Below are 461,373 nucleotides of genomic sequence, written 5' to 3'. Positions count from 1 at the left end.
ATAAAGAAGACTCTATTATTATTAAAATTTTCAATTTGTTTTATATGATCAAGCTTGTTATTTTTAATTAACACTTCAAATTTTCCTATATTTTCTAATGTTATTTCGATTTTAGATTCAACAAAATCGAATGAATCATTTAGGCATATTTCATTTATTTTTATATTGTATTCTTTTTCGTCTACTATAACACTAATATTGCTTTTATGATCATAATAATGTAATTTATAATCGTTATTTCAAGAAATTAATAGTTTTCAACTAGATTTTTTTACATTTAAAAATAAATTTAATGGTATGTTATTTTCTTCTTCGTTTTCTTTAATCTCATAAGTGGTCAAATCGATTTCTATATTTTTTCTATCATCAAAAAATATATCAATGTTTTTGTTTAAAATTTTATTTATATTGCTTGATAGCATTTTGTCAAGTTCTAAAATATTTACTTTGAAATTAGAAATATATGTAACGAAAGTTATAGATTCCCGAGAATATACTTTTCTAATAAATAAGCTTATTGCAAAATTTATTTGTTTACTTTTTGAATCATAGTTTAAAAAGTTTCGAAATATGGCGTAATCACTATATTTATTCTCTAATTCATAAATTTTGTTAATATTTTCACTTAAAAAATTTGATATCAATATAAAACTTTTTAATTCTTTTGGGATCACTAAATTATCTTTGTTCACAAAAATTGGTTTTATATTAAAAAGAAGTGATGATTTATCTGCTGAAAAACTCACAAAATCATTTATATCCTTAAATATTGTAAATTTTACGTTATCATTTTTCTTTAAGAAAATTCACACATTTTTTAAAAATCGCTCTTTATTTTTTATTAGTGAAATATCAGAAATAAATAAATAACATCTTTTTTGTTTTTTTATTGGTTTAATAATCGCATTTTTAAAGAACTGAATATCTAATAAATCCCACATAAAATAGGAAAAATATAATTTAGTGTATTCCTTCCACTTTCTATCTTTAAATAGCAAGGTGGCATTTATATAATTTTGGCCAAAATCAGAATCTGTAGACTGAACTGGTATATTTATTTTGTTCAAGTTATTTTCTAAAAGTGAAACAATTGTATCGAAAGTAAGCTCATTTTTATGTTTCTTTTTTCATTTTTTAATTTTTCTTTCAATTTTTTTACTTTCAATTTTCTTGAATATTTCATTTATATTGGTTATTCCTAAACTAATTACTCAAATTTTAAAAAATGCAGAAACATTATCACTAAATTGATCATAAGAATTTTCGCTTTGGGATAAAAAAAATTCAACAAAATTTTCATTAATTATCTGATTTTTAACAGATAAAAATATATAAAAAAGTTCATATAAATTAAAGTTCTCAGTTTTTTCATTTTTTAATATCTTCATAATTAAATTATCTGTTTTTTTTAATTTTTTCAAAATAGAAATAGTTTAAATATGAAAAAATGTGGAATAAAACTGAAATTCCCACTTTTATACAAGAATTTATGCATCATATTGTAAAATCTCAAAAGCACTTTTTGCATCAAAGAATTAATCCCATAATTAGATTTTTAGAAATCATTATTGTTTAAAATTTTATAATTGCAGCATAAGTTTAATTTATTAAAATCCAGTGATGACAAGTTATGGAATAACTTCTTATTTTAAAATAAAATACTAATTTCAGATTTCATTCACAAGTTTTTAGTACACATTATTATATTTGTGAATACAATTTTTGATTTATAATATTACCTATTGAAAGGGAGTGATGAATTTAGAACAAAAGTATTGATACCTTAAACACTCATTTTTATCTTGGACTGGAACAGATAATAACTTTGCAAATAACCTATCGATTACTTTAATTTTAATGAAAATAGGTCTCATTGCAACTGTTCTTTTTGTGATCTTTTGATGAATATTTAAAAGACAAATCCAAGCTTCATGACAAAAAAATAAACCTTCAGCAAAAGTGCAAGAAATCTTAATAAGAGCAACAGGAATTCTACTATTAATTGGAATGTTTTTACGTTCATTAAATATGGGACTAAGCCACTATCCAAGAATTTGAGAATCGATTCCATTGCATTTCTGTCGTTTGGTTGGATTATGTATCGGAATTATTCTTGCACTAAATAAACCAAAAGCTTTACGCTTTTTTGCGACAGCAGCATATTTAGGTGCTTTTATTGCTTTAGCAATTCCTGATTTAAAAATTGTTTATACACCAAGAGAAACCTTTACAGTTTTTGGACAAAGTTTTCAAACTGGGGTTGATGTAACTTATTATGTAGCGTGAAATAATGTTTACTTCTATGATCTTATGGGGTTACACGTTTTCATTATTATTTCAGTTACAGTTTTTGGAGTTTTATATCCATACAAATTAACGGTAAGTGATGTTGCTACTCAATGTAAAATTTTCTTAGCATTCTTATTAACTGTATTTACAATAAACGCTTTCACTGATGCTTTAGCACCAATTGAATGAAAAAGCAATTACTTTTATACTGGAATGAATCAATATAATGGTTTTGCAAACTTACTTGGACCATTACTTCATTGACCAACTAACTTGATTACTTTATCAATTCTTGGATCACTTTACTTTTTTGCTAGTGCATACTTATTTGAACTGCAAGATAAAGTTGTTTTCTCATTTAACAAAGAAAAGAAATTTATTTCACTGGCAGCTAGTGAAAAAGGTTTTATCGAATCATTGAAAAATGTTAACAAAAAAATCCGTGCTTAACGGATTTTTTATTTATTTTTACGTCTCTTTCTTAGTATTATAAAGAGTGGTATTCCAATTAAAGGAATAATTAATAGAGCTAATCAAGCTAATTGTGAATGAGAAGATGAAGGCTGATTAGTAACTTCTGGAGAAGAATGTAACGGTGTATCAGGTTCAGGATTAGGAACTGGTACAGGTTCAACTGGTGTAGGAACTACAGGTGTAGGTTCTGGTTCTGGATTTACAGGTTCAGGTTCAACTGGTGTAGGTTTCGGTTCAGCTGGACTTGGTTCAGGTTCAGGAGTTACTGGACTTGGTTCAGGATTAGGCTCAGGATCGGGAACTACAGGTGTAGGTTCAGGTTCAGGGTTTACTGGATTTGGATTAGGCTCAGGCTCTACTGGTTCTGGATGAGGTTCAGGCTCAGGGCTTACTGGATTAGGATTGGGTTCAGGTTCTACTGGTTCAGGGTTATCAATATTTAATGATTTTTTAACTTCATTATAATAAGTTTCTATTTTTGAATAAATATTTTGTAAATCATTAAAAGTTAAATCATCTGAGCTTGCTTTAGCAATTTCCTGATCAAGGAAACTGGTAATTTCTTCATTACGTTGGGCTAATTTTGCTTCATTATCTTTTAATAATTGTTTAAAGGTATTAGCTAGCTCATTGATTTGAGTTTGATTAGTTTGATATTTTTCAACTAGTGAGTTTGCTTGCACTTTTGCTGTTTGATAAGCATCTTGGGCTTTAGTTAGAATTATATTTAATTCACTATTATCAAAATTATATTCAAGATCATTATCAAACTTATTGATTTGAGTTTGGTAATTATTTTTTACTTCTGATTCAATAGGAAGTGAAAAGTCATTTGCTTTAGTTAATAAGTCTTCTAAATCAGTTTTAGCTGTTTTATAAGCTTTGTCATAGACTAATTGACTTGCGATCTTTTCTTTTAATGCTTGAATTTCGTTTTGAATATTTGTAGCTGCTTGGAGATTATCTAAAGCATTTATATCATTTTGAATTTTGCTAAAGTCAGCTTTATTATGTTCAATTATAGTTGTAATGCTATTTTGCATTGGCTCTAAAGCTTTTAATTCTTTAGATAAGTTAGTTTGTTTATTTTTTAAAGCTTTCTTTTGCTCTAGTGCTAAGCTATAGGCTTGTTTAATTTTGTTAATAGCATCTGAAATGTTTGAACTTGTTATTTGACTTAGCTCTTTAGGACTAAAGATTGGTAATGAATTAATACCTTGTAACTTGCTTAGATATGCAGCAGCAATAAGTTTTAAGTTTTCTGGGGCGTTAAACTCAGCAACTTTAGCTTGATACTGTTGCATAGTGCTTAATAAAGTTTTATATTCAGGTTGAATATTAATAACTTGTTGAATTGTTGCTTGTAATTGTTGAATTTGATTTTGTAATTGTTCTTTTTGCTCTAAAGTAAAGCTTAATGAATTTAAACTTGCACTAATTGTGCTTGCTTGTTGAGTTAAATGTTCCTTAACCATTTCAAATTGGGATAATTCAATTTGATTAATTTGGCCTTTAACATTAGATAAGTTGTCTTTTAAAGTATCTAAAACTTGTTTCACAATTTCTTTTTCTTGATTTTGGAACACGATAAGTTCATTTTGGATTTGTTGAGTTAATTCTTTAATTTCAAAAGTGTTTAATGTATCACTTAATTGATGTTGATTTATAAAACTATTAATATTTGCAACTAAATTATTAAATAAAGGATTTGTTAATTTTGCAGCAAAATTATTTAATACTTTTAATGCTTGCTCGTAGTTTGATTTAGCTAAATTATATTGTTCTAATGCAACTTGTCTTTCTTTTGCTGCATTAGCTTGATAAGCAGTAAATTGATTACTGATTTGAGTTAGTTGATCAAGATTAAAATCAAAACTTAATTGATTTAGAAACTTATCAATACCTGATTGATAAGAGTCTAACATATTATCATAAGCTGGTAAATTATATTGATCAGCTGCATTATTTTTAGCTGCTTGGAGTTGATTTTGTAAAGCTTGATATGACTGTGCGTATGAATTATCAAGACTAATATTATTTGCTAATGTGTTAATTGCTTGCTTAATTGTGTTAGCATTTTGAGGATTCTTAAGTTGTTCAATATCTTGCTTAATTTTATTTATTTCACTTGCTAAGTGGGCTAAAATTTGCTCTTTAGCACTAGAAGTTGCACTTTGAAGTGTTTTTTCTAATTCATTTGATAGCTCTTGTTTTTTATTGTCTAAATCAATTTGATCACGTTTTTTAATGCCAACTTGATAAGCTTGTGAAATTTGGTTAAGTAATGGTTGTAATGAATTTGACTTAATGCTTTCTAAATTTTGAGCTTGATAAATGCTTGAATCTTTTACTTGTGAAACTACTTTATTAAATTCTGCTAAAACTGAAGCATATTGGGCTGCTTGGAATTGTTTTTGCCCTTGAGCTATTAAATTATTAATTTGATCGTAATCACGTTTTCAACTAGGCCCTACTTGTAATAAGTGATTAATTTTATCAATTAGTTCAATAACATTGGCTTTGTCGTTAAATGGTTTAGAACTATCTTGTAATAATTCTAAATATTTACCTGCTTGTTGTAAGTAATTTGTTTTATATGAAGCGAATTCTTGAATATTGAATTCTTCTAATTGTTTAATTGTACTTTTTAATTGATTAATTAATTCATTAATGTCTGTTTGAGCAGCTAAATATTCTTGTTTTAAGTGATTTAGGGCAGTTGTTAATTCATCATATTTTGCTTGAATTTGATCACTTTGTAAACTTGTTTGCAATAGTGAGTTAAATTCATTTGCTAATGAATTAACTGTTTCTTTTTGTTGTTCACTAGCATGAAGATAGTAATCTTCTTGTTGGTAATTTAAAGCTTGATATGAAGCTTTAATTTTATTAATAAAGCTATTTAATTCAGTTGCTTGTTGCATTTGAAGATTAAAGCTATCAAGTGTGGCTTGTTCATTTAAAATAACTAATTCTTGTTGTTTTTGGCCAGCTGAAAGTGAATCTAATGTAGCTAACTTTTGCTCTGGTAAATTATCTTTTTCAAGTTGACTAAATTCTTTAGTTGCTTCCAGATAGGTATTAACATTAGAAATTGATAATTCAGAATTATTAATTTTTGAATTTAATGTGTTCTTTTGATAAGTGAACAATTTATTTGAAGCTGTAACTTGAGCTATAAAGTTTTTTACAGTTTCCTTATAGTTAGCTGCAATTGCTTCATTAACTTGATTAATTTGTTCAACTCCTTGAGTAAAGCTTTCTAAACTAGCTGAATTATTAATAGTTTCATTAGCCTTTTGTAATGCCTCATTTAGTTTTTGTGAGTTTTCTGCTGAAAGAATATTACCATTAGCAAGTGCTAGAGATAAATCATTAAGAGAATTTGTAGCTTGTTTTAAATTTATTGTAGCTTGTCTTAAGTTGATAATTGAATTAAATTTAGTAATAAATTTCTCAGGAACTAAATCTGCAGTTGTACCAAAATTCAATAATTTACGTTCTTCAGCATTTAATGGAGCTAAAAAGTCTTCTTGAGTAGTTTGTAATGGATTTAATTCATTGATTTGCTCAATTTGCTTTAAAAGAGCTTGTAATTTTGTAGCTAGATCAGAACCATTTAAAGCAGCTATCATTTTAATGTAACCTTGTTTTTGCCAGTCAAATAAATTAGGTAAATCATAAACATGTTTTTCACTTTGGAAAAGGGCTATAATGTTTTGCTTAATTAATTCAATTTGTCCAATTTGGCTTTTTAAAGTTTCAAGAGGAGTGGGATTCAATCCTTGTTCATTTATTTCTGTTTTTAATTGATTAATAGCTGCTAAATAAGATTCTCTTAAAGCAGTTGTAAATTCATTAAATTTGTACTCTGTTTTAAATGTTTCATTTTTAGCTAGTAAAGCTTTTGCTTCATTTAATGTATCGCTATAGTTTTTAAAGCTAGTTGTAATTGCATCAATATTAGTCAAGCTTTCTACAGCTGGTTTAATTTGATTGCTAAAGAGTAAAACCTCTGCCTTAGATAATTTATATTGAGCAATAAGTTGATTTAAATTAGAAATAAAGTCTGAAAGTTGATTAAGTTGAGCTGAAAAAGCTGACAATTGATTTTTTAGATCACTATAAACCTCAAGACCAGTAGCGATATTGTAATTTTGGTTAAATTGAGTATTTAATTGTGCTATTTTAGCTTTATAATCTGCTAATTTCTTTTCTCATACTTCAATACCTAAGTTTTTATAAGGATAATGAATTATGATTTGACTTAATTGACTAGCGCTAGTTGCATATATTTGAGCATCTAATACTAAATAATTATTCATATTTAAATAATTTTCAATATATTGCTTAACCTTATTAAAATTAATTTCATTATTAGAAATATTTGTATTAAGTTGTGTTTTAAAAGTTGTCTCTAAGTTTCTTTTTAAAGTTTGAATAGTACTTGGCTCAAGGATTAAAGCTAAATTACTGCTATTTTTATCTAATAAAGAACTATTTGTATTAAAGGCATTTTCTAATTCTTTAATTAAATTATCCATATTACTTTTATCTTGAGCAAATTTACTTTTTAATTCAGTTAATTTTGTCTCATTAGTTTGAGTAGGTCTTAAAATAGTTTTAAGTACCTCAAAATAAGTATTATTTAGGTAACTATCTAAATTTGGTAAGCCATGAGCTTGTTTAATTTTATTTTTTCATTGGTTTAAATCAGCCTTAAATGCTTCAATGTTTTGATTATGTACAGTATTAATAACATTGACATTGTAACTAAATTGATTATAAGCTCTAGCTGGGTAAAAAGCATTAGCAGGAGTCATTCTGTATGCATTAATGGTGTAACTTGCATTTAATGGGAAATAAATGTTTGAATTTAGTTCAGCTGTATATTGATTTTTAACACCTTCTGGAACTGTAAAACTAGCAATAATTTGATTTCCTTGTTTAACTTCAACATTATAACCTGCTAAATTTTCTCCTTGAATTGTAAGATGATTGTCATTTACAAGTGGATTTGAAGCAGAAAATTTAGTATTTCAAGTGCTAATGTAGTTATGTTTTAATTGTTCATCAGTTAAATAATAGTTTCTTTTGAAGACGTTTTCAATAATTGCTGGACCAGGATAATCCATATAAACAAGACCTAATTTAGTGTATTGCTCATTGTCTGATAATACTTTATTAAATTTTGGGTTTAAATCTGCAGAGGAATTATAAGGATATCCACCAGCAACTGAAAAGAAGTTTAAATATAATTGTCTTGAATCGTAAGCATTATCATTAGCTAGTGGCATAAATTTAACAGCATCATTATATTTTTGCTCATAGGAAGCATTATAGTTATCTTGCATAGTGCTTCTGCTAATTGCTTCTCAATAGTTAAATCCACCTGATCATACTTTAGCTTTATAGTTATTTTGAATTTCAATCATTTTAGATTGAACTTTATTGTGTCAAAAGTTTGCTATAACAATTTTCCCTCTTAGGTTTTTAAGTTTAAAATCATTTTGTGATAATTGCCAAAATTCCAATCCTTGAGGATTAAATAAGCGATTATAAATTTTAGGTTGGCTTAATAACTTTAAATAGTTTTCAGCAGCTTGATTAGCATATCAAGCATTATTAACATCAAATGATTCATCTTTTACTCTTAAAAAAATGAATTCACTGGGATTCTTTTCTAAGAAGTCTGCCATGCTATTTAATGCATCTGTAAGTGTTGAATATAAATAAGTAGCACCGTGACGAATGTTTATTTGACTATCTGAACGTAAGTCGAAAGCTCTAATTCCGGCATTGAGTTGTTGAGTGTAACTCATTGCTTGTGTCCGACCATATCTTCAACCAAATGTTCAAGCTGCACCATATCCTTCTCATGCGCCACTATCATGAGTCCCTGGAAGAGACATTTGGAATAATGTTTTATTATCATTTACATCTTTCATTCATTGGTTGGCTTGATATTTTCCATAATATCTTGGATATTCAGTGCTTGCAGATTGTGTTCTAAAGTAAACATATGCTGAATTATTATCTTTTCAAATTTCAGTATTGGAAACAGATACTGATCCTGTTGGGTTGGAAGCAAGTAGCACAGTAGACATGATAGGTAGGCTTAATACTGGACTTGCTTTTAATAATAATTTTGCTTTCTTGTTCATAGCGACTCCTTCTTTCAAATTTTTATACTATTATAATATATTAAGTTTTATATAAAAATATATTTTTTATATAAAAAAGGGCAAGAAAAAATGCCTTTTTAGGCATTTGAAAGGTTATTAATATCCACCTTTAGATTCTTTTCCTTCAATAATTGCTACTGAACGACTTGTTCCGAATCTTGTAGCTCCAGCTTCATACATAGCGATTAAATCATCCATGTTTGAAATTCCACCTGCAGCTTTAATTAATAATGTGTCTCCACATACACTTTTCATGATTTTGATATCGTTTAAGTTAGCACCTCTAAAGCTAAATCCTGTAGATGTTTTAATAAATTCAGCTCCTGATTTCATAACGATTTCTGTAGCTTTTCTAATTTCATCTTCAGTTAATAAAGCAGTTTCGATAATAACTTTTAATACATGTGATCCACATGCTTCTTTAACTTTTTTAATGTCGTTTAAAACGTATTCGTAATCACCTTGTTTAAATCTACCAATGTTAATTACCATATCGATTTCATCTGCACCGTGTTCGATAGCTAATTTAGCTTCGTGTGCTTTAGCTTGAGTAATCATAGCTCCTAGAGGGAAACCTACAACTGATGTAATTCCTACACCTGTTCCTTGTAATTTTTCAGCAACATATTTAACTCATGAAGAGTTTACACAAACTGTTTTAAAATCATATTTAACAGCTTCATCTACTAATTTATCAATATCTTTTTTAGTAGCTTCTGGTTTTAAATATGTGTGGTCGATCATTTTATTGTAATTCATAATCTTTTCCTTTTTCCTTCTCTTATTTTAATTTATCTAAAATAATTTTGTTTTCCACTTTAGCTTGATTGAATTTGTATCCATTCTTAAGCTCTTCAACTAATTCAGTATCAATTGGGTTTGAAGAGTAAAGTGTGAATAATACATCACCTTTTTTAACTTCTTCATTTGTTTTCTTGTTAAGAGTAATTCCTGCTTCGAAATCAATTGAATCTTCTTTAGTTTTTCTACCTGCTCCAAGTTTCATTGAAACGATTCCGAATGTTAATGCATCAAAAATTTCTAAGTAACCTTCTTGATCAGCAATAACTTCTAATTTGTATTTTGGATTTCAGAATGTTGGAGATTTTAAAGCTTCTACATCACCATGTTGAACTGTAACGAATTCATAGAATTTGTCTAAAGCTCTACCTGATTCAATAGCATCTTTAACCATTGCAAGGGCTTCTTCGTGGTTTGAAGCAATTTTAGCTTGTTCTAATATTGTTGCACATGAAGAGTAAACTAATTCATTAAAGTCTTGTGGTCCTTTACCTTGTAAAGTTCACATAGCTTCTAGTACTTCATTTTTATTTCCTATTTCTCTACCGATTGGTCTAGACATGTTTGTAATTTCAGCTCTAACATCAACATTAAGTTCTTTACCAATGTTAATCATTGTACGAGCTAATTCACGAGCAGATTCAAGATTTTTCATGAATGCACCATTACCACATTTTACGTCTAGTAAAATAGCATTTGATCCAGTAGCAAGTTTTTTAGACATGATAGAAGATGCAATAAGAGGAATAGATTCAACTGTTGATGTAACGTCTCTTAAAGCATATAATTTTTTGTCAGCTGGTACAAGTTGTGCACTTTGTCCAATAACTGCAATACCATGGTTTTTAACTTGTTCAATGAAGTCTTTTTCACTAACTTCAACTGTGAATCCAGGAATTGATTCAAGTTTGTCGATTGTTCCACCTGTGTGTCCTAATCCACGCCCACTCATTTTAGCAACTGGAGCTCCACAAGCAGCAACAATAGGTGCTACTGCTAATGTAGTTTTGTCTCCAATTCCACCTGTTGAGTGTTTATCAACTTTAATTCCTGGGATAGCTGATAGGTCAATAACATCACCAGAGTGCATCATGTATTTTGTCATTGTGGCAATTTCTCTTGATGTCATGCCATTAAACATAACAGCCATTAAGAAAGCACTCATTTGGTAATCTGGTGTTTCATTTTTAACGTATGAAGTAATTAAGAATTTAATTTCTTCATTTGTTAATTCTTTATTTAAACGTTTTTTTTCGATTATATCTACTACACGCATAATTATCTTGCTAATTTAAGAGCAATCTCCATCATTTTTGTAAATGCGAATTGACGTTCTTCAGCAGATGTTACTTCGTGTGTGATGATGTTGTCGCTAATTGTTAATAAACAAGCAGCTTCTTTACCTGTTGCTTCAGCGTTTGTAAATAAAGCGAATGATTCCATTTCAACACAAATTGATTGTGTATCTTCGATTCTTTGTTCTACTGGTATAACTGAGTAGAATACGTCAGAAGAGTGAACTCTACCAACTGTAAGTGGTGTTCCATTTTCTTTAGCAATAGCTTCGATTTCTTTGTTTAATTTTGCTGATGGTAAAGCAATGTTTCCTTCTTTACCTAAAGCAATTTTTCTGAAAGAGTCAGCGTCAGCAAATGCTTCTGATGCAAGAACAACTTCGTATAATCCTAAATCAGCTTTGTATGATCCAGCTGATCCGATTCTGATAATTCTGTCAACATCGTAGAATTTGAATAGTTCATATGAGTAAATACCGATTGAAGGACATCCCATACCACTAGCAGCAACTGTGACTGGTTTTCCTTTGTATGTACCTGTGAACATAAACATGTTTCTAACTGTGTTAACTAGTCTGTATCCAGGGTCTAAGTAAGTTTCAGCAATAAATTTTGCTCTTAATGGGTCTCCTGGCATAATAACTGTTTTAGCAATATCTTCTTTTTTTGCATTAATGTGTGGTGTCATAATAATAACCTCCTATTTAATTGAATTAAAATGCTTATGACATTTGGACTTTATAGTCAATATAATTTTAACACTTCAGCAATAAACGTAAATAAATAACTTTATTTTTATTACAACCTTCAAATTTACTTTTAGTCCTAATTTATTGGGAGTTATGTCATAGTTAGAATTACAAAAAAAGATTCTCTTTCTTAATAGAATATAAAAAATTACAATATGAAGTTTTATTCATTATTTTATTAACTAATAACAGAGAAAAATGCTGAAAAAGAGCTAATTTGTGGAAATTATGAATTATTTCCACAAATAAAAGCTAAATGCATTTATTTTTAATTAATGCATTTATAATAAAGTAAAGTGAGGCTGAATGAAATTAAAAACTAAACTATGATATTGTGCAATTCCACTTGTAAGTGTCTTACCTTTATCAATAATTGCATGTAATCAATGCGCAAAGGAAGAAAAAAATCCACTGGAAAAATTTGGAAAATTAGAAATTTCCCCTAATTTTAAAACTAAAATGAAGAAGTTTTATCCTTCTCTAATTTCAAAAGAAACATTAAAAAAAGAAATTAGAATTAGTGGGATGGATCATGATGAATTTAAAAATTATAATATTGAAGATATTCAATATGATGATTTAAATGGTGAGGCTATTATCACTGTTGATTATAAAAAAATATATCAAGGTGACTATATAATTAGAAAATTTATTTTAGGTGGTTTTAGAAAAATATCTAAATGAGAGCTAAGTACCAATAATAGAGAAGAAAATATTGTCCCATTGGACAATAAGGAAATAGATACATTTTGAAATTATTTAAATGAAAAATCACCCCATTATATTAACCATAATATTCAGTATGATATTAGTTATGATGCGGATGAAAGAGTTCTTTATGCTACTTATCAAGGTAGAAAAGTTCTTCTATCAAAAGAATTAAATATTTCAAAAGATGAATATCTTGTAAACTCTGAAATTAATTTTGCAAATGATGAACATTATTTAAAGAATGATTTAGACATTATGGTTGATCCGCTGACGCGTTACTTAGAGATTACTTATCGTGTTGCTAAACAAGAAAATAGCTTAACACTCATTTCAAAAACCAAAACTTTGAAGGTGGTGTTTTTTCTAAAACCAGAAATAATAAATCATGAAAATCCTGCAAATGATAAATTAATTTTAGTTCCAGAAAGTGATAGTGGTTTTGATAATGAAATTACTGAAAACTTGTTAATTATAAGTGATGAAGTTGCTAAAAATAAAGAAGCAATTATTAATTATTTAAAATCTGGAAATCAATTAAAAGTGATACGAACAACTAAAGGCAATGAATTGGAAAATTTAACTATTTGTGCCTTGATACAAGGTAAAGAAGTTGTGATTTTCACAGCAAATGATAATTTACTAGATAATGAATTTTATTTAGTTAATCAAATTAAACCAGCTTTAGAAAATAATGATCCGAACCAGATTTTAAGCTATCAGTATGAAGAAAAAACTAATACATTAACATTAAAATATAAACTTGCTTTTGGTGCTGAAGAAGCATTAACATATTTTAGTAATGATCATAATGTAGCTTATAAATTAGACTAAAAAGTTGCAAATTGGTGCAGCTTTTTTATATAAATGTGGAACAAAATATGGAAAAAAATTTGAATTTAGTTTAATAGTATCAAATGATAAAAATAGTAATAAAATAAGGTTAAAGAAAGAAATTTATAGGAGACAAAATGAATAAACTAAAAACTATATTACTAGCTATGTCAGGAACAACAATTGCATTATTACCAATTGCTGCAACTGTTGCATGTAATAATGACAAAACAGATGATAAAAAGCCAACTACACCTTCAACACAACCAGGGACTTCTACACCTACACCAGGTACAGGAACACCTTCAACACAACCAGGGACTTCTACACCTACACCAGGAACAGGCAGCACTGAAACTAAATTATCAGCAATAGAACAAGCTGCTAAAGCAATAACCTTACCTGCAAATAAATATTTAGATAACGCAACATACAGAAGTTATTTAAATGCTTCAGCATACACATCTGTATACAATGGAATGAAACCAGCAGGCATTGATGAAAATAAATATGATGGTGCATTAACTGAATGCACAATAAATGATGCAGAAGGAAAAGTAGAATTTAATTTTACTATCACAGATAAAACAGATAAAAGTAAAACTGCAAGCAAAAAAATTACACTATCAGGATTTAGACCAACAACAGCAGATGAAATTGCTAATATAAATAGCAAAGAAGTTAAAATTACAACAACAACTAAAAAAGAAGATATTGATGCTCTCTTTACATCAAAACCTAAATACATTTCATATTACTTTAAAGATTCAATGTTAAATATTAAAAAGGGATCAGATTATATTAGTCTATCAGACAAAATCTTTGATGATCCAACAAAATTCCAATTATGTCAAGCTGATGATGTTTTATATGAAAAAGAAGGTAAAAACAAAAAAATGATTGTTAACCCAAGCTCAAGACTTACTGTTAAAAGATTTGATGCTTCATTAAAAACAATTACTATTGAATATAGAATATTATCTGTTGTTAAGGGTCAAAAACACGCTAACTACATAGTATCAGAGCGAAAAGAAATGACGCTAACCTTTACTCCAGCTGAAACAGTTTCATCTACTTCAGGTAGTGGAGAAAAACCTAGCTGATTAGAAGGTTAAAAACATCTTATCAAGCCTGTTAAGGTTTGATTTTTTTTCTAAATTTGTGGAAAATTGCAATAATTTCCACAAAATGTGAAAAGTTTCCACAAATTTTGACAAATCTTTCTTTTCTCCAGCATAAGATGTTACCATTTTAGTTAAATAAAGGAGAAAAAATGAGAAAACTTAAAACACTATTATTAACATTAGCTGGCGGAACTTTATTTGCAGCACCACTAGTTGCTGTGCAATGTAATGATGATGCAAAAGAGAACACTCAAGATAATCAAACCAAACCAGAAAAAGAAAAAGCGAAAGAAACTGAAGAAACAAAAGAAAAAGCGAAAGAAACCAAAGAAACAAAAGTACAAGATCCAGAGCTTGTTGATGCAAAACTGCTTGATGGAAATGAGCTATTCGAATTAGTTCCTGAATATGACAAAGATAAAGTTTTACAATTTTTAAAAGAAAAATCAAATCATATAATTCAATTCGATCATAACAAAAAAGAAATTACAACAAATAAAAAGACTGGTGTTGCATTCATGAAATTTAAACCAGAATACCAAGCAAGTAATGTACAACCCGTTAATACAGAAAACACCACTTTCACAATTAAGAAAAGTCAAAAAGTTTATCCAAATGGAAATTTATCATTTTCATTTGATGAAAAAAATGGAATACTTACAATTCAATACAAAATAGCTTATAAAGATGCTAATAACACTTTCAAATATACAGATAAATCTTACACTACAACTATAAAACTTAATGAGGATACTAAACCAAAAGCTACTACTATAAGCAACAATGAACATGTTAATGTTGTTTCAAATGATACTGTTGATATTAATACAAATGTTAGCAACTCTGTAAATGGTAAATACAAATATGTTTATGATGATAAAAACGATTATTATGCTGCAGCTGATGGTAAAAAAGGAAAAGAATTAGTTGATGCTTTATTAAAAATTCAAAAGTCACACTATGGTAGAGTTCATGGTTATGGAAGCTTACCAAACTTTTATAATTCATCAAAAGCATTTAAAGACTTATTCTATGAAAAAGACAATAGTATGTTAGATGTATATTCAGAAAACCCAAATGGAAAAGATCCATACAACTTTTCATCATATCGTACTGTTGGCGGGGGTCATGAAGGTGATGGTATGAATAGAGAACATATGATACCACAATCATGATTTGGAAAAGAAAGTCCAATGGTCAGTGATGTAAACCATATTTTCCCAACTGATATTAAGGTAAATAACATCAGAAGCAATGATCCACACGATAATGTAACTAGCTATTCAACAACATTCCAACAAGGAAGCAAAAAAGGTGTGAATGAATTAGGCACAGCAGCAATGGAACCTTTAGATGCGTTTAAAGGAGACATTGCACGTGCATACTTATACTTCACAGTAACATATAATGATAAAAATCTTAACCAAAAAGGAAATTCAATCTTTACTAAAGCCTTTCCTTATATTCAAACCCATTATTTAAACACATATATTAAATGAACTAAAAATGATGCAGTTGATCCATGAGATGTAACTAGAAACAATGAAATTGCAAAATTCCAAGAAGTTAGAAACCCATTTATTGACTATCCTGATTTAGCTGATAGTATTTTTGGAAATAATCCAAAACCATTCGTTAATAAAGGTGTTTTAATTAAAGCTGAATAAAAAATAATCCCGAAAGGGATTTTTTTATTCGAAATAAAATAATTCTATTTTTCCCGAATTATTACTTCTCCAGTATCTAAATTATAAATATCACTTGGTTTACCATTTGGAGTACAAAAATCATAAATATTTTTAACTTGTGGAAATACGTTAGTAACTTGCTGTAAGGTTAAAACATCTTGACCTGAGATATTTGCACTACTCATATAAATTGGTCCATTTGCTTCCAAATATTCTTGAAGCAATGGACAATTTGGCATACGAAAGCCTTGATTATTAACTACGATGCTTACACCACCTGGTCATTTTTCTTGTGCTAATTTGGTTGCTTGCTCATTTCATTGTGGAAAAGCTTTAGCTTGGTTTAAAGATCCAACCAAAATCATAATTTTTTTACTTTTAGGTCTTTGTTTAAGCTCATAAAGTAATTCCAAAGTTTGATCATTGACTGGCCCTCCAATTCCACAAACTGTGTCAGTTGAGCAAATTATTATATCTTTATATTTATCATTATTCATATCTACCTACTTTGTTAATTGATATTTTACTTCTTAATTTTAAAACCCCAAACATTTCTCAATTCCACTAAAAAATGCATTTATTTATAAATTAATTTATAAATAAATATTATAATAAAGCATATGAAGAAAGATAAATTTTTAATAGTATTTTTAACAATAGTAACATTTGGACTAATTTGAATTAAATGGAATAAGCAAGTCAAAAAGCAAAAGAACACAATTTATCAAAATGATAAGTTACCTTTTAAATTTGATGAATTTTTAGCATTACTAGGTAATGACAACATTACAGATGTACAGACTAGACTAAATCGTATTAGTATTTCTGTAAAAGATATCAAATTAGTACAATTGCAACAACTTAATAAATTGAAAGGAATTAGTGGAATTGTTGCTCGTAGCAATGGTGTATCTTTAGTTTTAGGTGAATATACAACTGTTGTTTACAATAACTTAAGCAAATTAATTAATAAGTAAGGAGGAAGCATGCAAGAACAATCAAAATATAAAATCGTACTGGATAATTTATTAGATATTACTCAAAGCGATTCTTCAATATTTACTCGAATTAATGAAAAATATTATATCGATCTATATCAACTTCTTGGTGAAGGAAATTTAGCGACAGTTTTTAATAATGAGACTTTTGAAGTTTCAGCATTAGACAATAGTATTGTTGAGCATATCAAACGTATTACTAATATTTCTAATTCTGAAAACTTAGTTCAATACATGGAAACTTATCAAGATGATTTTGAAAGACACAATATTAAATTTAACTCTGAAAATATTTATGAAAATTATGAACATAATAAACAGAAAATTTTGAATCAACTCGAATTAAGAGTCCAAAAATCAATTTTGAAATGAAAAATTTTAAATGATAAAGTAACCAATATACTTGATGAAACTAATATTTGGCCATTACATATTGGGTTTTTATTCTTATCACTGAAAAAAGACGATCGTGTAATTTATGCTCCATTATTTTTAAAAGAAGCAAACATTATTTTTCAAAATGGTAAGCCAATAATTAAAAGTGATGGTGATATTAAAGTTAATGAAAAACTTTTATTCTTCTTAAATAATAATGAATTCAATTTAAGCATTGATACTGATTTTAAAGATTATAAAATTACTTCATTGATTCAAAAATTGCGTAAGGATTGAGAAGGACTATACAAGTTACCCGAAAATATAGCAGCGCCATTTGAAAAATTTACTTATGAAGAAATTACTAATGAAAACATTAGATTTTATCCAGGTGCTGTGCTTGGAATTTATCAACCTTGAGGTGGATATTCACGTAATCGAATGAAAGATATTATCCTTAATAATGAAATGGATGATATCATTAAAGTTGAATTCAATAAAAATGTATATAAAGAAGTTATTAATAAGTTAATTTTTAATCCTAATTTAACATTGCTTAGAATTACAGAATCTAACTTATCTCAAGATAAAGCTATTATTTCTGCTTTAAATCAAAATACAGTAATTTGAGGTCCTCCAGGAACTGGAAAATCTCAAACTATTGTTAACTTACTTGCTAATATTTTATTCTATGGAAAAACTGCAATAGTAGCCAGTCAAAAGAAAGCTGCACTTGATGTTATTAAAAACAGAATGAATTCTTTAGCCCCATTTTGTCTTTTTATCCTAAATACAAAAGACATGAATCGAAAAGCATTCTATAAACCAATTAAAGAATATCTTGATATGCTAGAGAACTTTAATGATTCGCGTAAAATCGAATCAATTGGAACAATTACACGCCGTGAATTAGAATTTATTTCACAAGCTTCTGAATATTTAAATGATTCATTAGCTCAAAATGTCTTAAAAGCTTACTACTATATATCTGAACATAAAGATAACTTTGACTACATAAAGGATATGGAATTTATCTTATCTCTTCCGAGAGATATTAAATATCCTAAAAATCCAACACATTGCCAAACTGCAAAAGAATTATTAAAGATCTCTCGTTTAACCTTTTTCCCATTTGTTAAAAAATATTATGAACTAAAACGTATTGGTCATGAAATTGACAGTAAAATGCCAAACTTTGATGGTTCATGAGCAGATTTAATGAATTTTATTATTAGTATTGGTTTTAATAATATTGATTCAGAATACTCACCATTTAGAAAATTAAATGAATTAATTAAATTAAATGCTGATATTGCTCATAAACCATTAATTTCAAATGAGGAAGCTTTAAAACAAATCATTACTGAAAAAATCTTTAATCGTATTAATCATTTTGATGAGGAACAAAAACGTCTATACCGCGAATTTGCACAATCTGTACGGATTAACAATTTAGAACCTTATCGTTTTGTGAAAAAATACTCAAAAATGATTAAATTAATTTATCCAATTATTATAGCAACGCCTAATACTGATTTATCAGGTTGAGCAAAAGAAGAATTTGATTATGCAATCTTAGATGAATCAAGTCAAATTTTCATTGAAAATGCATTACCTATTTTATACTTAGCTAAAGTTAATATTTTAGCAGGGGATACTGAACAAATGAAGCCAAGCAATTGATTTGGTGTGCGTTATACTGATGATTCTATCTTTGGGCAAGTTGAATCTGTACTTGACTATGCACTATCTTTAGGTGTTCATTCAATTATGCTTAATAAAAACTACAGATCAAATCATGCAGCATTGATGACATTTTCATCTCGCTACTTTTATGAAGGGCAATTAGATGTTTTGGATGCAGCAAGTGTTTGAAACAATGACCCAATTGAAGTGTATGAAGTTAATGGTGAATGAGATAATAATCACAACATAGTTGAAGCTCACTTAGCAATTGAAAAAGTAAAAGAAAATCTTGATAAATATAACAAGATTATCCTTCTTTCCTTCAACGCTAAACAAAGTGAATACTTGACAAATGAAATTTACAAATCACACAATCATTTAGAAGATGCCATTACAACTAAAAAACTTTTAATTAGAAATATTGAAAATATCCAAGGTGATGAAGCAGATTTAGTTGTTGCAACAGTAGCATATGATAAAAATACCAAGTTAAACTCTACTTATGTATGTAGACCTGGTGGTAAAAATGCTTTAAATGTTGCGATTTCACGTGCTAAAGATAAAATGATTGTAATTAAGACTATTAAATCAAGTGACATATATTCACAATATGAAATGAGTGATGATATGCGCATTTTCAAGAAGTGATTAGAATACCTTGAACGTAGTCCTGAAGATCGCTTAAAAATGTTAAAGAACTCCTTTAGTTCAAAACATAATGCAATATCAAATACATTTAGCAAAGACCAATGATTTAAAGAACTAGTCTTTGATAAGATTGCTCAAACAATTGCTAATAATCCAAGATTTGAAATTTTCAAAGATTATACAGTTGGCTCAATTGATATTGATATTGTTGTAACTTATAACAAAATTCCTTTCAAATGCATATGCTTTGATAGCTTTAATTATTCAAATTCAATTGAAAAATATGTTTCATTATATGATGCTATTAAGTTTTTAAAATCAAAGAAATACGATGTGACTGTAATTAACCCAATTTCTTGAATATATGAGCAAAATAATGTTATAAAATGATTTAATGCTAAAGAAATTAATAGCTTTGAAAAATCATCAATTACAAACAAAACAAATACATATGCAATTAATAAAATTGATGCTGATGAAACTATTGATTCAACTGAGCATGTCCTTGGATTAAATGTAGCTCCAGAACAACTTGCAACAGCTGCCTTCAATATTGAAAAAACAGCAAATGTATCAGATAAAACTGAAACTATTGAAGAAGCAGAAACTCTTGTTGAAGAAGAAACTGATTTAGAGCTTACAACTGAAACAAATTTAAATGAAGCAAACTTAGTAACTCAAGATGTGCTATATCCAGCTGAAGATCAAAATGATTTTGATAATTATGAAGTAGAAACACTTGAACCTAAAATTGACAATACTGCTTCACTTGAACCAATCCAAGAACAAGATGATGAAGAAAATACTTTTAAAATAGCAACCTCTATTTCAGAAAGCGAAACTAGTTTAGCAAAAGAAGAACAAGAAGAAAGACCAACTATCGAATATGAAACTGATTTTGCAGAACTAGGAATAGATTTATCAAAACTAGAAGAAAAACTTTCAATTTATGCCACGGATCAGATTTATAGTGAACCAAATGCTATAGTTGATAATGAAAGCTATGAAACTAGTCAAATTCCATTAGCAATTGAAACTAGTTCAGATTTATTGACTAAAGAGGTTACGCAATTCATTCAAAAAGTAGAAGCTAAAAATTCTACAATTCAAGACAATGAATTAGAAAGTAACAATTCATCACAAAATAGTGATGACACTGCTCTAAATTGAGTTGAGGATGATAAAGATCTTGAAGACGATGCATTTGTAATTAATTTTAGCTTCGATGATCAAGATGATGATGGAAATAAAACTCAAGTTATTTCTCACGAAGATATAGAACAAAGTGCCTTAAACAAAGTACAAAAAGCTGAAAGTGCTATGACAGCTAATACTAAAAAAGTTAATCAACCAAGTATGCAAGATGCAACTAGTGAATGAATTATTCAATCTGTTGATGAAGAAGAATAGGAGAAAAATATGGATACAATACAAATTTTAAATTTCTTATCAAAAGAAGTTAAGCTTAAGCTAATTATTCATCTATATACTTGCCATGAACGTGAATGCGACGTGAATGACTTGCTTGCTGCAATCAAAGAAAAACAAGCTAATGTTTCTAAACATTTAGGTAACTTGAAAAAAGCTGGAGTTGTAAGCATTAGAAAAGAAGGAGTTGGTAGTTACTACTATTTAACCCGTTCTTTTGTTGACAAATATGGTATTTTAGTTGAAGAAATAATGAAACTTATGAAAGAAGATGTTTACCAAAAATATACATGTAAATGTTTTAATGATGGGCACGAACTAATACATCAACACAACGAACCTGATTGTTTATTAAATCACAATAATGACAAAAACTAAACAAGAACATTTGATAAAGAAGGTTAAAAGTGATATGCCTTCTTTATTCAAACTTACAAAAGGTGCCCGTTGATATGTAATTGCTTGTGTAATTTTAGTTATTGCTGAAGTTATCATGCAAGTATTTATGCCAAATATTGTCGGTAATGTTATTGACAGTGGTATTTTAAAAAATGATAAAGGTGTAATTATTCAAAAGGGGCTAACCCTAATTGGATTAGCTCTTGCATCTTTAGCTTCCGGGATTATAGTTTCCTTTACCTCAGCTAAGGCAGCAACTATATTCTCTCGTAATATGCGCCATGCTATTTTTGCTAAAGTTCAAGAATTTTCATTCAATGATATTGACAAATTTAGTAATGGAGTTATCTTAAATCGTCTTAATAATGACGTTAACAATATTCAAATGGCTTTCACTTTAATTATTAGAGCTTTTATTAGATTGCCATTTATGTTTATTGCTGCAATTGTCTTTGCAATTATGATGTCACATCAATTGTCATATATTTTTATAGTCTCACTACCATTTATTGCCATCTTATTCTTTGCTATTTGATTTGGATCATATCCAAAATACAAATTACTATATAAACAATATGATGCTTATAATCAAAAGATTCAAGAAAACTTAAACGGAATGAGAACTATTAAAGCTTATGTTACAGAAAAATTAGAAGCTGAAAAAGTTGAATCATTTGCTAATAATTTAAAAGTAACAAATACTAAAGTTGACAAAATTATTTCATGAAACACACCAGTGATTTTTGGAACAATCTTTATGTCAGTGGTTGCCCTAGGGGGAATTGGAACAAGACTAGCTCTTGGTGGAACTATTAAAGTTGGTGATATAGTTGCCTTTGGTTCATATATATGAATGATTTCAGGATCATTAATGGGAATTATGAATGTGCTTGGAATGATTTTGATGGCTATTCCAAGTTCTAAACGTATTAAAGAAATTTTAACTCACCAACCAAGCATTCAAAATATTCCAAATGCTTTAAAACTTGATTTAAAAGGTGGCATTAGCTTTAAGAATGTTACTTTTAACTACTTAAATACTGACTATTCAAGTTTAAATGATGTTTCAATTGATATTTTACCAGGTGAATCAATTGGAATTATTGGAGAAACTGGAGCCGGTAAAACAACTTTTACTTCATTAATTGAAAGATTTTATGATCCACAAAAAGGACAAGTCTTACTTGATGGAGTAGATATTAAAACTTTAGATTTAAAATATACTCATGCTCAAATTGCCCAAGTATTCCAAGAATCAATCTTATTTAAGGGCACAATACGTGACAATATGAAGTGAGGTAACCAAGATGCAAGTGATGAAGAAATATATCAAGCACTTGCACAAGCTAATATTTTAGACTATGTCCTTGAGTTAAAAGAACAACTCGATTATCCAGTTGCTCAAAAAGGTCAAAACTTTTCAGGTGGACAAAAACAACGTTTATGTATAGCACGTGCTTTATTAAAGAAACCTAAAATTTTAATTCTAGATGATGCTACTTCTGCTGTTGACTTCAAAACTGAATCTAATATTAAACATGCCATTAATCAAATTGAAAATTGTACCAAGATTATTATTGCCCAAAAAATTAGCTCAATAAAAGGCTGCGATAGAATTTTAGTCTTTGATAATGGAAAAATAGCTCACATCGGAACTCATGAACAATTATTAAAAGAATCTAGCTTTTATGCAGAACTATTTAAAGCTCAACAAGCTTTAGGAGGTATTGATGAAATCCTTAAATAATGTCAAGCCTACTTATGCTAAATTAAGTTCAACCCAAAAGAAAGCAACTTTTTCAAGACTTATTAAAATTTTATGAAAAGATAATAAGTGATGATTATTACTTTCTACCTTCCTAATTTTAGTTTCAACTTCTGGTATGCTTTACCAACAAGTCTTTATTGGTAAGATAGTTGTCGGTCTCTTCCTACAACCAGCCCTTGATCAAGGGTTAACTGTTGATACTTTTAATTGAGATCAATTTTATTTAATGCTTATTGGTTCAATTGCACTTTTCTTAGTAAGTATTTTTTCAGGATTTGCAGCCAATAGGATAATGATTAATATTACTTATAAAACTATGACTAATATGAGAGTAAAGCTATATCGTCATATGCAATCACTACCAATTAAGTTTTTTGATAATAATGCTAAAGGTAATTTAGTTTCACGTCTTACTGCTGATATTGATACTTTAAGACAATTCTTATCAAAAACCTTCCCTTCTATTACACAATCATTAATTGTACTTTTAGTTTCAATCATTATTATGTTAGTTTTAGACTGACAATTAAGTTTAATTATGATTGGAGTAATCATTTTAATCTTTATAACAAGTTTTATCATTGGTAAATTCTCTTCACGTGCCTTTGTCAAAAGACAAAAACAAATTGGTGAATTAACAGGATTTGCTGAAGAAATGATTAGTGGACTTAAAACTGTTAAGATTTTTGGCCAAGAAACTAATGTGGTTAATAACTACAATGAAATTAATAAAAAGTTATCAAATGTTAGCTTTAAATCTGAATTTTGAGCAAGTGTAATTTTCCCAACCTCACAAAATTTAGGTAATATTGCTTATGCTATTGTAACTATTTTTGGTGGTATTATGGTTATTAATAATGCTACAAGTGGTAATATGAATGCATCAGCAGTCTTAACTGGATTAACTTTAGGTACTTTTATTGCCTTTACTCAATTTGCTAAATCATTCTCTGGGCCAATTTCTACTATGACACAAAATGCTAATTCAGTAGTTCTAGCTTTAGCTGGGGCAAATCGTGTCTTTGAAATCATGGATCAAAAACCAGAAGATAATGAAGGTAAAATCACTTTAGTTAGAGTTGAAGAAGCTAAAGGAAAATACATCGAATTACCTTTAGCTGAAAGCTATGGTAAATTTGCTTGAAAAGTGCCAGTTGGTAAAGAATATCAATATCAACTATTAAAAGGTCATATTGAATATAAGAATGTTTCCTTCAAGTATGATAATGAATACACTTTAAAAAATATTTCATTTGAAGCCTTACCTGGTCAAAAGGTTGCTTTTGTTGGAGCAACTGGGGCAGGGAAGACTACAATAACAAGCCTACTTTCAAGATTTTACGAAATCAATGAGGGTCAAATTCTTTATGATGGTATTCCAATTCAGGAAATTGAAAAAGATTCATTACGTAAGTCACTTGGATATGTTTTACAAGAAACAGTTTTATTTAGTGATTCAGTTAAAAATAATATTGCCTATGGTTCAGATACTATTAATGAATTTTTACTCAATGATGTAACTGAAGCTTCACACTTAAATGGACATATTGATAAATTAAATGATAAATATGAAACAATTTTAGTTAACTCTGGTTCAAATCTTTCTCAAGGGCAAAGACAATTAGTATCAATTGCTCGCGCCAGCTACAAAAACCCTCCAGTGTTAATTTTAGATGAAGCTACTTCTAACATTGATACTCATACAGAAATTATTGTTGAAAAAGCCATGGACAAATTAGTTGAAAATAGAACTTCATTTATTATTGCTCACAGACTTTCAACTATTGTTAATGCTGATAAAATTATTGTTCTTAACCAAGGAGAAATTCTGGAACAAGGAACCCATGAACAATTACTAGATGCTAAAGGCTCATATTGATCATTATGACAAAACTCAGCATGTAAAAATTAAAAAGAAAGTAAAATTCTAGAATGATAAAATATAATAAAAATGACAAAAATGATATTACAAGGTATGCTAAAGAATTAGTCGGGCTTTCATTCAAAGAAATCATTATTAACTACAATAAAAGAAACGGATACCACGACTATGTTATTGAGGATGATAATCATAAAGGGCAGCTTGGACATATTCTTGAAAAATATTATTTCGAGTACAAAATTAACAATGATTCATCTCCTGATTTTGAGAGTGCTGAATTAGAATTAAAAACAACAGGACTCATTAAAGATTCTAAAAATATCTTAAAAGCAAAAGAAAGACTTGTTATATCAATGATACCTTACGATAAACCCATATCACCAAACATTGAGAATTCAGAGCTTTTCAATAAACTGAAAGCAATGTTGTTAGTTATGTATTTATATGAGGGAAAAAATATTAATAAATTAGATTATAGAATAAAATATGTCCAGCTAATTGAACTATTAAATGAAGAATTTAAAAATGATTATTTAATTATTAAAGATGATTATAGTTTTATAGCGAACATGATTATATCTGGTAATGCGCATAAGTTATCCGAGAGTTTAACAACCTATTTAGGAGCATGCACAAAAGGAAAAGATAAAAAATCATCATTAAGACCACAGTATTATAATAAAACTGTTCCTGCTCAAAAACGAGCATTTTCATTGAAACAAGGATATATAAATTATGTTATACAAAAATTTATATATGGAAGCGAATATGTTTCTGAAAAATATGAAAAAATTATTAAAAATAAAAGTGAATTAAAGACTCATACATTCAATAATATAGTTTTAGAGAAGCTTGAGAAATTCTATGGTTGAAGTGTTGAAGATTTATGTTCTAAATTTAATTTAGAAAAAAATAATGTAAAAAACATTAATAATTTAATAGTTAATAATATTTTGGGGATAAAATCAAATATGGCAGAAGAATTTGTCAAGGCAGATGTTGTTGTAAAAACAATTAGACTTGATAAAAATAAAGAAATAAGAGAGTCGATGTCTTTTCCAACAATAAAATTTAAAGAATTTACTGAAACGAGTTATAAAAATTCATTTATTTATCAATATTTTTCAGAAAAAAAATTTTTATTTGTTATTTTTCAACAAAAAGATAATGGTGAATATTATTTAAAAAGTGCCATGTTTTGAAATATGCCATATAATGATTTAGAACTAGAGATGAAAAAAGAATATGAATTTTACAGAAGACATATAAATTCTGGGGTAAAATTTAAAATTGAAAATGGAATTGTAAAAAATAGCTTGCCTAAAAAAGTAGATACTAGAATAATTCATTTAAGACCTCATTCAGCAAAATCTTATTATATTATAGATGGAAAAGCAATTGGCAATGGTAAAATTTCTGATAGTGATATTTTACCTAATGGCAATTGAATGACTAAACAATGTTTTTTTCTAAACAATTCATATGTAAAAGAACAAATAAAAATTGCTTTTATAAAAAATGCGGAGGAGAAAAAATGAAACTAAAAGTTGCAGAATTATTTGCTGGGGTCGGTGGCTTTAGAGTTGGTTTAAATGATATTGTTGAGTTTGATAAAGAGACGGGCAAAGCAATCGAAAATGGACCATGAGAATTTGTTTATGCGAATCAATGAGAGCCAGGAACAAGCGTTCAGCATGCATTCGAATGTTATAAAACTAGATTTGATACAAAAGATGCATCAAATATAGATATAACTAAAGTTGATAAAAAGCATATCCCAAATCATTCTTTACTTGTAGGAGGATTTCCTTGCCAAGATTATTCTGTTGCTAGAAGTCTATCAAAAGAATCTGGCATCGAAGGAAAAAAAGGTGTTTTATTTTGAGAAATAAAAGCTGTTTTGCAAGAAAAAGAAACAAAATTCGTGTTACTCGAAAATGTTGATAGACTATTAAAATCGCCTGCTTCAAAAAGAGGACGTGATTTTGCAATAATGTTAAAAACATTTTCTGATTTAAACTACAATGTTACATGAAGAACAATTAATGCAGCAGAATATAATATGCCTCAAAAGAGAACGCGTGTTTTCATATTTGCTTGAAAGAATGACACAAAATATAATAAAAAGTTTCAAAGAAATGAATTAGATATCAATTTATTAACATCCACATTATTTAATGAGCAATTTCCTGTTGATCACTTTTCAAAAATAACTTATAGATCTATTAATGAATATAAAGACATAGTTGATATTAGTGATAATTATTCACAAGGTTCATTTTTAAAAACAGGTATGATGATTAATGGTTCTATTATAGAAGCTGATATAAATGTTTCTTATAATAAGGTATATACCTTAAGAGAGATCATTGAAAATAATAGAGATCTTTCAGATGACACATATGACAAATATATTGTTTCAGAAGAAAAATTAGAAAAATGAAAATATCTTAAAGGTAATAAGAAAATTGAAAGAGTTTCTAAGGATGGTCACAAGTATTTATATTCTGAAGGTGCAATGAGCTTTCCTGAAAATCTTGATATGCCCGGAAGAACAATGCTTACTTCTGAAGGTTCAGTAAATAGAAGTTCTCACATTATTTTTGATGAGAAAATAAATAAATATAGAATTTTGAATGAAATTGAATGTGAAGCACTGCAAATGTTTCCTCCGAATTGAACAGATACAATGCCATCTAGAAAAAGATATTTTATGATGGGTAATGCATTAGTAACAGGCATTATTAAAAGATTATCTTTACCATTAGCTAAAATAATAAAAAAAGAGTAAATTATAATACATATTAATATTTGCTTAAACAAAAATAAATATTAATGAATACATTAATATATGTTTTAATATTTATTCTTTGATAATAAACTCAAATATTTGAAAATAGTTTTTATATAAAAATATCACATGCTAACATGTGATATTTTTAATAATGCTTATTTATTTTTCTTTTTATTAAATACGTAAATTGATAATCCTGAGATAGCAATTAATGTAGCAAATGCTGTAAGAATAATTCATCATAACATACTTGCTTTAAATGCTTCTGGTTCAGTTTGATTGTTTGTATTTAATTCAGGTTTACTTGGTTGTGCTGTTAATGGTTTATCTTGCACGCTGGCTTGTAATTTAGTGTTATCAAGAATTAAGGCTTGTAAAGCTTTAGGAGCATTTTGAAATTCACTAGTATTTCTAATTGACTTAATAACTTCTATATCATTGTTTGTAAGCTTTTTATTGTCATTTTTAATTAATAAATCAATATATTTATTATCTAATAACATTTTTGCAAAGTTTGAAGCAACTTGGTCTTTTTGTGCAAGTGCTACTTGAGCTTGTGCAAGCATATCATTGTTTCGCTTGTCTAGTGCATTAAGTAATTGCAATAAACCATTTTGATTATTTGATAAGTCTGTTAAGGCTTTGTTAAATTTATCAGATAGATCTTTGAAATTATTTGATTGCGTTTGTTTTAATGCAGAAGTATCTTTGATAATTTTCTTAAGGGCATTTGTAAATTCTTTAACAGTTGTGTTTGGCTTATCTAATTGAGCTTGCAACTCTTGCTTAATTGTTGTAAGTTTATTTAAACCATCATTAAAAGCGCTAAGTTCTTTAGCTTTATCTGATTCCCCGTTTTTAGCAAGTTGAGCTATTTTTTCATCATTTTCAGGATGTGCTTTTCCAGTAGTCAATGTATCTTGTAAATTATTAACTACTTCTTTAATAATTTTTTCGTTTTGAGCTTTAAGTCGTGCATCACCATCTAAAGCATTGAGTGCATCTTCTGTTTGTCTTGTGCTAGAATTTAGTGCATCAAACATATCTGAGATTTTAGCTACATTTTTCATTTTTTCAATTTTAGAAGCTTCTGCAATACTTGCATCTAATCCTTTTAAGGCTTTATCCAAGCCTTCTTTAGTTGATGCATAAATATATTTAGGCATTGTTTTTGCTTTATTTGCTTGTTCTTGTAATTCTTTTGCCTTTTTTAAACCTTTATCAAGGTATTTTGAAACACCTACTATATCATCTATATATTCATTCATGGTTGAATTATTAATGAGTTCATTGATTTTATCTTTTTGTTCTTTGCTTAAATTTTGTTCTTTATCAATTTGCTCTTTAGCAGCTTTTTGAGCTTCTTGAAGTTTTGGTTCACCATTTAATTTAGCTTCATCACTTTTTAAATTGTTATTTAATGGTGTTAAGATTCCTTTGATTGTATCGGGACTATTAGGAACAATATCTGTAATTTTTAAAGCTTCTTTAATTTTTTCTTCTAATTTAGAAATTGATTCATCATAATTTTTCTTTAAGTCTCTATCTGCATTAATGTATTTAACTTCATTTCTTTTCTTTTGAGCATTTTCAAGCTCTGCTTTGCTTTTTCCGATTTCTTTATCTATTTCGTTAGATATATTTTTTAAAAAATCAAAGTATAGTAAATCATTTGATGGAGATATTTTTTTAATAATATTTGCTTTTTGTTCAGGAGATATATTTTTCAAATTATTAATGCTATCAATATATCCTTGTTTAACCATAGGGAATCTTTCTTCCCCGTCCAAAGCATTAAATGCATCATTTAATGCTTTAGCTTTTTCAGCAATTTCCTCTGGATTTATAGATTTTTGTCCATCAGGATAATATAAGCTTTTATTGTCTTCTTTAATTAATTTATCTAATGCTTGTTTTTTATCTTCGGAAGCTGCTAGATATCTATTCATAAGTGGAGCATTTATTGCACGCATTCAAGCTTCTCTTAAATCAGACATTTTCTCGATTAAATCATAAGATTTCTTTTGAATTTTTTTAAGTTCTGGCTCTGTTCATGTTTGAGAAACTTCATCAGTTATTTTTTCGTTTTGATAATTACTTAATCAAGAATTTGAATGGTTTACATTAATGATTTCTGATTTAAGTTGATTTATTTTGTCTTCATCATTTTGAATTGAAGACAATACACCTGTAAAATCATTCATTAAGTTATTATATTTATCATTAGTTGCAGCAAATGAGGTTAGTTTATAATTATCATCTGTTGTAAAAAGTTGATTTCTTTTTTCTTCTGCTTCTTTTATCAACTTAAGTGTTCGATCTGTAACACCAGCAAATGGAAGACTTTCTTTTTGTCTTTTTAATTCAGTGAAAAGACGTTTAGAATCTTCTCAAATTTTACTGATTGAAGATTGATTATTTGCAAAATCATCAATTTCTTTAAGAGTATTTAAATCATTTATTGCTTTAATAGCATCTTGCTTGTAAGCTTCTGATAAATAGTTGGCATTATTAATTTTTGCTATTTCGGCTTCTTTTGCTGCTTTAATTTTTGTATCACCATTTAAGTTAGCTTCTGCTTCATTAAATTTGGAATTAGCATTACGTGTATCTTGAATGGAAGTTAAAATTTCATCAAAGGATTTTGGGCTTTGAGCCTTATCATATTTTTCTTGAAAAGCTGCTTTTGCTGTTTCGTATTGATTTTTGGAGTCTGAACTTGCTTCTTTATACTTAACTGATTCTTTTACATTGTTAGCATTGTCTAAATCTGTTTTAGCTTTCTTTAGAATTGAATCTAATCTATCAGTTGCGTTTTCAATTTTGTCAAGCTTATTACTTGTTTGAGCTTTATCCACTTCACTTTTAAGGACTTGACGTTGTACATTATTTAAATATTGCTTTGAATCTATTTTTTCTTTTAAATCATTTTTGTCTTCAATAAGAGGATCTTTATATTTTTCTAATAACTCTAAAGCATATGTCATGTGGCCTGTAGCATCAGCAAAAGGCTCTGTTATTTCTAAAATGTTAGGCTTTAGCGTACTATCATTATCTAATATATCATTAGAATCATTCTTTATATATTCAGAATAGCGTCTTAAATCTTCATTGTCTTCTTGATCACCATGTGATTTAATAAGGCTTTCAATATCTTTTGTTGCTTCTTTGAATTTTTTAACATTGGCAACATATTTAACTGTTCTATCAATCAGCTCATGAACTTCTTTTGCTCATTTTTGAAATCGTTCGTTTTCTCTCGCTGTGTTTTCATACGTTTTGTCTATAAAATATTCCTTTGTAGATTCTGGAAATTCATTTGTAGAATTAATTTCAGCAGCAAGCTCTTGTTTTTCTTTAACAAGATAATCTCCATTCAGTCACCCTGGTGCGCTATTCAATATATCAAATACCCTAGGTATATTATATTTTTTTAATTCTTCTAATGAATCAAAATGTAGCGAATCAAATTTATTGTATCAATTGTCCATAATATTTACAATTGAATCAAAGTGGCTTTTTTGTTTCTTTCCAGCATTTTGATATTTAGTAGAATTAAGAACATTGTTAATACGTTTTAGCTTAAATTCTTCATTCTTATAAATCCTATTATATATTTCGTAATTACCCTCATCTGTTCGTAATTGTTTTTTTATCTCATTTATTTCGCTATTATTCTTAGCATTATCTATGAGTTTTTTAATGGAATCCATTGTAAATTTACTATAAAAATTCAATGATTCAATTTCATTCTTAGCCTCTGCTTTTTCTTGATCTAAATCATTTGTATTAGAATCAGCATTTTCAGCTGCTGAAATACTGGTTGCAGCAATTAAAGCTGCACTTGGAACCCCTAAAGTTGAAATGGTTCTTTTGATTAGTTTTTTGTTCATTTTTATTCCTGCTTTCACTTTATTTTTTTTATTATATCACTCGAGTAAAACACCACAAATAATGGTGAAAGTGTTTCTATAATGCAATATTTAATCATGCAGTCCTATGGATAAGGACTTAAAAATACAAAAATAAATAGTATTTTTTACATGCACTATATTTTTGTAAAAATTTTTATTCATTTTTAACTAAATTGTTATTTTTATAATCAAATATTTTTTAACTACTGAACTAAAAAAAGAAAAAAATAAGAAAAAACAACCATTATTGCAGTTTTTTTGAATTCTTAAACAGTGTTCTCCCTATATGTAATATTTATGAGATGTTTTTTCTCTTCTATTAGAAAATCACTCAGTTTATTGCTAAAGTAAGTGCTTTAGTAAAATTATATAAGTGTCTAAAAATACAAGCCATTATCTGGAAAAAGAATATTGAGGTTTTATATTTACTAGTGTCTATTCATAAGAGATATTTCAAAATCATATATCAAACTAACAACCATTTAAAGTTAACTAAAATACAATACTATTAATAATGAATATGATTTGCAAGAATAGTTTTTATGATCTATGTATATCGCCATTACAAAAAAGCTTTTTGATGATGTGATAAAAGGTATTCTAAATTCACAAAACATTTTAAAGCTGAATATTTAAAGAGTCTAATGTGGATAGAAGCAACATGACACAAAGTTAAAATAAGTAAATTGCACATAGGCCAAATATAATAAAAGATACAACTGAATTTGGACATTGAAAAATAAACTTGCTTATGGGTAAAAAAAGAAGAAAACAAGCACTAAGTTTACCTTGTAAAATTAAGCAATAAAAGCAAAAACTATGCCCTAATAATAGACATGGATCTTTATTATTGTTGATACATAAGAATACAGAAAATATCACATGCTAACATGTGATATTTTTAATAATGCTTATTTATTTTTCTTTTTATTAAATACGTAAATTGATAATCCTGAGATAGCAATTAATGCAGCAAATGCTGTAAGAATAATTCATCATAACATACTTGCTTTAAATGCTTCTGGTTCAGTTTGATTGTTTGGATTTAATTCAGGTTTACTTGGTTGTGGTTGTGCTGTTAATGGTTTGTCTTGCATGCTGGCTTGTAATTTAGTGTTATCAAGAATTAAGGCTTGTAAAGCTTTAGGAGCATTTTGAAATTCACTAGTATTTCTAATTGACTTAATAACTTCTATATCATTGTTTGTAAGCTTTTTATTGTCATTTTTAATTACTAAATCAATATATTTATTATCTAATAACATTTTTGCAAAGTTTGAAGCAACTTGGTCTTTTTGTGTAAGTGCTACTTGAGCTTGGAAAAGCATATCATTGTTTCGTTTGTCTAGTGCATTAAGTAATTGTAATAAACCATTTTGATTATTTGATAAGTCTGTTAAGGCTTTGTTAAATTTATCAGATAGGTCTTTGAAATTATTTGATTGTGTTTGTTTTAATGCAGAAGTATCTTTGATAATTTTCTTAAGGGCATTTGTAAATTCTTTAACAGTTGTGTTTGGCTTATCTAATTGAGCTTGCAACTCTTGCTTAATTGTTGTAAGTTTATTTAAACCATCATTAAAAGCGCTAAGTTCTTTAGCTTTATCTGATTCCCCGTTTTTAGCAAGTTGAGCTATTTTTTCATCATTTTCAGGATGTGCTTTTCCAGTAGTCAATGTATCTTGTAAATTATTAACTACTTCTTTAATAATTTTTTCGTTTTGAGCTTTAAGTTGTGCATCACCATCTAAAGCATTGAGTGCATCTTCTGTTTGTCTTGTGCTAGAATTTAGTGCATCAAACATATCTGAGATTTTAGCTACATTTTTCATTTTTTCAATTTTAGAAGCTTCTGCAATACTTGCATCTAATCCTTTTAAGGCTTTATCCAAACCTTCTTTAGTTGATGCATAAATATATTTAGGCATTGTTTTTGCTTTATTTGCTTGTTCTTGTAATTCTTTTGCCTTTTTTAAACCTTTATCAAGGTATTTTGAAACACCTACTATATCCTCTATATCTTCATTCATGGTTGAATTATTAATGAGTTCATTGATTTTATCTTTTTGTTCTTTGCTTAAATTTTGCTCTTTATCAATTTGCTCTTTAGCAGCTTTTTGAGCTTCTTGAAGTTTTGACTCACCATTTAATTTAACTTCATCACTTTTTAAATTGTTATTTAATGGTGTTAAGATTCCTTTTATTGTATCAGGACTATTAGAATCAATATTTGTAATTTTTAAAGCCTCTTTAATTTTTTCTTCTAATTTAGAAATTGATTCATCATAATTTTTCTTTAAGTCTCTATCTGCATTAATGTATTTAACTTCATTTCTTTGCTTTTGAGCATTTTCAAGCTCTGCTTTGCTTTTTCCAATTTCTTTATCTATTTCGTTAGATATATTTTTTAAAAAACCAAAGTATAGTAAATCATTAGATGGAGATATTTTTTTAATAATATTTGCTTTTTGTTCAGGAGATATATTTTTCAAATTATTAATGCTATCAATATATCCTTGTTTAACCATGGGGAATCTTTCTTCCCCGTCCAAAGCATTAAATGCATCATTTAATGCTTTAGCTTTTTCGGCAATTTCCTCTGGATTTATAGATTTTTGTTCATCAGGATAATATGTGCTTTTATTGTTTCCTTTAATTAATTTATCTAATGCTTGTTTTTTATCTTCGGAAGCTGCTTGATATCTAACCATAAGTGGAGCATTTATTGCATGCATTCAAGCAAGTTCTAAATCAGACATTTTCTTGATTAAGTCATAAGATTTCTTTTGAATTTTTTTAAGTTCTGGTTCTGTTCATGCTTTAGAAATTTCATCAATTAATCTTTCCTTTTGATAATTATTTAATCCATAAACTGAATTGTTTTCTTTAATGATTTGTGATTTAAGTTGATTTATTTTGTCTTCATCATTCCGAATTGAAGATAATACACCTGTAAAATCATCCATTAAGTTATTATATTGATCTTCAGTTGCAGCAAATGAGGTTAGTTTATAATTATCATCTGTTGTAAAAAGTTGATTTCTTTTTTCTTCTGCTTCTTTTATCAACTTAAGTGTTCGATCTGTAACACCAGCAAATGGAAGACTTTCTTTTTGATTTTTTAATTCAGTGAAAAGACGTTTAGAATCTTCTCAAATTTTACTCATTAAAGATTGATTATTTGCAAAATCATCAATTTCTTTAAGAGTATTTAAATCATTTATTGCTTTAATAGCATCTTGCTTGTAAGCTTCTGATAAATAGTTGGCATTATTAATTTTTGCTATTTCAGCATCTCTTGCTGCTTGAATTTTTGCATCACCATTTAAGTTAGCTTCTGCTTTATTATATTCTGAATTACCATTATAAGTGTCTTGAATAGAAGTTAAAATTTCACCAAAGGATTTTGGGTTTTGAGCTTTATTATATTTATTTTCAAGAGCTATTTTTGCTGTTTCATATTGACTTTTTGATTCAGAACTTGCTTCTTTATACTTAACTGATTCTTTTACTTTTTCAACATTATCTAAAGCTGTTTGAGCTTGTTTGAGAATCAAACTTAATGTATCAGTCGTTTTGCTAATTTTATCAAGGTTGTTGTTACTTCGAGCTTTATCTACTTCACTTTTAAGAAAATGTCGTTGAATGTCATTTAAATATGGTTTTGAATCTATTTTTTCTTTTAACTCATTTTTCTCATCAAAAAGAGGATCTTTATAATTTTCTAATAATGATAAACCAAGTTGTGTGTGATATGTAGCATCAGAAAAAGGTCTCATATCTTTAATAGAAGGCTTTAATGTACTATCATCGTCTAATATATCCTTAGAATCATTTTTTATATATTCGTAATATTCTCTTAATCTATTATTTTCATCTTCATCATAATGTGTTTTAATAAGACTTTCAAGATCTTTTGTTGCTTCTTTGAATTTTTTAACGTCAGCAATATATTCAACTGTTGTATTAATAAGTTCATCAACTGCATTTACTCATTTTTGAAATTGTTCGTTTGTTGTTGATCTATTTTCATATGTTTGATCTGTAAAATACTTCTTTGTAGATTCTGGGAATACTTTTGTAGAATTAATTTTAGCGACAAGGTCTTGTTTTTCTTTAATAACATAATCTCCATTTAATTGTGATGTGACATCATCTAATTTGTATAGTAAATCAACACCTTGACTATATTTTTCAAATTCTTCTAATGAATCAAAATGTAGAGAATTAAATTTATTGTATAAATTATCCATAACATTTATAATTGAATCAAAGTCATTTTTTTGTTTCATTCCTGCATTTTTATATTTAGTAGAATTGAGTACATCAGTAATATGTTCTTTCTTAAAACTTTCATCATCATAAATACTTTTATCTGGTTCATAATTAAGATAAATCATTTGTAATCGATCTTTTATCTCATCTATTTCTTTTTTATTTTGAGCATTATCTATGAGCTTGTTAATTGAATCTATTGTAAATTGACTATAGAAATTTCATGACTTAATTTCATCCTTAGTCTCTGCCTTTTCTTGACCTAAATCATTTGTATTAGAATCTGCATTTTCAGCTGCTGAAATGCTAGTTGCAGCAATTAAAGCTGCACTTGGAACCCCTAAAGTTGAAATGGTTCTTTTTATTAGTTTTTTGTTCATTTTTACTCCTGCATTAGCTTTATTTTTTTTATTATATCACTCGGAAAAAACACCCCAAATATGGTGAAATGGTTTCTATAATGCAATATTTAATCATACAGTCCTATGCATAGGGAATAAAAAACATAAAAATAAATAATTTTTTTCACATAAACTATATTTTTAAAAATTTTTTATTTATTTTTAACTAAATTGATGTTTTTATAATCAAATATGCTTTAACTACTGATTTTAAAAAGAAAAATTAAAAAACTGCCCTTATTGCAGCTTTTTAGATTAAAAATTTATTATTTATTTTCTTAACAAGTCATTAGTTTGTATATAATTGTTTCTTTTTTTGATATATTCAACTAATTCAGAAGATAACTTATTGCTTGGGATTGCTAAATAGTTAGATAGAGAATTTGCATTCACTAAATCAGTAAGATTTTCTTTATTTCAAACTAGTTTACCATTTTCATTGTAGCTAAATTCATATCTATCAAAACTTCTATGAATGTTTGGCTCTAAATTTAAATAATTATTCTCATCACTAACTTGGCTAATTATTTTCTTATATTTAGCATCATTTAGTTTTGATAAGTCATTTCCACAGTAATCAAAGGCCTCTTGTCTAATTCATTCTACATTATAAATATGTGCTTTTTCTGTTTTATAAGTAATATTAAAGATTTTTTTATTTTGCACATTTTTGCTGTATTGTACCCTCGACCTTTGAATTGATTGTTTTATTTCTTTACAAAACGCAAAATTCTTGTCAATGTTTTTAGAATGATCTTTCATATTTGCGATTCATTTTTCATTTTTTGCTTTATTATCAATGCCAGTGATTTCCAAATTGGAAATTCCGTTTCATAGGTATAAATTATTTGAATTTTTAATAATATCAATCATTTGATTAAAACTTTTGATTTGTGATAAATGGATTTCATATTTTCTCAGCATAAATTCCAAGCTATCACCTTCGATATTGATTCCAATTGTTATGCAATCTAATATTAAAGGTAAATTGTAAAAGATTTTAGAGTCTTGTGATCTTTTGATATCTAAAATTAATTCAGAGTTTTCTTTCTTGGATACTGAACCACCTGGATTATTACCTTTGAGTTGGTAAATTAATGATTTAAGATTTTTTTGCTCTTCTTGAAAATAGATAGTATTTATCATACTATTAAATATTTTTAGTTGCTCTTGATTTAAATTAATTGTTTTATTATCCTTGCAATATGATCTAGGTTTTAATTCTAAGCCAAGACTTTTAAAAATTTTATTTCTAATCACAAAATTATTATTTTTATTTGACATATGCTCTTTTGTGTTATAAAGATCGAGCTTAACATCTAAAAACTCTACAAATATATCAGAAATAATTAATCTCTTAACATCAAAGGCTACATATAAGTCAAATTGTGCTCTGGCTGACTTTGATTTTTCTGAATAATAATTTTTAGTACACATTGGTATCTTGAAAATTTCTATTTGAGACATTTAAGCACTTCTATAAAAATTTTTTCAAGAACTTCTACAGAAATAGAGTTACCACATGTGTAAATCATTTTAGAATCAGATAGTAAATTACTTTGATTAACTTTTTCAAAGTCTTCTTTATCAAACCCCATATAAAGATAAGATTCTTTTGGTGATATTGCTTTTAAGGCATTGCTTTCAGGAAAGTAAAATTTAATTCTGCTATTTGCTCCACTGGCAGTTAAAGTAGGTCCTTTACCAACAGGCATGTAGATATATGCTTCGGAATTAAAGTTAGTATATTCTTTAAGACGAGATTTAGTTATATTGCTGGCTGTTGTTTTAAACTGCTCAAATTCATATTTGGAAAGGAGATGATTCATTAAATTTTCAGTTTTTTCACCAGTGTATTTAATGATATCTTGCAAGTTTTTCTGTTTTTCAGTGTTTACATTTTCTGGGAATGAAAAGTCTTTTTTCATTTCACTTTTTAATATTGAAACAGCATAAACTCTTTCACGATTTTGTGCTGATCCCATATCTGAAGAATTAATTACTTTGTATCAGGTTTTGTATCCTAATTCATCTAGTGTTTTTATTCAATTATCAAATGGTTGTTTAAATTTTGCATTTGTTAAAGCTTTAACATTTTCTAATAATAATACCTTAGGTAATCTATCTAAATTATTTTTTAAGATACGTTCAACTTCATAAAGTAGACCACTTCTTGTTCCATCTTCTAGTCCTCTTTGCTTACCTTGTTGTGAAAGGTCTTGGCATGGAAAGGAATATGTAAAGATGTCAATTCCTTTAGGAAGAACTTGAAATTGAGTTATGTCAGTACATCCCACATACTTAGGATCTCTTTTATGATTAGGATAAACAAGTGAAAAATATTCATTATTAACATATGAATACAAATAAGGAAAAATTTTTCTTAATTTTTCATCCTTCATTCTATTAAAATAGGTGCTTGAGACAGGTTTCTTAGAATCAGAGCTAAAAGTATAATTGTTTAAAAGTTTAGCCATTTCCGTATGACTTAAATTGTTTTCTGGTTCTAACAATCCATAATGTATTATTTGATATGAAATAATAGCATCTATATATCAGTCAACTGTTCCTAAAGGAATAATTTGAAGGTCTTTATATATATATATATATATAAGTTTTTCAATGCTTTATATTGTGATCCAATACCTGCAAATGATTCAAATATTTTTATCTTCTTTTTCATAGTGAAAGAATTATAACGGAATATAATCCTTATTTAATTTTATTGAGATCTCATTCTTAAATTTATATTTTTTTAGCTACTGTATAGGGAAAATTAGACTTTATTTTTTGAAAAAATTAATATATAATATACATGATTTTTCAATAGAAAATATTAGAAAAAGGGGGACGAAATGGCAAACATTAAGTCAAAAATCAAAAGCATAGCTAAAATGGAAGAAGCTCACAAAAAGAATTCAGCAATGAAATCTCGTGTTAAAACAGCTCTTCGTAAAGCTAGAGAAGCTGTGTTAGCAAAAGACGAAAAAGCTGCTGAATTAGTAGCATTCGCTCACAAAACAATTGCTAAAGCTGTTTCAAAAGGTGTTTTCCACGCTAACAAAGGTGCTAGAAAACATGCTAGATTAGATGATTTTGTTAATAAAAACAAATAATTTAATCAAATAAAGAAGTATCCAGATATTTATTTGTCTGGATTTTTTATTTAGAAATAAAAAAGCACACTGAGTGCTTTCTTATTTCACAGTAATTGTTGAAACTTGTGTTTGGGTGTTTCCAAATTTATCTGTAGCTTGATATTTAATTTTGTATGTTCCTGCAGTATTGATGTCAAATTGATCACCATTAATAATATTAACTATTACTTTGTCATCAATCGGATCAACATTATCTTTGTATCATTTTTCTCACATATCATGAGCATTTGAAAATTTTTCAACAGATGTAATTGGAGTTCAACTTCGTGATTGTTTTGAAATATCTGTTTGTTCTGGGAATGATCATAAAATAACTTGTCTATTGTTATCTTCATAAAATACTTTAGCTCTTACTAAACGCGATCTAGTTCTTAATTCTTTATTATCTTCATCAGAGTTTACATAATATACTTCATCAACAATGCCTTGGTCATTAAAATGAGCACCTCACATTGTAACAGCATGGTTATAGTTTGTTGATGCGTATGTGATTGTAAATGATACTGCATAATCATTTTCTAAAGCATATTTAACATAATCTGAAAAGGTTCTATCAGCATTAGATAAACCTCCAGCAAACTTTTTATAATCACCTAAAGATTGAATGTTATCTCAGTTAAATAAGTGTGGGAAAAGTCCTCTAAAGTTTTGAGCTTCTGCAAGCTTATCTTGTTCAATTGCAGCATTGAAGTTATTATTTTTAACTCCTGAAAGTAATCATTGGTTACCAAATAAAGTGAACCCAGCTTTATCAGTAAAATATTCACAAAAGTAGTTAAGTAAAAAGGCATAATCTTTTTCTTTATAACTTTGTAAGATATCTTTACCATTTAAAAGAATTACTCTATCTTGAGGATACATTTTATAATATGCTTCAATATATTTGTAATTTTGTTGAATTCATCACATCATTACATTACTTGAAGCTGCAGCTCAACAACTTCAATCATCAGTTCCACCATTTCCATAAGTTCTATATGGATAGTAGTTGTCTTCATCACTTGGAGAAATTCCATTTGTATGTCTAAATCATTTATTAGAGTCAAATCAGTTGTCTTCTTCAGATCACATGTAGAAATATCTTCTATCATCTGGGTCAAATTTTGGTGTAGTTTTAAACCATTTGCCAATTGGAGGATTTGTTAACAAATTACCATCTTTAACAGTTGGTATTTCATTATCTTTTGGAACTGGAGGTATATAAACACCTTTTGTGGTTAACATTCCATTTTGATCAATTCTTCTAACTTCTTTTTTAGCAACATAATTATTATTTATAGTTACTAAAGAATTTAAATCAAAATGAGAACCTCTAGTGACTTGAATATTTTTCTTAAGTTCAAACATTGAAGTTGTATTTACAGAAGCATCAGCATTATGAGAGTCTTCAGGAGATGTGTGGTTAGTTTCTTCTCCTGAAGTATTTGAACTTGGGTTAGAATTATGATTATTTGTTTGTTCCTCTGGGGTAGTACTTTGATTTCCGCTGCCTTGATTTGGACTTGTTGGTTGCGTTGAAGTTGAATCATGGTTTGGCTTAGTTGAACTATCACTAGAAGTTGAACTATTGTTTTTCTTTAATTCATTAATTTCTTCAGTAAGCTTTGCAATTTTTTCTTGAGCAGCTTCTAATAAAGATTGTTTCAAAGCAAGTGATTCTTGTAAGCTTGCTAATTGTTTATTAACTTGACTTAATTGCATTGTTAAAGTATTTTTGCTATTTGTAAGAGCATCTATTTGACCTTCCATGCTACCAATTTTTACTTGTAATGAACTAATTTGGCTGCTAAGAGCTAACATTTCATTGCTTTTGTTTGCAAGTTCAACTTTTAGTTGATCTATATTTTGCCCTTTAGTAAGTACTTGGTTTTCTAAATTAGCAATCAGATTTTTATTATCATTTAAAGTTTGACTTAATTGTTCATTTAAAGCAATTAAGTTTGATACCTTAGTTTTTAGTTCTTTAATTTGCTCATTTTCAATATTACTAGTATTATTTTGTAATTCTAAAATTTTCTTATTTAGTTTTTCAATTTCCTTATCTTTTTGAGTAAGTTGATTGTTTAGTGCATTAATTTTGTTGTTTAAATCAGTTAAGGCTTGATTATCATTGTTGTGTGATTGATCATTTGATTGAGTACATGAAATAGCAATTAAGGGTGAAGCAATTACCCCAGCTGCCGTAACATGTAAAAAGGCATTTAGTTTTTTCATATTTATTCTCCACATTTTGTTTTTATTCTTTTATTTTAACACTGATAGCAAAAAATCAAAATTTTTTTATTTTTTATATAAAAACACTCCTTTTACGGAATGTTTAATAATTATTACATCTTAATGTTACCATTTGTTCTTGGATAAGGAATAGCTTCTCTGATGTTTTCTGTACCTGTTACATACATAACAAGTCTTTCAAATCCGAGTCCAAATCCAGAAGTTAACATGTGCCCATATCTACGTAAGTTTAAGTATCATTCTAAGTCTTTTTCATCAATACCTAATTCTCTTACTCTAGTTAATAATTTATTGTAATCTGACTCACGTTGTGATCCACCTACTAGTTCACCAACACCAGGTACTAATAAGTCAAATGCAGCAACAGTTTTACCATCTTGGTTTTGTTTCATGTAGAAAGCTTTGAAATCTTTAGGGAAGTTAATAACAGCAATTGGAGCGTTGTATACTTTTTCGGTTAAGTATTTTTCGTGTTCTGAACCTAAGTCTAAACCAAATTCAATATCTTTGTTTTCAAATATGTCTCTTACTTTTTGTAATTCCTTAATTGCATCTTTATAATCAACTACTAAAAGTGGTGTTTCAACAAAGTGGTTTAGTCTATCTAAAAGTCCGTTGTTTGTAACTTGATCTAAATATTCAAGTTCTAACTTGTTTTTAGCCATTGTGTTTCTAATTACAACTTTAAGCATGTCATCAGCTAAAGCAATTGTGTCAAATAAATCATAGAAAGCAACTTCAGGTTCAATCATTCAGAATTCAGCTAAGTGTCTCTTTGTGTTTGACTTTTCAGCTCTAAAAGTAGGCGCAAAAGTATAAATTTTCTTCATACCTACAGCATATGATTCTCCATGTAATTGACCAGTAACTCCAAGAGTTGCTTTCTTGCTTTTTCCGAAGAATGGGTCTTCACTGTTAGGATCTGAAATGATAAATGTTTCTCCAGCCCCTTCCCCATCATTACTTGTAATAATTGGACTAGCCATTAAGAAGAAATCTTTATTAATAAAGAATTTGTGAATTTCTTGTGCTAATGTTGAACGAACTAACATAATTGCTCTTAATAAGTTAGTTCTATGTCTTAGGTGAGGAATTTCACGTAAAGTTTCTAAGTTAATTTCTTGGTTTTGAATTGGATAGTCTTCATCAACTTTTTTGTACTCAACTAAAGTGTCAGCAACTAATTCGATTGGTTGAGGTGCATTAGGTGTTGCGTGCAATGTCCCTTTAACCACAATTGCTGATCCAGGTTTTAAGCTATCTAAAGCTTCAAAATCAAAGTTTTCACCTTTGAATACAACTTGTAGGTTCTTAACAGTTGAACCATCATTTACTTCGATAAAACGAATTTTTTTGTTTCCCCGGTTTGAAGATACTCATCCTTTAACTGTTACATCAGTTCATGTATCATAAAATCCAGGTTTTAATATAAATTTTTTAATTGAATGCATAGCATTATCTCCTTAATACTTAACTTTAATAATAATTTTGTCTTTATTAGCTAATTGTTCATTAGCAAATGTTATTTTGTGTAATTCACCAGGGAAAAATAAAGCAAATGTCCCTTGGTTTAATCTAACTTGATTGTGATATTGAGGTGCTTTGATATAAAAGACATCATTAGCTGGATTAGTGCTTAAAATATCACTTTGAGAATAACTTGGTTGTGGATCGAAGTAAATTACTTCATCTCCAGCATAGTAAACGTGAATATCGATGTGATTGTCATGTAATTCACCATAATTTTCTTCAAATAAGGGGCTAAAATTCCGTTTAACAAGCTTAATGTCATCATTAAACTCATGAACTCCATATTCATAGCTTGCAAAATCAGCATTAGCAGCTAATTCTAGCGCTGCTTTGATAGCTGGATTGACTTGATATTTTTTAATGTTTGATAGTTTGTCAAAAATCATTTTTCCTCCTTATTAAAATAGCTTTTATATTATAAACATTTCTGGCTAGTTTGATATAAATATTTTATTTATATCAGAAAAAAAGAAAATCAAGCTACAGTTTGATACTTGCTTGTAGCTTGATTTTAATATTTAGCCAATTTTTACACGTTTTTTAGTTTCAAATTGATAATCAGTTGCTCATAAGGAACCATTAGCAAAATCTAATTTAATGGCATTTGGAATCTTTTGTTTACTTGCATAATAAATTTTGACTCTTTTTTCATTAATTAAATAATAGCAACCTGGATTTGAACTAAAAGCTCTAATACGATTGAAAGCTTCTTCTGTGCTGAATTCAGGATTTAAATATGAGTCTTCTTTGTTTAATTTAGGACTGAATGTTACTAATGTTTCGTCTTGAACTTCAGCTTGATATTTTCCTTTAGCAAAATTGCTTAATCATGTCACGATATTGCTTGCAGCTAGGTTAGAAAGTTTGCTAAATAAAGTGTCGCTTGTATCAGTTGGCAAGATTTCTAATTTAGCTTTTACTATCATATCACCAGCATCCATGGCTTTCACCATATGCATTAATGTAATTCCAGTTTCAGTATCACCATTTCATAATGCATATTGAATTGGTGCAGCTCCACGGTATTTTGGAAGTAAACTACCGTGCACATTTAATGCAGCTAAGTTAGGCAATTTCAAGACTTTTTCAGGAATGATTTGCCCAAAAGCACAAGTTAAAAAGATATCAAAATCCATTTCTGCTAATGAATCATAAATTTCTGAAATTTTATTTGGTTGGAAAAGTGGGATGTTGTATTTTTCAGCTAATAATTTAGTTGGAGTAGGCTCCAGCTTATATCCCCGATTAGCTGGACGATCTGGTTGAGAGATTAAGGCAATTACATCAAAGTTTTGGATTACTTGTTCAAATACAGGTACTGCAAAAGCAGGAGTTCCGGCTAAAACAATTTTAATTTTTTGCATAAGTTTCCTTTCTAAATACCTATAAATGTTTCAACTCTAGTTAACTCAATTATTAAATGAATAATTTTATCAACTAAAGGTTTTGAAACAGTTGTAATGGTATTATTCTTTTTAGTTGTAATTAATTTTTTTGCCAGCTCGCTAAGTGGATAATAAGATCCGAAATAAGTTAATAAATGATTTTGAGCGCGATTTTGTAAAACTTTTACAAGTACAGTTTCTAAAAATCATTCTGTGTAATTTTTTAATCCTATTTCATCAATAATTAAGACCGGAACTTTTGAAAGTTCGTTAACAATATATTTGATATCTTCACTGTTCCCAATTAGCTGTTTGACTCATTCATCAAGTTGATTTAAATCAATATATGCTACAGGAACATCGTTTAAAGCAAAAGTATTGGCCATAGCTGATAAGTATTTTACCCGATAACTATTTGCAGGTCCATGAAAATAAACTCCATAAAGCAGATTAGAATTTTTGTGTTTAGATTCTAAAGCTAATAAAATTTCCGTTCTAATACCTGCTAAATCATAATATAAATTATCATTCACCTCTAAATCACGTAAGGCCTCTTCATAAAAAGGTGAAGAAATATGTTGTAAAAGTAAATTATTTAATAAGCGAAATTGATCAGCTTTTTGATTGCGGGCTAATTTCTTTTCAATTATTAATTTATTATTCTTATCACGTTCAAAGTTTAATAAATATGGTGATTCATTTGGGTTCAGAATTTGGTTTTTATAATCAATAAAATAATTAAAGTAATCTCAGATTTCAGAATCTGAGACTTTTAATTTTTTAAATAATTTAGTAAGTAAAGGCTCTTTTTTAATCTCTGCAATTAAGCTTTCTTTATTAATTGGAGTTTGGCCTAAGAAGTCAAGCATAGGTGCTTGTTTTTTGATTGAACTCATAGTTAACTCCTTTTTACTTTAACATTGATTTAAGAATTTCCTTCTTTTGAAAAACTTTAATATCATAAGTGTTTTTAATTTTACCATCAAAGTAGTTTTCAACATCATTGAATGAAAGTAAGCTCATTTGTAAAATTTCATTAATCATGCTTCCAGCATGTTTAAATCATTCTTTTAATGGTCTACCTGTTTGACGTGCTGAATGGTAGAATGATAAAAATAAAATTAAGTTAATAATTTTGTCATCTTTAACTTTATCTTGTCATTGTTGTAAAGTTGCAATATAGCTTGATTCTAGCTCATCATTAATTAATTGTTGAGCAAATTCAATACAATCAAGATTAATAATTGCTTCATATTCGTTTGAATATTTGATTTTTCCAATTTCAAGTCTAGTTGCTGCTGAAAATGATAATTTTTCAGTTTCAAGACGACTTTTTCTCATTTGTCCAAGACGTAAAATGTCTTCAACAAAATTATTTGAAGAAACAACTTGGCTTTGTGCTGAAGCTTGGAGTGGGAATTCTGCAAAGAAATCAGTTGTCACATCTTCAACATCATAAGAATCTTTGTATGTAGTTGGACGAGTTTTAGCAAGGATCATTTGTTTGTAGTTTTCATCACCAACTTTTGAACGTAATAATTTAGTAATTAATTGGTTTTGTTTGATACCAAAAGCATTTAATGGTTTTTGAAGTGAAAAAATCATGATCTTTTTACTGTGATCAGCATAAGTATTAATTAATCCTGCAGCTTCTAATTGTTTTCTAGCCTTAGTTAATGAAACTTCATCCATGTTTAAGAAGACAGTTAATGATAAAAAGTCATAAGCAAAACGCTTAAATTGACTATCTCTCACATAGTCTAATAAATATTGGTATAAAAAGATTGGATTTGATCCTAAAAATGGACCATAAAACTCTCTAAAATTAACTAAATCATCATTAGTTATTTCTGAATTTTTTTCAACTGCGAAATATGAATATTGTAGGTCCATTTTGTCTCCTTATAACGTAAAAAATATTTGATTGCATTCATATTTTACATTACAATCCCAAGCTCTTCAAGCACTTTTGCTATTTTTTCTATATTATCACGTTTTTCCAATGAGATATGCACAACCTTCTTTTTACGAAAAAAATCTTTTGAGCCTCACTCATAGGCGTTTTGGTTGTCTAAAAATTGCAAAGCAAAGTTATCCACACCCTTTAGTTGTAGAAATTTTTGTCTTGTATCTTCGTCAATTTGCATATGGAAAATGCAACTAAATAAATTAGAAAAGTCAACAGCATCATTATATAAAATCGGAATTTCAACAAAGTCGTATTGATGAGTTAATAAATGCGATTTTATCTGTAAAAATACCTCTTTTTCTAACTTTTTTAAATTATTGGGCTGATGTAAAATTCATTTCTTAATTTCATTCTTATCCAGGATACCATTATTAAGCAAAAATTCGCCGAATTTTTTTCCAATATGTTGAATAAATTGCTTATCTTGTGTATAAAGGTAAGAAACATACTGATCACAATTAAATGTGCTATATCCTAATGTAGCACAAGCAGTTAAAAAGGTGCTTTTACCTGAAGCCATCCGGCCAACAATTGCTATCATTTGCTTCATTTATCAATAATTGATTTTAATTCAAGTTGCTCTAATAATGGTAGAGCATTTTGAATATCTAATTTTAATATATAAGCATCTTTATTAGTATTAAATGTCTCAACATTAGGGTTTAATGTTGCCATTTGGCGACAAAACAGTGCATCATTTTTCCCGACAGTTAGTTTGTTGATAACACTTTTGGTTAGTAAACTGCTTCATTGATCTTGCATTGCATATAAATTTGGCACAGTTTGAAATTTTTCAAGCAATGAAATAGCTGTTTTTTCGCCAATACCCTTAACACCAGGTAAATTATCGCTATTATCACCTGCTAAAGCTTTATAGTCAACTACTTGAGATGGTAGGAAACCATATGTAGCAAAGTAGTTATCATTAGTTAATAATGAATAACCATAATTTTCTTTAAGAATAATACTAATATTTGGACTAATTAGTTGATGTAAATCTTTATCTCTTGAAAAAATGATTTTAGGTTCCTCAAGAGCAACTTTTTTACAATATGCTGCAACTAAATCATCAGCTTCAAAACCAGGTAATTCTTCTTGTACAATTCCTAAGCAATCTAAAATTTGCTTAATTAAGTCAAATTGAATATAAAGCTCTTCAGGTGCTTTAGCTCTTCCAGCTTTATAGTCTTGATAAATATCATGGCGAAAGCTTTTTTCTTTAGAATCAAAAGCAACATAAATATATTGAGGGTTATAAAACTCAATTAATTTATTTAACTGATGTAAAAATAAATTAATTCCATTCGTTGGAGTTCCGTTGCTAGCTCGCATGATATTATCTGGATTACCATAATATGTGGCATAAAACGATTGGAACATTAAATAGTTCCCATCAATTAGTAAGTGAATATTATTTGTTGAATTCATCTTGGATCTCTTTTCAGTCAATAAATGTGTAGTAGCCAGCTTTAGATAATTTTAATAAAGCTAGTACCATTCTTGGTTCAGTATAATTTAGTATTTCACTAGCACGTGAGCTAAAGCCAAAAGCTAAAATACTTTTGCTATTATCAGCTAACGAAACTTTTGGTCTACCTTTGGCATCTTTTTGTACTTTAGAAATAAAACATTTAACTCAAACAGATTGTAGGCCAACTTCATCAATTTGTTTATAACCACTATTTGTATCAATCCCATTAAAAGCATTATAAACTGCACCAAGTAATGAGGCTTCATATTTCATTTCTTCTGCTAAATTAGTAGGAATTAAGTCCATGACAAGATCATTGATTCCTTGTGTTTGAATAAAAGTTTGCATTAAAGCGCTTTTATCTCCAGTTACTTTTTTATAAGAATCTTCAAATAACTTATTAAATGGTAAAGCGAACTTTTCTTTGGCATTTAATAAAGTATCAATTCCACCAAATTCTCTAAAAGTATTTGATTTAATTAAATTATCTAAAATACTGTCAGAAACGTTAGCTAAGTTTTTTAATCTTAAGTATGCTGAAACAAAATTTTGGTAAGGACCATTAGCTTTACGTTCTTCAACAATTTTGCTAGCTGCAACTGCTCCAAGTCCTTTAATCATAATTAATGGTAAGTATAATTCGTTATTTTGAATCTCTACAGTATCAGTTGAATAATTAATTTCAGGCGAATGTACCTTAATTCCTTGATTAGAAGCATCTGAAACATATTTTTTAATATTTTGTTGATCAGCTGATGAGTTTGAAATGAGCACTTTGTAGAAAAATAATGGGAATTTGACTTTATAGTAAGCTAATTTATAAGCTATTAAAGCATATGCAACAGCATGAGATTTATTAAATCCATAGTCAGCAAAGCGCTCAATATTTGAATAAATAGCTTCTAATGTTGCTTCAGGAATATTGTTTTTAATTCCTCCGGTGAAAAAGTCTGCTTTGTAACTATGCAATTTAGCTTCATCTTTTTTAGAAATCGCTCTTCGAAGTAAGTCAGCTTGAGCAAATGACATACCCGCTACTTTTTGAGCAATTTGCATGATTTGTTCTTGGTATAAAATGATACCAAAAGTATTTTTAACGATCTCGTCATATGCAGGATGTATATGTTCAATATTACTTGGATTTTGTTTATTTCGACTATATGTAGCTATATATTGCATTGGACCAGGTCTAAAAAGCGAAATAATAGCATATATATCATCAAATGAATCTATATGTACTTCTTTAATAGCATTTTTCATTCCAGGTGATTCTAGTTGGAAAATTCCATTAGTCAATAAATTATTAAGTAACTGTGCAATATCTTTATCAATAAATTTTGAATAACTCTTGCCAATAATGTTATCGAAGTGATATTGATTAGGTACTAAATTTTCGATTTCTTGTAAAATGGTGAGGTTTTTAAGTCCTAAGAAATCAATTTTAATTAATCCAAATCTTTCAAGGTAATTTAATGTAAATTGCACTTGAGGTAAAGTGTTTGCATTAGCTGATACCGGGATAACGTGTTTAATATCCCTATCTGCAATAATTACTCCAGCTGCATGAATTCCAATTTGACGTGGCAATCCTTCTATAGCACTGGCATAATCATGTAATTTAGGATACATGTCAACTAACATTTTATATTTTTCATTAGTTTTATAAGCTTGTTCTAAACTTTCATCAGTATTTTTTAATGCGTTACAAATTTTATCAACTTCAGGAACTAGAATTGCTAAGTAACGCGCAATATCTCTTAAAGAGTTTTTTAAAGCTAAAGTTTGGAAAACACTAATTAAAGCAACATTGTTTTCACCATATTTATCTTTAATATATTGTAATAATTCATCTCTACGGTTATCTTGAATATCGATATCAATATCTGGTAATGAAACTCTGTCAACATTTAAGAATCTTTCAAAAAGTAAATCAAATTCCAATGGATTAACATCAGTAATTCCTAATAAATATGAAATCAAGGAACCAGAAGCTGATCCACGCCCTGGACCGATAGCGATATTTTGACTTTTAGCATAATTAATAATGTCTTGAATTATTAAAAAGTAGTCTAAAAAGCCAAGTTTTTTAATAACTTCAAATTCATAATAAACACGTTGTGAAACAACTTCTTCGCCAAAAGTATACATTAAGTTTATAGCTTTTTGGTTTGACATTAATCTTGCAAGTTCTTGTTTGACATTGCCTGGATATTTAGCAAGTTTAATGCTACTATCTGGCATAGTTACATTACAGTTCTCAGCAATAAATAACATATTTTGGTACACTAAAGGATCAATTGAATCAAATTCATCTTGATCAAAATAATCAGAGTAGAAGTGTTCTAAATATTGGATGCCTCCAATACTGTTTAAAATAGGGAGTAATTCATTTTGCTCGCTATATAAAACCTTTTTACATGGTGCAAATACTGTTTGAATTTCTTGAGGTTGCTTTGCATTTAAATAAAAATTCTTAAGGTATTTATCTACCTGTATTCCTTTTGCTTTAAGCCCTAAAAGTTCATGATCAATAACAAAGATATTTTCATTTTCTAAATCATAATAAGAAATTGTTTGATTTTGTGAAATCTTATAAATTAAGTCATTAATTAAGTTATAACCATCATTATTCTTAGCTAGTAAAAAAACACTAAAACCTTCGAGTAAATTAAGCTCTAGACCGATTAAAGGTTTAATGCCATATTTACTTTGGGCTTCTCAATAGTATTGTAATGCATATAAGTTATTAATATCAGTTAAAGGTAGGTATTCTAAACCTTGTTCTTTAGCTAATTTTATTAATTCCTGAACTCTGATTGTTGAATTTAAGAATGAATATTCAGTATTTGTATGTAAATAGATTTTTTTCATAAATCAATTATAAAACATAACTACTAAAATTAAAGTAAGTATATTGATTTGTAATGAAAAAAGCTTAGCTATTGAGTTAAAAAAATATGTGATATAAAAAAACACACCCCATATAAATGGAATGTGTTAAGCAGCTAATTATTTTCTTCTAAAAGTTAATAGAATAATACCGGCTGTTCATGTTAGAGCAGAAACAATGATTAAATATGCTCATCATGGGAAAGCTGAACGTGAAGCTTTAATATTTTGTACAAAGGCTGAGCGGATAACATTGTCAACATCTAAGAATGGAGTTGATTGAATAAGATCTTTTAAAGCTTGCACTTGAGCTTTAGTAATTGATTTCTTAGGTGTTGATAAAATGTTAAAGTAATTGCTTGTTTCAACTTGACTTTCTAAGTCATTATATACTGAGTTATTTGTTGCACTAGATAAGTTGTTTAAGGCTGTAGCTAAGGCATTTGCATCACCATTTTGTAAAGCCTTAACAGCATTAATCATATTTGTTGCAACTGTTTTTTCATTAGCTAATTTATTTGCTAATGTTTGCATTGCATTTGCATTATTTGCATGAATAGTACTTTGATCTATTTCAGCTGCATTAATGAATTTTTCTAAGTTATTTAAAACTGTATTGTAGTCAGCATTGCTAATTGAGCTTGCTTTATATTGATTTAAAGCATTATTGAAGTTTAATAAGTTATCTAAACCATTAACTAGTTTATTAACATCTGCAACAGTATTTGGATTAGCTGCAATCTTATTAACATCTTCAAGTTGTTTCTTAATTTGATCCATTGTTTTTGATGAAACATTTGGAGCTTGTGCGATAGCATTTTTAACTGTATCAGTTAAATTGTTAATGTCGTTTGTAATTGAGTCATTTTTAGCTTTAGCCTCTTTTAGAATTTGACTAGCTACTGGATAAGTAGTTGCGTTATTGTAACTATCCTTTATTTGTTGTTTATAAGCAGGAGATAAGTTATTTAATCCTTCTAGAACTTTATCAACGCCTGGGACTTTAGCTCCATTGATTTCATAAGATTTATTACTAAATTTATTAATTTCATCTTGTAAAGCTTTTAAATTATCTAAGTCTGATTGTAACTTATCTGTATTATCTTTATTTGTAGCACTTGTCATTTGATCAACTACTTTCATGTCTGCTTGAGCTTGTGCTAAGGCATTATTATATTTGTTTTGAAGAGCAGTTGGAGCATTGAAGAAACTATTTGTATTTACTACTGTAGCATCTTTTGCTAATTGTTTTGCAGCTTCATCTTTAAATGCTTTGAAGTTATTATCACCATTTAGTGCATCTTTTGCATCTTTAAGAGCATTTAAGTAGTTTGTAATTGCGCTAGCTTGATTATTATCAACTACTTTTCCTGTTTCTTTATTTAGTACGCTTGTAGCATTTTCAAGAGCTGTATTGTAAGCAACTTGTTTTTCACTATCAGCATAAGTGTAATTAATTGAGCTAAGAGGATTATTTCTTAAACTTTCAGGAAGTTCATTAACATATTGACTTAATTCTTGCATCTTAGCATTTAAGTCTTTTGCATTAGTTACAATACTATCAATTTGATTATTTGCAGTTGAATCTGCAGCAATATTAGGTTTTGCTAAAATGTCTGATAATGATTTAATAATTGCTGTCTTTTGAGCATTATTTAATGAATCTAATTTATTTACTTCCAACATTTTATCAACTACATTATTAGCCAATGTTTGAAGTTTAGCTTGGTTTGCAAGAGCTTCTGAAGTTTGATCACTTGCATTTTGAGCCATAGCTTTAGAGTTATTTAGGATTTGATTTGCTTCTTGTGGGAATGAATCTGGATATGTTTTAGCAGATTCAATAGCTTTTTGTAAATCATTAGCTTTAACAGCATTTGCTAAATCTTTATTAGCTTGAGTATAGTTAAAGTAATTTGATTTAGGATTACTTAAAGCTTCTTTTGCAGCAGCTAAATCTTTATTTAATTCATTAGATGGTTCTAATGTGTTGTTTTGAATTTTAGCTGTTGTTTCAGTAACTAATTTTTGTAAATCTGATTTAGCTTTATCTAAAGTTTCTTTAGGTTGAACTAAAGCTTGAGTTAATGTATTTGCAGCATTATCTAACTGTTCTTTGCTTGAAGCAGGGTTATTTAATACAGCTGTTGCATCTTTTAGAGCGTTAGTTAAGCTTTCACGGATTTTTGCAGCTTGTTCTGTATCATTTTGACCAGCTTCTGGAGTAAAGCTTTTTACTACATTTTGAGCATCATTAATTGCATTTACTAATGAATTTTGATTAATAGCTTGTGCAAGTGCTTTTACAGCAGCTGCTTTTTCTTCTGGTGTACTTTGAACGTTAGCTTTAACACCTTTAGCATTATTTAATGCTTTACTTAAAACTTCTGAAGCAGGAGTGATTTTATCTGCTTGATTAATTAAGTTATCTAAATTATTGTCATTTAAAGCATTTAATAACTCTTTAGCTTTATTATCAAAGTAATTTTGGTCTTGAGTTGTTAAATTATTTGTAATATCACTTTTTGCTTGAGCTAATGCTTGTGATAAGGCTTGAGATAATGGTTTCACAGCAGTTGAATTTACAGCATCAATAGCTTGTAGTAATTTCTTAGCTTTAGCAACAGCATTAATCTTTTCAGTTTCCTTATTGTATTGATCAACAGTTGAATTTGGATCATTTAATACAGTTGTAGCGGGAGTTTTTAAAATATCTTGGTAAGCTTTTGAGTTTTGAATTTCAGGATCCACATTTTCTAAAGCTTGTTGTAATTTAGCTTTTGCAACTAATTTATTTAAGCTGTTTGTTTCTTCTACTACATCAACACCTTTTGCATTAGGATCTTTAATCATTCCTGTCGCTTTTGTAATTTGAGCAGCAATTTCAGGATTTGAATTAAATGCTGTTGCAGCATCAATTGCACTTTGTAGTTTGCCTTTAAGTTCATTCATCAATCCAGTTGCAGCCGTAATTACACCTTCAAGTTTTTCAGCTTCAGCATTATAAGCACTTCCAACTAAGTTATTTTGTCCTAAAACTCCTTCAGCTGTAGTAATAGCTTGATTTAATGCTTCATATTTATCTTGTAGTAATTTATCTTCAGGATCAAGTGTTGCACCTGTGTTTGTGGCATTAATAATTTCTAATTCTTTCTTAGCTTTAGCAATTGTGTTTGCTAATGTATTTTTGCTTTGTGCACTTTCTAAGTTTTTGTATGCTTGGTCAATTAATCCTGTAGCATTATTAGTTTTATCTTTTAAGTTGTCTTGTTTTAGGCTTGGAACTGTTGAATTGAATACATTATTTAATGAATTTTGAGATTCAAATGGTAATCCTGCTCCACCTAATTGTTTAATTACACTTGCATCGCTTAAAGCATTTTGTAATGATTCAGATTTATCTGTAATTTGATTTGCTGAATCAATTAATTTATTTAATTTGTAGTAATTGTAGTTTGCTTCAGCTAAACTTTGGATTTTTGATAATGCACTAGTTTCTTCTGGTGTAGCACCTAAAGTTGTTCCATCTGTTGCATTTAAAGCTTGTTGTGCCAATTTAGCAGCATTAGCTTTGTAGTTATTTAAGTATGGAACTAAGTCTGAAGCTGGATTTTCATTGCTTAAAGCAGCATTTTCTTCATCAATTTTCTTTAGAACACTATTTGCATTAGCTGCTTGATAAATTTTGTTAATTCATCCGCTAACTTGGTGTTCTAATTTCTTTTGATCTAATTTTGAAGCTTGTGCTGGATCATTAATAATTGCTTCTTGTGAGTTAATAAATTGAGTAATTTGATTTGAAATATTTGTAAATTGACTTGAAGCTCCTGTAGCTTGCACGTTATTTTGAGCAGCTTCTTGAGCTTTTATTAATTTGTTAAGTGACATAGCAGCATCTAATTGATTAATTGCATTTAAGAAATCGTTAGATGTAGCTTCAGATGAGCTTTGTAATTTTTTAGCTTTATCAATAATTGATTGTAAGTATGGGCTTACGGCGGGTTGAGCAGCTTCGGCTTCTTTTATCTTGTCAGATAATGCTTCTCCTGCGTTAGCTTTAATTTTAGCTAATTTTAGGGCATTATTTAAATCGTTTGCAGCTTGATCAACTTGTTCTTCAGTTAAACCAGAGTGAGTAAGAATACCTTTAGCAGTTTCAATTGCTTTTGTTAAATCAGGATCATTAAGTTTTTTATTAGCATCAGTTGCTGCTTGAATAGCACTATTTAAAGGTTCTTTTAAGATAGCATCTTTTAAATTATTAATTTGTGCTTGATATTGAGTGCTGTCTTTTTGTTCTGCAACACTTTGAGCATCTGCAAGCGCTTTCTTTAATACATCGGATGGTTTTTCGATGGCTTTAGCACTATTAATTAATCCTTGCAACTCATTTAATTTAGCAGCATTTTGAAGTTTAGTTACTTCTTGTTGCACAGCACTTGCATCTGGTGTGCTTCCTGATGATAACGTATCATTTGTATAGTTTTCAGCAGCTTGAATTGCATTATTTAATTCAGGAGTTTTATGATTAATTTTATTAGTGTCATCTATTTCTTGATATAAAGGTTTTAATGTTATAGCATTTTTAGCCTTTTGTTCAAGAGCTTTTAAAGCTTCATCACTAGCAGTATTTGTTGCTTGAGATAAAATGCTATTTTTAGCTTGTTGTAATCCTGAAGGTGAAGAAGTATTAACAGGTTCTAAAGTATTTTTAATGCTTTGAATAATAAGATCTTTTTTCACCTTAGCTAATGAATCATTTATCTTATCTGTTAATTCTTTAGCTTGTTCAGCAGTCAAGTTTTGTGCTTGAGCATTTTGTTCACTATAAGTACCTAATACAACTTTAGCTTGTTCTAAAGCATTTTTCAATTCTTCTTTTTCAGGTGAATTAGGTAATGAATCAATAGCTTGTTGATTATCGTTTAGATATGAAGAAGCAGCACTATTAGCTGATTGTAATTTTTGCATTTGAGTATTTAATGTTGTAGCATTATTTACTATTGGTAATAAATTATTAAAGCTTCCATTTACAGCTGCTGCTTTTTTATTTAAATCATTCTTTTGTGCTTGTGTTAAGTATTGTTGCTTATTAATTTGAGCAGTTGTTTGATCTTTTAATGAGTTTAATAATTTATTGTATTCAGCTTGATATTCTTCTTGTGTTGTAATTTTTGGCAAGCTAGCAATATTTGCAATCTTAGAAAACTCTGGTTGAGTAATGAAGTTTTGAATGTTACTATCAGTTGCATTAATTTCTTGTTGTAGCTTATTGTTGTATCCATTTAAAGCATCATATTGAGTTTTTAAATTATCATATAAAGTTTTAATTTGGCTTGCATTGATATTTGAAATTGCATTAACATCACCAACAGCTTTATATGCATTCATAAATGCATCTTTATTTGTAGCGTATGTTAATATAGGATCTTGATTTTCTTTTTCAACATTTAATGCAGCAATTTGAGTTGACATAAAGTCTTTTAATGTCTTCATTTGTTTATTTAATGCAGCAGCATTTTGAGCAATTGAACCATTTGGTTGTAAGTATAATACTTTGTTTACCTTAGAAAACTTATTGTCTAGTTTTTGGTTCTTAGTTGTAATGTTAACTGAAGCAGCATTTCATAATTGTCCATTTAAGTATTGATTTTTAAGTGCTTCAACTTGGCTTGCATTTAATGAAGTGTATTGACTAATATTAGCTTTTAATTTAGCATTTTCATTATCAATTTGACTTACTTGATATAAGATTGCTTGTAATTTTCATAATCATTGTGGTTGATTTGTGGCATTAATCATTAAATCAGCAAATGTTACACTATTTTGTTGCAAGTCGATTGCATTAATTGCGCTTGTTTTATCTGCTTGACTGACATTTTGAAGTGAATTAATGTATTTTGTTGCTTGTGCTACAAGTAATTGATTTATTTGATAGTAGTAAGAATTATCATTTTCAATAGTATATGAATTTCAATTTAGTTTGCTAATTTGTTCCTTAAATGTGGTTAATTCTTCTGCGCTAAATAATGGAGTAGCGTTGTCATTTGTTTTATTAATTTCGCCAAATAAGTTAGCTAAGTAAGGTGCATATTGGTTTGAAACTGCATCTTTTCTTCCACTTAATTGTGCTGCTCCATCTTTTAAAGAATCTGCTAATGTTTTTAACATTTCGGGAGTATAAACAAATGTTTTGTATTCAGTTGCACTTGGATCTAATGTTACAGAAAGAACAGCTGGAATGTTTGAAGACTTCATTCCTGCAATAATTTCACTTTCAGCAGCATTTGAAGCAACAAATTTATTAAACGCAAGAGTATTATATGGTGTTTGTAATACTTGCAATGCTGTAGTTAATAAAGCGATTAGTTCACCATTTAAGACAGGCATTTGAACATTAAATTCTCCAGAGTTACCTTTTGAAATTGAGTGATCATAATTACCAAAACCATAGAATTGTCCGTTTAAGAAAACGTTTGTTGAACTTGTATTATTATTTGTTGAAGGTAAATAATATGTATTTAGTATTGTTTTTAATGAATTCATAGCAGCAACTGTGCTTTGAACATTACTTGTTCAGCTTGAAACTTTACTTTCAAGATCGCTTGCTGGATTTACTATTGTAAATTCATATAATTGTTTTACAAATTCATTGTATTGAGCAGTATTTAGACCACCATTTTGACCATTTGTACCTTTATAAGGTACTAATGAAGCATAACTTAATAAGAAATTATCAAGATTTGATACTTTTTGAGTATATAAATTATTGATTTCTGTATATGATGTTCAATTATTCTTGCTATTTAATGATTGTTTGTATAGTTCAAGCACATTGGCTAAAATGTCTGAGGCTTTATTTGTATCAACTTTTTGAACAGTAATACTTGAAGAAGGAGCACTGCTTCCATTTTTATAGTTAGCAGCTTGTCAAATGTAGTTTATTGCAGCTGAATCCAATGTTGTGTTTGGATACATGTAGTAAATAGCATTTGAGTTATTTTTATTAGTTAAATATGAACTATTTGGTTCGTGGAAGTTTTGTGAAATTGGGAAACTTACAGATTCTGTATTTGTCAAGTTAATAGGGTATGTACCTGCAGAACTTGTAAAGTTTTTATTATAAGAAGTTGATAAAGTAGTTGAATTAATATCTAAAAAGTGGTCTGTAGCAACTGTCTTTTTATTCTTAATTTCATTAACTTTATTTTGCATTTCTGCTGTTGTAAAGATTTTAACTAAAGCAATTTCTCTTGCTTCAAAGTTTTCTAGTAGTCTATTAGAATTTATTTGTGAACCTTGAGATGCAATAACAGCATTTAATTGTGCTTCATAACTATTTATGTCTTCTTGACTTAAAGATTTCATTGCTTTAACTTTTGAAACAAATGTATCAACATCAGAAGTTATAGCTTGATATGCTGCGTCTAAATTATTTGGTTTTAACCCTTCAGCAGCATCTTTTAAGAAGGATAATGTAGTCATATTAGGATCTACTAATTGTTTTTCTTTAAGTGATTTAACTTTTTCAACTCAGCTTGCAAATGCAGTCATTTTCTTTTGGAATGCTGAATAAGTTGGATTACTTGGTACTTGCAAGTTGACATATTTTTGATCAGTTAAAACGGGATTATATTTATTGTAAATTGGTTCAGCTTTTTTGTATTCTTCATTAATTGCTAAAAGAGCATTTACATATTCAACTACTGTTTCACGTGATGTTTGTTGTAAAACAAAATTTTTAAATGCTGAAATATATTCTGGTGAATAAATATTTGTTGAATCAATTAACTCAAAAGCTTTATTAACAAATTCTTGAGCAGTTAATTGTTCTCCATTTTCAAAACCAATTCCTTTAGCTGTTTTCAAAGCATTAAGTGTGTTAATTAAGTTTTCGCTTAAGTTTTTCAAATTAGTAGCTACATTATTTGTATCTACCAATGTTTCTCCACTAATATTAATATTTGGAGTTCAATTTTTTGACTCTCAATTTTCTAAATTTGTGTAAGCTTGATCAAATTTAGCTTTTAATTCAGGTGCAGCAAATGAATATGAGACATAGTTATCCATTTTTTGATCTTTGTTTTGTTTTCAGTTTTGAATTTGTAAATAATTTTTGACATTTTGAACAGTTTGATTATTTGTGGCGTTAGGTGTTTCATTATATTGCTTAATATCACCCATGTATTTATAAGCAACTGAGTTTTGTCTTACATCAAATAGACCTTGCTTAATATCATCTTCTAATGTAACTCATAATTTATTAGTAAAGTGGCTAACCCTTCAGTCACTATATAAACTATTATCGATGGCTTTAATTTGATTATCTAATAGTGCTGTATTTTTAAATGAGTAATTTTTTCCTTTGTAAATTGAATAATTTCCTGCAGAATTTGAATTACTTGTAGCATTAGCAACACTCTTTAATTCATTAAGTTTTATTATTCCTCATTGATTTGTTGGCGATCCTGTTCATTGAGGATAGTTATAAAATACTATTTCATTATTGTATTTTAATGAATTGCTATCTAAATATGTACCACCTATTGAATATTCACCATTATCTTCAGGTCTTTGGTCAAAATCATGACTCTTTCCAACACTAAAGAACGCTTCTTGATCAGGGTTTTTGTAATTCTTTTTAAGAATTAATTTATTTGGATTCATAAATCCACTGTAGCTATTTTTCATTTCTTCAGGTCATTTTGATGTATCTGAATTAAATCTTAAGTTTAAAGTAAAATCTTTTCTGTTAGGAGTATACCCAGCAGTTTTAGCACGATCAATTACATCTGCTGGAATTGAACCAAGTTTTGTATCACCATAGTATAGATCATATCCATATCCACCAGGAATAAAGTAATTATCTATGCCTTGTTGTGTACCTATGTAAGATGAAATTGCGTGTTCAATAACTTTGACATTAATAGTTCTGTAGTTTGTTCTGTTATATGATACAGAGTTAGCAGCAACGTAGTTATATCCAACACCTCCATATAAGGTCATGAAAGCAGATACTCCACCATTATTATTTTTAGTGAAAGGATAGTTAACTCGATTATTAATGTTGTAGTCAGATTGATTATCAATTGTTTCAAATTCAACAACTACTGTAGGACGATAGCTAGATTTAGGAAAAGTTCAAGCTCCTGTTGAAACTTGTCCAAAAAGGACAGAACCAGCATTATTTATATTATTAGCTAATGGAGAATTTGGTTCTTTAACTAAGAATGAAGCAAGTAAAGATTGTCATTGCGCAGAAGGGTAACCAGATTGGGTCTTATCTCCGTTTATTAAATAATTTACGTCTGTAATATTATCATTATAGTCTGGATCAAGTGTCCGATACATAATGTTATTTAATTTAAATGGTGTGCTATAAAGTCATGAATTGTCCTTTCACTCTCCTTTTGATCCATTGAAAGCATCATTAAAAGGATTGTAAAAAGCATCATTTGAATTAATAAATATATTTCCTTGACTAAATGTTCCTAAGTCAAAACGTACTAAATTACGTTTATTTCTAAAATCAGGGACATAAACTGGGCCTGTAGTTAATGGTGTAGATTCTTGACTATTTAGTACATTGTATACATATCCATTTTTTTGAGGTTCATCAGGTAGTGTGATTCAATTATAATTAGTGTTTTTTGGAATAATTGTAATTCTTACAGAATTATTAACAATTTGTAAGTCACGAGTTAATGCGAGTCCAAAACTTAAATTTCCATATGAGTTTGGCACATAATTTGAATATTCACTTGGTGTTTCTGTCCCTTGTGGATTTGCAGGTATAAAGCCATTGTTAAATACTGCTCTTCATTTTCTACGTCTATTTGTAGAAATAAAGTAGAAATCATTTTCTGGCATTTGATTTGAAGAGATCTCTTCAACAACAACAGAATTACTGTAGTTAGTGTTAACTAATTGTTTTCATCCACTATCTATGCTTGATGAATATGCATTTCCATTTTGCCAAACATCTCAACTTGAGAGTCTAGAATTTCATTCTAGATTTGTACTTGGCGTAGCAGCATTAATATTCCCAAAAATAGCTGTATCATTTCCGAAATTTTTGGTAATAGACATTGATTGATCTTTAGTATAAGTACCTGTAAAGCCATCACCATTAAAGTTTTGGCTAGCATTAGAATCAGCTTCACCATTAGCTGAAATAGTAGCTAAAAGAGGTAAAGCTGCGATACTTGTTAAACTAACAGGTAAAATAACTTTCTTTAGGTTTTTTTCATTCAAACTCCTTTATTTATATTTATCTTTAAATATGGATTTATTATATACTTTAATTTTTACCTGTTATTTTTGGGTAAAATTTGATCTTTTATTTTTTGAGCCTATATTTCAGCACTGGAAGTTTAAAATTTTAAATAATTGAAATATTTTTTAAAATTTGTCAAATCTAAATAGTCATTTTTTAGATGATATTTTGAAAAAAATTCATGTTAATTTAATTGATCAAAAAATGATAAAGTGGAAATTAAGCAAATTTTAATGCTAAAAAATTACTTTTTAGTTATATTAGGCTATTTAAGCCTTTTTGCCTTATTTACTCACTTTTGGGCCAAAATTTGATAAACTTAAAATGTTGACTAATAAGGAGCTAATATGAAGCAATCATTTAAAGAAAGAATTATAAAATACATGGAAATTGAGGCCATGTCTAGATATGAAGAACCAGTAGCAGATGAATTAAGAAAAAACATTACTGGGTATGAAGTTACTAGAGATAAAATGGGTTCAATTATTTTTCATAAACCAAGCAAAAATCCTAATGCACCAAAAGTTATGGTTGCAGCTCACATGGATGAAGTTGGTTATATTGTTAGAAGAATTGATAAATCAGGTCAAATTTTGCTTAGTCCAATTGGTGGAATCTGAGCAAGCACAGTTATTGGTACTAAAGCTAAGTTAATTACTCAAAACAAAACTTACTTAGGAGTTTTTGGACACACTTCAATTCACATCATGGAAAGAGACAAGGTAGCTAAAGCTTTAACAAATGATGATTTATATGCTGATTTTGGATTCAGATCAGAACAAGAAGCTATTGAAGCTGGTGTTGAAATTGGAAATCAAGTTAGAATGAGTGGAGAAACTATTCTATTTGATAATGAAGACTTAATTGGTGGTAAATCAATGGACAATCGTGCTGGAGTTGCTGTACTTGAAAGAATTGCACAAACTGTTGCTAATGCTAATTTAGATTGTGATCTTTACTTAGTTGGTACAGTTCAAGAAGAAGTTGGGACCAGAGGGGCTAAAACTTCAGTCTCAATCATTAATCCTGATGTAGCTATTGCTTTAGATACAACTTCTTCACATGATACAATCGGGACAATTGCAGGAACTACAGCATTATTTAAAGGTGCTGCATTAAGAATTAAAGATGGTGGTAACTTAATGGATACAGGTTTAATTAACCTTATGCAAGAAGTTGCAGCAAAACACAATATTCCAGCATATAAATTTGTCTCAATGGGTGGTGGAACTGATGCTCATGAGTTACAATATGCTCGTGGTGGAGCTGCTACTTTAACAATTTCATTACCACAAAGATATTTACATTCACCTATTGGAGTTTGTGCTATTTCAGATTTATTAGCTGCTAGCGATTTAATCTCAAATTTTATATTAGAATTCAATCCTGAAAAATATGATAAAATAAAATACAAATAAAACAACACAGGAGGTATAAATGGTTGGAATGTCTACAGGTGCATTCGTAGGAATGATTTTCGGTGTTGTTCTTTTAGTTGGAATAGCTGTTGCTTTAGTTACTTTCTTTGTAACTAAAAGAATCTTTGAAAAACAATTAAGAGAAAACCCACCTATTAATGAAAAAATGATTCGTGTTATGTTTAAACAAATGGGAAGAACAGCTAGCGAATCACAAATTAGACAAATTATGAAGTCTATGAATGATGCCAAAAATAAATAAAATTCATTAAATCATAAATAATTCACTTTAATGGTGAATTTTTTATTTCACTTGCTCTAAGATTTAAAACAAATTTTATCTTTTTTAATCTCATGTTTTTATAAAATCTCAATTTCTTCACTAGTTTTAGATCTATTAAAAACTTTTATTACTTGCTAAAAGGCTTAAAAGTTAAAACTTCTCAAAGAATATTTGGGCTATTAAATTTATTTAATCAAATAAATTTAATATAATTTAAATATATTAAAAATAGGAGTGAAATGAAACGAATCAAATATAACTTGAAAGGTAAATTTCTAAATTCCAAATTTATTCAAAGTTTGATGCGTTTTTGACATTGGAAGTCGAATGTTTCAAAACTTAAATACTTATTATTTGTATATTTTTTAATTGTCTTAGTTTCAAGTTTACTATTATTCTCACCATGAACCCAAAATGTAAATGCTGAACGTATTTCATATATTGATTCTGTCTTTACCACTGCGTCAGCATTTAGTGATACAGGATTAGTGGTTTCAGATACCTTTAAGCAATGAAATGACTTTGGACAAGCCATCATTGCAATTTTAATTTTGGCAGGGGGAATTGGAATTTTTGCATTAAAATTCTTTATCATTAATTTTATTTTCCGCAAAAAATCCTCTTCACTAGGTGAAATTAAATTAATTCAAAGTGAACGTGGTGGTACTAATACTGCTAAAATTACTCAAATTATTATTTCATCAATAAAATTTTTATTTATTTGTATTTTTATTTTCAGTATTGCATTAACAATTTATTTTTATTTTGCAGCCCCAATTCATACTAAAGGGATAGAACTGCTCTTATCAAATGACCTTAGAAGTAGTGATCCTAATCATTTAAAGGAAATGCAAAATAATTTTATTTCCCCTCAAGGAAACATTTTATTAGCATTGAAATTTGGAATTTTCCATACTATTTCAGCTATTAATAATGCTGGTTTTGATATTATGTCTTCTTTCAGTTTAATGCCATATTATCAAAATTACTTTTTACAAATTTGCTTTATTATTTTGTTAATTATTGGTGGAATTGGATATCCAGCTATTTATGATCTAACTTGTTATATTAAATACAAAATCAGACGTGAAAAAGCTCCATATCATTTTTCAATCTTTACTAAAGTGTCTTTAGTTACTTATGCATTAGTATTTTTAATTGGTTTCTTAATTTCGATTGGATTTGAAGCAAGTTCACAAAATCCATATGCATTATGAAATCAATATTACATTCCACAAAATTTATACAGTACAAATGGTGATTTATATACAGCAAATCAAATGTATTCATTCCACACTCAATATGTAGAATGATTTAGAAATGGCAAAAATCTTAATGATCTAGCTAAACCAGAATATGCATTATTAAATGAACAAAAATGAATTTTTGAAAACGGACAACTTTACGGTAATTGATTTGATAAGACTTTTGCCACATTATTTACTGCTTTATCTACACGGAGTGCAGGATTTGCGACAGTAAATATTAAACACTTCACACAAGGATCAACATTCGTCTTTATTTTCATGATGATCATTGGAGCTGCACCCGCTTCAACTGGTGGAGGAATTAGAACAACTACATTTGCTTTGATTATAATGGGAATTGCTCGGGTACTATTTGGATTACCAAGAGTTAGAATGTTTAAGCGTTCAATTAATCAAGATACAGTTAATATGTCATCTCAAGTATTGGCTATTGCCTTTATTTTGATAGTTCTTGTTTCATTAGTACTGTTTTCATCATTTAAAGATTATGGTGGTCAAATTCAAACCATGTCAAATTCAGTTAATGCAAATGAAATTTACACCACGCAAAATATAATTTTCGAAGTAGCAAGTGCCTTTGGAACTACAGGATTAACCTCAGGTATTACAAAGAGCTTAAATACAGTTTCAAAACTTGCTTTAATTCTTATTATGTTTATTGGACAATTTGGTATTTCATCAACCTTGCTTGTTTGAAAACGTAAGAAGAACGGAAAACGTACATTTGAATACGTTGATGCTGATGTTGCAATTGGATAGGAGAATATATGAAATTAAATTATAAAAATGACATTGTAGTAATTGGGACTGGTCGTTTTGGTCAAGCTGTAATTGAACAATTACTCAAAATGGAAAAAAGCGTCTTTGTTCTTGATAAAGACCAAGAATCAGCTAAATTATTTGCTGATGAAGTAGATCGTATTGTTATTGGTGATGCTGCTGACACTAGAACTTTAAAATCACTTGGAATTGACCAAGCTGGAACAGTAGTTGTTGCAGTTTCTGACAATATCGAAATCGTAGCTGCTTTACTTGAATTAAAAGTAAAAAATATTATTGCTCGTGCTACTTCAAAACGTCACGCTAGAGTTCTAAAACAAATAGGTGTTGATGTTATTATTCGCCCTGAATATGAATCAGGAATTCGTGCTGCTTTAATTGCAACAAATAAAAACTTTATTCGTTACTCTCAAAACTTGCAAGAAATTGGTGGTAACTTTGTAATTGGATCAACTAAAGTTAATAATAGCGAATTAGAAAACAAACAAATCAAAGACTTGCATTTATCACAAATGGGAATCACTATTGTACTTATTAAAACTGGCAACACTTTTAAACGTGCAACCGGAGATACCATTATTCAAAAAGATGATATTATTACAATTATTGGTGAAGTCGGTAATGTAACAAACGCACTTGAATGATTAAATGATAAAGCTGAAATCACAGCTTAATAAAAAAGAAGCTTTTAATACGTGTGTATTAAAGCTTTTTTTATTTTTACTACTACCACATAGGGACAAAAATAAATCCCGCTAGCTAGGTAAAAAGCTAAAAATCTATATAATTTAATTAATTATATTAATTAAATTATGAGGTAAAAAAATGAATGATAAAGATAAAATCATATTAAACGATAATGATGAAGCCAAAGTAAAGATCCAAGAAGATACTGAATTTGAATATGAAGAAAATAATACAATGATTTTTCGCAAGAAAAAAGAAGTTGTAGTCGAAGAAGACGAAGAAGAAATCCCACAAGAAAGTGATGAATATACAGTTGAATCTCAAATCATTACTGAACCTACTGATGGATTACATCCAGTTGTAATTGACAACGAAATGAAGCAATCATTCTTAGAATATTCTATGAGTGTTATTGTTTCACGTGCTTTACCTGATGCTAGAGATGGGTTAAAACCTGTACACCGTAGAATTTTATATGATATGAGTGAACTTGGTATCACACCAGGAAGCCAACACCGTAAGTCAGCTCGTATTGTTGGGGATGTACTTGGTAAGTACCACCCACATGGTGATTCTTCAGTTTATGAAGCTATGGTTAGAATGGCGCAAGATTTCTCAATGCGCTACCCATTAGTAGACGGACACGGTAACTTTGGATCAATTGATGGTGATGCAGCTGCTGCTATGCGTTATACTGAAGCTAGAATGGCTAAAATTGCTGTCGAAATGCTTGATGGAATTAAGAAAGATACAGTAGATTTTGTAGATAACTATGATGGTAGTGAACAAGAACCTACAGTATTGCCTTGTCGTTTCCCTAACCTACTTGTTTCAGGGTCTTCAGGAATTGCTGTTGGTATGGCTACAGAAATTCCACCTCACAATCTTGGAGAAACAATTGATGCAACAATTGCTCTTGCTAAGAATCCTGAAATTACAGTAAAAGAATTAATGCAATATATTAAAGGTCCAGATTTCCCTACTGGAGCAATTATTTTAGGTACTAAAGGAATTTTAGAAGCTTATGAAACAGGTAGAGGAAGCATTCCTGTCCGTTCAAAATGTGAAGTCATTGAACAAAGCAACGGAAAGAGCAAAATCATAATTCGTGAAATTCCTTATGCAATTAAGAAAACTACTATTATTGAAAAAATTGCTGAATTGCACAAAACAAAAGTGATTGAAGGAATCGTTGACTTAAGAGATGAATCTAACCGTGAAGGTATTAGACTTGTTATTGATGTTAAAAAAGGTGTAAACCCTCATATTTTACTTAATAAGCTATATCAAAAATCAAATATTCAAACAACATTTAACTTTAACCTAGTTGCTATTGTTAACAACGAACCAAAAACTTTAAACTTAAAACAAGCATTAGAAGTATTTATCGATCACCAAAAAGAAGTTGTTACTCGTAGATTAAAATTTGACTTAAATAAAGCTGAAGAAAGAGCTCATATTTTAGATGGATTAAAAATAGCTGTTTCAAACATTGATGAAGTTGTTGCTATTATTAAGAAATCTAAGACAGATGCTGATGCTCAAGAAGCTCTTGCAAAAAGATTTGGACTTAGTGAAAAGCAAACTAAAGCTATCCTAGAAATGCGCTTAAGTCGTCTTACAGGTTTAAGTATTGAAAAAATGGATGCTGAAATTGCTGACTTAGAAGTTGAAATTGCTCATTATAAAGATATCTTATCTTCTGAAGCTAAATTAATTGATGAAATTGTAACTGAATTACAAGAAGTCAAAGATAAATATAATGATGAAAGACGTACTGTAATTGATGCTTCTGCAGTTGGAGTTATCTCTGATGAAGACTTAATCCCTGAAAGAGAAATCGTAATTACAATGTCAGCAAATGGATATGTAAAACGTATGGATTTAGATGAATATAATACTCAACGTCGTGGTGGTATGGGCTCAGTTTCAATGAAGACTTATGATGACGATGATATTGCTATGATTATTCATGCATCTACTCATACAGACTTACTGCTATTTTCAAATTATGGAAAGGTATATACTTTAAGAGGACACCAAATTCCTGAAGGTTCAAAACAATCTAAAGGATTACCATTTATTAATATTATCCAAGGATTAGATACAGAAAATGGCGAAAAGATCGTTTCAATCTTAAATATTGATTCATTCCAAAATGATCAATATTTAGTAACAGTAACAAAACAAGGTATGTTTAAGAAATCTGAACTAGGATTATTTAGCAACATTAGAAGAAATGGACTTATTGCTTTCAAACTTCGTGAGGGTGATCAGTTAGTTAGAGCCTTTGTAATAGGTGAAAACGATGCAGTATTATTAGCAAATAATGTTAAAAATGTTGTAATGTTTAAATCAAATGATGTTAGACCTCTTGGACGTTCTTCTTTAGGGGTAAAAGGTATTTCTCTAGCACCAGAGCAAGAAGTTATTTCTGCTTCAGCTGATAATGAAGGTGATTATGTTCTTACTTTAGGAGAAAAAGGTTTTGGTAAATTAACTGCTAAAGATCAATTCAGATTAACTAAGCGTGGTGTTAAAGGTGTTACTGGAATTAATGCTGAAAAAGCAGGAAAACTAGTCTTCGCTCGCTTTGTTAACTTAACTGATGAATTACTTGTTATTACTTCTTCTGGAGTAACAATCCGTACTCAAATTGGACAAATATCAGAAGCTTCACGTAATACTAAAGGTGTCAAGATCATCAACCTTAAAGAAGGTGATAGTATTGTTGATGTTGAAGTGATTAAACAATAATTAAATAAACAATTTATAAGCTTATGCCTATAGCATAGGCTTTTTATTTAAAAAACTCAGCATCAAATGACACTGAGTTTTAATTATTTAGTATTAATTTGCTTTCACTGTAGGTTTTGGATTTAAATTAGGGGTATTATTAAATGCATCAGATGCAATATATTTTAGATTAGGAGCATGGAAAGTAGTTAAATTAGGATTATCTAAGAAAGCTTCTTTATCAATTAAAATTAACTCTGGTAAATAAGCAGATGTTAAATTTTTCATTCTTGAGAAAGTTCCCTTATCAATATATTTAATCTTTGGCATATCAATTGTTTTTAATTCTTCGTTATTTTCAAAAGCATATTCACCTATTTCTGTTAAGTTAGGTGCTGAAATTAAAGATAATTTTTTTGCATTTAAAAATGCATATCTTTCGACCGAAGTTACATTCGGCAATGATATAAATTTTAAATTTTCGTTATTTCTAAATGCGCTTTCTTCAACGATTTCAACTTTTGGTAATATTGCAGATTCAAGACTAGTATTATCAACAAATGCTTGTGAGCCTAACTTTTTAAGATTTGGAAGTTTTATTGTGGTTAGTGATGTCGAACTTTGAAATGCACTATCACCAATTTCTTCTACAAGAGGTAATGATATTTCTTTTAATTGTTTTGTGTCTCTAAAAGCACTAGATTCAATGGTTTTAACTTTAGGGAAATTTACTGATTTAAGATTTTCAGCTTTTAAAAATGCATTAAAGCCAATAGACACTACATTAGGGAAATCAACTGATGTAATGTTATTATTGTTTTCAAATGTTCCGGGATTTATTTTTAATATATTTTCATCTACTATATCACCTTTTGCATTATCTCATTTTACTAAAACACCATCAATAATGATTTTGTCACCTAATTTAGGGGTATTTTTAAATATATTTGGACTTGAAAATCATTTTAAATTAGGGAATGATATTTTTGATAAGTTGATAGCATCTTTAAAAGCACCGGAACCGATCCGTTTAACTTTAGGAAAATTAGCTTCAACTAAACTGCTAGCATCTGAAAATGAATGATAACTAATTGAATTTAACTCCGGAAAATTAATGTTTATTAAATTTCTTGTTCCAGAAAATGCATTAGACTTCATAAATATTGCTTTTGGAAAATTAGCTGATGTAAGACTTATTGCATCTTGAAAAGCACTATATCCGATTGATTTTACTTCTGGGAATGAAGCAGTAGTAAGTTTTGTAGTCTCTGAAAATGCATTATCACCTATAATTTCTGCTTTAGGAAAATTTATTCCCTCTAGCTTATTTGCATTCATAAATGCAGATTCTTCTATTTCAGTTACATTAGGGAAATCAACTTTTGTTATAGAATGATTATTTTTAAAAGCTTCAGTCGCAATTTTTGTTATTTTATTATCAAATATATCTCCAGAGGCATTATCTCATTTAACAAGTGTTGTACCAAGCACCAATTTTTCATTTAATTTAGGTGTTTCTTCAAAAGCATGAAAACCTATTTTTTCTATTTTTGGCGCTGAAATAAAACTTAAATTTGTAGCTGAACTAAAAGCATAATTTTTAATTTCCTTTGCTTCTGGGAATGAAGCAATACTTAATGCTTTTGCATATTGAAATGCTGATTCATCAATAGTAATAACTTTAGGAAAGTGTGTTGTTTTTAAATTATCTGTTCGTGCAAATGATTCATAACCTATTTTTGTGGCATTTGTAAATGATGCTTCTTCTAATGCTATTGCTCCAAAAAATACTCATGGATTTATAGTTTTAACATTTGGAAATATAGCTGATTTTAATGACATTGCACCACTAAAAGCTGATCAACCAAGTTTTTCTACTTTTGGCAAGTGAACACCAATTAATTTAGAGGCACGTTCAAAGGCAGATCCTCCAATTTCAATTACATTTGGGAAGTCAACTTTGATAAGTTTTTCGTTATGAGCAAAAACTCCATCAGCTATTTTAGTTATTTTGTCATCAAATACATTTCCTGAGGCATTATCTCATTTAACAAGAACGCCATTTATTATAAGTTTATCATCTAATTTATTTGTATTAGAAAATGATTTATACCCAAAATCTAAAGCTTTTGGTAATTGATATGAAGTAAGATTAGAGTCACCTTCAAAGGCTTTGACACCAACTTTTGTAACTTTTGGCAAATCAATTGACATTAAATTAGTTGCTTTATTAAAGGCATAATCATCTATTTCAATAGCATTAGGGAATGAAATTGATGTAATCTTATCATTATTTTGAAATGCGCTCTTATATACCTTAGTTACATTGGCATCACTAATTGCTCCAGTAGCATCATCTCATTTAATTAAAGTACCATTTAAAACTATTTTTGATTTTATCTTAGGAAATGCATCATTTTCATTTGAATATGTAAATGCTTTTGGGTAAATATATTTAACATTAGGCAAATTAAATGATATAACTTTTGAAGTATCTCTAAACGCATGTGGAAGAATTTGAGTAATGCTTTCATCATTAATATCACCTGAAGGATTTTTTCATTTGAAAAGAATACCATTTATTACAACTTTATCACCACTTAATCTGTTAGTTCATAATCCTGTTGAATCAAGATTATATTCATTGTCATACAGCATTTTTTCCAGCTTAGGTAAAATAACTTTATTAATTGAATAATTTCCATTTACAATAAGTGATAATTCTTTAGTATCTGGACATTCTAAAGTTATTCCAATTGAATTAAATGCATCCAGTTCTTTATCAGCCTTCATAAGAATTTGACTGAAAGTGGTTTGATCAATTCTTTCAATATCTTTAATTATTAATTTGTTTTGTTCTTGATCATATGCAACGTTAGCAACATTTTTGCCATCATCATATTTAAATGAGACAAGATCTTTATTTTCTGGAATATCAGTTTTGGTCTTTAATTTTAAATTATCAATTAAATCGCCCATTTGGCTAACATGATTTTTTAGCTTTTCTAAACTTGCCACAATTACATCTGTAAGTTTGTCAAATTTAAGTTTTAAAATATTATTAACTGCATTTAGTTCTGACTCATTAGTTAGTATTTTACTAACTTTTGTTTCTAAAGCTTTTTTACTTTCAGGAATTAAATTTATGATTTGTTTTAGGACTTCAAATGTTGAATTTTCACTTGAAATTGGCATTTCATTTATTTTATTTGCTAATTCAACTACTTTTAAATTAAAATAACTTGAAAATTCGTTTATAAATGAATCTATCTTATTGATATCTTTTGTATCTTTATTAGTTTTTAACGTTTCTAAAATAGTTGTAACAGTGTTTGATCAAACTTCTGCTTCTGATTTTAAAGCTTCTGACATTAGTTTTTTTATTTCAGAAAGCTTTTGAACAGTAAAGTAATCAGTAACTTGTTTTGCGCCAAAATCAGAACTTTTTGTCTCAATTGCAGCATTTAAAATATCTGTCAAAATGTTATTAAGCTTTAGGACGATATTTTGATATGAATTTTTAATTTTTGTAAGCCTGTTAGTTGATAAAAATTTTTCTGTTGTTGTTAAAATTCCAGAACATCCATTTACATAATCATCTGCAATTATATTAGCAAATTTAGTTATCAATTGGTTTTGATCTGGGTTTAGTCCTTTGGCTTGATCACTACTAATAAGTGCATATGAGCGTAAAATAGGTTGTCTAATTGAGTCTGCTAATTCTTTTAGAGGTTTTACTTCATCTACAATTTTTTCTGGAACTTTAACACTTGGATTTGCGACCTTAAATCCTTTTATTGCTGTTTGACCTATAATAAATAAATCAGCATATTTCTTTGATTGAATTTTGTATTTTAATTCTATTAAACCTTTTTTATCATCCGCAGTTAAGTATTGCACATTAGCTTTTTCTGTTGCTACATTTACATTAGGTGCTAGACTTAGCTGTTTTTTTAATTGAGTGCTAATCTCTACCAGTGAGACAGTAAAAAGCTCATCATCATAGTTTTTAAAGATGATATCATTAGGGACAATTTGCGATGCAAGGGTTTCAGATTTATTAATTGAATTTTTTACATCAGCTATAAGAACAGTTTCAGTTTGCTTTAATTTTGCTTGCTGTTGTTGGTAATCTCTTTGACTTTTGAAAATTACACTTGGAATAGCAATAATAGCGGATCCAGTCACTAATCCACTAGCTATTACTAATAAATATTTTCCAACTTTAGACATTGTTATTAACCTTTCAACTTTTTTAGTTTTTTAATCAATGATTTAAAAGCAGATTTTGTTATGTAAATATATTTAAATTTATCCCTCCATATTAAAATTATATTCTTTTTTATAAAAATAAACTTTTTATCCAGTTTCCAAAAATCCTCAAGCATAACTTTTGAAGTCATCTGCTTGAGATTATTAATATTTTTTCTAAATAAAGGCTTGAATTTTATCTTTTTTTGTCTTTATCCTTAAATTAGATTTATTTTTCATATTAAAAATAAAAATCAGCAAGCAATTATGCTGATTTTAAAACATGTTATTTAGATAAATCTGTTAAATATTTAAATAGCGATTTCTTTCTTGAACATTTCTTATAATTTCTGCAGCCTTGAAATGATCGACCATCACTAGTTTTAAATCAAATAATATAATCTCCGCACCGATTGCAAAATATTTGATTTTCAACAGCGTTGGATTCAATTAAGCATTTACACATATTGCAAGAATAAAATTTACCAGATTTAATTTTTAATAATTGACCATTTTTACAACTTTTACAACTATAAAATTTTTGTTCTTTTGTTGCTAGCGTTCTTTTTTGTGCCCTATTTTTTAAGTATTCAGGAAAAATAACATCACAATTGTTTTCAATTTCTGCCACAAAAATAGATTTTTCAGCAGCTTGTGAAATAATGTAAGTATAGCTTTTACTTCTAGTTAGAGCCACATATCAAAGTCTTCTTTCTTCAGAAAAAGAAAATTCATCAGCTTTATCAAGCACCATATTAATCACAGAATCATTATGCATTTGATTTGGAAAACCTTTGATTCCATAGTCAGCATTCAATATAATAACAAAGTCATCCTCTAAGCCTTTAGAACTATGCACTGTCACATATTTTAGTTTTAAATCTGAATATTTATTTGAAACAAGCTCTGTATATTCACTTTTATATGAGGGTTTTAATTTTTCTAAATTAGCATCTAAATATTCGTCCAAATCATTATTGTTTCTTCCTAAAAGTAGTACTGATCCATTTGGGTTTAATTGATTAATTTGAGCTAGAATAAAGTCCAAACATATAGCTTTAGAATGGTTTTTATCACTAAATGCAAGTTTAATTGGTCTTGGTAGAGAAATATCAGAATATAAATTTTTCTTAATTTGATAAGGATTTTTAGAAATAAAGTCTTTAGCTACCTTTAATAGTTCACTGGAATTACGATAAGTGTGTGTTATAAAAGTGCTGTTAGCATAATTAAAATATTTCATGAAATTAATGAATATATCTATGTCACAGCCATTAAAACTATAAATAGATTGTCAATCATCACCTACAGCAAATAATTTACCATCATTTTTATTTAATAAAGCTTGTAAAAATGTCAACCTACTATGAGAAATATCTTGAAATTCATCAACAATAATATATTTATAGTTATATTCCTTGCTATCAATCTGATTCACTTGTTTTGCTGCTAGAAATATCATGTCATCATAATCGATCAAACTATCTTTTTCTAATAAGCTACGATAATATAAATAAATATCTTTTGCGATATCTAAAAAGAAATAATCTCTTTTGCTTTTAGCATTATTCTTTAATAGCTCGAATCCTGCTGCTGAATCATACTTTCCTTTGTACAAGGAAAGAAAGTTTACAACAATACCTATAAACCTTTTAAAGTCGATATCATTATAGGTTGAATTCCAACAATCCAAGATATCTTGTTGGCTTAGTTTTGAAAATGTTACATTATGTTGCTTTAATAAATTTGTTAAATCTTCAAAAATTGAAGCTTCGTTAAATTGATATGAATAAGTCTTTATACAAGTTGTATTGTATTTTGTGTGTATCTGCTCTTTTCATTCAATTGTTTTATTGTATCTTTCTTGCTCTTCAGGGTTAAAGTTGGGATTTAATCCTTCACGAGTAATTCCGAAATGTTCATGATAAATATCATAATCTTTCAAGTAAAAATCAGGGAGATATTGTCGCTTGTCTTCGGTAGCTAATTGTACTTTATATGGTTGCTCATAGGCATAGTTAATTCCATTTATAAAATAAAAATTAGCTAGCATAAGCTCTTCGGTGCTTTTAACATATTCCTTTTTTAAAGTTTTTTTACGTTTTTGATTTCCTAAATTTGCTAAAGCCTGCTTGGTAGATGCAAAAGTATTATTATCTAAGTTTGAAATTACATCTTTTTGAGTTTGCAATACAGTTTGATCCTTTTGAGTTATGTCTGCATTTAAATACAATCCATAGTAATTTAAAATCTTATATAACATCTGAGAGTTTTTAGGTAAATATTGGCTAAAATAGCTTTCAATTTTTGCTTCAAATTGTTGATCAACATTTAATTTTAAGCCTGCTGCTTTTTGCAAAATGTTAAGCCCTAAAGCATGGAAGGTGGAAACCGAAATAGCTCTATTTATATTTTTTAGTTTGCTTTCTAAATCTTGAGCTGATTTTTTAGAGTATGATAAGCACAAAATATTTTCTGGTTCAATATGATTATGTTCTAATAAGTATTTTATTTTGCCACAAATTGTTAAGCTTTTTCCTGAACCAGCTCCAGCAATTACTAATAAAGCCTTTTCATCCATTAATATTGCTTTACGTTGTTCAATGTCTAAAGCATGATTATTAATATTGTCAAAAATTGGATCATTTTGCTCTTTTTTAAAATATTCGTTGTTATGTCATGTAATTTGATTCTCAATTTGCATAATTCAATCAAAGTTATAGAAACACTTTTTACTTTTACTTAAAGACTGAGTAAAATTTTGGCATTCTTTCAGTAAATAATCTTTCTCAGCTTGATTGATGTAATTTAGTTGATCAAGTCTGTTTTGTATATGGATTTGTTTTTGATAAAGCTCAAATTGCTTTTTAATTTCGCTATTGTACTTTTGAAATTCAGTCATATTCATTATGAATTGATAGCTTTCCTTGTTATAAATATGGTTTTTAACAAGGAAAGCTAAGACTTCAAATAAATAAGCTTCTCTTTCAGCAGATAATTGATCTAAAGAATTTAAATAAGTAGGATAATTAAAGTACTCGATATCAGGAAAGTATTGATTTCATTTAGTTATAATATTGCCTAAATTTTGATATTTTTTAATTAATCTTTTATGTCAAAATCTATTCAAAGCAATTAATTCATCATGAAAAGGTAGTAATTTCTTATATATAGCTTCATATTTTTTTATATGTTCATTATCAAAATATCTAATAAGTTCTTTATATTGTTTTAAGTTCTTTTTAAATTCAGCTTTATCCATTATTCTCCTAATACATTATATTAATTTTATATGATTAATCTTGTTATATTAAATTAATAATCAAATTTGATAAATAAAAACCTAGAGTATTACTCTAGATTTTCTTATTTGATTTTATAAAACTTTTAAGCTTGTGGGTTAGGTTTATTAGTTAATTTTGGAGTATGTTCAAAAGCATCAGGAGCAATTATTTTTACTTTTGGAGCATAAAATGAAGATAAATTTATTGCACTTAAGAAGGCTCTAGGCTCAATTTCGATCACTTCAGGGAAGGATGCAGAAGAAAGGTTTTTTGCATCGCAAAATGCCATTTTATCAATAGTTTCTACTTTAGGGAATGATACAGTTGTTAAACCAATGGCTTTTTCAAATGCTGAATTACCAATTCTTATTGCACTAGGCGCTGAAACCAAATTAAGATTTTCATCTCCGTAAAACATTTCGCCACTAATTGCAATTGCATTTGGTATTGAAATTGATGTTAAATTTGTTACATATTTGAAGGCACCAAAACCTATATTTACCACTTTTGGTAATTCAATAGTTTTTAAAACTTGATTGTTTGCAAAAGCATCTATTCCTATTTTTCTTACATTAGGTAAATTAATAGATGAAAGGCTTGAGGCATTTTCGAAGGCAGCATTTTCAATAATTTCTGCTTTAGGGAATGAAATTGATGTTAGAGCTTTTACTCCAGAAAATGCATTGCTTTCAATAATTTTTACTTTTGGTAAATTTATTGAAGCAAGATTTTTCGCATATTTAAATGCGTCTTCTCCGACACGAATTACTTTAGGGAAAGAAACAGATGTAATGTTGGCATTTTGATTAAATACACCATCACTTATACTTGTAATATTGTTGTCTTTAATTTCACCAGTTGCATCCTCTCATTTGACTAAAACATTATTAATTATAAGTTTATTTCCTAGTTTTGGAGTGTTTTTAAATATATCTTTTCCATGTAATTCCTTTAATATTGGGAATGATATACTTGAAAGATTAACCGCATCTTTAAAAGCTGAACCTTGAAGGGCCTTTGCTTTCGGGAAATTTGCAGCAGTTAAACTTCTAGCCCCAGAAAATGCGCTAGATTCAATTTCTTCTACTTCAGGAAAATTAATATCAGTTAAACTTATAGCATTTTCAAAGGCAGCATTTCTAATGATTGTGGCTTTTGGGAAGTTCACTGAAGTTAATTTTGTTGCATTAGAAAATGAAGATCAACTTATTAATGTTAATTCTGGAAAATCAACTGATATCAAATTCTTTGCACCATAGAATGCACTGTAACCAATTTTTGTAACTTTAGGCATATTAATTGTTGTTAAATTAATTGCATTCTTAAAGGCATCGCTCCCTATTTCTTTTAGATTAGGGAAAGAAACAGATGTTATATTTTCATTACCTTCAAATACACTATCTGCAATTTTTGTTATATTTGAATCTTCTATGGTGCCTTTAGCATCATCTCATTTTAAAAGTATTGTTCCAGAAACTATTTTTCCATTTAATTTCGGAGTATTTGTAAAAACATCATAACCTATTTCTTCTAGCTTTGGAAATGAAATAGAGCTTAAACTTTCATTATCTTTAAATGCATATGCATAAATTTCTTTGGCCTCTGGGAAAGAAATGGATGTTAAACTTTTCGCATTTTCAAATGCTGAAGGTAAAATTGTTTCTACCTTTGGAAAATTAATAGTTTTTAGTTTTACTGCGTCTTTAAAAGCTTTAAATCCAATATTTGTAGCATTCATGAAGAACGCATTTTCTAATTCAGATGCATCAGAAAATGCTCCCTCTGGAATGATCTCAACATTAGGAAAATCAACTGATTTCAGTGATGTTGCATACATAAATGCGAATGAACCCATTTTTTCAATTTTTGGTAAATTGACAGTTGATAATTTTGATGCATTTAAAAATGCAAAATCACCTATTTCTGTTACATTAGGGAAATCTACTTTTGTTATTTGATTATTTGATGAAAAAACTCCAGCTGCTATTTTTGTTATTTTATCATCATGTAGCTCACCTGTGGCACCTTTTCATTTTGTTAGAATACCATTTATAACAATTTTTGAATCTAACTTATCAGTGTTTGAAAAAAACTTTATCACCAAATTCTAATGCTTTTGGTAATTCAAATTTTTCTAGATTCGTTGCTGATGAAAAGGCTAAGTCACCAATTTTTGCTACTTTTGGGAATTTTATTGAAGTTAAATTAGTTGCATTAGCAAATGCATTTTTACCAATTTCTGTCACATTAGGGAATGAAGCAGATGTAATCTTTTTATTATTTTCAAAAGCACTGTCAAAAATTCCTCTAATGTTAGAGTCAGTAATATCCCCTTCAGCATCAGGTCATTTAATTAAAATACCATTTAAAACTATTTTTGACTTTATTTGAGGGAATAATTTTTCTTTGTTTTCATGTCCGAATCCCTCAGGTGAAATTCATTTTACATTTGGTAAATTAATTGATGTTATTTTATGTGTATTTTCAAATGCATATGGCAGAATTTGAACAATTGTTTCATCATTAATATCACCTTTTGGATTATTTCATTTAAAAACAATACCATTTATAATAACTTTATCTCCTTCTAGAGATCTAGTTCAAAGAGCAGGAGATTGAATTGTATAATCTTCGTTATATACTACTTTTTCTAATTTAGGTAGATTAACTTTTTTAATTGAATATTTTGTATCAGCTAAAAGAGAAATGGTTTTAGCATCAGGGCAATCTAGAATTATGTCTGAGTTTGTAGTTCCTGTTTTTTCAGCTGTTAAATTAAGAATAGAAGTAAGTGTGTTTTCATCAATATTTTCAATATCCTTAATTACTACTCTTTCGTCTGCTTGATTGTATTGAACATTAGCTGTATTTTTTCCATCATTATATTCAAATGACACTACATCATTGTTTGGCACAGTTTCAGGAGCTAAGTCCAAAGCATCAATTAATGTTGCCATGTCTTTCATATGCATATCTAGCATTTCAAGATTTGATTTAATTAAATCATCTAAACTGTCAAATTTATTTTTTAAGTTCTTTTTAACAGACATAAGATCTGTTTCGTTTTTTAACAACTCAATAGCTTTTGCTTCTAAAGCTTTTTTAATTTGAGCAATTAAGTCTTTTGTTTGATTTAGTATTTGAGATGCCGATGCTTTTGATGCAATTGGCATTTGTTTAATTTTGTTTGTAAGATCAAGAATTTGTTTATGAAATTCGTTTGATATTTCAGTTATAAACTCGTCAATTTTATCAATGTTTTTGGTCGTTTCGTTGTTTTTTAATGTTTCTAAAATTGTTTTAGCAATATTTGTAAGATCTTGAGCTCTAGATTTTAAAGTCTCTGAGATAATGTTTTTTATTTCAGTTAGCTTTTGAGCTGTAAAGTAATTATCAATTTGGTCTTTGCCTAATTCAACACTTTTGATTTTAATTGCTTCAGTTAAGACATCAGTTAATGCGTTGTTGAATTTTAAAACCATGCTTTGATATGAATCTTTAATTAGTTGTAATGATGTTACAGGTAAGACATCTTCAACAGTTTTTAAAATATTTGTTAAGACTTTTACATGAGTTTGTGCTACTTTTTGTCCATATTGAGAAATCGCTTCTGCTTGATTTGCTTTTAATCCTTTTGTTTGATCACTGCTTATAGTTTTATAAGGTGTAATAATTGGTTCAGTAAGCATTGAAGCTATCTCTGCAATTGGCTTTCTAACTTCTGTAATAGGTTTAATTGGAGTAACAATTTTAAAACCATCTATTACAGCTTTTTTGACAATAAATAAATCATCATATTTTTTAGATTGAATTTTATATACAAACTCTAGTATTCCTCTATTGTCATCAGCATGGAAATATTGTATATCTTTATTAACAGTAACAATTTCTTTCCCTGGCATTGCACTTAGCTTATTTGTTAGTTCTGTTGTAATATCAACTAGTTCAACATTAAACAAGTCTTTATTATAGTTGACAAAACTAATGTCATTTTTAGTCATTTTAGAAGCTAGTGTTTTAGACTTTTCAATTGAGCTATTAGGTATAACCATAAGATCTTTTTCTGTTTGTTTCAAATTAGCTAGTTGATTTTGGTATTTCTTTTGATTCCCATAAATCACACTAGGTATAGCGATAATAGCAGACCCAACTGCTACTCCGCTAGTTATTACTAATAAGTATTTTGCAACTTTAGTCATTAATTTATCCTCTCAGCATTTTGAAAATTAATATCATTTATAATGATATTGCTACTAAAAAATTCATTTTTTAGTTTTTTTAAATTTATCCCTCCATACTTAAATTATATTCTTTTTTAAAAAATGAAATTTTTAATCATAAGCTGCTAATTCCTAAAATTAAGTATTCAATGAATTAAATAACTATATTTTGCAATATCTAAACAGTGAATCTATCATTTTACTGATATGATATAAAAAACACCATATTTTATATATGGTGTAAAAATAGTTTTTAATTTGGTTAATTCTTTTGTGCACTAGGTTTATCTGTTAAGTTATCTGTGCCAACAAAGGCTGTATGAGCAATAATTGTAGCTTTAGGAAAATCAGCTTGTTTTAAAGATATATCATTTGCAAATGCACGTTCACCAATTTCAGTTACGTTAGGGAATGAAACTGAAACAAGTGAAACAGCACCAGAAAATCCTTCAGCTGCAATTTTTGTAACGTTTGGAGCTTGTATTTGTACTAAGCTTTCAGCTTCTTTAAATGCACTAGAATCTATAATAGTTGCTTTTTCAAATGTAGCATTCTTGAGCTCTGTTGCTTTTGCAAATAGTCAGGAAGATATTTTTGTAACATTAGGGAAGTTTGCTGAAGTTATTTTATTATTATTTCTAAATAATTCAGGTACAAGTTGAGTTACTTCTAAATCACTAACTTCTCCCTCTGCATTAGATCATTTTGCTAAAATCTTGTTAAAAATTAATTTTTCAGGTAGTTTAGGTGTGGCATCAAAAGGAACTTTGTCCATTGAACTTACTAATGGCAATTCCACTGAACTTAAATTTTTACAATTACTAAAAGCATATTCACCAACTGCAGTTACCTTTGGGAATGACACTGAAGTTAGAGAAGTACAATTTTCAAATGCAAAATTACCAATATTATCTAATTTAGGTAAATCCACTTTGGCTAAATTAGAAGCATCTAAAAATGCACCATAATAAAGTTTTGTTGCATTTGGGAATGATACTGAAGTAATTGAGGTATTTCCTTTAAATACATAAGCATAAATTTGTTTAATAGAATCATCCTTTATTTCACCTTTTGCTCCTGGATATTTAATTAATATTCCATTTACAACTAATTTTTCAGTAATTTTAGGGAAAATATCTCCATTCGTCCCCATAAAGGCTGTTGCTTCAATATCATTTAATTTAGGAAAATCAATTCCTGTAATGTTTTGCGTATCCATGAATGCATATTGTAGAATTTTGGTTATATTATTGTCGACTAAGTTACCTATTGCATTGTCTCATTTGATCAAGACTCCATTTTGGACAACCTTATCATCTTGCAAGTTTTTAAATAATCAGTCTCGTTCTGGGTTTCATAATCTAAAAACATGATCTGTTGTACTTTCTAGCTTAGGCATAATTAGTTTTGTTACCTTAACTGAAGTTACATATGGGTAACCAACTGCAATTGTTTTTGTATCAGGACATTCTAATGTTATATTGCCAACTTTATTATCAAACATTTCATCTAGTTGTTGTAGAAAATCATTTAGTAAATCAAAATCAATGATAGGTGCATTTTTAACGCTTAATACTTTAGTGTCTTTATTAAATTCAATTTTAATTGCAGGGTTTTGTGATTTCAACGTAATTAATGCTGGATTTTTAGTTTCATCATTTCCAGGAGTGGGTTTTGGTTCACTTGTTCCTGGGATTGGTTTGGGTTGTTGTTCTGTCGCTTTATTACCTCCACAAGATATTGCTACTAATGGTAGACTTATAGCTGAAGTAGAAAGTAATCCTAATAAGAATAATACTTTATTGCGTTTCATTTTTTCTCCTTTAAAAGGCGTTGCAATATTTTCTTAGTAAGCGCATGATTTAAAGTTAGTTTTTTAACTCAATGTTTTAAGGAATAATTTGCATGCCTTATAATTATTATTTCACTTTTACACAATGATTCAATATACTAAAAATGCTATATGGTAGGTATAAAAAATAATTATTATTTTATATTTTGATTTAAAGTAGAAAATAAAATATAAATTAAAAATTTATATTATTTTTTCGTTTTTAGCTGAAAATTACACCTTTTGAGATCTTTTCTTGCATACAAAAATGTAATAATAATTTATTAAACTTTTAAGTAAAAAATAATGCGATATTGCACATTAGTAATTAAAAAGTTAAAAAAATAATTATTTTTATGTCAAAAATTGCTTTTTTGTCTGAAATAATATGTTAAGATATCAAAGTCTATTTATCATATATATTTAAATATGATAAAATATTAAAATAAACAAAAGGAGTCATTATGTCATCAAAATCAACATGCAAAGATTTACATAAAAAATCTTGAGCAGAATCTAAAGCACAAATGAAACGTGGTAACTTATTGATGTTAGCAATAGGTTTCTTACTTGGAGGAGTTTTTACAGCATTAGTATCATCATTTGCAAATGATATTATTATGGCTGCTATCACAACTGCATTCGGTAAAACACCAGATACATGAGTAGTAGGACAAAAAGCTGATGGAACAGGTGGAATTTACATTGGTAAATTCTTAGCTACATTAATTCAATTCATTATTGTTTCTGCAGTAGTATTTGGTATTTTATACTTCTACTTCATGATCAGAAACTACAGAGCATATCGTAAAGAACTTAAAAACCCAGTTGTTGAAACACCAGAAGAACCTGCTGCTGCACCTACAACTGAAGAATTAATTTTAGCTGAATTAAAGAAATTAAATTCAAACGTTGATGAATCTAAATCATTATTTAATGTTAAATAATATTTCTAACAATAGCACCGCTAAGCAATAGTGGTGCTTTTTATTACATTTTAAAAGATAAACTTTCACATATGATAAAATTAATTTGTAGAAATTTAAGTTTCTTAAATCAATAAATATTGACTGCTTATTTTCTTTTAACCCCAGCAAATAAGCACAAAAGTATAAGGAGACTGTATGGAACAAATACAAAATTTAAATAATTCTTCAATTCCAAAAGAACTTTTTCAAAAGTCTTTAACCCGTTACAAAATTTTTATGTTAATTAGAGTATCGCTTATCATTGCAGCTTTATTAGCTGTTTTTGGCATTGTATCGCTAGTTTATTGAAATAATATTGTTGGATGAGTGCTACTAGCTAGTGCATTACTTTTACTTACTTGTTATTGAATTTACTCAACTATCAAAATTAATCCAACAGTAAACAAAATGTCTAAAGAATTAGAAACTTATAAGCCTTATTTTAAAGAATATTACGCACAACTTTCAAAATTAAATCAGTTTATTTTTAGATTCTTTTTTCTAGTTGAACTTTATGACCAAGCACAAGCTGTAAAACTCTTAGACAATAATTTTGCTAATCAAGATATTGATCAAGATAATTAAAGGATTACTGATGTCTGAAGAAATTAAATTAGATGACCAAAAATACTTAAAAGCAGAAAGCAATCTACTTTCTTCTTTGCGTTTTTATAAAAAACTTTTATTAATAAAAATTCTTTTATTCATTCCTTATGCTTTAGTTATGGTATTTGTCTTTCTTGCGATATACAAAAGTCAATTTGTTTATATTGCACCAATAATGATTTGTTCCATTTGAGCAATAATTCACACTTGTTTCATATTATTAAGAGTGAACCCATCAATTCGTTCAACTGCAAAATTTTTAACTAAATATAAGTCAGAAATGTCAGAATTTTATCAAAGTTCTAAATTGAATTGATTTAATAGAATTATTTTTAAACATTTCTTCTTAGTCGATATGTATGGTAAGCGCGAGCCAAACATTATTATTAAATACCCTGAAAAATATACAGAAATGGAAAAAACTGGTGAAATACCATATCATGTTAGAGAAGCAAATTTAGATTCACAAGCTGGAAATTTTGAAACAATTATGCGAGCTAGTTCAGAAAAGGATTAATAATAAAATTGCTTTTTAAAATAAATATCCTGGTTGGATATTTTTTATTATTTGCACTAATAGCACTATTTTTTAAGCCTGATATTTTCCTACTCTTTAGACCAAAAAAATTCTAAATTATATTATAATTTAGAAACTAAATAAGGAGCACATATGCAACAACAACACAAAAAATCAAGAAGAGAAATGAGAAAAACAGTTATTGCTGTTTTATATAAATACGAATTACTAGAAGAACCAATTAATGTTGAAGAAGCTTTTGAAGAGTTCTTTTTAGATCGTGAAGAATTACTTAGAATTGAATTAATAGCAAAAAACTATGCATTCTTACGTAAATCATTAAATGCATTATTAAACAAGAACTGAAAATGAGAAAGAATTTCTCCTTTAATTAGAGCAATTATTCTAAATGGAGCTTTTGAACTTTATAACACAGATCCAAAAGTTGTTATAAATGAGGCTGTGGAAATAACTAAATTTTATTTCCCTAAAGATTTACCAGATCAACCAGCTACATTACAAGGTAAGCAGTACAAATTTGTTAATGCTATCTTAGAAAATTATTTAAAACTAATTCAAACTTTTGAACTTGCTGAAAAGCTAGAGAAAAAAGCTTTAAAAGATCATGAATAAAACCAATAGTAAAAAATTATGATCTAAGATAGTTTTATCTTTTGCATATAAATCACATTATCATGGGATTTTAAACAAAATTAATTTTACTTATAAGCAATTTCATGAAATGCATTTGCTTGCTCATGAAAAGCTTGAAAAATTTGAAACTAAAAAATTTGCTGAACGCAGCAAAAACCTAAATGAATTTATTGACAATTTTAATCAAGACTTAACTTTTTATCCAGAAGTTACTCCTGAGCAAAAACAAATGGTTTATAACTTCTACTACTACTTATTTTATGATCTTTTTATTAAATACTATGATCATGATGAATTAGAAGTTAAAAACTTTCTCGGAGAAGTTTTTAAAACTATTGATTTAGATAAGGATAAAAGTATTCGTAAGCATCAATTCCAAATTATTGTTAATAAAATCAAACGTGAATATTACTATTTATTCCTAGATGAATTTCAAAAAATGCCAGGTTACAATACTGCTTTAAGAGCAATTTTAAGAAAGGTCTTATAATGAATCAAAATGACATTCGCAAACATTTTCCAATTTTACAAAAGATTACATATTTTGATTCAGCTGCTTTAGTGTTAAAACCTAAAGAAGCCAGTGATGCAATTTATGATTATTACTGCAATAAATCAATTTCATCTCGTACTGCCGATACACCATTGGGAAATGAAGTTAATTCAACCATTACTCGTGTTCGCAGTAAAGTAGCTGACTTATTACAAGCTGATCAAAATGAAATAATCTTTACAAGTGGAACAACTGAAAGTATCAATCTTTTTGTTAATATGTTTGAACATTTACTTACTAATGAAGATGAAATTTTGCTTAGTGCTTATAATCACTCATCTAATTTAATTCCTTGAATTGAAATGAGTAAAAAAGTTGGCGCTAAAATTGTAATTTCACAAGACATTTTAGCAAGTATTAATTCAAAAACTAAAATTGTAGCCTTGAGTCATGAAACTAATAACTTTAATCAACACTTTGATATTGCAGCAATTGCAACTAAAGCTCATCAACATGGAGCATTTGTTTTTGATGATGCAGCACAAGCAATTTCTCATGAACCAGTTTCATTACAAGTAGTGGATGCTATTGCCTTTTCAACTAACAAATTTTATGGTCCAACTGGAATGGGTGTACTAGCTGTTAAAAAAACTTTACTATCTCAATTAAAACCAGTTAAATTTGGTGGTGGATCAGTAAATGCTATTCACACTAATGCTTGCTGAGATGCAAAGCAAACAATTGCAGCTTTTGAGCCTGGAACACCAGATATTGCAGGATTTTTTATGTTTGATAAAGCACTTGATTTTTTTGCTCAAGTTGGTTATAAACAAACTCAAGAAATTTTAAGTTCTCTATCACATTATTTACATCAAGAGTTGGCAGCTTTACCAAATGTTACTGTATATACTAAACCTGGTGACAATATTGCATTAATTAATGTAAATGGAATTAATGCTCAAGATGTAGCCACTTACTTAGGAAGCAAAAATATCTACACAATTGCTGGAATTTTCTGTGCACCTTATTTAAGAAATATTCAAGATACTTATTCTTTCCTAAGAATATCACTCGGAATTTATAATACTCAAGCCGACATTGATAAGCTTGTAGAAGAATTAAAAAATGGAGGTGATTTCTATGCATTTTAATCAAAATCAAGCTAGAGAAATAATCATGAATCATTATATGAACCCAAGTAACAAAGTAGCTTTAAGTGATAACTTTATTACCTGCTATAGTAACACTTGTTCAGATAAATTAGAATTGCAAGTTACTTGACAAGATGATAAAGTACTTCAAGCTAAATTTAATGGGCATGGATGTGCTGTATTTATGGCAGCAACAGACATTTTTTTAGATTTAATAATCGGTAAAACTAAAGCTGAAATTGCAACTTTAGTTGATACCTTTACTAAATTTGTTTCACAAGAACCTTTAGATGAAGATGCTATTGCATCACTTGGTGAGTTATGGGCATTTTACAATGTTAAAACACATTTAAATCGAGTAGCATGTGCTTTATTAACTCCAAATACTTTTATTAATGAATAAACCTATTTTATTTCATATCGATTTTGACTGTTATTTTGTTTCGGCTGCTCGGACAATACAGCCAGAATTAAATAATAAACCTGTAGCAATATCACGCTCTTCTGCACATGCTATTGCTGTTTCAGTTTCATATGAACTAAAAAATAAAGGTATTAAAGCTGGAATGAAGAATTATGAAATTTTAGCTTTAGAACCTTCAACAATTATAGTTCCAAGTAATATGCCTTTATATGAGGAACTATCAGGCAAAATCTTTGAATACCTGGCTTCGAACTATACTGGAAACATTCAAATTGCTTCAATTGATGAATGCTATTTAGATGTAACTGAATTAGTGGCTAAATTAGGAGTTAGACCTGTGCAGTTGGCTCAAAAGTTACAAAGAGATATTATGTTTAAATTCAGAATTCCAATAACAATTGGAATTTCACATAATAAATTTGCTGCTAAAATGACTACAAATATCTCCAAGCCATTTGGAATAGGCTATACTAATGAAGATAACTTTGCACAGCACTTTTTTGATTTAGATATTGAAAAATACCATGGAATCGGAAAGAAAAGTGCTGAAAAATTACGTCAAATTAATATTAATACAATTGGTCAACTAGCCCAAAAAGATGTAAGTGATCTTGAAATTGGGGCAATATTTGGTCGTATAGGTCAAGACATCTTACGAAATCTTGATCCATATGTCTATGAGCACATTACTTTTAAAGATGAAAAGGCTTTAGGGATAGGCAACGAGATTACTTTTGAACATTATGATATGCCTTTTGAATTAAAAATAGAATATCTTAATTCATTATGCGCTAAAGTTTCTTCTCGTTTGATTAGTGAAAACTTAGCTGGTAATGTTATAGCCTTAACTATACGTTCCAGATCTAAAAAATGGACTACCAAGCAAGTTAAAATTGCTTCATACATTAATTCTGCTAGCGATTTATATAAAATTGTTTACAACATCTTTAATAAGAATTTTTCTGAAACTGATTTTATTGGTCTAGGAGTAAGGGTTACAAATCTCATTGACCTGAATAATATGTACTTACCAGTTAGCTTAATAAATAGTCCTAAACCAAATATTCAAGATAATATAATTAAAGAAGTGATTGCAGAAGTTGAAACCCTTTTTGCTAATCCAACTTTAAAAGTGCTAACTGAAGAAGAAATTAAAACTAGCAATTTACATAAAGGCGCTTATCGTTTTAAAAAAATGCTATTTAGAAAGTAGGAACTATGAAAATAGGAATATATGGAGGATCATTTGATCCTATACACAAAGGACATATCAAAACTGCTCGTTATGTAATTAATAAGCTAGGTTTAGATAAATTATTAATTGTACCAGCTGCTACTTCACCTTTTAAAACTAAAGGTAAGAAAGCAAGTAGTTTAGATCGTCAAAATATGGTCGAATTAGTCCTAGAAGACAAAATGGAACTATGCGACTTCGAACTCAAACGTGGTGGTGTATCTTACACCATTGACACAGTTCAATACTTAGCTAATAAATACAAAGATGCTGAGCTTTACTTAATTGTGGGAAGTGATTTAGTACCTAATATTTCAGGATGAAAGAATATTGATCAAATTTCTAAATTAGCTAAAATAACAGTAGTACGTCGTAACAATAAAGTTAACAAAGTTAATATTAAAAAATATAATGGAATCTTACTTGATAATCCAATTTTTGAGGCTTCTTCAACCGACTTTAAAAAAGGAATGTTTAATTTAGTTGATGATAAAGTAGCTGACTACATCGCCAGTCACCATTTGTACCTTGAACAATTAGTGCACAACACTTTATCAGCCAAAAGAGCTAAACACTGCATGTCAACTGCATCTTTTGCAGCTGAATTAGCAAAAGCACATGGGCTAGATGCTAAAAAAGCTTATCTAGCTGGGTTATTACATGATATTGCCAAAGAATTCAGCGATGAGCAAGTACTTTATTTAATTGAAAAATATGAACCAGCATTAGCTAATGGCTTATTACCATACCAATATCATCAAACTGCTGGTTATATCTGAGTTAAATACGGATACAAACTTCCTGATCCAGAAATTGCTCAAGCTATTTTATGTCATACTTCAATGCGTGATAATATGACTTGACTTGATAAAGTCTTATTTATCTCAGATAAAATTTGTGAAGGTAGAAGATATCCAGGTATCCAACAAACACGTAAATTATGCTTTGAAAACTTAGAAGCTGGATTTAGCCAAGTTGTTCAAGAAACTTACCAATATAACCTTGATAAAGGTGTTGTCTTTACTCCTGAACAAGCAAAACTTTACAATAAATACAGAAACGGAAACAAATAATATGGTTAAAGAAGAAAGAATTCAAAAGCTCCTTTCACAAGCAGGAATAGCTTCAAGAAGAGAAGCCGAAAGTATGATACTAGCTGGGAGAGTTAAACTAAATGGACGTCTTGCTCAATTAGGGGATAAAGCTACTTTTGCAGATACAATTTTAGTTGATGGAGAGCCAATTCAAGGTCAAGAAGAAAAAGTATATTTTGTACTAAATAAACCACCTAAAACTGTATGTACCTTAAAAGATAATTTTAACCGTACAATAGTAACTGATTTAATTGATACACCTTATCGCATCTTTCCTGTTGGAAGATTGGATTATGATACTACTGGAGTATTAATTTTAACCAATGATGGAGAATTAGCAAGTAAACTAACTCACCCTTCTTATGGTGTTATTCGTGTATATCGTGCAAGATTAAATGAACCTTTAGATAAACGTCAAATGGCTAAGCTTAACAAGCCAGTTATGATTAACGGTACTTGATCAAAACAAGATGTAATTCAAGCCGATGTTAAAAGCTACTTTGTAGTGCTAACTCAAGGAACATACCACCACGTTAAGGAACTATTTAAAACTGTTGATCGCCAAGTAATCAACTTAAAAAGAGTTGAATATGGTGGAATTACATGTAAAAATATTCCAGTTGGAATGTATCGTCCTTTAACTATTAAAGAAGTTAAAACTCTATACAGTTTAGTTAAAAATCCTAAAAAAGAACAATAATTTTCATTTTTAAACTAGCCTTGTTGCTAGTTTTTTTATCCCTGTTTTTAAAAAATAAACTATATTTTTACAAAAAAACCAGGATTACTCCTGATTTAACTTTTTGTTTCCATAAAATAATATTGTGAGGCTTCTGAAGAAATTTGCTCACTGATTGGATTTAAGGCTTTGTGTTCAATAATTCCATTGTTTTTTCAAGCCTTAATAATAATTGGATTGTGTTTTTCCTTTTCTATATTATTTAGTAAATTATCAATTTCAGTTTCATTATTTTGATTTAAAGCAACTTTAATTGACTCTAGCTTTGCTTTAGCTTGTGCTAGATATTCCTGATCTTCTGAGCTTAGTTCGCTTTCTTGTTCAAAACTAGTAATTAATTCCTGCAATTCACTAGCAAAAATCTCTAGCTTATCACTTTGGTTTGAAACATCAACAATTTTATAGATGTCAATAACATTCTTATCTTGGCCATCAGTAACATCAGCAAAATAATTACGTAACACTAGTTGATAATCGATTTCTTGTGTTGGCACATAATTAATATAATTAAAGTTTGTTAAGTTACCTCATCCTTCAATATTTTCATCATTAGAAATATCTATAAATGCTATTTTACGCCCAAGGTAAAGTGCTAAAGCTTCTTTTTTATCTTCAGCTTCTTGGATAAAATTGCTTGCTTCTTCTTTATTAGTTTCAATAATTGCTGCAAGGATTGCATCTTCATCAGTTTCTTGTGACATATTAATTTTAGATTCATCTGAAGATAAAAAGGCTAGGCTTTGAACTAAGAAGTTATCTTTTGAAGCTAGGAAATAAGCTTGGAGCATACTTGGAGATATATTAATTTTCGCATCATAATTTGCAACCTCTTCATCTCTTTGAGTTTGCATTTGAGCATATTTTTCAAATCATGTGTGATTTTGAGGTAATGATAAGTTAATTAAGTCACTATATTTAGTTATAACTTGATTTACTTGCTCGCTTTCAATTGGTTGAGCTAATAAACTGCTGTCTCAGAGGTGAGCAAAAGCACCTTGTTGTTGAATTTGCTTTCAAACTTGAGCAGTGACATTTTCACTAAATTGAACTTTTAAGGCTTTATTATAGTTGTCTAAAGTAATTTTATCTTTGCCAATTTCTCAATACGAATTTAAATTACTATAAATACTTTGACCTAGAATTTGTAAGTATAAATCATTTTCGTTTTGATCATTTGCTGAAGAAAGCATAATTCCATCAACTAATAATAAATTTTGCTTTGGTTTAATTACTCGAATATCACCATCATGACTAATCCCTAACTCTTCTTCTTTTTCACTTGCTGGATAGTTATCTGAACCATAATAAGCATCAATAGCATCACCATTATACATAATGGCAGCAGTAATATCAGGACGCTTTGGATTAATTAGTTGGTTTAGTAATTCTAGTCCATCACCTTCAAAAGAAATATGGCGATTGTTTCTAACATCATAACCAGTACCATCTTTAATTAATTGTTTAAATGAGTCAATTAAAATTTTATAAGTATCTGATTTAACATCTCCTGTAAATTTGCTTGAAGTTCTATCTCCATCAGGTAATAGTCAATATGAAGAACCATAAAGCATGTTATCACGCATAGCATCAGTAATAATAAAAGAATCAAAACCATTTGCATGTACAGCTTTTAAGACATTAATGAAGGAATTATAGGCTTCTTGGTTGCCAAAATCTTGTTCTTTAAGTCAGCTAGTAGCAATACCTGATAACTTATCATCTGCATCTTCACGGTTTGCTGGATCAATTGGATTTTTAAGAGTATTATAAGCTACTACAGCATCTTGAGAATAGTATGGGAAAAAGTATTCTCATAATTCGCCTTTGTTAGCTTGTGCTAGTTCTTCATTATATTGTGCTAGATGATTTCAAATTTCATCTCGTAAGAATAAGCGAACTAGATTTTTTGTTTTTTGATAATTATTTTTTAAACTAGGATCATTAAATAAAACTGAATAATCAATTTTTGTAATTAATCCTTTTTTCGCAAGTTGAGCAGCTAGGAAATCAGTTCCCACTCCAGCTGCAGCTTTATGATTTATTAGCGCGTTATTAAACTCACTAATTTCACTAAATTGAGTATATGTAAAGTGTTGTCTTAAGACATCTTGATTATCTTCGGACATATATGATTTAAAGTTATAAAATGCTGGTTTGTATTGATGAGTTGCTTTATAAGCAAGCGCACTCCCTACCACTGCCCCTGTAACTAGTAGGCTGGAACAAATAAGTAAGTTACGATAAAGTTTTTTCATTACTTCTTATTCTTTTTAACCAATGTATAAATAATGTTAGCAACTATTGTAATAAATAAAATAATAGTTCCTAAAACAAGTCCTCAAGGCTCAAATGAACCTTCGTATAATTTAGTTCCAAGTGTAGGTGAGTTAGACACAGTACGTGTAATAATAAAGTCATCAAAACTAAGTACAGAAGAAACCACTACTGCCATAATGATTGAAGGAATCATATAAATGAAATAAGTTCTAAATCATGATCTAATCTTTGAATATCCTAGATCTTGACTAGCCTCAAATAAGTTGTTATTAAATTTTTCACTTCTAGGTAGCATTAATGAAATTCCATATGGAATTGCCATAACTGTATGTGCTACAATAACACGTGCAAAACCTTCATTATCAGTTTGCACCACTCCAAAGAAAGCCCCAAAAACTAATACTAAGCCAATTGCTGTAATGTTATCTGGGTTAATAAGAGGTACATTTGAACTAGCTGTTACAAACCCTCTAACAGTTTTATTCTTTTGACGATATAAAGCATAAACTGTTACAAGTGAAATAGCACAAACTAGGAATGAAACAATAATCGCTAATAAAATTGAGTTTACTAGAGCTGAAACACGATCGTTATCAAATAAGTGAATTCAGTTTTCAACAGTTCCTTTAGTTCAAGTTGTGTTAAATAATCCCTTAGGAGTTGCTTCATTAAATGTAAAAATTGCTCCAAAGAAAAGAGGTATATAAACAATTGCTAAAATTAAATAAATATAGCTTTTTCTTAAAAATGAACCAAGTTTACTCATAGTGTGCTCCTTTCTTAAGTTTGAAGATTAACTTTGGAATAAAGAGCATTAAAGCATAAATTGAAATAAACACTAATGAAACAATAATAACTAATGAAGAACCTGCAGATAAATCAAATTTGTTTCCTGGGTTGATTTTTGAGTTAATAATATCTCCAATTAGTTGGTGTTGAGATCCATCTGGGAGCAATTTGGCTGAAATAATAAAAGTGGTTGCACTAGCTAGAAAAATCATTGCTAGTCCAGATAAAATCGCTTTAGTTCCATAAGGAATAATTACTTTGAAAATAGTTTGCACATTATTGTATCCAAGGTCATTACTTGCTTCAACAATGTTTTTTGGCATGTCTTTAAAAACTGTATATAAAGGCATTATCATTAAAGGTAAGTTTAAGTATGTTAATCCAAAAACAATAAACATTTCGTTATTTAAACTTTTAGGATCTGCTGCAAAAATAGCTAAGAATAAAGCTTTAATTGAATATACTCTAGCAATGGTAAAAATAGCCATCGGAGAAAGGATTAAGCTTAAAGCATAAATACGAAAAACTTTTGATTTAGATGTTGAAATAAAGTAAGCATAAGGAAAGCCTATAATTAAGCAAAAGATTGCTGAAACTAGCCCAATTCAAAGGCTACGTCCCATGATTCTTCAAGTGTTTTTACTTGTTACAAGTTCTCATGAATTAAAGTTATCTCCAGTCACAGAGAATGCTGAATATATAATCATGATTAAAGGTAGAATAATAAGTAAAATAGCCACTAGAATATATGGAATTGCTAAATAAAGCTTTCGATTTAGTGTAAGTCTATCTTTAATTTTGGAAATCATGGTTTGAGTAATCTCACTTAGGATCTTTTTTCATTAAGTGAATTGAATCAATTGTTCAACTCATGTAGACTTTTTCATCTAAATCGAATTTCTTAGCAGTTTCGACATAAATATATTCATCTTCTGCAATTTCAACTTTTAAATAATAATAAGAACCACGATATGAAATATCAACGATTTTTCCTGCAATTTTATCTTTAGTGCTTGCTGGGTTAGCATTAATATCAATATCTTCTGGACGGATTAAAGCATCTAACATTTCATTTGGATCAAATTCTTCCATTTCATGAACAGTTTTGAATTCTTTTCCAAGTAGCTTAATTTTCCCGTTTTTAGGGTTAAATTTAGCATTAAAAATATTAGAATCACCAATAAATTTAGCTACTCAGATATTAACTGGATAGTCATAAATATTTTTTGGTGTGTCATATTGTTCAATTCTTCCATCACGCATAACTGCAATACGATCTGAAAGTTCTAAAGCTTCATCTTGGTCGTGAGTAACAAAAATAAAGGTTAATCCTAATTCTTGTTGCACACTTCTTAAAAGCACTTGCATCTTTTTTCTAATTTTAGCATCAAGTGCTGATAAAGGTTCATCAAGTAATAAGATTTCAGGTTCAATAACAAGTGATCTAGCTAATGCTACCCGTTGTTTCATACCACCTGAAAGTGCGCTAATTGGCTTTGTAGCATTTCCACTAAGTCCAACTAGATCAATCATTTGAGTGATTTTGGTATTCATTTCATCTTTAGTCATCTTACGTTTAAAGTAACGATTTTTGAAGGCTTCTGATTTTTGGTTTACATAGTTTTCTCAGTATGAGTATTTAAAGTCAGAATCATCAAGCCAATTTTGACGTCTTCTGTATTGGTAAGTTCCAGGCTTTGTAGATTCTAATTCAGCTTCATATTTTTCTTGGATCTTATCAAGTTGAGCCATTTTAGCTTCTGAAAGAGCTGTTCATTGAGCTAATTTCTTTTGATATAAAGCATTATATTTATCATTAATTACTTCACGAGGAACTTTTTTAAGTTTTAATCCATATGCAATGTTACCTTCTACATTTAAATGAGGAAATAAGGCATAATCTTGGAAAATAGTTGATACATTTCTTTTGTAAGGTTCTAAGTCTTTGATGTCATAACCATCAAACTTAATTTCACCACGAGTAGCTCATTCAAAGCCACCGATTAGTCTTAGAATTGTAGTTTTACCTGAACCTGAAGGACCAAGTAAAGTTACAAATTCACCACGTTTAATTTGTAAATTAATACTGTGTAAAACAGTTTTATCTTGGAATTCTTTAACAACATCAATTAATTCAATAACTGGTTGTTCATCTTTATTGATTTTTTTCTTTGCCATAATGTCTCCTTTCATAATTTTAAAAATCAATTATGCTTACAGGGAGACAGTATCGTATAAATTTTCAGAGTATTCTTCAACTAAGTATTGTGCACTTGAATATTCAATATCATTAAAAACTCTAAAGATATTTTTGACCTGAAGAATTTGAATTAACATTGCTTTATTTTTCATAATGTCTATTTTACTAAAAGATAGCAAAAAAACAGCAAAATTTTGCAATTTCTTATTTTGCAAATTATGCTGTCTTGTAGGACTAAAAGTAAATTAGTAAATTAAATTATATTGAGGGTATTTTATATCAGGTAAAGCAGCAAATCTTTCTTCGAAACGACTAATATCTTCTGGAGTTAATTTTGCTTCATTTTTTTCCATTGCATCAAGCACATCTTGAGGGTTAATTACTTTAGTTGGATCAGATTGTGAAAAGTAAATAGATAAGGGATCTAAAGTAATTTTTCCTTCTTTAGAAACGTAAATTTTTAGCACAGTGCTTTTGAAAGAAACATACATTACTTTAAATCCAGGTTTCTTTTCTGAGTCTTGTAGCTTAGAAAAAGTTAATTTTTTTATTAAAATGTATGGTTTAACTTCTTCACGATTATATCTAAAGTGTTTATGAAGTGCTTCGTTATTAGTTGAAAATTCATTTTTAACATTAGCAGCTCAGTGTAAGTATCTTGGAGAGTGGACTGCGTGTGTTTTAGATTCTTTTTCAAAAGTTAATAAGCCATAGTCGTAAAACTTTGTAGTAAAGCTATATAAGTATTTTAAATATGCTAGTAAGTTTAAAGATAAAATTTCTTCATTTGATTGTAACAGTTGATTAATTTGATCTTGTTTCTGTGCAATTTCTTTTGCTGTTAATTTGCTATTTTCTAGTTCGTGTTTTAAGCCAAAAATGTTTTTAGCATTATCTTTTAAGTTTTGATTGATTTTTTGATATTTATCAAAATCAAAATTTTGATAAGCAGCTTCTTGCTCAGGAGAAAAGTGCACATTATATTTAGCTAATTCATCTTTTACCTCTGTAGCAAAGTGTTCTTTAACAAGTTTAAACTTAGATCCAGATTGTTCTCCAGCACATGAAGCAGCAATAACAGGAAGAGAAATAACAGGTAACATACTTAATGCTCAAATAATTTTATTTTTTCTCATACTATTTAACATCTATTGCAGAGTATTGCAATAGAATACCTCCATAATAATCTTTATATAAAACTTCATCAGTTTGGGTTTTGTTTGAATTGTCTAAATCAAATGAGGCAAATAATGATACATATTTATTTAAGTTAAAAATAGTATCTTTATTACTTGCACTTAGAAGTTTTGGGAATGTCTTAATATAACTAAATACACTAGGTTTTGATATTGTTTCTTTGGTTTTGTCATCAGTTTCTTTTCTAATATCTAATTGTATAATAAAACCATCTTGATTTAATAAATAATAATGTACATCTTCAGTGTAAGCTTCAGTTTGCCTTACAAATTGTGTAAATACATTAGATTTAATGTTTGAAAAAATTGAATAAATTAATTTGTTTTCATGATCTCTTAAACTAAAAGAAGCTTCAGATTCATTATTATCACGTGTAAATGTACTATTTTGCATGTAAATAAAACGATTAATATTAAATAAAGTTCATAATCAATTTGTTGAATTTGCTTGATCTATTACTTTATCAGCTTGCTTTACAGGATAAGGGTATGCTCGTGAACTCATTCAGAAATATTCTCCAGCTTCTTCATATGAAGAAGATTGGCGAGTAATAACATTAGCATATTTAAGTGCTGTTGAAAGCTGTTTACTATAATCATTGTGCAATAACTCTTCTTGAGAAGCAATATATTGATTGCGTGCTTTGATATTTGAGCCATAAATTTCATCTAAAATCGAATCAATAGCTGGTTGTTTTAAAAACATATTTCAGCGCAAAGTTAAATCATTTGGAAATGTAATTTTACTTGTTTCTGGTTTTAATTCTTCCTTGGTTGAGCTTACTTTTTCTTGCTTATTACTAAAGGCAGAAATACTAGGAGCAATAATTGCACAGCTTACTCCAAGGGATAAAATGCTAGTTAGCATTATTTTGAGCGACTTTTTCATCATGCTCCTTTCCAAATGGGAATACAAAGGCTGGATAACCATATCTTTGTTTAATTGGCATATCTTCTTGATATTGTTTTAAACCTGATTCATAGTGGTGAATGAAACCACTGTGAATAGTTTGTGATATTAAATTTAGTGAAATAGTTTTAGCTTGTGCAGCTCCAAAGTAAATTCCAACAAAGCTAAGATCGACTTGTGAAATATTACTTGAAATATTTTTTATCAATAGGCGAAAGACTAATTTGTCTTTTTTAATGTAGTAGGCTTCGTTATCCCCAATTTCAGGTGATTCATCACCTAATTTAATATCATCTAAATAAGTATCTTTAAAATTTAAAGTGGTAAAAGGCTTTTGTGCTTTAGCAGCTGTAATATATTCTTTTTTCAAGGTTTCTTGATTATTAGTAGGCATATATGGGTTAAATGCCATAGCCACAAAATTTCAATCAAATTTATCTAAATTATTTAAGATAAAGTATCAATTTTGATTAATTAAATCTTGATATTGAGCAAGATAATCTAAGGCTGAACGGGCAGGTTTATTTGTTTCAGCTTGATCTATTTGTTCACTTAAGCTTTTAATTTCATCTAAAGTTTCTTGATAACGCTTTGCATTACCACGTAAAAAGACTAACATATCAGTAAGTCGTTTTACTTTAGCTTTTAAAACACTAACATCAACATTCTTATATGTTTTTTTATATTCAGCTGTAATTTGGGCAAATTTGTCTAAAATTGCTTTTTGATCTTGCTCTTGTTTTAAGATATATACATCTTTTGCATTTTGTGCATCTGGAGTATTTTTATAAACTAATGAAAGTAATTGATTCATAATTTTTTGATGACTTAAGGCTTCAGCAGATGTCGCAGCTGGTGAAGTGTCCTTATTGTAATCAATATAAGCATTTAACTTAGCACTTTCTTCATAATTACCGCAAGCAACAGGCGCTAGGCAGAATGGAGCAAAGCATAATGAAGTTAAAATTTTTCATTTAGTTTTCATCAATTTCTCCTCATGTATATCTTAAGATTTGCATTTTACTTTCATTTAATTTCATAAATGTTTTATAAAAGATTGTTGAATAATTGTTTTCATTAAATAAATCAATTAAATTAGCATCTTTATATCTTTCATAAGCTTTTGCGCTAGCTTGATCTTGAGGTTCATCAAGCAAGATAGAATAATCAATCGCTGCCTGAATTAAAGCTTGATATGAACTTTTAAAGGCTTGCATAAAGGCATTTATAATAGAATTAGTGTCTTTTTCTAGCACAACAAAAACATCAGGGATTACTAAAATTTCTTTTTTACTAATTTGCTTGTTATCTTTTTCAATTATCTTAGTATATGTGAAATAAGGAATAAAACTATTGTTGCTTAATACTAAGAAATTTAAATGTTTATCTTTATAAATATCATTCTTTTGTTGTTCTAAAGGAAAGCTTTTTATCTCAATAATTTCAGCATCCTTTAATGTTAGTGAATATGAACCATATTGCGCTTGTACATAGTCAAATAATTCTTGTGTACTATGTGGCAGATTTGTTTTATTTTCAACTTTAGGATTTGTATTATTGTCGCTTGCATTATTAATTTCTTCAGATTTTTTATCTTGTCCATCTAAGTTTTTGTAATCAGCATCAAATGGATTAAAGACATAGCTATTATTAGCTAAGTGATCTAAATATCAATATCAATTAGTTGTTAACATATTTGAAATTGAGTTAATTGAATTCTTCACTTGATTTCTTAAAGTACTTGGTGATTTTTCTAGTACTTTAACATTTGAAATGTTAGCATAAATCATAGCTGATTTTAATTCAGTATAAATTGCTAAAGGTATATTTTGTTGAGTTTTAAGATATAAATCTTGTTCCTGTATATTGCTGTTAAGTGTTTTTAATATTTCATTTAGTTTTAATTCATTAGCACTTAAAGGCTTGCTTTCTTTAAGTTTAATATCAGTATCATTTAGTTTGTTTTCTTTACCGCAAGCAACTACTACACTCATGCAAGGTATGGTGCATAAGGTTAAACAAAGTAGTTTACTTTTTAATAACTTTTTCATAGAAGATATCTTCCAATGGTTGATGTTTAGCACCTGAGGAAACAATTTTTCCATGGTGAATTAATGTGTATGAATCAACATATTTATCTATTTCGCTAAGTACGTGAGAAGAGATAAAGATGCTTTTACCTTCTGAGTGTAAGTTTTCTAATAAGCTAAATAATTGATATCTAGCAGTGGGATCTAAATTTGCTGCTGGTTCATCTAAAATAATTAAGTCAGGATCATTAATTAAAGCCTGGATTAAAAGTACTTTTTTCTTTTGTCCAGATGAAAAGGTATAAGGTTTAGATTTTGCTAGCGAACTTATTTCAAATTTATCTAGCAGCATGTTAATTTTATCTTTTGCTTGACTCTTACTCATGCCTGAAAGTAAGGCTAATGAATATAAATATTCTCAAGTAGTCAATTCTTTGGGGAAAATGGCACTTTCTGGCACATATCCGAGTTTGGCTTTGGATTCAGGTTTTCTTGCATTTATTCCATTAATCAAAATTTCTCCATCATATTTGTCATAAGAACCAATAATGGATTTAATTGTAGTTGTTTTACCAGCACCATTTTCGCCAATAAAGGCATGAAATGATCCTTCTGGAACAGTGAAACTAATATCGAAGATACCACGTGTTTCAGTCTTGTCGCGATAAATTTTACTTAAGTTTTTTACTTCTAAAATATCCATTATCTGTAATCCTTTCTAATGTAAAGTACATTGTTAATTAAAATGAAGATAAATCCAAGTGCGATTCAAATTCCAATAAATCCATATTTATTAATAATTTGTTTATCCCGACTCACTTGGAACATTTGATCAAGTGGTTGGAATAAGTAATTATTTGATTTTTTCAAGTCATATCTAATTACAACTTGATCGTCTTTTACTTCTTGTTTTGTACTATAGCTTGCATATCCACCAATGCTATAGGTATATCCAGAAATTCTAAACTCATAGCTTTTTGGTGTGTAATCATTAGTATTACTATTAAATAACATTGCATTAACTAATTTTGTATTGTTATAGTTAAAGTAAATGTAATATAACATGGCGCTTAGTAAATATACCTCTTTTTCAGTTTTTGATTTAATGATTTTTTTACTAATAGCATCATCATTTAATACTGTGACTGAGGCATCATCTAATTTATTAAGCATTGAGTTTTCATCATCAATTTCATCTTGTAGTTTATTATTTATTAATCCAGCAATTGTAGCAAAATCATTTGCATCAGCTTCTTTGTAGTTTTCATCGTTTAATATTTCACGAACAAATTTTTGACCATAGGCATTAAATACTCTTGAGTTTAATAATTCTTTTAAATATTTTCATTCAAGTTTTCCTACTAAAGAATCTCCAGTAGTATTGCTATATGAATCTTCCGGGAATGTTATGTTAAAATTATCAGCCCCATTTCTTACATAAATAATATTAGTATCAATAAAGAGACCATTTAAATCAGGGTTAACTTGATTTTTTAATGCTCCAGGGACTAAATAAACATCTTTTTTAATAGGTTTCTTATCAATATCTAATAATGAAATTTCGTATTTTGGCATACTTGCTTCAGTTCTTAAAGCATAACTATAAGCTGGTGAATCTAAATGATTATAATAAATATAATTGTCTAAATTGCTACTTACATTACTTGCAAAACTATCAAAAATATTTTTATTCTCAATATTAAAGATATCAATTAGCTGATAAGGCATCACTAATCATGAATAAGCTTGTCATTCATTAGCTGAGGCTTTTGAAAATTTATAAGCTTGTTTAATATAATTCGCTTGATTTTGACTAAATGTATTAGCATCATATCCATTTGGCATAATATAGAAACTATCTTGGTTATTGTTTAAATAAAACATTTCTATATCTGCTTTATTACCTGCAGGTTGTAAATTACGTGGTGCATTTAAGTAATAAGCTAAATTATTACTTGTAGCTGTTGATTGTGAAGCAATTACACTTCCTCCAATTACAAGAGGTGTAAAAGCAACCATTGGCACAGCTAAAGCAATTTTTCCATTAAGCTTATACCCGATAATTGAAGCGATCATTCCGAACATTATGTAGCCAAAGAAAAATACTACAAATGAAATTAATGTATATGCTATTAAATATTGAGAATGCATTCCTAATCCAATAAATAAATTAGAAAGCAACATTGTTATTCCTCAATATGCTCCAAAAATCATAAAAATGCTAAATTTTCCTAAAAAGATCGATTTTCTAGAAATAGGTTTTGAATATGTAAGTAATTCAACTCCTTCTTCTTCTAAATCCTTATATATATGTAGTGATTTCAAACTAGCATAAAAAATTGTAATTAATAATTCAGCAAAAACTATTGCGTAAATTGCAAAATTGCTTTTTAGATCATTTAACTGTAAAGTTGCAAAAATGATACTTAATATAATAGCGATTACAATTCAAGCAAGTGGAACTATAAAAGTAGATTTTTTCTTTAATACAATCTTATGCAAGAATGAAATGTAACTTGCAGTTGTTTTCATGTTTTCTCCTTCTTTTTTATCTTATATTACTGTATGGTAATTTACATATAATATTTTAATACAAAATTACTTAATAGTAATTAAAAAAATAAAAAAAATACAGCCTAATAATAAGCTGTATTTAAATTTATTATTCTTGAACTATTTGATATTTATCTGAAGATTCAAATGCATTAGAACTTGCAACATCAACAGTAGAAGGTATTAATAATTGAACTTTTCCTTTTGTAGTTAAATTATAAAATGAATATTTAGCAATATTTTCAAGTAAAGGTGCAATTAGTTTTGATATTGATGTTTTAGCAAAAGCTCCTCAATCTTCGTATCTGCCAGATCCCTTTATTGAAGTTGCTTTATTAAATGTTGCTTTTGTTAGAGTTTTAAGACCTGAAAAAGCGCTTTCTGGTATTTCTTCCAATTCATTCATTTCTACTTCTGTGATTTTTGTACTATCGAAAGCTTTTTCCCCAAGTATAGTTAGTTTATTAGCTTGTATTTTTCCACTAAGTAATGAGTTATAAAATGCATATTTGCCAATTGAAACAGCATTTTCAAGATTAATACTCTTAAGTTTCGAGTTTTCAAATGCATAACTTTTTATTTGATTAATTGTATTAAATTTAATTTCAGATATAGAAGAATTAGCGAAAGCACGCTCTTCTATAATTTGAATTTCAGGTGTATTTAATGTTTTTAAATTGTTTGTATTGCGGAATGAATATTGTGCAATAGATACTACTTTTGGCGCATTAAATTCTTCAATTCCTGAGTTAGCAAAAGCTCCTCAATCTTCGTATCTGCCAGATCCCTTTATTGAAGTTGCTTTATTAAATGTTGCTTTTTTTAGGGTTTTAATGCCTGAAAAAGAATTTTCTGGTATTTCTTCCAATTCATTCATTTCTACTTCTGTGATTTTTGTACTATCGAAAGCTTGAGACGCAAGCTTAGTTAGTTTATTAGCTTGTATTTTTCCGCTAAGTAATGAATTATAAAATGCATATTGGCCAATTGAAACAACATTTTCAAGATTAATACTCTTAAGTTTTGAACTAGAGAATGCTGAAGAATTAATTGTTTTAATTGTATTAAAGTTAACTTCAGGTATAGAAGATTTATAGAAGGCACTGTCCATAATAGTGTTAAGTTGAGGTGTATTTAATTTTTTTAAATTAATTGTATTATAGAAAGAGTTCTTACCAATTGTTAATAATTTTGGAGCATTAAATTCTTCGATTCCTGAGTTAGCAAAAGCACCATTTTCAGAATCTCTTTCACTTCCTACTATTGAAGTTGCTTTATTAAATGTTGCTTTTGTTAGAGTTTTAATACCTGAAAAAGAATTTTCTGGTATTTCTTCCAATTCATTCATTTCTACTTCTGTGATTTTTGTGCTATCAAAAGCTTTTTCCCCAAGTATAGTTAGTTTATTAGCTTGTATTTTTCCACTAAGTAATGAATTAGAAAATGCATATTGGCCAATAGAAACAACATTTTCAAGATTAATACTCTTAAGTTTTGAACTAGAGAATGCTGAAGAATTAATTGTTTTAATTGTATTAAAGTTAACTTCAGGTATAGAAGAGTTATGGAAGGCGCTTCCCATAATAGTGTTAAGTTGAGGTGTATTTAATGTTTTTAAATTAATTGTATTATAGAAAGAGTTCTTACCAATTGTTAATAATTTTGGAGCATTAAATTCTTCGATTCCTGAGTTAGCAAAAGCACCATTTTCAGAATATCTTTCACTTCCTACTATTGAAGTTGCTTTATTAAATGTTGCTTTCTTTAGGGTTTTAATACCTGAGAAAGTATTTTCTGGTATTTCTTCCAATTCATTCATTTCTACTTCAGTGATTTTTGTGCTATCAAAAGCTTCAGAACCAAGTTGAGTTAGTTTGTTAGCTTGTATTTTTCCACTAAGTAATGAATTAGAAAATGCATTACTTCCAATGGAAGCAACATTTTCAAGGTTAATGCTTTTTAATTTGGTGTTTCTAAAAGCAGATCCTTTTATATTTATTAATTGAGAGGAGTTAAAATCATTAATTGGAGCATTAAAGAATGTAGCAACACCAACTGTTTCAAGTTTTGGAGTATTAACTTTTGATAATTTTTTAAAATCTTGGAATACTCCAGTATTTGAATTTGTATCAATAGTTTTAATATTGTTACCATTAAACTCTTCTAATGTATCCCTAGAGTCTGAAAATATTGATCTTGTTCTCAGTTCTTCTAATCCCACATTTATTTTTTTCAATTCTACATTTGTCAATGAATCGGAACTAATTGATTTTAATTTTGGAGCATTTAATTCCGTTAATGATGTATTGCTTAAGGCATTAGAAGAAATTGTTTCAGTGTTATCAAGATTAATTGATGCTATTTTTGTGTTATAAAATGATGAAACACCTAGTGATATCAATTTTTTAGATGTAATATTTTTTATTGCAGAATTTGCAAATGCATAAGAGTTAACATCTTCTAATATTGGGAAATTATAATCAGTAATATTTTTATTTTTAAAGAATGTATAAGCACCTAAAGATTTCAATTTAGGAGCTTCAAAAATGCTTAAATCTGCAGCAGCACTAAATGCACCCATTTGTTGTGAATTGTTGGCTGGGGAAGTAATTGTTTCTAAAGCTTCAAATTTGGCTGAAGTTATTTTTTTCATTCCCATAAAAGCTTCAGCTGGTAGCTTAATTAAGCCTTTCATTTCAATTGTTTCAATATTATTGTTTTGAGCAAAAGAGTTTGCTTCAATTTTTGTAACTTTATTTGCTACTAGATTAATAATATTGTTCTTTCTGAAGGCATTTTCTTTAATATCTGTTGCTTCTGGAATTTGTAAATTTGTGACCTTTTCATTGCCATTAAAAGCATATGCACCAATATATTGAACTTTTGGCAGCGAAATACTTGATAATGATTTATCAGTATCAAATGCTCCAAAAGAATTTTGCTCAAACTCAGAGTTGGATTTTGCATCATTAATCTTAGTTAATTTTTCAAATGAAATAGATTGAAGTAATGGATTATTTGCAAATGTACCAGCTTCCATAGTTGCTAATTCATTCATTGCAACATTGATTAAGTTTTTAGAACCAGCAAAAGCAAATTCACCTAATGTTGTCACTTTATTAGCAGTAACTTCACTAAGCAATGAGTTAATAAAGCTTCCCGTTCCAATTGATTCAACAGAGCTAAAATCTAATGAAGTTAAAGCAGCATTTTTGAATGCATAATTCCCAATAGTTTTTAATTTTGGAGCAATGATTGCTTTAACTTTTGAATCTTGGAAGGCACGTTCACCAATATTTTCTAATTTTGAAGCTGAAATTGTTACATTAGATTGTGATTTAAAGAAAGCTTTATCAGAAATATTAATTAGATTTGGAATGTTAAGTTGAGTTAAAGTGCTTAGTTCTTGGAAAGCAGCTAAATCCCCTTCAGAAACATTATCCATTCTGTTTGCAGCTTTTAAAGTAATTTGATCAATAACTTTGTTGCGAGCAAAAGCACCAGTTGGAATAGTTTCAAGTGCATCCAGATTAATTGTTCTTAATAAGTTATTAGCTGCAAACGCTTCTTTACCAGCAGTTGCTAATTTTGGTAAGTTTAAAGAAACTAATTCTGTATTATAGAAAGCTTGTTTTCCAACTGATACTAATTCAGGTGCTGAAATAGTAGCTAAAGTTGAGCTTTCAAAGGCATTATTACCTACAGTTGTAACTTTAGGAATTATTAAGTTTGTAACATTTGAAGATTTGAAAGCTTCATCTCCGATACTTTTAGCTTCAGGCAATGATACACTTTTTAATGTTTTAATATTAGTGAATAAACGATCTGGAACATTTTCTAGTACCGGTAGTTCGACACTAACTAAAGATGTGTTGTTTTGGAATAAAGTACTATTTCTCTCACCAGATGAAATAGTTTTTAAGCTAGGCAATGAAACCGATCTTAAACCTGTATCATTAGCAAAAACGTCATTTGGAAGAGAAGTTACTGTTGGGATTTTAACACTTGATAAGGATGGGTTATTAGCAAAAGCTTTTGAACCAACAGTCTTTAATTTAGGGGCTACAATAGTAGTGATTCTAGTATTGTCAAAAGCATTACTATTAATTTCAGTAACTTCTGGTGCAATAATGGTGCTTAAGGAAGTAATGTCTTGGAAAGCATTAGCAGGTATGATGTTAATGTGACCTAAATTAATGCTCTTAAGCCCAGCAAATTTAAATGGTGTTCCATTTACTTCTCTTAAGTTAGGGAATGCAAATGAATAATTACCACTTCCGTATTCTACAGCTGATTCAAATGCATCAGCTTCAACTTTTCATACTTGAGGTAAGACATAATCACCTGATTGTAAGTTACTTGCACTAATTAAAATACCATTGTTAATAGTGAATGTAGCATCATTTACTTTAATAGTTACATTGCCTTTTGCAAATGGAGCAAAATTATTAAAGTAACTAGCCTCAACTTTTTGCATTGCTTCTTTAACCATTGAAGGTTTAACTAGTTTTGGATCTTCAATTTTGGCTGTATATTCTGCAATTTTAGCTGGGTTAACTATTTTTAAATAGTCATATGCTTCAATTTCAGATTTATATTGCATCTTTAGATTATTAACAGTTGCTTGGTTGATTTGATTTTGAGGTTCAATTGTTGACATTAAATAAGTAGCAAATTCATTAATTTGATTTTTATTTAATAACTCCAATAAGTGAGCTTTATAAGTTGCTTTTTCACTGTCTTCTAAAGCTTCAAAACTATTTGTTAAATCTTCTAGATATTTATCATAAATTGCACGGTTAATGTCATTTTTAACAGTGTCATAATATGTTACTGCATCAATAAAATCATTAACTTGTGTTGTTTGATCTATTTTTTGATCTAATCCTACTTTTGCTTCTGGTTTTATTTTGTTTTCATTAGTTGCTAAATAAGTTTTTAAATCATTTTTAGCAAATGTTAAGTATTTAGTACGGTATTCAGTTAATATAGTTTCAAATTTTTTGTGTGCATCTGCATATGAAGTTGATACTTCAATTCCATTTAAAGCATTTAGTAAATTTAAAACTGTAGGTTGGTCAAAAAATACTAAATTAGGTAATTTACTTGTAACAAAAATATTAATTTCACTTAAGGTGTGAATTTGATTAGTACTGAATTGATTAAATTGTTCTAAATTAGGTTGAATTGCAATATTAGCTAACATATCAAGCGCTTTTGTTTTTAAGATATTAATTTGTGATGAATAATTATTAATTAAAGCCTGTAAGCTAGAATATGCACTTTCTAAGTTATCTTTTGCAGCTTGTGCAAGGATTTCTTTTACATATGCTTTATTACTTGCTGAGTCAATACTTTGACTATATCTTGTAATATTTTCAGCACTTATATATTCAAAGGAATTTGCAACTTGTTTTTTAGCAAGTTCTTGATATCTAGACAAGTCTTTAGATTGAATTGATCTAAGCATTTGTTCAAGTTGTTCTTCTCGGCTTAAAGCAGTATGTAAGATGTCATTCTTAAATTCAGTAATGTCTTGATCATTCAAGTAAGGGAATTTTTCTTTAGCAGCTAAAATTCCATATAACGCATTAATATTTCGAGCTTCTTGCATAACACTTTGAAATTCTTCAATTTCATTATAATTTGCTTTAACCTCAGTTAAGTGAGCAAGAAGTTTTTGTTTCATTTCTTCAGTATAATTTCTTAAACTATCTTTAATTTCCTTACTATAAATTTCAAACAATTGATTAGCAACACTAACTTGAGCTTCTTTTTGTAATTTTTCAAGAGTAGCTAAATTTTCAGCTGAATATTTAGCAATTTCTTTAACTTTATTATCTAAGCTATCACGTAATGAAGCAGTAAATTCACGAGCTTGATTATGATTAATAAATTCAAGAATTTCATTTCTTAAATTTGCGAAATTTGCTTCTTTTGCTGCTTTTAAAATTGCATCATATGGTGCTGCTTCGAGATCATTACACTCATTTACTTGTGCTGCAAATTTGTTATATTCAGTTGTTGATAATCTATTGCGTAATTTATTAATTTCAGATATATAGTTAGCTTTTTTGCTTGCTAATAGTTTATTAAAAGATTTATTACTTTCACTTTTATATTGGTCAAAAATATCAAATAAAGTTTTAATTTCCTTTGTTTTATCACTATTGGACTTCAAGTTATTTTTGGTTTCAGTTTCTAAATATTTGTCAGAAGTCACAGCTTGCGTAATTACATTTTTATATCAATTTAGTAACTGATTTTGAATTGAATCGTATGTACTTATGCTATCAACTTTTAAATCAATGCTACTGTCTAATTGTTTGTTAAATACTTTAAAAGTATTATTTTTAACATAAGCTGTCATTTCATCAGCTTTTTGTTTATTGCTTGTAGCTTTTGTTTTTAACTCATTTAAGTATTGATCTACTTTAGCAACACTTGCTGCACCCATGATGAGCTTTGTTGTTTCTTCTTTTGCTTCAGGTGTAACAAAATTATAGATTTTATCCACCTTTAATTCATTTAGTGCATTATCCTTAGATTCCTGCACGGGGTTAGAACAAGCCACTGCTAGGCTTGAGATTCCTGCTAACGATACACCAAGTATGGATGCACTTACCAGTTTTCTTTTTACTTTACTTTGCATATTAATATGCTCCTTTAATAGTTAGTTTTAGTTTAGTTTTTTGTTTAGTTTTTTACTTATTTTAATTATTTCAAAAAAGCTAAAAAAACAAATCTCTAATAACCCTATAAAATAGATATAAATAATAAAAATAAGCTTTAATAAATAACATTTTTTAATATTTAAATAAAATAAGAACCTATAAATAAATTGATTTGCTTAAAATCACAAATAAAAAACAACACCTAAACATTTATAGCTTAGGCATTGTCTTATTAATGAAATAAAGCGCTTCAATACAATAAAAAATTATGATATTTTATTTTTAAGTAGTTAATTTATCAGACAATAACTAATAATATCCTACATTTGGTTTTCTTATTAATTTTGGCGTATTTTCAAAAGCGTCTTCCATTACATATCTTAATGTAGGGAAATTAGCCAATGATAAATTTATTGCTCCTTCAAAAGCACTTCTTCCAATATAAGTTACATTTGGAAAGTTAACTGATGTAATTTGCGTGTTATCTTTAAATACATTATCAACAATCACAGTAATACTATCATCGCTTATTGCTCCACTAGCATCAGTTCATTTTACTAATTTATTCCCTAAAACTACTTTTCCAGTGAGCTTTGGATTGTTTTCAAAAACATCGTCTTTAAAATCAACAACCTTAGGCAAATTAACAGATTTTAGATTTGTTGCCCCTTTAAAAGCATAAGACCCAATTTTTGTGACATTTGGGAAGTTAACTGATGTAATTTGCGTGTTATCTTTAAATACATTATTATCAATTTCAGTAATACTGTTATCATTAATATCTCCACTAGCATCTGATCATTTGAATAATGTGCCACCTAAAACTACTTTTCCAGTGAGTTTTGGAGTGTTTTTAAAAATGTTGTAGCCAATGTCAACAGCCTTAGGTAAGTTTACAGATTCTAGATTTGTTGCACCTTCAAAGGCATAAGACCCAATTTTTGTGACATTTGGGAAGTTAACTGATGTAATTTGGGTGTTATTGTTAAATGCACTACCAGCAATTTCTGTAATGCTATTATCGCTTATTGCTCCACTAGCATCAGATCATTTAAGCAATTTATTACCTAAAACTATTTTTCCAGTGAGTTTTGGAGTGTTTTCAAAAGCATTGTCTTCAAAATCAACATTCTTGGAGAAATTAACAGATTTTAGATTTGTTGCACCTTCAAAGGCTGCTATGTCTATACTCTCTACGTTTGGGAAGTTAACTGATGTAATTTGGGTGTTATTATAAAATACACGCATTGTAATATATCTAACATTTTCATCACTAATTTCCCCGCTAGCGTCAGATCATTTTAATAATGTAGTTCCTAAAACTACTTTTCCAGTTAGTTGTGGAGTATTGTCAAAGAGGTTAGGGGCAAAGTCAACAACTTTAGGTAAATTAACAGATTTTAGATTTGTTGCACCTTCAAAAGCTCCTGAACCTATAGTCTTTACATTTGGGAAGTTAACTGATGTAATTTGGGTGTTGCCTCTAAATACATTATCGTCAATTTCAGTAATACTATCATCATTAATATCTCCACTAGCGTCAGTTCATTTTACTAATTTATTAGCTAAAACTACTTTTCCAGTCAGTTTTGGGGTGTTTTCAAAAATATTGTATTCAAAGTCAAAAGCCTTTGGTAAACTTACTGTTTCTAGATTTGTTGCACCTTCAAAGGCATAAGACCCAATTTTTGTCACATTTGGGAAGTTAACTGATGTAATTTGTGTGTTATTGTTAAATGCACTACCAGCAATTTCTGTAATACTATCATCACTTATTGCTCCGCTGGCATCTGATCATTTTAGTAATTTATTAGCTAAAACTACTTTTCCAGTGAGTTTTGGAGTATTTTCAAAAAGATTATTATCGAAGTCACTAACCTTAGGCAAATTAACTGATTGCAGATTTTTTGCTCCAGCAAAAGCATTTGAACCAATGCTTTTTACATTTGGGAAGTTAACTGATGTAATTTTGGTGTTGTCTCTAAATACATTATTAGCAATTTCAGTAATACTGTTATCATTAATATCTCCACTAGCATCTGATCATTTGAATAATGTGCCACCTAAAACTACTTTTCCAGTGAGTTTTGGATTGTTTTCAAAATAATAGTAATAATTTTTATTTAACTTAGGTAAACTTACAGATTCTAGATTTGTTGCACCTTCAAAGGCACCATTTCCGATATAAGTTACATTTGGGAAGTTAACTGATGTAATTTGGGTGTTATCTTTAAATACATTATCAGTAATTGCAGCAATACTATCATCGCTTATTGTTCCACTAGCATCTGATCATTTGAATAATGTGCCACCTAAAACTACTTTTCCAGTGAGTTTTGGAGTGTTTTTAAAAACATTGTAGCCAATGTCAACAGCCTTAGGTAAGTTTACAGATTCTAGATTTGTTGCACCTTTAAAAGCATAAGACCCAATTTTTGTGACATTTGGGAAGTTAACTGATGTAATTTGGGTGTTATTGTTAAATGCACTACCAGCAATTTCTGTAATGCTATTATCGCTTATTGCACCACTAGCATCAGATCATTTTAATAATGTAGTTCCTGAAACTATTTTTCCAGTTAGTTTTGGAGTGTTTTTAAAAACGTTGTAGCCAAGGTCAACATCCTTAGGCAAATTAACTGATTGTAGATTTTTTGCTCCAGCAAAAGCATTTGCACCAATGCTTTTTACATTTGGGAAGTTAACTGATGTAATTTGGGTGTTATCTTTAAATACATTATCAGTAATTGCAGTAATACTATCATCATTAATATCTCCACTAGCATCAGTTCATTTTACTAATGTAGTTCCTGAAACTATTTTTCCAGTGAGTTTTGGAGTGTTTTTAAAAACATTATAATCAAAACGAGAAACCATTGGTAAGTTTACTGACTCAAGATTTGTTGCGCCTTCAAAGGCACTGATTCCAATATAAGCTGCATTTGGGAAGTTAACTGATGTAATTTTGGTATTACCTCTAAATACATTATCAGCAATTTCAGTAATACTATCATCACTTATTTCACCGCTAGCATCTGATCATTTGAATAATGTGCCACCTAAAACTACTTTTCCAGTGAGTTTTGGAGTGTTTTTAAAAGAATAGTAATAATTTCTATTTGCCTTAGGTAAACTTACAGATTCTAGATTTGTTGCACCTTCAAAGACACCATTTCCGATATAAGTTACATTTGGGAAGTTAACTGATGTAATTTTGGTATTACCTCTAAATACATTATCAGCAATTTCAGTAATACTATCATCACTTATTTCACCGCTAGCATCAGATCATTTTACTAATTTATTGGCTAAAACTATTTTTCCAGTGAGTTTTGGAGTGTTTTCAAAAATGTTATTGCCAACGTTGACAACCTTAGGTAAATTTACTGTTTTTAGATTTGTTGCACCTTCAAAAGCTCCTGAACCTATAGTCTTTACATTTGGAAAGTTCACTGATGTGATTTGCGTGTTATCTTTAAATACATTGTCAGCAATATCAGTAATACTATCATCATTAATATCTCCACTAGCGTCAGTTCATTTTAATAATGTAGTTCCTAAAACTATTTTTCCGGTGAGCTTTGGAGTATTTTCAAAAAGATTATTATCCAAGTCACTAACCTTAGGCAAATTAACTGATTGCAGATTTTTTGCTCCAGCAAAAGCATTTGAACCAATACTTTTTACATTCGGGAAGTTAACTGATGTAATAAAATCATTATTTTCAAAAGCCTGATCCGCTATATTAGTTATATTTTTATCAGTAATATCTCCTGTGGCATCAGTTCATTTAATTAATGTTGAACCCACCACTACTTTACCTCTAAGGAAGTTGTTATGGGCAAAAGCATCATTTTTAACATCAACAACATTTGGAAAACTTATAGATAAGTTGCTACGTATACCTTGAAAAGCTTTGCTTCCTATACTTATTACCTTAGGGAAATCAAGTGAATTGATACTATATGCATCTTCAAAGGCGCTCTCACCTATGTATTCTGCATTAGGAAAATTAATGGTTCTTAAATTCTGCGCACCTTGGAATGCACCTTGCTGTATATTTACTACATTTGGAAAATCGACAGAAGTTATGAAGCCATTTCCTGAAAAAACTTCTGCACTAATATCTGTAATGTTATTATCACTAATATTTCCACCAGCATCTGTTCATTTAATTAATGTAGTACCAGCCACAACTTTACCAGTGAGTTTTTTTGTATTTTTAAAAGCAAAAGGAGCACTTTTCTTTAAACTTGGTAATGATATCGAAACAAGATTAGTAGCATTATTAAATGCATCATTTTTAACAGTAACTACATTAGGAAAATTTATAGAATTAATTTTGTCATTATCTTTGAAAACGCTAGAATAAATATCAGTAATGATATCATCTTTTATATCACCTTCAGCATCATCTCATTTAACTAAAATGTTATTTAGTACTATTTTCTTTTTAATTTTAGGAAAAATTTTATCGCTATAAATCTTTTTATTTTCAGCAAAAGCATAATCATTTATAGTTTTTACATTAGGAAGGTTTATAGATGTAATTTGACTAGTGTCATAAATAGCATCAGTGATTATTTGAGTTATTTTATCATCATTGATATCACCAATTGGTGACATTCATTTAAAAAGAATTCCATTTTGTATTACTTTATCTCCTTCTAAATGATTTGTTCAAATTCCTTTAAGAATTTCATCTATTGAATAATTCTCATAATCAATTTTTTCAATTTTTGGAAAATTTATTTTAGATATTCGCAATGGATTGTTTATATTTTTTGAAACAGCTGAAACAATCTTTGCTTGAGGAAAATCTAATAATATTCCTTTATCATTTCCATTTTGCAAAGGCATAATGTTTTTTGCAGCAAAATCAAGCATTTTTGATGTTACAACTTCAGCATCTTCAATAAGTAGTCGTTTTTCATTAGAATCATACTTAATATTGTATTTAGACTTACCATCATCATATACAAATGTAGATATATTATTGTTTTCTACTTTATCGCTTGTTCCTGGATTGCTTGTTCCTGGATTGCTTGTTCCTGGATTGCTTGTTCCTGGATTGCTTGTTCCTGGATTGCTTGTTCCTGGATTGCTTGTTCCTGGATTGCTTGTTCCTGGATTGCTTGTTCCTGGATTGCTTGTTCCTGGATTGCTTGTTCCTGGATTGCTTGTTCCTGGATTGCTTGTTCCTGGATTGCTTGTTCCTGGATTGCTTGTTCCTGGATTGCTTGTTCCTGGATTGCTTGTTCCTGGATTGCTTGTTCCTGGATTGCTTGTTCCTGGATTGCTTGTTCCTGGATTGCTTGTTCCTGGATTGCTTGTTCCTGGATTGCTTGTTCCTGGATTGCTTGTTCCTGGATCTGCACTTAACTCTGGCGCAGGCTTTGGATCAGTATTTTTATCATTACATGCAGCTACTAAAAATGGCATAGTAATTATTGTTACCGATGTAGGCATTGTTAATAATAAAAATAATTTATTTTTTTTCATTTTTCTCCTTTGGGATTTCAGTTAGTTTTTTGAAGAAATATATGAAAATACTTCTCCATATTTTAATTATTTCAAAAAAACTAAAAAAGCAAATATTGTAAAGAACTATGCAGTAAAGCTTAATACTATTTTTTATTTAAATTAATATAAAAAATCACAACCAGATGATTAGTTGTGATTAATTTCATACATTAAGTATATATTAGTTGCTTTTTGCCACACGTGGACGAACTACGTGGTATGGCATTAAAGCGATAAATCTTGCTCTTTTAATTGCGTTTGCTACTTTTCTTTGGTGTTTTGCACATGTACCTGTTGATGATTTAGCTTTGATTTGTCCTGTAGCTGTTACAAATTTGTTTAATAATTCAACATTTTTGTAGTCTACATATTCCATGTGGTTATCACAAAATTCGCATGATTTTCTTCTTCCGAAAGCTTTTTTGTTACGTTTAATGAAAGCCATAATTGTCTCCTTTATTAATCTAAATCATTTCCAAAGTCAAATAAGGCAGAAATGTCTTGTTCAACTTCATTTGATTTAGCTTCGTTATTTTTAATTTCAGTAGTTACATTTGGAGTTTGTCTATTTTCAACAGATGAATAATCAATGTTTTCATTTCTGGTGTATGTACGTTGATTATTATTTGTTGCTGCAGTATTAAAAGTTGGTGTAAAACTGTTATTAATCACTGGTGCAGCATTATTTCTCATATCGCGCACAGCTTTTGATTCAAGTGGAACAACACGATCAACAGTAACATCTAATGATCTCACTAATTGATTAGTTTGATTACTATTGTATGTTGATGAGTGTAATGATCCTTCAACTAAAATTAAAGCACCTTTTGGCAAGTTATTGGCAATAAATTCTGCAGATTGTCTTCACGCAACTAGCGGAATAAAATCAGTAATATCATTATTGTTTCCAAAACTTGGTCTATTAACAGCAAGTGTTAATCTAACATATGCAATGTTATTTGAAGTATGTGATAATTCAGGTGTACTGGTTATACGACCAACAAGTGTAATTTTGTTATACATGCTACTCCTTTAAAATGTAAAACTATTTTTCTGAGTTTTCTTTACGAACTCTAGGTTGACGTGGTTTTGCAACTCTTTCTTGAGCGTTATTTGCGTCTTTTGTAACTCTTTTTCTTCCACGTGCTTTTGCTTTATCATCAGCTTTTTTATTAAATCCTTTTTCTGTATCAAGGTTAATAACTAGTACTCTTCAGATATCTTTAACGATATTTGAACGACGTGTAAATTCAGCAATTGCATTTCCTTCAGCTTCAACTAAAGCTAAAACGTATTGAGCGTGTTTTGATTTGTTAATTTCATAAGCAAGTTCGTTCTTTTCAAGTTTTTCAACTTTAGAAACACCTTTACCAAAAACTTCTGTTAATAAATCGTTTAAAACTTTAACATCAGCTTTAGGGCTTACGATTGACATAATTTCGTATTTGTTCATTTTTTCTCCTTATGGTCATTTCTGGGCTATATTAGCCAAGGAGTATTGCTATATACTCTTGTATATTATACAAGAGATATTATTTTTTCTTTTGCTTATGATATTTTTTAAACAACTATGACATAGGCGTTTTATTAATTATTTTTTTAAAAAGAAAATATAGCATTATTAAAATGCTATATTATTGAATCTCTTATTTTAAAGTAAATACTTGAACAACATCTTCAAATTTACCATTAATTTTTTGTTGATATTTAACAGTTAATGTTTTATGTTCCTCATCTAATGTACCATCAAGGTAATATTTCTTACTTTTTTGGATTTTTCCAAAATTAATATTATCTTTTCCCATGCCTTCAGCAAATAATAATATTTCATTATCTTTTCCTTTACCATTTGATGCAATTCCATATCCTTTTAAATCTTTATAGAATTGGAAAAGATTTTTTGGGTGTTTTTCTTTTACTTTGTTAGATACATTTTCAAAAGTTGCAGCTTCACCTAAGACGAATGCTGTTCCTTGTTTTACTTCAACATTTGGAGCTGGTTGATCAGGTTGAGGTTTAGGTTCTGGTTGATTTTGCTTTAATCCTTTTAATGAAATTTTTATAGTTCCGACTTGTTGTGCAGCTACTTTTTCATCTGTTGTTTGGTTATCTGAACTTTCCAACATATAAACAGCATTTGGTTGAATTACTGTATCAAACTTAATTGTGATTGACAATATACCTTGTTGATCTATTGGATATACTTCAGTAACTCTTCCATTCATTGCTTTAAGCATGTCAGCTGTAATAGTAAATTGATCATCCTTGTCAGAACCAGTTAATGTTATTTCATTTCCTTTAAGTACAATTTGTTCTACTTTAATTTCAGAAGGTAAAACTTGATCTAAAGCTTTGCCTAATTTTTCTACAGTTTTAGCTTCATCTACTGAATATGGTTTTTCAGCTTTGTTTCCATAAAATTTGGCAATTGCACTTGCAGAAAGTGCTGGAATTGGTAATCCATTAATTGTAACTTTAGTTGCTTCTGATTATACATTTGTTTTATCTTTATAAGCAAAAATGTATTCTTTAGAAGCTTCATCTAAATATAACTTTGGTTGTAAAATTGCACTATGATCTGATATATTTGATGAAATAAATTTATTTTCTACTTTAATTGCAGCAGAATCTTTTGGAGCTGTAATTTCAAGAAGATCTAAACTTTTTAATGTTTTTTCATCATATGTTCCGTGTAAGAATTTGTATGTTTTTGTTTTATTTTTTGCACTAGCAGGGGTTATTTTTACTGCTGATTTATCAACATTTTCTTTTGCCTTAATTTCTAAAGCTTTAAAAATTTCATCTGCTTTTGCTTTTGAAATAAAACCTTGTACATCAAAAGTTTTTTCAATAGTTTTAGAATCATTTGAATTTGTTTTTGATGTTACTTTAATAGTGTATTTAATTTGGTTAATTCCATTTAGCATTTTTGTTTTTAATGCTTCTTTTTCACTAGCTTGTAATGTTGAAGCATCGCTTAAAGCATTTGCAACAAAAACAGGATTAAGTGCTTCAATCTTATAATCTTTGTTTTCAGTAAATACAGGAGCAACAAAGTCATCAGCTGTAGCGCTAAAAGCTGTTTTGTTGCTTGCTGTAGCTACTAAAGTAGGAGCAGCTTTACCAATTAAGTTTTGAATTTCTTCTTCAGATAAATTGGCAGCTGGCTTTACAGATGTAGAACCTGTCTTATCTCCTCGGCTCACCAGAATTTTTATTATCTTCACCAGGTGTTTTGTTTTCAGCTGGTTTTTGAGCTAATTTTAATGTGTCAATTAATTGAGCTAAACTCTTAGTTTCTGTAACTAAAAGAGCTACATTTGATTTAGCAAAAGCTACTAATGCTTCATATTTTGATTTAAGAATTGCTTTTACTGCATCATAATCAGCTTGATTTGGTAATAATTCTTTTGCTTTAGCAGCAGCTTCTTTTTTAAAGCCTGGTAATAAAGCTTGAATTTTTTCAAGTGCAGCTGTTTGAGCTGTTCCTTTTTCAAACGTAATTGCTTTAACACTTTTTGCAAGTTCTTGAATTTGAGTTTTAAAGAATTCTGTCATTTGTGTAACAAATGTGTCTAAAGTAGCAATATTCATTGTGCTTTCTTCTTTTTTCAATGATTCAAAAATAGCTTTTCCAACATTTGCAATAGTTTCCGCATTGGTATTTAAAACATCAGCAACACTGTTTTTAATTTCACCCATTTTTTCAGGTGTTAAGTATGCTTTAATTTGTTCAATACCTGTTGTGCTTGCTTTTGCTGTAATAGCATTTTGAAGCATTGTAGTTAACACTTTATTTAATTCGCTTGCAACTTGAGTATATAAAGTTGCTACTGTGTTATATTGATCTGTAGGTAAAACGCCTTCAACAGCTTTTAATACACCACTTACTTCTTTTCCTAATCCATTAGCAACTTCTGTTGAGTAATTGTTAATAGCTGTTTTTTGTTCATCTGATAATTTGTTTTCAGCTTTAGAAGTAATAGCACTGTAAGCACTTGTGATTGATGCTTTTACTGTGTTTTGAGCAGCTGCTTCATCTGATGCTGAAACAGTAGGTGCTATATATTTAATTTTGAATCCGTCAATAACTGATTCTTGTACTACAAATAATTCTTTGTATTGTTTTGATTGGATTTTGTATTTAAATGATAATGTTCCTTTTTCATCATTTGCAACTAAACTCTTAACTTCTGTATTTTGAGCACTTGTGCTTGCACCACTAGCTGCAGGAGCTACACTTGCTTTCTTTGTTAGAGTAGTTTTCATATCTACAAGTTCAACTGTAAATAATGATTTGTTATATCCTGAAAAAACAATATCTGCATTTTTAATTGTTGAAGCAAATACTGCATCTTTCTTAATTGTATCTACTAAAGATACTTTTGTATTTGTTGAAGCTTGTTGTAATTTGCTTTGTTGATCTTGATAATCTCTTTGGTTTTTGTAAATTACACTAGGAATTGCAACAGCAGCTGTACCAATTGCAAGTCCCCCAACTACAACTAATAAAAATTTTCCGACTTTTGACATTTAATTGTCCTTTCAACTTTTAATAAGTTTATTTTTCATTTTTGATAGATGCTAGTATCTCTTCTATTTTTTGGCCATTTTTAGATACTTCATCTAAGTAAAAGTGTACGCTTGGTACTTTTCTTCAATCTAGTGATTGTGAAAGAACCTTTCTTACGTACCCGGAAGCATTATTTAGTGCTTCGATTCCTTTTTGTTCATTAGTTAAAAATGAAACAAAAACTTTCACATGTGATAAGTCATTAGAAAGCGAAACATCCATGACTACTGGATCAATTACATTAGTGTTAGTGATATCGTTTGCAACAATATCAGCTATCAATTGTTGTAATCTCGCCTCTTTTCTTTTTAAATTGATTTCATTCATATTTTAATTATAAAGGTTTTTTTAGTTTAAGAGACTTGAACAATACTTTTTTTGTTAGTTCTATTTTTCTATTTTTAAGCTAGTGTTATAGTTTGTTTGTAGTATTTTTCTGGTTCAGATGCTAATTTATATTTAACAATTAATTGTTTTGTTGCTTCATTTAAGCTAGCTTCTAAGTATTTCTTACCCCCTTTAATATTAGTTGATAAAACTGAATCTATATTCATTTCACTATCTTGTTTAAGTGTTAAAATTTTGTTATTTTTTCCTTGACCATTTGCAGTTATACCAAGAAATGCTTTTTTTCCTGAACCATATTTTTGAATTGCTCCACCTTTACTTTCAAATTTATCTTTTTTGTTATCTCATAATTCCTTTATTTTTTCAAATGTCATTCCAGCTTCTAATTCAAAAATAGCTTTTTCTTGATATTCAGTTTCTTGTGCAGCTCCTAAAGCTTTAAACCCAGATTTTTTGACTGTAAATGTACCAATATTAAGTTGTTGTGGGTCTTGGCTTTGTTCAATTCCTTTTCCAAGGTAGATAGTTCCGTTTGGATCTTGAAGTGGAATTGTATTAAACTCGAATTTAACAACAATGCTTCCTTCTCTTTCATTAGCTTTCACCTCAGTAATATGTAATTTTGAATTTTTGATAAATTCAGATGAAACCATGAATTTATCAAGAGCATTATTAGCACTTGAGACTACTTCAGTGTGATTAATATCTAATGCTTGATTTAGCATTTCAACAGTAACATCTTTAGGATCGGTTTCACTTAAAACTTTACCTGTTGCCTTTTCTAATTTAGCTTTATCAAAATTAAAGGCTTGATTAATACGATAATTTGTAGCAATTGCCACAGCTGATAAAGCACGTGAAGGTAAATTATCAAAAACAATTGAAGTATTATTATCTCCTTCTACATATTCTTTACCATTACGATATACAAAGAAATTATTAGCTGACTTATTATCTAAATATAAAAATGGTTCAATTCTTAATTCGTTTTTAGCTGGATTTACTCCCAGTTTATTAAATTGATATGAAGCTTTTGCAATGGCTCCTTGATTTTTAATGCTTATGGCTTTTTCAACTGATAGTGGATAATATGAACCATTAAGGAATTTATATGAATTATTTGTTCCTTTAAATTCAGGTCTGCTTGAATCAATGTCAATTATTAATTTAGTTTTATCAATACTGAAATTAGAATCATCTAAAAGTGACATTGATTGAGCAAAAATTTCTTTCGCTTTGGCTTCTGAAATATATCCACTAATCTCATATGATTTAGTAAATTCTTTTTGTACTGCAGGATCAACTTTTGAAGCTACCTTAAAGCGATAATCAACTTTCATTTTTCCTTGTTTTAATCAGTCTTCTAAATGTTCATATCTAGTATTATCTTTTGGCATAGTAATTGATACAACAGAAACTGTTTCTGTATCACTTGGCTTTGTTTCAACATCTTTAAGATCACTAGTTTCCGCCATTCAAGCTGTTTTCTGATTAACAATTTCTTCTTTTAGCGTTGGTGCATGCTTAATGTATTTTGTAACTAAAGCATCATTGTCTAAGGCTAAAAAGTCTTTATTGGCTGTAACAGTTGGTTCTTTGTCTCCACTTGTACCAGGATTAGGTTGTGTTTCGCTTGTACCGGGATTTGGTTGTGTTTCGCTTGTACCGGGATTTGGTTGTGTTTCGCTTGTACCAGGATTAGGCTGTTTATTGCTTTCAGGTTCCTTTCCTTGATCATTATTTTGTTTGTCATGTGAACATTGTGCAGCAATTAAAGGTAATGTTGCTATGCACACTCCAGACATTGTAGTAAGTAATAATTTAATTTTTTTCATTTTTCCTCCATAGTTTATAACATTTGATTATATTGTTATAGTTTAAATATCTATGAAAATAGTTCCAAAAAGGATAAAATTTGTGGAAACTTCCATAAATTGTGGAAAAATGTGGAAAAAAAGCCACCTTGCATGCAAGATGACTTATATCCTCTGTTTTGTCTTGCTACTTATGTAGCAAAAATATTTTACCACATCATTCTATTGCAAAAGATGAATTTTTATTTTTTTTAAAGCTTCCTGCAAGGCTTTTTGATCTGATTAAAACTAGATTATGATGCTAAAGAATTAAATTTATTTACTCCCAATATATCAACATAATGCTTATTATTTCTCAATAAATTAAATTACTATTTTATTAATAAATATCAATACTAATTTTTAAAAAAATATTTTTAACACTATTAATAAGGGGTTTTAGTCAAAGGCCAGACAGAAATTAGCACAATAAAATTTACTTTTTTCTTATATAATTAAAGCATGAAAAAATTAGGAATTATTTTAGACTCATTTAGTGGTCTATATCAAGAAGAAGCTGAAAAAGCTGGTTTTAAATTTATTCCATTACAAGTTGATCTTGATGGAACCTTATACCAAGATGGATTAGCAGACAAAATGACTGTTTTAGAAAAACTTTCTACAGCTAATAGTTTTAAATCTTCTAGTCCAAAATTAGAAATCATTAACACTATTGTGCAACAAGCAAGTGAAGAATTTGATGAAGTTATCTACTTTGGAATTCACCCAGGATTGAGCTCTACTTCAAGCCATGTTCGCACAGTAGCAAATGATTACAAAAATGTTTATGTTTTTGAAAATCACTGAAGTGGAATTCAATTAGTAAATGCTGCCAAATATGCTTTAAAACTTTATAAAGATGGTTTATCTATGAAAGAAATTTTTGATTTATTACAAAAAATCAATGATTCTTCAGCAACTTATTTAGTGCCATTTGACATGAAGTACATGATTCAAGGTGGAAGATTACATGGTGTAAAAAAATTCATCATGACTAAAATTAGTTTAATTCCAATCTTAGAATATACAACTGATGGAAAAGTTAGTCCAGTATTCTTAAAGCGTACAATAAATGGAGCAATTGCTAAAGCAATTGAAAAAGCCTATTTCTACCAAGAGGGCGAAGATTTAGCAAATTATGAATTTAACTGAATGCATGGAATTGATTTAAATGTAAATGCAGAAGTGGTTAAACAATGTGCTGAATTAGATCTTAAATTGGCTCATGAGCAAATTACTTCAAGCGTAATTGCTATCCATACTGGTCCACAAGCCTTTGCTATTACAGTGATGCCTAAGTTGAAATTAGAAGACTAATGGCAAATAGCAAAAACACTTCTAAAGCTCCTAAAAAAAGCAAAAAGTCAAAGCATGAAGCCTTAAAGGCTGAAATGAAATGCAATAGCACCACATCACTGAATGATAAGCGTTTTACAAAATTAGTTGATAGTATTATTATTGAAAATCAACAAGATGAGTTTGAAATAAAAAAATATCGCAAGAATAAGTGAGCTTATTTCCTTGCGATAGGTTCAATTATTTTAATCATTGCTTTAGTTGTCATTATTATTCTAGCTATCATTTATAAATGAGCTGGTTAATGAATAAACAAACTGGAATTATGATTAATTGGGAGTTCTATATACACTAGTGAAACTAGTGCTGTCGAAATTATATAAGCTGATGCAACGAACAATAAGTAAGTTGTGTTAGCTTTTATTTTATCTCTGTCATAAAATAATGAGACAACATAAGATCCGGTAGATACATATATATTAGTTGGGAAAGATAATCGCAACATTCATGAAGCTACTAATAAAATAATATAAGTTAATAAACCAGTATAAGTTGAAGATAAAATATAGTTATTACTTTTTTTGTTAATTACATATTGAATAATAAAAGTCAATATAGTGAAAGCAAAAATGAATCCTGTGTCTCAACTTAATTCCTTAATTTGAATCCGAGTGACATTTTTATATGAAGCATTTAAGCTAGGTCTATTTTTCTTTATAAGAGCTCACAATAAGCCACCAATTATTCCACCTATAAAATGACCTAAAATAATTAGCCAAATATTTGCAATATGAATTTGACTTTTAATTGGATTAAATAAATAAGTGAATACATAAAATAGAGTAACCATAGGGTTAACTATTGGTGGGATACTGTTATTAATCTTTTCATACATTGCCTTAGGTTCAAAAATTTGAGCAAGGATTCTTAACACAGCAAATGAAATAAAAGCTGATGTTAAAGTTGCTAAAGCATAAAAGAATGGATAGACAAAATTTCTATGATTATACTTTTTAGCAAAATGGGTACATAAAAAAGACATAAGTGTTAAAAACGCAACACTAATGAGTTCTGCTATAAAGAATTCTCAAATAAAGTTATTGGTTAATAAATATTGCACTTATGTCTCCTAAATGATAGTAAGTTATTTTTTAGCTTCTGTTCTTGAATTTTGTTTCATGTATTTTGAGCCTTTAATTACATAAAAGAACCCTGAAATAACACTTAAAACTAATGCGATATAAATTGGAATGTTTAATACATACATAAAATTATATTGTTTAATAAAATTAGGTTCATATGGTAATCAAATTAACATTAATAATGTAACAGAAATTCCGATTGAAAGAATTAGTGTTTTAATTTTTCCAAGTTTGCCAGCAGCAACTGAAACTCCAATTTTAGATAAAAACATTCTTACACCATCAACAATGATGTCACGTAGAATAAAGATAGCTACTGCTCAAAATGGAAGTACATTAATTACACCAAAGTAAATAAGAACTAAATTAGTCATTACCTTGTCAGCAATCGGATCTCAAACTATTCCAAAATCAGTGACTAAATTCTTTTTACGAGCAATTCTTCCATCAAAGAAATCAGTAATCATTGCAGTTGTAAAAATTGCTAAAATAAATCCTGTTATTAATGAAAAGGCTATTTTAAATCCTGTTTCTTTTAAATTAGCTATGTTTCCATTGAATTCTGATCCGTGTGATAAGGTATAGTATCCAGCAATCATTAATAAGAAAGCAGGAATAACTAATAATAAGCGTGTTAAAGTCAATTTATTTGGCTTGTTCATTGTTTTCAAACTCATTTTTGTACACTCCTCTTAATTTGTCTTTAATTTCATTTTCATCCTTAAATAAGGAATCAATTTCTGTCTTATTAAATTCTTCAACTTTTTTAGCGAACTTTTCAGGAGCTGCAGCAAAATATTCGATATATTTAACCCCCTTTTTATCTCATAAATTAGCATTTAAGTCTCTTAAAGCTACTAAATTATGTTCAAGTTCACGATAATCATTTGAAGGGATTTCTTTTATATAATCATGAAATTCTGGTGATTTATATAATGCTAAAACAACATTACGTGTGTTTTTATTAATTTCACCCATTGAATATTTACCAATACTTGGAACAAATTCATCAAGTGTGACACGATTTAATGCAATTAGCTCATTCATCATGATTGATAATTCGTAAGCATAAACTGAAGCGTTTTTACTAATTTCAACCATTTGGGCTGCTGCTTTCTTCTTTAAACGTTTATCTTTAATGTATTGGTAAAGAATCCATCCGATAAACATTACCATTACGACAGCAAATAGTATTCAAATACCAACTGTTGCATTCATTTGCATATCTTTTCTCCTCTATTTTGTTATTTTTAATACTCATTTTGAGTCTTTTTTAACCACGAATTGTTTCATGATTTCTTCTAGTTCATCTTCAGAATAAGTAATTCCTTGAACCATTGCTGTATATAAATAATTTGAATAACCTTTAAAATCAAAGCTAGCTCTTGGTGTTACTTCTGTATATATGATTCTTCCACCTTCTGATAAAGGTTCTGAAATAGTTACTTCAGTATCAGCAACCTCTGTTTTAATTGCTGCTAAACATTCTTTCATATCAGCTTTAGCACGTAAGTAATCTTCGGCTAAAAGTTTAATTTTTTCAACATCTGCTGTTTTCATATTGCTCCTTAAATTCAACCAACAAAATGCGCTAAAGCTAGCACTCCAATATTTAATCCAAAAAAGATTAAAGTTGAGATAGCATCACTTAATGTGGCTAAAATTGGAGCTGACATTACAGCTGGATCTTTTTTATGTTTGATAGCAACTAATGGAATTACTGTTCCTAAAAACTTAGCAAAAATAACTACTACAAATAATGAAAGTGAGCTAGCTAAAATAATGAAAGTAATTGGTCCTCAAGCTGCTTCTGTTCCATCACCATTATCTCTAAAGCTTGGGATTGCAAAGTAGATATATAATCTAGCAATATTAACCAAGAACAAGATTGAACCAATGACAGCACCAACTGAAATTTCTTTACGAATAACTTTTCAAATATCTTTATGTTCAATTTCACCTAAGGCACTAGCACGAGTAATGGTGGTTGAAGATTGAGAACCAGCATTACCAGCTGAACCTGAAATAATTGGAATTAGTCCAACAATAATTCCGGTTGATACTGCAACGCCTAAACCTTTAATGAAGTTTTCTGAAATATTTGAAAACTGTTGAATGATGTATTGAGAGAAAGTAGCTGAAATCATAAGAATAATCAATCAAACTACCCGTGATTTAACAATTTGTTTAATTTTTGTTTTTAAATAGCTTTCTTCAGCAGCATCAGGGTTAATACCAGCAAGCTTATACATATCTTCTGTAGCTTGTTCTTGGATAACGTCAATAACTGCGTCTGAAGAAATCATCCCAATTAGTCTATTATCAGCTGAAACAACCGGTAATGTAGATCTATCATGATCCGCGAAAATGTTAGCTGCATCCTCCTTATTGTCATAAGGGTGAACTGTTGCCACAGCATTATATAAATTATCTAGTGTTTCATTTTCATCATCAGCAAAGACTAATTCTTCAAGAGTAATATCTCCAATTAAAAATCCACTGTCATCTGTGATATAGAAGTTATGACTAAGTTCGATATTACTTTTGTAATCCTTTTTAATCTTTCTGATAGCTTTCTTAGCGCTTCATGAGTCCTTTAAGACTGAAAGATCAACTGACATAATGCTTCCTACGTGTTCGTCATCATATGAAAGCAAGTTATTTAATTTAGTTCTCTTATCATCTGGTGTTTGAGATAAGATTTTTTTAGTAAAGTTAACTGGCAAGTCTTCTAAAACGTCAACCAATTCATCACTTTCTAGGTCTTGAAGAATTTTCATTCCTCAATCTTCAGTAAATGATTTTGCTAAATTAACTTTTGTGGTGTCTTCTAAGTAAGAAAACACTTCTGCAGCTTCCGCAGTTTTTAAAACTCTAAGCACATATAATTGCTCTTCAATTGTTAAGCTTTCTACTGCTTCAGCAAAGTCAGCATATGGGTATTCTTCACACAATTCACGAACTGCAATAATTTTCTTTTCTTTAATTAACTCAACAAGAGTATTAATTAAAGTTTCTTTTACTTCAGGAGTAAATTCCATTATTGTTCTTTTAAGTATTTAATAAGTTGTTCTTGGAATTGTTCAAGTTTAACTGGTTGTATTATGCTTCCTTTAAGGATCTTAATACTTCCATCTTCTTCAGATACTACCACAGTAGTAGCATCGCATTGTTCTGAAATCCCCATCGCTGCTCTATGACGTGAGCCATATTTTGAGTCTACACTTTTACGAGTAATTTTGTAAAAAGTAGCTGCATAATAAATTTTGTTATCTCTGATAACTACAGCCCCATCATGTAAAGGACTAGTTTTATTAAAAATTGCAATTAATAAAGAACTTGAAATGTTTGAATTAAGTACAACACCATCAGTTCTTAAGTTATCAATATTGTCATTATTTTCAATAGTGATTAATGCACCTATTTTGTTCTTTGAAAAATATTCGACACTTTCTCTTAATTGGTTAATTAAACGAATTTGACTGCTTTTACCTAATTTTTCATATTTAGTTTTCTTAATCTTTGAAGAGATAAAACTGTAAATATGTGGTCATAAGTAAAGACCCAAAAGAATTAGAACTACTACTAAAGCTAAAGTAGCAATAATAATTAAAGCAGTTATTTCTTGGTTTGAAACTGTAGTTACATTTTGACTTGCAGTTTCGTTAAAATATTTGATCACTATAAGCCTTTAACTAAATAAGCAATTAAGATAATAAGTATCATTACACTCAGTGCTACACCCGCACCTAAAAGATTAAGAAATAAATCTCGCTTATATCAAGGCAATGCCTTTTGCGATGTCTTATATTCTTCCTTTTCATTTTCTTTTTGAGCGGAAAGAATGGCGTGTTGAATTTCTTGTTTACGGAATTCAACTAAATCAATGTATTTTGTTTTTTTGGTTTCATTTTTTGTCTTTTCTGTGTCCATAAAACGCCTCCTTCTTTGTTTATTTAAATTTTAAATTTTTTTATTAAAAATAAAAACATTTAAATAAAAAGTTTATTCAGTGAAAAATAAACTTTTAGCACTAACATATTGTGCTAAATAAAAGCCAATTCCAATTATTGATATTTTTTTGCTTATGAAATATTACTTAAGCATTATCTTTTTGATTAAAAAATAAAAAATCATACATCTCTTTTGCAAGATCAATTTTGTAGTTAAATTCTCTTTTTACCACTGTGATATAGTGAAAAAAGAAAAATGCAGATTACTCTGCATTATTTTTTAATTCTTTTAGGTTTTGAAATATTTAAAGATAAATACTTATCATAAGCATCTAATAAAAATTGTTTAGGTGCTTGATTCTTTAATTTTTTATAGGCCTTTTTAATTGAGAAGTATTTCGCTCTTTTTGATTCACCTTTAACATGATGTGGAACTTCTACATCTTGTGTATAGGCTAAAAAGTATGTAACTTCTTTATCATTACCAGTTTCTCTAACTACATAGTTATCTACATAAGATACATCTGAAATAATTTGGAAATTTTTAATTGTTGTTTCTTCCATTACTTCACGATGAGCAGTTTCAACTGGTGTTTCGTCACCTTCGATATGTCCTTTTGGAAACACTCAAATATTATTTAATTGTTTCACTAAAAGCACTTTGGTTCTGAAACGAAATCTTCTAAAAATTATGGCCCCACAGGATTTCTCTAACATTATTTAGTTAACTCTTTCACTTTCTTTTGTAATTCTTCTACTTTGTTTAATTGTTCTCAAGGAAGATTTAAATCACTTCTACCAAAATGTCCAAAATATGATGTTTGTAAGAATATTGGTTTTCTTAAACCTAATGCATCAATAATTCCTTTTGGTGTAAGGTTGAATATCTCGCTAACTGCTTGTTCAATTATTTCTTCAGGCACTGTATTAGTTCCAAATGTATCAAGCATAATTGAAACAGGTTTAGCTACACCAATTGCATAAGCAATTTGAATTTCAGCGCGTTTAGCTAATTTTGCTGCAACAATGTTTTTTGCAATTCATCTTGCTGCATAAGCTGCTGAACGATCAACTTTAGTTGAGTCCTTTCCGCTGAAAGCACCTCCACCGTGACGAGCTGCTCCTCCATATGTATCAACAATTATTTTTCTACCGGTTAATCCAGTATCACCAATTGGTCCACCGATAACAAAATTACCAGTTGGATTAATTAAAATATTTTTAGGTTCAGCTAAATTATATTGTTCCATTACAGGAAGAATAATATGGTTCTTAATGTAAGACTTAAATTCAGCTTCATCATAGTTTTTAGCATGTTGAATACTCATTAATACAGTGTCTACAAAAACATGGTTTGGATCTGTATAGTCTAAAGTTACTTGAGATTTCATATCTGCTTTAGCATTCTTAAATTCTAGGCTAGTTCTTAATTTTTCAGCTCTTCTAACTAATGCATGAGCAAGTGTAATTCCTAGTGGCATGTATTCTGGTGTTTCATCAACAGCATATCCAAACATGATACCTTGATCTCCTGCACCAATTTCATCACCTAATTCAACTCCCATGGCAATATCTTCACTTTGACGTTTAATGTCTGTAATAAAGCTAGTTTCGTTTGTATAGTAACCTAATTGTTTTAAGATGTTTTTAGCAATTTCAATAACATCAACATCCGCATTCGATTTAACTTCTCCTGCAATAAAAATGTTATGTCCAGATGCCATGCATTCTACTGCTACTTTAGATTCTGGATCTAAAGATAAGTAAGCATCTAAAATTGCATCAGATAGTTGATCACAAACTTTGTCAGGGTGTCCTCTACCTACTGATTCACTACTAAATAGTTTTCTCATATTACTCCTTTTGTAAATGGTTATAAAAACAAGGATAAACCTTGTTTGAAATGTAAATAAATTATAAAATAAAACTAGTTTTATGGAAATCTATTTTTCCATCTAGCTCGCTTTTTTACTGCTATATATTAGCACTAAATGTATTATCTTTTTTTAGTTGAAAAATTCTTATCATTTCTTTCGAGCAAGTTGAGTAATTTAGCTACAAAATCAGTGTCCTCAACTGTTCGATCATTAATTAGAATTTGACTATAATCAATAAAAGTATCAAAGAGAATTCTTCCTTCAATATATCATTGTTTTTTATTTCCGTTTGCTAATTTCTCTAAATTGCAAGTTTCATAAGATAAAGTTGTTTTACGATTAAAGAAATGAATTTTTCCAAGTTTTACTTTATTTGGAAATTCTTTTTTAGATTTGCATTCAACTAAGTGTTCATAAAAACTTTTAGCTTCAGGATTTTCTTGTAGATTTCATACATTCATTTCTTTATTTCAAGCATAAATTTCACGGTATATTGTTCAAATTAATAAACCAGTAAAGAAAACATCAAGTAATCATAAAACTACAGCAATACCTGTTTGTGTGATTTTTTCAATTTGTCCTTGATTTTTATCAACATATTGAAATACTTGTGAAACAAATATGAAAGCAATTGGTGTATAGACAATTGTTAAAAGCACAAGTGTTGCAGTAATAATGGAAAAAATGACAAATCTCATTTTTCAATATTTATATAAGTTTAAGTTTAAAATCACTTTTTGCAACATTTTTTCATTATTGTGTAAATGTAAACGATTAATTTTAACATGGTTAATGAATTTAGCTTGGACCAAAACTAGAACTATAAAAGCTAAAAATGGTAAAAGCCCCATAATTCAAATTACTGAGATTGGGATCATAATTCCTCCTGAATAAAAAACTCATTATTTTTATAAATAATGAGTTAATTATACTATTTATTATTTTTCAGTTAAACTTTTTAATTGTTCAATTTCTTTAATTGAAGGAATTATTTGACGATATGAATGTCCAATTTTTCCATCATTAAATGCTAATGGAGTAACAAGATTTGCATCATAAATAATTACAACTTGCTCTTCTTGAGATTGGAAGATTCTAAATAAATCATCATTTGCTCATGAAGCATCATTGCTATCTTGCACTACCATTTTATATTGTGAGCCAGTTAATTTATTAAGTAGAGTTAGTATTTGATTAACTTTTTCGGCTTGGCCATAATTTATTTCAGTTAATCCTAAAATATCGAATCCACCAGCAGCTATTACTTTAGCAATTGCAGTATATTTAAATGTTGGAACTGCTTCTCCACCGTAGTTTAAAATATTTCAGTGACCAATTCTAATAACATTTTTACCTTTGGCATATTTTTCAATGGCAGTATTGGTTTTAATATCAAATTTTGCTTCAATATCAGTAAACACTGGAGCATGGTCAGAAAGTCCGGTTTTAATTGGGTTTGATTTTGTAATTTTTTTATAACCATCTAATTCCTTGTCTTCTTCAGCCAAAATGTTATCATGAAAAGCTTGTAAGATATCAATTTTAAATTGCTTATCAGGAGTATTAGCAGTTGTTAAAAACTTCAATTTGTCTTGGTTTACATTTTTAAAAAACATTTTATCATATGGTTGTGAATAAGGGTTTTTAGTTGTTCCTAATGAAGTGTAATATGCTCTTGTATCATTTGAATTATTTAGCCCTGCTACTGTTGCAGTATATTTATCAGTGAAGTTATTTTGTAACTCGAAGTTTTTATCTTCAATATTAGTATCACCACCAAAAATAACATTACTATTTGAACTAATTTTTGCAAAATCATCCATTACATTCGGTAAAGCAAGAAATTCACTAAATTCTTGTGCACCCATACTTCCACCACCATGATATTTTGTTTTGAAATCTGAATCTCTTGTAGAAACAGAGCTTTCAATATATCCTTTTTTAGATTTATTACCAGGTGAATCTAAATGACTAAAGACAGTAGTGAATTTAATTTCATGATCTTTTAACTTAAATTGTGCTCCAAATGGTGGACGTACATAAGCAGTCTTGTATGGAGATGAAACAATAAACTTAGTATCGTCAGTAGTTGGCTCTACAACAGGTTCTGGATCCGTATTATTGTTGTTATTATTGTCAGTACTATTATTATTGGTTTCTTCACCATTTCCTTCAGAATTGTTAGATGTATTATCTGAACCACTATTTTCTTGCATTTTGGCAATTTTATCTTCCAATTCTTTTATACGTTTACTTAAGGTTGCATTCTCAGCTTCTTTAGTTTTTAAAAGTTCTTGTAAGCTTGAAATTTGTGCTTGTAGTTGCTTGATTTGGGCATCTTTATCAGTTCCGTCAGGTTGATCTTTGCTTTGTAATTCAGCAACTGTTTTTTGCACGCTTTGTAATTGCTTATCAATGCTATCTTTTTCCTTTTTTAAGGCTTCAAATTTAGCTTTTAAATCTGAAGACTTTTGGATTAAAATATCTTTTTCCTTTATTTTTAAGGTTAATTCATCAATTTTAGCTTGTTTTTTATCATTATCTGGTAAACAACTTGCTAATATAGTTGGGGCAGCTATTGTAGACCCAACAGCCAAGGTTAAAAATATTAATTTGCTTTTTCTCATACACTTATTGTACCCTAGATAGTATCTGAAATTAGAAAATAAAATAAAAAATGTGGAAATAGAAGTTATTTCCACAAAGGTTTTTATAAGTATGATTTTTTAATTGGGAATTCTTTGGTTAATGCAAGTACTTGAGCTTTTAATTCAGCTAATTTTTCTTCACCTTCTGGTGAGTTTAAAAAGTCTAAATTTCTAAGTGAATAATCAATAATGTCACATAATTCATTTCATTTTGTAAAGCCTCTACTTGTCATAGCAGCTGTTCCAAGTCTAATTCCACTTCCAAATGTTGGTGAAAGTGTATCAAATGGAATGGTGTTTTTGTTTATTGTAATATTGATTTTTTCAAGTAATGTTTCAGCTTGTTTACCATTAATGTTATATGTTTCTAAAACATTTACCATAAATAAGTGGTTATCTGTTCCACCTGAAATAATGACAGCTCCTTTGTCTTTAAATGCTTGACAAAAGGCTTGGGCGTTTGCAATAATGTCAGCAGCATATTGCTTAAACATAGGTTGCATTGCTTCATAAAAGGCAACAGCTTTTCCAGCAATTGCATGGAATAATGGCCCACCTTGGTAACCCGGGAATACTCAACGATCAACTTTTTTAGCTATTTCTTCATCATTTGTCATGATAATACCACCACGACCACCACGTAATGTTTTATGTGTAGTTGAAGTAATAATATCAGCATAACCAACTGGTGAAGGGTGTAATCCTGCAGCAATTAATCCAGCAATGTGAGCTATATCAGCCATTAATTTTGCTCCACATTTATCAGCAATTTCTCTAAATTTTGCAAAATCTACTGTTCTTGAGTAAGCTGAATAACCACAGATAATTAAATCAGGCTTTTCAATTAATGCTTGTTGCAAAATAGCATCATAATCCAATAGACCATCTTTTGATAATTCATATGATATTGAATTATAAAAGATTCCACTAAAACTGATTTTATACCCGTGTGTTAAGTGACCACCACAGTTAAGGGCTAGACCCATAATTTTGCCTCCAGATGGGACAACTGAAGCAATAGCAGCAGCATTAGCTACTGAACCAGAATATGGTTGCACATTGGCATATTTAACACCAAAAATAGCTTTTAAACGATCAATTGCAGCTTGTTCAACAATATCAACGTTTTCACAGCTTCCGTAATATCTTCTTCCAGGATATCCTTCACCATATTTATTGGTTAAAACTGACCCTTGAGCTTTTAAGACGTCTTCTGAAACATAATTTTCAGAAGCGATTAGTTCAATATGGTCTTCTTGACGTGCAAGCTCATTATTAATTGCATCTTGCACGATTTTGTCATGTAGTTCTAAATTCTTGTACATCTATTCTCCTTTTTTATTGAATTTTGCATCAATAAGTGAAATTATTTGTTCAGTTCCTACGAAACGAACTGTTGTATTAACTTTATCACCTTTTTGGAATTGATCAATAACCTTAACAGTTTTTAATTCATTAGCTGAATTATCAATTTGGTTAATAAAATCAAGTGCAGGTGAGACATAGTCGTTTAAATCTAATTCGAAAGTAATATCTAATGTTTTTAAAGGTTCTAAGTTGACAGCTTGGAATTTTAATTCTGGTGTTTGCTTATTAAACACATCAGTTAAAATTTCAGCATAAAGTGTCCCGTTAGTTGTGTCATATTTTGGATGTATTTTTCCAATTCATCCTACCATTTGGTCTTGGAAGATAATTTCTGCTGAAGCATTAGGATGAATCATTTCATTATCTGCTAATGGAACAAATTTTAATTCTTTTCCTGTTAGATTAATCAAATCTAATTGCATTTCTCTAAAGGTTTTTGTGCTACTTGCAATTCCATATACCATTACATTATTATTAATCATTCCTTTTTCAAAAATATTTATATCATTCATTTTACGTTTTAAGTTATATTCAACAACACCTGCTAATGAAGTTACAATTGAATTTCTAACTACTTCACGTTCTTTTGAAACATAGGTTTGTAATACTTGATTTGTTTTAAAGTTAAATGGATTAAATTGTGCTTTCTCATGTGATACTAATGTAAAAGTTCTAACTTCTGAATACCCTTGTGCCACGAAATTAGAAGGTGTTGGATTAAATTTCATGGTTTTAAGTGGCACACTTGGTAAAATTTCTTCTTCAATTCCATCATATGAATAGAAACGTAAAATTTCTTCAATAACATCTTCCATCACATTAACATCATATCTATAAGCAGGAATAATAATGCTGCTTAAATCTGAAGCTAATTCAAAGCCAAGATTTGCTAAAGCTTTATAAGCAAAGTTTAAACGTTTAGGATCTAATTTCCCACCATAAGCAGCTAATTTATCTAACTCAAATTTAATAATTTTTGTTTCACTTTCAGCTAAATTAGTAAGCGAACTTTTCGTAACTTGCTTAATTAAAGCGTCAGCTAAAAAGCTCATTCCTTGGTATGCTAAATATTTTGTTATTGGTCTTGAAGCCTGTGCGCCTGCTGGATTAGAAGTTTTAATTTCTCTTAAAGTGTGTCTAATTTCACTTGGTGTATATGCAGCTACTTCAAATAAATAATTTTTAGTATCTTTGGTAGCTTGATATTGCTCTAATACAGTAACACCAGCTAATGAAATGACTTTATCATTTGCATAAATGGCTAGCACATCTTTAACTTCTACTTCTTTTCCCTCAACAGATAAAGTACCTGAATATTTTTTAGCACTTAAAATTGCATTTGAAAGTATTTTATCTAAATCGTAAACTTGTGCTGGTGTTCCAGCCATAATTAAAAGTAAATTTGCAAGATTATTTGCCCATGATTCGTTTGTTGCAAAACCATGTTTTGCTAATAACATTTTATCTTCTAAACTAATTTGAGCACTTAATACTTCTACAGGTAAGTAGAAAACATTATTCATAGCTGCATTATCAATATCTAATTTTAGCAAGCTCATTAGTTCACTAGCTTTAATTGTAGAATTCATTAATTGATAATTAACTTCTACTCCATAATATGCTGCTAGTTCACGAGCTAGAACGAAATAGCTATTTGCATCATTACGGTTAGCAGTTATTGAAATTTCAATTAAATAATCATCTAATCCTAATTTTTCAATTGGGTCATCATTTAATGAAGCAAAACTTGGTTCAAAGGTTACAATTTGATCTTTTTCACTTAGTAGTTTTCAATCATATCCAATTTCGCTTCAAGCTCCAAACATACCTTGTGAAGGTAATCCTTTTAACTCTACTTGGCTAAATGTGAAATCGCCTTTACTTGCACCAATTGGGAAGCAAATTGTTAAATCTCCAGGTTTTAAGATGCGGTTATTTGTTTGAATTGTATATTGCCCTGTTTTAGTTTTAACTTTGACAACATCCAAACGATCACTATTTGGGTTTTGTTCTACAGATAAAACTTCACAGAATTGAAGACCTTTTACATCACTGAAAGGTTTAACTTCTTCAACTTCAAAACCAATACTATTTAAAGTTTTTTCAACTTGGCTAGCTGAGAGTTTAATTCCTTTCAACAATGAATTTAATCGATTTAATGAAATTAACATTATGCCTCCTTCGTAGTATTTCAGTTAATTGCTGTTATTCCTTTGTCAATTAACTTATCATTAATTTCTTTGAAAATATGTGAGTTTTCAAATCCTTTTTTATAGCTATAAGGACTTGGGTGAGAAGTTTCAATTAAGTTTTCGGCCGGAATTGGTAAATCAGCAACGAATTTTGCTGCTTGTTTTCCTAAAGCCACTACTATAACATCAGGGTTTTGTCTTACTACTTGAGATAAAACTTCATGTGTAAATTTTTGTCATCCAAAAGTTGCGTGAGAATTTGCTTTACCTTCAGCAACTGTTAATACAGTATTTAATAGTAAAACACCTTGTTTAGCTCATGAAACTAATGAGGTATTATCTAATTTAGCATCCGGGTAATCTCTTTTAATTTCGGCAAAAATATTTCTTAAAGAAGGTGTTATTTTTCCGTTTCCAGTTGAGAATGCTAAACCATCAGCATATCCTACTGTATGATAAGGATCTTGCCCTAAAAGAACCACTTTTGTTTCGTGTACTTGGAAAAAATCGAAAGCATGAAACATGTCCATTTGGTGTGGTAAAACTAAAGATTCTTTTTCAGCGACTTCTAACTTATTGATTATTATTTCAAAATAAGGTTTTTTACCTTGTGATTGTAAAATATTTAAAAAACTATCTTTCATTTCTAAATTGCTCCATTATTCTTAAATCATTTCTATATAAATCTCTAATATCATTAAATCCATATTTAATCATAGTGATTCTTTCAATTCCTAATCCTGCAGCTAGTCCATTAAATTCTGGATCAAAGCCAGCCATGGCTAAAACATTAGGATGTAGCATTCCTGCTCCTAGAATTTCAATTCATCTGCCTTTATAAAGAACATCTACTTCAACACTTGGCTCTGTAAAAGGGAAATAACTTGGTCTTAGTCTAATTTCCACTTGTTCTTCAAGCACATAAGAAAGTAAATCTTTTAATGTTCAAATTAAATTACCAAAAGAAATCCCTTTCCCTACTGATACAATATCAACTTGAGTAAATTGGTGTGAGTGAGTTGCATCATCTTCATCATTACGGTAAACTTTCCCAATAGCAAATGTTGAAAATACTTTATTAGGATTTTCAGCTAAAACTTTAGCTGTAATACCTGTATTATGTGTTCTTAACAATGTAGTTGGATTAAAGTATAAAGAATCATGCATAGCTCTAGCAGGGTGATCGCTTGGAATATTTAACCTTTCAAAGTTAAATAGATCAGTTACAATTTCACCTTCTTCTTGTTGATAGTAACCGTGTTGATAGAATCATTCCTTTAATCTGTTTTCTACTATTGTAATTGGGTGTAAACTAGCTGGTTTACTTAATGGTGCAGTTACATCAATGAATTCAGAGTTAACTTTTGCTTCAATTTCCAATTCTTTAATTCTATTTTCAGCTTGTTCAAAAAAGTTATTGTATGCTGTTTTAAGTTGATTAATTTTAGCTCCAAGTTCCTTTTTCATTTCTACAGGTGCTGCTTTTAACTCGCTTTGTAATTGTGCTATTTCACCTGTTGATCCAAAAGCTTTAGCTTTCGCTTGTTTTAAATCTTCTAATGTATTTATAGTTTCTAATTTAAGCTCCATTATAGCTCCTTATTTTTTTTAATTAAATTTCAATATTTTTCTATATTTAATTCATTTGAATTTTGTTGAGGTCAATAAAACTGCATGTTTTTAATTTCATTAGGTAGATATTGTTGATCTACATAATTGTTGGCATAATCGTGTGGATACCTGTATTCAGTTCCATCTCCTAATTTAGCTGCTGATGCATAATGAGCATCGCGCAAGTGTTTTGGTATTTCATAAACTCCACCTGAAGCAATAAGTTGTTCAACTTGGCTAATAGCTAAATATGAAGCATTACTTTTTGGTGCTAGTGCTAGGTCTAAAATAGCAAAACCAATTGGTAAGCGACCTTCTGGCATGCCTAAACGTTCAAAACTTCTGATTGCTTCAGCGACTCTAAGTGAAACATTAGGTGCAGCCAGTCCAACATCTTCATATGCTACACAAAGCATTCTTCTAAATAATCCATCTAAATCGCCAGATTCTAAAATTAACATTCCTCAATACAAGGCTGCATTTGGGTCACTTCCTCTTAAAGATTTATGGAATGCAGATAAATTATTATAGTGAGCACTTGAATCTAGATCTGAATAAAAGTTAACATTTGGTACAACTGTTTTTATAACTTCGTCAGTAACTTCTTCTCCATCATCAACACAGTTAGCTAGCATTTGTAAATTATTTATGCTAGAACGTAAATCACCAGCTGATAAACGCGCTAAAGCTAGCAATTGTACTCGTGATACTTTTAAATCCGGATAAGTTGATGCAACAATTTGCTCAAGCTTATCTACAATATCTACTTCAGATATCTTATTAAATTGTAAAATTTGCATTCTACTGCGCACTGCGGGAACAACCTTAAAATAAGGATTCTCTGTAGTTGTTGCATATACAATTATTTTGTCAAATTCAACATATGATAGCAAGATATCTTGTTTGTCTTTGTTTAATCGATGAATTTCATCAATAATAATGCACTGATTGTTTTCTAAAATATTTACAAGTTTTGATTTTGAGTCAACTGAAGCATTAAAATAATCATACTTTAAGCCTAAATCATTTGCTAATGCCATTGCAGTAGATGTTTTTCCTGTACCGGCTTCTCCAAAGAATAAAAAGCTACTGGTAATTTGATTTGCTACTACTTTCTTTAGCAATTTGACAACATTTTGTTGACCTACAATATCATTCAATGTCTGTGGTCTTAAGGCATTTGCTAAGTTTTGACTCTTCATATAAAACCTCGTTTAATTAAATATAAATATTTAATTAAATTATACAACACTATATATTTTATATTTTTTAAAAACATCATTATCAAACAGCTATATAATATCAAATATTTTGTTGGTTAATTTGCTTACAAATTAAAAAATACCTGGCATAAGGAACCAGATATTTTTTAATACAAAAATTATCAAATAAGACTATATATTAGTCACTTGATTAATGTGTTGGATTAAATTAATTTAAAAAGCTTACTAATTTTATTTATGTCCTAGTGCTTTTTGAATAAGAGCATTCATGTATTCTTGCATTTCTTTAGCTACTTTTTGTTGTTCTTCTAGAGATAGTTTAGAAGCTCTTTGGGCAATATCCATTAACTTTTGTTGCATTTCTTGACTAATTTGCATTGCATTTTCTGGGTGAGCTTGCATTTTTTTAACCATTTCATCAAAAACAGTTTTCATTTCCTTTGAAATGCTTTTAGAAGAATCAGCAGAATTATTACATGCAACTGCAGTTATAGGTAGTGCAACTGCAGTTGAAGTAAGTGTAAAAGATAATAATAGTTTTTTTATTTTTGTCATTTTTTCTCCTTTAAATTATTTTACCAAGAAAGAAGTTTCATTATTTGTTTTTTATCATCTTATCAGTATTTATATCTTGTTAATTATGATATAGATATTGAATTCATAAAAAAGGGTAAATTACAAGATAAAAAGTGATCAACCTGATAATTTAATGAAAATAAAAAGTGAAATATTTTTCTATTTCTTCATTATTAGATCCTAATTTTCTTCAAAAACTCAGACCAAATTGTAATCTTTGCAATCTGGATTTTTTATCTTAGAATTACAACATTATGGTTCATATATTAAGGGATAATTTATCATATTTACTTTTTATATTTTTTACATCTAATCGATACTTAATTTGAAATTATATTATGTTTAATATCTTTGCTTAGAAGATCTAAATTCTATGCGTTTATGAAGACTAGGATATATCCTATTTAACAAAGCAAATTAAAAAACATTCAAATCCAAATTTAATTTCATAAGTAAATTACATACATTGTGAAATTCAATGAATTATTCAAAAAATAGTTAGGAAATTGCTTCAATCTTTACTTTTCTTTTAAGGTATCTTCAAATAATTATATATCCTTCATTATATTTCTTAATATCACATATTACAGAATGATTTTCATTTGTCTCAATATACTTTTAATTGTTATTGAAATAACATATATTCTGATAATTTTAAATCTCAAAAGAAACAAATATATGCATTTTAAAGCAATATAGCAACACATAAAATAAGCACTATTCAAGACAAGGATAATTTTAGGTCATTTTTATAATGATGCGTTCTTATTCCGATTATTTTTTGATACTTTATTTCTCATGGCATTGTTTTGTATGGAACTTTAAGTTAAACTTTGCTTATTTTCCAATTTTATAAAAGCCTATTAATGTATTTTGCGAGATATTTAAAACACTAGGATGTGCACTTTTTGATTAACTTTTGAAAAGATTTTATAAATTATAAAAAGTTTCAATATTTTACTTTTGTCTGTATGTACTAGATAAAAATCATGAAAAAAGCACCATTTCTAGTGCTTATAAATTGCTATATATTAGTTGATAGTTTTTAGTTCTAAAGTTCATCATTTAATCGATTATTATAATATTTTCAAATCTTCATCTAGATTATCGATTAATTGTTGTATTATTACCTTTGTATCTGCAATTTGCTTATTTACATCAATAGTTATTTTATCTCCTAGTTTAGTCATGTTTATATATGATTGAATAGTACGTGTGCGCTCATTAAGACTCTTTAATTGATTATCAAGTTTTTCAATTGCATTTTTTATCATTTCTCTATAAACAACATCAATCCCTTGCTCTGCGTATTCCTTAATAATAGTTTGTACATATCTTTCAATTTCATCCATAAACTTAGAGTTATCTTTAGCAGAATCAACATTCATATATCTGTTTTTATTGATGAAAATTGTTTTTCTTAAAGCATCTTTAAGAATTTTAGGGGTATTTGAATCTGATATTTTACTAATAATAAATAAGTCTTTAAAATTGTTAATCATTTGTTGATTAGTAACATTTTTTGTCTCAATATATGAACTAATCAAAAATTGCTTATCACCAATTGCAAATTTAGACTTATCCTTTGCTAAGTCTGCAATAACTAGTCTTTCCGGGCATATTGATCCAGCAAGACACCCATTTGTATCAAAATACGAAAGATCAAGCATCTGAGTTATTAAAGTAGCCATCCTCAAATCTAAATTAACTTGTCAAAAAATATTTTGATTTTTTATTTTGCCTTCTAAATAATCAACCCAATTTTTTGTTTCATTTGTGTCCAATTGTTTTAATAATTTAAGCATTCAAAAATTATATTCATGTTCTGATTTTTCTTTTAGAAGTTCTGCGATCTTTGAATCTTGTTTGTGATTTGTTTTAGATACATTTATATTTCGATTTCTATTTTCTTTATATTCATCAAAAATATAGCTGATTTTATTATCTGAATTAGTGTTGTCGTTTTTGCCAAGGAATGTTGCAATATCGTTTAATTCATCAATAATTATATTTAGTTTTTCAACTTTATCACTAATTTGAGAATCATTCACAATACGTGCATACCTAGCTAAAAGCTTATTTGTTTGATCGATAATGCTATCTAGTTTCAAATATTTTGAATCATTATATAAAGCAGGAAAAGCTAACAAATTACTGTAAATTCCTTCATTTATATTATCTACTGTATCAGACACCCTGCTATTTAATTTCAAAACATCACTATCTTTTTCGGTTTGATTACATGAAAAAGCAATTAAAGAAGGTGAAACAATAATAGGAGAAAGTAAGCAAACTTTTCATCTGAATTTCATTATAAACTCCTTTTGTTAATGGTAATAAACCACGGATTAGATATCTTTGAATAAGATCTATTTTTAATGTTCCATAAATTGCTAAATCAGCTTTGGAAATATCTCAATACTTTTTTTAACTTAGGACTACTAATACTCAGTATATATCAATGCATAATTATTTGAACTTTCATTTATAGTTGCATTGTCGTTAATTGAAATCATTTCATTATTTCAAGAAAATCCTATTCTAATTTCTTTGGCGAAATTTTTATCATCTTGTTTAATTCTAATTATTTTTATATTGTTTACTAAAACAGTATTTAATATGGCTCTGAAATCTCTTCCTCTTCTATTTTCATTATATAAAGATCCAGAGTAAATTCTGGGTTTTGATAGATAATATCTTTCACTTTCACCCATTATATTTGCAATTTAAGTTACATGTCTAGCATTTTCGTTTAACTTATATGATGAGTTAAAATTTTTAAGTCAATATAAATCGCCATCTTTGTGATTTGTGGTATTTTTTTAAATGTTTTTTAAAATTCATATGTTTAAATTCATATGACTTAGTGTATTATTTATGGAACTATGTATTTAATTCCATATAAATATTATATATGCAATGCTTTAAGTTCTCTATGCACAGTGCTATCTTTTCCACATTTTTCTTTTTATATCTAAAATATAAGGAAAAATGTGGAACGTTTTAGACTTTCATAACACACTTTTTATAGCAAAACTATTTACTATTTATTTAAAAAAATACAATAAATATTAATATTTGTAAAAAAAATCTTAAAATGTTATTTACAATTGCCCATATCTTAACATAAGAAAACAACTTAAATTATTGCTAAAATGTTCATAAAAGTTTTAATTTGATTGTTCAAAAATAAGTTTAAGTGTTGATAAAGCCTAAGTAACAACTTAAATTAATAAAAATAAATTATAAATTTAGTTAAAAAATTAACTTAAGAGGAGTAAGAAAATAAAAAATATCTGGCTTTAACCCAGATATTTTAGCATTGTAATTAATGTTGTACTTTTGATATTAATAGTACTTATAGGTTATGGTATGGTTCTTTAATGTTTTTTAGGATAAATTTATATTCAGGAAGCATACCTGTTAAAATTTCATACATATGTCATGCATAAACTTGCTCATCCAAATGGGGAACTTCTAAAATATTTGTCTTCATTTGATCAAAAACAATTCAGTCACTTCATCTAAAATCACTTGAAATGATTAAATCCACTTGTGAGGCTAAATCGTTGATTTGGCCAATGTATCCGCTTCCAGATAAAATAGCTACTGTAGCATACTTATCATTATATTTTTCAACTTCTACATTTGTTCTAAAAGTTGATAAATGCATTTTGTTTTCTAATAATTCTTTTAATTCTAAAAGTGACTTATTTGCCTTAAACACAGCACTAAATGTCTGAGTTTTATCCCAATCCATTGTTGATTCTAGACCTAAATATTTAACAATTTGATATGAAGTACCATAAGAATCACAGTCATAATTGGTATGCATTGAATATGCTGTAATTTGATGTTTTCTTAAGAGATTGAGAATTTCACGTTTATAAGGAGCTTTTTTATCTTCAGCTAATCAAGTTGCTTCAAATTTAAATGGGTGGTGAGTTAATATAACATTACAATCATTTGCTATAGCTTCTTGTAACACTTCCATTGTTAAATCAATAGCTAAAACTGCACCTTTGAAGCGTTTGCTTTGTACAGTTTTAACACTATATCCAGATGGATCTCAAATTTCTTTATTTTCATTTGGATACATTGAGTTTACAATTGCAATAAAATCTTTAATTTTTAAACTTTTTTCTTTATGCATTTTAGTTCTTTAAGTAATCCTTTAAGTTCTTACCGTGTTTTACATTGCTCTTAAGTTTACGTAAAATCTTGTTTTCAATTTGTCTAACACGTTCTTTTGAAACTCCACCACGATCAATAGAAAGTTCTTCTAAAGAGTGGACTCTATATTTTTCACCATTTTCATCTACACCTACACCAAAGCGCTTACAGATTAATTTTCTATCTTCTGGATCAAGTTCGCTAATCATATCATCAAGAATCTTGCTTAATTCTTCATGTGAAGCATAGTCAACTGGAGAAATAATATTTTCATCTTTAACAAAATCACTAAATGATGAGTCATTTTCTTTACCAACTTGTTTGTCTAAAGAAATTGGGTCAATGTTGATTTTTCTAATATATCTAACTTTTGCAGCATCAAAGCCATTTCCATATTTATCTGCAATTTCCTCATCACTAGGTTCTCTTCCTAATTCTTGTTGTAATTCACGTTCAATCTTAGAAATCTTATTAATTGTTTCAACCATGTGAACAGGCACACGGATAGTTCTAGCTTGATCTGCTACTGCACGAGTAATAGCTTGACGAATTCATCAAGTTGCATAAGTTGAGAATTTAAATCCTTTATTAACATCATATTTTTGTACAGCTTTTAAAATTCCTGAGTTTCCTTCAGAAATTAAGTCAATAAATGAAAGACCTCTGTTTTTATATTTTTTAGCATTGTTAATAACTAAACGTAAGTTTCTTTGGATTAGTTTATCTCTTGCTCTTTTTCCTCTGAATCCACCTTTTTCCATTTGTTCAGCTAGCTTACGTTCTTCTTCAACAGTAAGTAATTCACCATACTTACCAATTCATCTCATGTATCATTTTACTATATCATTTGTTTCGGTAAGTTTATTTGATAAGTCAGCTTTCTTTTTAGGAGCTTCGTTTAAATCAACTGCTTCAACATAGTCAAATGAAAGAGCATTTAAATTAATATCAAGATCATCAGGTTCTTCAAAGAAGTTTTCACTGAGTTTATCATCATCTTCTTCAGTTTCCTCTTCTTCTTCATCCTCTTCTATTTCTTCATCTGGTATTTTGTAATAATCTTCATCCACTTCGTCATCTTCAACATAATCATCATCAACGAAGTCATCATCGTCTTTATCATCAAAATCCATATCGATTTCATCACCATCTAACTCAGGTAATTCATCATCTTCGTCATCTAAATCAACAGTTTTTGAATTTTTTGATTTTGATTTCTTACCTTTAGGTTTATCTTCATTAATTTCATCAAGGAAATCATCTGCTGAGTAATCATCATCTAAATAATCTTCTTCATCATCAGCAATAATATTATTATCTTTTAATTCTTCAAGGAAGTCATCTAATTCAGCATCTTCAATAAATAAGTTCTTGGCTGCTAAAACTTCAAGCAATTCATCTTGAGTAAAATAGTCCTTGTGTTTGTGTTTTAATTGTTGTTTTAGATAAGTAATCACTGTATTATAGTCAAAATCGTTTTTATCCATAACAACCCCCTTTATTTCTTTTTAAGCGTTAAACGCTTTCTTTTGTAGTTTATTAGTAAACTAATTTGATCTTGGATATATGTTGGCACAGGTATTTTTCCTGTTTCAGGATAAGCAAAATTCTTAAATTTTTCTCATTCAGCAACTTGTTCACTTAAAACTGTTTGTAGTGGAATAGATGAGCCATTATTAACTTGTGCTTGATTAACATTTTCAGCTATATATTCTTTTATTATTAGTTCATTAGTTTGCTCATCAGTATCAATTGTATTTAGCATTAAATTTAATTCATCTTTAATTTTGTTAAAAATCGCATTAGCATCTTGCTGATTTTCTAAGGTGACAGTATATTCATATAAATCTTTAATATTTTCAGGTTGTGCAAATATTAAAGCAACATCTGAAGTACTTTTTAATAAATCTAAAATATTTTCATTACTCATTGCTCTAATCAAGAAAGCCATGCGATTTTGGTTTGTTAATAAAGCAATTTTATCTTGATAAGTTCTACTTTGCTTATAATTCACATTATTATAATTTGGATTATAAGTATCATAATGTGTTTCAGGTTGTTGCTGTTTAATTAATAAAGTATAGTTATATTCGCTTTGAAGCAAACTTGCAATGTACTTTTGTTGTTCATAGTCAAGTAAATCAATATAAGATTTTAAAACCTGAATAAACTTAGAAAAAGCTTCATAATCTTTTAAGGTATCAACTTTGTGTTTTAGCTTGAGCTTTTCATAAATAAAGTTAACTGCTGATATTTGTGAATTTTTGATTAAATCCACTAATACTTCAGTTCCATAACTATTCAAGATCTCATCAGCATCTTTAGAATAATTATTATTAATTAGAGCGACAACAAAATTGTGTTCTCATAAGATTTTGATTGTTCTTAAGGCTGCATCAATTCCAGCATTATCATTATCTAAAAATAAAATGACTTTATTGTTTTTAATTAGGTTTAAATGTTCCTTAGTTAATGCAACACCCATTAATGCTACAACATTTTCAATTCCAGCTTTATATAATGCAATTGCATCTATAAAACCTTCAACAATAATAACTTCTTTTTTGCTTGCTATAGCTTCTTTAGCATTATTAAAGTTATATAAAATTTTTGATTTATTAAATAAGTCAGTTGCTGGTGAGTTAACATATTTAGCAACCGGGTGAGCTTCAATAGATCTAGCTGAAAAACCAACTAATTCATTAAATTCATTTCTAATCCCAAATGTAACTCTATCTCAAAATAATTCATGTAAGTCACTATTAATTAATCCAGCCTTTAGCATTAAACCTGTATCGTAATTTAATGATTTTAAATATTCTAAAGTTTTATTTTTAGGTGCATAACCAATGTCAAATTTTTCTCGAATGGTTGCATCATCAAGTTTTCTAACTTTTAAATATTCTAAAGCTGGTGGATTTGTTAAAACTTGTACCTTGTAATATGAGTTAGTAATTGCAAGTAAATCAATTAATTCTAAGGTTTCTTGAGAGTATAAATGTGTTTGAGCTCTTTCTTTAAAAGATTCAAAATCATATTCAATTCCAGCTTGCTGTGCTAGAAACTCTAGCGCTTGGATAAAATTCCAATTTTTTAAGCGTTGTAAAAATCCTACTACATTGCCAGATGCCCCACATGGGAAGCATTTAAAAATTTGTTTTTGTGGAGAGACTGTAAAACTTGGCGTCGAATCTTCATGAAAAGGACATAGTCCAACATAATTATTTCCTTTTTTAGTTAAGTTAATAAACTCAGAAATTACATCAACAATATTAGAATTTGTAATTATTTGGTTAACTAACTCTGTTGGGATTCTTTTGTTTTCCATTTTCCTCTCCAAAATCTTTAACTATTTATGTGTTGCTAAAAATTCATTTAATTTAGAGATTTCCACTCTAACTTGTTCCATTGTGTCTCTATTTCTCAATGTTACACAATTGTCATCTAATGTATCATAATCTACTGTTAAACATCAGTATGTTCCGATAGCATCTTGACGACGATATCTTTTTCCAATTGAACCAGCTTCATCATAAGTTACTGAAATACCTTGGTCAATTAAACTTGCAAAGATTTCTTTACTTGTTTCTGATAATTTTTTAACCAATGGTAAAACCGCAACTTTGTAAGGAGCTAAATCATAACTGAATTTTAAAACTACTCTTGAATCATTTTCAGCTAAACTTTCTTCGCTATATGCATCTGAAATAATTGCTAGCATTAAACGATCCAATCCCATACTTGGTTCAATTACATATGGAATAATTTTTGTATTAGTTTCAGGATCTAAATAGTCCAATGATTCACCTGTAGCTTTAATATGAGATGTTAAATCGTAATCAGTACGATTTGCAACTCCTAAAAGTTCACCTCAACCAAATGGGAATTTAAATTCAATATCACTTGTTGCGTCTGAGTAGTGTGATAATTCTTCAGGTTCATGTGCTCTAATACGAATGCTTTCTTGTTTAATTCCTAATTTTTGAACAAAGTTATAAGCTTTGTTGATGTAGTAATCAAATCAAATGTTGGCTTCTTCTGGTTTTGTAAAAAATTCAAGTTCCATTTGTTCGAATTCTCTAGTTCTGAAAATGAAATTTCCAGGAGTAACTTCATTTCTAAAACTTTTTCCAACTTGAGCAATTCCAAAAGGTAATTTAGCTCTCATTGTTCTTTGAACATTTTTGAAGTTAACAAATATTCCTTGAGCTGTTTCTGGTCTTAAGTAAACTTTTGACTTAGCACCTTCAATGACACCTTGTGATGTTTCAAACATTAAGTTAAATTTCTTGATTTCTGATCAATTTGTTTTTTCGCCTTCATATTCTTTGATGTGGTCTTTAACAAATTGAGTCATTTCTTCAAATGTCATTTTTTCAGGAATAATGTTTTCGTCATATTCTTGGATTAATTTATCAGCTCTATATCTTTTTCCATTAACTTTATTTTCGATTAAAGGATCTGAAAAGTTTGATACGTGTCCTGATGTTACTCAAACGTTTGGATTCATTAAAATTTTTGAATCAATTAAAAAGTTATTTCCCTCTCTTAAAACAAATTCTTTTTTTCAAGCGTTTGCTATGTTATCTTTAAGTAAAGCTCCAAGTGGTCCGTAATCCCAGGTGTTTGATAATCCACCATAGATTTCGCTCCCTTGGAAAACAAAACCACTGTTTTTTAAGTGATTAACAATGGTTAGCATTGATTCTTTGTTATTATTCAACATATTGCTATTTTATCACAATATTAAAAAATTATATTTTTTAATAACATGTTTATGGAAAAACAAAATAATTTTCCACATTTTCATGAAAATAAATAAAAAAGCACTAATTTAGTGCTTTTGTTTTGTAACTATGATACTGGAATAATTCCGATTCCCATTAAGATAACTAATGTGATTAAAATTCCGTATGACAATGCTAATAAGAAGATAGCAAATCAGTTAACTTTACTTTCTTTTCTTTCTGCTGGTGTTTGCACTTCTTTAACAACTTCTTTTTCTTCTGCTGGTGTTTGGAATACCATGAAGTGTTGTCTTTGTGCTTCATGTCCAATGAAAATAGCATAATGATATTGATCTTTTGGAACAAATCCTACATGTTTGTCATTAAATAAAACATATGAAGTTTTTTGTGCTAATTTAATGTTTCCATTTAATGAACATACTGAATAAATGCAATTTTCAGCTGAATTTGCTATTTCTGTTTTACCAATAATTTTTGCATCAAATTCTTGTACTGATTTTGTAAGTGAGTACATAACTGCTGCAAGTAATTCTTTTAATTCTTCTGATTTAAGATCTTTTTCTAATGCTTTAGCTACTTGTAAAACATCTCTAAAGTTCTTTTCAATAGCTTTAACATCTTCAACTGATGTTTCTGTATATTCTAATTGTGCTGCTGTTGAACGCATTTTTCTTGCGTAAATTGCTAAGACTTTTAATTGTTCTTCAACAGGTAAGTCTCTTACATAAGCATATTCAACAATCTTGTCTTCAACTACTGTAACAACTGGTAAAACCACTTCTTCTTTTTCAATAACTACTTCTTTTGTTGCTTCTTTTTCTAATGTTTCTGATTTTTCTCTTAATTCTTCAATTTCTTTTAGTAATTGTTCTTTATCTGAATTTGAGTCTTGTAATTTTTTGTAAAGTTCTTGTAATTCTTTTTCATAATCTGTTGCATGTTTTGATGATAATAATGCTGATAATTCTGCTAATTTTTTATTTAATTTTTCGATTTCTAAGTCTTTTGCTGATTTCTTTCTTTCAATTTTGAAATCATCATCAACTGGGAAGTATGTTTCTGGATCTTTTAAAATTTTGAAATCTACAACATCTTTTAAGTTTTTGTTTGCTTCTTTTTCTAATCTTAATCCTGTTTTAGGATCAATTGCAAGTTCTTCAGCTGTAGCATCGTAATCCAATCCACCATCGAATTTATCAACATTAAATTCGTAGGCCATTACTTCTTTGTTTCCTCTTGTTTCTTTTTCAGCAATAACTAATCCACCTCAGATTTTTTTATCTGTTTGGAATCATGTAGCAGCATCATATCCTAATGATAAGAATCATGTCATAGCATCTTTACGTGACTTAAATAAAGCTAATGGACTTTCTACTTTTGGGTGTTTTAAAGCTCATGGGTAGTTTTTATCTTTGTTTGGTCTATATAAACATTGTAAACGTTTCATTTTTCCTCTTTCTATAGTTATAATTAGCCTTTAGGCTAGATATATTATTTTTTCATATATAAAAATTATAAACATTTACCACCTTTTTTCTAATTTTTTCATATTTTCTGTTTATCCTTAAAAAATAGGAGTAAAAGTATCTAAAATAATTAAAAAATAAAAAATAATTAGCTAATTTTAAGGAAAAAGACACTTTTGCTGCTATCTGCAAGGAATAAAATTATAAAATTTCGCTATTTTTATGTGTTTTAGTCTTTAAGAATTTAAACTTTTCTTATGATTAATAATTTTATTAGTTTCTAGTAAATTTCCTATGATAAATAAAAAGTGTTCTATAATTCTATATATATGGAAACAAAATTATTATATAAAGTAGGACAAGTTGTAACTGCAAAGGTTACAAAAACAGGAAGCAAATTTGCAATCCTTGAAGATAAGAACTCAAACAAGTTTATTATCTACAAAAATGAAATTACAGATTTTTACAAAATGCAAGTATATGATATTTTACAAGTAAAGGATATTGTAAACTTTATTGTTATTGGTTACGATCAAAATACTAATCAATATATAGGGTCATTTAAAACTAATCACCCTAACTTTTTAAAGAGTGAACAATACTTTAGTAATAGCAAAAATCGTAGAAATGAATTGAAAGAAACTAAAAGTGGTTTTGCTAATTTAAAAGAATACACATTATCTTATATTGATCCTGAAAACTTAACTTCTGAACAACAATCAGAAACAGATATTAAGGAATAATCATGCCTTTAATTTCAGTCAAAACTAAATATTATCAAGAAAAAAATACTCAAAATCAAGAGGCTCAAGTTGCTAGTGAAATAATTTCTAAAGTTAAATCTCTCAACTTTAAAGGCTCTTCTTTTTTAGGTTTTGATGATATTGCATTAAACTTTAAAATCAATGGAATTGAGAGAATTGTTGATTTTTGTAACAAGCTTTATCGTAGAAAAACTAACACTTTAATTATTTGATGCAAAGAAGAAAATCAAATTGCAATACAAGCTGCTTTACAATTCATATTTGGGGCTAGTGATTATCATAAAGAAGATAAAATTGAACTTGTTTTTATTAATGAGCAACTCCCTGAGCATATAGTTTCTAAAACAATTAACTATTATTTAAACATTAATAAGCAAGATAATATTGCTTTATTATTTTTGGACTCACTAGGATACAATGATGATCAGCAAACTGCAGTTAAAAATTTTATTTCAAAATTTAATTATCAATCAAGTGAATTTTTAATTAAAAAATCAATTTATTTTATTGGTCGTAAAAATATTTTTAGCACAATCGATAATATTTCAATTCCACGTGAAAATGCTTTTTTCGTTTCTAATGATATCCATGCAGATTATGCTCTTTTAAGCGAAATTGGTCTAATATTATTAGCAACTCAAGGTGTTAATATTGAAAAATTAATCTCAGGCTATACAGAAGCAAACAAAAGCATTTTAAACCCAGACGTTTACTTCAATAATGCCTTAAAATTAGCACTTTATTTAAATGAAAATGATCTCAAAAACAATAATGCAGGTTTCCTTAATTTAAATGTTTCTTATGACTTATTTTTAGATAAATACGTTTCATTTTTTGCTCATTCATTAAATAAAATTACTCTTGAACAAAACGTTTTAAATCAATCAGTTTTATTTCCAAATGATATTCCATGGCATGCTGAAGATATCTTATCTGGTCTACGTAATAAATTTGTTTTATTTTGAACTTTAAAACAAAGATTTTTTGATTACCAATTATCATCAAATATTGAAAACGATGACTTAATCGACCAATTAAAAAACTATACAATTAATCAATTTAATCAAAAATCATATGATGTTTTCTTAAATTATTTAACTAGTTTTAATGATGATGTCAATGCAATTGAAATAGCTGTTGAAAACAATAGTGAAGAGGCATTAGGCGAGTTAATTTCCCTATGTTATTGAACTAAAATATTTTATTGCATTATAAATGATATCGATCCATTCAAATAGTCAAAAAAGCATACTTTAAAGCACTAATTCTATAAAAAAGTATTAGTGCTTTTTTATTCCATTTTTCTTTTAGTACTAAAATATAGTACTTTTAGTATATAAAAGCATTTCCATATCTAGTTAAAACAAAATCATAGATTTGTGATACTATTTATTTATAAATAAATAAATACCTAGTAAAGGGGAAATTATGAAGAAAAATAAACTAGTGACAACAACAGCAAGCATTATTGCTTTTTTAGGAGCGAGTGCTTTAACTGTTGCATGTAAGGCACCAGGTTCATCTCGTGAAATCGAAGGAAATGATCCGATTAATGGAGCTTATGGTAATAACCCAGGTGGTCCTGAAATTAAGCCAATTGATCCAAGCAAAGATCCATTACCTGATGTTAAACCTGAACCAATTCCAACGCCTAGTCCTGTAGTTCCTGCAACTCAAGTTCGCCAAGTATCTCCTGCATTCATTCAAGCTGACCAAGACATTAAATTTGTTGCACTTGGAGACTCTATTACAGCTGGATTTGATGGTGGTCTATTGCAAGATTATCCAGGCCAAATGAATAATGGAACAATTGAAGGTGCATCGTATCCTGCTTTCTTAGCTCAACTTTTAAATCAAAACAATCGTGTTAAAAGTTTTGGAAACTATGCAGCTTCTGGAGCTAGAGCTATTGATTGAATTATGATGTTAGGAGCCAACTACCAAAACCCATATAGTGATAATCCTACTTGAGACAAGTTGGATCAAACTTTTGCTGGTAGACGTGGATTTGGACAATTCAAGCAAGGATATGCTAAAGAAGTAGCTCAAGAAACAATCGCAGCATTAAAAGATGCCAACTTAGTTACTTTAAGTATTGGTGCAAATGACTTCTTCTATTTATTAACTAAACACTTAGTACAAACAAGTCCAATGCAAATTATTAATGAATTAAAGAAGCCTAATCCAGATTACTTATTAGTTTACAAATTCGTTAATGATGCAATTAAGGCAACTATCCCTGAAGTTGCAACACGTGTCAAAATTTTAGTTGACAAAATTGCTACTTTGGCGCCAAAAGCTAACATTAACTTAGTAACTTACCCAATGCCAATGTCAGGATTAAAGAAATCATTGGATGACTTTATTCAAAGTTTAATTAAAACAAACTTGCCAATTGACCCTGTAGTAGTTTTACTAGATCAAATTAATTTACCATTTAAGCAAGTTAGTGAACTTTTAAATCAAGAATATGGAAACAAAAATCGCATTAGTGTTGTTAATGCATATAACTCTAAATATTGAGGTGAACACTCAGCTGATTTATCAGATGTGTATTTTGATATTCACCCGAACACTACTGGATATAAAAAACTAGCACTTGATATGTACTTAAAAATGACAAATCCAAGTGTGAATTTTGCTAACTATGATCATAACTTTAATTTAACACCAGCTTTCATTGATAGTGATGCTTTAACTTTAAAATATCAAATCGCAGTAGCTCAAAGCCCTGTTGAAGTTATTGGTGCAAATACCCAAGCATACTTAGATAAAAGCAATCCATTCTTAGATCGAATTAACAAGACTCGTTCTCCATATAACTATGGTGAAAGATTGCTAAGAATGTCACAAACATTTAAAAATATCACTGTTGAGGCTATTTTAGCCCTTACTTCAAGTTCATTCTATAAACAACTTGATCCAGAAGGAAAACTTGCTAAATTAATTCTTGACAGCGAAAACAACGGTGAAAATGGGTTCGAATCAATTATTCAACAAATTATTGATGAAAAAATTCTTCAAAAAATTATGGGTGATTTCCAAAGTGAATTAACCAAACGTAATAAAGCTGGAGTTTTAAAATTAACAGATATCCCACAGATCTTTATCAAAAACGTTTTAAATGATGACATCTTATTTAGATTAATTAATGCTCTTGCTAAAAGTAAATTTATTAATCACAATAAAAATGACCTTGCTCAAGCCTTAACCACAGTTATTGATAACTTATTTAAGAGTAATAAAGATTTTATTGCCCAAGCTATTGTAAAAGGCATTAAGCCAATGCTTGATAAAGCTCAAATACCTACTCAAGATGTTGAATCATTAATCAAAACAATTATTTCATCATCTCAATTAAATACAATCATCAATGCTTTAATTCAAACATTTATTTCTAATTCAACTCAATTCCAAACAGTTAATAATTATCCTGATTTAATTAAAGCTTTCTTAAGTGATGATCAAAATGTTAAGTTAGTAGCTAATTCACTTTCTACTTTTGCTTGAGATATTTTAAATAATCAAACAATTAAGCAATCACTTCAAGATATAGTTTGAAAACTCATTGTTCAATATCACCTTGATAGTAAATTGACAAAAGAAAAATCAGATACCTTTATCGGGAACATTCTAGATAATCTTGCTCAATTTAAGGGAGAAAAAACTGACAAGTTTATATCAAGTTTTATTTCTCAATTCCTAATGGAATTAAGAAATAGTGAATTTAACAAACTTGATATTGCTTTAAACAAAGCTTTAACAAATACTTTAAGTCAGTTAGCCGGAAACCAAGGTGAACAAATATCTTTCTCACCTTATAAACTTGTAGACATTCTTATTAAGTCAAACATTATTACTGGAAATAAAGATTTTATCAAGCAATTACTACACAATGTAATTGAACAAATACCAAACTTAAACATTGGAACATTTATGTATTCAATGTTACCGGAAACTGCTAAAACTATTTTAAGTTCAGAAGGATTTAGCTCATTATTTAATATGCTCGTAACCAATGAACACGCAAATGCAATGTTACTTAGCGTAATAGATAACTTACTAGATAAATTTACTACTTTAGAAAACAGTGCAGATTTAGGTTCTTTAGTTGCTAACATTTTAAAAACACAAGACTTAGATGCTTTAAAAACACACTTAAAATCCCTTAGCAATGAACTTCTTACTCAAGATTCTATTCAAAGTACAATTATTACTCTTTTACGTAAATCATTTGAAAGAATTAAACAAGCTGCCAATATTTCAGATAGTGAAATTTCAAGCTTCTTGCAAGATTTAAAATCTGAAGGATTTAGCTTTGTTCAAGAATTAAAATTCACCGATCCTTTAATTGATCAGTTATTTACTTCATTAAATAAAATTAAGGATTCTAAAACACCATATTTAGATATTAAAGCTTTACCTCAAGAATTATTAAATGCACTTCAAACCACAGCTCTAGGTCGTCCATGAGACTTAATTAATAAATTAGTTGATAGTAAAACAATTACTCACAATAAAGAATTTATCAAGAAATTAATTAGTTACTTATTTACAACTTTAAATAAGAATAATCAATTAACTGAACAAATTCGCTTGTTAGCCCAAGGTGCTATTGAAAAAGCAAATATCGATCAGTATGTTGATAAAAGTGAAATTAATAATTTATTGAGTGAAATCTTTAAGCAACAACAAATTAACTCAATTATTCCTGCTTTAGCTAATTATTTAATTGATCATATTGATTACATTAAACTAGCTAAAAACCCTAAAGAATTATTAGTAAAACTATTTAGTGATGCAAAATTTAAACAATTAATTCAACAAGAAATTAAGCCAATTATTCCTGACTTAGTGCCTAGTTTTAAAGTTCCAAACACAATCTTTAAATTAGTTAAATATTTAGCTCAAAGTAATAATATTACCTTAGAAGAAAAATACGATGGTGTTATTAAAAAATTGGTATCAAACGTTTTAGATAACATTTGAAATAAAGATAAAATTGTGGCTCTTATAAATTCAATTCTGCAACAAGCTTTAGATACCGATGATGTAAATACATTTGTTAACAGCTTACCTAACCTAGTTTTAGGCAAAATTAAACTTAGTTTATTTGACTTAACTAGAGGATTATTAGTAGTCCCACTTGATAAGGAAGAACTTAACCTTTATGTCGAATTATTAAACTCAATCTTTAAACAAGTTAAGGAATTTGCAAAGAGTGATCAACCAAATATCTTAACAACTTTATTAAGTAAAATCACTTTACCTGATAGCATTGCACAATATGGAATTAAAGCTAGTGATGTTGAAAAGTTTGCCCTTAGAGTACTACAATCTGATTCATTAATCACTTTAGCAAGCGCAATTTCTACTAGTGTAATTAATAATCAAACAGCTTTAAGTAAAACAAATAATTTTGAAGAACTAGGACTTGTATTCCTAAAAGACGCCCAACTTATTGCTAAATTTAAAGAAGTTGCATTAAAAGTATTTGCTAAATATGATTCAGTTCCTGAATTTAGCTTAGCGAAAGATGCGTTTGTTTCAATTATTACTAAAATACTTACTACAAAAGAACAAACAGCTTGAATTTTTGCAATTTCAAGTGATGCCCAAAATGCAGAGTTAAAAGCAATATTAGGATCAATTTATGACTTATTAATTAAGTCACAAAAAGAATTTAATGTTGTAGAAATTTTATTCAAAGGTCTTGAAAAATTTGCAAATGATGGTAATGCAACTAGTTATGCACAACTTGGTAAATATATTGCAAATGAATTTAGCGACCTATTTACTGGGGAAAAACTTGAACCAACTGTTATTAAATTACTTCACCTATTTGGAAATAGTTTAATTAAAGATCATTCTAACTATATTAAGCAAGTTCTTACAAATGTTTACAACAAGATTGCTAGTGATGATAGTTTTATTACCAAGATATATCAATTCTTACCAGCAAGCATAAGACAAGAAGTTGAAAAATACACTACTCAAGCTGACATTACTACAGTTGTTAAATTTATTTTTAGTAACCAAAATATTAAAAATATCTTTAATGGACAATTATCAAATGTTTTAACAGCATATGGAACATTTGAAAAGATTAATAATTTTAATGATTTACTAAAAGTTACTTTTAATGCAATTGATTTTGGCACAATTAGTACTGATGTTTCGGGATTTATTGATTCATTCTTTAATGATGCAAATGTCAAAAGTGCTTTAATTAATGTTCTTGATAATGTTGCTCGTAATAAACTTGAACATATTTATGCGCAAGGACTTAAAGATAATACAAACTTAACAAAAGATTTTATAACTTCTGTTGTTAATAATATTCTACCATTAGCAAAAAGTCTTAATTTATATGATGCAGTGCTTAAGGCTTTATTTAAAGGACTAAATGAAGCTAAAAATGCAGATGATATTGTAAGCAAAGTAAAAGCTATTGGTCCTAAATTATTAGCAGTTATTGGAACTGAATTCAAAAAGGATCCAAGTGCCTTTATCACTAAGATTGTAGATTCAACTATCTTAACTCAAAATAGAGACTACTTAAAATTAGTTGCCAAGTTAGTTGTTACAAAATACATTACCTCACCTCAACTTATTAACTTTATCAATAGTCAAATTGATGCTAATGAAGCTAAAATTAAACCATATACAACTACAGAACACCTAAAAACATTAGTAAGCAAATTATTAGCTGATTCAAATACCTTAGTTGTTGTTCTTGATGCAATTGAAGCTGGATTAAGTGTACAAGGTTTAGGGCAATTAATAAAAGATCCAGTAGCCGGAACTTTTGAATTAGTAAAACAATCAAACTTATTAAAACACTCACTTGAACTTTCTAAATTTATTAAGCTAATTTTAAACAGTGAAACTATTACTGATTTACTTGAAAACACAATTAACAACTTCTTAATTAGTAAAAATGTCTTCACTAAAGATACAACATTCCCACATGAGTTTTACAATGGATTAAGAAAAACTCTTGTAGACTTGCTTGAACATGATCCAAGTTTATTAACTAAATTCTTTACTCAAGCTCAAGAACAACTAGCAAAAAGCACTTCATGAGTTGAATTATTAACTAATATGGTGCCAAGCTTAACTTCATTAATTGATATAAATGATTTTGGCTTTGTTAAAGCTCTGCTAAATTCCGATATTTGAAATTACAGTGAAAAAATAAATCAATTTGTAGATAAAGTATTTGCAAGCAATTCTGCTAATGGATTATACGATTCATATGCAAGCAAAGTAATTTCATATTTCTCATTAGATAAAATAGCTGCTAAATTAAATCTTGCTGATCAAGAAAAAATTTCTCAATTAATTAATAAGCTTCTTGTTTCTCAAGACTTTAAAGCAATCTTACGTGATACAGTAAAAAACATTGTATCTAATGTAGATAATAAAACTACTACAAACTTATCATTAAAGAATGCAAATAACTATAATGATTTAGTCAAAATCCTATTTAGCAACGATAATTATGTAGCTACAATTAAGCCACAAGTATTAAATATCATTTCTAACGCAATTAAAGACTTTGGATTATTAGATGTAGCTAAAGAAGTTATTACTCAAGCAATTAAGAACGAAAAAGTTGCTTTCATATTCAAAGATATTGTCTCAGATAGAATAGATAATTTAATAACAAATATCTTAAATCTATACAATGTAGTTGATACTAACTTTGGTATTTCAAACTTACTATTTGAAACAATTATTAGTTACATGAAGCTTAATGGAGCTGACTTTAGTAAATTAAACATTTTAGCTGCACTTGGCTCACTATTTAAAGACAAGATTGCAAATGACACCAACCATGAATTTGAAACTAAAATTGTTAAGACATTTGCAAGCATTTCTGGTTCAAAATTATTTACTGAAAACAAACCTGAAATATTACAAATTCTAAAAAATGTTTTTGGTAACTTAACTGAAAAAACCACACTCACAGATCCTGAATTAATAGCTAAATACGGACAACAAGGTCCTAAAAAAGCTATTGAATTAACACATTCAATTCTTAATTTAATTCCACAAGCAACTTTAGAGTCAATTTACAGTTACATTGATAAAAATGACTTTGAAAAATTATTTGTCTTTGTCCTAACAAACAATAACTTCCAAGGTATAGTGACAAAAGGTATCACAGATATTATTGAACATATGGATCAATTTAGTTCAGTAACATCATATGCAGATATCATTAAGAAAGTTGTTTCATTAATTGAATTAGATAAATTGAAAGAATATTTAGTAAGCTTTATTGACGATTTATTAACTAATAATGAAGTTCAAAAAATAGCTCAAAATACTTTACTCAAAACCTTAAAAACAATTGGTGTTGATACAGATTCATATTCAAAAGATAAACTTGCAACAATTCAAGCTTTAACAAAGAATTTAAAACCTCTTCTTGAAAGCTTTGGATTATTAAAAGAAACAATTAATATCATTTTTGATGGTGTTAAAGAAGCAGGTAAAGAAGCTAATTCAGAACAAGTTATTGCTAAATTTGCTTTAATTCCTCAAAAACTTACTGAATTAATTAATAAAACACTAACAAATGATCCAATCGCTTTTGTTAATAAGATTTTAAATCTTGAGTTTATTAAACCTCACTACACAAGTTACATTGAAATTACTCAAGATGTCTTATTTGCTTTAATGAAATCTGGAAAATTACAAACTATTGTTTCTAAACAAATATCAGCAGTTAATAGTAAATTATTTGACTATGTAACAAAACCAAACTTTGCCAACTTAATAAACTTTATTATTGGAAAAGTTACTGCAGCTAATGGGCAAGTTACTGTAGCAGATAATAGCGATATTAAAAACTTGCTTCAAGCTTACTTTAACTTAATTAAAGGGCAAGAATTCTTTAAAGATGGAGACTCTCTTAAATTAGATCTTAATAAATTTATTACAGTCTTTAAGAATGAAGAGTTCCAAAAACAAGTTAAAACAGATTTAAAATCAATATTAAACAGAGTACTAGCCTCAAATGAATTTACTCAAGTTGTAACTGATGCAACAAATGCTGCTGCTAAAATCTTCCACATTGATTTAGGTACAGTAAATCGTGATAAATTAACACAAGATTTACTTTCTGATGCTATCAAATGACTTGAAAGCACAAAATCAATGGACATAGTTCTTGATGCCTTTGTCAAAACTATTGCTAGCCTTTCAGAAAATACAACAAAACCATGAAGCGAAAGATTTAGTGAAGCAATCAAAACCTTTGCAGATCAAATGCTTAAAGTATTTGACTTTAGAAAATATAAATTTATTCAAGCATTCTTTGAACAAGCAAACAGCTTACCAAAGAATAAAGATGCAATTATTAAATTGGCTGATGTTATTTATGATGACATCTCCAAACGTGATGATGTAATTTACCAAATCATCACAGTTACTGGCTTAAATAAATATTTAGATAAGTTTGAACTAAAATATGATGTAGCAGATAGAAGTAATAATGCTGATGCAAAATCTGGTGAAATTATTGAATTAATTAAAGAAGTACTTAATTTACCTGAAGCCAAAGCATTCTTACATGTTGTCTTAGAAAATGTTTTATCAAAACAAAACTGAGATAAATTTGCTCAAATTAAATTACCAGCAAATTATGTAGATGGTAATGAACCAAATTCTGAAGATGATGCAGCATATTCAAAATTAATTCAAGCCCTTGTTTCTGACCCTGAATTTAAGAAATCTGCTGTTGAAGCAATTAGAAAATGAGTTTACCAAATTAATAAGAGTGAAAACTTTGTTAAAGTTCTTTCAAAAGTCTTACATAAAATACTTGCATCCCTAGATGTAAGTGCTATTAGTGGTAAATTACCTTTAATTAGTGAAAATAAATCAACAGAATCAATTCAAGCTCCTAAAATAGCATCACTTAAATTCCCACAAATATTTGATGGAATTAAAGATCCTGAGCCATTATTAGCTATCTTAATAAATAACTTAAGTGAATTTGATAAAAACTTAGATTTAATCCCTCAATTATTAGATGCTTTAATTGATTTAGTTAAGGCTAAGGGATTAAATATTTCAACAAGTGACTTTACAAATAAAATATTAGGACTACTAAAAACCATTTATAGCAATCCTCAATTCCAAGCAAATGTGCTTAAGTCACTTAAAACAAATGCTACAGCTGTTAAGGCTAAAAACTTACAACAAGATGTTTATACATTCTTCAAAAATGTAACTAAACTTGCTACTTCAAATATTTCAATAGGAACAATTGCTTGAAACTTTATCCCTCAAGATAATCCTACAATTGTAAAAATTAAGAAAACATTAAACATTAGTGATCAAGAATTCAATACTATAGGTGTAAACTTTAGATTCTTTATTGATCAATTAATGAATAATGAAAAGATTCCTGGTCTAGTTGAAAATATCTCAAAATGATACTTAAATAATCCAGACCAAATTGATGGAATTACTGATTGATTTAATGGATTGCAAAAATATTTAAATGTTAAAGAAAATGAAGAAACTACTTCAAAAGCAATTATTGAATTATTAAAATCTGTTCTAAATGACAATCAATATGCAAGAAACATTGCTCATTTACTTGTAAATAAAGCTCTTGCCTTTGCTGGATTAGACTATAGCACTGATTCAGAAGGCAAAGAACGTCTTGATAAAATGGTTAACTTATTTGTTAACAATCTTGGAACATTATTTGAAGAAACAGACATGTTTAAATCAATGATGGCTTCAATCGTTAATACAATTAAGTCAGCTAGTGGATTTAATGACTTCCTTTCAAAAGTTGGACTTGTTATCTTTAATGGACTTGAATTCACTGAATTTAAGACAGCTAAAAAATTCCTAAAAGCAAGCTTAATTGCTGATAATAAAGATGATATTGTAAATATCACTGAAGAATTAATTACTAAATTATTAACAAGTTCTGCAAATGGTAAAAAAGGTAAAATTGAAGAACTAATTCATACCTTTAACATTGGAAGCATGCTTTTAGATGCTTTAATGACTAAAGAAAAACAAGCTTCATTAAGTTCAGAAGCTCGTGAAAAAATTACAACTTCAATCAATAATATGCTAGTAGAGGCTGTAGCACAACCAGCACTTGCTAAATTATTAATTACTTTACTAAAAGACATCTTCGATCGTGTAAATGTCTACACTGATGAAAATCATAATTCATATTCTTCAATGCTTAGTGAATTATTCAATTCACCTAAGACAGATGAAATTAAGAAAGATATTAAAGATTGATTTACAGCAATTTTATCTAATAGAGATAACATAATTTCTAATGGTGTGGCTGTTATCTTACAAAATATTTTAGCTAATGCATTACAAATTGATTTCAGCTCTCAAGATGATTATGAATTACTTAAAAACGTTGCTAATGGACTATTTAAAACTATTATAGGTTCTAAAGAATTGAATGAAGCTGTTGATGGTATTTATAAATTCATTAAGCAAACTAATTTTGAACAAAGCCCTAACCGGATGAAAGATTTAACTAATGCAGTTATTAAAGGCGCTTTAAGCGTTATAACTACTGATGATGGTAACAATATTTCGTTAGCAAAAATTCTAGATAAAAATGAATTCTTAGCTAAATTGCTTGAAAATATTGGACCTGAAAATTATGCTAAGTTAATTAATCGTTTATTTGATGCAAGTTCATTAGAAAACAATACTGGTATGTATAAAGTTCTAAAAGGAATTTTAAACGTTTCAACTGGTAATAATGAAAGCCAACCTGCTAATGGTGCAGCAACAAATGAAGATTCTCGTAGTGATGAAGGATTACAAAACCAATTGAAATTTGGTTTCAAAGTTGATGTTGGTTTATTAAGCGTTCCTGCTAAATTTAAAGCTTTAATTAAAGCCTTATATTACCCATTATTTAAATATCAAATGTCTGAAGTTATGGGAAACAAAGTTGATGTGACAGGTATTCAATATGTTAAATCAGATGGATACAAAGCTATGTATCGTTTAACAGCAATGTTATTACTCTTAATTAAAGAAAAAGGTAATATTGGTGGAGTATTCTGAAACTGATCAGGTATTTCGATTGAAAGCTTCTACAGAGGTGGAATGGGAGATGCTTATATTGCTATGAAGGATGAAATTCCTGGATTTGAAAATATTCCTTCAGATAAACGTGTTGCTATGGGAGCATACAAGAATAGCACTTCATATAACAGAGAATTTATCTTTGGAAATACTTCTTCAAGTACCTCATTAAGTAATTACTGATCAGATCAATTATTAGTCTATGTATGATGATTTAATGATAAAAGTGCTATGGATAAATATAGCAATCCAAAAGTTTCAATTGAACAAGCTTACTTCGAATCATTAAAACGTGGTTACTTAATTCCATTTGGACAAAAATTAAAATAAAAAGCTAAGCCTTCGGGCTTAGTTTTTTATTGCTTTGCAAAAGCAAAATAAAAGTAGCCTTGCGGCTACCATTATTATTTATTGAAATTATTGTATGCATCAATTTTGAGAAGAGCTTTTTTCAACTTGGTTTCAAGTTTAAGCTTATCAATAGATTCATTGTGTGATGCTTCTTCGAGTTGACGAAGTAAGTTATCTCTATCTTTAAGAGCTCTTTGAACATCAATATTTTTAACATTTATAATATCATCAGTAATGATATTAATTTTATTAGCATCAGCATAAACTAATCCACCACCAATATAGCACTTAATAGTATCTTGGTGATTATCTCAACCAATTGTTAAGTTACCAATTTCGATATTCGAAAAGAGTGGTGTACGTCCAGCTTGAAGACCAATGTAACCTGAAGCTGTCTTCAAGGTTACAATGTTTACATCACCTTCGTAGAAAATTCCACTTGGTACTGTAATAATTAAATGTACGTTATTTTCGCTCATTATTCTTGTCCAGCAGTTTCGCTATCTAAGGCATCAGCTTGGATTTTTTGATCTTCTTCGCTATTTGCTTCTGCTTGTTCAAGCTTAGTTTCTTTGTGAAGCTTGTTGTAACGTTCAACGACATCATTAATGCTTCCTGCATATCTAAAGATATCTTCTGGGTATTCGTCTAATTCACCTGAAAGAATTACTTTGAAACTTCTTATTGTTTCAGTTAAAGGAACGTATTGTCCTTTAATACCTGAGAATTTTTCAGCAACTGTAAATGGTTGTGATAAGAAGTTTCTGATTCTTCTGGCTCTAGCAACAATTTTCTTATCTTCTTCAGATAATTCACCCATACCAAGGATAGCAATAATATCTTGTAATTCCTTGAATCTTTGTAAGATAGCAACAACTTCTTGAGCAACATTGTAGTGTTCTTGACCAACAATTAATGGATCAAGTAATCTTGATGATGAGTTAAGTGGGTCAATGGCTGGGTAAATACCAAGCGCTGCAATACTACGATCAAGAACTGTTTTAGCATCCAAGTGAGTGAATGTTGTAGCAGGAGCTGGGTCAGTTAAGTCGTCAGCTGGCACGTAAACAGCTTGCACAGATGTAATTGAACCTCTACGTGTAGAAGTAATTCTTTCTTGAAGTGCACCCATTTCAGTTGCAAGTGTTGGTTGGTAACCAACAGCTGAAGGCATACGTCCAAGTAAGGCAGAAACTTCTGAACCAGCTTGAGTAAATCTAAAGATGTTATCAATGAATAAAAGCACATCTTGGTTTTGCTTATCTCTGAAATATTCAGCCATAGTTAAACCAGTAAGAGCAACACGCATACGTGCCCCTGGTGGTTCGTTCATTTGTCCAAAGACTAGCGCTGTTTTGTCTAGAACTCCGGCTGCTTTCATTTCGTGGTAAAGGTCATTTCCTTCACGGGTTCTTTCTCCAACCCCAGCAAAAACAGAAAGACCATTGTGTTCTGTTGCAATGTTATTAATTAATTCTTGAACAAGAACTGTTTTACCAACTCCGGCTCCACCAAAAAGACCAATCTTTCCTCCCTTAGCATATGGGATTAAAAGGTCAATAACTTTAATCCCTGTTTCTAAGATTTCAGAAGATGTTTTTTGTTCTTCATATGATGGAGAAGGAGCATGTATTGGAGCTTTTTCAACGTTTTCAGGGAAAGCCATATTATCAATTGGATCTCCAAGCACGTCAAACATTCTTCCAAGTACTTCATTTCCAACTGGTACTTCGATTGGAGCACCTGTGTCAACTACTTTCATTCCTCTTTGAAGTCCATTAGTTGATACCATAGAAATTGTTCTGGCCGTATCATCACCAATGTGTTGAGCAACTTCGAATGTGAATTTTTGTCCTTCATATTCTAATGTTAAAGCATTAAGTAAGTGAGGTAATTTACCTTCATCGAATCTAACATCGACAACAGGTCCTAGAATTTGTACTATTGTACCTTCGTTTTTAACCATAATTATCCTCCTTTTTATTATGTAGCATCTGCACCAGCTACGATCTCATTAATTTCTTGAGTAATATTGCTTTGACGCTTACGGTTGTATTGTAATCTTAGGTCTTTGATTAAATCGTCAGCGTTCTTTGTAGCATTTTCCATAGCATTTCTACGTGAAGCCATTTCGGAAATTTTTGAACTTGTTCCAAGTCCAAATACCATACTTGCTAAGTATAGTGGAATTGAATTTTTAAGCACAACTTCAGAGTTTGGTTCAAATTCAATTGTAGCATTAGCTTGAGCTGATTTAACTTCCTTCTTTTCAGGGATGTCAAATGGGAAAAGCTTTAATACCACAGCTTCTTGTAGAATGTTGTTAATAAATTCAGTGTAGTAGAAGAAAACATTTGCGATTTTTTTATTACGATATAAATCTAATGCTTTCTTAGCTATCAATGTCCCAATTTCATAAGACACTGATTCACCAATTTCGGTGTATTTTAATACAATTTGTTCACTTGCACCCATTGATTGAATCATTGAGTAACCTTTTAAACCAATAACAATAATTTTGTCTTCTGGTTTTAATTTAGTTTTTAGTAACTTAATAATGTTGTGGTTGTAAGAACCACAAAGACCTAGGTCAGAAGTCATAACAATATGTAAGTCACCTTTTACTTCTTTATTTTCAGGGAAAATATTAAAGAAGTCTCTTGGTTCAACATGTGAGATTAATTCATCAAAAGTGTCTTTTAATGAATTTAAGTAAGCATCAACACTAGCAAATTCATTTCTAATTCTTCTTAATTTAGCAGTAGAAACAAGTTGCATAGCATTGGTTATTTTACGTGTATTTGTAACAACTGAAATTCTATTTTTTAAACTATTTAAGTTAGCCATTATTTAGCTTCTTGAGTTTCTTCAACTAGATATTTGCTTGGAAATGCTTTGTACATTTTTGGATCGTAGTTAGGGATACCTACAATAATATCTTTAACTATCTTAATTAATGCTTGTTCAATAAGTTTGTAGTTTTCTTCACTAATTTTTCCTGTATTAACAATGTCAGCATATAGTTTGATTCCTTCTGAATCATTTCTTAAGTAAGCAAGTACATTGTCACGGTAATCGTGAATGTATTCAGCAGGAAGTGGGTTGATAATTCTTTCTTTAACCCCAACTAAAATGATGGCTTGTGCAGGTTGTGAAATAGCGAAGTATTGTTCTTGTTTTAGTAATTCGTAAACTTTTGCTCCGTGTTCTAGAATTGTCTTAGTAGAATCATCTAGATCTGATCCGAATTGAGCAAAAGCTTGCATTTCATTATATTGAGCAAGTTCAAGTTTTAATGAACCAACAACTTGCTTCATAGCTTTAATTTGAACAGCTGATCCAACACGAGAAACTGAGAAACCAATGTCAACAGCAGGTCTTTGACCAGAGTTGAATAATGCTTCCTTAGTAAAGATTTGACCATCTGTAATAGAAATAACATTTGTAGGGATATAAGCAGAAATATCACCTTGTTGTGTTTCGATGATTGGAAGAGCAGTAATTGAACCACCTCCATTAGCTTTGTTTAATCTAGCTGCACGTTCAAGTAATTGAGAGTGTAGGTAGAAAACGTCTCCAGGATAAGCTTCACGTCCAGGTGGACGACGAAGAAGTAGTGAAAGTGTTCTATATGCAATAGCATGTTTTGATAGGTCATCATACACTATTAAAACGTCTTCTCCACGAGACATTCAATATTCAGCAATAGTTACCCCTGTATATGGAGCAATGTATTGTTGAGGTGCAAGCTCGCTAGCTCCGGCTACAACAATTGTAGTATAGTCTAAAGCACCGAACTCATTTAATTTGTTTACAATTTGCGCAACTGTTGAATTCTTTTGTCCAACAGCAACATAAACACATTTAACATTTTTATCTTTTTGGTTAATAATTGTGTCAATTGCAATCGCTGTTTTACCAGTTTGTCTATCACCGATGATTAATTCACGTTGACCTTTTCCAATTGGAATCATAGTGTCAATTGCTATAATTCCTGTTTCAAGAGGTTGGTTAACTTCTTCACGTGTCATAACCCCAGGTGCAACTTTAAAGATTTCACTAGTTACTGTATTAGCAATTGGTCCTTTACCATCAATTGGTTGTCCTAGTGCGTTAACAACACGTCCAAGTAAAGCATCACCAACATTAACAGAAATAACTTTTCCAGTTCTTTTTACTGTATAACCTTCAGATACTGAGTTAGCGTTACCAAATAAAGCAACCCCAACTGTTTCTTCTTCAAGGTTAAGAGCTAAACCATAAACTCCATTTTGGAATTCAACGATTTCACTATTACGAACCTTGTTAAGTCCTGAAACAACAGCGATACCATCACCAATTGAGATAACTTGACCAATTTCTGATCTATCTGCTGTTTTACCCATGTTTTCGATACGATCTTTGATAATTGCAGATATGTCATCTAATCTAATAGCCATCTATTACACCTCCTTTTCATTTTCTTTTTTGATAATTTCATTTTTGATTTTTGTTAAATCATGTAATAAGTTCATTTCTAAAACTTCTGTTTTTGAAACGATTTGGATTCCACTAATTAAATTAGGATCAACTTCATTTTTTAGCACAACAGTTCTACGTGTAACACTTTGAACTTTTTGTCTAATAGCATCAAGTTGTTCTTCTGATAGTGGAAAAGCAGAGCGGACGATAGCGAACCGAATTTTTAATTCGTTGTTTGATAACTTTAAATATTCAACAATAATTTTAACAATATAAGAAGTCATTCTTCTTTGTACAATAACTTTTAAAGTATTGCGAATGATAATGTCGAAGTTTGCAAAAGCTAAATCAATTGTTTTAAATCTTTCATCTTCTGAAATTAAGTCATTACCTAGATATGCAGCAAATTTAGGATTTGTTACAAAAACTTCTTTAACTGCTTCAAATTCAGGTTGAATTGCTTTAAATTTATCTTGTTCTTTAACTAAATCGTATATTGCCACAGCATAGGCTGAGACATTTCTTTTTACATACATTTAATTAAAGTTCCTCTGGGGATTTATTTGAATTTAAAAACTTATCAATAATTTCGGTTTGCGTTTCTGGAGTAATTTCTCTCTTTAGAATCTTTTCTGCTAAGTCTGTGGCAACTGTCACAATATATTTTTTGGCATTTGAATCAAATTCACGTTTTTGTGAAGCGATATCTTGAGATGTTTCTTCAAGTAAGCGTTTTGATTCTGCCTTAGCTTTTTCAGTATATGAATGTGATACTTCGCTAGCTTTTATTTTTGCTTTAGTTATTATAATATCAGCTTGCTTGTGCGCTTCTTGAAGTTTGTTGTTAGCTTCAAGTTTAGCTTTTTGACTTAATTCTTTTTCTTTGATTGAATCATCAATGTTTCCTTGAATAAAGTCAGCTCTTCTTTTCATCATTTTCTTAACTGGTTTATATAATAATCAAGTTAAAATAGCGAAAACAATAGCAAAGGCAAGTATTGTTGCAATCATCATTGGGACACTTGGAACTAAATTTGCGAATTTTTCAGTAATCCCTTCTTTTGCTGCTCTTGGTGTATCAATATTTTGATAATTTCTAGCAGCGAATGTTACAACGTTTGAAATAGTATTAATCATTGTGATCTACTTATTATTATTTTAAGAATAGTAATAATAAAGCAACGATGAAAGCATAAATAGCAGCAGTTTCAGCAATCCCAGCACCGATAATTAACATAAGACGAATTTTAGATTCAGCTTCTGGATTTCTTCCAACAGCTTCAGCAGCTTTACCAGCAGCATATCCTTGTCCAATTCCTGTTCCAAGAACACCAATTGCAGCAAGTCCAGCTCCAAGTGCAGCTAGTCCAGTTGTTAATGAACTACCTGAAGCAGCAGCTTCTTTAACTGGTTCAGTTTGAGTGCTGTTTGCAGCTGTTTCTAATAATTTTGTAACTGTTTCAATCATGTTATTCTCCTTTTATTTTAGTATATAGCTTGTAGAGAAGTTCATTCCTCAGCTTTGTCACTTAAAGTTTCTTTAGCTTTTTTATCCTTTTTGCTTCCTTCTTCTCCAGAAGCTTCTACAACTCAGTAAACTGTAGTTAGTAATGTAAAGATATAAGCTTGTAAGGTTGACCCAAATAAGTCGAAATAGAAGTGTAATGCAGGTGATACTAATAAGGCTAAAAAGTATCATTCATGGTTACCAGCTCCTATTCCAGGAATTAAGGTTCAGAAGTATCCAAATAGTGAGTAAACTAAGAAAATAACTGTAGTTCCACCTATAACATTCCCATAAATACGGAAACTTAAGGAAATAAGAGGCGAAACTTTTCCTGGTAAATCTAATGGATTTATAAAACTCTTTAAGTATCTTACTTTTTGATATATAGCACCAACAATGAAAATTCCAAGTCAGCTCATTAAAGCTAAAGTAAATGGAATTGAGTATGATGTCACTATCGGTTCGAGACCAATCATGGCTGTTAAGTTACCTACAAGAATAAAAGTTGCCAATGTAAAGATATAAAGTCTAGATTTTTGAATCTTATCTCCACCTGTGGTATCGTCAAATGTGTTATCAATTAAACACACATATGCTTCAGCAATCTGAGCAATACCTTTAGGAGCTTGATCTTCTTTGACTCGACTTACTTTTACATAAACAATAATGCTTATGGTTAAGATAACAACAACAGTCACTACTAAAGAAAGTAGCTGTGGCTGATTTCAAGCCATAAAGTCCATTTTCATAACAAGCCTCCTTCCTTTTATTTTTTCAAGCTTAGTGTCACTTGTGTAAGCAAGATTGACACAAAACTAGTGAGCAGACCACCTAAGAAAGCAAATAAGTTAATTGGTCTATCAACCATTTGCAATAAGGTGTAAGGTTTGTTTACTTTTGGTTCTAGATGTTCTAAATGTGAACAGTTGATTTGAATCATTAAATAAATGATCAAGGCAACTATTGCAAAATACAATGTTGTTTTCAAAATAAAAAGTGCATACAATTTAAATTTCTTATTTCTAAGGAAAAAATAAGAAATTATTCAATTTAATTTAAAAAAGACATACATCAATAGAGCACCTAATGCATATCCGAAAAATAATCCATAATTAACGGGAATTAGACACAACATAACTAAAATATTTAATAAAAAAATTACCGTAAAGAAAATATCATAGAGTTGTGTAAAATTCCTATTTTTAAGTATTTTTCTTACGAATTGCATACTTGTATTTTAATACTTTTTTAAACTCGCAAACATATTTTTTTATTTTTTTATAAATATATTATTTATACCTGAGTTAGCAGCTAAAATTAGTTGCTACAGTATTTTCTTATCCAACAAAATAAAGCATTTTTTAGCATCTGTTCCACATTTTTCCACATTTTGTCTTTTACTTCTATAATTAGCAAGTAAATAATGAAAAAGGTTACATTTTAATACGAATGTAACCTTTATATAGGCTTACATTATTTTGTAAAATTTTTGCTAAATTTAAAAGTCTAAAAAATGCGATGATTTGTGCAAAAAAAATACCAGTTTTGATCTAGATTTAGATAGTAGAAGCATTAATTTTTACCTCCAGTTTAAATACTAACTTTTATAATTTAGGAGATGAAATATTTAAGTTTTCTTTATTAATAAAGCTACCTTAATAAATATTCTTAAAGAAAAAAATCTTTAAAATTCTTAAATAACAGATATTTAAATATTATCAAGTAGATTAAATTAGTACAATTATAAATATTAAAACAAAGGAGATTTATGGTAAAAATACCACGATGAGCAAAAATAATCCTAATTATTGATTCCCTTTTAATATTATTATCTTCATTATTATTTATTCCACTTAGTGTATTAGTTTTTAAATCAATACCAGCTATGATCGCATTTTCAATTATACTTGTCCTAGCTACTGCTGTAGGTTCTGGACTTGCAATTTATGGTGCATTCCAAGAAAGACACAGTATAGAAAGAACAAGACAAGCAACTTGAAATATAGAAAAAATGTTAAGAGAAAATACTATTAATAATCAAGCACAAAAAGAAAATACCGATTCAAGAATTCGAGAATTGGAAAAAGAGCTGCAATCTTTAAAAAATGAAAAACAAATTAATTCATACTTTGATTGAGAAAGTAAACGTTAATACATCTTTCATGGTGTATTTTTTATATAAAATATTATAATTCAATTAACTAAATGAAAGGTAATAACACATGCAAGAAAAAGAGCCAATTATAATTAAATGAAATACTTTTAAGAAAGTTTTTTACAATAATCCTGCAATGATTTATAACACATTTAATTTGCAAGATCGCATAATTGAAAGTGAGTATAAAAAGAAATGAGGTTATTCTCCCGAAGACCATCGTGCCTTGCTAGAAGAAATCGAAAGTGATGAATCAGGGTTCGTGGAACAAGATGAAGATGAAATGCTTGCTCTTAATGAAGCTGACGTTTTTTTTCAAATTCAAGATGACCATTTTGAAGCAAACATTACTCAAGAAATTGACTTTGACAATATTTCAGATTCATATATTAACATCCGACTGGATTCATATATTAAATATAAAAGGGATGCAATTAATTGATATATCAAACAATATCAAATTGATTTAAAAAGAGTTGCTTTTATTCGTGGGACAGATAGTTTAGATAATAAAATTCTTACTACTAAACAATTCCTTTTAGATTCTAATATAGATTTAATTATTGATCCAGTTTGAGATTATCAAGTAACAGATTACAATGGAGACTTATTTAGATTTGTATCTGATGGATTATTATATGATAAACGCATAAAAAAACTTAGCACTCTTTCTTATGTTTCACGTGCTAAAAATACCCAATTTTATCAATTCTGATATCTTCAAAAAATCCTTAAGCGAAATGACGTAGAGCTTAAAGAATGTTCAACAATCATTATTGACCCAGTTTCTGCTGTTAAAAAAACAGTAAAACAAAACCAAGTTTGATTTTATGAATCTTATTCAGCTTATCCACTAAAAAGTATAGCTAAATCAAGCAGTAGCAAACTAACACATGAGTTAATTGATTTAGACTTTATTTTGAAAAAAAGTGGAGATGCAACATTATTAGGACACAGTGGTTTTTATGAACGAGACAGTATGTTTTCTTTTGTAAAAAGTGCTAAAAGTGGGCTTATTATTAAAACAGGTGTTGAAGTTGATAAAAGTGTAATTCAAGCTAAAGAAGAAGATGAAGATAATATTGAACTAGAGACAATCACACTTGATCAAAAAGCCTATCAAGAAGAGCTAGAAAAATATTTACCTTTTAAATTTAAAGGTAAAGGTGATTTATTAATTCGTCAATTAGAAGAATTTGATTTTTATGTCCAAGTAATGATTAAAAGTTACCAAGAGTTTAACAATGAGAGTGCATTTAATTATGATGCAATCAAATATTTCTATGCTGTAAGTTCTAATGAAGATGAAACCAAAGTCAAAAGTTGACTTCAAACAGGAATAATTCCTAAAAGTGATGATCAAAACTTTACATTCCCTGAGTATTTTACTGCTCTTGAACGTGCAGCAATGTTAAATTACATTTTAGGTAATAAATATGATTATTATTCAGGGAATGCTTTTAAACCAGCTGAAAAGAAATCTTATGAAACTATTGCAAATAAGATTGCCAAAATTAAAAATAATATTAACTTCTTTAACATCCAAGCCTTAAATGTAGTTAAAAAAATTCATAGAAAAGATGCTAAAATTTGCTGATACGACTATGAAGGATTTATGAATTTATACCCAATTATTGATAATGTCCCTTCTTACAATCAAGTAATTAATCAAGTATCAATTATTTTGACCCAAAATGGCAATGAAATTCATAAAGAAAATATTGTAATTGATACCTTAGGGCTTAAGTTAATTGAAATAGTTAAAATGATTAAAGCAATTTATTGTGATGGTGCAGATGCTTATGTTGTGTATAATAAAAGTTATGAAAATACTCGTAATAAGGAAGTTTTAGCCCTTGTACGTAAGCAAATACTACATGGAGATGGTTCAGAAACTAATTTAAGTTTTGTGACAGAATTTAATCAAATATTTCCAAATGGATTAAAGGATTTTGAACATATTGTTTTCCATATTAACACTAATACAATTGACTTGGCTGATTGCTTTAATCGCTATGCTTCTGAAAAGTTACCAGTAAATAACATGGATCCTGAATTAAATGAATATGTCTTTTTCCAAGATGATGAACAAAATCATACAATTAAACTTTTAAATGATATCGATTTTGCTCGTTTCCAAGAGATAACTTCTTGAAATAGTCACATTATTTCAATTAATTATTTAATGTATTATTACTCAATTAAAAAGATCGAAAAATACATTACGCATCTTGGACTAAGACTTAAAACATTAATTACTCCTTATAAAGATCTTGAAATTCAAAAAGGAACAATGGCCATGGAAAAAGCTATGCAAAGAAATGCTGGTGCAATCGGTGATAGTTTATGAAATCAGCTTACTGTCCCTGCATTAAAGCTTTATTGTGAAAATGATGTTAAAGCGATGATTATGGTTTATGAACTAATTATGTATTTAGGAAGACTAAAGTTTAAAACAGAACTAGATCATTTTGAATATAATATTGAACTAGATCATTTTGAATACTATATTAATGATGATAAAAAGTTAGATATTAGAGAAAAATAGTTTTATTAATAGATTAAAAAATTCCTCCTTTTTGGGTGGAATTTTTTTAATAAAAACAAGCTAGCTAGGCTAACTTGTTTTTATATTTAAAATTATAATTTTACAAAGTATTCTACAGTTCTAACAAGTTGTGAAACATAAGACATTTCATTGTCATATCATGAGTATAATTTGTACATTTTTCCATCAACTGTATCTTTAGCTGAAGTCATTAATGAGTCGAAAATTGAACCGTGGTGTTGTCCAATAACGTCTGAAGAAACAAGTGGTAATGTTGAGAATTCAAGTGTTTCACTTGCTGCTTTTTTCATAGCTTCGTTAATTTCTTCAACTGTTGGTTGTTTTTCTAACATAACTGTTAAGTCAACTAATGATCCTGTAATTGTAGGAACTCTAACTGCAACACCATCAAGTTTTCCTGCTGCTTCTGGAACTACAAGTCCAATAGCTTTAGCTGCACCTGTTGATGTAGGTACCATGTTTTGAGCTGCTGCTCTTGCTCTTCTTAAGTCTCTGTGAGGAGCATCTTGTAATCTTTGGTCAGCTGTGTATGAGTGGATTGTTGTCATGTATCCTGATTTTAATCCAAAGTTGTCAACAAGAACTTTAACAACTGGTGCTAAACAGTTTGTTGTACATGAAGCTGCTGAGATTAATTTATCTTCTGAGTTTAATTCTTTGTGGTTTACATTGTAAACGATTGTTTTAACATCTTTGTCAGATGGTGCTGAAACAACAACTTTTTTAGCTCCAGCTTTTAAGTGTTTTTCTGCACCTTCACGTTTTGTGAAGAATCCTGTTGATTCAACAACTACGTCAATTCCTAATTCACCTCATGGAAGGTTTTCTGGATCTCTTTCTGATAAAACTTTAATTTCTTTACCATTTACAACAATTGCACCTTCTTTAACTAATACTTCTACTGGTAATTCATGGTATGCTGTATCGTATTTTAATAAGTGTGCTAATGTAGCTGGGTCTGTTAAGTCGTTAACAGCCACAACTTCCATATCTGTTGATTTAGTTTCTAGTAATCTACGTAAGAATAATCTTCCGATTCTTCCAAATCCGTTAATTGCTACTTTTTTCATAATCTTCCTTTCAAATAGTTTAATTATTAATAAAAAGTATCCTTTTTATGTTCGGTTATATTATATTAGTTTTTTTGTAACAAGTTACAGTTTTTTTATTTCTTTTCATTTTAATTTTAAATTTCAATAAAAGCAAAAAGTTAAAAAACCATATAAATTATATAAGAAATTTAATCTTTTATATTTTAAATAGTATTTTTTTAAAAATTTTGCTTGAAAAGCGCAAAAAGTTATTGAATACAAAAAAATATTATTTAATTGCTTTAAAAATGAGTAATTTTTTTATGTGGTTTTAAATTCAAAATAGTAAAATATAAAAACTATGAATAATACAGTTTCAAATAAAAAATATGATGCAATAGTGATCGGTGGAGGTCATGCTGGGGTTGAAGCAACTTTTGCTTTAGCAAACATGGGACATAAAGTTGCTTTAATCAGCTTTGATCTTTCTCGTATTGCTATGATGCCATGTAATCCATCAATCGGTGGTCCAGCAAAAGGAATCATTACTCGGGAAATAGACGCTTTAGGAGGTGTTCAAGGATATTTTTCTGACTTAGCAATGATTCAAATTAAAATGTTAAATGAATCTAAAGGGCCTGCTGTTAGAGCAATGAGAGCCCAAATTGATAAAGAAAAATATTCAAAAATTATTCTTGAAGCTTTAGAAAAACATCCAAATGTAACTTTAATTGAAGGAGTTGCAGAAGAAATTTTAGTCGAAAACAACTCATTTAAAGCTGTTAAATTAGAAGGTGGAGAAGTCTTAGAAGCTAAAGAATTGGTTATTACAACAGGTACTTATATGAATTCCCGTATTTTAAGAGGTGATCAAATTACAATTTCAGGGCCTGATAATCAAAAAACTACTCCAAAGCTTTCTCAATCATTAGCTAAACTTGGTTTTGAATTGCAAAGACTTAAAACTGGTACTCCTGCTAGAGTTTTTGCTGATTCAATTGATTTTTCTAAGGTTGAAAAAGAAAACCTAGAAGATACTTATTTAGCTTTCTCAAGTAGATCAAATGTTAAACTTGATAAACAAATTTCATGCTACTTAACTTATACTAATGAAAAAACACATGAAATTATTCGCGAAAATATAGGGCGTTCTGCTATGTATTCAGGGCTTATTGAAGGTATTGGCCCAAGATACTGTCCAAGTATTGAGGATAAAGTAATGCGTTTTTCAGATAAACCACGTCACCAAGTTTTCTTTGAACCCGAAACTGCAGATGGATCAATTATTTATGTTAATGGTATGTCAACTTCAATGCCAGTTGAAGTTCAAGACTTAATGATCCGTACAATTCCAGGATTAGAAAATTGTAAGGTACAAAAATGAGGATATGCAATTGAATATGATGCATTAAACCCATTACAAATTTCTCCTTCTCTTGAATCTAAGGTAATTGCCAACATTTTTACAGCTGGTCAAATTAATGGGACTAGTGGATACGAAGAAGCTGCTGCTCAAGGTTTAATAGCTGGTATTAACGCTGGTAGAAAGCTTGAAAATAAAGAACCTTTAATTCTCAAAAGAGATGATGCCTACATTGGTGTTTTAATCGATGACTTAGTAACAAAAGGTACTAAAGAACCTTATCGTATGTTAACAAGTAGAGCTGAATATCGTTTATTATTAAGAAATGATAACCCTGATTTGAGACTTGCTAAATATGGTAACCAAGTCGGATTAGTATCTGATGATCAATATCAAAAAGTAGTTGATAAATATGCAAGTATACAAGCTAAAATGGATGAATTAGCTAATTCATATTTATCTTCAAAAAGTCCATTAGCTCAACGTCTAGGCATCGAAAATGGTGTTTCTTTACTAAGAGTTTTAGCTAGACCAGATGTTGAAGCAAGTGAAGTTGTTGGTGATTATGAATTCAAAAATGAATTAACTATTATGGTTAGACTTGATGGTTATATTAAGAAACAACAAGCTGAAGCAAACAAAATGAATAAACTTGAAAATTTCAAAATACCACAAGATATTGACTACGACAAAGTGCCAAATGTTGCTACTGAAGCAAAACAAAAACTTGCTAAAATTAGACCTTTAACAATTGGACAAGCCTCAAGAATCAGTGGTATTAATCCAGCTGATATTCAAATGTTAATGTTTTATATTGAAACTAGAAATAAATAAAACAATTCAAATAATACTTGTCATAGTCCAATCTTATAAGGAGGAAGTATGAAATTAAATATTATTTGTGTTGGCTCACTTAGCAAAGAATTTAAAGTTTTATATGATGATTATGCAAAAAAAATAAATTATTTTTGCAAGCTAAATGTTATTGAAATTAAAGAGCAAAAAATTGAAAACATTGAGCTCAAAAAACAAAAAGAAACTGAATTAATTTTGGAAAAAGTTCCAAAGAATTCTAAAGTTTTTTATCTATCTCTTAGAGGCAAACAATATTCTAGCGAAGAATTTGGTGACCTTTTTCTAGATGTAGATAATGTGACTTTTGTTATTGGGGGATCAAATGGTGTTATTGAATCATATTTCCCTAACCAAATTAATTTTTCCAAAATGACATTCCCACATCAATTATTTAGAGTAATGTTAGTTGAACAAATCTATCGTGCTTTCACAATTCGCAATAACATTACATACCACAAATAAAGAGGTCTTGGCCTCTTTTTTTTAATGAAAAAAGCCACAAATGTGGCTTAATATGTTGTTTTGCTCTTTTGTTTTAAAATTCTTTCTTTGAAGAAATCCAATGGTGAGTATATCATAATTAATAAGGCTATATAAATAGGGATTGAGATAAATGAACGTAACACGATTGGTATCATGAAGTATATGTATTTATCTTGTAATAAATAATTTTTACCTAATAAATAGTTAGCATAATTAATATATACATATGGACCATATATTCATCTTGCTATTACAATTACTGAAACTACTAATGCAAAAGAGATCAATAGTTTCTTAATGAAAACTAAATCTTTCATTTGATTAAATTCTGCTTGAGTTTTGCCACGCATTTTGATTCAAATGTAAATTGTTAATCCAACTACGCCCAATAAAAAGGCACCACTAATTGCAACCATTGATCAAATTACTGCATCAGATAGTGTTGAAACCCCAAATGTACGTGTAATTCTTCATCCAGCTGCATTGCCATTTTTCTTATCAACACCAAAGAAGTTCTTTGCGAAATCTGAACTTGGATCAGTATTGTGTAAGTAGGCTGCATAAGTTGTTGAGGCTAATAATCCAATAAAAATAATAGCTAACATAACAGTTGTTAGAAGTGAAGCAACTTTAATATTGGCTTTATACATTCATAAGAATGCTTTTGCAATTAAAACTACTGCTACAGGTACTAAAGCATACATTCAGAATCATGACCAAATTCCACCAGTAAATAATAGTGAAGCGAAATCAGCCATTAATCCTAATATAGCAGCTTTAAAAGTAGAAAAGAATAGCGCAAATATAATATAGAAAACATATTCAAAGCTAAGACCCACTTTTGAAAGTCCTGTATATTTAGTTAAGGTTGTAATAATTAAGAACAATCCTAATAAAACACTTGAAAGTGTTAGATCTTGAATTGTAAATGTGAATGAATCCTTAATTACTTTTGAGAATTTACTATCACTGGTTAAATTAATTAAATAGCGAATATCTGCTAAGTCTTGAATTGAATCTTTATTCTTATCCTGTGGTTCTAGATGTCTTTCAATAACGAATCATTTATATAGAAAACTAGAAATTGGTAAAAAAGTAAAAACTCAATCTAATTTAATTAGCTTTTCATATTTCTTCTCGTTATATTTTGAAATTTCAAAGACTGCACGTAATCTGTAATGAAATTGATAAGTCTTGATAAAGATTCAGAAATTGTAATATAAGAAAATTAAAACTGCAACAATAATATAAGTGTATCAAGTTGCTTGAGAGCCTTCAGATTCTGGTTGTTGTGCATTTATTATTCCTAAAACTAAAAAGGTAATAAATAATGCTTGGTAAATAAAGTGAGCGATAAAAATTGCAATTCGTTGTTTGTATAATTCTTTTTTCATTAATTCTAAGTTAGGTTTTGGAAATCATACATCACTTTTTGCTTGGCTATCGCCTAAATTGTTTATCTTCTGTTCTGTAATCATGGTAATATTTTAATACAAAAACTTTTTTTTCAATTATTTTAGTAACAATTATTATTACTGTTTGGTTTTATATTTATTGAAATTAATTTAGAGTTATATAAAGTTTGTTCCAATGATTGCACAAATGCATCAAATAGTTCTAATTCATTACTTTCAGCTATGCAACCTCCCAGCATTTGTGAATTAATATTTTTAAAATTCTGTTGAAATATTTCTATTGGTATTTTATAAATTGTTTTAAATTCAACTACATAATCACTAATTTGATCATTGGTGTAAATTGTTAATTCCTTACAATTAGCTAACTTATTATTGAAAGTATGTTTTTTCTTAACTTGACAAAATAAAACTTCTGATCCAGAAATAAAAATTGGTAAAGCAAAATAGGTTTCAATGTTGTTTTCTTTTGACAAAAGATTTTCTAATCGATCATTTATTTGATAAATTTCAAATAATTTTAAATCCTTTTCCATATTCTCCTTTCACTTAATAAATTAAAAAATTAATAAAAAAACTAAAAATGGAAAAATACGTTAAAAAGAATAAAAAAAGGCCCATATGAAAGATTTCAATATAGGCTTTTAATTTTTATTATTTTTGTTGATAAGATAACAATGTTACTGATTCAATATGAGCAGTGTTTGGGAACATATCAAATCCTTGAATGTATTTAATTGCATAATCTGAAGATAATTCTTTTAAATCCCTAACTAAAGTTTTAGGATCGCAGGACATATAAATAACATTTTGAATTTTATTTTGTTTGATTCAAGCAATGAATTCAGGAGTTATTCCACTACGTGGTGGGTCTAAAACAAGAATACTATCAGCTAGTGATTTAACACGTTTTTTAAACACACTAGCTGAATCACCAACAAAATATTGGCCATTAATTTGATTATTTTCTGCATTAATTTTAGCATCTAAAATTGCTGAAGGAGTTATATCGCTTCCAATTACAAGTTTATTTGTACCAACAAGTTGCCCAATTACTCCAACCCCACAATAAGCATCAAGTAATGCATTGCTTGGAATTTGATCCACTAATTCAGCAATTTTTTTAAAAATAATCTCAGCCATAGTTGTATTTACTTGGAAAAATGAACTAATCGTGCAATTAAACTCTTTATTGTTTAAATACATAGTAAAAGGCTTAATGTTATATAGATTTATTATCTTATCTTTCTTAATAACATTAAAATCAATAATTGCAGGATTTGTTTTAAATTGTTGCAATAATTTGCTTGGAATATCATAATCAGAATTAATTTTAACTGCTACAGATAACTCATTTTTATTGTTACTTCGAATAGTCAGTTCCTCAAACATATGAGCATTATTTTTCTTGCTCATAGTGAAAAAAGTATTTATAGAATCTAGCAGAAACTCAACTGTTTGATTGATAATTGGTAAGTTTTGATCAAAATTATTTGCAATATGTAAATCATTAGATTTAATGTCATATTCAGCAACGTGCAATTTTTGATTAACTATTAAAAATGGGTATCTAACTTTATTTCGATAATTTTGTCAAACTGGGCTAGCTTGAAAAGGTGAATAATTTTCAAGTACTTTTGGTCCTAAATTTCAGCTTAAAAGTTTACTAAAGTAATCATTTTTAAATTGAATTTGACTAGTATATTGCAAATTAATTAATGGAGCAGAATTAATGCAATCTTGCACTATTAAATTACGTTGAGGGCTTTTAGTTAGTAATTTTTCAACTTTAGCAAAGGCATATTTGCTAGTAACTTTGACTAACGTTACATTTGCACTTTCACTTGGAAATAAATCACTAGTAAAAATAGCATATCCATCATCAAGACGCGAAATCCCTAAACCTTCATAGCTTAGTTCACTACAAGTTACTTGCAAAGTATCATTTATTTTATAGTTTCTTAATTTTGGCATAAGTATAATATCTCAATCTTTCCATATTTTTTATTTTTGTATACTTTTAAGCCTTCAGGCAAGGTGATTTTGCTAAAGTCATTGGTTTCAAGAATAATTTCAAAGTCATCATTTAGTAAATTACCACTTACCAGTTTATTTAAACAATTAGTAACTAATTCATATTCAATAAAAGGAGCATCAATAAAAACAAAATCATATTTGTCTTTACAATTAGAAACAAACATTAAAGCATCTTCATTTCTTAGATTAATCTTATTTGATTCTGGTATTTTATTAATATTTGAACGTGTAGTCTTGAAGACAATTTTATTCTTTTCAATAGCTGTAACTGTTTTAGCACCTCTTGAAATAGCCTCAATACTTCAAGCACCAGAACCTGCAAACAAATCTAAACAAGTTGCATCTTGTATTTTAAATTGTAGTGATGAAAAAACAGCTTCACGTACTTTATCAGTTGTTGGACGAGTGTATTTTTCATCTGGTTGATCAATTTTGTACCCACGGTACTTTCCTGCAATAATTCTTAACATGTTGTAATTTTATCAAATTTAGCCTTATACTAGTTGGCTTTTTCTTGTATAAAAAACTTGCCTAAGCAAGTTATTTTTTAGCATAAAGTCCCATTTTTTTCATTAATTTGTTTAAATTATGTGAGGCAATTTGAGAAGCCTTAGCAGCTCCTTGATCTGTGATTTGATCAGCTATTTTTAAAGCACTTTCATATTTTGCTTGAATATTAATTAATAAATCTTTTACTGATTGAGCTACTGCTTCTTTGAATTCTTTGTAATCTTTATCTTTAAATAAAGCTTCTGCTTCTTGTAAGCTAATGTTATTTAAAGCAGCATAAATATTTAATAAGTTTAAAATTCCTGGTTTATCAGCAGAAATATAAACTTTACCTTCTGAATCTGTTACTGCTTTCATAATTTTGTTATATGCTTGTTGTGGATTTTCTAGTAAATAAATGGTTGATTTAGTTCCGTGCTCACTTTTTGACATTTTACTATTTGGATCTGTTAATGATTTAATTCTTGCTCCAACTTTTGGTATATATCCCTCTGGTAAAGTAAAATTAGTATTATATTTAGTATTAAATCTTTCCGCAATGTTTCTAGTTAATTCAAGGTGTTGAGTTTGATCTTCGCCAATTGGAACTAAGTCAGGATTGTATAGTAATATATCTCCTGCCATTAGTGTTGGATACATTAGTAAGTTGGTTGGTATTTTGCTTGTTCCGTTACCTTGTTTTAACTTAGTTGCTTTGTCTTTGTATTGTGTCATTCTTTGTAATTCACCAAGAGTAGTTTCAGAAGCACATAATCATTGCATCATCGCATGCTCTGCTACTTGTGATTGGTAAAAAATAGTTGCTTTTTCAGGATCTAAACCACAAGCGATATATAAGGCAACAATTGTTTTACGTGCTTTTCTTAATTCAGAAGCATCAACAGTACCTGTTGTTAAAGCATGTAAATCAGCAACAAAGAAGTATGAGTCAAATTCATCTTGCAATGCCACAAAGTTTCTTAATGCACCAATATAATTTCCTAAAGTTAAATCTCCAGTGGGCTTAATTCCACTTAATAATCTTTGTTTCATAGTTCTCCTAATTAATTTAGTTTTATTATAATAAATTTAATTCTTTATGTATTTAAAAATCCCATAAACTTATTGTTTTATGGGATTAAATATTTTATTTAAAAATATCTTTTGAATAATTATTTACAGGAATTGCATTTTGATTTGTTTGAACATTTTTGAGTGCTTTTATAGCTTTGGAAGCACCTATTATTGCAATTATATTTCCAATTGGTGGAATACAAAATGTTAATATAAAACCAATTCACACTAAGGTGCTGGCATTTTCATGTTCTGCATTCACCTTATTGGATGTATTTCAAATACAAGTAAAAGCAATATTAATTACATATGAAATTCCACATGCAATACATGATAATATTGCTAAAATCATTGGCGCTAATACTGCACCAAGAGATTCAATTGTTACTTCTGCTCCTGTTGAATTACCGTTCCCATTTTTTGCAGATTCACTAAATGAAGCTGCTTTTATTGCAAATAGCACAAACCACAGTATAAAGAAAATGATAATTAAACATATTTCAACTATAATAGCAATGTTTATATCTCTTATTTTTTTATATCCTTTTAATAATTCTTTATTCATAATATCCTTTGTACTTAAATTATATAACTTAATAGTTATTAATTTACTTTATTTATTTTTAGTAACTTATTTTGTTTGACTGCTAAAATGATATTTGCAATAGCAAATAAAGGTATTATTGACAAGACAAATCAAATTATCATATCACTTCTGATCTTGCTTTCTTGCTCATCTGTTAGTGAGTTTAGTCAGATGCTATTAAAAATTATGTTAGTTATTTCAGAAATAAATACAATAACAGCAAAAATTGAGCAAACATAAACACCGTAGACATATGAAACTAAAAACATTTCAATAGTAGAAGAGTGTGAAGCTGTTTGTGTAACTATTGCAGGTATAGCAAAGAATACAATAGCTAAAATAACTAATGTTAAAAACAATACAGCTGTAATAATGTTTGTAGTTTTTGCATGTCTAAGTTTTTTCTCATTAAACATTTTTCTTTTTCTCCTTATTTAAATTTTTTTTCAAAAATTTCTTTTATATCTATATTCTAGCACTTAAATTAAATAAATTAATTTTTAATATAAATATATTAATCTGTTAAAATAAATAAGCATAAAAACAGCAGTTTATTATGGTTGGAAAATAAATTTAACGAACTATTCTTGTTAGTAAGTTAGCTGCTTAACCGAAAACATTAAGTTAAACTTATCCAATTAGAAATAAACCCTCTCATTATGCAGAAAGAGGAAAATCATATGTCAAGATACACAGGACCTGTATTTAAAAAATCACGTCGTTTAGGATTTTCAATTCTTGAATCAGGAAAAGAATTTGCTAAAGGAAAGAAAAGAACATACGCTCCAGGGCAACACGGAAACAAAAGAGTAAAATTATCTGAATACGGATTACACTTATACGAAAAACAAAAAGTAAAACACTTATATGGTGTTAATGAAAAACAATTACAAAAAGTATTCCAAAAAGCTGTTAAAGCTAAAGGAATTACAGGGACAAACATGCTTCAATTATTAGAAACACGTTTAGACAACTTAGTTTACAGAGCAGGATATGCTACAACACGTAGACAAGCACGTCAACTTGTAAACCACAACCACTTTGTTGTTGATGGTAAAAAAGCAAACATCCCTTCAATGGTTGTTTCATTAGGATCAGAAATTACTCTTAAAGAAAAATCAAGAACAAACAAACAAATTTTAGAAGCTATGGAAGCTCGTGAAGCTGCTTCATGATTAACAAGAAAAGACTTTACTACTAAATTAGATCGTTTACCTGAAAGAAATGAATTACACCCAGAAATCAAGGATGCTTTAGTTGTTGAGTTCTACTCAAAATAATAACTAAAGTTAAGGAGAATTATTATGAGAAAAAACATTCACCCAGAATACCACACAGTTGATGCTACTTGCTCAACATGTCAAAAATCATTTACTTTCAAATCAGTTAGACCTAACTTTACAGTAGACGTTTGTTCAGGTTGCCACCCTGTATTTACAGGATCAAAAGCTCAAGTTAAAGCAACAGGAAGAATCGACAGATTCAACAGAAGACTTGAAAAAAAGAACGCTAAATAATAAAGCATTCGCAGTAGCTTTAGCTACTGTTTTTTTATAACCAAAATTACGTAGATATTTAAAGTGACTAAAGAAAAATAAAAAAAACCACCCACATTTTTAATTGCGGGTGGTAAAAACCTTTCTAAAAAGTTTTTTACTGTTTGCTTTTTTATATATCTATTTGTAGATATATAAATATCCTGAACCTAGAGAAAGATGTAATCTTATAATTAAATAAGATTGTATGAAATATAATTTTATTTAAAATTGTTGCTTATTTTAAGTCATCAATTTCTTTGATAATTTGTTCAGTAAGTTCTTTCTTATTGCCATCGTTGTATAAAAAGACTACTTTCTTTGCGAATCTTTTGAAAAACTCTAATGAGTCTTTAGTGTTATAAGCATTTCAATATTGTTCATAAAGAGAGATCCAAGAATTTTCTAATCTTCTTCTATTGTCAGATTTTTCAGCATTTTTTCTAAACATTTCTACCATGTTAAATGATGAAGTAGTTACAATTATAAGTAAATCTAATTTTGGTTTCTGTTTTAGAAACTTTAGCATTTTACTTTTCAGTTTTTTTCACTGTTTTATCTCTACATCAGAATATAAGTTATTTTGAATTTGAATTTCTGGGTAGATAAATGAATCTAACATATGACGATCAAAGATGATGTTTTCAGGTCTTAAAACAGCATTTTCAATATCATCTTGTTGGGTTTTGAAGAAGAATTTTTGAGATATTCAAAATGTCTCTTCCTTTTTTAATGCTTTTATATAATCGTTCTCATTATTTTCATAGTCTCGCTCTTGAAACATATAAAAGTTATTATCTTTTATAAATGTTGTAAACTCTTCCGAACTTAAGACTGTACTTTTCCCAACACAGCCAGGCCCGGTAATTGCGACATAAAGTTTTTGCACTTTATAACTCCTAATAAAAATATAAATTGACAAGCACATATAGCAGAGATTAATAACGACTACACTTCAATTAGTGACTGCTATGCCTGAATAAAAGATTATGGAGAAAATATTTTTTAATTGTCAAAGTAGTCATACTTCGCTATACCCTCTTAGCATCATAATAACAGCTATTATTAAGATTGTATTTGATAAAGTAACTAAGACATAACCTGCATCTTTATATTTAAAGTTGGATCCAAACTCTATAATTTCTTTCTGAAATGAAGTTTGCAGGTATTTAGTGATTTCTTTAGTGGAGAAGTAAAACACCATAAACATAGTTATAAATATAATAAATATAATTAATACCCATCTTATATCAATCTTATAAGATTTGATTTTAAATTTAAAAGCAGTTACAATTCAAAAATAAATAAAAATGGTCGGAAGTATGAAGACATATATAATAAAATCTATGAATAAATCTAACGATCAAGCAAAAATGCCATATGAAATTGCGTTAAATATTGCAATTGGATATGCATAGATAATCCTCTTATAAAACAAGTAAGTAGCAAGTATACCGGTAAGCCCAGAACACATTATCATACTAATATAAAATCTCTCGAGAGAATTTATTGTGTTATTTCATATAAAAGTTCTAGTATTGATATCATAAATAGAAAATATCAACACTAGAAAAGAACAACAAAATATTAAAATAAATTCAAAAGATATTTATTTAGTTTTTGTGTTGTTTGGGTTTAATTGATTTGCACGATTGTTGTTTGTGTCTTTGTAATCTTTGTTATTGTGAGTCATGTTTGTGTTGTTTGAGTTTTTTTGGTTACTCTTTTGGTCATTATTGTGCATAATCTGTCCCTCCTTTCTTTTTAAAAATGGGTTTTATTAATGCATAGTAGCGCATTATTATTTCCCATTATTATTTGGGTATCATTTTTAATTTCTAAAATTAAAAACACTTACCCAAATATATTTTTACAAAAAAAAAAAAAAAACAAATCCCAAAACAACTACAAGTAAAGGATAAAAAAATTTTTTTAATTCAATGGTTACATTTTTTCATAAAATTAGATAATTTTGCTTTTATTTTTCTTCTACACATTATTTAAAAAAATATAAGAAGAATTACTTCTTCTTATATTCATCAATGATAATTTGAGCTTTGTGAGGCCCTATAATTTGTGATAACTGTTCGAATGAAGCACTCTTTATAGCTTGATAAGTCTTAAAGTGGTTCAATAATGTTTTTTCAGTTTGAGATCCTATACCTTTGATTTTTGTTAAATCATTGCTTCTTGCTTTCATACTATATGATCTACTCATCACATTTTTTGCATATCTATCAACACTATATTGCATGTTAGATAATAAGTTGTAAGCATTTTTACTAATATTTAAAATCTCATTATTAGCATTTATTAAATTACGCGTTCTATGATTTTCATCCTTAACTAGACCATAAACTTGAATATTTGTAATACCTTCTTCTTTTAAAGCATATAAAGCTTCTTGAACTTGTGCTATTGCACCATCAACAATAAAAATTGTATTATCAGTTAACATAAAACGCTTTTGGCTAATAAATTTAGCTACAGTTAAATACATTAATTGAATGTCAGACTTTTTATCCATTAATTGTAATTGCTCACTATGGTCAAATTTAGAGCTTTTAGCATCTATAGCAGTGGCATTTTCTCAACAAGTAACAACTCCAACTGGAGCACTAAGTCCAAAGTGTGAGTTATCAAAAAGAAAAATAGAACCAATAGTTTTTCCATGATTTAAAATGCTTTCTAATTCTGCTCAAGCATTTAATAAGTTAGCATTCTTGCGATATCACTCATCATAATTCAGTTTTATATTTTCTAAATTATTATCGTCAGCTAGTAAGATAATTTTTTGTAATATTCCTTGCAAAGGAAAAACAATCCGACTTGATAATTTTGGATCACTTATTTCAATATCACTATATGCGTGAGATAAAAGTATTTTGTCAGGTAATTTATTATTTTTGTAATACATCTCTAGATATTGCGTTATAAAATCTTCAAGCAAAATATCAGATCAATAAAAATTAGAGCTATGTTGGATTTGAATCCCTGAACGATAAAAGACTTTGGTGACTGCAACTACATTACCATGCGGGATGAAAGAAAAGACATCTAAATCATTATAGCTCATCAGCTCAGTAACTTGAGTAATCTTAATTTCTTCTAGCAAGTTAATTGCATCACGATATTCCATAGCAAGTTCATAGTTATAGTTCTGTGCTGCTAGTTGCATTTTGTCTTTTAAGGAATCTAGGAATTTATTATCTTTAAATTTTAAAATATTAACTATTTGATCAAACTTATGCTTTGAATTTGCATAGCTAAATTCCTTGATTCTAAGTCCATTTTCATAAGTAAAATTCCGTTGCAAAATGTTTAACAAATCCCTAAAATTGCTATTGACTGGAAATGGGCCAAAGTAGAAGGAATCTTTTTTATATTTATCAAAGCGATAAACAGATGAAATTACCAACTCATTATTATTTTTAATTTGCAAAGCAAGATAAGGATAACGCTTGTCATCTGTCAGTTCAATATTATATGCAGGTTTATATTGTTTAATATAATTAGTTTCCAAGGCTAAAGCTTCTTTTTCACTACTGCAAAGAAAGATTTCAAAATCATTAATTTCCTCTAGCATTTTAGGGGTTTTGTATGAGTTAATTGTCCCTTTTAAATACTGATTTAGTCTTTTATTTAATGCTTTTGCTTTTCCAACATAAATAACTTGATCAGAGCTATTTTTTCACAAATACACACCAGGTGTATTGGGAACATTTTTGACTTTGGTTTTAAGTTTCTCTAAAATTCCTGAATTCATATTTAAATTTTATCATTAAGGCAGAAAAAAGCTCACTAATGTGAGCAGTTTTCTATCCTTTGTATTGAGTGAAGTAAAATGTGCTAATTTGAGAAAGTAATTCTTCAGAAACACCTTTAATTGCATAGTGCATAATTCCATTTTTATTTTCAATCTCATAAATAGCTAAAGCTTTTTGATCAACTGCATTATCTTCAATAAAATAGTTACGCTTAATAAATAAGTAATCTAAAATCATTGTTGGAGTATAGTTAATAAAATCAAAATTATTTAAATTAGCATATTTTGTCTCTACCACAGGAGCAAATTGTTCATTAGCCAAATCAACATGGTTAATTAAATTAATTATTAATTCTTTCAAATTGCTTGTATCCTTGGTTCCAAATAATTTATCAGCATATAAAATAAAGGTTTGTTTGAGCATACTATCATTTAAAATGTTGTCTGAAACAAAACTATCATAAAGCTCTAATTTATTAATATCTGTCAAGGTTTCTTGATAAAGTTTGAGTAATTCTTTTTCAATTACACTATATTTAGCTATGTCTTTAAAAATAGGTTTTAAAACAGCATCTAAATAATCTTGATAAATTTTAAGGCTATATTTTTGGTATGTTTGGTTTAAATCAAAACCATTATTTGCTTTTGAATAACGTCAAGTCATATTTTGTAAGAAGCTTTCATTTAAGCTTTGATATAGCTTAGTTTCATATTCATCACTAATATTGCTTTTTACCATAACACCATCTACTAATAAGACATTTTGTCCTATCTTCAATCCTTCAACTGTTCCATTTGCCACTGTGTCATAGTTGTTGTCTGAATAATACATGTCAAGCATATCACCATTATACACAATACCACTATCAGTTTGTTTATTACTTGGATCAAGTAATCTTGCAACAATATTTTGTCCATCTCCATCTAAAGTAATATAACGCGAGTTGCTAATTGGATATGATGTTGCAGCTTGAATCATATTACCAAATTGGATAATTTGGTTTTTATAATTACGCTCATTTGAAGTACCTGTAAAAGGCTGAAGCGTTAAAGCATTATTATTAAAATTATAACCAGAAGCATATAACATGTTAGTTCTAATTGCGTCTGTAATAATGTAATTACCATAACCACTTTGCGAAATTAAATTTAATTCGTTTAGTAAAGAATAAGGTTCGATAGTGGTTTGATATTTTTGACTTAATTTAGCTGCATTAGCTTCTAAAGCTTCATCATTAACTGTCTTGCCATTAATCGCTTTTGCAGTATTATAAGCAATCATTCCATCTTGAGCATAATAAGGAATGAAGTATTCTCATAAATGATTTGGAGTTTCTAATTTATTTCCATGTAAATCAGTTGTTAATTCATCATCATATGAGGCTAAATGATTAAATACAATTGGTGAATAAATTTCTTTTAAAACATTGGCTAAAAAATTACTATCAGAAAGCTTATCAAGTAATTGCTGATCAAAATTAGCATGATCAACACTTTTGAATAATTTTTTGAAGTCAATTTTTTTAATGTGACCTTTTTTAATTAAATCAATGGCTTGGAAATCACTACCAATACCAGCGATTGCTTTATTATTAACCAAAGCATTAGTAAATTCATTAATTTCATCAAAGGTTTTATAAGTAAAATCTTTTTGAATTTTATCTATATTAGTTTTAGACATATAAGATTTATAGTTATAAAATGCAGGTTTGAATGGGTGAGAAAATTTAAAAACAGAAAGTAAAATTACTACTAGAGCAATTATAAAACTAGCACATGCTAATAAAGCAATTTTGATCTTCTGTAGAGGGGTTTTTTCTTTCATAAATATCCTTTTTCTTTAAATATGCATTATTTTAATACAATCCAGAAAAAATGATTAAAAAACACTCAAAAAAATTGAGTGTTTTGCATCATAAGCCGTGTTCTGTTCCGCATAAAGGTGCGGTGCTGACAATTTATCTAATATCTTGCGATATTCCCAAGCTTCATTCATTTCTTAGCTCGAGTTCCTCTACCAAAATTTGAGTTTCTAGCTTGCGGAGTTTACCCGTTTCATTTCACTCGTCTCTGTGGCACTAGTCGTCTACAATTTCTTGCATCCAGGGCTTATTGGGCCAAGCGCAAACACTACCATCATCGCAGATGGTGCTAGCACGGACTTTCCTCTACATTTCTGCAGCTGTCAGCTGTATGCTTATATATAATACCATTAATCTGATAGAAATTAAATATTTTCTTTAGAAGTCATCTTAGACTTCTAAATCATTATTGATTTGTTTTAAAGATAATTTAACATCTTTGTTTAAGACAAATTTTAGATAATCATAAGCAAACATATTAATATTAGCCTTGTATCCATCAATATATAAGTTGTGTGCATTAGCTAATACCATTAAGCTATATACATGTATTTTTTTATCTTTGATCTTAGCTGGTCTAGGGCTTTTAAATCAAGCTTTATTGAAGATTGAGAGCTTAATTGGTTGCTTTTTATTTTGAATCTTTGTCATTGTTTTTTCAGATGCAATAACAAATTTATGTCTAGCTGAGCAAACTAAGACTTGATGATATTTTTCAAGTGCATCTGATTGCAACATATTTTCAATTAAATTCTCATCATCAAATTTACTATTTGCCATTTGTCAATTTTGAAAGCTGTTTATAAACGAATTAGCATTTCTAATATAAAATAAAGCATAAAGTATTGAGAAAAATGAAAATCCCATTACTGGCAAAAATACTATCCCGATAATAAATAATGTACCAGTGTCCTTATCAAGAGCAAGAAAGCAAACTGCTAAAATTAAACTTGGTACAAACAAGGCTATGTTATAGAGCATTAAGTATTTTAAAGTCTTCTTAAACTTAGCCCAGTAAGCTAAAATATCTTGAAAGTAAAAATCTTGGACTTTAATTTTATTAGAAATGTAATAGTCAATATTTATATCTATCTTTTGTATTGCTTGTGCCATTGTTCTAGGCTTAAAAATCATATGGAAAATATATATTAATGTAATTATCATATCTATCCTTAATTATCTTATTTTATTGAGTAATTTCTTAATATATTGCCCTACAGTTTAGTTTTGAATCTTAACTAGCCAATATTAATGTAATTTAATTTTACATATTTTTAATATTTGATCCAATGTTTTTCATCAATTGCTTGTTTATGTTTTTTATCAAAAGTGATTTGTTAAGTCACTATTAATGATTGTTACATATAATTTTTAGCAAGTAGAAAAATGAGACTATTATTGATGCAATTGAAACTAATTGAACAATTAGTTGTAATTAAAGAGCTTAATTTATTAATTCATTATTTAAGGCATTAATTATTTCTAGAGTCGGAATTACTAAAAGAAACTTAAACCTTCATTTAAGATTAAAAGCTTTGATATAGACAAATATGCTGATTTTAAAAAATAATTGGATATAATTTCCTCATGCAGAAAACAATTCAAATAAAAAAATCAACATTTCACCAGTGAAATAATCTGAGGAAAGCAACACTGTTTGCTGGGATCACTATTTTAATATTAATTTTTATAGCAACTTTATGAAGGTGAGCAATTACTACAAATGATATTGTAACCATCATTGATAAATTTAGTTCCGAAGAAAAAGCCAAATTAGTTTCTGAAAAAGCTGTTCCAGCAGTATTGCCTAGTTTTTGAGCAATTACTGGAACATTTACTTGAATTAGTAATCTAGCTATTGGAATCGGACTAATTCTTTATGCAATTTACCCAAAAAATTGGATTGCACAAAGAGCTTTATTTTTAGTTAATACCTATATCACAATAACATTTGTTGTCTTTTGAACATTAATTTTTCCAGTAAGTATCAAACATTTTGAAGCTGAAAGATTCATTAATAGTGTTATAGTTCACTTTCTAAATCCATTAATTTGCTTTATTTTTGTGATTTTAAATCGCAAAAATATTCAAATTACTAAAACAACAATATGACTTTCTAGTGTTGTTTTAGTTGCTTATTGGTTCTTTGCTTTATTCTTATTTTTCTTAGGACAACCTGTTTTAAATGCTTTAGACATTCAAAACCCAACACCAGATATTTATAAAGAATTATCCCTTGTAGTTTACGACTTCTTGAATTTTAAACATCCTCTCTTTTATAAAGGAGACAATGTAGCTATGATAGTATTTTTAAACTTCGTTATTTTTGTAGTTGGATTCTTACTTACACCTGCAATTGGATTTGGTTGAAAATATGCCTTAAAAATTCCATACGATAAAGTAACTGAATCATGAAATGTTCAATAATGTCTATTTTATAGGCTTAAAAATCTAGTTAACTTTTAATTGTTAACTAGATTTTTCTTAGCACTTTTCACGATATATATTAAATAATACTTTATAATTAAACTAAATTATGATTACAGAAGAATTAATTGTTAAAAAGTCTACTTTTATTGGCTATTTAATACCTTTGACATCTAAAGATCAAGTTAAAGATATTATTGCTCAATTTAAAAAAGAACACAAGAAAGCTCGCCATGTTTGTCATGCTTATTTAATTAACCAAAATGGAGCTGAATCCGCAGGTTTTAGCGATGATGGCGAACCCAAAAATACAGCAGGCAGACCTATATATGATCTAATAACTTTAAAAGGCATATCTAATGTACTAGTTGTAGTAGTACGCTACTTTGGTGGAATTAAACTAGGAGCTGGTGGATTAATTAGAGCATATCGGGAATGTGCCTCTTTAACAATTAATAAATATCTTGAAGAAAGGAAAGAAAATGTTAAAAATTAATTATGAAAAGCCAGGATCAGGCTTAAGCTTAAAAGCTGCTTATGAAGGTCAAAATTTCCCTCAATGAGTTGCTAAAAAACAAGGAAGAATTACAAATAATTTACAAGCTAATGAAGCTTATGTATATTTTGATGCAAAACACCAAACATTAGATGAATTATTAGCTTTCTTTAAACAATTACCAGAAAGCATTAACTATTCATATGACATTGATGTTGAAAGCTTTGTCTTAGAAGGAAAAGTTTCTTATGATGCAACTTTAAGAGGAATTTATTCTAAAGTTGCTTTTGGATTAGCTAAACTATTTAAGAAAACAATTGAAAAAGAAGAAAAAGAAACTAATACACTTTCTTTATTTTTAAATAAATCTCAAGCAGAATACGCAGAAGAAATTAAGAAACTTGAAATCATTGCTAAAGCAGTAAATGATACAAGAAACTTACAAATCATGCCAGAAAACTTCTTAAATTCAGAACAACTTGCTGCTGCAATTGCTTCTGATTTTAGTGGAATTGCTAACTTAGAAGTTCAAGTATTAACTAAAAAAGAAATTGAAGAATTAAACATGGGATTACTTCTTTCAGTAAACAAAGGAAGTACACATGAAGCTCGTGTAGTTATTGTTACATACAAAGGTAACAAAATGAACAAAAAAGACCATGTTGCTATCGTTGGTAAAGGTATTACATTTGACACTGGAGGTGTTAACACTAAAGGATACCACATGGAAGGTATGAAATACGATATGTCAGGTTCAGTAATTGCAGCTTATGCAGTTAAAGCACTTGCACAAATGAAAGCTAAAGTTAATGCTTCAGCTATTATGTGTATTACTGACAATAGAATTAATGCTGATGCTTCATTACCAGAAAATGTTTACCAATCAATGAGTGGAAAATGAGTTGAAGTAGTTGATACAGATGCTGAAGGGCGTTTAGTCCTTGCTGATGGAATCTTTTATGCAGCAGATAGAATTAAACCTTCAACCATTATTGATGTTGCTACTTTAACCGGATCAATATTAGTTGCACTAGGAAATACATATTCAGGTATTTGATCAACTAACGATGATAAATATGCATTATTTGCTCAAGCAGCAGCTAATGCTCAAGAAAAAGTATGAAGAATGCCACTTCATGAAGATTACAACAAAGGAAATAAAGGATCAAAAGTTGCTGATTTAGCTTCTTGATCTCAAACAGTTCGTGTAGATTCTTCACAAGCTGCTATGTTTTTAAAAGAATTTACTAAAGATATCGACTTTATTCACTGTGATGTAGCCGGAACAGCTGATGTTCAAGGTGAACCACAAGGTTGCTTAGTTGCTACTTTAGTTGAATATGCTTTATTAAGTCAAAAATAATGACCATATTTAGTATTATTTTAGGCTTTTTAGCCTGCTTACCAGTCTTATTTGGAAGTTACAAGCTTATAAAAACTAAACAAGTTGATGGTTTTTCAGTTTTTAGCATTATGGTTTCACAAACCGGATCATTATGTTACTCAATCATGGGTTGAAATAATCCAACATACTTAGCAATTATTATTTCAGGTGGTGCAGTTTATTTTGCAAATGTTTTACTAATGAGCATTTACTTTGCTTATAGTAAAAAAGTAATTACTATTGGTCGCTTAAAATTTGGCAACTGAGAACAATTTGCCTTGAATTTAGCACTCTGATTTGCCCTCTACATAATTATTGCAATTGTGTTTAGTTTTGTACATACTACCTCATCTATTTTTGAGGCATTCTTCTCATTCTTAGCACCATTTTTAATTGCCTTTGCAGTTATGCCTCAAATCATTGAAACATTTAAAACTAAAGATGTTAAAAATCTTTCTTTACCAATGTTTTCAATTAGCCAAGTTTTATGTACTTGTTGATTAATATGATGATCTATTAATACTAATGATAATGCTTCAGCTGCCAATATTATTGGTGTATGTGCACAAGTATTCTTCTTTTCAATTAATGCTATTCAAATTGTACTAATAATAAAACATAGATATATTGACAAGGATCAAGATCAAATAAAAATATAAATGAATAAATCACTACCACTATATTAAAAAAGGGTAAAATATAACTACTTAGTTAAATACAATATTAAAAGGAGAAAATTATGTTTATTAAAAACGTTGACAAAACAAGAAATAATGCAATGTTATTAAAAGCTGTTTTCAAAGGTGATTCATACGATAAAACACTTATTGAAAAAAATAATGTTGTAACAGAATATTTTGATAAAAACGAAGCTTTAGTATTTTTAGGAGATGGTGATAAATTTAAATATGAATCATTATATGCCTTTGCTAAAGGGTTCTTTGCATCACAAGCAAGAGAATACCAAATTGATTTAGCAAGCTTTGTTAAAGGACACTTAACTTTAGCTTTAGTTGTTAAAGCTTTTGTTGAAGCTTACAACTATGTAAATGCTGATATTTACTCAGCTAAAACAAGCAAAAAAGATGAAAAATTTGCTGTTTCATTACTTTCAACAGCTGCTGAAGCTGAATATAAAGAAGAATTAGATAAAGCTGTTGTTTTATCTGAAGCTGTAAACTTTGCTAGAAACTTACAAGTTACACCTCCAAACATTTGTAACTCAGAATGATTAGCAGATCAAGTTGTTGCTGACTTAGCTAAATATGACAATTTAAAAGTTACTGTTTTAGATAAAAAAGCTATCGAAGAAAACAAAATGGGATTATTACTTTCAGTTAACCGTGGAAGTATGTATGAACCACGTGTAGTTGTAATTGAATACAATGGAAATCCAGACTCAAAAGAAAAAACAGTTTATGTTGGAAAAGGTATCACATTTGACTCAGGTGGATACAACATTAAAACTGGAAGAAACATGCTTGGAATGAAATATGACATGTCAGGTTCAGTATTTGTTGCATCAGCTTTAAAAGCAATTGCGCAATTAAAACCAAAAGCAAACGTTGCTGCAATTATGTGTATCACAGATAACAGAGTTAATGGTGATGCTTCATTACCTGATTCAGTATGAACAAGTATGAATGGAAAAACTGTTGAAATTAACAACACAGATGCTGAAGGTCGTTTAGTTATGGCTGATGGACTAACATATGGTGTTAGAAAATTAGGAGCAACAAGATTAGTTGACGTTGCTACATTAACTGGAGCAATCTTAGTTGCTTTAGGTCAAACATACACAGGAGTTTGAGCTACAAGTGAAAAAGCTTGAGAAGAGCTTTCTACAGCTGCTAAAGAATCAAACGAACTTGTATGAAGAATGCCTTTAGATGAAGCTTTTGCTAAAGAAATCAGAAATTCAGTTGTTGCTGACTTAAAGAACACAGACTTAAGTGGAATTGGTGGTGGATCATCATCAGCAGCTATGTTCTTAAAAGAATTTACAGAAGATGTTGAATACATTCACTTAGACGTTGCTGGTACAGCTGATATCGCTTCACGTCCAACAGGTGTAATGGTTAAAACATTAACACAATTAGCATTAAACAACAAATAATAACTTTTAAAATAACATAGGAAACTATGTTATTTTTTATACTTTTATTACTGTAAGCAAGGCAAAAAGAAAAAGCTGTTGCCAGCTTAATCATTTTTTTCATATTCTTTATTTAGAACAAAGTCTTTCAGTCTTAATTTTATTTTAGGGAATAAGTTACGAGCATTAATAATGCTTTGATTTTCATTTTCTAGAAATTCTTTAGCTTTATTGCGATCCACTTTATCTACTAAGGCATCAAAACGTGAAAAGTCATTATAGTTTTCACTATCATAGTTGTATCCAATATAAGTTGCTAATTCGGTTTCAGGAATTCCAAAAGCAAGGGCAAAATTATGGATATTTTGATTCTTTGTTGTAACTTTTCTTTCATTGATATAGTCTCTAAAAGTTTTATTAGGATCAGGTATTAACTTTTGAGTTTCAATTTCATAAATTAATCAACGAGCAATTTTTTGCTCTTCTTGAGGCAATGTAGCGAATGCTGATTGCAATTCTTGCAATTTGTTTGCTACTAGAGTTTTATCAACATTTTCTTCTTTTAACACACTAGTTCAATTAGCAAACTTTTCTTCTAAGTATTCCTTATCAATACGGACACTATCCATTTCGATAATAGTGCTATCAACATCATATGGGTTTGAGAAAGTTCTAGAATATTCTTTTTTAGCAATCTCTTTTAATTCTTCATATCTTCTTAATAGTACACGGTAAGTTTGAAAGTCCAGTTCACAACTAACTTCTTTTTTAATCATTCCTAATTCATCATCAAACTCAGTGTAATGAGTAACTTTTTCTCAATTAAATCCTTGTAAGATAGCTGATTGAATTCTTTTTCATAATAAATTAAACTTATTAGCAAATTGAACTTTTGCAACAATTGTTGCAGGATTCTTTTCAAAGTTTTCTATTCCTTCACTATTAAATAAAGCTTGAATTTCTTGATAAATTGCATTTGCTTGAGCTATATTTGTACCTAATTTATCAGCATAAGCCATATGAGCGTTATTGGTGTTGCCTGAATATAATTCAAAAGCTGCATCAATGTTTTTCTTCATAGTATATGGTTTTTTATAAACCTTAATTATTCCATATTCTTTTTTTACAGTTTCAATCCGATTTGTACGTGAAAATGCTTGAATTAGGTTGCTATATTCCAATACTTTATCTAAATATAAAGTATTAATATATTTTGAGTCATATCCAGTTAGCATTTGATCAACTACAATTAAAAGATCTAAACGCTTTTGAGGATCTTTTGGAATCCCCATATAAGGACTTTTATGGGCTAAACGATTAGCTACATCTTTTTTAAATCTGTCCCAATCTGTGACATTAAATGATTGAGCATAATTTTTGTTATAGTCTCCTAAAATTTCTTCTTTACCATCTTCTTTTAATAATGAACGTTCAACATTAATATTATCAATATTAGGATCAAATAAAGCAGTAATTTTAATTTGAGGATAATTAGGATTTTCTTGCATACGAAGTTTAAATAAACGATAATAAATAATGGCTTCTGGAATTGAACTTACAGCTAAAATAGCACTATAAGTATAGTTAACACTTAAAACTTCTCATCCACTAAGAATATCTTTAACAACCATATCTTTATGTGTATTATGATTTTGTGCTTCTTCTTCTCAAGTTAAACTATATTGGCTTTCAGGAATATGACTTTCTAATCCATCAGAATCATTAGGGAATTTTTTTACATCATTATAGAATAAGAAAGTTCCTTCTGTTTTTGGATCTGCTAGCGCTTCTTGTACAGAGTTGCAATTAGCTTTTTGTAAAGCTATTTTTTCTCTTAGTGCCTTGTAATCAAGTGTAATAACAGGACGATAGTCAAAACCTAAAACATTTTTATCTACAATTCCATTAACAATTGAATAGATGTGTAGTGGCATACCAAAAATATCATTTGTGGTATTATCAGCTTTAGCATTTTGCTCAAAAATTGGAGTACCAGTAAAACCGAAAAAGATTGCATTTTTAAATAGCTTTTTAATTTTAGCAAACATGTCTCCAAAAGTTGACCGATGGCATTCATCAAAAATAAACACAATATTCTTTTTGTTAATCATTTCTAAATCATGTTCACTTTTAAATTCTCCATCAATTAAATTCATTTTTTGAATAGAAGTAACAATTAAAGAGTCATTTACTGAATTTGATTTTAATCTTGTTAATAGTAAAGCAGTACTATCAGTATTTTGAACTGTTTCATTATCTTCAGCAAAGTTTCGATATTCATTTAAAGATTGTGTAGCTAATTCATTACGATCAACTATAAAAACAACTTTATCCGCATCACCTGAATTTGCTATTAATTGCGCTGTCTTAAATGAAGTTAAAGTTTTTCCTGAACCAGTTGTATGTCAAATGTAGCCACCTTTAATACCACTTCCTCATAGTTGTTCTCTATTAATTTTATTGACTCTATCAGCAATAGCTCTAGCTGCATAAATTTGATAGCTACGTAATACTTTTAAAGTTCCATTACTACGATCTATCCCATTACTTTCAGCCACTGTGTAATATCCAATTAGTTCATGAGCCATTGGAATATTTAAAAATATTGTACAAATAGTATTTCAATCATTAATTACATTATTATCTTTGTCAGCATAATGGAAGAAAAATTTATCATTAAATGGCCCATCACCAGGGTTAGCAAAATAAACCATTTCTTCTGGTGTCATAGCAACAAACACTTGGATCATGTTGAATAATCCAGTAAAGCATTGTTCAGCTTTATATTTTTGGATTTGGTTTGTTGCTTCTGTTAATGAAACACCTGAGCGTTTTAATTCAATATGAATTAAAGGCATCCCATTAATTAGCAGCATAACATCACCTCTACGATCACTACGTAAAGGATTATCAATTCTAAATTTAGGTTGTCTTACTATTTGATAAGTTGAATTACCAGCTGCAATTTCATTTCTATCATAAATTTTTAAACTAATTTCTTTCCCGGCGTTTTCTAAACTGGGATCATCATCACGCTTTAAAGTAATAGTTTTACCATTAACAAATTTATTAATTTGATATGGAGAAGCATGCTTAACCTTATCTATAAGCTGTTTCATTTCATTATCTGTAAGTGGTGAATTACCTAAAGCATATGACTGGCGATTGTTTTTATATAAAATATTTGCTCAGTTTCTGATTAAGTCTTCTTCTGTTGGATTATAAATAACCTCACTAGATCAACCTCTTAGCCTTAATTGATCAACTAATTCTTTTTCGAATTTTAATTCTGATTCAAATGACATTTGTCCCTTTCTAAATTATCTCTTTATAAATAATTAGCCCTTAATAGGACTAAATTATTTATTCCATTGATAATAATTTTTTAAATTCTTCTAGACCTTTTTTATCATTTTCATTAGCATCTAGTTCATCAATTAAAGAAATTAAGGTATTAGATACACTTTTAATTTCGTTTTCAATATCCATTAGTGTTGATTCGTATTTTTCACCTAGTTTCTTTAAGTTATCAGCAAAAGTTTCTAAAATGGTTCTTGGTAAACCTTGAAGAGAACTAATTAAAGGTTTAATTCATTTTAGACTTAACAATTCCTTAGCTTCTTGTTCAGTTAAAGTGTCATAAATTGCCATAGTTTTTTGAATTAACTCTTCATTTTTAGCTTTAATTTCACGATTGAGATCTTTCTTTTCGGCACTTAAGTCATTTCATTCAATAATTCTAGCTTCAAAACTTTCCTCTTCTTCTCCTGCTATTTTCTTGAATTCTTTTAGTGCAGCTTTAACTTCTTTATCAATTAATTTTCCAGTGTCTTCAGCAAATAGATATGAGTAGGTATCTTTTTCTTCTTCACTAATATCATTTATTATTTCATCGATACGAGCTTCAGTATTTTGCATTTTTTCTTCTAAAGCAACTAATTGAGCTTTGAAATCATGTAATTTGGTTTCTTGAATTAACTCAAAAGGTAAAATGTAACCCATATATCCATCTTGTACTTCAATTGTCTTGTTATCTTGTTTCTTTGTAATGAATTTTGGTTTAATTTCAGTTACAGCTTTAAAGCCTTCTGATTGGATAATTTCTAAATCATTAGAAATAACTTTTCAATCATTATCCATTAATTGATAAGCTTGATAAAAATCAATTAATTTTGTATCATGCACAGCATAAGCTAATTGATTACTAATTTTAGCTTCTTCTTGGTGTAAATTAATGCTATCCATATTAGTAATTAATTCTTGATTTAAATATTTTTCAAATGAATCTAAGGTGTTACTAAAGTTATTAATGTATGTATTAACTTCTTCATTATCAAAAATAGTTTTGTACACATCTTTATCATTTAGTTGTGAATAATTTTCATTAATTGGACTAAATAATTGATTTTTTAATGATGGGAATGTATTTCATAATTTATTAAAATCGTTTAATTCACTATTTGGAATTCCCCCAAACATTGAAGCGTAAATATCTCAAGATTCAGCTTTTTCATTAGAGTCAACATAACGTGGAATATTTAAGTTGTAATCATTTTCTCTAATTTCTTCTCTTGAAACTTTACGTGCAAATTTCTCAATATCTTCTCTTTTTATATAAGCATCAACAATCCGTTTAATATCAGAAGATTGTAATCTATTATTTTTACCATCTTTAATGAAGTGTTTTGATGCATCAATAAATAAAATATCATCATTATCTTTATCTTTTCTCAGTACCATGACAATTGTAGGGATACCAGTTCCATAAAAAATATTTGCAGGTAGTCCAATAATTGCATCAATATTGTTCTTTTCAATTAAATTAAGTCTAATTCTTCCTTCTTCTCCACCTCTAAATAACACACCGTGTGGTAAAACGATTGTTAAAACACCATCAGATTTTAAGTGATATAAGTCATGAAGTAAGAATGCATAGTCAGCTTTAGATTTTGGTGCAATTCCATATTCAGCAAATCTAGGATCATTTTCCATTGATTCTGGGTTTCAAGGTTGAGAATATGGAGGGTTTGATACTACAGCATCTAAATAAAGACGTTCATAAACTTTATTTTCATCAAAATAAGGTCAGTCTTCTTTTAAGGTATCACCATTTCTAGTTTCAATGTTATTAGGTAAAATACCTCTCATAATTAAATTCATCCGAGTTAAGTTATAAGTATTTCCTTTTAACTCTTGCGCATAGTATTTAATATTTGATTTATCAATATATTTTGACATGCTTTTACCAATATTGATAAGTAAAGAGCCAGATCCTGAAGTTGGGTCATAAATGCTAATTGTTTGTTTCTTTCTTAAAACATAAGACACAATTTCTGCCATTAAAATTGAGACTTCATGTGGAGTATAGAATTCACCAGCTTTTTTCCCTGCATTTGCAGCAAACATCGAAATTAAGTATTCATAAATAAATCCAAGCACATCATAATCTTGTTTATCATCCATTGGAATATCTTTAATTAATTCAATAATTGAGGTAATTCCATTCGTTTGTTCTCCTGTGCTATTACCTAGATTTGAAAGTCCACTTTCTAATGTATTAAAGATTCCATCAAAAACCTTTTTATGTTGTAGGCCAATATTATTATTAAAACGATTTAATGCTCTATGTACTGAATCAATTCCGAAATTTTTACCAGCTGCAAGTCAACTTGAAAATAAATCTTCATATTGAATATAGTATCCTAATGTAGATTGTAAATCAACAATAGTTTCAATTGCAGCTTGATCATCTTCACTTAATGCAGTAAATTCGTTTTTATTATTAACTACTGATAAATCATATTTATTTTCAGTTAGGTATTGAAAATCATCTTTTGTATAGTTATATTTATCAATTAAATATTTTTCTTCTTGTTCAGATAGGAATTTATAAAAGATAAATCCTAAAATATAATCTTTGTACTCATTAGCATCAATTTTAGAACGCATTCTATTAGCTGATGCCCATATTGCATTTGCTAGTTGTTGTTTATTCATAGCAACTCCTTTAAATTAATTTATATATAAATTAATTTTACCATATGTGTTATTTTATAAGTGCAGGAATATAAAAAGTTAGCAGTAATAATACTGCTAACATACTTTATGCATAAATCACGATAATAAATGCAATTGACAAGATAAAATACAACACTGAAGCAAAAACAAAAGGGAATTTTGTTTTTGGATGAGAAGCTGCATAATCTTGTTTCTTTTGTGCTTCAAGCTTTTTCTTTTCTAAATAAAGGCGTTTTTCTTCATTTGGCATTTTTTTCAGATCTCTACGTTCTTTGGAATCTTGAATGTTGTCTAGCGACATTTTCATTTTAGCAAAAGTTCTTTCTAAAAAGCCTAATTTCAGTACTAGAGCAATAATTGCAATAAAGAAAGTTATAAAGGCAGGCACTGAAAAAGCATCAATAGCTTTAGCATATGTTCAGTGTTCTTTATTAACTACGTAATAAGGAATTACAATAGCAAAATATAGTACTAAGAAAACTAAATTAATTAGATAAAAGCGTAAACTTGTAAACTCGTTTTTAAGTTTTAACCCTATTTTGTAGGTAAATTTATTCATTATTATTTTTTGCTAATCATTTTTCTACTTGGCTAGATGTTCCATAAACATAATGTAAACCATCTTCAACTTCAAATTGAGTTGCAATGTTAGGGAACATTTGTTCTTCTAAGTAAGAAAGCTCAAATTTCACATCTTGGAATTTTTCATTAGCATTTGAAATCTTAGGTATAGCTTTAAATAAGTTGATTGTGTAAGGGTGCACTGGATTAGCATAAATTGCTTCAGTTTTTCCTGATTCAACAATTTTACCAAGGTGCATAATTTGCACTCTATCAGCAATATATTCAATCATAGAAAGGTCGTGAGCAATAAAGACCATTCCAATGTTTTTCTTCTTACATAAGTCTTTTAGTAAGTTAACAACTTGTGCTTGAATTGAAATATCAAGGGAAGCAATTGGTTCATCAGCTACAATAATTTTTGGTTCTGTAATTAGGGCACGAGCAATAACAATTCTTTGTCTTTGACCACCAGAGAATTCGTGTGGGTAACGGTAGGCAAATTGTTTTAGTAACCCAACATCTTCTAGTGCTTTATAAATAATTGATTGAGTATAAAGATCTGAAATACGTTTCATTCTAAATGGTAGGCCTAAAGCAACTAATAAAGTTCCTAATTTTCCCATCTTCTTGTATTTTTGATCTTTACGAGTAATCCCCATTAAAAGGTAGACACTGTATAAGTTTTTGTTAAGGTATTTTTGTTCAATTTTGAAGGAAGCAATACCATTTAATCTATCTTCAACATTTGTTTTGTATACTTTTAAATCAATTTGACGTTGTAAATAGTTCTTGTGCTCTTTAGTGTTCTTTTTCGCCTTAGCTAAAGGAGCAATAACTTCTTTTTCAAAGAATTTCATGAAGTTATCATTATTTTGCATGAATTGAGCAAAAACTTTTTTATCTCTAGCACGTAGGTCTTTATCAATTGCACTAGCTTGAGCTATTTGCTCTTGTAACTTTTGAATTCTTTCACGGTATGAAACAATATATTTTTTAGCTTCAGCATCAAATAAAGCTTGTGCTTCGGCTAATTGAGCTTTAGCTTCCATTCTATTTGCATAATAATCTGGCGCATATTTGAAAGCTTCACGAATCATTTTGTTTCTAGTTTTACCTAAAGTTTTTTTAGATTTTTTATATTGAGTTCTTAATTGATTTTGTAATTGCAATGATTCTTCAATATATGAATCCAAATTGAAGTCATATTCTTTTTTAACAATGTTTTTTAGTTCTTTAATAGCAGCTCTTGAACTAGTATTAATGTTTAATTTAGTTGCATAAAATTCTTGAGAATATTTTCTAAATTGATCAGAAATTTTTAGTAATTCCTCAAATGAAAGGAATTTTAATTTTGAATAATTTGCTTTGAGTTCTTGGTATAAACGATGATTAATTAGATATAGTTTATATTCATGGAAGTAGTAATCTAAAAATGTAGTTGAGAAAGCATCATTACGGTGCATACGGTATTCATTTTTAACTTCAGCTAAAAAGTTTTTAATTGAAGTTTTAGAAATTTTTGCTGTATCTTTGTAATTTGTCTTATCTTCTTCAAATACTGCTTTTTGTTCATTGTATAAAGCTTTAAGATTATAGTATTCTTGAGTAAATCAGAAGAGATCTTTTTCATGTTTATATTTGTTTCTTGCGTCTTCAAGTTCAACTTCATCGAAATCAATTTTCTTATTTCTAAAGTCAGCTTGTTTACTTTCATATAGAGCTAAAAGTTCTTCAGTGTTCTTATATAAGTTATTAATTACAATTGAATTAATTTTAGTTCTTTCTTCTAAGTAAGCAAAATATGAGTTAAATTGGTCATCTAAATTATTTTGAATATCAAAAGTAATTTGATTTCCTAAGTTTTCTCATTTTTTAATAAAAGGCTCATGTAATTTATTTGAAATTAATAAGCTTTTAAGTTGGTATTGTAAGGCGTTTTCAATAAAAGTGAATCTAAAGTTACCTTTAACTTTATTTCAGTCCTTACGAATATCTTTACGTTTGTTTTTAATAATTCCATTAACAATTAATGGTTCTTTTAAAATACTGTAAATAGTATTTTGACCATTTAATGAAGCCATTGGATCTTGGAAGATCATTTGGATGTTTTTGTGCATGAACTTTTTACGTTTACGTGAAATTCTTTTACCTGAAATAATTTTTCCATCAAGACGTACAAACCCATTATAGTCATCATATAGTCTAAGTAAAGAACGTCCGATGGTTGTTTTACCAGAACCAGATTCTCCAATTAAGCCTATAATTTCACCTTCTTTAACATCAAAAGAAACATTGTCGACAGCTTTATTAACTGCGTTTTTATTGACGAAATATTTCTTTAGATTAATTATTTCTAAAATTGTTTTTTTATTATTCATTAAATACCTTCTTAAAGCTGTTTAATCTAGCTTGTAATTCTTTTGTTAATGTTACTTTTGGTGCATCTGGGTGTAATAGTCATGTGGCAGCATAGTGATCTTGAGAAACTTCAAATAAAGGTGGTTCTTTTAAGAAGTCTATTTCAAGAGCATATTCATTTCTTGGTGCAAAAGCATCTCCAAGAGGTAAGTTATTCATATCAGGTGGTGTTCCATTAATTGAATATAAACGATCTTCACGATTTTCAGGGATAGCTGAAATTAAAGCTCATGTATAAGGGTGTCTTGGGTCAGTAAAGATATCTTTTTTACTTCCTCTTTCCACTATTTTTCCAGCATACATTACATAAATATAATCACAGAATTTTGCAACAACTGAAATGTTGTGGCTAATTAAAATAATTGTAATTTGAAATTCTTGTCTAATTTGTTCAAATAAGGCTAGCACAGAGGCTTGCACAGTTGGGTCTAAAGCTGTGGTTGGTTCATCAGCAATAATTAAACTTGGTTTAAGTGCTACAACCATAGTAATAACTACCCGTTGTTTCATCCCTCCTGAAAGTGTATGTGGATACATTTCAAATACTTGTTCAGCATTTCTGATTCCAAATTGTTTAAGTAGTTTAACTAAGTAAAGTTTCTTTTCATGGAGAGGCTTATCTTTTCATTCTTGATTCTTGTTTAAAGCATCAAGCAATTGTTTTCCAATTTTTCTAGTTGGATTAAGTGAGGTTAAAGGATCTTGGGGAATATATCCAATTTTGTGACCTCTAATCTTTTCTCAAAATGAATCTTTTTTATTTTCGAGTAAATCAATACCATCAATTTCCATTTTATCAGCTGTAGTAAAGGCATTATCATTGATATTTAATAAAGCTTTAGAAGTAACTGATTTTCCTGAACCAGATTCTCCAACAATACCAATGATTTCTCCTTTATTGATTGATAAATTAACTCCACGTACAATAGTGATGAATTTATTTCTTCTTAATTTAAAAGACACTTTTAAATTTTCTACAGTAAGTAGTTTTTCTTTTTGTTCCATAAATTCTCCTATCTTGTTTTAATAACTTTTGGATCTAGAGCATCATGCACTCCAAGAGCCACAAAGTGAAGTGAAATTGAAATTAATAATAGTATCATAGCTGGAAGCACTAAGATAAAGGCATTATCTCCGGCTTGGGCAGCAGCTGATGATAGAATTGCCCCAAGGTTTGCTTGATCAGATTTGAAGAAACCAAGGAAGGCAAGTGATGATACTGACATAATAATGCTTGGAATTGAGGCAACATAACTAGTTGAGATTTTTCCAATAATTGCTGGTAAAGCATGTTTATAAATCAATCTAGCTTTTGAAGCTCCAACTGATTTTGAAGCAGTAATATATTCTTGATCTTTAACTGTAATGATAAACATTCTAGTGCTTCCAACTGAACCAACTCAACCAATTACTACTAAAGCAATTCCTAATGTTAAGTCTGTTGTTCCAAATGTAGAAGCAAAAATTAATAATCAAATAAGTGTAGGTGGCGCTACAAAGATATCAATAAGACGCATGATTACAGTATCAATTCATGATCCGACATGGAATCCTAAGTAGGCTCCAATTGCTACCCCAATAATTGTTTGAACAGTAGCAACAATAATTGCAAGTCTAATAGCTTGTCATGTACCAACTCATGATAAGGTTCAAATATCAATACCATCTTTATTTGTTCCTAAGTAAGTTGTTAAGTTTAATTGTGGGTTTAATGTAATAATTTTATCAATCATTGCATTAACTTGATCTACTGGAGCGTTTTTTGCAAGTCCAGATTTTTCTAGTGCAATAGCAATGTTACGTGCTTTTAAAAAGGCATAAGCATTAACTGAAACACTTTGAGTTTCATCGTTAATTTGCACAATTCTAATAGCATTATTAACATTATCATCACCAAAGTAGATAAATCTATTTCATAATACTCCACCATAGTAATCATTATTTCCTCACTCTTGTGTAATTTTAAAGAAGTTAGGAATGTTTTCTGAAGAATATCAAGGTGAAAAGATTGGTGGTAAGTTTTGCACATTTGGAGATGATGTTTCAAGCATTGTTCCATTAGGTAAATAAATTGGAACAGTTTGTGATAATGGTTCAGTAGCTGAATATTTAGCCACTGCTGTAACAACTATTGAGACAATTAAAATTGCTACAAAGACGATTAGTGAAAGCACTGAAACTCAACTAGTAAAGAAACGTTTAAAGATTTCAACTAGTAACTTTTTTGGCTTTCCTGCAATGTTATTAAGTAATGATTCCTCGCGAGGAGCAAACTGAGTAACACTAGTTCTAAGTTGATTTAAAGATAGATTGTATTTCTTTTCGAACTCTTTAGCATTCATCTTTAGTTTCCTCCTTTGGCTACGATTTGATTCATTTTAAATTGTTTATTTCTTTCTCTTCTAGCAAGTAAGAATTTACTATAGCTATATGGAGAAGCAGCTGTATATTTAATTCTAGGGTCTAAAATTGCAAATGATACGTCAACTATAATAGTTGTAAATAAGCTCAAGGTTGTAAAGAAGACAGTTGAGAACATAATAATGTTGATTTCTCCTCTTGGGAAGGCTTGAGCAATAACTTGTGAAGTACCAGGTACATTTCAGTAAGTTTCAATAACAATTCCACCACTAAGTAATCCAATATATGAAGGAATTAAGATTGCAGCAAGTGGGATTGAAATATTTCTAAGAACATATTTGAAGAAGATTTCTCTTTTTGAAAGACCTTTTGATTTAGCAATTAAAATGTAATTTGAAGTTAACACTGTAATTACTTGGTTACGAGTATATGTTATATATCCTGAGAGTGATCCTAAAACAATAATTGCAATAGGTGGAATTCAAGATACTATCATTTTGCCTATACCATAGGCTTCTACATCTGTTTCATTATTAAAGTTAATGAATTGAGGTGGAATATTAACTGAGAATAAAATTGAGATTAATATAGGTGCAATAACGAATGAAGGAAGAGCAATGAAAACTAATGCAAAGAAGTTGATTCCAGCATCAAAAATGCTTCCTCTTTTATATCCAGCAACAATACCTAAAGCAATTCCTAAAATAGCTGCAATTACAAAGGCTGGAAGTGTAATTATAATTGAGTATTTAAGATATTTAAAGAAGTATTCTGAAATACTTGTGGTATCTGTTTGTTGGAAAATGGTTTGATCATATGGCACACCAAATGGGTTAGTATGATTTGTAAAGAGGTTTTGAATTCAGTATCCAAAACGAATGAATGGACTAAGCTTCATAGTCATTCAGGTTTCTTTAACTTGTTCATAATTTAAGTTATTTGGAATTAAGTGATATTGTACAGATTTGTCATATAAATCTCTTAATTCTTTAGCTGTTGAGCTACCTGAACTTCCGGCAGCTTGCTGAGCTTGGACTGCTTTTAAAGCAAATGGGTTATCAGAGAATTGTGCTACTAGCAAGTACACTACACAAGTGATTGCTATAAGTGTAATAACTGCAAACCCGATCCGTTTAAGTATATACTTTCACATAGTTTCCTTTCTATTCTTCTGGTTTTGCTACTCTATAGTTAGTATTATCATTAAATCCATTATAGGTATGTGGCAAGATGTAGTTTGGATTTGTTAGTGTAGGTGCAAAAGGTGATTTAGAAGCTGTTAAATTAAACATATCAGGTACTGCACCAGTTACGTTTGAAATTTCAACTGCTAAGTCAAGTAAATCTTTCTTAGTTACACTTGTATCATTGTTATATTCTAGTCAGAATTTAGCATTTAAGTCATTATAGTCAATGAAATCTTCTGTAATTTCATTTTTTTCCATTGGGACAATTTGTCCATTTACATATTTACTATTTCCAAGTCAATTTTCCATGTTTAATAATTCATTAGTTGTTAAATTATTGGCAATATCTTCTAAGGAAATAGATAATTTGTGTCCAGGTGCTTCCACAAACTTTTTAAATGCTTGAGCAGCCTTATAAAGTTGTGGGTAACCAAGTTTAACTTTATTAGCATAATCTTGGTTAACTAAAATGTTGGCAAAAACAGCTGCAAAGTTTAATCCTTGAGAATAAGCTGTTAATCCTGAACCAATTCCATTATAGTCGTATCCTCATCCAACTCTTAAAAATGGAGTTGTATCATTTAATCAATAATCAAAGAAAGCATTTTTATTTTCAGTTGGGAATTCTTTAATTACTAATTTTAATCTTGGATCTAGGCCATTAATAGCATCTGCATAATTTTGATATGCAAGTTTTTGAGTAGGGTTAATGTTACCGTAAGGTCACATTAAATCAATTTGAACTGGCTGAGCTGCAATTTCAGGGTGTTGTTCATAAACTTGATCTAAAAGTTTTTTCATACGTGCTTGCATTTGAGCGTAAGCAATAGATTTTGAAGCATCTTGTGCAGCAACGTTAAGATTTTTTGTATCTGAAGGTTTTAAGAATGTTTCTCCAGTAGCTTCAAATACAATTCTGTTTCCAGTTGTTGAATCAATGACAAATGTACCATTAATAATATCGTGGTTAGGTCTTAAACTATTATTTGGCAATGAGTTATCTGAGTTACTTGATTTAATATTAGCATCAGGTGCTAAAGCTCCAATTCATGGGTATGAAGGGTTACCAATGCTTAATTGATCAGCAAATGAAGCCCATGAAATTGCTGATGAAAGAATGTTTCTAAATTCTCCACCAATTCCTAATGTAGTGTAAGGAATAACACCTTTAGCAGTTCCATTTTCTAGTTCTTTTGTTGAACTACCATACATTGTATAAGCGAAAGCATCGTTAAAGTGTGCTTTACTTGATGGTTTTGGTAATAAGTTTCAAATAAATGATTTAGTTAATGAGTCAGCTGCAAGCACTTGTACATAAGTTAATCCATAAGATTGTGGATCTTTTAATACTAGTGACTTGTTATTTTGAGTTAATTCACTAAATCTATAGTTAGCTAAACCACCTGAAATGTATTTGTTATATGAACTTACTTTGTAAGCTTCAGGATCCATTGGTGATTGTAAGTAACTAGTTGTCATTTTTAACATTGTTTGTTTTGAACCTGTATAGGTTGTGTCGTAATAGTATGGATTTAAATATTGTGAAATTGAGAATGTTTCAGCATCATAAGGTTTTCCATAGTATTTTCCAGCAAATAATGTTGTTTCTGGATTCATACCATATCAGTAAATCCCTGTTTCTCTTGCAAGTCCAGAGGCTGACTTAACAGCTTCTACAATTTCATCAAAGGCTTTTTTGTCATTTCTGATTGCAACATCTTGTGCATAAATGTCTTCAGTATTATTGATTGTCATTTCAGTAATATAAGAAGAAGGCGCAGGCACAAAGTCATATCCAGTTGCAATTGTGTCTAGAAACTCAATAAATTGCGCTGGTGATGAATCAATTTTGTTAACTACAAAAAGATCATCTATTTGTTGCGGATTTTGTGGGTTAGGAGCTTGTTGAACACTATTTGTTTTTTTCAACATTCCGGTAATATCAATATTAAATAATTTATAAATGTAAGCATTTGGGAATGTACCATCAGCTGAAAAAGTTTTTCCAGGAGAAGAAATTAGTTTTCTAGCCTCAGCATCAATATAACTATTTCCACCATTTGAAAGTCTGTATGCAGCATCATTCATAAATGTTCTTACAATTGATGAATAGAAGTCCTCTGATTTAATTGGATATTTAGTTCTTTCTCCATTAGATGTTACCCAGAATTGACCAGGTCTAATTCTGAAAGAAATTTTTGCAGCTTTGCTTAAGGCTTGGATGAATTCACGTGAGTTAATTGAACGTGGATTTGAAGAGCTACGTTTAATAACCGTGGTTGAATAAGTTCCATCTGGATTGTCTCCTTTTGGAGCAATTCCAGCATCATCACTATCAAACACTTTAACTTCATATGTACTCTTTCCACTAGCATCAGTAGTTGGAACATATACATAAATTGCATCAGCTAATTCAAGTTTATATCTTTGGAGTTCAGGAGAGATAATACCTTGTTTTACTTTTTCAGTTACACCATTTGAATTAATATCATAAGTGATTTCTTTATTAATGTTTGCTCTTCCTAAAGTTTCAATTGAAATAAAACTTAAAGTAGTATTGTCAATTGTTAAAGTAGAATGTCTACCACCATATGAAGCAGAAAAGTCTAATGGGTAAGCTGTTAGAGCATATGTTGAGTTATAAGCATTTTGGTAAACTCTTGCTCTAGCAATTTTATCCCCAACTGGACTATTGCTAAATTTAACATTTGGATTTAAGATTGCTTGCAATTGATCTTTTGTTAAGTTTTGACCATTTCCTTGTTCAGGATCGATTCCAGTTTTGTCTAATGCCTCTAGGTCATAGTTGTAAATGTCAGTGTTAAGTTTTTTAAGAATGTCAAATGTTGTAGTAAATTGATTGTAAGATTCATTCATTTTTGCACTTAAGGCTGAAATTTGTTGATCTATATTTTCTTTAAATTTGTTATATTCTGTTTGTTCTTTTAATAATTCTGATTTTGTTTGTTCAATAACTTTATTTTGCTCAGTTATTTTTTGATTTAATTCAGCAACTTTTGCTTGATATCCTTGTACATTACCATTTAAAGAATCTTTCAATAAAGCTGATTCCACTTGAGCTAAAAGTGCTTGTAATTGTTTAATTTGCTCTTGTGCTTGGGCTATTTCCTCAGTAAATGTAGGAATAAGGTTGACAGCTTTTGTATGAGCTTCTTGAGTTTTAGCAAGTTCAGCTTTTATTTTTTCAATTTCACTTTGATCTTTTTCAGTTTCTAAATCACGTGATAATGATTTAACCTTTATATTTAAGTTTTCAATTGCAATTGTATTTTTTTCTGACTTATCTTGAAGTCCTGATAAGGCATTTTGAGCTTTAGATAACTGTCCTTGAACAATATTGTAGCTAAGCTTTTGTTCCTGATTTTCAATTGAAAACTTAATGTTTTTCTTTGCTTCAAGTAAGTTTTTAATTGTGCTGTTAAAGACATCATTTGACAGTTGGACAATTGTATTATTAAATGTCTCAAAGTTTTTTGCTTCTTGAGCATATTTATAGTATTGAATTTCAGCATTTAAAGTAGTAATTGCATTCTTTTGGACTTGCAATTGGCTTTCTTTGCTCTTTACTACATTTGACTTTTCTAGTAATGAATTCAATAAAGTGGATTTTTCAGTATCAAGTTTACTATATTGTTCCCATGCTCTATTAGCAACTGCATTGTATTCAACAACTTGAGCCTGTACCTTTTTTAGCTCTTCTGCATTGTTAACACTTGACTCATTGTGTGATGTTTGAGTACCACAACTAGCAGCCAAAATTGGCAAGCCTAGAGATGGAAGTAATAATAAACCTGACAGTAATAATCGTCTTTTTTTCATGTATACCTCCTATTTTTGTAACTTGAAAATTTTATTCCCAAGTTTGATTCATTGATCAATTAAGTCTGCTACATAGTCAAAACCTAATTGGTAGAATTCTTCGCTTTCTAAATTTACACCAACACTTTTTAAAATTTCGATTGGATAATCTTTACATCCTGCTTTTAAAAAGTTATCAATGTAGTTTTCTAAAGCACTAGCACCTTCCTTTTGATATTTAGCAAAGAAGTAATTTGCTACTAATTGCCCTATGGCATACTTGTAAACGTAAAATCCATAGTAGAAGTGAGGCACATAAATTGCTTTAAGATTTTCTTTTGCATCGTATTTATATGTTTTTTTCTTATCACTCTTATATTTTAAAGAATTTTTAAAGTATATATTAGATAATGTTTCATAACTGCCTGAAGCATTCCCTGCAGCTATAGCATTATATAAGTCGTATTCATAATTGGCTCATTCTACTTGCCGAAGCACAGTACCAATGAATCCTGAAATCATGTTACTTAAAATTTTAAATTTTAATTTATCGTCATTTGATGTTTTAAGTAAGTAGTCAAATAACATTAATTCATTAAAGATTGAAGCTATTTCTGCTAAAAAGATTGGATATTGAGATTTAACTAATGGTTGATAAGTTGAAGAGAAATATGAATGCATTGAGTGCCCTAATTCATGTGCTAAAGTCTCAATACTATCTAATCTTCCATCAAAATTCATTAAAATGTATTTTTTCTCAATTCCATAGGTACCACCAATACTATAAGCACCTGAGCGTTTATTATCAACTGGCATAAAATCAACTCAGTTTTCATTAAAGGCTTTAGTTACTTGTTCTTGATATTCAGAACCAAAAGGTTTTGTTGCATTTGCTACTATGGCTTTTGCTTCTTCAACAGTATATTCAGATTTCACATCTACTAAATCTCTAGAACCATCTCATTTTTGCATAGGTTCTTTAAATTTAGCTTGATAAAACTTTTTGTATGCTTGAGTATATTTTTTAAAGATTGCACTACGTGTTGCTACTTGATCAAATAATTTTTGTAAAATAGCATCACTAACTTTATCTGAGTTTGTTAACATTTCAACAGCTGAAGGGTAATTTCTGATTTTTGCTTCTACCACAATGCTTTTAAATTGTTGATATAAAGTTTCAGCTAATGATTGTCTATGTTTATAATATGCATCTCAGTAATTTACATAAGCTTGCTTTCTAACATCTTTATTGTTAGATTTAGCAAACGTAACTCGATTAGTTGGATTCATTTTCATTCTTTTCTTGTCTGAAAGTGTGATGTATCCATAATCTAATTCGCTATCTGTTATGATTGAAAAAATATTATGAGGGTCTGGTTCTCCTAATGAAGATTTAATGATGTATTCTTCAACTTCGTCGCTAAGTTTGTGAGAATATTGATCAATAAAGTCTTCAATTCCTCTTTTATATAAAGTTAATCTTGGATCATCTTTCCATTGTTTCATTTGCTCAATGTGAGCAAAGAAACGATTAGCTTCTGAACCAAATTCCTCATCTAATTGTTGATTTAAGAATTCTCATTCCTGTATTAACTGCTTAAATTTAGGATCAACTATATTAATGTTATGGTTATTTGATAAATAATTATCAATTTTATAACTTATTATAGTTTGCTTTTCTGATTCAATTAAATCTTGTAAATATGCATCTATGTTATTGTATTTTGAATCTTTATTTTTTATTCTGGCTTGAAAAATTTCTTTATATTGTGCAATCCATGTATCTAGTGTTTTACCCTCAAGTATAGCTTCAAGATCTCAGCGATATTTTGCTGGAACATCTGAATATTTTTTATATTGTTTAGCTGCCATGTCTTCTCCTTAATAAATATGAAAAAGAAAGTTTTGTAGGCTACAAACCTACAAAACCCATAGCGAAAAAATTATTTTTTATCTCTGGAATTTGTAAATCTATAGCACCAATGTTTTTAAACAAAGAGTAGAAATCTTTTATGCTTTTCTACCAACATTTCAAGTTGCCACTATCAATGCTTCGGCTTTTATATCCTTTCGATATTTATCATCGCATGCCTGCTAAAATATTTACTTTTACTAAAAGCTCCTCTATAGTTTATCTTTAGCAATAACAGATTTCTAGGTTGAATCTGTTATTTATATTAGCCAAAAACAGATACAACTAAAATACACTCATCATAATATGTCAGTGACGACGGATGAAGGTGATAATAATATTAGTTGTAATCACGTTTCTTTCTTTTTTCATGCGTTTATTATAACACACATCTAATTGAAACAATGGAAAAAAATTTTTGTTTCATATTTTTTCCACATTTTGACTTTTATCTGCATAATATAGTCTTAAATAAATTCCACATATCAACTATTAAGCTTAAATTTAAGTTTAAGTTATAAAAAAGTTAGTTTTTGTTTATTAAAATTTTAAAACTTTGCCTTTAAAGCTAGCAGATACAGTCAAAAGTTAAATACAATTTGCCTAGTACATGCTAAAATACAATAGAAAGGATCATATGAGAAAAGCTAAACACAAAGTAGCTAGTAAAGCTAGCTTTTGAGAAGTCTTTCTTTTTATTTTAAAAGTTACAATTATTGGCTTTGGTGGAGGAAATGCCTTAATGCCAGTAATTCAAAGAGAAGCAGTTAATAAAAAGAAATGACTAACTGAAGAAGAATTTGATGATATTGTCATTGTAACCAATATGTTGCCAGGAGCAAGCGTTATTCAAACTTTATCTTATATCTCAATTACATTACTTGGAAAGGTTAAGGGGACAATTTTAACATTAGTTGCTATTTTACCACACGTATTATTAGCATTTGCATTTTTAGTAGTGCTAACTAAATACTTACCAGCAGCATATTTAAAAATTATTTCAGTTGGGGTGCTAGTTGCAATTATTGCTTTTCTAATTAACTTTGGAGTTAGATATGCAAAGCAGGCACATAAAACAATGGCTACGCCTTTATGAATTATTATTTTTCTTTTTTCTGCAGGATATTCCTTATTTATTCCAGCACCTTATAACTTACCTGTAGTGGCAATTGTTGTAGTTATTGGTCTCTACAGTATTTGATACCTTATTGCTCGAAAAAGAAAGAAACCTATTTCGGTTCAAACTAAACAAATTGAAGAAAAGAAAATTATTGAAATTTCTAAAGAAGAGCTTGAAGAAGCAAATGTAGAAACCACAAATCAAGCTGTAGAAATTGAAAAAAAGGAGGATAAATAATGCCAATAATTGGATTTTTAGTTTGTATTCCTTTAATAATTTTTATTTCCCTTTCTATCTTTGGAGGCGGGCAAGTCTTTATGCCTATTTTCCAATGATTATGAAACTTAATGCATTCTACTTTTGGGGTTGATCAATTAGATGAAGCTGCTATTAACAATATTTTTACAGTAGCCAATACAACTCCTGGGGTGGTGTCAACTAAATTTGCTTTCTTTACAGGATACGTTGTAGCTAATGGTGCCTGATGAGGATATTTAGCAATGTTTGTTACTTATTTAGTCTTCTGCTTACCAGCTATTGCAGTTATGGCTATAACTATGAAATATGTTAAGAAATTTAAGACTAATAGTTTTGTTGCAAATATGTTAATTGTAATGAAACCTATTGTTGCAGGAATTATGATTTCGCTAGCAATTTCACTTTTAATTTCTATCTTAGTTCCTGAGTATTACTTTAATTCATCTTCTAAAGGGTATATGGGAGTAAGTGAAGATAATTATTTTACTGGGTATAAAAATATATTACTTAAGATATATGTACCATTAGGAATTATTGGATCATATATTATGGCTAAAAAGAAACTTTCACTCTTTATTATTATCTTGGTAAATATTGTTATTTCCTTAATTCTCTTTGCTCCTTATGCTGGATAGTCACACTATGGTGTGATTTTTTTTATAAAAAAAGTACACCCAAATTATTTATGGGTATACTTAATATTAGTTTTATACATTAATTACTTGTTGGTTGAGCTTCTGTCATTAAAGCAGTTACATGAGCAACTGACTTAAATGAATCATTAACTTTGTAAGAACTTGGAAGTTCTGCAACAAAAGCATTATCTAGTTGATAGTCATTTCCTACATAGGTTGGGAAAGCTTCAGGGTTTTTATAAGATAAGTAAGCTCTAAATACATCGAAAGCAACTCATTTGTTTGATTTTTGATCAAATATTTCTAATCAATAAATTCCTTGTTTAGCATGTTTGATTTGTTCATTTAAACTATCAATTTCAAATTGAATTGTAGCTTTTTTAAGTTGGGCTTCTAAATCAACAACTAATGCTGAATTTGTACCTTTTACTATTTGAACTTGGTATCCACCGTTAGCAAATAATAATTGAGCATATAAGTCTACAAGTGAGAAAACATTTGTAACTGTTTGAGTAATGTGTCTAAATAAGTTTTCAAAACTTTGTTTAACACCCTCTAAAACAATTGAATTCAATGCAATCATTGATTTTGGCGCAATAGTAGCATTATTTACCATAACTTTAATTGCATTATTTAGTTTAGCAATTCTCTCATTATAAATTTTTGATTTTTCTTCATCATTTCCTGTAATTGTTGCTTTATTTGTTAAGTCAGCAGGTAATGTTGTGCCACCCTTTAATTGGATTAAAGCGTTTGCATATTCAATTTGATTATCAAACATTGTCTCTAAATCTTCTAAGGTTAATGTTTCACCAGCATCTTTTTTAGCTTCTAACTCTGTAATCTTTGCATATGCAGGAAGAATGGTTCTTTCTGAATATGTTTTAATATTTGTTATTTGAAGTTGAATTTCTTGAATTTTTGCTTTTGCACTTGTTATAAGTCCATTTGTAACTTTAAGTAAGCTCTTTGCATTTCTAACTTCAGCTGCAGTTTTTGCATTTGCTAATTGGTTTTCAAAATTAACAAGGTTTTCTTCACTAGTTCTTAATGAGTTTTGAACTTTATATAATTCACTGATATTTACTAATCATAAGTGAGATCAGAAGAAATTAAATGGTTGCGCAAGGAATTCTCTTTGTTCATCTTCAGATAAAGCAGAAACAATTTCACCTTTTGCATCTTTAAATGTGTTGAAAACTTGATATTTATCATTTTGGACTGGACGTCCATTGTTGTCAAGAGCATCCGGGTTAACTCCTGTAATTAAATATTCAGGAGCAAATCCTAATGCCATACCACGCTTATCATCAGCTGATAATGATACGTTGTAGTTTCTATAATTTTCAAACATCATTTTATAAATTTTCTTAGTTGCAGCTATTTGATCATTGGCAATTGAAGTAAAATCAAATTTTTGAATTGAATTAAATAATTCTCTTTGTGCCTTTTGAACAACAGGAGTTGGAATTGTGTTGTAAAGTTTTGTAAGAACTTGGTAATTGAATACACCTGATTTTGTAGCAGGATTTCATGCAAACATTTTTGATGATTGATTTTCTTTAGTTGTTGTAGGGTATAGTGCTTCATTCATTAAATATTCTGCATAAAATGGTGTATCTTGTAAAAAGTGTTTAACAACTGCTTTTGCATCTTCTTCTGTAATTTCATCTTCTGGTTTAGGGAAACTAAATGTTTTGACCCTTGAATAGCTAATTAATTCTTCAACCATCCCTTTTACAAAACCTTTTAAGTTGGTATCTTCATTTTCGCTATCAATCGCACCATTTGGTTTTACAGTCGGAAAAGCAAATGAATTTAATGCATCAGTAGTTAATTGTGTAGCTTCTAATAATCCTGTAAATGATCTAAAGATTCCGGGAATTGCTTTATATTCTGTTTTGTTTGCTTTAATGTCTTTTAAATATGTAGTAATTTTTGTATTTAAATCATTAATTTTCTTAATCGCATCTTGACGGATTGATTCATTATCAATTTTGTTTACGTTTGCTTCATTAATTTCTAATTCTTCAGTCTTATAGTTTGGTGTAAATAAGTCTTTAAAGTCTTTTATGTAATTATTATTGTTTACAGAAACAGCGTTTTGAGGGCTATAAATAAAGTTAGAGAAGTTATATTTTAATAATTTACTTTTATTAATTAAATCATTTTCGAATTTCACCAAGTTTGGTTTATTATATTTTTCTTGGTTTGTTAAAGGTTCTTTTGAACTAAAACCATTACCATCTTTTGAAATAAATTTATTTGCATAAAGAACTGTACTATCATCATTGTAGAAACAAGATACAGCACTTACTGGCAGAATTGCCATTGCAGCAAATGATCCTAAAAATAATTTGGCTCTTTTAAAATTAAATTTCTTATTATTCATATTAATTAAACATTTCAACATATTTAAGTGATTTGAAACCTGAGTAAGTGATTACTGTACCCATAACAAATAGTAAACATGCAAATGCTATTCCCCCTATAGAATATGATTTAACGTATTGAGCTAAATCCACAATTTTAATATCAAGTGTAACTTTTTCATTTAAATCAATTAATGGTTGCACTTGAGAAATTAAAACTGAAAGAACTATAATAGCAACAAGTGCTAATACTGAAATAATAGCTCAAGTAATAACTTTTCTTTTGTAATTTTTCATAATTATCCCTTAATTGTTGAACCTTGTCTACTAATAGCAGCCATGATTCTCTTTCTAAAGATTAAGTAAACAATAAACATAGGTAAGATAACCATTAAGCTGGCTGCAAGTTTAACGTTTTGCATTACGTTTGCACCTGAGTCAGGGTCGGTTGGATCTATACCAGCCTTAAATAATCAAACTGAAACAACATCTAGTCTTGTTGAAGCAATTGTAGAAATAATAGATGGTCATAAGTATGAATTTCATGAAGCAAGTGCTGTAAGAATAACAATAGTTAATGTTGTTGGCACAACCATTGGAAAAGCAACTTTAAATAAGTATTTAAGTCCTGATGCCCCATCAACAAGTGAAACTTCTTTAATTCTTCCAGGTATAGCTTCGAAAGCATTTTTGTACATTAATGTGTTAAAAATACTTGCTGTGAAAGGAAGTGCAATGGCAAATAGGAATCCAACATAATCTCTAGCAATTTTTGTCTTAAGAACAACAAAATATTGTCCTGATAGCAATGCAACTTCTGGTAAAACTAATAAGGCTAATGCAAGGAATCAAATAAGTCCTTTTCCTCTTCAATTACGTAAAGAGAATGCATACCCCATTAAGAATGTAATGAAAACTTTTAAAGTAACAGATACTATTACGTTTAAGAATGTTAACAACATAGCACTTCAGTACCCAGAAGACATAGCTCTACTATATGTATTAGCTACAACTTGTGTTCAAGGAACAAAGTTAAGACCATGTTGTCCATTAGAATTAATATAAGTTAATCCTTCTCCAAATGAAGGGAAGAATCTAAATTCTGACTTAAGTGCAGCAGCTTGTGAGTCATCCATCATTGAGATAGAAATCATGTAGAAGAATGGGAATAAAATCAATACCCCAAAAAATACTAAAAGCAATAGTTTAAGTACGCTAATAAGTACAACTTTTGTTAAACTATGCTCTGTGACTTGTGAAGAAACTCTTTCTTGGTTCTTACGAAGTCTTTTTTGCATAAAGTGCTTGCGTAGCTTTAACTTTAACTCAAACATTTCTTTCTCCTAAATTATTTAATGTTGTTTGGATCATGAAGAATCCACCTCTAATCATTGATGAGAATGTTACTCCAATGATAAATAAGGAAATTGATGCTGCACCAGCTAAATGTATATTACCTGATTGTGTTTGTAGGTATACATAAAGCATTAAAGAACCACCACCAGCATTAAATGCATTTTCTGGTTTGTTTTCAAATAATGCAAGTGGGAAAACTTTTAGTCCACCGATAATTCCGAGTGTAACTAAAAAGTTAATTGTGCTTTTAATTGATGGAAGTGTAATTGCAAAGAATTGTTTAAATCCATTTGTACCATCAATAGAAGCTGAACGATATAAGTTTTTATCAACACCTAACATAGCTGTTGTAAATATTAAGATATTGAAAGCAAGACCATTTCAAATACCATTAATAATCATAGCAACTAAGGCATTAAATGTATATTGATCATTTGTTTCAAGTCATGGAACATTTGTTCCTAAAATTTTATTTAATAGTCCATATGTACTAAATAATTGGATAAATGCTAAAGAAACAGCAACACCATTAGTTACATAAGGCATAAAGAACACTGTTTGTCAAAAACTTTTTGCATATTTTCTATATAACTTAGCTATAACGGATGAAATAACTAAAGAAATAATCATTACAAATGGTAAGACAAACATACCATATATAAATGAGTTTCTAACCCCAACAGCAAAACGAGCATCTGTAAAAACTTTTTGGTAGTGTTGTAGTGTGACATCACCAGAATCAGTTCTTAAAGATTCTACAATGTTAATTATCATCGGAGTAATAGTAAATAATAAAAGCAATACTATACCAGGTAATAATAATAACAATGGTTTTCAAGCCGGTGTTCTCTCATCAAGTATAGAGTGTGATAAAGTAGATTTTTTAGATGCTTGCTTTTTAACAGATCAGTTAAAAAGAAAAGGCATTTTCTTTTGTAAGAATAAATGTGTTTTATTATTTAACAATTTCATATTGTAGTCTTTCTTCGCTAGCAGCATCAAAAATGTGAAGTTTTGCTAGTGGAACATCGAAGAAGATATCATCTCCAATACGGAAATCATAGTTGTTGTCAAGTAAGAAGTTAATTCTTCCAGCACCTTCAACATCAACAACTAATTTACTTTCTTTTCCGAAGTTTTCTTGTACAACTACTTTACCTTTGAATGAATAATCTTGACCTTTTTCTTTGATAATAAAGTCTTCAGAACGAACACCAATATTTAATGTAATATTGTCTTTTCCAACTAATTTAATTTGTGGTAATTCCACTCCAGCCATAGTTAATTTTCCATCAACTACTTCAGAAGCAAATAATCCCATTTCTGGCATACCAAGGAATCTTGCAACGAATTGGTTCTTAGGTTTATTGTATAGTTCAAGTGGTGTTCCCATTTGTTGAACTTTAGCCATAGACATACAGATGACAATGTCAGAAATTGACATCGCTTCTTCTTGGTCGTGAGTAACAAATACTGTTGTAATTCCTAATGATTGTTGGATTTCTCTAATTCATTGACGTGTTGAAATACGTAATTTAGCGTCTAAGTTTGAAAGTGGTTCGTCCATTAATAAGATTTCAGGTTTTTTAACAATTGCACGAGCAATTGAAACACGTTGTTGTTGTCCCCCTGAAAGTCTTGTAGGTTTCTTTTGAAGAATATGTAGGATTTCAACACGAGCAGCAACCTCCATAACTTCATTATGGATAGCTTGTTTTAAAGTAATATCAGCTTTTGCTAATTCTTTAATTTGTGCTTTTTCTTCTTCATTTAAGAAATCATTATTGTTTTTTTCATTATTTAAAACATTTTTAAGATCATATTTAGCAGCAAGTTCATTTGCTTTTTGTTGATAAAGCTTCTTGGCAACAATAGGTAATCTTTTTGAATCAGATAATAATTGTTTATATTCTTCATTTGTTTTTAAAAGTTCATTGAACTTAGCTTTTTGTTCTAGATATTTAGCTTTTGTTTCAGCTTTTAATACTGTGTATCTATTGATAATTTCTTCTTGTTTAATCAAGTATTTATATCTTGTAAGTGTTTTTAAAGCTTTTTCTTCCAATTTAACAATTTTAATTCTGTCTTTTAGAACTAAGTTAGAAAAATCAACTAATAAAAGTTTGCTTACAAATTCTTGAATATCAAGAACTCTTTGTTCCATTTCTTCTGTAGTTGCTAATCTTTGGAATTTATAGTTTTCACTATTTAATTCTTTTAAAATATCAGCTCTTTGTAATTCTGGAAGTAAATTATTTGCTTTATCTGAAGCAAATTTTTCTTTAATTTCATTAATTTTTTGTTTTGAATCTTGTCTGATTTTTTCGTTAGTTTTTATTACATTCTTTGTTAATAATGAAATTTCAGAATCTTCATGAACTAAAGTAATTTTGTATTCTGTATGAGCTTGCTCAAAATCACTCACCATTTTTGCATATAATTCTGCAACTTTGTGTGATGATTTTTCAGAAATAAGCATTATTACATCGAAAGCATTTCTTAGATCTGCAATTTCTTGTTCGGTAGCCCCTAATTTCTTAAGATATACGATTTGAATTTCGCCTCTTGCTTTTTCTCTATTTAAATAGAATTTCTTTTGTCATTCAGGGTCATTTTTTAGTGGGAATGCAATGTTAGCATATACACTCATGTGTGGATATAGAGCATAGTTTTGGAAAACGAACCCTATTTTTCTTTTTTGAGGTGTGAAATCAGTAACGTCTTTTCCTTTAAATAAGATTTTACCAGATGTTACAGTTAATAAACCTGCAATAGCATTTAATGTTGTAGTTTTACCTGAACCAGATGGCCCTAATAAGGTTACTAATTTACCTTCTGGTATTTTAAAACTTACATTGTCAACAGCTAATGTTTCACCAAAATCTATGTTAAGATTTTTTAATTCAATAGCAGGGAATGATTCAGAATCAATGTTAGCTAATTGATTTGTATAGTTTTTAATTCTATTTAAATCATCATTGCTTACATTTGTTGATAATTCCATTACATATGAAATTAATTTTTTAATTAGTGTCATTAATTTCCTTTCTTTTTGTTTTACATATTTATGTTCGAAAAATAAATACTTAATAATTTTACATTAATTATTGTTTTATAAGGTTAAAAATGCCTAATAAATGTTATTTATTTTCCTTATTAGCAAGTCATTTTTTATAAATGTTTTCAAATGTTACATATGTTGAATTATTTTTAGCTAAATAAATGAATGTTGAGACATCACTTGGAGTTGCAAAGTAGTGGAAAAATCCTCTTTTTGCTTGAATAGCTTCAAACATAGCATTAGCTAATTGTTCATAAATATAATCTTCATATGAGCCGGGAACTGAGTGGATATTTGATCCATCAGCTTGTACATTGGAGCTAGGCATTGGAAGTGTTAGTCCAGCTCTCACAATTTCAACATTGTATGAATATTGATAGTTTTCCCCAAAGAATACGTCTGCTGTTGTTCTTCCGTAAGCATCATGACCTAAAAAAGCAACACGTACATGGTCTTTATATCCCATTTCAGGTGATCATAATTTTTCTGCAAATTGAGTAGGCATTAAAGCAAATGCATATTCAAATGGTGGAGATAACTTCTTAGATACAGCTTTTTCTGGTGTATCAATTCCAGATAAGCGAATATTAGGTTCTATTTTAGGGTCTCTTTTTTCATCATGTTTATCTTTAATTGGATTTGGCCCTTTTTTAAATTTGCCTTCAAATGTGTCCTTATCTTCATCCAATATTACTGCATAAGTATCACCATCAGAAACAGTTGATATTCTTCCATCAAAATAATTTCTAGGATCAACTTTGCTTCAATCGATATTTACACTCTTAAACATTTTTGGATTAGGTGCTGTTGGATAAGATTGAAATACTGGATTAATTGGCATAACAGTTTCTTTAGTTAAGGTTACATCCAATCCTGAAACATTACTGTTATCAGCTGCATTAAAAGCTGTGTATTTAAAATTGTTAATTGCTGTCATTTGTTTTAAATTTAAAGCTTTTTTGTGGACAGTTTCATTCGGAGCATCATTTACCCCTAATTTTTCACCTGTTTTTCAGTCAGCAAATTCTTGACTAAATAGTGAAAGAATATATAGCAATTTAAATGTTTCACCATTGTTTTGCTTAATTTCAACATTAAAGTATTTTGGAATATTTGAAAATGCATTTGCATTTGGTAATAAATATGTTGAATCTTGTTTTGTATAAGTTAATTTTATTATTTCATGAACTTTGTTAGATATGGATTGCGCTAATTTAGTAAGCGATCTAGCAAAAGCTGCTTTACCATTTGTATTTAATTTTTTTGTTGATTCAATAAGACCATCTTTTATTGTAAACGGAATTGAAGATTCAAAATTAATCTTAATTGTTTCACTGGGTCCTGAAATCATTTGCAGTCCTTTTAAACTTGATTGACTCTCGATAAATTTATTTGCTTTTTGTTCATCTGTCTCGCTGTTGCAAGATGCAGCCACAATTGGAAGAGTTGTTATTCCAGCTGCAATCGTAAACATAAAAAGACTTTTTATTTTTTTCATATTTCCCTCTAATTCCTCCATACAAGAAAATATAATTTATCTTTCGATAAATTATATTTTGACAGATATAGATTTTCTTATATTAATTTTTTGAAGCTTCAGCTACGAATTTTGTAAAGTCTTGAACTGTTTGACCTGTAGTAACTGATGTTTGTAGTCCATCTCATGCTGCATCTAATTGTTTTCTATAAGAATCCGCTCTTAATGAACCTGGTTCTTCAAAGATAATGTATGATGGGTCTGTAGCAACTTTCTTGAATTCTTCGAAAGCAACTTTTAAGTATGCATTAGATCCGATAAAGCTTGCTGTTGCATCTTCTAATGATACATTTTCAAATCCAGCATATGGTAAAATGTAACTCATTTGTTTTTGGATGTAGTCTCTTGGTGTATATGCTGTTTGTTGTGTATCTTCTGGATCAAATACATATTTGGTTGTTGATGTAATTAATCATTTCATGAATTGTTTTGTAGCTAATTCATCAGTTGGGTTTGAAACTAGACCCATGATAGAAGGACCTTGTCCAAATACAACATTTTTAGTGTTAGTTTTTTCTCATTTTGTTGGAGTAGGTAATGAAATTAATTCATTTTCTCCTAAAAAGTTTGCTTGTGATTTCTTTTCAATTGCATATCCAAGTTCTTTAAGTGTAGCATTTGCTGATTCTGAAATTCCATATGTTTCTGTAACTCCATCTTTAAATGCTAAAATCATTTGGAACGCAACTTTATCTTTAGAATCATTTTTAAGTAATCCTGCATATAATTTCTTTTCTTGAACTTTTGCTAAGAATGCTTTATCTTCGGCTTTTGTTTGGTCATATGGTAATACTAAGAATCCAATTTTTGAAATTGTGTTTCTTGAATTTACTTGTGCACCTTTAACAGTTTCTTCAAATAATGTTTGATCTTCTTGTGTTGCAAACATTTGTGAATATTTACCTGGAAGTGTATTCTTTAGTGCAGTAGCTGTTAATGCATTGTAAGCATAAATTCCATTCATTTTGTTTCCTAAGAAGTATAATGGAGTAACATCTTTAGCAGGTGTATCAGCTGTAACATTTTTAAGTCCTGCTGTTGTTGGTAATGTCACTAATTGGTAACTTGTACCATAGTTTAATCTTATATCATTAAAGCTTCCATTTTTGTCATCAAAGCTTAATGTTTTAACTTCTTTTCCATCAACTGTTAATACATAACTTGTTAATTCACCTTTAACAAAGTTGTGTGAATATCCAGCTGTAGAACCAATTGAAAAAGCAAATTTATGTTTTTGTTGATCTCTTGAAGAGAATTGCCCACCAGGGAATAATTTTGTTCCACCAGCTACAACTGAGTCTTTAACTGTGTTATAGATTTGTTGTGAACCTGTATTTGCATCTGAACCATCTTTTTGTAGTGTTGAATATGAAATTTGAACACCTTCATTGTTGTGGTTTACAGATTGAATCATTTTAGATGTATCACCATTTAAAATTGAGAATAAAGCTTGTTCATATAATGATGTAGCAGAGTCAACACCAAAAATATGAACTGAGGCATTTGCTGGTTTATTATTATTTACTGATTTTTCAAATAATCCTTGTGCAAATTTAGCAAATTCTAGTAACTCTTTGTAGTTTTCAAAAATTGAATATGAAACTACATACCCTTTTACTAATTCTTTAATATTTGAAACAGGCTTTCCTCATGTTGATTTAACAACTGTAGCATCTGCAGCACCTTTTTCTTTAATTGTTTTATATAATTCAGCCATTTTTGTATCATCAGCTTTAATTGAACCACCATTTTCAACAATTGTGCTTAAAACGTAGTTCATAACAGGTGCATTTAATGAAAGAACGTTTGTACTCTTTAATGCAGGTAAGATTCATGATGAAGGTCTATCAACATTTTGTGTTTGAGCATTAATTGTTGTAAAGTTGTTTGAAAAGTTTGTTAAGTCTAAATTGATATCTGCATCATTATCATTAAAGCTTAATAACATGTCTTTGCTTCCTAATGATGAAGCAACTGGTGCATAGTTTAAAATAATGTCAGCAAAGTTAGGGTTACCATTTTGAACAGCTTGAGTAACAGCATTAGCTCCTGCTGAATATCCTGAACCTAATGGTTTTGTATCAACTTCTTTAGCAGCTAATGAAATTCCGTATTCTGATTTGTAATTAATACCTTCTTGATCATCTGCATGTGCTTTTTTGTATTCTTCAAATGCTGCTTTATTCTTTTGAACTAAATTGTTGTAGACAGCAATAATTTGATCAATACCAACTGATTGAACTGAACCTTGAGCAAATGTGTGCCCAATAACAATTTTAGTTTTTACCTCTTGTGAAAATTGTGCTTTAGCAGCATCAGGATTTGAGTTAGATTTGTTTCCTGCTGAGTTAGCAACACGTTCAGCCATTGTAGATGTTTGACCTAATAATGTAATTTTTCCTAATTCTGGATTTGTAACTCATGGTGCTTCTGTTCCATCACCATCTGTTGTGTTAGGGTTTACTGGTTTAGCAGTATCTGTATTACATCCAGCTGAAAGAGCAACTGTTGTTACACCAACAAGCCCTGCAGCTCCTAATAATATATTTTTAAATTTAAAATTCATAAATTAAAACTCCTTAATAAGCAAATATAAAATATTTGCTCTTGTTTATGTGTTTTGTATTTTTCAAGAAATGTAAGAGCGATATAAATGCTTTTTCTTGTATAGCTGCTCCGGTTACAATTTCTATAATTAATTATAGAGCATTTATCTTTTTATATTGTGTAAAAAATTTATTTCCACATTTTGTTCCACATTTGCAGATTATATAAAAAAGCTCGCTTTTTATTATTTAGCGAGCTCTATTTCATAGACATTTTGGACTGTTTTAGACATTTTTCTAATAGTTCCAAATTCTTTTTTGAATTCTTCTAATTGGTTAAAAGCTTCAAAAGACTGTTTTGAACTTCAACGTTCAATAACAAGAACTTTATCTTCGGCCTCTAAACCATATTCAAAAGAAAGATTTTCTTCTTTCATTCTTGTTTTCTTAGTTAAGATATATAAGTAATCTATAAATCCCTTCATTTTCTCTGGGTTGATTATATATCTTGTAGCTTTGGCAAAAATCATATTAAATACTCCTAAACATAGTATTTGGTTTGCTTAAATAAATACTATTTCTTAATTCTTGAAAAAAGAATAAATTCTTTCCCTTGATTAATATTATCAAATTTAGACCAGTTTGTTACTAAATCAAATGAAAAATTATTTACACCTAAGATTTGAGCAACTTCAGCAACTTTTCTAGGCAATACTGGAGCTAAATATAATGAAACAGCATAAATACCATTAAATAATCTAACTAAAATTTGTTCAAGGCGAGGTAGATCTTCTTTTAATGTTCAAGGTTTTGTCTCATCTATATATTTATTTAGATCACCTGAAAGTTCAATTGCTACTTTGAAAGCTTTATCAACTTCTAAAGCATCAAAGTGTTTCTTATAAGTTACGACAGAAGCTGTAATTTTTTCTTCAATTGCCAGGTCAGATTCTAAAGAAGAAGATTGATAATGTAACGGTTCAGCAAAACTATTTGCCTTCATTTTAATACTACGGGCTACTAAGTTTCCATAATTATTAATTAAATCAGAGTTAATTACATCAATAAAACGATTTTCATCCCAAATTCCATCTTCTCCAAGTGTGATTTGTGAAGCAAAATAATATTTAATCATTTCAGGATGGTATTTAGTTAATAATTCATAAGGATCAACTACATTATTTTTTGATTTAGACATTTTCCCTGTTGGTGTAACAAGTCAACCATGAGCTTGAATTTTACTTGGTTGTTTTAAATTTAAAGCTTGCAAGAAAATTGGTCAATAAATCATATGGAAACGAGAGATTTCTTTTCCAATTAAATGCACAACTTCAGCATCATTTCAATATTGTTCAAAATCGCTTGGTTGTATAGCTTGTGTAACATCAAAGCCTAAAGCAGTAATATAGTTACATAAAGCATCTAGTCATACATATAAGGTATGAGTTGGATCTTCATTAATTTTAATTCCTCATTCAATGTTAGTTCTAGTAACTGATAAATCTTCTAGTCCTTTGAGTAAGAAATTATTCTTCATTTCATTAATAATTTTATTAGGACCTAGAAAATTAGGATTTGCATCAATGTATTGGATTAATCAAGGAGCAAAGCGATCCATTTGGAAAAAGTAAGAATCTTCTGAAACATTGATTAATTTATGTCCACTTTGTGGGTGGAAATAAGCCCCATCTTTATATACAGCTTGAGTTTCAGTTAAAAATTCTTCATCACTAACAGAATAAAGTCCTTCATATTTACCACGGTAAATATAACCTTTATCTAAAAAGTAAGAAAAGATCTTTTTAACACTTTCACAGTGGCTTGGAGAACTAGTACGTGAAAAAATATCATAATCAATATCAAAATCTTGTCACATTTGTTGATATTTAGCTACTAAATTATTAACAAACTCTTGTGGTTGCATACCTTCTTCAGCAGCTTTTTGTTGAATTTTTAAACCATGTTCATCACTACCTGTAAGCATTTTAACATTGTAACCATCTAACTTTTTATAGTTAGCAATTACTCAAGCTAAAGTAGTAGTGTATAAGTGACCAATATGTAAATTTCCACTAGCATAATAAATTGGGGTTGTTATATAAAAATTCTTTTTCATTCTTGCTCCTTAAACTTTTTTAGGTTTATATAAGGCTTTAATTTCAGGTAAATAAGCATGATTATTTTTATCATTACTATCATGTAAATAAAGGTTTGGAAGGAAATGCACTCCTCAACCTGACTGATAGCGAGCTTCAATTAAAGCAAATTTTGGTTTATCATCAACTCTTGGAAGAATAAATTGAATACGCTTAGGCTCAAATTTATACTTACGTAAATATTCAAAAGTATCAACTAGTCTTTCAACTGGTAAAACAATGGTTAGAAAACCTTTCTGTTCTATTATTTTACTGCAGCCCATAATTAATTGTTCTAAATTTAAATAAATTTCATGGGTTGCTATTAGCTTTTCTTGACTAATATCTTTTTTAATTTTACTTTTATCGTATGGATAAAAAGGTGGATTACAGAAAATTGTTTGGTACTTAGCTCTAGCTTCTTTGGTATGTTGCTTTCAAAAATCATTAAAATCAGCACAAATGACATTTATTTGATCTTGCATCTGATTTAATTCAACATTTTGTTTTGCTAAAGAGGCAGCTTTTGCTTGAATTTCAACTGCATCAATTTTAAGTTTTGCAAAACGTGATGCCACAAAGATTGATAGGGCACCATTATTAGTACCAATTTCTAATGCTCGAGTAGTTTTTTGAGTTAGATAAATAAAGTTACCAAGCAAAATAGTATCAACTGAATAGTTAAACATTGTTTTGTCTTGGTAAACGTATAAATCAGAATCGAAACCTAGAGAATTTTTAACTAGTTTACTTTCTTTGTTTCTTTGGCTTTGCATTGTGTCTTTCTGTTTCTTCTTTTTGTTTTTTAGCAATATAGTCTTGGTATAAATCAGCTAGCACACAGTCAACTTTACCTTCAACTAAATCAACTCCAACAACTACTACATCAACATAGTCACCAAGGGTAAATTTACGGTTAGCAGAAACTAATTTAGTAAGTACATCATTAGCTTCATATTCACCATCTATTAAAGTACTTTTATGTACAAGTCCACTAGCTTTAAATTCAAATTCCACAAAGAATCCAAAGTTTAAAATACTTAAAATTTGTACTTTAAAAGTTTTGCCAATTTGATTCTTTAAGAATTCAGCAAATTTAAGATCATTAACGTTACGTTCAATTTGAACTGCTTTTTGTTCACTCTTAGTATTTAAGTCTCCAAAAATTGGCAACATTTCTCTGTATTCATCTAACTTATTGTATTCTTTGTTAATTAAGAAATTTCTAATTGTACGGTGAATTACTAAGTCAGGATATCTACGAATTGGGCTTGTAAAGTGACAATAAAATTTAGAAGCCAATCCAAAGTGTCCAATATTATTATCTGAATAAATAGCTTTTTGCATTGAACGTAAAAACATTAATTTAACAAAATCATCATCACGTTCATTTTTAACTTTAGTTACAAAATCAGCAAATATTTTAGGTGTAATTGTATTAGCTTTTAACTCAGCTGCCGAAATATCAATGGCAGCTAATGAATTCTTTAATAAAGTTAATTTATCTTCATCAGGTGTTTCGTGAATACGGTAAAGAACTGGCAACTTAGCATCAAATAAGAATTTTGCTACTGTTTCATTTGCTCTAACCATGAAGTCTTCAATAAGCACTTCACTAAAACCACGTGGATTAATTTCAATACTTTTAACTCTACCTTCATCATCAAGTTTAATTTTAGGTTCCTGAATTTCGAAGTCTACATATCCTTCATTAATTTTGTATTGGTGAAGGATTAAACTTAATTCTTTAGCTGTTAGTAGCATTTCTTTTAATGATTTAACTTGAATTGGATCATCATTTTCATTTAATAAACCTGTTTTGTAGAATTTATCAACATTTTTATAAGTCAATCTAAATTTACTTTCAATAATTCCTTGTGAAATTTCAACTTTAACATTATTTCCATTTGGATCAATTTCCATTTCACATGCTAAAACAAAACGATCTTCATTAGGATTTAATGAACAAATTCCGTTTGATAATTCAACTGGCAACATTGGAATAACACGATCAACAAGGTAAATACTTGTTCCACGTTTTAAGGCTTCTTCATTAATTGCAGTTTCTTCGCGAACATAGTAAGAAACGTCAGCAATATAAACTCCTAAAAAGTAATTTCCATTTGCAAGTTTTTTAACTGTAATGGCATCATCAAAGTCTTTTGTGTCGTCACCATCAATTGTAACAATCATTTCATCACGGAAATCTTTACGATTACTTCAATCTTCTGCCACAATTGTGCTTGGAATTTGAGCAATTTCTGGATCCATATTTTCTGGGAATGATAATGGTGCTTTAATTTGTTCAAGGTATGATTTAACAAACACCATTGGATCAGCTTCATTAGTAATAACACGAGCTACTTGAGTATCAATTCAGTTACCTTCGTATGCTAAAATATTGCAAGTTACTAAATCATTTAATTTTGTAGGAACTGTTGAAGAAATTAATCTTCATTTGCTTGTTTTAAGTCTATTATCTACAGGCACAAAGTATTTGGTATCATTTTTTTCTTTAATAAAACCAACGACTTGTTCATTGTTTCTTTGAACAACTGCTGTAATTACTCCATGAGTTAAATCATCTCCTCCAGGAAGTTCAGATTTATAGACATTAACTTTTACAGTATCGCCATTAATAGCACCATTGAAGTTAAATGATTTAACATAAACACTTTTTTTAGTGTCATTTTCTTCGTCGATATCATAATCAACAAATCCAAAATTACCTTTTTGAGAAACATTTAAATTACCTTCAATTGTTTCTTGTAATACTGGTGCATAATATTCATCACGATTATTTTTAAAAACTAAATATTCCCCTTGAAGTTCTGAAAGCACTTTTGTAAGGGATTTATTATCTCTTGGCAAAATTCTAAAATGTTTTGCAATATCTAAGAAAGCTTTGGGCTTTCCATTTTTTATATAGTCATAAATAAGATTTTTTTTCATATTATTACATTAAGATTCTAATTATTATTGATCCAACTATGATTAGGGTTCCTAATACAATCATTGAATATTTTAAAATCTTTTTTACTCCTCTCTCTTTTGAATGTTTAAATAAGTCTAAATCACCAGATCCAACTAAAGCACCTGAGAAACCATTAGAATCAGGTGACATTAAGAATGAAACTATGATAATTAAGAAGCCTATAATTAGTAATACAACTACTAAAGAAGTCATCATTCCTCCTAAAATATTTAAATAGTATTTAAATAATACCACAAATACTGCAAAAAATGTTGATACTTCCTAAGCTTTTAATCATTTAAGTGCTTAAAAATCAATTCTCACCTTAGCCTTGAGTTTTTAGCTATTAATCCTTCCTTTTTGCTTGTTTTTTCGAAATATCAAAAAGCAAGATATTTTTTCACTAAAAGAGCTATATTATAAGAATAAAAGTTAAAGAGTAATAGTTAAAAACTAGATTTTCCTTAACTTCTGTAAGCTTTTTAAATTAAGAGTATAATTTAAATTATGAAAAAAATATATAGAAATTTATTATTAACAAGTGTTAGCTTATCAAGCGTAACATTACCTTTAGTAGCTAGCAGTTGTACTCAAACTAACACAACTACAGAAAATGAAAATAATTTAATAAATACTATTAGTGCATATAGAAATACTATGTCACTTTATGTAGATGGTGCAAACACATATTTTACAAAGCTAATTATTAATACAAAAAATGATCCATTTTTATCTCAAGTTGCCAATAAATATTATGGAGAATTATCACTTTCAGTCCCTGATGGCAAGCTTAAAAATGACTTTTTTGATTACTATAATAACATTAAAAATGTTACTAATTTGAGTGTCCAAATGAAAACAACAGCTAATACAATTTTAGACAAGATTTCAAAGGTAGACATTGCAAAGCCAATTGACTTTTATAGAAATGTTATAGCTAACCACAAGCAATTAGGAGAAATTTATAACCAATTAATTCAAACTTATGGAGCGATTATTGGTCAAGCTGAAAAAATTAATCAAGAAAAAGCTAATGAATACAAAACACAATTTGTCAAAAATCTAGAAGATGGCCCTAAAAAAGTTTTTGAATTCTCCTTAATTACTGCTGCTTTTCTACAATTAGAAATAAAAAATTATGGAATTAGCGATATGCTTCAAAACTTAGAAAAATCACTTAAAGAACCTAACGCAGAGCTTCAAAAAGCAATAAGCGATACTAATTCATGAGTTAATAAGTGACTAAAAAATATTGAGTCATATACATTAGACAAAATTCAAAATGAAGAACTAAACTTAGAAAAAATGATTTCTGAGATCAATACTGATTTTGAAAACACTGTTACAAAAACATTTTATACAAAATTTATGGTTCCAGTACTTCAACAAAGACAACCTGAAAAGGAACTGACTCAACAATTTAATCAAAATCCAATATACTTCAAGTTTTACACTTCAACAACTAATAATGACGAAATTCAAACAGCAAATCAGCTATTAAAACAAGAAGAAATTGCAAAAAATAAAACTGCTACTGATGCTATTGAAAAATTAGTTTCAATCTTTACCAACCATGGAAAGAATTTAAATCCAAGTTATCCAAATGATAATTTTGCTAACGGAGAAGCTGAAAACATTAAATTTGCTTTCTTAACCCAAAATGGTAAACAAGAAACTGATGAGATCAATGCTACTATTTATACAAGAGACAATACAACCAAGAAATTTGCTTCGAAACCTAATACAACTAACGGATTAGCTCAAACTTTTGATGCAAGTAATACAAACTATGTGATTAAGGTTAATGTTCCACAACAACTTGCATCAACTTTAGGTTTAGTAGTTCCTTTCCCTCAAAATAACACAGATATTCAAGAGTTTTATAAAAATACTAATGGATATTTACCATTTGGTATTAGAGGACTTAGCGCTATTAAAAATAGTTGAATCAATCCTGATTTACTAGTGTTTGACACCTTATTTGCAGGGTTAGAAGGAAATAGAACCCTTCAAAATCAATGAGACAATTTGATTTTTGAAAATTATAATTTTGTATTTTTAAATCAAAACTCACAACTAAATATAGATGCTTACATCGGTATTAGTGATGAAATTTATAATAAATTCTTCGCTAATAAAAAAGAAAATGAAAAACAAGCTGAAAAACTTGCCAAAGATAAAAAACAATTAGAAGATCAAGAAATGGTACTAGATAGCAAATACCAACCTTGAGTAAAAAACTTCTTAATTCCTAAATACCAAGCAAATTCTAATACTACAGAAGAACAATACTACAAAGACAAATTAGCTCAAATCATTACTGTAAAAGAAGGCAAGAACTATATTACAGTAGATAAGTGAATTCAAGCCTTACAAAATATTCTTGACTATCTAGCAGCTGCACCAAATAAAGATCAAACAGCAGACTCAATTCAAAAAGCAGTAAAAGATCTCGAAGCACAAAAAGATAGCTTAAAACAAGAATATGATAAAAATATGGCTGCTATTAATTCAGAAAAAGAAAAGCAACAAGCTATTGTAGATTCAAAAGAAGCAACTGAACAAGATAAAGAGCAAGCTAAAAAAGCTCTTGAGCAACTTAAAGAAGGATTAAGTCAGCTTCAAAATAATTATGATAAAAATGTGGCTGCTTTAGACTACCAAATTACTCAAGCAAAAATTACAATTCAAGACTGAATTAATAGTGCTAAAGCACATGGTTTAAATATTAACCAATATAGTGATATTGAAACAGTTAAAACAGAAGTTACTACATTATTAAACACAGCTAAAAAGCAAATTGATGAAATTAATAAACAAATTGATAAATTGTTAAATTTCGATTTATTAAGTATTTTATTTAGATTACAAAATGTTAAATAGGTGGTTATATGAAGTGAACATCTTTAATAAAGTTACTTGCTTTACCTAGTGTATCACTAGTTGCTCTTGCAAGTAGCTGTCAAAATAATGAATCGACACAAAGCCCAAACCCTTTTCATGATAACACTTATGCCAAGGCATTTGCAAATGAAGCTAAAGTGTTTATTAATAACTACACTAAAATGCAAAATCAAATAGTGGACTTTATCTTGCAACAAAGCAAAGTAAATCCAGCATTAAGAGATCAAATCCAGCTCTATAGAACTCAAAAACCAAGCAGTTTTAACAAATACTTCTTGCCTTTTGCAGAAAATGTTGTTAAAAATGATAATATTTTTAAAACCAAATATCAAGAATTTGAATCAATTTATAATCAAACCAACTTAACCAGTTATGCCTTAGCCCAAGCTATGAATAACTTTGTTAGTGAAGTTGCTAATGAATGTAATGAAATGTTAACAACATTAAATGAATATTTTGACATTCAAAAAAACTTTTCTTACAATCTAGAGTATGAATTTGCTAATGTTAGAGCTACCGCAAGAGTTTATTATATTAATTCAATTTATCAACATTTATTAAATAATTTAACTACTTTAGAGTCCAATAAAGCTGTTAATTTAGACCAAATTCAAAAATTAAAGCAAACTATCGATCATAATCTTAAACAATTTAAGCAAATATATAGTATTCAAAATAGTTATATAACAATTGATGATAGCTTTAATACAGCCATTGAGTTAGATTTAGCACAATTAGAAAAGGTTGTTGAAATTTACAAAAAAGACTTTGGCCCAGCTTATTTAGCTTCACTTGATATTAATAAGAACAATAGTTTTACAGATTCATTTAGTTCAATGAATAACCAAATGAAAATCTTAGTTACCAAGTCACAAGGAAACTTAGAAGCTGATTACTTATTTATTAATCCTGAAATATTTAAACAAGTAGAAAGTGAATTAGATAATACTGTGTATCTTAATGAACTAACTCGTTTAAAACAAGAAGGCTATAGCTTAATTTCAAATTACATTATTGATGATTTAAGCTATGATAAAAAAGTTCATCTTAAAAGTAATTTACATAATAATGTGCAATTTGATATTGCACTTGCCCAAAAGCACAATGGTAAATTTGTTACAGTAAAAAATCTTACTAATTCTAATTTTGGTTCTAAGCTGTCAACTAATCCTGAATTGGACCAAAATGACTATCTTGTAAGGCTACAAGTAAATCAAAGTCAACTCAAATCCCTTGGAATTTCCTTGATTTCGATCCTACAAAATCAAGTATTTAATGCTAATGGGAACATTATTTTATCTCAACCTGAAAACTTAGTTGCTAGTTTAACTATTAAAGAAAACAAGCCAACTATTACTCTAGCTTATAGAGATAAAAATTATGTTATTCCAGCAGGATGAGATACAGTCTTATACCCAAATAAGAATATTGCCCTATCTTATAATTTCCCACATAATGTATCACTAAGCATATTCGATATTTATTTAAAAGTAAATAAGACTACTTATGATGTTTTAACTCAATTAAAAGACAATGATACATTTGACTTAGAATTTATATAAAAAATAACTACTAGGACTTCCTAGTAGTTATTTTCATTATTATTTATAAGCGATTTTATCTGCGTATACTTCAGGTGAAAATTCCTTAATAAATTCTGTCATTAGATCAATTGTAGCTTGAATATCTACAAGTGAACATGAACCAATTGGTGAGTGTAAGTATCTTTGAGGAATTGAAATTGTCATTACAGAAGCTCCACCTTGAGCATATTGTAATTGAGCAGCATCAGTTCCACCACCTTCAGCTACATATTTGTATGCTGGGATGTCTTTTCTCTTAGCAATATCCATTAAAACTGCTAATAATTTTGGATCAGGTAATGTTCCACCATCTTTTACAAGTAAAGAAACACCTTTTCCAAGTACTGGTGTACCTGGTTTACATCCAGTTGTGTCATGTGAAGCACCTGTATCTACTGCAAAAGCAACATCTGGGTTAATTATTGAAACTGATGTTTTAGCGCCTCTAGTTCCAACTTCTTCTTGAACTGTACCAACTAAATATAAATCACAAGCTAAGTCTAAATCAGCTAAATTATTAGCAATAAATTCTAGTGCTGTAACACCAGCTCTATTATCCATTGCCTTTCCACCAATAATATTGTTTGCAAAGTGAATTGTTTCACCAGATAAGAAGATTTTGTCTCCAATTTCAATTCCAGCTTCTAGCACTTCTTGTTTTGAAGCATATCCTAAGTCAACAAATAAGTCTGCTTCCTTAATTGCAACGCTCATTTTATCTCTATCCATGATGTGAATTGAAGTGTGTCCAAATACACCTTCAAATCTTTTACCTGTAGCATTAGAAACTACAGTAGCCTTAGTTCCAATTACAACACTTGGTCAAACTCCACCAATTGTTGTAACTAAGATATTTCCGTTATCAGCAACTGATTTAACCATGTATCCAACTTCATCCATGTGAGCTGCAAGCATAACTTTAGGTGCATTAGCAACTTTTGATGGTTTGTGGAAAATAATTGATCCAAAAGCATCTCTTGTAATTTCATATTTAGCTTTAATGTTAGCTCTTAATTCATTTGCAACAGGTTCTTCAAAACGAGAAATTGCTTCTATTGACATGTATTTAGCTAAACGTGTAGCTAATTTTTCGTATTTTTTATCCATTTTAGTTTTCCTTTAATAATTCGTTTAATTTTTCTTCCATTGATTTGAAATCAACTTGTTCATGGGTGTTTTCATTAATTTGCATGTATTTAATCTTGTTTTGATCATCTAGAATAAATAATGAACGTGCACATAATTGTACTTGTTCAATTAAAACACCTAGTCCACGAGCTACTTCATGTGTTAAGTAGTCAGAGTATAATTGTACTCTACCTGTTTCATGGTCTTCTGCATAGTTACTTAAAGCAGTAGGCAGATCCATTGAAAAAGTAGCAAAATCTACATTTTTGTATTTGTGTGATAATTCTGCCATTTTTAAAATTTGCATATCACATACCATAGTATCAGCTGATGGGAATGTTCCTAAAACTAAATACTTGTTTTCACGTTTAGGTGTGCTTTGTTCAAATTTTCCTTCTTTAGCACCTACAAGTACTACTTCATTGCCTACTACTGGAGAAGTTCCAGCAAGAGTGCAATCTTTATTTCCGAATTTAACTGTTCTCATAATTCTCCTTTATCTTTTATTTATTCAATTTTACTAAATGTTAGGCATAATGATAATATTTTTTACTACTAATAGAAACTTATTAAGATCTTAATTTATTATCTCTTTTAGTTACAATTTAGCTATAAAAGAAATAATTAAGTATATAAAAAAGACTCCTAAGGAGTCATTTGGTGCCTTAGACAGGACTTGAACCTGCACGGATTGCTCCAGCGGATTTTGAGTCCGCAGCGTCTACCATTCCACCACTAAGGCATAAGCTATATAATTATATAGCTTTTTTATTTGCAATTAATAATTATTTGCAATTCTTTCATAGTTTTTACGATTTTTAGCCTCATAAGCTAGGTATAAATCATCATAATTAAAACCAAGCATCACAAAGCTTCCAAGCGCTACTTGGAAAGCTTTTAAGATATTATCTTTGTTAATATCTTTCATAATTTCTGCAATAGCAATAAATAGTTGTTGAAATTGTATGTTGATATCATCACTTAAAATAATGGGTTCAATTTCAGGATTAATTTCAAATTTATATGAAAAGTTAACTAGAAAGTGAATTAAGTCCGCAAACTCTTCAGTTACTGCAGATCTTTTAATATCCTTATGAATTTTTCAATATTTAAAGCTTTGCACTTCATTGATATATTCAGCAGCTTCAATTATTAATGCAAGTGTTTTTTGCACTTTAATATCATCAACATTTAAATCAGGGTTTGCATCATGACTTTTTTTAGCAATTTGCTTGTCAAGTTCTTTTTGCATATCAAAAATTTTTGTTAAATTCATAGCTGTATTATATTACTTTTAATACTTTAAGATAATAAAAAAATAGACGCCTATATCTAGACACTTTTTTATACACAAATGTTCGACTTAAAACATCTTTGAAGTTTTTAAATTAAAGGGTTTTGTTTATTGCTTATACAAATATTGTACTACCCTAAAACAATTTTAGAAAGTATTACGTTTTTACTGACGTTATTGCTTATACAAATATTGTACTACCCTAAAACTAACATATCAATATTCTAGAAATTTAGGAAGTTATTGCTTATACAAATATTGTACTACCCTAAAACGACTGAAGCTGTGTTATTTGGGTTTGGAAAGTTATTGCTTATACAAATATTGTACTACCCTAAAACAACTAGGTCTTCGTCATTATTACATACTTGGTTATTGCTTATACAAATATTGTACTACCCTAAAACTTATCTGAAAAATGTAATTTATTATCTAAAGTTATTGCTTATACAAATATTGTACTACCCTAAAACTCTCGTTGTCGTGAATTATATCCCAAAGAAGTTATTGCTTATACAAATATTGTACTACCCTAAAACTAGACTTTTGTATATCAACAATACTAAAGCGTTATTGCTTATACAAATATTGTACTACCCTAAAACTAGTCCAACTTTTATGATTGATATTACTGGGTTATTGCTTATACAAATATTGTACTACCCTAAAACATAGTCTAATGCCACTTATTCAAGAACTGCGTTATTGCTTATACAAATATTGTACTACCCTAAAACAAAATATTAGTCAAGTTTATGAACTTGAGTGTTATTGCTTATACAAATATTGTACTACCCTAAAACATACCAAAACCCCGAGCAAGGTTATTTATAGTTATTGCTTATACAAATATTGTACTACCCTAAAACAATTTTGTTTGTATATCTTGACTAGATAAGGTTATTGCTTATACAAATATTGTACTACCCTAAAACACATTATTAGCAAGTATCTTAGGAGCTTGCGTTATTGCTTATACAAATATTGTACTACCCTAAAACAAATGCTTTCGAGTGAATTTAGAATGGTGTGTTATTGCTTATACAAATATTGTACTACCCTAAAACCTGCTTCAAGTGCTTGAGTTACTTTTATTTGTTATTGCTTATACAAATATTGTACTACCCTAAAACTACAAAAACATTATTCTCAACACCAGAAGAGTTATTGCTTATACAAATATTGTACTACCCTAAAACACATAAATATAACCAATGACGCAATTTATTGTTATTGCTTATACAAATATTGTACTACCCTAAAACGAAGGAATGAACTCACAAAAACAAAAAGTTGTTATTGCTTATACAAATATTGTACTACCCTAAAACAAATAACTTTTGAGGCAGTTAAAATTTTTTGTTATTGCTTATACAAATATTGTACTACCCTAAAACAATCAAGCGCTTTTAAAACTCTAAAAACTTGTTATTGCTTATACAAATATTGTACTACCCTAAAACTGAACTACCAATACTCAAAAAACTTAGGAAGTTATTGCTTATACAAATATTGTACTACCCTAAAACCACAAAATAAGCTAAAAAATGTAGTAGATTGTTATTGCTTATACAAATATTGTACTACCCTAAAACTTTCTTCAACAAAGCTTATTGAGCTCATAGGTTATTGCTTATACAAATATTGTACTACCCTAAAACAAGGGATGAGACAAAAATGGAACATTCTTCGTTATTGCTTATACAAATATTGTACTACCCTAAAACTAAATTCAGAATTAGTTTTTTGAAGGTACTGTTATTGCTTATACAAATATTGTACTACCCTAAAACTATATCGCCAACGTAAAAATATTAAAGGTAGTTATTGCTTATACAAATATTGTACTACCCTAAAACGCAAATGCAAGTTACTTGTTTCTTTTTCATGTTATTGCTTATACAAATATTGTACTACCCTAAAACTAACCTCTCCTTCAGCTCTGCTCAACCTTTGTTATTGCTTATACAAATATTGTACTACCCTAAAACTCTTTTTATCTGCTGTTTTTAACATTTGATGTTATTGCTTATACAAATATTGTACTACCCTAAAACAAATCATTGTTTAGCAAAATCTGTAACAAGTTATTGCTTATACAAATATTGTACTACCCTAAAACCAGCTGGGATTTTGTTATCTTCTTTTCTATGTTATTGCTTATACAAATATTGTACTACCCTAAAACACACACCACTATTATAAAAAATTGCGATCTGTTATTGCTTATACAAATATTGTACTACCCTAAAACAGTACATTATTGAAATGTTTAAAGGGGAAGGTTATTGCTTATACAAATATTGTACTACCCTAAAACATAACACAATTACAGTATAGTCATATAACAGTTATTGCTTATACAAATATTGTACTACCCTAAAACAAGAAGCTGAAACAGAAACACAAACAGAAGAGTTATTGCTTATACAAATATTGTACTACCCTAAAACAAGCAATTTAAAACTATTGACGACTTAAAGGTTATTGCTTATACAAATATTGTACTACCCTAAAACTTAAAATACCAAAAAAATTATACTCAATAAGTTATTGCTTATACAAATATTGTACTACCCTAAAACTTACACACTTTAAACGTGTATAGTGAATATGTTATTGCTTATACAAATATTGTACTACCCTAAAACCTCATTTTGTTAAAAAATATTATTTTTTAAGCCCAACTTAATTTTATTTATTTCTTTATCAGACATATTTGCTAACATTTCATTACTAATTTGAGTTTGGAATAACTCTTCTAAAAAATATTCAAATGCATCCAAGCTTTCTATTTTTATAATCCTATTATTATCCTCATCTACTAAAGCGTATGCTTCAAACAATTCATAATTTCTTGCTACTTCATTAATAACATCATTTTTAAGAACAATTATGTTATTCACAGCTATATAACTAGAAAGTTCAAAAAGATTTAAATTATTAAAGTCTTTTATTATTATAGTTTTAGGTTCAGTTTCATGATCTAACAAACTCAAATATTTTAATACATCATCTGCACTAATAAAGTCATCTGATATATTTAATAAAGATTTAATAATTTTGGTTGATGAGCTGTCTATTGATATAACATTATTGTTAAAATTATGATTAATTTCTTCCACTATATTATTTAAAATATAATCAGTATTTAGTATTTTAGTGTAGTCAATATTAATAGAAGATAATAGTTTTGCAATAATATTTTTACTATTAAAAGCCAACAGATCAGAATATTTGGTTAGTGGAGACATTATTATGCAGTCAGATAATCAAATGTTTTTGTTATTGATTTGAATTGATGCATCTTCATTTTCTTTTTCATAAATAAACATTTCTCTTAAAAAATTAGTAGTATTTGCTACATCTAAAAATAGTAGCCCATGAAAGTTTTTGATTTCATTTTTGTATGTTTTGATTTTCATTATAGTTCTATATAATCCTCTCTATCATTATAAATTTCATTTAAGTTTTTTTCTCCGGTTAAAATTTCCATATTTTGATACTGATTTTCAGTCAGCATAATAACTCTCACATTTGCTTTTATCGGCAAAATTTTCTTGATTTTTTCTAATTCATATTTATACATTGTATGTGATCCGATGCATTTGCAATATATTGAGTATTGCAACATAAAATATCCCAATCCGATTAATCTTTCTCTAAATTTTTGTGCAGCTTTATCATTTTCATCTGTTTGATAAATATCATAAAAAATTAGTATTCTCATATATCTACTCTTAATCTCAATCAATAATATAATCCTCTTCAATGATGTTGCCTAAAATTATAGATTTAATAAATTGTTCAATTAAATCATTTAAACTCTTACGATTTTTAAAAATTAAATTTTCAAATGAACTGAATAATGTTTTTTTATACTCAGAAAAAGAATCATTCTGCTCTTTGATCAAAAATGAGTAGGTAAAATAATCAATTACTGGTCTAAAAATTTCCATAACATCACATGCTAATGCGAAATAATTGTTAAAACTTTTATGAAAAATTCCGAGTCTATTATCAAGTCCATTTTTTATCAAACTTCTTGAAACATAACTCATAAGAACAATATACCCAAAGTTTAAAAACTTATTTATTATATTTTCATCATCAGAACGACTGAAGGAGCTACCATATAATAATTTAAAAGAAAGCTTAGCAGCATGCCCTTCACAATTTGTTTCATCACCAAGTTTTACATTGCAATAATAATCCACTAATTTATTTATTTCATCATCTGTTGCAATATTTAGATGATAAATTAATTTAGAATAGTTGATAATTTTTAACCTAACAATTTGTTTTCAAATTTGATTTTTAAAAGTTTCATCTCACCTTATTTGAGATAAATAGTTTTTATTTGAATAATAAGAATTAATTGGATTAATTTGTATTGTTGGTTGATATTTGCTATTGCAAATAATTAAATTTATGTTGTAATTGACAATTTTATTTAGCAATGGTACTGTAATTGAGCAAAATGGATTTGTAATCAGAATCGTATCAATAGTACGTAATGGTATTGTAATTCTTGCACCATCTTTGTTAACAATTAATGTGTCTAAAAATAAAGATAAATATTCAGTTTGTGCTATTTCAATAACTTTTTTTGACATAAAAGAAAAAACCAGAGATAACTCTGGCAATTACGACAGTCATATAAAATATGACGTCTTATTTTAGGGTACGACAATACTTGTATAAGCAATATTTTTATATTGTCAATTAAATTATATATTATTTAAATTTATTGTCAACTAAAATTTTATTTAATCCTAAAAGATCTGGTTCAACCTCTACGCCTTGTTTTTGGTTTAAAATTATATAGTTGCTAATAATTTGTTTTGCAGTTTTTCTGATTCTTAAATTTTTATCTTTGTCATCATCAGAATACAATTTTGTTGCCTTTCCAAGATATTTTAATTCTTGAATATCGTTGATTGTTTGAAAAGATGATAAGTAAAATAATTCTCTACTGTCTTTTTCAATAAGCACTGTGCCTTCTGTTAAAATTCTTCAAATTTCATAACCTTTATCTAATTGTTTTTCTTTTAAATATTTCATAAATTTTTTATCAGCCATGAAATCATGTTTTAATACATTTAACTTATTAGAATCAAAATGAGTATTTAATGTATTAATTGGAATCCTTATATATTCAGGGTTCTTAGAATTGCCATCATCTTTTTTCTTCATAATTATTAATCCAACTGATTTTATTGATGTCTGAAAGGCCTTTGGTAAACCTGTTTTACTGTCTTTATTTACAATAATAAGTCCTGTTGTATCCTTTAATTTATCTCCTTTAACTCTTAAATGTTTGATCTTAAAGGTGTTTTGATTTTCTTGATCATAGAATACAACTGTTTTTGATTCGATCATTTTAGAAATGAACTCTTCAGTAAATTTATCTGGATAATTTTGAGATAAGTCATGCATATATTTAGTGAATACACCTTGATCACCATTTTTATATTCATTTTCATATTCTAAATAAATAGATTTAATTAAATTAAATAAGTTTGGATTAGCTTCTGACAATAATAAGTCATCAAATTTTGAGTCAAATACTGGAGCAATTTTATTCTTTTTGTCAAATAAACTTATTTTGTCAATCTGTCTAAAACCATCTCCATCTTGAATCATTGAATATACCGTACTATTAAATAATTGTAAATTAGACTTGATTTCTTTTTTACGTGAAAATTGAACTCTAAAATCAATGTTATCAAAATTAGGTTCCATTTCTTTGACTAGTTCACTAATTTCATTTTGAACTTTTAATTGTTTTCATGTGCTGCTATCAATGTCAGTAATTTCACCTGTTTTAATATCTTCTTTACGTCATATTCCTGTAGAAGATGATTTGTATATTTTATAATTACTCATATTTTGCAACTGATGATATAAAGTTTTAGTTTTGTTAGCAAACATTGCAATTATACTTGCATCAATCGCATGGTGAGAATAATCATCTCTATTCTTTTTTCTTAATTTTTCATTTTCCATATTTTTTCTAATAAATGAAGTTACACCACCATTTATAGAAATTACAGGGAACATTGCTTTTTTATCACTTGAGATATTTTTTGAGTATTCTTGTAATGCATCTCTAAATACAACTGTTGCATATCTTGTATCATTTAAGTTACGTGATAAAAATCCGATGTCAAAAGCATTTTGATCTTCTTCGATAATTAACTTTTTATATTTTTTGTCTTTTTCTGTTTTATTTGAAAATCCTGGTTGATTTTTTTCATATCAATTTTTACAGTTTTGAAGATATTCTTCTCAGGTAATGCCAGCACTTCCTGATCTGATGTATTCATATGGAGTTTTTTGGCCTTTTAATTGATTTGATTTCTTAAGGACAAGTACTTTGTTACTACTTGAATCATCAAATGATTGACTGTATGGTAAGATGTGATCAATTTCGGTATTAGTAAATATTTCTTCAAATAATATTTCTTTACCAGAATACAAATCAACATGATCTTGTTGTAGTCATAATAACGTTTTGTAACTTTTGATAGCAGATTTTAAAATTGTTTCAATTTGTTGTTCGCCAATTCCTAAATACTGCAAGGCATTTTTAACAATATCATTGTTACTTGAAATTATCTTTTCATAATTCTTTTTGTTTTTGTTAATTTCGTCATCCGATAATTCTCTTGCTAGTTCAATAACTACTTTAGAAATTTCAAATTTCTTACCAAATTTCTTTTTAATTGCATTAAATACTTTTGTAGCTTCTCTTAAAATTCTTTTCACTCCAGGTGATAAAATAGCTTCATCAACAAAATCGGGACTTAAATATTTTGAAATTTGATTATTTTTTGCACTTCCTTTTTTACTCTTTAAAATTTCAGTTTCAAAAGACTCGTCATAATTTTTTAATGCTTCAAAATTTCATCCTCTGTCTTTTTCTTTTTGATATGGTCTATTATCCATACCTACCATTTTTGAGATCACTAATTTAATTGCTTTTTGTGATAATGAGTGAGTTTTTGAGAGTTGTTCACTAAAATCTTCTGGCATTGTTTTAAATAAATTAAATAATGATTCATACTGATTTTTTATTAAATAATCAAAAGCTTTATCTTTATTAGATATCTCAGTTAAATTATTCTTATTTATTTTGTCAGTGAATGTGTAATTCTTAGATAAGTATAAAAACATATTATCTAAAAAATCCAACTTTTCTTCAAGACTATAATTAATTAAAAAACTTAAATCTAGAAATTGCTTTATGTTTTGTATAAATTCTGAAAGTTTAGTTAAATCACCAAATTCATTTTTACCATTTTTATTAATTTTAAGTCCAGATAATTTAAACTTATCGTCATTTTTATTCTTTATTCCTTCTTTATCTAGCGAAGAAAGACCTTCGAAACCATTTTCTAATAAGAATTTATTTATCGAACCTTCAATAGATGAAATAATAATTTTGTCAATTTGTGTTTTCTTTACTTTTACTGCTTTATCTAAATCTAATAAATAACTAATTAGTTCATTTAAGAATTTATATTTTTCCTCTTGTGTAATAAATCAATGATTTAATAAATCATGTTTACTTCTAATTGTACTTAATTCATTTAATTCATTAAAAATTAAAGCACTTGGTAAATTCTTTGGAGCTCTATATTCATCATTAAATATGCTGCATTTTCCAAGTGTTTTATCTCAAATATTATTATACAGTTGAATAGTCTTTTTTGTTTCTTTGTCATAACCAAATATACCATATGGGCTTGCACTGTTTAAACTTCCAGGTCCTTTTGACATTTCACGAACATAGCTAAATAATCCTAAATATTCTTTTATAAAATCTTCAGGTAAATTATCTTGTGAATTTAATACTTGTTTAATTTCGTTAAGTCATTGTTTATTTGAAAAGTTAAAATCACTCATTAGTGCTTCATCATTTACTTGATTTGGATCGTTTAAATCAATAATTCCATTATAAAAACCATATTTATTATAGTGCTCTAATAATTTTTCACTAGGGTAAATATCTATATTTTCATTGTTTTCATAAAAATATCCCCTATTTTGTAAATAGTCATGTAATATTCAAGCTAATTCTTTTGGCTCGATAGAAGCATTTAAGGCTTTAACTTTTAAATTTAAAACAATATTATTTTCTTGTTGCTGAATAATATTGTTTTGCATAATATCTGCTTTATTTTCAAAATTGAAATAATTATTGTGTTTCCAAATTAAGTTTACTAATTTTTGATTTTTATACTTTCTTCTTCTAATTAATCTTCTGGCACCTCTAAAGGACCTTCTATCTTGAGCTGTCTCAGCTGATGAAAATAATCTACTTCCAAGATAGTATATTTGATTAGTTTCCGAGTCAACAACTGATCATCCAACAGATCCGACTCCTAGGTCAAAGCCTAATGTAACTGCTCTTTTAGTATCATTGTTTTTCTTTAAATCATTCTCCATTATTTTCTCCTTTTCTTTATACAATAAATTTTACTTAATTTTTTTGCAACATTGATACAGTTTCCACATTTTCATATTTTTCCACAAAATAATATATTCTCTCAGGCATAGAAAATATTTTAATAATAAAAATACAGCACCTAAGCACTGTATTTATTATTGGTATGATTAGTAAATATTATTCGAAATCGTCGCTATCATTTTCAATGTCATCAACAATTTCCATTACATCATCATCAATGTCAAATATTTCTTGGTTTTCTTCATCATCTGTCATATCCATGTCATCTTGACCTTGTAATAATAATGCATCATCGTCAAATGAAACTGGAATTTCAATGTCATCAAATGTTGAGTTAATTTCATCTTGTTCTTCTTGACTTAATTCAACTCCACCATTTTCTGGATCAATTTTACCTGTGAAGTATGTTTTAGGATCACGAATGTCGTATTTTCCTTTTAATTCATAGTTAGAGTTTGTTCCAGCTGGAATTTTGTGTCCAAGAATAATGTTTTCTTTAAGTCCTTCAAGATAGTCAACTCTTTTGGCAATTGATGAGTTAACAAGAATTTTAGCTGTTTCTTGGTATGAAGCAGCAGCTAGGAATGAATCACTTAATAAAGGAGTTTGTTTTGCTCCACGGATCTTAACTTCACCGTAAGCTGGACGTTTTCCTGCAGCAAGTAATTTTCCATTTTCTTTTTGGTAAACAAATGTATCAACAAGACTACCTGTAAAGAATTTAGAATCTCCAGGATCTGTAATCATGATTTTTGAAAGCATTTGTCTAATAATGATTTCGATGTATTTATCTGAAATTGTAATACCTTGTAAACGATATAGTCTTTGAACTTCTTTTAATAAGTAGTTTTGCACAGCTCTTGTATCAGCTGCTTCAAGAAGTTGGTTAAGAATAATAGGTCCTTCAAAGATCTTTTGACCACTTACAACATTATCTCCAAGTTTTACACGTAATTTTTGTGAAACTTTTCCGCTGTATGTTTCAGTTTCAACTGTACCATCTGGTCTCTTAGTTTCAACTTCAACTAATAAGATATCACTACTGTCTTTTCCATTCTTATCTGTTGCAGGCGCAATTCTTGTTACTGTTCCGTATACTGTTGAAATAACAGCAGGTTTTCCTCATGGGAAGTCGTAGGCATCGATAAGTTCGATTAAACGTCCGAACCCACCTGTAATATCTTCAACCCCAGCAACCCCTCCGGTGTGGAATGTACGCATGGTAAGTTGTGTTCCAGGTTCCCCAATTGATTGAGCAGCAACTACCCCAACAGCTTCACCGATGTTAACAATTCTGTTTGTTGCCAAGTCTTTTCCGTAACAGTGTTTACATACCCCATTTTTGGTGTGACATGAAAGCACTGAACGAATTTCAACTTGACTTTGTCCATATTCATTAACAATTTTATCGGCTAAGTCAGGAGTAATTAAGGTATTAGCAGCTACTAATTCATTTCCATTTTCATCTAAGATAGCTTTATTTGTAAATCTACCTTCAATTCTTTCTTGTAATGATTCAATAACTGTATCAGTTTTTGTATCTTTAATATCTTTAACCACGAATCCAAAGTCTGATCCACAGTCATCTTCTCTAACAACGATACCTTGTGCAACGTCAACAAGTCTACGTGTTAAGTAACCTGATTTAGCTGTGTTAAGCGCAGTATCGGTAAGTCCTTTTCTGGCCCCGTGAGTTGATGAATAGAATTCATAAGCTGTAAGCCCTGAAAGGAATGATGATTTAACTGGGATTTCAACAGTTGAACGTACCACACGGTCATTTTCAGCATCGGCTTTAAGCACTTTGGTGTTGTTGTTCATAAGTCCACGCATACCAGCAAGTTGGGTAAAGTTAGATGAGTTACCACGAGCTCCTGAGGTGAACATCATAAATAGTGGGTTATCAATATCTGATTTAGTAACTTCTTTAAGGTCTTTTTCAATAGAATCTTTAACTTCTGATCATTTTTGAATTGTTAATGTATAACGTTCGTCATCAGTTAAGTATCCTTCTTCAAAGAATTTCTTAAGTTGGTCAGTGTATTCTTCACCTTTTTTAATCTTTTCAGCAGTAGTATCAAGTGTTGTAATATCGTTCATAGAAATTGTTGTACCTGAGATTGTAGAGAATTTAAATCCTAGGTTTTTAACTTTATCAAGGATAGAAGCAACATAGTTTGTGTAATCAAATCAAACTTTATCTAATACTTTTGTGTATTCACTTAATGTTCATACAGGTTGCATACCTTCAGCAACATTAGGGTTTTTCTTACTTCATTCATAGTTAATTGTTTCAAAGTGTTCTTTAATTGAATTTGAAATAATTCTTGCATGTGAAGTAGGAATTGGTTGGTTTGCAAAATCAACTAATTCAGCACATTCTGTGAAACGATCTTCAAAGTTTTCTTGTGTTGTTTCATTAATAATAGAAGCAACATCTTCCATTGTTACAACAGCAACGTATTTTTCATATACTCTACGAACAATTTTAGCAATGTCTTTCTTAGAAAGAGCTAAGTTAACTGGCATTGCTGCAATTTTAGCTCTGAAATCATCACCATAATTAAGCACATATTTATCTAAATCTTTGTCTGAAGTATCAATTTTTTCGCTTTCACTTACTTTAATTGTTCCATCAGCTTGTGCTACTTCTTTTCTTGTTACAAATTTACCAAAGATAAATTCGAAATCAGAAGGGAAAGCACGGTTAAGGATAAATTTACCTACTGTTGAAACTAAGTAAGGTGCATTAGTGTGGTTTGAAACTGATTCTTTGCTCATTGCAGAAATTGGAAGTACAACTCTTGTGTGTAGAGTAATATATCCATTTTCATAAGCTAGCATCATGTCATCAAAGCTTGCATAGAAGTTTCCTTCTCCCTTAACATTTGCTTTTTCAATTGTTAAGTAGTAAAGACCTAAAATCATATCTTGAGATGGGTTAATAATAGGTTCTCCATCTTTAGGTCCAAGAATGTTTTTAGAAGCAAGCATAAGTTCTTTTGCTTCACGAACAGCTTGATCTGAGATTGGAACGTGAACAGCCATTTGGTCCCCGTCGAAGTCAGCGTTGAAAGCTGTAGTTACAAGTGGGTGAAGTTTAATAGCTTTACCACGGATTAAAACAGGTTGGAAGGCTTGGATTGAAAGTCTGTGAAGTGTAGGAGCACGGTTAAGAAGAACTGGTCTTCCATCAATTGCTTTTTCTACATATGGTCAAATAATTGGATTTAGAGTTTCAATCATTTTCTTAGCTGATTTAACACTTGTAATTGAAGGTTCACCTTTGATTAATTCTTTGATAATTCAAGGTTCAAATAATTTGGCAGCCATATCACGAGGAATACCAACTTCGTGCATTCTAAGTGATGGCCCAACAACGATAACACTACGTCCTGAATAGTCAACACGTTTTCCTAAAAGGTTTTGTCTGAAACGTCCTTTTTTACCAGTTAAGGCATCTGAAATAGATTTTAAAGGATGAGAATCTTTTGATACAACTGGTGTTGGTTTTTTTCTAGCATTATCAATTAAAGCATCCACTGCTTCTTGAATCATACGGTATTCGTTTTGCTTAATAAGCATAGGAGCATCAGCTTCATTTCATTTAGCTAAACGATTGTTTCTAATAATGATACGACGATATAGTTCGTTAACATCACTAGTTGAGTGTCTTCCACCATCTAACTGTACTAATGGACGTAAGTCAGCTGGGATAACTGGAAGGTTGTAAATTAACATACTTTTTGGATCTTGTCCAGATTTAATAAATGAGTTAATTACTGTTAAACGTTTGTATAACTTAGCTCTATCTTGTTCTTTAGTTGAAGATAATCCATTGTCTAAATCCATTTCTGAGTTGATTTTGTCAATTTCAGCTTGCACAGAAGCTGCTTCTTCAGCTAAATCAATGTGAGTTAATAAGTATTCAACAGCACGAGACCCTGTGTCAATTTTAGCATCTGAATATTCGTGGATAATTTCGTTGTATTGGTAGAAATCAATCCCGAAATCTTTCCCGATTTTTGATTCAGCATATTCTCTTAATTCGATTAATGCTGTTTCGATGTCTTCATATTCATCAGTATCTTTATCATAATTACCAAGCATTTCTTCTAAAGCTGCTTCATAAATGTTAGCTGCTTCGTTAATGTCAATGATGGTATTTTTCTTTAAGCTAGTTAAGTTTCCAGCTTCAAGAACGATGTGAGATTTATAGTAAATTAATTTTTCTAAATCTGCTTTTGTTACTTGTTTAGTAGAGTCAGCAACTCTAAGACCAAGTAGTTTTGAAATAATTGAGTGATCAATTTTGAAGAATCAGAAGTGCACTACAGGGTTGTGTAATTTAATGTGCCCCATTCTGCTTCTACGTGTAATTTTAGGTAAAATAACAGGTCTATATTTTTCACAAGCAGGGGTTTTGGTACATACAGAATTTTCATCACTTTTCTTGTATTTTGTATTACAGATTGGACATTTGTAATCTGTAACTGGTCCGAAAATTAATTCATCAAATAGCCCATCTTTTTCGGGTCTATATGATTTATAGTTGATGGTTTCTGGTCTTGTAACTTCACCATGAGATCATTCTAAAATGTCTTTATCTGTTGCAAGTGAGAGAGTAATTTTATTAATTTGTTCAACTAATTCGTCTTGCTCTTTATCAAAATTATTCATAACCTTCTCCCCCTATTTCATTTGTATCAACGTATTGATATTGTGTATGATCGATGTCTTCTTCTTCGTTAAGTGTTCTAGTTGAAGCATCTAATTTCATTCCAAGTCCTTTAAGTTCATAGCTAAGAACATTAAATGATTCAGGAATTCCAGGCATTGGTAATTCTTTTCCAGATACTAATGCTGAATATAAGGCATTACGTCCTGTAATGTCATCTGATTTAAATGTAAGGATTTCTTGAAGTACATTTGTAGCTCCATAAGATTCAATAGCTCATGTTTCCATTTCCCCGAATCTTTGTCCCCCATTTTGAGATTTACCTCCAAGAGGTTGTTGTGTAATAAGTGAGTATGGTCCAACACTACGTGCGTGCATCTTGTCATCAACCATGTGGTTAAGTTTAAGCATGTACATAACCCCAACAGAAATAGGTTTATCAAATTTTCTTCCTGTAATTGGGTCAATAAGTGTTTGTTTTCCACTCTTATCAAGTCCTGCTTCTACTAAAGCATTTTCAATGTCAGTTTTCTTAACCCCATCGAATGAAGGAGTTACGAATTTAACACCTAATTTTCTAGCTGCCATTCCAAGGTGAAGTTCAAGAACTTGACCAATGTTCATACGTGAAGGAACCCCTTGTGGGTTAAGCATAATGTCAAGTGGTGTTCCATCTTCTAAGTATGGCATATCTTCTTCAGGTAATACGATTGAGATAACCCCTTTGTTACCGTGACGTCCAGCCATCTTATCCCCAACTTTAATCTTACGTTTTTGGGCGATAGAAACTTTAACAATTTTGTCTACACCTTCTTCTAAGGCATCTCCAGCTTCACGTGAAAGTACTTCAACATGAATTACTGTTCCAGCATGACCATTTTTAACTTTTAATGAAGTATCTTTAGTTGTTTGTGGACGTTGTTGAAGAATAGCCATAAGTAGTTTTTCTTCTTGAGAAGGGTTATCTTCTCCTTTAGGTGAAAGTCTACCTACAAGCACATCACCTGGTAATACTTCAGAACCAACTTTAACAATACCTCTTTCGTCTAAGTTTCTTAAAGCGAATTTAGATACGTTGCTAATTGCATTTGTTAATTCATCGTCTCCAGCACGTGATGTTCTGAATTGAATTGTTTGTTCTTCGATGTGAATTGATGTATATACGTCATCTTTAACAAGTCTTTCATTAATGATAACAGCATCCTCAAAGTTATATCCATTTCATGTAGTAAATCCTACAAGAACGTTTTTACCAAGAGCCATTTCTCCATCTTTAAATGAGCTACCATCAACTAGTAAGTCACCTTTTTTAACTTCTTGACCAACAGCAACAATTGGTTTTTGTTGAATTAATGTTCCTTGGTTACTTCTTTCGAAGTTTCTTAATGAATATCTGTCAGTGTTTCCTTTTTCGTTTTTGATCATAATTTTTGATCCATCAACGAATGTAACAACTCCAGCATTTTTAGCAACTAAGTTGTATGAAGAATATTTAGCAATATCTGCTTCAATACCTGTAGCAACAAATGGTGCTTCAGCTTGAAGAAGAGGAACTGCTTGACGTTGCATGTTTGATCCCATAAGTGCACGGTTGGCATCGTCATTTTCTAAAAATGGGATAGCTGCAGCAGCAACTGAAACAATTTGTTTTGAAGAAACCTCAATATAATCGATTTCATCTGGTGTACCTATAATATAGTTATAGTCACGTCTAATTGTTAAGTATGGATCAATAATTTTGTTTGATTCATCTACTCTAACTGATGATTGAGCAAATGAGAATCCAATTTCTTCAGCAGCAGTTAAATAGTGAGTTGTTGAATAGTCAACTACACCATTGTTTACTTTGAAGTAAGGAGTTTTTAAGAATCCTAAGTCATCAACTTTTGCATATGTTGCATAGTTAAGGATAAGTCCGATGTTAGGTCCTTCAGGTGTTTCGATAGGACAAATTCTTCCATAGTGAGTTGCATGAACATCACGAACTTCGAATTGTGCTGTATCACGGTTAAGACCTCCAGGCCCTAGAGATGTAACACGACGTTTGTTTGATACTTCAGCAAGTGGGTTAATTTGATCCATGAATTGTGAAAGTTTTGATGAGTTAAAGAATTGTTTCATTTGGTTTGTTACAAGTTTGTTGTTTGTAACATTCTTAGCTGTAACTTTGTCAGCTTCTTTAGCCCCCATACGTTCACGTGTTGCTTTTTCTAATTTTGTTAAAGCAACTGATAATTGACCTTCTAGTAATTCACCAACTGAAACAATACGTTTATTTGTAAGTGAATCTGGATCATCATCTTGACCAATTCCATCAATTAAGTTGAAGTAGTAGTTAATTGCAGCAACAATATCTGAAATTAATAAATGAGTTTCAACTGATTTAGGATCGTTACCAATTACTAAAACTGGTTCTTCAGGTCTTTCATCCATTCATTTTCTTGATGGATAAACTTTAAGTTTGATGATGTTAATTCTTTTTGCTAATGTTTTGTTTTGGTTAATAAGTTTGTGGTAAACCATTTCAGGGTCAATACCAGGGATTTTTTCACTTCTTACTAATCCTTCATTAAATGCATTTTGAATTTCTTTAGCTTTCTTAATGTCGATAAATGTTCCACTAGGATATAAAACTACTTTTTCTCCTTGTTCAACTGATTTAACAACAAAGTCTTCAGCTAAATATGTGTTTGTTATACGATCAACAAGAGAAAGTTTCTTGTTAAGCATGTAACGTCCAGTTGTTGATAAGTTATAACGTTTTTTATCAAACAACATTCCAGGAATAAGTGAACGTTTAGCTTCTTCTGAAATACGATCACCTTTTCTTAGGCCTCTGAATAATTCTTCTTGACATTGATCAAGAATTTCAGCTTCAGTAAATTCTGAATTTTCAATTAACTTGTCTTTCTTAAGTGTTTCTTCTAATAATTCACTTGTACCAAATAATTCTCTAATTGTTTTTGGTGTAAATCCAAATGAACCTAAGAATGTAGCTAAGTTAACATTCTTGTTTTTGTCAATTTTAATTTTTACAGTATCAAGAGTTGAAGATGTAACTTTGTGAGACACTTCAAGTCATGATCCGATTCTTGGTAAAATTTCTAATTTGTTGAATAAGTCATCTGATTGTTTATTACGATCACCAAGTCCAAAGTATGCACCAGGTGATCTGATTAACTGAGACACGATAACTTTTTCAGACCCGTTAATGATAAAACTTCCACCAGAAGTCATGTAAGGAATTTCTCCTAGAAGAACTTCATCAACTTTAACTTCTCCAGTATTTGTTATTTCTCTTTTTAAGCTGATGTAAACTTTAACACTAAAGTTAATTCCTTTAGCTTTACATTTTTTAATTTCTTCGCTTTCGCTAGTAATTTTTTTAAATGGCAGTTCTAATCTTACTGAATTCTTAACAAAATCTAGGCGAACTTCCTTGTTAGCAGCTTCGATTGGATAAACTTCAAGTAGACATTCTTGAATTCTTTTGCTAATAAAAAGTTCAAAACTTTCTTTACTTGTTTCAAGAATATCAAAAAGAGGTAAAGATTCTTTAGTTACTGAGTAATCTCTTCTCTCTGTGACAGGACCAAATCTACGAATTTTATAATTTTTTTGCTCCATATATTTATTCTCATCCTTTCTGAAAATATAGACCTCTAATTAAAAAATACATTCTTAAATGTATATTTACGTAAGGTATATAAATTTTATCACATAAGATTTTTTTTAATTGTAGGAAGTTTAATTTTTTAGTGTATAAGTAAGAGCTAAAAAAAGCATGAAAAAAGCACACTATTTTGGTGAAAATTTAGTGTGCTATAAAGCCTTATAAATCTATGCTATAGGCTTGAATAAAATTTATTATATAAAAGGTTGATTTTTGATAATCCTTTAGCTTTACCAGATTTATTTTTAATAAAAATATTTTTTTCTTTATAAATTCAAAAACTAATTTCTAAAATTATGAAAAATACGTAAGCCGGAAGTATAACGGGGAAGATTTTACTATACTCAGATTTATCCTGGTATTGCAAGATTAAATTGTATATTCCAATGTTTGCAAATGTACCATATGAGATCGAATTTCTGACAGCATCTTCACCTTGAAAAATGAAAACTGATAAGAGTTGTTTGTTAACATAAGGTAAAACATAATAGTGATATATTTTAAGTTTGCTTCAACCTTTTTGTTTGTATAAAGTAATAATATGACTTGGTAATGTATTGATGGATTCAGCAATTTGCTTTGCAAGTTTTCGAAAGGCCGAAACTATTAAAGCAATTGTTATTGCAGTTAATGAATCCATCAACGGATTTAGTACTAAAAATCAAAAGTAGGTAGGAACCACTTTTATAAAAGTTAAAAAGATCTTACTTGCTATTACTGAATAATTATGGTTAATTTTTTCAGCAAGTATATAAGCATACATAATGCCTAGTATATAGGCTAATACTATTGAGATGTAAGCTTGTTGAATAATAAGTAAATATTGACCCATTACTCCTCAATTAAAGGATGAGAAATCAAATTTAAAAATGTTTGAGAAGTATTGTTTCAATGTGATGCTATATATTTGAGAATTGGATAAGGAAATAAGGCCTCAAATTAAGACTGCAAAATAGCCTATAAGCATTAGACTTAAGACATATTTTTTCCAATTATAACTTCAACTCTTTATTTGCTTAATAGAAGCATTGACTTGAGCTTTTGAGACAAGTAAAACTTTGTTTAATAAATATAAGATCGCTTCAATAACAAGGATAAAAAGTGCAATAAAAAGTAATGTAATTCCAAAGCTGTCTTGATAGTGTTTTGGGTCCGAAAAGACAACTCCTAAACCATTAATTCCTACTAGGCCTAATATAGTTAATCAACGAATATTAGATTCATAAGATAAAAAGAAGTTAAGGAAAAACTTAATTTTGACCTGTTGATAGATGTTTTTATAAAAAGACTGTAATCTGTTTACGCCTAAGGATAAGTCACGAAAGTAATGCTTGGTTGAACAGCTTTCAATTAAATCTGAAATATAGCGATTCATTCATAACCAGGTAAATCAGAAATAAAGAACGAAAGAAGCTAATTCAGCACTAAAAGCATTTTTAAATAATAATATGAAAACAATAACCGGAAAGGCTCTTAGTAACATTAAAATAATTTTAACTAGAAAAGGGAAATATTTGTGTTTATGAATATTTGTAGCACTAAAATATCCAGTTATCATAGCAAGTAAAAATCCAAAAAATGTTCCAATAGTAACACTTTTTAAAGTAATTAAGAAGTAATTTCAATTAATTAATCAAATATTGCCTGAAAGTTCTTTATTATGACTTGCAAAGCCAAAAATTGATTTAAAGTTTTCTCAAGCACCAACTCAGTTGGGGTTATTAACTGTGTAGAAAAAATTTAAGTTATATAGAGAGTAAATAAAGAATACGATTAGAAACAAGAGCAAAATATATTTAGTAATTTTTCTTTGATAAAGTTTTTTAACAAATGAGGCTTTATTCATCAAAATATAAAGCAAGCATTTCTTTGTTATAGTCTTGTTTCTGGATAATATTAACTATCTTGCCACCTTTAACCGCAATCAAGCGATCACAATATTGCATCGCTAACTCAATATCATGAATAGCAGTGATAATAATTTTTTGATCTTTTATCTCGTTCAGATAGTTAAAAATTTTGTGGGAATTATTCATATCCAAATTACTTGTGACTTCATCACATAATAAGATTTCTGAGTGATTAAAAATTCCTGCAATAAAATTAAAGCGTTGTCTTTGCCCACTTGAAAGCATGCTTAATGGTGTAAGCGCATAATCCCGTAATTCAAATTTAGTAAATAATTCTCATAAATTGTTTAGCTGTGCTGCAGTTAAATGGTGCAGCAAAGCGTTTAAAGTATTGGTATAGTTATTAAAATTAAATAAGATATTTTTATAGGCATCATAATTTAATAAAGAAAGAGTGTCAGCATCGATAAAGGAAATTTGAGCTTTGTAATTTTTAAGCTCCTTACGTTTTAATTGGTTAACAATTTGATTTTGATAAATAATTTGACCTTTTAACACTATGCTTAAGTCAAAAATAGATTTTAAGATAGTGCTTTTCCCTTCACCACTACGTCCAATCAAACCTACTATTTCTCCTGGTTGAAAGCTAAAGTTCAAATTAGATAAAACTTCCTTATTTTCATAGCTAAGCGCTACATCTTTAAATTCAAGCATTATTCTCCTATAACATTATCAATTTTAGTTTTTAAGTTTTGTAAGGTATCATTGCTATATGCAACAAATCCTACATTTCTTCCATAAATTGGATCAGTTCCTGAAGCTAAATCATTTAAAGCTTCTGTCACTAATTTCATTTCATTTTCAGTAACCTTTTTAGATGAAATACCAGCATTGTATGGTAATGGATCTGTCACTGTTAAAAATGTAATTTTTTCATTTGGTCTAACTTGTGCATTTACTGCATAAGCATATTGTTTTTTAGCGCTAAAGTGAGTAAATGAGTATACACCTTCATTATCAAAGAAAATGTGAATATTTTTATTCTTTTCGTCACTAGCTTCTTTTAAAGTAGCTTTAACTAATTTTCCATTGTTTTCAGGTTTTGCTAATAAATCAGCAAATGAAATTAATTGTTTATTAGCTGCTGTATTAAATTGTTTTTTCATTAAAGCTTCAGGTAAGATGTATTTACTTCCTGAAGTAGGTTTTCCGAGTCCGATACCATATGAAATAAATTCAGTTAGGTTCTTATCTGCTCATGCTTTTTTGATTTTTGCAGTTAAATCATCATTTGCCACAATAGCAATTAGCCCTCTTTGATAGCTAACAATATTTTCATTTGCTACTGAAGAATAATCTTGATAAAACTTAGTATAAGCACTTCCGTTTCATCCATTTCCATTTGTTTGATCATTTCATCTTTCAGATCATGGAATGGCATCAAATTTTGCTTGCTCATTTTGAGCAATAGTTTCTAAATTAGCTGCTGTAGTGCTAAAGGCAGCATCTTTAATATCACCTACAAATTTAGGTGTTCAAGTTTGGATAATGTTAGGATTAAAGTTGTCTGTATAATTCTTTTCAGATACAAGACTTCCAGCAGAAACAAATCCTAAATCAGTTTCTCCTTTAGTAATGTTTTGAGCTACAGTTTGGTAAGAATCATCACTAACCATTTTAACTTTAACTGTAAATCCCGCTTTTTTGGTATTTAAATATTGATTCATTCTGTTTTCAATATTTGTTTTTAAACTTGCAATCCCTTCATTGTTACCACTTAGTTCTCATGGTGTGATTAAATCAAGTTTAAGTTCAACTTTTTCTTCTTTGTCATTGTTGCATGAAGCTGCAATGATTGGAAGGGCAGTTGTCATTAGTGCTCCAGCACCAACAAGTAATTTTTTAAATTTGTTCATAAAAAAATCCTTCCTTGGACAGGGAGGGATAGAAAAGAGAAGACTCGCTACGCTAGTATTAACTAGATCAGCTCTTAAGAGTATTTCTCAACCTGTTTTGCAACAAGTACCTCTGTCCTTGGAAGAATTATATAATAAAATTAAAATAATTTATCTTCAACTTCTGGGGAAATTATTTCGCTGACATTATGACCATCTTTACTATGAGCACTAAGCTTTATTTCTGTAGTAAACTGGTTATCATCTTTGTCATAAGGTTCAGGAATAAGTTTAACATCCAAATCACTTAAAATAAATTCATCATCTACAAAGACTGATTGAAATTCTTCATTAATTTTAGTATCAGAAAGTTTTTCATCACTAAAAAGACGTTCAGATTCACCAGTTTGATTATTTGTATTAATCATATTTCACTTTTGATATTCACTTAAAGTACAGTAAACAAAGTGTGAAGGGTGAGAATCTAATGTGTAAATCTCTTGTTTAATAAATAATTGCACATAATTACGATTTAATTGTTGGTTAAGTGAAGCAATCTTATGATTAATCAATAAATTAACATCTGGATTTACTGGGTGAGCAAATAGTTCTTTTACTTTTGCTCCTTCAAGTAATTGAATATCGTTAAAAAAGTATACATAATCCATTGTTTCTTTAATAAATTTTAAATTTGAAGTAATAAAGACTGTTGAAATATTATTCGCTTCTACAATTTTAAATAGTACCCGTAAGAATTCACTTCTTGCTTCCTCGGCAATATTTTGCATATTATCTTGCACAATTAAAACTTCAATTTTAGTTAAACCAAATTTTGTTAGTTTAATTTTGGCTTTATCAATAACATCTAAATCCTTAAATGGTTTAATGTAGTTCGGAATAGAAACTGAAGCAGTTTCAAATGATTCGATAAAACGAATCATAGCAGCTGAATCTTTAAGAAATTTTTTTCCTGCTTTTTGCTTATTAGAAGAGTAATTAATTAAATCCATTAATAAATCAAAAATTCAATTCTTAGTTAAAAACTTATTGAATTCATTTAATAATTTAATCACACCTTCATAATGTAGCAATGGGACTTTAGTTAGCAGCGAGTTGATAATTGAACAAACTATTTTCTCAGTTTTTCTAACATTTAGTTTAATCCGATTAAGTTTAAATTCTTTAGATTTAAGAAGCGAGTTGAATAATTTTTCTTCAGAATATTTAGATCAATCTAGCTCAGCTTGGGCATATTTAATCTTTTCTTCAAGTTCATGTACTGAAACAATATTTTTATAGTTTGAAAGGTGATTAAAACGACGATTTTTAATTTCACTAATCGCACTTTGTTTTGCTGCTATATTTTCGTTTAATTGATCACACATGTTCTTTGACATAGTGATATAAGGCTTAATATTAAATGAAAATTCTTGATTAATAAATTCTTTGATTTTTGAAACAGTAGCATTTTTATATTTATCTTTTGTTTCAGTAAAGTTATTGGTAATAAAGATGCTGATTTCTGAATCAATCATTAGTTTTAAATCTTCTAATTGTTGCTCATTTAAGTATTGCAATTTTTTGAAATTTTTGGATCAAATATGAGATTCTTTTTTCTTAATTAAAATATCTTTAAGCAAGTCAAAATATTCATCATTAATGATATCAAGTAGCTTTTTCTTTTGTTCCAGTAACTTAATTTCCTTACGAATAAGGTTAATTTGGTAATACATTGTTTTTCTTGAATACTTAATAATTGAATTTTTTAAGTCTTTATAGTAGGCAATTTCGCTATTTAAATCGCGTATTTTTAAGTCATTTTCTACTTTTAGCAAGGAAACATTGTTAATTTTGTTCATGTAAGAGAGCTTAGTTTTACTTTGCTCTATAAGATTTTTTTGCTCATTAATATTACTGGTTTGAATTCCTTCTTCTAGTCTTCGATATTCATTTTTTAAACCTTTGAAAATTTCAAAATATTCTTTAATAGTATTTACTATGTAAGAATTTATGATAAAGGTTAAGTTTTCTAAATGACTAGCTAAAGTATTTTGATCTTTTTGATTTATGGTTGCTAAAATACTTTGCTCTAGGCCTTGTAGGGTTTTGATAAATTCATTATTAGTATCCATTAAATTTGAAGAATGATTTTTCAAAATATTGAAAATTAAATTCTTCATTGTATAGTCTAAATTTGAATAAATACTACTTAAGTTATCTAGATTAATTACGCTTTTAATTGAATTTTGGCAATCATCTCAAAGCTCATAAAGTGGTGTTTTTAAGTCATCTTGATCAACAATTTCATCAATATTAAAGTAAGAAAGCTTAGCTAAAATATCTTTCTTTCGAGTAGTAAAGTTTAAATGCTTATTAAAATCATAGTATTCTTTAGTCTTAGGATTGTAATAAGTCATAACTGCCTTATTATCTTTTAAAATAAACTTACTTAAGCTATGAAAAGTGATGTTTTCATTATCATTCGGAATGTAGAGAGCTGTTTTATTATTTTGATAAATAGATAAAAAAGGGATAGAAATATGAGAGGTAGGTCAAAAACCACCTCTAGTTTTACTATACCCTTTAGGAATAAATATATTTTCTATTGTTAATATTTTTTTATTTTTTGCCATACACCCTTCTTAATAAGCTAAATGCTCATTTTTATTAATTAATTTAGATACAACTTGGTAAGCATAATAAATAACAAAGACATTAAATCAAATTTTAATTGGGCTTGTTAAAATGTGTTGTGTAATTCACACAAAGATATCTTCAGGTTGACTGTTACCTAATGAATATAAGTCTGCAAATGATAAAATAGGAATATTAACTAATTCTAAGAATGCACAAAAGACAATAATTGGCACAAAAACTAAATATTTATCGGTGCGCATTGCAAAGCGACCAACAATAATAAAGATTACTAATAAAGTCATTCCTGAAGTCATTAGTGCAAGTAATAATCATCTATTTTTAATAAATCCATTTGCAATAATTTGATCACTGACAAAAAATCCAATATATCAAGCAATAATTGAAATAGCTAAAATCAAGAATAAAGCTCCTGAAATACAATAAATATTTTTTAAAGCTATATTTGAGGAGTCTTGGCTAATAAATTGTCTTTTATTATTTAATTTAACAATTTTATTAGCAATCTCTATTGCTTTTTTCTTATTACCAGCAGCTGATTCAAATTTATATTTATAGGCTAATAAGTTAATTTTAATTGACAAACGATTTAAACGATAATCTTTCGAAAAGGCAAAACGTAAAAACCCCATGTAATAAAGTCCAAAAATCCCCGAAATTAAGCCATTAACAGCTGTTGCAGCTGTATAAATTGGATTATAACCAGCAGGTGGAACAAAAAGGAGTGAGATTAAATCTGCAACAATCCCCACAAAAACACCGATCACAGGACCAAAAATAAAGCCAGAAATTTTAACTGGTAATCCTATAAATGAAAATTTATAAGATGGAATATTAACAATTGGAATAATTTGAGCAGAAACAACTGTAAAAGCCACTGAAATAGCAATTAAAATAGCAACAAAAACCATCTTACGAATGGTTCATTTAGGAAACAGACCTAAATCGGAAAGTTTAATCTTAATTTTGTTTACTGAATTAATTGCTGATTTTTTCATATTTAAATTTTATATTATTACTCTATAAACATAACAAAAATTATTAAAACTTCTCAAGCTTTTTAAATTTCAATAATCTGATTTTTTATCCATGATTTTAGGCATAAAAAATAAAAAAGTGAGAAAGCTCACTTAATTATTTGTTTTTAGGTTTTTGTTGAGAAATAGCACGTTTAAGTTCAAAGTCTGAACGATATAAGTAATCATCAATTGCTTCTGCTAATCCATCTTGCTCTACAGCACTGGTGTAGAATTTAGCTGCAGCTTTTGTTGCTTCATCTGCATTATCCATTGCATATGAATATCCAGCAGCTTTAAACATTGGAATATCATTAGCACTATCACCAATTGCCATGACATCTGCTAAGTCAGCATGGAAGACATTATCACAAAGTCATTTCATACCTCAAGCTTTTGAAATTCCACTATTTGTGATTTCAATATATTTGTTAGAAACATTGATAATATCAAGTTCTACACCAGTAGCTAAACAAGCTTCATAGAAAGCAGAAATAGCTTCTTGAGTTCCATATGCTTCAATTTTGTGAAGATCTTGGTTAATTCTTCCGTCAGTAATTCAATCTGTATATTCATTAAATGTAGTTAAGAATTCTCTTGTTACATCATTACTATTATACATATAGTATTGATCTGTACCCATGTAATATAAGGTTACTCCATGTTTAATTGCTAAAGGCCAAATAACTTCAGCTTTCTTTGTATCTATATATTCTACATGTAAAGCTTTCTTCTCTAAATTGTCATAAATCATTGCTCCATTAGAACAACATAAATAACGTGCATTTAATGTATCCGCTAGACGTTGAATTTTAGCTAAAGGTGGATTTCCAGTGTTAATAACAAATGGAATGTTTTTTTCTGCTAATTCTCTAACTTTTGTTTTATTTACTTCTGATAATTGTTTGTGTGGAAATGGATAAATTGTTCCATCCACATCACTAAAAATTGCTCATGTTTTATTCATGTGTATATTATAGACCATTAGCTTAGAAAAACAATTTTTTAATCTTATTTTTAGCCAGATTTAATTATTTTATAAGGTTAGAGTAGATAAAATGTTTGAGAAAAAATAGAATGATATACAATTTTTATATGGAACAAATCATTAAAAATTTAACCAAAAAATTACAGAAAGATAAACGCAGATTAAAGCGTTATAAATTATTAGATGATATCTTTTCAATTATGATTGCTTTTTTAAATATTGCAGCTATTGTTTTAGCTTCTCTAGCCTTATCAATCTTATCTAAAGAGACTCCAAATAAGGAATCAGAAGCAGATTATAAATCATATGTCAATGTAGTTATTTTAGCTTGCTTTATTATAGTTTCCTTCTTTTTAAACTTATTTATCGCAATTTATAGATATAACACTCATAGTGATCTTTATAAAAAGATTTATACAACCATTTCATATTTACAAGTTAAATATAATGCTAATGAAATCTCAACAGAAACTATGGAAAATATTATAGATGCGTTATGAAAACAAGCTTCTACTCGGAAGAAAATTATTATTGCTGAAGTTTTAAAAACAGAATTAACAAATGGAGGTAAATAATGCGAAATAAAAATAGTTTAACTAGTTATCAAGCTTATTTACAGCTAGTAAAAAGAGTAAAACTTAAAGTAAGAATTTATGGCTTTATGTATTACTTATTAAACTCTTTAATTATTATTTTTACTTTATTAAATGGATTAATTGCTGTTTTATATTTAGCTGGAGCAAGTAAAAACTTCCCAACTACAGAAGCTTCCTACCCAGCTAATAACCCATATTTTACAGAGTTACTTAATGGAAATTCTAACTCCAACTATGTTATTATGACTACTATTATAAATGCTGCTATTACTTTCTTATCTGGACTATTATCATTCTTTGTTATTAATAAGAAATATACTTTTTATTTAAGTAAATATAAGTTATTGCAATTTGAAACAATTATTTTTAAACAAAAACTTTTTGTGTATAAAGATTTAGAAAAAACTAAAGCTGAATTCTTCTTTTATAAACGTTGCTTAGCTATTATGGAAGTTGATCGCTTTAAATCTAGTGATTTAGCAGGAGGATATTTACATGGATAAACATCTAATTGATATTGATAAAGTTGACTTAAAAGCGAAGAAAGATGATTTGCTCAAAAAAGAAAGTGCAATTTTAAGAGGTGTTAATAATCATAAAAATAACACTAGCCTGCATACTAAAGTGCACAAATTAAAACGCAAATCATTTGCTAAATATATCTTTTCTAAAAGTTTCTTCGTCTTTTTAAATGTCTTGGCAATTTTTATCGCTGCTGGTATAGTGATCTTAAACTTATACTCAATTAGATTTAATATGTATCCTGATACAACCATGATATATTTTGTGCTAATTGCTGTGCTTTCAGTTGTAACCACTCTAGTAGTTAGCATCCAAAGCTTTTTTGGAATTAGTGATAAGAAAACTGTGTTAAAAGAAACAATTGCAAATTTAGATGAAGTGATTAATACTCTTGCAAAGAAAGATGATATTAGCACTGAAGATTATGATAAGATCAGCAAATTACTTGATTAAAAACTCACCTTATGTGAGTTTTTTATATAAAAAACTAGGCATGCGCCTAGTTTAAATAGAAGTAATTATTTTTCTATTTTAATTTTAACACTTGGTCCCATTGAAGCTGAAACTGTTAAGTTTAAGATGTAAGCACCTTTAACTGCAGCAGGTTTTAACTTTTTAATTAATGAAATAAGTGTTTGAGCATTATCTACTAAAGCTTCTGTAGACATGCTTGCTTTACCGATAAGAGAGTGTACAATACCAGCTTTATCTGTACGGTAGTTTGCTTTACCTTTTTTAAGTTCTTCAACAGCTTTTTCAGGAGTTGGAGTAACTGTACCTGTTTTAGGGTTTGGCATTAGACCTTTAGGCCCAAGTTTTTTCCCGTATTTTCCAAGTAAAGGCATCATTGCTGGGTCAGCAACCATAACATCAAAGTCAAAGTTATCTTCTTTAATTTTTTGTTCTAAAGCTTGAGCATCAACAACAATGTCTGCTCCAGCTTCAGCAGCTAATTTTTGTTTTTCAACATTGTTTGTAGCTACTAATACACGAACTGATTTACCTGTTCCGTGAGGAAGTAAAACAGCACCACGTAATTGTTGATCAGCTTTTCTAACATCAAGGTTTAAGTTGAATGCAAGGTCGATTGAAGCGTCAAATTTAGCGTATGAAGTTTTTTTAGCAAGCTCAATAGCTTGTGCTAATTCATAAGCAACTGTTCTATCAAATGATTCACGAGCAACTTTTAAATTTTTAGAAACTCTTTTAGCCATAATTATTCTTCTCCTTCGTTTGCTTTTTCATCTGTAATTACATTAACTTCAATAGCTTGACCTTTTGTATTAACAAGGTCTTCTAAATCGTTGTTTAATGCTTCTTCTTTAGCAGCTGCTAATTTTGCAGCTTTTGCAGCAGCCTTAGCTTCTGCTTTAGCTTTGAAGATGTCATCGTATCCTTCAACTAAAACACCCATTTGTCTTGCTGTTCCGGCTACTGTAGCCATAGCTGAGTAAACATCATCTGTGTTTAAATCTGGCATTTTGTATTCAGCGATTTCTCTAAGTTGATCTTTTGTAATTGTTGCTACGATTGTTGTTTTAGCATTTGCTGCACCTGATTGAATCTTAGCAGCTTGTTTGATTTTGAATGATGCTGGAGCTGTGAATAATTTGAATTCAAATGATTTATCTTTGTACACTGTAATTTGAACTGGCACTGGTTCACCAGCTCTATCTCTTGTAGCATCGTTAAATGCTTTTGTAAATTCAGGCATGTTTACACCTACACCAGCTAAAGCTGGTCCAGGTTTAGCTTGACCTGCAGGGAATTGCAATTTAGCAATACGTTGTATTTCTTTTTTTGCCATTATGTATCCTTTCGATATTGTGGTCTAGCGATATGTTTTTGATATCTCCCACTAGTAGAGGCAATATAAATATTGCTTATTTATTATATTAAAAAACTCTCTTTTTCCTAATTTTATATTGAATTTAATCTGTCTAAAAATAAGGGATAAACATAAAAAAATATAATTAGAAAGATTCAAAATCTTATTTTTATCTTTTTTTATTACAAAAAAACCTCACTAAGCTAAATTAGTAAGGTGTAAGAAAATTACAATCAATATTATTTAGAATTTAATTCTTCTTCAAAATTATTTACTTTTTCTAGAAGGTGTCTTATTTTACTAATATTTTCTAATTCTTTATTTGCCTCAACAAGATCTTGCTCTTTATCACCTTGATAAATAGAGACAACTGAATCAATAGCCTTCTTAGTAACAATTGCTTTTCTTTCTCTGATTTTGATATTTTTAACTTCATAACCACGATTAACAACACCTGGTTTGAAATAAGCTCTCTCCATGTTTTGTGATAAATTACGGAGGTTTAAGCGATTAGTACCAGTACGAGCCTCAAATTTCATTTGAGTATGATTACATTTTCTGATCTGATTTATTGTATTGAATTTTAGGCTTTTTCAAAAATACTTATGAGCACCGGTTAATCCATCAGTTTTAATAATTTCAATTATTGCATTATTAAATCTCTTAACTTTACCTTCTATTAATTTAGAAAAGTTAAATAAAAGTATTCCATGAACTTCTTCTGGAGTTTCAACTGTATTGCTTAATAAATATTTAATATTTCATGCTAATCTTCATAAATTCTTATAATTCGTCGAAGCAAACTTGTTTAAAATAAACGCAGTAGATCTGTCTTTTATATTAATTGTTTTCTTTGCAGAATCATCATAATGATTTTTTTGATTGTAAATAAGTGAATGAACAAATATTTCTACATCTCTATTTGATAAAAGATAACAAAGATGCTTTTTTAATTTGTCCTTAGAAATGTCCTTTAAGAGTGGGTCGTCCATTTTATTCCTTTTTTATAAGGATGTAACATCTGTCTTGCTACATAATAATTATTACACATTTTTTAAATTTTTTTTATTTTTTTCTAACAAATGTGAAAGTACTTATTTTGTTCCACATTTTGACTTTTATTCCTATTTTTTAGGGATAAAAGTATTCCAGTTATCATATTAATAAGTAGCAAAATAACTAAAAATTTTATTTTTTTATTTTTGTTATTAACTAAATGACGAAAATTTAAAAAAATTATAAATTTTCAATTTTAAATAATTATTGTTTTGATCCTTTTTTATCTATTATTTTTAGAAAACATACATTGTTTTCTAATAAAATTATACACCATAATAAAAAAATAAATAAAAAAACGCCTTTAGCGTTATTTACATATTCTTTGAAAACTGAATAGTAATTAAATAATTCATTAAAATGTCTGAATACATTAACTTTTAAACCTATCAATTTATTAGTAATGGTCAGCTAAATGTATTACTACACTTACACTTCCATCCTATCAACCTCGTAGTCTACAAGGAATTTCAAGGGAATACTTATCTCTGAGGAGGCTTCCCACTTAGATGCTTTCAGCGGTTATCCCTTCCGTACTTAGCTACCCAGCTATGCTCCTGGCGGAACAACTGGAACACCAGCGGTACGTCCACTCCGGTCCTCTCGTACTAAGAGCAGCTCTCATCAATATTCCAACGCCCACATCAGATAGGGACCGAACTGTCTCACGACGTTCTGAACCCAGCTCGCGTACCGCTTTAATTGGCGAACAGCCAAACCCTTGGAACCGACTCCAGCTCCAGGATGCGATGAGCCGACATCGAGGTGCCAAACCTTGCCGTCGATGCGATCTCTTGGGCAAGATAAGCCTGTTATCCCCAGGGTAACTTTTATCCGTTGAGCGACTGCCGTTCCATGACGTACAGCCGGATCACTAAGTCCTGCTTTCGCACCTGCTCGACTTGTAGGTCTCGCAGTCAAGCACACTTCTACCTTTGCGCTCTGCATACGGTTTCTGACCGTATTGAGTGTACCTTTGAACGCCTCCGTTACCTTTTAGGAGGCGACCGCCCCAGTCAAACTACCCACCACGCACTGTCTCCCCACCGGATTACGGTGGCAGGTTAGAAACTCAACATACCAAGGGTGGTATTTCAAGGTCGACTAATCTAGAACTGGCGTCCTAGCCTCATTGTCTCCCACCTATCCTACACATGTTAGGCCAAGTTTCAATACGAAGTTGTAGTAAAGCTCCATGGGGTCTTTTCGTCTTGATGCGGGTACCCAGCGTTTTCACTGGGACCATAATTTCACCGAGTCCAATGTTGAGACAGTTGAGAGATCATTGCGCCTTTCGTGCAGGTCAGTATTTAGCCGACAAGGAATTTCGCTACCTTAGGACCGTTATAGTTACGGCCGCCGTTCACCCGGGCTTCACTTCAATGCTTCGCGTAAGCTAACAAATCCGCTTAACCTTCGGGCACTGGGCAGGCTTCACCCCCTATACTTCATCTTACGATTTAGCAGAGAGCTGTGTTTTTGATAAACAGTTGCCCCTCACAATTTACTGTGGCCAACCGAAGTTGGCACCCTTCTCGCGAACTTACGGGGTTAATTTGCAGAGTTCCTTAACATTGGTTTTCTCGCTCGCCTTAGAATACTCATCTTGGGAACGTGTGTCCGTTCTCGGTACAGGCACCTTTTGTTTTATAACGCTTAGAAGCTTTTCTTGGAAGTATGAAATCACACAATTTGCCACAAGTGGCTCTACATAATGACTCCCGGTTGTAGAATACGCATTTAACTATATTCACCAGTTATCACTTATCCCTAAATCCGATAATAGGTAGTGCTATCCTTCTTCGTCACTCCATCACTTACGCAGGTGGTACAGGAATATTAACCTGTTGTCCATCGGATACGCTTTTCAGCCTCTCCTTAGGTCCTGACTAACCCTGGGTGGACGAACCTTCCCCAGGAAACCTTTCCCAATAGGCGTTGAGGATTCTCACCTCAAATCGTTACTCATACCGGCATTCTCACTTCTTAACGCTCCACCAGTCCTCACGGTCTGACTTCGCCGCATTAAGAACGCTCCTCTAACGTACTAAATGTACCCGTGGCTTCGGTATCGTGTTTTACTCCCGTTACATTATTGGCGCAAGATCTCTTGACTAGTGAGCTATTACGCACTCTTTAAAGGATGGCTGCTTCTAAGCCAACCTCCTAGTTGTTTATGAAATCTCACAACCTTTCTGACTTAACACGATTTTGGGACCTTAGCCGACGATCTGGGTTGTTGCCCTCGCGAGCCGGGACGTTAGCACCCCGGTTCCGACTGCATGATAATACACAATGATATTCGGAGTTTGATTATAGTCAGTACCACTAGACGTGGCCATTCCATATTCAGTGCTCTACCATCAAAGTTTAACATCACACGCTAGCCCTAAAGCTATTTCGAGGAGAACCAGCTATCTCCAAGTTCGATTGGAATTTCTCCGCTATTCACAAGTCATCCGGGCACTTTTCAGCGTACTACGGTTCGGCCCTCCACTTGGGATTAACCAAGCTTCAGCCTGCTCATGAATAGATCACATGGTTTCGGGTATATGTCAACATACTAGTCGCCCTATTAAGACTCGATTTCTCTGCGGCTCCGCTTTTTCTGCTTAACCTCGCATGTTAACATAACTCGCCGGTCCATACTGCAAGATGTACGCCATCACCCATTAACGGGCTCTGACTAATTGTAAGTAAGTGGTTTCAGATTCTATTTCACTCCCCTCCCGGGGTTCTTTTCACCTTTCCCTCACGGTACTAGTTCACTATCGGTGTCTGATTAGTATTTAGCCTTACCGGATGGTCCCGGCAGATTCAGACAGGGTTTCACGTGCCCCGCCCTACTCAGGATACTATCAAAAGTCCTTGCCATTTCACATACGGGAGTATCACCCTCTGTGCTTAGTTTTCCCAAACTATTCTGCTATAACAAAGATTTGTAACTTTATGTAGATAGTCCTACAACCCCAGTTTAAAAAACTGGTTTGGGCTCTTTCACGTTCGCTCGCCGCTACTGATGAAATCATTTTTATTTTCTCTTCCTGTTGCTACTAAGATGTTTCAGTTCACAACGTGTCTCGCAAATGGAACTATTTTATTCATTCCATAGCAACTAGACATTACTCTAGTTAGGTTTCCCCATTCGGAAATCCCCGTTTCGTTGCTTATATCCAGCTCCACGAGGCTTATCGCAGGTAATCACGTCCTTCATCGACTTTCAGACCCAAGGCATCCACCACAAACTCTTACTTATTTAAAAGTTGTAACAATATTTTCTTATTGTTGTTGATGTATTCAAAGACATTTTAACGAATTATTATTTCTAATAATTTCTCGGTATCACAAAACAAATTGACTAATTAATTTATTTTTTGATGTCGTTGTTATATTAATATCTTTACTATTCAGTTTTCAAAGAACATAGAGAGAAAGTTCTCTCAAAACTAGATATATCCCATGACAAAATTATTTGTTTTATAAAAAGGTAATTAAAGTAACAATAAATTGTTATTATGTGTACTCCGTAGAAAGGAGGTAATCCATCCCCACGTTCTCGTAGGGATACCTTGTTACGACTTCACCCCAGTCACCAGTCCTGCCTTAGGCAGTTGTCTCCGTAGTTGACTAAACCGACTTCGGGCATTACCAGCTCCCATGGTGTGACGGGCGGTGTGTACAAGACCCGAGAACGTATTCACCGTAGCGTAGCTGATCTACGATTACTAGCGATTCCGACTTCATGTAGTCGAGTTGCAGACTACAATCCGAACTGAGAAAGGTTTTTGAGATTTGCTCCATGTCGCCATATTGCTTCTCTTTGTACCTTCCATTGTAGCACGTGTGTTGCCCCACTCGTAAGAGGCATGATGATTTGACGTCGTCCCCACCTTCCTCCCAGTTACCCGGGCAGTCTCCTTAGGATATTTAACTAAGGATAAGGGTTGCGCTCGTTGCAGGACTTAACCGAACATCTCACGACACGAGCTGACGACAACCATGCACCATCTGTCATTCTGTTAACCTCCACTATATCTCTATAGCTTTGCAGAAGATGTCAAGAGTGGGTAAGGTTCTACGCGTATCTTCAAATTAAACCACATGCTCCACCGCTTGTGCGGATCCCCGTCAATTCCTTTAAGTTTCACTCTTGCGAGCATACTACTCAGGCGGATGATTTAATGCGTTAGCTGCGCCGATGGTTCCCATCAGCTAATCATCATCGTTTACGGCGTGGACTACCAGGGTATCTAATCCTGTTTGCTCCCACGCTTTCGTCTCTCAGTGTCAATATGTGCCCAGTTAACTGCCTTCGCCAAGTTGATGTTCTTCCTTATATCTACGCATTTCACCGCTTCACAAGGAATTCCGTTAACCTCTACACAATTCTAGTTAGCCAGTATCCAACGCGATTTGGGGTTGAGCCCCAAGTTTTGACGCCAGACTTAACTAACAACCTACAGACGCTTTACGCCCAATAATTCCGGATAACGCTTGCAACCTATGTATTACCGCGGCTGCTGGCACATAGTTAGCCGTTGCTTTCTGATTTAGTACTGTCAAGATAATAGCATTTCCTCTATTATTTTTTCATCCTAAATAACAGCAGTTTACAACCCGAAGGCCTTCATCCTGCACGCTGTGTCGCTCCATCAGGCTTTCGCCCATTGTGGAAAATTCCCTACTGCTGCCTCCCGTAGGAGTCTGGGCCGTATCTCAGTCCCAGTGTGACGGATCAGTCTCTCAACCCCGTTAAACATCATAGCCTTGGTAAGCCATTACCTTACCAACTAGCTAATGTTCCGCACCCCGATCTTCTAGTGGAGCTTTAGAGGCTCCTTTTATATAAAAAACATGCGTTTCTTATAAGTATCCGGTATTAGCGCTAATTTCTCAGCGTTATCCCAATCTAGAAGGTACGTTAAGTACGTGTTACTCACCCATTCGCCGCTAAGTTCCGAAGAACTCCGCTCGACATGCATGTATTAGGCACACAGCCAGCGTTCATCCTGAGCCAGGATCAAACTCTCGAAAAAATTGACTGTCATGTACATTGTATATATCTAGTTTTCAAAGAACTTTATGCATTTGTTATTCGTCATAACAAGCGATAATATTATAACACCAAAATATTTTTTTATCAACAATTTTTTTATTTATTTTTTTAAATATTTGACAAGCTAGAGAAGCTGTCGTTGGTGAAATATTGATTAAATAATACCACTATATTATTACATTCCAAATAAAAAAATAAAAAATAGCTGATGAACAGCTATATATTATTATTTAGATGCTTCAGGCTTTTTAAAACCACTAATACTTTGTCTAATTTCATTTGATGTAGCATCGTTTTTTAAGTCTTTTATTGTAAATTTAACAGATACAGTATCTAATAAATAGTGTTCTGGTTCTACTGAAATAATTGTTACTTGAAATTCATCCTTATTATATCCAGTAACTTGGATGTTTTGAACAGTAACATCTTTAGCTAAAACATCAGCTTTATTACCATTATATGTAAAAGTTAATTTATTTAATAATGATATAAATGGTTTAGCATCAGCACTTTGTGTTTCAGTTTCTGTATTTCCACAAGCAACAGCAGAAAGAACTGGGATAGATAATGTAGCTACTCCTAGTAATGAGCTAAATATTGTTTTGATCTTTTTCATGTAATCAATATTACATTATTTATGTAAAAAATTGAATAATTAGCAAAAATATAAAATGTGGAAATTCTTTTTTTCACATTTTTAGATTTTTTAAGATTTATTTAAATCTTATGGAATTACAATGTATAATAACATAAAAATTAAAGAGCATGTTATAGGCTTTTTTTATTAAATATTATATGGAGGAACACAAATGAAAAAGAACACACACTTAATTATTTTAATCAATGGTAAAAGAAGAAGTGGTAAAGGTCTTTTAAGTACAGAACTTTCAAATAAATTAAAAGATCAATTTAATGATAATATCCACATTTTATCATTTGCACAACCAATTAAGCAAATTACACAGCCAATCTTAGATGAAATTCACTGAGATGGTATTGATAAAGAAATCGTAAGACCATTATGAATTGCTATGGGTGAAGTGGGAAGAAGAATTGACTCAAACGTTTGATGTGCAAAAGTTTTTGACAAAATTAGAGAGACAATGGAAAAATCATCTCAAGAAAACCTAAATAGTTTATTCATTATTGATGATCTTAGATTCCCTAATGAATTAGATTACTTCAAAGGTAACAAAGCATCACTTGAAAAAAATGTTAAAGAAGGTGATGAAGTTAAAGTTTTAGCAATCAGAATTGAAAAATTCATGGATGCAACTAAATTCGTACCAGGGGTAGATGATAACTCAACTGAAACAAGTTTTGATAAATTAGTAAATATTTGTTTTGATGAGATTGTTCCTCAAAATACTTTAATTGATTTAGAATGATATCCTAAATTTGACAACGTAAAAGTTATTGCAGATGTTATTATTCGTAATCATATTAATAAATAGTCTTAATGACTATTTTATTTTTGCCTTATGTTAAAATTAAAATATGCCTAGAAAATTTTTTAACAAAACTGATTACTTTATTGATTATGATAAACAAGTTTTAATCTTAAGCGATCACTTATATGCAAAGTTGCATTCCAATGGACAATTTGACAAATATAAAAAAATGGGTGGTAGTTCAATTGCAGATATTTTAATTAAAGATGCTTTTAAAAATGAATTTAGTGCCTTTTGTCATATTACTCGTCTAAAATTGCCAGTTTTAACTCAAAAATATGTACATGCTGGAGTAGTACTTGAACCTCGTATTTTTGATTACTTGCGTAGTAAAATGCCAAATGTGGCAATTGAAAACTATGAAGCAGCAGCTTATAATTATGACTTTTTTGCCTCTGATCCAATTATTGGTGGGGTTCCTGATGGTTATTTACCAATTAAAAACATGATTTTAGAAATTAAAACAGCAGGTGAAAAGAAAAAAGAGCTATGAGCAAAAGAAGGAGTTGATCCTGCTTATCGTAAGCAAGCACAACTATATTCTTATTTAAAAGGTGCGGATTCTTACTCAATTGTTGCTTTATTTTTACGTCCAGAAGATTATGAACATCCAGAAAATATTGATCTTAGTCAACGTAGTTTACAAACTTATGCATTTAAATTAAACAAGCAAGATGCTCTAGATGATATAGCTAAAATTAAAAATTGATATAACTTTTATACTAATACTAAAATTTCCCCACGTTTTGATCTCTCAATTAATGCAGATCAATTAGAATACTTAGAGTGCGAAAATTTTGCTCAATGAGAAGCTTTACTTGAAAAATGAAAAGCTCAAGGAAAAGCTGACCCTGATATTAAAGCATAAAAAAATCCAGGTCTAACTAAATGTTAGGCTGGATTTTTTTCTTATACGTTTGCGTTAGTTGCTGTTTTCTTAGCAATATCAATTATGTGATCAACATTATATGTTGTGTTTTGAGTTAATGCATCTTTCCCTAATGGAGCATTGAATAATTGGTATAATTCAGCCTTAGGTTTTGGTGCATAATATTGTCTATCAATAGTAAATAAAATTCATGTTAAAAATGTTCTTTGGGCTGTTGGCAAGTTAGGAACAATCATTAATGAACCTGAACCATCACTTGATTTAACAAATAGATTATCTAAAATTTTTTGACGTAAATCTTTGTATTTGTATTTTAAATCTTTATATGGATCCTTTTCATTAATTGGTTCTAAATCTTTTTTAATAAAGCCAGTCACTAGATTTTTATCTGATTGTTTCTTTTTATATTGAAGTTGTAGATATTTTATATCTCTTGCACTTTCTGGCGGTGTAGGATTACTATCTACAGTTGAATCCTTTGGTGTTTGGAAAATACTTCTTGAGATTGATGGAAATCCTTTATTAATATCATATACACTTGTAGCAGTAATTTCAGGATTACTTTTTGCTGTTAACTTAAATTTAACTTTTAATCCAAGTTTTGCAAATGTAAAAGGATCAAGTTTAAATTGTGGTTGTAGTGCATATTCTACAGTTGCTTCAGGTGTATTTTCTCCAGTTACCACATCTTCTAAAATAGCAAATGTAAAGTTTTTTTCATCATAATTACTTGCAATGATATTTTCGCGTCCCACTTGTGAAGGTAATAATTTAGTATCATTAACTGATAATTTAATGTCTTTAATATTTGCAGCAAGTGATGTTTTTAATTCTTCATTTGCTAATGTAGTTTCATCATTTTTAAATCCTGTAATATCAACTGTAACAGTTTGTTGTGTTGCGCTTTTCTTTGATGAAACTAATAAAGTAACTTCTAAAGTTGTGTTAATAGCTTTTGGTCTAAGGCTTTCGACAGCTACATTAAATAAATCTTTGTGAGCAGCTTGTTCAGGAATAGTAATTGTAACTTGATTCTTTTCTACATCTTTTGCAAAAATATTTTCTTTATTTGCTACATCTAGGGTGATACTTCTAGCAAAATCATTAATGTATTTATTTGATATTAAAGTATTTACATCTTCAATCGCAATATTAAATCCTGACAAGTTTTGAAATTTTCTTGTAAATGAGATTACTTGATTGTTTTCTTTACTATAAATTTGAATAGTTAAGTCTAAATCATAAGCTGTAGCTTCTTCATTTAATTTCTTTTCAGCTTTAACTACCGTTATACCATATTTAGTTTCATCAAAATTAGTTCCAGGAATTGAAACTAATTTTGCAAGTTCTGCTTTATCCATTGTAGCTAATTGATCAGCAGTATATTGAGATTTGTTTTTGATATCTAAGTTATTAATAGCATTGATAGTTTTATTTAATTCTGTTTTTAATGTTTCGTTATTTGTAGTATCAGGTTCTGGTTTTGGATTATTTTGAGTTTGATTACCAGAATCCTGATCTTCAGGTTTTTGGCAGCTAATAGCAATAGCTGGAGCTGCTGCTAATGTTAAACCACTAATGGTTAACAATATTCCTTTTAATTTCATAATATACTTCCTTTATATTTTATTTATAAATTCCTTTACGTCACTCATCAAGCTCTTCTGGTGTAGCTAAAATGTAGTGATCATTATTAATTTTAATTCATTGTGGTTGGTATAAAGATGTGTAGCCATGGATTGCAGGATTATAACTGTAACCAATTAAGCTACCTTTTTCACCTTCAATTGAAGGCACTGCATCTAATAATGATTTAGTATAAGGGTGTAATGAATGATTCATGATTTCATCAGTTGTTCCGATTTCAAGTAATCTTCCTTTATTCATAACTGCAATTCTGTCTGAAATATATTCAACCATACGTAAGTCATGGGCGATAAAAAGAATTGTTAAGTTATATTTTTCCTTAAGTTCATTAAAGATGTTAACAACTTGTGCTTGGATAGAAACATCTAAGGCTGAAATAGGTTCGTCAGCTATTAAAAGCGAAGGACGTAATACCACAGCACGTGAAATACCAATCCGTTGTTGTTGTCCTCCTGAAAATTCAAGTGGATAACGTTTAAGAACTGAATCATCTAGTCCAACTGATTTTAAAATATCACGAACTAGGATTCTTTTACATTCAACTTCTGTTAATTTATTTAATTCTTCACGATGTGCTTTAGCTTGAGCTAAATATTCACTCGCTGCTTGTAATTCTGAATAGTTAGCTAAATCATTAGCTAATTTGTTATATAAAGCTTCAAAAGCTACGTTTTCATTTAAAGCTATGTCAGCATCTAATTGCTTTTTGTACTCACCATAAAATTGTGGATAGCTTTTTTCTGGTAGCCACTTTGTATATAATTCTTTTTCAACATCTTGATCAATGTTAAATAAGTAAATTTCTTTAGCATTCTTAATGTTGGTTAATCCTTCAGAAACTACTGATTCCACATTAATGTGTGGGTTTAATGAGTTAGCAGGGTCTTGGAAAATCATTTGAACTTTATTAACCATAAAGTTTTCGATTTCTTTATATTCTTTCAGTTTTTTACCAAACTTAAAGCCTCTTGCCATTTTTTTAGGAACCACTTTGTCAAAAATTTTAATTTCACCAAAGCTATGTGGAGTTAGGCCTATAATTGCTCTTCCAATTGTACTTTTACCTGAACCAGATTCACCAACAAGTCCTAAAACTTCTCCACGGTAAATATTCATATTCATATCAGTAACTGCACGGAATTCTTTTGAACCTGAACCATAAGTTATATCAACATTTCTTAAAGTTGCTAATAAGGTTTTACCTTCTGGCACTTCAAGCATCCCTTCAACACCAGGAGTGTTGAAACGAATGTGTTTTTGTTTAAAGAAAAGGAATTTTCTTTTGGTTTCATAATAAGGTTTTTGTGACATATTATTTAGACTTAGCTAAAAACTCCTTTCATAATTTTTGAATGTGTTTTGGTGGTTGATATTCAGGCGCACGATCATCTAGAAGTGCTGATTTAACTCTATGTGTTTCAGATAAATAGTAGAATTTAGGTTCTTCAACAAAATCAATACCTAAAGCATAGTCATTTCTAACTGCAAAGGCATCACCAACGATATTGTTTAAGTTAGATGGAACAGACCCACGAATTGTAGCTAAACGATCTCCTCTGTTAACATCAGGCATACTTAGAATTAATCCTCAAGTATATGGGTGTTGAGGGTATTGTAAAATTTCTTTTGCAGTACCTTCTTCAATAATTTGTCCAGCATACATAATTGAAATGAAATCACTAATTGAGGCAACTACTCCAAGGTCGTGAGTAATAAAGACAATTGAAAGATTCAATTTCTTTTGTAAGTCTTGAATAACATCTAATACTAAAGCTTGAACAGTAGGATCAAGAGCAGTAGTAGGCTCATCCATAACTAAGATTTTAGGTTCTAGAGCAACAATAGCTGCAATAACTACCCGTTGGATCATTCCCCCTGACATTTCATGAGGATAAAGTTTCATAACCCCTTCAGGGTCTGAAATTTTAGTTAATTTTAAGAATTCTACAGCTCTTTGGTAGGCTTCTTTTTTGTTTTTGACAACTTTATTAATCAACATACCTTCCATGATTTGTTTTCCAACTTTCATAGTAGGGTTTAAAGTTGACATTGGGTTTTGGAAGACAGCTGAGACTACTCTTCCACGATAATGAGATTTTTCTCAATCTTTAAAAGTGAATTTTTCTACATTATTATTATATAGTTTAACTTCACCACTATCAATTACAGCATTATCTCCTGTTAACCCATAAAGTAATGAAGTGATTACTGATTTTCCAGATCCAGATTCACCAATAATTGCATGAACTTTTCCTTCATAAATTTGAATTGAAGGTCCTCTTAAAACTTTATTCTTTTCTCCAGGTCTAGAAGGGTTGGTAAATGATAATTGTACATCATTGATTTCAGCAGCAATCTTAACTTTTTCGCCATTTGGTAAAACTTTATATTGCACATTTTTTTCGAATTCTTCTCAATCAAATAAATTGTTTTTTGATGAGAAGAATGAAAATTTATTAGCTCAGTATACTGTAAACTTACGTCACAACTTATGTCCTAGTGTTTGCTTGCTAGCTTTAGCACGTGCTTGAGCAATTTCTTGTTCACGTTTAGCTATATTTTTTTGATCTTGTGATAAGTGTTCTGATTTCATAATTTCCTATCTTTGTCTTCTTAATGAGTCTTGCACAGAAGCACCAATAAGTTGCACACTAGTTGTAATTAAAATTAAGAATGTAGCAGGCACGAAGACATATCTTACGTAATCTGGGAATAATTTTTGTCCATCTGAAATTAAGTTACCAAGTGTAGGCACATCTTCAATTGCAAGTCCGATGAAAGCAAGTGATGTTTCAGATAAAACAACCCCAGGAATTGTGAAGACAAGTTGTGTAATTAAAATAGGTAAGATTACAGGGATATAGTTTTTAAGTATTTTTCAAGTAGGAGTTCCTAAAATTTTAGAAGCTGATACTCATTCGAAGTATTTAGCACGTTTTACTTGCGCTCTGATTTGGTTAGCCATTCCTGTTCATGAAGTTAATGAAAGTGAAAAGACAATAACTCAGAAACTAGGTGAAATAATAATGGTCATTAAAATCAAGATAATAATTGTAGGCACAATTGAAATAACTTTAATGATAAAAGTCATAATTTTGTCAAACATTTCAAATTGTCCCATCATAATTCCGATTGTTAAACCGATTACGACTTCAATTGCAGTTACCACAAAGGCAAGTGCTATTGAATAACGTAATCCTCATCATAACCTAGCTCAATAATCTCTCCCGACATCATCAGTTCCAAAGAAGTGATAAATGTTGTCTGAATCATATGAGTTAAAAGTTAAGGATTTGGCAGAAATGTTAGTTGTAGTTGGATCTTGAGTTGTAAATGGAATAATGATTGCAAGTAAAACTAATGTTACTAAAGTTACTAATCCAAAAACTCCAGCAAATGAACGTGAGAATCTATTAATAAATTCTTTAAATGCTTTAGTTTCTGAACCCATGTGCATGTCTGATTGGTAATCCATGATTTTACCAACCAATTTTCAACTTTGGTAGTTAAATGGTTGTGTGATTGGGTTAGGAGCGGATAAATCTTGCATGTTTGCTTCGTTTTGGTTTCCTAATGAAGCACGAGCTTTAATGTTATTAGCTCATTTATCGAAGAAAGCTTTAACTTTTGAAGGCTGTTTTGCCTGTTGATTGTGTTCGTTTTCTTGGTTCATTCTAAGCTCCTCTTCTTCTGATTCTTGGATCAATTGCTTCATATAAGATATCACGGAAAGCATATGAAAGCACTGTTAATAAAGCAAACATTACGATTAAGAATAAGATAACATTATAGTCTTTAGTTTGAATTGCTTGTAATAAGGTGTCCCCAGACCCTGGAATAAGGAAGATTTGTTCAATAAAGATACTTCCAATAAATGATCCAAAGATAACTGCTGGGAAGAAAGTTGCAATTGGGAATAATGCTGGTTTTAAAGCATGCATTCAGACAAATCTATTTTTTGATACACCTTTTAAGTAAGCAAACTTAGCATGCACTGAATTTAACTCTCTGTTTAATTCTGTACGGATGTATTTGATATAAACAATGATACTTCCAAGTGATAAGGCTAATCCTGGTAAGATGAAAGTAATAAAGTTAGTATGATCGAATACATAAGGCATTCCAACAGCACGTCCTAAAAAGACTAGCACTAAGGCGAAAATGATTGAAGGCACTGATGAGAAAATACTTACTATGATAGTTGAAATATTATCAACTCATCCACCTGGATTTTTACCAATTCAAATTCCAAGTGGAATTCCGATTCCGACAGTTAGAACAACTGAGAAAATTCCAACTAAGAATGATTTATAAAATCTATCTCAAATAAAGGAGTTAATTTCTTGTCCAGGGAATAATGAAAGTGAAATTCCAAAGTTTCCTGTAAATAAGCCTTTTAGATAATTAAAGTATCTTTGAATTAAAGGTAAATTTAATCCGTATTTTTCCTCTACAGCTTTTCTAGAAGCTTCATCTAGCCCTTGAGTTAAGGGGTTTTCACCTGGAACTGAGTTAATAAGGAAGAAAGTGATTGAGATAACAATAAGTCCGATAATAAAGAATTCAAGAATAATTTTAAATACTCTTCAAAAGGTTCTTAAGAATGGTGAATCAATTGAAAGTATTTTTTGCATTAAAGTAAGATCATTAGTTCTTTTACTTTTGAAAGCCACTTTGGCATCATCAAGTAAATAAGTTTCGTTATTATATTTAACTTTCTGCATTATTATCCTTCCCTTGTTGTTGGTAGACCATTTCTTGGAGGTCTAGTCATATCGTAAGCATATTGTAGTGAGAATCTAAATAAAGAATCTACTCCACCAACTTTTGTAACTTCTCAGTTGGTGTCAACTTCCATTAGAGGCACTACAATTGCAGCATCTCTAATTACTTTTTCAAGTGAACCAATAAATTGGTATACAACACTTTGTTCTCAGTTTTCAGCTATTTCTTCATCAGAGAAGTTTCCTGTGAAGAATGAAGATAATCTAGAAGTGTAATCAAATGTTGATTCTTCGAATTTTGGTAAAGCTAGTTGAATAAATTTATCTCAGAATTTAGGTGCAATTCTTTTTGATGTACCTTCATCACCTGTTTCAAAAATATTATCTTGGTTAAACTCAAGTCTTTCTTGAGTTGCATTAGTTAAGTCTGATATTTGTTTTACAGTCATGAATGTAGGTAAGAACAAGTTGAAAGCTGAGTGTAATCTAGCTTTTCTAATGTTATTTTTATGTGCCTTTTGTTGTAAAGTATCTTCAGCATTTGGAGCTAATAATAAGTACTCTAATAAGTTCTTAATGTATTGTTTTGAATATCTATTTTGAATTGTTGCATTTGCTTGAGCAACTTGTTTAGTGATTTTATCTAAGTAAGCATCACTAAAGGCCAAAATCTTAGATGTTTCTTTACTATTAAGTGCTTGGTTAAAGGCATCAGTTAAAGTTGCATCAGCATTAATTACATTTTGAATTGCATCAATATCACTTTGTAATAGACTTAAACGTGAAACTTGAGGATCTTGTTTTCTTAATTGTTCCAGAATTAAGTCAGCTAAGTAATCTGCATATGTAAATGATCCAACTGGGTTTTCTTTAAAGGCAATGGTTTTTTGGTTAATTGTATCAATTTCATCTTTCTTAAAGAAAGCCATTACATAATCTTGTGCCCCGTTACCACCAATTCTGTCATAGTTTTGGTAAATAATGTCGTATTCACCTTTTTCAATAAAGCTGGCAAAGATGTTTTCAGGTAAGCTTTTAAGTTCAATATTAATAAAGCCACCAAATGCTTTATTCATTGCTTCTTTTAGATATGATCCAGCTTTCTTTTGTTCATCTTGTCCATTGTTTAAGAAACGTAAAGTAATTTGTTTTACTTCAGGGTGTGCTTGTTTGAAACGATTAATATAGAATTCAGCAGTTGGAACATCGTATGCTAAATCTCTACGTTTAGTCTTTTCAAAGTTAAATCCTTTAGCCATGTGCACTACATATTCATAGTTTTGAAGTGGGAATTCTTTGTCATTTTTAGCTTTCGCTTTCATACCTTCAAAAAACATTTCAAGGTTTTTACCATCAAATGTCTTGTATTGCCCATAAGCTGTTCAAGTATTAACTGGGAATGAGAAATCTCAACCCACGAATTTTAATGCGTCATCACGGTTAATTGCGTAATAAATAGCATTTCTGATATCTTGGTTTTGTAAGTAACTATCTCCATTTGTTTCTTGATCTAAGTTGAAACCAAATGCGATTGTTCCATAACCTTGGTTTTTGTTTAAGTAGTTTTTGATGTTTTCATCAGCTCAGTAAGCTGTCATCTTAGATGCTGGAATGTAAGTTTGTGAAATATAACCATCTTCAAAGAATAAAGCATTAGTATTTTTATTTGTTGAGAATAAAATCTTGATTTTATTTGAAATTGTGTTTTCAGCATCATAATATTCTTTATTTTTAACTAAATTAATGTAACCATTTGGCCCAAGTAAAATCCCATCAGTCCCTTTTGGAATTACAAAAGGTCCTGTAGTTAAGAATTTATCTGGTTCTGATCCATACTTATCAATTCCACCTGCTTCTGTTTCGATGTACTTACGATTAATTGGGTATAAGTTATATAAGATAGTAAATAGTAAGTATGATAAATCAGGTGTATGGTTTTCATCAAAAATTAAGTTAAATGAGTTTTCATCTTTTGATAATGATTTAATGTCACCTTCTAAACCTTTTGAATCTAGAGAAAAGGTTTGATATGGATTAACATAAGGGTTTTTTACTATTGTGATAGTTTTTTCTTTTTCATTCTCATTATCTTTAAATTTAAACTCTTGGATTTCTTTATCTAAGCTAAAGTTTTCATTGTATTTTAAATTATCAGCAATGAAACTATTATCAAAGTCTAAAAAGAGTTGACCAGTGTAAAAACCAAATTCATGAGCAGCTTGTTTAATTGCTGCCACCTCTTTAGCATCGATAGCTTGTCCATTTTTATCAAATGTTTGTGCTTGGTAAACTAATGCATTAGGATCTTGCACATATCTTTTTAAGACCTGATTTCAAACATAAGGACGACGTCCAAATGGATTTTTGTAAGTCTTATTGAATTTAGCTAAGTAATCCTTTTGAGCATCAATAAACTTATCAGCTGCACGGAAACCATATTTTTTAATGGTATCTAATTTTTGTGACCCTGTATTAAGGTCTAAAACATATTCAAAGTAGTCTCTTATATCTTGCGCTGAAACATAATCACCATTTGATCATCTGTTTTTCTTAGCATTCACAAAACCTGTAATAGCCATATAGTTGTTATTGTTTCTAGGGTTTTTAAAAGCAAAGATTGTTGATTTATTTTTTAATTCTGTACCAACAGCTGAATCATTAGCTAATCCACCTACAGTATTAAATTGATCAATTGAGTAATATGAGCTAGTAATTCCTCTAGTTCCATTGTCTTGAATTAAAGTACTTGCATTATCTTGAATATATTTTTCAAAGTTAGCTGAGCTTTTGTCTTTAGGATTGTCCATTACAACGAAGTTATAACTTCTTTTAGAAGGTAAAACTCTCTTTAAGTTAGTTGAAGGACCAGTTTTTAGGAAACTATCCACAAGTGATGGAAGGATTTTATCCATTGATTTATATTTAACATAGTTTAAGTTGTTAATTGGTTCAGTCGCTAAACCTAAATCATAATCAACTTTTATTGATTGTGTCTTAGAATGACTGTTTCCATCACCTTTATTTAGTGTATTTAATTTATTATCAGTATCTTCAGTGTTATTGTAACCACATGCAACACTTGTAGCAATCAATCCCAAAGGAGCGGATGCTAACAGCAGATATTTTGATATTTTTTTGATGTTTTTAGTCATCACTCTCCTTTCTAGTGTGTAATGTTGAATTGGTAATCAATGCTAATGATTGATTTTCCTGTTTTTTCCTCTACTTCTACACCATTTTTATTTACTGTTACAACTTCAGGAATAACTTTAATTGGTGATTGTTGTGAGGCTTTAGCATTTTCAGAAATAGCATCTACATTTCCAAGTTCTACATCTTGAATTGCTTCTTTATTTGCGTTTGCAAATTCAATGTAGTATCTGTGTTTTGGTTTAAGTAGTGCATCTCTATATTTAGCCATTAATGCATAGTCTGTTAATCATGATGTGTAACCATAATCTTCAATTGTTTTCTTAGTTGTTACATCACCTTGTTTTTCTAATCAGAATATGTTGTTTGTTTTATTTGTATTTATTTTTAAGAATTTCTCTTCTTTAGTATCAACATCTGTAAACTTAATATATTTAGCTTGAGCAGCTAGATCAGTTTTGATGTATCCATACATTGCAAGAGCGTCTAGTTCTTTATTTCTAAAAATACCTGAAATGCTTCTTTTTGAAACTCCATAGTTTAATAATTGTGAGATGAAGAAGGCTTCTGGACGTTTAGTAATTTTATTTCCATTAAAGTCTTTTAATCTAATGTTTTGATCAACAATAGGGTTTCTATCGGTATCATATAATTCCATTCCAATAGTTTCTTTTTCAAATCTGTCTTTAAAGAACCCATTACTGTTTGAAATGAATCTTCCAAAATAGTTAGATGCAAGGAATGAATCTGCATTAAAGAAATCTTTATCACTAATTTCATCAAAAATAGGTGACTTAATTTCAATGTTGTGTTTAATCTTGTTCTCAGTTGCTTTTAAGTAAGCAGCTTGTTTACTGTGTAAATAGTTAGAATAAATTTTATATTCAGTAGTGTTTGGTTGATATTTAGCTAATTGAGCAATAGCATCTTCATATTCAGCTTTTAATTTTGCAATTTCTTTATTAAAGGCAATTTGTGAATCAATTGTTTGAGCAATATATTTAGTTCATCTTGTGCCTTCTAAAGTAGCTTTAAGCCCCTTAGCAATACCTTTAATATCATTACGTTTATCATTTAAGTAATTTAATTTAGTTCCATCAACAATGTAATCAAGACCAGTAATAGCTTCATTTAAGCCTGAAAGATAATCTGGTGTGTTTCCAAAGTCTTCAGTATCTGGAGAGTAAACTGTTTGCACATAATCTCTAGTTAAAGTTTCAGCAATACTATAAATATAGTCGGTAAACTTATCGTTTAATAATGGTTCAACTCTAGTGTCATTATAGTTAATTACATCACTTGAAGGTTCCCCTGATGTAAAGCCACCTCATGAAACATTAAATAATGTAGCATCTTTAGGATCAAGTAAACCACGATCTTTTCAAATTAATGTATTTCCAACTAAATTTAAGAAATCTGAAAGGCTGAAGTATTTAGCTTGAGCTTCTAGTTTGTGTTCTTTAAGTAGGTTTTGTAAGAAGTCTTGTAATTTCTTAGCATCGAAAACTAGAAGTGGATTTTCTACAGCTTTAGTTGTATCTTCCATGTAGTATTTATTAAATACAGGATCTAAAATTGTGATTCCATATAATTTTGAAAATACTGCACGATTAGCTACTAAATCTGTTGCTGGTGAGAAGTCAACTACAGAAAGCACTAAGTTAGAGTGTCTAAATCTGTACATTGCATAGTTAGCTAAAGCTTGTTTTTTATCTGCATCATTTGCAGCTTGTTTAATTAAGTTGACCAATGGTGCTGCTTCTTTAGTAGTATCGCTTGCTGCTAAAATTTCAATTTGAGTTAAGTTAAATTTAGATTGTACATAAGCTAAATCTCAATTGTAACTTTCGCTAGCAGGTACATAAGTTGCTTTGGCATAGTTAATTGAAGCAAAAGTTAATAATTCATGGAATGAATCTGCACGATAGCTTTGTGCTGATTCAGAGCTTCCAGGTAATGAAACATTAGCAGAGTGGATGTTATTTGACCCTTTGTTAATTGCTTTTAATAAAGCACGATCAGAAGCATTAATTCCGTCAGAGAATGGGTTAATTACCATGCCACGCACTTGGTCACCAAATTTATTTAATGGGTTTGATGCTAAATCTCTAACTTGAGAAGTTGCCATAATTACATCATTTTTATCGATGTATCCAAATAATGTATCACTCTTTCTAGTTGGATTATTATTAGTTCTTGGACTTCATCCACTACCTTCTAAGAAACTAAATAGGATATGACTAGATCATCTAGCTCTTGTATCGTTAGTTCCATAATCATGAGCTAATGAAGAAATTCTATTTGCAAATGAATCACGGTAGTTTGAAATTTCACCAAGGAAGAAATTACCACTCATGTAAGGGAAAACAAATTTGTCTACACTTAAGACAGTATCGTTTTGGTCTTTTCTAAACGCTAACACAGGTTCTAGACCACTATTTCTATAAATAGAAATTTTAACTGAATCACCATCTAAACCAGTAGCCATGTCAGCAATATATCTATTTAAGTCGTTAATTTCGTTTCTTAATCCAGCTCTTAAAGCAAGGTAAGTATTAGCCTTACGTACTTTACTGTCACCTTTAGCTACAGCATTAGCATTTGCTGAAGGCTCAATTTCAATTTTGTTTTCACGACCAACTAAGCTTTGTAACATTGTGTTAATGTTATTGTCTTGGTTAAATAATGAAGTTGTAAAGAATTCGAATTTTCCACCAATTCTAGTTGAGTTAGTATCTCACCCAGAATCAAACATGTCTCTGTTAATTGTGGCTCTAATTGAATCTTCAATAACGTGTTCTTGTGTATGTAAGTAACTTAAACTTTCTTCATCAAGTGGTACATTTAAAGGCACATTGATTACAGGAGTTTTGTCCTTTTTAAACATGTTAATTTTACGTATGATATTTGGATGTTTTTCATCAGCTTCATAAATTTTAATTGTGAAGTTATTATCATTAGTAAATGTAATGAAATTAGTTAAAGGATTTCCAGCTCCATCTTTCATTTGTGAAATAACTTCACGAGCTGTAATAGGCACTAATTTGTAGTTGTAATTTCCACTTGCTTTTTGAATTTTTTCAAATGCTTTAGCGATTCCTGAAATTCTTGGGTTTAAGGTACCTGAATCAGCATCAAATGAGTTAGCAATGAATAAATCACCTAATGCAACATGTCTTTCTTTAGCTGCTTTAACCATTCCGGCAAAGTCTTGTAAGAAACGACGTTTTTCATTTTTAAGCACATTGAAAATATCATCATTTGATTTTGGAGTTCCTCAAATGTCAGCTAAGGCTTCAGTTTCAAATTTAGTTACCTTTCCATTTTCGTCTAGAATTCCAAATCTGAAACGAATGAATTTACCATATTCAGTTGGTTGGTTATTTGCATTAACTCTAATTACTTCAATATTTGTTCTAGCTTCTAAGTAGTTAACTAAAGCTTCATATGAGTAGTATGAAGATTCGTTTGCTCCACCACGGGTTGAAAGTCCACCAACAATAATTGGGTTTTTGTCATTAATTCAAGCTTGTCCTTGATCTAATGTATAGTGGTGTCCATATTCGTGAGTTGCAACATATTTTAAGAAATCAGTTGGCACACCTTTAAAGTCCGGGATTAAAGCACCTAAAATTAGAGGTAATCCAATTCTATCCCCTGGTGTTAAACCACGGTATTCACCATCTTGAAGTTGATATTGGTAGACACCATTTTGATCAACTGTCTTAACAATGTGAGGTCCATTTAATTTTTGAAGTAAATGTGGATATTTAGCAGTTACTTTATCAATTAATCCTGCATAAGCTTCATTATAAACTTGATATTTTCTAGCTGCTAAACCAGAAATTGGGTTTCCTTCTTTATCCACTAAAGTTTTATCTTCAGGTGTATAGAACAATGTCACAGGACTAATTGTTCCAAGGTATCCTAAAGCATCTTTAAATTGTTCAAAACCTTCAGGTTGATAATTGTTTGCTTGAGAAGCTGAGAATGATAAGAATAAGTCTTTGTTAGCAGCTTCTTGATTTTGCAATGTTACATTTAAAGTATGCATTTTAACTTCTGGATTATGTTCAATATCCATTTTTGTAATTAAGTACTTTTGAACTAAAGCTTTTTGTTTTACATATGAAGCTTTTGATAGTTCAGGAACAGTATTGATTGCTTCTAGGAATGATGCAAAATATTGCATTGGTTCACCATTACGTGGTTTATAAACATAAATTGAATCATGTCCATCTGCATATGCATCAATATCATAAAAGTCCAAGAAGTTTCTAATTTTACTATTAGCCACTTGGACAAATAATTTGTAACTTTCATATGATCTTCCTTGGATAGTTGGGAAGTTTATTGAAGTTGTAAATTTATTATTAATTGTCTCTCTTTGTACTCTTTTTTCAGCATGTTGTCTTGGAGTATCAGCTGCTAAATCTTTAATCTTAGCTAATTCTTTATCAATAGTTTCTTGATCTTTTTCAGCAACATCTAAATATTTAAATGTAATGTTTAAATCTAAATCTTTTTCTAGTTCTTGAGGTTTGTCTTCGTTATTGTTATCAACTGCTGTTGTAGCTGAAATAATTTCAATTGGACGTAATTGGTCAAAACTTGCATTTGCTAATTCATCTGCATATTTTGCTTTTAATTCGTCAAATTGAGCTTTTGTCACATCAAAAGGTAAGTATAGAGTTTGATTTCTAATAATTTGGCCTTTATCATTTATAACTTGGTCAAAAAGAACCTTAAATTTTTCTTTATTAAGTTTACTTGTTATTAAAATTTCTTTATATGAGCTAAAGCTTGGTAAGACGCTAGCATTTTTGATTGCTGAAGCATATGGAATGCTTTTTAAGTAATCATCAAGCACATCTTTTGAAACTTCATTTTTAAAAGTTGAATAAGTTAAAGCATCTGGGGCATTTCCTCTTCCACCATTTAATGAGTGAATTGGTAATGAACCGAAGAAGGCATCTGGGAAGAATTTAATTTCACTAACTTCTTTATGTAATGTTGAGTGTGAACCAAGGGTTATCGCATTCCCATTTTGTTCAACTCCAGGCACAATTCTAAATGAGTCTAGAGTTAAAAGATCAGGTCCTCATGCAACATTCTTAATAAACCAGTTAGAAAATTCAATAAATTGTTCAGGATGCACAGCTAAAACATACTCATTGTAGAAACTAAATGAGCCATATTTTACTTCTAGGATAAATGCTTCATTGAACTTTTCAAAGTACGCATTGAAGAAATCTGTAAAGTTGTATTTCTTAGATGGTTCTTGAATAAATCAGTATTCTGAAGCATCAGCTGAAACACCTGCAACTTTATTTTTCTTTTGAGGATCTAAAATCGCTAATTCTGGTTTTAGATTTCCTTCCTCATCATAAATCTTTGCGTAGTCATTGTTAAATAGCATCTTATTAGCTGGAGATAGTGGTCCTAATTTTTCATCAGAATTTTCTGCATAGGCTACCATTGAACCTATAGCAATACCAGCACCAACTGATAAAGCTGCTAATGATAATAAAACTTTTGTTTTTAATGATCAATTTTTAATCATGTTCACATCCTTTTCTTTGATTTATTTCCATTTATCTTATATTAATATAATTAATATAAGTATTTTACCATAATTTACAAAATAGGGGTTAAGTTAATTTTTTGTTCATTTTGACTCAAAAATGATTTATATAATGGAGGAAAAAATGAACAAATGAAGTAAAAGATTTTTAATTACAGGGGGTATAACTCTTGCTACCTCTATTGCCATATTAGCCAGTGTTTTAGGCGTACAACATCAAAAAAAGGTTAATAACAATCAGCCAGATAACCTAATTGTGGAGAATGATAAAAAGTTACCAGTTGCTCCAATAAGTGAAGAATTAGATGATGTGACTTTTAAAGCAAATAAAATTCATATTCCAAAAAGTCCTACAAAAGCATTTGAAAATAGAGAGTTGCTTTATGTTGATTTAGAAGCTAGCACACCAGAAAAAATTACTTGAGTTAAAGATGCAAAAAAGACTTATAAAAATATAGAAATCAGTCAAACTAATAACTTTAAAGAATCTAAAAATAACTATGATGGTATGAAGGCTAAACTAGAAGAAATTACTAAAATAAATCAAAATAGGATTGTTTATGACAAACTTTTAGATGATATTAATTGATGAGAAAGATCATATAATGAATTAATAACTAAAGGAACAAATAATATAATCTGAGATAAAAAATATCTACAAAGTAGACTTATTAATTCAGATTTAAATAGTAAAAATCAATTAAAAGAGGAATTAGCTCGTTATATTATTAGCTTGCACCAATACTTAACTATTTTTGATAAAACATTTAATGCTGGTAATATTACAAATATACCAAGCATTAATATTGATGGTAAAACTATTAACTTGAAAAAATCAATCGCAGGTGTCTTAACCTATAAAACAGCTGTAAAAGAATTCTTAGATTATTTAAAATCCATTGTTATCACAAGCCACAATATTGAAGATGTAATTTGAGAAATAGATGACAAAATGCTGCACCTGAATACTATGTTAGCTGATGTTAAGTCAATCATACTAATGCATGCTATTTATTTAGAAACTATTGAAAGTAAAGAACTAACACAATTCTTTAATCCAGCATATGAAAATCACTTTTTATCAATATTACATAACTTTGGATTACAAGGCTTTATATTTGAACAAAAATTAATCCAAACTTTACAATATGATATAGATTTATATAACAAGAATTTAACTAATGAAAAATTTAATTCTGAAGCTTACTTGCATTTATTAAATGTTAAATATAAAAAATTTACAGACAATATTTTAGCATTAGCACCGGATCAAAAAGTTGGACAAGAAGCTTTATCAGTTTTTAATGAATTTAAGGAAAATCAAGCAAAAATAGATAAAATTGACCAAAAATACATTAAAAATAAAGTTATTGATCAAATTATCAATCTGAGATATTTCGCATCAACCATGAGTTCAAAAATTGAAAGTTTGGTTCAAGATGCTAAAGAACGTTATTATAAATTTGCCGGAAATGACTTTGCACAATTTTATAAATATATTAATGAAAATAATGATAAATATTATGAATATATCAAAGAATCAGTCCCAATCGAAAGTACATTAAAGTTACTCAAAAATAGAAGGCAAACAATTGATAAATACCTAGAAAACTTAATAGAACTTCGGGCAAATACAGCGCATTTAGCCAGTGAAGTGCCAAACATTTCTTTAAATTTAAATGCTAAAATCGACCAATATAAAGGCTATAGTTCAAGATTAAAATCAATGATTGATGAAAATGAAACAATCTTAAAAAATGTACCAAATAGTGATATTGATAGTCAAATTAGTTTTGATCAAACAAATATGGATGTATTAATGTTTGATGATGATGAGGGAGCAAATTTCCCAGCACATAGCAGAGATAAAAACATTGATGAAATTACAAAACTACTAAGAAAAATAGTTTCTTTAGATAATAATGCAATTCGAGAATTAGTGACTGATTGAAAAAGTACTTGTTCAGTTTCAGATACTGATGTAGATTATATTTTTCAAGCCTATGAATCAGGCCTAAAAAATTCACAAAGAGAATTTATTGAATTTTTAAAGAATGCATTTAATAATATCACCCAAAATATCGAAACTATAAATGCTGAAATTAAGACTCAAAAAGAAGCTAGTGAAAAATTAAAAAGTACTGGTTATGATGCTGAACGTTTAAAATTATCAAAAGAATTGGAACCTTTAGCTAAGGAATTGAAAAACGCAATTCAAAACATGCCTAAAACTATTAATTCAAAAAATATTGACCCTGCAACAGCTCAAAAATTAGTTGAAGGATACAAAATATTGCTTGAATTTACAGCTTTTAAACCAAATCAATATATCGAATCATACTGAGAATTAAATTCAGGATCAATATTAATTGATGAATTAAAAAATTACTTAAATGGCTTAGAAAATACTAAAAATCTAATTTCTGATCTAATGTATTCATTGATTAAGAAAATTTAAAATAAAAAATATCCCAGCCTTATTGGCTGAGGTATTTTTATTATTCAAAATTAGGTTGTTGAGATTTTATAAATTGTAATAAGTCTCTTACTGAATTAAAATCTGCTAATGTAATTAAAATTGTAGCTGGATTATGTGAGTCTTCACCTTCAGCAAAATCATAATTTGCTATTGGGTTTAATTCATTAATATATACTTTACCATCTAACTTAGCATTTCTTAACTGCGTATAGTATGCATCACGTGCAGTAGCTAACTTTTCTTTTAACGTATTTAAGTTGACAACTTGTTTTTCTACACCATATAAGTATGCAATATTTGCTTTATAATATGCTTTTTCTAATTCATCTAATTTTTTAGCCTCTGTAACTGGATCAAAATCATATTCTTCATCTGGTGTTGTGTCAGCTTTCACTCCAGTAACACTTCTAAAGAATTGGTTGCTTTGTTGGAGTCTCTTTAATTCTCCAGTTGTGATTTCATATGCATCACTATCTACTTGTTTGTATAAATCTGTAACAGAATATTTTGTAAAGAAATCTGAATTAGAAATAGCGCCTTGTCTCATTAAAATATAAATTTCATTTAATGGGATAATTAATGAATTTTCTTTATATTCTTTAGCTTTTTTAGTTTGTCTACGGATATTGCTTTGAGCTTGTTCTTTATCACTTAATGTATTGTCAATTGGAGAAGAAGTAATGTTTAGCTTATCTGCTTTGTCATATTCTTCTTCATTGTCATTATCTACATAAAATCTAAGCCCTAATTCAACTGCTTCATCCTTTAATTTAGCATATTTTGCAGCAATTTCTGAATCTGTGTCAGAATCTATAGAAACTAATTTTGTTTTAAATTGATCAACTTTTTCTAGTAAAGCATCTATTTGTTTGTTCATTTCATCATCACCAGCACCGAAGTAATATGGTGTTTGGCCTAATGACTCAACAACAATTTTTTTAGCTTTTAAATCTGCAACAAATTTATCGATGACAGCAATATTTTCTTTTGCTTGTGCTTTTATTTTTGCTACATCTGTTGCATCAAATTTCATAGCTTTAAAAGATTTAACTAAAGTTACATATTCATTAATAATTGATTCATACTCTTCAAGTTGTTTTTTTGCAGCTTCCATCTTTTTATTTGCTTTTGCTTCTTGCTCATCAAGCTTTAAGTATTTGTTTAATTCTTTATTATCAACTGTTAGATTTAAATTCTTAAAGTAATCTAACATTGTTTCGAAAGTTTTAGCTTCACTTTCAATTTTCTTGTATTTTAATAGTTTGTCGAAAGCAGATCTGATATCATCATCCCTTCCTGAATTTGCAGCTGATCTTAATCTATTTAAATGAATATATAAAGATTTGTATAATTTTGCACGAACAGTTTCTTCTTTTCCTTCTTCGGCTAATTCATTATATAAACGATTGTATTTAGAAATTGCTTCATTTGCTTTTTGCTGTGAAGATGTAATTTCATTTTTGATTTTAGACAATTCTTTTTCTGTTTCAACCTTATATGAAGCTAATTTGTATTTGAATTGGTTTAAGTAAGTAATAATTGCTTTCTTGCTAAATAAGTCTTGAATTAAGTTATATCTTTTTAAATCAACTACATCTTTACTAAATGATGCATAGTAATTTGCATATTTAATTGAAGATAAGTATAAGTAGTTTTCTTTGTAGAATTTATCATATAAAGGTGTAATAGTGTTAGCTACTTTTTCAATTTCTTTAAGAGCTTCTTTATCAACAATACTGTTTAATAATGGAAGTGCAGAAATTGTGTAGTTAACACCATATTTGCCTTGGAATTCATCAGCTGTTGAAGGGTTTTTGATATTTTTGTCAAATACTTCAACTTCTAGAAGCATATATTTAGCAATTTGTTCTTTTAATGTTTTAGATTCTGATTGAGCTTGTTGGTAAGTTCTTAAGATTTTGTCAACTTGATCAACATTATTTGTAAATCTAGCAACTTTTGCTTCTTTGTCTTGACCTTCAGTCATTTTCTTAGCTTGTTCTAATGAATCTTTTTGTGATTGTAATAATTTTTGTAAATCAGCAATTCTTCAGTTAAATAATTCATCCATAAAGTCTTGTTTAGGGAATGGTGATTCAAACTGAACTGATTGTTCAAAAATAATTCTTTGTGCATTGCTAAATGCCATAGCATCTCTTAAAGCATTATAAACACGAATTGAGTTAGCATATGATAATTCAATTGAATCCGCATCATTAATAGTTTGTTGAATTTGGGTTCTATAAAGTTCAAACATACGTTTGTTTTCTTCAGCATTATAAATTTCTGGGTTAAGGTTTTTAACGCTATCAATCATGAATAAGTTTAAACGACTAATCATTTTAATAGCATCAATTGCAGATGTACCTCTGGCAATTAATTTTTTGCTTAGTGTAGCAACTTTATCTTTAGCTGAGTCTAATAAAGCTTTTTGTGTGTTTAATTCTTGTGTTAATTCTTTAACTTTGTCAGATGAAACTAATGTGTTGCCACTTCCAGTTTGTCCATTTAAAATAACGTCAACATCAACACCTAATTTTTTAAGTTCTTTTGATAACTTATCAACTTTAGCTTGTAATGATACTACATCGCTTTTAGCTTGATCTAATTCATCTTGTGCACGTCCTAAAACCACTGTACTTAATGAAGTAATTTTATCGTTTAATTCTTTAACAAAGTCACGTAATGATTTAACATCAGCTTCAGTAATGCTTTTTTCATCTTTAGCATTTAATTCTGCTTTTAAAAGTTCTGCACGTCCTTTTAAATTTTTATATTCAGTTGGTGCAAGGACATTTAATGTGTTTAGTTTACCATCTAATGATGCTAATGTTGATGTTTTTTCAGCATTTAATTGTTGTTTTCTTTCTGTGCTCTCTGTGTCATTACATGATAATGCAGCCAAAGGAACTACAGCAAGTGTACTAGCACTTAAGGCTAGTAAAAGTGATTTGATTTTTCTCATAATTCTTCCTTATGTTTTATCTTAATATTCTTATATATATTATATAAAAGTAAAAAACGCATACACTGAAAAAGTTCAGTAATATGCGTTTACACGTAAAATTGTAGTTTTATTATTTAACTACCATACCAGCAACTTCTTCAGCAAAGTTTGATTGAACTTTTTCAATCCCTTCACCTACTTCATATCTAACAGCACTTACTAATTCACAGTTGTGGTTTTGTAAGTATTTTGCTACAGATAATGAGTCTTCCATAACGAAAGCTTGTTTTTCTAAAACAAATTCTGATAATTGTTTGTTTAATCATCCTTCTGTTATAGAAATTTGAATTTTTTCAGGTTTATTTTCGAAACCAGCTGGTTTCACGAATCCTTCTTTGATTGATTCTAATCTGTCAGCTGGAATTTCGTTTACAAGAATAAATTCAGGATTCATAGCTGATACATGCATTGCAACGTTTCTTGCTGCTTCTGTGTTGTTTCCTTTAACAGTTACAACTGCAGCAACTTGTTGGTTTGCGTGAACGTATATTCCTAAAACTTGGTCTTCTTGAGCTTCTACTCTTGTGAAACGACGTAGAGAAATTTTTTCTCCAATAACTGCTGTAGCATTAACTAAAGCTTGTTCAACTGTTTCACCATTTGCTAATTTAACATCTAATCCTTCTTGTAAAGTATTAGCTTTTGAGTTAAATAAAGCTGTAGAAACTTCATTTAATAATTGCATAAATTTATCGTTTTTAGCAACGAAATCTGTTTCTGAGTTAATTTCAACTAAGATTGCATGTTTTTCATTTCCAAGAGCTGTTACAGCACCTTCTGCAGTAATCCGTCCTGCTTTCTTAGCAGCTTTAACAATTCCATTTTCTTTAAGCCACGCAATAGCAGCTTCAATTTCATATCCTGTTGCTTCTAAAGCTTTTTTACAGTCAACAAGAGCTGAGTTTGTTCTAGTTCTTAGTTCTTTAATTAATTCCATTTTGTTATCTGCCATGATAACCTCCTAAATTTGATTGATTAGTTTGCTTCTGTTGTTTGAGCTTCTGTTTCAGATGTTCTGTTTGTGTTGTTTCCAAATGATGGTAATACTACTTTGTCATCTTCTTGGTAAGCAAATTTAACTTGTCCACCACGAGCTTTAACAATAGCATCAGCTAAAATTGTCATAATTAATGTGATTGATTTTGCTGAATCATCGTTAGCAGGAATACCAAAGTCAAGTAAATCAGGGTTAGCGTTTGTGTCTAAAATACCAATAACTTTGATTTTCTTTCTTTTAGCTTCTTTAACTGCGATTTCATCTTCGTTTGGATCAGCAACGATCATAACTTGTGGTAAACGTTGCATATCACGAATACCATTTAAGTTTTTGTGTAATTTGTCTAATTCTTTGTTGAATTCTAAAGCTTCTTTCTTTGTGTATCCAGCAAAGTTTTTAGCAGCTTTTGCTTCAAGGTCTTTCATTTTTTGTACACTTGACATGATTGTTTGGTTGTTTGTTAATGTTCCACCTAATCATCTTTCTGTTACATATAATGAACCTGTTCTTTCAGCAGCTTCTTTAACAGCTTCACGAGCTTGTTTTTTTGTACCAACAAAAATAAATGATGCACCTTTAGATGCTAATGTGTTTACAAGTGAGTAAGCATATTCTAAGTATTTTTGTGTTTTTGTAATGTCAATAATGTGTGATCCCTTGTTCTTTTTGTTTGGAACAATAAATTCCTTCATTTTAGGGTTTCAAGCATGTGTTTTGTGTCCAAAGTATGCACCAGCTTCTAATAATTTAGTTTTTGATACAATTGGAGCTTTTTGTTCTTTTTGAACTTTTTCTTTTTTGTTTTCTGTTGTCATTGTTTGTTTCCTTTAGTTTGTTTTTGCTAAATAAATATTTCTAACACCTAGCACTATGATTAGCACACCCAAGTGAATCCATATTTATTGATTTAATTTTGTAAGATTTATCTATTTAATAATTCTTGTTTATATTTTATAAAAAAGTTGATTTTTAGCAACTACTTTTTTATTTTTTTTACTACTACATTATAGTAAAGAAAAATAAAAAGGCTATTGCTAGCCTTAATATTATTTAGCTTCTTTAGCGATTTGAACTAAAACTGAAAATGTTTTAGGTTCGTTGATTGCTAATTCAGATAGCATTTTACGGTTGATTGTAACATTTGCTTTTTTAAGTCCGTTAATGAATCTTGAGTAGCTCATTCCTTCAGCTCTAACAGCTGCATTAATACGAGCGATTCATAATTTTCTGAAGTTTCTTTTAACTTGTTTACGGTCTCTGAATGCATATGTTCATGATTTAACAACTGCTTGTTTTGCAACTTTGTATCCAATTGACTTGTGTCCAAAGTATCCCTTAGCTAATTTTAATCACTTTTTACGTCTTGCTCTTGTAACTGTTCCACCTTTAACTCTTGCCATAATTATTCCTTTCTAATAACGTAAGTATCTATGTATTTGAAATCTAATTGATTAACAAGATTAGATTAATGCTTTAAATCTTTTAAGATCTGATTTTGACATTTGAGCAGATTTACGTGATTGACGTTTTTGTTTAGTTGTTTTGTTTTGAGCTAAGTGAGAACGATATGCTTGTTCTCTTAAAATTTTACCTGTTCCTGTAACTTTGATACGTTTTTTTAACGCACTTTTAGTTTTCATTTTTGGCATTTAATTCTCCTTCTTTAGCTTCTTGATCTGAATCAAGATTCTTTTCTTTTAAGTATTTTTGAATTTTTTGTTTATTTGGTTGGAGATTCATGTCAAGGAAACGATCGTTAACTAATTTAGGTTCTGAAGTTTTTTCAGCAATATCTTCAACTAAAGCAAAGAATTTATCAATAGTTGCAAACCCTAAATCTTTTCTTCCTATTTCACGACCTCTTAGTTTTAAAGAAACTTTGATTCTGTCACCTTTTAAAAGAAATTCTCTAGCCTTTCTTGCTTTTGTGCGCAAGTCATTTTCACCAATCATTGCAGTTAATCTAACTTCACGATTTTGAATTGTAGTTTGTTTTTCTTTTAGTTCTTTGTTTTTCTTTTTACGATCATATTTAAATTTACCGTAATCTAGAATACGACAAATTGGTTTAGGTTCAACACTAATTAAAACTAAGTCCATTTTATAGCTTTTTGCTATTTCGAGAGCTTCAGTTGTATATTTCACTCCAAGCTTTTCACCATCAGGTCCTAATAAAAAAACTTGTTTGAATGGAATATCACCATTAATGTAATGTTCTGAAGCTGGTTTTTTTCCTTTTGTTTGAATAATAACTCCTTAAATAAAATTTAAATTTAATAAAAAGTGGTTTCCCACTTCATCTACTAAAAAAGGTATCAGAATTATGATACGTTTAATTGTAGCTAAACCCAAGACTATGGTCATCAGGTGAGAAGTGTCTTCTACTTTTCTGCAATTAACTCTATTGCTTCTTAATTTTAACAAAAAAATTATTATTTGAAAATTTATATATTGCTCTAATTTTAAAATAGCTTAATTTATAAGCCTATATTTAGGTATTATTTGTAAACCTGATTTTTTTATCAAAAAAATTTTTAAAAAAATCTTATATTTTGAATACAAAAATAATTTTTTATAATAATCAATATGAAAAAGACTCACAATACTTCATTTAGTTTTGAAGTAAAAAAAGAAGTAATAAATAGCATTAGTAAGAAGCAAGAAATCATCTCATTTATTAATGGGCTTATTTTTTGCTCTGCTGAAATTGATAAAAATAACAATTACGTTATTTATATCAAAAATGAATATTTGCTAGATAAGATTATTCGTAAATTAGATAAAGTTAACTTACCTTATCAAAAACAAGATAATTGAAAAGCAAAAATTGTGGTCTTAAATAACCCACTAATTTCAGAAAGTTTGGAACATAAAGATTATTTAACTTACTTTTTTGCTGGAGTCTTTTGTGGTGGAGGAAGTATCTCTGGTAAAAATTCTACTTCTTATCACCTTGAAATTGCTTCGCATAATGAAGCACACTTAAGTCAAATTCAAAGCAAACTAAATGAATATGAATTTAATTTTAACTTCTTAACTCGCGGTAAAAAATATGTAATCTACAATAAAAATAAAGAAAAGTTAATTGACTTCCTAGCTGCTATTAATGCTAAAAATTCTTGATATGATTTGCAAAATTTAATTATTAAACGCGATTTTGAAAATGTTACTAATCGAATCAATAATATAGATTTAAGTAACATTAATAAAATTGCTCAAAGCACTATTAAGCATATTGAGAATATTAATTATGTTTTTGAGCATAACTTAGAAAATGAATTTGATGAAAATCAATTAGTAGCTTTCAGAATTAAGTCAGAAAATAAGTGAATTTCACTAACTGAGTTAGCTTATTTATTGCAACAGCAACATAATATTTATATTTCTAAAAGTGGACTAAATCACTGGTTTAGAAAACTAGCTAGTGTAGTCAATCAAGATAAAAAATAAGCCTAGTAATGCTAGACTTATTTTTTAATCAAATGAATTAGTTTGATTAATCAATGCAAGTTTTTAGAAAAGATCATTTGATTTAATTTTTTAGCTGGTAAAACTTGAACTTTTCTACCATAAAAAATGCTTTGTGGATAAGCGAAAGTGTCGAATCCAGTTTTTCCATGATACTTGCCAATTCCGCTGTGTTTAATTCCTCCAAATGGTAAATTTGAATTATAAACAAATTGTGAAGTACTGTTTCAAGCAACACTACCACAAGATAATGTAGCTTTAATTTGATTAAAAGTAGCTTTCTTCTTCGTAAAAATATATGCTGCTAATGAGTCATTTAAAGTTGGGAACTCTTTATTAATGAGCTCTTCTAAACTACTAAAAGTTTGGTAAGCTAAAATTGGACCAAAAAGTTCTTCTTGGCTTAAGCTTTGGTGGAAGCTTTTTTCAAGTAGAATTATTTTATTGGCATAAATAGTTGAAATTGGCTCATTTGCAATTGTCGCAATTCGTGCTTCACTTTGTGAATTAATTAAGCGGGCAAGTTTTAGTTCCCTTGGATTAATTTGAGCAGTTAATTGTTGTAATTGTGCATTAAATTCTTTTATAAAACTATCTTTGATGTCTTGATCTAAATAGATAAAATCTGGAGCTAAACAAGTTTGACCTGCATTCATTAATTTTGAAAAAATTAATTCTTGGCAAGCTAGTGCTAAATCAGCATCTTTTGTTATAATGACAGGATTTTTTCCGCCTAGTTCAAGAACACAAGGAATCATTAAACTAGCTGCTTTTTGGTACATAATTTTTCCTACTGCTTGAGAACCAGTGAAAAAAAGAAAATCAGTTTCTTGTTCAATAATGCGATTAGTTTTTTCAATACTGCATAGTTCAACTCTAACTTCTTCATCAGTAAAGACATTATTAATAATTTGCATGATAACTAAATTAGTATATTTAGAGTGCTCTGATAATTTTAAAATAATTTTATTCCCTGCTGCAAAAGCATTAATTATTGGTATAAAAGCTAATTGTAATGGATAGTTTCAAGGAGTAATGATAAATACAGTACCATAAGGTTTATATTCTATTATAGATTTACCACCCGCTAATGTCATAGGTGTTCTAACCACTTTTGGCTTTGATCATTTTCTTAATTTTCTAATATATAGGTTGATCTCATTGATGATAGGTAATATCTCAGTCATATTGACTTCATTTCTTGACTTACCTAAATCTAAATCAATGGTTGCATAAATTTCCGCAAAATGCTTATAAATTTCTCTTTTTAATAATTTTAATTTTTCAATTCTTTCTTTTGTATTCATAGTATATTTATGTTATCAAATTTTCAAAAAATAAAAAAATAACGTTAGATAGATCTAGCGTTACCTCATAGTTCAAAAAAATTTATAAGATAATGGTGCGCGAGAAGGGACTCGAACCCTTATGCCGGAGGCACTAGAGCCTAAATCTAGCGTGTCTGCCAATTTCACCACTCGCGCATAAAATAAGGTTTAAAAATTATTGAACTCAACGTCCAATAATAGATAAATTTTCCAATTTAAACCAGTATTGGTGCCGTTTATAGGACTCGAACCTACGACCTACTGATTACAAGTCAGTTGCTCTACCAACTGAGCTAAAACGGCATGGTGGAAGATAAGGGACTCGAACCCATGACATTCGCCTTGTAAGGGCGACGCTCTCCCAACTGAGCTAATCTTCCAAATGGCAGTCTGTACGGGGCTCGAACCCGTGCATGCATGGATGAAAACCATGTGTGTTAACCACTTCACCAACAGACCATAAATGGCGCCGATTATTGGGATTGAACCAACGACCAACTGGTTAACAGCCAGCTGCTCTACCGCTGAGCTAAATCGGCACGCCTTATTTATTTATATCGCTTATATATTATAGCACACATTTAAAATTTAAGAAAAATATTTTTTGATTTTTTTCAATCATTTTTTTATGTGTTTAAAAGCAAGAATATTATAGCATGAAAATTATAAATTTATATTATTTTTATATTTTTTTGATCGGTATTTTAATAGTTGATATTGAATCTATTAAATTTGATGATCACCATTATTTATAATAGTATTTTATCGGTAGAAATGATCATTTAATTACCCTTATTAATATGTTTGATCAAAAAATAAATAAATTTTAATAAACAGCATAAATAATTGATATAATAATAATGCCATTAGAACGGTAACACCCTAACCTGGTCAGGATAGAAATAAAGCAGCCACGTGGGAAAGTATTGTGTCTAGTGGTTTTTGTTTTAGAACAAAATAAAAAAAGAAGCATGGGCTTCTTTTTTAAATTATTAATTATATAAGAAATTATTCAACTGTAACTTCAGCACCAGCTTCAACAAGAGCTGCTTTAATTTGTTCAGCTTCTTCTGGTTTGATGTTTTCTTTAATAACAGCAGGTAATGTATCAACAATTTTCTTAGCGTCCATTAATGGTAATCCTAATAAGTCTTTAACTACTTTAATAATAGCAACTTTTTTACCATTGTCAGCTTTTAAAACAACTTTAACGCTTGATTTTTCTTCGCTTGCACCTTCTGCTGGAGCAGCAGCAACAGCAACAGCAGCTGTTGGGTCGATTCCGAATTCTTCTTTCATTGCTTCTACAAGTTCCATAACTTCTTTAATTGACATTTCTTTTAATGATTCAATAAATAATTCTTTTGTTAATTTAGCCATAATATAATGTCCTTTCTTTTATTTATATATTATTCTGATTTACCTTCACTTACAAGTTTAAGTGATAATGAGATTTGTTGTAATGGTGCCATCATTGAACGTGCAAGGATTCCAAGTGCTTCTTCATATGTTGGAAGTGTAGCAACTTCATTAACACCCTTAGCATCAATAACTTTTCCTTCAAAAGTACCAGCTTTAACTACCATTAATTTGTGTAGTTTAGCAAATTTTGTTAATAATTTAGCAGCAGACATATCATCATTGTTTGAAAAAGCAAAAATGTTAGGTCCTACTAAATAATCAGCTAATTCACCGATACCTGTTTCATTTGCTGCAAGTTTAAATAAACGATTTTTGTAAACTTTAATGTCAACACCAAGTTTTTTAGCTTCTTTTCTGAATTCTTCTAATTCTGAAACTGTTAAACCACGGTATTCAGCAAAAGCAACAGCTTGTGAGCTTTTGATTTTGTCAACGATTTCTAAAACAACTTCTTTTTTAGCTGCTTTTAATTTTGATTCTGACATATTTTCTGCCCCCTTTCAAAATTTATTGCAATACAATTGAACATTTGAAGTGATACACTCGGTAACCATAAAATTAAGCTTACGCAGTTACTGTCTTTATGTATTGCGAGTAAATTATAATATAAAAAACAAAAATGAGAAGTCAATATTTTATAAAAAATCTTGTATGTATTTTTTTCTTATAATTATTTATAATTATAAAAGGAGGAATTGTGAAAAAGAAAATTAAACACAGTCCAATGGTGACTACAATTCTAGAAAAATATAAAAAGAGTGAAAAAATATTTAATATTGTAAAAAATTCCTTTACATATCAACAGTCTAATTATGTCGAAAAAATATATAAAAATTGACCACTGTCAGTTCGCAAGTTTAATTTTCATAAGCCAACTTATGAATTACCAAAATTAGAAGAAAAACAAGAACTATTTATATGTAATTACATTGAAATTATTGAAAAGCTACCTGCAGTCTTAAAATTTAAAGAGATATTTAGTGAAAATGTTTATGAAGATTTTTTAGACATCTTTCACTTAATTGTAGGTGATCCTGTTATGGAAGAAAGACAAAAACTAGACTTGACAGCCTTAAATGATGCAAGTCAGTATGTAGAATATTTATTTAGTAGTGAACTAAACAAGAATTCAATCGAATTTAAATTAGGATCATATAATTTCAAAGCAGTTAATAATTTTGATTATATGTATTTATTTAATGTGCCTGAAATTTTTGAAAAAAGCCTTATGAATGAAATTATTTTGGTTGACTCATTAAATAGACCACGTGTTTTTGATATAGTTGAATACATAGGCCAAAAATCAGATTTAGTAGTGGCTCAATATTCTGAAAAAATTTTAGATCATTTAAATGAGTGCAATATAAAATTTTGCCTAAGACTAGATAGTTTAAGAGAGCTGAATACTAATTTATTTCATATTGGTAAAAGAATTTCGTCAAAAATTTTAGATAGACTTGCAAATGGAAAAGGTGAAAATAAGCCATTTTTGGTTACAAAAAAGAATTTTAAAAATAAAGAATATTATTTATATGCTTATCTTTTACCAACAAGAAACACGGAAGCAAAAATTAGAGATTATTTATTAAATGCATCTAAAAAAGCTAAAAATAGATATCAAGACGAATATTTTGATGTTTTTCAAGAAAGTTATATTAGATTCTTTCTAACAAATAAAAAATTAGTGGACCAAAATAAAGCTTTACTACCAATACACAATTCACGCTTGGAATGAGATCATTTTGTAATTGATAAAGTAAATTATTCTATTAAACATCTAACAAAATTAGCTGATAAAAAGTACATTATTAATCTCGGTATTTTCTTATTATTTATTTGACATGCACTAAGTGATATCACTGCTCGCATTAATGCTATTCATGCTGACATTTATAATTCAGATTACCATTATAATTTAAATGATATTATGCAAATATTATATTTGAATGAACAACTAAGTGCTTACAAAAGTGCATCTTTTGAATTATCCACCTACCATGCAGTGGTATTTGAAAATACTAAGCGTATGTATAAACTTTTAGAATTGATTTCTCACATTGTTACCAAATGTAAATAATTTTATATAATTCATTACATGAATGGTTTAGGAATAGATATAACAAATATTTCACGATTCAATGGTAAAAGTGAAATATTTTGGCATCGTGTTTTATCAGCAGATGAATTAGAGCAATTTCAAAAATTAGATTCTCAAGAGTCGCGAGCAAAATTTCTAGCTCGCTCTTGAGCGATTAAAGAAGCTATCTTTAAAGCTGATAACACTTATATTGACTTTAGAAAAATTGACATCAAAAAAGATCAAGAATCTAAACTATGAAAATTTAAAAACTTTTTAATATCAATTAGCTATGCTGATGACTTTGTTATAGCTGTTGTAACCAAACAATAAGAAAGGCAATTATGAAAAAAACTGCATTAAATATTACTTTTAAGAAAATTATATTATCTCCAATTTGAGCAGCTCGTTTTATAAACTTAAAACTAAAATATCGTAAATATAAAAAAGATGAAGATCAATTCCAATCAAACGAGCGTTACAAATACTTACTGAAATTAAGCAAGAAAATTTTAAAACTATATAACGTTGATGTTGTAGTGGAAAATTATCATAACTTACCAACTAGTGGGAATGTTTTAGTAGTTCCAAATCACAAATCTCTTTTTGACCCACTTATTATGCTTGTTGCATTAGAAAAGAAAACTTATGAGGCAAATGCTAAAGAATTAATTCCAACATTCATAGCTAAAAAAGAATTATCAGAAGCCAAATTTATTAAAAGCGCTTTGCACTTACTTAACACTTTTTTTGTTGATCGTAACAGTTTAAAACAAAGCTTAACTGAAATGAATAAATTCGCTGAGTTTGTTAAAACAAATAAAACTTACGGAGTTATCTTCCCTGAAGGCACAAGAATTAAAGATCAAGCTCTTGGCGAATTTAAAAATGCTCCTTTTAAATTAGCACAAAAAGAATACTTAACAATACAACCAGTTGCAATTATTGATTCTTTACATGCTGATGATAGTAAACGTAAAGGAAGATTAACAGTAACAGTCAAGTTCTTATCACCTTTAAAACCAAACAGCTTTATTACACAAGATTCAGCCAAAGTTGCAGCTCAAGTACATTCAATGATTCTAAACGAGGTTAATGCTGATGGCGCTCAAAACTAATCCATATTACAGCGAATATACATTTCAATTACAAGATTTTGATGGACCTTTAGATTTACTTCTCTCTTTAATTAAAGATAAAAAAATTAGTATTTTTGACATTAACTTAGTTGAATTAGCTGATCAATATTTAAAAATCATTAGCCAATTAAAAGATAGTGAAATTGATATTGCTGGTGATTATCTTGTAATGGCAGCGACACTGCTTAAAATTAAGGCAAGCATGATTTTACAAGATCCTGAGGCAGAAGAGCCATCTGAAGTAGTCGAAGAAAAGAAAAAATTGATTCAACAATTAGTTGAATACCAACAATTCAAAGAAATAAGAGAAGCATTAAAAACATTTGAATCTGATCGTGAAGATATGTTTGTCAAAGCTCCTTCTAATGTTGATGATTACATAGTTGATAGCGATGATGCCAGACTTGATGGACATTCAAACCCAGTTAAGTTAATTTCCGTACTTAGAAAAATGTTTGAAAGAGTTTATGCCCAACATTTACGTAGTACTAAACTTGAGACATTTAATCTATCACCTTCAGATCAATTTCCATTTATTAAAAAATTGTTAAAAGAACATGAAGTATTAACTTTTGAAATGGTCTTTACTCAACCATCAATGAATCACTTTGTTGTTACTTTACTTGCTGTTTTAGTTTTAGCAAAACAACAAGTCTTAATTATTGAACAAAAAGAAGAATTTGGAGAAATATTAATCAAGCGAGGAGAACTTTACAATGAAAAATAAAATCTTAGAAGCATTACTATATATTCAAGGGGATGATGGGTTAACACTTGAACAAGTTAAAGACATCTTCTCTCTTGCAACTTTAGCAGAGGCTAAAAAAGTTATGGCTGACTTCCATGCTTACTTTAATGACATGGAGCTAGGAATAAAAGTAGTTAACTTTAATGAAGTTTATAAATTTGCTACTAGAGAAACATTTAAAGACTATGTTTCAAAAATGGTTTCAATTGTTAAAAAACAAAGATTATCAAATGCAGCTATTGAAGTTGCTGGGATTGTAGCCTACAAACAACCCGTTACACGTAGTCAAATTTCAGTAATTCGTGGTGTTGCTTCAGACCAAGTTGTAAATACATTATTAGTAAAAGGTGTTATTGAAGAAGTTGGAATTGCACCAACTCCTGGAAATCCAGTTTTATATGGTGTAACAAACAAATTTTATGATCACTTTAAATTAACAAGTATGCGTGATCTACCTAAATTAAATGAATTCAACTATGTCGAAGGTGTTGAAAATGAAAATAGTGATTTCGATTTATTTTCATCACAACGTGAAGAATAAGTTGGCTGAGCCAATTTTTCTTTTTAAATAAAAAAATATAATAATATAAGAAAGGTTTATATGCTAGAAATAAAAGCAACAAAAAATGATGCTGGTAGAAGTGTATTTAAAGTAATTAGTAAATATTGTTCAACTCTACCACTTAGTCGTATTGAAAAATTATTTCGTAAAAAAGATATTAAGATAAATAACGACAGAAAAATTACAAAAAATCAAATTATTAATGAAGGTGACTTAATATCAATTTACGGTATTTTAGAAGACAGTGCTGAATTTAAAGTCAATGAGACAGTTGAAGTTAAACCTAATTTCAAAGTTCTTTATGAAGATGACAATATTTTAATTATTGACAAGCCAGCAGGAGTTGAAGTTCATGGTGAAGATAACTGTTTAGATAATCAAGTTTTAACATACTTAAATTTTAAACCAGTTGATAGTTTTATGCCTTCACACATCGGGCGTTTAGATAAAGAAACAAGTGGGATTATTTTATATGGAAAAAATTATCAAACTGTTTCTTACTTTAATGCACATTCAGATAGCTTAATTAAAAAATATACATTCTGAAGCAATATTAATCTAGACAAATATACAAGTAATAGTCCACTTGAAATTACTTTATATTCTGTCAAAGATGAACCTAATAAACGAATGAAAGTAAGTCCTAAAAAGATTCCAAATGGTAAAATTGCTACTACACTTTTCTATATGGAAGATGGCAAAAAAATTGCTCAATTAGTAACTGGTAGAAAACATCAAATTAGAGTTACTTTAAAATATTTAGGATATCCAATCTTTGGTGATCGTAAATACCATGGTCCTAATGCAAAAAGATTGCAACTGCATTCATACAGTTTAAAATTCACTAATTTAACTGGTGAGTTAAAATACTTAAACAATTACGAAGTGTTCTCACTTCCTAACTTTAAAAAATAGGAGTTCTAATGAAACAAATTTCAAAAGAAAAATTAATCGATATTGTTCAATCATTAATGCTTCGTCCAAATGATGATGTTTTAGATAAAATCTTAGTTTCTTGAGAACAAATTCAAGCTGAATTAGAAGGATTAAATCAACTTAATTTAGCGAACTTAACACCAATGGAACGTATTAATGAAGACTTGCACATAGACTTATTACGTGAAGATATTGAAGATGATTCATATTCAATAAACCAAGCAAACATTTTAACTAATGCTCCCGCTACTAGTGATGAGTTTGTAGCATTAACAAAGGTGGTAAAATAATGAGACAATATCAAAATAAAGGTGATTTTAAAAAAGCTTACAATGAGCTTAAAAAAGATCAAAATAATGCTGTAGCTTTTCTATATCCAGAAAACAAAGCTTATCAAGTACAAACAGCTCCTTTAAATAATGTAGTTATTACAGTTAAAGATGTTTTCGCTACAAATGATGCACCTACCCGGGCTTCAAGTTTGATTTTAGAAAACTTTCAACCTTTTTATAATGCAACTGTAGTTCAAAAATTATTAGATGCTAATGCAAGAGTTGTAGCTAAAGTTAACAATGACGAATTAGCCCTTGGGGGAACTGGTACTTATAGTGCTTATGGATTAATTACAAACCCTCGTGATCATGAAAGATTTGTTGGAGGTTCTTCTTCAGGTTCTGCTGCAACTATGACAGAAAACATTGGATTTGCATTAGGTAGTGATACTGGTGATAGTGTTAGACTTCCAGCTGCATTTAATGGGCTTGTTGGATATAAACCTTCATATGGGGCTATAAGTAGATACGGAATGTTTGCTTATGCTTCATCATTAGATACAGTTGCTTACTTTACTCATAATGTGAATGATGCAATTGTAGCAGCTCAAACATTATTTGGAACAGATCACAAAGATATGACAAGTGTTGATGTTGCAATTAGCAATGTAACTTGCAGCAAGCCTCAAAAGGTTGCTTTCCTTGATTTTAGCCCTTTTATTAAACCTTATGTTCAAGACGAAATACAAAAATTTGTTGCTAAAATTCAAGACAATGGTACACAAGTTGAAATTATTCAACCTAATTTAGAAATATTAAATGCAATTAATATTGTTTATCGTGTAATTAGCTTCTCTGAAGCTAGCTCAAACTTAGCAAACTTAACAGGTATCGGTTTTGGAAGCAGAGTTAATGGTGAATCATGAGAAGAAATTATGCTCAATACTAGATCTCAAAAATTTGGAAAAATGGTTCAAGAACGTCTTGCTCTTGGAAGTTACTTCTTATATACCGAAAATCAAGAAGAAATCTTTATCAAAGCACAAAAAGCACGTAGATTAATTAAAAATTACTACACCGAATTACACAAAAAATATGATTGTGTGCTTTTCCCAGCTTATGCTGGAATTGCTCCAAAGTTTGATGAAGACACTTCAAATAATAAAGTGATGAATTTTATTTTAACTGGAGCCAACTTAGTTGGTAACCCTTCTATCACAATTCCACTTGGAATGCATAATGGTATGCCATTTAGCTTTGCACTTGAATCAGCTATTTATAGTGATGAAAAATTATTAGGCTATGCTGAATATTTAGAAAAATTAAGAGGAGAAATCAATGGATAATTTTGAAGTAATAATTGGTATCGAAATTCACGTTGAATTAAAAACCAAAACTAAAATGTTTTCACCTGCCGGAATTGATTTTAATGCAATTCCAAACACCAAGGCTAACCAAATTGATTTAGCTTATCCAGGAACATTACCTCAAGTTAATAAGCAAGCTGTTAAATATGGTATAGCTTTAGCTAAAGCTCTAAATATGGAAATAGATGATGAATTGCATTTCGATCGTAAAAACTATTTCTATCCAGATTTACCAAAAGGATATCAAATCACTCAATTTTTTAGACCAATTGGTAAAAATGGTAGTTTAGAAATCCCAACTAGTTATGGACCTAAAACTATTCAAATTGAAAGAATTCACTTAGAAGAAGATACTGCAAGACAACACCATGACGAAACTGGAACTAAGCTGGATTATAATCGTGCTGGTATTCCTCTAATCGAAATTGTTACTTATCCAGTAATTAGAACAGCTGAGGAAGCTGCTAACTATGTAGATATGATTAAAAAGACTGTTCTTGCTTTAGAAATTTCAGAAGGTAAACTTGAACAAGGATCACTTAGAGCAGACATCAACATTTCATTAAGACCTTATGGTGTAGATAAATTTGGTACTAAAGTTGAAATCAAAAACATGAACTCAACTTCAAATATCAAAAAAGCTATCGAATATGAAATTAAATTACAAAGAGAAAAATTACTTCGTGGAGAAGTTATTCTTCAACAAACTAAACGTTTTGATGATAGTAATAACCAAACTGTAGTTATGCGTACTAAAACAGGTACAACAGATTACAAATACTTTGCTGATCCAAATATCCCTATCATTAAGCTTTCAAAGGAATTTATAGATAGTGTTCAAATTAATGAATTACCAAATGAAAAGCTGGCTAGATATACAAACTATGGTATTCAAAACATTTATATTCAAAGCTTAATTGATGATTATGATTTAAGTAAATATTTTGACTCAATTCCATATCCTGACAAAGACAAACTTTCTAAAGTATTCTTTGCTGAAGTAGTTTCTTTAGCTAACTCAATGTCTAAGCATCCTGTTGAATTAAATATTCAACCAGCTTTATTAGCACAAGCTTTAGAATTACTTCAAGAAGAAATTATTTCAGGTAAGTCACTAAAGAAACTAATACCTTTATTAGTAAACTATACAGGTGATTTAGAACCTTTATTAGTTCAACATAATTTAAAACAAATTACAGATCCTACAATAATTAGAGAACATATTAATCAAATTATTGACAAAAATAAAGATATGCTAGATGAATATAATACTCGTCCAGAAAGAGTTATTAAGTTTATTCTTGGTGCCTTAATGAAAGAAACTGGTGGTCAAGTAAGTCCTGTTCTTTCAAACAAAATTGTTGTAGAATTATTAAATGAAATGACAAAATAAAAAAACTGATTTTTACAGCAAGCTTAGCAGAAGCAAAAATAAAAATCACTTTATTAAAAAGCAATTTCATCAAAATTTAATTTTCCCAGATCGATTTGTCATTTTCTTGATTTTATATGAATTCTTAATTAAGAAAATATTGATCACATTTTTTGCTAAGTTATTACTTAGAGCTAGAAACGAAAGTGATAATCGGAAGAGAATTAAAGTTATTGATAATGTTTATTCAAACTTTAACAGTAAAGAATATAACTTCATCTGACTCTCAAGTGCTTTTTATCTACTTATCTCGTTTGTACCTGTAATTTATATTGTTTACTTATTAAATTTATTTGTAAGCAATATTCCTTCCTTTTATAATTTTGTTGGAAAAGACTTTGCAACTGAATTCTCAGCTAGAACTCTAGGGAGATTTCTTCCTGGATCACAATCTTATTTAATTAATATAGTTGCAGATCCTAGTGCAGGGTTTAATTCCAAAACCATTTTACCCAACTTGCTTTTATTCCTTTCTTCCCTTTATATTTCAAGCACTGGATATGGTAAGCTAATATCTTCAGCTAATTATATTTATGAACATTATAAAATGGGGACATATTGAGGAAATAAAATAAAAGGCTTTTTTATAGTGCTGTGCGTATCAGTAGTATTTTGAGCCTTTGCAACAGCTGATATTATGTTAGAAAAGCGTATTGATCCTAATCCAAATAACTGATTAAACCTTGTTGTCTATTTTACTTTTACAACAATATTCGTATTTGTCTTGCTCATTATGCTATTTAAACTGATCCCATCATTTAAATTGAACCTCAAAAGCATTTACAAAGGAGCAATGCTTTCAGCTACTCCTACAATCTTATTAGTGTTTCTATTTAACACCATTAATAGTTACTTTAACTATGATAAATTTGGTGGTGTGGTCGGTTTCTTCTTCACAATTGCTTTCTTTATCAACTGATTTGTTTACTTCATGTTTTTGGGTATTACATTTAATAATGCATATTATAAAAATTACATTAGTACACGCACAATCAACAAGAGACAATGATTATTTTAATTTCATTCTTATCATGCTTTAAAATAAAGCATGATATTTTTTATTATCCCTTGCACATAGTTATAAATGATAAAAAATAATATTTCTGAATAAAGAAAAATAGTGTATTATATGTATGGGACATGAGAATGTCCTGTATACTGCTTAAATAGTAAACTATTTATTATTTTGTACTAAGTTATTGTGCTTAAAAAGTCGCATTTTAAGCAAATCATTTATATATACATATTTATTTTTTATTTTACAACTTGTTTTTTATTTCTTATATATCTTAATATATTTTATAAATTCTTACACATCCAGTATTTTATTTTTAAACATATAATATATAAAAAAGCCACAGGAAACTGTGGTTTTTTTAATACTTTTGGGCCATTTGTTCTTTTTTAGTTCTTTTACATAAAAAAAGGATATATAAGATGTATGTGAAATAAAAAAATTTGACTGTATATAGTTGGAGGATCATTAGCAAGCGCAATTTCTGGCTTTGTTTTATCTCAACATCTCTCACAAAGCCACAACACTATTGATAATGATGAATCTGACAAGAAACCAGATAAAAATTATCACTATCGTTTAGGTGGGAATATTTTACATACACGTATTGATTCAATTAAGCCACTAACATACCGAGAATTATTTTTCTTAGCACAAGCAAAAACAGGTTCCAATCTTGACAAGTTTAAATTAGATGAATATGCAGATGATAAAAAAATTATCTTTGTACCCAAATATGACTGAACATTATATTGAAGTGACATTAAGTCATTTAGTGATTTTATTGCTTTTGGCATTGATCGAAAGTATGCCAAAATACTATTTGAATATCATCAAAAACACAAGCAGGATACAGTGACATGAAAAGATATTGAATCTATAAAGGGTATTGGTTTCAAAACCTTTCTAAAATTAAAAAAATTTCTAATTTTAGAATAATGTGAATCAACTTTTTCATCGCATTATCATTATTTGCTTTAATGGTAGATACTAGTCAATGGTTTATTGCAGTGCCAATTGTTTGTTTAATAATGTATGTTGCTTGAATCAATATGAAATATATGTGGCTTTTATGATTATGTTTATTTATTTGATTCTTATTTTGAAATTTACATAATTATATTTATTGGACAGTTTGGTCCAACTATAAAGAAATACACGGTCGCTTTACAGTAATTGATGTGACAGAAAAAAATGTTTATGTGCAAGATCAATTTTTTCGCAAACTAGTTATTTGAAAAAAGGACCTATATTCTGATATCACAATTTACTCCCAGTTCTATGCTAAAGGTAAATTATTACCAATGGACTATGATTCCAACTATTATGCCTCAAATAATATTTACTATATTTTTAAAGTTTCACATTATACAAAAATAGAAAACTGGTGAAATATTAGACATTGATTTTTTAACTATTATCTCAATGAGAAATTTGAATATTATAAATTAATTATTCCACTCCTTTTTGGTTTTAATATTCAAGTACATAATGATGTAATTCAAAACCTAAAAGACATGGGAGCTGTGCACTTAATAGTTGTCAGCGGATTACACTTTGCAACTATATTTGGATTAATTAAAATTTTAACTTACAAAATTGATAAATGAGGACTCTTAAGTACGATCCTAATTATTATTTATTTCTTCTTTGTTAAGAAATCTATTTCAGTTATTCGTGCATTTGCCTTTCTTATGATCCAACAATTCTTAATTAGAAAACATTGACATCATAGAATTTCTTTGCATCAGGTCCTTTATTGAATTTCTTTTGCCTATTTATTATATTCACCAAAAAATGTTTTAAACCTTGGATATTGACTATCTTTCATCTTAACCTTTGCTTTAGTGCTTTATAGCCAAGGACAAGCTAAAATTGATGAAAAGAAGCATAAAAACGCAACAGTCTGAAAAGGAATTTATATCTTAAAAATTTATTTAATTTCATGGTTTTTATCAATAACAATAATTTCAGTGCAACAACATTCCTTTAGTTTTTTAAGCTTTCTATATATTTTAGTTTTAACACCTGTGTTTCAACTTGCAATCATCTTCTTTAGCGTATTTTTTCCAATTATTTTAATTTGTAGGCCCATTTCTCTTTTACTTATTAAAATTATTGAACTCCTTCATAGCTTTAATTTGCGGGTACAAATACCTAATAGTAACTATTTTTTAGGCTTATATGTTTTAGACTACTTTATACTTATGAAACAATCATTAATTTATAAGAAAAGTGAGACAAGAAAGTATAATTAAAGTATGAAAATAATAAGTGGAACAAATCAGTATTTTATAAATCAAAAAATAGCTCAACTAAAGCAGCAATACTCGCCTGATTGCATTACAGAAATTAGAGAAGAATTGCCTGAATTAGATTCTCTTGCTAGTGTGCTACTATCAAATTCTTTATTTAGTAGTGACAGACTTTTAATTTTATATAAACCTAAATTTTATAAGGACAAGAGCTATTTAAAAACAAACAAAATCAACATAGAACAATTAGCTAGATTATTCAATCAAAGCTCTACTAATTGTGTAATTTATCTTGAAGAAATTAAACAAGCTGATAATAAATTTTTCGAACTACTTGATATTGAAGAAAAAATCAGCTTTGAAACTTATAATGAAAAAGAATTTACACAATGGGTTACTAAACGATTCGCACAATATGGCATAAATATTAAATATAGCGACCTGTTATATTTCTTAACAAAAATACCAAACGATATAACAATTGCTGAAAATGAAATTAATAAATTACACTTACTCAATGAACCTATTGACAAAAAACTAATTGATAGTTTTATCACACAATATCCAATTGAAGATCCATTCTATTTTTCAAACGCTTTAGGTTCAAATGACTTATCAGAAATTTACAAAAAATACTTATTATTAACTTCGCAAGGCGAAGATGTCTCAAAACTTATTTACACAATAAGTAATACCATGTGCTTACTAAATAGATATTTCTCATACTCAAAAGTTATTAAGCATCATGATGAATTAGCAACTAAACTCAATATCTCAAATAAAAGACTATTTGTAATAGATAAAATATCTAGAAATTATCAACCTAAGGATGTTATCCGTATCATTAGTGAACTAGGAGATATCGATTATAAAATCAAGACAACGGGGGTTGATGCAAATGATTTATTCCAATCGTTCCTGACAAAGAACTTCGGAAAATAAAACTTCAAGTTTTATTTTTATGGACGAAGAAATACTTAAAAATAATGAACTAATAGTTTCAGTTAAATATTTTGAAAACATTCTTAATAAATTAACTGATTTAAGCACTTTTAACCATGATTTAGGTATAGTAGTACCTGATCTTTATAATTTTTATAATTATCATTTAATGCTTTTAGATGATGAAAATGAAAATCTTGCTAAAAAAAGAATTAAAAACTTACACATTTTCTTGCACAGAGCTGTTAAAGAAAAAGCTAAATTTTTCTTTACATTAGACTTTCATAGTATCGCTTCATTTTCAGATGTGCTTGATAGAACAGATTTAAATAATTTTGAAGTTAAAGAAAATATTGACAATAATTCTTCATTAAAATATAATGACCTGCTCTACACACAAGTGATAAAAATTAAAAATGATAGCACTGAAAATGAATTGTATAAACATATAAGTAAAATTTATACTAACTTATCTAAATATGTCCCTGTTGAAGGCTTTTTCATAAGTAACTTATATGAATTTTGTTCAAATAAGCAAAATCAAATTAGCCAAGAAGGTTACAAATATATCACAAACACATTACAACAAATCAGCAAGGACTTGAACATAGAGATATCAATCTATGAAAATAATAATAAATCTGCCTTATTTATGCAGAAAAAACTACAACCATTAGAAATCTATACAGATATAGTTTTAGCCCCAGAATACAATGATATTATTAGAAATATTGAAACCTTATACAAGAAAGATCTAAATGTAGTCTTTAATTCAAACAGATTTTTATCATCCAGAACAGGATCATTATCTTATAAAGATACCCAAATAAGAATTATTTTAGAAAATCTTGCTGTTTCTTCAAGAAACTATTCATTCTATTTTGCATTTGAAAATAAAGAAGATGAATGAAAGCTTGACTTATTTGACTATTTATTATTGCAAGATAGTGTTAATAAATATTTTATGTCTTCACTATACAAACGTAATGATATCTTGCATTATAATACACCAGGTAATTTAATTAAGATAAAAACACGTTGCCGTAAATATAACACGCAAAAATATATTTCTTCTGGAGATTCTGAATTTAAACTTACATTAAAGTATGAAACAATTCATCAACATACAAAAATAATGTGAAAAAAAATCCATAGAGAAATACATTCTTATGGATATAAATGAACTAAAATAAAATAATTCATAAGGTGAAAGCATATTTATGCTTTTGCTTTTTTTATTTTTAGCAAAATATTTAAATATGATCGTTGAATTCTACTTCTTGTGTATCTTTTTGAGACACAAGATTCAATAAAATCAGCATAATTATCATTTGCTAAAACTTGTTTTTTAAATAGGTTTTCAATCCCCTCATCAATTAGTTTATATTGAGCTAATTGTTTAGGAGTTTTGGTTAATATTATTTTCTTAAATTTAGGATAGGTTTTAGCTATGTCGTTTTTCGGATTATAGCTCAGTTTCATTGGCGTATACATCGAAACATCTTGACCATTTTTTAGCATTTCACGAATTTTAGAAGCTGATGCAAAATTTTGTTTTGTTTCAGCTGCATGGTACTGAATAGTTCTTTCAATACTAATTGGTTGAATTGGTAAATCATTGTTAACAATCGTCTTTATATATTCTAATCCTAAAATATCATTAGGCATTTCTATATTTTGATTCATTAAAGTTTGCAAAGCTAAATTGTTTGCTCTAGGAAAGCTATTAGCCCCTTTTTTTAAATATTGTTTAACTAATTGGTTGTATTCTTGATTTTTTTCTTTGATAGTTTTAGCAATATTGATTAACAATTCGACATTATTGCTTTCTGATCCAAAGACCAAATAATCAATTTTATGTTTATTAAGTAGCTTAACGCCAGCTTGTGCAAAAATATGAGCTGCCTGAATAACATCTTGATCAGCTAGTTTGACAACTTTATCTACACCATATGCTTTTGCAATCTTTTTTCTTTCTCGAAAACTTGCGCAAGCAATTTCACCCCTTTGAGTGAATTTATTTGACATAGCTACTATTATGTATGGATTTGGAATATTCTTTTTAATTCAGTTAATTTGGTAAATATGACCATTATGAAATGGGTTATATTCCACCACTATTCCAACACGATTTTTCTTCTTATTTTTTTTCACAAATAAATTATAATTAGATTACTTAAAAACAAGTATGATATTTTGCAAAATTAATAAGATTTTTAATAATTAAATATTTTTAAATTTTAATTTTTATAATATAATAAATTAGCTTATTAATTAATACATACTTCAAAGGGGGTAAAATGGCTATTGTTCCAAAACGTAAAACGTCTAAACAACGTAAACACAAAAGAAACACTCACTCAGCTTTAGATACACCTAACCTTGTATCTTGCAAAAACTGCAGTCAAAAAATTGAACAACACGTTGTATGTCAATTTTGTGGATTTTACAAAGGTAAAAAAGTTGAAGGCTATGTTGCATTAAACGACAAAAGAAATAAATAATAACTTTATTAATTAATCATTCTTATAAATAATGAAAGCACTGGAAATAGTGCTTTTTTGTTTAATTTTTGTTCTTTTTGCTAAAAAAATAATTTAAATAATGAGAGATGAAGAAGGGAAAAGAATGAAATTATATATAATCGGAGAAATTGTTTATAAAAACAAAAATAATATTATATTGGAATCACGATCAGAAGGATTCTTAATGACTGTTCCAGATGAAGGAAGATATGAAGTTGGACAGAAGACTAAAATATATCTTTATGAGCATAAAACAGAATATAGTGAATGTACATATGCTTTTAAAGACTTTAAAGAACGCTTACTATTTATTGACTTATTAACAGTAGAAAAAATAGGTCCTAAAATTGCTATGATTTTACTTGATAAAGGATGAGAATACATTGCTAGATTAATTGCTAATAATAATTATCAAGAATTATCTTCAATACAATTTATTAATGAAAAATTAGCAAATATTATCTGTGTACAATTATCAGAAAAATGATCAAAAATTATTAATAATGCTGATAATAGAAAAGCAGAAAAATTGCAACAACGTGAAGAACTTAATAAAACCTTGCAACAATTAGGTTTCCAAAAGAGTCAAATTGAAATGGCAATTAAAAAGGTTAAGCCAGCCAATGATCTGGATGCAATGATTGAAGAAAGCATTAAGCTGATAGCAAGCGAAAGCAATGACATATCTAGACTTGAGGCCTAGTAAATTTAGCGAATTTATTGGGCAACATAAATTAGTTAAAACACTTCAGGCTATGATGCGGAGTGCTAAAATTCAAAACAAAATATTAGATCATATTTTATTATATGGCTCTCCCGGAATGGGAAAGACAACTCTAGCAACCTTAATTGCAAAAGAAAACGGATCTCGAATTCACTATATTCAAGGTGCAAACATCGAAAAGAAAGCTGACTTAATTAGCGTTCTTTCTGTTATTAATGAAGGAGATGTTGTTTTTATAGATGAAATTCACAGCATTAACAAAAATGTTATTGAATTCTTATATGGAGCAATGGAAGACTTTGTTTTTGACTTAATTGTAGGTGCAGATGGCAACTCACGAGCTATTAGAATGAAAATTAAACCATTTACATTAATTGGTGCTACAACTAAACTTAATGAAATCTCTCAACCCCTTAAAGATCGATTCGGCTTTGTTGGAAGAATTGTAAATTATACAGCTGATGATATCTTTAAAATTCTTACAATCAGTAAAAATAAACTAACTATTGATGTAAATGATGAAATTTTAAAAATAGTAGCAAGTTATTCACGCAGCACACCACGTTTAGCTAACCATTTGCTTGAACGGATTAATGATTTTGCACTTGCTCATAATAAAGGTGTGATAAATAAGCGTATTGTCAAGAAAACTTTTAAATATTTAGATTTATATGAATTTGGACTCACCAAAGATCACATTGAATACTTAGAAGTATTAAAAGAAGGATTCGAAGAAAAGTATGTTGCTTTAGATACAATTACTGGTTTGCTTTTACATACGAAAGAAAGCATTGTAAATGAAATTGAGCCTCCTTTACTATTGCTCAAATTAATTGAGAAAAGTTCAAAAGGAAGACGTATAACATCGGAGGGAATTGATTATTTAATTAGACAGAATTTATATTAAAAAATAGAAAAAAGTCAAATATTCACCATTTTATAGGCAAATATTTGACTTTTTATAATTTTGTTAAATCAGATAAAAGAATATAATATAGGGAATTATGGGAATATTTAAATTACATGCAAATTACAAGCCAACTGGTGACCAGCCAAAAGCAATTAATCAATTGGTTGAAGGTATCAAACATCACGATAGAGAACAAGTCTTACAAGGTGTAACAGGGTCAGGAAAGACTTTTACAATTGCTAATGTTATTAAAGAATTCGATCGTCCTGTGATCGTTTTATCACATACCAAAACATTAGCTTCACAGCTTTATAGCGAATTAAAAAGTTTCTTTCCTGAAAATGCTGTTGAATATTTTATTTCATATTTTGACTATTATAGACCTGAAGCTTATATTCCATCAACTGATGTTTATATTGATAAGGATTCTAAAACTAACGAACAAATTGAAATTTTAAGACTTAGCGCTATTAACTCATTGTTAACTCGCAAAGATGTTATTATTGTAGCTAGTGTTAGCGCAATTTATGGTGCGCTAAATCCTGAAGTCTATAAAGATTCATTCTTTAGATTTTACTTACATCAACCTATTTCTATCAAAGAGTTTATTAATAAGTTAATTCAAATTAAATACGATCGAAATGACACTGTTCAAGAAGCTGGAGATTTTACTGTTAAAGGTGATGCTATATTTATTCGACCTGCTGATAACGAGGAAACTACGATTCGTGTTACTTTCTTTGGTGATGAAATTGAAGAAATTGCTGAAGTAGATCCTCTAACAAAGGAAGTAAAACAAAAACCTAAAATTTATGTTTTATCTCCAGGGAATGCTTATGCAACCGAGAATTCAATCTATGATGTAATTATTCCTAAAATACAAAAAGAGCTTGAGAAAAGTATTGCAGCATTTCAAAAGGAAGGAAAAATTCTAGAAGCTTCTCGTTTATCTCAAAGAATTCAAAACGATATGGATGACATGAAGGAATTTGGAATTTGCAAAGGAATTGAAAACTATTCAATGTACTTAGATGGTAGGGATTTTGGTCAAAGACCTTATACAATACTAGACTATTTCCCAAAAGATTCTTTAATGTTTATTGATGAATCTCACAAACTTGTTCCTCAAGTTGGAGGAATGTATGCAGGAGATCGTAGTCGTAAGGAAAACTTAGTTAATTATGGTTTTAGATTGCCTTCTGCACTAGAAAATAGACCTTTAAATTTTGAAGAATGAGAAAATAATTTTGATTTCTATAAAGTCTATATTTCAGCTACCCCAAGGGAATATGAGCTTAATAAAGCTGAAGGCAAGGTTGCTAAGCTATTTGTTCGGCCAACTGGTTTAGTTGACCCCGAAATTATTGTTAAACCTACACATAATCAAATTGAAGACATATATGATACATTGATAAAGCAACGTGAAACGAACTCTAGAACCTTAATTCTAACTTGATCTAAAAAACAAGCAGAAACTTTATCAGCTTATTTATTAGAAAAAGGAATCAAATCAGCTTATTTACACTCAGACTTTAACACCTTTGTACGGAATGAAATTTTACGTAAACTTCGTAAAGGAACTTATGAAGTTGTAGTTGCTATTAACTTATTACGTGAAGGTATGGATATTCCTGAAGTTTCCAAAGTCCTAGTACTGGATGCTGATAAGGAAGGTTTCATGCGTAATGCAGAAAGCTTAATTCAAATTACCGGGAGAGCTGCAAGAAATATTAATGGACAAGCTATCTTTTATGCAGACAAAATTACTCCAAGTATGCAAAAATGTATTGAAGATAATTTAGAAAAACGTACAATGCAGTTAGCATACAACAAAGAGCATAATATTGTACCTAAAACTATTATTAAGCCTATTCCTGAGCCTATCCAAGGACACGATATAAATAATGCTATCGAAGCAATTATTTCAAAAAGCCAAGCAAAGGGACGTATTAATAAAAAAGAAAAACAACAAGCTATTGATGAAATTCGCAAGCAAATGGAGCAAGCTGCAAAAGAATTAGACTATGAGCGCGCTATAGAACTACGTGACATTTTATTAGAACTACAAGTAGATGAAAAACATAAAGCAATCGAGGAGGATGACAATGAGTAAAGAAGATAAATTAATTATTCAAGGTGCTAGAGAAAATAACTTAAAAAATGTTAATTTAACAATCCCTAAAAATCAATTAGTTGTTTTTACAGGACTAAGTGGTAGTGGAAAAAGTTCATTAGCTTTTAACACCATATATGAAGAAGGTAGAAGAAGATATGTAGATTCACTTTCTTCATATGCACGTATGTTTCTTGGTGGAACTAAAAAACCTGATGTAGACAAAATTGAAGGTCTTTCTCCTTCTATTTCAATTGAGCAAAAAACTGTTCATAATAACCCAAGATCTACAGTTGGAACTGTAACTGAAATTTATGATTACTTTAGATTACTATTTGCACGGATTGGAAAACCTTTTTGTCCAAATCATAATATTGAAATTAGTTCACAAACAACTAAAGATATCTTAAATTCAATTTATCAATTACCAGAAAACTCAAAACTAATAATTTATGCACCATTAGTTGAAGGCGAAAAAGGTACTCATGCAAATTTACTTGAAAAATTACGTAAAGATGGATTTATAAGAGTTAAAATTGATGGCCAATTTTACATGCTTGAAGATAATATTGAATTGGCCAAAAACAATAAACATGATATTGATCTTGTTATTACTCGTGTAGTATTAAACGAAGAAAACTATGTCAGAATTGCTGAAGCACTTGATATAGCTGCTGAACATTCTAATGGACTTATAAAAGTTGAAGATGTAGAAACTAAGCAAATTTATACATATTCAAAAACTCACTCATGTATTTACAAAGATTTTAATATGCCTAAAATTGAAACTAGACTATTTTCATTCAATGCCCCTTATGGTATGTGTGAAAACTGTAAGGGTCTAGGAGTAGAATTTAAAGCTGACTTTGATGCAATAGTTCCTGAGCCTTGAAGAACTATTAATGAAGGAGCTATTAAATATTTCGAAAATACAATCAATACCACTAATTTAGAATGGCAAGAGTTTGATCAACTTCTTTTACACTATGGTATAGATAAAAACACTCCAATTGACGAATTAAAGCCAGAAGAACGCAATATTATTATGTATGGTTCAACTGAGCCAATTGCTTATGCTTTAAAATCATCTTCAAACAATATCATTCGTCGTGATCGTCAAATTGAAGGTATTGTTACAAAAATTGAAAAACTTTATTACGAAACTTCATCAGATCGTAGAAGAGACTATTTAAATAAATATATGGGTTCATTTACTTGTTCAGTCTGTGATGGATCACGTTTAAACCAAGCAGCAAGAGCTGTAAAAATTGATAATAAGAATATTTATGATTACACTTTAATGTCAGTTGAACAATGTTTAGCAAGTGTACAAGACTTATTAAGCAAATTAAATGAGCAAGAATTACAAATTTCTAATTTAATTACTAAGGAGTTAATCGATCGTTTATCTTTCTTAAAAAATGTAGGATTAGATTATTTAACCCTTAACCGTAGTGCTGAAACGCTTAGTGGTGGTGAAGCCCAAAGAATTAGATTAGCTACTCAAATAGGTTCAAACTTAACCGGAGTACTCTATGTTTTAGACGAACCTTCTATTGGCTTACACCAAAAAGACAATTTAAAACTCATTAACACATTAAGAAAAATGGTTGATATTGGTAATACCTTAATTGTTGTTGAACATGATGAAGACACTATGTTTTCAGCAGACTATATTGTTGACATTGGTCCACAAGCTGGAATTCATGGTGGTCAAGTTGTAGCTCAAGGGCATTTAGAAGATATTATTGCAAACCCTGATTCAATTACTGGAAAATACCTCTCACATGAATGAAACATTCCCGTACCATTAGCTAGAAGAAAAGGTAATAAAAATGAAATTACCATTAAAGGTGCTAGAGAAAATAACCTTAAAAATATTGATGTGACAATTCCTCTTGGTATGTTAGTTGGTATTACAGGTGTTTCTGGCTCAGGTAAAAGTACTTTAATTAATGAGATTTTTGTTCGTGGTATTCAATATTCACTTGGATTGCTTGATGGAATCAACCATAAAAAAGCTAAATTTAGCTCAATCCAAGGCTTAAACAACATTGATAAAGTTATTGCTGTTAACCAATCACCAATTGGTAGAACTCCTCGTTCTAACCCTGCAACTTACACTGGTGTATTTGACGATATTAGAGACATTTTTGGAAATATTGAAGAATCAAGAGCTCGCGGATATAGTAAATCTCGTTTTAGTTTTAATGTTCCTGGTGGGAGATGTGAAAAATGTTCTGGTGATGGATTTATTAAAATTGAAATGCACTTTTTACCAGATGTCTTTGTCCCATGTGATCAATGTGATGGAAAAAGATATAATCGTGAAACTCTTGAAATTAAATACCACAACAAAAACATTTCTCAAATTCTAGAAATGTCTGTTGAAGAAGCTCTAGAATTCTTTAAACACAAAGCTAAAATAGTTGAAAAACTACAAATTCTAATGGATGTTGGTTTAGGTTACATCCAACTTGGACAAATGTCAACAACTTTGAGTGGTGGTGAAGCTCAACGTGTTAAACTAGCAACTTATTTACAAAAGAAACCTACTGGTAAGACAGTTTATGTTTTAGATGAGCCAACAACTGGATTGCATACACATGATGTTAAAAAACTTATTGCTATTTTAAATCGTATTGTTGATAATGGTGACACAGTTGTTGTTATTGAGCACAACTTAGATGTTATTAAATCATGTGATCACATCATTGACCTTGGACCAGATGGAGGAATCCATGGAGGTCAAGTTGTAGCTCAAGGAACACCAGAGCAAGTTGCACAAAGCCCAAAAAGTTACACTGGTGAATTTTTAGCTAAAATTCTAAAAAATTAATTATCTTATTAAAAATAAGATAATAACTTATATAATTTAATAGTTATTTAAGGAATTTTTTATGAATAAAGATAAAAAGAAAATGAATGTCAAAAAAATTATTGAATTTTTTGACTTAAATATTGTCAATGGTAAGGATGTCGAACTTGAATACAATGACATCTATTTACCAGCTATAAAACGTGTAGGGCTTGAACTTGCTGAACACTTTGAAAATGATCGGATTTCTAAAAATGTTATTGCTTGAGGAACAGCTGAATCAACTTGATTTAGTTTAATCGGAAAAACCAAAGCTTATGAGTCATTAGAATGAGTCTTTTCTCGTAAGCCACCAATTGTTATCTTGTCAAAAGGATTTAATAAACCTGCAATCAATTGAGTTATTGATGTAGCTAATAAATATAAAATCCCAGTTGCTTTAGTGCGCATGTCTACTTCTTATATTTCAACCAACATTGGTTCATACTTAAACAATTATTTTGGAGAAGTAACTCAAGTACATGGTACTTTAGTGCTAATTGGTGGTACAGGTGTTCTAATTACTGGTGAATCAGGAATTGGAAAGTCAGAAGCTGCTTTACAATTAGTCCAACAAGGTAGTGTTTTAATTTCTGATGATGCAGTTTTAATTAAAGATAATGGGAACATTTTTATTGGTTCCTCACCAGATATGACACGTAATTTCTTAGAAATTAGAGGGATTGGTTTAGTAGACATTACACAATTATATGGAGTCTCTTCAGTTGCTAAATCTTCAATGATTGATTTAGTTATTGAATTAGTACGTCAAGAAGGCAAAAATGATTTCGATCGTTTAGGAACTGATTATTTAGAATATCCAATTTTTGGACGTTCAATTAAAAAAATGCAAATCCCTATAAAAGAAGGGGGCTCAGCAGCTTCATTAATTAAGGCTGCTGTTAATACATATCTTGCAAGAAACACAGGTATGAATGTAGTAGATATGTTATATGAAAGAGCACAAAAGGAGAATAATGAATAATAACTTACCTTCGTTTATACCAGAAACTGCAATAAGAGAAGGTACTCCAACAATTTTATTTAGTGTTGGAAGTTACCAAATGCACCTTTATTCATTAATGATAATGTTTGGGTTTTTATTCGCTATCCTTACAGTATTCTTTTATTGATATAAAGAAAAATGAGACTTAAACATCTTATTTGTAGTCATCATCATTACTGTTCCAGCCGGAATTTTTGGTGGTCGTTTAGGATTTATCATTGAACGTTTAATTTATGATCCATCCAATCCATTTCCCAATTCCCATTGATATGCCATCTGGGAAGGTGGACTAAGTATTCAAGGAGGGGTTATTTTAGCAGCCCTTCTAGATATTGTTTACTTATATACTAAACGTCAATACGTTGATCTGAGAAAAGCTTTTAGTTACATTTTACCAGCTGTTTTAGTTGGACAATTCGTTGGACGTTTTGGTAACTATGCAAACCACGAAGTTTATGGAAAAATAGACTGAAGTGGTTACAGTGTAACTTCTTTAGGAGAAACATTTGCATCTAATATGTACATTTCAGATGCAACAACCGATAAGCTTGGACTTGTTGGTGCTTACAGATATCCACTCTTCTTATATGAAGGATTAGCTAACTTAGTAGGTTATATTCTTCTTTGTTGAATATTCAACTATTTTGGAATCTTTAAACCAGGAGCTACTGGGGCTTTATACCTATTATGATATGGTGTAACTCGGGCAGCTATGGAACCATTAAGAGAAGAGTCATATAATCTTTACTCATATGTAGCTTTAATCTTTATTATTCTTGGAGTCATTTTATTTATTTACTTCCAATTCTTTGGGCTAGTTAAATACAATAAAACTTTCCAAAAATACAGATGAGTTTACGATATCAAAAACAAAGAACAATACAATAACTACGTGTATAGAACAAGCTTCAAATACTTGATATGTAAAATGAATACAAAATTAACTTATAAATAAAACATAATTAACATTTTAAAATATAAACATTAAGGAGTATATATGAATGAATCATATGATTTAGTAATTATTGGTGGTGGTCCAGCTGGTTTAAATGCTGCACTATATGCCTCAAGAGCTAACCTTTCGGTAGCTTTTATCGAAAAAAGTACCCCTGGTGGTAAATTATCAGCAACAAGTAAAGTTGAAAACTGATTAGGTACAGAAATGATTGAAGGATGACAACTTGCACAAGAATTCTTTGATCACTCACAAAAGTATGGAGCTAAATACATCTATGGTGATGTAGTAGAAGTCAAAAACATTGATACTACAAAGAAAGAAGTTTATTTAGCAAGCGGACAAGTTATTGAAGCTAAAACTATTTTAATTGCAACTGGTATGAAAAATAAAGTGCCTACATTTATTAAAAACATTGATCGCTTTATGAACCGTGGGGTTAGCTTCTGTGCAATTTGTGATGGTCCATTATTTGGTAAAAACCCAACTCTTGTTTTAGGGGCAGGTAACTCAGCTGTTGAGGAATCAGCTTATCTTTCAAGTATAGCATCTGAAGTGCACTTAGTAATTAAAGGTGGCGACTTTACTGCTGAAAGACGTTTAGTACAAGACCTTTACAAATTGCCAAATGTTAAAATTCATCGTTTTTCACAAGTAGTTGAACTTAAAGGTGAAGACTCATTACAAAGTGCTATTATTAGAGACCAAGATGGAAATGAAGAAGAAATTCAAGTGTCATCTTTCTTCCCATACATTGGTATGGAATCATCAGCATGGTTCTTACAAGATTTAGATATTTTAGATTCTAAAGGATTTGTTATCACAGATGAAAACATGGAAACTAAAGTTCCTGGAATCTTTGCAGCAGGTGATATTAGAGTTAAAGAAATTCGCCAAATTGTAACAGCAGCAAGTGATGGAGCTATCGCTGCTAAAAGAATTGTTGATCTTGTAAATACTGAAAAATAAATTGTAAAGTAGCCTTAGGGCTACTTTTTGTATAATTTAATTAAGGACTAAAAAATGAAGAAAAAAGATTTAATATCCAAACTATTGCAAATGGTTGGAAAAGTGCTTTCTGATAAGATAGAAAAAGACAAGGAACAATTAAGCAGTGAGATTTATAGTAAATACTTAAACAGCTTAGAAGAAGACATCAGTAATCTACATAAACAAGATTCACCTAACATCATCTCACTTGATAAGCCAATATATTATGTAGCTTTAGGTGATTCAATATCAGCTGGTTTTGATGGTTTTATAGATAAAGATTATCCTGGAAAATTTATTAATGGTGCTGTTGTAAATGGATGCTCTTTAGGTTCTTATTTTGCTGAAATTTTAAATAAAACAAATACCTTATCGCATTATGCAAATTATGCAGTATCTGGAACCAGCATTACTGATTGACTAAATTATTTACAAGATGATGAAACTAAAATTGATCAAAACAATATAGTCAAAGATGTTTTAACTAAACAAGGATATAATCATGAGACAGTAATGTTTGATATAAAACGTGCTAATTTAATTACAATTACTATTGGTGCAATGGATTTCTTCTATTTAGTCTTTTGATACTTATTTAATAATAAAACACAAGAATTATTCGACAGCTTAGATGCGCAAAATGAATATGAGGCTTTGAGCAACTATTTAAAAAATGGTTATGATAGTATTATGCAAATTGCTACTAAATCCTTGCAAGAATTTGTTAATCGCATTAAAGAATTGGCAGCTCCTGATGCAAATATAAACATTATTGCTTATCCTGTGCCATTTTTAATGTTGCAAAACGCTTTGCAGGAACATGTATTCAAATTAGGTCAACTTCCTCATTCAGAAACTAACATACTTGAAAGTTTAATTGGTTTGTTAAACAATGATCTAAAGACCATTAGTTATCAATCAGGAATAAATTACATTTCCTTATACAACAATGAATATTGGCATAAAAATGCAAGCTTAATGAGTGGAATTTATTATGATATTCACCCCAGCTTTCTAGCTTACAAAAAAATGGCCTTAGATCTTTACATTAAATTATCTACAAAACAAGTAACTAATAGTAACTTAAATGCATATGATTTTAATAAAGCTTATTGATTTTGTGATTATAACTTCTATAAATATCAACTTGAACAATATCCTGACTTAAATAAAATATTTGGGCCTAACTCACAGGACTATTTAAATAAGCTTAATGATTTTGACAGTCAAATGATACTGCAAAGAAATTACAAGAATTATCCTTTACGCTTGTCACAATTTACTGGATGAATTTTAGCAAGTTCAACTAAAATATCTTATAACATTTTTAATAGTGATTTATATCAACAACTAGATCCTGAAAGATTACTTATTAACTATATTCAAGACTTTACAACCCTTGAAAACTTAGTAAACGAAATCATGCAAACAGGAATTAAATCTGATTTATTATCAGATGTTTTAAACTCCCTGCAAGAAGAATTAGATCAAATAATCAAAAGCAAAAATATTACAAGCGAAGAAATTCTTAAAATTATATTTAATATTTTCAAAAAGAAAAATCTAGTATTAAAATCTCTTTATACTTTATTAAATTCAAATTTAGTGCAATATGATAAAGAACGATTTATTCAAATTATAAAAGTTATAGTTTATAACTTAGCAAGCTATATTGCTTCTAAATTTATTAATGTTATTGCTAATTTAGCTATTTCAACTTCAACAGAATTTGATTTAGACTTTGAAGATGAAATTAAGCAACTTAAAAAAACACTTAAGGAAGAACCTCAAATTAGTATTTTTACAAATGACATCCCAACAATTATTTGAATAGCTTTAGAAAACTTAATTCGTCATAGCGATGAATTAACTTCTTATGAGAAATTACTTTACATTTTAACTTATAGCTCTAGCAACAAGCAATATATACGTTTATACACCGATCTATCTTGATATATTTTAAAGTGAATTCGTCTATGGTTTGCTCAAAAGCCATTAAAAACAATCACTTTTACTTTATTAGACAAATGAGTATTTGATTCAACTAATGGACATATAATAAATTCCGAATTTAATCAGTTGTTTGAAAATATTTTATCCTTAATTCAATCTGATGAAAATTTAATAAAGGCTTTATCATTTATTAATTGCGCTATTAAAACTATTGCTAAAGAAATAATGAAATCAAAAGACTACAAGCATTTTAAAAGAAATATTAAGAAAAAACTGCTTTCGAAACATAAGATTAGAAAATATTTTATATTTATTTTTAATAAGCTTAACTGAAAAAATAAGTGTTCTTTAATTAAAATTTTATGATACTTAAGATAAAAAACTGGTCTATGGGCTGGTTTTTAATATATTTAAAAAATTCACTGAAAAAAACTGTAAAATTCAAGTGAATTAAATTAAAGAGGTTTTAAATGAACAAAAAAGAAACTGTTATTTTTGGTATGAAGAACGCCCAAAAATTAGCACAAACAATTTCAGATTTAATTGGAATTCCATTATCTGAAATTAACCGTACAGTTTATGCTGACGGAGAAGTTATGATTGGAGCAGCAGACACTGTTAGAGATAAAGATGTTTTCATTATTGCTAGCACATCACGTCCTGTAAATGATAATATAATGGAATTACTATTATTTATTGATTCGCTTAAACGGGCAAGTGCTAGATCAATTAACGTATGTCTAAGCTACTATGGATATGCGCGTCAAGATCGTAAAGTAAGTGGTAGACAGCCTATTGGAGCTAAATTAGTTGCTGATTTGCTCCAAAAAGCTGGTGTAACTAAATTAACTTGTGTAGATTTACACAACCCATCTATTCAAGGATTTTTCGATATCCCTGTTGATGATTTAAGAGGTCAATATCCACTTGCAATGGCCTTAAAAAAATTAAACACATCATTCACTGTTGTATCTCCAGATCATGGAGGAACAGTTAGAGCTAGAAAATTAGCTGAATTAATTGCTAATACAGTAAAAATTTGTATTATCGATAAAAGACGTACTGGAGTTAACCAAACTGAAGTCATGGGAATTATTGGTAATATTGAAGGCCAAAATGCTGTTATAGTTGATGATATTATTGATACAGGCGGAACAATTATTAAAGCAGCAGACACTTTAAAAGAACATGGTGCAAAACGTATAATTGTTATGGCTACACATGGGATTTTTACTAAAGGCTTTGATGTTTTTGAAAATAATCCAAATATTGAAAAAGTTATTGTGACTGATAGTATTGATAATGCTGAATTGCTTGAAAAATATAGTAAACTTGAAATTGTCTCACTAGGTGATTTCTTAGGAAGAGTAATTAATGCTACATTAGAAGGCAGCTCAATAACTAGTGTATATCAACAAATGAAGGAAGAAATAAATAAATATGGACAAAATGACTAAAAAAGAAATAGTCAAACAATTATGCCTAAAAAATAACTGGGAATTTGATTTATTTGATCAATATGTTAAATTAATTGAAGAAAAAAATCAAGTTATGAACTTGACTGGTTTTACTGGTGAAAGACTATGAGAAGAAGGTATTTTAGAATCTCTCTACTTTATGGAAGAAATAACCAAAGGTATTCACAATGGTGAAATATTAGATATTGGAGCTGGTGCTGGATTCCCTTCAATTCCATATGTTTTAACTAAACCAGATAATCATGTAACCATTTATGAACCAATTGGAAAAAGAGTTAATTTCTTAAACGAAGTTATAGACAAATTAAACTTACAAGACTATGTTACAGTCTTTAAAATACGTTCTGAGGAACAAAAAGAAAAGAATTTATTTGATGTAGTGACAGCTCGTGCAGTTGCTGATGTGAGAGCTTTATTAATGTCGTCATTCCATTTAGTAAAACTAAAAGGAAAAATGGCTTTATTAAAAGGAATAAAAGTTCATGAAGAAATATCAGATGCACAAGATATTTTAGCTAAATTAGACTACAATTTAGAATTAAAAGAATTTATTCAACCTGATGTTGAACGTGATAACTTTATTCTTACTATCACAAAAAATCGTTCTACACCAAAAGAGTTTCCATACTTATGAAAAGATATTAAGAAAAAATAGAGGGCAACCTCTATTTTTTATCTTAAGACATATTTACTTTATTAACAAATTTTTCATTTGAATTATCACTTACTTGTGAAATAGCATCAACAATTGCTTTACGATCTTTTCTATCTAAATCAGGAATAATAACTCTTAAATTTAGACGTAAATCACCTTGCGCTCCTTTATATTTAACACCTTTTTGAGGAACTTTAATTGTTTTTTGATCAGTATAACTTTTCTTTAATTTAATTGAAACATCACCTCAAGGACTTGGAACTTTTATGCTATTTTCAAGCATTATATCAACAAATGAAACCGGAAGGTCTAATTCAATATTTAGCCCATCTCTATGGAAGTATGGATGTTCTAACACTTGAACATGAATCATCATATCCCCAGGTTCTCCACCATTTCTTCCAGGTGCACCATATCCAGCTAATTTTAAAGTTAATCCACTATCTGCTCCTTCAGGAACTTTAATTGTGACAGTTTTTTGAACTTTAAGATATTTTTCACCACGGCATTCGCTACATTTATTTTTAATAGTTTTACCTGTACCATTACATGAACGACATGGTTCTTGCACCATTTGTTGGCCAAAGAAACCATTTACCATTCTTGTGGTAAATCCTTGTCCTTTACAGTCACTACATGTTGTTATATCACTTGCACTTTCCGCACCAGTACCACCACAATGTAAACATAATTCTCATTTATCTAGTTTTTGTTTAATTGTAGTTCCATGTATCGCGTCCATGAATGTAACATTTAAAACTGAATTATAGTTATCTCCTTTTTGTCTCATTGAGCTAGAAGAACCTCTGTTTCTTCTACCACCAAAGCCTCCGAAGATATTTTCAAAAATATCTTGGAAATCACCTGCATTAAATCCACCTGATTGATATTGACCATTAAAGCCTCCAGCACCACCAGCATATCCTTTACCATTAGCTGCATCTGCTCCATGCATATCATAGATCTTTCTTTTTTCAGGGTCTGAAAGAATTTGGTAAGCCTCATTAAGCTCCTTCATTTTTTCGTCACCAGAACCATCCTTAAGTTTATCAGGGTGATATTGCATTGCAAGTTTTCTATAGGCTGTTTTAATTTCTTTTTCGGTAGCAGTTTTTTCTACTCCAAGTACTTTGTAATAATCTTTTTCCATAATGTTTTATATTTTAGCATATTTTTACTTCATTTGCTAATTTTTTATAAATAAATATATTTATTCATTTTTTAAATGTTATTATAAAATTTATATAAAAAAGGAGATAGTAATATGGTATCAAGCGAATATACTTTAGAAATTAATAACTTAAGCAAATCATTTAAAAGCAATAAAGCATTAAATAATTTAAGCTTTAAAGTTAAAAAAGGTGAGCTTTTTGGTTTCCTTGGACTTAATGGTGCAGGTAAAACTACTACATTAAGTATTATTTTAGGAATAACTAAAAAAGACTCAGGTCAAATAATTGTTGATGGCATTGATATTGACAAAAATCATGCCAATGAAATTAATCGTAAAATTGGTATAGTTTTCCAAGAATCAATATTAGATGAAAAGCTTACTGTTTATGATAACCTTATGTCACGTGCAGCAATGTACAAGAAATATTTTAAAAATACTTCTATTAAGGATTTGGTACAAAAGGTTATTGACGATTTTCAATTACAAGATTTATTAAATAAAAGTTATTCATCACTATCAGGTGGGCAAAGAAGAAGAGTTGATATAGCTCGTTCTCTTGTTCATCAACCTGAAATTTTATTTTTAGATGAACCTACAACAGGGTTAGATCCTAATTCTCGTGAATTAGTTTGAACAATTTTAAGAAAAATTCAAGCAGAAAGACACTTAACAATTTTATTAACTACTCACTACATGGAAGAAGCTAATTTCTGTAACTATGCAATAATCCTACAAAAAGGCCACAAACTTGCAGAAGGTACTCCTACTGAATTAAAAAATAAATATAGTAAAACTAGAATTATTGTTTATCAAGACCCTAATTCAGTGCTAGAAAACATATTTAAAGAAAATGGTGGTACTTATACATATTCAGATCAAAGATATTTTGTTGAATTTGAATCATACCAAGCAGCTCGTGAATTTGTCTTAAAATATGGTGCAATTTTAAATGACTATGAATTAATCAAAGGTACTATGGATGATGTATTCTTAAATGTTACAAAAAATAAGAAGGAGGAAAAATAGAATGTTACAACTACATTGATTAGTTAGAAGAAATTTCTTACTCTTTTTTAAAGATCCAAGAAAAATCTTATCAACATTTATGTCACCAATCATAACTGTTTTCCTATTTATTTTATTTGGTAAGTATCTATTTTCTCAACAAGTTGCCTCAGCACCAATTAGCGAACTTGAAAAAAGTCAATTTATTGATGCTTCTATGCTTACAGGGCTATTAAGTTTATCAACAATAACTACAGCTCTCTCATTATCGGTTTTTATCGTACAAGATGCTGAAAAGAAAATCTTTAATGATTTAGCTATTACCCCAATTAAACCTTCATTAATACGTTTTAGTTATTTAATAGTTAATATTATTTTAAACGTTTTAATCTGTATAGTACTTTATGCTTTATTCCTTGTCTATATGGCAATTAATAAAACAATTACTTTATTTACTGTAATATCAGCTTTCCAAATGCTTGGAGTAGTAATTCTTGGAGCTGTCTTAAACTCAGCTATTTTCACTTTTATATTTAGTTTTGTTAAAAGCGTTGCAATTTACTCAGCATTATTAGGAATGATTTCATCAATGTCAGGATTCTTCATTGGTGCATTCGTGCCTTTAGAAGTCTTTCCAGAAGTATTAAGACAAATCTTATCAGTTCTACCTGGAACACAAATCACAGATCTGCTTAGATATTATGCTTTATCAAGTATTTCTAATATGCCTTCATTCTCTGACATATCACTTGTAGGAAAAACAATTGCACCATGAATTTCATTTGTGTATGTTTCATCATTTGCAGTTGTTGCTATTGCATTTTCATACATATTTAGATTTAATGCAAAGAAATCAAGATAAAAAAATAACAAGGTTTGGCCTTGTTATTTTTTTGTAACATTCATTATTTACGAATGTTAAGAGCTTCAATAACTTTGCTGTATTCTTCAAAGTTATTTTCTCTTAAGTGTTTTAATAACACTTTACGTTGAGAAATTTTAGCTAAGAACCCTCTTCTTGAGTGGTTGTCTTTAGGGTTGTTTAAGAAGTGAGGTTTTAATAACTCGATGTCTTCTGTTAAAATAGCAATTTGAACTGCTGTGTTCCCTGTATCTTTAGCGTCTTTTCCGAATTGTTTAACTAATTCAGCTTTTCTTTCTTTTGAAACCATAATATTCTCCTTTATTATGTTTTAGACCTAGCTGGTATTTACATATCAACCAAGTTTAAAATTTATGTTTAATTAATAGTTTTAAGTATTATATATGATATTTAAATATATCTAAAATATTTTTCTTCTTATACAGCAAGAATATAAATTATTTTTTACTTCTTGTTACGAGCAAAATAATCTTTTGCTAAGGCAATATCATCTTGGGTAATCTTGTCATCAAAGTTAGAAATAGCTACTCTGATCTTGTGCTTAATTTCACAAACAACAATACTATCTTGAACTGATTCATTAAGTTGATAACCAATTAAATATACTTTTCTGGAACCACTTTTAGTAACATGCAAAATACCATAATAAACTAACTCTTGAATGTGAAATAATGCACAATAGAGTCCGGCATGTATTTTAGCTAGCTTAGGATTAATTTCTAATTGATCCTCTTTTAAAATACCTGAAAAAGCATAATCATAGACCAATAGTGAGTTGATAAAATCAACATCCCCAAATTCTAAACTTTCTTTTAGTTTTGAAGTTGATATTTTGCTTCCAATATCTTGCATTAATTCAACCTCTTGAACTCTAAATAAATTCTCAAACTCTGGTGTTTTAAAATCACTTAAATTTGAACTTGCATGAATTCCGAATTTAAAATCTTCTCCAGCAATAAAGGTAACATAATTACCTTGAGCAAGTTTTGCTAAAAACTCACTACCTTCTAAATTTTTAACTTCATTAAAATCAAGCTGCACAATAGCATCAAATGGTAATCTAGCTAACTGTTCGTATTTAGCATAGTTATCTGTAAAAATAGAATCCTTAAATTTTGGCATTCCCTTTTCAGCATTAAAACATACTAAAATTACTCTTCCGCCATTTGCTTTAGCTTGCTTAAAAAGTTGGTAATGTCCAAGGTGAAAAGATTCAAAAGAACCAAGAATGAAATTGTCTCCAGTTGTTGCAACAAACTCAGAAAGTTCGTAAACAATTAATTGATCCATTAAATTAATTTAAGTTCCTTTAATTTTAAATATGCACCATCATATTCACAATCAAGTGCAATATCATTTGCAACAGATTTAATTCATTCATTAGCTCTTTCCATTGCTACACCATAGTAAGCATCTCTAATCATTTCATAGTCATTAGAGCTATCTCCAAAAGCAATTAAATTTTCATCAATTTTGTATCCTAACATTTCACATAAAATGCTTAAAGTATGACTTTTAGAAACATTTTTAGGACCTATAAAAATTCCTCTTGACCATTTTGCTGATACTTCCATATCTAAATTATGTTCTAAAATGTATTGTTCAACTTCACGAGCTATTTCATCTGAACCATCAACATTTAAAGTTATTACATATAAGTCATCTTTGCTTAATTCGTTTTCATCAAAATTGTAGTAATTTGAAACAAATGGGCGAATAAATCATGAACTTAAATTCATGCTAGGTGTTTTAAAAACTTTATCAAAGTCAGCTACAGCAAAAGCAGCAACTTTATCTTTAAAAGCATGATACATTTCAATTACTTCTTCACGCTTTAAAGTATTTTTATAAACAAACTCTTTTTTATTATTATCAAAAATGAATGCTCCATTAGCACCAATAAAGTAGTCTACAGGAGCTAATTGATCTAAAAAGTCTCCTATAGTTGCAAATTCACGTGCGGATGAAATTACAGTTGTAATTCCATTCATTTTTAGTAGTGGAAAAATCTTTCTTGTATTAAGAGAAAATGTAGTTGTTCCATTAGGCAAGATTGTGCCATCTACATCAAAGGCAGCAATTTTAATTAAATCTTTTAATTGTTTCATTTTTTATATCCTTTCAAGTGCAACTTTTTTGGGCTGGAAAATGTTGTTTGTTACTTGCCCAATGGCACATATTAAATTATTTGCAGGATTCTTTAATAAATACATCCCGTCAGCAGTTACTATTTTAAATGAATTTCCGTGTTCTATCGCTTTAATATTTTCATTTTTTAAAATTAAAATAGGCAATGAAATAATATCACTGATTGCAATTGGTGCATATTCATTTTCTTTTAAGTTATCAAGTTTTACATTTCCAACTTGAGTACGCTTAAGTGCTGTCATGATCGCATGCTTATTACAATATTTTGCTGTATCCACTAAAATTGTTCGAATGTATGTTCCTTCAGAAACTTCTAAATAAACTTGAGCTTCTTGCTTTTGATAATCAAACTCAAGAAGTTTATAAGTAAATATTTTGATATTTTGCGCTTTTAGTTCAATTTCTTCATTGTTTCTGGCATATTCATATGCTTTTTTTCCATTAATTTTTTTAGCACTAAAAATAGGTGGAATTTGGGTAGTTGTTTGAGAGATGTATTCGATTGCATTTAATAATTCTGATTCAGTAATTGCTGATTCGTTTGATTTTTCAACTACTCCATCACTATCATAAGTATCAGAAAAATAACCAAATTTTACTTTAGCAATGTAACTTTTATTTTTATTATCAACATATTGAAGTAACTTTGTTTCGAAATCTGTAGCAACAATCATTAATCCTTCTGCTAGCGGATCTAGTATTCCAATATGTCCAATTTTAGAAGCGTTTAGCTCTCTCTGCAAGGAGCGAACAGTCTTATTTGCAAAGACTGTTGTTGGTTTATAAAACTTGTAAAACATATAACCTCTTTTAATATAAATATTAAAATAATTATAGCAATATAAAAACAAAATAATGTTATAATAACTTTAATTATGGATACAAAGAAGAGCCCAATTATTATTTTTACTGGACCAAGTGGCGTTGGTAAAGGAACTGTAGAAAGATTGCTTTTTGAATACGATGAGTTAAACCTATCGTTATCTTGTTCTGCGACTACTCGTCTGCCTCGCGAGGGTGAACTTGATGGTATCCACTACTATTTCATTGATGTAGATAGATTTAGAGACAAGATTAAAAGTCGTAAATTTATTGAATTCTCATATCATTTATCAAATTACTATGGAACACTTTATTCAGAACTAGACAAAATACATGCTAAAAATAAAGTTCCAATGTTAGAAATTGAAACTAATGGTGCGAAACAAATTATTAAAAAATTTTCAACTGATTCTAAAGAAGCTGAAAAATATAATTTAATTACTATTTTCTTAGCACCTCCATCTGTTTCAGATTTACGTGAACGTATTTTAAAACGTGGATCAGAAAACAATGAAACATTAAAACAAAGATTGAAGAAGGCTGAAGACGAAATAGCTGATTCATATCTATTCAAGTACAAAATTATCAATGATGTGCCTGAGAGAGCAGCTGAAGAAATTCGTGCTATCCTTCACAAGGAGCTAGGCATTGAAGATTAATTATTATTTAGAATCTTTACAAGGAATTAGAGCTAAAAACGATGATAGAGCAAGTGTTTTTCAAAATGAAAAAGCTACACTTGCTGTTTTATGTGACGGGATTGGTGGACACTCTTTTGGAGATGAAGCTGCTCAAACAGTTATCGATACATTCCATGTAGAATTCACTCATAATTTTTATGTCAAAAATAATTTAACTGCAAAGCAGTGAATTTTTTCAGTCTTTGACAAGGCGAAAAGCACATTAAAACAACTATCACAAACCCAAAGTGGAAAAGAATCAATGGGAACAACTGCTGTTGGGTGTTTAATCTTACATGAGACACAAAATGTTATCATATTTAATTCAGGTGATAGTCGTTGTTATATAGCTAAAGAACATGGTTTAGTGCAAGTCACAATTGATCATAATGTTGAAAATCAACTAATTTCTGAAGGCGAAGATATCGAAAAATACAATCCAGAAATGAGAAAATACCTTACAAGTGCTGTCTTACCAAATTACAATACTTTAATTGAACTTTTTGAAGTTTCTCCTAAAGGATTTCACAATATTAAAAAACTTTTATTAACTTCTGATGGAATTCATGGTTTTATGTCTAAAAGTGAACTTGAATACTTAATCTTGCAAGATAAGCCATTAAAAGATATTGCTAAAGAAGTTTTGGATCTAGCTATTGTTTCAGAATCCACCGATAATATGACGCTAGTTTTATTAAGTATTGATCAAGGAGAGCAAAATGTCAAATAATTTTTCAGTACCTTCTAGTTCTAGAATTCATCTCAAATATGAAGTTAAACGCATCCTTGGTAGTGGTGGAATGGGAACAGTTTTTATGGTCGTACCTAAAGATGATCCTAGTAAAAAATATGCTTTAAAATTTATGAATAATGTTTATGACAAAGTTGCTTATAAACGTTTCCATGAAGAAGCAGCTTTACTTGGAAAAGTACATTCTAAACACATTCCACAACTCATTGAATACTATGGTGATAATGTTGAACAATATTATGTTATGGAATATATCTCAGGTAATACTTTATACAATATTATTAGAGCTAATGGATCGCTAAACATTAAAAAAGCTAAAACTTATATAAATAAAATTGCTGAAGGTATTGGCGAATTGCATAATAATGGCGTTATTCACCGGGACATTAAAAGTCAAAATATCATTATTGATGATTTTCACAATGTTAAAATTATTGACTTAGGAATTAGTCTAACTCCTGAATCACAACGTCTTACTAAAGTTAATGCTGTTATTTGCAGCCCTTATTATGCAGCTCCTGAATACACTATTAAAGGTGCGCCTATTACTAAGGCTGTGGACATTTATGCCTTAGGTGTAGTTTTATTTGAAATGTTAACCGGGCAATATCCATTTGAAGGTGAACGTGATCAAGACACAATTATGATGCATTACAAAAACACTTTCCCTTCACCAAAGGACTTTGTAGACATTCCACAAGCAATGTGTAATGTAGTCATTAAGGCCACAGCTAAAAGACCCGAAGATCGTTACCAAAGTGTTCAAGAATTTCAACAAGATCTCAGAACATGCCTTAGTCCAGAAAGACTTTTTGAAGCCCCTTTAAGTCCAAAAACCCTCAAAAAGAAACATAAGCTTGCAGATATTATTAATTCAAATGCATTTTTAATTACAGCATTATGCCTTATTGCTTTATTAATTATTGCTGTAACTGTAGCCTTAGTAGTATTGGAGTATATTTAATGCAATATAAAGTAACAAAAATAGTTTCTGGTATTTATACTGTTTCAAATGGAGAAGAAACATTAGAAATACCAGCAGCCGGGAAATTAAGATACCTTGAGCAATCTCCTGTTGTCGGGGATAATGTAATTGTTTCAAATGGAATAATTACTGAAATTTTGCCACAGAAAAATAGCTTTATTCGCCCTAAAGTAGCAAATGTAGATCAAATTATTGTATTTATGTCAATTGAGCAACCTAAATTTCAACCATTTTTAGTAGATAAATATTTTGCAATTATTGAAAGTAAAAATATTACGCCCGTCCTTTTTATTACTAAAACTGATTTAAATTTAAAGTATGCTAATGAAATAGCACAATTATATAGAGGGATGCAATATAGAGTTGAATTAATCAACAACAGTGATCCAGATAGTTATCTAGATTCATTGCAAAATTTATTTGATAAGAAATATTCAGTCTTCATGGGACAAAGTGGTGTTGGAAAGACTACCACTTTGAATGCTCTAGGGCAACATAATTTCTTAACACAGGAAATTTCTAAAGCATTAGGCAGAGGAAAACATACAACTCGTGTAGTTTCAATTATTAACTTTAATAATGGCTACTTAATTGATACTCCAGGCTTTTCTTCATTGTCATTAGATATGGATAAAGAAGAATTGGCCAAAAGTTTTAAAGTATTTAAAGAGCTATCTAATTTATGTAAGTTTCGCAATTGTTTGCACCTAAATGAAAGTGTCCAAGATTGTGCTATAAAACAACAAGTTGGTAGTGAATTAATACCTCAAATAAGATATAATAACTATATTAAATTATTAGACGAAATTACTAATGGAAGGAAATAATATAATGAAAAAATATGTTACACCAAGTTTATTAAATGTTGAAGCTGACAAAAGACTTCAAATGGCAAATACACTTGTAGAAAATGGAATTAAATGAATTCACTATGACGTTATGGATGGTAAATTTGTTCCTAATACAGCAATTCAAATTGATGAAATTGCAAACATTGCTTTAAAAGGAAAACCACACATCAAAGATGCTCACTTAATGGTTGTAAATCCATATGACTATGTGAATCAAGTTAAAGATATAGTTGATATCATTACATTCCACTATGAAGCTATTGAAGATGATTTAGAACGTTTTGATGAATTCTTAGAAAACAATCACCATGATTTAAAAATTGGTTTAGCAATCAAACCAGCTACACCAGTTGCTGCTATTAAACCATTTTTAGATCGTTTAGCTTTAGTTCTTGTTATGTCAGTTGAACCAGGAGCTGGTGGCCAAAAATTCATGCCTACAGCTTTAGATAAAATTGCATTATTAAAGCATATAAGAAATGATAATAGCTATGACTACCTAATTCAAGTTGATGGTGGAATCAATGGTACAACAGGTCCAGAAAGCTTCTTATCTGGTGCTGATGCTTGTGTTGCTGGTACATACATTGTTGCAGAACCAACAAAAGAACGTATTGCTACTGTTTTAGGTAAATTTGCAAAATAATTTATTATTATGATTCATATAAAAAAATCACCAACGGGTGATTTTTTATATGCCTGAAATGATCTGAATTAAGATACAAAATTATTAGTAAGAAAAATAAGTTATTAAAAATAGCACTCAGTGCTATTTTTAATTATTATTTAACAATTTCTTGGAAGTCTTTTTCAAGTTTTTCAGCTAATTCAGGGTTGATATCACTTAAAATTAATGACATTCTTAATGATGAAATTACAAATTCGTGAGCAGCTTCTGCTGAGAATCCGAATGTTACAAATTTGTTTGTGAATTCATTAATTTGTTCAGCTGTAGCATTAACATTGTATTTGTCAACTAATGCTCTGTAAGCTTCAGCTTTTGTAACTTGTTCTAAAGCTTGTTTTTTGAATTCTTCTTCTAAATCTTTTTCTGTTGATTTGATTAAGTTTAAGTATTCTTGTTTCTTAATTCCATATTGTTTTAAAGAATTATCGAATTCTTTTTTGCTATTTTCAACATGAGCAACGATTAATGATTCGTGGATAACTGGTTTAGCTTTTTCAATAATTTGTTTAACAACTTCTTCATAGAAGTTTACGTTTGCTTCAACAAATCTTCTAACTCTTAAGTTACCTTTTAAAACATTTTCTAATGTTTTTAAGTCAGTTACATTTGGATCTTGGAACATTTTTACATTTTCATCTGTAAGTTTGAATAATTTTAATCTTTTTACAGAGTTAATTGTTACTTGGAATACAGCTTCTTTGTTTTGGTATTCTTTTACAAAGTAGTCAGCTGGGAATTTAACAGTAACATCACCTTTGTATCCAACTTTTTTGTCAACGAGTTGATCTTCAAATCCAGGGATAAATGTTTTTGATCCAAGTTTTAAATCATAACCTTTAGCTTCACCACCTTCAAAAGGTTCATTATCAATGAATCCTTTGAAGTCAATGTTAACTGTATCACCTAATTGTGTTTTAGCATCTGTGCCTTCAACAGCTTCTTCAACTGACATGTTTTCTTCTAATTCTTTAATTGTTTCTTCAACATCTTTTTTAGTGATTTTTGTAGCTGTGTATTTAACTTTTAAATCTTTCATATCAATGTTAAATTCTGGTTGAAGTACAAATTTGTATTCTAATACTAAACCTTTATCATTTAAATCGTATGATAAGATAGGTTGTGAGTAGCTTTTAATGTTGTTTTTGATTGTGTATTCAAGAACTTCACCAAAGTGTTGTCCGTTAAAGTGTCTTACTGCTTCATTAAGAACAGCTTGAGGATCTAAGTGAGCTCTTAGTTTTTCTTCTGGAGCTTTACCTGGTCTGTATCCTTTTACTTTAACATTTTTCATTAATTTGTTTGAAACTTCTTCAAGTTTTTTTTGAAATTCAGAAGCATCTACAGTAACTGTAACAACTACTTGTGCTTTGTCTTTTTCTTCGATGTGTTTAATCATTATTTCTCCTATTAATAAATAAACTTATTAGTATTAATATCTATATTTTACATTGTTTTTAGTTTTTTTAGAATTGTTTAGGTCTAAAAAAATCTAAAATATCTTTTTCAGATTTTCCTTCAAACAAGATACTAATAATATTTTGCAAGAATGGTATGTTTGTGATTTGATATTCTTTGATAAGCTTTTGCAATGTTTTAGCTGTATCATATCCTTCAATTGTTAATTGTTGTTCTGCTAATGCTTGATTTATTCCTACATTAGCAATATTGATCCCGAATGAGAAATTTCTGCTTGATGGAGATGAGCATGTTAAGAATATATCTCCAAATGATGAAAAGTTATATCCTATAGTGTTTTCTCCATGTGGGTAAATTGCCTTATAAACATTAAATATTTCACCAGTTCCCATTGTTAATAATCCTGCATGTGAATTTTGCCCTGGGTATAACACTGATGTAATACCAAGTCCAATAGCTAAAACGTTTTTTAATGCTGAAAATAGTTCAGCTCCCTTAATTTCGTTGAAAGGTTTAACATAAAAATGAGCGTTATTAAAGTATTCCGCTATTTTTGTGTTAAATTGCAAATTAACTCCAACTATATTAACCATAGTTAATTTCCCTGCAAAAACTTCAGCAGCGAATGAAGGCCCCATAATTGATGAGAAATTTGCGATGTTGTCTCCATAATTTTCTTTAATATATTGTGAAAAAAATTGTTTTGTATTTGGTTCAAGACCTTTAGATAAATTAATTAAATTAATCTTTCTTTTTCCTAAAATAGTTGATACCTTGGTAAGTAATGAACCAACTGCAACTGAAGGAACAGCCAAAATAGCTGTATCAATTTGATCTAAAAAATATTCCAAATTATCTGTTGCACTTATTAATTCAGGTTTGGCAAATTTATTATCACCAAAATATTTTGAATTGAGTCCATTATTAATATCTGCTATTTCAGCTTCTGAAATACCATACATTACAACTTTATTTCCGTTTTCTACCAGTATGTTTGCGAGTGCAGAACCGAATGCTCCGGTTCCTAAAACTCCGAATTTTAATTTGCTTTCTGTCATATGTGTAATAATTTTACTTTATTATCAAAAAAAGAGTATAAAAAAATGGCAGGAGTAGCAGGATTCGAACCCACAACACACGGGGTTGAAGCCCGTTGTTCTACCGTTGAACTATACTCCTAGCGCATAAGAATTATACTATAAAAATTAATTAGAAAAAATAGAAATTATATCCTTTACAGTTTCGACATTTCTTAATTGATCATCAGAAATTTCGACACCAAACTTAGCCTCTGCTTCAAAAAGAAGTTCAGCTAAGTCTAAAGAATCAATTCCTATCTCGCGGATTTTATCATCCTCTGAAATATTTTTCTTTTTTGATAGTTTTTTTAATTCTAAAATGATTATTTCTTTTCTGTTTTCCATGAATATATTATAACTAATCAATAAAGATATCAAAAGATTTTTCATCCATTGCGTTTCCACCCTTAGACACGTATAAAACACTTAGAACTATATGTTGAGGAGACAAATAATTATAGTCTATGTATAATATTCCATCATTTTTTCTCAAACGACGGATTATGTCCTTGGATATTTCATTTATTATTGTTTGGTCTATGTATTTTTTGTTTTGTTGATCATGTTTGAGAAACTTTTCAAAGTATCTCGGTTCAAGGCTGGGAATAAAGTTTTCTCTTTTTAGCCCTGTATATGTGTTTTTATCTTTATTATTATGTGAAAATGGATTGTTGTTGTTTTCAGAGCTTAAGACTTTATTATGAACACTATTATATACGAAGAAAGAGCCTGCTCCGAATGCACTTCCAATCCCGATTAGCACCGCTATGGTCAAAAAAGGTTTAATTCAAGAACTTACGTTTTTCGTTTTCTTCAATTATTAAATAATCCTGGATGTTAAAGTCTTCGCTAAATATGCTTGTATAGTCAAGTTCAAGATTTATTAAGTACTTATATTGAATGTTTTTTAGTGGTGCTATCTCAATTATCTTTAGTCTTTTATTAAATAAGTTGTCATGTTCATTTGTACCCACGACTGAAAATTTTTTTATAATTTCTAAATCAAAATAATTACACGCTATTTCATATATCCCATTAAAATCCCCGTCAAATTTATATGGTATCTTTACGCTATAAGATGAGTGAGAAGAGCCATTATTTCATATTTTAGTGTTAAGTTCATCTGTATAGAGTAAATCATTTATTTTTGCCTTGTAATATCTGCCTTTTTCATAATATTTTTCTTTATCAAGTGTCACGTTATTTGAGTCAAGGCTTTTAGTAATTAAATTGATCTTCCCGTCCATAAAATCTTTTAATATTAAACTATTAAAAGAAATTGGTATATATTCATTAAAATTTAATTCACCAGGAAATCTTTGAATCTTTTTGTCATTATATTGGTAACTTGAAATAATTTCATTGTGATGAGTTTTATTATCTAAGTCTTCTAAGGTGAAAATTAAGTTATGGTAATATAGTTCTTTTCAATATTTCTTGCCACTTTCAAAGTTGATGTTGTAAGAATAAGGAATCCTGAGCTTTACGGTGTTGGAATACGGAACAATAGTAATAGTTTCTTTTTTATCTTTTTCAAAAATTAATTGGTATTCCTTGAGTAGAATTTGTTCATTATAGAGTGGTTTTTTAGTTGAAAATTGGACAATAATATTGTCTAGATCACTAAATTTTGTTTTTAGTGATGAGTAAGGAACTCTTTTAATTTGTTTTTTATAGTTTCCATTGTTCGAATCAAATTCGATATATACCTTTTTATTAATATAAACAGCTACATGTATGTTGAGTGTACGTTTTATTAATTCTTTTTTAATTAAATCCAATATATTCAATGGTATTGGCGTCATACCTTGAGATAATATTGCCCCGTCCATTATTAATTTATTTTTATAGTCGTAAAGTCCATCTTCGAATGCTACTGTTATATCTGCCATATTGTTAGAAGCGATTCTATCTATATTTATTGCAAATCTAGCAGCAAAGCCATTTATAGAATTATTTGCGACTAATGTATTAACTTTTAATCTTCTTTCATTGACAATATAGGTATCATTTTGATTAACATAATCGATATTAATCATATTCGAGTTGTAATAAAAACTTTCCGAATTCTAATATTGCACTATGTTTCTTCTTATAAAATGTAGTCTTAGAAAAATATTCTGTATATCACTGACTATTATTTTTGGTTTCATTGTCTATGTAAGTTTTGTGAATTATTCAAGAATTTTCTGGAGTCATCATTGCTAATATATAGTTAAAGATATTGCTTGTCTTTTTTAGATTAGCTTCTTTTTCTTGAATTAATTCTTTGATTTCGGGATCTTTGGTGTTTAAATATTGTATTCATAATAATGCTAGTTTTTGTTTATTCTTTGATTCTGCTTCTTTGTGAGCTGTAATTATATATTTAATAATGTTCTCTATCGCATCATACAATGCTTTTAAATTTAAACCATTAGAATCATAAATACGTTTTAAACTATCTACATCTCCCATTTGTGCAAACTGATTAATTTCGTTTGCATCATTGAGAAGAGCAGCAGAGTACTTCTCGAGTAGTTTTTTTGTTGCATCTAAGCTTGATGGAGCTTTTGCTTCATTTTCAGTTTTTTTGTTATCCATTTCGGACTCTTTCTCTGGTTCTTCTCACTTTATAAATACAAAAGCCATTTTATTTTTACTTTTTTGTTTTAAAATTTTGAATTTTTATACAAAGATACTATTAAAGGGTAAAAATTGAATATTTTTTTGCCAAATAGTTGATTTGAATTAAAAAAAGTGGGAATTCCACTTTTTTAATATGCTTTAGCAAAAACTACATAACGATTAGTTTCATTTTCACATTCAGGATTGATGCATTTAACATTCTTATTAGGCTTGCTTAATGACATTGGAATACATCTAGCTGTTGCGCCAGTTTCTTCCTTAATTCTTTCTTCAACATCACCTCCACAGCAGAATGGAGCAACAACAAATTTATGATTAGCTAATTCATATTTGAAATCCTCATAATTGTAAACATATACTCTATTATGAATTAATCTTTGTTCAGCTTGTTCATATAAATTGTCATGAATTTCATTTAATAATGTAGCTAGATACTTCTTAACATCATTAATTTTAACTTGAGTCTTTTCTAATGTATCTCTACGAACTACAGTTACCATACCATTTTCAACATCCTTAGGTCCAATTTCAATTCTAACAGGTACACCTTGGATCTCTGAGTTAGAAGCTTTAAATCCTGGATTCTTGTCTGAATTGTCTAATCTAACACGATATTTTCTTGATAAGGCTTTAAATAATCCTTGAGATACTTCAGAAACTTTTGGTTCTTTATTTGCAAAAAGTTCTAAGATATCAACTTGAACTGGAGCTACAAATGGTGGAATAATAATTCCTCTGTTGTCACCATGTGTCATAATTAAAGCACCAATTAATCTTGTTGTAACACCTCATGAAGTTTGATATGCATAATCAAATTCATTGTTTTCGTTTTTAAATGTGATTTCAAATGGTTTTGAAAAGTTTTGAGCTAAGTAGTGACTAGTTCCAGCTTGTAAAGCTTGACCATCTTTCATCATAGCTTCAATAGTTCATGTAGTACATGCACCAGCAAATTTTTCATTTGGAGTTTTCTTTCCAATAATAGTTGGTATAGCTAAATATTTCTTTAAGAACTTAGCATATAGTTTGATCATTTCCTTTGTTAACGCACGAGCTTCTTTTGGATCTGAATGCACTGTGTGCCCTTCTTGTCATAAGAATTCGCGAGATCTTAAAAAAGGTCTGGTTGTTTTTTCTCATCTAACAACATTTACTCATTGGTTATATATAATAGGAAGGTCTTTATATGAATTAATAGAATTCTTATATAAATGAGCAAAAAGAACTTCTGATGTTGGACGTACAAAAAGCTTTTCATCAAGTTTTTTATCTCCAACCATAGTTACTGTAACTAGCTCTGGATTAAAACCTTCTATGTGTTCCTTTTCTTTATTGAATAATGATTCAGGAATTAAAAGAGGGAGGTTTACGTTTTGTACACCTTTTTCTTTAAATGCTTCATTTAAGCCAGCTTGGATTAATTCTCAAATACCATAAGCATTTGGTAATAAGATCATTGTACCTTTAGCTGGTCCATACATCATTAGCTTTCCATTTTGGACAACATCTGTATATCATTGTGAGAAATCTTGTTCTAATGGGGTTATTTTTTCTAATTTTCTATCTATTTTCATAATCAGGTATATTATAATCCAAAAACACTTATTTTTGTTTTAAAATTGCATAAAAAAACACCTTTATTCAAGGTGATATGGCTGCCCCAGTTAGATTCGAACTAACGCATCGCGGAACCAAAACCCGCTGCCTTACCGCTTGGCTATGGGGCAATTAATGGTGGGGGGAGAGGGATTCGAACCCCCGAATCCTAAGAAAGTGGGTTACAGCCACCCGCATTTGGCCGCTTTGCTATCCCCCCATTTGAATTGCTATATTATTATATAGCAACTTTTAAAAAAATATAAAAATTTTTTTGTTTTTTTATTTTGTACCAAAGATACGATCCCCAGCATCTCCTAAACCGGGTCTAATATAGTTATTTTCATCCAAATATTCATCCTTAGCAGCTAAGAAAATATCTACATTAGGATGTTTTGTTTGAATTTTATCTATACCCTTTTGTACACCAACTAAGCATACTAAGGTAATATCTTGAAAACCATCAGTTTGAAGTCTTGTTATAGCATCAGAAGCTGATGTTCCTGTTGCTAACATTGGATCAACAACAATGATTTTACTATCTTTAGCAACATTAGGAATTTTATAAAAGTATTCTGTAACTACTTCTGTTCCTTCGTTGCGATACATTCCAATGTGCCCTACGCGTGCTTGAGGGATTAAATTAACAATTCCGTCAGTCATTCCTAAACCTGCTCTTAATATAGGTACAATAACTATTTCTTTATCATAATCTTGGCCTATGTATGGAACTTGTAAAGCTGTTGTAATTGATACAGCTTTTGGTTGATAATTACGCATAATTTCATACACCATTAAAGAAGCTATCTCACTTAAATTGCTTCTAAATTCGCTATGTGTTGTTGTGTTTTGGCGCATTTTTGTAAGTTTAATATTAATTAGTGGGTGATTGATTACTGTGACCATGTGAACCTCGTTTTTTTTAATTATACATTTATCCAATAATTATGATTATAAAAAACCAAGCTTTCGCTTGGCTTTGAAATGATTATTATAATTCGTTGATTGTTCCACCAACTTTAGCGAATGCTTCTTTAGCAGAAGCTGAGGCTTTGTGAACATAGATTGTTAATTTTTTGGTTAATTCACCATTACCTAAAAGTTTAACTGGCATTTGTCTTTTAATTAATTTTGAGTCAAATAATGCTTCTAAAGTAATTGTATCTCCATCGTTGAATTTTGCTTCTAAATCAGATAAGTTGATAATTTGATATTCAATGTGGTTAACGTTTGTAAATCCACGTTTACCAATTCTACGGAATCAAGGAGTTTGTCCCCCTTCGAATCCTAATCTGTGACCTTTACGTTTGTTTTGTCCTGATTGTCCTTTACCTGCTTGTTTACCTTTACCAGCAGCGTGTCCTCTACCTTTACGGTGTTTGTCAGGTCTTGAACCTTCAGCAAATTTTAAATTATTTAATTTTATAGCCATGTCTTATTGAAAATCCTTTACTTGTTTGTCTCTGATTTCAGCAATTTCTTCAACTGTTCTTAAGTTTTGTAATGCTTTTACTGTTGCTTTAACTACGTTAGATTTTGAACGTGAACCGTATGTTTTTGTAACGATGTCTGTGTAACCAGCAAGTTCTACTACAGCACGAACTGTACCTGAAGCGATAAGTCCTTTTCCTTTAGGAGCTGGTTTTAATAATACACGTGAAGCTAAGAATTTAGCATCAATTTCGTGTGGTAATGTTCCGTTTACAACTGGAACTGATACAAGGTTGTTTTGTGCGTCTTTGATAGCTTTTCTAATTGCATCTGGAACTTCGTTAGCCTTACCGTGTCCAAATCCAACTAGACCTTTTTTGTTTCCTACAACAACGAATGCTGAGAAACTGAATCTTCTTCCACCTTTAACAACTTTTGTAACACGAGCGATATCTACAACTTTTTCTGTAAATTCTGATTCAAATCTTTGTACACGTGGTTTTCTATTAGCAGCTGCGTTACGACGTGGACGTTGTTCACCAGCTTCTTGAGCTTTTTTAGCTACTCTAGGAGCTTTTTTAGCTACAACTTCTTGTGTACCTGCAACTTCTGTTGCTTTAACTTCTTTATTGTTTTCCATATTAGAATTTAACTCCTTGTTCTCTAACTGCGTCTGCAAAAGCTTTTACTCTACCGTGGTATAAGTATCCACCACGATCAAATACAACTTCTTTGATACCTAATTTAACCATTTCTTGACCCATTTTTTTACCTAATTCTACTGCTGAAGCAATGTTACCTGCATAAACACCTTTTTGAAGTGTTGTAGCTGATAATAATGTAACACCTTTAGTGTCATCGATAACTTGAGCGTAGAAGTTTTGGTGTGATTTAAACACATTTAAACGTGGTGTTGAAGCTGTACCACTAATGTGTTGACGTAAACGAACATGTTTAACTTTTCTAGCTGCGTTTCTTGATTTTGCTTTCATAATTTTAACCTAGCAACTTCTAAATTATTTAGAAGCTGTTTTCCCTTCTTTACGTCTAATTTTTTCGCCTTTGTATGAAATACCTTTACCTGAGTAAACGTTAGGTTTTCTGATTCCTCTAACAACAGCAGCAAATTGTCCAACAACTTCTTTATCGTTTCCGAATACTGAAATTTCTGTTGGTTTAGCAACTGTAACTTTTAATTCAGCAGGTATTTTTTTAGATACTGGGTGTGAATATCCAGCATTAACAACAATTTCATTTCCTCTAAGTTCAGCTTTATACCCAACCCCTTTAATTTCAAGATCGATTTGGAATCCTTCTGTAACTCCTTTGATCATGTTTGAAATTAATGAGTTTGTTGTACCGTGTAATTGTTTTGTGTGTTTTTCTTCGTTTGCACGAACTGTTGTAACTTGGTTGTTTTCTACGTTAATTGTGATTAAAGGACTGAATTCTCTAACAAGAGATCCGTGTTTTCCAGAAACAGTAACTTTGTTTCCTTCAACAGTAATAGTTGTTCCAGCAGGAACGTTTATAACACGATTTCCAACACGAGACATACTAATTACCTATTATCAAATGTAAGCGATAACTTCACCACCTACATTTTCCTTTCTAGCTTCTTTTCCTGTCATAAGTCCTTTTGATGTAGAAATAATAACTGTACCAAATCCTGAGATAACACTTGGAATTTCTTCAGCTTTAACATAAACTCTAAGACCTGGTTTTGAAACTCTCTTAAAGTCAACGATAGCTGATTTGTTTTTCTTGTATTTTAATGTAACAACAATGTTTTTATCTACGCCTTCACCTTCGATAGCGTATGATGCAATGTACCCTTCATCTAAAATAAGCTTAACGATAGCTTCTTTTTGTTTTGAATAAGGAATTGTAACTGTTTTATGTTTTCTAATGTTAGCGTTCTTAATGCGAACAACTAAATCTGCAATTGGATCTGTAATAAACATAATTATCAACTCGCTTTCTTCATACCTGGAATCTTACCTTCGTGAGCAAGATTTCTAAAACAGATACGACATACTTTATATTTTCTTAATACTGAGTGTGGACGTCCACATAATTCACAACGTGTGTAAGCACGTGATGAGAATTTTGGTTGACGTTTTGCTTTCTCGATTAATGCTTTTCTAGCCATTATTTAGCTCCTTTTTTTTCAAATGGTACACCGATTGATTCAAGCAATGTTCTTGCTTCTGCATCAGTTTTTGCGCTTGTTACAATAATAACGTCAAGACCTTTGATTCTACGAATTTTGTCAAATTCGATTTCTGGGAAGATGATTTCTTCTTTAATTCCAAGGTTGTAGTTTCCTCTTCCGTCAAATGCTTTAGGATTTGCTCCACGGAAGTCACGGATACGAGGCATTGCCACGTTGATTAATTTGTCTAAGAAATCTCACATTCTGTCTCTACGAAGTGTAACTTTTCCACCCATAGGCATTCCTTCACGTAATTTTCATGAAGCGTTTGATTTTTTAGCTGTTGTTTGATATGGTTTTTGTGATGAAATTAATGTTAATTCATTTAAAACTTCTTCGATTGCTTTTGAATTATTAATTTCTTTTCCAGCAGTCATGTTTAATACAACTTTTTCGATTCTAGGAACTTCCATTGATGATTTGTAATTGTATTTTTCTTTTAAAGCAGGAACTGCTTTTTCTAAATAAACATTTTTAAGCATATTAGATTTCCTTTCCTGTCTTTCTTGCTACTCTTACTTTGTTTCCTTTAGCATCAATTTTGTATCCTATTTTTGATGATTGATGTGGTTTGTCTTTTGTTGCTTTTTTCACTAATAATTGCACGTTTGAAACATGAATTGGAGCTTCTTTTTCTGTAATTGAACCATCTTGGTTTTGTTGAGAAGGTTTGTTGTGTTTTTTGATAAAGTTTAATCCTTTAACAATAACTCTGTTTTCGTTGTGTAATACTTTTTCAATTGTTCCTGTTTGACCTTTTTCTTTACCAGCAATAACGATAACTTCGTCATTTTTTCTAAATTTAATTTTGTTCATAATGTTCTTCCTTAAATCCTATAATACTTCTGGTGCAAGTGAAACAATTTTAGGGAATTTTTCACGTAATTCACGAGCAACTGGTCCGAATACACGTGTTCCACGTGGAGTTAAATCTTCCTTAAGTAATACTACAGCGTTGTCGTCAAAACGAATGTATGAACCATTGTCACGGTGCACACCGTATGATGATCTAACAACAACTGCTTTAACAACTTGACCTTCTTTTACCATTCCATTAGGAATAGCTTTTTTAACTGAACATACAATAATATCACCGATGTTTGCTACTTTCTTTCTTGACCCACCTAAGATACGGATAACTCCGATTTCTTTAGCACCTGAGTTATCAGCAACGTTTGCTCTTGATAATTCTTGTAACATTAGTTTTGTCCTTCTGTAGCTTGTTGTTTAACTTCAACTAATCTGAAGTGTTTTGTTCTTGAAAGTGGTCTAGTTTCCATGATTAAAACGATATCACCTAGTTGAGCAACTTGATTTTCATCGTGTACTGCAAATCTTTTTGTTGATTTGAAACGTTTTGAATATAATGGGTGTGTTTTGTATGTGTCAACTGCAACAATAATTGTTTTAGCTGTTTTACCAGCAGAAACAACTGTACCAACAAGTGTTTTTCTTGTGTTTCTTTCCATAATTATTTAGCTCCTTTTTTTTCGTTTAAAGCTGTAAGAGCTTTAGCAATATCTTTTCTAATAAGTGCAATTTTGTGTGTTTCTTTTAGATCACCTGTAACATTTCTGTATCTTAAAGTAAATAATTCTGCTTTAAGTTGAGCTACAAGAGTTTGTAATTCTTCAACTGATTTTTGTTTTAATTCATTGTAAAGCATTATTTATCTCCTTCTTCTCTTTTAACAATTCTTCATTTAACAGGTAATTTGTGTCCAGCAAGACGTAAAGCATCACGTGCTATTTCTTCTGAAACTCCACCAACTTCAAACATCATTGTGTCTACTTTAACTGCTGTATATCATAATTCTGGTGTACCTTTACCTGAACCCATACGTACTCCGATAGGTTTAGATGTTTTGGCAAAGTGTGGGAATATACGGATAATAACTTGTCCTTCACGACCCATTCTACGTGTAGCAGCAATACGAGCTGACTCGATTTGACGAGCTGTTACTCATGCTGATGTTGTAGCTTGTAATCCGAATTCACCAAATGCTACTGTGTTTCCTTTTGTAGCTCTACGTTTGTCGTGTTTAACAACAAATGGTTTTCTGTATTTAGTTCTCTTTGGTTGAAGCATTATTTATTTTCCCCTTCCAAAATTTCACCTAATGATACTCACACTTTAACACCAATAGCACCGTATGTTGTTCTAGCTGTTGCTGTAGCATAGTCAACATTTTGTCTTAATGTATGTAATTTCATTTCACCTTCAGAATATCCTTCTGTACGAGCCATATCAACACCGTTAAGACGTCCACTAACTGCTGTCTTAACACCTTTTGCTCCAGCACGCATTGCATTTCTAATAGCAATTTTTTGTGCTGAACGGAAACTTTCACGGTTTTCTAATTTTGTAGCAATCATTTCTGCAAGTAATCTTGCGTTTAAATCAGGGTTTTTAAGTTCAACAACTTGAATGTTTACATTTAAGTTCTTGTTCTTAACATTTTTTTGTAATGCAACAGTTAATTCTTGAACATTTTTACCTTCTGTTCCAAGAACTGCTGCTGGTTTAGCTGTGTGAAGAATAACTGTAACTTTATTATCTTTGTTACGTTTTACTTCTACTTGTCCAATTTGGTATTGACGTACTAATTTATCGAAAAATTTGTAGATCTTAGCATCTTCAACTAAATATGTTCCAAAGTTATCTTTGTCTGCAAATCATGTTGAGTTGTGTGCTTTAGTAACACCGTAACGGAATCCATTTGGATTAACTTTTTGTCCCATATTAATTTCTCTCCTCTAATACTACTGATAAATTAGATGTACGTTTTAAGATTGAGTAAGCACGACCTTGACTTCTTGGTTGGAATCTCTTAAGAGTAGGACCTTCATTTACATAAACTTCTTTTACATATAATTTAGTTGCATCCATACCGTGGTTGTGTGTAGCGTTTGCAACTGCTGATTCTAATAACTTGATAAAAATAGGAGCTGATTTTTTGTTAACGTTGTGTAGAAGTCCTAATGCTTCAGTAACATCTTTTCCTCTGAAAAGGTTTGCTACTAATTTAGCTTTAGAAACGCTAACTCTTTGTAATTTAACGTGTGCTTTTGCTTGTTGTGCCATTATTTCTTCTTACCTTTATCTGCACCATGACCTGAGAATGTTCTTGTTGGTGCGAATTCTCCTAATTTGTGTCCTACCATGTCATCTGTTACGTAAACTTCTAAGAATTGTTTTCCGTTGTGAACTGCGAATGTTAATCCTACGAAGCTTGGGAAGATTGTAGAACGTCTTGATCAAGTTTTAATTGGTTTTTTAGGTGCATTTCCTTCAACGATAGCATCTACTTTTTTAAGTAAGTGTTCGTCTGCGAATGGACCTTTTTTAAGACTACGTGCCATTATTTAGAATCCTTTCTTCTTCTTAAAATAAGTTTATTTGAAGATTTCTTAGTTTTTCTTGTCTTAACTCCAAGAGCTTTTTTACCTCAAGGTGTAAGTGGAGCTTTACGTCCAACTGGTTGCTTACCTTCCCCTCCACCATGTGGGTGGTCTACAGGGTTCATAACTGATCCACGTACTGTTGGTCTAATACCTTTGTGTCTGTTGATTCCAGCTTTACCAACATTAACAAGTAAGTGTTCTTCGTTTCCTACAACACCAATTGTTGCACGGCAACGTGATAAGATACGACGTGTTTCACCTGATTTTAATCTTAACACTACGTATTTACCATCATCATCTTTACCTAAGATTTGTGCAGAAGTTCCAGCTGAACGAGCTATAACCCCTCCACCTCCAGGTTGCATTTCGATGTTGTGTACGAATGTACCTTCAGGAATGTTTGCAAGTGGTAATGTGTTACCTACCATAATGTCAACATTTGTTCCTGAAACTACGATTTGTCCTAATTTAATACCTTTAGGAGCAAGGATGTATCTTTTTTCTCCATCTGCATATGCTAATAAACAAATGTTTGCTGATCTGTTTGGATCATATTCAATTGTTTTAACGATTGCAGGGATGTTATCTTTATTACGTTTGAAGTCTACAATTCTGTAGAATCTTTTAACACGCCCTCCGTGATGTCTAACAGTAATCTTACCTTGGTTGTTACGTCCAGCGTTATTTCTTAAATTCACTAAAAGTGATTTTTCTGGAGCGTGACCTGATAAGTTTGCTCTGTAGTCAAGAGAAGACATGTTTCTACGACCATTTGTCGTTGGCTTATAATGTTTAATCGCCATTGTGTCTTTTCTCCTTTTGCTTAAAAATAGTTGGGGGTCTGTCTTTTAAGCAAGCTTTTTACCCCATTAAATTAAATTGTGTTCCGAAAGTTCATCGGAGATATTATTATTCTCCACCAACTTTACGTTTTGTAGTAGCTTTTTTAGCAACTGTTTTTGTTGTTTTTGTAGCTGTTGATTTTTTAGCAGCTAATTTAGCAGCAGCTTTCTTTTCAACATCTGCGTTTTTTGCAGCTTTTTCAGCTTTAGCTGCTTCTTTTGCTTTAGTTTCTTCAGCAACTAATGTTGCTTCTTCTTCATCAGCTGGTAAGTAGTTCATATCTGAACCAGCTTTTAAAGTAACCATAGCTTTTTTGTAACGATTTGTAAATCCGTGGAAACGTCCAACATTTTTAGGTTGTTTTTCAACTTTGATTGTTCTAACTGATTCAACTTTTACATTGAAGATTGTTTCGATAGCTTCAGCAATTTGGTGTTTGTTAGCTTTGTAATCTACTTTGAAAGTATAAACACCGTTAGCTCTTTGAATATCTGATTTTTCTGTAAGAACTGGTGCAATAATAACTCTTGTTAATTCCATTATTTAACTTTCCCTTCTAATAGTTTTAAGCTTTCATTTGAAATAACCATAACATCTGCTCCGATTAATCTTTCAACTGTTAATGAGTTAGCTTTTGATAAAACAACATTTGGAATGTTTCTTGCTGATTTGTAAACTGTTTCACTTTCAGTAACGATTAATACGTTTCTTAAGTTGTTTAAGTTTAATTCTGCTAATTTAGCAGCCATAGCTTTTGTTGATACTGTTTCTAAAGCAAGATCGTTAACTAATACAGCATTGTCTTGAGCTAATAATGTTAATGCTGAAATGAATGCAGCAAGTTTAACTTTCTTATTAACTTTTAATGAGTAGTTTCTGTTAGCTGTAGGACCGAATGCTCTACCACCACCAACTCAGATAGGTGTACGTGTAGAACTTGTTCTTGCACGTCCTGTACCTTTTTGTCTTCATGGTTTTTTACCTGAACCAGAAACTTCTGCACGTGATTTAACTTTGTGTGTTCCTTGTCTTCTTGAAGCTCTTTCTGAAAGAATAGAGTCGAAAATTGCTTGTTCATAAATTTTTTCGCTTGCGAATAATTTAGCAGGTAATTCAGCTTTGAAAGCAGCTTTTGTAACATTTTTGTCTTTAGCAACTGTTACTTTTGCTGATTTAGGAGCTGTAGCTTTTTTAGCTGTTGTTGCTTTTGTTGATTTTTTAACTGTTTCAGCCATAACTATTTATCTCCTTTTTCTTCAGCTTCTTGAATTAATGCTGATAATTCAGCTGAGTTCATTCCAACTGTAACTTCAATATTGAATTTTTTAGCTTTTTCGATTAATTCGTTCATTAACATAACTTCTTCAATGTCAACAAGTTTGATTCCTTCACGGTTTGGAAGACCTTTAACAGCTTCCTTAACTACTACGAAAGATTTTTTAGGTCCTGGAATTGACCCTTTAATTAAAAGTAAATTGTTTTTCACATCAACTTTAACGATTTCAAGGTTTTGAACTGTTGTTTTAACATTTCCAAGTTGCCCTGGCATTGTCATACCTTTGAACACTCTGTTACCTGAGATATCCCCAAGTGATCCAGTTTGTCTAACAGGTTGAGATCCTCCACCTCCACCGTGAGATTTAGGTCCGATGTGTTGATTGTGTCTTTTAATTGTTCCGGCGAATCCTTTTCCTTTTGATGTTCCAGTAACATCTACTAATTCACCTGATGTGAATATGTCAGCTTTAATTTCACTTCCAAGTTCATAACCTGACATATCACGAACTTCTTTAACGAAGCGCTTAGGTGTTGTATCAGCTTTTTTAAAGTGACCTAATTCAGGTTTGTTAACACGACTTGCTTTTTTATCAAATACAGCAAGTTGAGTAGCAACGTAACCATTTTTGTCAGCTGTTAAAACTTTTGACACAACATTTGGTTGTACTTCTATTACAGTAACTGGAACACTTTTACCAGATTCTGTAAAAATTTGAGTCATACCAACTTTACGTCCTAAGATTCCTTTCATTTGTTCTCCTTAAATTTGGGTATTAAATTTATTTTACTTTAACTTGAATATCCACACCAGCTGGTAATTCAAGTCTGTTTAATTTATCTTGTGTTTCAGCAGAAGGATTGGTAATTACAACTAATCTTTGGTGTGTTCTGCTTTCGAATTGTTCACGTGATTTTTTGTTAATGTGAACAGATCTTAAGATAGTAACTTCATCTCTTTTTGTAGGTAAAGGAATTGGTCCACTAACTTTTTCAGCACCAGTTGATTTTGCTACTGTAAAAATTTTCTTAGCAGCTTGGTCAACTAATGAGTGGTCAAACCCTTTAACTTTGATATTTAGTTTACTCATGTGTTGTCTCCTTTTGTTCTTTTGAACAATAGCTCCTTTTAAAAAACCTAACTTGTCCTCGACAACTGAATCTTGGCAAGCTAGCAACCTTTAAAAATCATAGCTATAGTTGCTTTTGTATTATATTGAAAAATTAAAAAAACAGAAAGGTTTTTTCTGCTTATTTTTTTAGCAACTGCTCTTGGTGTATCAAACACCTAATTATGAGATTTTTTTGCTGATTCAATTACTTAAAATTTGCATCGGCATATACTCATATCCACGTTCTAAAATTTCATCTCCTTGTAAAAGTAACATAGTTGGTACTTTTAAGACTTTTCATTTATTATCATGTTCTCTAAATAATTTAGCTTCTTCAGCATCAATATTGATAAAAGTAATTTTATCGTTGTTTTCATACTCGCTTGCAACTGATTCAACGATTGGTTTCATCATTTTACAATCTCCACATCAATTTGTTGTGAAATTTAAAAATAATAAATGATCTGATGGGTTGTTTTCAATTACAGCTTGTGCATCTTTTCATAACATTTGTTTAAACATTTTTTCTCCTCCTTTTATAAAAAAACACATTATGTGTATTATTTTACAGCAAAAATGTGTTTTTTGGAAATTAAATAGTAGTTAAAGTTAAAGCAACCATAGGGTCTTTATCTTTAAGTTTGAAAATCTTTTTACGGATTGTTTTTCTTAATTTTTCATTTACTTCCCGCATTGAAGTAAAGGATTTAGTTTTAAAGACATCAACAATTAAGTCAGTGATTAAAGCATTTGTTTCTTCAATTTCGCTTTGATCAATAACTCCTATATAGCTAATGTGAAGCTGACCAACAATTTTCTTAGTTTTAGGTGAGTATAAACCATTAATAACAATAACACCTTCTCTTCCAAGAGCTTCTCTTTCAGCAATAACTTCTGAAGAAATATCCCCAACTCCAAAACCATCAATTATCGTATTTCCTACTTCTTTAATTTTTCCGTTGTGGCTAAATAATTTATCACCTTGGAAGTGAGCTATTTTACCATTTAATAAAACTACAGGGTCAATTGTTTGCTTTTTACCTAATTCTTCAATGATATATTCACTAGCTCCAACTAAGTAACGATATAGTCCTTGTGTTGGAACAAAATAGCTAGGTTTTAAATGTTTTACTAAGTTTAATAAATCTTCTTTTGTTGGACGTAAATAGAAATAATCATTGTCTAAAATTTCATAGATATTTGGGGTAATTTTAGCAACTAAGTCCATCATTTCAGCATATTTAGATTCCAATCCATTTACTGGTGGAGCCATCAAGATCATAGTATCATCATTATTTAATTTTAAATAAACATCTTTTTCTGATGCAATTCTCTCAAAACGATTATATAAACGTTCAGTTGCTGCTGTTACTAAAATGACTGCATTATCATATTTAGCAATAGATTTATAATCAACTACTTCAGGTAGTTTTAAATTGTCGCTAAATTTTGAAATTAAATAAAGTAAATCAGCATATGTTTTTCCATAAGGGACAATTGGACGATTGTATTTAATGGCTAAATCAATAACTTGTTGAATTGAGACCATTTCTTCACCATAAGCTCCTACTACAATACGTTTATTTGGAGCAGTATTTTCAAAAGCTGTATTTAATTTAGGATTAGTTTTATATTTGTCAATTGCTCTTCCAGCTACATTGCTTCTTCCAGCATCTGTTACTAAAGCAATAATTGGTTTGTGACTAAAATAGTTAGCTAAAGATTTGAAACTAGTTTTGCCATAAATTCCTAAATCTCCTTCAACATAGTTAAACATAAATAAATAGTCACCATCTGCTGTAGAAAAATTAAATCCAGTATTTCCAGGCATTGATCCAGTTAAGTTAAAAGGAATGACATCAACTGATCCCACTCTAGTTTTCCCTCTTAAAGTGTTAATTCTAAAGCTTTTTTGATCAATTCCGTATTTAGAAATTCTTTCTAGCACCATTACTTTATTAAATGCTGATGTATAGATTTGTAAGTTTGGAATTTTCATTAGTAATCATGGTAAAGCTGAGAAAGATTCGTTCTTGATATCTGTGATAAAAATACCTTTAATCTTGTCTTTATTTTTGATTAAATATGAAAAATCAGGAATTAAAGTGTCAACACCATTATTTGCATCAATTGGAACTTTGACACCTGCATTAATTACGTAAATATCATTGTTGTGTTCAAAAACATAACAATTTTTACCATTTTCATCTTGCCCTCCTAGAGCAAAAATATTAACATTATTCATTATTTTCTCCTGTTAGATTATTTTGTGATTGTATGAAAATTAATAATTACTTATTAACTAGCTTAATTATAACATTAAAAGCAAAAAAATATCCGCCACAATTAGCGAATATTTAAATAGTTATTATTTAACAACGTGTTCTGTAATAACATCGTTTTCAACAACTAAGAATTGATCACCTTTTTGAATTCCGTATGGTTCAAGAGCTGTAACAGCATTTTCGTGATCTTTCTTAATTAATGGGAATAAAGCTTCTGAATCAACAGATGTTCAAACACTTGAATATGAACCGAATGCATTTACTAATAATGGGTTGTTAACTACACCAATAATTGTTGAGTTTGGTCTAAATTTAGCAACTTCTTTTAATAATGTTCCAGTTCTTGATAATGTAACAACAAATTTGTATTTTCCATCTTTTGTTTTTTCAGCAATTTTGTAAGCGATTTGTGAACGTTTGTTTGATTGGTCTGAGTTTGCTCAAACTTTTTCAAGTTGCACATCGTAGTAGTTTCTTGCGTAGAATTCTTTTTCTGCTCTTCTTGAGATAGCAGCCATTGTTTTAACAGCTTCAAGTGGGAATAATCCGTTTGCACTTTCTCCTGAAAGCATTGTTGAGTCAGCACCTAATTCAACTGCGTAGTAAACGTCTGTTACTTCTGCACGTGTTGGGTGAGGTGAGTTTTCCATTGAGTCTAACATTTGTGTTGCAACGATAACTGGTTTACCAGCTTCACGACATTTTCTGATCATCATTTTTTCATAGTAAGGAACATCGTAGTAAGGAATTTCAAGTCCTAAGTCACCACGAGCAACCATAATACCATCTGATGCTTCGATAATTTCGTCGATGTTTACACATCCTAAGTGAGATTCAATTTTTGAGAAAATTTGAATGTGGCTTCCACCATTTTCATCTAATAATTTTCTTAATTCTTTAACGTTACGTGCTGAGTTAACGAATGAAGCAGCAACATAGTTAATTCCATTTTCAATTCCGAATTTAACGTCATTGATGTCTTTTTCAGCTAGGAATGGTAATGAGAAGTCAACACCTGGTAAGTTAACACGTTTGTTTGTCTTTAATTTGTGTGTGTTTTCTGCTTTAACTTTAACGTATCCTTTACCTACTTCAGTAACAACTGTAGAAAGTTTACCATCGTCAATTAAAACTTGGTTTCCAACAGCTAAATCTTGTGCCATATCGTAAGCAACTGTGATTTCTGTAGCTGTTCCTTCTAATGTTTGGTATTTTTCACTTGTTGTGTGAATTAAAACTTCAGAACCTGATTGTACTACTTGAGCACCATCTTTCATTTTTCCTATACGAATTTCTGGTCCTTTTGTATCTAACATTAATGAAACAGGGATTTTAAGTTCTTGAGAAACTCTTTTTCCTAATTTAAATTTGTTTAATTGTTCTTCGTGTGAACCGTGGCTAAAGTTAGCTCTAATTGTAGTAACACCATTTTCCACAAGTGAAAGTAACATATCATAGTTATCACTTGATGGACCGATAGTAGCTACTAATTTAGTTCTTTTATCAGTAATTTTCATAATACTCCTATAAGTAATTTTTATATATGTATTTTATCACTAATAAGAACAATTTAAAAAATTTATTTATATAGTATCTAATGAAAATTATTCAATGTAGTATTAGACTTTTAAACTTAAAAAATAGAGTTAAAAGGACAAAAAAACTCTGCTAATGATCTTATTAGCAGAGTAATTTTTAAGCAGTTGTATTTTTGTCTGATGTGAATAAATTATTAAAAGTTTCGCTAGCTGTAGAACCATTGTTTGGGAAGTATTTTTCAACATTGTATAAATTGCTTACACTAGCTGATAAAACTTTGTATCCATATGTATATTGAATAGTTACTGAATTATTAGTAAATGTTAAACTAGTTTTATTTCAATCAATCGCAGTAACTGGAACAAGATTAAAATCAAAGTATTTTCTAAATCAAGTTTCTCTATCTAATGCAGGTTGTTTTGAACTAGCTAAGTTACTTACCATAGTGTTATAAGCAGTTTGAAGTTTATCTAAAGAATCAAAATCATGTTTAATTTCATCACTTTTAGCGCTTACTGCAATTGTATTATTATATTGGTAAGGATTGTTTTCAGTAATTTTATTAAACCCAGATAGTGAATACACTTTAGTTACAGTATCTCCTAAACTAGGATCTTGTTGTTTCATTACACTTGTAACTGGATAAGTAACTTCTAAATATAAGATACCTTCAAAATCATTTGCATATGATTTAAATTGAATTAAAGCATAATCACTTTCAGTAAAAATAGCAGCCAATGGTTTAGCTTTATTATATAAGTAAAATTGATTTTTAGGTTTTTTGCCTTCATTATCAACTAGATCTTTTTGAGAAAGTAGAGTGCTTACTTTTAATTCTTTACTTCAAGCCTGAGAATCTCATTTGTAATTAACAACTTGTAAAGGATTAGTTGCATAAATAGAAGCAAGTGTATTTTGGTTTAAGCTAGCAGTTTTATTAAGTTGGTAATTGTCTAGTTGTTGCACTAAGGTTTGCTTTTTTTGTTGTTGAGCAATTGAAATAGAAGTACCAATAATTCCACCTAGAGCAATGGCACCAATAATTCCGTATGCTAAAAATAACTTACTACTTTTCTTCATAATTTTCTCCCGATAAAGTGTCATTAATATCATTAATTAAATCATTAATTCCAATTTTAGTTTCACTTGAAACAATAAAATATTGAAATGGTCCATATAATTGTCTTGAAGCTTGAATGTCTTTTAATAATTGATGTTTTTCTTTTTGTTTCAGCTTATCTGCTTTTGTATAAACTATTTTAAATGGTACATGTACCCGAAGTAAAAATTCAATTGGTTCAATATCAGTTTTAGTAATACCGTGTCTTGCATCAATTAATAAATATAAACATTTTAAGTTGCTACGATTAATAATATACTCATCAATCATTTTGTTCATTTCAACTAATTGAGTATTTGAAACTTTAGCATATCCATAACCAGGTAGATCAACAAAAACAGCACCTGTTTCATTTTGAAAGAAGTTTAATAATTGCGTTCTCCCAGGGGTTTTAGATACCTTGGCTAATTTTTTATTTGATACTATTGTATTAATTAATGAGCTTTTTCCGACATTTGAACGCCCTCAAAAGGCAATTTCGTTGTATGGATGCTCATATCAATTTTCTTTTTTAGTAGCTGATTTTATAAATTTAAACATTGAATTTTTCCTTATGTCTTATTAATCTAGATTGATATTGAACCGTGTCACAATCTGGAACAATTAAAATAGTTTCTAACTCTGGATTTAAGCTTTTATTTCCATAAGCTAATTCTAATTCATAGTTATAGTCAGTGTTATTTCTAGCACTACGAATTAGTCATTTGACATTTAGTTCTTGAGCTAAATGAGCAGTTAACTGTGTGGTATTTTGTAGCACAATGACTTCAGGTTTATTGGCATACAAATTACATAAAGCTGTATAGTTAGCCTCTACTCTTTCTTTATTATCTTTATCCGGATTTCAAGTTACTACTAAATAAAGTGTTTCAAAGAGTTGCAAGGCTTTTTCTACTACTGCTTGATGGCCAGGATGGAAGGGATCAAATGATCCTGCATACAAGGCTGATTTATTATTTTGCATAAATTTCTAATGCATTACGTGCAATAACTAATTCTTCATTAGTGCGGATTACATAAACTTTAACTTCACTATCTGGTGCTGAAATTAAAGCATAATCATCAAATGGAGCAGTGTTAGCTGCATGATCAAGTTTGATGTTTTTGAAAAATAGTTTATCAACAACCATTTGTCTAATTAAAGCAACATTTTCCCCAATTCCTGCTGTAAAGACAATAGCATCAGGATTTCCACCAATTTTGTTAGCATATAAAGCTGTATAATCTGCAATTTTTTGTGCATATAATTCTAAAGCAAATGCTGCATCTGCATTTCCATTTTTAGCTGCAGCTGTAATATCACGCATATCACTTGAGACTGTTGAAACTCCGTATAATCCACTTTGTTTGTTTAAGATGTTTGTGAATTCTTGAATGCTCATTCCTGTTTGTTTGCAAACAAATTCATGAATTGAAGGATCGATGTCACCACTTCTAGTTCCCATCATAATTCCTGCAAGAGGTGTTAATCCCATTGAAGTATCAAATGATTTAGAGTCTTTAATAGCACATAAACTTCCACCATTTCCTAAGTGTAAGTTAACAAATGTTACTTTATCTTTGCCAAGAATTTGAGCTAATTTTTCAGCAATGTATTGGTGTGAAATTCCATGAGCTCCGTAACGTTTAATTTTGTATTGTTCTGTAAGGTTTTTAGGAATTGCATATGTTGCATTAACCTTGTTTATTGTTGTGTGAAAAGCTGTATCAAAGTCAGCTGATAATTTAGCATTTGGAAAAACTTTTCTAAATCCTAAAATTGCTTGGACAGCACCTGGGTTATGTAAAGGTGCATACATTGAACATTCATCAATTAGTGCAATTTCTTTGTCAGTTACTTTAGTTGTACGATCAAAGTATGTTCCCCCTTGCACAATTCTAAATCCGATGTTTGAAATTTCATCAGGATTTGATATTAAGTTAATTTTTTGCATTAATTTGTATAGTGCATTAACTGCTTCTTCATGTGTTGGCATAACAACAATTTCTTCATATTTTTCACCGTTATATTTTAAAGCGATGTTACCTTCTGGTAATGTGATTCTTTCTGCAATACCACTAGCAATTAGTTCTAAGCTTTCTTTGTCAAAAAGACTTAATTTAATTGAACTACTTCCAGCGTTGATTACTAAAACTTTTTCTGTCATTCTTTCTCCTTTAGTTTCTAATCATGTACTTAAAATAAAAACTTATTACAAGTCTTTAAATGTTCTTATTAATAGCTAAATTATACCAATTATTAATTTTTTTGGCATAGGATAAAGCTATAAAAAAGTACCTATCTTATTATTCGATAAGTACTAATTGCGTGTAATTAAAATTGTAAAAATTAAACTAATTCAATAATTGCCATACGTGTTGAATCACCTTGACGACGAGGTAATTTAATAATTCTTGTGTATCCACCATTTCTTTCAGCGTATTTTGGTGCAATATCTTCAAATAAGTATTTTAATACTTCTTTGCCATCTTTTGTTTGAATTGGACGTAAATAAGCAGCAACTGCACGTCTGTTAGCTAATGTTGGGTTCTTAGCTTTTTGAATCATTCTTTCAGCGTGTCTTCTTACTTCTTTTGCTCTTGTTAAAGTTGTAACGATTCTTCCGTTAACATATAATTCGCTCACTAATGAACGCATTACACCATTTCTTCATTTTGTATCACGTGAATAAATTTGAGTTGGGTTTGCCATATTACTCATCTCCTTCTTTTAATTCGTAACCATATTCTTTTAATTTGTCTATGATTTCTTGAATTGATTTTTTACCTAAGTTTTTAGTTTGTTCTAATTGATTCAATGTAAGTTCTTTAATTTGTGATAATTTAGTTCTCTTAATTCTCTTAAGAGCATTTGCTGAACGAACTGAAAGTCCCATTTGAGCAATGTCTAAATCATCTTCTTCTTTTTCTTCAATTTTTGGTGCTTCTTCTTCAAAAATGTCAAGTTTCATGTCTTCAACTGATCCAATTACTTGGAATAATCCCATTAAGATTTCAGCAGCTGATTTAATAGCATCTTTAGCTTTTACTGTTCCATCTGTGTGGATTGTAAAGTCTAATTTTTCTTCTAGTTTAGGTGATGATGAATTTAATTCAGAAACTGAATAAGCTACTTTTGTAATTGGTGAGAAGTTTGAATCGATTGCAATAAAGTTTGCTTTCTTAATATCTGTTAAAGATGCTAATTCAGCTTCTCTCTTTGTTACGTAAGCTTTGTTTTCATCAAATGACATATATCCACGTCCAGGACGTAAATATAATTCTAGATTTAATGCTGATTCAGTTGAAACTGTTGCTAGATACACATTGTGATCTAGAACTTGTACACTTGGGTTGTTAACAACTTTTAATGATCTAGCTGTAACAGGTCCGATTGCATTTGAAGATAAAGTTACTTTGATAATTTCATTATCTGAAACTTGGTTTGCATCATATGTGAATCTAACTTTTCTTAGGTTCATAAATAAACTTGGTACATCTTCGACTACATCTTTAATAGTTTGGAATTCATGTGTAACACCTTCGATTCTAACAGAAAAAGGTGCTAAGGCTGTAACACTTGAAAGAAGTGTACGTCTAAGTGCAACTCCTAAAGTGTTAGCATATCCTCTTTCTAAACCTTGTAAAGAAAATGTAGTTTCATATTCACTAGTTTCTCTAATTTGTGGTTTTTCTAAATAATTTGGTTTTTTAAATTTTTCCATTGTTTGTACCTTCCTTTATGTTACGAATTATTTCTTCATACGTTCACGTTTTAAAATACGTTTTGGAGGTCTTGTTCCGTTGTGTGGAACTGGTGTAACATCCTTGATTTCTGTAACTGTAATTCCGCTAACTTCGATTTGTTTTCTTGCAGCGTCTTTTCCAGCTCCAAGTCCTTTTAATTCAACTTTAACTGTTTTGATTCCGTGTTCTTTAGCAGCTTCAGCAGCAGCTTGTGCAGCTAAACCAGCAGCATATGGAGTCTTTTTCTTTGTACCTTTGTATCCAATTGCTCCAGCTGATGATCAAGCTATAACATTACCATTTTCATCTGCAAATGTAACAATTGTATTTTGGTTTGTTGAGTGGATGTGTGCAACACCACTTGTAATGTTCTTTTTCTTTGTCTTACGTGCCATGATTATTTACCTTTCTTTCCAGCAACTGTTTTTCTAGGTCCTTTACGTGTACGAGCATTTTTCTTAGTACTTTGTCCACGTACAGGTAATCCTTTACGGTGTCTCATTCCACGGTAACATTTAATTTCCATTAAACGTTTAATGTTTAAGCTTACTTCTCTACGTAAGTCACCTTCAGTTGTATATTCTTTAGCAATTTCACGGATTCTTGATAATTCTTCTTCTGATAAGTCTTTTACACGTGCATCTTCGCTAATGTTTGCTTTTGCACAGATTTCTTTTGCTAATGAGTTCCCAATTCCATAAATGTATGTTAATGAAATAACAACACGTTTATTGTTAGGAATTTCAACGTTTAAAATTCTAGCCATTTATTTCCCCTTCTTATCCTTGTCTTTGTTTGTGTTTTGGTTGTACACAAATTACACGGATAATTCCTTTACGTTTGATAATTTTACAGTCTTTACACATTTTTTTAACACTTGCTCTAACTTTCATTAGTTCTCCTTTTATTTGTGTCTGTATGTAATGCGTCCTTGAGTTAAATCATAAGGACTTACTTCTACATCTACAGCATCACCAGGTAATATTCTGATATGGTTTACTCTCATCTTACCTGATATATGCGCTTTAATTACAACGCCATTTTCTAACTCAACAGAATAATCGTCTGTTGAATATGCCTCTTTTACAGTGCCTGTTAGTTTAATTGCATCTTTAGCCAATTAAATTCCTTTCGTAAGAATGATCCCTTTGCCATTCTTTATTAGTACTGTGTGTTCATAATGAGAATTATTACTTCCATCAGCACTGACTACTGTTCACCCATCTTTAAGAGTTTTGATTTTTGGATATTTTGTAACCATAGGTTCAATACAAATAACCATACCATCTTTAAGCAATGGTCCAGTTCCTTTAACACCATCATTTGGAACGTAAGGATCTTCATGTAGCTTACGTCCAATACCGTGCCCACAAAACTCAGCAGGTGTATAATAACCATGTTTTTTTATAGATTGTCCAATAGCGTAAGATATATCTCCTACACGTGCACCTTTTTTAATTGCATTGAAACCTGCATAGAATGCTTCTTTAGCTGCATCAATTATTTTTTGGTCAGCTTCAGAAATAGTTCCAACACCTTTTGTAAATGCACTATCGCTATTATATCCTTCTCAAATGCAACCTAGATCAACACTGACTAAGTCACCATCTTTAAGGATATAATCACTTGGTATACCATGTATCAATTGTTCGTTTACAGATATACATGCTGTAGCAGGGAAACCATAGAGTCCTTTAAAGGCTGGTTTAGCTCCCCGTTTTATTATTTCTTTAAAAGCCAATTGATCGATATCTTTTAAAGAAACACCTGGTCTTACAAAGTCTCAAATAACTTGTTTAACTTCTGCCAAGATCTTACATGACTTAGAAATTTTTTCGATTTCTGATGGATTTTTAATTGTTATCATAATAAAAATCCTTTCTACTTCTTCTAAAGTTTTTATATTTTATCATTTTTTTTAATTAATTTAAGAACTTTATCAGCCACTAAATCAGGGGTTTGTGAAGCATCTATCACATTTAATTCATTTAAATTAGCATAATAATCTAATAATGGTTTAGTTTGTTCTTCGTATAAGTCTAAACGATGTGCGATTCTTTCTTCAGTATCATCTTGTCTTTGAATTAATTCACCACCACATAAATCACATGTTTTATTGTCTTTTGATGGTTTGTATTTAATGTGATAGCTTTCAGAACATTTTGAACAAGTTCTTCTACCACTTAAACGATCTAAAATGATTGATTTATCTACTTTTAGTTCAACAACAACAAAATTAAACTCTGTTAAAGTTTTTAAGAATTCTGCTTGTGCTATTGTTCGAGGGAATCCATCAAGGATAAAATATTTATTTTCTTTTTTAAGTTTTTCTAATGCATTTTTTACAATCGCATTTGTGATTTCATCAGGTACATATCCACCTGTTGTAACAATATTTTTTACTTTAAGACCTAATTCTGTTTGTTCTTCTATTTCTTTTCTAAATATATTTCCAGTAGAAACGTGGATTAAATTGCTTTTGCTTGCAATTAAAGAAGCTACAGTACCCTTTCCTGCTCCAGGTTGACCCATAAAAATAATGTTAGTTTTAAAATTGTTTATCATAATAGTCCTTCGACGCTCTTAGCTTCATAATTTTCGATGTTTTTCATTGATTCTCTCTTAGCCTTAGCTAATCTATATGTTTTTCTACGAGCTTGTAATTGGCTCACTGTTTCAAGTGATACACTAACTAAAATCATTAATCCTGTACCACCAAATGAAATTACGCTTGGTAAGATTCCTGCCATAATTTCAACAAATTGCATTCCACCTAATATTAGTAAATAAAATGATGAGAAAACACTTAATCTAAACACAATAGCTATTAAATAGTCTTGTGTTTCTTCTCCAGGTCTAACCCCAGGAATAAATGTTGAATTTTTAGCAAAATCTTCAGCTATTTTATCAACTTTAGATTGTTGAATCCCCATAACTAAAGAGAAAGCAAAAATAATAACTAATAAGAGTGTAAATCCAATTGGTTGTGTAAATTGTAAGTTTTGGTTAATTCATTGCTTAGAAGCACTTGTATCTGGAAGAATGTTAGCAATCATTGTAGGGAATGATAATACCATCATTGCAAAAATAATTGGCATAATTCCACCTGGATTAAGTTTAATAGGTAAATTACCCATTTCCTTTTTACTCTTAGATCTTCCGGCACCAATTTGTTGAATAGGTATATGTCTTTCTGCTGTATAAACAATAGCTATAATCATAATAATGACTAAATATACAACTATGTATGTAGTAAAGTTAACAATACCTACTAATGAGCTAGAAAGTTTTGAAGGTTCTAGTCCAATATAGTGAATAAATGCTTCTTTAAATTGAAATGGAAGTCTAGCAGCAATACCAGTAAAAATGATTAAACTAGTTCCATTTCCAACACCTTTATTTGTTATTTGCTCTGATATAAAGAGTGCAAATAATGATGTAGCAGTTAATAGAACGGGTAAAATGAAGTATGCCATTGTGCCTTCAGAAATTCCGGTTCCTGCTAGATCAAATCCAATAAATGAATTTCGTCCACCAGCTGTTAAAGTTTTAAGTAAGAAGACAGCTTGCGGATATGAAATAATAAGAGTAAGAAATCTTGTTATAACATTGATTTTTCTTCTTCCTTGAGGTCCACTTTGACTCAATTTGTGAACTGGTGGAAAAATTTTGGATTGTAAAATCATCATAATTAACGACGCGTTAATGAAAGGACTGATTCCCAGTGCAAATAATGAGAATTGTCTTAAACCACCACCTCCAATTAAGTTAAGGGTGTTTAAAAATGAGTTATTACCAATTTCATCTGCATTGATCAATCTTACAAATGGAACCGTAATTGTTGTACCCATAATATAAATTATCAAAAGGAATGAAGTAAAAATAACCTTTTTGGTTAATTCTTTATTACTTCAGAAATTATTTCATTGGTTCTTTATTTTAAATATTAAAGTGCGCAAAATTTCCCCTTTTTTAGTATTACAGCGTAATTATATATTATTTTTAAAAATAAAAAAACGCCTTTAGCGTTATTTATATGTTCTTTAAAAACTGAATAGTAATTAAATAATTCATTAAAATGTCTGAATACATTAACTTTTAAACCTATCAATTTATTAGTAATGGTCAGCTAAATGTATTACTACACTTACACTTCCATCCTATCAACCTCGTAGTCTACAAGGAATTTCAAGGGAATACTTATCTCTGAGGAGGCTTCCCACTTAGATGCTTTCAGCGGTTATCCCTTCCGTACTTAGCTACCCAGCTATGCTCCTGGCGGAACAACTGGAACACCAGCGGTACGTCCACTCCGGTCCTCTCGTACTAAGAGCAGCTCTCATCAATATTCCAACGCCCACATCAGATAGGGACCGAACTGTCTCACGACGTTCTGAACCCAGCTCGCGTACCGCTTTAATTGGCGAACAGCCAAACCCTTGGAACCGACTCCAGCTCCAGGATGCGATGAGCCGACATCGAGGTGCCAAACCTTGCCGTCGATGTGATCTCTTGGGCAAGATAAGCCTGTTATCCCCAGGGTAACTTTTATCCGTTGAGCGACTGCCGTTCCATGACGTACAGCCGGATCACTAAGTCCTGCTTTCGCACCTGCTCGACTTGTAGGTCTCGCAGTCAAGCACACTTCTACCTTTGCGCTCTGCATACGGTTTCTGACCGTATTGAGTGTACCTTTGAACGCCTCCGTTACCTTTTAGGAGGCGACCGCCCCAGTCAAACTACCCACCACGCACTGTCTCCCCACCGGATTACGGTGGCAGGTTAGAAACTCAACATACCAAGGGTGGTATTTCAAGGTCGACTAATCTAGAACTGGCGTCCTAGCCTCATTGTCTCCCACCTATCCTACACATGTTAGGCCAAGTTTCAATACGAAGTTGTAGTAAAGCTCCATGGGGTCTTTTCGTCTTGATGCGGGTACCCAGCGTTTTCACTGGGACCATAATTTCACCGAGTCCAATGTTGAGACAGTTGAGAGATCATTGCGCCTTTCGTGCAGGTCAGTATTTAGCCGACAAGGAATTTCGCTACCTTAGGACCGTTATAGTTACGGCCGCCGTTCACCCGGGCTTCACTTCAATGCTTCGCGTAAGCTAACAAATCCGCTTAACCTTCGGGCACTGGGCAGGCTTCACCCCCTATACTTCATCTTACGATTTAGCAGAGAGCTGTGTTTTTGATAAACAGTTGCCCCTCACAATTTACTGTGGCCAACCGAAGTTGGCACCCCTTCTCGCGAACTTACGGGGTTAATTTGCAGAGTTCCTTAACATTGGTTTTCTCGCTCGCCTTAGAATACTCATCTTGGGAACGTGTGTCCGTTCTCGGTACAGGCACCTTTTGTTTTATAACGCTTAGAAGCTTTTCTTGGAAGTATGAAATCACACAATTTGCCACAAGTGGCTCTACATAATGACTCCCGGTTGTAGAATACGCATTTAACTATATTCACCAGTTATCACTTATCCCTAAATCCGATAATAGGTAGTGCTATCCTTCTTCGTCACTCCATCACTTACGCAGGTGGTACAGGAATATTAACCTGTTGTCCATCGGATACGCTTTTCAGCCTCTCCTTAGGTCCTGACTAACCCTGGGTGGACGAACCTTCCCCAGGAAACCTTTCCCAATAGGCGTTGAGGATTCTCACCTCAAATCGTTACTCATACCGGCATTCTCACTTCTTAACGCTCCACCAGTCCTCACGGTCTGACTTCGCCGCATTAAGAACGCTCCTCTAACGTACTAAATGTACCCGTGGCTTCGGTATCGTGTTTTACTCCCGTTACATTATTGGCGCAAGATCTCTTGACTAGTGAGCTATTACGCACTCTTTAAAGGATGGCTGCTTCTAAGCCAACCTCCTAGTTGTTTATGAAATCTCACAACCTTTCTGACTTAACACGATTTTGGGACCTTAGCCGACGATCTGGGTTGTTGCCCTCGCGAGCCGGGACGTTAGCACCCCGGTTCCGACTGCATGATAATACACAATGATATTCGGAGTTTGATTATAGTCAGTACCACTAGACGTGGCCATTCCATATTCAGTGCTCTACCATCAAAGTTTAACATCACACGCTAGCCCTAAAGCTATTTCGAGGAGAACCAGCTATCTCCAAGTTCGATTGGAATTTCTCCGCTATTCACAAGTCATCCGGGCACTTTTCAGCGTACTACGGTTCGGCCCTCCACTTGGGATTAACCAAGCTTCAGCCTGCTCATGAATAGATCACATGGTTTCGGGTATATGTCAACATACTAGTCGCCCTATTAAGACTCGATTTCTCTGCGGCTCCGCTTTTTTCTGCTTAACCTCGCATGTTAACATAACTCGCCGGTCCATACTGCAAGATGTACGCCATCACCCATTAACGGGCTCTGACTAATTGTAAGTAAGTGGTTTCAGATTCTATTTCACTCCCCTCCCGGGGTTCTTTTCACCTTTCCCTCACGGTACTAGTTCACTATCGGTGTCTGATTAGTATTTAGCCTTACCGGATGGTCCCGGCAGATTCAGACAGGGTTTCACGTGCCCCGCCCTACTCAGGATACTATCAAAAGTCCTTGCCATTTCACATACGGGAGTATCACCCTCTGTGCTTAGTTTTCCCAAACTATTCTGCTATAACAAAGATTTGTAACTTTATGTAGATAGTCCTACAACCCCAGTTTAAAAAACTGGTTTGGGCTCTTTCACGTTCGCTCGCCGCTACTGATGAAATCATTTTTATTTTCTCTTCCTGTTGCTACTAAGATGTTTCAGTTCACAACGTGTCTCGCAAATGGAACTATTTTATTCATTCCATAGCAACTAGACATTACTCTAGTTAGGTTTCCCCATTCGGAAATCCCCGTTTCGTTGCTTATATCCAGCTCCACGAGGCTTATCGCAGGTAATCACGTCCTTCATCGACTTTCAGACCCAAGGCATCCACCACAAACTCTTACTTATTTAAAAGTTGTAACAATATTTTCCTATTGTTGTTGATGTATTCAAAGACATTTTAACGAATTATTATTTCTAATAATTTCTCGGTATCACAAAACAAATTGACTAATTAATTTATTTTTTGATGTCGTTGTTATATTAATATCTTTACTATTCAGTTTTCAAAGAACATAGAGAGAAAGTTCTCTCAAAACTAGATATATCCCATGACAAAATTATTTGTTTTATAAAAAAGGTAATTAAAGTAACAATAAATTGTTATTATGTGTACTCCGTAGAAAGGAGGTAATCCATCCCCACGTTCTCGTAGGGATACCTTGTTACGACTTCACCCCAGTCACCAGTCCTGCCTTAGGCAGTTGTCTCCGTAGTTGACTAAACCGACTTCGGGCATTACCAGCTCCCATGGTGTGACGGGCGGTGTGTACAAGACCCGAGAACGTATTCACCGTAGCGTAGCTGATCTACGATTACTAGCGATTCCGACTTCATGTAGTCGAGTTGCAGACTACAATCCGAACTGAGAAAGGTTTTTTGAGATTTGCTCCATGTCGCCATATTGCTTCTCTTTGTACCTTCCATTGTAGCACGTGTGTTGCCCCACTCGTAAGAGGCATGATGATTTGACGTCGTCCCCACCTTCCTCCCAGTTACCCGGGCAGTCTCCTTAGGATATTTAACTAAGGATAAGGGTTGCGCTCGTTGCAGGACTTAACCGAACATCTCACGACACGAGCTGACGACAACCATGCACCATCTGTCATTCTGTTAACCTCCACTATATCTCTATAGCTTTGCAGAAGATGTCAAGAGTGGGTAAGGTTCTACGCGTATCTTCAAATTAAACCACATGCTCCACCGCTTGTGCGGATCCCCGTCAATTCCTTTAAGTTTCACTCTTGCGAGCATACTACTCAGGCGGATGATTTAATGCGTTAGCTGCGCCGATGGTTCCCATCAGCTAATCATCATCGTTTACGGCGTGGACTACCAGGGTATCTAATCCTGTTTGCTCCCCACGCTTTCGTCTCTCAGTGTCAATATGTGCCCAGTTAACTGCCTTCGCCAAGTTGATGTTCTTCCTTATATCTACGCATTTCACCGCTTCACAAGGAATTCCGTTAACCTCTACACAATTCTAGTTAGCCAGTATCCAACGCGATTTGGGGTTGAGCCCCAAGTTTTGACGCCAGACTTAACTAACAACCTACAGACGCTTTACGCCCAATAATTCCGGATAACGCTTGCAACCTATGTATTACCGCGGCTGCTGGCACATAGTTAGCCGTTGCTTTCTGATTTAGTACTGTCAAGATAATAGCATTTCCTCTATTATTTTTTCATCCTAAATAACAGCAGTTTACAACCCGAAGGCCTTCATCCTGCACGCTGTGTCGCTCCATCAGGCTTTCGCCCATTGTGGAAAATTCCCTACTGCTGCCTCCCGTAGGAGTCTGGGCCGTATCTCAGTCCCAGTGTGACGGATCAGTCTCTCAACCCCGTTAAACATCATAGCCTTGGTAAGCCATTACCTTACCAACTAGCTAATGTTCCGCACCCCGATCTTCTAGTGGAGCTTTAGAGGCTCCTTTTATATAAAAAACATGCGTTTCTTATAAGTATCCGGTATTAGCGCTAATTTCTCAGCGTTATCCCAATCTAGAAGGTACGTTAAGTACGTGTTACTCACCCATTCGCCGCTAAGTTCCGAAGAACTCCGCTCGACATGCATGTATTAGGCACACAGCCAGCGTTCATCCTGAGCCAGGATCAAACTCTCGAAAAAATTGACTGTCATGTACATTGTATATATCTAGTTTTCAAAGAACTTTATGCACCATTTAGGTTGCGATATTATTATATAACAGATTTTGATTTAATGAAATAAAAAGATAAATATTTTTTTATTTAATCTGTCATATAGTTTTTACAACTAAATGTGTAATCAAATAATAACAAAAAAATCGCAAAACGCGACTAAAAAAATATTTTTTTATATTGTAGCTAATATTTCATTATATAAAGGGGGATTATTGACAATAAATGTCCTCATATTTTTCTTTCCTTGAGCGACATTTTCGCCTTTATAGCTAAATCATGCTCCTTTTTTCTCAAGTATTCCATTTTCGATCGCTAAATCAACTAGTTCACCATATTTATCGATTCCAACTGAAAAGTATAGTTCTGATTGGCCTGTCTTATAAGGTATAGATAATTTATTCTTTACTACTTTGTATTTTATTTCACATCCAACAATATCTTTGCCTTCTATAATAGGAGATCCTTTTCTTACTTCTATTCTTACACTGGCATAGAATTTTAAAGCTCTTCCTCCAGGTGTTGTCTCAGGGCTGCCAAATATTACTCCCACTTTTTCTCTGATTTGATTAATAAATATAATAGTGGTTTTATTTTTATTTAGATTTCCAGTTATTTTCCGAAGTCCTTTAGACATCAATCTTGCTTGAGCACCAATTTGCAAATCAGTCATTTCACCATTTAATTCAGCTTCAGGAACTAATGCTGCAACACTATCAACAACTATTAAGTCAATTTTTCCTGTTTTAGCTAGTATGTCAACAATTTCTAATGCTTGTTCCCCTGAATTTGGTTGTGAAAGTATTAATTTTGAAGTATCGACGCCAATTCTTTGTGCATATTCTGAATCTATTGCATGTTCTGCATCGATAAAAGCAGCAATTCCACCTCCTTTTTGCACTTCTGCAATTGCGTTTAAAGCTAAAGTTGTTTTCCCTGAGCTTTCTGGACCATAAATTTCAATAATTTTTCCTTTTGGAAATCCTTTGATCCCTAGGATTTTATCTAGTATATAACTACCGCTATGAAAAGTGTCAATGGATATATAAGGTATATCCCCTAATATCATGATAGATTCTTCCCCCATTTTTTTACTGATTTCCTTTATAGTATCTTTTATATACTGAGAAATATTTGCTTCATTTTTTGTTTCTGCTGTTTCTGTCATTTTTTCCTTTCTTTATCCCACTTAATAAATACAAAAAAATATTTTTTGAACTAAAAAAGGAAAAAAATAAAAAAAGTACACTCTTTCGAGCATACTTTTATGCGTTGTGAATAAATTATTTAATGATTCTTGTTACTGAACCAGCACCAACTGTACGTCCACCTTCACGGATAGAGAATTTTGTTCCTTCTTCTACAGCGATAGGAGCGATTAATTTAACTTTTAAGTTAACGTTTTCACCTGGCATAACCATTTCACGACCTGGTTCGAATTCAACTCCACCTGTTACGTCTGTTGTACGGAAGTAGAATTGAGGTTTGTAGTTTTTGAAGAATGGTGTGTGACGTCCACCTTCTTCTTTTTTAAGTACATAGATTGCAGCTTCGAATTCTGTGTGAGGAACGATTGATCCTGGTTTAGCAAGAACTTGTCCACGTTCAACATCTTCACGGTTTACACCACGAAGTAATAATCCAGCGTTGTCCCCTGCTTGTGCTTCTTTAAGGTTTTTACGGAACATTTCGATTCCTGTAACAACTGTTTTCTTAGTAGGTTTTAATCCAACGATTTCAACTTCGTCGTTTAATTTAAGTGTTCCACGTTCTACACGTCCTGTAGCAACTGTTCCACGTCCTGTAATTGTAAATACGTCTTCAACAGCCATTAAGAATGGTTTGTCAAATTCTTTAACTGGTGTTTCAATGTATGAATCAACAGCGTCCATTAATTCCATAACTTTGTCTTCGTATTTAGCATCACCTTCAAGAGCTTTTAAAGCTGATCCACGGATGATTGGAGCGTTATCTCCGTCAAATCCGTATTCTGAAAGAAGTGAACGAATTTCCATTTCAACTAATTCGATCATGTCTTCTTCACCTTCTAACATATCACATTTGTTTAAGAAAACAACGATACGAGGAACACCAACTTGTTTAGATAAAAGAATGTGTTCACGTGTTTGAGGCATAGGTCCATCTGTTGCAGCAACAACTAAGATAGCACCATCCATTTGAGCAGCCCCTGTAATCATGTTTTTAACGTAGTCAGCGTGACCTGGACAGTCTACGTGTGCGTAGTGACGTTTTTCTGTTTGATATTCGATGTGTGAAGTATTAATTGTAATTCCACGTGCTCTTTCTTCTGGAGCGTTATCGATTGAAGCGTAATCACGAGCTTCTGATAAACCTTTTTTAGCTAAAACTGTAGCAATAGCAGCAGTTAAAGTTGTTTTACCGTGGTCAACGTGTCCGATTGTACCAACGTTAACGTGTTCTTTTGAACGATCAAAATCTAATTTTGCCATATTTGTAATCCTTTCTATTAAATATAATTAGATATTATTTTTTTATTTAAGTTATTTTTTTGTTTTAGCGCTAAAACCAACCTTAAGTCTGGTCTTTCATCCAGATCCTGTCCGTTTATATTAGCAATGTAATTTTATCAAATTTTTTATATTTTCTGAAAAATGTAATTTTTTTATTAATTGCTTAAAAATAAGTTAAAAAAGTGGATTTTAGAATAATTTCATTTGGTTTGTTTCATTTAGATAATCAAGAATTCCAAGTTCTTCATTTAAATATTTATATAAACTAGCATTTACACCACTACGTTTTTTGAAATCTTCCTTAGACATATATGGTGTTTCTTCTCTTCCTTGAATAATTTTTGTAGCCACAGCTTCACCAAGTCCCCCAATTGCTGAAAATGGTGGAATTAAAGTTTTGTGTTCACGATCTACAACTCATTCTGTAGCAAGCGATCTAGTTAAATCAATATTTGAAATGTTAAAACCTCTTGCATATAATTCACGTGCTATTTCTAATGTTTGCAATAAGTTCTCTTCTTTAACCTTTTTATCACGTAGGCTTTCGATTTCTTTAATTTTCTTATTAATCTTAACAGCTCCATAATCATCTTTCAGAGTTTGAATATCAAACTCTTCAACTCTGGTTGTGAAAAATGTTGCATAGTATTCAAGTGGGTAATATAGTTTGAATCAAGCAATTCTTCAAGCCATTAATACATAGGCAGTAGCGTGGGCCTTAGGGAACATATATTTAATTTTTTTCATAGAATCAATGTATCAATCTGGTACATTGCTACTTTGTAATGAGGCTACTTCTTCATCTGTTAACCCTTTACCTTTACGTACTTTTTCCATTATTTTGAAAGCATATAAAGGTTCAACACCACGGTTAATTAAGTAAACCATAATATCGTCACGACAAGAGATAACATCTTTTAAGGTAAATCCCCGTTCTTTAATTAAGCTTTGAGCATTTCCGGTTCATACATCAGTACCATGAGAAAGCCCTGAAAGTGAAATTAAATCTGCAAATGATTCAGCTTTTGCTTCATAAAGCATACGTCTAACAAAGTTGGTTCCAAATTCAGGCAATCCTAAAGCACCAGTAATTTCACCCCCAATATCTTTAGGTTCAATTTTAAGTGCTTTAGTACTGCTAAATAGTGACATAACAGCTGGATCTTTTTTAGGGATATCTTTCTTAACATCAATGCCTGTTAATCTTTCAAGCATTCTGATAGCAGTTGGATCAACGTGTCCTAAAATATCTAGTTTTAAAACATTATCATGAATTGCATGGAAATCAAAGTGGGTTGTTTTTCAATCAAGTGTAATATCATCAGCTGGATAGTTAATTGGTGTAAAGTCTTCTACATCATATTCTTTCGGAATAATAATAATTCCTCCAGGGTGTTGTCCAGTAGTTCTCTTGACCCCTTCCATTTTAGTTGATAAGAAATCAATGTAAGGACCTGTAAACTCAAATCCATATTCTTCTACAGCTTTTTTAACATAACCATAGGCAGTTTTACTTTTAATTGTAGAAATTGTACCAGCTCTAAAAGTGTGACTTTCTCCAAATAGACGTTTAATCTCATTATGAATTTCAGCTTGATAATCACCTGAGAAGTTTAAATCGATATCAGGAACTTTATCAGCATTGAATCCTAAGAAAGTTTCGAATGGAATGGTTTGTCCATCTTTTTCCATAACTATTTGACAATTTGGACAAGTTTTATCATCTAGATCAAATCCTGAAGTAATTCCTTCGATATTGACTAATTCAAAGTTCTTACATTTTGGACAAATATAGTGTGGTGGAAGTGGATTAACTTCAGTTATACCAGACATGGTGGCTACTAAAGAAGAACCAACACTTCCACGACTACCTACAAGGTATCCATTGTCTAAAGATTTCTTAACAAGTTTATGTGAAATTCAGTAGATAACATCAAATCCATATTTTAAAATAGGTGTGATTTCTTTTTCTAATCTTTCTTCAATAAGTTGTGGTAGTTTTTCACCATATTTTTCATGCGCAGTTTTATAAACTAAGTCATATAGTTTTTCTTTTGAATTATCAAATTTCGGTGTGTAAAGCTCATTGTGAATAACTTCAATGTCATCAGCTACTAAACTTGCAATGTGATTTGGATTGTTAATTACTAAATCTTCCACTAATTCAGGTTTATTGATAAATGAGAAAGCTTCTAACATTTGATCAGTTGTATAGAACTCTAAATCAGGTAATTTCATAGTTTTAGCTTGAGCTTTACGATAGTCGAATAAAAAGTGTGAAGTATTACCAATTCCTTTAGAGTAAACTAAACATTTAAAAACATTTTTATCTAGTTTGTCTTGGTATCTAACATCTCCAATTGCTACTGGAATCTTTTTATTTTCTAAAGCCATAGTGACCATTCTTAAAATGGTATCTTGAACTTCAAATTGTGAGAATTTATCTGGCGATTCAATATAGTGATCTAACGCATTTAAGTGTGGAATTTCAATATAGTCAAACTTTTGCACTAACTGATTAATTGCTAAATTAGAAGAATAAAACATATAGTCTAATAATCTAGATTTTAATCCACCCGATCCAATTAATAAGTTTGGACTTTTAACTAAGTCTTCTAAAAATAGTTTTGGTGAACCAAAATATCTTTGTGTTAGTGATAAAGTAACTAAATTAAATAATTCTTTTAATCCTGCTTGGTTTAATGCTAACACTGTAACTTGAGTTGATCTAGTTCTATTATAAATACTATTATCTTGAATACTGTCTAATTGATTAAAAGTATAAATACCTCTTTCACTTAATAATTGCATAGCTTTAATTCAAGCTTGAGCAAGTACATCAGCATCGTAATCAGCACGGTGGGCTACATTTGCATCATAAACTACAGATAAATTGGCACAAAAGGCACCTAAATTATGTTCTCTTTTTTCGCTAAATAAATATCTTGAAACAATAAGTGAGTCAATAAAGAATGTATGAGGCAATTCTCTACCAGCTTGAATAAACTTTTGGTAGATAAAATGCGAGTCGAAGTGGGCATTGTGGGCTACACAAACACGATTGTTAATAATCTCATAAATTTTATCTAATCCTTCTTGTAAGTCATATCCTTCTTCTTCCAGCATTTTATCAGTAATGTTAGTTAGATTAATAGTAGTTGAAGATAAAGGCTTTCTTGACTTAATGAAGAATTGGTGGGTTTCTTTAATTTCACCATCAACTACAACTGAAGCTCCAAATTCAATTAAGTCTCCATATTGAGCAGATAAGTGCGTAGTTTCAATATCTAAAACAACATATTCGCTGTTTAAAATATTACGATCTATACCATCATAGTTTAATAAGAAATTGTGGTTTTTATCAATTACGTCAAATGAAACTCCATAAATTGGTTTCACTCCTGCCTTTTTAGCTGTAGCAAAAAATTCAGGGAAACCTTGTACACCGTTAGAATCAACAAGCGCAACAGCTTTATGACCAAAACTTTTTGCAATGTTAATAATGTCTTTTGGATCCAATAATCCATCCATAGTACTCATTTTAGAACGAGTTGATAATTCAACACGTTTAAAATCAGCCATATCTTCTCTAGTGTTGCGAGGGTTATCGATTTTGACAAAATAATTAGCTTTAATGATTTTGTTTAAAGGTCCTTCTCCACGATATGAATATGGGTTTGCCACCATACCATAGACTTCAACATAATCATTTAATTGTGGAATATAATCTGGAGTATTATCATTGTTTACAAAATAGCTAACTTCAACAGCATCATAATAATCTGAAATATTAACTTTGTAAATTTTGAATTCAGGTTTCTCAATAATTTCACATTTATAAATAAGACCTGAAACCATAACTGGAATATCTATAGCTTCAGGAGCAAGTGTTGAAACATAATTTAAGCTGACAGCTGAATAGTTTCGAGTTTTATTTCTATATGCCCGATTTTCTTTATATTTTCGATCAGCTACCTTACGTTCAAAATCACTGCTGCCTGATTCATCATTTGAATAAAATGAAGCTTTTTTGAGATATTGAGTTCTAATTTCTCCTTCTAAATTAGAATCTAAATTATCAACATATTTAGGAAGTAAAATAAACTTTTTAAATCCAAAATTACGCATAACACTTGATAAAGTTGCTGCTTGTAATTCTAAATCTCTAGCTTGATCTTTGTCTGAATAACTAAATTCTCAAGCATTATTATTTTTATTGTAGCTTAATAAGTCGAATGCTTTTAGGTGTTGGTGCAAGGCACAATTGTTTAAATCATCTTCTAATTCAAGCAACCCTAAAATATAATTTTTAATTTCATCATTGCTAAAATCTGTATTAGCAAATTGACATTCAATTCAAAATTTATCTTTCTTACAAGCATATAAAAGTTTTTCGAAATCTACTCAAGTTGGTATTTGAGTTTCGAGAAAAACTTTTTGATATTTAATTTCATTATTATCTCCATATCGAAACTCTACTTTATTACTATCAAATTTAGCGTCTTGAAATGAAGATAAAAAACTTAGGCCTAAATAGTCCATAAGTTTTTGAAATGGTTTATTTGAATATTGCATATTACTCCTTTTATAATGTGGAACTTGCTGCAAGCACACCGAAGAACACAAATACAAATGAGATTGAATCGATGCGATCTAATAGTCCACCATGTTCTTTTAAAATATTTGAAAAGTCCTTAATTTCATTTCTTCTCTTAATTAATGAGAAGTATAAGTCCCCTAGTAAAGCAATAATTGGTGCAATAAATAAGAAGGCTAATAAGAATGCGAAGAATCTAGAAGAAGAATTTAGTAACACTGCCCCTAATGAATTACTGTTTAAGCCACGGATTCCATAAACAGTATAAATATAAATTAGAGTAACAAAGAATGAAACTAAATATCCAATAATAGCTCCTTCTCAAGTTTTCTTAGGACTAATAGCCGGAGCTAATTTAGCTTTAATAAACTTGTGCCCTAAGAATTTACCACCAAAGTAACCACCAATGTCATAAGAGGATGCAACTATGATCATTAATAACACTAATTCAACCCCAATTTGTTGAGTCATTAAAACAATAAATGACTTAACAAAGATGGTTAAAAATAATGACATAAATCATAGTGAAATAGTTTTAAATAAAAGAGCTAAAATGTTAACATTATCAATTACCACAAGTCTAATTAAGAAAAAGACTAGAGCAATAATAAAAGTAGCTAATAAAGCTCAATAATCAAAAACAAATCTAGTAAATAATGTTCCAATATATGGAAGAATTGCTCCATTTTGACTTCCTGTTATTGATACATTTATAAATAAGTTTGAATCCACTTGACCACGTCCAAACAATACTTCTAAAAACATGTTTGGCCCTAGCATCATGGATAAAACGTAAAAAACTGTTAGTATGATAGAAGGGATGATCATGCTGCTATAAGCATGTGAAAGTTCATAGAAAATTCATCCTACAAAGACGCCTAAGATAATAATAGAAAATGCCCTTAATGTTCAAAACCCTGCAGCAGAAAAGTTTTGATATAAATCTTGTCTAAATGAATAAGATAAAATGATAAGTAAAATCGTTAAAACAACCACTATAAAAGCAGCTGGAACAAAGCGATCTAACCAGAAATTTTTTTGTTTATTTTGTACTTCTTTTTTCATATATTAATTATATTAGATTCCTGTTTTTTTACTGCTAAATTAAAAAATATTCCCATAGGGAATAAAGATTATTTTTTACCTGAAAGAAATAGACCAAGATAACCTAAAGCAAGCATATTTGGTAAATAATTGTATTTAGTTTTTAAATAGGCACCATCTCCACCAGTAAGTAAAAGCTGATATTTTTCTAAATTAGTTTCCTTTTCAATGTGAGATAAAATAAACCCATTTAATAAATTATATAAACCTGAGTTAAGAGCTTCTTGTGTGTTTGTTCCAAGTTGCTCACTTCCGATATAAGGTAAACTTAATTGAGCAACTTTTTCTTGAATATGCACATATGAAAGAAAAGCGCCAGGGGCTATCGAAGCTCCAAGTAAAGTATTGTCTTCAATTTTCAGTGCCACTAGAGCAGTTCCAAACATAAATACGTAAGCATCCTTGATCTTATTATCAACGCAATATTGCAAGCAAGCTAAGATATCTATTCCTACCTCATTGTGTTGGATGTTGTTTGCTAGTTTTAAGTTTGTACCGTAAGTATGATCTAAAATTGCAATGTTACAAAAACCTAATTTTTGCAATTGTGAAACCAATTGTTCTTGATGCAACATTTCATTATTGCTACTTGCTATAATGATTTGATCTTGAAAACTAGGCATACATAAAGCTAAAATATTTTCTAAATCTATACTTTCATTCCTATTACATAGTCAATTTAGGTTAAGGAGTACTTGAAATTGAGAATTAATATAATGAAACTTAATCATTGAATTACCAATATCAAATACTAAATAGTTATGTTCATTTTTTTGCATATTACCTTCGCTTTTTTAAAATAAATCTTGATATACTTTATTATAACTTAACAAAATGATAAACGGAGATATATATGAAAAAAGAATTAATTGAAATCGGACACACTAATATTTCTTATAAAACTAGTCATAACACTATGCAACAAACAAAAGTTTATAACAAGTTTAATCATAAAGTAGACTATACACAATTAAGTAAATTGCCTTTTGTACCTAAATTAATCAAGGATACTGAAACTGAAATTGAGTGAGAATGAATCGAAACTCAACCTTTAGTTTTTAACAACGATACCTTAAAACAAATTGCGGATAATTTTAAAACTTTACATGATTCTAATTTACAATTCCCTAAAACAAATGTAGCAGCTAGAGTTAAAGAGTACCGTAAAATTCTAAATGAGCGTAATATTAAAATTGATGTTATTAATGATTACTATAAACGTATTAATTTAATTTTAAAAAATTCTGAAGCAAATCGTCCTTTACACAATGACTTATATCTTAATAACATTTTGCTATCAAAACAAGACAAAATTTATTTCATTGATTGAGAATATTGTTCAATGGGTGATAAACATTTTGATTTAGCATATTTTATTTGTGGTTCATTTTTAACTCCTGAACAAGAACAATATTTTTTAGATCAATATGACACTTATTGAGAAGAATATTTAATCCAACAAAAGATTTTAGTTTACTACTTAACAATTCTTTGAGATAATGCTCAAGAAGTTAAACCTTTTGATGATGCTTACTGCATCCAACGTTTAAAAGAAACTGTTGCTGAATATGATTACAAAAAGAAAAACAACTTATTTAGAAATTAGATAGCATAGCTATCTTTTTTATATAAAAAATGGGGTAGACCCATTATTTTATTTTTACTAAGTAAATTTGTTTTTTACCAACATGTAATAAGGCATATTGATTATTTCAGATTTTTGATTCCACTAAACTAGTTTCTTCAATTGGAACTAAATTTAATTTAATAGCTTGATTTGCAAGAAATTCTCTTACTTCACGTTTAGATTTAACAATTCCTTGTGCAATTAATTGTTCAACTAAATTGCTTCCAGCTTCCATTTGAATAACATTTAGCACATCATCTAAGTCTTTAATACTTTCTAATGCAATTGAATTTAAATCAAGTTTCTTATTGAAAAGAACTTCTGAAGCTAATGCTGCTTTTTCGGCTTCTTCAATATTATGAACTTGTTTAATAACATTGAATGCTAAAGCTTTTTGAGCAATATGTTGAGATGGATTGGCTTGATGTTTTTCTAAAATTAACTTAATTTGATCAAGTTTTAAGAATGTTAATCATTTTAGTAATTTTTCAATTTCACTATCTGGTTGGTTTAATAAGAATTGATACATGGCATAAGGTTTTGTTCTTTCAGGATCAAGTCATAATGAACCACCACCTGTTGATTTTCCAAACTTATTACCATTTGAGTCAGTTAATAAATTAGCAGTAATTGCAACAGCTTGATGATCATTTCCAAACACTGTTGAAATCATATCTAGGCCAGTTGTAATATTACCTCATTGATCTGAACCACCAAATTGAACTCTCACGTTTTTGTCTTTGTATAAGGTTAAAAAGTCTCAACCTTGAATTAATTGGTAAGAAAATTCAGTAAAGCTTAATCCTTTTTCAATTCTAGAAGATACAGAATCTTTTGCAAGCATATAAGAAATATTAACTAATTTCCCAACATCTCTTAAGAAGACAAGAATATTCATATCCTTGTAAAAATCATAGTTATCAATTACTTCAAGTCCAAATTTTTCTAGTTGTGCTTTAATTCTTGATTTATTTAATTGTAAGGTTGCTTCGTCTAATAGTTGTCTTTCAGCATCCTTAAAAGATGGATCACCAATCATTCCGGTTGCTCCACCTAAAACAGCAAATACTTTAAAACCATGTTGTTTAAATCTAAGTAAATTTGCAATTTGTATGTAATTACCTAAGTGCAAGCTTGTTGCTGTTGGATCAAATCCACAGTAAACAGCAGCATCTTGAGGTAAGTTGTGAAATTTGTCCTCATTAGAAATATGTTTTAATATTCCACGAGTACTTAAGTCTTCAATTATAGTCATTATGATAATTTAAAATCCTTTCCAATCTGGCTAACTTCTCCAAAAATTAATCCTTCACCTGCTAATCCTAAAGTTTTATATCCAGTAAGCATCCCTTCACTAGCAACAGATAACATTTCACCTGTTAAAACATCTGTTCCAGCAAATGTTGTGCTTCCTGGTAAAGCTAGAACAACTACTTTACCAACTTGAGAATCTAATGTGTTTGTTACTAATTGAATAGTTTTATCATTTGCAATTTGTACTTTTAACACAAATAAGCGTTCACTTTTTGGATGTGCGTTTCTTTCTAGGATTAAGCCATAAATGAATTTTTGGTCATGTGAAATTTCAAGATTTAATTCTTTAGCCACTGAGATAATTAAATCTTCTCCAGCTGGTGACAGATAGCCAAATTTTACATCTTCAGGTATATAATATTTTGCATTATCTAAAACATTAATACTTGCTACCTTGTTATTTTCATCTACAAAGAAAACTAAATCTTCATGTTTAATTTGATGTACTTTTTGAATTCTTGAATCAACAAAAAGCACCGCAGTATTCTTAAATACTTTATCTAAATTATTAAATAATATCATATGGATATTATACCCTCTTTATAATAATTTATAATATAATACAATTATGAAAAAAATCGCTATAGTAGTAGACTCTTCATGTGGACTAACAAAAGAGCAAGTTGAAAAACTTGGCTGATATTTCTTGCCACTAAAAATAGAGTTAGATGACAAAATATATAATGATGGTGACAACTTAAAAAGTCATGAATTATTTCGCCACTTTTCTTTAGAAACTAAAACCTATAAAACAGCTTGTACACCAATCGGACTAGTTGAAGATATGGTTGAACAACTTTCTAAAGATCATGATTACGTAGTAATCTTCCCTATTTCAAAACACCTTTCTTCTCAATATGCAAATATTAAAGGCTTAGAAGCTTTATATCCTAAACTTAGAGTTTTTGATTCAGAATACATTGCAATCTTATTAACATTCCAAGTTTATGAATTTTTAAATCTTCTGGAAAAGGAAAACATCGACCTTGAACAAGCTTTACAACAAGCTGCTTCTTGAAAAGAAGAAATGCTAGTTTCATTAGTGCCTAAATATAACGATTATTTAGTAAAAGGTGGTAGGCTTTCTCCTTCTGCTGCAACAGTAGCTAAATTATTAAAAATCGTGCCTATTATAAGTTTTTACCATGGTAGACTTGAAAAAGAAGGTAAAGGACGCATTTTTGCTAAAACAATTTTAAATAAAATTGATGAAAGATTACAAGATTCAGACTCTGACTTATTAATCCTACAAAATGATTGTGCTGAGCATGATCAAGTAGTTAAATATATTCAAGATAACTATAAAAACAATCGTGTTTTCTCTTCTTCATTACCAAATTGCATCTCAATTCATACTGGTCCTGAAGCAATTGTTATAATCAAATTAGGACGTAAGCTTACAGACCAAGAAATCGCAGTTTTATAATGCAACAAAAAATTGTTTGCACTTCACTGCAAGACTTAGACAAATTTATAGATGCTAATTTAGATTTATTTAAAGAGAAAAAAATTCTTTTATTAAACGGGGATTTAGGAGCTGGCAAAACTACTTTTGTTAAGCTTCTAGCTAAAAAACTAGGTATTAAACAAAATATCACCTCGCCTAGCTTTTCTTATATGAAAGATTATTCAGGTTTAATTCATATGGACCTTTATAACTATCGAGGTGATATTGAAGAATTCGAAGATTATTTTGATGATAATATCGTTGCTATTGAATGAGCTAACTTAAAGAAATATCAATTTAGTAACTTTGTTGAAATTAACGCTTATATTGATAACAATTTACATCATGTCTTTGAAATTATGGAGGTTAGATAATGAATGTTTATTTAGATACCTCAAGTGAAGATTTTGTATTAGTTCTATTTGATCAAGAATTTAAAGTTCTTGATTTTATTCTACTAGAAGGTTATAAGAAAAAAGTTCAACTTATTACTGAACAATTTGCCCTTTTACTTGAACGTAATCACTTAGAAATACAACAATTAACAGGCTTATATACCAATGTTGGACCTGGATTTTTTACAGGAATTCGTAGTTCTCTTGTATTTTTTAGAACTTTAGCTCTGCTTAATAATATCCCTATGTATAGAACTACAAGCATGGATATTTTACAAATTCAACATCCACATACTGCAATTTTATATAGTGATGCTCAAGGAAATAAGCTTTACCAATATAACTACAACATAGATTCAAACAACTTTCATGACAAAATTACAGTTGTTGAAAATAATAATCAAGAGTTAACTAAAATTAACTTTGTTCGAATGATAAATGACTTTAGCTTATACCAAAGTATTTTCTCATTTCAAGAAACTATTGAAATTGAAGCTTTATATATTAAACAACCTCAAATAGGAGGGCAAAAATAATGCGTATTTTAGGTATTGAAACCTCACATGATGATACATCACTTGCTATTTTAGAAGATGGTAAAGTTCTAGATATGTGAACCATTTCTCAAATTGATATTTTTAAACAATTTGGAGGAACTATTCCAGAAGTTTCTTCTCGTGAACATGTTAAAAATATTGCTCTTATTCAATTAATGCTTCAAGAAAAATATGATCCAAATTCAATTGATTATGTAGCCTATACTAAAGAACCCGGACTAATTGGAACCTTACAGGTAGGATATTTATTTGCTAGTGCTTTTGCTCAAAGCATTAAAAAACCTCTAATTCCAATTAACCACTTGATTGGCCACTTCTTGTCTTCAACACTAACTGAAGAAATCACTTTCCCAGCACTATGTTTATTAGTTTCGGGTGGTCATACTCAATTAATTTATGCAAAATCACCAACTGAAACTGAAATTGTTGGCGAAACATTAGATGATGCAGTTGGAGAAGCTTTTGATAAAGTTTCTTCACGTTTAGGACTTGGATTTCCAGGTGGACCTTTAATTGATAAATTAAGTCAAACTTATACTGGTTCATTTATTTCATTTACTAAGCCACATACTGAAAATGCTTTAGACTTTTCATTTTCGGGACTTAAAACGCAAGTATTAAATAAAGTTAATAAAGCAAAAATGAAAAATGAAGAAATAGATCCTGTTCAATATGCTGTTTCCTTCCAACGCACTGCTGTAGATTATTTAATTGAAAAAACTAAGGTAGCTTTAGAACTTTATCCAGTTGCAACACTAGTTTTAGGTGGTGGTGTTTCAGCTAATAAACTGCTTCGTTCAGAATTTATTTCATTACATCCGAATACTATTATTCCTTCACTTAAATATGCAACTGATAATGGTGCAATGATTGCTCAAGCTGCTTATTTACAATTATTACAAGAAGGCAAAAAATAAATGCAAGTTAACCTTGCATTTTTTAATATTTTAATTTAAATCAGTTTCTTGTGTATTGAGTAGATCTAAAACATTTTTTGCACTTGTTATAGCATTTCTTGTGAAGAAGCAGTTAATAATTAATAAAATTGGTCCTGATAAAAATCCAATTAAATTAAAAATAAATAAACGTTCAATTGTTCTTGAGTAAGCCAATAATTTGATTAAGTCTGGTTGAGCAATTGTATTTTGCACACTTGTTTCATAAACCATTTTTGTAAATAGTTTTTTAGTGTCATTACTTAACATAATTAGCTTAATTCCATACACTAGTCCAATAATAACTGATGCTATAGTTAAGATTGAGAAAATAGCAGTTGTAACTCTGTATCCTATTATTGAAGCATTAGGATATAGTTGAAGTGTAACACTTGCAACAGCACTTAATATATATGATATTAAACCTAAAACAATTGAAACAATTCAAGTTACAAAAACTATTACAAGATATGTTTTAGCTTGTTCAAGTTGATTAAGAAATTTTTCTTTCATTTTACCTCTAATTTTATTTTATCATAGTTTCTCACCCAGCAGAGCAAGTTGATAAAATCAGAAATAAAAAAACTGCAAGTGCAGTTTTTTAACCTTCACGTTCAGATTCAAATTCAGCTGATAACTTTTGATGTTTAGGGCAAGTTAGTACTGAATGATCTGGTGAAAATTGTACATAATAGACATATTGATTATATTTACGTTGATACAATTCTTTGTTCATAAATTGAAGTTTAACAAGTGGAACATTATATAACTCTCTAGATTGTGGTTCAATATCAATTCTAAATACTGGATATGATTCAACTTCCCCACCTAGTACGATATTGGTTTTCATTAATTGTTTTTCTTCTTCTGAGAAGAAATTCATAATATTCTTAAAGTTTTCTTCTAATATTTGCTCTTGTTCTGCTTTTTCTTTTAACATAAACATTAAATCTGATTCTAATTCTTGATACATCACAGTTTTAAATGTTTCTAAATTAAATAAATCTTTTTGCTTTTTAGCAAATACATTAATAAACATTTGATATGGCATTAAATCTTGCACTAGTCCAAAAACATATGTATAAGTTTGATCACATTCAGGACAGTGTGCTTTTACAATTGATCCCATTTAACCTCCAATATTTTAATTATAGCTTATAATTTTATATATGTTAGATTTTGAAAAAGATTATTGAACTAAATACCCCTTAATTGCAGGATTGGATGAAGTTGGACGTGGCTGTTTAGCTGGTGAATTAGTAGTTGCTTGTGTTGTTTTTCCAGCAAATTATAGCAATCCTAGAATTAAGGATTCAAAGTTACTTAGTGAAAAAGTTAGGGAAGAATTATATAATGAAATTATCTCTTCAGCCCTTGCTTATAGTATTGAAATTCGCACACTAGATCAAATTAATCAATCAAATCCCAAAGCTGAATCACGTATTGGGATGCAAAAAGCTTTAGAAAACTTGCCTTTAAAACCCGATTTAGTAATTACTGATTTTGAACATATTGAAACCAACTTGCCACAAATTAATTTGGTTAAAGGTGATAATATATCACTTTCAGTTGCAGCTGCTAGCATTCTAGCTAAAGTTACTCGTGATCGAATGATGCTTGCATATAGTGAAATATATCCTGAATATGACTTTGCTAACAACAAAGGATATGGAACTAAAAAACATTTACAAGCCTTAGCAAAACACGGAGTTACTAAATTACATCGCATTAAATATAAGCCTATTGCAGACCTTTTGAATCAAAAATCTCATTAGTTTGAGATTTTTGTTTTTTTATTCAACAAAAAGGTTGAATAAAAATATTATTAAAAATAATATTTTCCATTAAAATTTAAACATAATGATTAAAGCAGAAAATATTACATTTAGATATCGTGAAAATGATGTTAAACCAGCTCTTAGCAATGTCTCATTTACAATCGAAAAAGGGCAATATGTTGCCATTTTAGGTCATAATGGGTCAGGAAAGAGTACCCTTTCTAAAGTCTTAGTCGCCTTATTGAAACCTCAATCAGGTTCTTTAAGCATTGATGGTATCGTATATAACAAAGAAAATTTATCTCAAATCAGAAAGAAAATTGGAATTATTTTTCAAAACCCTGATAACCAATTTGTCGGTTCTTCAGTTGAAGATGATATTGCCTTTGGTTTAGAAAATCGTTGCATTCCGCATGATGATATGAAACCATTAATTACTGAATATGCATCTAAAGTTGATATGCTAGATTATTTAGAAAGAGAACCAGAAAATCTTTCTGGAGGGCAAAAACAAAGAGTCGCTATTGCTTCTGTCTTAGCCTTAAATCCAGATGTCGTGATTTTTGATGAAGTTACTTCAATGCTTGATCCTAAAGGAAAAAGCAGTGTATTACAAATCATTAAAGAAATTCAAAGTAGCAAATCTAAAACTTTAATTTCTATTACTCATGACATGGATGAAGCAATTTTAGCTGATAAATGTTTAGTCTTTGCAGGTGGTGAGCTAGTTGCATCAGGCTCTCCAAAAGATATTTTGAACAATAAAGAAATTATCGATATTGCCAAAATTGAATCACCATTTATTTATCGTATTAGTGAAAAGCTTAACGGAATTGAAGCAACATATAATGAGAAGGAGTTAATAGAAGAGCTATGCAAATAAGAATTAAAGATTTATCTCATACATTTAGCCCTAAATCTCCTTGAGAATTTACTGCTTTAAAAAATGTTTCTTGTCAGATTAATGATGGTGAATACATTGGGATTATTGGTTCAACCGGTTCAGGAAAAACAACTTTTATTGAACACTTAAACCAATTACTAAGCCCTACAGCTGGTGAAATAGAATGAGATTTTTATGATGATGTCACAATAACTAAACAATACTTATACAACAAACTGGATAAAGAATTACTCACAAAGTATCCTGCAAATTCAAAACAATACAAAGCAGAATACAAACAACGTGCAAAAGAGCTTAAACAAACTTTTAAAGCAAACAAAGCTCGTGCTAAAAAACTTAAAAAACAGCTTGATAAAGAAGTTACTCAAGCTGTTGAAGAATTTCGTGCTAATTTTATAAAAGAAAAATCTAATAGCTACGAAAATAAAATTCAATTCACTCATGCTTTAGCTACTGAAACTAAATTATTTAAGCTAAATTACATTTATGAGAGTGAATTAGGCAAAGAAATTCATCGCCTAAAATATATTCAAGATAATATTATCTTTACTAAAAGTGCTAAAGGTAAGGTCTTTGGCAAAGATCCTAAACAATTACGTAAACATGTTGGGATTGTTTTCCAATTTGCTGAATATCAATTATTTAAAGCTACTATTCAAGAAGACATTGCTTTTGGACCTATGGCTTTTGGTGTTGCTAAAGAAAAAGCTTACCAATTAGCAGCTGAATGTTTAGAATTAGTCGGTTTAGGCCCAGAATACCTACAAAGAAGTCCTTTTGAACTTAGTGGTGGGCAAAAACGTCGTGTGGCAATTGCTGGAATTTTAGCAATGCAACCAGATTTCTTAGTTGTCGATGAACCAACTGCTGGATTAGATCCAGTTGGTGTTAATGAAATACTTCAAATTCTACACGGATTAAACAAGTCAGGTAAAACAATTATTAATGTAACTCATGATCTAGATAATATCTTAAAGTATGCTAAAAGAATTATTCTTTTCAAACAAGGAAAAATAGTTCGTGATGGTGATCCTTATGAAATATTGAATGATGTTGAGTTCTTAAAAGAAAATAACTTACAACCTCCTCATTTATTAGCGTTTGCTAATAAACTTAGAAATAAAGGAATACCTGTACCTAAAGTATTATCAGAAGATGATTTAATAGCTTATTTAAATTCTTATTTAGGAGGGAAATAATGAAAAGTGTTTTTGGTCGTTATATCCCTGGTAAAGGTTTCTTATATAACCTTGATCCTAGAATTAAGTTATTAACAGTTATTTTATACATCGTAATGGTCTTCATGGTACGTTACTTTATTGATATGGTGATTCTTTTAATCCCATTATTAGTGGTTTATATCATAACTAATAAACGTGTGCGTCCATTATTTAAATTGATGTGATTGCCTTTCTTTATTTCATTCATTATTTTCTTTGTCAATATGTATACTATTACAAATCAAACTGTCTATAATGACTTGGAAATGATGTATAAAAATTCTTCAAATATAGTTGGTCGAGATTGATTATTTAATATGTATAATCCTGAGAATACATTTTGAGCTTTTAAAACTTCTAGCGTAAGTGAAGACATGATGATTCCTACTTTGGATGCTGCTACTCACACATATGTCTTTACAGCAACCAAAATGCCAATTCAATATGGTGTTTCATTGGATTCAATTAATCGTACAGTCTCATTATTTTTAAGAATCTATACAATGATTTTAATTACAGCATTATTAACAAATACTACTCGTCCAATCTTGTTAACTAAATCAATTGAAGACATCTTATGACCTCTTAAATTGATTTTTATTCCTACACACGTGATAGCAATGATTATTTCAATCGCATTGCGTTTCATACCTACTTTAATTGACGAAGCAAACAGAATTATGAAAGCTCAATCTTCTCGTGGTGTTGACTTTAAACATGGTAATTTAAAAGAAAAAATTAATGCCTTCTCTACATTAATTATTCCATTATTCGTTTCAAGTTTTGCACGGGCAGAAGACCTATCTAACTCAATGGAAACTCGTGGTTATGATCCATATGCTGCTCGTACTAAATATAGAAAAATTAAACCAACTTGAATGGACTTAATTGTATCTATATTTCTACTTGGAATTTTAGCTTTCTTAATTACTAACATGGTTTATCCACAATACTTACCTTCATGATACATAGTAACAAGAATAGTATAAAAAATAGCCCTTAGGGGCTATTTTTTTATACTAACTATTTTGAATTAAAGTAGCTTCAACTAAAACACCTTTGTTTTCAAATGGTTTTGGATTTTTGCCAAAAAGGTTTTCTGCTAGATTTGGATAGTCAATAAATGGATTACGCATTTGTTCAAGTCTTGCAATTTCATTATTTCTAGTTACATCTCATGGATCAACTACATCTTTCATATCTCAGTTTAAGTATGTATTTAAATAATGTGATTCTAATTTGACAACTGTTTTATCTTTAAAAATTGAGTTAACAAATCCAATATTTTGATCTCTGTAAGTTAACATAAAGTATAAGTAAGCACGTGCAATATCACCTTTAAATGCATCTAAGGGTTCCATAACTTCAGTATTTAAGCTATTTGTTCCAAATTTGCTTCCTTGTTGGAATGTTTGAGTAGCATTTGCCACATTATCATGAGGTGTATTACCTCTAATTTTATTTACATAAATATCTGTAGGGAAGACAAATTGAGCATCGTTACGAATTGTATTATTTTTTCTAAGAAGTTCTTTTTCCTTTTTGTTTGGTGAAGATGGGATGAATCAAGATTGTGGAACTAAGTGTTCTCTATTCATTCCACCATTTTCAACATTAACTTTATTTTCATCAGTGTTTTTGTCTTTTGCATATGTTGCATATGTATATGGATCAACTCCATCAGGATTTTCAGAGTAAATATCTAAAATACTGTTGTCTTTTTCATAATATTTATCTTTAAAAGCTTCAGAATGATCATAAATCTCTTTTAAATAAGCATATCCAGCTGCACCAGATTTAACACCTGATAAGTGTTGCTTTTGAATGTTAAGTAAAGCATCTAATAATTCAAGTCCACTTTTTCCATTCGCAGCTGCATAATAGTTATTAGAATTATCATATTTATATGTGTATTTAGCTGTAGCTGTTGGGAGTGCTACAGTTGCTAAATTATTTGTTAATTCAGAAAGTGGTGTTGTACCATTATCTTTATTTTCAGAACCTGAATTAGCTGGTGTAGTTGTGCCTTCTGATACTGTTAATTTAACAACGCTTGTGTATTCTTTTTCAAGATATTTAAATTGCTTTTCAGGTAAAGGAACTACAAGTTTATATCTCATTGTTAATGTATTTGAAGCTTTATTGAAAGTAAAAGTAATATCTCCATTAGGGAATGTACCTTTCTTACTTGTAAATGTAGGATTTGTTACATTAGCAAGTTGGAAAGTAGCATTTTGTACTGCAGCCTTAGCTTTTAAAAATTGGATTCCATCTCTTCTTGATGTTTTAATTTCTTTTGTTTTGTAGTCAAATGAAATGGTGTTATTTTCTCCTAATTTAGTAATCACTTCTTGTGTAACTGCATTAGGGATCATTTCAAATAAGTTGTTTCCATCTGTTAAGCCTGTTCCAGCTAATTCAGAATTATTTGTTTCTGTTCCATTTTGTGCACCAGTTGTTGGTTGTGTGTCTCCAGTATTATTACCTGAAGTTGTTTTTCCTGATGTTGCAGGTTTTTCTCCGTCCGGTTTCTGATTATTGTTGTTTTCATTATTGCTACATTGAGTTGCAATTGCAGGCAATGTAATTATAGAAAGTCCAGTTAGAGAAATTAATAATGATTTAATCTTTTTCATATTATCTCCTAAAAAATTTTCATAATCTAATTCTAATACATTTTTATTTTTTTAATGTATATATTGCTTTAAAATGTGAAAATGTTTCTTTACATCTAATTTGAAACTAAAAACACTATAATATAGCTGTATTAGTTATAATTAGTTATTGCATTTTCTGATTTCATTACTCTAATTTTGTTTAAAAGATAACTTTTTTGATCTAATGCTCATAAAATAAAAAGATAAAAAAGATTTTTAATTTCAGAAGTTTCTATTATAATATATTCAATATTTAATAACTGTCAAGCACTAACGCTTGACAACAAGGAGGACAAATGGTTAAAATTAGATTAAAAAGAATGGGTGATAAATTCAGACCAGTTTACAAAGTTGTTGCAGCTGATGCAAGAGCTCCACGTGATGGTAAATTTATCGAAGCTTTAGGACACTACAACCCTAAAACAAAGGAATTTGTTTTAGACAAAGAATTAACTTCAAAATGAATTAAACAAGGTGCTAAACCAACAGTTACAGTAGCTAACTTATTTAGAGCTCACAATTTAACTTTAGAACTTAAAAAATAATGAAAATTAATTTTCTTACATTATTTCCAAATTACTTTGAACCTTTTATAAATGAAAGTATAGTTAAAAGAGCTAAAGAAAAAGAATTAGTAGATTTTTCTGTAGTTGATTTTAGAGACTTTAGTCAAGATAAACACCGTAAAGTAGATGATGAAATCTATGGAGGTGGACACGGATTACTTTTACAAGTAGAACCTATTGACTTAGCATTGGATTCATTACCAAATCGTGGGGGATATAAAGTTCTTGTTTCTCCACAAGGGAAGACATTTACACAGGAGATGGCTCAAGAGTTATCACAATATGATCAAATAACATTCATTTCTGGTCGTTATGAAGGATTTGATGAACGTGTAGTTGAATTAGTTGATTTAGAATTATCAATTGGAGATTATGTCTTAACAGGTGGTGAATTACCTTCAATGGTAATGGCTGATAGTATTATTAGATTATTGCCAGGTGTTATAAAAGAAGAATCACATGTATATGATTCATTTCAAGGAATTGGATTATTAGATTATCCACAATATACTCGCCCTCGTGAGTATAAAGGAATGAAAGTCCCTGAAGTCTTATTCAGTGGTGACCATAAGAAAATTAAAGAATGAAAAGATCAGGCACAATGAGCAAAAACACTCAAAAATAGACCTGACATTATCGAAAGGATAAAACATGAGAAATAAATTATTAGAGTTAGTTGAAAAATCACAATTACGTTCAGACTTACCAGAATTCAAAACAGGTGATAACGTTAGAGTTCACGTTCGTATTCGTGAAGGTGAAAAAGAACGTATCCAAGTTTTTGAAGGTTTAGTAATCAGCAAAAAAGAATCAGGAACAAGAGAAGCTTTCACAGTTAGAAAAGACTCTTACGGAGTTGGTGTTGAAAGAACATTCCCTCTACACTCACCTTTAATTGCACACATTGAAGTAGTTCGTTCAAACAAAGTTCGTAGACAAAGATTATACTACATGAGAGATCGTAAAGGTAAATCAGCTCGTCTTAAAGAAATCAAAAAAAATAACAATTAATCAATTTGCCCATAAAAAAATAGCCAACTTTGGCTATTTTTCTTTATCTTAAAATCCTTTAGGGAATAATGCTGTTGTTTTATTTCCATTTTCATCAAAACCATTTGGATAGAATAGTTTAAGGTTGCTGCGGTATGAACGAGTTTGGTGTGCATATCCTGTGTTATCTATTAAGTTATATCCATAGATAAATTTATTATTAGGAACTTGAATATCTGCAGTTTGTAACAATGGTGCAAATGTTCCAGATGTCATATTATCACCAAATTGTGCATTTGCAGCTACACCATTGTAAATTCCGACAAGTTCACCGAAATCATTGTATACCATTGAACCACTAGCTCCATAGTATAATGAAGAGAATTTAATATTGTAGTTAAATCCATAGAAACTTGCATATGGTCTGTTTCATAATTCTGAATAGATTTGAATGTTTCCTGTTTCAATTGGAGACTCTACATCATTTGTTGCAAAATCAAATAATTTATTATTAGCAATTCCATTAGCTACACCAGTTCTACGGTTATATTGTAATAATACTTCATCGCTATATCTTTCTGTAGGATTATTTTGCATTCAAATAGTTCTGCCAGATGTATTTCTTGGATATCCGGCAATATATAAATCTTTAGCATTGCTTAACCCTTTAGCAAATGCTGAATTGCTTTGTGATAAATCTCTTCCTTTTGATAAGTAATCCAAAGTTGGTAAGAAAGTTTCACTGCTTGCATCATAGTTCGGATAAGCTTGTTGGCGTTTCATTCTAGCTATATATGAATCTACACCATTAATTGCTTGCCGAATTCATAACGCTAATGTTTCATCAGCTTTTGTTAAGTCAATATCTAACTCCAATATTCCAAAGTCTGTGTAGAATGGAATTTTATTTGGATTTTGGTTTATAAAATCTTGATACATTTTTTTTGTATCATTATCTAGCATTCCATTTGTAATTTGATTTTGTTTAAATGCTTTATATTCAGTTCATTTCGAATTAATTTGATCAGCAAATTGATCATATGTTGTTTGATCCATATAATCAACAGCTGCAAAAAGTACTTTTGGATTGCTAAATGCATTTGAATAAGTTGTATTTCCTAATGGACTAAAATCAGAAGATGCTAATGTTTGATTATTAGAATAATATTTTATATATCCACCTAATTTATCAATATTTTGAGATCAACTATTATTTGCAATTGAATTAAATGAAGAAGGTTTATTAACTTTTCCTAAAGCAAAACCTGCAGGTTTCACTCCTGTTGGGTCTAGATAATTTAATTCTTTATCAACTTCAGAATTATTTGTGTTTGCGTACTGACCAAGAACATGCATATTAGTTGCTATAAATAATTTATAATGATTTTCATCTTTTTTATGGTAGTCTAGTAATCATCCAGTTCCTTGATCATCGAGCAATATTTCATCTCCACCAGAATTAACAAGTTCTGCTGGGCGAATAGAGAATGTACGATTTCAAATTTCTTCATATATATCTTGCGGTTGGACTGTTTTATATTCACTTACATAATCTGGGTAAGTATTAGCTTGAATTAATCCAGCTCTTGGGTCGAATGAAGGAATTACAAAAGGTGGGATTACAGGTGGGTTAACTGGTTCTGGTTGAGGTGTTTTTCCTGGATTTGGCTCATTTCCCGGTTCTGGTTGAGCAGGATTCACTGGTTCTTTTTCACCTGGTTTAGGAGCAGGATCCTTTTCAGTACTTGGAGCAGGTTTTTCTGGTGTTTTTCCTGGAGTAGGTTCACTTGGGCTTGGAGATGGTGTTACAGGCATAGGCTCTGGCTCAGGAATTGGTTTAGGTTCTTCAATGACATCACCTACCTTTCTAAATCCATCCAATTCACGAGTCACTAGTTTTCTTAAATCTTTGTATGCTTTACTTTGAATTAATAAAGTAACTTTTAATGTTCCTTTTTCATCGTTGCCAACAACACCTAAGTTTAATCCTTTGTAATCTCCACTAAATTGTAATTCGTAAGCTGCTGTATTAACGCCACTAATGTCTAAATTATCCATTGTGATTGCAGACGGAAATGTCTTTTTAATTTCTACATCTGTTTTAACACTAACAGTTACCATTTTTTCTGCAATGTTTAAATCAGTTACTGCTAACTGATATTGTTCTTGCTTTTCTTTTTCTAATGCAGTTGTTTGATCACAGGCAATTGCAATAGGTGCTAAAGTTAAAATTGCACTGCCTCCTAATATCATTTTCCATATATATCTTTTCATATAAGAATTATATTAAAAAATACTTCCATTCAAGGAAGTACATTTAAGATTATTATTTTGCTGCTTTTTCATCAATTAAAGCAAAGAATTCACTTTCAGAAATTATCTTTGTTCCTAATTTCTTTGCTTTTTCAATCTTGGCTTCACCGACATTTTCTCCACAAACTAAATAATTAGTTTTTCCTGAAACAGATTTGTGCACAGTACCTGAATTATGCTCAATAATTTCTCACATTTCTTCACGACTTACAGCCATTTTTCCTGTAACTACAAAACTTAAGTCTTTTAATAATCCAGTAAATTCTTTTTCGACTACCAGGTAGTTTAATTCATTATCAAGTGCTTTTAATTGAGATACGTGATCTTCATCTGCTAAATAAGTTTTTAAAGAATCAATGATTTCTGGTCCTATTGTATTAATTTGTATCAATAAATCTAAATTATAATTGCATAGCTCGGTTAAAGAATTTACTTCATTTGCTATTAATTTTGCTACTTCTAAACCAATATTTTTAATTCCTAATCCAAAGATGACTTTATAGAGTTCAATATTTCTAGAAGTCTCAATTGATTCTAAAATATTATCAATTTTTTTATCTTTAATATTAAAGTTTCCTTGAATTATTGTTTCTCTTAAATCAGCTAAATGGAAAATTGAAACAAAATCAGTAATAAATTTATTGTCATAAAATAATTCAACAATTTTATCCCCGAGTGTCATGATATTTAATGCTTTTCTCGAAACAAAGTGAATTAATTTTTTAATCTTCTTAGATTCACAATCATCATTTTCACAGAATTGATCCACAATCCCTGGCATTTCAACCAATTCACTTCCACAAGCTGGACATAATAATGTTTTAGGGAAAATATCTGTTGTATTTTTTTGTTTCATATCAATTATTTTTGGAATAATTTCACCTGATTTAATTACCACTACTTGATCGCCAATATTAAGCTGCAAGTTACGAATAAAATCATAATTATGTAAAGTTGCTTTCTTAACCATAGTTTGATTAAGTTCCACAGCAGTTTCAAATTCTGCCACATAAGTAATTTTTCCAGTACGTCCAACAGTAGTTTCAATTTTTGAAACTATTGGATAGGCTTCTTCTGTTTTATACTTATACGCTATTGCATAACGTGGGAATTTTGCTGTTTTACCTAATCCATCTCAGTATTGTAATTGGTTAAGTTTGATAACAAATCCATCACAATCATACTTAAACTTATCTTTGTAACTTTCAAACTCATTAATGCGATCAATTATTCCATGTGCGCTTGATTCAACATAACCATATTCATGAGTAGCTAAACCTAATTCTTTAATAAAGCTTAATAACTTATCTTGGTGAAAAATATTATGTTCTAAAGGATTAACTATATCATACATAAGGACTTGCAGTTCTCTTTGAATTAATAGTTGTGAATTCTTTTGTCTTAAAGTTCCGGCAGCCATATTTCTTGTATTAGCAAATTGTGAAACAGTTGGTTCAACTGGTTTGGATACTTTTTTACCTGCAGCTAAATCTTTTTGATATTTAGGAAGCTTGATATTATAATATTCATCCACTTTTTCTTCATATTCTTGTTCAAGCATTGCATTAGTTTCGATTAGTTTATCTTTAGTAACATAAACTTCACCTCTAATTTCAATGTCTTTTAAATATGGAATATTTTTAGGAATAGATCTTATTAAAACTGCATTTTTAGTAACATCTTCTCCAACCTTACCATCACCACGAGTTACAGCACGAACTAATGAACCATTTTGGTAGATTAAAGAAATTGATAAACCATCTATTTTAGGTTCCAAATTAAAGCTAAGTTCCTTATTTGGTAATTCAGCTTTGACATCATCTACAAATTTAGTAATTTCTTCAAAGGTATATGCTTTTGCAAGTGAAAGCATAGGTTTTTGGTGAGTATATTTACTAAATTCTATACTTGGAACACCTCCGATTTTCTTAGTAGGTGAATCAGGTAAGATTAACTCCGGATACTTAATTTCTAATTCTTCCAGTTCACGTAATAATTGATCATAAACATAATCTTCAACCATTGGATTATCTAAATTATAATAAGCATTATTTAATTTGTTTAAATACCTTGTTAATTCTACTATACGTTCTTGTGCTAATTCTTTTTTTGATTTGTTAACATTCATAATTTATATTATAGCTTTTAATTTTTAGAATGCATTGCAATTCTAATCTTATCTTTGCCATTTTACTTAAATTCTAACTTTAGGGAAAATTTAAGCAAATTAAGGCACTATTTGCTAAATTTTATATTTATTTGGTCAGATTACTATATAATTGTTACAACGAAAAGAGGTCAAAATGCAATTTGAAACCAAACATATAGATATAAACAAAGAAGAATGAATTAATGCTCAACATCAAGCATTAAGCCAACTTGAAAGAAATAAACAAGAAGGGCAAAAAATTGAACAAGCTGCTATTTTAGAAACAGCTGCCCACAACCTTTTAACTTACTACAGAAATACAGAACTACAAACTAACAATGATTTATATAAAGATAGAATTTACTTCTTACCAATTGCTTCAAATATTAAATTCACAATTGAAGAAATGAGTTTTGATTTAAAAACATACTATCAAGATCAATTAGATGGATTTAATTTAGAAATTAATCCAAATGTTGAATTTAAATTACCAGCTGATTTTGAAGCTAGAGTTGATCAATTTACTAAAAACTTTATTCAAAAATATAGATTTAAAATCCAAAGTAGTAAACAAACTGTTGAAGCTGGAGATAATGTAGAATTTAAGGTTTGAACTGCTGAAACTGCAGATCAACCAGCAAAATATAATGCTATAGCAAATCCAGAATCAAAAAACCCAATTGAACAAGCTTTAGTAGGGCTAAAAATTAATCAAATTCAAGAAGTTGAACTTTTAGGAAATAAATATCAAGTTCAAGTTTTAATGATTTTTACATATCAAGAAATGCCAATTACTGATTTAAATGTTCACTTACTTAATATTCCAGCAATTAAATCATTAGCCGATGTTAAAACTCACATTTTAGAAGTTACACAAGCTCAAACAGTCAATGATGAAATTTTTTCTTATGGTGAAAAAATTATGAGCTCAATTTTACAAATGAATAAAGGTAAACTAGTAATTCCTGATGAATTAGTTGAAAATGACATTAAATCATTTGAATTTTCATCAGAATTCCAAGGTGACAAAAAAGAAGTTGTGATGTCTACGATCGAAAATTACTTCTGAACACTTCTTTCTATGAAAAAATTAAACTTTTCAATTAGTCAAGAAGATGTAGATTCAGAATATCAAAAACTTTCAGCTATGTTACCAGCTGAACAAGTACAACAAATTGGCGGACAAAGATTATCAAACATTATTTTATTTAAAAAACTTGGTACAGTTTACTTAGAAAAATATCAACCAGCAGAATTTAAAAAATATGAAAAAATATTAAAAAATTATTTTGGTAAAAAATAATTGATGCTATAATATTTGCAGTGGTTATAGCAGAGGGGATCACCTGATACCATTCCGAACTCAGTAGTTAAGCCCTCTAGTGCCGACGATAGCAGAGATGTGAAAATAGGGCACCGCTGTTTTTTTTATTTCTTTTTTTACTCATAAAAAGTAAAAAGTTCATTTTTTGCTAAAAAAATATAAAAAATTAACTTTTTGTTTTTTTGATTAGTTGTATAATTAGTACAGAAAAAAACATAAAAGGAGTAAATATGTTATACGAATCAAATAAAAATCAAGTAAATGAAGTCCTTGCAACAAAACCATCATTATTATTAGAAGTATTCTATGCTTCATGATGTGGTCCATGTAGAATGTACAAAGGTTCATTAGATGAATTAGCAGAAAAAGACAATGTTGAAGTGTACAGAGTTAATATTGATGAAAATAGAGACTATGCTTTCGAAGCTAATGTAGCATCAATTCCTTATACACGTGTTTATAGAGATGGACAATTAGTTTCAACATTTTTAGGTTACAAACCATATGGTGAACTAAAACAACTTTTAGGACTTTAATAATATCGTAGCTTTTTAAGCTACTTTTTTTGTTAAAGACATAAAAAATAGTGGTTAATAAATTTATTTTGCGAATTTTTAAAAAAGGTATAATTTATATTATTCGATAGTAATAATAAAAATAAATAAATTAATCAAGATAGGCGACGTATCATGATCAAAGCGAAGAAAAGAAAAATTTTAAAAACAAGTTTAATTTTAGGAAGTGGAGCGCTCCTTACGGGCGCTATTTTTGGTATTACTTTTGGAGCAATTAACCAACATAGCAAAGCTTATGTTTATGCTTCAAGTGATTTAAACAAGCCAAATTTAACTAACGTAACAATTAAACTTATACCATCACAAGTTTCTGGTGCTGATGCTAACACAGAATCAGCCAAAAAAGACGAAAATGATAAGACTCAAGTTAAAACTACCTTATTATTTACGGACTCAAGAAACAATAAAGAAATTAAAAAGATTATTTTATTAACAAATTCAGATGAAGAATTGCAAATGCAAATTCAAAATTTAATTCCTAATGGATATAATTTTGACCCAGCTAGATATGCAGATAAAACAACTATTACAGCTGAAATTGGAAAAGACAATATAATATACATTGTTCCTGAAATAAAATCTCAAGATAAAACAACATTCATTTTCTATACTCAAGGTGAAAATGGTGCACAAGAAACTGTTAAAACAGTTGAAAAAGAAAATATTGAGATTAATGCAAGTAACAATTTCGACCTTTCAACATTATTACCTGATGGATATGGTTTTGTTAATAGTCAAGTACCTACATTCTTAATAGGATATACCAACAGATTTAATGTTAAAAAGCTTGAAGTAGATGTTACTTTAAACCTTAAATTCATGTCAAATGACAAGCAAGTTGGAACATTAGTCCCTATTAAAGCACATAAAGGAGATGTAATAAATATATTACGTTATATTCCTGAAGGGTATAAGCTTGCAGAAAATGTATCTGAGACTGTGTCTGCTGATAACAACACTGTTGAGATTAAATTGGTTGAATTACCAAAACAAATAGTTACTACATTAAACTTTGTTGAAATTCAAAATGGTTCAGAAATTAATATTGAATCTAGAAAAGTAACAACAGATCAATTCACAAAAATTGACTATACAAAATATTTACCAAAAAATTACCAATTAGCACCTAACCAAGACAATTTAAATATTGTTTTAGGACAAGTAAATACTATTAAGGTTACGAAAATTAAAAAAATTATGACAACAACTATTCGTTTCATAGCTTCAAATGATAGTACTGCAATTGGTGAGCCTTTAACTTTACAAACTTATGAAGGTGATAATATTCAATTTGATAATAATTGAATTCCAAAAGGATATAAACTTGTGCTTCAACAAGAAATAAAAATTATCCCTGGACAAGTAAATAATATATCTGTTGAAAAAATTGTTCATAAAGTAACAGCAACGGTTGAATATAAATGACAAAATCGTACTGTTTCAACTATAACAGTTGAAGGTGAAGAAGGGTCTAGTGTTGATTTGTCAGCTACTAAGTATATGCCTCAAGGTTTTGAGTTGCCAAAAAATTCACAACAAAATGTTGTAGTACAACTTGCAAATAAAACATTTGTAGTTAATGTAATTAAGAAAACAATTGAAACAACATTTAAATTCGTTTCAAATGGTGTTCAAATCGGAACTATAGCAACTATTACTACAGCTCCTGACGCAACAATATCTATAGATGAAGTTAAAAATTATGTACCTGCTGGCTATGAAATTGTTCAAAAAGCTTCTTATGGATTTAAATTAGGACAAGAAAATAGTATTGAAGTAAGTAAAATAATCAAAAAAATTAATACAACTATTATTTTTAGAGAAAATGATAAACAAATTGGTGATTCTCATTCCATTGAATCTTTAGAAGGCGAAGCTAAACCAATTGAATGAAAATCATTAGTTCCTAAAGGATATCATGTTACAGCAACTCCTATTATCATCAAAGGAAAAGTCAACTACATTCAAGTAGCTAAAGATAGAATTGAATATAGCTACACTTTAACCTTTAAAGATGGAACAAAATTAATTACTCAAGTAACTGGTACATATTTCGATGATGCTGTTCCTAAAGTTACACAATTCCTTCCGGATGGATATAAATTAGTGAGTCAATTCGAAGCTGATCAAATGCCAAAAAATGGAAGCAAAATTTATCAAGTAACTCCTATTATCCCACCTAAACCTCCTGTAGTTACAAAACCTAACTTAACACCCGAAGAAAAGAAACAAGTTCAAGACATTGTTAATAATCGTCAAGGTGCTTATGTTAATGTAAATAACTTAAACATTCCAGATAAACCTGATTTTCTACCTAAAGTTCCAAAAGGAAAAGTTACAGATGAAATGGCTGCTGAATCTTCTAGAAGATTAAGAGAATATCGTGATTTATTAAATTCAAATAAAGATTTCACTGCAAGCGACTTAAAAGACATTTATAAAGAAGTTTGAGAAAAAAACCCTGATTTACTTCAAGTTTTTGCTGAATATTTAAATGGAACATTAAAAATACCTGGACGTGATATTCTTTCAAAGGCCGAAGCAAGACAAATCGCGCGTGCTCAACTAGAATCTGCTCAGAGAATTATGGAATCAGAAAGAGCTGCCGGTAGAGTTCCTGTTTTCGAAGTTACTGGTAATACGTGAGGATATGATTTAACGATTAAATTTGATTATTTAGATGATAAATACAATCCAACAGTTCAAAATATGGTTCAAAATAATAAGAATCGTTTTCTTGGAAATGGTGGCAAATGAAATCGTCAACCTAGTGGAATCCTTGATGGTGAATATTTTGGATGGGACAAATTTGATATTTCTAAAACAATTAATGGATTGACTCCAGAAGAAGATAGAGATAAGGTTACTATTGATCCTAAAACAGGTCAAAGAGTTAAAAAAGATGATGGACTTAGAGTTTATCTATATTCACCAACAGGACAAGATGAATTTAGCGCAGGTAAGATGGCACAAAGAATGCTTACTGTTGACGCCTCAAACAGAACTGGATATGATAAATTCTTAAAAATTCTAAATGAAAATAAAGATATTACTATGTTACGTGTTGACAAAATTGGTTATAGTGATAAAAATGAATCTTTAAGAGACTTATTATCAAGAATACCAAGTACAGTTAAAGTTGTTAACTTATTCTTCTCGACAAAAGACACAACAGCAATTGCTGGTCTTGAAAACCTTCATTTAGATGAAGTTGGCATCTATACAACAATACCGAACTTGGATAAAATGTCTGATAAAAACGACTGAGGAATTGATCCTGTAGGGTTAAAAAATACTAAATTTGCATCATTTGAAGGTGGAACTATTGAATCATGAGAAGCAACTGCACCAGGTCAAAGAGCTGCATCAATCTATTTTAATACAATTAAGCCTTCAAAACACAACAACTTCAATGATATTAAAGATGGATTTGATATTGCGCTTAATAAAAAGCAAAACTGAAAAATCTTTAACGGTAATTTTGGAGTTGGTGGATATCCAACGGGAATCGATCTTTCTCTAAACCATAATATTAAATCTATGAAAGGCTTACCTTTAAATCAAAGAGTATTTAGAAAACTTACTTTACATGCTGATAGTGATACTTTTACATTACCAATCAGTGAAATTGTACCAGGTCAATTTGGTTCATTAGTTGTACAAGGACCAGACCGTGCTCAAATGTATTTTGATAATCCTACAACTCATATTTTACATTTAACAGGTACAGCAAGTGATATAGGTAACAATTATGGAATTCACTTATACGGATTACTTGAAGCTGGAAAGAAATCTTTAGATACTATTGTGGTCGATAATTTAGAAGCTAAGCAACTAATTGAAAGCTCACAAGCATGGGGAACATTTGGTTCAAGCTATAAACTTATCGTAAAAAATAATTAGAGGTGTATATGAACATAAAACTTAAACAAAACACATTATTTTATTGACAGAATATTATTGGCTATGTGTTATTAGGAGTATTGCTGCTCTTTAGTCTCTTCTCTCTGTCAAGCTTATTAGGATGAAATCCTTCTAAAACAGGATTAAACGTCTACAAGCCTTTCTTACCTATTGAAAACTTCCTTGATATTTCTCAGCCTAGTTTTCAAGGACGAAATTTCGTCATAATTTATAACTTTATTGTACTGATGGTCCCATTAATTCTTGCACCATTTTGATTAGCAAGAAATGTAGGCAAGCAGCCTGTCAGCTTTGCTAAGTACTCACCATGATCAGTTGGATACTTTGTAATCATGATTGCTGCATTCGGATTATTAGTTGGATTACCTATTACTGAAGATAGTAGTATGACAGTACTATTAATTAACACTATTCCATTCACAGCTTTAATGCTACTTAATTTAGGATTTGAAATTTACCACCTCATTTATTGCACTAAAGTTTATACAGGAACTAAAAAATATATAAGAAACTTCTTAGTTTCAAACCTTGCTAAAATCGCTTTATTAATTACAGGTTGAGCTTTATTAGCTTACTTCTTAGTTGGTAATAGCCCCGAAACCTTATTTACAGATAAAAACAATCTTAAAGAAGGATTTAGAACATTGTTCTATGACTATACAGCTGCTGGTGTAATTGCAATCATTGCAATAGCAATTACCTTCCTACTATATTGAGGACCTAAAATTGCTAACTTATTTGTCTTAGAACCAAGTTACACAGATTTTAAAACTTTATCAAAACAAACATTAAACTTTAACTTCTATCTACTAGCTTTATTTACAGTATGAATGTTTATCAACATCTTTATTATTAATATTAACGATGGTCCATTGATGAATCGTACACCAGCTCACATCTTATGAGCTGTAACATTAGTAATAGCGTTAGTATTGCTAGTACCAATCTATTTCTTATTAAAATGAAAACCACTTAATAACTTAAGCAAAACAGCAAAAGGATTTATCTTAATTATCCTTTCAATTGTTTACTTATCAGCTTTATTAATTATTCGTATGTTAAATGCCGATAAGTTTAATAACTACATGGTTGTATGAATTCTAGTTATTTCTTACTTTGCTTTATTATTTGTTTACAAGTTAGCTGGAAATAACTTATCATACATTACACGCTATACTTTAACTCTTATATTTGCATCTTTAAGCATAGCTATCTTCTTCTCAGTGTTAGCAGCTTTATTAAATCAAGGTAATAATAATTTAACTGCTTCAATACCATTTAAATTCACATTAGTTGATATCTTTATTATCATTCCTATTATTGCTTGCTTAATTCAAGTAATTATTCAAATTGGTATTTGAGCAAAAGCAACCTATGTTGTATATAAATACAACCAAACTCAAGGAGTATCAAATGAAACTACTAGACTATCTAAATAAAAGAAAAACGAATAAAGCTGCAGCAGCAATTATTAAACAAGAACAAGAATATTTAGCAACAATTTATCATACATATAATGAAATTAAAAATGATGAAAGCTTTATTTCATATGAAGTATTTACTAATCAATTCTTAATTCTATATAACATCAAAAAAGATGGTGGAATTTGAGAAGAATTGGTTGAAGAACGTAATGAATATATGGCACGTAAAGATCAAATTGCTTTCAAGGACTTCTATATTTCTTGAAGCATTAATCCAAGATTTAGCCAAAACATTTTAGTTCCAGTTATTTCACATCAATTTGATTCAAATACAAGAGTGCTGTCATGATCACAAGCTGACAGTGCTGAAATTAATAACTTGTTAGTTAAATATAATGATTACTTAACTTTCTACTTAGAATCAAATGATAGACCGGTTGAAATTATGCCAGGGATCATTATTAAATATAACTTCGATTTAAAGGATTACAACTTATTCTTCTCTCCAGACTTACTTAAATAATGCATATAAAGAAAATCAAGCAAAAAGCTGAATCACTAGATAAAATACTTACAATTGTTGAATCTCAAAAGAATATTAACTTAATTAATATCTTGCGTCTTTCACAACAAATTGGGATGTATTTCCAAAGAGCTAATCAAGCTAAATCTTACATTGATTATCTCGCTAGTAATTATGCAATCTCTAATCCTTTAATCGAACCTATAAATAATCATTACCTTTCTTTCTTAAATAAACTCGCTACTAAAAATAGCATTAGTTATAAAACTATTTGAGTTTATATTACTGAAGAAGAAAAATATGAGACTAACTCATATCGTAAGTATGAAGATTACTTACTTAAAAGCGTAAATAAAAACGACTCCTTTATAGTTATTGGAAATCGTGCTAAAACTTTCGCACAAGAAAATCATTTAGACATCATTTTTGAAAATACTTTTAATGATGTAGTTTACTTAACTGATGTCTTACCAGACTTTTTAGAAGCCTACTTAGAAACTAATGGTTTCTGTAATGTTAAATTTGTGCTTAACTCTTCTAAGACTAAACAATTAAGCTTAAACATCATTCCATTAAGTGATCTAAACTTTGATTTAGACCTTTACCGTAAAGAAAATAGCTTTATGTCTATTGAAGGCTTAAACATTTATCCTGATATTAATAGTTTTATTAAAGCTCAACTTAAATCATATTTAACTTACATGACTTTAGCCCTACTAAGTGAATCAAACCTTATTTATCAAAAATATGCCTTGGTGGCAATTAACCAAAAGATTAATGATCTTGAAAAGAAACAAAAACGTCTAGCTTTAGAAGTACTTCGTGCTAAACGTGAATTAGAAGTTGAACAAATTTCTATCTTATCTAAGAAAAAAGATTTACTACATGATGCAAAAGGAGACAGCAATGAATAACATTAAATGCCTTTTTGTTTCAGAAAACTCACTCGAAACCAAAGAATATATTTCAAGTTTTGAATTAAACTTAAACTTAGAAGATCAATGAACCTTATTAAAGCCAAATTCAGTCGGTTCATATACTAAAGCGTTCTTCAGAATCAAGACAAAAGACAATGAAACTAAATACTATATTTTAGACAATGTCTTTATTACATATATTAATTCTGAAATTCATGTAACTTACAGAGGATGCTTTAGAAGTTATTCACAACTGAAAAAGAGTAATGATTTTATCTTAGAAAAAGAAGCTAGATTGAAAACTTTATTAAGTGATTTAAATTACTACAATAGTTGTAAACAACTTTATGTTGATAATTTAAATAAAATTGCAGTCTATAAATTAGAAAATGAAATCTTTATCTTAAAAGCTATTACTTTATTTAACTTAAGCCCAGAGGAGTATAAATGCGTAGAAAACTAAAATGACTAATCCTTGGACCAGTAAGTGCCACTATTCCATTAAGTGTACTTTCTGCAGCTGCTACAAACACAAACGAAAATACAAATGGTAATGGTACAGATAGTAATAGTACAAATGGTAAAGCTTCTAATTCTAATGAAGAAGGCAAAAACTTATCTCCAGAATTCGATAAGTTTTCTGGTTTAGAAAAAGAAGCTCAAGGCAAACAACTTAAAACAATTCTAGAAAGAGGTATTAAGGACCTTCATAATGAAGCTAATACCTTACTTACAAATACTACTACTAAAGATGCTCAAGACATCTTAAAAGGTATGTATCTTAAAAAAGTAGCTACTTATTTAGAAAAACACAAAGAATACATCATCAAAAACCCTAGAGATAATGGATTCTTCACTTTCTATCCTGAAATAATAGCTAACTCTAAAGCATTCAAGAGTATGGTTCTAACATTTGATTCAAAAACTTATCAACAAGTTTTAATCAATGCTGAAAAAGATTCAACTAACCCATATCAAAATCTTCCTTTAGTCTCATCTCAAATTGAAGACTTAAAAGAATATAGTAATGAAACCTTAACTAACACATTAACTAAAGAACAATTCAATGCTAAAGTTGATGAGTACTTTAAAAAGTTAGCTGGTGAATTTGATGAAATCTTCCAAAATGATGAAGATATCCCTACTTTTGAAACTACTACAATTGATTTTAATTCTTCAGGTGATTTCAACTTACATGCGCCTAAGAATTATGAATCATGAGATGACTATATTAAATCTAAATATAGTTCACGTTTCTTAAAATTTGACCTAGATCAAAACTCTAAAGAGGATGAAAATAAAGATAAACCACCATCACCTATTATTCCTCCTCTTCCACGTATCGAAGATCCAGCTGTTAAGTCTAATGAAATTCAAAACATCCCTTCATTACACCCAATTATTTCAGCTGCTAAGTTTGATGAATTTAAAGCTCTAACTTCAGATACTGCAAAAACAGCTTTTATTGAAAAATATAATAAAAATGTTGATAAGAATTCACCAATCTACTTCTTCTTCGAAAACAACATTAACACTAGATATAAATATGTCGTTACAGAGCTTAAGTTAGATTCTAACAAAGAATTATTAGCTAATGTAAAGATTGAAGATAGTGTTGATAAAAATAACTTGCGTACCTATAGCTATAGTGTTAATGCTTTAGCTGATAAACAATTAACCTTAGCAACACAAGCTGCTAATGAATTAATTAGAAACATCTTTATACAGCTATATACAGCTTTAGGTGTTAATTCTCAAATTGATTATCAACAACTAGTTGATCAAGAATTAGCTAACGTGTTATTTAATATGATTTCACGTGCTATGAAAAATAGCTATAAACCTGAATATAAAGCTGATTTAGCTAAAATTATTCAAGACAATGCTTCAGGTGTATCTACTGTTGACTTAAAAGACAACTTAGACACTAAATTTGGTACAGATATTAATTATTTTGTACTATCAACTTTAAAAAATACTTTAATTAATGACACTTACTACTTTGCTTTATTACCAAATGCTTATTTAAATACTTTTAAATTAATATCTGAAGGTATTAAAAATAAGATGGAAACAATTCAAGCAAACCTTAAAGTACTAAATGAGTACTATAAAATCAATTATTTAGATATGAGCTGAATTAACCAAGGCTTAGATGTCTTAAATGATGATATTTCATTCTTAAAAGGATTAGCTATAAACAATAGTTTTAACCTATATTCACAATATCTTGATTATACTGAGTTAACAACTCGTATAAATAAGACTTTTAGAGATTTATACATCATCTTACATACAGAAGCCTTAACTAATACAGAAGAAAACAAAAAAGCAATTAAACAAATGTTTGAATCAGTTTGAGCAATGCCACAAATTCCATACACTCAACCTGCTGCAAATAAAACATTACTTTACACATTAGGAGCTATCTTCTTATCATTCTCACTAATCCTAATTTTAATTGCTTCAACATTAGGAATCACACATAAAAGATTCCAAATTAAAAACACAAGAAATAAAACAATATTAATGAGTTCGCTAGCTTCAATTTTCTTAATAATAGCAATTATTCTACTTGCTATCGGACTTGGAGGTCTATAATGACAAATAATAACTATCCTAAAATTACAGGTATATTTGACTATGTTGTAGAGATTACAGGTAAGTACCCATACTTCCAGAATCAAATTTTTACCCTAGCAAGTAACCCTGAAGTAAATTTAATTTTAATCTCAGCTTCACAAAATAAAGCTTACTGTCTTTCAGAAGGAAAAATCGGAGATTTCTTAATTGGTGAAAGTGTAATCCCAACCGAAGATCAACACTTTATCGAAACTTCATTAAGCTACTTTGGAAAAATTATTAACATTGATGGAACTGTTTTATATCCATCTGTTGCAGAAGCTAAAACAATGCTTTCACATAAATCACTAGCTTTCAATAAACCAAACGCTTTACTTTCATACCAACCACTTGAAGAACAATTACAAACAGGTTACATGGCAATTGACTTACTTATCCCAATTGGTAAAGGACAAAGAGAACTTATTATTGGTGACAGAAAAACAGGTAAAACACATTTAACTTTAAACACTATTATTAACCAAAAGAATCAAAATGTTAAATGTATTTATGTAGGTATTGGTAAACAACAATCAGATATTGCTTCAGTTTATAAAACATTAAAAGACAATGATGCAATGGATTACACTATTATTATCAATGCTCCTGCAGATCAACCATATGCACAATATTTAGCACCATACATTGCTATGGCACATGCTGAAAACTTATCTCACCAATATGATGTTTTAATAGTATTTGACGATTTAACATCACATGCTAACATTTACCGTGAAATTGCCTTATTAACAAATAAACCAGTTGGAAAAGAAGCTTTCCCAGGAGATATGTTCTTCGCTCACGCTAGATTACTTGAACGTAGTGGAAAATTCGTTGGTAAAAAATCAATTACAGCACTTCCAATCTTACAAAGTGTTGAAAATGATATTACTTCATTAGTAGCTTCTAATGATATCTCAATTACTGACGGGCAAATTGTTATGAATACAGACTTATTTGCTCAAGGTAAATTACCTGCAATTGACATCGACTTATCTGTTTCACGTATTGGTGGATCAGTACAAAAACCATACATTGCTAAAGTAGCTGGTAAAATTGCCAAAATTTACAAAGCATACAAGAGACAAATTAAACTTGCTTCACTTAAATATGACTTAAATGACGAAACTAGCGCACTATTAACTAATGGTTCTTTAGTTGAACAAATGTTTACTCAAAAAGGTATCTCAGTTTACAAAGGAAGCACAATGTTCCTTACAGCTAAACTTATTTCATGAGGTATTTTAAAGAAAGTAACAAACATTCCTCTAGCTTTAAAATTCATTGAAGAACTTTGTGTTTACAACCACATTGCTAAAGACATTTTAGAACACATGATTAATAATGAAGCTTATGATGACAACATGGCTAAACAATTCTTTGCATTTGCTTTAGCTCAATATTCAAAATACAAAGGCTTTAACTGACAAGTTGAAGTTACCCAAAAATTCATGGACATTGATAACAGTGCCTTAAAATACATTGATGATAAAATAGGAGATAAATAATGACTAAAGGTATCGTAACTAAAATTTGAACAGACGTAGTTGAAGTTTCTTTCCCAAAAGACCAACTACCTAAAATTAACAATATCTTAGCTTCTGCAAGTGATCAAACTCACTTACTTGTTAAGAAAATTGTTAATGAAAACATTGTTTATGCAGTTATCATTGATGCAAATGAAACTATAGCAATTGACCAAGAATACTTTGACACAAACAACACATTCATGGTACCAGTTGGTGCTGGTGCTAAAAACAACATCTTTGATGTTATGGGTAGATCATTAAATGATCCACGAGCAAACTTCAAACGTGTAGCTATGGATTCAACAATTGTAACTAATAATGACTTCAATTTTGAACCTCAAATCCTTGAAACAGGGATTAAAGCTATCGACTTCTTCATTCCTATCTTAAAAGGTTCAAAAATCGGAATCTTTGGTGGGGCCGGAGTTGGTAAAACAGTTCTTATGAAAGAAATTATCTTCAACCTTTCTAAAAAGGAAAAGAACACTTCTTCTATCTTTATTGGTGCTGGAGAACGTTCAAGAGAAGGGGTTGAGTTATATGACGATTTAACTAAATCAGATTTAATGAAAAGCTCTATGATGTTTATTTCTAAAATGAACGAAAGTGCTGGAGCTAGAATGAGTATTGTACCAGTAGGAATTACTGCTGCTGAATACTTAAGAGATACAGAAAAAGAAAATGTGCTTCTATTCATCGACAACATTTTCCGTTTCTTACAAGCTGGAAACGAAATTTCAGCTTCACTTGATAAAAAACCTTCTTTAGGTGGATATCAAGCAACATTAAACACTGAAATTTCTTCAGTTGAAAATAGATTATTCTCAAATCAAAATGGTTCAATTACTTCATTCCAAACAGTATTCTTACCTATGGATGACTTATCTGACCCATCAGCTTTAGCTGTCTTTAATCACTTAAGTGGTTCTCTAGTATTATCACGTGATGTTGTGGCTAAAAACATTTATCCTGCTTTTGATCCACTTGAATCATCATCAGCAACTGTTGATGTAAAAATCATTGGACAAAAACACTATGATGCAATCATGCAAGTTAAGAAAATCTTACAAAGATATAAAGAACTTGAAGATGTTATTTTAATCTTAGGTATTGAAGAACTTGACGATGAATCAAAAATCATTGTTAAGAAAGCTTTACAACTACAAAACTTCTTCTCTCAATACTTCCACACTACACAACACTTTACTCAAATGCCTGGAGTTTACGTTCCATTGGCTAAAACGATTGAATCAGTAGAAAGAATTATTAATGGTGAATTTATCGATGTTAACCCAGAAAAATTCTCATTTATTGCTACTGTGGATGATATAAAAAATGAAAACTAAAATACTGAAAAATTCACTTTTAATACTAGGAGCTAGCGCATTTAGTTTACTGCCTGTTTCATGTTTCCATGATTACCCAGTTAGACCAGTAACTAAACCAGTTGATCCTAATGATCCTGGTGCTAAAAAGCCTGAGGATCCCGAAAAAGACAAAAAACCTACAGATCCTAAAGAAGGTGCACCTGTAGAAGAACCTCCTAAAGGACTTGGTCCTAATCCATTTGCGCCAAGACCTGAAAATGACCCAACTACACCTCCTAATGCAAATAGTCCGGAATATCAAAATTTTACATTCTTAAAGAAATATTATGCAGATGAAGGTGCTTATCTTAAATCTCTAGTTGGTGCTTTATGAACTGGTGGAGAAAATGAAGCATATCAAGAATTGTATGAGAAATATAGTAAAGAACATATAACTAGTTTTGATAATAAAGCATCTGAACTAAATCTACCTGCTTTCTTAGATTCATATGCCAAAAACTTCACATTAACTACTAATGATAATAAATTAGTACTTAACCCTCTTGGGCAATTTAGAAGAAGAAAATACTGAGCAGATCCTACTGGTGATAGAGGTACAGCTAGATATATTCCAAATAAACTTTATAAAGATGTTTTAGGAGAATCTTATTCTATTATTCTTGTTAATAACAATACTTATTTAGAAAAACTTAATGATCCTCAACTTCCACCAGGACGTTTAGCGCAAGGTACAGCATGAATTCTTGACTATGCTGCTGATGATTCTGGTTTAATTAAAAAAATATATTTAGCAACCAACTTACACGTTGCAAGTGATTTATTAACAGAAAAAGAAACTGATAGCGTTTACAATAATGTTTTACCTGACTCTGTGATGAAAGCTAATGCTGATAAATTAATAGAAGCAAGTAAAAAAGTTAAAGAATTAACACCTGAAACATTAAAAATAGAAAATGAATACAATGATATTAGAGTTAAATATGGTGAAAATTCAAAAGAATTCAAAGAAATTAATGAAAAATTCACAAAAGCTTTAATCCCATATAATGAAGCTCAACAAGCATTTAAGGCTGCATCAAAAAATATTGTTGGTGTAACTAGAAATATTACTTTAGCTCATTTTAGCCCAGATACTCCAACTGAAGTTGAATTAAAACGTACAAACCAAGATACAAGAGTCGACTTCTTTAATATCGATCCTAAAAACGTTAAGATTGTTTATGCTGGAGCAAACTTCTTATCTACTTCACCTTCAGAATATTTAGAACCTGATTCTCCTTATTCAAAATTAGAAGAAATGGCTGATTTTGCTGTTCTTGAAGTTACTTTGGATCAAGGTAAAGGTAAATATACATATTCTACACCAACTGAAGATTCTGGTTCAAAAGAAAGCACAATTGATGATTATAAAGATTATGTGTTATATTTAACTTCAGCATATCAAAGTAAAGACAATCAATCAAAACCAGCTAACTTTGATTTATTAAGTAATTATGATAAATTAGTTAGCGAAAAATTAACAGTTAATAGTAAAGATGTTTCTAAGATGGATTATGATCTATTAGCCCTAGGATTCCCTAATGCTGGTAGTGATGACAACTTAATTGTTTCACTAAGCAATAAAGATGAAATTCCTTCTTTAAGCAGTACATCTTCAGTCTGAGTTAATAAATCTAAGATTAATAAAGATAATGCATATGGTGGTGGTTTATCTCAAAACCTAGCATTGCGTACATTTATTGATAAACCAGGATTAACTGACATCTTCCTTTCTAACCCAATTATTAATGCAATGGATAAAAAAGGATTTGAAGTTAAATACCTTAAAGAAAAAGACTCAAACTATGCAGGGAACTCATATATCAATTATGGACTTGGGTACATTTTACATAACTGACAACCTGGTGAAGGTGGATCAGGTTCTTCAGTTAGAGATATTGACGGAAACATCCTAGGTATCACATTTGCTGCTGCTGATGGTGGTTTCACAACTCTTGTTTCATTAACACAAGCTTTAAGATCACCTGGATATGATTATAAAGGTCAATATGGTAAATATAATCTAGAACAATATGACTTAATCTATGGTGGAGGTGAACACCAAAGAACTTCATATCGTCAGGCATTACAAAAAATGTACGGAAATGATTATAAAACCAAACTATTCCCTCAAGGTGTTTCACAAATTCCAGAAGATTACAAGTTTAAAAAATAAATAATTTTTATACCTAGGAGCCTTAATCCTAGGTTTTTTTATATTATTAAAATAAAAAAACTTACCAGTATGATAAGTTTTTTAGATGTTAGCAAAACATTTTGTCTAGTAATGATTTTTTGATGTTGTTTAACTTTTCAAGTTTTGTTTCTTGATTAGTGATGAGAGTATCTAGATTTGATAATAATAAACCTATTTTTTGTTGTTCATCATAATTAGGTAAATACAACTTAAAGTTATTTAATTCTTGTTTAGTAATTGTCTTTATTACTGCTCCAGGTGCTAATAAAGCTTCTTGCTGGAATTTTATTTTTATAAGTCTTGCAAACATATCCTTATCGATTGCTTTTTTATAATCACTAAAATATAAAATTGTTCTATCTATATAGCAATCATATTTAGTCAGTGCTACTCTTCCAATTGTACCTTGCAAGGTTACAATAATTGACTTGTCAGGTACAAATACACTAAATGGAATAGCTATTTGACTTATTTTTTGTTTTGTTTCTTTTTTTAAAGAGAGATACTCATTAACATCAGCTACTTGAACAAATGGCATAGCATTAGGGCCTGAATATCATTTTTCCTCTCCATAAGGTTGTGGAAATGAACCTCTTCTAAATTTTGCTAATTCCAATATTTTGTGAACTTTTCAGCTATCCTCAAATCCTTTAAATCTTATTTTAGGAACTCTTTCATTATTGGAAGCAAACATTTTATCTAATAATGATTGTTTTATTGTTTGAAGTTTTTTAAGTTTTAATTCTTGAGAAGTAATGAGAGTATCTATGTTTGATAATAAAGAACCTATTTTTTGTTGTTCAATAAGGTTAGGAACATTTAAATATTGATTTAATAAATCATTTTTTACTAATGATGACATCATTGTAGTTAATTTTGTTGAATTTCTAAGAACATTTTGCATTACTCTTTCATTATTGATGTAATATTTTCAAAATTGGAGATCATATTGTTCTGTTATTGGGGTAAATACTTCGAATACATGAGAAACAATCCCTGCACCAATTGTATTTTCAACAAACCTACCATACTTATAATTTTGTGATTTATTTCCTTCAAAAGCTATATCACCTATTTTAAAAATATTGTAGCTTTTCAAATAATCTAGATTAGTGATTTTTTGATCTTCTTTAAAATACATGTTAGCTACAGAAATGATATATTCTTCATTATATTTAATATCAAAATTTTTCTCATTATTTGGTTTATATAATTCTTTAAATTTAGTTTTTTTTCAATTATCTTCATGATTTTTAAATCTTATTTCTGGTGCCTTTTTATTTGTCATCATTTCTCTCTTTCATAATTCCTTTAAATTTTATCATATCTACAAGTATTATTTCAGAGTGTTAAATGCTAAAAATGCAATAAAAAAATCCATTGCTGGATCATTGGTGCCGGCAACTGGACTCGAACCAGCGACCCCTTCCTTACCATGGAAGTGCTCTACCTGCTGAGCTATGTCGGCATATGGCTATTTAGTATATAAATTATACCTAAAATAGCCTATTTTAGTATTATTTGGTTAAAAATTTATAGCATTGTAAAGTTACTTCACAATCAGCTAGTGCTCTATGGTTTTCACTAGCATCATATGGAATGTAATAGTAATTACATATAGTTCCAAGTTTATAATTTGGAAGATTAAGTTTATGTATAGATAGCATTAATGTATCTATAATTTCATTTCTAAAGATGTGACCATGAGTTTTAGCTGCATAATATTGTAAAAATTTAATATCAAATCTTGCAATATTATATCCAACTAAAGGCAAATCTTGCACAAAGTCAATAAATTCAAGCATTACTTGTTTTATTGGTGCTTGATTTTTTAACATATCTCAAGTAATATGAGTTAGTTGAGATATAAATTCAGGTAAAGGACCAGAAATTCTCACTAACTGACTAAAATGATCTACCACTTGATTGTTAATAACTTTAATTGCTGCTATTTCTGTTATTTCATGCAAATTAGGGCTAAGTCCTGTAGTTTCAATATCTAAAACTATATAGCTGTTTGGATGCATAAATTAGAATAATCCACCCATTCCGCCAAATCCTCCAAAACCACCTGTTTTCTTAAAGTTTTGTGCGATTTGAGTCATCTTCTTACTCATTGCATCAAAGTCATTTAGTAGCTTGTTGTATTCTTGAGCACTACGTCCACTTCCTTTAAGGATTCTTTCTTTTCTAGAAGCTTGTTTAAGTAGTTTAGGATTTTTTCTTTCAGCCTTAGTCATTGATGACATTAAGATTTGGTATAGTTGCATTTTTTCTTCAGCTTTTTCAATTTCTGATTCATCAATTTTACTTGCTAAATTACCAGGTAACATTTTAAGAATTTTTGAAAATTTACCCATTTGTTTCATTTGCTTAATTTGTTCCATTAAGTCATCAAGAGTAAATTGCCCAGAGAAAATTCTTTCCACCATGTTTTTAGCTTTGTCTTCATCAATTGATTCACTAGCTTGTTCAATTAAGGTCATTACATCACCCATACCTAGAATTCTTTCAGCCATTCTATCTGGGTGGAAAAGTTCTAAATTAGAAGTTTTTTCTCCAGTACCAATAAATCTAATTGGAATGTTTAACACTTGTCTTAAGCTTAAAGCTGCTCCACCACGAGCATCTGAATCAAGTTTTGTAATAATTACTCCAGTAAGTTTTAACTTATCATTAAAAGCACTAGCAACATTGATAATATCTTGTCCAGATAAAGCATCTGCTACAAAGAAAATTTCATCTGGATGAGCAATATGTTTAATATTAGCTAATTCATCCATTAATTTTTCATCAATAGCAAGTCTACCTGCAGTATCGATGATAATTAAGTCATTTTTGTTTTCATTTGCTTTAACTAATGCATTTTGCACAATAGTTTCAGCTGGTACATTTACACCTTGCTCATAGTAATCAACTTGAATTCCTTTAGCTAAAGTTACTAATTGATCTACAGCAGCTGGACGATAAATATCAGCAGCAACTACCAAAGGATTTGTTACAAACTTTTTCTTTCTTAAGTAGTAAGCTAATTTAGCTGTGGCAGTAGTTTTTCCACTCCCTTGTAATCCACACATCATTACTACATAAGGTTTTTTGTCAATTTTAATTTCTTTAGTTTCACTTCCTAAAACTTTTACAAGTTCATCTCTAAAGATTTTGATCATTGTTTGAGAAGGATTTAATCTTCCAATAATTCTTCCTTCTTCTAAAGCTTTATTTTTGACATTATTAACAAATTCTTTGACTACACGTAAGTTAACATCAGCTTCTAATAAAGCCATCTTAATTTCACGTGTTACTTCTTGAATATCTTCTTCATTTAAAGTAGTTTTCTTAGCCATTTTTGCTAAGCTTTTTTGTATTCTTTTTTCTAAAAAATCTAACATAAAATTATTATACAACACATAAGTAAATAGCTAATAAATTTTAAAAAACTTATATAATTGTTTTATGAAAGAAATAGAAGTAAAATATCCAGAAAGATTAGACAAATATGTCTCAAATAATAGCGATATCTCACGTAATGATATTAAGCAATTAGTTGAACAACATTGTGTCTATGTTGATAATATTTTGGTTAATAAACCAAAATTTACTGTTCGTGAAGGACAAATTATTAAAATAACAAAAGTAATTGATAAAGAAATTAAGATCGAACCTAAAGAAATGCCTTTAGAAATCTTATATGATGACGATTACTTATGTGTTTTAAACAAACCTAGTGGACTTACAGTTCACCCTGCCCCAGGTCATTATGATGACACGTTAGTAAATGGTTTATTACACCATTTTAAAAACAATTTATCAAATGAGAATGGATTACTTAGACCAGGAATCGTACACAGAATCGATAAGGATACAAGTGGACTGCTTATTGTTGCAAAAACTAATGAAGCTCACAATTTATTAGCTGATATGTTTGCAACACACAGCATTAAACGTTCATACTTAGCAATTTGTGACGGGATTATTGAAAACACTAAACTTAAATTAGTTCTTCCAATTGGTCGTTCTACTAAGGATAGATTAAAAATGGAAGTAACTAACCATAATTCTAAACCTGCTGTTACATATGTAACTTTACTAAAAGGTTTTTATTTAGATGGATTACCAAAATCTTTAGTTAAATGTGAACTAGAAACTGGTAGAACACACCAAATTAGAGTGCATATGGCTCACATTAAGAATCCAATTTATGGGGATCCAGTTTACAATAAAGCCATTGACGAAAATGGACAAAGACTACATGCTTATAAACTCACTTTTGTCCACCCAGTAACTGGTGAAGAAATGGTGTTTTTTGCTAAACCACCAAAGGAATTTGAAATTGCTGATTTTGATTTTGACCAATTCCTAAAAGAAGAAGCTCAAGGAGGCAAAAATGTATAATAAACAATTATTACTTGAACTTGATAAATATGACACAACAGATTCATTTTTTGAAGATTTTAAAAAGAGATTTAACAAGTGAGTGTGAATTTGATTTACAGCTGTCTTATTAGCATTTTCATTATTAGTTGCAGATTTTGTAATAACTTTAGTATTTAAAGACAGTTTTTTAAAATGATTCTATTTTAGACCTAGTTCAACAGCTGGTACAGAAATAGCTCAAAATGGAGGACAAATGTTATTAAACACATTTATTTATCGTGTTGTAACACTTGTCATATATTTATTGATTTTTGGATATTTAGCTTATTCAATGATCGCTTATAAAATAATCTCTAATAAGGAAAAATCATTCGTTAAACAAAGTGGTTGAACCCCAATTTTAACATTTATAGTTGCTTTATATGCTGTATTTAACTTGATCCAATATATGTACAACAGTGGATTAAATCAATATGCAAATTATGCTATTGCTTTATTTGCTATTGAATTAATTTCATCAATTCTATATATATTTATATATTTTGTTCCTGCTGGACAAATAAGAAAACTTATCAAGTTTAATGTGTTTGTCATTCAAAATGTTGAATTTAAAGATTTCCAAAAGAAATATAGAGAAGTAGTAAAAGAAAGCGACAGAGGACCACTTGATATATTAAATTTATTTAACAAAATGTCAGCTGATATGGCTTTTACTGGTGACTTCCCAGATGATGTAACAGATGAAGAAAGAGAACTTAGTCGCAGATATGCTGAAGCTAAGAGAGAAGCAGAAAAACGTGCTCCATTCAATCCTAATACTTCATTGGATGAAGAAAAAGTACAAGCTATGGAAAAATTAATGGCAATGCCTAATAGTCAATTATTCCAAATGGCTGCTATCTTAAATATCTCAGGATATCAAGATATGACCAAAGATGAATTAGCTTCATTAATCTATAATTACACTAAAGAAGCACAAGTTCGTTGAGAAGAAACTAAAAAAGAAATCAAAGAAGATCAAACTGATAAAAAATAAAAAGAAGGCTATACACTTCTTTTTTTATTTTCTTTTATTTCTTATAGATAAAAATATAATTTAAGTATGCAAGAGAATAAATTTTTCGAAGAAAGTATAACAATTTTTGGCGAAGACTACACTTACTTTCTTTATTACTCACCAAAAAGAATTTTTTGAACAAAATATATTGAGAATGGTGTTTACATTACAGCGGGTGAAGGGGAAGATTTTTGATACCCATCAATTGAAGAAATAATTGAACGTTATGAGTACTATTATGATTATCTTGTAAATACACACAGCAATACTTTTTACTATTTAGGGAAGGAATATCAATATAAATACAGAACAAATGGATCAATAGTAATACATGCTGTAGGAAATAAAAAAGATATCTTAGGAGTAATTCCCTGCAAAAGAAATAGCGAACACAAAACTAAATATTTAGTTAGTTTAATATACAACTACATAGAAGAGTTGTTTACAAAATACATGGAAGAACTAACAAATAAAGTAACTAAAGAATTTAATCGTTCTGATATAAAAATATCTCTTCAAAAAACTTCTAACTTATACTATGCTAAATACACCTATTCTCCTAAAAAGCAAAAGGAAAGCATTCTTTATAGAATAAACAATTATGTTTATAGACCAGATGTATTGTATTACATAACAGTCCATGAAGTAGCACACTCCTTATCTCATGGGAGAGAAAAACACAGTAAAGAATTCTGAAAACGCGTTGAATCTTTAATTCCAAATTACAAATATTATAAAAAGAGTAAAAATTGAGACATCCTCAAACAATCTTATCCTGCTTTTGATGATGATTTTTTAAGTCACATTATTTAAGTGACTTTTTTTATTTATAAAATATTTAAAACTAATAGACTTGTTAAAAATGATCCTTATTATAAGGATTTTTTATATTAGTTCTCAGAATGTATATAATCATTTTTAAATATTTTGCCCACTTTTTTGTGCTACTTTATTTATTTTATGTAATTTTTGATAGCTTTTTAACCTAAAATAAGCATTTCCATGCTAATTTAGTCTCTGGATGATAAAAAAACATGGGAAAATATTTAAAACTAATAGACTTGTTAAAAATGATCCTTATTATAAGGATTTTTTATATTAGTTCTCAGAATGTATATAATCATTTTTAAATATTTTGCCCACTTTTTTGTGCTACTTTATTTATTTTATGTAATTTTTGATAGCTTTTCGACCTAAAATAAGCATTTCCATGCTAATTTAGTCTCTGGATGATAAAAAACATGGAAAAATATTTCAAACTAATAGGCTTGTTAAAAATGATCCTTATTATAAGGATTTTTTATATTAGTTCTCAGAATGTATATAATCATTTTTAAATATTTTGCCCACTTTTTTATGCTACTTTATTCATTTTATGCAATTTTGATAGCTTTTTAACCTAAAATAAGTATTCTTATGCTAATTTAGTCTCTGAATGATAAAAAACATGGGAAAATATTTAAAACTAATAGACTTGTTAAAAATGATCCTTATTATAAGGATTTTTTATATTAGTCACCAGTATGTATATAATCATTTTTAAATATTTTTTCCACTTTTTTATGCTACTTTATTTATTTTATGTAATTTTGGATAGCTTTTTGGCCTAAAATAATTATTTTCATGCTAATTTAGTCTCCAGATGGTAAAAAAACATGGAAAAATATTTAAAAATGATTATAGAAACTATTAAATTATATTTTTATTTAATTAAAATAATTTATATGATCTACTAATTGCATATATATACACAATTTCTATTTTTTATATTATTAATTATACAAATAAAAAATACCAGAGCATAAACTCTGATATTTTATAATTAATTGTCTAAAGACGATTATTTGTTAAGACCTTCTCATTTTCAGTATCTAACTTCATCAATGTCAATTCCAACTTCTTTAATGTATCTGTTGTGGTATGCAATTTTTTCGTCCATTAATGCAACGAAGTCTTTTGCTTTATCACCGTAAACTGCGTTAGCAGCTGTAATAGACATGTGGAATCTGTCCATTTCTGACATTAAACGAATGTCGAATGATGTTGTAATATCACCATTTTCTCTGTATCCGTGTACGAATAAGTTGTGGTTCTTACGTGAGAAGAAGATGTCACGAATTAATCCTTCAAATCCGTGGAATGCGAATAGAACTGGTTTGTTTTCTGTGAAGATTGCATTGAATTCTTCATCGCTTAATCCACGTGGATCAATACTTGGGTGACGTAATCTTAATAAGTCAACAACGTTAACAAATCTGATTTTTAGTTCTGGGAAGTATTTGTTTAAGATTGAAATTGTAGCTAAAGCTTCTAAGTTTGGTTCTGTACCTGATGCAACTACTACTAAGTCTGGTTCTTCACCTTCTTTAGTTGTTGAAGCTCAGTCAATAACTTTAAGTCCTTTGTCTACTAATTCTTGTGCTTCATCCATGCTGAAGAATTGATCTCTTGGTTGTTTTGAAGCAACAATAAGGTTAATAACGTCTCTTTCAGCAAATGCTTTATCTAAAACAGCAAGTAATGAGTTTGTGTCAGCTGGTAAGTATTCACGAATTAATTCTGGTTTCTTGTCAGCTAAGTGTCCTAAAATACCTGGATCTTGGTGTGTGTATCCGTTGTGGTCTTGTTGGAATGCTGTAGATGTAGCAATAACGTTAAGAGATGGGTAGTCTTTTCTTCATGAAATTTTACGTGCTTTAGCAACTCATTTCATGTGTTGTGTTAACATTGAGTCAACAACTCTTAAGAATGATTCGTATGATGCAAAGAATCCGTGACGTCCTGTAAGAACGTATCCTTCTAAGAATCCTTCAGCTTGGTGTTCTGAAAGTTGTGAATCGATAATTCTTCCAACTGGTCCGATAGCTTCATCTAATTCAGCATCAACTCTTTCAAGTCATTGTCTGTTTGTTAATTTAAGTACTGCATATAATCTATTTGATTTTGTTTCATCTGGTCCAAATACTCTAAAGTTATCTGGGTTTCTCTTGATTACTTCAGCAAATCAGTTACCTGCATTAACCATATCTTGGTCTTTTATTTCACCTGGTTTGTTAAATTCTAATCCGAATTCTCTTCAGTTAGGTAAGTTAAGAGCTCTTGGGTTTACACCACCATTTGTGATTGGTTGCATTGCCATTCTCTTGTTACCTTTTGGAGCGATTTCAGCGTATTCAGCTTTGAATTTTCCATTTTCGTCAAATAATTCTTCTGGACGATATGAAGCTAATCAAGCTTGTAATTCATCTAATAATTTAGGATTTTCTGATGTTACAGGAAGTGGAACTTGGTGAGATCTAAAGCTTCCTTCGAATGTTTCACCATTAATTTGGTGTGGACATGTTCATCCTTTTGGTGTACGAACAACAAGTACTGGTCAGATTGGTCTTGTAGCAACTTCTGCTGGTAATTTTCTAGCTTCTGTTTGGATTTCTAAAATTCTTTCCACAGCTTTGTCGAATGCATCAGCCATAAGTTGGTGAATACCTTCTTGGTCAAATACGTTAGCTTCTACAAAGATAGCTTCTCATCCGTATCCTTTTAACATTGAAGCAAGTTCTTCATCTGTTTTACGTGACATAATTGTTGGGTTTGAAATTTTTCCACCATTAATGTGAATGATAGGTAATACAGCACCATCATTTACTGGGTTAATGAATGATGTTGAGAATCATCCAGCAGCAAGTGGCCCTGTTTCAGCTTCACCATCACCAATAACAGCAGCAGCAATAATGTTAGGGTTATCTAAAATAGCTCCTGTTGCGTGTGAAAGTGAGTAACCTAATTCTCCCCCTTCGTGAATTGATCCAGGTGTTTCTGGAGCAGCGTGTGAAGCTGTTCCACCAGGGAATGAGAATCTTTTACACATTTTCTTAATTCCAGCTTCATCTTCTGTGATTTCTGGGAATAATTCTGTGTAACTTCCATCTAAGTATGAGTTTGAAATCATAACTTGTCCACCGTGTCCTGGTCCTTCGATGTAGAACATATCTACACCATATTTGTTAATTACCCGGTTTAAGTGTGCGTAAATTAAGTTTTGTCCTGGGATTGTTCCTCAGTGTCCGATTGGGTACATTTTAACGTCTTCAGCTTTTAAACCACCTTTCATAAGTGGGTTGTTTCTTAAGTAGATTTGAGCTACTGAAAGAAAGTTAGCTGCACGCCATCAAGCATGTACTTTATCTAAATATTGTTTTTCATCAAATAAAGTCTTTTTCATAAATATTCCTTTTAAATTTTTGATATTTAACACATTAAGTTTAATGTCCAAAAAATTCCAACTCAATATGTATCCATATTTTACATTTTTTCCCATTTTATCCACACAAAAATATTTGGCTTTTTATTTGGTTAAATTTCTAGTTAAAAATCCATTCTTTTGTTTTTGTATTTTAAGGTTGCAATACCTAAAAGTACTAGCAAATAGATATAATTAAAATTACAGATCTTATGAAAAAAATATTTTATTTGACATAAAAAGAAAAAAATCTGTTATTTTATTTATATTGAAGTTTCGATATATTCAAACTATAATAAAATAAAACGACAGATTAGGAGAAAAAATGAAAAAGCCAGAAATTATTTTTATTGACTTAGATGGTACAACTCTTGATACACAAGAAATCAAATTCTGACAAAGAAGTGCAACACCATATACAAGACAAGTTTTAACTGAATTAAACAAGACTATTCCAGTTGTTGTTTCAACAGGTAGAGGTGTTTCTACAAAAACAAGCAACCTTGTTAAAGAAATTACTGGAGTAGATACTTATATTGCTTGAAACGGGGCAAAAACTGTTGAAAATGGTCAAATAGTAAATGAAGAAATTATGTCAAAAGAAGTTGCTCAACAACTTTTTGATGAACTTTCTAAAAACTTCTGTTTTGTAGTTTATAACTCAAATGCCAGAGAACAAGCATATGTAAAAAACAGAGTCTTTAGATGATTCATGGGAGGGTTTGGAAAGAAAACTGCTCACTCATATAAAGAATATCACAATGATTTCCCAGTTTATAAAGCACTAGTTTGATCATTATCAGCAAGAAAAATTAGAAAACTTGCTTTAAAATGACAAAAACAATTTGAAGGAAAATTAGAAGTTTCTCTTTCAGGATCTAAAAATAACATTTTAGAAATTACTAAAGCAAACTGTTCAAAAGGTGATGAAGAAGTTCGTTACTGCCTTTCAAAAGGAATTGATCCAGCTAATGCAATGCATGTTGGAGATTCTATGAATGATGCCTCAACTAAGAATCGTATTGGTACATTAGTAGCTATGCAAAACTCAGTTGATGAATTAAAAGCAATTGCTGATGTAGTTACAGAATTTAGATGTGATCAAAGTGGTTTAGCTAAATTCTTAGAACAATTTTTACCAGAAAATAATTAAAGTTAGTCTATCTAACTTTTTTTCTAAAAATTTTATTTTTAATTAAAAAAATATTTAAAAATTAACTTTTTGATTTTTATATAGCTTGATTAAGTTTTTTAAAGTGTTACAATATATATACAGAAAAGAGGTTAATATGAATAATAAAAATGAATTAATTACATTACAAGCTTCATTATTTATTTTGCAAGCTAAAATTAAAAACTTCCACTGAAACATTAAGGGAGCTGATTTCTTTGAAATCCATGAACAATTAGATAAATTGTATGATGATACTACTGAACAACTTGATGCAGTAGCAGAAAAATTATTAATGTTAGGTTACAATGCTCTTGGAAGCTACCAAGAAGCTGCTAAACACTCATTAATTAAAGAAATTGAATCTAAAGATTTTGTTTCAAGCGAAATCTTTACTTATGTAGTTGATGATCTAAATACACTTCTTGAATACATTGGACAAATGGATAATATTTCATATAGAGTGCAACCATTACTTGATGAAATTGTTATTTATTTAGATACATGACACTGAAAATTTTTAAAATCATCTAAATAATTTCAAGCAGCACTTGCTGCTTTTTATTTTGCAAAAGAAAATGCACCCATGATAGGTGCATAAAAACTACGTTTTCTTGAGTCATTGGAGACGTAGTGTCTGAATAAAAAACTAACTATTATTATCCGTCTGGATAGTATGCCTATTAGTAAAGTATCTAACAGACATACTTTAATATAGTACATTAAAAATTAAAAAATACTAGTAAATTTTTATATTTTTTTAACTTTTTTTATTTTTCAGGTAATTTTAGATCTTTTTTAATTATGTCAAAAAGTGATTTTTTGATCAAAAAAGATAGCAAATAAAAAACTCGTCTTAGTGACGAGTTGGAAAATGTTTGTTATGGATTTGGTGTTTATAAGCTCGGTTGACTTGTCTAAACATGTCACCTTCTTCTGAGAATCTTTTTCTACCAAGTCTAGTATATCTTTCAGCTGCTTTATCAGTAATTAATTTATCAGCACGTAAAATTTCAAGATAGTAATTTATTATTTCATAATTAAAGAAGTATTTATATTCACTATATAATTGCATAATATTTTTTAATTCTTCAAATAACATATTCTTTAATAAATCAGGATAGTTCATTTGTTTTGAATGTAAATTAAATTCATCTCTATCTACAACTTGTAATTCTTTGTCAGGATAACATTTAACATCTAAATCATAATCTATAAATTTAATAGTATTATCTTCAAATATAGGCTTTGATGCCATATTAATATAATAATAAGGCCCAGTATCTTTTAATAAAACAATTGCATTATACATAGCATCTTTAGGTATGAATCAAATAGCATTTTCGTTATATCTTCAACCATTAACATCTTTTTCGTATTCAGCTACTTTTGTATTTTTAAGAAATAGTACTATATGTCTCTTATTGTGAAAAACTACTTTAGCTGAATTTCATTGACGATATAAATAACCATTGTGCTTGTATCCTTGCACATTAATCATTGAGCCAACTTTTAATTTACTAAAATCTCATTCCATTGTTATCCTCCTTTCATAATCTAACTAAATTATAACATTAGCGAGGACTTTCTCAGTGTATTGTGGTTTGATTATTTTTGTTTTCAACAACATAATAGTAACTTGCATTTTCTGCCCGGTATGTAGTTACTCATCGATTGCTTGGCACACTAGGAGCATGGTCTCGAACTACTTCATTATCTTGTAGTAATCCATCATTATTAAGATCATCTCAGAAATAAATAGTTCCATTATTACCAGCTACAATAAAATCTTTAGTTATATAACTAATATAATTTCTATTAGCATGGATTCTATTTCCTATTTGTACTTGACGTAATTGATCATTAGCTTGAATTTCGTTTTCAATTCTAGCTCCTTTATCAAAATCCTTATGACCAAAGAAGTTAAAAGTATCTAAGTATATTATTTCACTATGAGCTACTACTTGACCATTATTATCAACAATAGCAATTCCAGTATGACTTTTGTCTTTTAAATATCCACTAAATTTAACTTTAGTTATATTAGTTTCATTCTTTTGCACTTGGGCATGATTTTTACCTACTCATTTTCAGTCTGAATTATCATAATAAATTTGTGCAATTTCATTCCCATATCCCATGGTTTCTAAAAACATTGCATAAAAATTAGTTGAATTATCTTGATGAATTTTATTAACTTGATTATTAGGGATATCATTTAAAGTCTTATAAGAAGATAATGCAAAAGGTGAAGCAGGAATCATGATTGAACTTGATCCTTGGATAATTGTGCTAACTCATTTATTTTGCTTAGGATCTCAATATTTAATTGGGTGTAATGGATCAATAATACCTGAATCATCATTAATATATCAGCCACTTCTTGATAATGAATCAAAATTATTCATAAAGACTTTACCATAGTCTTCCGCTATTGAACTTGGTCTAATTTCATAAGTACTTGCTTTATTTGAATAATGAAACTTCATATTTCCAAAATATCCTGAAGAAAACTCTTGTTTTTCAGCTTCAGCTTTTAATGCTGGATTCATTTCATTAATATTGTAATATGATTCAAAAGCAAATTTTAAGTATTCCCTAGGTACTAATTCAGTTAATGAATAATAGTATCTTAAATCTTTGCTTGATAAAGCAAATTTTTCATCTGGTGAATATCAAAATCCATCTTTACTATCCAGTCTATTTTGTAGTGCTAAAGGATCGCGTGGAGATTTTTGACCATTATATATTCCATTTGAAACATCTCATAAGTCTTTAGGAGAAAAATTTGCATACAATGAGTCAGATACATCTGTTGCATTTGAACCTACTCAACGTTCTCTTAATAAAGCTAAAATTTCAGGCTTAATATATGATTTTGCTGCTACGTCATAGTTTAAAAAGTATCTAAAGTAATCAGCAAAATATCCATTTCAATATTGCTCATTTGCTGAAGAAAAGATTTTATCTAATAAACCATTTTTATTGCTTTCTCCTGGTTCATAGTATTTTACTGTGACCATTTGTTTTTGATTTTTATTTGCCATTGGACCATTAACATTTCCAGTTGGTATGGTTTTATCCAGCTTTGGTAAAGCGATTTCAGCATAATTATTAGCTCAATGGTGCATATATTCATGGAATAAAGTTTGCATAATTGTTGCAACTCTATCATACAATGTTGCATTAGTTTCACACATGAAAGCAGCATTAATATATATGTTTTTAGTACTTGGAATATATAAACCATTTGCTGTTGTTGGTATGATTGTGAAATCATTAATATTAATAGCTTCTAAATCATAAACTTCAGGTCCGAATGTAACCTTACGTTTAAACTCATTAGCTAAATAAGCAAGGCCTCCTGGCCCAAGTAAATATCTATTATTAGCTGGATTTTCTTTATCCACCTTATAAGCAAAGTCTCTAAACTTAATTTGAGTATAAGGATCAACATATTCAATATAAGTTCCTTCATCATTAGTTTTAACATCTCAACTAATATTTCCGACTTTATTAACTAACTCTAAAGCTTGCGCTTCTTCTTCATTAGTTAGTTTATTATAGAATTGAACTTCATTTTTTGCAATAGCAACTAATTCAGGTTTCTTTTGTCAGCTTGGAACATCATATTCAGGCTTAATATCAATAATTTCTTTTTGATCTTCTTTGTCATTTTCCATCATGTATTGAATAGCAAAATATGCGCTAGATACAATAGCGCCTAAACCTAATATAATACCTACTGAAAATAAACTTCAGCCTATAATTTTTCTTTTCTTGCTCATTATTATATATTCTAATACATTTTAATTTTTCCACTAATCTTATCTTTAATTAAATTACTTAACTGTAATATGTCGTATGTCGATCTTTTTCCACATTATTCCACAAAAATGTGGAAATTTGTGGAAACTTATTCATTTTCAGGATATAGCGCCAAAATTAGGACTATAATAATGATGTACAAACGGAGGTACTTATGTATAAATACAAAGCAAAATTATTAACAAATGATGAAATTATCGCTCAAGCTAATACAATTGAAGAATTAGAAGGGCAAATAAAAGGATTCCGCCGTGGACAAAAACATGGATTACACACAATGGGAAATGAAAAGATTGAAATAATTCGTGTTGAAAGAAACCATCTTGAAGGAAAAGAAGGTTCAAAAGAAGTTTTACTAAAAGTAGTATAAAAAAGAAATAAAAAATGAGGGTTAACCTCATTTTTTATTAAATTATGATGGCATGTTTTGTAGCGCATATAAATTAGCTGACATTGGTATTTCTACCATTGTGCTATCTGTACTTGCGCTTGTAGAATTTTGAACTTCTACTTCTAAGACAAAGTTTCATACAAAATCAACTCTTGGATTATTATCAGCTCTTTTTAATTCAAAATTAGTTAAACTGATTGTTTTTATTGCAATTCTTCCTACTTGGAATTGATCGCCATTTAGTAATCTACTTTCTGCACTAATTGGTCAATCAGATAATGATCTGTGCTTAAAGTAGACTTTAATACCATTTAAATTATTAATTTCTAATTTTGGATCTCCTGCATTATTTTCAACTATACGGGAAATTGTTGCATTTTCGCTTCCTAATTGTTGCCCTAATATCGCTTTAAGTTGATAACGTTCAGTAATATTGAATTTCTTTTGTTCTTCTGGAGTTAATTTTAAAAATGCATCCACTAAAGATCTATATGTTTTTCTTTTCATTAATTCAAATGGATCTGGTGTTACGGTAAAATCATTTTTTATTTGCTCTGGAGTGAGTTTTTTAAATCCTTTAAAAGTAAATGTTTTGTATCCATATTCAGTAGTACCTAAACCAGCTGCAGGTTCATAAAGTAAAGCAACTGTTACAAATAATTCACCTGTTAAATCATTTGGATAATATTTTGCCGATACTCTCACAGGTTCATTGTTTCAAAATGAATATTTTTCACTTAAATTAAATAATTCGCTTCATAAGTCTAATGATAAGGCTTTCTTTCCAGCAAAGAATGATGGGAAACGATCATAATTTATTTGACTTTTAACTGTTAATTGGTTATTTAATATATATCCTAAGTATTGTTGGGCTGTGTAAGTTAATCCAGTAAAGTAATCAACTGTGCCATGATAAACATTAATTTCTTGTACTTTATTTACTGTGTTATTTGTTAGTATTTTTTGAGGATAGTCAACACTAATTGAAGCACTAGGTTTATTTTTATTGTTTGTTACGCTAAATGTTTTAACAATAAAGTTTTCATTGTTTAAAACATCAAAAGCATTTCCTTCAATAGTTAATACCATTTTAGAAAGGTAAGGTTTAATTTCATTAAATGATTTTCCTACAAAATCATTTACTGATTTTTGTTCTTCCATAATTTTATTTGTATTTCATTCTAAATTTAAAACCATAGTTCTTTTTACAACAAATAAACCATTTACATTAAATGTAACATTATTTAAAGATGTTTCTTTGTATTTACCAGTAACCGTAAAACTTAATGTACCTTTAGAATCATCAAATGCAGTTACTTTTACATTGCTAAGATTGTAATTATCATTTTTAAATGATTTACCATTTATTAATGAATATGCTTTACTTGCAGTCATTTTGTCATTTAAAGCTAATAATGAAATTATGCTTTTATATTCATTAATATTTAAGCCACTTTCAGTTCCACCTTTAGTATTTTCATCCACAGTTGTATCTGGCGCAACAGGTTGATCTGGTTCTTTATCCTTTTCTGGATTATTAGTTCCAGGTTGTTCTGGGTTTTCAGGGGTTTGTGGATTTTTTGCAGGGTCTGATTGCTCATGTCCATCACCTGGAGTTGGATTGTTTCCTGGTTCAGGTTGTTTATTTGTATCACCAGGATTAACTGGTTCTGGTTTTGGGGCAATAGGCTCTTTTTCATCATTGTTTTGGTCTTGTGTGCGCGTATTACCACAAGATGCTGCCACTAATGGAAGCAATGTGAAAGATCCTAATCCTAAAATTGTTAATAGTTTAATTTTTTTCATTCAATCTCCTTAAAAACTCGATTATTTTATAAATTTGTAATATTTTATAAGAAAAAGTGAATTTTCTAAATAAAAATGTTCCATCATGGAACATTTAAAATTATCAGATTTTAATACGTTTTTCAGGTGCTAGATACATTTTATCTGATTCTTGAATCTTGTATGTGTCAGCAAATAAATCAAGGTTCATCATTAAAACATTACCTCTTTCTTTTGCTGGTGAGTGTACGTCAGTTTCAAGTAATCTTCTTGCGTATCCTTCTCCTGCTTTTTGTCTTCAAACTCTTACTCAGTTTTCAAAGAATTTTTCAGCTGAGAAATCAGCTTCTTTTTGTGCAGCTTCTAAAGCACAAGCAACTCCACCAATATCGGCAATATTTTCTGAAACTGTTAATTTTCCATTAACTGGTCCATATGGAGTTACACGAGTATTATATAAGTCAATAACTGCTTGAGTTTTTTCAGCAAATTTAGCTCTATCATGATCAGTTCATCAATTTACCATTGAACCATTTTCATCAAATTGAGCTCCATTATTATCAAATGCATGTGAAATTTCGTGAGCAATAACTGCTCCAATTCCACCGAAATTAGCTGATGAAGATTGGTTAATGTCATAATATGGAGCTTGTAAAATAGCAGCTGGGAATACAATGTGGTTTCCAAATGGATTAAAGTAAGCATTAATTGTATCTGGTGACATTCCTCAGTATTTAGGATTTACATATTCTAAATATTGTGACATTTCATATTCATACATAATTTGATCAAATGCAAGTACATTTTCAAAAATGTTTGAACCTTCTTCATATGTACGTGTAATAAATTTAGCATAAATTGGTTTGATTTCTTCTGGGTATCCAACCATAACACCTAATTTAGAAAGTTTTAAAATTGCTTTTTCTTTTGTTTCTTTTGTTAATCAAGTATTTTCTTCAAGACGTTGTTTATAAACATCAATCATACTTGCAACCATGTGTTCAACATCTTTTTTAGCTTTTTCTCCAAAATATTCTTTAGCATAATACATTCCAAGTGGCATTCCAAAGTATTTTGTTGCTACGTCATAGGCATATAAATCTAATTCACGGGGTTTTGCAATTGAATATAATACATTTTTAAAGTGTGAGGCTTTAAGTCTTGTTTCTTCTGACATAAATCCTGCTGCATATAATAAGTTTTTAATAAATAATAATGCTCTATAAGCTTCAAAGTTAGCTTCAGTATAAATTTTGTCAATGTTTTCTACAAATCTTGGGTTTGAACATGAAATTTCTTTTACTTCTTTATTTACTAATTCTTGTGCAATCTTTTGAATGTCAAATGATTTTACATTTTCTTTATATCATTCAATATCTTTTAAATTGTATAAAGATGTATAATCAGCTTTTTCTTCACTTGAAAGAACAAATTCAACTAAGAAGTTATCAAATTCAAGAGCTTGATTCACTAATTTGTTTGCTTCTTCAGCGCTCTTTCCATATGAAACTAGTAAGTCAAATGACATTTCTTTTCAAGCTGTTAAAAGTTTTTCTTTTTGAACTGGATTTCCATAAGTTTCTTTAGATCCTAAAATAAGTCTTGGATCTTCTAATCATAAAATGTATTTTTTATTATCAATAAAATCTTCGCCAATTCCAAATGGTAGTGGTAATGAAGAATATTGTTTATCAAATTCAGAATAATTTTCAGCTAATTGTTTAAAACTTGTAAGAGATTCAATTTTGTCTAAGTGTTTTCTGGCTGGTTCTCAACCTAATTGAGCTCTTTTATCAGCATTAATAATCATTTGGTATAGTTTTACATATTCATGAATCATTTTATCAGCTGGTAAAGGTTTCTTTCCTGCTGCTCAATCAGCAGTTAAACCTTTTAATAATTTTTCAACTTTAATATCTAGTTCACCAAAACATGAAATTGAAGGACGATCTGCAGGAATTTCAGTATCCTTTAATCAGTCAAAGTTAACATATTCATAAAAGTCATCTTGTAATCTTGGTTTGTTCATTTTGTCTCCTTAAATATATCGTTTAAAATAGTATTTTAATTATACTTTACTTTTCAGTTATTAAAATTTAATATATTTATAGATTAATATTTTTAATCTCATTTTTCCTCATTAAATGACCTCAAAAATTACTCAGATAATATTAGTAATAATTTAAATAAATTAATACAATATTTATTATTTTTGAATTCAAGAGCTTGCATTACAAGCATTGCTTTTTCATTATTACTTATTGTCATAAATCTTACTTACGATAAAGCCAAATGTTTTAATAGTCTCCTCGTCAGTTCGTAATCAATAGTAGTAGCCATATCTTTCAACATATGAATTGCGAATTTATTTATAAAAATATCCAAAGAATATAAATATATTGATAAAACATTTTTTTGTTAATTTTGCTGGTTTCCTTTTATTTTATAAGCAAATTAAATTATTTGTTAATACTTGTTATATTTATTCAATTAAAACATTTAAAATTATTATGAAGCAAATAAAGTTGTATTAGGAATAATAAAAAAGAATTTCCGGAATGATTTTTAAGTTTTTTTATTATGTTTAGTGAGTTCATTATAATTAAAGTGTATGCAAATATATATCAGAAAAGGAGCAAAATGAAAAATGATTTTTTCAATTTAATTATTGCAGTTGCTGATACAACTAATACAATTAATTTAATAAATGCAAAAAGTACAAATATAAAAGATGAGTTAAGTGAAAAATTAAAATTATTTATTGACTCATTTTCAAAGTACGAAAAAATGAATTGCTGACTTACTAATATAGAATATCTCCAATTTAAACAAAATAAGATTGCTTATGAAAACAAATTAGACATATTTTCAGTATTGATGCAAATAAATGAAATTTTTAACAAAGAAAAAAATGATTTAATTTCAATGATAAACAATTTAAAATCATCGATTCATAATGTTGATGTTTATGGATTTGGATATTAAAATGAAATACGAAAATGCTTGGATAATATTTAATTTTTTTCTTGTTAGTTTTGCCTATTCTGCAGCTATTGTTATTGAATTTGGCGCAATATTATTTTTATGCCATTTTAAATGAGAAAATATTAATTACGCAATAGGCAATGTTATTTTATTAATAAATCTGATTTATCTTTGTGTAGCTGAAGTTTTATATTTTGTATATCGTGTAATTAGTGATTTTAATATTCAGTTAAGATTATCAAAGAAATTCAGAAACCAAGAAATTCATTTTCAAAATAAAACAAAAAATAAATTTATAGGTTGAATTTACAAAAATGTATATTTTAAAAAATCAAAAGATAACAGTGAAAATGTTTTTAATTCTTTGTTAAAAACACACAAATTTAAAATGCAAATATACTTTTTCTTTTGATTTTCTCTTTTCATTATGATAACATTTCTAATAATGAATATTTCTTATACAATATGATACTTTAGCTTAAATCAAAATGGTACTAACTATATCTGAGTTATTTGAACTTGTTTTGGATTTACAATATTATTAATAACAAGATATTGACGTTTTCGTACTTATCACTATTGTAAAAAACATAATTTGCATTCAGAAATGTTTGATGACAGTGAGCGTTTAATTAGATGAATCATTAACAGTAATAGTACATGACCTTATTTCCATTTTTCAACCGTTCACTCAGCATTTAATTGGCAAGATGAATATAAATAAATAATAGATATAATTCAAAAAATAACCTGACTTAATTGCCAGATTATTTTTTTACTTATAAATAAAAAAATAGTTTTGTCATTGAACTAATAATGTGATTTTTTCTAAAAATACCAATATTATGGGACTTATAATAATGCTATAATTCTAATAATCTTTATTAAAGATTAATTATTTGCAAATAAAACAAAATCTTAAATTTAAAAAGGAGACAAATATGTCAGCAATTACAAAAATTCATGCACGTGAAATTTTAGACTCACGTGGAAACCCAACAGTAGAAGTTGAAGTATTCACAGAATTTGGTGGATACGGAATCGCTAAAGTTCCATCAGGTGCTTCAACAGGTTCACGTGAAGCTCTTGAATTAAGAGACAAGGGATCAGAATTTGAAGGTAACTGATTCGGTGGAAAAGGTGTTATGTTAGCTGTTAACCACGTTAACAATGACATCGTTCCTCACATCTTAGGAATGGAAGTTACTGACCAACGTAAAATCGACATGAAAATGATCGAATTAGATGGTACAGAAAACAAATCAAAATTTGGTGCTAATGCTATTTTAGGAGTTTCTCTTGCTGTTGCTAGAGCTGCTGCTAACGAATTACAAATTCCTCTATACAAATACTTAGGTGGATTTAACGCACACGAATTACCAGTTCCAATGTTAAACGTTATTAACGGTGGAGAACACGCTTCAAACACAATCGACTTCCAAGAATTCATGATTATGCCAGTTGGTGCTAAATCATTTAGACAAGCATTACAAATGGCTAACTTTGTATTCCACAACTTAGCTAAATTACTTAAAAAACACGGACACGGTGTTCAAGTTGGTGATGAAGGTGGATTTGCACCTAACTTCAAATCACATGAAGAAGCTTTAGACTTCTTAGTTGAAGCTATTAAAGCTGCTGGATACACACCTGCTAAAGAAGGTGAAAATGCAGTTGCTATTGCTATGGACTGTGCTTCATCAGAACTATATGCAGATGGTGTTTACACATTCAAAAAATTAAAAGCTGCTATTGAAGCTAAAAAACCAGGATTCGAACACTTAGAAGATGTTAAATTATCATATACATCAGATGAAATGGCTGAATACTTAAAATCACTTGTTGCTAAATACCCAATTATCTCAATCGAAGATGGATTTGCAGAAAGTGACTGAGCAGGATTCAAGAAATTTACAGCTGAAATGGGTGATAAATTACAAATCGTTGGTGACGACTTAACAGTTACAAACACAGCTATTCTAAAACGTGCTATTGAAGAAAAATCAATGAACTCAATCTTAATTAAAATTAACCAAATTGGTTCAATTACAGAAACATTTGACGCTATCCAAATGGCTCAAAAAGCAAACATGACAGCAGTTGTTTCACACCGTTCAGGAGAAACAGAAGATACATCAATCGCTGATATTGCTGTTGCTATGAACTCAGGACAAATTAAGACAGGTTCATTATCACGTACAGACAGAATCGCAAAATACAATCGTTTATTAGCTATTGAAGAAGAACTTGGTTCATCAGCTGAATTCAAGGGAATTAAAGCTTTCTACAACATTGTTAAATAATTTATTCAATACAATAATTACGTTCCATTCAATGGGACGTTTTTATTTTTACCCCTTTCTCATTGGTATAAAATACTTTTAAATACAAAAGAAATTATTGGACTTTAAATTCATTTAACTATTTATTTTTTAATTTAACGAAAGAAAAAATGCACTATTGTGCATCATTATTTGTTTTCTTATTTCTGCTTCACTTTCTTTCTTCACCTTTTAATAAGCGTTGAATATTACCTCTATGTGTAAAAAGAATAAGTGCAACAGCGCCTAAATATATAAATCCAGTGTAAATAGAAGCATAATTTACTACATATGTTGCCACATATTGTATAAATCCTCTTTGATCTGGAGCAATTTGTTCTAAATTAACTGTTTTAGTTCATTCTAATCATTGATAATTTGTAGCTCATGCAATTGTACTATTACTCATTCACGGTACAAATACAAATGGAATTAGCAATACAGCTGCCACCATACTTGCAAGTGAAATATATTTTTTTCAAAATGCTACTGCAAAGAAGAATACAGCTGCAATAGGTAATAAAACAATATTATAACTAATAATTAAACCAATACTACTTGCAACACCTTTGCCACCTTTAAATCCGAAAAACACAGGGAAACAATGTCCTAACACTACACCAATCCCTGAAAGCATTGGAACTGCTATTATAGCTTGATATTGTTTAAAGGATTCACTGCTGCTTGGTCCTTTTGAAGACACTTGTGGAGCTGCATTAACTCAATAAGCGATTCCAGTAGCTAATGCTACAGCAGCTATTGTTTTTAAAACATCTATCAGTAAGATTAAAACACCAATTTTAATACCAAAAACTCTAGAAGAATTAGTTGCTCCTGCATTTTGTGAATGTTGAGATCTAACATCTTTTTTAAGGAATTTACTAAATATAATTGAAGTATTTAGTGAACCTATTAAATATCCCATGACCAATAATGCTATATTCAGGACTACAGTAGTGAAAACTAAAATATTGTAATTTCCGTTCATATCTACCTTTCTATAATAAATATATTAATTATAGTAATTTTCTATATATATTATAATTTAATTATGAACAAAAAATACGATATTAAAATAGTACAGTTACCAGATCCTGTACTTAGAAAAAGATCCCACGATGTTCCAATCCCTCTTACAGAAGAGGATATTGATTTAGCAGAGAGAATGATCTACCACATTGATGATTCTCAAACTGAAGGAACTCAATTCCGTCCAGGAGTTGGTGTTGCTGCTGTTCAATATGGAATACTAAAAAATGTTTTTTACGTTTTTGTACAAGACGATAAAGGAAATGTTTTATTTAAAGACGTTTTATTCAACCCACGTGTTGTTGCAAAAAGTAATAAAAAAATAGCCCTAGATGAAGGAGAGGGTTGTTTATCAGTTGATGAATCATGGCCAAATCAAGAAGGTTATGTTCATCGTTCAGATCGTGTAGTAGTTGATGCTTATAGTTACTACAATAGAAAATGATTACGTTATGAAGTAACAGGTTATATTGCAATTGTTTTCCAACACGAATTAGATCACTTAGATGGTCACTTATTTATTGATCGCATTTCTCGAAAAGATCCTTGAAAAAAATTACCTAAGGCACAATACTTATAATGAATACATTATTTGAAGTAGCTGCTAGTGCTTCTGCTCAGTCAGAATCATCATCAAGTGCATCTCAATTCGAAGATATTATTAAGATTTTAAAAAATATAACTAATTCAGTTGGTAATGCTGCCATCTGACTTCCTATTGTTATCATTGCTTTATTAGTTATTTCTTTCTTAATTGGTTTTTGATTTAACTATAAATGATCAATTTTTAAATTTGCTGCAATTGTTTTAACAATGATTATTAGTGCTATAGTTTTCAAATTTGCTTCTGAAGCAATTCAAAGACATTTGGAAAATGAAAATGAAGCAAACCAAATCTTTAGGTCCGGTTTACCATTTGCTTTAACTATTTTTGCTATTATTTGTTATCTTTCACTTAGAGGATTATTCTTTGTAATTACATTTATTATCCACTTAGCAAGAATTAACAAACGTAAAGAAAAGAAAACAAAAAGAATTGCAAATGGTAAAAGAGGAAATAGAATTTGAACTAGATTATTATTTGGTACTACAAACGTTGTCTTAACAATCCCAGGTACACTATTATTATCTAACTTAGTTACTACAGCTATGGTAGATGATGCTACAACTTCAAAAACAACAAATATCGGTGTTAAGATAATGACAGGTGGAAAAGGTGCTTCACTTTCTGGAATTGGAATTGGTACTATATCACTCCTTGAATTATTCCAAAAAGGCTCAAAATTATTTAACACTTTACAAAACCCTGAAAACAAATGAACTAAAGAAGAGCTAAAAGATATTGTGGATACACTACATTCTTCAGCAGCATTATTAAACAATCAAGATGTTAGAAATACTATTTCAAACATAGCTAAAGATGTTGCTGCTAAAAATGCTCCAGAAATTGCTCAAAAAACTGGTGTAAACAAATACATTGAAGACACTAGAAAAGAATTGGAAAAAGAAAATCCATTATTTGTTACTTTATCACCTGAAGAACAATCAAAAGAAGTTACTAAATATGCAATTAATCAAATTAAATCAATTGATAACTACGATCAATTAGGTATGGGCGAAGAAGTCGCTGAATACCTAAATGTTGCAAAATACGTAATTTCAGCTGTATCAGATGATACGAGAAAATCTCTTGCTCACATTTTTGCTGAAACGCTAAATTCTGCGCCAAGTGTTAAAAACCAAATTAATGCTGAAGCAGTGATAAATGAACTATTTAACAGCTTATCTAACTTTAAACTTGATAAAGAGACTAAGCAAAAAGATAAACAAGAATCAGCACCAGTTACTGAAACAAATACAAACAACAATACACAACCAGCTGTAGCTAACAATTAGAGAGGAGATGGTTATGAATTATCAACAAAATAATAATGATTTACAACAAATTACAACTCAAGTACCTCAAACACTTGAGACCACTGTTGAAACTCAGCTTGCTTCAGATCCCCAAAGAATTATTGCTACTCCTGTATACAATGTAATTAAAAGAGAAAAACGTTTAACTATTTTACAATTTCTATTTTGATTTACTATCTTTCTAGTTTCGATTGCCGGAATCTTAGTTAACTACTTCTTAAATACTAGAGTTAATAAAAATCAAGGAATTGCATGGTATATACTTGTAGGAATTGCTTTCTTAATTTCTTTAAGTTTATTTGCTAAAGCCTTAACTAAAAATAAAGCTTGAAGACGTACTGAACAAATGTGTCGTGATAACTATCGCAATGGCAATTTAGCTGCTGTTACAGTTATTTCTGATACTTATCGTGCTATTCGTTTTAAATTATTACGTTTATCGTGATTATTTGCATTCTTCATGACTTATTTCGCTATTTTCAATGGAGTAATTTTATTACTTTTAAACCTATGAGAAGGGCATTGAGTTGTAAATATTAATAATGCAAACTTAAATTTTAATCTTGATTTAAACTGAGAAAAAATTCTAAATGAAGCATTTGGTAATGTTTATGTCTTACTATATGTAGACTTAGCTGTTGCAGTTGGGTTTACAGTACTATTTGTTTTAATGGTTATGTATGATCGTAAACGTTACATTGAAGCTTCAACCTTCCTTGGAACTGATGCAACAGCAATTAAAAATGCTGTTAATGCAGAACTAAAAAATGAAAATAAAGCTTGAATTAAAGCCTATATTATTGTCTTTATTATTGTGGTCTTATTACCATTAGCTTTATTCTGTTATTTAGTATGAAGAGGTATCTTTAAAAGAGGTAAAAAATAATGAAACTAAAATTATTAGTTATAGTCGAAGATTATTTCAACGACATTGAATTAACTTCAACACTTTCAGTGCTAAAAGCTGCCAACGTTATTGAATCTATTACTTATTATGCACCTGAAATAACTTCTGCTAGTGGTCAATTTAACATCACTCATATTGATAATATTGTTAATGAATATCACTTAGATGACTACAACGCCATCTTTATTCCTGGTGGAAGAGGATGCCAAACTCTTAGAAATAATCAAAAATCATTAGCAGTTATTAAAGAATTTTATAATGCTCAAAAATTCATTTTCGCAATCTGTGATGCTCCTAATGTTTTAATGGAAGCTAAAATTATTCCTGATTATATTACTTATTCATCATACCCTTCTGAATGAAGTCTTCCTACTAGAGGAATTAATCGTTCACAAGATAAGACAAGTTGTGATGGCAATATTATCACAGGTAAAAATGCTTTATCAGCACCTGATTTAGGTTTTAGAATTATTAGCGAAATATTTGGTACTTTATTAGCTGAAGAAACATTTGCTAAAATTAATGGTCGTGAAAACTAATAATTATCTGCCTTTAAAGGCAGATTTTTTTATGCCAAAAATAAAAGAAAAATCGCTATAGCTAGCGATTTAATTACTATACAAGCTATTATTTATTAGCTTGAAGTGAACGATTTACTCCTTTATTTAATAAATGCTTATCATAAAGAGTGAATCCAAGTTGGATACTGAAGATTGTTAATGAAATTACTTGTCATACCATTCCAGCGATTAATGAACCGTAGTTTGGATTTGATTCGTATGATTGTAGTCCCATTCCAAGTCCTCATCAAATAATTCAGATAATGTTGTTAATAACATATAAAACATACATTCAATATGTAACACCTTGTCATTCGTTTGTTTTGAATGATTTGATTAATTGTGGTGTAAAGGCTAATGTTGTAGCAGCAGGGAATACCAATCCCATTACTGTAGAAACTGCATCTGGTACTTTAAATAAGTATTGTCCTGGTTCTTTGTTGTAATCAACAATGTAGAAAGCAATAAACACAATACCTACTACAAATGTTGCAAGAACACCAATGTATCCTCACATTTTTTTCTTTTCTGAGAATTCTTTTTTGTGTTTGTAAAGTAGAATAGTCATGATTCCATTTACAAATAAACTGATTCCGTCAGCAAACATAACATTAAGCATAGTTTTGTTTAAGTTGTTTGTTGCCCCTCAGATAACTCATAATAAGATCCCAACGTGGAAAATTCAGAAAGAAACGAAACTTACATTTCCTGTTCTTTTTTCTCTGATAAGTTTAATTAATTGAGGAACACTTAAGGAAATAATGAAAACAACAGTTAATCAAATAAATACTTGAAATGATGTACTTAATGCACTAGGTGCTTTTACAGCTGTTGTTTGTGCTCCTTCTTGAAAAAATTTAACTATATTTTGCATACTGTTATATTTTAACCTATTTTATTTTTTGTATTAATTTATTTTAGACTTATTTCCTAGTATAATAGGAATAAAAAATATGCGAAAATAAAAAAGATGCTTAGAATAAAGCACCTTCAATTATTTTGTTTAATGTATATCCAATTGTACCTGTTTGATGGTCATCAATTACTAAGTTGGCAGCTTGTTTTGCTTCTGCTGTCGCATTACCTACAGCTATTCCAAATTTAGCCCCTTGGATCATATTTACATCATTACCACTATCTCCAAAAGCTATTAAATTTTCATCACTTAATCCAAGCATTTCAAGCACTTTTTCTACTCCTACAAATTTCGAAATATCCTTTGGATTAACATCAGTATAAACTGAATTAGTTAAATAAACAACACATGGTAAATCTTTAGTAGCTTGTCTAATATCTTCTGTAATCTTTTGAGCTTTTTCTAATGGGTTTCTTAAAGCAATTTGAGTAATAACACTATCTTTTGCTAAAACTACATTTTCCAAGTGATCTAAAGTGGCGATATTTAAAATATTCATATCCATAATTTGTTCATGAGACATTCATTTTGGAAAATGATTATTTGGTAAATATGAACCATTATAATCAATTGTATCTACAGTTAAGATTAAATCATTTTCTAAAGCTTTTTCTTTTAAAATATAAAACACTTGATTTGGCACAGTATTTAAGACATTGATACTTTGCTTATTAACGTCATAAATTAATGCTCCGTTTGAACAAACAATGTAATCTACATATTTAATTGTTTCATCTTTTAAAAGTGGTAAGACTTTTTGTAAACCCCTACCAGTAGCAATTATATTGACATTACCTTCTGCTTGCACACGTTGTAATGCTTTCATTGTATCAGGGTGAATTGTGTTATTTTTTCTTAATAATGTTCCATCTAAATCATATGCAAATGCTAATTTCATAAGCCTTCTTTCTATACTATTTTACTTTATTTCTTTTAATTTTTATATCTAAGCGTAAAAAAACCAAAATAACTAGGATATAGGTATTTTGGTTTAATTATTGGTTGATTATTATTTAGAATCTGATTCACGATAAGGAATTACGTGAATATGAGTGTGGAAAACAACTTGACCTGCTGTTTTTCCTGTATTAATAACTATTTTAAAACCAGGTATTCCTTTTTGAATAATTTCTTTATTAGCTAATTCTCTAGCTATTTTCATTGCATAAAGGAAATCATCTTCAGTATTAGCTAAAATATTTTCTTCTTGCACTTTAGGGATAACTAGAAAATGTCCTTCTGTTTTAGGGTAAGCATCATAAATAGCTATTACTTTATCATCTTCATAAAGTACTTTACTTGCTATTTCTCTTTTAATAATTTTTGTAAATATTGAATCCATTATTTAGCAACAATTGCCATTCCTTCTGTTTTAGATTTTAAAGCATCATTAACTTTAATTACATATCCTAAGTCCACAAAAGCTTTTTGTGCTTTCTTGTATAAGTTTTCGTCACTTACAGCAAGTAAGATTCTTAATTGATTTAAGCTTGCAGCAAATGGTGTTTCATCAAATGAAAGTACTTTGCTTTCAACTTCTTTCTCTTGTCCATTTTCTGTTGTTTTTGTTTTAACTGTTTTTCCAATTGGAGCGATCTGACTCATGTAAGCTACATTGATTGTTTTTCCATCAGTTGAAACTGTAATTGGAGCGCTTAACACCCCAGTATCACTTACAGAAACAATTTTGTTGTTAACTGCATCATAGAATCCAACAAAAATGTTTGAAGCAGTTGTATTTAATAAATCATCTACTGAATAAGACATTTTAAATGGGTTAGCTGTTAATCCTTTAAATCCACCCATTGTACTTTGGTATGAAGCACTCTTATTTAATAATAAAGCGCTTGTAGCAACATCACCTGCACTAGTTGATTTTTTAATTAAATCTTGATATTGACTTACATTGTTAATTTGATAGTTTCCCATTGTGAAAATATTGTTTTCATTACTATCTTGATATTGTCATAATTGTACTGTCTTGTTATTAACAACATAATTAATTAAATTGAATTGATCTAATTGGAATTTTGTTTTGTAAAGTGAAGCTGAAGAAGAATCAATTTTTTCTAAATCAGCTAAGTTACTGATTTGGAAGTATTTATTAATAAGTAAAAGTTTATTTACTGTGTAAGCAACATTAGTTTGAACATTGTTATATAAAACAACAAATTGATCTTCATTTAAGTTAGCTTTGTAATACTTACTTGAAGTTCCTTCAGTATTAGATCCATCTAAAAAGCTTACAAACGCTTTTTGATCTTCGTTTGAAAGAATTCCTGCTGCTGCTCATGTGTTTAATTGAGTTAATAAATAAAATGCATTATGTTTTAGGTTTTCGTTAGCAACAAAAGCTTGATAAGCTGCTAATGCATCAGCTTTATAAGAAGCATTTTCTAATAAGTTTTTATCTTGCTCAACATTGTATAAGTTTTTTAAAGTTGTTTCAAGTCATTTACTTTCAATTATTTGGCTTACTGAGTCTTTAGCAAAGTCAGCATCTTGTTTTCTTTTAGCATCTGTATCTTTATCAACACCACAAGATACTGCTGCAATAGGTAAGGCAACTGCTGGAGTTAATAATAAAGCATGTTTAAATTTAAAGTTCATTATTTACCTCCTTCGCTAGCTTTTTTTCATAAATTTTGACTTAAGTATTGATAAATTGTATCAAGTGCTGATTTTTCACTCATAGTTACTTTATCACCATATGAGTAAACTAATTTTGCTAATCCATCAACAACTTCAAAATTGTAACTTGTTCCTGTAGCAAATTGTGCTTTAACTCATGTATCAACATGTTTTAATAAGTCAAGTAATTGTTGTGTTTGTTTACCTACAAGCACACTTGCAACTTTAGTTTTAATGCTTTCTACATCTGCATCACTGTATTTTTTGTTTTCGTTTGATTGATTATCTTGTGTTTTAATGTATGTTAAGAAATCTTGATCTTTAACTAATGTTTCAATAACATTTTCAGGAGTTACTTTAGTAGATAATTTGTTTGTTACATTAAAGTATGTTTTGTTTCCTGCTGCATAATTTTGAGCATCTTTTGCTATAAATTCTTTAAAGTTATCTAAAGAAGTAATTTGATCATATCTAGCTAATAAAACATCTTTATCTGTTAATAAAACATATGCATTTGCCATATCGCTTACTTTTAAAATTACTGGAACTTTTTTGCTTGCTGCATTGCCTTTAACTGTTTCTACAGCAAAATCTCAGTTATAGAATTGTTTAAAGAATGTAGTCATATCAGCTGTTTTAATGTTTGCAACTACTGTATCTACTACTTTGTTAAATTCATTTACTTTAGCAATAGCTTCTTGCATTGTTGTTGCTTTTTTAGCTTCTTCAAGAATTTTTGTATAAGCAGCTATCATAGCTGGTTCAACAGGTGAATTTTTATCAATTTGTGTTAATGTTCCTAATGATATTGATGGAATATTTTCTCCATAAATTGCTGTAGCAAACACTCCTAAACCTTGATCAATTGAAGTATTTAATAATTCTTCTACACTTGTTAATCCACTTGTTCCTAAAGTTGAAGCATCTGTATTTGTTAAAGCACCTAAATATGTTTGATATTCTGAAATTGCATTATTGTATGCTGTTGCTGCTTGTCCTTGTGTTTGTAAAGCATAATTTTGAGCTGTCTTCATTCCTAATAAAATTGACATATTAGCTTTAACTTCAAATCCATTGTTTTCTTTAGCAATAACACTGTATTTTAATAAATTTGCTAATGTAGTTTTTTCTTTATCTTCACTAAGAACTCATGGTTGGTAGATATCTGATTTGTTTGTTTTTCCTGCTAATTTGTAAATTGTTGGTAAAACAATTTTGTTTTTATTAAAGTAATTTTGAATAAAAGGTGTTGGTGATTTTAAATCTTTAACTATTGTCACTTGATTATCAACAATCTTTGTTTCAACAACAAATGATTTAGTTAATAATGTAGTTACATTGTTTGCATTGTTTGGATCAACAAAATAGTTAACACCTTGCTTGAAATAAGGGAAAACTTTGTCACCTTTGTTAAATAAGATAATAGGTTTTCCATCTTCACCTTTAATTTGGTTACCATTTTCGTCTAATTTGTAAATTGTTGTATTAGCAGTTCTGTTAATGTAATCCATTGTTTGTTTTTTGTATTCTAATTGATATCTTCTTTGTGCTTCTGATTCAATTTGTTTGAATACTAAAAAGTTTACAGCTTGAGTTTCATTTAAACTTTTTCCATATTCTTCTTTACCAATGATTTCATTAAATTGTTTTTCCCAGTTTTCAAATCCATAGTTTTTCTTTAAGTTTGCTTTTAAATCATCAATCTTAGCTTGCACATCTTTTCTTATGTCAGCTAATGATTTTAAAGCGATTGAATTATTAACACTTTCTCCTGAAAGTAATGAAGCATTTCAAATTCTTTGAAATTCTTGAGAAGCTTTATATTCTTGTTCATAAAGATATTCAATTGTTCTGTGATAAAAGTCATCAATCTCTTTTGTTGCTGTTACATCTTTTGAATTTACAAGGTTTTGTAATGTTCCTGCTGTTGTAGATGCTAATTGTTTGCCATCTGGTCCTAAATATTCAACTACAGGTTTTTTCTCATCAATAGCTTCTTTGTAATTTACTTTTGTTACATTGATTGCTAAAGGTATAGCAATAGCTGCAACAATCCCAACAAAGATTGTTGCCCCTATTCCGATAGTTACCTTGTTTCTTTTGGCTTTATTTGTACTATTTTTATCGTGCCTTTGATCATGTCTATCATTGAGTTCTGTTAAACGTTCAAAGAATGATTTTTGTCTCTTTGCCATTAATACCTCGTTTTCTAATTTAAAATAATATATTTTAAATTATAGCAAATTTATTAATTTATAATTCTAATATGGAATATAGAGAAATATTAGAAGCATTTGAAGCTTTAAATGCATTTGCTAAGGAAGAGAGGTTTGTTTACTCATTAACCTCTTCTTCCTTGCAGCAAGCTTTAAAAGGCGAAAAATTAACAAATCCAATTACAATTGCTGTTTCTTTTGCAACATTATTAAAATTTAAGTTTTTTTATCCAGAAAAATTAAATTTACCACCTGAAAATAATTTTGATGATTTTTTTCCAAGTTTGCAAATAGGAAACGTTGCATTTAATTTGTTTATTTTAACCGAATCAAACAGAGAATTAATCACATCTAGATTAATCACTAAAGTATTAAATAGAGTAAACAAAGGCAGATGATGTGATGTTCTACTTATTTTGGATGAGATTTTTAGTGAGGAACCTTCTATTTGATCTTATTTATATAGAGATGAAGAAGGAATGATTAAATTAGAAGCGATCACACGGATGAATCCTTATTATTACAATGTAGTAGAAATAGAAAATATAAAGGTACCTTATTTAGATTACTTTAAAAATGAAATAAAAAACGATGCCCCTTAGTGCACCTTGTAAAGTCAGAGTTTTTACTCTGATTTTTCTTTATTTTTAAAAAAAGTAAAAAAAATAAGCGACGCCCTATTTTCACATCTCTGCTATCGTCGGCACTAGAGGGCTTAACTACTGAGTTCGGAATGGTATCAGGTGATCCCCTCTGCTATGGTCACTTGTATATATTTTAATACAAAAGAAAAAATATCCAAATATTTTTTTATTTTTTTACAAAGCTTTTAGACCAGCTTATCTTTTTTACTTTTACTAAAATAAAACTAATTTATTCTTTTAAAAAAGTAAAAAAAATAAGCGACGCCCTATTTTCACATCTCTGCTATCGTCGGCACTAGAGGGCTTAACTACTGAGTTCGGAATGGTATCAGGTGATCCCCTCTGCTATGGTCACTTGTATATAGTATATAGAAAAATCTAAAATTTCAAAATATTTTTTTGATATTTTTTTATTTATATCAGTGTTTTATATGTAATAACTATATCTAGTTAAATATTTACTAAAAATATATTTTAAAATCTTTTAATCCTTATACAGTATTAAAAAAGTCTAGCATCGCTAGACTCTTAAATTATTTCTTTAATGTTTTAGGCATGTACTTTTGCTTAAATCATCTTGACTGGGTTAAGTAGTGAATTGCTACTGTTTGTAGTATTGTTCATATAGAACCGAAAATTCAATATACTTGCACACCAGCTGAGAACATAACAGTAATTACAGTGAATACGATCATCATAATACGTTGTGTTTTTTCTGATTTTTTCAAGGCTTCAGCTTCTGCAATTGTTGTTCTTCTCTTAAATTTCTTCTTATTCAAGATTCTTGGAATAATCATTGAAAGAATTTGGAAGATAATAACTGCTGCTAATACTCATAAATAAGCTAATTGACCATCAAATAGTCTCTTATATGAGATAGAAGCGAAGTTGACTCCAAGTCATGTCGTTTCCTTAATTTCTGGAATACTTTGAATAACCCTTCACATAGCGAAGAAAATTGGCATTGAAAGTATCATAGTTCCGAACTGATCGGCTGGGTTAATATTATACTTACTATATAAAGCTGAAAGTTCTTGTTGTTTCTTCATTTTCATAGCTTTATTTTGCTCTAAGCCTTTATATTTGGCTTCAATGGCAGCTTTTTTATATTTTAGCTCTTCCATTACTTGTTGCATAACAGTTGCTCTAAATGTAATAGCTAGACCAATTAAACGAGTTAGTATAATAGCGATTAAAATAGCGATAATTGAGGCTCATCCATCTCATCCAGGCATTGCTTGACGTAATGATTGAATCAAGACAGAAAGTGGATAAACTAATAATCCATAGAAAGGCCCATATTCTCAAGCTTCACCTCAAGTTGTAATAGGCTGAATAGCATAATCACCTGCAAATGGTACTGTTGCACCATTTTGTGAGTATAGAATATTCTTTTCATAATCAAATTTGTTTACAGCTGCTGTCTTTTGATATTCTTTAAATCAACTTTCTAAGTGTTCTGGACTCTTATTAAAGAATTGTAATTGATTTAAATATTCAGACATTGTTTTTTGATATTGAATTAATAAACTATATTGTTTAGGTGTAATAGCGAATAATGGAGTTTTTCCATCACCACCATTAGCTTGTCCTATTTTTTGTTCTTCAGATAAGTTATCTACAAGATTTTTAATAAATGCTGATGGAGTTGATCCTAATTCTTGTGCGAATTTAGAACCTTCACCAAATGAGTATTCATAAAACACTTGAAGAATATCTCTAGCAAACATTCTATTTGCATTGTATTGAGCTTCTGCTAAGTTACTTTTTGTTTCATTTACAACAATATTATCTGGTGTATTAATTTTTTGCACACCTGAAATATTTGAAATTAAGATGTTTCCATCTGAATCTTTAACAGGAACTATAACAGTTGTTGGATTTCCTTTTCCATCATTAACTTCAAGGCTTTGTGTAGCTTGAACAAGGAAAAGTTGACTCATGTTGTTGAGTACTTGTCCTCTTTTGTCACCTTCTGTTTCGTATTTATAAGCAAATACGTAAATATCACTTGTTTTCGCATTTGAAACATATTGGTATTGTGGTGAAGTTTGTGATCTAAATAAATATTTTGGAGTTTCATTTCCATTAACTTTTGTTCCAAAAATACTGTCTTTAGCTGTATCTAAGTTTAAATCAGCTAATGATTTTGAATTTGGAAGTTGGAAAGCTACTAAATATTTTCCAGGATCAGCATATGTTCCACCATTTGTTTCTGTTTGTTTTCTTAGTGCTTCTAAAACCTTAGAATCACGTAAGAAGAAGTTAGCTTCTGTATCAGTTGTTAGTAAGTTATAAGTGTAATTAAGCTCTTGCTTATTGTCACTTGTTTCTTTTGATACATAATCAACTTTTTCTTCTTTTTCTTTTAAAGTATTAACTCTAGGGGCGATGTCGTTTGGATTTCTATAAAACTCAATCCCGTTCCCTACGTTATATGAATTTTTTAATGCAAACGCTTGAACACACCCTGTAATTGTTAATCCAAAGACAAAGACATAGAAGACTATCTTAAATCATTTTAAGAATTTCTTTCATCCTTCTTTTCTTTTTTCTTTAGGATCATTACTATTGGTAAAATATTGAAAATTATTGTTTGCTTTTTTCATTTTTCCTAAATTTCTCAAAGATTTTGGCGATTGATTCTTTTTTAGTTGCAAAATCAGTTTCGATAAAATCTTTGCGAACAATTAGCACAAAATCATAATTTAAATCATATAAATTTAATTCATGTACTATTGCCCTTAATTGTCTCTTGTATAAATTACGACCAACTGCATTAGCAAATTTTTTAGGAACTGTGATCCCAGCTCTAAATGCTTTGCTTTTTATTGAATAAACAATTAGATATTTATTCGCCAGACAATTTTTCTTGCCTGAATTTAATACATTGTTAAATTCTCAGTTTTTTCTAAGTCGATATTGTTTTTTCATTTTAGAAATTATTTATCAGAAACTGTTAATCTTTTTCTACCTTTAGCTCTTCTTCTAGCTAATACTTTTCTTCCGTTAGCTGTTTCCATTCTAGCTCTGAAACCATGTACTTTAGCATGTTTACGCTTGTTTGGTTGGTAAGTTCTTTTACTCATATTTTCTCCTCCTATTGTGATGATTTTTCAATAATTATATAAGCGTGTTTATATTATACACAAAAAGCCTATTTTTAATGCATACAAAAAAAGCAACTAATTAAGTCATTTTTTAGCCCTTTTAAGTCTTATTTATAGAAATAAAACATTTTAACTTCTCTCATGAACTTAAAAAATAATTTATACCAACATTATTAAGCTTAATGTTGATTAAAAAAATAAATTGAGAGGTTTTTTCTGATATTAAAAATTATTTTTCTTTAACAATTGGTATTTATTTTTGATTATTAGTGTTTAAAAGCAAGCTTTAGATTACATTATTCTATTTAAATTGTTGTATAATATGCTCATTAGAATAAGAGGTTTAAATGTTAAATTTAAAATATGTTTTAAACAATGAAGAAAAAGTTAGAAAAAACCTAGAAAATAGAGGTTTTGATGTAAAAATTTACGATGAGTTTGTTTCACTTGCAAAACAACGTGGACAAATGATGAATCAAACTCAAATGAAGAAAGCTGAATTAGCTAAATTATCAAAAGAATTTGGTGCATTAAAAAACCAACCAGCTGCTTTACAAGAGTTAAAAGATAAAATTTCTGAAATTAAAGTTCAAGAAGCAGAATTAACAGCTCAAGCTGATGCATTAAACAGTAGAATTGATGAATTAATTTTACAAATACCTAATGAAACTTTACCTGAAGTACCTGTTGGTGCAGATGAAAATGATAATGTTGTTTTAGCAGAACATGCTAACTTAGGTCGTGGATTAGTTAAAGGTGTTTTACCTCACTATGAAATCGCAAGAAACTTAGATATTATTGATTTTGAACGTGCAGTTAAATTATCAGGTTCTCGTTCAGTTGTTTACAAAAATGCTGGATCAAGACTTGTAAGAGCTTTAATTAACTTTATGCTTGACTTACACATGTCAAAAGGTTATAACGAATTCAATACACCTGTAATTGTTAAAGAAAAAATGTTATATGGTACAGGTCAATTACCTAAATTCAAAGAAGATCTTTACAAAATCGAAGGTGCTGATGAATACTTAATACCTACAGCAGAAGTTACTTTAACAAATATCTACAATGATGAAATTGTTGATTTAAGTACACCATTTAGAGCAACCGGATATACAGAATGCTTTAGATCTGAAGCTGGTTCATCAGGTAAAGATACTCGTGGAATTTTAAGACAACATGAATTTAAGAAAATCGAGTTAGTTAAAGTTACAAATGAACAAGATGCAATTAAAGAATTTGAAGCAATGCTTGAAGACGCTAAAGATGTATTAGAAAAACTTGAAATACCTTACCGTGAATTATTATTATGTACAGGTGATTTAGGTTTCTCTTCACGTAAAACAATCGATCTTGAATTGTGATTACCTTCAGAAGAAAGATACAGAGAAACTTCTTCTGTAAGTTATATGGGTGATTTCCAAGCCCGTAGAGCTATGATTAGATATAGAGATGCTGATGGAAAAACACAATATGCTCATACTATGAATGGTTCAGGGCTTGCTGTAGATAGAGTTATTGCTGCTATTTTAGAAATTTATCAAAATGCTGATGGAACAATTACAGTGCCAACAGCATTAGTTCCATATATGAAAATGGAAGTTATTAAATAGTGTGTTCTCACACTATTTTTTTATAAATCCTGTTAATAGGATTTATTTTTTATAAAAAAATAAGCCTATGAGCAAGGCTTATTCAGTTTCTTTTTCTGCTGATGCAACAGTGTATAGAGAGTCATTAATTCAAATAACATCTCCGATTTTTATTTTTGAACTTCTTCCTTTAGGTTCTTGACCATTAATTTTTATTACATTATATTTAATGAATTCTTTAGCTTGTCCACCTGTATCAATCTCATCTATTTTTTTAAGGAATTGAGATAGTTTTATACTATCACCTGTGATTTTAATAGTCATTATTTATTATAGAACTTTCTCATAGGTGTGATTAATTGGATATGGTTTGGATCATTTTCTGAAATAAATAATATTTTATCTTCATTTTGAGAGATAAAGATATTTAACATACCAGAATCTAAAGCTGATACTGCGTCTTTAACATATGTATAGTTAAAATCAATATCAATATCTTTTCCTTCAACTATTTGAAGCGCATCTGAAACTGCATTTGCTGTTCCGATTTCAGGCACTTCATAAACAACTTTTAAAGAATTGTAATCAAAGTGGAATTCCATTTTTTTATCTTTTTCTGTTTGATAGAATAAAGCTTTATTTAATGTCTTTAAAAGTTCTTCACGTTCAATTTTGAAGTTTCTTGTGTATTTAACTTGGAATAATGAAGAAACATCAATGTAATTTGATTTATACAATGAAGTTCAAATAACTGTATTTTCATAAGAAATACCAATTTTATTTGAATCAAAGAATAACTCTACATTTTCAGGTGCATCTTTTGTAATAAGTTTTTTAAGATTTCTAGCATCAATTGTTAGATCAACAGTTACTGGTTTATCTATTTGAATAACTTCCGTAGATAATCTATATGAATCTGTAGCAAGGAATCTTAATTGTGCTGAATTTTTAGCTGAAATATTAATACATTTATATATTAAAGAATTTAATCTATCATTTGAAGAACTTGTTGATGTAGAAACATCTGAAATTACTTTTTCAAAAATATGTGATTTAACAGATACTTTATTTTCAGTATCTTCAAAATCAAGTTTAGGATAAACTCCTGCATTTAATTTTGTTAAAGTAAATAATGTTGTTCCTTCATAAATATCAACAACACCAGCTCTTTCTTCAAATGTAATTTCTTTATCAAACTTTTTAATAATGTTTCTTAATAAGTTAGCTGATAAATAGAAATTACCTGATCTTTCAACTGTTATTTCTTTATTATCAATTGGAACTATTTTTCTAGCAGCTAATGTAGGTGAAGCCCCAATTAGAGTCAAGTTTTCAGAGTCAATACTCATGTAAACACATCTAAAAGGAATAAATGTATCATTACTATCTATATATGTAGATAAGAATTCTACTAGACGATCAATTTTAGGTTTTGAAATGGTGAATTTCATAAAACCTCCTTTATATTAATAATATATCCTGTGGATATGTGGATAACTTTAAAATGTTTAATTTTTGACTAAAAAATATATTAAATATTAACTTTTTGTTAAATTTTAGTCAAAATGTAACTTGTGAATATCTTGTTAATTAATTTTATAAATTTGATTCTTCAGCTCTTGAATTGTACGTTTTAAAGATTCATCATCAGATTCTTTAAACTTACGTAAAGCATTTAAAACTGTTGAATGGTCTTTTTTAAATACTTTTCCTAACTCAGTTGAAGAATAATCTAGTTGAATTGAGATCATATACATAGCGATATGACGTGCTACAACTATTTCTGCCTTTCTTGAATTAGATAAAATATCTTTTGTAGGTATTTTATAGTACTTAGAAACAGCTTTTATAATAATATCAGCTGTAATATTTTCTTGCTGTTGAATAACATCTTCAAAAATATTAGTGATTGTTTTATAAACATATTCTTGTGGTGTGTTTAATATGTCTTGCTTATAATGAGAAATTCTTTTAACAGCCCCTAATAAAGTTCTAATTGAAGCTGTATGATTTCGTATTATAAAGTCTTTTGCTTCTTCTGAAATCAAGTTGTTACTTAAATCAATATCATCTAAGAAAAAGTCCAGCAATTTAGATAAATCATCTATATCTGGTTGCTTAATTTTAGTGATAAATCCTGATTGAAAACGGGTGATCAGACGATTATCAAACATTGAAGAGATTTGATTAATATCTTTATCACTACAGAAAACTGTAATCTTATTACGTTCCATCCGTCCATCTAAAATTTGGAAAATAAAATCTTTTGTTGACTTCTTATTACCTTCTCCAAAAAGCTGAAAATCATCAAAAAGCACTAAATCATAGTTGGAAACTAAGTTTTTGTGAATTGAGAGCAGCTTTTTTTGATCGTTTTCTTTTAGTAAAGTAGTTAATGAATTTGTAAAAGTATTAGGGTTTACTAAGTAAACTTTTTTACCTTTTTCAATAAAACTATTTTCTAAAGCTTTAAGTAAATGTGTTTTTCCTAAACCTGAATTACCAGAAATAAACAAGACATTAAATGTGTAATCTCCATCAGCGATTGTTTTACATATATTTAAAGCTTCACGATTGAATTTACTTTCAACATAATTATCAAAAGTATATTGCGGATTAGTCTGATTAGATTTTTTAACTAAATTATCAGCTTTCTTGATAGCTTTTTCAGCAGTTTTGCTTGCTTCAAGATAATCTTTATCGATAATTTTGAAAGAAAACCCATCTCCAAACACTTCATTAACAGCTTTAACAAATGTATCATTATAATATTTCCTAAAGTTATGTAAATCTGGATAAACTTTTGGGAAAAATATTATAACTTCATTATTTTCGACAGACATAATTCTTAAATTTTTGAAAAATGTTCTAAAGAGCATATTATCCTGAATTTCATTTTTCATATACTCGATAAAAACATCATTCAAAACATTCAGTTTAACTGTGTCGTTATCTATTTCGTCGTTTTTTTCTAATATATTCATGTCTAAATTTTATAAGTTTTT

General features: G+C 29.5%; 352 protein-coding genes, 10 tRNA genes, 7 rRNA genes, 2 other RNA genes, 2 pseudogenes, 1 CRISPR repeat array and 2 riboswitches (1 of these 376 only partly in view). Of the genes and pseudogenes, 126 read left to right on the top strand and 247 right to left on the bottom strand.

The features are described 5' to 3' along the window. Nucleotides 1-1,388, bottom strand: the 5' portion of a protein-coding gene (locus ACM0L0_RS01865; RefSeq protein WP_416738282.1) for a hypothetical protein. Its footprint begins 1,159 nt before the window's first position; only the first 1,388 of its 2,547 coding nucleotides appear in the window; its start codon is at nucleotides 1,386-1,388; the stop codon falls past the left edge of the window. Between the two features lie 367 nt (nucleotides 1,389-1,755). Here ACM0L0_RS01865 and ACM0L0_RS01860 point away from each other — a divergent pair, with 367 nt between their 5' ends. Beyond that, nucleotides 1,756-2,739, top strand: coding sequence for a YwaF family protein (locus ACM0L0_RS01860; protein WP_416738281.1), 984 nt, complete (start codon nucleotides 1,756-1,758; stop codon nucleotides 2,737-2,739). An 8-nt stretch (nucleotides 2,740-2,747) separates the two neighbouring features. On the opposite strand, the gene ACM0L0_RS01855 is transcribed toward ACM0L0_RS01860, so the two are convergent. The 4 genes from ACM0L0_RS01855 to deoD form a co-directional block, all read right to left on the bottom strand. Continuing rightward, entirely contained in the window at nucleotides 2,748-8,927 is a 6,180-nt protein-coding gene (locus tag ACM0L0_RS01855) for a hypothetical protein (RefSeq protein ID WP_416738280.1), read from the bottom strand. Between the two features lie 117 nt (nucleotides 8,928-9,044). Then, the gene (gene deoC, locus ACM0L0_RS01850) at nucleotides 9,045-9,707 is read right to left on the bottom strand and encodes a deoxyribose-phosphate aldolase (RefSeq protein WP_416738279.1); all 663 of its coding nucleotides are present in this window, start codon (nucleotides 9,705-9,707) and stop codon (nucleotides 9,045-9,047) included. Between the two features lie 22 nt (nucleotides 9,708-9,729). Next, nucleotides 9,730-11,025, bottom strand: a complete 1,296-nt coding sequence (locus ACM0L0_RS01845; protein WP_416738278.1) for a pyrimidine-nucleoside phosphorylase — start codon at nucleotides 11,023-11,025, stop codon at nucleotides 9,730-9,732. A gap of 2 nt (nucleotides 11,026-11,027) precedes the next feature. Further along, the gene (deoD, locus tag ACM0L0_RS01840) at nucleotides 11,028-11,732 is read right to left on the bottom strand and encodes a purine-nucleoside phosphorylase (RefSeq protein WP_416738277.1); all 705 of its coding nucleotides are present in this window, start codon (nucleotides 11,730-11,732) and stop codon (nucleotides 11,028-11,030) included. A 367-nt stretch (nucleotides 11,733-12,099) separates the two neighbouring features. Here deoD and ACM0L0_RS01835 point away from each other — a divergent pair, with 367 nt between their 5' ends. From ACM0L0_RS01835 to ACM0L0_RS01825, 3 genes are all read left to right on the top strand, one after another. Next, nucleotides 12,100-13,335 (top strand): hypothetical protein, encoded by a 1,236-nt coding sequence (locus ACM0L0_RS01835; RefSeq protein WP_416738276.1) that lies wholly within the window; start codon nucleotides 12,100-12,102, stop codon nucleotides 13,333-13,335. 137 nt (nucleotides 13,336-13,472) lie between these two features. Next, nucleotides 13,473-14,450: a hypothetical protein gene (locus tag ACM0L0_RS01830; RefSeq protein ID WP_416738275.1), complete on the top strand. Its 978-nt coding sequence runs from the start codon at nucleotides 13,473-13,475 to the stop codon at nucleotides 14,448-14,450. Nucleotides 14,451-14,608: 158 nt separating this feature from the next. Beyond that, nucleotides 14,609-16,126, top strand: coding sequence for an endonuclease (locus ACM0L0_RS01825; protein ID WP_416738274.1), 1,518 nt, complete (start codon nucleotides 14,609-14,611; stop codon nucleotides 16,124-16,126). A gap of 44 nt (nucleotides 16,127-16,170) precedes the next feature. Here ACM0L0_RS01825 and ACM0L0_RS01820 read toward each other — a convergent pair whose 3' ends face one another. Continuing rightward, the gene (locus ACM0L0_RS01820; protein WP_416738273.1) at nucleotides 16,171-16,644 is read right to left on the bottom strand and encodes a Sua5/YciO/YrdC/YwlC family protein; all 474 of its coding nucleotides are present in this window, start codon (nucleotides 16,642-16,644) and stop codon (nucleotides 16,171-16,173) included. A 123-nt stretch (nucleotides 16,645-16,767) separates the two neighbouring features. On the opposite strand from ACM0L0_RS01820, the gene ACM0L0_RS01815 reads away from it, so the two are divergent. From ACM0L0_RS01815 to dcm (ACM0L0_RS01785), 7 genes are read left to right on the top strand one after another with little or no spacing between them, the layout of a single operon-like run. Beyond that, nucleotides 16,768-17,124, top strand: coding sequence for a PTS glucose transporter subunit IIB (locus ACM0L0_RS01815; RefSeq protein WP_416738272.1), 357 nt, complete (start codon nucleotides 16,768-16,770; stop codon nucleotides 17,122-17,124). 9 nt (nucleotides 17,125-17,133) lie between these two features. Further along, entirely contained in the window at nucleotides 17,134-21,264 is a 4,131-nt protein-coding gene (locus tag ACM0L0_RS01810) for an AAA domain-containing protein (RefSeq protein WP_416738271.1), read from the top strand. 9 nt (nucleotides 21,265-21,273) lie between these two features. Then, complete coding sequence (locus ACM0L0_RS01805) at nucleotides 21,274-21,660, top strand: ArsR/SmtB family transcription factor (RefSeq protein ID WP_416738270.1); 387 nt, start codon at nucleotides 21,274-21,276, stop codon at nucleotides 21,658-21,660. Next, complete coding sequence (locus tag ACM0L0_RS01800; protein ID WP_416738269.1) at nucleotides 21,647-23,428, top strand: ABC transporter ATP-binding protein; 1,782 nt, start codon at nucleotides 21,647-21,649, stop codon at nucleotides 23,426-23,428. Before ACM0L0_RS01805 ends, ACM0L0_RS01800 begins: the two co-directional genes overlap by 14 nt. Continuing rightward, nucleotides 23,412-25,361 carry an ABC transporter ATP-binding protein gene (locus ACM0L0_RS01795; RefSeq protein WP_416738268.1) on the top strand — a complete coding sequence of 650 codons (1,950 nt, stop codon included), beginning with the start codon at nucleotides 23,412-23,414 and terminating at the stop codon, nucleotides 25,359-25,361. The genes ACM0L0_RS01800 and ACM0L0_RS01795 overlap by 17 nt, the downstream gene beginning before the upstream one ends. A gap of 20 nt (nucleotides 25,362-25,381) precedes the next feature. Continuing rightward, nucleotides 25,382-26,875, top strand: a complete 1,494-nt coding sequence (locus ACM0L0_RS01790; protein ID WP_416738267.1) for a Sau3AI family type II restriction endonuclease — start codon at nucleotides 25,382-25,384, stop codon at nucleotides 26,873-26,875. Continuing rightward, entirely contained in the window at nucleotides 26,866-28,122 is a 1,257-nt protein-coding gene (gene dcm / locus ACM0L0_RS01785; protein WP_416738266.1) for a DNA (cytosine-5-)-methyltransferase, read from the top strand. The genes ACM0L0_RS01790 and dcm (ACM0L0_RS01785) overlap by 10 nt, the downstream gene beginning before the upstream one ends. A 158-nt stretch (nucleotides 28,123-28,280) precedes the next feature. On the opposite strand, the gene ACM0L0_RS01780 is transcribed toward dcm (ACM0L0_RS01785), so the two are convergent. From ACM0L0_RS01780 to dcm (ACM0L0_RS01765), 4 genes are all read right to left on the bottom strand, one after another. Continuing rightward, complete coding sequence (locus ACM0L0_RS01780; RefSeq protein WP_416738265.1) at nucleotides 28,281-32,018, bottom strand: hypothetical protein; 3,738 nt, start codon at nucleotides 32,016-32,018, stop codon at nucleotides 28,281-28,283. Between the two features lie 932 nt (nucleotides 32,019-32,950). Next, nucleotides 32,951-36,694 carry a hypothetical protein gene (locus ACM0L0_RS01775; RefSeq protein WP_416738264.1) on the bottom strand — a complete coding sequence of 1,248 codons (3,744 nt, stop codon included), beginning with the start codon at nucleotides 36,692-36,694 and terminating at the stop codon, nucleotides 32,951-32,953. Nucleotides 36,695-36,985: 291 nt separating this feature from the next. After that, nucleotides 36,986-38,182 carry an MAG4270 family putative restriction endonuclease gene (locus ACM0L0_RS01770; RefSeq protein WP_416738263.1) on the bottom strand — a complete coding sequence of 399 codons (1,197 nt, stop codon included), beginning with the start codon at nucleotides 38,180-38,182 and terminating at the stop codon, nucleotides 36,986-36,988. Further along, on the bottom strand, nucleotides 38,170-39,228 hold the full coding sequence (dcm, locus tag ACM0L0_RS01765; RefSeq protein ID WP_416738262.1) for a DNA (cytosine-5-)-methyltransferase: 1,059 nt from the start codon (nucleotides 39,226-39,228) through the stop codon (nucleotides 38,170-38,172). Before dcm (ACM0L0_RS01765) ends, ACM0L0_RS01770 begins: the two co-directional genes overlap by 13 nt. Nucleotides 39,229-39,570: 342 nt before the next feature. Between dcm (ACM0L0_RS01765) and rpsT the strand changes: the two genes are divergently transcribed. Then, complete coding sequence (gene rpsT, locus ACM0L0_RS01760) at nucleotides 39,571-39,831, top strand: 30S ribosomal protein S20 (protein WP_416738261.1); 261 nt, start codon at nucleotides 39,571-39,573, stop codon at nucleotides 39,829-39,831. A gap of 81 nt (nucleotides 39,832-39,912) precedes the next feature. On the opposite strand, the gene ACM0L0_RS01755 is transcribed toward rpsT, so the two are convergent. The 10 genes from ACM0L0_RS01755 to ACM0L0_RS01710 all read right to left on the bottom strand — a co-directional run bounded on the left by ACM0L0_RS01755 (nucleotide 39,913) and on the right by ACM0L0_RS01710 (nucleotide 61,606). Continuing rightward, on the bottom strand, nucleotides 39,913-42,087 hold the full coding sequence (locus ACM0L0_RS01755; protein WP_416738260.1) for an IdeS/Mac family cysteine endopeptidase: 2,175 nt from the start codon (nucleotides 42,085-42,087) through the stop codon (nucleotides 39,913-39,915). Between the two features lie 113 nt (nucleotides 42,088-42,200). After that, complete coding sequence (gene asnS / locus ACM0L0_RS01750) at nucleotides 42,201-43,559, bottom strand: asparagine--tRNA ligase (RefSeq protein WP_416738259.1); 1,359 nt, start codon at nucleotides 43,557-43,559, stop codon at nucleotides 42,201-42,203. Between the two features lie 12 nt (nucleotides 43,560-43,571). After that, on the bottom strand, nucleotides 43,572-44,024 hold the full coding sequence (locus ACM0L0_RS01745) for a YhcH/YjgK/YiaL family protein (protein ID WP_416738258.1): 453 nt from the start codon (nucleotides 44,022-44,024) through the stop codon (nucleotides 43,572-43,574). 132 nt (nucleotides 44,025-44,156) lie between these two features. Then, nucleotides 44,157-45,002 carry a methionyl-tRNA formyltransferase gene (gene fmt, locus ACM0L0_RS01740; protein WP_416738257.1) on the bottom strand — a complete coding sequence of 282 codons (846 nt, stop codon included), beginning with the start codon at nucleotides 45,000-45,002 and terminating at the stop codon, nucleotides 44,157-44,159. Between the two features lie 11 nt (nucleotides 45,003-45,013). Further along, a complete protein-coding gene (locus ACM0L0_RS01735; RefSeq protein ID WP_416738256.1) occupies nucleotides 45,014-45,919 on the bottom strand; it encodes a hypothetical protein in 906 nt (301 codons plus the stop codon). A 13-nt stretch (nucleotides 45,920-45,932) separates the two neighbouring features. Continuing rightward, the gene (locus ACM0L0_RS01730; protein WP_416738255.1) at nucleotides 45,933-46,916 is read right to left on the bottom strand and encodes a hypothetical protein; all 984 of its coding nucleotides are present in this window, start codon (nucleotides 46,914-46,916) and stop codon (nucleotides 45,933-45,935) included. Nucleotides 46,917-46,960: 44 nt separating this feature from the next. Beyond that, nucleotides 46,961-47,533, bottom strand: coding sequence for a dephospho-CoA kinase (locus tag ACM0L0_RS01725; RefSeq protein WP_416738254.1), 573 nt, complete (start codon nucleotides 47,531-47,533; stop codon nucleotides 46,961-46,963). Further along, the gene (locus ACM0L0_RS01720) at nucleotides 47,527-48,420 is read right to left on the bottom strand and encodes a 5'-3' exonuclease (RefSeq protein WP_416738253.1); all 894 of its coding nucleotides are present in this window, start codon (nucleotides 48,418-48,420) and stop codon (nucleotides 47,527-47,529) included. The genes ACM0L0_RS01725 and ACM0L0_RS01720 overlap by 7 nt, the downstream gene beginning before the upstream one ends. Beyond that, nucleotides 48,404-51,334, bottom strand: a complete 2,931-nt coding sequence (gene dnaE / locus ACM0L0_RS01715) for a DNA polymerase III subunit alpha (RefSeq protein WP_416738842.1) — start codon at nucleotides 51,332-51,334, stop codon at nucleotides 48,404-48,406. Before dnaE ends, ACM0L0_RS01720 begins: the two co-directional genes overlap by 17 nt. Before the next feature lie 138 nt (nucleotides 51,335-51,472). After that, nucleotides 51,473-61,606 carry a hypothetical protein gene (locus tag ACM0L0_RS01710; protein WP_416738840.1) on the bottom strand — a complete coding sequence of 3,378 codons (10,134 nt, stop codon included), beginning with the start codon at nucleotides 61,604-61,606 and terminating at the stop codon, nucleotides 51,473-51,475. Nucleotides 61,607-61,975: 369 nt separating this feature from the next. On the opposite strand from ACM0L0_RS01710, the gene ACM0L0_RS01705 reads away from it, so the two are divergent. The 5 genes from ACM0L0_RS01705 to gyrA all read left to right on the top strand — a co-directional run bounded on the left by ACM0L0_RS01705 (nucleotide 61,976) and on the right by gyrA (nucleotide 68,821). Then, nucleotides 61,976-63,046, top strand: a complete 1,071-nt coding sequence (locus tag ACM0L0_RS01705) for a M42 family metallopeptidase (protein ID WP_416738839.1) — start codon at nucleotides 61,976-61,978, stop codon at nucleotides 63,044-63,046. Between the two features lie 19 nt (nucleotides 63,047-63,065). Continuing rightward, nucleotides 63,066-63,308 (top strand): YneF family protein, encoded by a 243-nt coding sequence (locus ACM0L0_RS01700; protein ID WP_416738838.1) that lies wholly within the window; start codon nucleotides 63,066-63,068, stop codon nucleotides 63,306-63,308. Nucleotides 63,309-63,568: 260 nt separating this feature from the next. Continuing rightward, nucleotides 63,569-65,356 carry a potassium transporter TrkG gene (locus ACM0L0_RS01695; RefSeq protein WP_416738837.1) on the top strand — a complete coding sequence of 596 codons (1,788 nt, stop codon included), beginning with the start codon at nucleotides 63,569-63,571 and terminating at the stop codon, nucleotides 65,354-65,356. Between the two features lie 8 nt (nucleotides 65,357-65,364). Next, the gene (locus ACM0L0_RS01690) at nucleotides 65,365-66,051 is read left to right on the top strand and encodes a potassium channel family protein (RefSeq protein WP_416738836.1); all 687 of its coding nucleotides are present in this window, start codon (nucleotides 65,365-65,367) and stop codon (nucleotides 66,049-66,051) included. Nucleotides 66,052-66,388: 337 nt separating this feature from the next. Then, on the top strand, nucleotides 66,389-68,821 hold the full coding sequence (gyrA, locus tag ACM0L0_RS01685) for a DNA gyrase subunit A (RefSeq protein WP_416738848.1): 2,433 nt from the start codon (nucleotides 66,389-66,391) through the stop codon (nucleotides 68,819-68,821). A 93-nt stretch (nucleotides 68,822-68,914) separates the two neighbouring features. Here gyrA and ACM0L0_RS01680 read toward each other — a convergent pair whose 3' ends face one another. From ACM0L0_RS01680 to ACM0L0_RS01660, 5 genes are all read right to left on the bottom strand, one after another. Then, nucleotides 68,915-73,033: a leucine-rich repeat protein gene (locus ACM0L0_RS01680; RefSeq protein ID WP_416738835.1), complete on the bottom strand. Its 4,119-nt coding sequence runs from the start codon at nucleotides 73,031-73,033 to the stop codon at nucleotides 68,915-68,917. A gap of 304 nt (nucleotides 73,034-73,337) precedes the next feature. Then, nucleotides 73,338-76,313, bottom strand: a complete 2,976-nt coding sequence (locus tag ACM0L0_RS01675) for a UvrD-helicase domain-containing protein (protein WP_416738834.1) — start codon at nucleotides 76,311-76,313, stop codon at nucleotides 73,338-73,340. A 125-nt stretch (nucleotides 76,314-76,438) separates the two neighbouring features. Next, complete coding sequence (locus ACM0L0_RS01670; protein ID WP_416738833.1) at nucleotides 76,439-78,436, bottom strand: leucine-rich repeat domain-containing protein; 1,998 nt, start codon at nucleotides 78,434-78,436, stop codon at nucleotides 76,439-76,441. Continuing rightward, a complete protein-coding gene (locus ACM0L0_RS01665; protein WP_416738832.1) occupies nucleotides 78,408-80,534 on the bottom strand; it encodes a leucine-rich repeat protein in 2,127 nt (708 codons plus the stop codon). Before ACM0L0_RS01665 ends, ACM0L0_RS01670 begins: the two co-directional genes overlap by 29 nt. Before the next feature lie 283 nt (nucleotides 80,535-80,817). Beyond that, complete coding sequence (locus ACM0L0_RS01660; protein WP_416738831.1) at nucleotides 80,818-82,368, bottom strand: leucine-rich repeat protein; 1,551 nt, start codon at nucleotides 82,366-82,368, stop codon at nucleotides 80,818-80,820. A gap of 482 nt (nucleotides 82,369-82,850) precedes the next feature. On the opposite strand from ACM0L0_RS01660, the gene ACM0L0_RS01655 reads away from it, so the two are divergent. The 10 genes from ACM0L0_RS01655 to ACM0L0_RS01610 all read left to right on the top strand — a co-directional run bounded on the left by ACM0L0_RS01655 (nucleotide 82,851) and on the right by ACM0L0_RS01610 (nucleotide 90,227). Then, nucleotides 82,851-83,333, top strand: coding sequence for an MscL family protein (locus ACM0L0_RS01655; protein ID WP_416738830.1), 483 nt, complete (start codon nucleotides 82,851-82,853; stop codon nucleotides 83,331-83,333). A 177-nt stretch (nucleotides 83,334-83,510) separates the two neighbouring features. Further along, nucleotides 83,511-83,939 carry a hypothetical protein gene (locus ACM0L0_RS01650; protein ID WP_416738829.1) on the top strand — a complete coding sequence of 143 codons (429 nt, stop codon included), beginning with the start codon at nucleotides 83,511-83,513 and terminating at the stop codon, nucleotides 83,937-83,939. A gap of 10 nt (nucleotides 83,940-83,949) precedes the next feature. Continuing rightward, nucleotides 83,950-84,477, top strand: a complete 528-nt coding sequence (locus ACM0L0_RS01645) for a hypothetical protein (protein WP_416738828.1) — start codon at nucleotides 83,950-83,952, stop codon at nucleotides 84,475-84,477. 153 nt (nucleotides 84,478-84,630) lie between these two features. Next, on the top strand, nucleotides 84,631-85,110 hold the full coding sequence (locus ACM0L0_RS01640) for a transcription antitermination factor NusB (protein WP_416738827.1): 480 nt from the start codon (nucleotides 84,631-84,633) through the stop codon (nucleotides 85,108-85,110). Continuing rightward, complete coding sequence (locus ACM0L0_RS01635) at nucleotides 85,103-85,621, top strand: hypothetical protein (RefSeq protein WP_416738826.1); 519 nt, start codon at nucleotides 85,103-85,105, stop codon at nucleotides 85,619-85,621. Before ACM0L0_RS01640 ends, ACM0L0_RS01635 begins: the two co-directional genes overlap by 8 nt. Continuing rightward, entirely contained in the window at nucleotides 85,621-86,775 is a 1,155-nt protein-coding gene (locus tag ACM0L0_RS01630; RefSeq protein WP_416738825.1) for an aminotransferase class V-fold PLP-dependent enzyme, read from the top strand. Before ACM0L0_RS01635 ends, ACM0L0_RS01630 begins: the two co-directional genes overlap by 1 nt. Next, nucleotides 86,765-87,178, top strand: a complete 414-nt coding sequence (locus ACM0L0_RS01625; RefSeq protein ID WP_416738824.1) for an iron-sulfur cluster assembly scaffold protein — start codon at nucleotides 86,765-86,767, stop codon at nucleotides 87,176-87,178. The genes ACM0L0_RS01630 and ACM0L0_RS01625 overlap by 11 nt, the downstream gene beginning before the upstream one ends. Beyond that, a complete protein-coding gene (locus tag ACM0L0_RS01620) occupies nucleotides 87,171-88,412 on the top strand; it encodes a Y-family DNA polymerase (protein WP_416738823.1) in 1,242 nt (413 codons plus the stop codon). Before ACM0L0_RS01625 ends, ACM0L0_RS01620 begins: the two co-directional genes overlap by 8 nt. Before the next feature lie 5 nt (nucleotides 88,413-88,417). Continuing rightward, nucleotides 88,418-89,506: a nicotinate-nucleotide adenylyltransferase gene (locus tag ACM0L0_RS01615; protein ID WP_416738822.1), complete on the top strand. Its 1,089-nt coding sequence runs from the start codon at nucleotides 88,418-88,420 to the stop codon at nucleotides 89,504-89,506. A 1-nt stretch (nucleotide 89,507) separates the two neighbouring features. After that, nucleotides 89,508-90,227 carry a pseudouridine synthase gene (locus tag ACM0L0_RS01610; RefSeq protein ID WP_416738821.1) on the top strand — a complete coding sequence of 240 codons (720 nt, stop codon included), beginning with the start codon at nucleotides 89,508-89,510 and terminating at the stop codon, nucleotides 90,225-90,227. 95 nt (nucleotides 90,228-90,322) lie between these two features. Here the strand turns inward: ACM0L0_RS01610 and ACM0L0_RS01605 are convergent, their stop codons facing one another. The 17 genes from ACM0L0_RS01605 to ACM0L0_RS01525 all read right to left on the bottom strand — a co-directional run bounded on the left by ACM0L0_RS01605 (nucleotide 90,323) and on the right by ACM0L0_RS01525 (nucleotide 116,643). Continuing rightward, a complete protein-coding gene (locus tag ACM0L0_RS01605; RefSeq protein WP_416738820.1) occupies nucleotides 90,323-92,521 on the bottom strand; it encodes a hypothetical protein in 2,199 nt (732 codons plus the stop codon). After that, nucleotides 92,521-93,309, bottom strand: coding sequence for an ABC transporter permease (locus tag ACM0L0_RS01600; RefSeq protein WP_416738819.1), 789 nt, complete (start codon nucleotides 93,307-93,309; stop codon nucleotides 92,521-92,523). The genes ACM0L0_RS01605 and ACM0L0_RS01600 overlap by 1 nt, the downstream gene beginning before the upstream one ends. Next, nucleotides 93,302-94,141: an ABC transporter permease gene (locus ACM0L0_RS01595; RefSeq protein ID WP_416738818.1), complete on the bottom strand. Its 840-nt coding sequence runs from the start codon at nucleotides 94,139-94,141 to the stop codon at nucleotides 93,302-93,304. Before ACM0L0_RS01595 ends, ACM0L0_RS01600 begins: the two co-directional genes overlap by 8 nt. Next, the gene (locus ACM0L0_RS01590; RefSeq protein WP_416738817.1) at nucleotides 94,125-95,510 is read right to left on the bottom strand and encodes an ABC transporter ATP-binding protein; all 1,386 of its coding nucleotides are present in this window, start codon (nucleotides 95,508-95,510) and stop codon (nucleotides 94,125-94,127) included. Before ACM0L0_RS01590 ends, ACM0L0_RS01595 begins: the two co-directional genes overlap by 17 nt. Nucleotides 95,511-95,546: 36 nt before the next feature. After that, complete coding sequence (locus ACM0L0_RS01585; protein WP_416738816.1) at nucleotides 95,547-95,684, bottom strand: hypothetical protein; 138 nt, start codon at nucleotides 95,682-95,684, stop codon at nucleotides 95,547-95,549. A gap of 93 nt (nucleotides 95,685-95,777) precedes the next feature. Further along, the gene (locus ACM0L0_RS01580; protein ID WP_416738815.1) at nucleotides 95,778-96,668 is read right to left on the bottom strand and encodes a variable surface lipoprotein; all 891 of its coding nucleotides are present in this window, start codon (nucleotides 96,666-96,668) and stop codon (nucleotides 95,778-95,780) included. Nucleotide 96,669: 1 nt separating this feature from the next. Next, nucleotides 96,670-97,617, bottom strand: a complete 948-nt coding sequence (locus tag ACM0L0_RS01575; protein WP_416738814.1) for an aromatic motif membrane protein — start codon at nucleotides 97,615-97,617, stop codon at nucleotides 96,670-96,672. Continuing rightward, complete coding sequence (locus tag ACM0L0_RS01570) at nucleotides 97,586-98,623, bottom strand: aromatic motif membrane protein (RefSeq protein ID WP_416738813.1); 1,038 nt, start codon at nucleotides 98,621-98,623, stop codon at nucleotides 97,586-97,588. Before ACM0L0_RS01570 ends, ACM0L0_RS01575 begins: the two co-directional genes overlap by 32 nt. Further along, nucleotides 98,613-99,632 carry a hypothetical protein gene (locus tag ACM0L0_RS01565; RefSeq protein WP_416738812.1) on the bottom strand — a complete coding sequence of 340 codons (1,020 nt, stop codon included), beginning with the start codon at nucleotides 99,630-99,632 and terminating at the stop codon, nucleotides 98,613-98,615. The genes ACM0L0_RS01570 and ACM0L0_RS01565 overlap by 11 nt, the downstream gene beginning before the upstream one ends. Nucleotides 99,633-99,666: 34 nt before the next feature. Then, complete coding sequence (locus tag ACM0L0_RS01560; RefSeq protein ID WP_416738847.1) at nucleotides 99,667-100,374, bottom strand: ABC transporter ATP-binding protein; 708 nt, start codon at nucleotides 100,372-100,374, stop codon at nucleotides 99,667-99,669. Beyond that, nucleotides 100,371-102,200 (bottom strand): hypothetical protein, encoded by a 1,830-nt coding sequence (locus ACM0L0_RS01555; RefSeq protein ID WP_416738811.1) that lies wholly within the window; start codon nucleotides 102,198-102,200, stop codon nucleotides 100,371-100,373. Before ACM0L0_RS01555 ends, ACM0L0_RS01560 begins: the two co-directional genes overlap by 4 nt. A 130-nt stretch (nucleotides 102,201-102,330) precedes the next feature. Then, nucleotides 102,331-108,873: a leucine-rich repeat protein gene (locus ACM0L0_RS01550; protein WP_416738810.1), complete on the bottom strand. Its 6,543-nt coding sequence runs from the start codon at nucleotides 108,871-108,873 to the stop codon at nucleotides 102,331-102,333. A 331-nt stretch (nucleotides 108,874-109,204) separates the two neighbouring features. Then, entirely contained in the window at nucleotides 109,205-114,397 is a 5,193-nt protein-coding gene (locus ACM0L0_RS01545) for a leucine-rich repeat protein (protein WP_416738809.1), read from the bottom strand. Between the two features lie 202 nt (nucleotides 114,398-114,599). Beyond that, entirely contained in the window at nucleotides 114,600-114,863 is a 264-nt protein-coding gene (gene rpsR, locus ACM0L0_RS01540; protein WP_416738808.1) for a 30S ribosomal protein S18, read from the bottom strand. A 14-nt stretch (nucleotides 114,864-114,877) separates the two neighbouring features. Then, nucleotides 114,878-115,441 carry a single-stranded DNA-binding protein gene (locus ACM0L0_RS01535; protein ID WP_416738807.1) on the bottom strand — a complete coding sequence of 188 codons (564 nt, stop codon included), beginning with the start codon at nucleotides 115,439-115,441 and terminating at the stop codon, nucleotides 114,878-114,880. A gap of 22 nt (nucleotides 115,442-115,463) precedes the next feature. Beyond that, nucleotides 115,464-115,871, bottom strand: coding sequence for a 30S ribosomal protein S6 (gene rpsF, locus ACM0L0_RS01530; RefSeq protein WP_416738806.1), 408 nt, complete (start codon nucleotides 115,869-115,871; stop codon nucleotides 115,464-115,466). 193 nt (nucleotides 115,872-116,064) lie between these two features. Then, nucleotides 116,065-116,643 (bottom strand): hypothetical protein, encoded by a 579-nt coding sequence (locus ACM0L0_RS01525; protein ID WP_416738805.1) that lies wholly within the window; start codon nucleotides 116,641-116,643, stop codon nucleotides 116,065-116,067. A gap of 10 nt (nucleotides 116,644-116,653) precedes the next feature. Here ACM0L0_RS01525 and ACM0L0_RS01520 point away from each other — a divergent pair, with 10 nt between their 5' ends. After that, nucleotides 116,654-116,836, top strand: a complete 183-nt coding sequence (locus ACM0L0_RS01520) for a hypothetical protein (RefSeq protein WP_416738804.1) — start codon at nucleotides 116,654-116,656, stop codon at nucleotides 116,834-116,836. Between the two features lie 71 nt (nucleotides 116,837-116,907). Here ACM0L0_RS01520 and ACM0L0_RS01515 read toward each other — a convergent pair whose 3' ends face one another. The 4 genes from ACM0L0_RS01515 to ACM0L0_RS01500 all read right to left on the bottom strand — a co-directional run bounded on the left by ACM0L0_RS01515 (nucleotide 116,908) and on the right by ACM0L0_RS01500 (nucleotide 121,174). Next, entirely contained in the window at nucleotides 116,908-117,624 is a 717-nt protein-coding gene (locus tag ACM0L0_RS01515; protein ID WP_416738803.1) for a hypothetical protein, read from the bottom strand. Beyond that, nucleotides 117,608-118,951 carry a hypothetical protein gene (locus ACM0L0_RS01510; RefSeq protein ID WP_416738802.1) on the bottom strand — a complete coding sequence of 448 codons (1,344 nt, stop codon included), beginning with the start codon at nucleotides 118,949-118,951 and terminating at the stop codon, nucleotides 117,608-117,610. The genes ACM0L0_RS01515 and ACM0L0_RS01510 overlap by 17 nt, the downstream gene beginning before the upstream one ends. 28 nt (nucleotides 118,952-118,979) lie before the next feature. Then, nucleotides 118,980-119,318 carry a 30S ribosome-binding factor RbfA gene (gene rbfA / locus ACM0L0_RS01505; protein ID WP_416738801.1) on the bottom strand — a complete coding sequence of 113 codons (339 nt, stop codon included), beginning with the start codon at nucleotides 119,316-119,318 and terminating at the stop codon, nucleotides 118,980-118,982. 74 nt (nucleotides 119,319-119,392) lie between these two features. Beyond that, nucleotides 119,393-121,174 carry a hypothetical protein gene (locus tag ACM0L0_RS01500; RefSeq protein ID WP_416738800.1) on the bottom strand — a complete coding sequence of 594 codons (1,782 nt, stop codon included), beginning with the start codon at nucleotides 121,172-121,174 and terminating at the stop codon, nucleotides 119,393-119,395. A gap of 480 nt (nucleotides 121,175-121,654) precedes the next feature. Between ACM0L0_RS01500 and ACM0L0_RS01495 the strand changes: the two genes are divergently transcribed. Further along, nucleotides 121,655-122,509: a DegV family protein gene (locus ACM0L0_RS01495; protein ID WP_416738799.1), complete on the top strand. Its 855-nt coding sequence runs from the start codon at nucleotides 121,655-121,657 to the stop codon at nucleotides 122,507-122,509. Continuing rightward, on the top strand, nucleotides 122,509-122,793 hold the full coding sequence (locus ACM0L0_RS01490) for a hypothetical protein (protein WP_416738798.1): 285 nt from the start codon (nucleotides 122,509-122,511) through the stop codon (nucleotides 122,791-122,793). Before ACM0L0_RS01495 ends, ACM0L0_RS01490 begins: the two co-directional genes overlap by 1 nt. Here the strand turns inward: ACM0L0_RS01490 and ACM0L0_RS01485 are convergent. The 24 genes from ACM0L0_RS01485 to ACM0L0_RS01370 all read right to left on the bottom strand — a co-directional run bounded on the left by ACM0L0_RS01485 (nucleotide 122,790) and on the right by ACM0L0_RS01370 (nucleotide 149,446). Continuing rightward, nucleotides 122,790-123,608, bottom strand: coding sequence for a hypothetical protein (locus tag ACM0L0_RS01485; protein ID WP_416738797.1), 819 nt, complete (start codon nucleotides 123,606-123,608; stop codon nucleotides 122,790-122,792). The genes ACM0L0_RS01490 and ACM0L0_RS01485 overlap by 4 nt on opposite strands. A 24-nt stretch (nucleotides 123,609-123,632) precedes the next feature. Next, on the bottom strand, nucleotides 123,633-124,307 hold the full coding sequence (pgsA, locus tag ACM0L0_RS01480; RefSeq protein WP_416738796.1) for a CDP-diacylglycerol--glycerol-3-phosphate 3-phosphatidyltransferase: 675 nt from the start codon (nucleotides 124,305-124,307) through the stop codon (nucleotides 123,633-123,635). Next, nucleotides 124,276-124,854: an MHJ_0274 family protein gene (locus ACM0L0_RS01475; RefSeq protein ID WP_416738795.1), complete on the bottom strand. Its 579-nt coding sequence runs from the start codon at nucleotides 124,852-124,854 to the stop codon at nucleotides 124,276-124,278. The genes pgsA and ACM0L0_RS01475 overlap by 32 nt, the downstream gene beginning before the upstream one ends. A 12-nt stretch (nucleotides 124,855-124,866) precedes the next feature. After that, entirely contained in the window at nucleotides 124,867-125,190 is a 324-nt protein-coding gene (locus ACM0L0_RS01470; RefSeq protein ID WP_416738794.1) for a hypothetical protein, read from the bottom strand. 8 nt (nucleotides 125,191-125,198) lie between these two features. Continuing rightward, nucleotides 125,199-126,671 (bottom strand): magnesium transporter, encoded by a 1,473-nt coding sequence (gene mgtE / locus ACM0L0_RS01465; RefSeq protein WP_416738793.1) that lies wholly within the window; start codon nucleotides 126,669-126,671, stop codon nucleotides 125,199-125,201. Then, entirely contained in the window at nucleotides 126,671-127,312 is a 642-nt protein-coding gene (locus ACM0L0_RS01460) for a diadenylate cyclase (RefSeq protein WP_416738792.1), read from the bottom strand. The genes mgtE and ACM0L0_RS01460 overlap by 1 nt, the downstream gene beginning before the upstream one ends. Continuing rightward, complete coding sequence (locus tag ACM0L0_RS01455) at nucleotides 127,312-127,563, bottom strand: hypothetical protein (protein WP_416738791.1); 252 nt, start codon at nucleotides 127,561-127,563, stop codon at nucleotides 127,312-127,314. The genes ACM0L0_RS01460 and ACM0L0_RS01455 overlap by 1 nt, the downstream gene beginning before the upstream one ends. Before the next feature lie 293 nt (nucleotides 127,564-127,856). Continuing rightward, the gene (locus tag ACM0L0_RS01450; protein WP_416738790.1) at nucleotides 127,857-128,300 is read right to left on the bottom strand and encodes an NUDIX domain-containing protein; all 444 of its coding nucleotides are present in this window, start codon (nucleotides 128,298-128,300) and stop codon (nucleotides 127,857-127,859) included. After that, nucleotides 128,300-129,436: a methionine adenosyltransferase gene (gene metK, locus ACM0L0_RS01445; protein ID WP_416738789.1), complete on the bottom strand. Its 1,137-nt coding sequence runs from the start codon at nucleotides 129,434-129,436 to the stop codon at nucleotides 128,300-128,302. The genes ACM0L0_RS01450 and metK overlap by 1 nt, the downstream gene beginning before the upstream one ends. Before the next feature lie 143 nt (nucleotides 129,437-129,579). Then, the gene (locus ACM0L0_RS01440; RefSeq protein ID WP_416738788.1) at nucleotides 129,580-130,338 is read right to left on the bottom strand and encodes a hypothetical protein; all 759 of its coding nucleotides are present in this window, start codon (nucleotides 130,336-130,338) and stop codon (nucleotides 129,580-129,582) included. A 60-nt stretch (nucleotides 130,339-130,398) separates the two neighbouring features. Next, on the bottom strand, nucleotides 130,399-132,087 hold the full coding sequence (locus ACM0L0_RS01435) for a hypothetical protein (protein ID WP_416738787.1): 1,689 nt from the start codon (nucleotides 132,085-132,087) through the stop codon (nucleotides 130,399-130,401). 83 nt (nucleotides 132,088-132,170) lie between these two features. Further along, a complete protein-coding gene (glyA, locus tag ACM0L0_RS01430) occupies nucleotides 132,171-133,433 on the bottom strand; it encodes a serine hydroxymethyltransferase (protein WP_416738786.1) in 1,263 nt (420 codons plus the stop codon). Beyond that, on the bottom strand, nucleotides 133,434-135,647 hold the full coding sequence (locus tag ACM0L0_RS01425; RefSeq protein WP_416738785.1) for a phenylalanine--tRNA ligase subunit beta: 2,214 nt from the start codon (nucleotides 135,645-135,647) through the stop codon (nucleotides 133,434-133,436). It abuts the gene before it with no gap. Continuing rightward, nucleotides 135,647-136,312, bottom strand: coding sequence for a uracil-DNA glycosylase (locus tag ACM0L0_RS01420; protein WP_416738784.1), 666 nt, complete (start codon nucleotides 136,310-136,312; stop codon nucleotides 135,647-135,649). Before ACM0L0_RS01420 ends, ACM0L0_RS01425 begins: the two co-directional genes overlap by 1 nt. Beyond that, nucleotides 136,302-137,258, bottom strand: coding sequence for a phenylalanine--tRNA ligase subunit alpha (pheS, locus tag ACM0L0_RS01415; protein ID WP_416738783.1), 957 nt, complete (start codon nucleotides 137,256-137,258; stop codon nucleotides 136,302-136,304). The genes ACM0L0_RS01420 and pheS overlap by 11 nt, the downstream gene beginning before the upstream one ends. Further along, a complete protein-coding gene (locus ACM0L0_RS01410) occupies nucleotides 137,258-138,481 on the bottom strand; it encodes a replication-associated recombination protein A (protein ID WP_416738782.1) in 1,224 nt (407 codons plus the stop codon). The genes pheS and ACM0L0_RS01410 overlap by 1 nt, the downstream gene beginning before the upstream one ends. Before the next feature lie 252 nt (nucleotides 138,482-138,733). Next, nucleotides 138,734-139,057 (bottom strand): hypothetical protein, encoded by a 324-nt coding sequence (locus ACM0L0_RS01405; protein ID WP_416738781.1) that lies wholly within the window; start codon nucleotides 139,055-139,057, stop codon nucleotides 138,734-138,736. A gap of 1,097 nt (nucleotides 139,058-140,154) precedes the next feature. Continuing rightward, entirely contained in the window at nucleotides 140,155-141,390 is a 1,236-nt protein-coding gene (locus ACM0L0_RS01400; RefSeq protein WP_416738780.1) for a hypothetical protein, read from the bottom strand. A 129-nt stretch (nucleotides 141,391-141,519) separates the two neighbouring features. Continuing rightward, entirely contained in the window at nucleotides 141,520-141,792 is a 273-nt protein-coding gene (locus ACM0L0_RS01395; protein ID WP_416738779.1) for a hypothetical protein, read from the bottom strand. Nucleotides 141,793-142,436: 644 nt separating this feature from the next. Then, nucleotides 142,437-143,231 (bottom strand): Nif3-like dinuclear metal center hexameric protein, encoded by a 795-nt coding sequence (locus tag ACM0L0_RS01390; RefSeq protein WP_416738778.1) that lies wholly within the window; start codon nucleotides 143,229-143,231, stop codon nucleotides 142,437-142,439. Nucleotide 143,232: 1 nt separating this feature from the next. Further along, complete coding sequence (locus ACM0L0_RS01385) at nucleotides 143,233-144,738, bottom strand: RNA polymerase sigma factor (RefSeq protein ID WP_416738777.1); 1,506 nt, start codon at nucleotides 144,736-144,738, stop codon at nucleotides 143,233-143,235. Nucleotides 144,739-144,749: 11 nt separating this feature from the next. After that, the gene (gene dnaG / locus ACM0L0_RS01380) at nucleotides 144,750-146,579 is read right to left on the bottom strand and encodes a DNA primase (protein WP_416738776.1); all 1,830 of its coding nucleotides are present in this window, start codon (nucleotides 146,577-146,579) and stop codon (nucleotides 144,750-144,752) included. A gap of 21 nt (nucleotides 146,580-146,600) precedes the next feature. Beyond that, nucleotides 146,601-147,977, bottom strand: coding sequence for a glycine--tRNA ligase (locus ACM0L0_RS01375; protein ID WP_416738775.1), 1,377 nt, complete (start codon nucleotides 147,975-147,977; stop codon nucleotides 146,601-146,603). A gap of 128 nt (nucleotides 147,978-148,105) precedes the next feature. Continuing rightward, nucleotides 148,106-149,446, bottom strand: a complete 1,341-nt coding sequence (locus tag ACM0L0_RS01370; protein ID WP_416738774.1) for a coiled-coil domain-containing protein — start codon at nucleotides 149,444-149,446, stop codon at nucleotides 148,106-148,108. 348 nt (nucleotides 149,447-149,794) lie between these two features. On the opposite strand from ACM0L0_RS01370, the gene ACM0L0_RS01365 reads away from it, so the two are divergent. From ACM0L0_RS01365 to ACM0L0_RS01355, 3 genes are all read left to right on the top strand, one after another. Continuing rightward, nucleotides 149,795-150,208, top strand: coding sequence for a hypothetical protein (locus tag ACM0L0_RS01365; protein ID WP_416738773.1), 414 nt, complete (start codon nucleotides 149,795-149,797; stop codon nucleotides 150,206-150,208). A 2-nt stretch (nucleotides 150,209-150,210) separates the two neighbouring features. Beyond that, on the top strand, nucleotides 150,211-151,467 hold the full coding sequence (locus ACM0L0_RS01360; RefSeq protein ID WP_416738772.1) for a hypothetical protein: 1,257 nt from the start codon (nucleotides 150,211-150,213) through the stop codon (nucleotides 151,465-151,467). A 190-nt stretch (nucleotides 151,468-151,657) separates the two neighbouring features. After that, nucleotides 151,658-162,661 (top strand): SGNH/GDSL hydrolase family protein, encoded by an 11,004-nt coding sequence (locus ACM0L0_RS01355; protein ID WP_416738771.1) that lies wholly within the window; start codon nucleotides 151,658-151,660, stop codon nucleotides 162,659-162,661. 74 nt (nucleotides 162,662-162,735) lie between these two features. Here the strand turns inward: ACM0L0_RS01355 and atpC are convergent, their stop codons facing one another. From atpC to ACM0L0_RS01310, 9 genes and pseudogenes are all read right to left on the bottom strand, one after another. Continuing rightward, on the bottom strand, nucleotides 162,736-163,161 hold the full coding sequence (gene atpC, locus ACM0L0_RS01350) for an ATP synthase F1 subunit epsilon (protein WP_416738770.1): 426 nt from the start codon (nucleotides 163,159-163,161) through the stop codon (nucleotides 162,736-162,738). A 101-nt stretch (nucleotides 163,162-163,262) separates the two neighbouring features. Continuing rightward, nucleotides 163,263-164,648, bottom strand: a pseudogene (gene atpD / locus ACM0L0_RS01345) (F0F1 ATP synthase subunit beta); the annotation flags it as partial. Nucleotides 164,649-164,665: 17 nt separating this feature from the next. After that, complete coding sequence (atpG, locus tag ACM0L0_RS01340) at nucleotides 164,666-165,529, bottom strand: ATP synthase F1 subunit gamma (protein WP_416738769.1); 864 nt, start codon at nucleotides 165,527-165,529, stop codon at nucleotides 164,666-164,668. After that, the gene (atpA, locus tag ACM0L0_RS01335; protein WP_416738768.1) at nucleotides 165,529-167,121 is read right to left on the bottom strand and encodes a F0F1 ATP synthase subunit alpha; all 1,593 of its coding nucleotides are present in this window, start codon (nucleotides 167,119-167,121) and stop codon (nucleotides 165,529-165,531) included. The genes atpG and atpA overlap by 1 nt, the downstream gene beginning before the upstream one ends. A 3-nt stretch (nucleotides 167,122-167,124) precedes the next feature. Beyond that, entirely contained in the window at nucleotides 167,125-167,679 is a 555-nt protein-coding gene (gene atpH, locus ACM0L0_RS01330) for an ATP synthase F1 subunit delta (protein WP_416738767.1), read from the bottom strand. A gap of 4 nt (nucleotides 167,680-167,683) precedes the next feature. Continuing rightward, on the bottom strand, nucleotides 167,684-168,280 hold the full coding sequence (gene atpF, locus ACM0L0_RS01325; RefSeq protein ID WP_416738766.1) for a F0F1 ATP synthase subunit B: 597 nt from the start codon (nucleotides 168,278-168,280) through the stop codon (nucleotides 167,684-167,686). A gap of 16 nt (nucleotides 168,281-168,296) precedes the next feature. Next, a complete protein-coding gene (atpE, locus tag ACM0L0_RS01320) occupies nucleotides 168,297-168,611 on the bottom strand; it encodes an ATP synthase F0 subunit C (RefSeq protein ID WP_416738765.1) in 315 nt (104 codons plus the stop codon). Between the two features lie 17 nt (nucleotides 168,612-168,628). Next, nucleotides 168,629-169,399, bottom strand: a complete 771-nt coding sequence (locus ACM0L0_RS01315; RefSeq protein WP_416738764.1) for a F0F1 ATP synthase subunit A — start codon at nucleotides 169,397-169,399, stop codon at nucleotides 168,629-168,631. Between the two features lie 17 nt (nucleotides 169,400-169,416). Then, complete coding sequence (locus ACM0L0_RS01310; protein ID WP_416738763.1) at nucleotides 169,417-169,590, bottom strand: hypothetical protein; 174 nt, start codon at nucleotides 169,588-169,590, stop codon at nucleotides 169,417-169,419. Nucleotides 169,591-170,418: 828 nt separating this feature from the next. On the opposite strand from ACM0L0_RS01310, the gene ACM0L0_RS01305 reads away from it, so the two are divergent. Both ACM0L0_RS01305 and ACM0L0_RS01300 read left to right on the top strand, forming a co-directional pair. Further along, nucleotides 170,419-170,802, top strand: a complete 384-nt coding sequence (locus tag ACM0L0_RS01305; RefSeq protein ID WP_416738762.1) for a hypothetical protein — start codon at nucleotides 170,419-170,421, stop codon at nucleotides 170,800-170,802. A 70-nt stretch (nucleotides 170,803-170,872) separates the two neighbouring features. Further along, entirely contained in the window at nucleotides 170,873-173,353 is a 2,481-nt protein-coding gene (locus ACM0L0_RS01300) for a UU173 family protein (protein WP_416738761.1), read from the top strand. A gap of 92 nt (nucleotides 173,354-173,445) precedes the next feature. On the opposite strand, the gene gap is transcribed toward ACM0L0_RS01300, so the two are convergent. Continuing rightward, nucleotides 173,446-174,447, bottom strand: a complete 1,002-nt coding sequence (gene gap / locus ACM0L0_RS01295) for a type I glyceraldehyde-3-phosphate dehydrogenase (RefSeq protein WP_416738846.1) — start codon at nucleotides 174,445-174,447, stop codon at nucleotides 173,446-173,448. A 319-nt stretch (nucleotides 174,448-174,766) separates the two neighbouring features. On the opposite strand from gap, the gene mnmG reads away from it, so the two are divergent. Beyond that, the gene (mnmG, locus tag ACM0L0_RS01290; RefSeq protein ID WP_416738760.1) at nucleotides 174,767-176,602 is read left to right on the top strand and encodes a tRNA uridine-5-carboxymethylaminomethyl(34) synthesis enzyme MnmG; all 1,836 of its coding nucleotides are present in this window, start codon (nucleotides 174,767-174,769) and stop codon (nucleotides 176,600-176,602) included. 48 nt (nucleotides 176,603-176,650) lie between these two features. Next, a complete protein-coding gene (locus ACM0L0_RS01285; RefSeq protein WP_416738759.1) occupies nucleotides 176,651-177,085 on the top strand; it encodes a 23S rRNA (pseudouridine(1915)-N(3))-methyltransferase RlmH in 435 nt (144 codons plus the stop codon). Nucleotides 177,086-177,132: 47 nt separating this feature from the next. On the opposite strand, the gene ACM0L0_RS01280 is transcribed toward ACM0L0_RS01285, so the two are convergent. From ACM0L0_RS01280 to ACM0L0_RS01250, 7 genes are all read right to left on the bottom strand, one after another. Continuing rightward, on the bottom strand, nucleotides 177,133-178,584 hold the full coding sequence (locus tag ACM0L0_RS01280; protein ID WP_416738758.1) for a hypothetical protein: 1,452 nt from the start codon (nucleotides 178,582-178,584) through the stop codon (nucleotides 177,133-177,135). A gap of 38 nt (nucleotides 178,585-178,622) precedes the next feature. Next, nucleotides 178,623-179,057, bottom strand: coding sequence for a hypothetical protein (locus tag ACM0L0_RS01275; RefSeq protein WP_416738757.1), 435 nt, complete (start codon nucleotides 179,055-179,057; stop codon nucleotides 178,623-178,625). 118 nt (nucleotides 179,058-179,175) lie between these two features. Continuing rightward, complete coding sequence (rlmD, locus tag ACM0L0_RS01270) at nucleotides 179,176-180,495, bottom strand: 23S rRNA (uracil(1939)-C(5))-methyltransferase RlmD (RefSeq protein ID WP_416738756.1); 1,320 nt, start codon at nucleotides 180,493-180,495, stop codon at nucleotides 179,176-179,178. Then, a complete protein-coding gene (rsmD, locus tag ACM0L0_RS01265; protein WP_416738755.1) occupies nucleotides 180,483-181,028 on the bottom strand; it encodes a 16S rRNA (guanine(966)-N(2))-methyltransferase RsmD in 546 nt (181 codons plus the stop codon). Before rsmD ends, rlmD begins: the two co-directional genes overlap by 13 nt. A gap of 70 nt (nucleotides 181,029-181,098) precedes the next feature. Further along, the gene (gene trpS, locus ACM0L0_RS01260; protein ID WP_416738754.1) at nucleotides 181,099-182,100 is read right to left on the bottom strand and encodes a tryptophan--tRNA ligase; all 1,002 of its coding nucleotides are present in this window, start codon (nucleotides 182,098-182,100) and stop codon (nucleotides 181,099-181,101) included. Nucleotides 182,101-182,194: 94 nt separating this feature from the next. Then, nucleotides 182,195-182,686, bottom strand: a complete 492-nt coding sequence (locus tag ACM0L0_RS01255) for a hypothetical protein (RefSeq protein ID WP_416738753.1) — start codon at nucleotides 182,684-182,686, stop codon at nucleotides 182,195-182,197. A 38-nt stretch (nucleotides 182,687-182,724) separates the two neighbouring features. Next, entirely contained in the window at nucleotides 182,725-183,123 is a 399-nt protein-coding gene (locus ACM0L0_RS01250; protein ID WP_416738752.1) for a hypothetical protein, read from the bottom strand. 264 nt (nucleotides 183,124-183,387) lie between these two features. Here ACM0L0_RS01250 and rpsD point away from each other — a divergent pair, with 264 nt between their 5' ends. Together rpsD and rpmE are read left to right on the top strand one after the other, a co-directional pair. Next, nucleotides 183,388-183,987 carry a 30S ribosomal protein S4 gene (rpsD, locus tag ACM0L0_RS01245; protein WP_416738751.1) on the top strand — a complete coding sequence of 200 codons (600 nt, stop codon included), beginning with the start codon at nucleotides 183,388-183,390 and terminating at the stop codon, nucleotides 183,985-183,987. A gap of 24 nt (nucleotides 183,988-184,011) precedes the next feature. Next, nucleotides 184,012-184,224 (top strand): 50S ribosomal protein L31, encoded by a 213-nt coding sequence (rpmE, locus tag ACM0L0_RS01240; protein ID WP_416738750.1) that lies wholly within the window; start codon nucleotides 184,012-184,014, stop codon nucleotides 184,222-184,224. A gap of 256 nt (nucleotides 184,225-184,480) precedes the next feature. Here rpmE and ACM0L0_RS01235 read toward each other — a convergent pair whose 3' ends face one another. From ACM0L0_RS01235 to ACM0L0_RS01210, 6 genes are all read right to left on the bottom strand, one after another. Continuing rightward, nucleotides 184,481-185,026 (bottom strand): hypothetical protein, encoded by a 546-nt coding sequence (locus ACM0L0_RS01235; protein ID WP_416738749.1) that lies wholly within the window; start codon nucleotides 185,024-185,026, stop codon nucleotides 184,481-184,483. 825 nt (nucleotides 185,027-185,851) lie between these two features. Next, nucleotides 185,852-185,986 (bottom strand): hypothetical protein, encoded by a 135-nt coding sequence (locus ACM0L0_RS01230; RefSeq protein WP_416738748.1) that lies wholly within the window; start codon nucleotides 185,984-185,986, stop codon nucleotides 185,852-185,854. Nucleotides 185,987-186,262: 276 nt separating this feature from the next. Further along, nucleotides 186,263-188,008: a GIY-YIG nuclease family protein gene (locus ACM0L0_RS01225; RefSeq protein ID WP_416738747.1), complete on the bottom strand. Its 1,746-nt coding sequence runs from the start codon at nucleotides 188,006-188,008 to the stop codon at nucleotides 186,263-186,265. A gap of 52 nt (nucleotides 188,009-188,060) precedes the next feature. After that, the gene (locus ACM0L0_RS01220; protein WP_416738746.1) at nucleotides 188,061-189,833 is read right to left on the bottom strand and encodes a hypothetical protein; all 1,773 of its coding nucleotides are present in this window, start codon (nucleotides 189,831-189,833) and stop codon (nucleotides 188,061-188,063) included. A gap of 86 nt (nucleotides 189,834-189,919) precedes the next feature. Beyond that, nucleotides 189,920-190,205: RNase P RNA component class B (rnpB, locus tag ACM0L0_RS01215), an RNA gene on the bottom strand. Nucleotides 190,206-190,260: 55 nt separating this feature from the next. Continuing rightward, the gene (locus ACM0L0_RS01210) at nucleotides 190,261-191,004 is read right to left on the bottom strand and encodes an MAG0920 family protein (protein WP_416738745.1); all 744 of its coding nucleotides are present in this window, start codon (nucleotides 191,002-191,004) and stop codon (nucleotides 190,261-190,263) included. A 453-nt stretch (nucleotides 191,005-191,457) separates the two neighbouring features. On the opposite strand from ACM0L0_RS01210, the gene ACM0L0_RS01205 reads away from it, so the two are divergent. The 5 genes from ACM0L0_RS01205 (at nucleotide 191,458) to ACM0L0_RS01185 (ending at nucleotide 196,293) form a co-directional block, all read left to right on the top strand. Next, on the top strand, nucleotides 191,458-192,297 hold the full coding sequence (locus tag ACM0L0_RS01205) for an MAGa3780 family membrane protein (protein WP_416738744.1): 840 nt from the start codon (nucleotides 191,458-191,460) through the stop codon (nucleotides 192,295-192,297). Between the two features lie 109 nt (nucleotides 192,298-192,406). Next, nucleotides 192,407-192,793 (top strand): IMPACT family protein, encoded by a 387-nt coding sequence (locus tag ACM0L0_RS01200; protein ID WP_416738743.1) that lies wholly within the window; start codon nucleotides 192,407-192,409, stop codon nucleotides 192,791-192,793. Then, nucleotides 192,780-194,156 carry a M17 family metallopeptidase gene (locus tag ACM0L0_RS01195; protein WP_416738742.1) on the top strand — a complete coding sequence of 459 codons (1,377 nt, stop codon included), beginning with the start codon at nucleotides 192,780-192,782 and terminating at the stop codon, nucleotides 194,154-194,156. The genes ACM0L0_RS01200 and ACM0L0_RS01195 overlap by 14 nt, the downstream gene beginning before the upstream one ends. Then, entirely contained in the window at nucleotides 194,156-194,836 is a 681-nt protein-coding gene (locus ACM0L0_RS01190) for a PQ-loop domain-containing transporter (protein WP_416738741.1), read from the top strand. The genes ACM0L0_RS01195 and ACM0L0_RS01190 overlap by 1 nt, the downstream gene beginning before the upstream one ends. A gap of 80 nt (nucleotides 194,837-194,916) precedes the next feature. Then, on the top strand, nucleotides 194,917-196,293 hold the full coding sequence (locus ACM0L0_RS01185; RefSeq protein WP_416738740.1) for a M17 family metallopeptidase: 1,377 nt from the start codon (nucleotides 194,917-194,919) through the stop codon (nucleotides 196,291-196,293). Between the two features lie 86 nt (nucleotides 196,294-196,379). Here the strand turns inward: ACM0L0_RS01185 and ACM0L0_RS01180 are convergent, their stop codons facing one another. The 9 genes from ACM0L0_RS01180 to pepF all read right to left on the bottom strand — a co-directional run bounded on the left by ACM0L0_RS01180 (nucleotide 196,380) and on the right by pepF (nucleotide 214,511). Continuing rightward, a complete protein-coding gene (locus ACM0L0_RS01180) occupies nucleotides 196,380-199,577 on the bottom strand; it encodes a type I restriction endonuclease subunit R (RefSeq protein WP_416738739.1) in 3,198 nt (1,065 codons plus the stop codon). A gap of 58 nt (nucleotides 199,578-199,635) precedes the next feature. Then, nucleotides 199,636-202,269 (bottom strand): type I restriction-modification system subunit M, encoded by a 2,634-nt coding sequence (locus ACM0L0_RS01175; RefSeq protein ID WP_416738738.1) that lies wholly within the window; start codon nucleotides 202,267-202,269, stop codon nucleotides 199,636-199,638. A gap of 106 nt (nucleotides 202,270-202,375) precedes the next feature. Further along, the gene (locus ACM0L0_RS01170; protein WP_416738737.1) at nucleotides 202,376-202,849 is read right to left on the bottom strand and encodes a DUF3899 domain-containing protein; all 474 of its coding nucleotides are present in this window, start codon (nucleotides 202,847-202,849) and stop codon (nucleotides 202,376-202,378) included. After that, on the bottom strand, nucleotides 202,842-205,232 hold the full coding sequence (locus ACM0L0_RS01165; RefSeq protein ID WP_416738736.1) for an ATP-binding cassette domain-containing protein: 2,391 nt from the start codon (nucleotides 205,230-205,232) through the stop codon (nucleotides 202,842-202,844). Before ACM0L0_RS01165 ends, ACM0L0_RS01170 begins: the two co-directional genes overlap by 8 nt. Further along, nucleotides 205,225-206,277, bottom strand: a complete 1,053-nt coding sequence (locus tag ACM0L0_RS01160) for an ABC transporter ATP-binding protein (protein ID WP_416738735.1) — start codon at nucleotides 206,275-206,277, stop codon at nucleotides 205,225-205,227. The genes ACM0L0_RS01165 and ACM0L0_RS01160 overlap by 8 nt, the downstream gene beginning before the upstream one ends. An 8-nt stretch (nucleotides 206,278-206,285) precedes the next feature. Continuing rightward, nucleotides 206,286-207,614, bottom strand: a complete 1,329-nt coding sequence (locus ACM0L0_RS01155) for an ABC transporter permease (protein WP_416738734.1) — start codon at nucleotides 207,612-207,614, stop codon at nucleotides 206,286-206,288. Nucleotides 207,615-207,616: 2 nt separating this feature from the next. Continuing rightward, nucleotides 207,617-208,786, bottom strand: a complete 1,170-nt coding sequence (locus ACM0L0_RS01150) for an ABC transporter permease (RefSeq protein ID WP_416738733.1) — start codon at nucleotides 208,784-208,786, stop codon at nucleotides 207,617-207,619. A 10-nt stretch (nucleotides 208,787-208,796) separates the two neighbouring features. Further along, the gene (locus ACM0L0_RS01145) at nucleotides 208,797-212,660 is read right to left on the bottom strand and encodes an OppA family ABC transporter substrate-binding lipoprotein (RefSeq protein WP_416738732.1); all 3,864 of its coding nucleotides are present in this window, start codon (nucleotides 212,658-212,660) and stop codon (nucleotides 208,797-208,799) included. Nucleotides 212,661-212,669: 9 nt separating this feature from the next. Then, nucleotides 212,670-214,511: an oligoendopeptidase F gene (gene pepF, locus ACM0L0_RS01140; protein WP_416738731.1), complete on the bottom strand. Its 1,842-nt coding sequence runs from the start codon at nucleotides 214,509-214,511 to the stop codon at nucleotides 212,670-212,672. A 94-nt stretch (nucleotides 214,512-214,605) separates the two neighbouring features. Next, a riboswitch (Lysine riboswitch) is annotated at nucleotides 214,606-214,774 on the bottom strand. Between the two features lie 414 nt (nucleotides 214,775-215,188). Here pepF and ACM0L0_RS01135 point away from each other — a divergent pair. Beyond that, nucleotides 215,189-215,908: a chromate transporter gene (locus ACM0L0_RS01135; protein WP_416738730.1), complete on the top strand. Its 720-nt coding sequence runs from the start codon at nucleotides 215,189-215,191 to the stop codon at nucleotides 215,906-215,908. Then, nucleotides 215,908-216,564, top strand: a complete 657-nt coding sequence (locus tag ACM0L0_RS01130; RefSeq protein WP_416738729.1) for a chromate transporter — start codon at nucleotides 215,908-215,910, stop codon at nucleotides 216,562-216,564. Before ACM0L0_RS01135 ends, ACM0L0_RS01130 begins: the two co-directional genes overlap by 1 nt. Before the next feature lie 79 nt (nucleotides 216,565-216,643). On the opposite strand, the gene ACM0L0_RS01125 is transcribed toward ACM0L0_RS01130, so the two are convergent. The 12 genes from ACM0L0_RS01125 to secG all read right to left on the bottom strand — a co-directional run bounded on the left by ACM0L0_RS01125 (nucleotide 216,644) and on the right by secG (nucleotide 232,758). Then, nucleotides 216,644-218,956 carry a hypothetical protein gene (locus tag ACM0L0_RS01125; RefSeq protein WP_416738728.1) on the bottom strand — a complete coding sequence of 771 codons (2,313 nt, stop codon included), beginning with the start codon at nucleotides 218,954-218,956 and terminating at the stop codon, nucleotides 216,644-216,646. A gap of 1 nt (nucleotide 218,957) precedes the next feature. Beyond that, nucleotides 218,958-219,233, bottom strand: coding sequence for a hypothetical protein (locus ACM0L0_RS01120; RefSeq protein WP_416738727.1), 276 nt, complete (start codon nucleotides 219,231-219,233; stop codon nucleotides 218,958-218,960). 2 nt (nucleotides 219,234-219,235) lie between these two features. Next, complete coding sequence (locus ACM0L0_RS01115) at nucleotides 219,236-220,234, bottom strand: carbohydrate ABC transporter permease (RefSeq protein ID WP_416738726.1); 999 nt, start codon at nucleotides 220,232-220,234, stop codon at nucleotides 219,236-219,238. Next, nucleotides 220,215-221,258: a carbohydrate ABC transporter permease gene (locus ACM0L0_RS01110; protein ID WP_416738725.1), complete on the bottom strand. Its 1,044-nt coding sequence runs from the start codon at nucleotides 221,256-221,258 to the stop codon at nucleotides 220,215-220,217. Before ACM0L0_RS01110 ends, ACM0L0_RS01115 begins: the two co-directional genes overlap by 20 nt. Then, complete coding sequence (locus ACM0L0_RS01105) at nucleotides 221,248-223,329, bottom strand: ATP-binding cassette domain-containing protein (RefSeq protein WP_416738724.1); 2,082 nt, start codon at nucleotides 223,327-223,329, stop codon at nucleotides 221,248-221,250. The genes ACM0L0_RS01110 and ACM0L0_RS01105 overlap by 11 nt, the downstream gene beginning before the upstream one ends. Nucleotides 223,330-223,432: 103 nt before the next feature. Continuing rightward, the gene (locus ACM0L0_RS01100; RefSeq protein ID WP_416738723.1) at nucleotides 223,433-224,851 is read right to left on the bottom strand and encodes a thermonuclease family protein; all 1,419 of its coding nucleotides are present in this window, start codon (nucleotides 224,849-224,851) and stop codon (nucleotides 223,433-223,435) included. Nucleotides 224,852-224,933: 82 nt separating this feature from the next. After that, the gene (locus tag ACM0L0_RS01095; RefSeq protein ID WP_416738722.1) at nucleotides 224,934-227,456 is read right to left on the bottom strand and encodes a P68 family surface lipoprotein; all 2,523 of its coding nucleotides are present in this window, start codon (nucleotides 227,454-227,456) and stop codon (nucleotides 224,934-224,936) included. Between the two features lie 225 nt (nucleotides 227,457-227,681). Next, entirely contained in the window at nucleotides 227,682-227,966 is a 285-nt protein-coding gene (locus ACM0L0_RS01090; RefSeq protein WP_416738721.1) for an antibiotic biosynthesis monooxygenase family protein, read from the bottom strand. Between the two features lie 44 nt (nucleotides 227,967-228,010). Then, complete coding sequence (gene metG / locus ACM0L0_RS01085) at nucleotides 228,011-229,552, bottom strand: methionine--tRNA ligase (RefSeq protein WP_416738720.1); 1,542 nt, start codon at nucleotides 229,550-229,552, stop codon at nucleotides 228,011-228,013. A 9-nt stretch (nucleotides 229,553-229,561) separates the two neighbouring features. Further along, a complete protein-coding gene (locus tag ACM0L0_RS01080) occupies nucleotides 229,562-230,347 on the bottom strand; it encodes a tRNA1(Val) (adenine(37)-N6)-methyltransferase (RefSeq protein WP_416738719.1) in 786 nt (261 codons plus the stop codon). Continuing rightward, on the bottom strand, nucleotides 230,319-232,523 hold the full coding sequence (gene rnr, locus ACM0L0_RS01075; RefSeq protein WP_416738718.1) for a ribonuclease R: 2,205 nt from the start codon (nucleotides 232,521-232,523) through the stop codon (nucleotides 230,319-230,321). Before rnr ends, ACM0L0_RS01080 begins: the two co-directional genes overlap by 29 nt. Nucleotides 232,524-232,527: 4 nt before the next feature. After that, nucleotides 232,528-232,758, bottom strand: coding sequence for a preprotein translocase subunit SecG (secG, locus tag ACM0L0_RS01070; RefSeq protein ID WP_416738717.1), 231 nt, complete (start codon nucleotides 232,756-232,758; stop codon nucleotides 232,528-232,530). 294 nt (nucleotides 232,759-233,052) lie between these two features. Between secG and ACM0L0_RS01065 the strand changes: the two genes are divergently transcribed. Further along, the gene (locus tag ACM0L0_RS01065) at nucleotides 233,053-235,428 is read left to right on the top strand and encodes a coiled-coil domain-containing protein (protein WP_416738716.1); all 2,376 of its coding nucleotides are present in this window, start codon (nucleotides 233,053-233,055) and stop codon (nucleotides 235,426-235,428) included. Nucleotides 235,429-235,436: 8 nt separating this feature from the next. Beyond that, the gene (locus ACM0L0_RS01060; RefSeq protein WP_416738715.1) at nucleotides 235,437-237,011 is read left to right on the top strand and encodes a hypothetical protein; all 1,575 of its coding nucleotides are present in this window, start codon (nucleotides 235,437-235,439) and stop codon (nucleotides 237,009-237,011) included. Nucleotides 237,012-237,050: 39 nt separating this feature from the next. On the opposite strand, the gene ACM0L0_RS01055 is transcribed toward ACM0L0_RS01060, so the two are convergent. The 16 genes from ACM0L0_RS01055 to ACM0L0_RS00980 all read right to left on the bottom strand — a co-directional run bounded on the left by ACM0L0_RS01055 (nucleotide 237,051) and on the right by ACM0L0_RS00980 (nucleotide 264,664). Beyond that, a complete protein-coding gene (locus tag ACM0L0_RS01055) occupies nucleotides 237,051-238,139 on the bottom strand; it encodes a M20/M25/M40 family metallo-hydrolase (RefSeq protein WP_416738714.1) in 1,089 nt (362 codons plus the stop codon). A gap of 1 nt (nucleotide 238,140) precedes the next feature. Then, nucleotides 238,141-238,647, bottom strand: a complete 507-nt coding sequence (locus tag ACM0L0_RS01050; protein ID WP_416738713.1) for a redoxin domain-containing protein — start codon at nucleotides 238,645-238,647, stop codon at nucleotides 238,141-238,143. Between the two features lie 171 nt (nucleotides 238,648-238,818). Continuing rightward, a tRNA-Leu gene (locus tag ACM0L0_RS01045) sits at nucleotides 238,819-238,902 on the bottom strand. 36 nt (nucleotides 238,903-238,938) lie between these two features. After that, a complete protein-coding gene (locus ACM0L0_RS01040) occupies nucleotides 238,939-239,436 on the bottom strand; it encodes a dUTP diphosphatase (protein WP_416738712.1) in 498 nt (165 codons plus the stop codon). 125 nt (nucleotides 239,437-239,561) lie between these two features. Beyond that, a CRISPR array of direct repeats spans nucleotides 239,562-242,105; the repeat unit is 36 nt; unit sequence GTTATTGCTTATACAAATATTGTACTACCCTAAAAC. A 9-nt stretch (nucleotides 242,106-242,114) separates the two neighbouring features. Beyond that, on the bottom strand, nucleotides 242,115-242,879 hold the full coding sequence (locus ACM0L0_RS01035) for a hypothetical protein (protein ID WP_416738711.1): 765 nt from the start codon (nucleotides 242,877-242,879) through the stop codon (nucleotides 242,115-242,117). Next, nucleotides 242,879-243,184: a CRISPR-associated endonuclease Cas2 gene (gene cas2, locus ACM0L0_RS01030; RefSeq protein ID WP_416738710.1), complete on the bottom strand. Its 306-nt coding sequence runs from the start codon at nucleotides 243,182-243,184 to the stop codon at nucleotides 242,879-242,881. Before cas2 ends, ACM0L0_RS01035 begins: the two co-directional genes overlap by 1 nt. 10 nt (nucleotides 243,185-243,194) lie before the next feature. Next, nucleotides 243,195-244,070: a type II CRISPR-associated endonuclease Cas1 gene (gene cas1, locus ACM0L0_RS01025; RefSeq protein ID WP_416738709.1), complete on the bottom strand. Its 876-nt coding sequence runs from the start codon at nucleotides 244,068-244,070 to the stop codon at nucleotides 243,195-243,197. Nucleotides 244,071-244,191: 121 nt separating this feature from the next. Next, nucleotides 244,192-247,908, bottom strand: coding sequence for a type II CRISPR RNA-guided endonuclease Cas9 (cas9, locus tag ACM0L0_RS01020; RefSeq protein ID WP_416738708.1), 3,717 nt, complete (start codon nucleotides 247,906-247,908; stop codon nucleotides 244,192-244,194). A 178-nt stretch (nucleotides 247,909-248,086) separates the two neighbouring features. Beyond that, entirely contained in the window at nucleotides 248,087-252,610 is a 4,524-nt protein-coding gene (locus tag ACM0L0_RS01015; protein ID WP_416738707.1) for a DNA-directed RNA polymerase subunit beta', read from the bottom strand. Continuing rightward, nucleotides 252,603-256,235 (bottom strand): DNA-directed RNA polymerase subunit beta, encoded by a 3,633-nt coding sequence (locus ACM0L0_RS01010; protein WP_416738706.1) that lies wholly within the window; start codon nucleotides 256,233-256,235, stop codon nucleotides 252,603-252,605. The genes ACM0L0_RS01015 and ACM0L0_RS01010 overlap by 8 nt, the downstream gene beginning before the upstream one ends. Nucleotides 256,236-256,453: 218 nt before the next feature. Then, nucleotides 256,454-258,127, bottom strand: a complete 1,674-nt coding sequence (locus ACM0L0_RS01005; RefSeq protein WP_416738705.1) for an ABC transporter permease subunit — start codon at nucleotides 258,125-258,127, stop codon at nucleotides 256,454-256,456. Next, a complete protein-coding gene (locus ACM0L0_RS01000; RefSeq protein WP_416738704.1) occupies nucleotides 258,120-258,845 on the bottom strand; it encodes an ATP-binding cassette domain-containing protein in 726 nt (241 codons plus the stop codon). Before ACM0L0_RS01000 ends, ACM0L0_RS01005 begins: the two co-directional genes overlap by 8 nt. Then, nucleotides 258,845-260,047: an ABC transporter thiamine pyrophosphate-binding lipoprotein p37/Cypl gene (gene cypl / locus ACM0L0_RS00995; protein WP_416738703.1), complete on the bottom strand. Its 1,203-nt coding sequence runs from the start codon at nucleotides 260,045-260,047 to the stop codon at nucleotides 258,845-258,847. Before cypl ends, ACM0L0_RS01000 begins: the two co-directional genes overlap by 1 nt. A gap of 27 nt (nucleotides 260,048-260,074) precedes the next feature. Continuing rightward, a riboswitch (TPP riboswitch) is annotated at nucleotides 260,075-260,171 on the bottom strand. A 16-nt stretch (nucleotides 260,172-260,187) separates the two neighbouring features. Then, nucleotides 260,188-262,659: an MAG1360 family OppF-related protein gene (locus ACM0L0_RS00990; protein ID WP_416738702.1), complete on the bottom strand. Its 2,472-nt coding sequence runs from the start codon at nucleotides 262,657-262,659 to the stop codon at nucleotides 260,188-260,190. A 9-nt stretch (nucleotides 262,660-262,668) separates the two neighbouring features. Next, nucleotides 262,669-263,679 carry an ECF transporter S component gene (locus ACM0L0_RS00985; RefSeq protein ID WP_416738701.1) on the bottom strand — a complete coding sequence of 337 codons (1,011 nt, stop codon included), beginning with the start codon at nucleotides 263,677-263,679 and terminating at the stop codon, nucleotides 262,669-262,671. A gap of 136 nt (nucleotides 263,680-263,815) precedes the next feature. Continuing rightward, the gene (locus ACM0L0_RS00980) at nucleotides 263,816-264,664 is read right to left on the bottom strand and encodes an HAD family hydrolase (protein ID WP_416738700.1); all 849 of its coding nucleotides are present in this window, start codon (nucleotides 264,662-264,664) and stop codon (nucleotides 263,816-263,818) included. Nucleotides 264,665-264,792: 128 nt separating this feature from the next. Here ACM0L0_RS00980 and ACM0L0_RS00975 point away from each other — a divergent pair, with 128 nt between their 5' ends. Genes ACM0L0_RS00975 through ACM0L0_RS00965 form a run of 3 tightly spaced genes read left to right on the top strand, consistent with a single transcriptional unit; the run spans nucleotide 264,793 to nucleotide 266,256 of the window. Then, nucleotides 264,793-265,260, top strand: coding sequence for a hypothetical protein (locus tag ACM0L0_RS00975; protein ID WP_416738699.1), 468 nt, complete (start codon nucleotides 264,793-264,795; stop codon nucleotides 265,258-265,260). Further along, nucleotides 265,260-265,784 carry a hypothetical protein gene (locus tag ACM0L0_RS00970; RefSeq protein WP_416738698.1) on the top strand — a complete coding sequence of 175 codons (525 nt, stop codon included), beginning with the start codon at nucleotides 265,260-265,262 and terminating at the stop codon, nucleotides 265,782-265,784. Before ACM0L0_RS00975 ends, ACM0L0_RS00970 begins: the two co-directional genes overlap by 1 nt. Continuing rightward, complete coding sequence (locus ACM0L0_RS00965) at nucleotides 265,777-266,256, top strand: hypothetical protein (RefSeq protein WP_416738697.1); 480 nt, start codon at nucleotides 265,777-265,779, stop codon at nucleotides 266,254-266,256. The genes ACM0L0_RS00970 and ACM0L0_RS00965 overlap by 8 nt, the downstream gene beginning before the upstream one ends. Nucleotides 266,257-266,321: 65 nt before the next feature. Here ACM0L0_RS00965 and rplA read toward each other — a convergent pair whose 3' ends face one another. The 6 genes from rplA to ACM0L0_RS00935 form a co-directional block, all read right to left on the bottom strand. Beyond that, nucleotides 266,322-267,017, bottom strand: a complete 696-nt coding sequence (gene rplA / locus ACM0L0_RS00960) for a 50S ribosomal protein L1 (protein ID WP_416738696.1) — start codon at nucleotides 267,015-267,017, stop codon at nucleotides 266,322-266,324. A gap of 2 nt (nucleotides 267,018-267,019) precedes the next feature. Then, a complete protein-coding gene (gene rplK / locus ACM0L0_RS00955; protein WP_416738695.1) occupies nucleotides 267,020-267,610 on the bottom strand; it encodes a 50S ribosomal protein L11 in 591 nt (196 codons plus the stop codon). A gap of 260 nt (nucleotides 267,611-267,870) precedes the next feature. Further along, nucleotides 267,871-268,623: a hypothetical protein gene (locus tag ACM0L0_RS00950; RefSeq protein ID WP_416738694.1), complete on the bottom strand. Its 753-nt coding sequence runs from the start codon at nucleotides 268,621-268,623 to the stop codon at nucleotides 267,871-267,873. A 440-nt stretch (nucleotides 268,624-269,063) separates the two neighbouring features. Beyond that, nucleotides 269,064-271,949 (bottom strand): 23S ribosomal RNA (locus tag ACM0L0_RS00945). 268 nt (nucleotides 271,950-272,217) lie between these two features. Beyond that, nucleotides 272,218-273,723: ribosomal RNA gene (locus tag ACM0L0_RS00940) — 16S ribosomal RNA — on the bottom strand. A gap of 246 nt (nucleotides 273,724-273,969) precedes the next feature. Next, nucleotides 273,970-274,359, bottom strand: a complete 390-nt coding sequence (locus ACM0L0_RS00935) for a hypothetical protein (protein WP_416738693.1) — start codon at nucleotides 274,357-274,359, stop codon at nucleotides 273,970-273,972. Between the two features lie 193 nt (nucleotides 274,360-274,552). Here ACM0L0_RS00935 and ACM0L0_RS00930 point away from each other — a divergent pair, with 193 nt between their 5' ends. Together ACM0L0_RS00930 and ACM0L0_RS00925 are read left to right on the top strand one after the other, a co-directional pair. Continuing rightward, complete coding sequence (locus ACM0L0_RS00930) at nucleotides 274,553-275,197, top strand: hypothetical protein (RefSeq protein ID WP_416738692.1); 645 nt, start codon at nucleotides 274,553-274,555, stop codon at nucleotides 275,195-275,197. 43 nt (nucleotides 275,198-275,240) lie between these two features. Beyond that, nucleotides 275,241-276,062 carry an MAGa7180 family putative nuclease gene (locus ACM0L0_RS00925; protein ID WP_416738691.1) on the top strand — a complete coding sequence of 274 codons (822 nt, stop codon included), beginning with the start codon at nucleotides 275,241-275,243 and terminating at the stop codon, nucleotides 276,060-276,062. A gap of 41 nt (nucleotides 276,063-276,103) precedes the next feature. Here the strand turns inward: ACM0L0_RS00925 and ACM0L0_RS00920 are convergent, their stop codons facing one another. From ACM0L0_RS00920 to ACM0L0_RS00890, 7 genes are read right to left on the bottom strand one after another with little or no spacing between them, the layout of a single operon-like run. After that, on the bottom strand, nucleotides 276,104-277,690 hold the full coding sequence (locus tag ACM0L0_RS00920) for a hypothetical protein (protein ID WP_416738690.1): 1,587 nt from the start codon (nucleotides 277,688-277,690) through the stop codon (nucleotides 276,104-276,106). Between the two features lie 19 nt (nucleotides 277,691-277,709). Next, the gene (locus ACM0L0_RS00915; protein WP_416738689.1) at nucleotides 277,710-279,041 is read right to left on the bottom strand and encodes an ABC transporter ATP-binding protein; all 1,332 of its coding nucleotides are present in this window, start codon (nucleotides 279,039-279,041) and stop codon (nucleotides 277,710-277,712) included. A 1-nt stretch (nucleotide 279,042) separates the two neighbouring features. Then, nucleotides 279,043-280,323 (bottom strand): ABC transporter ATP-binding protein, encoded by a 1,281-nt coding sequence (locus tag ACM0L0_RS00910; protein ID WP_416738688.1) that lies wholly within the window; start codon nucleotides 280,321-280,323, stop codon nucleotides 279,043-279,045. 6 nt (nucleotides 280,324-280,329) lie between these two features. Then, complete coding sequence (locus ACM0L0_RS00905) at nucleotides 280,330-281,403, bottom strand: ABC transporter permease (RefSeq protein ID WP_416738687.1); 1,074 nt, start codon at nucleotides 281,401-281,403, stop codon at nucleotides 280,330-280,332. Nucleotide 281,404: 1 nt separating this feature from the next. Then, the gene (locus ACM0L0_RS00900) at nucleotides 281,405-282,454 is read right to left on the bottom strand and encodes an ABC transporter permease (protein WP_416738686.1); all 1,050 of its coding nucleotides are present in this window, start codon (nucleotides 282,452-282,454) and stop codon (nucleotides 281,405-281,407) included. Nucleotides 282,455-282,456: 2 nt separating this feature from the next. Continuing rightward, entirely contained in the window at nucleotides 282,457-285,606 is a 3,150-nt protein-coding gene (locus tag ACM0L0_RS00895; protein ID WP_416738685.1) for an ABC transporter substrate-binding protein, read from the bottom strand. An 11-nt stretch (nucleotides 285,607-285,617) separates the two neighbouring features. Then, nucleotides 285,618-291,167 (bottom strand): PDxFFG protein, encoded by a 5,550-nt coding sequence (locus tag ACM0L0_RS00890; protein ID WP_416738684.1) that lies wholly within the window; start codon nucleotides 291,165-291,167, stop codon nucleotides 285,618-285,620. A gap of 145 nt (nucleotides 291,168-291,312) precedes the next feature. Here ACM0L0_RS00890 and ACM0L0_RS00885 point away from each other — a divergent pair, with 145 nt between their 5' ends. Then, a complete protein-coding gene (locus ACM0L0_RS00885) occupies nucleotides 291,313-293,646 on the top strand; it encodes a hypothetical protein (protein ID WP_416738683.1) in 2,334 nt (777 codons plus the stop codon). Nucleotides 293,647-293,686: 40 nt separating this feature from the next. On the opposite strand, the gene ACM0L0_RS00880 is transcribed toward ACM0L0_RS00885, so the two are convergent. From ACM0L0_RS00880 to infC, 6 genes are all read right to left on the bottom strand, one after another. Continuing rightward, nucleotides 293,687-296,632, bottom strand: a complete 2,946-nt coding sequence (locus ACM0L0_RS00880; RefSeq protein WP_416738682.1) for a hypothetical protein — start codon at nucleotides 296,630-296,632, stop codon at nucleotides 293,687-293,689. A 112-nt stretch (nucleotides 296,633-296,744) separates the two neighbouring features. Then, complete coding sequence (gene tsf / locus ACM0L0_RS00875) at nucleotides 296,745-297,626, bottom strand: translation elongation factor Ts (protein ID WP_416738681.1); 882 nt, start codon at nucleotides 297,624-297,626, stop codon at nucleotides 296,745-296,747. A 23-nt stretch (nucleotides 297,627-297,649) separates the two neighbouring features. Then, nucleotides 297,650-298,486, bottom strand: coding sequence for a 30S ribosomal protein S2 (rpsB, locus tag ACM0L0_RS00870; RefSeq protein ID WP_416738680.1), 837 nt, complete (start codon nucleotides 298,484-298,486; stop codon nucleotides 297,650-297,652). 231 nt (nucleotides 298,487-298,717) lie between these two features. Next, nucleotides 298,718-299,071 carry a 50S ribosomal protein L20 gene (gene rplT / locus ACM0L0_RS00865; protein WP_416738679.1) on the bottom strand — a complete coding sequence of 118 codons (354 nt, stop codon included), beginning with the start codon at nucleotides 299,069-299,071 and terminating at the stop codon, nucleotides 298,718-298,720. A 60-nt stretch (nucleotides 299,072-299,131) separates the two neighbouring features. Then, on the bottom strand, nucleotides 299,132-299,320 hold the full coding sequence (gene rpmI / locus ACM0L0_RS00860) for a 50S ribosomal protein L35 (protein ID WP_078747323.1): 189 nt from the start codon (nucleotides 299,318-299,320) through the stop codon (nucleotides 299,132-299,134). Next, nucleotides 299,301-299,879 carry a translation initiation factor IF-3 gene (gene infC / locus ACM0L0_RS00855; protein WP_416738845.1) on the bottom strand — a complete coding sequence of 193 codons (579 nt, stop codon included), beginning with the start codon at nucleotides 299,877-299,879 and terminating at the stop codon, nucleotides 299,301-299,303. Before infC ends, rpmI begins: the two co-directional genes overlap by 20 nt. A gap of 378 nt (nucleotides 299,880-300,257) precedes the next feature. Here infC and whiA point away from each other — a divergent pair, with 378 nt between their 5' ends. Continuing rightward, complete coding sequence (gene whiA / locus ACM0L0_RS00850) at nucleotides 300,258-301,121, top strand: DNA-binding protein WhiA (protein WP_416738678.1); 864 nt, start codon at nucleotides 300,258-300,260, stop codon at nucleotides 301,119-301,121. Nucleotides 301,122-301,138: 17 nt separating this feature from the next. Here the strand turns inward: whiA and ACM0L0_RS00845 are convergent, their stop codons facing one another. From ACM0L0_RS00845 to ACM0L0_RS00820, 6 genes are all read right to left on the bottom strand, one after another. Continuing rightward, entirely contained in the window at nucleotides 301,139-302,446 is a 1,308-nt protein-coding gene (locus tag ACM0L0_RS00845) for an aldehyde dehydrogenase family protein (RefSeq protein WP_416738677.1), read from the bottom strand. A gap of 93 nt (nucleotides 302,447-302,539) precedes the next feature. Further along, a tRNA-Leu gene (locus tag ACM0L0_RS00840) sits at nucleotides 302,540-302,623 on the bottom strand. Nucleotides 302,624-302,694: 71 nt separating this feature from the next. Next, nucleotides 302,695-302,770, bottom strand: a tRNA-Thr gene (locus ACM0L0_RS00835). Between the two features lies 1 nt (nucleotide 302,771). After that, a tRNA-Val gene (locus ACM0L0_RS00830) sits at nucleotides 302,772-302,847 on the bottom strand. Nucleotides 302,848-302,850: 3 nt separating this feature from the next. Further along, nucleotides 302,851-302,926: transfer RNA gene (locus ACM0L0_RS00825), tRNA-Glu, on the bottom strand. Nucleotides 302,927-302,931: 5 nt separating this feature from the next. After that, a tRNA-Asn gene (locus ACM0L0_RS00820) sits at nucleotides 302,932-303,006 on the bottom strand. A gap of 316 nt (nucleotides 303,007-303,322) precedes the next feature. Here ACM0L0_RS00820 and ffs point away from each other — a divergent pair. Continuing rightward, an RNA gene (ffs, locus tag ACM0L0_RS00815) (signal recognition particle sRNA small type) lies at nucleotides 303,323-303,418 on the top strand. 57 nt (nucleotides 303,419-303,475) lie between these two features. Here ffs and rplL read toward each other — a convergent pair. Beyond that, a complete protein-coding gene (rplL, locus tag ACM0L0_RS00810; RefSeq protein WP_416738676.1) occupies nucleotides 303,476-303,847 on the bottom strand; it encodes a 50S ribosomal protein L7/L12 in 372 nt (123 codons plus the stop codon). Between the two features lie 29 nt (nucleotides 303,848-303,876). Then, entirely contained in the window at nucleotides 303,877-304,374 is a 498-nt protein-coding gene (rplJ, locus tag ACM0L0_RS00805) for a 50S ribosomal protein L10 (RefSeq protein WP_416738675.1), read from the bottom strand. 212 nt (nucleotides 304,375-304,586) lie between these two features. Here rplJ and ACM0L0_RS00800 point away from each other — a divergent pair, with 212 nt between their 5' ends. From ACM0L0_RS00800 to ACM0L0_RS00735, 14 genes are all read left to right on the top strand, one after another. Beyond that, the gene (locus tag ACM0L0_RS00800) at nucleotides 304,587-305,966 is read left to right on the top strand and encodes a hypothetical protein (protein ID WP_416738674.1); all 1,380 of its coding nucleotides are present in this window, start codon (nucleotides 304,587-304,589) and stop codon (nucleotides 305,964-305,966) included. An 18-nt stretch (nucleotides 305,967-305,984) separates the two neighbouring features. After that, nucleotides 305,985-306,299 carry a 4'-phosphopantetheinyl transferase superfamily protein gene (locus ACM0L0_RS00795; protein ID WP_416738673.1) on the top strand — a complete coding sequence of 105 codons (315 nt, stop codon included), beginning with the start codon at nucleotides 305,985-305,987 and terminating at the stop codon, nucleotides 306,297-306,299. An 11-nt stretch (nucleotides 306,300-306,310) separates the two neighbouring features. Further along, a complete protein-coding gene (locus ACM0L0_RS00790) occupies nucleotides 306,311-307,084 on the top strand; it encodes a lysophospholipid acyltransferase family protein (RefSeq protein ID WP_416738672.1) in 774 nt (257 codons plus the stop codon). Then, entirely contained in the window at nucleotides 307,062-307,832 is a 771-nt protein-coding gene (locus ACM0L0_RS00785; RefSeq protein ID WP_416738671.1) for a segregation/condensation protein A, read from the top strand. Before ACM0L0_RS00790 ends, ACM0L0_RS00785 begins: the two co-directional genes overlap by 23 nt. Further along, entirely contained in the window at nucleotides 307,822-308,394 is a 573-nt protein-coding gene (scpB, locus tag ACM0L0_RS00780; RefSeq protein WP_416738670.1) for an SMC-Scp complex subunit ScpB, read from the top strand. Before ACM0L0_RS00785 ends, scpB begins: the two co-directional genes overlap by 11 nt. A 60-nt stretch (nucleotides 308,395-308,454) precedes the next feature. Continuing rightward, nucleotides 308,455-309,330 carry a pseudouridine synthase gene (locus ACM0L0_RS00775; RefSeq protein WP_416738669.1) on the top strand — a complete coding sequence of 292 codons (876 nt, stop codon included), beginning with the start codon at nucleotides 308,455-308,457 and terminating at the stop codon, nucleotides 309,328-309,330. Between the two features lie 8 nt (nucleotides 309,331-309,338). Beyond that, a complete protein-coding gene (locus ACM0L0_RS00770) occupies nucleotides 309,339-309,641 on the top strand; it encodes a glutamyl-tRNA amidotransferase (protein WP_416738668.1) in 303 nt (100 codons plus the stop codon). Continuing rightward, nucleotides 309,641-310,969 (top strand): amidase family protein, encoded by a 1,329-nt coding sequence (locus ACM0L0_RS00765; RefSeq protein WP_416738667.1) that lies wholly within the window; start codon nucleotides 309,641-309,643, stop codon nucleotides 310,967-310,969. Before ACM0L0_RS00770 ends, ACM0L0_RS00765 begins: the two co-directional genes overlap by 1 nt. Next, complete coding sequence (gene gatB, locus ACM0L0_RS00760) at nucleotides 310,962-312,383, top strand: Asp-tRNA(Asn)/Glu-tRNA(Gln) amidotransferase subunit GatB (RefSeq protein ID WP_416738666.1); 1,422 nt, start codon at nucleotides 310,962-310,964, stop codon at nucleotides 312,381-312,383. Before ACM0L0_RS00765 ends, gatB begins: the two co-directional genes overlap by 8 nt. Then, a complete protein-coding gene (locus tag ACM0L0_RS00755; RefSeq protein ID WP_416738665.1) occupies nucleotides 312,367-313,440 on the top strand; it encodes a YhjD/YihY/BrkB family envelope integrity protein in 1,074 nt (357 codons plus the stop codon). Before gatB ends, ACM0L0_RS00755 begins: the two co-directional genes overlap by 17 nt. 423 nt (nucleotides 313,441-313,863) lie before the next feature. Next, nucleotides 313,864-314,376: an MAG0490 family ComEA-like DNA-binding protein gene (locus tag ACM0L0_RS00750; protein ID WP_416738664.1), complete on the top strand. Its 513-nt coding sequence runs from the start codon at nucleotides 313,864-313,866 to the stop codon at nucleotides 314,374-314,376. 242 nt (nucleotides 314,377-314,618) lie between these two features. Then, nucleotides 314,619-315,695 carry a ComEC/Rec2 family competence protein gene (locus ACM0L0_RS00745; protein ID WP_416738663.1) on the top strand — a complete coding sequence of 359 codons (1,077 nt, stop codon included), beginning with the start codon at nucleotides 314,619-314,621 and terminating at the stop codon, nucleotides 315,693-315,695. 3 nt (nucleotides 315,696-315,698) lie between these two features. Then, nucleotides 315,699-316,634: a DNA polymerase III subunit delta gene (holA, locus tag ACM0L0_RS00740; RefSeq protein WP_416738662.1), complete on the top strand. Its 936-nt coding sequence runs from the start codon at nucleotides 315,699-315,701 to the stop codon at nucleotides 316,632-316,634. A 19-nt stretch (nucleotides 316,635-316,653) separates the two neighbouring features. Next, a complete protein-coding gene (locus ACM0L0_RS00735; RefSeq protein WP_416738661.1) occupies nucleotides 316,654-317,832 on the top strand; it encodes a hypothetical protein in 1,179 nt (392 codons plus the stop codon). A gap of 20 nt (nucleotides 317,833-317,852) precedes the next feature. On the opposite strand, the gene ACM0L0_RS00730 is transcribed toward ACM0L0_RS00735, so the two are convergent. Continuing rightward, nucleotides 317,853-318,788: a nucleotidyltransferase gene (locus ACM0L0_RS00730; protein WP_416738660.1), complete on the bottom strand. Its 936-nt coding sequence runs from the start codon at nucleotides 318,786-318,788 to the stop codon at nucleotides 317,853-317,855. 146 nt (nucleotides 318,789-318,934) lie between these two features. Here ACM0L0_RS00730 and rpmF point away from each other — a divergent pair, with 146 nt between their 5' ends. The 11 genes from rpmF to rsmG all read left to right on the top strand — a co-directional run bounded on the left by rpmF (nucleotide 318,935) and on the right by rsmG (nucleotide 332,800). After that, nucleotides 318,935-319,138 carry a 50S ribosomal protein L32 gene (gene rpmF / locus ACM0L0_RS00725; protein WP_416738659.1) on the top strand — a complete coding sequence of 68 codons (204 nt, stop codon included), beginning with the start codon at nucleotides 318,935-318,937 and terminating at the stop codon, nucleotides 319,136-319,138. Between the two features lie 124 nt (nucleotides 319,139-319,262). Next, a complete protein-coding gene (gene ruvA, locus ACM0L0_RS00720; RefSeq protein WP_416738658.1) occupies nucleotides 319,263-319,862 on the top strand; it encodes a Holliday junction branch migration protein RuvA in 600 nt (199 codons plus the stop codon). Beyond that, nucleotides 319,837-320,790: a Holliday junction branch migration DNA helicase RuvB gene (gene ruvB / locus ACM0L0_RS00715; RefSeq protein WP_416738657.1), complete on the top strand. Its 954-nt coding sequence runs from the start codon at nucleotides 319,837-319,839 to the stop codon at nucleotides 320,788-320,790. Before ruvA ends, ruvB begins: the two co-directional genes overlap by 26 nt. 97 nt (nucleotides 320,791-320,887) lie before the next feature. Next, nucleotides 320,888-322,906 (top strand): excinuclease ABC subunit UvrB, encoded by a 2,019-nt coding sequence (uvrB, locus tag ACM0L0_RS00710; protein ID WP_416738656.1) that lies wholly within the window; start codon nucleotides 320,888-320,890, stop codon nucleotides 322,904-322,906. After that, entirely contained in the window at nucleotides 322,899-325,745 is a 2,847-nt protein-coding gene (gene uvrA, locus ACM0L0_RS00705; protein ID WP_416738655.1) for an excinuclease ABC subunit UvrA, read from the top strand. The genes uvrB and uvrA overlap by 8 nt, the downstream gene beginning before the upstream one ends. Before the next feature lie 61 nt (nucleotides 325,746-325,806). After that, entirely contained in the window at nucleotides 325,807-326,748 is a 942-nt protein-coding gene (hprK, locus tag ACM0L0_RS00700; protein ID WP_416738654.1) for an HPr(Ser) kinase/phosphatase, read from the top strand. Then, complete coding sequence (lgt, locus tag ACM0L0_RS00695) at nucleotides 326,741-327,724, top strand: prolipoprotein diacylglyceryl transferase (protein WP_416738653.1); 984 nt, start codon at nucleotides 326,741-326,743, stop codon at nucleotides 327,722-327,724. The genes hprK and lgt overlap by 8 nt, the downstream gene beginning before the upstream one ends. Nucleotides 327,725-327,766: 42 nt before the next feature. Next, a complete protein-coding gene (locus tag ACM0L0_RS00690) occupies nucleotides 327,767-328,693 on the top strand; it encodes an NAD(P)/FAD-dependent oxidoreductase (RefSeq protein WP_416738652.1) in 927 nt (308 codons plus the stop codon). A 54-nt stretch (nucleotides 328,694-328,747) separates the two neighbouring features. Next, nucleotides 328,748-331,045: an SGNH/GDSL hydrolase family protein gene (locus ACM0L0_RS00685; RefSeq protein ID WP_416738651.1), complete on the top strand. Its 2,298-nt coding sequence runs from the start codon at nucleotides 328,748-328,750 to the stop codon at nucleotides 331,043-331,045. Nucleotides 331,046-331,137: 92 nt separating this feature from the next. Further along, complete coding sequence (locus ACM0L0_RS00680) at nucleotides 331,138-332,124, top strand: ribose-phosphate pyrophosphokinase (RefSeq protein WP_416738650.1); 987 nt, start codon at nucleotides 331,138-331,140, stop codon at nucleotides 332,122-332,124. Beyond that, entirely contained in the window at nucleotides 332,108-332,800 is a 693-nt protein-coding gene (gene rsmG / locus ACM0L0_RS00675) for a 16S rRNA (guanine(527)-N(7))-methyltransferase RsmG (protein ID WP_416738649.1), read from the top strand. The genes ACM0L0_RS00680 and rsmG overlap by 17 nt, the downstream gene beginning before the upstream one ends. 22 nt (nucleotides 332,801-332,822) lie before the next feature. Here rsmG and ACM0L0_RS00670 read toward each other — a convergent pair whose 3' ends face one another. Further along, nucleotides 332,823-333,950 carry a DnaJ C-terminal domain-containing protein gene (locus ACM0L0_RS00670; protein WP_416738648.1) on the bottom strand — a complete coding sequence of 376 codons (1,128 nt, stop codon included), beginning with the start codon at nucleotides 333,948-333,950 and terminating at the stop codon, nucleotides 332,823-332,825. A gap of 114 nt (nucleotides 333,951-334,064) precedes the next feature. On the opposite strand from ACM0L0_RS00670, the gene ACM0L0_RS00665 reads away from it, so the two are divergent. Then, nucleotides 334,065-335,000 (top strand): ATP-binding cassette domain-containing protein, encoded by a 936-nt coding sequence (locus ACM0L0_RS00665; RefSeq protein WP_416738647.1) that lies wholly within the window; start codon nucleotides 334,065-334,067, stop codon nucleotides 334,998-335,000. Nucleotide 335,001: 1 nt separating this feature from the next. Beyond that, on the top strand, nucleotides 335,002-335,841 hold the full coding sequence (locus ACM0L0_RS00660) for an ABC transporter permease (protein WP_416738646.1): 840 nt from the start codon (nucleotides 335,002-335,004) through the stop codon (nucleotides 335,839-335,841). 43 nt (nucleotides 335,842-335,884) lie between these two features. On the opposite strand, the gene rpsO is transcribed toward ACM0L0_RS00660, so the two are convergent. From rpsO to truB, 4 genes are all read right to left on the bottom strand, one after another. Continuing rightward, nucleotides 335,885-336,151 carry a 30S ribosomal protein S15 gene (gene rpsO / locus ACM0L0_RS00655; protein ID WP_416738645.1) on the bottom strand — a complete coding sequence of 89 codons (267 nt, stop codon included), beginning with the start codon at nucleotides 336,149-336,151 and terminating at the stop codon, nucleotides 335,885-335,887. A 155-nt stretch (nucleotides 336,152-336,306) separates the two neighbouring features. Then, nucleotides 336,307-337,152, bottom strand: a complete 846-nt coding sequence (locus ACM0L0_RS00650; RefSeq protein WP_416738644.1) for an FAD synthase — start codon at nucleotides 337,150-337,152, stop codon at nucleotides 336,307-336,309. Beyond that, nucleotides 337,152-337,970: a YcsE-related riboflavin metabolism phosphatase gene (locus ACM0L0_RS00645; RefSeq protein WP_416738643.1), complete on the bottom strand. Its 819-nt coding sequence runs from the start codon at nucleotides 337,968-337,970 to the stop codon at nucleotides 337,152-337,154. Before ACM0L0_RS00645 ends, ACM0L0_RS00650 begins: the two co-directional genes overlap by 1 nt. 3 nt (nucleotides 337,971-337,973) lie before the next feature. Beyond that, a complete protein-coding gene (gene truB / locus ACM0L0_RS00640) occupies nucleotides 337,974-338,810 on the bottom strand; it encodes a tRNA pseudouridine(55) synthase TruB (RefSeq protein ID WP_416738642.1) in 837 nt (278 codons plus the stop codon). 75 nt (nucleotides 338,811-338,885) lie between these two features. On the opposite strand from truB, the gene gmk reads away from it, so the two are divergent. From gmk to ACM0L0_RS00615, 5 genes are read left to right on the top strand one after another with little or no spacing between them, the layout of a single operon-like run. Next, on the top strand, nucleotides 338,886-339,491 hold the full coding sequence (gmk, locus tag ACM0L0_RS00635; RefSeq protein WP_416738641.1) for a guanylate kinase: 606 nt from the start codon (nucleotides 338,886-338,888) through the stop codon (nucleotides 339,489-339,491). Further along, nucleotides 339,481-340,242, top strand: coding sequence for a PP2C family protein-serine/threonine phosphatase (locus ACM0L0_RS00630; RefSeq protein ID WP_416738640.1), 762 nt, complete (start codon nucleotides 339,481-339,483; stop codon nucleotides 340,240-340,242). Before gmk ends, ACM0L0_RS00630 begins: the two co-directional genes overlap by 11 nt. Beyond that, nucleotides 340,232-341,227, top strand: coding sequence for a serine/threonine protein kinase (locus tag ACM0L0_RS00625; protein ID WP_416738639.1), 996 nt, complete (start codon nucleotides 340,232-340,234; stop codon nucleotides 341,225-341,227). Before ACM0L0_RS00630 ends, ACM0L0_RS00625 begins: the two co-directional genes overlap by 11 nt. Next, entirely contained in the window at nucleotides 341,227-342,075 is an 849-nt protein-coding gene (gene rsgA / locus ACM0L0_RS00620; RefSeq protein WP_416738638.1) for a ribosome small subunit-dependent GTPase A, read from the top strand. Before ACM0L0_RS00625 ends, rsgA begins: the two co-directional genes overlap by 1 nt. Nucleotides 342,076-342,079: 4 nt before the next feature. Next, a complete protein-coding gene (locus tag ACM0L0_RS00615) occupies nucleotides 342,080-342,745 on the top strand; it encodes a ribulose-phosphate 3-epimerase (protein ID WP_416738637.1) in 666 nt (221 codons plus the stop codon). 136 nt (nucleotides 342,746-342,881) lie between these two features. Here the strand turns inward: ACM0L0_RS00615 and tig are convergent, their stop codons facing one another. From tig to ACM0L0_RS00345, 54 genes and pseudogenes are all read right to left on the bottom strand, one after another. After that, nucleotides 342,882-344,183: a trigger factor gene (tig, locus tag ACM0L0_RS00610; RefSeq protein ID WP_416738636.1), complete on the bottom strand. Its 1,302-nt coding sequence runs from the start codon at nucleotides 344,181-344,183 to the stop codon at nucleotides 342,882-342,884. Between the two features lie 67 nt (nucleotides 344,184-344,250). After that, complete coding sequence (locus ACM0L0_RS00605; protein WP_416738635.1) at nucleotides 344,251-345,261, bottom strand: NAD(P)H-dependent glycerol-3-phosphate dehydrogenase; 1,011 nt, start codon at nucleotides 345,259-345,261, stop codon at nucleotides 344,251-344,253. Between the two features lie 46 nt (nucleotides 345,262-345,307). Next, nucleotides 345,308-345,382 (bottom strand) — tRNA-Trp (locus ACM0L0_RS00600). A gap of 26 nt (nucleotides 345,383-345,408) precedes the next feature. After that, complete coding sequence (locus tag ACM0L0_RS00595) at nucleotides 345,409-345,627, bottom strand: phosphopantetheine-binding protein (protein ID WP_416738634.1); 219 nt, start codon at nucleotides 345,625-345,627, stop codon at nucleotides 345,409-345,411. Between the two features lie 13 nt (nucleotides 345,628-345,640). Further along, nucleotides 345,641-346,045: an MHO_1590 family protein gene (locus ACM0L0_RS00590; protein ID WP_416738633.1), complete on the bottom strand. Its 405-nt coding sequence runs from the start codon at nucleotides 346,043-346,045 to the stop codon at nucleotides 345,641-345,643. A 19-nt stretch (nucleotides 346,046-346,064) separates the two neighbouring features. Next, nucleotides 346,065-347,321 (bottom strand): MHO_1580 family protein, encoded by a 1,257-nt coding sequence (locus ACM0L0_RS00585; protein WP_416738632.1) that lies wholly within the window; start codon nucleotides 347,319-347,321, stop codon nucleotides 346,065-346,067. Next, on the bottom strand, nucleotides 347,314-347,865 hold the full coding sequence (locus tag ACM0L0_RS00580) for an MG284/MPN403 family protein (protein ID WP_416738631.1): 552 nt from the start codon (nucleotides 347,863-347,865) through the stop codon (nucleotides 347,314-347,316). The genes ACM0L0_RS00585 and ACM0L0_RS00580 overlap by 8 nt, the downstream gene beginning before the upstream one ends. Before the next feature lie 173 nt (nucleotides 347,866-348,038). Next, nucleotides 348,039-349,484, bottom strand: a complete 1,446-nt coding sequence (gene proS / locus ACM0L0_RS00575) for a proline--tRNA ligase (RefSeq protein WP_416738630.1) — start codon at nucleotides 349,482-349,484, stop codon at nucleotides 348,039-348,041. Between the two features lie 78 nt (nucleotides 349,485-349,562). Beyond that, nucleotides 349,563-349,637, bottom strand: a tRNA-Gln gene (locus ACM0L0_RS00570). Between the two features lie 5 nt (nucleotides 349,638-349,642). After that, nucleotides 349,643-349,726 (bottom strand) — tRNA-Tyr (locus tag ACM0L0_RS00565). A 62-nt stretch (nucleotides 349,727-349,788) separates the two neighbouring features. Next, complete coding sequence (gene upp / locus ACM0L0_RS00560) at nucleotides 349,789-350,412, bottom strand: uracil phosphoribosyltransferase (RefSeq protein ID WP_416738629.1); 624 nt, start codon at nucleotides 350,410-350,412, stop codon at nucleotides 349,789-349,791. Nucleotides 350,413-350,497: 85 nt separating this feature from the next. Beyond that, a complete protein-coding gene (gene rplO, locus ACM0L0_RS00555; protein ID WP_416738844.1) occupies nucleotides 350,498-350,932 on the bottom strand; it encodes a 50S ribosomal protein L15 in 435 nt (144 codons plus the stop codon). 9 nt (nucleotides 350,933-350,941) lie between these two features. Next, nucleotides 350,942-351,577 (bottom strand): 30S ribosomal protein S5, encoded by a 636-nt coding sequence (gene rpsE / locus ACM0L0_RS00550; RefSeq protein WP_416738628.1) that lies wholly within the window; start codon nucleotides 351,575-351,577, stop codon nucleotides 350,942-350,944. A gap of 1 nt (nucleotide 351,578) precedes the next feature. Next, the gene (rplR, locus tag ACM0L0_RS00545; protein ID WP_416738843.1) at nucleotides 351,579-351,932 is read right to left on the bottom strand and encodes a 50S ribosomal protein L18; all 354 of its coding nucleotides are present in this window, start codon (nucleotides 351,930-351,932) and stop codon (nucleotides 351,579-351,581) included. A 21-nt stretch (nucleotides 351,933-351,953) separates the two neighbouring features. Next, nucleotides 351,954-352,493: a 50S ribosomal protein L6 gene (gene rplF / locus ACM0L0_RS00540; RefSeq protein ID WP_416738627.1), complete on the bottom strand. Its 540-nt coding sequence runs from the start codon at nucleotides 352,491-352,493 to the stop codon at nucleotides 351,954-351,956. 12 nt (nucleotides 352,494-352,505) lie between these two features. Beyond that, nucleotides 352,506-352,901: a 30S ribosomal protein S8 gene (rpsH, locus tag ACM0L0_RS00535; protein ID WP_416738626.1), complete on the bottom strand. Its 396-nt coding sequence runs from the start codon at nucleotides 352,899-352,901 to the stop codon at nucleotides 352,506-352,508. A 2-nt stretch (nucleotides 352,902-352,903) separates the two neighbouring features. Beyond that, nucleotides 352,904-353,089: a type Z 30S ribosomal protein S14 gene (locus ACM0L0_RS00530; RefSeq protein ID WP_416738625.1), complete on the bottom strand. Its 186-nt coding sequence runs from the start codon at nucleotides 353,087-353,089 to the stop codon at nucleotides 352,904-352,906. Continuing rightward, nucleotides 353,089-353,634, bottom strand: a complete 546-nt coding sequence (rplE, locus tag ACM0L0_RS00525; RefSeq protein ID WP_416738624.1) for a 50S ribosomal protein L5 — start codon at nucleotides 353,632-353,634, stop codon at nucleotides 353,089-353,091. Before rplE ends, ACM0L0_RS00530 begins: the two co-directional genes overlap by 1 nt. A 1-nt stretch (nucleotide 353,635) precedes the next feature. Beyond that, the gene (gene rplX / locus ACM0L0_RS00520; protein WP_416738623.1) at nucleotides 353,636-353,968 is read right to left on the bottom strand and encodes a 50S ribosomal protein L24; all 333 of its coding nucleotides are present in this window, start codon (nucleotides 353,966-353,968) and stop codon (nucleotides 353,636-353,638) included. A gap of 18 nt (nucleotides 353,969-353,986) precedes the next feature. Further along, the gene (rplN, locus tag ACM0L0_RS00515; protein WP_416738622.1) at nucleotides 353,987-354,352 is read right to left on the bottom strand and encodes a 50S ribosomal protein L14; all 366 of its coding nucleotides are present in this window, start codon (nucleotides 354,350-354,352) and stop codon (nucleotides 353,987-353,989) included. Then, on the bottom strand, nucleotides 354,352-354,621 hold the full coding sequence (gene rpsQ / locus ACM0L0_RS00510) for a 30S ribosomal protein S17 (RefSeq protein ID WP_416738621.1): 270 nt from the start codon (nucleotides 354,619-354,621) through the stop codon (nucleotides 354,352-354,354). Before rpsQ ends, rplN begins: the two co-directional genes overlap by 1 nt. Before the next feature lie 2 nt (nucleotides 354,622-354,623). After that, entirely contained in the window at nucleotides 354,624-354,818 is a 195-nt protein-coding gene (gene rpmC / locus ACM0L0_RS00505) for a 50S ribosomal protein L29 (RefSeq protein ID WP_416738620.1), read from the bottom strand. Beyond that, nucleotides 354,818-355,240 carry a 50S ribosomal protein L16 gene (gene rplP, locus ACM0L0_RS00500; RefSeq protein WP_416738619.1) on the bottom strand — a complete coding sequence of 141 codons (423 nt, stop codon included), beginning with the start codon at nucleotides 355,238-355,240 and terminating at the stop codon, nucleotides 354,818-354,820. The genes rpmC and rplP overlap by 1 nt, the downstream gene beginning before the upstream one ends. Further along, nucleotides 355,240-355,893 (bottom strand): 30S ribosomal protein S3, encoded by a 654-nt coding sequence (gene rpsC, locus ACM0L0_RS00495; protein ID WP_416738618.1) that lies wholly within the window; start codon nucleotides 355,891-355,893, stop codon nucleotides 355,240-355,242. The genes rplP and rpsC overlap by 1 nt, the downstream gene beginning before the upstream one ends. A gap of 1 nt (nucleotide 355,894) precedes the next feature. Further along, nucleotides 355,895-356,236, bottom strand: coding sequence for a 50S ribosomal protein L22 (gene rplV, locus ACM0L0_RS00490; RefSeq protein WP_416738617.1), 342 nt, complete (start codon nucleotides 356,234-356,236; stop codon nucleotides 355,895-355,897). Further along, nucleotides 356,236-356,514 carry a 30S ribosomal protein S19 gene (rpsS, locus tag ACM0L0_RS00485; protein WP_416738616.1) on the bottom strand — a complete coding sequence of 93 codons (279 nt, stop codon included), beginning with the start codon at nucleotides 356,512-356,514 and terminating at the stop codon, nucleotides 356,236-356,238. The genes rplV and rpsS overlap by 1 nt, the downstream gene beginning before the upstream one ends. Then, nucleotides 356,514-357,359 (bottom strand): 50S ribosomal protein L2, encoded by an 846-nt coding sequence (rplB, locus tag ACM0L0_RS00480; protein ID WP_416738615.1) that lies wholly within the window; start codon nucleotides 357,357-357,359, stop codon nucleotides 356,514-356,516. Before rplB ends, rpsS begins: the two co-directional genes overlap by 1 nt. 106 nt (nucleotides 357,360-357,465) lie before the next feature. Beyond that, nucleotides 357,466-357,939, bottom strand: coding sequence for a 50S ribosomal protein L23 (rplW, locus tag ACM0L0_RS00475; RefSeq protein ID WP_416738614.1), 474 nt, complete (start codon nucleotides 357,937-357,939; stop codon nucleotides 357,466-357,468). Then, nucleotides 357,939-358,634, bottom strand: coding sequence for a 50S ribosomal protein L4 (rplD, locus tag ACM0L0_RS00470; protein ID WP_416738613.1), 696 nt, complete (start codon nucleotides 358,632-358,634; stop codon nucleotides 357,939-357,941). Before rplD ends, rplW begins: the two co-directional genes overlap by 1 nt. 170 nt (nucleotides 358,635-358,804) lie before the next feature. Further along, a pseudogene (gene rplC / locus ACM0L0_RS00465) lies at nucleotides 358,805-359,428 on the bottom strand (50S ribosomal protein L3); the annotation flags it as partial. A gap of 28 nt (nucleotides 359,429-359,456) precedes the next feature. Then, nucleotides 359,457-359,765 (bottom strand): 30S ribosomal protein S10, encoded by a 309-nt coding sequence (rpsJ, locus tag ACM0L0_RS00460; RefSeq protein ID WP_416738612.1) that lies wholly within the window; start codon nucleotides 359,763-359,765, stop codon nucleotides 359,457-359,459. Nucleotides 359,766-359,966: 201 nt separating this feature from the next. Beyond that, nucleotides 359,967-360,308: a thioredoxin family protein gene (locus ACM0L0_RS00455; protein ID WP_416738611.1), complete on the bottom strand. Its 342-nt coding sequence runs from the start codon at nucleotides 360,306-360,308 to the stop codon at nucleotides 359,967-359,969. Nucleotides 360,309-360,378: 70 nt separating this feature from the next. Next, a complete protein-coding gene (locus ACM0L0_RS00450) occupies nucleotides 360,379-362,031 on the bottom strand; it encodes an MBL fold metallo-hydrolase RNA specificity domain-containing protein (protein ID WP_416738610.1) in 1,653 nt (550 codons plus the stop codon). Nucleotides 362,032-362,154: 123 nt separating this feature from the next. Further along, on the bottom strand, nucleotides 362,155-363,588 hold the full coding sequence (gene pyk / locus ACM0L0_RS00445) for a pyruvate kinase (protein WP_416738609.1): 1,434 nt from the start codon (nucleotides 363,586-363,588) through the stop codon (nucleotides 362,155-362,157). A 178-nt stretch (nucleotides 363,589-363,766) separates the two neighbouring features. Then, nucleotides 363,767-364,690 carry an MAG1430 family protein gene (locus tag ACM0L0_RS00440; RefSeq protein WP_416738608.1) on the bottom strand — a complete coding sequence of 308 codons (924 nt, stop codon included), beginning with the start codon at nucleotides 364,688-364,690 and terminating at the stop codon, nucleotides 363,767-363,769. Then, nucleotides 364,677-365,270: a ribosome biogenesis GTP-binding protein YihA/YsxC gene (gene yihA, locus ACM0L0_RS00435; protein ID WP_416738607.1), complete on the bottom strand. Its 594-nt coding sequence runs from the start codon at nucleotides 365,268-365,270 to the stop codon at nucleotides 364,677-364,679. The genes ACM0L0_RS00440 and yihA overlap by 14 nt, the downstream gene beginning before the upstream one ends. Continuing rightward, nucleotides 365,263-365,694 carry a pantetheine-phosphate adenylyltransferase gene (coaD, locus tag ACM0L0_RS00430; RefSeq protein WP_416738606.1) on the bottom strand — a complete coding sequence of 144 codons (432 nt, stop codon included), beginning with the start codon at nucleotides 365,692-365,694 and terminating at the stop codon, nucleotides 365,263-365,265. Before coaD ends, yihA begins: the two co-directional genes overlap by 8 nt. Next, nucleotides 365,684-366,877: an acetate/propionate family kinase gene (locus ACM0L0_RS00425; RefSeq protein ID WP_416738605.1), complete on the bottom strand. Its 1,194-nt coding sequence runs from the start codon at nucleotides 366,875-366,877 to the stop codon at nucleotides 365,684-365,686. The genes coaD and ACM0L0_RS00425 overlap by 11 nt, the downstream gene beginning before the upstream one ends. A 182-nt stretch (nucleotides 366,878-367,059) precedes the next feature. Next, entirely contained in the window at nucleotides 367,060-367,422 is a 363-nt protein-coding gene (gene rplQ / locus ACM0L0_RS00420; protein WP_416738604.1) for a 50S ribosomal protein L17, read from the bottom strand. A gap of 1 nt (nucleotide 367,423) precedes the next feature. After that, nucleotides 367,424-368,434 carry a DNA-directed RNA polymerase subunit alpha gene (locus tag ACM0L0_RS00415; protein ID WP_416738603.1) on the bottom strand — a complete coding sequence of 337 codons (1,011 nt, stop codon included), beginning with the start codon at nucleotides 368,432-368,434 and terminating at the stop codon, nucleotides 367,424-367,426. Nucleotides 368,435-368,461: 27 nt separating this feature from the next. Continuing rightward, the gene (gene rpsK, locus ACM0L0_RS00410; protein ID WP_257089267.1) at nucleotides 368,462-368,851 is read right to left on the bottom strand and encodes a 30S ribosomal protein S11; all 390 of its coding nucleotides are present in this window, start codon (nucleotides 368,849-368,851) and stop codon (nucleotides 368,462-368,464) included. A 2-nt stretch (nucleotides 368,852-368,853) separates the two neighbouring features. Beyond that, entirely contained in the window at nucleotides 368,854-369,222 is a 369-nt protein-coding gene (rpsM, locus tag ACM0L0_RS00405; protein WP_416738602.1) for a 30S ribosomal protein S13, read from the bottom strand. Nucleotides 369,223-369,235: 13 nt separating this feature from the next. Next, nucleotides 369,236-369,349 (bottom strand): 50S ribosomal protein L36, encoded by a 114-nt coding sequence (gene rpmJ, locus ACM0L0_RS00400; protein ID WP_416738601.1) that lies wholly within the window; start codon nucleotides 369,347-369,349, stop codon nucleotides 369,236-369,238. Nucleotides 369,350-369,360: 11 nt separating this feature from the next. Continuing rightward, the gene (gene infA, locus ACM0L0_RS00395) at nucleotides 369,361-369,576 is read right to left on the bottom strand and encodes a translation initiation factor IF-1 (RefSeq protein ID WP_416738600.1); all 216 of its coding nucleotides are present in this window, start codon (nucleotides 369,574-369,576) and stop codon (nucleotides 369,361-369,363) included. After that, nucleotides 369,577-370,323 carry a type I methionyl aminopeptidase gene (map, locus tag ACM0L0_RS00390; protein ID WP_416738599.1) on the bottom strand — a complete coding sequence of 249 codons (747 nt, stop codon included), beginning with the start codon at nucleotides 370,321-370,323 and terminating at the stop codon, nucleotides 369,577-369,579. It abuts the gene before it with no gap. A gap of 32 nt (nucleotides 370,324-370,355) precedes the next feature. Continuing rightward, on the bottom strand, nucleotides 370,356-371,021 hold the full coding sequence (locus tag ACM0L0_RS00385; protein WP_416738598.1) for an adenylate kinase family protein: 666 nt from the start codon (nucleotides 371,019-371,021) through the stop codon (nucleotides 370,356-370,358). Next, complete coding sequence (gene secY, locus ACM0L0_RS00380) at nucleotides 371,015-372,415, bottom strand: preprotein translocase subunit SecY (RefSeq protein WP_416738597.1); 1,401 nt, start codon at nucleotides 372,413-372,415, stop codon at nucleotides 371,015-371,017. Before secY ends, ACM0L0_RS00385 begins: the two co-directional genes overlap by 7 nt. 135 nt (nucleotides 372,416-372,550) lie before the next feature. Then, a 23S ribosomal RNA gene (locus tag ACM0L0_RS00375) occupies nucleotides 372,551-375,438 on the bottom strand. Between the two features lie 269 nt (nucleotides 375,439-375,707). Next, nucleotides 375,708-377,215, bottom strand: a 16S ribosomal RNA gene (locus ACM0L0_RS00370). Between the two features lie 207 nt (nucleotides 377,216-377,422). Continuing rightward, a complete protein-coding gene (gene recA / locus ACM0L0_RS00365) occupies nucleotides 377,423-378,415 on the bottom strand; it encodes a recombinase RecA (RefSeq protein ID WP_416738596.1) in 993 nt (330 codons plus the stop codon). A gap of 115 nt (nucleotides 378,416-378,530) precedes the next feature. Then, complete coding sequence (gene tuf / locus ACM0L0_RS00360) at nucleotides 378,531-379,718, bottom strand: elongation factor Tu (protein WP_416738595.1); 1,188 nt, start codon at nucleotides 379,716-379,718, stop codon at nucleotides 378,531-378,533. Nucleotides 379,719-379,928: 210 nt separating this feature from the next. Then, complete coding sequence (locus ACM0L0_RS00355) at nucleotides 379,929-384,314, bottom strand: PolC-type DNA polymerase III (protein WP_416738594.1); 4,386 nt, start codon at nucleotides 384,312-384,314, stop codon at nucleotides 379,929-379,931. A 10-nt stretch (nucleotides 384,315-384,324) separates the two neighbouring features. Beyond that, the gene (locus ACM0L0_RS00350; protein WP_416738593.1) at nucleotides 384,325-385,401 is read right to left on the bottom strand and encodes a phosphatidate cytidylyltransferase; all 1,077 of its coding nucleotides are present in this window, start codon (nucleotides 385,399-385,401) and stop codon (nucleotides 384,325-384,327) included. Between the two features lie 68 nt (nucleotides 385,402-385,469). Continuing rightward, nucleotides 385,470-386,219, bottom strand: coding sequence for a type III pantothenate kinase (locus ACM0L0_RS00345; protein ID WP_416738592.1), 750 nt, complete (start codon nucleotides 386,217-386,219; stop codon nucleotides 385,470-385,472). Nucleotides 386,220-386,293: 74 nt separating this feature from the next. On the opposite strand from ACM0L0_RS00345, the gene ACM0L0_RS00340 reads away from it, so the two are divergent. Then, nucleotides 386,294-387,046, top strand: a complete 753-nt coding sequence (locus tag ACM0L0_RS00340; protein ID WP_416738591.1) for a phosphotransferase family protein — start codon at nucleotides 386,294-386,296, stop codon at nucleotides 387,044-387,046. Between the two features lie 43 nt (nucleotides 387,047-387,089). Here the strand turns inward: ACM0L0_RS00340 and tyrS are convergent, their stop codons facing one another. After that, nucleotides 387,090-388,322: a tyrosine--tRNA ligase gene (gene tyrS / locus ACM0L0_RS00335; protein WP_416738590.1), complete on the bottom strand. Its 1,233-nt coding sequence runs from the start codon at nucleotides 388,320-388,322 to the stop codon at nucleotides 387,090-387,092. Continuing rightward, on the bottom strand, nucleotides 388,322-388,903 hold the full coding sequence (gene tapR, locus ACM0L0_RS00330; protein ID WP_416738589.1) for a TyrS-associated PheT N-terminal domain-related protein TapR: 582 nt from the start codon (nucleotides 388,901-388,903) through the stop codon (nucleotides 388,322-388,324). Before tapR ends, tyrS begins: the two co-directional genes overlap by 1 nt. A gap of 46 nt (nucleotides 388,904-388,949) precedes the next feature. On the opposite strand from tapR, the gene ACM0L0_RS00325 reads away from it, so the two are divergent. From ACM0L0_RS00325 to tsaD, 4 genes are read left to right on the top strand one after another with little or no spacing between them, the layout of a single operon-like run. Then, nucleotides 388,950-389,807: a DegV family protein gene (locus ACM0L0_RS00325; RefSeq protein WP_416738588.1), complete on the top strand. Its 858-nt coding sequence runs from the start codon at nucleotides 388,950-388,952 to the stop codon at nucleotides 389,805-389,807. Next, complete coding sequence (gene tsaE / locus ACM0L0_RS00320) at nucleotides 389,807-390,202, top strand: tRNA (adenosine(37)-N6)-threonylcarbamoyltransferase complex ATPase subunit type 1 TsaE (RefSeq protein ID WP_416738587.1); 396 nt, start codon at nucleotides 389,807-389,809, stop codon at nucleotides 390,200-390,202. The genes ACM0L0_RS00325 and tsaE overlap by 1 nt, the downstream gene beginning before the upstream one ends. Continuing rightward, nucleotides 390,202-390,759 carry a tRNA (adenosine(37)-N6)-threonylcarbamoyltransferase complex dimerization subunit type 1 TsaB gene (gene tsaB, locus ACM0L0_RS00315; RefSeq protein ID WP_416738586.1) on the top strand — a complete coding sequence of 186 codons (558 nt, stop codon included), beginning with the start codon at nucleotides 390,202-390,204 and terminating at the stop codon, nucleotides 390,757-390,759. The genes tsaE and tsaB overlap by 1 nt, the downstream gene beginning before the upstream one ends. Then, nucleotides 390,759-391,697: a tRNA (adenosine(37)-N6)-threonylcarbamoyltransferase complex transferase subunit TsaD gene (gene tsaD / locus ACM0L0_RS00310; RefSeq protein WP_416738585.1), complete on the top strand. Its 939-nt coding sequence runs from the start codon at nucleotides 390,759-390,761 to the stop codon at nucleotides 391,695-391,697. The genes tsaB and tsaD overlap by 1 nt, the downstream gene beginning before the upstream one ends. A gap of 30 nt (nucleotides 391,698-391,727) precedes the next feature. On the opposite strand, the gene ACM0L0_RS00305 is transcribed toward tsaD, so the two are convergent. Then, nucleotides 391,728-392,228: a hypothetical protein gene (locus ACM0L0_RS00305; RefSeq protein WP_416738584.1), complete on the bottom strand. Its 501-nt coding sequence runs from the start codon at nucleotides 392,226-392,228 to the stop codon at nucleotides 391,728-391,730. Nucleotides 392,229-392,316: 88 nt separating this feature from the next. Continuing rightward, nucleotides 392,317-392,844: a hypothetical protein gene (locus ACM0L0_RS00300; protein ID WP_416738583.1), complete on the bottom strand. Its 528-nt coding sequence runs from the start codon at nucleotides 392,842-392,844 to the stop codon at nucleotides 392,317-392,319. 40 nt (nucleotides 392,845-392,884) lie between these two features. Between ACM0L0_RS00300 and ACM0L0_RS00295 the strand changes: the two genes are divergently transcribed. From ACM0L0_RS00295 to ACM0L0_RS00280, 4 genes are all read left to right on the top strand, one after another. Beyond that, entirely contained in the window at nucleotides 392,885-393,490 is a 606-nt protein-coding gene (locus tag ACM0L0_RS00295) for a ribonuclease HII (protein ID WP_416738582.1), read from the top strand. 85 nt (nucleotides 393,491-393,575) lie between these two features. Continuing rightward, the gene (locus ACM0L0_RS00290; RefSeq protein ID WP_416738581.1) at nucleotides 393,576-394,376 is read left to right on the top strand and encodes an energy-coupling factor transporter ATPase; all 801 of its coding nucleotides are present in this window, start codon (nucleotides 393,576-393,578) and stop codon (nucleotides 394,374-394,376) included. After that, entirely contained in the window at nucleotides 394,367-395,596 is a 1,230-nt protein-coding gene (locus tag ACM0L0_RS00285) for an ATP-binding cassette domain-containing protein (protein WP_416738580.1), read from the top strand. The genes ACM0L0_RS00290 and ACM0L0_RS00285 overlap by 10 nt, the downstream gene beginning before the upstream one ends. After that, nucleotides 395,596-396,606, top strand: a complete 1,011-nt coding sequence (locus ACM0L0_RS00280) for an energy-coupling factor transporter transmembrane component T family protein (RefSeq protein ID WP_416738579.1) — start codon at nucleotides 395,596-395,598, stop codon at nucleotides 396,604-396,606. The genes ACM0L0_RS00285 and ACM0L0_RS00280 overlap by 1 nt, the downstream gene beginning before the upstream one ends. 30 nt (nucleotides 396,607-396,636) lie before the next feature. Here ACM0L0_RS00280 and ACM0L0_RS00275 read toward each other — a convergent pair whose 3' ends face one another. After that, nucleotides 396,637-398,253, bottom strand: coding sequence for an endonuclease (locus tag ACM0L0_RS00275; protein WP_416738578.1), 1,617 nt, complete (start codon nucleotides 398,251-398,253; stop codon nucleotides 396,637-396,639). Nucleotides 398,254-398,570: 317 nt separating this feature from the next. On the opposite strand from ACM0L0_RS00275, the gene rpsP reads away from it, so the two are divergent. Genes rpsP through rplS form a run of 3 tightly spaced genes read left to right on the top strand, consistent with a single transcriptional unit; the run spans nucleotide 398,571 to nucleotide 399,851 of the window. Beyond that, on the top strand, nucleotides 398,571-398,819 hold the full coding sequence (gene rpsP, locus ACM0L0_RS00270) for a 30S ribosomal protein S16 (RefSeq protein ID WP_416738577.1): 249 nt from the start codon (nucleotides 398,571-398,573) through the stop codon (nucleotides 398,817-398,819). Then, nucleotides 398,819-399,502, top strand: coding sequence for a tRNA (guanosine(37)-N1)-methyltransferase TrmD (trmD, locus tag ACM0L0_RS00265; RefSeq protein WP_416738576.1), 684 nt, complete (start codon nucleotides 398,819-398,821; stop codon nucleotides 399,500-399,502). The genes rpsP and trmD overlap by 1 nt, the downstream gene beginning before the upstream one ends. Then, nucleotides 399,492-399,851: a 50S ribosomal protein L19 gene (gene rplS, locus ACM0L0_RS00260; RefSeq protein ID WP_416738575.1), complete on the top strand. Its 360-nt coding sequence runs from the start codon at nucleotides 399,492-399,494 to the stop codon at nucleotides 399,849-399,851. The genes trmD and rplS overlap by 11 nt, the downstream gene beginning before the upstream one ends. A 48-nt stretch (nucleotides 399,852-399,899) precedes the next feature. Here rplS and ACM0L0_RS00255 read toward each other — a convergent pair whose 3' ends face one another. Further along, entirely contained in the window at nucleotides 399,900-402,104 is a 2,205-nt protein-coding gene (locus tag ACM0L0_RS00255; RefSeq protein ID WP_416738574.1) for an MIP family Ig-specific serine endopeptidase, read from the bottom strand. 52 nt (nucleotides 402,105-402,156) lie between these two features. Next, on the bottom strand, nucleotides 402,157-404,271 hold the full coding sequence (gene ligA, locus ACM0L0_RS00250) for an NAD-dependent DNA ligase LigA (protein ID WP_416738573.1): 2,115 nt from the start codon (nucleotides 404,269-404,271) through the stop codon (nucleotides 402,157-402,159). Nucleotides 404,272-404,446: 175 nt separating this feature from the next. Here ligA and ACM0L0_RS00245 point away from each other — a divergent pair, with 175 nt between their 5' ends. From ACM0L0_RS00245 to mip, 12 genes are all read left to right on the top strand, one after another. Then, on the top strand, nucleotides 404,447-405,595 hold the full coding sequence (locus ACM0L0_RS00245) for a trigger factor-related chaperone (RefSeq protein ID WP_416738572.1): 1,149 nt from the start codon (nucleotides 404,447-404,449) through the stop codon (nucleotides 405,593-405,595). A gap of 16 nt (nucleotides 405,596-405,611) precedes the next feature. Beyond that, nucleotides 405,612-405,717 (top strand): 5S ribosomal RNA (gene rrf / locus ACM0L0_RS00240). Nucleotides 405,718-405,846: 129 nt separating this feature from the next. Continuing rightward, nucleotides 405,847-406,152 (top strand): thioredoxin domain-containing protein, encoded by a 306-nt coding sequence (locus tag ACM0L0_RS00235; RefSeq protein WP_416738571.1) that lies wholly within the window; start codon nucleotides 405,847-405,849, stop codon nucleotides 406,150-406,152. A gap of 153 nt (nucleotides 406,153-406,305) precedes the next feature. After that, nucleotides 406,306-410,094 (top strand): putative immunoglobulin-blocking virulence protein, encoded by a 3,789-nt coding sequence (locus tag ACM0L0_RS00230; RefSeq protein WP_416738570.1) that lies wholly within the window; start codon nucleotides 406,306-406,308, stop codon nucleotides 410,092-410,094. An 8-nt stretch (nucleotides 410,095-410,102) separates the two neighbouring features. Further along, a complete protein-coding gene (locus tag ACM0L0_RS00225) occupies nucleotides 410,103-411,554 on the top strand; it encodes an MSC_0624 family F1-like ATPase-associated membrane protein (RefSeq protein ID WP_416738569.1) in 1,452 nt (483 codons plus the stop codon). Further along, the gene (locus ACM0L0_RS00220; RefSeq protein ID WP_416738568.1) at nucleotides 411,529-412,062 is read left to right on the top strand and encodes an MSC_0623 family F1-like ATPase-associated protein; all 534 of its coding nucleotides are present in this window, start codon (nucleotides 411,529-411,531) and stop codon (nucleotides 412,060-412,062) included. The genes ACM0L0_RS00225 and ACM0L0_RS00220 overlap by 26 nt, the downstream gene beginning before the upstream one ends. Continuing rightward, the gene (locus tag ACM0L0_RS00215) at nucleotides 412,062-412,976 is read left to right on the top strand and encodes an MSC_0622 family F1-like ATPase gamma subunit (protein ID WP_416738567.1); all 915 of its coding nucleotides are present in this window, start codon (nucleotides 412,062-412,064) and stop codon (nucleotides 412,974-412,976) included. The genes ACM0L0_RS00220 and ACM0L0_RS00215 overlap by 1 nt, the downstream gene beginning before the upstream one ends. After that, entirely contained in the window at nucleotides 412,969-413,442 is a 474-nt protein-coding gene (locus ACM0L0_RS00210; RefSeq protein ID WP_416738566.1) for an MSC_0621 family F1-like ATPase epsilon subunit, read from the top strand. Before ACM0L0_RS00215 ends, ACM0L0_RS00210 begins: the two co-directional genes overlap by 8 nt. Beyond that, nucleotides 413,427-415,580: an MSC_0620 family F1-like ATPase-associated subunit gene (locus tag ACM0L0_RS00205; RefSeq protein ID WP_416738565.1), complete on the top strand. Its 2,154-nt coding sequence runs from the start codon at nucleotides 413,427-413,429 to the stop codon at nucleotides 415,578-415,580. Before ACM0L0_RS00210 ends, ACM0L0_RS00205 begins: the two co-directional genes overlap by 16 nt. Continuing rightward, the gene (locus tag ACM0L0_RS00200) at nucleotides 415,580-417,109 is read left to right on the top strand and encodes an MSC_0619 family F1-like ATPase alpha subunit (protein ID WP_416738564.1); all 1,530 of its coding nucleotides are present in this window, start codon (nucleotides 415,580-415,582) and stop codon (nucleotides 417,107-417,109) included. The genes ACM0L0_RS00205 and ACM0L0_RS00200 overlap by 1 nt, the downstream gene beginning before the upstream one ends. Continuing rightward, nucleotides 417,109-418,476, top strand: a complete 1,368-nt coding sequence (locus ACM0L0_RS00195) for an MSC_0618 family F1-like ATPase beta subunit (protein ID WP_416738563.1) — start codon at nucleotides 417,109-417,111, stop codon at nucleotides 418,474-418,476. Before ACM0L0_RS00200 ends, ACM0L0_RS00195 begins: the two co-directional genes overlap by 1 nt. Further along, on the top strand, nucleotides 418,466-420,673 hold the full coding sequence (mip, locus tag ACM0L0_RS00190) for an Ig-specific serine endopeptidase MIP (protein ID WP_416738562.1): 2,208 nt from the start codon (nucleotides 418,466-418,468) through the stop codon (nucleotides 420,671-420,673). Before ACM0L0_RS00195 ends, mip begins: the two co-directional genes overlap by 11 nt. 88 nt (nucleotides 420,674-420,761) lie before the next feature. Here mip and ACM0L0_RS00185 read toward each other — a convergent pair whose 3' ends face one another. The 4 genes from ACM0L0_RS00185 to ffh all read right to left on the bottom strand — a co-directional run bounded on the left by ACM0L0_RS00185 (nucleotide 420,762) and on the right by ffh (nucleotide 424,083). Next, nucleotides 420,762-421,985, bottom strand: coding sequence for a restriction endonuclease subunit S (locus ACM0L0_RS00185; protein ID WP_416738561.1), 1,224 nt, complete (start codon nucleotides 421,983-421,985; stop codon nucleotides 420,762-420,764). 101 nt (nucleotides 421,986-422,086) lie between these two features. Next, a tRNA-Thr gene (locus ACM0L0_RS00180) sits at nucleotides 422,087-422,162 on the bottom strand. Between the two features lie 49 nt (nucleotides 422,163-422,211). After that, nucleotides 422,212-422,721 carry a PolC-type DNA polymerase III gene (locus ACM0L0_RS00175; RefSeq protein WP_416738560.1) on the bottom strand — a complete coding sequence of 170 codons (510 nt, stop codon included), beginning with the start codon at nucleotides 422,719-422,721 and terminating at the stop codon, nucleotides 422,212-422,214. A 3-nt stretch (nucleotides 422,722-422,724) separates the two neighbouring features. After that, a complete protein-coding gene (gene ffh, locus ACM0L0_RS00170; RefSeq protein ID WP_416738559.1) occupies nucleotides 422,725-424,083 on the bottom strand; it encodes a signal recognition particle protein in 1,359 nt (452 codons plus the stop codon). Nucleotides 424,084-424,147: 64 nt separating this feature from the next. On the opposite strand from ffh, the gene ACM0L0_RS00165 reads away from it, so the two are divergent. From ACM0L0_RS00165 to ACM0L0_RS00155, 3 genes are all read left to right on the top strand, one after another. Continuing rightward, the gene (locus ACM0L0_RS00165) at nucleotides 424,148-425,086 is read left to right on the top strand and encodes an RluA family pseudouridine synthase (RefSeq protein WP_416738558.1); all 939 of its coding nucleotides are present in this window, start codon (nucleotides 424,148-424,150) and stop codon (nucleotides 425,084-425,086) included. Then, entirely contained in the window at nucleotides 425,079-426,104 is a 1,026-nt protein-coding gene (locus tag ACM0L0_RS00160; RefSeq protein ID WP_416738557.1) for a hypothetical protein, read from the top strand. The genes ACM0L0_RS00165 and ACM0L0_RS00160 overlap by 8 nt, the downstream gene beginning before the upstream one ends. Before the next feature lie 66 nt (nucleotides 426,105-426,170). After that, entirely contained in the window at nucleotides 426,171-426,938 is a 768-nt protein-coding gene (locus tag ACM0L0_RS00155; RefSeq protein ID WP_416738556.1) for a YgjP-like metallopeptidase domain-containing protein, read from the top strand. Nucleotides 426,939-427,965: 1,027 nt separating this feature from the next. Here ACM0L0_RS00155 and ACM0L0_RS00150 read toward each other — a convergent pair. Continuing rightward, entirely contained in the window at nucleotides 427,966-430,347 is a 2,382-nt protein-coding gene (locus tag ACM0L0_RS00150) for a phosphoketolase (RefSeq protein WP_416738555.1), read from the bottom strand. A 343-nt stretch (nucleotides 430,348-430,690) separates the two neighbouring features. Here ACM0L0_RS00150 and ACM0L0_RS00145 point away from each other — a divergent pair, with 343 nt between their 5' ends. Both ACM0L0_RS00145 and ACM0L0_RS00140 read left to right on the top strand, forming a co-directional pair. Next, complete coding sequence (locus tag ACM0L0_RS00145; RefSeq protein ID WP_416738554.1) at nucleotides 430,691-431,518, top strand: HAD hydrolase family protein; 828 nt, start codon at nucleotides 430,691-430,693, stop codon at nucleotides 431,516-431,518. 136 nt (nucleotides 431,519-431,654) lie between these two features. Further along, nucleotides 431,655-432,074, top strand: coding sequence for a Dps family protein (locus ACM0L0_RS00140; protein WP_416738553.1), 420 nt, complete (start codon nucleotides 431,655-431,657; stop codon nucleotides 432,072-432,074). A 318-nt stretch (nucleotides 432,075-432,392) separates the two neighbouring features. On the opposite strand, the gene ACM0L0_RS00135 is transcribed toward ACM0L0_RS00140, so the two are convergent. Then, complete coding sequence (locus ACM0L0_RS00135; protein WP_416738552.1) at nucleotides 432,393-433,073, bottom strand: DUF402 domain-containing protein; 681 nt, start codon at nucleotides 433,071-433,073, stop codon at nucleotides 432,393-432,395. 37 nt (nucleotides 433,074-433,110) lie between these two features. Next, entirely contained in the window at nucleotides 433,111-435,324 is a 2,214-nt protein-coding gene (locus ACM0L0_RS00130; RefSeq protein WP_416738551.1) for an MYPU_1760 family metalloprotease, read from the bottom strand. A 194-nt stretch (nucleotides 435,325-435,518) separates the two neighbouring features. Between ACM0L0_RS00130 and ACM0L0_RS00125 the strand changes: the two genes are divergently transcribed. Further along, on the top strand, nucleotides 435,519-435,734 hold the full coding sequence (locus ACM0L0_RS00125; protein WP_416738550.1) for an MAG6790 family protein: 216 nt from the start codon (nucleotides 435,519-435,521) through the stop codon (nucleotides 435,732-435,734). 42 nt (nucleotides 435,735-435,776) lie between these two features. Here the strand turns inward: ACM0L0_RS00125 and ACM0L0_RS00120 are convergent, their stop codons facing one another. Then, nucleotides 435,777-437,561, bottom strand: coding sequence for a variable surface lipoprotein (locus ACM0L0_RS00120; RefSeq protein WP_416738549.1), 1,785 nt, complete (start codon nucleotides 437,559-437,561; stop codon nucleotides 435,777-435,779). A 100-nt stretch (nucleotides 437,562-437,661) separates the two neighbouring features. Beyond that, on the bottom strand, nucleotides 437,662-439,569 hold the full coding sequence (locus tag ACM0L0_RS00115; RefSeq protein ID WP_416738548.1) for a M13 family metallopeptidase: 1,908 nt from the start codon (nucleotides 439,567-439,569) through the stop codon (nucleotides 437,662-437,664). 611 nt (nucleotides 439,570-440,180) lie between these two features. Between ACM0L0_RS00115 and ACM0L0_RS00110 the strand changes: the two genes are divergently transcribed. After that, complete coding sequence (locus ACM0L0_RS00110; RefSeq protein WP_416738547.1) at nucleotides 440,181-440,525, top strand: hypothetical protein; 345 nt, start codon at nucleotides 440,181-440,183, stop codon at nucleotides 440,523-440,525. Between the two features lie 941 nt (nucleotides 440,526-441,466). After that, nucleotides 441,467-442,828 carry a phosphopyruvate hydratase gene (gene eno, locus ACM0L0_RS00105; RefSeq protein WP_416738546.1) on the top strand — a complete coding sequence of 454 codons (1,362 nt, stop codon included), beginning with the start codon at nucleotides 441,467-441,469 and terminating at the stop codon, nucleotides 442,826-442,828. A 154-nt stretch (nucleotides 442,829-442,982) separates the two neighbouring features. Here the strand turns inward: eno and plsY are convergent, their stop codons facing one another. After that, nucleotides 442,983-443,834, bottom strand: a complete 852-nt coding sequence (gene plsY / locus ACM0L0_RS00100; RefSeq protein ID WP_416738545.1) for a glycerol-3-phosphate 1-O-acyltransferase PlsY — start codon at nucleotides 443,832-443,834, stop codon at nucleotides 442,983-442,985. Between the two features lie 63 nt (nucleotides 443,835-443,897). Here plsY and def point away from each other — a divergent pair, with 63 nt between their 5' ends. From def to ACM0L0_RS00080, 4 genes are read left to right on the top strand one after another with little or no spacing between them, the layout of a single operon-like run. Beyond that, nucleotides 443,898-444,455 (top strand): peptide deformylase, encoded by a 558-nt coding sequence (def, locus tag ACM0L0_RS00095; protein WP_416738544.1) that lies wholly within the window; start codon nucleotides 443,898-443,900, stop codon nucleotides 444,453-444,455. After that, nucleotides 444,455-445,771 (top strand): hypothetical protein, encoded by a 1,317-nt coding sequence (locus ACM0L0_RS00090; protein WP_416738543.1) that lies wholly within the window; start codon nucleotides 444,455-444,457, stop codon nucleotides 445,769-445,771. The genes def and ACM0L0_RS00090 overlap by 1 nt, the downstream gene beginning before the upstream one ends. A 13-nt stretch (nucleotides 445,772-445,784) precedes the next feature. Beyond that, nucleotides 445,785-446,678 carry an MSC_0882 family membrane protein gene (locus tag ACM0L0_RS00085; protein ID WP_416738542.1) on the top strand — a complete coding sequence of 298 codons (894 nt, stop codon included), beginning with the start codon at nucleotides 445,785-445,787 and terminating at the stop codon, nucleotides 446,676-446,678. Then, nucleotides 446,678-447,238, top strand: coding sequence for a DJ-1/PfpI family protein (locus tag ACM0L0_RS00080; protein ID WP_416738541.1), 561 nt, complete (start codon nucleotides 446,678-446,680; stop codon nucleotides 447,236-447,238). The genes ACM0L0_RS00085 and ACM0L0_RS00080 overlap by 1 nt, the downstream gene beginning before the upstream one ends. Nucleotides 447,239-447,326: 88 nt before the next feature. Here ACM0L0_RS00080 and ACM0L0_RS00075 read toward each other — a convergent pair whose 3' ends face one another. From ACM0L0_RS00075 to ACM0L0_RS00055, 5 genes are all read right to left on the bottom strand, one after another. Continuing rightward, nucleotides 447,327-448,133 carry a PQ-loop domain-containing transporter gene (locus ACM0L0_RS00075; protein WP_416738540.1) on the bottom strand — a complete coding sequence of 269 codons (807 nt, stop codon included), beginning with the start codon at nucleotides 448,131-448,133 and terminating at the stop codon, nucleotides 447,327-447,329. A gap of 100 nt (nucleotides 448,134-448,233) precedes the next feature. Beyond that, complete coding sequence (locus ACM0L0_RS00070; protein WP_416738539.1) at nucleotides 448,234-449,073, bottom strand: Cof-type HAD-IIB family hydrolase; 840 nt, start codon at nucleotides 449,071-449,073, stop codon at nucleotides 448,234-448,236. A gap of 111 nt (nucleotides 449,074-449,184) precedes the next feature. Beyond that, entirely contained in the window at nucleotides 449,185-449,517 is a 333-nt protein-coding gene (gene hinT / locus ACM0L0_RS00065) for a histidine triad protein HinT (protein ID WP_416738538.1), read from the bottom strand. Next, nucleotides 449,517-450,785, bottom strand: a complete 1,269-nt coding sequence (locus ACM0L0_RS00060; protein ID WP_416738537.1) for a HinT-interacting membrane complex lipoprotein P60 — start codon at nucleotides 450,783-450,785, stop codon at nucleotides 449,517-449,519. The genes hinT and ACM0L0_RS00060 overlap by 1 nt, the downstream gene beginning before the upstream one ends. Beyond that, nucleotides 450,785-453,001 (bottom strand): HinT-interacting membrane complex protein P80, encoded by a 2,217-nt coding sequence (locus tag ACM0L0_RS00055; protein WP_416738536.1) that lies wholly within the window; start codon nucleotides 452,999-453,001, stop codon nucleotides 450,785-450,787. Before ACM0L0_RS00055 ends, ACM0L0_RS00060 begins: the two co-directional genes overlap by 1 nt. Nucleotides 453,002-453,072: 71 nt before the next feature. On the opposite strand from ACM0L0_RS00055, the gene ACM0L0_RS00050 reads away from it, so the two are divergent. Continuing rightward, entirely contained in the window at nucleotides 453,073-453,624 is a 552-nt protein-coding gene (locus ACM0L0_RS00050; protein WP_416738535.1) for a hypothetical protein, read from the top strand. A 62-nt stretch (nucleotides 453,625-453,686) separates the two neighbouring features. Here ACM0L0_RS00050 and rrf (ACM0L0_RS00045) read toward each other — a convergent pair. From rrf (ACM0L0_RS00045) to rpmH, 5 genes are all read right to left on the bottom strand, one after another. Beyond that, a 5S ribosomal RNA gene (gene rrf, locus ACM0L0_RS00045) occupies nucleotides 453,687-453,792 on the bottom strand. 127 nt (nucleotides 453,793-453,919) lie between these two features. Next, nucleotides 453,920-454,025 (bottom strand): 5S ribosomal RNA (gene rrf, locus ACM0L0_RS00040). Nucleotides 454,026-454,199: 174 nt separating this feature from the next. Further along, entirely contained in the window at nucleotides 454,200-456,275 is a 2,076-nt protein-coding gene (gene yidC / locus ACM0L0_RS00035; protein ID WP_416738534.1) for a membrane protein insertase YidC, read from the bottom strand. Next, nucleotides 456,256-456,600, bottom strand: a complete 345-nt coding sequence (rnpA, locus tag ACM0L0_RS00030; RefSeq protein WP_416738533.1) for a ribonuclease P protein component — start codon at nucleotides 456,598-456,600, stop codon at nucleotides 456,256-456,258. Before rnpA ends, yidC begins: the two co-directional genes overlap by 20 nt. Before the next feature lie 8 nt (nucleotides 456,601-456,608). Next, entirely contained in the window at nucleotides 456,609-456,755 is a 147-nt protein-coding gene (gene rpmH / locus ACM0L0_RS00025; RefSeq protein WP_416738532.1) for a 50S ribosomal protein L34, read from the bottom strand. Nucleotides 456,756-457,123: 368 nt separating this feature from the next. Between rpmH and serS the strand changes: the two genes are divergently transcribed. After that, nucleotides 457,124-458,389 (top strand): serine--tRNA ligase, encoded by a 1,266-nt coding sequence (serS, locus tag ACM0L0_RS00020; RefSeq protein WP_416738531.1) that lies wholly within the window; start codon nucleotides 457,124-457,126, stop codon nucleotides 458,387-458,389. Nucleotides 458,390-458,467: 78 nt separating this feature from the next. Here the strand turns inward: serS and ACM0L0_RS00015 are convergent, their stop codons facing one another. The 3 genes from ACM0L0_RS00015 to ACM0L0_RS00005 form a co-directional block, all read right to left on the bottom strand. Next, nucleotides 458,468-458,692, bottom strand: a complete 225-nt coding sequence (locus ACM0L0_RS00015; RefSeq protein ID WP_416738530.1) for an RNA-binding S4 domain-containing protein — start codon at nucleotides 458,690-458,692, stop codon at nucleotides 458,468-458,470. After that, the gene (locus ACM0L0_RS00010) at nucleotides 458,692-459,819 is read right to left on the bottom strand and encodes a DNA polymerase III subunit beta (protein WP_416738529.1); all 1,128 of its coding nucleotides are present in this window, start codon (nucleotides 459,817-459,819) and stop codon (nucleotides 458,692-458,694) included. The genes ACM0L0_RS00015 and ACM0L0_RS00010 overlap by 1 nt, the downstream gene beginning before the upstream one ends. Before the next feature lie 135 nt (nucleotides 459,820-459,954). Next, complete coding sequence (locus ACM0L0_RS00005) at nucleotides 459,955-461,352, bottom strand: DnaA ATPase domain-containing protein (protein WP_416738528.1); 1,398 nt, start codon at nucleotides 461,350-461,352, stop codon at nucleotides 459,955-459,957. Between the last annotated feature and the right edge of the window lie 21 nt (nucleotides 461,353-461,373).

The organism is Mycoplasma razini (genome assembly GCF_048076865.1).
Classification (GTDB): domain Bacteria; phylum Bacillota_I; class Bacilli_A; order Mycoplasmatales; family Metamycoplasmataceae; genus Mycoplasmopsis.
Note: the sequence above shows the minus strand (reverse complement) of the source record. Positions and strands in the feature narration are given on the sequence as shown.